Annotated in this window: 424 protein-coding genes, 5 tRNA genes, 1 other RNA gene, 3 pseudogenes and 1 riboswitch (1 of these 434 only partly in view); of the genes and pseudogenes, 192 read left to right on the plus strand and 241 right to left on the minus strand. The window is 71.0% G+C overall.

The window, feature by feature from the left end; all coding sequences use genetic code 11:
• Both ACIBZJ_RS06350 and ACIBZJ_RS06355 read right to left on the minus strand, forming a co-directional pair.
• A protein-coding gene (locus ACIBZJ_RS06350; RefSeq protein ID WP_395926203.1) for an XdhC family protein crosses the window boundary here: on the minus strand, positions 1-747 show its 5' portion. The gene continues 396 nt to the left of window position 1, outside the view; only the first 747 of its 1,143 coding nucleotides appear in the window; the start codon lies at positions 745-747; the stop codon falls past the left edge of the window.
• A gap of 49 nt (positions 748-796) precedes the next feature.
• Entirely contained in the window at positions 797-1,009 is a 213-nt protein-coding gene (locus tag ACIBZJ_RS06355) for a hypothetical protein (RefSeq protein WP_395926205.1), read from the minus strand.
• Between the two features lie 98 nt (positions 1,010-1,107).
• Between ACIBZJ_RS06355 and ACIBZJ_RS06360 the strand changes: the two genes are divergently transcribed.
• Complete coding sequence (locus ACIBZJ_RS06360; RefSeq protein ID WP_395926207.1) at positions 1,108-1,494, plus strand: hypothetical protein; 387 nt, start codon at positions 1,108-1,110, stop codon at positions 1,492-1,494.
• Here the strand turns inward: ACIBZJ_RS06360 and ACIBZJ_RS06365 are convergent.
• The gene (locus ACIBZJ_RS06365; protein WP_395926209.1) at positions 1,451-2,488 is read right to left on the minus strand and encodes a PHP domain-containing protein; all 1,038 of its coding nucleotides are present in this window, start codon (positions 2,486-2,488) and stop codon (positions 1,451-1,453) included. The two genes, ACIBZJ_RS06360 and ACIBZJ_RS06365, sit on opposite strands and share 44 nt — an antisense overlap.
• A 31-nt stretch (positions 2,489-2,519) precedes the next feature.
• Between ACIBZJ_RS06365 and ACIBZJ_RS06370 the strand changes: the two genes are divergently transcribed.
• Positions 2,520-3,299, plus strand: a complete 780-nt coding sequence (locus tag ACIBZJ_RS06370) for an HAD-IIA family hydrolase (RefSeq protein ID WP_395926210.1) — start codon at positions 2,520-2,522, stop codon at positions 3,297-3,299.
• Positions 3,300-3,358: 59 nt separating this feature from the next.
• Complete coding sequence (locus tag ACIBZJ_RS06375; protein ID WP_395926211.1) at positions 3,359-3,982, plus strand: TetR/AcrR family transcriptional regulator; 624 nt, start codon at positions 3,359-3,361, stop codon at positions 3,980-3,982.
• Here ACIBZJ_RS06375 and ACIBZJ_RS06380 read toward each other — a convergent pair.
• Both ACIBZJ_RS06380 and ACIBZJ_RS06385 read right to left on the minus strand, forming a co-directional pair.
• Complete coding sequence (locus tag ACIBZJ_RS06380; RefSeq protein ID WP_395926213.1) at positions 3,907-5,211, minus strand: phosphatase PAP2 family protein; 1,305 nt, start codon at positions 5,209-5,211, stop codon at positions 3,907-3,909. The two genes, ACIBZJ_RS06375 and ACIBZJ_RS06380, sit on opposite strands and share 76 nt — an antisense overlap.
• Before the next feature lie 180 nt (positions 5,212-5,391).
• A complete protein-coding gene (locus tag ACIBZJ_RS06385; RefSeq protein WP_395926215.1) occupies positions 5,392-6,390 on the minus strand; it encodes a LacI family DNA-binding transcriptional regulator in 999 nt (332 codons plus the stop codon).
• 215 nt (positions 6,391-6,605) lie between these two features.
• Here ACIBZJ_RS06385 and ACIBZJ_RS06390 point away from each other — a divergent pair, with 215 nt between their 5' ends.
• From ACIBZJ_RS06390 to ACIBZJ_RS06435, 10 genes are all read left to right on the plus strand, one after another.
• Positions 6,606-8,108, plus strand: coding sequence for a sugar ABC transporter ATP-binding protein (locus ACIBZJ_RS06390; protein WP_395926218.1), 1,503 nt, complete (start codon positions 6,606-6,608; stop codon positions 8,106-8,108).
• Positions 8,105-9,370, plus strand: a complete 1,266-nt coding sequence (locus ACIBZJ_RS06395) for an ABC transporter permease (RefSeq protein ID WP_395926222.1) — start codon at positions 8,105-8,107, stop codon at positions 9,368-9,370. Before ACIBZJ_RS06390 ends, ACIBZJ_RS06395 begins: the two co-directional genes overlap by 4 nt.
• Positions 9,370-10,407 carry an ABC transporter permease gene (locus ACIBZJ_RS06400; protein ID WP_395926224.1) on the plus strand — a complete coding sequence of 346 codons (1,038 nt, stop codon included), beginning with the start codon at positions 9,370-9,372 and terminating at the stop codon, positions 10,405-10,407. The genes ACIBZJ_RS06395 and ACIBZJ_RS06400 overlap by 1 nt, the downstream gene beginning before the upstream one ends.
• 32 nt (positions 10,408-10,439) lie before the next feature.
• Positions 10,440-11,510 (plus strand): rhamnose ABC transporter substrate-binding protein, encoded by a 1,071-nt coding sequence (gene rhaS, locus ACIBZJ_RS06405; RefSeq protein ID WP_395927724.1) that lies wholly within the window; start codon positions 10,440-10,442, stop codon positions 11,508-11,510.
• 136 nt (positions 11,511-11,646) lie between these two features.
• A complete protein-coding gene (locus ACIBZJ_RS06410) occupies positions 11,647-11,967 on the plus strand; it encodes an L-rhamnose mutarotase (protein ID WP_395926226.1) in 321 nt (106 codons plus the stop codon).
• A gap of 11 nt (positions 11,968-11,978) precedes the next feature.
• The gene (rhaI, locus tag ACIBZJ_RS06415) at positions 11,979-13,136 is read left to right on the plus strand and encodes an L-rhamnose isomerase (RefSeq protein ID WP_395926228.1); all 1,158 of its coding nucleotides are present in this window, start codon (positions 11,979-11,981) and stop codon (positions 13,134-13,136) included.
• On the plus strand, positions 13,133-15,166 hold the full coding sequence (locus ACIBZJ_RS06420; RefSeq protein WP_395926230.1) for a bifunctional aldolase/short-chain dehydrogenase: 2,034 nt from the start codon (positions 13,133-13,135) through the stop codon (positions 15,164-15,166). The genes rhaI and ACIBZJ_RS06420 overlap by 4 nt, the downstream gene beginning before the upstream one ends.
• Positions 15,163-16,584: a rhamnulokinase family protein gene (locus tag ACIBZJ_RS06425; RefSeq protein WP_395926232.1), complete on the plus strand. Its 1,422-nt coding sequence runs from the start codon at positions 15,163-15,165 to the stop codon at positions 16,582-16,584. The genes ACIBZJ_RS06420 and ACIBZJ_RS06425 overlap by 4 nt, the downstream gene beginning before the upstream one ends.
• 130 nt (positions 16,585-16,714) lie before the next feature.
• On the plus strand, positions 16,715-16,861 hold the full coding sequence (locus tag ACIBZJ_RS06430; RefSeq protein WP_395926234.1) for a hypothetical protein: 147 nt from the start codon (positions 16,715-16,717) through the stop codon (positions 16,859-16,861).
• A gap of 131 nt (positions 16,862-16,992) precedes the next feature.
• On the plus strand, positions 16,993-17,820 hold the full coding sequence (locus ACIBZJ_RS06435) for a metallophosphoesterase family protein (RefSeq protein WP_395926236.1): 828 nt from the start codon (positions 16,993-16,995) through the stop codon (positions 17,818-17,820).
• 6 nt (positions 17,821-17,826) lie between these two features.
• On the opposite strand, the gene ACIBZJ_RS06440 is transcribed toward ACIBZJ_RS06435, so the two are convergent.
• The 7 genes from ACIBZJ_RS06440 to ACIBZJ_RS06470 form a co-directional block, all read right to left on the minus strand.
• The gene (locus ACIBZJ_RS06440; RefSeq protein ID WP_395926238.1) at positions 17,827-19,425 is read right to left on the minus strand and encodes a methyl-accepting chemotaxis protein; all 1,599 of its coding nucleotides are present in this window, start codon (positions 19,423-19,425) and stop codon (positions 17,827-17,829) included.
• A gap of 120 nt (positions 19,426-19,545) precedes the next feature.
• A complete protein-coding gene (locus ACIBZJ_RS06445) occupies positions 19,546-21,534 on the minus strand; it encodes a TIM-barrel domain-containing protein (protein ID WP_395926240.1) in 1,989 nt (662 codons plus the stop codon).
• Between the two features lie 8 nt (positions 21,535-21,542).
• Entirely contained in the window at positions 21,543-22,343 is an 801-nt protein-coding gene (locus ACIBZJ_RS06450; RefSeq protein WP_395926242.1) for a carbohydrate ABC transporter permease, read from the minus strand.
• Positions 22,340-23,275 (minus strand): carbohydrate ABC transporter permease, encoded by a 936-nt coding sequence (locus tag ACIBZJ_RS06455; RefSeq protein WP_395926244.1) that lies wholly within the window; start codon positions 23,273-23,275, stop codon positions 22,340-22,342. The genes ACIBZJ_RS06450 and ACIBZJ_RS06455 overlap by 4 nt, the downstream gene beginning before the upstream one ends.
• A complete protein-coding gene (locus tag ACIBZJ_RS06460; RefSeq protein WP_395926246.1) occupies positions 23,268-24,491 on the minus strand; it encodes an extracellular solute-binding protein in 1,224 nt (407 codons plus the stop codon). The genes ACIBZJ_RS06455 and ACIBZJ_RS06460 overlap by 8 nt, the downstream gene beginning before the upstream one ends.
• Before the next feature lie 115 nt (positions 24,492-24,606).
• Complete coding sequence (locus ACIBZJ_RS06465) at positions 24,607-25,632, minus strand: LacI family DNA-binding transcriptional regulator (protein ID WP_395926248.1); 1,026 nt, start codon at positions 25,630-25,632, stop codon at positions 24,607-24,609.
• A gap of 150 nt (positions 25,633-25,782) precedes the next feature.
• Positions 25,783-26,052 carry a hypothetical protein gene (locus tag ACIBZJ_RS06470; protein WP_395926250.1) on the minus strand — a complete coding sequence of 90 codons (270 nt, stop codon included), beginning with the start codon at positions 26,050-26,052 and terminating at the stop codon, positions 25,783-25,785.
• A 329-nt stretch (positions 26,053-26,381) separates the two neighbouring features.
• Here ACIBZJ_RS06470 and ACIBZJ_RS06475 point away from each other — a divergent pair, with 329 nt between their 5' ends.
• The 4 genes from ACIBZJ_RS06475 (at position 26,382) to ACIBZJ_RS06490 (ending at position 30,339) form a co-directional block, all read left to right on the plus strand.
• On the plus strand, positions 26,382-26,990 hold the full coding sequence (locus ACIBZJ_RS06475) for a hypothetical protein (protein ID WP_395926252.1): 609 nt from the start codon (positions 26,382-26,384) through the stop codon (positions 26,988-26,990).
• A gap of 47 nt (positions 26,991-27,037) precedes the next feature.
• The gene (locus tag ACIBZJ_RS06480; RefSeq protein ID WP_395926254.1) at positions 27,038-27,955 is read left to right on the plus strand and encodes a potassium channel family protein; all 918 of its coding nucleotides are present in this window, start codon (positions 27,038-27,040) and stop codon (positions 27,953-27,955) included.
• A 112-nt stretch (positions 27,956-28,067) separates the two neighbouring features.
• Positions 28,068-28,559 (plus strand): DUF3145 domain-containing protein, encoded by a 492-nt coding sequence (locus tag ACIBZJ_RS06485; RefSeq protein WP_395926256.1) that lies wholly within the window; start codon positions 28,068-28,070, stop codon positions 28,557-28,559.
• Between the two features lie 82 nt (positions 28,560-28,641).
• Positions 28,642-30,339, plus strand: coding sequence for a glycoside hydrolase family 3 protein (locus ACIBZJ_RS06490; protein WP_395927726.1), 1,698 nt, complete (start codon positions 28,642-28,644; stop codon positions 30,337-30,339).
• Here the strand turns inward: ACIBZJ_RS06490 and ACIBZJ_RS06495 are convergent.
• The 5 genes and pseudogenes from ACIBZJ_RS06495 to ACIBZJ_RS06515 all read right to left on the minus strand — a co-directional run bounded on the left by ACIBZJ_RS06495 (position 30,336) and on the right by ACIBZJ_RS06515 (position 35,133).
• Positions 30,336-31,610 carry a beta-ketoacyl-[acyl-carrier-protein] synthase family protein gene (locus ACIBZJ_RS06495; protein WP_395926258.1) on the minus strand — a complete coding sequence of 425 codons (1,275 nt, stop codon included), beginning with the start codon at positions 31,608-31,610 and terminating at the stop codon, positions 30,336-30,338. The genes ACIBZJ_RS06490 and ACIBZJ_RS06495 overlap by 4 nt on opposite strands.
• A gap of 4 nt (positions 31,611-31,614) precedes the next feature.
• Positions 31,615-31,860 carry an acyl carrier protein gene (locus ACIBZJ_RS06500; protein WP_395926260.1) on the minus strand — a complete coding sequence of 82 codons (246 nt, stop codon included), beginning with the start codon at positions 31,858-31,860 and terminating at the stop codon, positions 31,615-31,617.
• Between the two features lie 38 nt (positions 31,861-31,898).
• A complete protein-coding gene (locus ACIBZJ_RS06505) occupies positions 31,899-32,855 on the minus strand; it encodes a beta-ketoacyl-ACP synthase III (protein ID WP_395926264.1) in 957 nt (318 codons plus the stop codon).
• A gap of 14 nt (positions 32,856-32,869) precedes the next feature.
• Positions 32,870-33,787 (minus strand): annotated as a pseudogene (locus tag ACIBZJ_RS06510) (ACP S-malonyltransferase); the annotation flags it as partial.
• 110 nt (positions 33,788-33,897) lie between these two features.
• Positions 33,898-35,133, minus strand: a complete 1,236-nt coding sequence (locus ACIBZJ_RS06515) for a PucR family transcriptional regulator (RefSeq protein WP_395926267.1) — start codon at positions 35,131-35,133, stop codon at positions 33,898-33,900.
• Here ACIBZJ_RS06515 and ACIBZJ_RS06520 point away from each other — a divergent pair.
• Genes ACIBZJ_RS06520 through ACIBZJ_RS06535 form a run of 4 tightly spaced genes read left to right on the plus strand, consistent with a single transcriptional unit; the run spans position 35,132 to position 37,858 of the window.
• Complete coding sequence (locus ACIBZJ_RS06520; RefSeq protein ID WP_395926269.1) at positions 35,132-35,827, plus strand: alpha/beta hydrolase family protein; 696 nt, start codon at positions 35,132-35,134, stop codon at positions 35,825-35,827. The genes ACIBZJ_RS06515 and ACIBZJ_RS06520 overlap by 2 nt on opposite strands.
• A 38-nt stretch (positions 35,828-35,865) precedes the next feature.
• Entirely contained in the window at positions 35,866-36,411 is a 546-nt protein-coding gene (locus ACIBZJ_RS06525) for a PAS domain-containing protein (protein WP_395926271.1), read from the plus strand.
• Complete coding sequence (locus ACIBZJ_RS06530; protein WP_395926273.1) at positions 36,408-37,319, plus strand: methyl-accepting chemotaxis protein; 912 nt, start codon at positions 36,408-36,410, stop codon at positions 37,317-37,319. Before ACIBZJ_RS06525 ends, ACIBZJ_RS06530 begins: the two co-directional genes overlap by 4 nt.
• A gap of 53 nt (positions 37,320-37,372) precedes the next feature.
• Entirely contained in the window at positions 37,373-37,858 is a 486-nt protein-coding gene (locus tag ACIBZJ_RS06535; RefSeq protein ID WP_395926275.1) for a hypothetical protein, read from the plus strand.
• Positions 37,859-37,945: 87 nt separating this feature from the next.
• Here ACIBZJ_RS06535 and ACIBZJ_RS06540 read toward each other — a convergent pair whose 3' ends face one another.
• Positions 37,946-38,818, minus strand: a complete 873-nt coding sequence (locus ACIBZJ_RS06540; RefSeq protein ID WP_395926277.1) for an LLM class F420-dependent oxidoreductase — start codon at positions 38,816-38,818, stop codon at positions 37,946-37,948.
• A 72-nt stretch (positions 38,819-38,890) separates the two neighbouring features.
• A complete protein-coding gene (locus tag ACIBZJ_RS06545; RefSeq protein ID WP_395926279.1) occupies positions 38,891-39,151 on the minus strand; it encodes a hypothetical protein in 261 nt (86 codons plus the stop codon).
• 244 nt (positions 39,152-39,395) lie between these two features.
• On the opposite strand from ACIBZJ_RS06545, the gene ACIBZJ_RS06550 reads away from it, so the two are divergent.
• From ACIBZJ_RS06550 to ACIBZJ_RS06560, 3 genes and pseudogenes are all read left to right on the plus strand, one after another.
• The gene (locus ACIBZJ_RS06550) at positions 39,396-40,523 is read left to right on the plus strand and encodes a sensor histidine kinase (RefSeq protein ID WP_395926282.1); all 1,128 of its coding nucleotides are present in this window, start codon (positions 39,396-39,398) and stop codon (positions 40,521-40,523) included.
• The gene (locus ACIBZJ_RS06555) at positions 40,520-41,170 is read left to right on the plus strand and encodes a response regulator (protein WP_395926284.1); all 651 of its coding nucleotides are present in this window, start codon (positions 40,520-40,522) and stop codon (positions 41,168-41,170) included. Before ACIBZJ_RS06550 ends, ACIBZJ_RS06555 begins: the two co-directional genes overlap by 4 nt.
• A 71-nt stretch (positions 41,171-41,241) precedes the next feature.
• Positions 41,242-42,042: pseudogene (locus ACIBZJ_RS06560) on the plus strand (glycosyltransferase 87 family protein); the annotation flags it as partial.
• Positions 42,043-42,329: 287 nt separating this feature from the next.
• Here ACIBZJ_RS06560 and aceE read toward each other — a convergent pair.
• On the minus strand, positions 42,330-45,071 hold the full coding sequence (aceE, locus tag ACIBZJ_RS06565) for a pyruvate dehydrogenase (acetyl-transferring), homodimeric type (RefSeq protein WP_395926286.1): 2,742 nt from the start codon (positions 45,069-45,071) through the stop codon (positions 42,330-42,332).
• Positions 45,072-45,271: 200 nt separating this feature from the next.
• Here aceE and ACIBZJ_RS06570 point away from each other — a divergent pair, with 200 nt between their 5' ends.
• The 4 genes from ACIBZJ_RS06570 (at position 45,272) to ACIBZJ_RS06585 (ending at position 46,917) form a co-directional block, all read left to right on the plus strand.
• A complete protein-coding gene (locus ACIBZJ_RS06570; protein ID WP_395926288.1) occupies positions 45,272-45,679 on the plus strand; it encodes a YjbQ family protein in 408 nt (135 codons plus the stop codon).
• A gap of 136 nt (positions 45,680-45,815) precedes the next feature.
• On the plus strand, positions 45,816-46,253 hold the full coding sequence (locus ACIBZJ_RS06575) for a DUF3052 domain-containing protein (RefSeq protein WP_395926290.1): 438 nt from the start codon (positions 45,816-45,818) through the stop codon (positions 46,251-46,253).
• Between the two features lie 89 nt (positions 46,254-46,342).
• The gene (locus ACIBZJ_RS06580; protein ID WP_395926292.1) at positions 46,343-46,807 is read left to right on the plus strand and encodes a peroxiredoxin; all 465 of its coding nucleotides are present in this window, start codon (positions 46,343-46,345) and stop codon (positions 46,805-46,807) included.
• Between the two features lie 35 nt (positions 46,808-46,842).
• Positions 46,843-46,917: transfer RNA gene (locus ACIBZJ_RS06585), tRNA-Val, on the plus strand.
• 16 nt (positions 46,918-46,933) lie between these two features.
• Here ACIBZJ_RS06585 and ACIBZJ_RS06590 read toward each other — a convergent pair.
• Both ACIBZJ_RS06590 and ACIBZJ_RS06595 read right to left on the minus strand, forming a co-directional pair.
• Positions 46,934-48,781 carry a hypothetical protein gene (locus ACIBZJ_RS06590; protein WP_395926294.1) on the minus strand — a complete coding sequence of 616 codons (1,848 nt, stop codon included), beginning with the start codon at positions 48,779-48,781 and terminating at the stop codon, positions 46,934-46,936.
• Between the two features lie 9 nt (positions 48,782-48,790).
• Positions 48,791-49,762, minus strand: a complete 972-nt coding sequence (locus ACIBZJ_RS06595) for an Lrp/AsnC family transcriptional regulator (RefSeq protein WP_395926297.1) — start codon at positions 49,760-49,762, stop codon at positions 48,791-48,793.
• An 85-nt stretch (positions 49,763-49,847) separates the two neighbouring features.
• Here ACIBZJ_RS06595 and ACIBZJ_RS06600 point away from each other — a divergent pair, with 85 nt between their 5' ends.
• Positions 49,848-51,311, plus strand: coding sequence for an MFS transporter (locus ACIBZJ_RS06600; protein WP_395926299.1), 1,464 nt, complete (start codon positions 49,848-49,850; stop codon positions 51,309-51,311).
• 15 nt (positions 51,312-51,326) lie between these two features.
• Here ACIBZJ_RS06600 and ACIBZJ_RS06605 read toward each other — a convergent pair whose 3' ends face one another.
• Entirely contained in the window at positions 51,327-52,238 is a 912-nt protein-coding gene (locus tag ACIBZJ_RS06605; RefSeq protein WP_395926301.1) for an NAD-dependent epimerase/dehydratase family protein, read from the minus strand.
• Between the two features lie 319 nt (positions 52,239-52,557).
• Here ACIBZJ_RS06605 and ACIBZJ_RS06610 point away from each other — a divergent pair, with 319 nt between their 5' ends.
• The 3 genes from ACIBZJ_RS06610 to ACIBZJ_RS06620 are packed head-to-tail and all read left to right on the plus strand — an operon-like array spanning position 52,558 to position 58,727.
• Positions 52,558-55,119 carry a glutamate--cysteine ligase gene (locus ACIBZJ_RS06610; RefSeq protein ID WP_395927728.1) on the plus strand — a complete coding sequence of 854 codons (2,562 nt, stop codon included), beginning with the start codon at positions 52,558-52,560 and terminating at the stop codon, positions 55,117-55,119.
• A gap of 12 nt (positions 55,120-55,131) precedes the next feature.
• Complete coding sequence (locus ACIBZJ_RS06615; protein ID WP_395926303.1) at positions 55,132-56,907, plus strand: N-acetylglutaminylglutamine amidotransferase; 1,776 nt, start codon at positions 55,132-55,134, stop codon at positions 56,905-56,907.
• The gene (locus ACIBZJ_RS06620) at positions 56,904-58,727 is read left to right on the plus strand and encodes a S9 family peptidase (RefSeq protein WP_395926305.1); all 1,824 of its coding nucleotides are present in this window, start codon (positions 56,904-56,906) and stop codon (positions 58,725-58,727) included. The genes ACIBZJ_RS06615 and ACIBZJ_RS06620 overlap by 4 nt, the downstream gene beginning before the upstream one ends.
• Here the strand turns inward: ACIBZJ_RS06620 and ACIBZJ_RS06625 are convergent.
• Positions 58,712-59,113: a hypothetical protein gene (locus tag ACIBZJ_RS06625; RefSeq protein ID WP_395926307.1), complete on the minus strand. Its 402-nt coding sequence runs from the start codon at positions 59,111-59,113 to the stop codon at positions 58,712-58,714. The genes ACIBZJ_RS06620 and ACIBZJ_RS06625 overlap by 16 nt on opposite strands.
• On the minus strand, positions 59,110-59,265 hold the full coding sequence (locus tag ACIBZJ_RS06630) for a hypothetical protein (RefSeq protein WP_395926309.1): 156 nt from the start codon (positions 59,263-59,265) through the stop codon (positions 59,110-59,112). Before ACIBZJ_RS06630 ends, ACIBZJ_RS06625 begins: the two co-directional genes overlap by 4 nt.
• A 286-nt stretch (positions 59,266-59,551) precedes the next feature.
• Between ACIBZJ_RS06630 and ACIBZJ_RS06635 the strand changes: the two genes are divergently transcribed.
• Complete coding sequence (locus ACIBZJ_RS06635) at positions 59,552-60,448, plus strand: helix-turn-helix domain-containing protein (RefSeq protein WP_395926311.1); 897 nt, start codon at positions 59,552-59,554, stop codon at positions 60,446-60,448.
• Here ACIBZJ_RS06635 and ACIBZJ_RS06640 read toward each other — a convergent pair.
• A complete protein-coding gene (locus tag ACIBZJ_RS06640) occupies positions 60,398-60,628 on the minus strand; it encodes a DUF397 domain-containing protein (protein ID WP_395926313.1) in 231 nt (76 codons plus the stop codon). The two genes, ACIBZJ_RS06635 and ACIBZJ_RS06640, sit on opposite strands and share 51 nt — an antisense overlap.
• A complete protein-coding gene (locus ACIBZJ_RS06645; RefSeq protein ID WP_395926315.1) occupies positions 60,625-62,472 on the minus strand; it encodes an N-acetylglutaminylglutamine amidotransferase in 1,848 nt (615 codons plus the stop codon). Before ACIBZJ_RS06645 ends, ACIBZJ_RS06640 begins: the two co-directional genes overlap by 4 nt.
• A gap of 192 nt (positions 62,473-62,664) precedes the next feature.
• Between ACIBZJ_RS06645 and ACIBZJ_RS06650 the strand changes: the two genes are divergently transcribed.
• The 6 genes from ACIBZJ_RS06650 to mctP all read left to right on the plus strand — a co-directional run bounded on the left by ACIBZJ_RS06650 (position 62,665) and on the right by mctP (position 68,672).
• Positions 62,665-63,816, plus strand: coding sequence for an aminoglycoside phosphotransferase family protein (locus tag ACIBZJ_RS06650; RefSeq protein ID WP_395926317.1), 1,152 nt, complete (start codon positions 62,665-62,667; stop codon positions 63,814-63,816).
• Position 63,817: 1 nt separating this feature from the next.
• Positions 63,818-64,642: a Nif3-like dinuclear metal center hexameric protein gene (locus tag ACIBZJ_RS06655; RefSeq protein ID WP_395926319.1), complete on the plus strand. Its 825-nt coding sequence runs from the start codon at positions 63,818-63,820 to the stop codon at positions 64,640-64,642.
• Between the two features lie 22 nt (positions 64,643-64,664).
• Positions 64,665-65,408 carry a zinc ribbon domain-containing protein gene (locus ACIBZJ_RS06660; protein ID WP_395926321.1) on the plus strand — a complete coding sequence of 248 codons (744 nt, stop codon included), beginning with the start codon at positions 64,665-64,667 and terminating at the stop codon, positions 65,406-65,408.
• On the plus strand, positions 65,405-66,670 hold the full coding sequence (locus tag ACIBZJ_RS06665; protein ID WP_395926323.1) for a bifunctional RNase H/acid phosphatase: 1,266 nt from the start codon (positions 65,405-65,407) through the stop codon (positions 66,668-66,670). Before ACIBZJ_RS06660 ends, ACIBZJ_RS06665 begins: the two co-directional genes overlap by 4 nt.
• Positions 66,671-66,788: 118 nt before the next feature.
• A complete protein-coding gene (locus ACIBZJ_RS06670; RefSeq protein WP_395926325.1) occupies positions 66,789-67,028 on the plus strand; it encodes a DUF3311 domain-containing protein in 240 nt (79 codons plus the stop codon).
• Between the two features lie 3 nt (positions 67,029-67,031).
• Positions 67,032-68,672 carry a monocarboxylate uptake permease MctP gene (mctP, locus tag ACIBZJ_RS06675; RefSeq protein WP_395926327.1) on the plus strand — a complete coding sequence of 547 codons (1,641 nt, stop codon included), beginning with the start codon at positions 67,032-67,034 and terminating at the stop codon, positions 68,670-68,672.
• A gap of 57 nt (positions 68,673-68,729) precedes the next feature.
• Here mctP and ACIBZJ_RS06680 read toward each other — a convergent pair whose 3' ends face one another.
• Positions 68,730-69,503 carry a sulfite exporter TauE/SafE family protein gene (locus tag ACIBZJ_RS06680; RefSeq protein ID WP_395926329.1) on the minus strand — a complete coding sequence of 258 codons (774 nt, stop codon included), beginning with the start codon at positions 69,501-69,503 and terminating at the stop codon, positions 68,730-68,732.
• 50 nt (positions 69,504-69,553) lie between these two features.
• Here ACIBZJ_RS06680 and rnpB point away from each other — a divergent pair.
• An RNA gene (gene rnpB / locus ACIBZJ_RS06685) (RNase P RNA component class A) lies at positions 69,554-69,952 on the plus strand.
• Positions 69,953-69,977: 25 nt separating this feature from the next.
• On the opposite strand, the gene ACIBZJ_RS06690 is transcribed toward rnpB, so the two are convergent.
• Together ACIBZJ_RS06690 and ACIBZJ_RS06695 are read right to left on the minus strand one after the other, a co-directional pair.
• Positions 69,978-70,373 carry a hypothetical protein gene (locus ACIBZJ_RS06690; protein ID WP_395926331.1) on the minus strand — a complete coding sequence of 132 codons (396 nt, stop codon included), beginning with the start codon at positions 70,371-70,373 and terminating at the stop codon, positions 69,978-69,980.
• A 34-nt stretch (positions 70,374-70,407) separates the two neighbouring features.
• Positions 70,408-70,755 (minus strand): hypothetical protein, encoded by a 348-nt coding sequence (locus tag ACIBZJ_RS06695; protein WP_395926333.1) that lies wholly within the window; start codon positions 70,753-70,755, stop codon positions 70,408-70,410.
• A gap of 381 nt (positions 70,756-71,136) precedes the next feature.
• Here ACIBZJ_RS06695 and ACIBZJ_RS06700 point away from each other — a divergent pair, with 381 nt between their 5' ends.
• Both ACIBZJ_RS06700 and ACIBZJ_RS06705 read left to right on the plus strand, forming a co-directional pair.
• A complete protein-coding gene (locus ACIBZJ_RS06700; RefSeq protein WP_395926335.1) occupies positions 71,137-71,496 on the plus strand; it encodes an ACT domain-containing protein in 360 nt (119 codons plus the stop codon).
• Entirely contained in the window at positions 71,493-72,854 is a 1,362-nt protein-coding gene (locus ACIBZJ_RS06705; protein ID WP_395926337.1) for a tetratricopeptide repeat protein, read from the plus strand. Before ACIBZJ_RS06700 ends, ACIBZJ_RS06705 begins: the two co-directional genes overlap by 4 nt.
• On the opposite strand, the gene ACIBZJ_RS06710 is transcribed toward ACIBZJ_RS06705, so the two are convergent.
• Positions 72,827-73,501, minus strand: coding sequence for an SDR family NAD(P)-dependent oxidoreductase (locus ACIBZJ_RS06710; RefSeq protein WP_395926340.1), 675 nt, complete (start codon positions 73,499-73,501; stop codon positions 72,827-72,829). The genes ACIBZJ_RS06705 and ACIBZJ_RS06710 overlap by 28 nt on opposite strands.
• Before the next feature lie 78 nt (positions 73,502-73,579).
• On the opposite strand from ACIBZJ_RS06710, the gene ACIBZJ_RS06715 reads away from it, so the two are divergent.
• From ACIBZJ_RS06715 to ACIBZJ_RS06725, 3 genes are read left to right on the plus strand one after another with little or no spacing between them, the layout of a single operon-like run.
• On the plus strand, positions 73,580-74,221 hold the full coding sequence (locus ACIBZJ_RS06715; protein WP_395926342.1) for a TetR family transcriptional regulator: 642 nt from the start codon (positions 73,580-73,582) through the stop codon (positions 74,219-74,221).
• A gap of 5 nt (positions 74,222-74,226) precedes the next feature.
• A complete protein-coding gene (locus tag ACIBZJ_RS06720; protein ID WP_395926343.1) occupies positions 74,227-74,412 on the plus strand; it encodes a hypothetical protein in 186 nt (61 codons plus the stop codon).
• A gap of 50 nt (positions 74,413-74,462) precedes the next feature.
• Positions 74,463-74,933 carry a DUF1707 domain-containing protein gene (locus ACIBZJ_RS06725; protein ID WP_395926345.1) on the plus strand — a complete coding sequence of 157 codons (471 nt, stop codon included), beginning with the start codon at positions 74,463-74,465 and terminating at the stop codon, positions 74,931-74,933.
• A 7-nt stretch (positions 74,934-74,940) separates the two neighbouring features.
• On the opposite strand, the gene panB is transcribed toward ACIBZJ_RS06725, so the two are convergent.
• The gene (gene panB, locus ACIBZJ_RS06730; protein WP_395926347.1) at positions 74,941-75,774 is read right to left on the minus strand and encodes a 3-methyl-2-oxobutanoate hydroxymethyltransferase; all 834 of its coding nucleotides are present in this window, start codon (positions 75,772-75,774) and stop codon (positions 74,941-74,943) included.
• Positions 75,775-75,974: 200 nt separating this feature from the next.
• Here panB and glnA (ACIBZJ_RS06735) point away from each other — a divergent pair, with 200 nt between their 5' ends.
• From glnA (ACIBZJ_RS06735) to ACIBZJ_RS06745, 3 genes are read left to right on the plus strand one after another with little or no spacing between them, the layout of a single operon-like run.
• Positions 75,975-77,324, plus strand: a complete 1,350-nt coding sequence (gene glnA / locus ACIBZJ_RS06735; RefSeq protein WP_395926349.1) for a type I glutamate--ammonia ligase — start codon at positions 75,975-75,977, stop codon at positions 77,322-77,324.
• 22 nt (positions 77,325-77,346) lie between these two features.
• Complete coding sequence (locus ACIBZJ_RS06740; protein ID WP_395926351.1) at positions 77,347-78,114, plus strand: type 1 glutamine amidotransferase; 768 nt, start codon at positions 77,347-77,349, stop codon at positions 78,112-78,114.
• The gene (locus ACIBZJ_RS06745) at positions 78,111-81,218 is read left to right on the plus strand and encodes a bifunctional [glutamine synthetase] adenylyltransferase/[glutamine synthetase]-adenylyl-L-tyrosine phosphorylase (protein WP_395926353.1); all 3,108 of its coding nucleotides are present in this window, start codon (positions 78,111-78,113) and stop codon (positions 81,216-81,218) included. The genes ACIBZJ_RS06740 and ACIBZJ_RS06745 overlap by 4 nt, the downstream gene beginning before the upstream one ends.
• 1,679 nt (positions 81,219-82,897) lie before the next feature.
• Here the strand turns inward: ACIBZJ_RS06745 and ACIBZJ_RS06750 are convergent.
• Complete coding sequence (locus tag ACIBZJ_RS06750; protein WP_395926355.1) at positions 82,898-83,737, minus strand: helix-turn-helix transcriptional regulator; 840 nt, start codon at positions 83,735-83,737, stop codon at positions 82,898-82,900.
• A gap of 143 nt (positions 83,738-83,880) precedes the next feature.
• Between ACIBZJ_RS06750 and ACIBZJ_RS06755 the strand changes: the two genes are divergently transcribed.
• A complete protein-coding gene (locus ACIBZJ_RS06755) occupies positions 83,881-84,141 on the plus strand; it encodes a hypothetical protein (RefSeq protein WP_395926357.1) in 261 nt (86 codons plus the stop codon).
• Between the two features lie 193 nt (positions 84,142-84,334).
• Here ACIBZJ_RS06755 and glnA (ACIBZJ_RS06760) read toward each other — a convergent pair whose 3' ends face one another.
• Positions 84,335-85,756: a type I glutamate--ammonia ligase gene (gene glnA / locus ACIBZJ_RS06760; protein ID WP_395926359.1), complete on the minus strand. Its 1,422-nt coding sequence runs from the start codon at positions 85,754-85,756 to the stop codon at positions 84,335-84,337.
• A 174-nt stretch (positions 85,757-85,930) separates the two neighbouring features.
• Here glnA (ACIBZJ_RS06760) and ACIBZJ_RS06765 point away from each other — a divergent pair, with 174 nt between their 5' ends.
• Positions 85,931-86,305 (plus strand): RDD family protein, encoded by a 375-nt coding sequence (locus tag ACIBZJ_RS06765; protein WP_395926361.1) that lies wholly within the window; start codon positions 85,931-85,933, stop codon positions 86,303-86,305.
• 34 nt (positions 86,306-86,339) lie between these two features.
• Here ACIBZJ_RS06765 and ACIBZJ_RS06770 read toward each other — a convergent pair whose 3' ends face one another.
• The 6 genes from ACIBZJ_RS06770 to ACIBZJ_RS06795 all read right to left on the minus strand — a co-directional run bounded on the left by ACIBZJ_RS06770 (position 86,340) and on the right by ACIBZJ_RS06795 (position 90,702).
• Positions 86,340-87,056, minus strand: coding sequence for a DUF4191 domain-containing protein (locus tag ACIBZJ_RS06770; RefSeq protein ID WP_395926363.1), 717 nt, complete (start codon positions 87,054-87,056; stop codon positions 86,340-86,342).
• 50 nt (positions 87,057-87,106) lie between these two features.
• The gene (locus ACIBZJ_RS06775) at positions 87,107-87,298 is read right to left on the minus strand and encodes a hypothetical protein (RefSeq protein ID WP_395926365.1); all 192 of its coding nucleotides are present in this window, start codon (positions 87,296-87,298) and stop codon (positions 87,107-87,109) included.
• A gap of 110 nt (positions 87,299-87,408) precedes the next feature.
• Positions 87,409-88,350 carry a lipoyl synthase gene (lipA, locus tag ACIBZJ_RS06780; RefSeq protein WP_395926367.1) on the minus strand — a complete coding sequence of 314 codons (942 nt, stop codon included), beginning with the start codon at positions 88,348-88,350 and terminating at the stop codon, positions 87,409-87,411.
• 102 nt (positions 88,351-88,452) lie between these two features.
• On the minus strand, positions 88,453-88,860 hold the full coding sequence (locus tag ACIBZJ_RS06785) for a PPOX class F420-dependent oxidoreductase (RefSeq protein ID WP_395927730.1): 408 nt from the start codon (positions 88,858-88,860) through the stop codon (positions 88,453-88,455).
• A gap of 98 nt (positions 88,861-88,958) precedes the next feature.
• The gene (gene lipB, locus ACIBZJ_RS06790) at positions 88,959-89,612 is read right to left on the minus strand and encodes a lipoyl(octanoyl) transferase LipB (RefSeq protein ID WP_395927732.1); all 654 of its coding nucleotides are present in this window, start codon (positions 89,610-89,612) and stop codon (positions 88,959-88,961) included.
• A gap of 259 nt (positions 89,613-89,871) precedes the next feature.
• Positions 89,872-90,702, minus strand: coding sequence for a hypothetical protein (locus ACIBZJ_RS06795; protein ID WP_395926369.1), 831 nt, complete (start codon positions 90,700-90,702; stop codon positions 89,872-89,874).
• A 233-nt stretch (positions 90,703-90,935) separates the two neighbouring features.
• Between ACIBZJ_RS06795 and ACIBZJ_RS06800 the strand changes: the two genes are divergently transcribed.
• On the plus strand, positions 90,936-91,430 hold the full coding sequence (locus ACIBZJ_RS06800) for a hypothetical protein (RefSeq protein WP_395926371.1): 495 nt from the start codon (positions 90,936-90,938) through the stop codon (positions 91,428-91,430).
• On the opposite strand, the gene ACIBZJ_RS06805 is transcribed toward ACIBZJ_RS06800, so the two are convergent.
• The 3 genes from ACIBZJ_RS06805 to lpdA all read right to left on the minus strand — a co-directional run bounded on the left by ACIBZJ_RS06805 (position 91,415) and on the right by lpdA (position 95,695).
• Positions 91,415-92,308 (minus strand): TIGR01777 family oxidoreductase, encoded by an 894-nt coding sequence (locus ACIBZJ_RS06805; protein WP_395926373.1) that lies wholly within the window; start codon positions 92,306-92,308, stop codon positions 91,415-91,417. The two genes, ACIBZJ_RS06800 and ACIBZJ_RS06805, sit on opposite strands and share 16 nt — an antisense overlap.
• 97 nt (positions 92,309-92,405) lie before the next feature.
• A complete protein-coding gene (gene sucB / locus ACIBZJ_RS06810; RefSeq protein ID WP_395926375.1) occupies positions 92,406-94,244 on the minus strand; it encodes a 2-oxoglutarate dehydrogenase, E2 component, dihydrolipoamide succinyltransferase in 1,839 nt (612 codons plus the stop codon).
• A gap of 53 nt (positions 94,245-94,297) precedes the next feature.
• Positions 94,298-95,695, minus strand: coding sequence for a dihydrolipoyl dehydrogenase (gene lpdA / locus ACIBZJ_RS06815; protein ID WP_395926377.1), 1,398 nt, complete (start codon positions 95,693-95,695; stop codon positions 94,298-94,300).
• A gap of 138 nt (positions 95,696-95,833) precedes the next feature.
• Between lpdA and ACIBZJ_RS06820 the strand changes: the two genes are divergently transcribed.
• Positions 95,834-96,160, plus strand: a complete 327-nt coding sequence (locus ACIBZJ_RS06820; protein ID WP_395926380.1) for a hypothetical protein — start codon at positions 95,834-95,836, stop codon at positions 96,158-96,160.
• Positions 96,161-96,271: 111 nt separating this feature from the next.
• Here the strand turns inward: ACIBZJ_RS06820 and ACIBZJ_RS06825 are convergent, their stop codons facing one another.
• Positions 96,272-97,813, minus strand: coding sequence for a leucyl aminopeptidase (locus ACIBZJ_RS06825; protein ID WP_395926383.1), 1,542 nt, complete (start codon positions 97,811-97,813; stop codon positions 96,272-96,274).
• Positions 97,814-97,904: 91 nt separating this feature from the next.
• On the opposite strand from ACIBZJ_RS06825, the gene gcvT reads away from it, so the two are divergent.
• Positions 97,905-99,056, plus strand: a complete 1,152-nt coding sequence (gene gcvT, locus ACIBZJ_RS06830) for a glycine cleavage system aminomethyltransferase GcvT (protein WP_395926385.1) — start codon at positions 97,905-97,907, stop codon at positions 99,054-99,056.
• A gap of 974 nt (positions 99,057-100,030) precedes the next feature.
• A complete protein-coding gene (locus ACIBZJ_RS06835; protein WP_395926387.1) occupies positions 100,031-101,176 on the plus strand; it encodes a hypothetical protein in 1,146 nt (381 codons plus the stop codon).
• A 216-nt stretch (positions 101,177-101,392) separates the two neighbouring features.
• Here the strand turns inward: ACIBZJ_RS06835 and ACIBZJ_RS06840 are convergent, their stop codons facing one another.
• The 3 genes from ACIBZJ_RS06840 to ACIBZJ_RS06850 are packed head-to-tail and all read right to left on the minus strand — an operon-like array spanning position 101,393 to position 104,080.
• Positions 101,393-102,220: an adenosylcobinamide-GDP ribazoletransferase gene (locus ACIBZJ_RS06840; protein WP_395926389.1), complete on the minus strand. Its 828-nt coding sequence runs from the start codon at positions 102,218-102,220 to the stop codon at positions 101,393-101,395.
• Positions 102,183-103,517, minus strand: a complete 1,335-nt coding sequence (locus ACIBZJ_RS06845) for a nicotinate-nucleotide--dimethylbenzimidazole phosphoribosyltransferase (RefSeq protein ID WP_395926391.1) — start codon at positions 103,515-103,517, stop codon at positions 102,183-102,185. The genes ACIBZJ_RS06840 and ACIBZJ_RS06845 overlap by 38 nt, the downstream gene beginning before the upstream one ends.
• Positions 103,514-104,080 carry a bifunctional adenosylcobinamide kinase/adenosylcobinamide-phosphate guanylyltransferase gene (locus ACIBZJ_RS06850; RefSeq protein ID WP_395926393.1) on the minus strand — a complete coding sequence of 189 codons (567 nt, stop codon included), beginning with the start codon at positions 104,078-104,080 and terminating at the stop codon, positions 103,514-103,516. The genes ACIBZJ_RS06845 and ACIBZJ_RS06850 overlap by 4 nt, the downstream gene beginning before the upstream one ends.
• Positions 104,081-104,111: 31 nt before the next feature.
• On the opposite strand from ACIBZJ_RS06850, the gene ACIBZJ_RS06855 reads away from it, so the two are divergent.
• Complete coding sequence (locus ACIBZJ_RS06855) at positions 104,112-104,309, plus strand: hypothetical protein (protein ID WP_395926395.1); 198 nt, start codon at positions 104,112-104,114, stop codon at positions 104,307-104,309.
• A 247-nt stretch (positions 104,310-104,556) separates the two neighbouring features.
• Here the strand turns inward: ACIBZJ_RS06855 and ACIBZJ_RS06860 are convergent, their stop codons facing one another.
• Entirely contained in the window at positions 104,557-105,555 is a 999-nt protein-coding gene (locus ACIBZJ_RS06860) for an aldo/keto reductase family protein (RefSeq protein WP_395926397.1), read from the minus strand.
• A 157-nt stretch (positions 105,556-105,712) separates the two neighbouring features.
• Between ACIBZJ_RS06860 and ACIBZJ_RS06865 the strand changes: the two genes are divergently transcribed.
• The 3 genes from ACIBZJ_RS06865 to ACIBZJ_RS06875 are packed head-to-tail and all read left to right on the plus strand — an operon-like array spanning position 105,713 to position 108,223.
• The gene (locus ACIBZJ_RS06865) at positions 105,713-106,498 is read left to right on the plus strand and encodes an ABC transporter permease (protein ID WP_395926399.1); all 786 of its coding nucleotides are present in this window, start codon (positions 105,713-105,715) and stop codon (positions 106,496-106,498) included.
• Positions 106,491-107,285, plus strand: a complete 795-nt coding sequence (locus ACIBZJ_RS06870; RefSeq protein ID WP_395926401.1) for an ABC transporter permease — start codon at positions 106,491-106,493, stop codon at positions 107,283-107,285. Before ACIBZJ_RS06865 ends, ACIBZJ_RS06870 begins: the two co-directional genes overlap by 8 nt.
• Positions 107,282-108,223, plus strand: coding sequence for an ATP-binding cassette domain-containing protein (locus ACIBZJ_RS06875; RefSeq protein WP_395926403.1), 942 nt, complete (start codon positions 107,282-107,284; stop codon positions 108,221-108,223). Before ACIBZJ_RS06870 ends, ACIBZJ_RS06875 begins: the two co-directional genes overlap by 4 nt.
• On the opposite strand, the gene ACIBZJ_RS06880 is transcribed toward ACIBZJ_RS06875, so the two are convergent.
• Both ACIBZJ_RS06880 and nadA read right to left on the minus strand, forming a co-directional pair.
• Positions 108,220-108,831 carry a DUF3043 domain-containing protein gene (locus tag ACIBZJ_RS06880; protein ID WP_395926405.1) on the minus strand — a complete coding sequence of 204 codons (612 nt, stop codon included), beginning with the start codon at positions 108,829-108,831 and terminating at the stop codon, positions 108,220-108,222. The two genes, ACIBZJ_RS06875 and ACIBZJ_RS06880, sit on opposite strands and share 4 nt — an antisense overlap.
• 48 nt (positions 108,832-108,879) lie before the next feature.
• The gene (nadA, locus tag ACIBZJ_RS06885) at positions 108,880-110,082 is read right to left on the minus strand and encodes a quinolinate synthase NadA (RefSeq protein WP_395926407.1); all 1,203 of its coding nucleotides are present in this window, start codon (positions 110,080-110,082) and stop codon (positions 108,880-108,882) included.
• A gap of 113 nt (positions 110,083-110,195) precedes the next feature.
• On the opposite strand from nadA, the gene ACIBZJ_RS06890 reads away from it, so the two are divergent.
• From ACIBZJ_RS06890 to ACIBZJ_RS06900, 3 genes are all read left to right on the plus strand, one after another.
• Entirely contained in the window at positions 110,196-111,317 is a 1,122-nt protein-coding gene (locus ACIBZJ_RS06890; RefSeq protein ID WP_395926410.1) for a glycerate kinase, read from the plus strand.
• 94 nt (positions 111,318-111,411) lie between these two features.
• Complete coding sequence (locus tag ACIBZJ_RS06895; RefSeq protein ID WP_395926412.1) at positions 111,412-111,786, plus strand: HesB/IscA family protein; 375 nt, start codon at positions 111,412-111,414, stop codon at positions 111,784-111,786.
• 153 nt (positions 111,787-111,939) lie between these two features.
• Complete coding sequence (locus ACIBZJ_RS06900) at positions 111,940-112,917, plus strand: carbohydrate kinase family protein (protein WP_395926415.1); 978 nt, start codon at positions 111,940-111,942, stop codon at positions 112,915-112,917.
• A 112-nt stretch (positions 112,918-113,029) separates the two neighbouring features.
• On the opposite strand, the gene ACIBZJ_RS06905 is transcribed toward ACIBZJ_RS06900, so the two are convergent.
• A complete protein-coding gene (locus ACIBZJ_RS06905; RefSeq protein WP_395927734.1) occupies positions 113,030-113,224 on the minus strand; it encodes a sulfurtransferase TusA family protein in 195 nt (64 codons plus the stop codon).
• A gap of 29 nt (positions 113,225-113,253) precedes the next feature.
• Positions 113,254-114,411 carry a cysteine desulfurase family protein gene (locus ACIBZJ_RS06910; RefSeq protein ID WP_395926417.1) on the minus strand — a complete coding sequence of 386 codons (1,158 nt, stop codon included), beginning with the start codon at positions 114,409-114,411 and terminating at the stop codon, positions 113,254-113,256.
• A 131-nt stretch (positions 114,412-114,542) separates the two neighbouring features.
• Here ACIBZJ_RS06910 and coxB point away from each other — a divergent pair, with 131 nt between their 5' ends.
• Together coxB and ACIBZJ_RS06920 are read left to right on the plus strand one after the other, a co-directional pair.
• The gene (gene coxB / locus ACIBZJ_RS06915) at positions 114,543-115,448 is read left to right on the plus strand and encodes a cytochrome c oxidase subunit II (RefSeq protein ID WP_395926419.1); all 906 of its coding nucleotides are present in this window, start codon (positions 114,543-114,545) and stop codon (positions 115,446-115,448) included.
• Between the two features lie 13 nt (positions 115,449-115,461).
• On the plus strand, positions 115,462-115,878 hold the full coding sequence (locus ACIBZJ_RS06920) for a cytochrome c oxidase subunit 4 (RefSeq protein WP_395926421.1): 417 nt from the start codon (positions 115,462-115,464) through the stop codon (positions 115,876-115,878).
• A gap of 178 nt (positions 115,879-116,056) precedes the next feature.
• Here ACIBZJ_RS06920 and ACIBZJ_RS06925 read toward each other — a convergent pair whose 3' ends face one another.
• From ACIBZJ_RS06925 to ACIBZJ_RS06940, 4 genes are all read right to left on the minus strand, one after another.
• Positions 116,057-116,824, minus strand: coding sequence for a nucleotidyltransferase domain-containing protein (locus tag ACIBZJ_RS06925; protein ID WP_395926423.1), 768 nt, complete (start codon positions 116,822-116,824; stop codon positions 116,057-116,059).
• Positions 116,825-117,012: 188 nt separating this feature from the next.
• On the minus strand, positions 117,013-118,053 hold the full coding sequence (gene trpD / locus ACIBZJ_RS06930; RefSeq protein ID WP_395926425.1) for an anthranilate phosphoribosyltransferase: 1,041 nt from the start codon (positions 118,051-118,053) through the stop codon (positions 117,013-117,015).
• The gene (locus tag ACIBZJ_RS06935; protein WP_395926427.1) at positions 118,050-118,472 is read right to left on the minus strand and encodes a hypothetical protein; all 423 of its coding nucleotides are present in this window, start codon (positions 118,470-118,472) and stop codon (positions 118,050-118,052) included. The genes trpD and ACIBZJ_RS06935 overlap by 4 nt, the downstream gene beginning before the upstream one ends.
• Before the next feature lie 55 nt (positions 118,473-118,527).
• Positions 118,528-119,478 carry a cytochrome c oxidase assembly protein gene (locus ACIBZJ_RS06940; RefSeq protein ID WP_395926429.1) on the minus strand — a complete coding sequence of 317 codons (951 nt, stop codon included), beginning with the start codon at positions 119,476-119,478 and terminating at the stop codon, positions 118,528-118,530.
• Between the two features lie 256 nt (positions 119,479-119,734).
• Between ACIBZJ_RS06940 and ACIBZJ_RS06945 the strand changes: the two genes are divergently transcribed.
• From ACIBZJ_RS06945 to ACIBZJ_RS06960, 4 genes are read left to right on the plus strand one after another with little or no spacing between them, the layout of a single operon-like run.
• Entirely contained in the window at positions 119,735-120,283 is a 549-nt protein-coding gene (locus ACIBZJ_RS06945; protein WP_395927736.1) for a heme-copper oxidase subunit III, read from the plus strand.
• Positions 120,284-120,332: 49 nt separating this feature from the next.
• Complete coding sequence (locus ACIBZJ_RS06950; protein ID WP_395926431.1) at positions 120,333-121,139, plus strand: c-type cytochrome; 807 nt, start codon at positions 120,333-120,335, stop codon at positions 121,137-121,139.
• Positions 121,136-122,206, plus strand: coding sequence for a ubiquinol-cytochrome c reductase iron-sulfur subunit (locus tag ACIBZJ_RS06955; protein ID WP_395926433.1), 1,071 nt, complete (start codon positions 121,136-121,138; stop codon positions 122,204-122,206). Before ACIBZJ_RS06950 ends, ACIBZJ_RS06955 begins: the two co-directional genes overlap by 4 nt.
• Entirely contained in the window at positions 122,206-123,816 is a 1,611-nt protein-coding gene (locus tag ACIBZJ_RS06960; RefSeq protein WP_395926435.1) for a cytochrome bc complex cytochrome b subunit, read from the plus strand. The genes ACIBZJ_RS06955 and ACIBZJ_RS06960 overlap by 1 nt, the downstream gene beginning before the upstream one ends.
• A 64-nt stretch (positions 123,817-123,880) precedes the next feature.
• Here the strand turns inward: ACIBZJ_RS06960 and ACIBZJ_RS06965 are convergent, their stop codons facing one another.
• From ACIBZJ_RS06965 to ACIBZJ_RS06975, 3 genes are all read right to left on the minus strand, one after another.
• On the minus strand, positions 123,881-124,165 hold the full coding sequence (locus ACIBZJ_RS06965; protein WP_395926437.1) for an Lrp/AsnC family transcriptional regulator: 285 nt from the start codon (positions 124,163-124,165) through the stop codon (positions 123,881-123,883).
• Positions 124,162-124,716 (minus strand): NUDIX hydrolase, encoded by a 555-nt coding sequence (locus ACIBZJ_RS06970; RefSeq protein WP_395926439.1) that lies wholly within the window; start codon positions 124,714-124,716, stop codon positions 124,162-124,164. Before ACIBZJ_RS06970 ends, ACIBZJ_RS06965 begins: the two co-directional genes overlap by 4 nt.
• A gap of 213 nt (positions 124,717-124,929) precedes the next feature.
• A complete protein-coding gene (locus ACIBZJ_RS06975; RefSeq protein ID WP_395926441.1) occupies positions 124,930-126,717 on the minus strand; it encodes a DEDD exonuclease domain-containing protein in 1,788 nt (595 codons plus the stop codon).
• 111 nt (positions 126,718-126,828) lie between these two features.
• On the opposite strand from ACIBZJ_RS06975, the gene ACIBZJ_RS06980 reads away from it, so the two are divergent.
• From ACIBZJ_RS06980 to ACIBZJ_RS06995, 4 genes are all read left to right on the plus strand, one after another.
• Positions 126,829-128,199 (plus strand): NYN domain-containing protein, encoded by a 1,371-nt coding sequence (locus tag ACIBZJ_RS06980; RefSeq protein WP_395926443.1) that lies wholly within the window; start codon positions 126,829-126,831, stop codon positions 128,197-128,199.
• Between the two features lie 122 nt (positions 128,200-128,321).
• On the plus strand, positions 128,322-128,543 hold the full coding sequence (locus tag ACIBZJ_RS06985) for a hypothetical protein (RefSeq protein WP_395926445.1): 222 nt from the start codon (positions 128,322-128,324) through the stop codon (positions 128,541-128,543).
• A gap of 446 nt (positions 128,544-128,989) precedes the next feature.
• Positions 128,990-130,567: a M48 family metallopeptidase gene (locus ACIBZJ_RS06990; RefSeq protein ID WP_395926447.1), complete on the plus strand. Its 1,578-nt coding sequence runs from the start codon at positions 128,990-128,992 to the stop codon at positions 130,565-130,567.
• Entirely contained in the window at positions 130,564-131,688 is a 1,125-nt protein-coding gene (locus ACIBZJ_RS06995; protein ID WP_395926449.1) for a glycosyltransferase family 4 protein, read from the plus strand. Before ACIBZJ_RS06990 ends, ACIBZJ_RS06995 begins: the two co-directional genes overlap by 4 nt.
• Before the next feature lie 22 nt (positions 131,689-131,710).
• On the opposite strand, the gene ACIBZJ_RS07000 is transcribed toward ACIBZJ_RS06995, so the two are convergent.
• The 3 genes from ACIBZJ_RS07000 to ACIBZJ_RS07010 all read right to left on the minus strand — a co-directional run bounded on the left by ACIBZJ_RS07000 (position 131,711) and on the right by ACIBZJ_RS07010 (position 136,079).
• Positions 131,711-132,406: a response regulator gene (locus tag ACIBZJ_RS07000; RefSeq protein ID WP_395926451.1), complete on the minus strand. Its 696-nt coding sequence runs from the start codon at positions 132,404-132,406 to the stop codon at positions 131,711-131,713.
• Positions 132,407-132,649: 243 nt separating this feature from the next.
• The gene (locus ACIBZJ_RS07005) at positions 132,650-134,221 is read right to left on the minus strand and encodes a GAF domain-containing sensor histidine kinase (RefSeq protein ID WP_395927738.1); all 1,572 of its coding nucleotides are present in this window, start codon (positions 134,219-134,221) and stop codon (positions 132,650-132,652) included.
• Between the two features lie 70 nt (positions 134,222-134,291).
• Positions 134,292-136,079 carry an AMP-dependent synthetase/ligase gene (locus tag ACIBZJ_RS07010; RefSeq protein WP_395926453.1) on the minus strand — a complete coding sequence of 596 codons (1,788 nt, stop codon included), beginning with the start codon at positions 136,077-136,079 and terminating at the stop codon, positions 134,292-134,294.
• Between the two features lie 150 nt (positions 136,080-136,229).
• Between ACIBZJ_RS07010 and ACIBZJ_RS07015 the strand changes: the two genes are divergently transcribed.
• The 6 genes from ACIBZJ_RS07015 (at position 136,230) to ACIBZJ_RS07040 (ending at position 140,567) form a co-directional block, all read left to right on the plus strand.
• Positions 136,230-137,036, plus strand: coding sequence for a metallophosphoesterase (locus ACIBZJ_RS07015; protein WP_395926456.1), 807 nt, complete (start codon positions 136,230-136,232; stop codon positions 137,034-137,036).
• Positions 137,037-137,047: 11 nt separating this feature from the next.
• Positions 137,048-137,488 (plus strand): SRPBCC family protein, encoded by a 441-nt coding sequence (locus tag ACIBZJ_RS07020; RefSeq protein ID WP_395926458.1) that lies wholly within the window; start codon positions 137,048-137,050, stop codon positions 137,486-137,488.
• Positions 137,488-138,639: an ArsA family ATPase gene (locus tag ACIBZJ_RS07025; protein WP_395926460.1), complete on the plus strand. Its 1,152-nt coding sequence runs from the start codon at positions 137,488-137,490 to the stop codon at positions 138,637-138,639. Before ACIBZJ_RS07020 ends, ACIBZJ_RS07025 begins: the two co-directional genes overlap by 1 nt.
• The gene (locus ACIBZJ_RS07030) at positions 138,636-138,878 is read left to right on the plus strand and encodes a hypothetical protein (RefSeq protein ID WP_395926462.1); all 243 of its coding nucleotides are present in this window, start codon (positions 138,636-138,638) and stop codon (positions 138,876-138,878) included. Before ACIBZJ_RS07025 ends, ACIBZJ_RS07030 begins: the two co-directional genes overlap by 4 nt.
• Positions 138,879-138,981: 103 nt before the next feature.
• Complete coding sequence (locus ACIBZJ_RS07035) at positions 138,982-139,926, plus strand: ROK family glucokinase (protein ID WP_395926464.1); 945 nt, start codon at positions 138,982-138,984, stop codon at positions 139,924-139,926.
• The gene (locus ACIBZJ_RS07040) at positions 139,923-140,567 is read left to right on the plus strand and encodes an endonuclease/exonuclease/phosphatase family protein (protein ID WP_395926466.1); all 645 of its coding nucleotides are present in this window, start codon (positions 139,923-139,925) and stop codon (positions 140,565-140,567) included. The genes ACIBZJ_RS07035 and ACIBZJ_RS07040 overlap by 4 nt, the downstream gene beginning before the upstream one ends.
• Here the strand turns inward: ACIBZJ_RS07040 and ACIBZJ_RS07045 are convergent.
• From ACIBZJ_RS07045 to ACIBZJ_RS07055, 3 genes are all read right to left on the minus strand, one after another.
• Positions 140,557-140,829 carry a hypothetical protein gene (locus ACIBZJ_RS07045; RefSeq protein ID WP_395926469.1) on the minus strand — a complete coding sequence of 91 codons (273 nt, stop codon included), beginning with the start codon at positions 140,827-140,829 and terminating at the stop codon, positions 140,557-140,559. The two genes, ACIBZJ_RS07040 and ACIBZJ_RS07045, sit on opposite strands and share 11 nt — an antisense overlap.
• Before the next feature lie 79 nt (positions 140,830-140,908).
• Positions 140,909-142,099, minus strand: coding sequence for a hypothetical protein (locus ACIBZJ_RS07050; protein WP_395926471.1), 1,191 nt, complete (start codon positions 142,097-142,099; stop codon positions 140,909-140,911).
• A complete protein-coding gene (locus ACIBZJ_RS07055; protein ID WP_395926473.1) occupies positions 142,096-142,878 on the minus strand; it encodes an alpha/beta hydrolase in 783 nt (260 codons plus the stop codon). Before ACIBZJ_RS07055 ends, ACIBZJ_RS07050 begins: the two co-directional genes overlap by 4 nt.
• A 320-nt stretch (positions 142,879-143,198) precedes the next feature.
• Between ACIBZJ_RS07055 and ACIBZJ_RS07060 the strand changes: the two genes are divergently transcribed.
• Genes ACIBZJ_RS07060 through ACIBZJ_RS07070 form a run of 3 tightly spaced genes read left to right on the plus strand, consistent with a single transcriptional unit; the run spans position 143,199 to position 145,696 of the window.
• Positions 143,199-143,918 carry a lysophospholipid acyltransferase family protein gene (locus ACIBZJ_RS07060; RefSeq protein ID WP_395926475.1) on the plus strand — a complete coding sequence of 240 codons (720 nt, stop codon included), beginning with the start codon at positions 143,199-143,201 and terminating at the stop codon, positions 143,916-143,918.
• The gene (gene macS / locus ACIBZJ_RS07065; RefSeq protein WP_395926477.1) at positions 143,908-145,050 is read left to right on the plus strand and encodes a MacS family sensor histidine kinase; all 1,143 of its coding nucleotides are present in this window, start codon (positions 143,908-143,910) and stop codon (positions 145,048-145,050) included. Before ACIBZJ_RS07060 ends, macS begins: the two co-directional genes overlap by 11 nt.
• Complete coding sequence (locus ACIBZJ_RS07070; RefSeq protein WP_395926479.1) at positions 145,037-145,696, plus strand: response regulator; 660 nt, start codon at positions 145,037-145,039, stop codon at positions 145,694-145,696. Before macS ends, ACIBZJ_RS07070 begins: the two co-directional genes overlap by 14 nt.
• Here ACIBZJ_RS07070 and ACIBZJ_RS07075 read toward each other — a convergent pair.
• Positions 145,660-149,307, minus strand: a complete 3,648-nt coding sequence (locus tag ACIBZJ_RS07075) for an adenylate/guanylate cyclase domain-containing protein (RefSeq protein ID WP_395926481.1) — start codon at positions 149,305-149,307, stop codon at positions 145,660-145,662. The two genes, ACIBZJ_RS07070 and ACIBZJ_RS07075, sit on opposite strands and share 37 nt — an antisense overlap.
• A 409-nt stretch (positions 149,308-149,716) precedes the next feature.
• A complete protein-coding gene (locus tag ACIBZJ_RS07080; protein ID WP_395926483.1) occupies positions 149,717-150,409 on the minus strand; it encodes a Crp/Fnr family transcriptional regulator in 693 nt (230 codons plus the stop codon).
• 179 nt (positions 150,410-150,588) lie between these two features.
• Between ACIBZJ_RS07080 and uvrC the strand changes: the two genes are divergently transcribed.
• The 11 genes from uvrC to ACIBZJ_RS07135 all read left to right on the plus strand — a co-directional run bounded on the left by uvrC (position 150,589) and on the right by ACIBZJ_RS07135 (position 162,998).
• Positions 150,589-152,811, plus strand: coding sequence for an excinuclease ABC subunit UvrC (gene uvrC, locus ACIBZJ_RS07085; RefSeq protein WP_395926485.1), 2,223 nt, complete (start codon positions 150,589-150,591; stop codon positions 152,809-152,811).
• A gap of 89 nt (positions 152,812-152,900) precedes the next feature.
• Positions 152,901-153,752: an RNase adapter RapZ gene (gene rapZ, locus ACIBZJ_RS07090; protein WP_395927740.1), complete on the plus strand. Its 852-nt coding sequence runs from the start codon at positions 152,901-152,903 to the stop codon at positions 153,750-153,752.
• A gap of 91 nt (positions 153,753-153,843) precedes the next feature.
• On the plus strand, positions 153,844-154,785 hold the full coding sequence (gene yvcK / locus ACIBZJ_RS07095; RefSeq protein WP_395926487.1) for a uridine diphosphate-N-acetylglucosamine-binding protein YvcK: 942 nt from the start codon (positions 153,844-153,846) through the stop codon (positions 154,783-154,785).
• 43 nt (positions 154,786-154,828) lie between these two features.
• A complete protein-coding gene (gene whiA, locus ACIBZJ_RS07100) occupies positions 154,829-155,809 on the plus strand; it encodes a DNA-binding protein WhiA (RefSeq protein WP_395926489.1) in 981 nt (326 codons plus the stop codon).
• A gap of 104 nt (positions 155,810-155,913) precedes the next feature.
• Positions 155,914-156,414 carry an NADPH-dependent FMN reductase gene (locus tag ACIBZJ_RS07105; protein ID WP_395926492.1) on the plus strand — a complete coding sequence of 167 codons (501 nt, stop codon included), beginning with the start codon at positions 155,914-155,916 and terminating at the stop codon, positions 156,412-156,414.
• Complete coding sequence (locus ACIBZJ_RS07110; RefSeq protein ID WP_395926494.1) at positions 156,411-156,899, plus strand: flavin reductase family protein; 489 nt, start codon at positions 156,411-156,413, stop codon at positions 156,897-156,899. Before ACIBZJ_RS07105 ends, ACIBZJ_RS07110 begins: the two co-directional genes overlap by 4 nt.
• Positions 156,900-157,073: 174 nt before the next feature.
• Positions 157,074-159,173 (plus strand): Hsp70 family protein, encoded by a 2,100-nt coding sequence (locus tag ACIBZJ_RS07115; protein WP_395926496.1) that lies wholly within the window; start codon positions 157,074-157,076, stop codon positions 159,171-159,173.
• 116 nt (positions 159,174-159,289) lie between these two features.
• Complete coding sequence (gap, locus tag ACIBZJ_RS07120) at positions 159,290-160,294, plus strand: type I glyceraldehyde-3-phosphate dehydrogenase (protein WP_395926498.1); 1,005 nt, start codon at positions 159,290-159,292, stop codon at positions 160,292-160,294.
• 4 nt (positions 160,295-160,298) lie between these two features.
• A complete protein-coding gene (locus ACIBZJ_RS07125) occupies positions 160,299-161,498 on the plus strand; it encodes a phosphoglycerate kinase (RefSeq protein ID WP_395926500.1) in 1,200 nt (399 codons plus the stop codon).
• A gap of 1 nt (position 161,499) precedes the next feature.
• Positions 161,500-162,306, plus strand: coding sequence for a triose-phosphate isomerase (gene tpiA, locus ACIBZJ_RS07130; RefSeq protein ID WP_395926502.1), 807 nt, complete (start codon positions 161,500-161,502; stop codon positions 162,304-162,306).
• 50 nt (positions 162,307-162,356) lie between these two features.
• Complete coding sequence (locus ACIBZJ_RS07135) at positions 162,357-162,998, plus strand: thiamine diphosphokinase (protein ID WP_395926504.1); 642 nt, start codon at positions 162,357-162,359, stop codon at positions 162,996-162,998.
• On the opposite strand, the gene ACIBZJ_RS07140 is transcribed toward ACIBZJ_RS07135, so the two are convergent.
• The 8 genes from ACIBZJ_RS07140 to ACIBZJ_RS07175 all read right to left on the minus strand — a co-directional run bounded on the left by ACIBZJ_RS07140 (position 162,971) and on the right by ACIBZJ_RS07175 (position 171,432).
• Positions 162,971-163,681: an ABC transporter permease gene (locus ACIBZJ_RS07140; RefSeq protein WP_395927742.1), complete on the minus strand. Its 711-nt coding sequence runs from the start codon at positions 163,679-163,681 to the stop codon at positions 162,971-162,973. The genes ACIBZJ_RS07135 and ACIBZJ_RS07140 overlap by 28 nt on opposite strands.
• Positions 163,682-163,694: 13 nt before the next feature.
• Entirely contained in the window at positions 163,695-164,648 is a 954-nt protein-coding gene (locus tag ACIBZJ_RS07145) for an ABC transporter ATP-binding protein (RefSeq protein WP_395926506.1), read from the minus strand.
• The gene (locus ACIBZJ_RS07150; RefSeq protein WP_395926509.1) at positions 164,645-165,514 is read right to left on the minus strand and encodes an ABC transporter permease; all 870 of its coding nucleotides are present in this window, start codon (positions 165,512-165,514) and stop codon (positions 164,645-164,647) included. The genes ACIBZJ_RS07145 and ACIBZJ_RS07150 overlap by 4 nt, the downstream gene beginning before the upstream one ends.
• Positions 165,511-166,458, minus strand: coding sequence for an ABC transporter ATP-binding protein (locus ACIBZJ_RS07155; protein WP_395926511.1), 948 nt, complete (start codon positions 166,456-166,458; stop codon positions 165,511-165,513). The genes ACIBZJ_RS07150 and ACIBZJ_RS07155 overlap by 4 nt, the downstream gene beginning before the upstream one ends.
• Before the next feature lie 208 nt (positions 166,459-166,666).
• Positions 166,667-167,236 (minus strand): Uma2 family endonuclease, encoded by a 570-nt coding sequence (locus ACIBZJ_RS07160; protein ID WP_395926513.1) that lies wholly within the window; start codon positions 167,234-167,236, stop codon positions 166,667-166,669.
• 101 nt (positions 167,237-167,337) lie between these two features.
• Positions 167,338-168,072, minus strand: coding sequence for a Uma2 family endonuclease (locus ACIBZJ_RS07165; RefSeq protein WP_395926515.1), 735 nt, complete (start codon positions 168,070-168,072; stop codon positions 167,338-167,340).
• A gap of 67 nt (positions 168,073-168,139) precedes the next feature.
• Complete coding sequence (locus ACIBZJ_RS07170) at positions 168,140-170,233, minus strand: 3-hydroxyacyl-CoA dehydrogenase NAD-binding domain-containing protein (RefSeq protein ID WP_395926517.1); 2,094 nt, start codon at positions 170,231-170,233, stop codon at positions 168,140-168,142.
• Positions 170,230-171,432 carry a thiolase family protein gene (locus tag ACIBZJ_RS07175; RefSeq protein WP_395926519.1) on the minus strand — a complete coding sequence of 401 codons (1,203 nt, stop codon included), beginning with the start codon at positions 171,430-171,432 and terminating at the stop codon, positions 170,230-170,232. Before ACIBZJ_RS07175 ends, ACIBZJ_RS07170 begins: the two co-directional genes overlap by 4 nt.
• A 181-nt stretch (positions 171,433-171,613) precedes the next feature.
• A riboswitch (ZMP/ZTP riboswitch) is annotated at positions 171,614-171,706 on the plus strand.
• Positions 171,707-171,735: 29 nt separating this feature from the next.
• Here ACIBZJ_RS07175 and glyA point away from each other — a divergent pair.
• The gene (gene glyA / locus ACIBZJ_RS07180) at positions 171,736-172,992 is read left to right on the plus strand and encodes a serine hydroxymethyltransferase (protein ID WP_395926521.1); all 1,257 of its coding nucleotides are present in this window, start codon (positions 171,736-171,738) and stop codon (positions 172,990-172,992) included.
• A gap of 65 nt (positions 172,993-173,057) precedes the next feature.
• Here glyA and ACIBZJ_RS07185 read toward each other — a convergent pair whose 3' ends face one another.
• Positions 173,058-174,329 carry a ribonuclease D gene (locus tag ACIBZJ_RS07185; protein ID WP_395926523.1) on the minus strand — a complete coding sequence of 424 codons (1,272 nt, stop codon included), beginning with the start codon at positions 174,327-174,329 and terminating at the stop codon, positions 173,058-173,060.
• Between the two features lie 253 nt (positions 174,330-174,582).
• Here ACIBZJ_RS07185 and ACIBZJ_RS07190 point away from each other — a divergent pair, with 253 nt between their 5' ends.
• Together ACIBZJ_RS07190 and ACIBZJ_RS07195 are read left to right on the plus strand one after the other, a co-directional pair.
• Positions 174,583-175,755 carry a trypsin-like peptidase domain-containing protein gene (locus tag ACIBZJ_RS07190; protein ID WP_395926525.1) on the plus strand — a complete coding sequence of 391 codons (1,173 nt, stop codon included), beginning with the start codon at positions 174,583-174,585 and terminating at the stop codon, positions 175,753-175,755.
• A gap of 57 nt (positions 175,756-175,812) precedes the next feature.
• On the plus strand, positions 175,813-176,664 hold the full coding sequence (locus ACIBZJ_RS07195; protein ID WP_395926526.1) for a hypothetical protein: 852 nt from the start codon (positions 175,813-175,815) through the stop codon (positions 176,662-176,664).
• 63 nt (positions 176,665-176,727) lie between these two features.
• Here the strand turns inward: ACIBZJ_RS07195 and ACIBZJ_RS07200 are convergent, their stop codons facing one another.
• Positions 176,728-177,306, minus strand: a complete 579-nt coding sequence (locus ACIBZJ_RS07200; protein ID WP_395926527.1) for a DUF3000 domain-containing protein — start codon at positions 177,304-177,306, stop codon at positions 176,728-176,730.
• A gap of 174 nt (positions 177,307-177,480) precedes the next feature.
• Here ACIBZJ_RS07200 and hemE point away from each other — a divergent pair, with 174 nt between their 5' ends.
• The gene (gene hemE / locus ACIBZJ_RS07205; protein ID WP_395926528.1) at positions 177,481-178,617 is read left to right on the plus strand and encodes a uroporphyrinogen decarboxylase; all 1,137 of its coding nucleotides are present in this window, start codon (positions 177,481-177,483) and stop codon (positions 178,615-178,617) included.
• Here hemE and ACIBZJ_RS07210 read toward each other — a convergent pair.
• A complete protein-coding gene (locus ACIBZJ_RS07210; protein ID WP_395926529.1) occupies positions 178,607-179,605 on the minus strand; it encodes a DUF4349 domain-containing protein in 999 nt (332 codons plus the stop codon). The genes hemE and ACIBZJ_RS07210 overlap by 11 nt on opposite strands.
• A gap of 202 nt (positions 179,606-179,807) precedes the next feature.
• On the opposite strand from ACIBZJ_RS07210, the gene hemG reads away from it, so the two are divergent.
• Both hemG and hemQ read left to right on the plus strand, forming a co-directional pair.
• Positions 179,808-181,271: a protoporphyrinogen oxidase gene (hemG, locus tag ACIBZJ_RS07215; RefSeq protein ID WP_395926530.1), complete on the plus strand. Its 1,464-nt coding sequence runs from the start codon at positions 179,808-179,810 to the stop codon at positions 181,269-181,271.
• Positions 181,264-181,980, plus strand: coding sequence for a hydrogen peroxide-dependent heme synthase (gene hemQ / locus ACIBZJ_RS07220; protein WP_395926531.1), 717 nt, complete (start codon positions 181,264-181,266; stop codon positions 181,978-181,980). Before hemG ends, hemQ begins: the two co-directional genes overlap by 8 nt.
• A 37-nt stretch (positions 181,981-182,017) precedes the next feature.
• Here the strand turns inward: hemQ and msrB are convergent, their stop codons facing one another.
• The 3 genes from msrB to ACIBZJ_RS07235 all read right to left on the minus strand — a co-directional run bounded on the left by msrB (position 182,018) and on the right by ACIBZJ_RS07235 (position 186,554).
• Entirely contained in the window at positions 182,018-182,437 is a 420-nt protein-coding gene (gene msrB, locus ACIBZJ_RS07225; protein WP_395926532.1) for a peptide-methionine (R)-S-oxide reductase MsrB, read from the minus strand.
• Between the two features lie 27 nt (positions 182,438-182,464).
• Positions 182,465-185,125 carry a lamin tail domain-containing protein gene (locus ACIBZJ_RS07230; protein ID WP_395926533.1) on the minus strand — a complete coding sequence of 887 codons (2,661 nt, stop codon included), beginning with the start codon at positions 185,123-185,125 and terminating at the stop codon, positions 182,465-182,467.
• Between the two features lie 82 nt (positions 185,126-185,207).
• On the minus strand, positions 185,208-186,554 hold the full coding sequence (locus ACIBZJ_RS07235) for a class I SAM-dependent methyltransferase (protein ID WP_395926534.1): 1,347 nt from the start codon (positions 186,552-186,554) through the stop codon (positions 185,208-185,210).
• Positions 186,555-186,792: 238 nt separating this feature from the next.
• Between ACIBZJ_RS07235 and ligD the strand changes: the two genes are divergently transcribed.
• Together ligD and ACIBZJ_RS07245 are read left to right on the plus strand one after the other, a co-directional pair.
• Positions 186,793-187,836, plus strand: a complete 1,044-nt coding sequence (gene ligD / locus ACIBZJ_RS07240) for a non-homologous end-joining DNA ligase (RefSeq protein WP_395926535.1) — start codon at positions 186,793-186,795, stop codon at positions 187,834-187,836.
• Positions 187,837-187,926: 90 nt separating this feature from the next.
• The gene (locus ACIBZJ_RS07245; protein WP_395926537.1) at positions 187,927-188,682 is read left to right on the plus strand and encodes a dienelactone hydrolase family protein; all 756 of its coding nucleotides are present in this window, start codon (positions 187,927-187,929) and stop codon (positions 188,680-188,682) included.
• 157 nt (positions 188,683-188,839) lie between these two features.
• Here the strand turns inward: ACIBZJ_RS07245 and ACIBZJ_RS07250 are convergent, their stop codons facing one another.
• From ACIBZJ_RS07250 to ACIBZJ_RS07260, 3 genes are read right to left on the minus strand one after another with little or no spacing between them, the layout of a single operon-like run.
• Complete coding sequence (locus tag ACIBZJ_RS07250) at positions 188,840-190,381, minus strand: alpha/beta hydrolase (RefSeq protein ID WP_395926539.1); 1,542 nt, start codon at positions 190,379-190,381, stop codon at positions 188,840-188,842.
• Between the two features lie 35 nt (positions 190,382-190,416).
• On the minus strand, positions 190,417-191,541 hold the full coding sequence (locus ACIBZJ_RS07255; RefSeq protein WP_395926541.1) for an ATP-dependent DNA ligase: 1,125 nt from the start codon (positions 191,539-191,541) through the stop codon (positions 190,417-190,419).
• A gap of 5 nt (positions 191,542-191,546) precedes the next feature.
• On the minus strand, positions 191,547-192,311 hold the full coding sequence (locus tag ACIBZJ_RS07260) for a pyrimidine reductase family protein (RefSeq protein WP_395926543.1): 765 nt from the start codon (positions 192,309-192,311) through the stop codon (positions 191,547-191,549).
• Between the two features lie 32 nt (positions 192,312-192,343).
• Here ACIBZJ_RS07260 and zapE point away from each other — a divergent pair, with 32 nt between their 5' ends.
• Positions 192,344-193,345 (plus strand): cell division protein ZapE, encoded by a 1,002-nt coding sequence (zapE, locus tag ACIBZJ_RS07265; RefSeq protein WP_395926545.1) that lies wholly within the window; start codon positions 192,344-192,346, stop codon positions 193,343-193,345.
• A gap of 112 nt (positions 193,346-193,457) precedes the next feature.
• The gene (locus ACIBZJ_RS07270) at positions 193,458-195,692 is read left to right on the plus strand and encodes an ATP-binding protein (RefSeq protein ID WP_395926547.1); all 2,235 of its coding nucleotides are present in this window, start codon (positions 193,458-193,460) and stop codon (positions 195,690-195,692) included.
• Between the two features lie 25 nt (positions 195,693-195,717).
• On the opposite strand, the gene ACIBZJ_RS07275 is transcribed toward ACIBZJ_RS07270, so the two are convergent.
• Positions 195,718-196,089, minus strand: a complete 372-nt coding sequence (locus tag ACIBZJ_RS07275; RefSeq protein WP_395926549.1) for a response regulator transcription factor — start codon at positions 196,087-196,089, stop codon at positions 195,718-195,720.
• 135 nt (positions 196,090-196,224) lie between these two features.
• Here ACIBZJ_RS07275 and ACIBZJ_RS07280 point away from each other — a divergent pair, with 135 nt between their 5' ends.
• The 10 genes from ACIBZJ_RS07280 to ACIBZJ_RS07325 all read left to right on the plus strand — a co-directional run bounded on the left by ACIBZJ_RS07280 (position 196,225) and on the right by ACIBZJ_RS07325 (position 204,508).
• Positions 196,225-198,570: a chemotaxis protein CheW gene (locus ACIBZJ_RS07280; protein WP_395926551.1), complete on the plus strand. Its 2,346-nt coding sequence runs from the start codon at positions 196,225-196,227 to the stop codon at positions 198,568-198,570.
• Between the two features lie 91 nt (positions 198,571-198,661).
• A complete protein-coding gene (locus tag ACIBZJ_RS07285) occupies positions 198,662-199,114 on the plus strand; it encodes a chemotaxis protein CheW (protein WP_395926553.1) in 453 nt (150 codons plus the stop codon).
• 10 nt (positions 199,115-199,124) lie between these two features.
• Complete coding sequence (locus ACIBZJ_RS07290; protein ID WP_395926555.1) at positions 199,125-199,415, plus strand: hypothetical protein; 291 nt, start codon at positions 199,125-199,127, stop codon at positions 199,413-199,415.
• Positions 199,416-199,558: 143 nt separating this feature from the next.
• Complete coding sequence (locus ACIBZJ_RS07295; RefSeq protein ID WP_395926557.1) at positions 199,559-200,533, plus strand: hypothetical protein; 975 nt, start codon at positions 199,559-199,561, stop codon at positions 200,531-200,533.
• A 156-nt stretch (positions 200,534-200,689) separates the two neighbouring features.
• The gene (gene cheB, locus ACIBZJ_RS07300) at positions 200,690-201,916 is read left to right on the plus strand and encodes a chemotaxis-specific protein-glutamate methyltransferase CheB (protein WP_395926559.1); all 1,227 of its coding nucleotides are present in this window, start codon (positions 200,690-200,692) and stop codon (positions 201,914-201,916) included.
• Entirely contained in the window at positions 201,913-202,764 is an 852-nt protein-coding gene (locus tag ACIBZJ_RS07305; protein ID WP_395926561.1) for a CheR family methyltransferase, read from the plus strand. Before cheB ends, ACIBZJ_RS07305 begins: the two co-directional genes overlap by 4 nt.
• A 14-nt stretch (positions 202,765-202,778) precedes the next feature.
• A complete protein-coding gene (locus ACIBZJ_RS07310; RefSeq protein ID WP_395927744.1) occupies positions 202,779-203,156 on the plus strand; it encodes a response regulator in 378 nt (125 codons plus the stop codon).
• Positions 203,153-203,629 carry a chemotaxis protein CheX gene (locus ACIBZJ_RS07315; protein ID WP_395926563.1) on the plus strand — a complete coding sequence of 159 codons (477 nt, stop codon included), beginning with the start codon at positions 203,153-203,155 and terminating at the stop codon, positions 203,627-203,629. Before ACIBZJ_RS07310 ends, ACIBZJ_RS07315 begins: the two co-directional genes overlap by 4 nt.
• On the plus strand, positions 203,626-203,988 hold the full coding sequence (locus tag ACIBZJ_RS07320; RefSeq protein WP_395926565.1) for a response regulator: 363 nt from the start codon (positions 203,626-203,628) through the stop codon (positions 203,986-203,988). Before ACIBZJ_RS07315 ends, ACIBZJ_RS07320 begins: the two co-directional genes overlap by 4 nt.
• Before the next feature lie 22 nt (positions 203,989-204,010).
• Complete coding sequence (locus tag ACIBZJ_RS07325; RefSeq protein ID WP_395926567.1) at positions 204,011-204,508, plus strand: hypothetical protein; 498 nt, start codon at positions 204,011-204,013, stop codon at positions 204,506-204,508.
• 116 nt (positions 204,509-204,624) lie between these two features.
• Here the strand turns inward: ACIBZJ_RS07325 and ACIBZJ_RS07330 are convergent, their stop codons facing one another.
• From ACIBZJ_RS07330 to flhA, 3 genes are read right to left on the minus strand one after another with little or no spacing between them, the layout of a single operon-like run.
• Positions 204,625-204,921 carry a hypothetical protein gene (locus ACIBZJ_RS07330; RefSeq protein ID WP_395926569.1) on the minus strand — a complete coding sequence of 99 codons (297 nt, stop codon included), beginning with the start codon at positions 204,919-204,921 and terminating at the stop codon, positions 204,625-204,627.
• Positions 204,921-208,241 (minus strand): hypothetical protein, encoded by a 3,321-nt coding sequence (locus ACIBZJ_RS07335; protein WP_395926571.1) that lies wholly within the window; start codon positions 208,239-208,241, stop codon positions 204,921-204,923. The genes ACIBZJ_RS07330 and ACIBZJ_RS07335 overlap by 1 nt, the downstream gene beginning before the upstream one ends.
• On the minus strand, positions 208,219-210,300 hold the full coding sequence (flhA, locus tag ACIBZJ_RS07340) for a flagellar biosynthesis protein FlhA (RefSeq protein WP_395926573.1): 2,082 nt from the start codon (positions 210,298-210,300) through the stop codon (positions 208,219-208,221). Before flhA ends, ACIBZJ_RS07335 begins: the two co-directional genes overlap by 23 nt.
• Before the next feature lie 119 nt (positions 210,301-210,419).
• Here flhA and ACIBZJ_RS07345 point away from each other — a divergent pair, with 119 nt between their 5' ends.
• Positions 210,420-211,676, plus strand: coding sequence for an EAL and HDOD domain-containing protein (locus ACIBZJ_RS07345; protein ID WP_395926576.1), 1,257 nt, complete (start codon positions 210,420-210,422; stop codon positions 211,674-211,676).
• Between the two features lie 52 nt (positions 211,677-211,728).
• Here the strand turns inward: ACIBZJ_RS07345 and ACIBZJ_RS07350 are convergent, their stop codons facing one another.
• From ACIBZJ_RS07350 to ACIBZJ_RS07490, 29 genes are all read right to left on the minus strand, one after another.
• The gene (locus ACIBZJ_RS07350; protein ID WP_395926578.1) at positions 211,729-212,844 is read right to left on the minus strand and encodes a flagellar biosynthesis protein FlhB; all 1,116 of its coding nucleotides are present in this window, start codon (positions 212,842-212,844) and stop codon (positions 211,729-211,731) included.
• 3 nt (positions 212,845-212,847) lie between these two features.
• Positions 212,848-213,612: a flagellar biosynthetic protein FliR gene (gene fliR, locus ACIBZJ_RS07355; protein WP_395926580.1), complete on the minus strand. Its 765-nt coding sequence runs from the start codon at positions 213,610-213,612 to the stop codon at positions 212,848-212,850.
• Positions 213,612-213,887 (minus strand): flagellar biosynthesis protein FliQ, encoded by a 276-nt coding sequence (gene fliQ, locus ACIBZJ_RS07360; protein WP_395926582.1) that lies wholly within the window; start codon positions 213,885-213,887, stop codon positions 213,612-213,614. The genes fliR and fliQ overlap by 1 nt, the downstream gene beginning before the upstream one ends.
• A 9-nt stretch (positions 213,888-213,896) precedes the next feature.
• Complete coding sequence (gene fliP / locus ACIBZJ_RS07365; protein ID WP_395926583.1) at positions 213,897-214,745, minus strand: flagellar type III secretion system pore protein FliP; 849 nt, start codon at positions 214,743-214,745, stop codon at positions 213,897-213,899.
• Positions 214,742-215,257, minus strand: coding sequence for a flagellar biosynthetic protein FliO (gene fliO, locus ACIBZJ_RS07370; RefSeq protein WP_395926585.1), 516 nt, complete (start codon positions 215,255-215,257; stop codon positions 214,742-214,744). The genes fliP and fliO overlap by 4 nt, the downstream gene beginning before the upstream one ends.
• Positions 215,254-216,012: a flagellar motor switch protein FliN gene (gene fliN, locus ACIBZJ_RS07375; RefSeq protein WP_395926587.1), complete on the minus strand. Its 759-nt coding sequence runs from the start codon at positions 216,010-216,012 to the stop codon at positions 215,254-215,256. The genes fliO and fliN overlap by 4 nt, the downstream gene beginning before the upstream one ends.
• Positions 216,009-216,965: a flagellar motor switch protein FliM gene (locus ACIBZJ_RS07380; RefSeq protein ID WP_395926589.1), complete on the minus strand. Its 957-nt coding sequence runs from the start codon at positions 216,963-216,965 to the stop codon at positions 216,009-216,011. Before ACIBZJ_RS07380 ends, fliN begins: the two co-directional genes overlap by 4 nt.
• 76 nt (positions 216,966-217,041) lie before the next feature.
• The gene (gene fliL, locus ACIBZJ_RS07385) at positions 217,042-217,503 is read right to left on the minus strand and encodes a flagellar basal body-associated protein FliL (protein ID WP_395926591.1); all 462 of its coding nucleotides are present in this window, start codon (positions 217,501-217,503) and stop codon (positions 217,042-217,044) included.
• 84 nt (positions 217,504-217,587) lie between these two features.
• Complete coding sequence (locus tag ACIBZJ_RS07390; protein ID WP_395926593.1) at positions 217,588-218,487, minus strand: flagellar motor protein MotB; 900 nt, start codon at positions 218,485-218,487, stop codon at positions 217,588-217,590.
• Position 218,488: 1 nt separating this feature from the next.
• Positions 218,489-219,256, minus strand: coding sequence for a motility protein A (locus ACIBZJ_RS07395; RefSeq protein WP_395926595.1), 768 nt, complete (start codon positions 219,254-219,256; stop codon positions 218,489-218,491).
• A complete protein-coding gene (locus ACIBZJ_RS07400) occupies positions 219,256-219,537 on the minus strand; it encodes a flagellar FlbD family protein (RefSeq protein ID WP_395926597.1) in 282 nt (93 codons plus the stop codon). Before ACIBZJ_RS07400 ends, ACIBZJ_RS07395 begins: the two co-directional genes overlap by 1 nt.
• Before the next feature lie 67 nt (positions 219,538-219,604).
• Positions 219,605-220,804: a flagellar hook protein FlgE gene (locus ACIBZJ_RS07405; RefSeq protein ID WP_395926599.1), complete on the minus strand. Its 1,200-nt coding sequence runs from the start codon at positions 220,802-220,804 to the stop codon at positions 219,605-219,607.
• Between the two features lie 30 nt (positions 220,805-220,834).
• Positions 220,835-221,524 carry a flagellar hook assembly protein FlgD gene (locus ACIBZJ_RS07410; RefSeq protein ID WP_395926601.1) on the minus strand — a complete coding sequence of 230 codons (690 nt, stop codon included), beginning with the start codon at positions 221,522-221,524 and terminating at the stop codon, positions 220,835-220,837.
• A 2-nt stretch (positions 221,525-221,526) separates the two neighbouring features.
• On the minus strand, positions 221,527-223,665 hold the full coding sequence (locus ACIBZJ_RS07415) for a flagellar hook-length control protein FliK (RefSeq protein ID WP_395926603.1): 2,139 nt from the start codon (positions 223,663-223,665) through the stop codon (positions 221,527-221,529).
• A complete protein-coding gene (locus tag ACIBZJ_RS07420) occupies positions 223,662-224,726 on the minus strand; it encodes a transglycosylase SLT domain-containing protein (protein WP_395926605.1) in 1,065 nt (354 codons plus the stop codon). The genes ACIBZJ_RS07415 and ACIBZJ_RS07420 overlap by 4 nt, the downstream gene beginning before the upstream one ends.
• A gap of 36 nt (positions 224,727-224,762) precedes the next feature.
• On the minus strand, positions 224,763-225,212 hold the full coding sequence (locus ACIBZJ_RS07425; RefSeq protein WP_395926607.1) for a cell envelope biogenesis protein TolA: 450 nt from the start codon (positions 225,210-225,212) through the stop codon (positions 224,763-224,765).
• Positions 225,209-226,567 (minus strand): FliI/YscN family ATPase, encoded by a 1,359-nt coding sequence (locus tag ACIBZJ_RS07430; RefSeq protein WP_395926609.1) that lies wholly within the window; start codon positions 226,565-226,567, stop codon positions 225,209-225,211. The genes ACIBZJ_RS07425 and ACIBZJ_RS07430 overlap by 4 nt, the downstream gene beginning before the upstream one ends.
• Positions 226,564-227,289 (minus strand): FliH/SctL family protein, encoded by a 726-nt coding sequence (locus tag ACIBZJ_RS07435; RefSeq protein ID WP_395926611.1) that lies wholly within the window; start codon positions 227,287-227,289, stop codon positions 226,564-226,566. The genes ACIBZJ_RS07430 and ACIBZJ_RS07435 overlap by 4 nt, the downstream gene beginning before the upstream one ends.
• Positions 227,273-228,283, minus strand: coding sequence for a flagellar motor switch protein FliG (fliG, locus tag ACIBZJ_RS07440; RefSeq protein ID WP_395926613.1), 1,011 nt, complete (start codon positions 228,281-228,283; stop codon positions 227,273-227,275). The genes ACIBZJ_RS07435 and fliG overlap by 17 nt, the downstream gene beginning before the upstream one ends.
• On the minus strand, positions 228,283-229,902 hold the full coding sequence (gene fliF / locus ACIBZJ_RS07445) for a flagellar basal-body MS-ring/collar protein FliF (protein ID WP_395926615.1): 1,620 nt from the start codon (positions 229,900-229,902) through the stop codon (positions 228,283-228,285). The genes fliG and fliF overlap by 1 nt, the downstream gene beginning before the upstream one ends.
• A 13-nt stretch (positions 229,903-229,915) precedes the next feature.
• Positions 229,916-230,317 carry a flagellar hook-basal body complex protein FliE gene (gene fliE / locus ACIBZJ_RS07450; RefSeq protein ID WP_395926617.1) on the minus strand — a complete coding sequence of 134 codons (402 nt, stop codon included), beginning with the start codon at positions 230,315-230,317 and terminating at the stop codon, positions 229,916-229,918.
• A 3-nt stretch (positions 230,318-230,320) separates the two neighbouring features.
• Positions 230,321-230,725 carry a flagellar basal body rod protein FlgC gene (locus ACIBZJ_RS07455; protein ID WP_395926619.1) on the minus strand — a complete coding sequence of 135 codons (405 nt, stop codon included), beginning with the start codon at positions 230,723-230,725 and terminating at the stop codon, positions 230,321-230,323.
• Positions 230,726-230,736: 11 nt separating this feature from the next.
• The gene (gene flgB / locus ACIBZJ_RS07460; RefSeq protein WP_395926621.1) at positions 230,737-231,132 is read right to left on the minus strand and encodes a flagellar basal body rod protein FlgB; all 396 of its coding nucleotides are present in this window, start codon (positions 231,130-231,132) and stop codon (positions 230,737-230,739) included.
• Positions 231,133-231,205: 73 nt separating this feature from the next.
• A complete protein-coding gene (locus tag ACIBZJ_RS07465; RefSeq protein ID WP_395926623.1) occupies positions 231,206-231,526 on the minus strand; it encodes a hypothetical protein in 321 nt (106 codons plus the stop codon).
• A 2-nt stretch (positions 231,527-231,528) separates the two neighbouring features.
• Positions 231,529-231,921: a flagellar export chaperone FliS gene (gene fliS / locus ACIBZJ_RS07470; protein WP_395926625.1), complete on the minus strand. Its 393-nt coding sequence runs from the start codon at positions 231,919-231,921 to the stop codon at positions 231,529-231,531.
• A gap of 22 nt (positions 231,922-231,943) precedes the next feature.
• A complete protein-coding gene (gene fliD, locus ACIBZJ_RS07475) occupies positions 231,944-233,284 on the minus strand; it encodes a flagellar filament capping protein FliD (RefSeq protein WP_395926627.1) in 1,341 nt (446 codons plus the stop codon).
• Between the two features lie 86 nt (positions 233,285-233,370).
• Positions 233,371-234,231 (minus strand): flagellin, encoded by an 861-nt coding sequence (locus ACIBZJ_RS07480; protein ID WP_395926629.1) that lies wholly within the window; start codon positions 234,229-234,231, stop codon positions 233,371-233,373.
• 117 nt (positions 234,232-234,348) lie between these two features.
• The gene (locus ACIBZJ_RS07485) at positions 234,349-235,143 is read right to left on the minus strand and encodes a PHP domain-containing protein (protein ID WP_395926631.1); all 795 of its coding nucleotides are present in this window, start codon (positions 235,141-235,143) and stop codon (positions 234,349-234,351) included.
• Between the two features lie 198 nt (positions 235,144-235,341).
• The gene (locus tag ACIBZJ_RS07490; protein ID WP_395926633.1) at positions 235,342-236,193 is read right to left on the minus strand and encodes a sigma-70 family RNA polymerase sigma factor; all 852 of its coding nucleotides are present in this window, start codon (positions 236,191-236,193) and stop codon (positions 235,342-235,344) included.
• A 304-nt stretch (positions 236,194-236,497) separates the two neighbouring features.
• On the opposite strand from ACIBZJ_RS07490, the gene flgN reads away from it, so the two are divergent.
• From flgN to ACIBZJ_RS07535, 9 genes are all read left to right on the plus strand, one after another.
• Complete coding sequence (gene flgN, locus ACIBZJ_RS07495) at positions 236,498-236,980, plus strand: flagellar export chaperone FlgN (RefSeq protein WP_395926635.1); 483 nt, start codon at positions 236,498-236,500, stop codon at positions 236,978-236,980.
• Positions 236,981-236,982: 2 nt separating this feature from the next.
• Positions 236,983-238,365, plus strand: coding sequence for a flagellar hook-associated protein FlgK (flgK, locus tag ACIBZJ_RS07500; protein WP_395926637.1), 1,383 nt, complete (start codon positions 236,983-236,985; stop codon positions 238,363-238,365).
• 11 nt (positions 238,366-238,376) lie between these two features.
• Complete coding sequence (gene flgL / locus ACIBZJ_RS07505; RefSeq protein ID WP_395926639.1) at positions 238,377-239,264, plus strand: flagellar hook-associated protein FlgL; 888 nt, start codon at positions 238,377-238,379, stop codon at positions 239,262-239,264.
• Between the two features lie 111 nt (positions 239,265-239,375).
• On the plus strand, positions 239,376-239,861 hold the full coding sequence (fliW, locus tag ACIBZJ_RS07510; RefSeq protein WP_395926642.1) for a flagellar assembly protein FliW: 486 nt from the start codon (positions 239,376-239,378) through the stop codon (positions 239,859-239,861).
• A 52-nt stretch (positions 239,862-239,913) separates the two neighbouring features.
• Positions 239,914-240,156: a carbon storage regulator CsrA gene (gene csrA, locus ACIBZJ_RS07515; protein WP_395926644.1), complete on the plus strand. Its 243-nt coding sequence runs from the start codon at positions 239,914-239,916 to the stop codon at positions 240,154-240,156.
• Positions 240,157-240,274: 118 nt separating this feature from the next.
• Positions 240,275-240,532, plus strand: coding sequence for a hypothetical protein (locus ACIBZJ_RS07520; protein WP_395926646.1), 258 nt, complete (start codon positions 240,275-240,277; stop codon positions 240,530-240,532).
• 161 nt (positions 240,533-240,693) lie between these two features.
• On the plus strand, positions 240,694-241,644 hold the full coding sequence (locus ACIBZJ_RS07525; protein ID WP_395926648.1) for a proteasome assembly chaperone family protein: 951 nt from the start codon (positions 240,694-240,696) through the stop codon (positions 241,642-241,644).
• A gap of 36 nt (positions 241,645-241,680) precedes the next feature.
• Positions 241,681-241,992: a hypothetical protein gene (locus tag ACIBZJ_RS07530; protein WP_395926650.1), complete on the plus strand. Its 312-nt coding sequence runs from the start codon at positions 241,681-241,683 to the stop codon at positions 241,990-241,992.
• 13 nt (positions 241,993-242,005) lie between these two features.
• Positions 242,006-242,452 carry a cupin domain-containing protein gene (locus ACIBZJ_RS07535; protein WP_395926652.1) on the plus strand — a complete coding sequence of 149 codons (447 nt, stop codon included), beginning with the start codon at positions 242,006-242,008 and terminating at the stop codon, positions 242,450-242,452.
• Here ACIBZJ_RS07535 and ACIBZJ_RS07540 read toward each other — a convergent pair.
• Positions 242,449-243,783, minus strand: coding sequence for an MFS transporter (locus ACIBZJ_RS07540; protein ID WP_395926654.1), 1,335 nt, complete (start codon positions 243,781-243,783; stop codon positions 242,449-242,451). The genes ACIBZJ_RS07535 and ACIBZJ_RS07540 overlap by 4 nt on opposite strands.
• 189 nt (positions 243,784-243,972) lie before the next feature.
• Here ACIBZJ_RS07540 and ACIBZJ_RS07545 point away from each other — a divergent pair, with 189 nt between their 5' ends.
• Positions 243,973-246,303, plus strand: coding sequence for a putative bifunctional diguanylate cyclase/phosphodiesterase (locus tag ACIBZJ_RS07545; RefSeq protein ID WP_395926656.1), 2,331 nt, complete (start codon positions 243,973-243,975; stop codon positions 246,301-246,303).
• Positions 246,300-248,093, plus strand: a complete 1,794-nt coding sequence (locus ACIBZJ_RS07550; protein WP_395926658.1) for an ATP-binding protein — start codon at positions 246,300-246,302, stop codon at positions 248,091-248,093. Before ACIBZJ_RS07545 ends, ACIBZJ_RS07550 begins: the two co-directional genes overlap by 4 nt.
• 6 nt (positions 248,094-248,099) lie before the next feature.
• On the opposite strand, the gene ACIBZJ_RS07555 is transcribed toward ACIBZJ_RS07550, so the two are convergent.
• Genes ACIBZJ_RS07555 through ACIBZJ_RS07580 form a run of 6 tightly spaced genes read right to left on the minus strand, consistent with a single transcriptional unit; the run spans position 248,100 to position 253,448 of the window.
• The gene (locus tag ACIBZJ_RS07555; RefSeq protein ID WP_395926660.1) at positions 248,100-249,014 is read right to left on the minus strand and encodes a PaaX family transcriptional regulator C-terminal domain-containing protein; all 915 of its coding nucleotides are present in this window, start codon (positions 249,012-249,014) and stop codon (positions 248,100-248,102) included.
• Positions 248,975-250,000: a branched-chain amino acid ABC transporter permease gene (locus ACIBZJ_RS07560; RefSeq protein ID WP_395926662.1), complete on the minus strand. Its 1,026-nt coding sequence runs from the start codon at positions 249,998-250,000 to the stop codon at positions 248,975-248,977. The genes ACIBZJ_RS07555 and ACIBZJ_RS07560 overlap by 40 nt, the downstream gene beginning before the upstream one ends.
• The gene (locus tag ACIBZJ_RS07565; RefSeq protein WP_395926664.1) at positions 249,997-250,848 is read right to left on the minus strand and encodes a branched-chain amino acid ABC transporter permease; all 852 of its coding nucleotides are present in this window, start codon (positions 250,846-250,848) and stop codon (positions 249,997-249,999) included. The genes ACIBZJ_RS07560 and ACIBZJ_RS07565 overlap by 4 nt, the downstream gene beginning before the upstream one ends.
• Positions 250,845-251,510 (minus strand): ABC transporter ATP-binding protein, encoded by a 666-nt coding sequence (locus tag ACIBZJ_RS07570; protein ID WP_395926666.1) that lies wholly within the window; start codon positions 251,508-251,510, stop codon positions 250,845-250,847. The genes ACIBZJ_RS07565 and ACIBZJ_RS07570 overlap by 4 nt, the downstream gene beginning before the upstream one ends.
• Positions 251,503-252,264, minus strand: a complete 762-nt coding sequence (locus ACIBZJ_RS07575; protein WP_395927746.1) for an ABC transporter ATP-binding protein — start codon at positions 252,262-252,264, stop codon at positions 251,503-251,505. The genes ACIBZJ_RS07570 and ACIBZJ_RS07575 overlap by 8 nt, the downstream gene beginning before the upstream one ends.
• A complete protein-coding gene (locus ACIBZJ_RS07580; RefSeq protein ID WP_395926668.1) occupies positions 252,264-253,448 on the minus strand; it encodes an ABC transporter substrate-binding protein in 1,185 nt (394 codons plus the stop codon). Before ACIBZJ_RS07580 ends, ACIBZJ_RS07575 begins: the two co-directional genes overlap by 1 nt.
• Positions 253,449-253,711: 263 nt before the next feature.
• On the opposite strand from ACIBZJ_RS07580, the gene ACIBZJ_RS07585 reads away from it, so the two are divergent.
• From ACIBZJ_RS07585 to ACIBZJ_RS07600, 4 genes are read left to right on the plus strand one after another with little or no spacing between them, the layout of a single operon-like run.
• Complete coding sequence (locus tag ACIBZJ_RS07585; RefSeq protein ID WP_395926670.1) at positions 253,712-255,076, plus strand: PucR family transcriptional regulator; 1,365 nt, start codon at positions 253,712-253,714, stop codon at positions 255,074-255,076.
• A gap of 49 nt (positions 255,077-255,125) precedes the next feature.
• Entirely contained in the window at positions 255,126-256,244 is a 1,119-nt protein-coding gene (locus tag ACIBZJ_RS07590; RefSeq protein WP_395926672.1) for a glycosyltransferase, read from the plus strand.
• 25 nt (positions 256,245-256,269) lie between these two features.
• Positions 256,270-257,886: an ABC-F family ATP-binding cassette domain-containing protein gene (locus tag ACIBZJ_RS07595; protein ID WP_395926674.1), complete on the plus strand. Its 1,617-nt coding sequence runs from the start codon at positions 256,270-256,272 to the stop codon at positions 257,884-257,886.
• A gap of 28 nt (positions 257,887-257,914) precedes the next feature.
• On the plus strand, positions 257,915-258,733 hold the full coding sequence (locus tag ACIBZJ_RS07600; RefSeq protein WP_395926676.1) for an enoyl-CoA hydratase-related protein: 819 nt from the start codon (positions 257,915-257,917) through the stop codon (positions 258,731-258,733).
• Here ACIBZJ_RS07600 and ACIBZJ_RS07605 read toward each other — a convergent pair whose 3' ends face one another.
• The 11 genes from ACIBZJ_RS07605 to ACIBZJ_RS07655 form a co-directional block, all read right to left on the minus strand.
• Positions 258,734-259,099, minus strand: a complete 366-nt coding sequence (locus ACIBZJ_RS07605) for a hypothetical protein (protein ID WP_395926678.1) — start codon at positions 259,097-259,099, stop codon at positions 258,734-258,736. It abuts the gene before it with no gap.
• A 66-nt stretch (positions 259,100-259,165) separates the two neighbouring features.
• Positions 259,166-260,761 (minus strand): sensor histidine kinase, encoded by a 1,596-nt coding sequence (locus tag ACIBZJ_RS07610; protein WP_395926681.1) that lies wholly within the window; start codon positions 260,759-260,761, stop codon positions 259,166-259,168.
• A 56-nt stretch (positions 260,762-260,817) separates the two neighbouring features.
• Positions 260,818-261,759, minus strand: a complete 942-nt coding sequence (locus ACIBZJ_RS07615; protein ID WP_395926683.1) for a hypothetical protein — start codon at positions 261,757-261,759, stop codon at positions 260,818-260,820.
• Positions 261,756-265,151 carry an AAA family ATPase gene (locus ACIBZJ_RS07620; RefSeq protein ID WP_395926685.1) on the minus strand — a complete coding sequence of 1,132 codons (3,396 nt, stop codon included), beginning with the start codon at positions 265,149-265,151 and terminating at the stop codon, positions 261,756-261,758. The genes ACIBZJ_RS07615 and ACIBZJ_RS07620 overlap by 4 nt, the downstream gene beginning before the upstream one ends.
• Before the next feature lie 10 nt (positions 265,152-265,161).
• Complete coding sequence (locus ACIBZJ_RS07625; protein ID WP_395926687.1) at positions 265,162-266,316, minus strand: exonuclease SbcCD subunit D; 1,155 nt, start codon at positions 266,314-266,316, stop codon at positions 265,162-265,164.
• A 16-nt stretch (positions 266,317-266,332) separates the two neighbouring features.
• On the minus strand, positions 266,333-267,151 hold the full coding sequence (locus tag ACIBZJ_RS07630; RefSeq protein ID WP_395926689.1) for an IclR family transcriptional regulator: 819 nt from the start codon (positions 267,149-267,151) through the stop codon (positions 266,333-266,335).
• A gap of 42 nt (positions 267,152-267,193) precedes the next feature.
• Positions 267,194-268,858 carry a thiamine pyrophosphate-binding protein gene (locus ACIBZJ_RS07635; protein WP_395926691.1) on the minus strand — a complete coding sequence of 555 codons (1,665 nt, stop codon included), beginning with the start codon at positions 268,856-268,858 and terminating at the stop codon, positions 267,194-267,196.
• Between the two features lie 235 nt (positions 268,859-269,093).
• On the minus strand, positions 269,094-270,305 hold the full coding sequence (locus ACIBZJ_RS07640; protein ID WP_395926693.1) for an EAL domain-containing protein: 1,212 nt from the start codon (positions 270,303-270,305) through the stop codon (positions 269,094-269,096).
• Positions 270,302-271,096 (minus strand): SAM-dependent methyltransferase, encoded by a 795-nt coding sequence (locus ACIBZJ_RS07645; RefSeq protein ID WP_395926695.1) that lies wholly within the window; start codon positions 271,094-271,096, stop codon positions 270,302-270,304. The genes ACIBZJ_RS07640 and ACIBZJ_RS07645 overlap by 4 nt, the downstream gene beginning before the upstream one ends.
• Positions 271,097-271,205: 109 nt before the next feature.
• The gene (locus ACIBZJ_RS07650; RefSeq protein WP_395926697.1) at positions 271,206-272,198 is read right to left on the minus strand and encodes a hypothetical protein; all 993 of its coding nucleotides are present in this window, start codon (positions 272,196-272,198) and stop codon (positions 271,206-271,208) included.
• A 225-nt stretch (positions 272,199-272,423) separates the two neighbouring features.
• Positions 272,424-273,353, minus strand: coding sequence for a LysR family transcriptional regulator (locus ACIBZJ_RS07655; protein WP_395926699.1), 930 nt, complete (start codon positions 273,351-273,353; stop codon positions 272,424-272,426).
• Positions 273,354-273,424: 71 nt separating this feature from the next.
• On the opposite strand from ACIBZJ_RS07655, the gene ACIBZJ_RS07660 reads away from it, so the two are divergent.
• From ACIBZJ_RS07660 to ACIBZJ_RS07670, 3 genes are read left to right on the plus strand one after another with little or no spacing between them, the layout of a single operon-like run.
• Positions 273,425-274,129 (plus strand): succinate dehydrogenase cytochrome b subunit, encoded by a 705-nt coding sequence (locus ACIBZJ_RS07660; protein ID WP_395926701.1) that lies wholly within the window; start codon positions 273,425-273,427, stop codon positions 274,127-274,129.
• 1 nt (position 274,130) lies between these two features.
• Positions 274,131-276,062 carry a fumarate reductase/succinate dehydrogenase flavoprotein subunit gene (locus ACIBZJ_RS07665; RefSeq protein WP_395926703.1) on the plus strand — a complete coding sequence of 644 codons (1,932 nt, stop codon included), beginning with the start codon at positions 274,131-274,133 and terminating at the stop codon, positions 276,060-276,062.
• The gene (locus ACIBZJ_RS07670) at positions 276,059-276,799 is read left to right on the plus strand and encodes a succinate dehydrogenase/fumarate reductase iron-sulfur subunit (RefSeq protein WP_395926705.1); all 741 of its coding nucleotides are present in this window, start codon (positions 276,059-276,061) and stop codon (positions 276,797-276,799) included. The genes ACIBZJ_RS07665 and ACIBZJ_RS07670 overlap by 4 nt, the downstream gene beginning before the upstream one ends.
• On the opposite strand, the gene ACIBZJ_RS07675 is transcribed toward ACIBZJ_RS07670, so the two are convergent.
• From ACIBZJ_RS07675 to ACIBZJ_RS07710, 8 genes are all read right to left on the minus strand, one after another.
• Positions 276,796-277,542 carry a class II aldolase/adducin family protein gene (locus ACIBZJ_RS07675; RefSeq protein ID WP_395926707.1) on the minus strand — a complete coding sequence of 249 codons (747 nt, stop codon included), beginning with the start codon at positions 277,540-277,542 and terminating at the stop codon, positions 276,796-276,798. The genes ACIBZJ_RS07670 and ACIBZJ_RS07675 overlap by 4 nt on opposite strands.
• On the minus strand, positions 277,539-278,663 hold the full coding sequence (locus ACIBZJ_RS07680) for an aromatic ring-hydroxylating dioxygenase subunit alpha (protein ID WP_395926709.1): 1,125 nt from the start codon (positions 278,661-278,663) through the stop codon (positions 277,539-277,541). The genes ACIBZJ_RS07675 and ACIBZJ_RS07680 overlap by 4 nt, the downstream gene beginning before the upstream one ends.
• Positions 278,664-278,739: 76 nt before the next feature.
• Positions 278,740-279,561, minus strand: coding sequence for a sugar phosphate isomerase/epimerase (locus tag ACIBZJ_RS07685; protein WP_395926711.1), 822 nt, complete (start codon positions 279,559-279,561; stop codon positions 278,740-278,742).
• A complete protein-coding gene (locus tag ACIBZJ_RS07690) occupies positions 279,558-280,475 on the minus strand; it encodes an NAD(P)-dependent oxidoreductase (RefSeq protein ID WP_395926713.1) in 918 nt (305 codons plus the stop codon). Before ACIBZJ_RS07690 ends, ACIBZJ_RS07685 begins: the two co-directional genes overlap by 4 nt.
• A complete protein-coding gene (locus ACIBZJ_RS07695; protein ID WP_395926715.1) occupies positions 280,472-281,491 on the minus strand; it encodes an ABC transporter ATP-binding protein in 1,020 nt (339 codons plus the stop codon). Before ACIBZJ_RS07695 ends, ACIBZJ_RS07690 begins: the two co-directional genes overlap by 4 nt.
• On the minus strand, positions 281,488-282,273 hold the full coding sequence (locus ACIBZJ_RS07700; protein ID WP_395926718.1) for an ABC transporter permease: 786 nt from the start codon (positions 282,271-282,273) through the stop codon (positions 281,488-281,490). The genes ACIBZJ_RS07695 and ACIBZJ_RS07700 overlap by 4 nt, the downstream gene beginning before the upstream one ends.
• A complete protein-coding gene (locus tag ACIBZJ_RS07705) occupies positions 282,266-283,084 on the minus strand; it encodes an ABC transporter permease (protein ID WP_395926720.1) in 819 nt (272 codons plus the stop codon). The genes ACIBZJ_RS07700 and ACIBZJ_RS07705 overlap by 8 nt, the downstream gene beginning before the upstream one ends.
• The gene (locus ACIBZJ_RS07710) at positions 283,081-284,193 is read right to left on the minus strand and encodes an extracellular solute-binding protein (protein WP_395926723.1); all 1,113 of its coding nucleotides are present in this window, start codon (positions 284,191-284,193) and stop codon (positions 283,081-283,083) included. The genes ACIBZJ_RS07705 and ACIBZJ_RS07710 overlap by 4 nt, the downstream gene beginning before the upstream one ends.
• 140 nt (positions 284,194-284,333) lie before the next feature.
• Here ACIBZJ_RS07710 and ACIBZJ_RS07715 point away from each other — a divergent pair, with 140 nt between their 5' ends.
• Complete coding sequence (locus ACIBZJ_RS07715) at positions 284,334-285,215, plus strand: Lrp/AsnC family transcriptional regulator (protein ID WP_395926725.1); 882 nt, start codon at positions 284,334-284,336, stop codon at positions 285,213-285,215.
• On the opposite strand, the gene ACIBZJ_RS07720 is transcribed toward ACIBZJ_RS07715, so the two are convergent.
• Positions 285,216-286,502 carry a pyridoxal phosphate-dependent aminotransferase gene (locus tag ACIBZJ_RS07720; protein ID WP_395926727.1) on the minus strand — a complete coding sequence of 429 codons (1,287 nt, stop codon included), beginning with the start codon at positions 286,500-286,502 and terminating at the stop codon, positions 285,216-285,218.
• 178 nt (positions 286,503-286,680) lie between these two features.
• On the opposite strand from ACIBZJ_RS07720, the gene ACIBZJ_RS07725 reads away from it, so the two are divergent.
• Entirely contained in the window at positions 286,681-286,878 is a 198-nt protein-coding gene (locus ACIBZJ_RS07725) for a hypothetical protein (RefSeq protein ID WP_395926729.1), read from the plus strand.
• A gap of 364 nt (positions 286,879-287,242) precedes the next feature.
• On the opposite strand, the gene ACIBZJ_RS07730 is transcribed toward ACIBZJ_RS07725, so the two are convergent.
• A complete protein-coding gene (locus ACIBZJ_RS07730) occupies positions 287,243-287,764 on the minus strand; it encodes a hypothetical protein (RefSeq protein ID WP_395926731.1) in 522 nt (173 codons plus the stop codon).
• A 64-nt stretch (positions 287,765-287,828) separates the two neighbouring features.
• Here ACIBZJ_RS07730 and ACIBZJ_RS07735 point away from each other — a divergent pair, with 64 nt between their 5' ends.
• A complete protein-coding gene (locus ACIBZJ_RS07735) occupies positions 287,829-288,911 on the plus strand; it encodes a hypothetical protein (RefSeq protein ID WP_395926733.1) in 1,083 nt (360 codons plus the stop codon).
• Between the two features lie 152 nt (positions 288,912-289,063).
• Here ACIBZJ_RS07735 and ACIBZJ_RS07740 read toward each other — a convergent pair whose 3' ends face one another.
• The 4 genes from ACIBZJ_RS07740 to ACIBZJ_RS07755 all read right to left on the minus strand — a co-directional run bounded on the left by ACIBZJ_RS07740 (position 289,064) and on the right by ACIBZJ_RS07755 (position 293,142).
• Positions 289,064-289,948 carry a zf-HC2 domain-containing protein gene (locus ACIBZJ_RS07740; RefSeq protein WP_395926735.1) on the minus strand — a complete coding sequence of 295 codons (885 nt, stop codon included), beginning with the start codon at positions 289,946-289,948 and terminating at the stop codon, positions 289,064-289,066.
• The gene (locus tag ACIBZJ_RS07745) at positions 289,945-290,508 is read right to left on the minus strand and encodes a sigma-70 family RNA polymerase sigma factor (RefSeq protein ID WP_395927748.1); all 564 of its coding nucleotides are present in this window, start codon (positions 290,506-290,508) and stop codon (positions 289,945-289,947) included. Before ACIBZJ_RS07745 ends, ACIBZJ_RS07740 begins: the two co-directional genes overlap by 4 nt.
• Before the next feature lie 379 nt (positions 290,509-290,887).
• Positions 290,888-292,264 (minus strand): hypothetical protein, encoded by a 1,377-nt coding sequence (locus tag ACIBZJ_RS07750; RefSeq protein WP_395926737.1) that lies wholly within the window; start codon positions 292,262-292,264, stop codon positions 290,888-290,890.
• Positions 292,265-292,437: 173 nt separating this feature from the next.
• Positions 292,438-293,142: a hypothetical protein gene (locus tag ACIBZJ_RS07755; RefSeq protein ID WP_395926739.1), complete on the minus strand. Its 705-nt coding sequence runs from the start codon at positions 293,140-293,142 to the stop codon at positions 292,438-292,440.
• Positions 293,143-293,460: 318 nt separating this feature from the next.
• On the opposite strand from ACIBZJ_RS07755, the gene ACIBZJ_RS07760 reads away from it, so the two are divergent.
• From ACIBZJ_RS07760 to ACIBZJ_RS07785, 6 genes are all read left to right on the plus strand, one after another.
• Positions 293,461-294,408, plus strand: coding sequence for a DUF4142 domain-containing protein (locus ACIBZJ_RS07760; protein WP_395926741.1), 948 nt, complete (start codon positions 293,461-293,463; stop codon positions 294,406-294,408).
• A gap of 154 nt (positions 294,409-294,562) precedes the next feature.
• A complete protein-coding gene (locus tag ACIBZJ_RS07765; RefSeq protein ID WP_395926744.1) occupies positions 294,563-294,991 on the plus strand; it encodes a hypothetical protein in 429 nt (142 codons plus the stop codon).
• A complete protein-coding gene (locus tag ACIBZJ_RS07770; RefSeq protein WP_395926746.1) occupies positions 294,988-296,226 on the plus strand; it encodes a DUF1996 domain-containing protein in 1,239 nt (412 codons plus the stop codon). The genes ACIBZJ_RS07765 and ACIBZJ_RS07770 overlap by 4 nt, the downstream gene beginning before the upstream one ends.
• 142 nt (positions 296,227-296,368) lie before the next feature.
• Positions 296,369-297,613 (plus strand): 4Fe-4S domain-containing protein, encoded by a 1,245-nt coding sequence (locus tag ACIBZJ_RS07775; RefSeq protein WP_395926748.1) that lies wholly within the window; start codon positions 296,369-296,371, stop codon positions 297,611-297,613.
• Complete coding sequence (locus tag ACIBZJ_RS07780; protein WP_395926750.1) at positions 297,613-298,965, plus strand: NAD(P)/FAD-dependent oxidoreductase; 1,353 nt, start codon at positions 297,613-297,615, stop codon at positions 298,963-298,965. Before ACIBZJ_RS07775 ends, ACIBZJ_RS07780 begins: the two co-directional genes overlap by 1 nt.
• A gap of 195 nt (positions 298,966-299,160) precedes the next feature.
• A complete protein-coding gene (locus ACIBZJ_RS07785) occupies positions 299,161-299,709 on the plus strand; it encodes a hypothetical protein (RefSeq protein ID WP_395926752.1) in 549 nt (182 codons plus the stop codon).
• Between the two features lie 158 nt (positions 299,710-299,867).
• On the opposite strand, the gene ACIBZJ_RS07790 is transcribed toward ACIBZJ_RS07785, so the two are convergent.
• Positions 299,868-300,866 carry a cation-transporting P-type ATPase gene (locus ACIBZJ_RS07790; RefSeq protein ID WP_395926754.1) on the minus strand — a complete coding sequence of 333 codons (999 nt, stop codon included), beginning with the start codon at positions 300,864-300,866 and terminating at the stop codon, positions 299,868-299,870.
• 240 nt (positions 300,867-301,106) lie between these two features.
• On the opposite strand from ACIBZJ_RS07790, the gene ACIBZJ_RS07795 reads away from it, so the two are divergent.
• Positions 301,107-303,617 (plus strand): DEAD/DEAH box helicase, encoded by a 2,511-nt coding sequence (locus ACIBZJ_RS07795; RefSeq protein WP_395926756.1) that lies wholly within the window; start codon positions 301,107-301,109, stop codon positions 303,615-303,617.
• Here the strand turns inward: ACIBZJ_RS07795 and ACIBZJ_RS07800 are convergent.
• The 3 genes from ACIBZJ_RS07800 to ACIBZJ_RS07810 are packed head-to-tail and all read right to left on the minus strand — an operon-like array spanning position 303,607 to position 306,140.
• Complete coding sequence (locus ACIBZJ_RS07800; protein WP_395926758.1) at positions 303,607-304,344, minus strand: hypothetical protein; 738 nt, start codon at positions 304,342-304,344, stop codon at positions 303,607-303,609. The genes ACIBZJ_RS07795 and ACIBZJ_RS07800 overlap by 11 nt on opposite strands.
• 16 nt (positions 304,345-304,360) lie before the next feature.
• Positions 304,361-305,479: a CapA family protein gene (locus tag ACIBZJ_RS07805; protein WP_395926760.1), complete on the minus strand. Its 1,119-nt coding sequence runs from the start codon at positions 305,477-305,479 to the stop codon at positions 304,361-304,363.
• Positions 305,480-305,519: 40 nt separating this feature from the next.
• Positions 305,520-306,140, minus strand: a complete 621-nt coding sequence (locus ACIBZJ_RS07810) for a TMEM175 family protein (RefSeq protein WP_395926762.1) — start codon at positions 306,138-306,140, stop codon at positions 305,520-305,522.
• A 126-nt stretch (positions 306,141-306,266) separates the two neighbouring features.
• Between ACIBZJ_RS07810 and ACIBZJ_RS07815 the strand changes: the two genes are divergently transcribed.
• Positions 306,267-309,059, plus strand: a complete 2,793-nt coding sequence (locus ACIBZJ_RS07815) for a protein kinase (protein WP_395926764.1) — start codon at positions 306,267-306,269, stop codon at positions 309,057-309,059.
• Here the strand turns inward: ACIBZJ_RS07815 and ACIBZJ_RS07820 are convergent.
• On the minus strand, positions 309,056-309,184 hold the full coding sequence (locus tag ACIBZJ_RS07820) for a hypothetical protein (RefSeq protein ID WP_395926766.1): 129 nt from the start codon (positions 309,182-309,184) through the stop codon (positions 309,056-309,058). The genes ACIBZJ_RS07815 and ACIBZJ_RS07820 overlap by 4 nt on opposite strands.
• A gap of 4 nt (positions 309,185-309,188) precedes the next feature.
• Entirely contained in the window at positions 309,189-311,129 is a 1,941-nt protein-coding gene (locus ACIBZJ_RS07825) for a PPC domain-containing protein (RefSeq protein ID WP_395926768.1), read from the minus strand.
• Positions 311,130-311,310: 181 nt separating this feature from the next.
• Between ACIBZJ_RS07825 and ACIBZJ_RS07830 the strand changes: the two genes are divergently transcribed.
• From ACIBZJ_RS07830 to ACIBZJ_RS07840, 3 genes are all read left to right on the plus strand, one after another.
• The gene (locus ACIBZJ_RS07830; protein ID WP_395926770.1) at positions 311,311-312,132 is read left to right on the plus strand and encodes an SAM-dependent methyltransferase; all 822 of its coding nucleotides are present in this window, start codon (positions 311,311-311,313) and stop codon (positions 312,130-312,132) included.
• 10 nt (positions 312,133-312,142) lie between these two features.
• Positions 312,143-312,385 carry a DUF397 domain-containing protein gene (locus ACIBZJ_RS07835; protein ID WP_395926772.1) on the plus strand — a complete coding sequence of 81 codons (243 nt, stop codon included), beginning with the start codon at positions 312,143-312,145 and terminating at the stop codon, positions 312,383-312,385.
• Between the two features lie 74 nt (positions 312,386-312,459).
• Positions 312,460-313,302: a helix-turn-helix domain-containing protein gene (locus ACIBZJ_RS07840; protein ID WP_395926774.1), complete on the plus strand. Its 843-nt coding sequence runs from the start codon at positions 312,460-312,462 to the stop codon at positions 313,300-313,302.
• Positions 313,303-313,336: 34 nt separating this feature from the next.
• Here ACIBZJ_RS07840 and ACIBZJ_RS07845 read toward each other — a convergent pair whose 3' ends face one another.
• The gene (locus ACIBZJ_RS07845) at positions 313,337-314,212 is read right to left on the minus strand and encodes an SAM-dependent methyltransferase (protein WP_395926776.1); all 876 of its coding nucleotides are present in this window, start codon (positions 314,210-314,212) and stop codon (positions 313,337-313,339) included.
• Positions 314,213-314,407: 195 nt separating this feature from the next.
• The gene (locus ACIBZJ_RS07850; protein ID WP_395926778.1) at positions 314,408-314,644 is read right to left on the minus strand and encodes a DUF397 domain-containing protein; all 237 of its coding nucleotides are present in this window, start codon (positions 314,642-314,644) and stop codon (positions 314,408-314,410) included.
• Positions 314,645-314,879: 235 nt separating this feature from the next.
• Between ACIBZJ_RS07850 and ACIBZJ_RS07855 the strand changes: the two genes are divergently transcribed.
• Complete coding sequence (locus tag ACIBZJ_RS07855) at positions 314,880-316,517, plus strand: ABC-F family ATP-binding cassette domain-containing protein (RefSeq protein ID WP_395926780.1); 1,638 nt, start codon at positions 314,880-314,882, stop codon at positions 316,515-316,517.
• Here ACIBZJ_RS07855 and ACIBZJ_RS07860 read toward each other — a convergent pair.
• From ACIBZJ_RS07860 to ACIBZJ_RS07920, 13 genes are all read right to left on the minus strand, one after another.
• Complete coding sequence (locus ACIBZJ_RS07860; protein WP_395926782.1) at positions 316,514-318,037, minus strand: RICIN domain-containing protein; 1,524 nt, start codon at positions 318,035-318,037, stop codon at positions 316,514-316,516. The genes ACIBZJ_RS07855 and ACIBZJ_RS07860 overlap by 4 nt on opposite strands.
• The gene (locus ACIBZJ_RS07865; RefSeq protein ID WP_395926784.1) at positions 318,034-318,618 is read right to left on the minus strand and encodes a type II secretion system protein J; all 585 of its coding nucleotides are present in this window, start codon (positions 318,616-318,618) and stop codon (positions 318,034-318,036) included. The genes ACIBZJ_RS07860 and ACIBZJ_RS07865 overlap by 4 nt, the downstream gene beginning before the upstream one ends.
• Positions 318,615-320,519: a putative Ig domain-containing protein gene (locus ACIBZJ_RS07870; protein ID WP_395926786.1), complete on the minus strand. Its 1,905-nt coding sequence runs from the start codon at positions 320,517-320,519 to the stop codon at positions 318,615-318,617. Before ACIBZJ_RS07870 ends, ACIBZJ_RS07865 begins: the two co-directional genes overlap by 4 nt.
• A complete protein-coding gene (gene pilO / locus ACIBZJ_RS07875) occupies positions 320,519-321,169 on the minus strand; it encodes a type 4a pilus biogenesis protein PilO (RefSeq protein ID WP_395926788.1) in 651 nt (216 codons plus the stop codon). The genes ACIBZJ_RS07870 and pilO overlap by 1 nt, the downstream gene beginning before the upstream one ends.
• Before the next feature lie 12 nt (positions 321,170-321,181).
• Positions 321,182-321,886, minus strand: a complete 705-nt coding sequence (locus tag ACIBZJ_RS07880) for a PilN domain-containing protein (protein WP_395926790.1) — start codon at positions 321,884-321,886, stop codon at positions 321,182-321,184.
• A gap of 25 nt (positions 321,887-321,911) precedes the next feature.
• Complete coding sequence (pilM, locus tag ACIBZJ_RS07885; RefSeq protein ID WP_395926792.1) at positions 321,912-322,934, minus strand: type IV pilus assembly protein PilM; 1,023 nt, start codon at positions 322,932-322,934, stop codon at positions 321,912-321,914.
• Positions 322,935-322,950: 16 nt separating this feature from the next.
• Positions 322,951-323,718 (minus strand): prepilin peptidase, encoded by a 768-nt coding sequence (locus tag ACIBZJ_RS07890; protein WP_395926794.1) that lies wholly within the window; start codon positions 323,716-323,718, stop codon positions 322,951-322,953.
• Between the two features lie 6 nt (positions 323,719-323,724).
• Positions 323,725-324,210 carry a type II secretion system protein gene (locus ACIBZJ_RS07895; protein ID WP_395926796.1) on the minus strand — a complete coding sequence of 162 codons (486 nt, stop codon included), beginning with the start codon at positions 324,208-324,210 and terminating at the stop codon, positions 323,725-323,727.
• 40 nt (positions 324,211-324,250) lie between these two features.
• Positions 324,251-325,531, minus strand: coding sequence for a type II secretion system F family protein (locus ACIBZJ_RS07900; protein ID WP_395926798.1), 1,281 nt, complete (start codon positions 325,529-325,531; stop codon positions 324,251-324,253).
• Between the two features lie 167 nt (positions 325,532-325,698).
• Positions 325,699-326,745 (minus strand): type IV pilus twitching motility protein PilT, encoded by a 1,047-nt coding sequence (locus ACIBZJ_RS07905; protein WP_395926800.1) that lies wholly within the window; start codon positions 326,743-326,745, stop codon positions 325,699-325,701.
• A gap of 116 nt (positions 326,746-326,861) precedes the next feature.
• Complete coding sequence (locus ACIBZJ_RS07910) at positions 326,862-328,538, minus strand: GspE/PulE family protein (RefSeq protein ID WP_395926802.1); 1,677 nt, start codon at positions 328,536-328,538, stop codon at positions 326,862-326,864.
• A 74-nt stretch (positions 328,539-328,612) separates the two neighbouring features.
• Positions 328,613-329,083, minus strand: coding sequence for a tetratricopeptide repeat protein (locus ACIBZJ_RS07915; RefSeq protein ID WP_395926804.1), 471 nt, complete (start codon positions 329,081-329,083; stop codon positions 328,613-328,615).
• A gap of 69 nt (positions 329,084-329,152) precedes the next feature.
• A complete protein-coding gene (locus ACIBZJ_RS07920; protein ID WP_395926806.1) occupies positions 329,153-329,944 on the minus strand; it encodes an META domain-containing protein in 792 nt (263 codons plus the stop codon).
• A gap of 68 nt (positions 329,945-330,012) precedes the next feature.
• Here ACIBZJ_RS07920 and ACIBZJ_RS07925 point away from each other — a divergent pair, with 68 nt between their 5' ends.
• Positions 330,013-331,221, plus strand: a complete 1,209-nt coding sequence (locus tag ACIBZJ_RS07925) for a cytochrome P450 (protein WP_395926808.1) — start codon at positions 330,013-330,015, stop codon at positions 331,219-331,221.
• 3 nt (positions 331,222-331,224) lie between these two features.
• Here the strand turns inward: ACIBZJ_RS07925 and ACIBZJ_RS07930 are convergent, their stop codons facing one another.
• Positions 331,225-332,085 carry an IclR family transcriptional regulator gene (locus ACIBZJ_RS07930; RefSeq protein ID WP_395926810.1) on the minus strand — a complete coding sequence of 287 codons (861 nt, stop codon included), beginning with the start codon at positions 332,083-332,085 and terminating at the stop codon, positions 331,225-331,227.
• A gap of 89 nt (positions 332,086-332,174) precedes the next feature.
• Between ACIBZJ_RS07930 and hutH the strand changes: the two genes are divergently transcribed.
• From hutH to ACIBZJ_RS07960, 6 genes are read left to right on the plus strand one after another with little or no spacing between them, the layout of a single operon-like run.
• Positions 332,175-333,719, plus strand: coding sequence for a histidine ammonia-lyase (hutH, locus tag ACIBZJ_RS07935; RefSeq protein WP_395926812.1), 1,545 nt, complete (start codon positions 332,175-332,177; stop codon positions 333,717-333,719).
• A 52-nt stretch (positions 333,720-333,771) separates the two neighbouring features.
• Positions 333,772-335,430: a urocanate hydratase gene (gene hutU / locus ACIBZJ_RS07940; protein WP_395926814.1), complete on the plus strand. Its 1,659-nt coding sequence runs from the start codon at positions 333,772-333,774 to the stop codon at positions 335,428-335,430.
• Positions 335,427-336,632: an allantoate amidohydrolase gene (locus tag ACIBZJ_RS07945; RefSeq protein ID WP_395926816.1), complete on the plus strand. Its 1,206-nt coding sequence runs from the start codon at positions 335,427-335,429 to the stop codon at positions 336,630-336,632. Before hutU ends, ACIBZJ_RS07945 begins: the two co-directional genes overlap by 4 nt.
• Positions 336,629-337,945 carry a formimidoylglutamate deiminase gene (locus ACIBZJ_RS07950; RefSeq protein ID WP_395926818.1) on the plus strand — a complete coding sequence of 439 codons (1,317 nt, stop codon included), beginning with the start codon at positions 336,629-336,631 and terminating at the stop codon, positions 337,943-337,945. The genes ACIBZJ_RS07945 and ACIBZJ_RS07950 overlap by 4 nt, the downstream gene beginning before the upstream one ends.
• Positions 337,946-337,983: 38 nt before the next feature.
• Positions 337,984-339,105 (plus strand): imidazolonepropionase, encoded by a 1,122-nt coding sequence (hutI, locus tag ACIBZJ_RS07955; protein ID WP_395927750.1) that lies wholly within the window; start codon positions 337,984-337,986, stop codon positions 339,103-339,105.
• Positions 339,106-339,157: 52 nt separating this feature from the next.
• Positions 339,158-341,575: a penicillin-binding protein gene (locus ACIBZJ_RS07960; protein ID WP_395926820.1), complete on the plus strand. Its 2,418-nt coding sequence runs from the start codon at positions 339,158-339,160 to the stop codon at positions 341,573-341,575.
• Positions 341,576-341,772: 197 nt separating this feature from the next.
• Here the strand turns inward: ACIBZJ_RS07960 and ACIBZJ_RS07965 are convergent, their stop codons facing one another.
• The 4 genes from ACIBZJ_RS07965 to ACIBZJ_RS07980 form a co-directional block, all read right to left on the minus strand.
• Positions 341,773-342,678 carry an ABC transporter substrate-binding protein gene (locus ACIBZJ_RS07965; protein WP_395926822.1) on the minus strand — a complete coding sequence of 302 codons (906 nt, stop codon included), beginning with the start codon at positions 342,676-342,678 and terminating at the stop codon, positions 341,773-341,775.
• A gap of 70 nt (positions 342,679-342,748) precedes the next feature.
• Positions 342,749-343,426, minus strand: coding sequence for an ABC transporter permease (locus ACIBZJ_RS07970; protein ID WP_395926824.1), 678 nt, complete (start codon positions 343,424-343,426; stop codon positions 342,749-342,751).
• The gene (locus ACIBZJ_RS07975; RefSeq protein ID WP_395926826.1) at positions 343,423-344,118 is read right to left on the minus strand and encodes an ABC transporter permease; all 696 of its coding nucleotides are present in this window, start codon (positions 344,116-344,118) and stop codon (positions 343,423-343,425) included. The genes ACIBZJ_RS07970 and ACIBZJ_RS07975 overlap by 4 nt, the downstream gene beginning before the upstream one ends.
• Positions 344,115-345,191 carry an ABC transporter ATP-binding protein gene (locus ACIBZJ_RS07980; RefSeq protein ID WP_395926828.1) on the minus strand — a complete coding sequence of 359 codons (1,077 nt, stop codon included), beginning with the start codon at positions 345,189-345,191 and terminating at the stop codon, positions 344,115-344,117. Before ACIBZJ_RS07980 ends, ACIBZJ_RS07975 begins: the two co-directional genes overlap by 4 nt.
• Before the next feature lie 146 nt (positions 345,192-345,337).
• Here ACIBZJ_RS07980 and ACIBZJ_RS07985 point away from each other — a divergent pair, with 146 nt between their 5' ends.
• Complete coding sequence (locus ACIBZJ_RS07985) at positions 345,338-346,861, plus strand: aromatic amino acid ammonia-lyase (RefSeq protein ID WP_395926831.1); 1,524 nt, start codon at positions 345,338-345,340, stop codon at positions 346,859-346,861.
• Positions 346,862-347,103: 242 nt separating this feature from the next.
• Here the strand turns inward: ACIBZJ_RS07985 and ACIBZJ_RS07990 are convergent, their stop codons facing one another.
• Both ACIBZJ_RS07990 and ACIBZJ_RS07995 read right to left on the minus strand, forming a co-directional pair.
• On the minus strand, positions 347,104-347,979 hold the full coding sequence (locus ACIBZJ_RS07990) for a MurR/RpiR family transcriptional regulator (RefSeq protein WP_395926833.1): 876 nt from the start codon (positions 347,977-347,979) through the stop codon (positions 347,104-347,106).
• Between the two features lie 14 nt (positions 347,980-347,993).
• Complete coding sequence (locus tag ACIBZJ_RS07995) at positions 347,994-349,058, minus strand: LacI family DNA-binding transcriptional regulator (RefSeq protein ID WP_395926835.1); 1,065 nt, start codon at positions 349,056-349,058, stop codon at positions 347,994-347,996.
• 112 nt (positions 349,059-349,170) lie between these two features.
• On the opposite strand from ACIBZJ_RS07995, the gene ACIBZJ_RS08000 reads away from it, so the two are divergent.
• From ACIBZJ_RS08000 to ACIBZJ_RS08010, 3 genes are all read left to right on the plus strand, one after another.
• Complete coding sequence (locus ACIBZJ_RS08000) at positions 349,171-349,476, plus strand: hypothetical protein (RefSeq protein WP_395926838.1); 306 nt, start codon at positions 349,171-349,173, stop codon at positions 349,474-349,476.
• Between the two features lie 93 nt (positions 349,477-349,569).
• Entirely contained in the window at positions 349,570-350,466 is an 897-nt protein-coding gene (locus tag ACIBZJ_RS08005; protein WP_395926840.1) for an amidohydrolase family protein, read from the plus strand.
• Positions 350,463-350,963 carry a cysteine dioxygenase gene (locus ACIBZJ_RS08010; RefSeq protein ID WP_395926842.1) on the plus strand — a complete coding sequence of 167 codons (501 nt, stop codon included), beginning with the start codon at positions 350,463-350,465 and terminating at the stop codon, positions 350,961-350,963. The genes ACIBZJ_RS08005 and ACIBZJ_RS08010 overlap by 4 nt, the downstream gene beginning before the upstream one ends.
• Here the strand turns inward: ACIBZJ_RS08010 and ACIBZJ_RS08015 are convergent.
• Positions 350,921-353,116: an ATP-binding protein gene (locus ACIBZJ_RS08015; RefSeq protein ID WP_395926845.1), complete on the minus strand. Its 2,196-nt coding sequence runs from the start codon at positions 353,114-353,116 to the stop codon at positions 350,921-350,923. The genes ACIBZJ_RS08010 and ACIBZJ_RS08015 overlap by 43 nt on opposite strands.
• A 125-nt stretch (positions 353,117-353,241) precedes the next feature.
• Here ACIBZJ_RS08015 and ACIBZJ_RS08020 point away from each other — a divergent pair, with 125 nt between their 5' ends.
• Positions 353,242-354,156, plus strand: a complete 915-nt coding sequence (locus tag ACIBZJ_RS08020; protein ID WP_395926847.1) for an alpha/beta hydrolase family esterase — start codon at positions 353,242-353,244, stop codon at positions 354,154-354,156.
• A gap of 30 nt (positions 354,157-354,186) precedes the next feature.
• Positions 354,187-355,038, plus strand: coding sequence for a hypothetical protein (locus ACIBZJ_RS08025; protein ID WP_395926849.1), 852 nt, complete (start codon positions 354,187-354,189; stop codon positions 355,036-355,038).
• 111 nt (positions 355,039-355,149) lie between these two features.
• On the opposite strand, the gene ACIBZJ_RS08030 is transcribed toward ACIBZJ_RS08025, so the two are convergent.
• Entirely contained in the window at positions 355,150-355,791 is a 642-nt protein-coding gene (locus ACIBZJ_RS08030; protein WP_395926851.1) for an FMN-dependent NADH-azoreductase, read from the minus strand.
• Between the two features lie 78 nt (positions 355,792-355,869).
• The gene (locus ACIBZJ_RS08035; RefSeq protein WP_395926853.1) at positions 355,870-356,859 is read right to left on the minus strand and encodes a DUF5937 family protein; all 990 of its coding nucleotides are present in this window, start codon (positions 356,857-356,859) and stop codon (positions 355,870-355,872) included.
• A 65-nt stretch (positions 356,860-356,924) separates the two neighbouring features.
• Here ACIBZJ_RS08035 and ACIBZJ_RS08040 point away from each other — a divergent pair, with 65 nt between their 5' ends.
• The 3 genes from ACIBZJ_RS08040 to ACIBZJ_RS08050 all read left to right on the plus strand — a co-directional run bounded on the left by ACIBZJ_RS08040 (position 356,925) and on the right by ACIBZJ_RS08050 (position 359,755).
• On the plus strand, positions 356,925-358,127 hold the full coding sequence (locus ACIBZJ_RS08040) for an MFS transporter (RefSeq protein ID WP_395926856.1): 1,203 nt from the start codon (positions 356,925-356,927) through the stop codon (positions 358,125-358,127).
• A gap of 207 nt (positions 358,128-358,334) precedes the next feature.
• Positions 358,335-358,544 carry a hypothetical protein gene (locus ACIBZJ_RS08045; RefSeq protein ID WP_395926859.1) on the plus strand — a complete coding sequence of 70 codons (210 nt, stop codon included), beginning with the start codon at positions 358,335-358,337 and terminating at the stop codon, positions 358,542-358,544.
• A 164-nt stretch (positions 358,545-358,708) separates the two neighbouring features.
• Positions 358,709-359,755 carry a LacI family DNA-binding transcriptional regulator gene (locus ACIBZJ_RS08050; protein ID WP_395926861.1) on the plus strand — a complete coding sequence of 349 codons (1,047 nt, stop codon included), beginning with the start codon at positions 358,709-358,711 and terminating at the stop codon, positions 359,753-359,755.
• A gap of 64 nt (positions 359,756-359,819) precedes the next feature.
• Here the strand turns inward: ACIBZJ_RS08050 and ACIBZJ_RS08055 are convergent, their stop codons facing one another.
• Together ACIBZJ_RS08055 and ACIBZJ_RS08060 are read right to left on the minus strand one after the other, a co-directional pair.
• On the minus strand, positions 359,820-360,308 hold the full coding sequence (locus ACIBZJ_RS08055) for an SRPBCC domain-containing protein (protein WP_395926863.1): 489 nt from the start codon (positions 360,306-360,308) through the stop codon (positions 359,820-359,822).
• The gene (locus ACIBZJ_RS08060) at positions 360,305-360,643 is read right to left on the minus strand and encodes an ArsR/SmtB family transcription factor (protein WP_395926865.1); all 339 of its coding nucleotides are present in this window, start codon (positions 360,641-360,643) and stop codon (positions 360,305-360,307) included. Before ACIBZJ_RS08060 ends, ACIBZJ_RS08055 begins: the two co-directional genes overlap by 4 nt.
• Before the next feature lie 61 nt (positions 360,644-360,704).
• Between ACIBZJ_RS08060 and ACIBZJ_RS08065 the strand changes: the two genes are divergently transcribed.
• Both ACIBZJ_RS08065 and ACIBZJ_RS08070 read left to right on the plus strand, forming a co-directional pair.
• Positions 360,705-362,045: a pyridoxal phosphate-dependent decarboxylase family protein gene (locus ACIBZJ_RS08065; RefSeq protein WP_395926867.1), complete on the plus strand. Its 1,341-nt coding sequence runs from the start codon at positions 360,705-360,707 to the stop codon at positions 362,043-362,045.
• A gap of 87 nt (positions 362,046-362,132) precedes the next feature.
• The gene (locus tag ACIBZJ_RS08070) at positions 362,133-363,992 is read left to right on the plus strand and encodes an ABC transporter ATP-binding protein (protein WP_395927752.1); all 1,860 of its coding nucleotides are present in this window, start codon (positions 362,133-362,135) and stop codon (positions 363,990-363,992) included.
• Here the strand turns inward: ACIBZJ_RS08070 and ACIBZJ_RS08075 are convergent.
• On the minus strand, positions 363,985-365,883 hold the full coding sequence (locus ACIBZJ_RS08075; RefSeq protein ID WP_395926870.1) for a penicillin-binding transpeptidase domain-containing protein: 1,899 nt from the start codon (positions 365,881-365,883) through the stop codon (positions 363,985-363,987). The two genes, ACIBZJ_RS08070 and ACIBZJ_RS08075, sit on opposite strands and share 8 nt — an antisense overlap.
• Before the next feature lie 123 nt (positions 365,884-366,006).
• Here ACIBZJ_RS08075 and ACIBZJ_RS08080 point away from each other — a divergent pair, with 123 nt between their 5' ends.
• Positions 366,007-366,972, plus strand: coding sequence for a D-2-hydroxyacid dehydrogenase family protein (locus tag ACIBZJ_RS08080; RefSeq protein WP_395926872.1), 966 nt, complete (start codon positions 366,007-366,009; stop codon positions 366,970-366,972).
• A gap of 42 nt (positions 366,973-367,014) precedes the next feature.
• Here the strand turns inward: ACIBZJ_RS08080 and ACIBZJ_RS08085 are convergent, their stop codons facing one another.
• Entirely contained in the window at positions 367,015-367,551 is a 537-nt protein-coding gene (locus ACIBZJ_RS08085) for a TetR/AcrR family transcriptional regulator (protein ID WP_395926875.1), read from the minus strand.
• A gap of 91 nt (positions 367,552-367,642) precedes the next feature.
• Between ACIBZJ_RS08085 and ACIBZJ_RS08090 the strand changes: the two genes are divergently transcribed.
• Positions 367,643-368,494, plus strand: a complete 852-nt coding sequence (locus tag ACIBZJ_RS08090; protein ID WP_395926877.1) for an SDR family oxidoreductase — start codon at positions 367,643-367,645, stop codon at positions 368,492-368,494.
• A gap of 4 nt (positions 368,495-368,498) precedes the next feature.
• On the opposite strand, the gene ACIBZJ_RS08095 is transcribed toward ACIBZJ_RS08090, so the two are convergent.
• From ACIBZJ_RS08095 to ACIBZJ_RS08125, 7 genes are all read right to left on the minus strand, one after another.
• On the minus strand, positions 368,499-370,067 hold the full coding sequence (locus ACIBZJ_RS08095) for a dipeptide ABC transporter ATP-binding protein (protein ID WP_395926880.1): 1,569 nt from the start codon (positions 370,065-370,067) through the stop codon (positions 368,499-368,501).
• Positions 370,064-370,933 (minus strand): ABC transporter permease, encoded by an 870-nt coding sequence (locus tag ACIBZJ_RS08100; RefSeq protein ID WP_395926882.1) that lies wholly within the window; start codon positions 370,931-370,933, stop codon positions 370,064-370,066. Before ACIBZJ_RS08100 ends, ACIBZJ_RS08095 begins: the two co-directional genes overlap by 4 nt.
• A complete protein-coding gene (locus ACIBZJ_RS08105; RefSeq protein ID WP_395926884.1) occupies positions 370,930-371,910 on the minus strand; it encodes an ABC transporter permease in 981 nt (326 codons plus the stop codon). Before ACIBZJ_RS08105 ends, ACIBZJ_RS08100 begins: the two co-directional genes overlap by 4 nt.
• Before the next feature lie 3 nt (positions 371,911-371,913).
• A complete protein-coding gene (locus ACIBZJ_RS08110; RefSeq protein WP_395926886.1) occupies positions 371,914-373,500 on the minus strand; it encodes an ABC transporter substrate-binding protein in 1,587 nt (528 codons plus the stop codon).
• The gene (locus ACIBZJ_RS08115) at positions 373,497-374,561 is read right to left on the minus strand and encodes an LLM class flavin-dependent oxidoreductase (RefSeq protein ID WP_395926888.1); all 1,065 of its coding nucleotides are present in this window, start codon (positions 374,559-374,561) and stop codon (positions 373,497-373,499) included. The genes ACIBZJ_RS08110 and ACIBZJ_RS08115 overlap by 4 nt, the downstream gene beginning before the upstream one ends.
• A gap of 5 nt (positions 374,562-374,566) precedes the next feature.
• Positions 374,567-374,734: a hypothetical protein gene (locus ACIBZJ_RS08120; protein ID WP_395926890.1), complete on the minus strand. Its 168-nt coding sequence runs from the start codon at positions 374,732-374,734 to the stop codon at positions 374,567-374,569.
• Positions 374,735-375,527: 793 nt separating this feature from the next.
• On the minus strand, positions 375,528-375,917 hold the full coding sequence (locus ACIBZJ_RS08125) for a winged helix-turn-helix transcriptional regulator (RefSeq protein WP_395926892.1): 390 nt from the start codon (positions 375,915-375,917) through the stop codon (positions 375,528-375,530).
• Between the two features lie 63 nt (positions 375,918-375,980).
• On the opposite strand from ACIBZJ_RS08125, the gene ACIBZJ_RS08130 reads away from it, so the two are divergent.
• Genes ACIBZJ_RS08130 through ACIBZJ_RS08145 form a run of 4 tightly spaced genes read left to right on the plus strand, consistent with a single transcriptional unit; the run spans position 375,981 to position 380,296 of the window.
• Complete coding sequence (locus tag ACIBZJ_RS08130) at positions 375,981-376,910, plus strand: NADP-dependent oxidoreductase (protein WP_395926894.1); 930 nt, start codon at positions 375,981-375,983, stop codon at positions 376,908-376,910.
• 52 nt (positions 376,911-376,962) lie between these two features.
• Complete coding sequence (locus ACIBZJ_RS08135; protein WP_395926896.1) at positions 376,963-378,600, plus strand: class I adenylate-forming enzyme family protein; 1,638 nt, start codon at positions 376,963-376,965, stop codon at positions 378,598-378,600.
• Positions 378,597-379,478 carry an amidohydrolase family protein gene (locus ACIBZJ_RS08140; RefSeq protein ID WP_395926898.1) on the plus strand — a complete coding sequence of 294 codons (882 nt, stop codon included), beginning with the start codon at positions 378,597-378,599 and terminating at the stop codon, positions 379,476-379,478. The genes ACIBZJ_RS08135 and ACIBZJ_RS08140 overlap by 4 nt, the downstream gene beginning before the upstream one ends.
• Positions 379,478-380,296: an SDR family oxidoreductase gene (locus ACIBZJ_RS08145; protein ID WP_395926900.1), complete on the plus strand. Its 819-nt coding sequence runs from the start codon at positions 379,478-379,480 to the stop codon at positions 380,294-380,296. The genes ACIBZJ_RS08140 and ACIBZJ_RS08145 overlap by 1 nt, the downstream gene beginning before the upstream one ends.
• Positions 380,297-380,555: 259 nt before the next feature.
• Here ACIBZJ_RS08145 and ACIBZJ_RS08150 read toward each other — a convergent pair whose 3' ends face one another.
• From ACIBZJ_RS08150 to ACIBZJ_RS08165, 4 genes are all read right to left on the minus strand, one after another.
• Positions 380,556-382,223, minus strand: a complete 1,668-nt coding sequence (locus ACIBZJ_RS08150; protein WP_395926902.1) for a peroxidase family protein — start codon at positions 382,221-382,223, stop codon at positions 380,556-380,558.
• A 249-nt stretch (positions 382,224-382,472) separates the two neighbouring features.
• Positions 382,473-383,129: a response regulator gene (locus tag ACIBZJ_RS08155; protein WP_395926904.1), complete on the minus strand. Its 657-nt coding sequence runs from the start codon at positions 383,127-383,129 to the stop codon at positions 382,473-382,475.
• On the minus strand, positions 383,126-385,186 hold the full coding sequence (locus ACIBZJ_RS08160) for a sensor histidine kinase (protein WP_395927754.1): 2,061 nt from the start codon (positions 385,184-385,186) through the stop codon (positions 383,126-383,128). The genes ACIBZJ_RS08155 and ACIBZJ_RS08160 overlap by 4 nt, the downstream gene beginning before the upstream one ends.
• A 264-nt stretch (positions 385,187-385,450) precedes the next feature.
• Positions 385,451-385,789 carry a hypothetical protein gene (locus ACIBZJ_RS08165; RefSeq protein ID WP_395926906.1) on the minus strand — a complete coding sequence of 113 codons (339 nt, stop codon included), beginning with the start codon at positions 385,787-385,789 and terminating at the stop codon, positions 385,451-385,453.
• A gap of 269 nt (positions 385,790-386,058) precedes the next feature.
• On the opposite strand from ACIBZJ_RS08165, the gene ACIBZJ_RS08170 reads away from it, so the two are divergent.
• The 5 genes from ACIBZJ_RS08170 (at position 386,059) to ACIBZJ_RS08190 (ending at position 392,168) form a co-directional block, all read left to right on the plus strand.
• Positions 386,059-386,529 carry a hypothetical protein gene (locus ACIBZJ_RS08170; protein WP_395926908.1) on the plus strand — a complete coding sequence of 157 codons (471 nt, stop codon included), beginning with the start codon at positions 386,059-386,061 and terminating at the stop codon, positions 386,527-386,529.
• 86 nt (positions 386,530-386,615) lie between these two features.
• Positions 386,616-387,149: a YbhB/YbcL family Raf kinase inhibitor-like protein gene (locus ACIBZJ_RS08175; protein WP_395926911.1), complete on the plus strand. Its 534-nt coding sequence runs from the start codon at positions 386,616-386,618 to the stop codon at positions 387,147-387,149.
• A gap of 173 nt (positions 387,150-387,322) precedes the next feature.
• Positions 387,323-387,928, plus strand: coding sequence for a YdeI family protein (locus tag ACIBZJ_RS08180; protein ID WP_395926913.1), 606 nt, complete (start codon positions 387,323-387,325; stop codon positions 387,926-387,928).
• 191 nt (positions 387,929-388,119) lie between these two features.
• A complete protein-coding gene (locus ACIBZJ_RS08185; protein ID WP_395926915.1) occupies positions 388,120-390,789 on the plus strand; it encodes an MGH1-like glycoside hydrolase domain-containing protein in 2,670 nt (889 codons plus the stop codon).
• Positions 390,786-392,168, plus strand: coding sequence for an alpha-amylase family glycosyl hydrolase (locus ACIBZJ_RS08190; RefSeq protein ID WP_395926917.1), 1,383 nt, complete (start codon positions 390,786-390,788; stop codon positions 392,166-392,168). The genes ACIBZJ_RS08185 and ACIBZJ_RS08190 overlap by 4 nt, the downstream gene beginning before the upstream one ends.
• On the opposite strand, the gene ACIBZJ_RS08195 is transcribed toward ACIBZJ_RS08190, so the two are convergent.
• Together ACIBZJ_RS08195 and ACIBZJ_RS08200 are read right to left on the minus strand one after the other, a co-directional pair.
• A complete protein-coding gene (locus tag ACIBZJ_RS08195; RefSeq protein WP_395926919.1) occupies positions 392,128-392,301 on the minus strand; it encodes a hypothetical protein in 174 nt (57 codons plus the stop codon). The two genes, ACIBZJ_RS08190 and ACIBZJ_RS08195, sit on opposite strands and share 41 nt — an antisense overlap.
• Positions 392,286-392,411 carry a hypothetical protein gene (locus tag ACIBZJ_RS08200; RefSeq protein WP_395926921.1) on the minus strand — a complete coding sequence of 42 codons (126 nt, stop codon included), beginning with the start codon at positions 392,409-392,411 and terminating at the stop codon, positions 392,286-392,288. The genes ACIBZJ_RS08195 and ACIBZJ_RS08200 overlap by 16 nt, the downstream gene beginning before the upstream one ends.
• A 1,403-nt stretch (positions 392,412-393,814) precedes the next feature.
• On the opposite strand from ACIBZJ_RS08200, the gene ACIBZJ_RS08205 reads away from it, so the two are divergent.
• Entirely contained in the window at positions 393,815-394,213 is a 399-nt protein-coding gene (locus tag ACIBZJ_RS08205) for a hypothetical protein (protein WP_395926923.1), read from the plus strand.
• Between the two features lie 2 nt (positions 394,214-394,215).
• Positions 394,216-395,049, plus strand: a complete 834-nt coding sequence (gene otsB / locus ACIBZJ_RS08210; protein ID WP_395926925.1) for a trehalose-phosphatase — start codon at positions 394,216-394,218, stop codon at positions 395,047-395,049.
• Between the two features lie 458 nt (positions 395,050-395,507).
• Here otsB and ACIBZJ_RS08215 read toward each other — a convergent pair whose 3' ends face one another.
• From ACIBZJ_RS08215 to ACIBZJ_RS08230, 4 genes and pseudogenes are all read right to left on the minus strand, one after another.
• Positions 395,508-395,900 (minus strand): hypothetical protein, encoded by a 393-nt coding sequence (locus tag ACIBZJ_RS08215; RefSeq protein ID WP_395926927.1) that lies wholly within the window; start codon positions 395,898-395,900, stop codon positions 395,508-395,510.
• A gap of 75 nt (positions 395,901-395,975) precedes the next feature.
• A complete protein-coding gene (locus tag ACIBZJ_RS08220; protein WP_395926930.1) occupies positions 395,976-396,836 on the minus strand; it encodes a hypothetical protein in 861 nt (286 codons plus the stop codon).
• Between the two features lie 904 nt (positions 396,837-397,740).
• The gene (locus tag ACIBZJ_RS08225) at positions 397,741-398,031 is read right to left on the minus strand and encodes a hypothetical protein (protein ID WP_395926933.1); all 291 of its coding nucleotides are present in this window, start codon (positions 398,029-398,031) and stop codon (positions 397,741-397,743) included.
• Positions 398,032-398,415: 384 nt separating this feature from the next.
• Positions 398,416-399,815: pseudogene (locus ACIBZJ_RS08230) on the minus strand (IS1380 family transposase).
• 415 nt (positions 399,816-400,230) lie between these two features.
• Here ACIBZJ_RS08230 and ACIBZJ_RS08235 point away from each other — a divergent pair.
• Both ACIBZJ_RS08235 and ACIBZJ_RS08240 read left to right on the plus strand, forming a co-directional pair.
• Complete coding sequence (locus tag ACIBZJ_RS08235; RefSeq protein WP_395926935.1) at positions 400,231-401,397, plus strand: hypothetical protein; 1,167 nt, start codon at positions 400,231-400,233, stop codon at positions 401,395-401,397.
• A 183-nt stretch (positions 401,398-401,580) separates the two neighbouring features.
• On the plus strand, positions 401,581-401,928 hold the full coding sequence (locus ACIBZJ_RS08240; protein WP_395926937.1) for a hypothetical protein: 348 nt from the start codon (positions 401,581-401,583) through the stop codon (positions 401,926-401,928).
• An 87-nt stretch (positions 401,929-402,015) separates the two neighbouring features.
• On the opposite strand, the gene ACIBZJ_RS08245 is transcribed toward ACIBZJ_RS08240, so the two are convergent.
• Both ACIBZJ_RS08245 and ACIBZJ_RS08250 read right to left on the minus strand, forming a co-directional pair.
• Positions 402,016-402,306, minus strand: coding sequence for a hypothetical protein (locus ACIBZJ_RS08245; protein WP_395926940.1), 291 nt, complete (start codon positions 402,304-402,306; stop codon positions 402,016-402,018).
• Between the two features lie 501 nt (positions 402,307-402,807).
• On the minus strand, positions 402,808-402,957 hold the full coding sequence (locus ACIBZJ_RS08250; protein ID WP_395927756.1) for a DUF664 domain-containing protein: 150 nt from the start codon (positions 402,955-402,957) through the stop codon (positions 402,808-402,810).
• Between the two features lie 109 nt (positions 402,958-403,066).
• Between ACIBZJ_RS08250 and ACIBZJ_RS08255 the strand changes: the two genes are divergently transcribed.
• Entirely contained in the window at positions 403,067-403,630 is a 564-nt protein-coding gene (locus ACIBZJ_RS08255; protein WP_395927803.1) for a hypothetical protein, read from the plus strand.
• Here the strand turns inward: ACIBZJ_RS08255 and ACIBZJ_RS08260 are convergent.
• The 3 genes from ACIBZJ_RS08260 to ACIBZJ_RS08270 form a co-directional block, all read right to left on the minus strand.
• Positions 403,593-403,676, minus strand: a complete 84-nt coding sequence (locus ACIBZJ_RS08260; protein WP_395927758.1) for a hypothetical protein — start codon at positions 403,674-403,676, stop codon at positions 403,593-403,595. The genes ACIBZJ_RS08255 and ACIBZJ_RS08260 overlap by 38 nt on opposite strands.
• An 83-nt stretch (positions 403,677-403,759) precedes the next feature.
• On the minus strand, positions 403,760-404,056 hold the full coding sequence (locus ACIBZJ_RS08265; protein ID WP_395927760.1) for a VOC family protein: 297 nt from the start codon (positions 404,054-404,056) through the stop codon (positions 403,760-403,762).
• A 140-nt stretch (positions 404,057-404,196) separates the two neighbouring features.
• Positions 404,197-405,711: an MFS transporter gene (locus ACIBZJ_RS08270; protein WP_395926942.1), complete on the minus strand. Its 1,515-nt coding sequence runs from the start codon at positions 405,709-405,711 to the stop codon at positions 404,197-404,199.
• 212 nt (positions 405,712-405,923) lie between these two features.
• On the opposite strand from ACIBZJ_RS08270, the gene ACIBZJ_RS08275 reads away from it, so the two are divergent.
• Entirely contained in the window at positions 405,924-406,592 is a 669-nt protein-coding gene (locus tag ACIBZJ_RS08275; protein ID WP_395926944.1) for a TetR/AcrR family transcriptional regulator, read from the plus strand.
• Here the strand turns inward: ACIBZJ_RS08275 and ACIBZJ_RS08280 are convergent.
• The 5 genes from ACIBZJ_RS08280 to ACIBZJ_RS08300 form a co-directional block, all read right to left on the minus strand.
• On the minus strand, positions 406,589-407,155 hold the full coding sequence (locus ACIBZJ_RS08280) for a GNAT family N-acetyltransferase (RefSeq protein WP_395926946.1): 567 nt from the start codon (positions 407,153-407,155) through the stop codon (positions 406,589-406,591). The two genes, ACIBZJ_RS08275 and ACIBZJ_RS08280, sit on opposite strands and share 4 nt — an antisense overlap.
• A 210-nt stretch (positions 407,156-407,365) precedes the next feature.
• Positions 407,366-407,692, minus strand: coding sequence for a hypothetical protein (locus tag ACIBZJ_RS08285; RefSeq protein WP_395926948.1), 327 nt, complete (start codon positions 407,690-407,692; stop codon positions 407,366-407,368).
• The gene (locus ACIBZJ_RS08290) at positions 407,689-409,479 is read right to left on the minus strand and encodes a SulP family inorganic anion transporter (protein ID WP_395926950.1); all 1,791 of its coding nucleotides are present in this window, start codon (positions 409,477-409,479) and stop codon (positions 407,689-407,691) included. The genes ACIBZJ_RS08285 and ACIBZJ_RS08290 overlap by 4 nt, the downstream gene beginning before the upstream one ends.
• Positions 409,476-409,859, minus strand: a complete 384-nt coding sequence (locus tag ACIBZJ_RS08295; RefSeq protein ID WP_395926952.1) for an ArsR/SmtB family transcription factor — start codon at positions 409,857-409,859, stop codon at positions 409,476-409,478. Before ACIBZJ_RS08295 ends, ACIBZJ_RS08290 begins: the two co-directional genes overlap by 4 nt.
• Before the next feature lie 311 nt (positions 409,860-410,170).
• Positions 410,171-410,302, minus strand: coding sequence for a hypothetical protein (locus ACIBZJ_RS08300; RefSeq protein WP_395926954.1), 132 nt, complete (start codon positions 410,300-410,302; stop codon positions 410,171-410,173).
• 215 nt (positions 410,303-410,517) lie between these two features.
• Here ACIBZJ_RS08300 and ACIBZJ_RS08305 point away from each other — a divergent pair, with 215 nt between their 5' ends.
• From ACIBZJ_RS08305 to ACIBZJ_RS08320, 4 genes are all read left to right on the plus strand, one after another.
• Complete coding sequence (locus ACIBZJ_RS08305) at positions 410,518-411,066, plus strand: hypothetical protein (RefSeq protein WP_395926957.1); 549 nt, start codon at positions 410,518-410,520, stop codon at positions 411,064-411,066.
• Between the two features lie 192 nt (positions 411,067-411,258).
• A complete protein-coding gene (locus tag ACIBZJ_RS08310; RefSeq protein ID WP_395926960.1) occupies positions 411,259-414,432 on the plus strand; it encodes an ATP-binding protein in 3,174 nt (1,057 codons plus the stop codon).
• Between the two features lie 101 nt (positions 414,433-414,533).
• A complete protein-coding gene (locus ACIBZJ_RS08315; protein WP_395926962.1) occupies positions 414,534-417,644 on the plus strand; it encodes an ATP-binding protein in 3,111 nt (1,036 codons plus the stop codon).
• Complete coding sequence (locus ACIBZJ_RS08320) at positions 417,641-420,769, plus strand: ATP-binding protein (RefSeq protein WP_395926965.1); 3,129 nt, start codon at positions 417,641-417,643, stop codon at positions 420,767-420,769. The genes ACIBZJ_RS08315 and ACIBZJ_RS08320 overlap by 4 nt, the downstream gene beginning before the upstream one ends.
• 57 nt (positions 420,770-420,826) lie before the next feature.
• On the opposite strand, the gene ACIBZJ_RS08325 is transcribed toward ACIBZJ_RS08320, so the two are convergent.
• The 4 genes from ACIBZJ_RS08325 to ACIBZJ_RS08340 form a co-directional block, all read right to left on the minus strand.
• Positions 420,827-421,498, minus strand: a complete 672-nt coding sequence (locus ACIBZJ_RS08325; RefSeq protein WP_395926967.1) for an alpha/beta fold hydrolase — start codon at positions 421,496-421,498, stop codon at positions 420,827-420,829.
• 9 nt (positions 421,499-421,507) lie between these two features.
• Entirely contained in the window at positions 421,508-424,036 is a 2,529-nt protein-coding gene (locus ACIBZJ_RS08330; RefSeq protein ID WP_395926969.1) for a 2Fe-2S iron-sulfur cluster-binding protein, read from the minus strand.
• 41 nt (positions 424,037-424,077) lie between these two features.
• Complete coding sequence (locus ACIBZJ_RS08335; protein ID WP_395926971.1) at positions 424,078-424,359, minus strand: 2TM domain-containing protein; 282 nt, start codon at positions 424,357-424,359, stop codon at positions 424,078-424,080.
• A 223-nt stretch (positions 424,360-424,582) separates the two neighbouring features.
• Positions 424,583-425,053, minus strand: a complete 471-nt coding sequence (locus ACIBZJ_RS08340; protein ID WP_395926973.1) for a hypothetical protein — start codon at positions 425,051-425,053, stop codon at positions 424,583-424,585.
• Positions 425,054-425,451: 398 nt separating this feature from the next.
• On the opposite strand from ACIBZJ_RS08340, the gene ACIBZJ_RS08345 reads away from it, so the two are divergent.
• Both ACIBZJ_RS08345 and ACIBZJ_RS08350 read left to right on the plus strand, forming a co-directional pair.
• Positions 425,452-425,709: a PadR family transcriptional regulator gene (locus ACIBZJ_RS08345; RefSeq protein ID WP_395926975.1), complete on the plus strand. Its 258-nt coding sequence runs from the start codon at positions 425,452-425,454 to the stop codon at positions 425,707-425,709.
• On the plus strand, positions 425,706-426,629 hold the full coding sequence (locus tag ACIBZJ_RS08350; protein ID WP_395926977.1) for a hypothetical protein: 924 nt from the start codon (positions 425,706-425,708) through the stop codon (positions 426,627-426,629). Before ACIBZJ_RS08345 ends, ACIBZJ_RS08350 begins: the two co-directional genes overlap by 4 nt.
• Before the next feature lie 124 nt (positions 426,630-426,753).
• Here the strand turns inward: ACIBZJ_RS08350 and ACIBZJ_RS08355 are convergent, their stop codons facing one another.
• The 3 genes from ACIBZJ_RS08355 to ACIBZJ_RS08365 form a co-directional block, all read right to left on the minus strand.
• Positions 426,754-427,011, minus strand: a complete 258-nt coding sequence (locus ACIBZJ_RS08355; RefSeq protein ID WP_395926979.1) for a hypothetical protein — start codon at positions 427,009-427,011, stop codon at positions 426,754-426,756.
• 526 nt (positions 427,012-427,537) lie between these two features.
• On the minus strand, positions 427,538-428,632 hold the full coding sequence (locus ACIBZJ_RS08360) for a hypothetical protein (RefSeq protein ID WP_395926981.1): 1,095 nt from the start codon (positions 428,630-428,632) through the stop codon (positions 427,538-427,540).
• A gap of 129 nt (positions 428,633-428,761) precedes the next feature.
• On the minus strand, positions 428,762-430,648 hold the full coding sequence (locus ACIBZJ_RS08365) for a TIR domain-containing protein (protein ID WP_395926983.1): 1,887 nt from the start codon (positions 430,646-430,648) through the stop codon (positions 428,762-428,764).
• Positions 430,649-431,059: 411 nt separating this feature from the next.
• Here ACIBZJ_RS08365 and ACIBZJ_RS08370 point away from each other — a divergent pair, with 411 nt between their 5' ends.
• Positions 431,060-431,194, plus strand: a complete 135-nt coding sequence (locus ACIBZJ_RS08370) for a hypothetical protein (RefSeq protein WP_395926985.1) — start codon at positions 431,060-431,062, stop codon at positions 431,192-431,194.
• A gap of 264 nt (positions 431,195-431,458) precedes the next feature.
• On the opposite strand, the gene ACIBZJ_RS08375 is transcribed toward ACIBZJ_RS08370, so the two are convergent.
• The 4 genes from ACIBZJ_RS08375 to ACIBZJ_RS08390 form a co-directional block, all read right to left on the minus strand.
• A tRNA-Val gene (locus ACIBZJ_RS08375) sits at positions 431,459-431,533 on the minus strand.
• A gap of 1 nt (position 431,534) precedes the next feature.
• A tRNA-Cys gene (locus tag ACIBZJ_RS08380) sits at positions 431,535-431,606 on the minus strand.
• A gap of 55 nt (positions 431,607-431,661) precedes the next feature.
• Positions 431,662-431,734 (minus strand) — tRNA-Gly (locus ACIBZJ_RS08385).
• Between the two features lie 303 nt (positions 431,735-432,037).
• The gene (locus ACIBZJ_RS08390; RefSeq protein WP_395926987.1) at positions 432,038-432,487 is read right to left on the minus strand and encodes an SsgA family sporulation/cell division regulator; all 450 of its coding nucleotides are present in this window, start codon (positions 432,485-432,487) and stop codon (positions 432,038-432,040) included.
• A 314-nt stretch (positions 432,488-432,801) separates the two neighbouring features.
• On the opposite strand from ACIBZJ_RS08390, the gene ACIBZJ_RS08395 reads away from it, so the two are divergent.
• Both ACIBZJ_RS08395 and ACIBZJ_RS08400 read left to right on the plus strand, forming a co-directional pair.
• Positions 432,802-433,263 (plus strand): TIGR02611 family protein, encoded by a 462-nt coding sequence (locus ACIBZJ_RS08395; protein WP_395926988.1) that lies wholly within the window; start codon positions 432,802-432,804, stop codon positions 433,261-433,263.
• A gap of 30 nt (positions 433,264-433,293) precedes the next feature.
• A tRNA-Val gene (locus tag ACIBZJ_RS08400) sits at positions 433,294-433,365 on the plus strand.
• 59 nt (positions 433,366-433,424) lie between these two features.
• Here the strand turns inward: ACIBZJ_RS08400 and ACIBZJ_RS08405 are convergent.
• The 15 genes from ACIBZJ_RS08405 to ACIBZJ_RS08475 all read right to left on the minus strand — a co-directional run bounded on the left by ACIBZJ_RS08405 (position 433,425) and on the right by ACIBZJ_RS08475 (position 443,883).
• A complete protein-coding gene (locus tag ACIBZJ_RS08405; RefSeq protein ID WP_395926990.1) occupies positions 433,425-434,588 on the minus strand; it encodes a tyrosine-type recombinase/integrase in 1,164 nt (387 codons plus the stop codon).
• Positions 434,588-434,863 (minus strand): helix-turn-helix domain-containing protein, encoded by a 276-nt coding sequence (locus ACIBZJ_RS08410; RefSeq protein WP_395926992.1) that lies wholly within the window; start codon positions 434,861-434,863, stop codon positions 434,588-434,590. Before ACIBZJ_RS08410 ends, ACIBZJ_RS08405 begins: the two co-directional genes overlap by 1 nt.
• A gap of 443 nt (positions 434,864-435,306) precedes the next feature.
• The gene (locus ACIBZJ_RS08415; RefSeq protein ID WP_395926994.1) at positions 435,307-436,356 is read right to left on the minus strand and encodes an AAA family ATPase; all 1,050 of its coding nucleotides are present in this window, start codon (positions 436,354-436,356) and stop codon (positions 435,307-435,309) included.
• 38 nt (positions 436,357-436,394) lie between these two features.
• Positions 436,395-437,192, minus strand: a complete 798-nt coding sequence (locus ACIBZJ_RS08420) for a DNA cytosine methyltransferase (RefSeq protein ID WP_395926996.1) — start codon at positions 437,190-437,192, stop codon at positions 436,395-436,397.
• Positions 437,189-438,133 (minus strand): bifunctional DNA primase/polymerase, encoded by a 945-nt coding sequence (locus tag ACIBZJ_RS08425; RefSeq protein ID WP_395926998.1) that lies wholly within the window; start codon positions 438,131-438,133, stop codon positions 437,189-437,191. The genes ACIBZJ_RS08420 and ACIBZJ_RS08425 overlap by 4 nt, the downstream gene beginning before the upstream one ends.
• Positions 438,134-438,165: 32 nt before the next feature.
• Positions 438,166-438,510 carry a hypothetical protein gene (locus tag ACIBZJ_RS08430; protein WP_395927000.1) on the minus strand — a complete coding sequence of 115 codons (345 nt, stop codon included), beginning with the start codon at positions 438,508-438,510 and terminating at the stop codon, positions 438,166-438,168.
• Positions 438,507-438,818 (minus strand): DUF4031 domain-containing protein, encoded by a 312-nt coding sequence (locus tag ACIBZJ_RS08435; RefSeq protein WP_395927002.1) that lies wholly within the window; start codon positions 438,816-438,818, stop codon positions 438,507-438,509. Before ACIBZJ_RS08435 ends, ACIBZJ_RS08430 begins: the two co-directional genes overlap by 4 nt.
• Positions 438,815-439,072: a hypothetical protein gene (locus tag ACIBZJ_RS08440; RefSeq protein WP_395927003.1), complete on the minus strand. Its 258-nt coding sequence runs from the start codon at positions 439,070-439,072 to the stop codon at positions 438,815-438,817. Before ACIBZJ_RS08440 ends, ACIBZJ_RS08435 begins: the two co-directional genes overlap by 4 nt.
• Positions 439,069-439,320, minus strand: coding sequence for a hypothetical protein (locus ACIBZJ_RS08445; RefSeq protein ID WP_395927005.1), 252 nt, complete (start codon positions 439,318-439,320; stop codon positions 439,069-439,071). The genes ACIBZJ_RS08440 and ACIBZJ_RS08445 overlap by 4 nt, the downstream gene beginning before the upstream one ends.
• Before the next feature lie 141 nt (positions 439,321-439,461).
• Complete coding sequence (locus ACIBZJ_RS08450) at positions 439,462-441,723, minus strand: FtsK/SpoIIIE domain-containing protein (protein WP_395927007.1); 2,262 nt, start codon at positions 441,721-441,723, stop codon at positions 439,462-439,464.
• A 90-nt stretch (positions 441,724-441,813) separates the two neighbouring features.
• A complete protein-coding gene (locus tag ACIBZJ_RS08455) occupies positions 441,814-442,038 on the minus strand; it encodes a hypothetical protein (protein WP_395927009.1) in 225 nt (74 codons plus the stop codon).
• Between the two features lie 16 nt (positions 442,039-442,054).
• Positions 442,055-442,852 carry a helix-turn-helix domain-containing protein gene (locus ACIBZJ_RS08460; RefSeq protein ID WP_395927011.1) on the minus strand — a complete coding sequence of 266 codons (798 nt, stop codon included), beginning with the start codon at positions 442,850-442,852 and terminating at the stop codon, positions 442,055-442,057.
• A complete protein-coding gene (locus ACIBZJ_RS08465) occupies positions 442,852-443,247 on the minus strand; it encodes an RRQRL motif-containing zinc-binding protein (RefSeq protein WP_395927013.1) in 396 nt (131 codons plus the stop codon). Before ACIBZJ_RS08465 ends, ACIBZJ_RS08460 begins: the two co-directional genes overlap by 1 nt.
• Positions 443,244-443,504: a hypothetical protein gene (locus tag ACIBZJ_RS08470; protein ID WP_395927015.1), complete on the minus strand. Its 261-nt coding sequence runs from the start codon at positions 443,502-443,504 to the stop codon at positions 443,244-443,246. The genes ACIBZJ_RS08465 and ACIBZJ_RS08470 overlap by 4 nt, the downstream gene beginning before the upstream one ends.
• 115 nt (positions 443,505-443,619) lie before the next feature.
• Entirely contained in the window at positions 443,620-443,883 is a 264-nt protein-coding gene (locus ACIBZJ_RS08475; RefSeq protein WP_395927017.1) for a DUF6284 family protein, read from the minus strand.
• 197 nt (positions 443,884-444,080) lie between these two features.
• Here ACIBZJ_RS08475 and ACIBZJ_RS08480 point away from each other — a divergent pair, with 197 nt between their 5' ends.
• The 3 genes from ACIBZJ_RS08480 (at position 444,081) to cutA (ending at position 445,945) form a co-directional block, all read left to right on the plus strand.
• Positions 444,081-444,944 (plus strand): winged helix-turn-helix domain-containing protein, encoded by an 864-nt coding sequence (locus ACIBZJ_RS08480; protein ID WP_395927019.1) that lies wholly within the window; start codon positions 444,081-444,083, stop codon positions 444,942-444,944.
• On the plus strand, positions 444,941-445,621 hold the full coding sequence (locus ACIBZJ_RS08485; protein ID WP_395927021.1) for an HAD family hydrolase: 681 nt from the start codon (positions 444,941-444,943) through the stop codon (positions 445,619-445,621). The genes ACIBZJ_RS08480 and ACIBZJ_RS08485 overlap by 4 nt, the downstream gene beginning before the upstream one ends.
• A 126-nt stretch (positions 445,622-445,747) precedes the next feature.
• Positions 445,748-445,945, plus strand: coding sequence for a divalent cation tolerance protein CutA (gene cutA, locus ACIBZJ_RS08490; protein ID WP_395927762.1), 198 nt, complete (start codon positions 445,748-445,750; stop codon positions 445,943-445,945).
• A 562-nt stretch (positions 445,946-446,507) separates the two neighbouring features.
• On the opposite strand, the gene ACIBZJ_RS08495 is transcribed toward cutA, so the two are convergent.
• The 4 genes from ACIBZJ_RS08495 to ACIBZJ_RS08510 form a co-directional block, all read right to left on the minus strand.
• Positions 446,508-447,302, minus strand: a complete 795-nt coding sequence (locus ACIBZJ_RS08495) for a caspase family protein (RefSeq protein WP_395927023.1) — start codon at positions 447,300-447,302, stop codon at positions 446,508-446,510.
• A gap of 141 nt (positions 447,303-447,443) precedes the next feature.
• Positions 447,444-447,950 carry a hypothetical protein gene (locus tag ACIBZJ_RS08500; RefSeq protein ID WP_395927025.1) on the minus strand — a complete coding sequence of 169 codons (507 nt, stop codon included), beginning with the start codon at positions 447,948-447,950 and terminating at the stop codon, positions 447,444-447,446.
• Positions 447,951-448,128: 178 nt separating this feature from the next.
• A complete protein-coding gene (locus ACIBZJ_RS08505) occupies positions 448,129-448,302 on the minus strand; it encodes a hypothetical protein (protein ID WP_395927027.1) in 174 nt (57 codons plus the stop codon).
• Between the two features lie 372 nt (positions 448,303-448,674).
• Positions 448,675-450,153: a TIR domain-containing protein gene (locus ACIBZJ_RS08510; protein WP_395927029.1), complete on the minus strand. Its 1,479-nt coding sequence runs from the start codon at positions 450,151-450,153 to the stop codon at positions 448,675-448,677.
• Between the last annotated feature and the right edge of the window lie 499 nt (positions 450,154-450,652).

Consider the following 450,652-nt stretch of genomic DNA (forward strand, 5'->3'; position numbering starts at 1 on the left):
GTCGGCGTCCGGAAAACGCTTCTTGGTGGCGAACACCGGACGCGCGTCGCACACCGTCACGCGGTAGCCGAGGAACGAGCCGATCCGCGCGAGCGCGGCGGCGAAGTCGATCGCGCCGAACACGATCATCCGGGGGCGGGGAGCGAAGCTCGCGACGAACAGGGTCAGATCGTCACCGCGGCGCTCACCGTCGTGGCCGTAGTGGACGGTCGCCGTCCGCCCGGCGGCCAGCAACCCGCGGGCGTCGTCGGTGACCGCCTCGTCGAGCCGGCTGGAGCCGAGCGTGCCGGCCACCCGATCCGGCCAGATGACCAGCCGGCGGCCGACGCGGTCGTCGCCGGTGGGTGCGGCGTTGCTGGAGATGCACGTCACGACCGCGACCGGCGAGCCGCCGCGGATCGACGCGACGACGTCGCCGAACTCCGGGTAGGTCTCGCGGTCGATCCGTTCGACCCAGACGTCGAGGATGCCGCCGCAGGTCAGTCCGACGGCGAACGCGTCGTCGTCGGAGACGCCGTAGCGCTCCAGGCTGCCCTCGCCGGAAGCGATGGCCTCCTGCGCCCGCTCGTACACCGCGCCCTCGACGCAGCCGCCGGAGACGCTGCCGACCGCGGTGCCGTCGGCGCCCACCAGCATCGACGCCCCGGCCGGCCGGGGCGCGCTCTTCCAGGTGGCGACCACGGTGCCGACGCCGACCGGCTGGCCGGCCGCCCACCACGCATACAGGTCGTCGATGACCTCACGCATACGCCTCACCCCTCATCTAGCCACTATTGCTCGTGGCGGGGCGGAACGCCTAGGCGTTCACGTTATAGACGTACCCGTAAAAGACGCCGCCGAGGATCAAAGCGCCGACGCCGAGGAAGAACATCCGGTTACGACGAGACATTTTGGGCATCCACTTGCGCTGAGCCCAATTCAGCAGCAGGCCCGCGAGAATGACGAAAATGATGATGACGAACGCATCGGGGTTGTCCCGCAGCGTGCTGCCATCCTCACCGAGATACACGTGACTCCTCCGGGTAGTGGAGCGACTTCTCAACGTTACGAGTCGTTCGGCGTTCTTCGCGCAGGGTAGGGGGTGAGGGAACGTGACAGAATTCGCGGATGGCATCTCGCTGGAAGAGGGCTTCTCCCGCGTTGCTGGCCGGTGGTCTCGCCACGATGGGCGTCCTGCACTTCGCCACGCCGAAGCCGTTCGTGAAGATCATCCCGTCCTGGTTGCCGGCGCCGGAGGCGTTGGTCGCGGCCAGCGGCGCGGCCGAGCTCGCGTGTGCGGCGCTGGTGGCGATACCGAAGACGCGGGGGCTGGGCGGGCTGGCGACCGCCGCGCTGTTCGTGGGCGTGTTCCCGGCGAACTGCCAGATGGCGCTGGATGCCCGCACGACCCCGTCCAAGGCCATCGCCTACGGACGTCTGCCGCTCCAGGTTCCGCTGGTCGCCTGGGCTCTCAGCGTGTCCAGGCGAGGAGCTGGCCGGCCGGCCAGGTGTTGATCACCGTCGCGGGGTCGACCCCGCACAGGGCGGCCCGGGCACAGCCGTAGGGCTGCCAGTCGAGCTGGCCGGGTGCGTGGGCGTCGGTGTCGATCGCGAAGTGACAACCGGCCTCGACGGCCAGCCGGAGCAGGCGCTTCGGCGGGTCGAGCCGCTCCGGCCGGGAGTTGATCTCGACCGCGACGCCCCGCTCGGCGCAGGCCGCGAACACCGCGTCGGCATCGAACTGGCTCTCCGGACGCTTGCCCTGCCCGGTGGACTCGCGCCCGGTGACCAGCCGGCCGGTGCAGTGCCCGAGCACGTCGGTGTTCGGGTCGTCGATCGCGCGCAGCATCCGCTTGGTCATCGCGTCGGCGGGCGCCCGGAGCTTCGAGTGGACGCTGGCCACGACCAGGTCGAGCCGCTCGAGCAACTCCGGCTCCTGGTCGAGCGTGCCGTCCTCGTTGATGTCGACCTCGATGCCGGTCAGGATCCGGAACGGCGCCAGCTCGGCATTCAGTTCGGCCACCACGTCCAGCTGCTGCCGCAGGCGATCGGCGGAGAGCCCGTTCGCGACGGTCAGCCGGGGCGAGTGATCGGTGAGCACGAGGTAGTCGTGGCCGATGCTGCGCGCGGCCTCGGCCATCTCGCGGATCGGCGAGCCGCCGTCGGACCAGTCCGAGTGGGCGTGGCAGTCGCCCTTGAGCAGCGCCCGCAGTGCGTTGCCCGCCTCGTCGACGGACGTGCCCGCGGTGGCCTCGAGCCGCCGGAGGTAGACCGGCTCCTCGCCGTCGAGCGACTCGGCCACGCACCGCGCGGTGACGTCACCGATGCCCGGCAGTTTCTTGAGCGTGCCGGCCTCGGCGCGCTCGCGCAGCTCGTCCGGGTCGATCTTCTGCACCGCGGTGGCCGCCGATCGGAACGCACGTACCCGGTAGGTGGCCTCGTGAGCCCGCTCCAGCAGGAACGCGATCCGCCGGAGGTCGGCGACCGGGTCACGCTCGGTGTCCGTCACGACCACACCGTACCCGTGAGAGCCTTGGGGCATGACCTCGCGGAAAGACATCGAGTGCTGGCTGATGGACATGGACGGCGTACTCGTCCACGAGGGCATCCCGGTGCCGGGTGCGCCGGAGTTCCTCGGCAAGCTGGTCGAAAAGGGCCGCCGCCACCTGGTGCTGACGAACAACTCGATCTACACCCCCCGAGACCTCTCGGCCCGGTTGCAGCGGGCCGGCATCACGGTGCCGCCGGAGTCGATCTGGACGTCGGCGCTGGCCACCGCCCGGTTCCTCGACGACCAGCGTCCGGGCGGCACCGCGCACGTCGTCGGCGAGGCCGGTCTGACCACCGCGCTGCACGACATCGGCTACATCCTCACCGACGCCGACCCGGACTACGTCGTGCTCGGCGAGACCCGCAACTACAGCTTCGAGGCGATCACCACCGCGATCCGGCTGATCGACCGCGGGGCCCGCTTCATCGCGACGAACCCCGACGCGACCGGCCCCTCGCACGAGGGCGCACTGCCCGCGACCGGTGCGGTGGCCGCGCTGATCAGCAAGGCCACCGGCGTCGAGCCGTACTTCGTGGGCAAGCCGAACCCGCTGATGATGCGCTCGGCGCTCAACGCGGTCGACGGCCACAGCGAATCGACGGTGATGATCGGCGACCGGATGGACACCGACGTGATCGCCGGCATGGAGGCCGGGCTGCAGACCGTGCTGGTGCTCACCGGCGTGACCCGGGCCGAGGACGTCAACCGGTTCCCGTTCCGGCCCTCGCGGATCCTCAACTCGATCGCGGACCTGGTCGACGAGGTCTGAGCTCTGGCACGATGGAGAGTCTTTGATTCCGGTCACGGGGCGGGCGGGGGTGCAGGGACGTGGGTGATCCGAAGAGTCAGCGCCCTGACCGTCGCGTCGCGCGGCGGCTCGCGAACCGATCGGTCATCGAGGACGCCGCCCTCCGCCTGTTCGCGGAGAAGGGCTACGAAAGCACCACGGTGGACGAGATCGCGACCGCGGCCGGGGTCAGCGTCCGGTCGTTCCACTACCACTTCCCGACGAAGCGCGACGTGCTCGTCGGCGACCTGAGCGGCAAGGCGGAGGACCTGGCGCTCGCGCTGGCGGCCCAGCCCGACGGGCAGCACCCGCTGGCCGCGATCCGGGCCGCGCTGCACGCACTGGGCCTGCAGCAGGACGTCCACCACCGGGAGCGGACGCTGCTGCGGGCACGGATCCTGCGGTCCGAGCCGCACCTGGTGCCGTTCGCGCACGAACTGTTCCGCGGGTTCGGCCGGGTGCTGTCCGAGGACGTCGCCCGCCGCTCCGGGCTCGATCCCGACCGCGACGCGTACCCGCGGCTGGTCGCGTCGGTCGCGGTGGCGGTGCTCGGGTCGACGATGCTGTCGCTGGCGTCGGAGCGCTGCGATCAGGCGGCGTGGGAAGAGGCCATCGACAGCGCGCTGGCGTGCGTGCTGGCCGGGCTGCCCACGCCCTGCGCCTGACGTGCGGCGGCGTCCGCGGTTTCCACGGGTCCGGCGGCTTCCAGGGGTGCGGCTGCTTCCGCGGATTCGGCGGCCGGGAAGACGTGCAGGCTGAGCAACAGGTAGCGGGCCAGGCCGCCGACCGCGGACGCGGCCAGCATCACGGTCAGTTCCAGCGCGTTGCTCGCGTGCGGGTCGGCGGCGTCGAGCACGAGCAGCGCGCCGGTGGTGACGACGTAGGAGAGCAGCACGGTGCCGGCGGCGGCCAGCCGGGCCAGGAATCCGCTGCGGTCGCTGCGGAACGTCCACGAGCGGTGCGCCTCGTTGGAGAGCAGCGTCGAGACGATCGACGCGACGGTGTTCGCGGCCGCGGACGGCATGAGGAGCAGCAGCGGCACGAAGATCACCGCCGAGAGCAGCGTCGAGGCGCTTCCCACCACGACGAACCGCACGAAGGGCCAGACGTGCCGGCGGGCGACCGTGCCGGTGGAGAGGGCCGCGGCGCGCAGCCGCGCGGTGGCGGCGGTGACGCGCGGACGCGCCCGTCCGGCCGCGGCGCGCAGGTGCGCGGACCCGGGGTGGACGATCGCCAGGGCGACCAGCAGCAACGCGCAGCCGACGATGCCGTCGAGCCAGTAGTGGTTCCCGGTCACGATCACCACCGCCACGGTGGCCAGCGGATGGAGTACGGCGAGCAGGCGCCACCGGCTGCGCACCGTCCGGATGACCGCGACCGCGACCAGCACGGCCCAGGCCACGTGCATCGACGGCATCGCGGCGAACTGGTTCGCCAGCCCGGTACCGACCGGCCCGTACACGGACTGGCCGTAGACGTGCGCGGTGTCGACCATGCCGTGGTCGGTGAGCATCCGCGGCGGCGCGAGCGGGTAGAGGATGTGCCCGGCCAGCGCGAAACCGGTCAGCAGCACGAGCGTCCAGCGGAACCACGGGTACGTGGCGGGCCGCCGCAGGAACAGCCAGACCAGCACCGCCAGCGTCGCGGGGAAGTGCACCCGGGCGTAGTACGTGTTCATCAGCTCGATGAGCCACGACTGCCCCAGCGCGGCGTGCTGGATCGAGTGCTCGCTGGGTAATCCGAGCCATCGCTCGAACGACCAGAGCGACTCGGCGTGCTGGAACGCGGCCCCGGTGTGCTGCGACGCCAGCAGACGTCCGCCCAGGTACGCGAGGTACAGCACAGCGATCAGCGGCACCTCCCGTAAGGCCCGCTGGACCACACCACTCTTCACTCGCTTCACCTCCTGCGCGAGAGACACTACTGCGTAATGCAAAGTAGTACTCATAGCGAAGGCGGTGACGCTGCGTCGTTGCTGCTCACAGCGTTACGATCTACTAATTTTCAGGATCTGCAAAGTTGCTACATGCATGTTGTTGGTCACACGGACTGCGTTACGTCACGTGCTGGACACCTACGACGTGCGCTTCGGCGGACCGCTCGAGGCCCGGACCACGAGTTCGGGGGAGAACCGCACCTGCCGGTGGACGTGCGCGGCAGGCGCGTCCGCCTCGGCCAGGAGAAGTTCGGCGGCGGTGCGCCCGAGCAGATGGCGGGGCTGTCGCACGGAGCTCAGCGGCACCGCCGCGGCGGCGGCGAACTCGATGTCGTCGTACCCGACGATCGACAGATCGCCGGGCACCGAGAGCCCGCGCGACACCATCACCTGCAGGACGCCGAGCGCGAGCAGGTCGTTGGCGCAGAACACCGCGGTCGGAGGGTTGCGCAGGCCGAGCAGACGCTCACCGGCGTCCCGGCCGGAGGCGACGTTCAGCGCGGCGCCGGCCAGGATCTCCAGGTGACCACCGGCGGCCGCGCCCTGGTACCGGTCGGCGCACTGGGCCAGGCTCATCGGGCCGCTCACGTAGGCGATCCGTTCGTGCCCCAGGTCGCGCAGGTGCGCTGCCGCCAGTTCACCGCCGAGCACGTCGTCCACCGCGACCGAGCAGTAGTCGCCCTCACCGGCGTGCCGGTCGAGCAGCACCACCGGGACGCCCCGGGAGCGCAGGCGGGCCAGCCGTTCGCCGTCGATGTCGACCGGGGTGATCAGGACGCCCTGGACGCGCTGTTCCTCGAGCAGGTCGAGGTAGGCCAGCTCCTTCTCGCGGCGCTCGTCGGAGTTGCAGAGGATGACCGCGAGCCCGGCCTCGTTGGCGGCGTCCTCGACCCCGCGGGCGACGTCGGTGAAGAACGGGTTCGTGACGTCGAGGACGACCAGGCCGAGCGTGCGGCTGCGACCGGCGCGGAGGTGGCGGGCCGACTCGTTCCGGACGAAACCCAGCTCCTCGATCGCCCGCCGGACGCGCTCGCGGGTCGCGGGGGCCACGGCCTCGGGCCGGTTCAGCACGTTGGAGACGGTTCCGACGGACACCCCGGCTCGCTCCGCGACCTCCCGGATGCTCGTCGTCGCCATGCGCTGCCCCTCTCCCGACCTGGCGGGAGCGTACGCGTAGCACCGGCCTATTTGAAACGTCTCAGTCGTGTGGCCAGCTTAGAGGCCTCCGGTGGTTCGAGGTCACGGAAATGTCACGCAGGCGAAACCGTTGACACGTGACGGCGCTCACTCGTACGGTCGGCGCCACTGCATTGAAACGATTCATTACCGCCTGCCGCAACGGAGCGTGCCCCGTGACCCACAGCGAGCCCCTGCTCCGTCTGGAGGGGGTGGGCAAGACATTCGGTGCGTTGCGCGCGCTCGACGGCGTCTCGCTGGATCTTCGTCCGGGCGAGATCCACGCGCTGATGGGCGAGAACGGCGCCGGCAAGTCCACGCTGGTGCGCATCCTCGCGGGCGTGCACCGGCCCGACAGCGGCGTGGTTCTGCTGGACGGCTCCGAGGTGACGTTCGCCGACCCGGCTTCGGCGCGCGACGCCGGTATCGCGGTGATCTACCAGGAGCCGAACCTGTTCGGCGACCTCTCGGTCACCGAGAACGTGTTCATGGGCCGCCAGCCACTGGGGCGCTTCCGGTCGATCGATCGGCGCGCGATGCGATCGCAGGTCGATGCGTTGTTCACGCGGCTCGGCGTCGCGCTCGACCCCGACCGGCCCGCTTCCGGGCTGTCGATCGCCGACCAGCAGCTGGTCGAGATCGCGAAGGCGCTCTCGCTCAACGCACGGGTCATCGTCATGGACGAGCCGACCGCGGCGCTCTCGTCCCGCGAGGTCGAGCGGCTGTTCACGGTCGCCCGCACGCTCCGGGCCGACGGTGCGGCGCTGGTCTTCATCTCGCACCGGCTCGACGAGGTCTACGCGCTCTGCGACCGGGTGACCGTGCTGCGGGACGGCAAGTTCGTCTCGTCCGACCCGCTGGCCGACGTCACCGAGGACGAGCTGGTCCGCCGGATGGTCGGCCGCGATCTGGACGCGTTGTTCCCGAAGCTCGACACCACGCCGGGCCCGGTGGCGCTCGAGGTGTCGCGGCTGACCCGCGAGGGTGTGTTCACCGACGTCTCGTTCGAGGTCCGGACCGGGGAGATCGTGGCGCTGGCCGGGCTGGTCGGCTCCGGACGCAGCGAGGTGGCCAGGGCGGTCTTCGGGATCGACCGCTACGACGCCGGAAGCGTCACCGTGAACGGGTCGGTGCTGAAGCCTGGCCGGCCGGCCGCGGCGATCGACGCCGGGATCGCGCTGGTTCCCGAAGACCGGCGCCAGCAGGGCCTGGTCATGGAGCTCTCGATCGAACGCAACGCCACGATGACGCAGATGGGGGCGCTGTCGCGCTTCGGCCTGCTCGGCGGGCGGGCGGAGCGGATCCGGGCCAAGGAGTGGGCGACCCGGCTGCAGCTGAAGTACCGCAGCCTGTCGGACGCGGTCGGGGTGCTCTCCGGCGGTAACCAGCAGAAGGTCGTGCTGGCCAAGTGGCTGGCGACGGCGCCGAAGGTGCTCATCGTCGACGAGCCGACCCGGGGGATCGACGTCGGGACGAAGGCCGAGGTGCACCGGTTGCTGTCCGAACTGGCCTCGCAGGGCGTGGCGGTGCTGATGATCTCGTCGGAGCTTCCGGAGGTGCTCGGCATGGCCGATCGGGTCCTGGTGATGCGGGAGGGCCGGCTCGCGGCCGAGTTCTCGCGTGCGGACGCGACCGAAGAGTCCGTGCTGTCGGCGGCGGTCGGACGGAGGGCCGCATGAGTGCCCCGGTCACGGCCGGCGGCTCCGGCACGGGCACCGGGGGCGGCGCGCCCGTGGCCGAGCGGCAGCGCTCGGCGGCGGCGCTGCTCGGACGGCTCGCCCGGGCCAGGGAACTGGGCCTCGTCGTCGCGTTGCTGCTGCTCTTCGGGGCGACCGCGGCGGTCAACCCGCGGTTCATCGGGGTGCAGAGCCTCAAGGACATCCTGCTCAACACCGCGATCGTCGGGCTGCTGGCGGTCGGCCAGACGCTGGTCGTCGTCACCCGCAACATCGACCTGTCGGTCAGCTCGGTGCTCGGCATCTCGGCGTTCGTCACCGGCCTGATGTTCGCCGACCACGAGGTCCCGATCGTCCTGGCGTTCGTGGTCGGGATCCTGATCGGCGCGGTGTGCGGCGTGATCAACGGCGTGCTGGTCGCGGTCTGCCGGATCCCGGCGCTGGTGGTCACGCTGGGCACGCTCTACGTGTTCCGTGGCTTCGACTTCTGGCTGGCGGGCTCGCGGCAGATCAACGCGGCCGACCTGCCCTCGTCGTTCCTCGATCTCGGTAGCGGATCGATCCTCGGCGTCCCGTACCTGGTGATCATCGCGCTGGTGCTGCTGGCGGTCGTCGCGTGGGGGATGCGGAACCTGAGGTCGGGCCGGGAGCTGTACGCGATCGGGTCGAACCCGGAGGCGGCGCGGCTGGCCGGTATCGCGGTCGGGCGCCGGGTGTTCTCGGCGTTCGTGCTGACCGGGGCACTGTCCGGACTGGCCGGTGTGCTGTGGGCCGCGCGCTTCGGGACGATCGACGCGACCGCGGCGACCGGGTTCGAGCTCAACGTCGTGGCGGCGGTCGTCGTCGGTGGCGTGGCGATCTTCGGGGGGAGCGGCACCGTGGTCGGGGCCGCGCTCGGCGCGCTGCTGCTGTCGACGATCGGGTCGGCGCTGGTCGTGCTGAAGGTCGAGGCGCTCTGGGAGCGGGCGATCGACGGTGGGCTGCTGCTCGCGGCGATCACGCTCGACCGCCTGCTCGCCCTGCGGGCCGAACGCGCACTGCGAGCCACCGCCAGCCGAGGCGCAACCACCCTCCCGACCGCGCCCGCGAACGGCGCGCCCGCGAACGGCGCGCCCGCCGCGGGCGGCTCGCCGCAAGACGGTGGGCCGCAAGACGGCTCGGCTGCTGCGGCGGACGAGCCCACCACGGGCGCGACCGCTGAGGCCGACGGCCCCACCGCGGGCCATCCCGGCGCCGCTGATGCCGCTCAGGGAGGAACCCGCTGATGAGTACGACGGTTCTGCCCCCCGCGGGCACGTCCGAACAGCGGGAGGGCCCCTCTGGAGACGGGTCGCCGCTGCGGCGGCTGCTCTCCTGGGAAGGCGCGATCACCGCGCTGCTGATCTTCGTGATCCTGGTCGCGTCGTTCGGCGTCGACAGCTTCGACAGCTCGTTCAACATCACGAACCTGCAGCTCGACATCATCGAGATCGCGATCATGTCGCTGACGCTCACGCTGCTCGTGGTGATCGGCGAGATCGACCTCTCGATCGCCTCGAACCTGGGCATGTGCAGCGCGCTGATGGGCGTGCTCTGGAACGCGGGCCTGTCGATCGAGTCGATCATCCCGATCGTCATCCTGGTCGGCGCGCTCGCCGGAGCCTTCAACGGTTTCCTGGTGACGGTCGTCGGCCTGCCGAGCCTCGCGGTCACGATCGGCACGCTCGCGCTCTATCGCGGCCTCGCCTACGTGTTCCTCGGCGACAAGGCCGTCGCCGACTTCCCGCTGAGCTACACCGCCTGGCCGGCCAAGACGCTCGGCAGCCTGCCGATCCCGTACCCCACCGTGCTGGTGATCGTGCTCGCGATCATCGCCGGCGTCGTACTGCACGCGACGCCGATCGGCCGCTCGCTGTACGCGATCGGTTCGAACAAGGAAGCCGCGCGGTTCGCCGGCATCCGGGTCAAGCGGATCACGTTCTGGCTGTTCGTCTCGTCCGGTGCGTTCGCCGGGCTGGCCTCGGTGATCTACACGTTCCGGTTCGCCAGCTCCCGCGCCGACAACGCGAACGGTCTCGAGCTGACCGTGGTCGCGGCGGTACTGCTCGGTGGCGTCTCGATCTTCGGCGGACGAGGCACGCTGCCGGGCGTCCTGGTCGCGGTGCTGCTGGTCGGCGTCCTGCGCAACGCGCTGACGCTCGAAGACATCAAGCCCGACACGCTGATGCTCGTCACCGGCGGGCTCCTGATCATCTCCGTGCTCGCTCCCAACGCCGTGACCTGGATCCGGGAGCGATGGCGACTACGAAACCTGCCTCGATAACCCCCACCCCCACCCGAAAGGGCACAACAATGATGTTGCTCCGTGCACGGAGAGCGGTAACGATCTCCGCCGCGGTCGTCGCCGTGACGCTGGCCGCGGCCGCCTGCGGTGGCACCACCAAGGACTCGACCGACAACGCGAGCGCCGGCCCGGCGTCCTCGGCGTCGGCGAACCCGGATGCGGCGCTCAAGGACGGGCTGAAGATCGCGTTCCTGCCCAAGCAGGTCAACAACCCGTACTTCACGGTCGCGGACAAGGGCGGCGAGAAGGCGGTCACCGAGTTCAAGGGCACGTACAAGGAGGTCGGCCCGTCCGACGCCTCCGCGTCCTCGCAGGTCTCCTACATCAACACGCTGACCCAGCAGGGCCAGAACGGCATCTGCATCTCGGCCAACGACGCCAACGCGATCGTCCCGGCCCTGACCCAGGCCCGCCAGCGTGGCGTCAAGGTCGTCACCTACGACTCGGACGCCGCGGTCGCCGGCCGCGACGCGTTCGTGAACCAGGCGAACCCGGAGGACCTGGGCCGCAGCGAGGTGCAGCTGCTCGCCAAGCAGATCGGTGAGAAGGGCAAGATCGCGATCCTGTCCGCGACGCCGAACGCGACGAACCAGAACACCTGGATCGAGTTCATGAAGGACGAACTCAAGAAGTTCCCGGGAATGCAGCTGGTGAAGGTCGCCTACGGCAACGACGACGACCAGAAGTCGTTCCAGGAGACGCAGGGTCTGCTCCAGGCCTACCCCGACCTGAAGGGCATCATCTCGCCCACCACGGTCGGTATCGCCGCGGCGGGCCGTTACCTCTCCAGCTCGCCGTACAAGGGCAAGGTGCAGCTGACCGGTCTCGGTACGCCGAACCAGATGCGTAAGTACGTCAAGGACGGCACGGTCAAGCAGTTCGAGCTCTGGGACCCGGCGAAGCTCGGTTACCTCTGCGCGTACACCGCCGCGGCGCTGGCTTCCGGCCAGATCACCGGCAAGGAAGGCGAGAAGTTCAAGGCCGGCGAGCTCGGCGAGTACACGATCGGCAAGGACGGCGCCATCTTGCTCGGCCCGCCCCAGGTGTTCGAAGCCGCCAACATAGACCAATTCAACTTCTAGAGGACGTGGGCGGCCCGCTGAGGGCCACGATGCCGAGCCGGCGCGACGACTTGAGTATTCGGCTGTACGCGGCGTCGTCGCGCCGGATCGGCAGCGAGGCCCTCAGCGGGCTCCAGGTTTCGAACAAAGGCATCAAATGCGGCGCATCTGCCTAGTGGGCCAAGTTGATCCGGCTCGGCTGGATGAATATCGCGAACGTCATGCAGCGGTGTGGCCGGAGATGCTGGCCGCGCTCACCCGGCACGGGTGGACGAACTACTCGCTGTTCCTGACGGACGACGGTCTCCTGATCGGCTATCTGGAGACCGAGGACTACGACGCGGCGCTCGCCGGCATGGCCGGCGAAGAGGTCAACGCCCGCTGGCAGGCCGACATGGGCCCGTTCTTCGTCGGGCTGGGGGACCGCCGCCCGGACGAGGGCTTCCTCGTCGTCCCCGAAGTGTTCCACCTCGACTGAAAGATATTGCGATGTCCCGAGTCACTGACGTACTCAACAGCCAACACATCGAGCTGCCCTCGTGGGCGTTCGCGAACTCGGGGACCCGGTTCAAGGTCTTTCCGCAGGCCGGCGTCCCGCGCGACCCGTACGAGAAGGTCGCCGACGCCGCCCAGGTGCACAAGTACACCGGTGCCGCCCCGACGGTCGCGCTGCACATCCCCTGGGACAAGACCGACGACTACGCCGACCTGGCCCGCTACGCCGAGGACCAGGGCGTCACGCTCGGCACGATCAACTCGAACGTGTTCCAGGACAACGACTACATGCTCGGCAGCGTCACCAACCCGTCGGCCGCGATTCGGCGTAAAGCCACCGACCACCTGCTGGAATGCGTCGACATCATGGACCGGACCGGGTCGCGCGACCTGAAGCTCTGGTTCTCCGACGGCATCAACTACCCGGGCCAGGACGACCTCCGCGCGCGGCAGGACCGCCTCGCGGAGGCACTGGCCGAGGTGTACGCGCGCCTCGGCGACCACCAGCGGATGCTGCTCGAGTACAAGCTCTTCGAGCCCGCGTTCTACGCCACCGACGTCCCCGACTGGGGTACCGCCTACGCGCACACGCTGACGCTCGGCGAGCGGGCCGTGGTCTGTGTGGACACCGGCCACCACGCGCCCGGCACGAACATCGAGATGATCGTCGCGGTGCTGCTGCGGGCCGGGAAGCTCGGGGCGTTCGACTTCAACTCCCGCTTCTACGCCGACGACGACCTGATGGTCGGCGCCGCGGACCCGTTCCAGCTGTTCCGCATCCTGTTCGAGGTGCTGCGCGGCGGAGGTCTCGCCCCCGACACCGAGATCGCGTTCATGCTCGACCAGTGCCACAACATCGAGCCGAAGATCCCGGGGCAGATCAGGTCGGTGATGAACGTCCAGGAGGCCACCGCGAAGGCGTTGCTCGTCGACCGGGACGCGCTCGCGGCCGCGCAGGAAGACGGTGACGTGCTCGGCGCGAACGCGGTGTTCATGGACGCCTACAACACCGACGTCCGCCCGCTGCTCGCGGAACTGCGCGAAGCCAACGGCCTCGACCCGGACCCGATGGCCGCCTACCGGCGCTCGGGTTACGCCGAGCAGATCGTCAAGGACCGAGTCGGAGGTACGCAGGCGGGGTGGGGCGCATGAACGAGACCGTCGCCGAGCTCGTCGCTCGGAGCAACCGGCTGGGTGCCGACCCGCGCAACACCAACTACGCCGGCGGCAACACCTCGGCCAAGGGCGAAGAGACCGATCCGGTCACCGGCCGCCCGGTCGAGCTGATGTGGGTCAAGGGCTCCGGGGGCGACCTCGGCACGCTGACGGAGTCCGGTCTCGCGGTCCTCCGCCTCGATCGCCTGCGCAGCCTCGTCGACGTCTACCCGGGACTCGACCGCGAGGACGACATGGTCGGCGCGTTCGACTACTGCCTCCACGGCCGCGGCGGTGCCGCGCCGTCGATCGACACCGCCATGCACGGCCTGGTGGATGCGGCGCACGTCGATCACCTGCACCCGGACTCCGGCATCGCGATCGCGACCGCGGCGGACGGCGAGAAGCTGACCGCCCAGATCTTCGGCGGCCGGGTCGCGTGGGTGCCGTGGCGCCGGCCCGGTTTCCAGCTCGGCCTCGACATCGCCGCGATCAAGGCCGGGAACCCCGGGGTGATCGGCACCGTCCTGGGCGGGCACGGCATCACCGCGTGGGGCGACACGAGCGCGGAGGCCGAGGCCAACTCACGGTGGATCATCGAGACCGCGGCCGCTCACCTCGCGTCGCAGGGCGCCGCCGAGCCGTTCGGGGACAACGTCGCCGGCTTCGAGCCCCTCCCTCCGGACGAGCGGCACGCCAAGGCGGCCGCACTTGCCCCGGTGGTCCGCGGTCTGGCGTCGACCGACAAACCGCAGGTCGGGCACTACACCGACAGCGACGCCGTGCTCGAATTCCTGTCCCGCGAGAAGCTCGCTCCGCTCGCCGCGCTGGGCACGTCCTGCCCCGACCACTTCCTGCGCACGAAGGTCCGGCCGCTGGTGGTCGACCTGCCGTCGAGTGCCACCGTCGAGGAGATCACCGCCCGGCTGGGCGAGCTGCACGCGGCCTACCGCGAGGACTACGCGGCTTACTACAACCGCTATGCGGACGCGTCGAGCCCGGCCATGCGCGGCGCCGACCCGGCGATCGTCCTGGTGCCGGGCGTCGGCATGTTCAGCTTCGGCGCGAACAAGCAGACCGCCCGCGTCGCCGGCGAGTTCTACGTCAACGCGATAAACGTCATGCGCGGCGCCGAGGCCCTCTCGACGTACGCCCCGATCCCGGAGTCGGAGAAGTTCCGGATCGAGTACTGGGCTCTCGAGGAGGCCAAGCTGCAGCGCCTGCCGAAGCCGAAGGCCCTGGTCGGCCGGGTCGCGCTGGTCACGGGTGCGGCCAGCGGCATCGGCAAGGCGATCGCGGCTCGGTTCGCGGCCGAGGGCGCGTGCGTGGTGATCGCGGACCTCGACCTCGCCAAGGCCCGGCACGCGGCGGAAGAACTGGGCACCGAGGACGCGGCGATCGGCGTCCAGGCCGACGTCACCGACGCCGGGGGCGTCCGGGCCGCCTTCGATGCGGCCGCGCTCGCGTTCGGCGGCGTCGACCTCGTCGTCAACAACGCCGGCCTGTCGATCTCCAAGCCGCTGGTGGAGACGACCGAGGCCGACTGGGACCTGCTCCACGACGTCCTGGCCAAGGGCTCGTTCCTGGTGGCGCAGCAGGCCGCGCGAGTGATGACCGCTCAGGGCATGGGCGGCGACATCATCTACATCTCGTCCAAGAACAGCGTCTTCGCCGGCCCGAACAACGTCGCCTACTCGGCGGCCAAGGCCGACCAGGCCCACCAGGTCCGGCTGCTCGCGGCCGAACTGGGCGCGCACGGCATCCGGGTCAACGGCATCAACCCCGACGGCGTCGTCCGCGGCTCCGGGATCTTCGCCGGGGGCTGGGGCGCCTCCCGTGCCGCCGTCTACGGCGTCGACGAGGAGGACCTGGGCAAGTACTACGCCCAGCGGACGCTGCTCAAGCTCGAAGTGTTGCCCGACCACGTCGCCAACGCCGCGTTCGCGCTGGTCGGCGGCGAGCTGACGCACACCACCGGCCTGCACGTGCCGGTGGACGCCGGCGTCGCCGCGGCGTTCCTGCGGTGAGTCTCTTCGCGGCGGTCGACCTCGGCGCGTCCTCCGGGCGCGTCGTGGTCGGCCGGGTGGGGCCCGGCACGCTGGATCTCACCGAGGCGCACCGGTTCGCCAACGAGCCGGTGCGCCTGGCCGGGACCCTGCACTGGGACCTCCCGGGTCTTTACCGGGAGACGCTGAAAGGCCTTCGCGCGGCGGGAAAAGTCAGCAGCATCGGCGTCGACTCCTGGGCCGTCGACTACGGGCTGCTCGACGAGTCCGGAGCGCTCCTGGGCGTCCCCGTGCACTACCGCGACGAGCGCACCGAGGGCGTCGCCGCCGCGGTCGGCCGACAGGTCGCCCCCGACCGGCTCTACCGGCGATCCGGGCTGCAGGAGCTGCCGTTCAACACGATCTACCAGCTGGTCGCGGCCCGGGACACCGCCGCGTACCGGGCCGCGAGCACGTTGCTGCTGGTCCCGGACCTGATCGGCTACTGGCTGACCGGCTCGATCGGGGCGGAGGTCACCAACGCCTCGACGACCCAGCTGCTCGACGTCCGCACCCGCACCTGGGACGTGGACCTGGCGGCCGAGCTCGGCCTCCGGCCGGAGTTGCTGCCGCCGCTGCGGCAGCCGGGTTCGTCGCTGGGCCGCCTGCGGCCCGACGTGGCCGACGAGATCGGTTACGACGCGCCGGTGATCGCCGTGGCCTCGCACGACACCGCGTCGGCGGTGATCGGGGTGCCCGCGGTGAGCTCCCGGTTCGCCTACATTTCGTGCGGAACCTGGGGCCTGGCCGGCCTGGAACTCGACCGGCCCGTGCTCAGCGAGGCGAGCCGGGAGGCCAACTTCACGAACGAGGCCGGGATCGACGGGACCGTCCGGTACCTGCGGAACGTGATGGGGCTCTGGCTGCTGCAGGAGTCGGTGCGCTGGTGGGAGCGGTCCGGCCCGCCGGCCGACCTCGCGGCGCTGCTGGCCGGCGCGGCGGATGTTCCGGCCGGTCGCACGATCATCGCTGTCGACGACGCCCGGTTCCTGCCGCCCGGTGACATGCCGTCACGGATCGCCGCGTACGCCCGCGAGACCGACCAGCCGGTGCCGTCCTCGCCGGACCAGGTCGTCCGCTGCATCCTCGACAGCCTGGCGCTGGCCTTCCGGCGCGCGATCCGTTCGGCGGCGTCGCTGGCCGGGCGCGACGTCGACGTCGTCCACCTGGTGGGTGGCGGCGCGCGCAACGCGCTGCTCTGTCAGTTGACCGCCGACGCGACCGGCCTGCCGGTCGTCGCGGGTCCGGTGGAGGCCACTGCGCTCGGCAACGTCCTGGTGCAGGCCCGAGCGGCCGGTCTCCTCCGTTCCCTGGCGGACGCCCGTGAGCTGCTCACCGCCACCCACCGCACCGTCCGCTACGACCCCCGCCCCGGCCAGAAGTGGGCGACCCACCCGTGAGCAACCAGAAATCGTTCCTACGACGAGCGGCGTAGGAACGATTTCGTGTCGGGGGTGGGGACGGCCGGAGCGGGCCCGGGCCGTCGCGCTCGACCTCCTGTTCCGCCACCGGCGGCCGCGTCAGCAGGCGATGGACCGCTGGACCGCCGCCGACCCGGGCAGCGCGGAGGCACGGGCGATCGCGCTCGCCGATCCCCGGGCCGAGTCACCCCAGGAGACGAGGACCCGGATCCGCCTCAACAAGCTCGGGCACGCCGGTGGAGGGTGCTGCACGTGACCGACGTGCAGCTCAAGGATCCCGCCCTGTTCGCCGAGTTCTGTGAACAACTCCGGACGGCTCTGCGCGACGAGTGATCGGTCCTCCGTCGGGTGGGGTGGGAGGGGTTCTGGTTGGCTAGTCTGGGTGGGATGGGGAACCTGCTCGCGGTCAGTGACCTGCACGTCGGGTACAAGGAGAACCGGGACGTGGTGCGGTCGCTGCGCCCGCTCGCGGAGGACGACTGGCTGATCGTGGCCGGGGACGTCGCCGAGCGGATCGAGCACGTCGTCTGGACGCTCAAGGTGCTGACGCTCTCGTTCGCGAACGTTCTCTGGGTACCGGGCAACCACGAGCTCTGGACCTCGGCGAAGGACCCGGGCGCACCGCGCGGCGACACGAAGTACCGGACGCTGGTCGAGGCCTGCCGCGCGCTCGGCGTGACCACGCCGGAAGACCCGTACCCGGTCTGGGACGGCGGCGGCGACCCGGTGACGATCGCCCCGCTGTTCACGTTCTACGACTACTCGTTCCGCGCGGACGGCCTGACCCAGGAGCAGGCCCTGGCCCAGGCCTACGACGTCGGCGTCGTCTGCAGCGACGAGGCGATGCTGCACCCCGACCCGTACGAGACGCGCGGCGACTGGTGCCGGGCCCGGGTCGCGGCCACCCGGGAGCGGCTCGACACCGAGCTCCCGGACGACCAGCAGACCGTGCTCGTCTCGCACTGGCCGCTGCATCGGCGACCGACCGAGCGCCTGCGCTATCCGGACTTCGCGCAGTGGTGCGGCACGAAGCTCACCTCCGACTGGCACGTCCGCTACCGGGCCGCGGTCGCGGTCTACGGCCACCTGCACATTCCGCTGAGCGACACGATCGACGGCGTCCGGTTCGACGAGGTCTCGCTCGGCTATCCGCGGGAGTGGCAACCCCGGAGCCGCCCGCCCGGCCTGCCCCGGGTCGTCCTGCCCGGGCGCTGACCACCGTCAGACGCGGAAGCCGGCCACGAGCGTCCCCAGGTCGGCCGACATGCGGGCCAGCTCGGCGGTGGCCTGCTGGGTCTGGTTGACCCCCTCGGTGGTCAACCGAGCCGAATCGGCGACGCCGGCGATGTTGCCCGAGATCGTGCCGGTGCCCTGCGCGGCCTCGCTGACGCTCCGGCTCATCTCGGACGTCGTCGCGGTCTGCTCCTCCACGGCGGAGGCGATCGTCGTCTGGAAGTCGCTGATGCGCTGGATGACCTGGGAGACTTCCTCGATCGCCGTGACCGCCCCCGTGGCGTCGGCCTGGATCGCCTCCACGCGCCGCGAGATGTCCTCGGTGGCCTTCGCGGTCTCCTGAGCCAGGTCCTTCACCTCGCCGGCGACCACGGCGAAGCCCTTGCCGGACTCGCCGGCCCGAGCGGCCTCGATGGTGGCGTTCAGCGCGAGCAGGTTGGTCTGCTCGGCGATGCTGGTGATCACCTTGATCACGTTGCCGATCTCGGCCGACGACGCGCCGAGTCTGTTCATGGTCTCCGACGTGGCCGCGGTGAGCGTGACGGCGTCCGAAGCCACCCGGGCCGCCTCGGCGGCGTTCTGGGAGATCTCCCGGATCGAGGCGCCCATCTCCTCGCTTCCGGCGGACACCGTGTGCACGCTCTGGGTGATCTCGTCGGCCGAGGCGGCCACGGTCTGGGCCTGGGCGGACGTTTCCTCTGCCGACGCCGCGATCTGCACGGCGACACCGGAGAGCTGCTCGGTGGCGCCGGCCAGCGACGTCGCCGAGCCTTCGATCGTCTGGACGGTGGAGCGCAGCCGCCCGGTCGCGGTGTCCAGGGCCTGCCCCATCTGGCCCGGCTCGTCCCGGGACGAGAGCCCGGTGACGCGGGTCAGGTCACCCTCCGCGAGGCCCAGGCAGACGTCCTTGACCCGGTTCAGCGACCGGACGATGCCTCGCGCCACCACGAAGCCGAGCGCCAGTCCGACGACCGAGCCGGCGGCCAGGAGAGCGATCGTCTGCCAGCGGCTGGTCCGGTACCCCGAAAGCGCGGCGGCCGCGGCCGCCGCGGCGGCATCCGACTCCGCCGTTCGCAGGGTGGAGATGTCGGCCGAGATCGCCTTCGCGATCGGGAGCAGGGTGGTGTCCCGGACCCGCTGCCAGGCCGCGAGCTGGTTGCCGGCGCCGTACCGCAGCAACGTCGGCGCCAGCTGCTGCAGGGCGGTCCAGCGGTCTTCCAGGTGCGCGACGACGGCCGCGCTACCGGCCGGATTGGTGCGGCGGTACGCGTCGACGGCCTCGTTCACCGTCGTGACGTCGTCCTGGTACGCCTGCGTGTACTTGGCGATGGTGGGTGCGTCCTGCGAGATCAGCTCGTCGCGCAGGTCGACGCGAACCTGCCGCATGGCGACGTCCAGATCGCCGAGCGCCTTGATGCTGGCGATGTTGGCGCTGTAGAGGTGCTGGGCCCGGTTGCTCGACGAGTTCAGCGCCACGAGCGTCTCCGCGCCCACCAGCACCCCCATCAGCACAGCGACCGACACCGCCCCGAGAATCTTCGCCTTGACGCTCAGGTCACCGAATCGGGTGCGTCCCGATGAGGCCATGTGCGCGTCCCCTCCGCTCCGCCGCAGTACTGAAGTACTGCTCCCCGGTCGTTGCCGATCGGCCGTCGGAGCGGCTTCCTGAGAGTTTTCTCCGAACTCTCAGGAAGCCAGGGGCGACGATCAGCCGGCCACCGGGACCGACGCTCCGTCGCGGAGGTAGACCGGGATCTCGTGCAGCGGAGCGTCCGCCTCGATGACCGTGCCGCCCGGGTGGACCGAGCCGCTCCAGACGTGGGTCCAGGACGCCCCGGCCGGAAGGTAGACCGGCCGCGACCGGGCGCCCGCTTCCAGCACCGGCGCCACCAGCACGTCCGGGCCGAACATGAAAGCGTCGTCGACGCGCCACGACTCGTCGTCGGACGGGAAGTCGACGAACAGCGGCCGCATCGCCGGCAACCCCTCCGACGCCGCCAGGTCCAGCTGCGCGTGCAGGTACGGCCGCAGCCGCTCCCGCATGAACATCACGTCCCGGATGATCGGGTAGGCGGTCTCCCCGAACGCCCACACCTCGTTCGGCCCCCCGGTCATGTCCCACCCGGTCGTCATCCGCGGCTCGCGGTTTCCGTGCAACCGGAACAGCGGGCAGAACGCCCCGTACTGGAACCACCGGACGATCAGCTCCCGGTAGGCCTCGTCCGACGCGTCCCCGCCGTGGAACCCGCCGATGTCGGTGGTCCACCACGGAATCCCGGCGATCGCGATCGACAGCCCGGCCCGCACCTGGCGCCGCAGCGCGTCCCAGGTCGCCGGGATGTCACCCGACCACACCGCCGCGCCGTACTTCTGCGACCCGGCCCAGGCCGACCGGCACAGCAGCACGGTCTCGGGGTCGTCGGTGGTGTTCATCCCGTCGAAGAACATCCGCGCGGTGTCCCGCGGATAGACGTTCACCACCTCGGCGCCCGGCCCGGCGAACAACTGCAGGTTCCCCGGGTGGCCCGGGTTGAGCTCCGGCTCACAGGCGTCCAGCCACCAGACCCGGACGCCCAGGTCGTAGTAGTTCTTCTTCGCCACCGACCAGAGGAACTCCCGGGTCGCCGGGTTCGTCGGATCGTGGAACGCGATCGGCATCGGCACGTCCATGCCCTTGTCGCGGATCGTCGCGTGGAACTCCGCGCCTTGGTCGGTGCCGACCAGCATCCCGTGGTCCCGCAGCGTCTCGTAGTTCTCCGAGAGCGGCGAGATCGTCGGCCAGATCGACACCATCAGCCGCACGCCCAGCGAATCGAGCTCGGCCATCATCGCCTCGGGGTCCGGGTACTCCGCCGGGTCGAAGCGGTAGTCGCCCATCGCCGGCCAGTGGAAGAAGTCGGACACGATCACCTCTAGAGGCAACCCACGGCGACGGTGCTCCCTGGCCACCTCCAGGAGCTCCTCCTGGCTCCGGTACCGCAGCTTGCACTGCCAGAATCCCGAGGCCCACGACGGCAGCCGCGGCGCGTGGCCGGTCGCGTCCGCGTACCGGGCCAGGATGTCGGCCGGCGTTCCCGCGGTGATCCAGTAGTCGATCGCCCGGGCCTGGGTGGCCGTCCACCGGGTCACGTTGTCGGCGAACTCCACCCGGCCCACCGCCGGGTTGTTCCACAGGAACCCGTAGCCCCGGTTGCTCAGCACGAACGGGATCGACACCTCGGCGTTGCGCTGCACCAGGTCGAGCGCGAGGCCCTTGTGGTCCAGCCGGCCGTGGGTGCGCTGGCCCATCCCGTACAGCCGCTCGCCCGGGTAGGCCTTGAACTGCTGGTGCAGCTCACCGGCCCCCGACCGGTTCCCGTACAGGACCCGGGCGCCCGGCCACCAGAAGTGCTCCCGCTCCTCGGCGAGCAACTCCTCTCCGGTCGACGTCCGCACGAACCGGACGACCGGGAAGGGGAAACCGTCGTCCTCGGCGATCGAGACCTGCACGGTCAATTCGCCGTTGACCAGCGTCCCTCCCTCGATCTCGACGCCGGCCGACGGCGGACGCGAGTCGAGCGCGCCGACGTCGGACGGGGGGAGGGCACCCCGAGCCGCCCGCACCCGGACGCTGTCGGCGCCCCACGGCTCGACGCGGAGAAGCTCGTGCTGGAAGCGGACCTCGAGAGCGTCGCCATCGGTAGAGAAAAAGCTCACGATTCCTCCTACTTGACCGCGCCGGCGGTGGTGCCCGCGGCGACGTAACGCTGGGCGACCACGAGCAGCACGACGGCGGGGATCGATGCGAGCACGGCGGTGGCCATCACCGAGCTCCAGTCCTCGACGAACGACCCGATGTACGTGTAAAGGCCGAGCGTCACCGGGCGGACGTCCTCGGTGGTCGTCAAGGTGAGGGCGAAGAGGAAATCGCCCCAGGTGAACAGGAACGTGAAGAGCGCCGCCGTCACCAGGGCGTTCCTGCACATCGGCAGCACGACCGAGACGAACGTCCGCACCGGTCCGGCGCCGTCGACCCAGGCGGCCTCGACGACCTCGCGGGGGAGCGCACCCATGAACGCCCGCAGGATGAGCATCGCGAACGGGATGCCCGCGGTGGAGTCGGCCAGGATCAGGCCGCCGATCGAGTTCAGCAGCCCCAGGTCGTTGTAGGCGCTGTAGAGCGCGTTCGCGACCACGATGCCCGGCACCATCTGGCTCAGCAGGATGCCGAGCAGCACCACTCCGGAGAAGCGGATCCGGAACTGCGCCAGCGCGTACGCGGCCGGGGTCGCGATCAGCAGGCTGAACCCGACGCTGCCCAGCGAGATGACCAGGCTGGTCAGCAGGTGGCGGCCCTGATCGTGCAGCGCCTTCGAGTAGCCCGACAGATCGAGGTGGATCGGGATCCACGGCGTCTCGACCGCACCGCCGGACGGCTGCAGCGAGACGTTGACCATCCAGTAGATCGGGAACAGCAACACGGCCAGGATCGCGATGCCGCCGAGAGTCCAGCCCCAGCCCTTCATGCTTCCCTCCGGGCCAGTCGCAGGTACACGAACGCGAAGACCAGGGAGATCGCGATCAGGATGTTGCCCAGGGCCGCCCCCTGTCCGAAGTCGAACTCGACGAAGGACAGGTGGTAGGACTGCGTCGCCAGCGTCTGGGTGGCGTTGGCCGGGCCGCCGCGGGTCAGCCCGAGGATCAGGTCGAGGACCTTGATCGTGTACACCAGCCCCAGCACCAGGACGACGTTCACCACCGGCCGCAGCAGCGGCCAGGTGACGTACCGGAACGCCCGCCAGCCGGTGGCCCCGTCCAGCGCCGCGGCCTCGTAGAGATCGGTGGGGATGTCCTGCAGCCCGCCGTAGAGGATCGTCGCGTTGAACGGGATCCCGATCCAGATGTTGACGATGATCACCGCGATCAGCGCCAGCGACGTGCTGGTCAGCCACCCCGGCGAACCCGGCAGAAGACGGTTCAGGGCGCCGTTGTCCTGGTCGAGGATCCAGCGCCAGACCGCGCTGGCCACGATCAGCGGGATCAGCCACGGCAGCAGCAACAGGGAGCGCAGCAGACCCGACAGCGGGAACCGGCGGCGGAAGTACACCGCGATGCCCAGACCCAGCACGAACTGCCCGAGGATCGACCCGGCCGTGAACACCACGGTGTTCAGCAGCGCCTTGCCGAACACCGACGAGCCGATCACCGCGGAGTAGTTCGCGAACCCGGCCCACGGAGCCTCGCCGGTGTAGAACGTGGACGTCGTGTAGTGCTGGAACCCCATCACGACGTTCTTGACGACCGGGTAACCGAAGAACAGCACGAGGTACGCGATCGCCGGTAGGAGGAACAGCACCTCGACCACCCGGTAGCGGCGCCGGCCGGTCGGGGTCCTGGACGCCGGCACCCTCGCCGGGCGCGCTCGGCGCGCCCGGCTGACGGATGCTGGACTAACCATTCTGGGCTTCCTGCAGCGCCTTCAGCGGGGCGGCACCGCCGGTCAGCGCTTTCTGCACGCCGGTGTAGATCTTGGTCGCGGCCTTCGGCCAGTCGGCGCCGAGCTCACCGGTCCGCGCCCGGGCGTCCTTCACCAGCGTGCTGAACGCCTTCATCGACGGCTGGTCGGCGACGAACTGGTCCTGCAAGGACAACTTCGTCGGGACCGTCTGCCGCTCCTTGGCCAGCAGCAACTCGTTCTCGTCGCTGTTCAGGCACTTGACGATCTTCGCCGCGTTCTTCTGCTTGTCCTTGTTGCCGGTGTTCGGGATCGTCCAGGTCTCGCCGCCGAGCGGGGCGACCGAGGTGCCACCGGCCTTCGGCGCCGGGATCGGCACCACGTCGTAGTGCAGCGCGGTGTTCTCGTTGAGCAGCGGGAACTGCCACGGGCCGTTGACCATCATCGCCGCGTTGCCTGCTTTGAACTGGTCGGCGACGTCGGCCTGGGTCCAGTTCAGCACCGACTTCGACGCCGAGCCGTCCTTCAGCAGGTCGACCCAGAGCTGCAGGGCTTCGGCGACCTGCGGCGTCGCGATGTTCTTCTCGTCGCCGCCGTTCGACCACATGAACGGGAGGAACTGCCAGGTGCCCTCGTAGTTGGCCGGCGCCGAGAACCCGATCCCGTACTGCTTGCCCTTGGTGAGCTTCTTCGCCGCGGTGCGCAGTTCGGCCCACGTGGTCGGGGGCTGCACCCCGGCCGCGGCCAGGATGTCCTTGTTGTAGAACAGCCCGATCGTGTTCGTGACCGGCTGCAGACCGTAGACCTTTCCCTTGTACGTCGAGGCCGCGACGACGCCGGGCACGACGCCGTCGGCGTTCAGGCCGTAGTCGGTCACCGGGGAGAGGGCCCCGGTCGCGGCGATCTGCTGCAGGTCGGGGTTGTCCAGCATGAGGACGTCCGGCAGCGTGCGTGACGAGCTCTGCTGGAGGACTTTCTGGATGAGCGTGTCGCCGGGTACCGCCTCGCGCTGGATCGTCACGCCGTTCTTCGACGCGCAGTCGTTCAGGACCTTGGTGTAGACGCCCTTGTCGGGTTCGTTGTTGTAGTAGTCGAGCACGCGCAACTTCGTCGCGTCTCCGGACGAGTTGTTGCTGTCGCCGCAGCCAGCCATCGCGAGTGGGAGCGCGAGTGCCAGCGCGGCTGCTGCCGCTCGAACCATCGATCGGCGCTGATCCATGTGCTGTCCTTTCTTCGGAGGCGGGGGAAACCTCCGGCTTACGGGGGATTGAGAGGGATTCGTCGTCGATACGTATCGATGAACGGCACGGGTCGCGGGCGCCCGACGGCGTCCGCTACGGGGGAGGCATGACCGTCTGCCGTCGGGTGAGCTCGGGGGTGATCAGCTCGATCGTGGGCGGTCTCGCGACCGGCGAGTCGAGCAGGCGGAACAGCGTTTCCATGGCCCGGCGGGAGACGTCCCTGGGCTCGAGCGAGACGTTCGTGACCGGCGGCTCGCCCTCGGCGGCCGAGAGGTCGGTGCAGAGGCCGATCACCGAGACGTCCCGGCCCGGCGCCAGGCCCCGGGCGGTCAGCGCGTGCACGATCGGCTGGACGGTGTTCGAGGCCGGTATGACCACGCCGAGCCGGTGCCCGTCGGCCAGCGCCACCAGCCGGTCGGCGGCCACCCCGGCGGCCTCGCGTCCCCATTCGACCGGGGCGATGACCTCCAGCGGCAGTCCGTGCCCGTGTGCGGTGCGCCGGGCGGCGTCATAAAAGCGGTTCACGTAGTTGAGGTCGCGATGCACGATCTCGGCCGGGTGCCCGACGAGCGCGAGACGGTCGTGGCCGCAGGCCGCGAGTTCGTCGACGGCGAGCCGGGCCGCCAGCGCGAAGTCGAGGTCGACGCAGTGCAGCCCGTGCGGATCGTCGGGCACGCCGATCAGGATCACCGGAGTACGGACCTCGGCCGCGACCGGGAGGCGGTCGTCGTCGCGGGCGTGCAGGTCCATCAGGATGATCGCGTCGCACATCGACCGCCCGGCCAACCGGCGGATGCCGGCCGCGCCCTCGTCGGTGGTGACGAGCAGGACGTCGTGGTCACGGGCCCGTGCGGCCCCGGCGATCGTCTCGATGAACGGCAGCAGGCCGGTCGTGTCGGCGCCGCGTCCGAACGGAACGACGAGCCCGACGACGTTCGTGCGCTGGCTGGCGAGCGCCCGCGCCCCGGCGTTGGGCTCGTAGGTGAGGTGGTCGATCGCGTCGAGCACCCGGCGGCGGGTTTCGTCGGAGATCGGGCGCTTGCCGCTCATCACGTACGAGACCGTGCTCTGCGAGACCCGGGCCAGGCGGGCGACGTCCTTGCTCGTGAACGCGGCCATCACACCTCCCCGCGAATTCGTCGATGCGTATCGACGACGGCGAGGTTAGAGCCGTTCGCGGGTGCGACGCAAGAGTCGGACGGTCGCGGCCACGCGATGCGCCGTGTTGCTCCGGCGCGCCGCGCGTGACTGAGTGCGCCGGCCGCGGTTTCAAGGTTCGGTTCGGCGGGGTTCCACGATCTGGACGACTCGGACGATCGGCCCCACTTCGAGCGTGGCCACGTTGCCCCACTCGACCACGAGGTCACCGTCGGCCGTGGAGTACTGCAATCGACCGCCCCGGTGCAGATCTTGCGGAAAACGTCGAAGTGCGTCCTGCGGCGAGCGTGCGACGACACGAATCACGCGAGCGGTGCCGTCGATCGCCACGCGTACCCAAAATTCCCGGGCGACGCGCTCTGGCGGGTGTTCGCGCTGCATAGCGGCACAGTATCGAACGCGAGTTCGAATCCGTAGTACGGGTGGGGCCCCGACGCGCGCGCGGGGTGCTCGTGGCGATTGGGTTGTTTGGGACGAACAGGGCGAGGCCATTCACTCATGTTCGTTCGGCACTTGGTCGTATCAGTTAGCGGCAACTCGTGATTTTCTGTCGATCACTCTTCAGAATTGAAAGGGCACCCTCAGCGACGAGGGGGTTCTCACTGGTCCGTGGCGACGGGATCGGAGACAGGCGGATGGGTCGTTACGTCAAGGAGCGAGGAACAGGCGAGGAGACGTACTACTGGTATCCAGGTCAGAAGGATGACTGGATGCAGGCCGCTATCGCCCTGGGGAGTGGTCTGGTCGCGGCAGCGGCCATCCGGGTGACCACCGGCAGCAACATGTGGGCGGCGGCGGTCGGCTTCACGCTGACGGCCGCGCTCGCGGGGACATACCTCGGACGGCGGGACGCGCGCGCGCTCACCGTCACCGAGCCCCGCGGGCTGGCCGGTGCGGTACTCATCGCGTTGGCGTTCGTCCGGGCCCTGGCCAAGGGGTCCGGTGCGGCGCTGGCGGCGATCGTCATCGCACGGAGTGCGAACCCGGGGTTCTGGTACGAATGGGTGCTTCCGTTGGTGCCCGCCGTGGTCGGTGCGGTCGCGCACCATCTCGGTATGTTCTACGAGAACCTGGAGAAAGCGTCCAAGGTCAAGGTCAAGGCGTCTCAGTCGGAGCTGGCCAAGTTCGCGGCCGAGATGAAGGCCGCGAAAGAGGCAAAGGCCGCACAGGCCCCGACCGAGACGGCAGAGGTACCGCAGACGCTCGACCCCGCCATGGAGACGGCGCCGTACGTGGCCGCTCTTCCCGGCGAGGTCGACGAGCCCCACAGCACCACCGACAGCAGGCAGGCGGTGTTCTCCCGCCGCCGTCCGGCCTGACGGTTTTCCGACGCGCCAAGCCCCCGGATCCACGGCACACTCGATGAATGCGCTGGTGGGGATCCGGGGACGGGCGTCTGTCGGCCGCTCGGCGGAACGGGGCCTACGAGCGGTTCGTGGATCGCACCGACGACGTCATGCTCGTGCTCGCGCTGGTCTTCGTCGGTGTGCTGGTCTGGCCGCTGCTCGACCACGACCTCTCGCCCGGGATCCGCGAGGCCCTCCACTGGGCCGACGTGGCCATCTGGGTGGTGTTCGTGGTCGAGTACTGCGTCCGCCTGGTGCTCGCGGCTGACCGCTGGCGGTTCGTCCGGTCGAACGTGCCCGACCTGGTGATCGTGCTGGTGCCGCCGCTGCGGAGCCTGCGGCTGGTGGCGGCGCTGATGCGGCTGCTGGGCCTGGTCAGCATCGTGGGGCGGCTGTCACGGCAGAGCCTGGAGGTCCGGACCGGCGCCTACACGGCGATCCTCGCCGTCGGGGTGCTCTTCGCCGGCGCGGTGACCGTGTACGACGCCGAGCGTCTCGATCCGGACGCCAACATCACGACGTTTCCGGACGCCCTGTGGTGGGCGCTGACGACGATGACGACGGTCGGGTACGGCGACCGGTACCCGGTGACGACCCAGGGGCGCTGGATGGCCGGCGTCCTCATGCTGGCGGGGATCGCGATCCTGGGGATCGTGACCGCGAGCATCGCGGCCTGGTTCATCGGCCAGTTCTCGGCGGCCTCCGCCGCGATCACCCACGCGGTCGAAGACGTGGCCGAAGACGCCGCGCAGGACTCCCGGGCGGACGCGGCGCGGAGTGCCGAACTGCTCGCCGCGGTCCGAGAGCTATCTCACCGATTGGAACGTTTGGAGGGTCGGGTAGACGACGCGGTGCGCCATCTTGACGCGGCGCGACACGCCGAAAACGGCAGAACCGGTACAGAACCGGCTCTTATGCGCGACGATCAAGGCAGCTGACCGGGCAGAACGGCTTGGCACGACACCCGCCCCGAGGGCATCATGAGTGTCGACCTACCGATGGATACAGGGCGTTGGGGAAGGCGTACCTCGTTCCTACGGGAGGTCTCCGGTGCCAGCACGTGGCGTTTTGTACGTCCACTCCTGCCCGCCTGCGGTGTGCCCGCATGTGGAGTGGGCTGTCGCACGGGTCCTTGGCGTGCCCGTGAATCTGAAGTGGACGGCGCAGCCTGCCGATCCTACGACCCTGCGTACCGAGTCCCAGTGGACCGGTAGCCCAGGGACGGCAGGCGAGATCGCCACCGCTCTGCGTGCCTGGCCGATGACTCGGTTCGAGATCACCGAGGAGCCCAGCCCCGGTGTCGACGGAGAACGGATCATGCACGTACCCGGCCGGGGCGTCCACCGCAGCACGATGAGCGCGAACGGCGACATCATGGTGTCCGAAGACCGCCTGCGGAGCCTGCTGGCGACCGCGGTCGGCCCGGACGCGATCGCGCACGGCCTGGAGAAGCTCCTGGCCGCCGAATGGGACCTCGAGCTCGAGCCGTACCGTCACGCGGGCGACGGGGCCCCGGTCACCTGGCTGCACCGCACGGGCTGAGTACCGTGGGGCGGTGCCCCGCTCCGCGCAGCTCTTACCGTCCCGGCTCGACCGTCCCGGTAGCCGAGGGCCCCGCCGGCCGTTGCTGCTCGTGATCGCCGGCGTCGTGGTCCTCGGTCTGGTCGTCGGCGGCTTCTGGGTACTGCGCCCCGATGCCGGGCCCGACGACGAGGCCGCTCCGCCCCGGCCCTCCGCGGCGGGCCCGTCCCCGGCGCCGGCGGGCGGCGACGCGGCCACCCGGGCGAAAGCGATCGCGAGCAAGCTGGCCGACGTCGATCTGGTCGGCCAGATGCTGATGCCGTTCGTCTACGGCGACTCCGCCACCGACGTCAGCCCGGCGACCCGGCAGCTGAACGTGTCCCGCGACGGCGTGGGCACGCCGGCCGAGATCGTGAAGAAGTACCGGCTCGGCGGCGTGATCCTGATCCGGCGCTCCAACGACGACCCCACGGCGCCCACCAACCCGGCGTCGAACGTCGGGGCACCCTCGCAGGTGCGGGCGCTCACGTCCGGGCTGCAGAAGAGCGCTCAGGGGCTTCCGGCGGGTGTCCCGCTGATGATCGGCGTCGACCAGGAGCACGGGACCGTCACCCGGATCCGCGAGGGCGTCACCCGGCTGCCCACCGCGATGGCGTTCGGCGCGTCGGACGACGCCGCGCTGACCGAGCGGGCCGCGGCCGTCTCCGGCGCCGAGTTGCGGACGCTCGGCATCGACGTGGACTTCGCGCCCGACGCCGACGTGATCGGCGGGCCGGGCAACACCGTGATCGGCTCGCGCTCGTACGGCGCCGACCCGGCGAAGGTCAGCGAGCAGGTGGCCGCGACCGTACGGGGCTACCGCAGCACCGGCGTCGCCACCGCGCTGAAGCACTTCCCCGGGCACGGGCACACCGACGTGGACAGTCACGAGGCGCTCCCGGTGCTCTCCCAGGACCGGGCGGCGCTCGAACGGGAAGACCTGGCGCCGTTCGAGGCCGGTATCGAGGCCGGCAGCGAGATCGTCATGTCCGGCCACCTCTCGTTACCGGCGATCGACCCGGACTACCCGGCGTCGCTGAGCCACAAGATCCTCACCGACCTGCTGCGCGGCCGGCTCGGGTTCACCGGCATGGTGATCACCGACGGCCTGGACATGAAGGCGCTGACCGACGAGTACGGCCCGGCCGAGGTCGCGGTGCGGGCGATCCTCGCCGGGAACGACATGTTGCTGCAGCCGCCCGACGTCGGGGCCGCGCAGCAGGGGCTGCTCGCCGCCCTGAAATCCGGACGCCTGCCCCGTGAGCGGGCGATCGAGGCCGTGACGCGGGTTCTCACCGTCAAGTTGACGTCGAGGCCGGCGGCGCAGCCGATGTCGTCGCTGGCGTCGCCCGAGCACGCGGCGGTCGTCACCGCGGTGGCCGCGAAGGCGGTCACGGTGCTGAAGGGAAAGTGCAGCGGCGCGCTGGTCCGCGGCCCGGTGACCGTGACCGGCGGCACGACGGAGGCGCGTACGGCGCTGAAGACCGCACTGGCCGCGCAGGGGGTCGAAACCGGAGCCGGCGGCGACTCGATCCACCTCGCCGGCTACCTCGACACCGCGGCCGACCTGCGTCCGGCGACGGTCACGGTCGCGACCGACGTCCCGTACATCCTGGCGTCCGCGAAGTCCCCGACGCTGCTGGCGACGTACGGCAACATCCCGGCGTCGATGACCGCGCTGGCCGCCGTGCTCACCGGGAAGGCCCACGCAGAAGGCCGCTCACCGGTCCCGGTGAGCGGCCTGCCTGCTTCTGCCTGTTAGAGGGCGGTGAACACCAGCGCGACGTTGTGGCCGCCGAAGCCGAACGAGTCGTTGACCGCGGCCGTGATCTGCAGCTTCCGCGCCGTGTTGGCCGCGATGTCGAGGCAGACCCCGTCGTCCGGGTCTTCGAGGTTGATCGTCGGCGGCACGATCCCGTCCCGGATGGACAGGACGGTCGCGATCGCCTCCACCGCGCCGGCCGCGCCGAGCAGGTGCCCGGTCATCGACTTGGTCGCGGTGACGACCGGGTGATCCCCGATGGCCGTGCGGAGCGCCAGCAGCTCACCCATGTCGCCCGCGGGCGTCGACGTCGAGTGGCCGTTGACGTGCTGGATGTCCGCGCCGGTCAGCCCACCGTCTCGGAGGGCCTCGGACACGGCACGCGCCTGGCCGCTGCCCGACGGGTCGGGCTGGACGATGTCGTAGCCGTCGGCCGTGATACCGGCACCGGCCAGCACCGCGTACCCCGAACGCCCACGGGCCCGGGCGTGATCGGCCCGTTCGAGGACGACCATGCCGCCGCCCTCACCGAGGACGAAACCGTCCCGGCCCTTGTCGTACGGACGCGACGCGCGCTCCGGCTCGTCGTTACGGGTCGACATCGCCCGCATCGCGGCGAAACCGGCCATCGGCAGCGGGTGGATGCACGCTTCGGCCCCACCGGCCAGCACGACGTCGGCCTTGCCGGTCCGGATCAGCTCCAGACCCATCGCGATCGCCTCGGCACCGGTCGCACACGCCGACACCGGCGCGCGCACGGCGGCCTTCGCGCCGAGTTCCAGACCGACGACGGCCGCCGGGCCGTTCGGCATCAGCATCGGGACGGTCAGCGGCGAGACCCGGCGGGGTCCCTTCTCCCGCAGGACGTCCCACTGGCCGAGCAGGGTCAGCGCGCCGCCGATGCCGGAGCCCACCACGACGGCGAGCCGCTCGGGCTCGACCTCGGGTGCGCCGGCGTCCCGCCACGCTTCGCGGGCAGCGACGACGGCGACCTGCTGGACCCGGTCCATCCGGCGGGCCTTGACCCGCTCGATCACCTCGGTGGGCTCCACCGCGAGCCGGGCGGCGATCCGCACCGGCATCTCGGCGGCCCACTCCTCGGAAAGCTGCCGCACACCGGACCGGCCGGCGAGCATGGCTTCCCACGTGGAGACGGCGTCGCCACCGAGCGGGGTGGTGGCACCCAGCCCGGTGACGAGCACCTCGACAGAAGCGCCGGCACCGTTGGGCGCCGGAGCGGCGGAGACCTCAGCGGAGGGGCGCTCGGTCATAAGCTCAGGCCTGTGCCTGGGAGATGTAGGCCACCGCGTCGCCCACGGTCTTCAGGCCCTGGACGTCGTCGTCCGGGATCTTGACGCCGAACTTCTCCTCGGCGGCGACGACCACCTCGACCATGGACAGCGAGTCCACGTCCAGGTCGTCCGTGAAGGACTTGTCGTCCGCGACGTCGTCCTTGGAGACGTCGGCGATCTCCTCCAGGATTTCCGCCAGGCCGGCACGGATCTCGTCGTTGCTGCTCACAGTGGCTGTTTTCCTTTCGCTGTTGCTGGGGACCGAGCTCAGGGCAGTGTGACTACCTGGCCGGCGTAGGTGAGGCCGCCGCCGAAGCCGAACAGCAGCGCGTGGCCGCCCGAGGGCAGTTCGCCGCGCTCGACGAGCTTCGACAGAGCCAGGGGGATCGACGCCGAGGACGTGTTACCGGACTCGATGATGTCCCGTGCGATCACCGCGTTGGTCGCGCCGAGGCGCTTCGCGATGTGATCGATGATGCGGACGTTCGCCTGGTGCGGGATGAACGCGACCAGGTCTTCCGGGGCGACGCCCGCCCGCTCGCACGCCTGCAGCGCGAACGGCGCCAGCTTGGTGGTGGCCCAGCGGAAGACCGCCTGGCCCTCCTGCCGGATGTAGCCCGCGTCGTCGATCTCCAGGACGTCACCGCGCGGGCCGTCACTGCCCCAGAGCACCGGCCCGATGGCGTTGCGCGCGGAGGCGGTCACGACCGCGGCACCGGCGCCGTCGGCGAACAGGATGCAGGTCGTCCGGTCGGTGAAGTCCATCACCTGGGTGAGCTTCTCGGCGCCGATGACGAGCGCGGTTTTGGCCGCACCGGCGGTGATCGCGTGCTGCGCGGTCGCCAGGCCGTAGCTGAAGCCCGAGCAGGCGGTGTTGATGTCGTAGGAGCCGGGCGCGTTGATACCGAGCCGCGCCGCGACCTGGCTGGCGACGTTCGGCAGCATGGTCGGTGGAGTCAGCGTCGCGACGACGACCAGGTCGACGTCGGTCGCCTCGATGCCGGCGTTCGCCAGCGCCTTGCCCGCCGCGGCCACCGACATCGTGAGCGTGTCTTCGTCCGGGCCCGCGAACCGGCGGGCCTTGATGCCGACCCGGTCCTGGATCCAGGCGTCGTTGGTCTCGACGCCCCACTCGTTCGCGAGGTCGTCGTTGGTGACGACCCGGGCCGGCTGGTAGTGGCCGAGCCCGGCGATGCGCGCACCGGGGCCATCCGTGTAACTCATGTCCGTGTTGGTCAAGAACGGGCTCCGATCAGCTCGGCGGCGGCCGGAAGGTCGTCGGGGGTGTTGACGGTGACGACCTTGACGCCCTTCATCGCGCGCTTGGCCAGGCCGGCCAGCGTCCCGGCGGGCGCCAGTTCGATCGCGGCGGTCACGCCGAGTCCGAGCAGCGCCTCCTGGCAACTGTCCCAGCGCACCGGCGAGGTCACCTGACGGACGATACGGGCCAGGGCTTCGGCGCCGGTCGGCACGGCCGTGCCGTCGGCGTTGGAGAGCAGCGTGGGCGCCGGGTCGGTCGTGGTGACCCGTGCGGCGACCGCGCCGAGCGCCTCCCGGGCGGGCGCCATGTACGGAGTGTGGAACGCGCCGGCGACCTGCAGCGCGATGATCCGGGCGCGGGCAGGCGGGTCGTCGGCGAGTTTCGCCAGCGCGGGCAGCGGACCGGCCGCGACGATCTGACCGGCGCCGTTGCGGTTGGCCGGGGTGAGGCCGAGTGAATCCAGCCGTTCCAGCACCTCGTCCTCGACGCCGCCGAGGACGGCGCTCATGCCGGTCGGCTCGAGCGCGCACGCGGCAGCCATCTCGCGGCCGCGGACGGCGGCCAGCTCCACGGCGGCCGAACCGCCGACGACACCGGCCAGCGCGGCGGCGGTCAGCTCGCCGATGCTGTGTCCGGCCACCACGTCCACGTCGGAAACGGGCAGGAACGACGCAACCATCAGGCCGGCGGCGACCAGCAGCGGCTGCGTCTTGGCGGTGTCCCGGATCTCGTCGGCGTCGGCCTCGGTTCCCCACCGCGCGATCTCGAGGCCGGTCACTGTCGAGTACTGATCGATCAGTGCGGAGGCACGGTCGGCGCCGTCCCATCCGGTGAGCCACGGGGTGAGGAAGCCTGGCTTCTGCGAGCCCTGTCCGGGGGCGAGTAGGGCGAGCACCTCTTGAGCCTCGCAATTTCCGGGCCGCTTTCGCGGTATGGCGGGCGACTAACTCCTCCGCAGGTTTTTGGAGGTTTCCTCCAAACCATGAGGTGTGCCGGTGACGGGCCTCACGTCTGGCCGTGCATGCGGCCGATCGCGAGCGCCAGACGCAGGCTGAAGGCGTCCCGCGGGTTGGTCGGGACGAGCGTGGTGATCTCCCCGATCCGCCGCAGACGGTAACGCACGGTATTGGGGTGAACGAACAAGATTCGTGCCGTCGCCTCCAGCGCGCCGCCGCTGTCCAGGTACACCGAGAGCGTCTCGACGAGAGTGGGGCCGGCGGAGTCCAGTGGCTTGTAGACGTCGGACACCAACCGGCGGCGCGCCTCGGTGTCACCGGCGAGCACCCGCTCGGGCAGCAGGTCGGCCGCGGCGACCGGACGCGGCGCCGCGGGCCAGGCCGCGACCGCCCGCCAGCCCGCCTCGGCGGCCCGGGCCGACTCCGGTGCCCCGGACAGCGCGGGCACCGCGTGGCCGACGACGATCGGGCCGGTCCCGAACTCGGGCAGCAGCATCTGGGTCGCGCGCACCGGGTCGTCGGCACCACCGAGAACGGCCACCAGCCGCTGCCCCTGGACGCCGGCCAGCACGTCCAGCCCGGCGCGGCGTCCGGTGTGCACGAGGCTATCGACGATCTGGTCGGAGTCCATCACGGTGACGGTCGCCGAGTTCGGTGCCGTCCCGATCACGACCGCGACCGGCGAGAGGTCGGTCCAGCCCAGGGCGGCGGCCCGGCTGGCCAGTGCGTCGGCCGGATCGCCGCGCAGCAGAGCGTCCACCAGAAGGGCCTGCAGACGCAGGTCCCACGCGCCGCGGGTCTCGGCCGCCCGGGCGTAGACCTCGGCGGTCGCGAACGCGACCTCGCGGGAGTAGCGCAGGATCGCCTCCCGCAGCTCGGACTCCTCGCCCGGCGCGGCGAGCTCGCCGGCCTGTTCCTCGGCCACCTCGACGGTGATCTTCACCATCGCCAGCGCCTGCTGGAGCGTCACCGACCGGGCCATCTCGCGGGGGGCCGCGCCGAACACGTCGCCGGTCACCTTGGGGCGGCTCTTCGGGCTGCGCATCCACTGCACGAGCGAGCCGATGCCGGCCTGGACGACGAGCGTCACCCAGGAGCGCTGATCGGCCGGGAGCGAGCGGAACCAGGGGAGCGTGTCGTCCATCCGGGCCACGCTGCGGGTGGCCAGCGCGCCCGATGCGCGCTCGATCCGCCGGAGGGTGGCGGCGAGCGGTGCGGTGGTCACGGGCGAAGCGTGCCACGTCTGCACCGTGACCTGGGAATCGGTCGGCGATAGTGGGCGCATGAGTGAGTTGCTGCGCTACGGCGACGGGCCGGACCAGGTCGCCGAGTACTTCCCGGCCGGGCCGGATCCGGTCGCGCGGGTGCTGTTCCTGCACGGCGGGTACTGGCGGGCGGCGTACGACCGGACGCACGCCCGGCCGCTGGCCTCGGCGCTGGCCGAAGCCGGGTTCGCGGTGCTGCTGGCCGAGTACCGCCGGGTCGGGCAGCCCGGCGGCGGCTACCCCGGCACGCTGGACGACGTGGCGACCGCGATCGACACGCTCCCGGGCGGGCCGTTCCTGCTGGCGGGCCACTCGGCCGGAGGCCACCTCGCGCTCTGGGCCGCCACCCGTTCGGGCGAGCGGGTCGCCGGGGTGCTCGCGCTGGCGCCGGTGGCGGATCTCGCACTGGCCTCGAAGCTCGGCCTCAGCAACGGCGCGACCGAGGAGTTCCTGGGCGGGTCCCCGGCCGAGGTGCCCGACCGGTACGCGGTGGCCGACCCCACGGCGCTTCCCGCGCCGGGTGTCCCGGTCACGATCCTGCACGGCGACGCCGACGACACGGTCCCGCTGGACGTCGCCCGCTCCTACGCCGCCGACGGGCGCGCGACGCTGCGGGTCCTCGAGGGCTCCGAGCACTTCGGAGTGATCACGCCCGGATCCGCCGACTGGCCGCGCGTCGTCGCCGCGTTGAACTTGTTAGTGAAGTCCGTTTAGTCCGTAAGATCCCTTCAGGTAAATCTGCGGGGGGTTCCGTGACGCGACCGAAAGTCGTCCCCAGCGGCGTCGAACGGACGATCGCCGACGACGAGCTGATCGTCAGCAAGACCGACACCAGGGGCGTTCTGACCTACGTCAACGACGTCTTCCTGCGGGTGTCGGCCTACCCGGAGGACGAGGTGCTGGGGCAACCGCACAACATGATCCGGCACCCGGACATGCCGCGCTGCGTCTTCAAGCTGCTGTGGGACACGATCAAGTCCGGACAGGAGATCTTCGCCTACGTCGTCAATCTCGCCGGGGACGGCGCCCACTACTGGGTGCTCGCCCACGTGACGCCCACGTTCGGCGCGGACGGCCGGATCATCGGCTACCACTCCAGCCGCCGGACGCCGGACCGCGCCGGGATGGACGTCATCCGGCCGCTCTACGGCCGGCTGGTGGCCGAGGAGCGCAGGCACGCACGTCCGGCCGACGCGCTCACCGCGTCGCACGCGATGCTCACCGCGACGGCCGACGAGGCCGGCGGCTACGAGCGGTTCGTCTGGTCGCTGGAGTCCACCCGGGCCGGTGCCCGGTGAAGGACGACGAGGTCGAGATCTACCGCGAGGCCATCCGGCTGCTGGCCGACGCCTGCCGGGCGACCGGCCGGGGCGACGTCGAGGTCCGGGTGCCGCAGTTGCCGGGCGAAGACCGTTTCCCGGACGTCGCGACGATCCGGCACAGCACGAACCACCTGCTCGACATGACCGACGCGTTCATCCGCGAAGCCGCCGCCTCGCTGGCGTCGGCGGCCGAGGGGCGGTACCACCGGACGTTCCTCGAGCGGGGCATGCAGGGCACGTTCCGCACCGGGGCCCGCTCGATCAACCAGGCCTGCGAGGCGATGCGGGCCGGTGCCGGCCGGGTCGAGGGCGCGGCCGCGCACCGGCTCGAGCTGGCCGGGGAGTTCGAGAACGCGGTGCTGTCGGTCGCCGAGCACGTGGCCGCCGCCTCCACCGAGCTGGGCGCCTCGGCGCAGACGCTGGCCACCGCCACCCGCAGCGCGGTCGAGTCGACCGACCGGGCCGGCGACACGATCCGGATGATGAGCGAGGCCTCGGCGCAGATCGCGCAGATCGTCCAGATCATTACGAAGATCTCCGCGCAGACGCGCCTGCTGGCTCTGAACGCGACGATCGAGGCGGCCCGCGCCGGCGAGGCGGGCAAGGGCTTCGGCGTCGTCGCGACCGAGGTCAAGCAGCTGGCGGACGAGACGTCCCGGGCCAGCGAGCGGATCCTCGAACAGGTCACCGACGCGACTGCGCGGACCGAGGACGCGGTGGTGGCCATCCGCAGCGTGACCGGGTCGGTCTCCGAGATGGACCAGATGGCCGCCGGTATCGCCGAGGCCGTCGAGGGAAGCGTCGGCTCGGGCGGGCTGTCGCAGATGGCCGAGACGCTGAGCAGCGAGGTCACGAAGTTTCTGGACGTTTTGCGCCGAGACTGATCAGGGTGTGTCACATACGTGTAATTACGTCACCGAAGTTCTACTCTGTGCGCATGGCGAAGCATCGGGCGATTTGTCCCTCTCTGGTAACGGTGGCGTCGGTCCTCACGCTGTTGCTCGGCGCCGCGGTGATGGCCGAGGTGGCGATCGCGACGGTGCCGTTCGCACTGATCTGGCAACTGGCGATCGCCTGGGCGGCCTGCTCTGTCGCGCTCGGCCTGCGTGAGGGGCGTCGCTGGGCGCTGTACGCGGCGGCGCTGCTGGCCGTGGTCAGCCCCGGCCTGGCGCTGGCCGCCGCGGACGCGGTCGGGCCGCTGGCCGCCGCACCGTTCCTGCTGGCTCCGGCCGCGGTCGCGCTCCTCGTCCCGGAGCGTTCGTCGCGGTGGTTGCGCCGACGGCGTCCGGCTCCCGCGCGAACCCTCGTCAGCTCTCTCACGCGGGTTCCGACCGGCGGTGCGACCCGCGCATCGGCCGCGCTCGCGGTCCAGAGCGACTACGCGCTCGTCGGCGTCGCTCCGGGCGGTCGCGTGAGCGGCTGAGCACTCTCCCCGGGGCTGAGGGCCGGTCCGTGACCGGCCGGGGGGCAACGGCCGGGCGGCGCACGCGCCGCCCGGCCGTTTCGTGTCTCAGACCTCGCGCAGGCGAGGCAGAACCCGCTCGCAGACCTCGGTCACCCAGACCGGCGGGTCGTCGTGGCCCCGGTTGCCGAGCCACACCTGCTGCACGCCGACCTTCGCGTACTCCTCCATCGTCCGGAGGAACCCGTCGGTGTCACCGAGCGCGTCCAGGCTGGTGATGATCGTCTTCTCGATCTCCGCCGGATCCCGGCCGACGTCCGCGCAGTGCTGGTTCAGCACGTCGATCTTGTGCGCCACGGTCTCGACGTCCGGCGCGAACAGGTTGCACGCGTCGCCGTACCGGGCCACGAGCCGCAGCGTCTTCTTCTCGCCCGAACCGCCGATCATCACCGGCGGCCCGGGCTGCTGGACGGGCTTCGGACGGCAGAGCGTCTCGGCCAGCCGGTAGTGCTTGCCCTCGTACGGGCCGTCGTCGTCGCTGAACATCTGCCGGGCGATCAGCAGCGTCTCCTCCAGACGCTCGAACCGTTCGGCGACCGGCGGGAACGGCACGCCGAGCGCCCGGTGCTCCTTCTCGTACCAGGCGGCGCCGATGCCGAACATCGCACGCCCCTGGGAGAGCACGTCGAGCGTCGCGACGGTCTTGGCCAGCAGCCCCGGGTACCGGTAGGTGACGCCGGTGACGAGCAGGCCGAGCTTGATCCGCCGGGTGACGCCGGCCAGGAAGCCCAGCCCGGTGTAGCCCTCGAGCATCGGCTCGGTGGCCGGTGCCATCGCCTCCATCTGGAACCAGTGGTCCATCAGCGTGAACGTGCTGGCGCCGCCCTCGTCGGCGGCGCGGGCGGTCGCGGCCAGCAGTGGCGCGATCGCGGTGTTGCCGCCGGGGAACGAGAAGCTCGGGTAGTGGATCGCAAGTTTCACGATCTCGAACCTATGCCGGTCGTGGTGTCGGCGCGCGGCGGCGCTCGCGCCCGTTTTCTCCGACGGCAAGTTCTAAGGCAGCGGGGGCGGTGCGGCGCCGGGCCGCTGGGACGGGAACACCACGCCGGGCGGCGGCCCGGGAGGCGCGTCGTCCGCCGACGGCGGCGGTTCCGGCGCCAGGTGCCAGGCCACGGTCACCGAGACCGGGGCCCGCGAACCGGGGCTGGGGGCACTGTAGGTGACGTCGATGCGGTCCGGGCGCCCCGGAACGCCGGCGGATACGCACTCGGCCAGCCAGGTCCCGGCCGCGGTCCGGTCCGGACCGTCGGGCACGGAGTGGATCGTGACGGCCGTTCCGTCCGGAAGGTGGACGGACGAGTTTTCGGGCACGGGGGATCGCCTCCGTCGAAGGAGTCGGATGTTCGAGGACGGTGCGCGCTAGCGGAGGGGTACCCGGTCCGCCGGAACGGGACACGTAGGCCTGCGGGCTTACGTCCGTGGGCGGCTGTGCGGGAAGGCGGGTCTGGCTAGCGTGGCCGGGGTGGACTCTTCTCGCCGGCGACTGACCATGCCGATCGTGACCGCCGTCGCGGTGCTGCTGAGCCTGGCCTACATCTTCGCGTACGGGGATCACGCGTTCGGCGGTGGTCCCGACATGGTGCTGCCGATGGCCGTCGTGCTGGGCTGGCCGCTGGTGGTGCTGCGGGGCCGGCCGGTGCTCGCGACTGCGCTGATCCTGCTGGCCGCGGCGCTTCTCCTGCCGACGATGAACGTCGTGATCGTCGGCCCGATCGCCGTCGCCGCGACGCTGGCCGCGGTCTGGCTGCTCGCGACGAGCCGGCCGTGGCGGGTCTCGCTGCCCGCCTCCGCGCTGGCGACCGCCGTGCTGCTCGCGCTCACGACGGCGTTCTACCTCGGGCGCCGGAACTTCGTCACCACCGCGGCGATCCTGGTGCTGGCCGCGATCACGGTGTGGACGGTGGCGGGCTCGTTCCGGCAGCGGCGCCGGTTCGCGGACGCCCGGCGCGCGCAGGAGATCGAGCGCGCGGACGCCCGGCGCGCGGAGGAGACCGAGCGCGCGGTGGTCGCCGAGCGGCTGCGGATCGCCCGTGAGCTGCACGATCTGATCGCCCACAGCCTGGGCGCGATCGCGATCCAGGCCGGCGTCGGCCGCCGGGTGATCGACAACCGGCCGGCCGAGGCCCGGAACGCGCTCGACGCGATCGAGTCGACCAGCCGGCAGGCGCTGGCCGAGCTCCGCCGCACGCTCACCGCCCTGCGGCGGTCCGATCCGGAGGCCCCGGCGGGTTCGGAGTTCAGCCCGTCGCCCCCGGCGCCCGGTCTGGCCGACCTCGAGCGGGTCCTCGCCGTTGCCCGCGATTCCGGTGTCCAGGTCGACGTCGAACAGGCCGGTGCTGTCCGCGACCTGCCCGCCGACCTGGATCTGGCCGCGTTCCGAATCGTCCAGGAGGCCGTGACGAACGTGGTGCGCCACGCCGGGACCGACCGGTGCACGGTGCGCCTGACGTACGGCGATTCGCTGGAGATCGACGTGACCGACGACGGGGCCGGGAGCGGCACGCCGGGCACCGGCTACGGTCTGGTCGGGATGCGCGAGCGCGTCACGCTGCTCGACGGTCGTTTCGAGGCGGGGCCGCGGCCCGAGGGAGGTTTCCGGGTGTCTGCGCTGGTACCGCTCCCGTGACGATCTCCGTGGTGCTGGCCGACGACCAGCCGCTGATCCGGACCGGCCTGCGGGTGCTGCTCTCCGAGACGCCCGATCTGATGCTGGTGGGCGAGGCCGCCACCGGTCTGGAAGCCGTCGAGCTGGCCGAACGCCTGCGGCCGGACGTCGTCGTGATGGATCTGCGGATGCCGGAGCTCGACGGGATCGAGGCGACCAGGCGGATCACCGAGACGGTGCCGGAAACGCACGTCCTGGTGCTGACGACCTTCGACGACGACGAGTCGGTCTACGGGGCGCTCCGGGCCGGGGCGAGCGGGTTCCTGGTCAAGGACATGGGGCTGGACGACCTGCTGGCCGCGATCCGCGTCGTGGCCGACGGGGACGCGCTGATCGCGCCGAGCGTGACGCGGAAGCTCGTCGACGCGATGTCGGGCCGGAAGCCCGCGCCGCCGCGGTCGGCCGATGGCCTCACACCGCGGGAGCGGGAGGTGCTGACGCTCGTGGGGCGGGGGCTCTCCAACGGCGAGATCGCGGCCGAACTGGTGATCAGCGCCGCTACCGCCAAGGCCCACGTGGCCCGGCTGCTGACCAAACTGGACGCTCGCGACCGGGTGCAGCTGGTCATCCTGGCCTACGAGTTCGGTGTGGTAGGCCCCAAGGCGTAAGCCTTCTGACCTGCGGTGATGTCGTCCGCAGGCCGATGTGGGCACCGGGGCCGGAAAGCCACCGTGTCCGCATGGCAAAAGTGGTGTTGAGCATCCAGCTGGCTGTGGTGGTGGTGTTCGCGATTCTGTGGAACCCGCTCGATTTTTTCATCTACCGTCTCGGAGGCCAGGTCGTCGGCGACGGGGCCCGGCTCTATCTGGAGCAGCAGGCCGCGCACTGGTTCACGTACACGCCGTTCGCGGCCGTGGTGTTCAAGCCGTTGTCGTTCGTGCCGCTGGTACCGGCGCGGGTGCTCTGGGAACTCGCGTCGGTCGGGGCGCTCGTGGTGGCGTGCGGGCAGGTGATGGCACGCCGGCTCGTCCCGTGGGCGGTGGCCGCCGGGCTGATGCTGGAGCCGGTGTGGCACTCGCTGTTCCTGGGCCAGATCAACCTGATCCTGCTCGCGCTGGTGATGGTGGACCTGCGGCGGGTCGCGTCCGGCCGCAGGGCCGGCATCGGCATCGGGATCGCCGCGGCGATCAAGCTGACACCCGGCATCTTCATCGTGATGCTGCTGGCCGCCGGGCGGGTGCGGGCGGCGGCGGTCGCCGGGGCGACGTTCGCGGCCGGGACCGCGCTCGGGTTCCTGGTCGCGCCGCAGGCGTCGGTCGTGTACTGGCGGGACACGTTCTACGACAGCACCCGAGTCGGCGTGCCGTACGTCAGCAACCAGTCGCCGTACGGGGCGCTGGTGCGTGCGCTGCACGAGGTCGGGGCGTGGTACTCCGTGATCCCGCTGGTGCTGGGGGTGTGCGGGATCACGCTCGCGGCGGTGTACGCGCGGCGGGACGACTGGCTCGGGGCGTTCGCGGTCGCGGGGCTCACCGGGTTGCTGGTGTCGCCGGTCTCGTGGAGCCACCACTGGGTGTGGGCGTTACCCGCGCTGGTGGTTCTGGTGCGCGACGGTTACCGGCGCGCCGCGATCGCCGCCGGTGTGGTGTTCGTGTTGTCGCCGATGTGGGCCACCCGGCTGGTGGACCGTCCGGACGACGTCTGGGCGCTCACGCTCTACCTGCTGGTGGGGAACACGTATCTGTTCCTCGGTCTCGCGCTGCTGGGGCGTCTGGCCGTACGCCCCGGCGCCGGGAAGGGCACCGGGGCGCTGCTGCTACCGATCGGTCAGGACGCGCCGCCGGTTTCACCCGGGGGCGCCGCGTTGACGTCGTCGATGCGGTACTTGGCCACGGCGTCGGCAGCCACCGATGCCTCGATCTCGCCCCGCTGGGCCAGGGCCCGCAGGGTCGCGACCGCGATCGACTCGGCGTCCACCTTGAAGTGGCGACGCAGGGCGTGGCGCGTGTCGGAGGCGCCGAAGCCGTCGGTACCCAGCGACGTGTAGTCGCCCGGTACCCAGCGCGAGATCTGGTCGGGTACCTGGCGCATCCAGTCGCTGGACGCCACGACCGGTCCTTCGGCGTCGGCCAGCTGGGTCGTCACCCACGGCGTGCGCGGCTCCGCGTCCGGATGGAGCAGTGCCTCCGCGTCCGCCGCGACCGCGTCGCGCCGGAGCTCGGTCCAGGACGTCACCGACCACACGTCGGCGGAGACGTTCCAGTCTTCGGCCAGCAGCTGCTGGGCCCGCAGGGCCCAGGGCAGCGCCACCCCGGAGGCGAGCAGCTGCGCACGCCGGGCGCCCTCGGCCGTCTTCGGCGCGGGAGCGAACCGGTACAGGCCCTTGAGGATGCCCTCTTCGGACACGTGCTCCGGCATGGCCGGCATGACCATCGGCTCGTTGTAGACCGTGAGGTAGTAGTAGATGTTCTCCGGGTTCTCGCCGTACATGCGGCGCAAACCGTCTTCGGTGATGACCGCGACCTCGTACGCGTAGGCCGGGTCGTAGGCGACGACGGCCGGGTTCGTCGCCGCGAGCAGCAGCGAGTGGCCGTCCTCGTGCTGGAGGCCCTCACCGTTGAGCGTCGTGCGCCCGGCCGTGGCACCGAGGACGAACCCGCGGGCCAGCTGGTCGGCGGCGGCCCAGAAGCCGTCGCCGGTGCGCTGGAAGCCGAACATCGAGTAGAAGATGTAGATCGGGATCATCGGCTCGCCCTGGGTGGCGTACGACGTCCCGACCGCGGTGAACGACGCCACCGAGCCGGCCTCGTTGATGCCCTCGTGCAGGATCTGGCCCTGCTCGGACTCCTTGTACGCCAGCATCAGCTCGCGGTCGACCGAGGTGTACTGCTGGCCGTGCGGCGAGTAGATCTTCGCCGTCGGGAACAGCGAGTCCATCCCGAACGTGCGGGCCTCGTCCGGGATGATCGGCACGAAGCGGGCCCCGATGTTCTTGTCTTTCATCAGGTCCTTGAGCTGCCGGACGAACGCCATCGTGGTGGCGATCTTCTGCTTGCCGGAGCCCTTCTTCAGCTGGGCGTACATCTCCTTGCCCGGCAGCGCCAGCGGCTTCGACCGGTCGGTCCGGCGGGGGATCGCGCCGCCGAGCTGGCGGCGACGCTCCATCAGGTACTGGTACTCGTCCGAGTCCTTGCCGGGGTGGTAGTACGGCGGCAGGTACTTGTCGAGCTTCTCGTCCGGGATGTCGAGGAAGAGCCGGTCCCGGAACTCCTTCAGGTCTTCCGGAGTCAGCTTCTTCATCTGGTGGGTCGCGTTGCGGGCCTCGAAGTGGCTGCCCAGCGTCCAGCCCTTGATCGTCTTGGCGAGGATCACGGTCGGCTGGCCGGTGTGCTCGGTCGCGGCCTTGTAGGCGGCGTAGAGCTTGCGGTAGTCGTGGCCGCCGCGCTTGAGGTTCCAGATCTCGTCGTCGGAGAGCTGCTCGACCATCTTGCGGGTGCGCGGGTCGCGTCCGAAGAAGTGCTCGCGGACGAACGCGCCGGACTCGGCCTTGTAGGTCTGGTAGTCACCGTCGGGCGTGGTGTTCATCAGGTTGACCAGCGCGCCGTCGGTGTCGGCGGCCAGCAGCGGGTCCCACTCGCGGCCCCAGACGACCTTGATGACGTTCCAGCCGGCGCCGCGGAAGAACGACTCCAGCTCCTGGATCACCTTGCCGTTGCCGCGGACCGGGCCGTCGAGGCGCTGCAGGTTGCAGTTGATGACGAACGTGAGGTTGTCGAGCTCCTCGCGGGCGGCGACACCGATCGCGCCGAGCGACTCGACCTCGTCCATCTCGCCGTCGCCGAGGAACGCCCAGACGTGCTGGCGGCTGGTGTCCTTGATGCCGCGCGCGTGCAGGTACCGGTTGAACCGGGCCTGGTAGATCGCGTTGATCGGGCCGAGGCCCATCGAGACGGTCGGGAACTCCCAGAAGTCGGGCATCAGCCGCGGGTGCGGGTAGCTGGAGAGCCCGCCGCCCTCGTGGGAGAACTCCTGCCGGAAGCCGTCGAGCTGGTGCTCGGTCAGCCGGCCTTCGAGGAACGCCCGCGCGTACATGCCGGGGGAGGCGTGCCCCTGGAAGAAGATCTGGTCGCCGCCGCCGGGGTCGTCGTGGCCGCGGAAGAAGTGGTTGAAGCCCACCTCGTAGAGGCTCGCGCTGGAGGCGTAGGTGGAGATGTGGCCGCCGACCCCGATGCCGGGACGCTGCGCGCGGTGCACGAGCATCGCGGCGTTCCACCGCATGTAGGCCCGCAGACGGCGCTCGATGTGCTCGTCGCCGGGGAACCACGGCTCCCGCTCCGGCGGAATCGAGTTGATGTAGTCGGTGCTCCGCAGGGCCGGGACGCCGACCTGCATCTCCCGGGCCCGCTCGAGGAGGCGCAGCATGATGTACCGGGCGCGCTGGCGACCGGCGTTGTCGATCACTGCATCGAGCGATTCGAGCCACTCGGACGTCTCCCCGGGATCGATGTCCGGGAGCTGACTGGGTAGCCCGTCGCTGATCACCGGGAGCCGTTCGCGTGAGTTCGCCACGTCGATCCTTCACACTCGTCGGTGGGTGGGGTCCGGTCGATCACGGTCGGCGACCGCCCGAGGCCACTTTCGCTGTACCGATCCATCCTGCCTCGTAGGCGCGAGGATGGTTAGCTGCGGGGGACGGTTACCGGCCGGTAGTTGTCGCGCCTGACCCACCCAACGCGCCAGGCACGGACGCGACCGGCAGGATAGAGCACGTGGACAGCGAGATCATCACCGTCCGTACCGGATCCAAGCCGGTCGTGCTCGACCTGACCGAGCGGGCGTCCGCGTTCGTGCGCGAGCGGGGCGACGGGCTCCTGCACGCGTTCGTGCCGCACGCGACCGCCGGGCTCGCCGTACTGGAGACCGGTGCGGGCAGTGACGACGACCTGCTGTCGGCCCTGGAGGACCTGCTGCCGGCCGACGACCGGTGGCGACATCGGCACGGCAGCCCCGGTCACGGCCGCAGTCACGTGATGCCGGCCCTGATTCCGCCGTACGCGACACTGCCCGTGCTGGGCGGACGTCTGGCGCTGGGAACGTGGCAGAGCCTGTGCCTGGTCGACCTGAACGTCGACAACCACGACCGGCAGGTGCGCTTTTCGTTTCTGACCAGCGGGTAGTACTGGTCCGTCAGTAAGAAAGCGTGCGACGCGAGCAGCCGGATTGCGGCGAACACTTGCGTTGCGCTGGATGAATGTGTGGACTACCGGACTAGGCGGCGACACGCCGCCATCCGTAGGAGGAGGGAACCTAAGAGTGAGCGCGACCGCGGGTCACGCCGACGGCGTCAAAAGCCCGGCAGACCGGCTCGGCATCCAGCCGGGCATGGTGGTCATGGAGATCGGCTACGACGACGACGGTGCCGTCGATCTCCGCGACGCCGTTGCCGAGCGGGTAGGCGACGATCTGGTCGACGAAGACTCCGACGAGGTCGTCGACGTCGTGATGCTCTGGTGGCGGGAGGACGACGGCGACCTGTTCGATGCACTGGTCAACGCGTTGACCCCGCTCGCCGACAACGGCGTCGTCTGGCTGCTGACGCCCAAGGCCGGTCGGTCGGGGCACGTCGAGCCGAGCGACATCAGCGAGGTCGCACCGACCGCAGGACTGCAGCAGACGTCGAGTATCAGCGCTGCGCAGGACTGGTCGGGTGCGCGGCTGGTCGCACCCAAGGCGGCGCGCTCGAAGCGCTGACCCCGGGGTAACGTCCGCCGTCACACCGGCAGCGCTTCGACCGGCGCTCCCGGTGCCGTCGGTATGTCTCCGTTCGGAAGGGTTCCAGGATGCCCGTCGAGGTCGGCGATCTCGCGCCCGAGTTCACGTTGCCGGACCAGAACCATCAGCAGGTGTCGCTGGGCGGGTTCTCCGGCCGCAAGAACGTGCTGGTCGTGTTTTATCCCCTGGCGTTCTCCGGAGTGTGCTCCGGAGAACTCGCGGCGATCCGGGACGGCCTGGAGCGGTTCCAGAACGACCTCGTGCAGGTCGTGACGATCAGCGTCGACTCGTTCTTCGCGCATCGCGTCTGGGCCGATCAGGAGGGGTTCACGTTCCCGCTGCTGGCCGATTTCTGGCCGCACGGGGCGGTGGCGCAGAGCTACGGCGTCTTCGACGAACAGAAGGGCACCGCGCGCCGCGGGACGTTCCTCGTGGACGTCGAGGGCGTCGTCCGCTGGAAGGTGGTCACCGAGCTGGGCGTGGCCCGCTCGTCGGCCGACTACGCCACCGCGGTGGCCGCGGTGACATCCTGAGTGGTCCTCGCGTTACCCTGGAGCCCGGTACCGAGGGGCGCATAGCTCAGTGGAAGAGCACTCGCCTTACAAGCGAGGGGTCGTAGGTTCGAACCCTACTGCGCCCACCACCTGCACGGCCCGCGGTCAATCGCGGCGATCGGCCAGGCCGGTCAGGGCCACCACGATCAGCGTGGAGCCGATCCAGCCGACGATGCTCGTCGCGTACAGCCACCCCCGGACCGCCTTCCCGGTCGGCGTCGCAGTGGTCGGCTGCCACAGCGACGCCTGGTGCAGGTCGAGGATCGGGACCATGTTCTCGAGCGCGTACGCCGCCGGGATCAGGCACGGATAGTCCCCGGTGCAGCGCTCGGACGAGACCGTGGGGCGCCCTGTCCTCGGGTCCTCCGGGACGTTGTCGCCGGTCGGGACGAACACCGCGGTGTGCATCGCCACGATCCACCACGTCAGTACGGCCGCCACGGCGAGGATCCAGGCCGGGCGCAGGGGCCGGTAGCCGTGCGCGATCGTCGCGCCGAGGAGCCAGTTCGCTATCCGCTGGTACCAGCGGAGGTCGCCCCGGCGGCGCTGGTCGTCGCGGGCCGCGATCAGGATGCGGCGGGCCCGGTCGGGATGGCCGGTGTCGGTGAGCACGCGCGCCAGCTGCCGGTAGGGCTGCGGCGAGTACCGCTGGTTGCGCCGGATCCAATCGAGGCGCTCGGCGACGTCCACCGTGGTGTGGGTCCCCAGCCGGTCGTACGTGAAGCCGGTCAGGATCAGCCGGCCGGGGGCCGGCCAGAAGCCCGGCGCGTCGCGGAGCTCTCCGACGTGGGCGCGGGTGAGGTCGAAGATCCCGTCCGGGCGGGCGCCCGGGCTCTGCAGCCGCAGGCATCCGGCCACGCGGGTGCCTTCCAGGCTCACCGCGCCGAGCGTCGCACCGTACAGGTCGAGGTCACCGCCGAAGGTGGCGCCGAGCACCTGGACGCCGCCGACGGCGGTGAAGCCGTCGTCGAGGAACACGTTGCCGGTGACGTGGGCGCCGTCGACCGAGAGGACGTCCGCACCGGGGTTGGTCAGCGTGGCGCCGTTCAGCGTCAGGATGCCGCCGATCGTGGCGCCCAGCAGCCGGATCTCCCCGGCCGCGGTGAAACCCCCGCTGAGGAACACGTCGCCGGTGATCTGGGCGCCGTCGGCGGAGAACGCGTCCGCGCCGGGGTTCGTCAGCGACGCGCCGTTCAGCGAGAGGACGCCGCCGATCGTGGCGCCGAGCAGACGGACCTCTCCGCGGGCGGCGAACCCGTCGGTGAAGTAGACGCTGCCGGCGACCCGCGCCCCGTCCGCGGAGAACGCGTTGCCGTCCGGATTGGCCAGCGACGCGCCGTTGACCTCGAGGCTGCCGCCGACGGTCGTGCCCAGCATGCGGATCTCGCCGTCGGCGGTGAACCCCTCGTTGAGGACGACGCTGCCGGTGACCTGCGCCCGCTCGGCCGAGAGCGCCACGCCGCCGGGGTTGCGGAGGGTGGCGCCGGACAGGACGAGGTCGCCGCCGAGCGTCGCACCGGACATCCGGATCTCGCCGTCCGAGGCGAACCCGTCGCGCAGCACCACGTCGCCGGCGACCCGCGAACCGGACAGGCTCAGCTCGGTCACCGCGGTATCGATCGCGATCAGGTCGTGGGCGATGATCGCGTCGGCGAGATCGATCCGGTCGGTCCGGCAGGTGTGCAGGACCAGGTTCGGCAGCGTGGCGTAGTTGAGGTCCCACTCATCGGCCAGCACGCATTCGTGGAGCACCAGCGGCACTTTCAGGACCTGCCAGCTCCAGTCGAGCGCACCGGCGATGCGGGCGCCCCGCAGGTGCATCCCGCGTGGATGCCCGCCCGGGGCCCGGAGCAGCTCCAGGAGGACCGCCGCGTCGAGTTCGTCGTCCGGGAACAGGCGTAACTCCTGTCCCGAGCTCCAGGCGTCCCGCAGGCGTGTGGCGACGTCGTCCACTCCGCTCCCTCAGGTTCGGTGACTTCGGGTGACCTGCAGCATCCCGGCGCCCTTCAACCGGCGGACCACCGGGGCGGTCTCGGTGCGGTGGACGCCCTCCAGCGAACCGATGCCGTCGGCCAGGTAGTCGTAGAGCTCGTCCAGGTCACGGCACACGACCGCGGCGGCGATGTTGGCCGGGCCGGTCACCGCGGCGGCGTGCGCGATCTGGGGATGCGCGGCCAGTGCCCGGCCGATCGACGTCAGCGCCGACGCGGCGACCGTGAGCCAGAGCGTCGCCTCGGCGGTGTACCCGAGCAGCGCGGGTTCGACGTCGACGTCGAAGTAGAGCACTCCGCTGCGGTAGAGCTGATCGATCCGGCGCCGGACCGTGGACTCCGACCACCCGGTCGCGGCGGCCAGCGCCGGGTAGGTGGCCCGGCCGTCCCGGGCCAGTTCGGCGAGGAGCGCGTTGTCGGCGACGGTGAGGGCGACCGCGGGCTCCGGGTCGGGAAGAACCGTCAGCGCAGCCACCTGGGCGGGCGAGAGTGCCGCCGTCCGCCCTGGCCAGCCGCTCGTGCCCGCGACCGACCGCAGGATGCAGTGCGCCGACACCGCCGCGACGCCGCGCGTCCGGGGGAGCTTCTGCAGCAGCAACTCGTCCTCGTCCTGCTGGCGTCGCGTCCGGGTGATGCAGCTGATCTCGGTGCCGCCGGACAGGATCAGCACCCAGGACGTGTCGGCGCGGCGGGCCAGCGCGGTCGCCACCGGGACGGCCGCGTCGGGCGTGCAGCGCATCCGCACCATCCAGTCGACGTGGCCGAGCGCCGACGCGTGCGGCAGCCCGACGACCCGCACCGCGCCCGCGGACCGCATCCGCTGGTAGCGGCGCGCGAGCGTCCGGTCGGACGTGCCGAGCACGGTCGCGAGGCGGCTGAACGGTGCCCGCGCGTCGATCTGCAGCGCGTGCGTCAGTTGCCGGTCGAGTTCGTCCAGATCCACCAGAAGACCATACCCACCTGTCTGATCCCACCAGACAGAGCTGATGCATCGTCAGAAAACAAAGACACCGAGCAGCCTGACGTTCATGCGCAAGTGGTTGCCGCTGACCGCGGTCTCGCTGAGTACGTTCATGTTGCTGGTCGACCTGACGATCGTCAGCGTCGCCGCACCCGACCTGGCCGAGGAACTGCACTCGTCGTTCGCGGCCTTGCAATGGACGGTCGACCTCTACGTCCTGGTCCTGGCCGCCCTGATGATGGCGGCCGGATCGCTCGCCGACCGCTGGGGATCCCGGCGGGTCTTCCTCGCCGGTCTCGTCGTGTTCGCGCTGGCGTCCCTCGCCTGCGGCCTCGCACCGAACACGGGCCTGCTGATCACCGCCCGGGGGGTGCAGGGCCTCGGCGCGGCCGCGATGTATGGCACGAACGCGGCCATCCTCGGGCTGACCTACTCCGGCCGGGACCGCAGTCTCGCGTTCGGAGTCTGGGGCGCCGCCAACGGCGCCGCGGCCGCCGCCGGGCCGATCCTCGGCGGCGTCCTCACCGAGCACGTCGGCTGGCGGTCGATCTTCCTGGTCAACCTCCCCGTCGCGGTGGCGGCGGTGGTGCTGGCCCGCCGGACGGTCCCCTCCGAGCCTCGGGCCGACGCCACGAGGCCGGACGCCGCCGGTGTGCTCACGTTCACCGCGGCCGCGGCGCTGCTCGTGTACGGGCTGATCCGGGCCGGCGATCGCGGGTGGACCGACCGCGGGACGCTGGTCGTGCTGGCCGCCGCGGCGGCCGTCGGGGTCGCCTTCGTGCTGCTCGAACGCACCCGGACCGACCCGATGCTCGACCTCGCGCTGTTCCGGCGGCCCGCGTTCGCGGCGGCGGTGCTCGGTGCGGCCGCGCTCACCGCGTCGGCGTTCGCGAACCTGATCTTCGTGTCGCTGTGGGCGCAGTCGGTGCTGGGGCTCACCGCGATGGGCGCCGGGCTGGTGCTCGCGCCGATGGCGGTGGTGGCGCTCGTCGTGGCCGGCGCCGGCGGCCGGTTGCTGCACGGGGTGCCGGCCCGCTACCCGATCGGGTGCGGTCTGCTGCTGGTCGCGGCCGGGGACGCGCTGTGCCTGCTGATCTCGCCGGACTCGGGCTGGGGTGCGGTGATCCCGGGCCTGGCCGTGACCGGCGTCGGGGTCGGGCTCAGCACGGCGGCGCTGGCGTCGGCGGCGCTGGCCGCGGTGCCGCCCCGGCGGGCCGGGATGGCCAACGGGGCGTCGAACACCGCCCGCCAGATCGGGTTCGCGGTCGCGTTGCCGATCTTCGCCACGCTGGTGGCGGGCGCGGCCGAGGACGTGCTGGGCGACCGGGCGGCGGCCGAGCGGCTGACCGGCGGCGGGTACGCCGACCTCGTCGGCCGGGTACCGGCCACGGTCCTCAAGACCGCCTACGCCGACGGCCTGGACCGCGTGTTCCTCACCAGTGCGCTCCTCGCCGCACTCGGTGGCCTCGCGGTCCTGGCGCTGCTCCGCACCCCGGCCGAGGAACCGCAACCCGCTCTGACGCGCGAGTAGCCGGTCCGGGACTCCTCAGACCGGGACCAGGGGCGCGCTGGACTCCCAGAGATCACGCAGTGACGTGTGCAGCGGTCTGGACGGTGCCCAGCCGAGCGTCGTCCGGGCCACGGCCACGTCGACCTGCTGCCACGGCACGGCGGCGTCCCTCGGCGCGCCGCCGCCGTCGGTCCGCAACCCGCCGGTGAACCCGGCCAGCGCCAGGAGCGCCTCGACCATCGTGCGCGTGGGCGTCCCGACGCCGCTGCCCACGTTGATCACCGCGGGCAGCGCGGCCTGCCCGTGCGGACGCAACGCCGCCGCGACCACCGCATCGGCCACGTCCCGCACGTCCACGTAGTCCCGGACGTCGTCCAGCGGACCGGTCGTGACCCCGATGCTGCCGGCCCGCAGCTGCGCCACCACCCGCCCCGCACCGCCGACGGCCGGGGCGTCCGGGCCGATCGGCGTCGTCACCCGCAGCGACACCGCGTCCAGGCCGGCGCCGGCGGCGGTCCGCACCAGGCGGGTCGCGGCGAGCTTGGCCAGCCCGTACGCGGTCACCGGCCGCTCGGGCGCGTCCTCGCGCGTCGAGGTGCCGGCCTCGGCCCGCCCGTACTCGGCCGCCGAGCCGAGGTGCACCAGCCGGGTCGAGCGCCCGGCGGTCAGCAGCGCGTCCACCAGGTTGCTCACCGCGATCAGGTTCCCGGCCGCCAGCGAGGCGATGTCCCCGGTCGCCGCACCGGCACAGTTCACGACCACGTCCGGCACCGCGTCCCGCACCGCGTGAGCGACGCCCACGACGCCGTCGGCCAGATCGAGCCGCACGTCGGCGTGCACGTCGCCGCGCCGCGCGGCCGTGATCACCGACAGGCCGGTCTCGGCCGCGAGCCGGGCCCGGACATGGTGGCCGACGAACCCGTCGGCCCCTAGCAGCAACACCCTCATCGGCCAGCCACCCCCATCCCTCAGCTTTGCCCGGAACGGGCGATCGGCACGCATTTGTGCCGGTGGTTGGCGCTGGCGCCGCTGGGGCACCCTGGAAGGGACGCGTGGGGCGTACGCGCAGGACGAACCGGACGACCGAGGGGTTGGGATGTGTTGCCGGGAATTTACCGGCTCCTCACACCTCAGGTACTCGGGCCGGAAACCATCGGAGCTCGTTCATCCCCGCCGCCACTCCGGCGGCGCACGCGAAGGCGGTGTGCAGGTGGTCGAAGACCACGAGGCCGTACCCGGCTCAGAACGGCTGGCGGAAGCGGCCACCGTGCCCGCGTCCCAGCCGCTGGACCTCGGCGTCGAAGAGGAGTTCCACGTCGTCGACCTCGACAGCCGTGAACTGGTGCCCCGCGCACCGGAGATCCTCGACCACCTGCCGGCGTCCTCGTTCTCCCCGGAGCTGCACCGCTCCGTCGTCGAGACCAACACCAAGGTGCACCTCAGCCTGGAACGGCTGCGCGACGAGCTCGTCGCGCTGCGGCGCCAGGCCTGCGAGACGGCCGACGCCCTCGGGCTCGGCATCGTCGCGGCGGGCACGGTTCCGCTGGTGGACGTCGAGGAGCTCGCGCTCACGCCGAACGCGCGGTTCGAGCGGATGCTCGACGACTACCAGCTGCTCGCCCGTGAGCAGCTGATCTGCGGCGCCCAGGTGCACGTCGGCATGCCCGACCGGGACGTGGCCGTCGCGGTCGCCCAGCGCGTCTCGCAGTACCTGCCGATCCTGCTGGCGATCTCGGCCAGCTCCCCGTTCTGGATGGGTGAAGACACCGGCTACGCGAGCATCCGCTCGCTGCTCTGGCAGCGCTGGCCCACCGCGGGCGCCAGCGGCCTGGTCGAGTCGGCCGAGGACCACGACTCGCTGGTCGCCGAGCTGATCGCGTCCGGCACGATCACCGACCCGGGGATGATCTATTTCGACGTCCGGCCGTCGGCGCACGTCCCCACGATCGAACTGCGGGTCACCGACGCGTGCCCGGCGGTCGACGACGTCGTTCTGCTGTCCGGGCTGTTCCGGGCCCTGGTCCGGCGCGAGCGCGACGCGGTGGCCGCCCGGTACCCGCTGCCGCGGATCCGCGGGCCGCTGCAGCGGGCGGCGATGTGGCGGGCGGCCCGGTCGGGGCTCGAGGGCGATCTCGTCGACCTGTCGGGCTTCGCGCACCCGGTACCGGCCGCCGACGCCGTCCGCGGCCTGGTCGACTCGCTCCGGCCGCAGCTCGAAGCCGCCGGTGACTGGGAGTACGTCTCCGCGCTGGCCGGCCAGGCACTGGGCCGGGGCAGCGCCGCCGACCGCGAGCGTCGCGCGTTCGCCCGCCGCGGACGACTCGCCGACGTCGTCGACATGGTGCTGGCCGAGACCCGGGCCGGCGGCGGGGTCACGGTCGGCGGTTTCGGCGGCCAGGAAGCGCTGCTCGCCGGGTACGCCGGCACCGCGGCCGCGGGCGGCGACGAGGTGATCACGACCGACGGCAGCGTCGTGACCGAGTACGAGCCGATGCTCCAGCTGCTCGAACGGCTCGGCGCCGGCGGCCTCCGCGACCGCGAGCAGGAACGGGACGCCGAACAGCGCTCCGGCCGCATGACGTTCCGGGTGGCCGGGGAGACCACCGCCCGGCTGTTCCCGTTCGACGTCATCCCGCGGATCGTGCGCGCCGACGACTGGGAGACGCTCGGCCGGGGCCTGATCCAGCGCGCCCGGGCCCTGGACGCGTTCCTGCGCGACGTCTACGCCGAGCGGGAGGCCGTGAACGACGGGATCGTCCCGGCCTGGGTCGTCGACGGCGCCCCCGGCCTGCTGCCGCTGGCCGCGCTGATCCGCCAGCCGGTCCGGGCGCACATCGCCGGGATGGACCTGATCCACGACTCGGCCGGCCGGTGGAGCGTCCTCGAAGACAACCTGAGGGTGCCCTCGGGCCTGGGGTACGCGCTGACGAACCGGAGGCTGACCGACCACATCTGGCCGGACCTGCCCCGGCCGGCCGGCCTGCAGCCGGCCGAGTCGCTCCCGGCGTTACTGCGGACGACGCTCGAATCGGCCGCGCCCCCGCGGATGCGGGGCAGCGGGCCGCAGGTCGTCGTGCTCAGCCAGGGGCCGGTCGACTCGGCCTGGTTCGAGCACCAGCTGCTCGCCGAGGAGATGGGCGTACCGGTCGTACGGACGACCGACCTGGTGGTCGACGACCGCGCGGTCTACCTGCACCGGCACGGGACCCGGCGGCGGGTGGACGTGATCTACCTCCGGCTGGACGAGGACGCGCTCGTGCACGCGCCGGGCGGCGACGGGCGCCCGCTCGGGCCGCCACTGCTCTCCGCGGTCGGCGCGGGCACCGTGACGCTGGCGAACTCGCCCGGCAACGGCGTCGGCGACGACAAGGCGATCTACGCCTACGTCCCCGACTTCATCGAGTACTACCTGGGTGAGAAGCCGCTGCTCGCGCATGTCCCCACGTACCTGTGCGGCGACCCGGAGCAGCGCGAGGAGGTGCTGCGCCGGATCTCCGAGCTCGTCGTCAAGCCGGTCGACGGCTACGGCGGCGAGGGCGTGCTGATCGGCCCGCGTTCGTCCGAGGACGAGATCGACCTGGTCCGGCGGCAGATCAAGGCCGCGCCGCACCGGTGGATCGCCCAGGAGACGATGCACCTGTCGACGCACCCGGTGTTCGACGGCAGCCGGCTGACCCCGCGCCACGTCGACCTGCGGGCGTTCGTGTTCCTGGGCGAGAAACCGGCGGTGGCGCCGGTGGCGCTCACCCGGGTCGCCCCGGAGGGCAGCCTGGTGGTCAATTCTTCCCGGGGCGGCGGTGCGAAGGACACCTGGATTCTGAAAGCGTGATCAGGAGGATCGATGTGCGGATTCGGCGGAGAACTCCGTCTCGACGGTCATGCCCCTGAGGCCGACGCGGTCAGCCGGATGGTGCCGTGTCTGATCCACCGGGGTCCGGACAGCGGTGGTCACTGGTCGGGCGGACGGCTCGCGCTGGCCCACCGCCGGTTGCAGATCATCGACCTCTCCGAAGCCGGTTCGCAGCCGATGGTCGACGAGGAACTCGGGCTGGTACTCGTCTTCAACGGGATCATCTACAACTACCGGGAGCTGCGCGAAGAGCTGATCGGCCACGGGTACCGGTTCTTCTCGACGTCCGACACCGAGGTCGTCCTGAAGGCCTACCACCGCTGGGGCACCCGCTGCGTCGAGCGTTTCCTCGGCATGTTCGCGTTCGCGATCAGTGAGCTGTCGACCGGGAAACTCGTGCTCGGGCGCGACCGGCTCGGCATCAAGCCGCTGTACCTGTCGGAGACGCCGGGCCGCCTCCGGTTCGCCTCGACCCTGCCCGCTCTGGTCGCGGCCGGTGGCCTCGACACGTCGGTCGACCCGGTCGCGCTGCACCACTACCTGACGTTCCACTCGGTCGTCCCGGCGCCGCGGACGATCCTGAACGGCGTCCGGAAGCTGCCGCCGGCCACCGTGCGGGTGATCGAGCCCGACGGCACCACCGACGAGATCCTGTACTGGAAGCCGGAGGCCACCCGGGGCCTCGACTACTCCGACGAGGAGTGGCGGGACCGCACGCTGGCCGCGCTGCGGCTCGCGGTCGAGCGCCGGATGGTCGCCGACGTGCCGGTGGGCGTACTGCTCTCCGGTGGGCTGGACTCCAGCCTCGTCGTCGCGCTGCTGGCCGAGTCGGGCCAGACCGGCCTGCAGACGTTCAGCATCGGCTTCGAGGACGCCGGCGGCGAGAGCGGCAACGAGTTCGTCTACTCCGACCTGATCGCCGAGCGGTTCGCGACCGACCACCACCAGATCCGGATCGAGACCAGGAACATGGTTCCCGCCGTCGACGCCGCGATCGGCGCGATGAGTGAGCCGATGGTCAGCCACGACTGCGTCGCGTTCTACCTGCTCTCCGAGCAGGTCGCCGAACACGTGAAGGTCGTCCAGTCGGGCCAGGGCGCCGACGAGGTGTTCGCCGGGTACGACTGGTACCCGCCGTTGTCCGGCGTCCCTCGCCGCGACGCAGTGGACGCCTATCGGAACGTGTTCTTCGACCGGACGCATGCGGCGCTCAACGAGTTGCTGCAGCCCGGCTGGCGGCTGACGACCGACGTCAGCAAAGCGTTTGTCCAGGCGCACTTCGCGGTACCCGGTGCCGAGGAGACGCTCGACGCCGCCCTGCGCATCGACAGTCAGATCATGCTCGTGGACGATCCGGTCAAGCGCGTCGACAACATGACGATGGCGTGGGGGCTGGAAGCCCGGGTACCGTTCCTCGACCACGAGTTAGTCGAGCTGGCGGCGGCCTGCCCGCCCGGGCTCAAGCTCGCGCACGGCGGCAAGGGCATCCTCAAGGCCGCAGCCCGCGGGGTGGTGCCGGACGAGGTGATCGACCGCACCAAGGGATACTTCCCGGTCCCGGCGATCCGCCACCTGTCCGGGCCACTGCTGGAGCAGGTCGCCGACGCGCTCACGTCGGAGGCCGCACGGCAGCGCGGGATCTTCGACAGCGGCCAAGTACAGACCCTGCTCGACAAACCGAACGAGACCCGTACGACACTCGGGTCGAACGCACTCTGGCAGCTCGGCCTGCTGGAGATGTGGTTGCAGAAGATGGGAGTTGGATGACCACTGGGCTCGACGAAGGTAATTGGTCCGTCCCCGAGGAGCCGGCACCGTACGCTGCGGACCCCGCGGCCGCGCCGGCCAGCTGGGGACCGACGCTCTCGCCCTCCGGCGACGCGGTCGCGTACGTGTCCGACCGGAGCGGGGAGCCGAGGCTCTGGACCAGTTCCGTCGACGGTGGGAGCCCGGTGCTCGTGGATACCGGCCCCGAGCCCGTGGAGAGCGTCAAGTGGTCACCGAACGGCGAGTGGATCGCCGTCTCGATCGCGCCCGGCGGTTCCGACCGCACCGAGATCTGGGTCGTCCGTCCGGACGGCGGTGACCTGCACCAGATCGGCGGGTTCGGCCGCACCAACGGCTGGTTCGGCTACTGGAGCCACGACGGCGCCTGGCTGGCCGTCGCGGAAGCGGACGCGGTCGGCTGGAGCGCCGCCCATCTGATCGACCCGTCGACCGGTTGGCGGGTGACGGTCGGCGAGGCCGACCTCCGGGCCGCGATCGACGTCAGCCGGGACGGCACGATGGCGCTGGTCCGCGGTGGCCCGCGCAGCGCCCGCTGGCTCGAGGTGGTGGACATCGAGAGCGGTGCGGCACGTCAGCTGTATCCGGCCGACGGCGAAGGGTCGACCGACGTCGGCCGGTTCAGCCCGGACGGCACGCAGGTCTACGTCCGCACCGACGTCGGGCGGGAGCTGCCCGCGCTGGTCGCCCTGCCGGTCGGCACGGTCGGGACGCCCCGGGTCGTCGCCGAGCGGGACGACGCCGAGCTCGAGTACTTCACGGTCAGCGAGGACGGCGGAATCGTCGTACTGCTCTGGAACGAGTTCGGTGGCCGCAGCGCGGTGTCCGTGCTCGACCTGCGCACCGGCGAGGAGCGCAGGCTCAGCGGCCTGCCGGGCGACGTCGTCGGCCACCCGGTGCTGTCCACCGACGCGTCGACGATCACGCTCTCGGCCGAGAGCCCGTCGCTGCCGCCGACGATCTGGACGGTCGAAGTGGCCAGCTGCGCTGCGAAGCCGGTGACCTACCCGACGCCACTCGCCGCAGCCGCGATCGTTCCGGAGCTCCACCGGTTCACCGCGCACGACGGCCTGGAGCTGACCGGCTGGCTCTATCCCGGCGTGGGAGTGACCGACGCCGGCCCGATGGTGCTGCACTTCCACGGTGGTCCGGAGGCTCAGGAGCGCCCGGTCTGGAACCCGCTGTTCCGGGAGATCGTCTCCCGGGGCATCTCGGTGTTCGCGCCCAACGTCCGGGGTTCGTCGGGCTTCGGCCGGGCGTTCGTCAACGCCGACAACATCGAGCACCGGCACGCCGGCATCGAGGACGTCCGTTCGGTGGCCGGGTACGTCGTGGACGCCGGTCTGGCCGATCCGGCCCGTCTCGGCGTCTTCGGGCGCTCCTACGGCGGCTACCTGACCCTGGTCGCGCTGACCTGGTTCCCGGACCTGTTCGCGGTGGGCGTCGACACCTGCGGCATGTCCGATCTGCTGGCGTTCTACGAGCGCACCGAGCCGTGGGTGGCATCCGCGGCGTTCAGCAAGTACGGGCACCCGGACGACGACCGTGACCTGCTCCACGACCTCTCACCGATCCACCGGATCGACCGTCTGCGCGCGCCACTGCTGGTCGTGCACGGGGCGAACGACACGAACGTCCCGCTGTACGAGGCCGAGCAGGTGGTGGCGGCGCTCGAGGCCCGGAACGCGCCGGTGCAGTACCTGCGCTTCGAGGACGAGGGCCACGTGATCCTGCGCAAGCCCAGCAAGATCGTGTACGTGCGCGCGGTCGGCGCGTTCCTCGCCGGTCACCTGCTGCCCTGACCGACGGCCGTGGCGTCCGGCGTTACGGCTAGGCCCAGCAAGCCGAACGTGCGGGTCCAGGAACGGTCGCACGGGACGGCCGACCATGGCCGCCGGTGGGCGGCGGCCACGCCCGCGGCTGCGTCTCGGACGGCCGAGCACCGCTGAGCCGGGCCCATTTCGGCGGCGATGCGCGCCGCGGCCTCAGGGCCGACGGTGAGTGCGGTCACCGCGAGGGCGCCGCCTGCCGGCCCGAGCACCCGGATCAGCTCCGGCTCCGCGCCCGGGCGGCGCGCGCTCAAGGGCACGAGTCCGAGGATCACCCGGACGGTGTCCTCCGGGCTCACGGCGGCCGGGCTCACGGCGGCCGGGCTCACGGCGGCCGGGCTCACGGCGGCCGGGCTCACAGGGACTGTCCGAGATCGAGGATCGCGTACAGGGCGGCGCCGAGGGCGATGCCGACAGTGAGCGGGGTCGCCCATTTCTCCTGCTTGGAAACCAGCCACATGACGCCGGCGACGGCGACCACCAGGACGATCCAGCGTGCGTCGATGAACATGGTTCCTCTTCTCGTGAGCGACCCGAGGTGGAGGCGGAAGCCAGATCGACTGGTGACCGTCTGCATCAGTACAACAGCCATATAGCAGATTGGCAAGCGGACTATCGGCTGTTGGCCTTCGTCACAAGGCGAGTTGAGGGGCCCAAAAATGCCTTCTGGGGGATCTATCGGACGCGAGGCGAGCCGATAGCGACATAGCAGACTTCGAACTTCAGAACGAAGCTGGTCGTCCTGCCAGCAGCTAATGTCCTATAGTGCGTGCCAACCACGGACGGAAGGGAGCACGATGACGGACGCCACCCCGGCGGTCATGCGGCGTCGGCTACGGATCCAGTTGCGCCGGATGCGAGAGAACCTCGACTTGACCCAGCGGGCCGCCGCCGACGCGATGGACTGGTCGCTCTCCAAGCTCATCCGGATCGAAGCCGGCATGGTCAACATCAGCACCAACGACCTGCGGGCGTTGCTCGGTTACTACGGGGTCGACGACGTTCCTGAAGTAGACGACAAGGTCGAAGTGGCGCGAGTGGCGCGCACCAAGTCGCTGTGGTCGCCCTACCGCGACATAGTGTCGTCGGATTACGTCGACTATTTGGAGTACGAATCGTCGGCGAAGACCGTCCGGGTGTTCCAGAACACTTATGTACCCGGTTTGCTGCAAACCGAGGAATACGCTCAAGAGGTACTGAAGGTCGCGACCGACAACGATCTGAATCGAGTCGGTCAGCTCTGGGAGTTGCGCCGGATGCGGCAGGATCGCCTACTCCGGGACAACGGTCCGACGCTGCAGTTCGTCTTGGACGAGGCGGTGATCCGCCGATCGGCCGCCGGTCCGGAGAAGATGGCGCGCCAGCTGGAGCACTTGCTAGCCGTGAACACCCGGCCCAACGTCACGATCCGGATAGTGCCGTTCACCGAAGGCATCTATCCATTGATGGAAGCTCCCTACTACCACCTGGAGTTCAACCACCCCGACGATCCGAGCATCTCGTTCGAGGAGCGGCCGAGCGGCGACCTCGTCCAGCGTGAGGACGACACGGATTCCGGCGAGGGCCCGCCGCCGGTCGGAACGCCGCAGCACTATCTGGGGAACTTCTATTACCTCGAACGAATCACCCGGATCGGCGACACGTCAGCGATGATCCGCGACGCGATCGCGCGCTTCCGGGGAACCGCCCCCTGACCGCTCTTTCACGCCTGCGATGAACCGGCGCCAGACGGCATCAGGGAAATGTAATTCCCCGGCCGACGGGCGCCGCGACTCGCGCACGGACACCCCGTCGGCGTCACGCCGGACTTCGACACATGCTTTGTCCGCGCTGTGCGAACTCGTTCGCCAGCCCGACCCCACCGATAAGCTCATCCCACCCCCATGGTCTGCAGCCAGATCTCCAGCGTCGCCAACTGCCACAGCGTGTTCGAGCCGAGGTTCGTCCGCATCGAGTTCGGGTTCGCCAGGCGCTTCGCGATGAACTCGTCGGTGTACAGCCCCCGGCGGCGCGCCTCCGGGCTGCGCAGAGCCTCTTCGACCCGCGCGAGCATCGGCCCGCCCATGTGCCGGATGGCCGGGACCGGGAAGTATCCCTTCTCCCGATAGATCACCTCGTCCGGAACCACGCCCCGCGCCGCTTCCTTCAGCACTGCCTTGCCGATGTTTTGTTTCGTCGGGTCGCCCTCGACCGAGAGCTTGAACTTCGGTGGGCAGGCGGCGGCCAGTTCGACCAACTCGTGGTCGAGGAACGGCACGCGCGCCTCCAGGCCGTGGGCCATCGTCATGTTGTCGACCCGCTTGACCGGGTCGTCAACGAGCATGATCTGGCTGTCGGAGCGGAGCGCGGCGTCGAGGGTCGTCTCCGCGCCGGGCTGGGCGAAATGGCGGCGGACGAATTCGGTGCTGGGGTCCTCGCTCATCTGCTCCAGCCACTGCGGACGCAGGACCTTGGCCAGATCGCCGTGCCGCCGGTCGAAGAACACCCGGCTGTACTGCTCGACCGCCTCGTCCCGGGAGACGTCGAGCAGCGGCGGATACCAGTCGTACCCGGCGAAGATCTCGTCGGCGCCCTGTCCGGACTGGACGACCTTGACGTGCTTGACCACCTTCTCGGAGAGCAAGTAGAACGCGACGCAGTCGTGGCTGACCATCGGTTCGCTCATCGCGCCGATCGTGGCCTCGACGGCCGGCACGATGTCTGCCGTCCGGATCCTGATCTGGTGATGCTCGGTGGCGAACTTCTTCGCAATGATGTCCGAGTACTGGAATTCATCGCCGCGTTCGATCGTGCCCTGCGCGTCCGGTTCGCTTTCGAAGCCGATGCTGAACGTCTGCAGGCCGGTCTGGCCGGCCTCGGCGAGCAGCGCGACGACCAGGCTGGAATCGATACCCCCGGAGAGCAGCACGCCCACCGGTACGTCGGCCACCATGCGCCGCTCGACCGCGACGCGCAGCCGCTCCAGCACCAGCTCGCTCCACGCTCCGGACGAGAGACCGGCGTATTCACCGCGGCTCCAGGCCGGCTGCCAGTACACCGTGTCGGTGGAACGACCGTCCGGCTCGATCACCCGCACGGTCGCGGGCGGCAGCTTCCGGACGCCCCGCAAGATCGTCCGGGGCGCCGGCACGATCGAGTGGAAACTGAGGTAGTGGTGGAGTGCGGTCGGATCGATCTCGGTGTCGTCGACACCGGCGGCCAAGAGCGCCGGCAGAGTGGACGAGAAACGCAGGTAGCTGCCCGGCTTCTCGGTGTAGTACAGCGGTTTGATCCCCAGCCGGTCCCGGGCGATGACGAGCCGCCCGGTGTCGTGTTCGGCTATCGCGAACGCGAACATGCCGAGGAATCGCTCAACGCAGCGTTCACCCCATTGCCGGTAGGCCTTGAGAATCACCTCGGAGTCCGACGTGGAGAAAAACGTATGCCCCAGGCCGTGGAGCTCCGCGCGTAGCTGCTGGTAGTTGTAGATGCAGCCGTTGAAAACCAGAGTGCGATCCGCGGCTCCGACGGCGGCCGGATCGGGATCGGTCATCGGTTGAGCGCCGGCCTCCGAAAGATCGATGATTTGCAGACGGCTGTGCACGAGTGCCGTCGCCTTGTGCGACCACTCGCCACTCGCATCCGGGCCCCGGAGAGACAATCGTGGTTGCATTTGCCGCAGGGCGTCGACGTCGGGCCGCTGCTTATCGAATCGGATCTCGCCGCCGAAACCGCACATCAGCGCTCCTTGGGTCGGCGGGGCGAGACATGACCGCAGCGCTCTTCAGCGTTCGAAGTCACCGGAGTACCGCCGACGCAGCACAAAGATAGGACGCCCCCTGTTGGTCCGGTGGAAGTCTACCGAATGGGGTGGCGATCGTGCGGTCTATTCCCTGCCAGACTCCACAGTGTGGAGCGGACTATCAGCGCAGTGGTCACACGGTCGGACGAGTGCCTGGGGGAAATCGGGCCGTTCGAGGTCGATGTGCCGTGGTGGGCTGAGGTGGCCCCGGTGGTGTCCGTTCTGGAACGAGAGCTCGGCGTACCGGTCACGGTCCTCAGGCTGCTGAGCGTCGAGGGCTCGGACGGGGCCCGGGACGGGCACGTCACCTATCACGTCGAGGCGTCCGCACGGCCGTCGCGCCCGCTCCGGGCCGCGGTGTTCCGTGATCCGCCGGAACCGTTGCGACTGCCGTGGGCGACGAGGGAAGGCATCACCGGGCTGCTGGACTGGGCCGCCGGGTTCGTGACCCTCACCGGGCGGGCGGTGCAGCACAAGTCGTGGAATCTGGCGGCGCTGTTCCGGCTGCCTACCGCGGCCGGGCCGGTCTGGCTGAAAGCGACGCCGCCGTTCGCGGCCGACGAGGCCACGGCCATCGCCACGATCGCGGCCGTCGACCCCACGCTGGTCCCCGAGGTCCTGGCCGCCGCCCCCGGCCGCCTGCTGCTCGCCGACATTCCCGGCGAAGACCTCTGGCAGGCGTCCGACGCCCAGGTCACCAGCACCGTCAGCCGCTGGGTGGCCGCGCAGGCGGCGCTCGCCACCGGGCCCGCAGGAAACCCCGATTTCTCGTCGGCCGGACTTCGCGACGGCCGGCCCTCCCTGCTCGCGGCGCGGATCGAGGGGCTTCTCGTGCGGCTCGCGCCCGAACTGCCCGCGGAGACCACCGCACGCGCCCGGGCGCTCAACGCGCGCTGGGCGGCGCTGAGCGCCTGCGGGCTGCCGGACACGCTCGTGCACGGCGACTTCCACCCGGGCAACTGGCGCGGCACCCCCGGGTCGCCCCCGCGGGTCATCGACTTCGCCGACGCCTACTGGGGCAACCCCGTCCAGGACGGGCTCCGCGCGATCGACTACCTGCCCGGGGAGCGCCGCGACACGGCCACCGCGGCCTGGGTCGGCGCCTGGCGGGAACACGCACCCGGCGCCGACCCGGAGCGCGCGCTGACCCTCGGCGAACCCCTCGCCCACCTCGCCTACGCGGTCCGCTACCAGGAGTTCCTCGACGGCATCGAACCCGACGAACGGATCTATCACGACGGCGACCCGGCGGCGTCGATCAGGCACGCACTAGCCTGCTGACGTGGTCACGATCAGCGACGTCACGAGCGTGTTCGACCGGCTCTACCCGCCCCACCTCGCCGAGAGCTGGGACGCGGTCGGGCTGGTCTGCGGCGACCCCGCCACCGAGGTCCGCCGCGTCTACTTCAGCGTCGACGTCGTCGCCGCGACCGTGGACGAAGCGCTGTCCTGGGGCGCCGACCTGCTGGTCGCCCACCATCCGCTGCTGCTCCGGGGCGTCACCGCGATCCCCACGACCACGCCCAAGGGCCGGACGCTCCACCGGCTGATCCGCGCGGGTGCCGGCCTGTTCGTCGCGCACACCAACGCCGACTCGGCCGACCCCGGCGTTTCCGACGCGCTCGCCGCCCGCCTCGACCTCCGCGACCTGCGGCCGCTGCACCCGCACCCCGGTGAGGACCGCATCGGCATCGGCCGGATCGGCACGCTCCCGACCGCGATGACGCTCGCCGAGCTCGCCGAGACCGCCTCGCACGCGCTGCCTCCGACGAGCGGCGGCATCCGCTTCACCGGCGACCCCGACCGCATCGTCCGGACGGTGGCCGTCAGCGGCGGTGCCGGTGACTCGTACCTGGGGGACGCCACCCGGGCGGGCGTCGACGCGTTTCTCACCGCCGACCTGCGGCATCACCCGGCTTCCGAGCATTCCGAGGCGGGCGGCCCGGCGCTGCTCGACGTCGCGCACTGGGCCAGCGAGCAGCCCTGGCTCGCACACGCCGCCGCCGCACTCGGCGCCGCCCTGGCTCCCGCTACGGTGGAGGTCTTCGTCTCCGACCTCGTCACCGACCCGTGGACACGTGCGGTGGTTCCGGCGTGGACGCCCTGACCCGGCTGATTTTGGGAGCACCGTGAAGGCACCCGCCGCAGACCAGCTCCGCCTGCTCGACCTGCAGGCCGTCGATCTCTCGATCGATCAGCTCGCGCACCGCAAGCGCACGCTGCCCGAGCACGCCGAGATCGAGAAAGCGGCCGGCACGCTCGCCGGTCTGCGCGACGAGCTGTCCACGGCGGAGTCGGGGGTCGAGGAGTTCGACCGGAAGATCCACACGCTGGAACAGGAAGTCGACCAGGTCCGCACCCGGGCCGACCGCGACCGGCAGCGGATGGACTCCGGCACGATCGGCTCGTCCAAGGAACTCGAGCGGCTGCAGCACGAGGTCGAGACGCTGGCGGCCCGCCAGTCCGCGCTGGAGGACGACGAGCTGGTGCTGATGGAGGAGCGGGAGACCGCCGACACCGCCCGCTCGGAGGTGCAGACCCGGTTCGACTCGGCCACCGAGGGCCTGGCCGATCTGGAGGTGCGCCGAGACACGCTGGAGACCGAGATCGACGCCGACATCGCCGCCCGTACCGCCGAGCGCGAGCCGCTGGCCGCGCAGATCCCCGACGACCTGCGCTCGCTCTACGAGAAGCTGCGCGCGTCCAGCGGGGGTATCGGCGCGGCCGCACTGCGCGCCCGCCGCTGCGGCGGCTGCCGGATCGAGCTGTACGGCACCGCGCTGCGCGACGCCAAGGCGGCCGACGAGGACGAGGTGCTGCGGTGCGAGGAGTGCGGCCGCATCCTCGTCCGCACGGCGGAGTCCGGTCTGTGAGCTACGAGCACGTCGTCGTCGAGGCCGACGGGGGGTCGCGCGGCAACCCCGGCAACGCCGGGTACGGCGCGGTCGTGCGGGATGCGGAGACCGGCGCGGTGCTGGCCGAGCGCGCCGCCGGGCTGGGTATCGCGACGAACAACGTGGCCGAGTACTCGGGGCTGATCGCCGGGCTCGAGGCCGCACAGTCGCTCGGGGCCCGCCGGGTCGACGTCCGGATGGACTCCAAGCTCGTCATCGAGCAGTCGGCCGGGCGCTGGCAGGTCAAGCAGCCGCACCTGCGCCCGCTGGCGGGCCGGATCAACGAGCTGATCCGGTCGTTCGACGCGGTGACGCTGACCTGGATCCCACGGGCCGAGAACAAGGCCGCGGACGCGCTGGCCAACGCGGCGATGGACGGCAACGACATTCGGCGCGACCACCCGTCCGGCCCGTCCGGCCCGTCCGGCTCGGGCGGCTCGTCCGGCCCGGGCGGCTCGGGCGGCTCGGGCGGCTCGAGCCCGGCCGTGGACGCGGGCGGCAGCGACCCGACCGCGGCGGTGCCCGAGGTCGGCTCGCGCGGTGAGCGCGGTGGTGGCTCACCGTCGGCGGTCAGCCGGGCGGCGTCGAAAGAAGAAAGCGGACCAGGGTGGAGGGGCGGACCGCAACGGCGGGCCACCACCGCGGTGCTGGTGCGGCACGCTTCGTCGGTGTTGTCGCCGGAGCGGCGGTTCTCCGGGAGGGGAGACGTGCCGCTGTCGGAGGAGGGGGTCGTGCAGGCCGAGCGGGTGGCCGCGAGGCTGGCCGCGCGACCGGGGATCGACGTGGTCGTGAGCTCGCCGTTGCGGCGGGCGCGGCACACCGCGGAGCTGATCGCGAAGGCGATCGGGGTCGAACTGTTCTTCGACGAGGATCTGGTCGAGACGGATTTCGGTGACTGGGAGGGGCTGACCTTCAGCGAGGCCCGGCGGTCCGATCCGGGCGCGGTGGACGCCTGGCTGAACTCGCCCGAGGTGGCGCCGCCCGGGGGCGAGAGCTTCGCGCAGGTCGCGGAGCGGGTCGCCGCGGCGCAGGAGCGGCTGGTCGCCGACCACGCGGGTGAGACCGTGGTCGTGGTCTCGCACGTGACGCCGCTGAAGACGTTGCTGCGGCTCGCGCTGGAGGCTCCGCCGGTGATGCTGTACCGGCTGCAGCTCGACGTGACCGGTGTGTCCGAGGTCGACTGGTACGCGGACGGGCCCTCGAACGTGCGCTTGGTGAACGACACCCACCATCTGAGGTGACCGTCGGGCGCGGAAACGTGACCGCTTGGCGCGGCATCGGGGCTTACCGGCACTTTTGACGGCTAGTGTCTTGTGGCCTGCGTCACGGAACTCGTCACTGCGCGTGAGGAGGACAACGATGTCCACAACCGAGGAAACCCCCTCGCCGCCACCCTCGGAGCCGCCGGCCCGGTCCGATCGCAACCATTGGTACTGGCTGCTGTTGGTGCCGGTCATCGTGCCGTTGCTGCCGATGCTCTACAACGGCTCGGATCCCGTGCTCTGGGGAATTCCGCGCTTCTACTGGCTTCAACTGCTCTTCGTGTTCCTGAGCGTCAGCGTGACGCTCGTCGTCTACCGGCAGACCCGGAGGCGATGAGCGATGGACGTCAAAGTCACCGAGCTGGTCATCTTCATCGTGCTGTTCGCGTTCGTCAGCGTGCTGGGGTTCGTCGCCTCGCGCTGGCGGAAGCCCGACACGATGGAGCACCTGGACGAATGGGGCCTCGGCGGCCGCAATTTCGGCGGCTGGATCACCTGGTTCCTGCTCGGCGGTGATCTGTACACCGCCTATACGTTCGTGGCCGTTCCGGCGCTGATGTTCGGCGCGGGGGCGCTCGGCTTCTACGCGCTGCCGTACACGGTCGTGCTGTACCCGATCGTGCTGTTGCCGCTGGTCCGGCTGTGGTCGGTCTCGCACGTGAACGGTTTCGTGACGCCGGCCGACTTCGTGCGGGCCCGGTTCGGGTCCTCGACGCTGGCGTTGCTGGTGGCGATCACCGGAATTCTCGCGACGATGCCGTACATCGCGCTGCAGCTGGTCGGTATCGAGGCCGTGCTGAAGGCGATGGGCGTCGAGGGCAAGTGGCCGATCACGATCGCGTTCCTGATCCTGGCGATCTATACGTACAACTCGGGTCTGCGGGCACCGGCGCTGATCGCGTTCGTGAAGGACTCGCTGATCTACCTGACCGTGATCGTCGCGATCATCGTGATCCCGGCGAAGCTCGGCGGGTGGGACGCGATCTTCTCGGCCGCGGGCGCGAAGTTCTCGGCTCCGGCGGCGCAGGCGGCCGGATCGGGGATTCTGCTGAACGCCAACAACCAGCTGAACTACATCACGCTGGCGCTGGGTTCGGCATTGGCGCTGTTCCTCTATCCGCATTCGCTGACCGGAGTGCTGGCGGCGAAGTCGCGGGACACGGTCAAGCGGAACATGGCCGCGTTGCCGGCGTATTCGTTCGTTCTCGGGTTGCTCGCGCTGCTGGGGCTGATGGCGATCGCGGCGAAGATCGTGCCGGTGGGAGCGGATCCCGCCAACGGCGTGGCCGGTGATCGCAACACCGTGGTGCCGCTGCTGTTCGACTGGGCGTTCCCGTCGTGGTTCGCCGGAGTCGCGCATGCGGCCGTCGGTATCGGTGCGCTGGTGCCGGCGGCGGTGATGTCGATCGCGGCCGCGAACCTGTTCACGCGGAACATCTGGACGGAGTACATCCACCGGGACGCGGGGCCGGTCGAAGAGGCGCGGGTCTCGAAGATCGTGTCGCTGGTCGTGAAGTTCGTGGCCGTGGTGCTGGTTCTCGGGCTCGACACGCAGTACTCGATCGACCTGCAGCTGATCGGCGGGGTCGTGATCCTGCAGACGCTGCCGGCGGTGGCGCTGGGCGTGTTCACGCGGTGGTTCCACAAGTGGGCGCTGGTCGCCGGGTGGGCCGCCGGGATGGGCTTCGGTTTCTGGATGCTGTGGACGGTCCCGAACCCGGCGACCAAGCACCTGCACTTCGGCGGGTCGGCGTTCAAGCTCTCGGAGCTCGGGCTGGACACGAAGTGGACGATCTACGCCGGGTTCCTGGCCGTGGGCCTGAACCTGCTGGTCGCGGTCGTGGGCACCTGGATCCTGCGGGCGGCGAACGTCACCGACGGCGAAGACACGACGAAGCCGGCGGACTACACGGCGGAGGCCGGGGACCCGGACGTGCGGGAGATCCCGGAGCTGGTCGGCGACGGCAAGTCGTCGACGTGATCGTGGGGGGTGCGCAGCCCGGGGGGTGCGCACCCCGGCCCCGGTCGGACCCCGGAACTAGCTTCGTAGCGCCTGGAGGAGCAGGACCAGCCCGATCGTGGTGCCGAACGTGACGATCGTCCTTCGCAGGGCCTTCGCCGACAGTCTCTGGGCGAGGCGTGCGCCGAGGTAGCCGCCGGCCACGGTCGCCGGGGCCACGATCGCCACGCCGAGCCACGACACCGGGCCGAAGATCGCGTACACGGCGACCGTCACGAGGCCGATCGTCGCCGACAGCACGTTCTTGAGCGCGTTGATGCGCTGCAGCTTCTCGTCCAGGACAAGAGCCAGAACCGCCACCAGGACGACGCCGAGCGCGGCGCCGAAGTAGCCGCCGTAGGCGGCACCGAGCAGCGTGAGGGTGGACATCGTGGCGCGGCGCCGGGTCGGGCTCAGGCTCGCCGGGTGCCCGACGATCTTCTGGAGCCTGGGCTGGAAGCCGAGCACGGCCGTCGCCGCGAGCACCAGGAACGGGGCGACGAGTTCGAAGACGTCGGCCGGGGTGACCAGCAGCAGGACGCAGCCGCCGGCGCCGCCGACGATCGCGAGCGGGACCAGCCCCTTGACCCGGCCGCTCTGCCCGCGGAGGTCCTCCCGGCTGCCCCAGACGCTGGACAGGTAGCCGGGGGTGACCGAGACGGAGTTCGTGACGTTCGCGGCGATGCTCGGCAGACCGGTGGCGATCAGGGCCGGGAACGTCAGTAGCGATCCGCCCCCGGCGATCGCGTTCACCACCCCGGCCGCGAGTCCGGCGACGAGGAGCAGGGCGATGTCGAGCAGCGAGTGGTCCATCGGGTCTCACCGTACGTTCAGCGGGTGCGTAAGATCGTGCGGGCGGTGGACGAGTCGGCTGGGCGGTCGCGTCGATGCTTCTCCGGAAGCGTTGCCGAGGAACGTCCGGGCTCCACAGGGCAGGGTGGTTGTTAACGGCAACCCGGGGTGACCCGCGGGACAGTGCCACAGAAAAAAGACCGCCGGGCATCGTGAGGTGTTCGGTAAGGGTGAAACGGTGGTGTAAGAGACCACCAGCGCCCCGGGTGACCGGGGCGGCTCGGTAAACCCCACCCGGAGCAAGGTCAAGAGGAGCGACCCCGGTCGCTCTGCGTGAACGCTCGAGGGCTGCCCGCCCGATGTTCACGGGTAGACCGCTAGAGCCTGTCGGCGACGGCAGGCCGAGATGGATGGCCGCTGGTCAGGGCTTGCCTTGGCCACAGAACCCGGCGTACAGGCCGACTCGTCCACCGCCCTTGCGCCCGGCTTCCCCGGTCAGAATTCGTCGGGGCGGTCGGCCGTCCAGTAGTACTCGCCGTCAGGGTCGAGGCCCGACAGGTCGGTCGTGCGTTCGCCGACGACCGTGATCTCGTCGTCCTCGACCGTGAGGGTGGTGCCGGCCTGCGCCTTGCTGAGCACTTCCTCGGTGATGTGCACCAGCAACAGGCGCACGCCGCCCTCTTCGGGACCGACGTCGGTGTGCAGAGCCTGCGCGGCGGCCGCGGACGATCGCACGTAGTTGGCCACGGCATCGTCCGGGGCGATGATCACCGCGGGTGGCTGCAGTGGCCGGCCGTGGAGCGTGTCGAGGAAGATCTTTCCCGGCTGCTCGGACAACCTGACCGTCGCGTACGGCGAGAGCTCTTCGACGATCGCGCCGATGACGTCCACGGACCGCACGTTATCAATTTCCCCGGCGGGTGACCTACGAGCACTGCTCCTTGGAGGGGAACGCGGTGATGATCCGCTTGGTCGACTCGGCGACGGCTACCCGGGGAATGCTCGTGCTGACGGTCCGGCCGGTGTTCTTGTCGACGAGGTAGATCACGCGGGAGAAGCAATAGGTCTTGGCCCTGGTGCTGTAGGTGACCTTGTCGGGATCGCCGAGGATCGTCGCGATCGAGAAGTCGGCGACGTCGCGCCAGTTCCGCCGGACCGGGAAGGCCGCCCGTTCCCATTCGGTGCGGTGCCCGTCGAGGATGTGGCGGTAGCCGAACTTCTTGTCCCCACACAGCAGATTCGACTTGCCGCCCCGCAGGAATTTCCCGGGCACGTTCGCTCGGTAGCGGTCGAAGGTGCGGACGATTTTCCGGTCTGAGGTGCGCCAGCCGCAGGCGCGCCAGACGTCGGCGAACGCTGCCGGCGCTCGAGTTGCTGCCTGCGCGGGGGCCGGTGCCAGCAGTCCAGCGCCTAATACGAGCGCGGCGGTCGCTGCAGAGAGCAGTTTTCTCCTCATGAGGGTTCTCCTCGTATCGCTGTGAGTAGTGAGCTGATTCCGCTCTGTGTTCTCACGGCAAAGGAGTCAAAGGTGTTCACGAGCGGCTGGGCCAGTTTTCGGTGGAGTGGTGCACCTCGCCCACTGCGGCGCGGTCGCGGGCCGGGGCCCGGGAAACGGGCCGTTGCACGCCAGGTCGTCACGCGTAACCTCACACGCATGCCGACGTTCGTGCCCCAGAGCCTCGAACTCCGTCCGGAGACGTTCGTGGTGGAACGCCACGACAACGAACAGATCGTCGCCGGCGGCGACTGGGTCGCGCTGGTCCGCGCGCCCGAGGGCCTGACCGTGATCCGTACGGTCTCCGACACCCCCGACGGCTGGCGCGCGTTCGCCGGCCGGACCGCCCACGAGATCGACGTCCCGGGCATGCTGCTGAGCATCGTCGCTCCGCTGTCCGGGGCCGACCTGCCGGTCTTCGTCGCCTCCACCTACGACGCCGACCTGGTCCTCGTCCCGGCCGCGCACGCGGGGAAAGCCTCCGAGCTCCTCCGCGACGCCGGCCACGACGTGCGATGAACGCGCGGCAGCACGTCGACCGCGCCGTCGACGAACTACTCCACTTCCGCCCCGAGGTGGTCGAGGCCTCCGACGCGGCGCTGGCCGCCGACCCCACGTTCCCGATGGCCATCGCGCTCCGCGCGTACCTCGGCCTGCTGACCACGGAGGCGTCCGACGCGCTCGCCACCCGTACGTTCCTGGCGGACGCCCGGCCGAGCGCACCCACCCCTCACGACCAAGCCCATCTGGACGCGGTGCAGCGCCTGGCCGCGGGCGACTTCCACGGGGCCGGGCGCACGCTCGCCGACCTGACCGTCGAGTACCCGCGCGACGCGCTCGCGCTGGCGGTAGGCCACCAGCTCGACTTCTTCACCGGCAACGCGACCAGCCTGCGCGACCGGGTCGGTGCCGCGCTGACGGCCTGGCACCCCGACGACTCGCACTACCCGAACGTCCTCGGGATGTACGCGTTCGGCCTGGAAGAGGCCGGTCACTACGACCGCTCCGAGGACGTGGGACGGGAAGCCGTCGAACGCGACCCGAAGGACGTCTGGGGCATCCACGCGGTCGCCCACACCTACGAGATGCAGGGCCGCTTCGGCGACGGCATCCGGTACCTCGACGACCGCGTGCCCGACTGGTCGGCCGGCACGTTCTTCAACGTCCACACCTGGTGGCACTACGGGCTCTTCGCGCTCGAGGCCGGTGACCGCGACCGGGCCTTGGCCATCTACGACTCGGTGCTGCACGGCCCGCAGTCGTCCGGCCTCTCGCTGGAGCTGCTGGACGCGGCCGCGCTGCTCTGGCGGTTCGCGCTGGCCGGAGACCCGCAGCCGGAGCGGTTCGCCGCGCTGGTGGAGCCCTGGCAGGCCCGCACCGCCGAGGCGTTCTACGCGTTCAACGACGCCCACGCGGTGATGGCCTACGTCGGTGCCGGGCGCTACGACCTGGCCGACGCGCTGATCGCCGACCGCGTCGCCTGGCTCGGTACCGACCGCACCGGAGTCAGCAACCAGGCGATGACCGCGCGGGTCGGCGTTCCGGTGTGCCGGGCGCTGGTCGCGTTCGGACGGGGTCAGTACGACGCGGTCGTCGACCTGCTGGTGCCGATCCGGGGATACGTGAACGAGTTCGGCGGCAGCCACGCGCAGCGCGACGCGGTCTACAAGACGCTGGTGGAGGCGAGCTTGCGGGCCGGGCGCCTCCCGCTGGCCCGTGCGCTGGTCAGCGAGCGCCTGAGCGTCCGGCCGAGCAGCCCGTACAACTGGCTCAAGCAGGCCGAGGTCGCCCGGGCGCTCGGCGACGAGGCCGCGGCCGTCGCCGCGGCCGGTCGCGCCGCGGAGCTGGCTCACCAGGGGACGATGCGGTCCTCGTAGTCGACGAAGTGCAGCCCGCCCTGCCCGGCCCGCTTCTCGACCGTGTCGACGACCGGCGGGACGGCCTGCTCGACCGTGCGCACCGCACCCGGCCCACCTAGCTCGGTTCGTGCGTGGCCCGGGTCGACCAGCAGAAACGTGCGCGGGTCGGCAGCGTGGCGAACGCTGTAGCTACGCATCAACTGGTTGAGCGCCGACTTGCTGGCCCGGTAGACCTCGTACCCGGCGTTCGTGTTCCTCGTGATGCTTCCCTGGCGCGAGGACATCACCGCGATGGTGCCGGTCGGCGGCACGAGGTCGTCGAGCGCCTCGACCGCCCGCATCGGGCTGAGCACGTTGGTGACCATCACGTCGACGAATTCCTCGGTCGGCACCTCGGCGACCGGCACGTTCGCGTTCGTGATCCCCGCGTTGACGAACAGCAGATCGACGGCGGTGCCCTCCAGACGCGTCCGCAGAGCGTCGATCTGGGCCTGGTCGGTGACGTCGACCGTCTCGATCGTCAGCCGGTCGCACGCGAGGTCCGGCAGGCCGCCGGGGGAGCCTTCGCGGATCGTCCCGATGACGTTCCAGCCGCGCGCGAGGTACTCGGCCGCCAGGCCGAGGCCCAGGCCGCGGGAGGCTCCGAGAATGAGCACAGTGTTCATGACCAACCCTTTCCAACGGTTGCGTTGGAAACGCTAGCGCGAAGCCTGGCCAACGGCAACGTTGGTATGCTGGGAGCCATGCCGCGCGACGTCGAAGCCACCAAGAGGCGCCTTCGCGACGCCGCGCTCCAGGAGTTCACCGAGCACGGCCTGCACGGCACCACGGTCGAGCGCATCGCTATCCGCGCGCAGGCCAACAAAGAGCGTCTGTACAGCTATTTCGGCGACAAGAACGCCCTCTTCCTCAGCATCCTGGTCGAGGAGCTCGACAAGGTCGCCGCCGCCGTGCCGGTCCGGATCTCCCGCACCGAGGACTACGCCGAGCTGGCCGGTCGCACGTTCGACTACCTGCGCGAGAACCCGGGATTGCAACGGCTCGTGCTCTGGGAGGGCTTGTCCGGCACCGGTACGGTCGCCGACGAGGCCAACCGGGCGGTCCACTATCGAGAGAAGGCCGAGGCGATCGGGAAAGCCCAGAGCGAGGGCCTGCTCGACGACGCGATCCCGGCCCACCACCTGATGTTTCTGCTGATCTCGCTGGCCAGCTGGTGGTTCGCGGCGCCGCAGATCGCCCGCATGCTCGCCGGCGGCCCGATCGACGACGACGAGTGGGCGTCCCGCCGGCGGACGGTCGTGGACGCGGCTCAGCGGCTGGCGGAACCGCGGCACGGTTTGTCCGGCGACGGCGTCGGGAAACGAACGCATCGAGAGGGAGGGTGATCAGCATGGCCGAGGAAACCCGTTACTGGTGGAACCTCAAGCACAGCCGGGTCGAGACCGACGACGACAAGGGCAAGGCCTCCGACCGGCTAGGTCCGTACACGAGCCGCGAAGCCGCCGAGAAGGCGCTGGAGACCGTCGCCAACCGCAACGCGGTCGCGGACGCCGAAGACCGGCGCTGGAACGACTGATCACTCGAACTCCCGGAGTACCGTCGTTCGTAGGCACTCCGGGAGGCAGCATGGCGCAGCACGGCTCCGAACCCGACCGTTCGCCGGTACCCGGTCGCCCGCCGGTGCGGGCGTCCGACGCCGAGCGTCAGACGGTGGCCGACGTGTTGCGCCAGCACACCACCGACGGCCGGCTGACGATCGACGAGTACGAGCAGCGGGTCGACGCCGCGCTGTCGGCCCGCACCGTCGCCGAGTTGCGGCCGTTACTGGCCGACCTGCCGGTGGCGTTCGACGAGGTGCTGCCCGCGCACCGCCCGCCGCAGCCGGCGGTGGGCTACCCGCAGCCGGCGAACGCCGGTCAGGGTGAGCCTCCCGGCCGCTGGATGATGCGCCCGGTGCTGTTCGTGCTGGCGATCCTCATGCTGGTCGGCGGGCTCGCGGCCGTCAGCCGGGGCGCGTTGGGCGCGTTCCCGCTGCTGCTCTTCGGCATCTTCATCATCGGCGGTGGCCGCGATCGTGGCCACCGCCGACGGTTCTAGCCTGCCCTCAGTGGAACGTGTGCTCTTCGGCCGGGAACGTCCCACCGCGGACGTCCTCGGCGAAGCGGCGGGCGGCGTCGCCCAAGACAGCGTCCAGATCCGCGTACCGCTTGACGAAGCGCGGCAGCTTGCCGGTGCGCAGCCCGGCCATGTCTTGCCAGACCAGCACCTGGGCGTCGGTGTCGGCTCCGGCGCCGATGCCGATCGTCGGGACCCGGACCGCGTGGGTGATCCGCTTCGCGACCTCGGACGTCACCATCTCCAGCACCACCGCGATCGCACCGGCCTCGACCAGCGTCACCGCGTCGTCCACGATCCGGTCGGCGTCGTCGCCGCGGCCCTGGACCCGGTAGCCCGACAGCAGGTTCTCGTGCTGCGGGGTGAAGCCGACGTGCGCGAACACCGGGATTCCGGCCCCGGTCAATGCCTCGACCTGCGGCGCGACCCGCGCGCCACCCTCGAGCTTGACCGCGTGCGCGCGGCCCTCCTTCAGGAACCGGACGCCGGTGGCCAGCGCCTGCTCCGGCCCGGCCTCGAACGATCCGAACGGGAAATCGGCCACCACCATCGCCCGCGACGCCGCCCCGCTCACCGCTCGGACCAGCGGAATCAGCTCGTCGACGGTCACCGGCAGCGAGGTCTCGTTCCCGAAGACGTTGTTCGACGCGGAGTCGCCGACCAGCAGAACCGGGATGCCGACGCGGTCGAACAGCGCGGCCGTGTACTGGTCGTAGGAGGTGAGCATCGCCCACCGCTCCCCGCGCTCCTTGGCGGCGACCAGATCACGGGCTCGGACCCGACGCTGAGCCGGGCCGCCGTACAGAGACGTTTCTTCGGACATCTTCGTCCCCTTTCCTCCTCGAGGCCCGCCTGTGCGGGTCCCCGGGTACGGCGCAATCGTCGCACCGTGCGCGTCCGAAGGGGCGTGGGGTTCGTCACCCGGGCGATTCACCACATCGTGCCCTCGCGTCGTAACGTCGTCGTAACAAGCCCCGGGAAGACTTCGGGCCACGCTAGGTGAGCAACTGGAGGGGAAGGCTCGTGGACCGTCAGCAGGATTTCGTGCTGCGAACGCTCGAAGAGCGGGACATCCGCTTCGTCCGGCTGTGGTTCACCGACGTGCTGGGGACGCTCAAGAGCGTCTCGGTCGCGCCGGCGGAGCTCGAGGCCGCCTTCGAGGAGGGCATCGGCTTCGACGGGTCGGCCATCGAGGGCTTCACCCGGGTCTACGAGGCCGACATGGTCGCGATGCCCGACCCCTCGACGTTCCAGGTGTTCCCGTTCGAGGGCGCCGGCTCCGGTGAGAGCGCCCGGATGTTCTGCGACATCCAGACGCCCGACGGCTCGCCGTCCTGGGCCGACCCGCGGCACGTGCTCCGGCGTGCGCTGCGCAAGGCCGCCGACAAGGGCTTCACGTTCTACACGCACCCCGAGATCGAGTTCTTCCTGCTCGCGAACCACCCGACCGACGGCACCCGCCCGACCCCGGTCGACTCCGGCGGCTACTTCGACCACACCACGCACGCCACCGCGCGCGACTTCCGCCGGCAGGCCGTGCTGGCGCTGGAACGGATCGGCATCTCGGTCGAGTTCAGCCACCACGAGACCGCGCCGGGCCAGCAGGAGATCGACCTGCGCTACGCCGACGCGCTGGCCACGGCCGACAACATCATGACGTTCCGGCACGTCATCAAGGAGGTCGCGCTCTTCCAGGGCGTTTCCGCGACGTTCATGCCGAAGCCGTTCACCGACCTGGCCGGCAACGGCATGCACACCCACCTGTCGCTGTTCGAGGGCGAGCGCAACGCGTTCCACGACCCGGGCGACCCGATGACGCTGTCGAAGACCGCGAAGGCGTTCATCGCCGGGATGCTGCACCACGCGCAGGAGTACACCGCGGTCACCAACCAGTGGGTGAACTCGTACAAGCGGCTGTTCGGGGTGCAGACGAACTCGGTCAACGAGGCGCCGAGCTCGATCTGCTGGGGTCACCTCAACCGCTCGGCGCTGGTCCGGGTGCCCCGGTACGGCAAGCCGCACTCGGCCCGGGTCGAGATCCGGTCGGTCGACGCCGCCTGCAACCCGTACCTCACGTTCGCGGTGCTGCTCACCGCCGGGCTCAAGGGCATCGAAGAGGGCTACGAGCTCCCGCCGGGGGCCGAGGACGACGTGTGGTCGCTCTCGCCCGAGGAGCGCCGGGCGCTGGGCTACCAGGACCTGCCGCACGACCTCTCCGAGGCGCTCGGCTACATGGAGAAGAGCGAACTGGTCGCCGAGGCGCTGGGCGAGCAGATCTTCGACTTCTTCCTGAAGAACAAGCGCGCGGAGTGGGACGAGTACCGCCGTCAGGTCACCGCGTACGAGCGGCGCCGGTACCTGCCGTTCCTTTAGCGGCACTCGCTAGCCTGCAGGGGTGAGAAATCCACGCCTGCTGGTCGTCGAGAACGACGCGGAAGACGACGCCCGCCGACTCGGGGAGTGGCTCACCGATGCCGGCGCGGAGTTGCACGTCGTCCGCGCGTTCGACGACGAGCCGTTGCCCGCCGATCTGACCGGGTTCGACGGCCTGGTCGTCCTCGGGGGCGCCCAGCCGGCCTACGACGTGGACGGCCGGCCGGCGTCCCCGTGGTTCCCGGCGTTGCGCAACCTGCTGCGCGAGGCGGTCTCCACCCGGGTGGCGACGCTCGGCGTCTGCCTCGGCGGGCAGCTGCTCGCCGGTGCGCTCGGCGGCCGGGTGGAACCGGCCGGCAACGGTCCCGAGATCGGGGCGTTCCTGGTGGCCAAGCGCGATGTCGGGCAGAGCGATCCGCTGTTCGCGATGCTGCCGTTCACGCCGGACGTCTATCAGTGGCACGTGGACGAGATCACGGTGCTGCCGCCGGGCGCGGTACTGCTGGCGTCCTCGCCGCGCGTGCCGCACCAGGCGTTCCGGGTCGGTGAGCGCGCCTGGGGCGTCCAGTTCCACATCGAGTGCGACCTGCCGATGCTGGAGTCCTGGGCCCGGAGCGACACCGGTTCGCTGGCCGAGGCCGGGCTCGACGCCGACGACGTGCTGGCTCGCTGCGCCGCGGTGGAGGCCGACATCGAAGAGGTCTGGCGTCCGTTCGCCGGGCGGTTCGTCCAGGTCGCGGCCGGCCGTGGCGTCGGCCCGGGCATCCCGCTCCCGGTGGTCGACGCATGACCCGTCCCGCACCGGCCGGCACCAGCCGGCTCTCCCGACTCGGGTTCGTCCAGCCCGCCCGCGCCGCCGACCTGCTCGGCCCCGACGGCCTGGGCTGGTGGAACCCGCAGACGTCCGGGCCGGACGGTCCGGACGGCGAGACGCAGATCCTCGCGCTCGCCCACGCCGCCGATCCCGACCTCGCCGCGCTCACGCTGCACCGCCTCAACGCCGCGCAGAAAGACCCGTCCGCGCTGGCCACCGCGTTGCGGACCGACTTCGGCCTGCGCGACCGCCTGTTCGGCGTGCTCGGCGCGTCCGCCTCGCTCGGCGATCATCTCTGCGCTTTTCCGGACGAGTGGCGCGCGCTGGTGTCGGGCGTGTGGGAGCCGTCGCGGCCGTCACCGGAGCTGCTCCGGGAAATTCTTCTGGACGCGGTGGGAGCGCCGACCGACGCCGGGGAGACGTGGGGGAGCGGGGGCGCGCGAGCCCGGGGCGCCGGTGCGGAGGTCGTCGCCGACCTGCGCCTGGCGTATCGGCGGTGCCTGCTGCGCACGGTGGCCAGAGACCTCTCCGAGAACGGCCCGGCCGGCCGCTCCGACGTCGCGATGATCTCGACCGAGCTCGCCGACCTCGCCGAAGCGACCCTGCGAGCCGCACTCGCCGTCGCCGCGGCCGGGCTGCCGGACGACGCTCCGGTCGTCCGGCTCGGCGTCATCGGGATGGGCAAGTGCGGTGGCCGCGAGCTCAACTACGTCAGCGACGTCGATGTGGTGTTCGTGGCCGAGCCCGGCGCACCGGGCACCGAGTTCCCGCCGGGCGACAACCCCGGCCCGGCGCTGCGCACCGCCACGACGCTGGCCAGCGCGATGATGCGGATCTGTCAGGACGTCGCCTGGCAGGTCGACGCGGCACTGCGTCCGGAGGGCAAGGACGGCCCGCTGGTCCGCACGCTCGCCTCGCACGCGGCGTACTACAAGCAGTGGGCCCGCACCTGGGAGTTCCAGGCGCTGATCAAGGCCCGCCCGATCGCCGGTGACCTCGAGCTCGGCATGGCCTGGATGGGCGAGGTCACGCCACTGGTCTGGGGCACGACGACCGGGAAGTCGCGCCGGGACGGCGCCGCCGGGCGCGAGGGCGCGGTGGCCGAGATCCGGGCGATGCGCCAGCGGGTCGAACAGTCGCTGCCCGCCAAGGAGGCGGCCCGGGAGATCAAGCTCGGCCCGGGCGGGCTGCGTGACATCGAGTTCGCCGTCCAGCTGCTGCAACTCGTCCACGGCCGGGGCGACTCGACGCTGCGCAGCGGCAACACGCTCGACGCGCTCCGAGCCCTGATCGACGGCGGCTACGTCGGGCGGCTGGACGGCGAGGCGCTCGACTCGTCCTACCGGTTCCTGCGGACCGTCGAGCACCGGCTGCAGCTCCAGCGGCTGCGGCGCACGCACCGGCTCCCGACCGAGCACGACGAGCTGCGCTGGCTGGCGGCGACGCTGGGGCACCGCGGTGCCGGCGACCCGGTCGAGGGCTTCCACGCCGAGTGGGCCCGGCACGCCCGCGAGGTGCGGCGTCTGCACGAGAAGCTGTTCTACCGCCCGCTGCTCGAGGCGGTCGCGGTCGTCTCCAACGAAGACCTGCGAATGGTCCCGGAGTCCGCCCGGGCGCGGCTCGAGGCGCTCGGGTTCACCGACCCGGCCGGGGCGCTGCGGCACGTCCAGGCGCTGACGCAGGGGGTCTCGCGGCGCGCCCACATCCAGCGGGCGCTGCTGCCGGCGATGCTGGGGCTGTTCGCCGACGCACCCGACCCGGACGCCGGCCTGCTCGCCTACCGGCAGGTCTCCGACCGGCTCGGCGCGACGCCCTGGTTCCTGCGCCTCGTCCGCGACGAGGGCCTGGTCGCCGAGCGTCTGCCCACGCTGCTCGGCACCAGCCTGTACGTCGCCGACCTGCTCACCCACGACCCCGAGGGCCTGCAACTGCTGGCCGACGACGCCGAGCTGAGGCCGCGCTCCCGCGAGGTGCTGCACGGCGCTCTGCGGGGGGCCGCGGCCCGGCACACCGCGGCCGAGGCGTCGGTGGCCGCCGCGCGGGCGCTGCGCCGCCGGGAGCTGTTGCGGACCGCGTTCGCGGACCTGCTCGGCTTCGACGACGTCTCGACGGTCGGACGCGTGCTGACCGACGTCTCGGACGCCGTGCTGGTGGCGGCGCTGTCGGTGGCCGAGCGGGTGATCGCCCAGAACTCCGGTCACTCGGACGGGTCGCTGCCGATCCGGATGGCGATCATCGGAATGGGCCGCCTCGGCGGGGCGGAGATGTCGTACTCCTCCGACGCCGACGTGATGTTCGTCCACGAGCCGATCGACGGGGCCTCCGAGCGGGAGGCCACGGCGGCCGCCCGGGCCGTGGCCGAGGAACTGCGGCGGCTGCTCAGCGCACCGGCGAACGACCCGCCGCTCGAAATCGACGCCAACCTGCGGCCGGAGGGGCGTCAGGGGCCGCTCGTCCGCTCGCTGGGTTCGTACGCCGAGTACTACCGGCGCTGGTCGAAGCCGTGGGAGTGGCAGGCGCTGCTGCGGGCCCGCCCGGTGGCGGGCGACGAAGACCTCGGGCGGCGGTTCATCGAGCTGATCGACCCGCTCCGGTACCCGGCCGACGGCCTGGACGCCGTCGCGATCACCGAGATCCGCCGGATCAAGGCGCGCGTCGACGTCGAGCGGCTGCCCCGGGGCGCCGACCCGGCGACGCACACCAAGCTCGGGCGCGGCGGGCTCGCCGACGTCGAATGGACCGTGCAGTTGCTGCAGTTGCGGTCGGGCGCGAAGGTGCCAGGGCTGCGGACGACGCAGACGATCGCGGCGCTCGGCGCGGCGCGGGACGCGGAACTGATCACCGCGGTCGACCATGATGCGCTGGTGGCAGCATGGGAGATGGCGGCGCAGGTGCGGAACGCGTTGATGCTCGTGCGCGGGCGTCCGTCCGACCAGTTGCCGCGGCACGGCAAGGAGTTGCTCGGCGTCGCGCGGGCGATCGGCCGGCCGGCCGAGGAAGACACCGGCGAGTTCCTCGACGAGTACCTGCGGACGATGCGGCACGGCAGGCAGGCGGTGGAGCGGGTGTTCTATGCCTGACACGGTCTCGCCGGCCTCGCCGCGCGACGCCGGTCAGGCGCCGGATCCGGAGAAGGCCGCGGCAGATCCGGGGAGCACGGAGGCCATGGCGGCGGTTCCGGACGAAGAGACCGGCGTCCACCTGCGTCTGCCGGTGAGCGAGACCGGGCCGCAGCCGCCGATCCGGCGGTGGGACGTGCTGTTCCTCCGCCTCCTTCCGGAGTCGCATCGCCTGCCGGTCACGGTCACGTTCCTGACGTCGCTGCTGCTCGCGCTCGGGTTCCTCTCGCTCCCGCTGGCCGGTACCGACCTGTCGGCTCAGGTCGCCCGGGGCCACTTCTTCGAGGAGCACGGCTTCACCCCGATCGACTTCCGCTGGTACGGCGGGGTCTACCCGTTCGGGTACAGCGCGTTCACCGGTCCCGCGAACGCGATCTTCGGCTCCCGGGGCGTCGGCGCGATCTCGGTCATCGTCTCGGCGGTCGCGTTCGCCTGGCTGCTCGCCCAGGTCGGTGCCCGGCGTCCGCTGACGGCGGGCGTCCTCGGCGCTGTCACCGGCGTGTTCAACCTGGTCAGCGGCAGGACGACGTTCGCGATGGGAATCGCGCTCGGCATGCTCGCGCTGTGTGTGATCGCCGCCTCGGCGCATCGCTACCGGCCGCCCTACGACCCGTCCGCGCACTGGGCGCGCGCCCTGCTCCGGCCCCGGGCGAGCCGGTGGGAGCTGGTGCTGGCCGGTCTCCTGGCCGCGGCCAGCACCGCGGCCAGCCCGGTCGCCGGGCTCTTCGTCGGGGTGTGCGGAGCGGCGCTGCTGCTGTCGGGCGTCGTCGTCGAGGGGCTGGTGCTCGGGGTCGGTGCGGCGATCGCGATGACGGTGCCGACGTTCATCTTCCGCGACGGCGGTGTCCAGCCGTTCAGCGAGGAGTCGATGAAGGTCTGCGTCGCCGCCTGCCTCGCGGTGGTGCTGCTGGTGCCCCGGCGGGGCTACCAGGCCGTGCGGATCGGGGCGGTGCTCGCCGCGGCCGGCGCGGTGGCGACGTATTACTCGCACAGCCCCGTCGGCAGCAACGTCGTCCGGCTCTCGATGTTGTTCGCCGCGCCGGTGGCCGTGGCGGTCTCGACGCTCGACCGGCGGCTGCTCGTCGGGGTCGTCGCGCTGTTCTGCTGGTGGCAGCCGCCACTGGTCGGGAGCGACCTCGCATACGCCGGGGCCAGGGAGGCCGGCCGGCTCTACTTCCAGCCGCTCACCGACCAGCTGCAGGCCCGCGGCCCGGTCGGCCGGGTCGAGGTGGTGCCGCTGCGCGACCACTGGGAGTCCACGTACGTCGCCGACGTCGTCCCGATCGCGCGGGGGTGGGAGCGCCAGGTCGACGTGGATCGCAACGGGCTCTTCTACGACGACACGCTGACGCCGGCCACCTACCTCTCCTGGCTGTACGAGAACGCGGTCACCTACGTCGCGGTGCCGCGTGAGTCGAAGCTCGACCCGGCCGGGCGGGAAGAGGCCGCGCTGATCGAGGCGAACCTCTCGTACCTGCGGAAACTGTGGGAGAACAGCGACTGGTCGCTCTACCGGGTGGTCGGCGGCCCGTCGCTGGTGCCGTACCCGGGGCAGCTGGTGTCGTCGGGCGCGACCGGGGTGCGGTTCACCAGCCCGGTCGCCACCGACCTCACGGTGCGCGTCCGCTGGTCTCCCTGGCTCACCCTGCGCGGGCCGGACGGCTGTATCGAGCCGGACGGCCAGTGGGTGAAGGTGCGGCTTCAGCGCGGCGGCCAGTACTTCCTGACCGGGACGTTCGACCGGCCCTGGCGCTCGCGCTGCTGAGCGCGCCGCGGGCGGCCGTGGCGGACGTGCGGGCCCTGGCCGCCGCCAGCGCGAAGGCCAGCGCCCGCACGTCGTCGCCCGCGGCGGCGCAGGCCCGGCCCCGCCGGGCGAGCGCCCAGGCCAGCGTGCGGCGGTCACCGGACTCGTGCGCCCATTCCAGCGCGCGCCCGGCCCACAGGCTCGCGGTGCCGGCCTGCCCGGCGTCCGAATGAAGACGGGACGCCGTGGAGGCGTAACGGGCCGACAGCGACAGCAGCGCCGACCGCGTGGGCCCGGTCGCGGAAGCGACCAGCGTCGCCAGTGTGGCGAGGTGCTCGAGCACGGTGGGAAGCGCCGCCTCGGGGCCGAGGAGCGTCTCGGCGCGCGCCAGCAGTGACCAGTGCCGCCGCAGGTGGGCGAGGGCCTCGGCGACCGGAGCCTGACGCAGGCGCTCGGCGGTCGGGCTCGACGGGGGCGCCGGGGCCGGAGCGGGTGCCTCGAGCGACCGGCGCACGGCGAGGATCGCTCCTCCGGCGGTGAGCGCCTCGTCGCAGCGACGGTAGAACTCGGCCGACCGGACCTCGCCGGACTCGGCATTGGCGACGCTCGACCGGCTGTAACCGGTACGCCGGGCCAGCTCGCGCTGGGTGAGCCCGCACCGGGCGCGGTACTGCCGCAGCACCGTGGCCAACCGGACTGCGTCCGACACCGCCGACGCTCTACCGTTGCGCTCCACGGCCCGGCTCCTCTCCGCCGTCGCTGTCCGGCTGTCCGTCCGGTGCCCGGCATCTTAGAAGCGCCGTCGGACATTTCCCCGGACAGACTTCTCTGGCCCCGGGCGCCGGAACCGCCGGCCCGCAGCGGGGGAGGAACGTCCCGATGACCGAGTACAACCCCTGGTTCGACTCCGGGCCGGCCGAGCCCGATTCGCCGTGGCGGATCCGGCCGCACGAGCGGAACCGCTGGCTGCTGTCACGGGAGGCGGAGCCGATCGCGGTGCTCGGCGTGCTGGGCACCGGCGAGTGGTGGATCTGCCCGGCCGGTGAGTCGCTGCCGTGGCCGGAGACGTACTGGACGCGCGAGGCGGCCGCGCGCGCGGTCATGCTCTGGTGGCGGTATCGGCGTGCCCGCGAAGGGTGAGAAGCCCGGTGAATCCCGGTCGCCCGGGCCGGGCGGTGCCCGCGCAGGGCGTGCACGTGGCGATCGCGACCCGGTGACGACGAAGGCCGCCGACCCGGCGCTGCGGAACTCCACAGCGGCGAGCCGGCGGCCCAGCGACGGCACTAACGGTGACGCAGACCGATCAGACGTCGTAGTACTAAATGTCGTGGTACTAGATGTCGTAGTACAGGGCGAACTCGTGCGGGGTCGGGCGCAGGCGGACCGGGTCGACCTCGTTGGCCCGCTTGTACTCGATCCAGGTCGAGATCAGGTCGGGCGTGAAGACGTTGCCCTCGAGCAGGTAGTCGTGGTCGACCTCGAGGCGGTCGAGCACCTCGGTGAGCGAACCGGGCACCTGCGAGACCTCGGCCAGCTCGTCCGGCGGGAGCTCGTAGAGGTCCTTGTCGACCGGCGTCGGCGGCTCGATCTTGTTCTTGATGCCGTCGAGGCCGGCCATCAGCATCGCGGAGAACGCGAGGTACGGGTTGGCCGACGGGTCGGGCACGCGGAACTCGATGCGCTTGGCCTTCGGGCTGGCCACGATCGGGATACGGGTGCAGGCTGAGCGGTTGCGCTGCGAGTAGACCAGGTTGACCGGGGCCTCGTAACCCGGCACGAGACGCCGGTACGAGTTGACGGTCGGGTTGGTGAACGCGAGCAGCGACGGGGCGTGCTTGAGCAGACCGCCGATGTACCAGCGCGCGATGTCCGAGAGACCGGCGTAGCCGACCTCGTCGTACATGAGCGGGTTGCCGTCCTTCCACAGGCTCTGGTGGGTGTGCATACCCGAGCCGTTGTCACCGAAGAGGGGCTTCGGCATGAAGGTGACGGTCTTGCCGGCGTTCCACGCGGTGTTCTTGATGACGTACTTGAACAGCATCAGGTTGTCGGCGGAGTGCAGCAGCGTCGAGAACTTGTAGTTGATCTCGGCCTGGCCGCCGGTGCCGACCTCGTGGTGGCCGCGCTCGACCGTGATGCCGACCTGCTGCAGCTTGTTCACCATCTCGTCGCGCAGGTCGGCGAAGTGGTCGACCGGCGGAACGGGGAAGTACCCACCCTTGTAGTTGGTCTTGTAACCCCGGTTGCCGCCCTCTTCGTCGCGGCCGCTGTTCCAGGCGCCCTCGACGGAGTCGACGTAGTAGTACGAGCTGTGCTGGTTGGTGTCGAAGCGGATCGAGTCGAAGATGTAGAACTCCGCCTCGGCGCCGAAGTACGCGGTGTCGGCGATGCCGCTGCTGGCCAGGTACTGCTCGGCCTTCTTGGCGATGTTGCGCGGGTCACGCGAGTAGGCCTCGCGGGTGAACGGGTCGGCGATGAAGAAGTTCAGCGCGACGGTCTTGTTCACCCGGAACGGGTCGATGAACGCCGTCGAGACGTCGGGCAGGAGGAGCATGTCGGACTCGTGGATCTGCTGGAAACCACGGATCGACGACCCGTCGAACGCCAGCCCCTCCTCGAGGATGTCCGCGTCGAATGACTCGATCGGAACCGTGAAGTGCTGCATGACACCCGGGAGGTCGCAGAACCGGACGTCGATGAACCGCACGCCCTCGTCCTGGATGTACCGGAGTAGTTCGTCGGGCTGGGAAAACATCCATCCTCCGTCAGTGTGGGTCGCTTGCCACAACGTAGGAAGCGCCGGTTGCCTGCCAATGTCCCATCAGTTTCGCGGATGTTAACCAGGGTGACGGTACGAAGGCAGGAGTGCCCATTTTTGGACAGCTTAGGACGAAGCGGCGACGCTGCGTAATGCCGCTAGGCTTCGCTCGTGAGTGCGAGGACGACTGAGCTGCCCACCGGAACGTTCGGACGCCGGTTCGTGGCGTTCCTGGTGGACTCGGTGCTCTGCTCGCTGGTCGCCGGACTCTTCACCTACCCCGACCCGCCGGGCGGCTGGAGCACGCTGGTGTTCCTGGTGGCCTACACCGGATTCACCGGGCTGTTCGGCGAATCACCGGGCCTGCGGGTGCTCGGAATGCGCGTCGAGGGTGTCGCCGACGGGCGCCCGATCGGCCTCGGCCGGGCGCTCCTGCGCACGCTGCTGATCATCATCGTGATCCCGGTGCTGGTCCCGTCCGCCGACGGCCGCCGCTACCACGACAAGGTCGTAGGCTCGATAGTCACCCGAACCCGCGGCGCCTGACTCCCGCTCGGCAGCGCCGCCCTCAGCAGGCCGCTCACCGCCCCCGGTACATTTGTTGTTTGGCGCCTTTCATGGCCCGCGCCGACTTCGGCATCGGACCCTTGGGGATCGGCGGGCGGGCGCCGCCCAGCCCCTGCAAGCGCTGCGCGACCTGACCGACCTGGCCCGGCGTCAGGTTCTTCGGCAGCTTCTGCAGGTGCGACTGCAGCTTCCGGATCGAGACCTTGTCGTCGTCCTCGCCGACCAGCACGTCGTACACCGGCACGTCGGTCAGCACGCGGCTGACGCGCTTGCGCTCCTGGTTCACGAGCGGCTTGACGCGGTGCGGCGCACCCTCCGCGAGCAGGATGACGCCCGGCCGGCCGACGACCCGGTGGACGACGTCCTGCTGCTGGCTGATCTGCACGGCCGGGGTGAACTTCCAGTTCTTCTGGTTGCGGTTGCCCGGCATCGACTCGAGCACCGCCAGTGCCGCCCCGGGCTGCCCCTCGACCTGCGCATACGTGGCCGTCTGCACCCGGCGGCTGAACACGATCAGCGTGGCGAGGACCGCGATCAGCACAGCGAGCGGGATCAGCACCCACAGGCTGGTGAACCAGGCCACCCCGACGCCGACGAGCAGCGGCACGAGGAAGGCCGCCAGCATCAGCGGAACGATCAGACGATCGTGCCCCCGGACGAACTGGAAAACCTGAATGATCTGCCGGATCCGCTGGCGGAAGCCGACTTTCTCGGGGTTGGTGGAGGCCATACCTCAAGTCTAGAGCGGTCTGTGCGTCCACAGAACCGGGAGGTTGCGCCTCAGCGGGTCAAACGATGAAGAGATCCGTCGGGGGCCGCGAACGCGGCGGCAGCCTCCCGGCGATCGCGGGCTCGACGATTGTCTTCGCTCATCGCCGCCCAGGCGTTCCGGCGCGCGGTGCGCTGGCCCCCCTCGGGGAGCAGTGCGATCGCGGTCGTGAACAGTTGGCGGAGCGGCTCGACCGGAGTCACGGGCACCTCCTGCTTACTGAAAGTAGTGAGATCTTCGCTTTCCGCATGCTCATCCTGCCGGACCGACATGTCGGATGTGTGTCCTGCGGATATCTGCTCCGGGACACCTGTCACTGGACGGCGCTGGTCGCCCGCGCCTCGATGGCCTGCTGGTACAGCCGGCCGGCGCGGTAGGAGGAGCGCACCAGCGGCCCGGAGAGCACGCCCGCGAAGCCGATCTCCTCGGCCTGCTCGCGGAACGCGACGAACTCCTCCGGCTTGACCCAGCGCGACACCGGGTGGTGCAGCGACGACGGGCGCAGGTACTGCGTGATCGTGACGAGGTCGCACCCGGCGGCGTGCAGGTCGCGCAGTGCCCCGGTGACCTCCTCCGGCTCCTCGCCCATGCCCAGGATCAGGTTCGACTTCGTGACCAGGCCGGCGTCCCGGGCCTGGCGGATGACGTCGAGCGAACGCTCGTACCGGAAGCCGGGACGGATCCGCTTGAAGATCCGCGGCACCGTCTCGATGTTGTGCGCGAACACCTGGGGTGCGGAGTCGAACACCTGGCCGAGCAGCTCGGGCCGCGCGTTGAAGTCGGGGGCCAGCAGTTCGACGCCGGTGCCGGGGTTCAACGCGTGGATCTGCCGGACGGTCTCGGCGTAGAGCCACGCACCACCGTCGGGCTGGTCGTCGCGGGCGACGCCGGTGACCGTCGCGTACCGCAGGCCCATCGCCTGGACGCTCTCCGCCACCCGGCGGGGCTCGTCCCGGTCGAGGGCCAGCGGCTTGCCGGTCGCGATCTGGCAGAAGTCACACCGGCGGGTGCACTGGTCGCCGCCGATCAGGAACGTGGCTTCCCGGTCTTCCCAGCATTCGTAGATGTTCGGGCAGCCGGCCTCTTCGCAGACCGTGTGCAGGCCCTCGCGCTTCACCAGGCCCTTGAGATCGGTGTACTCGGGGCCCATCTTGGCCGTCACCCGGATCCAGGGTGGCTTGCGTTCGATCGGAGTCTCCGCGTTGCGAGCCTCCAACCGGAGAAGCTTGCGTCCTTCGGGCTGAACCGTCGTCACAGCCGAGAAGCCTACGCCGGTTGCCGCCGCGCCGACGGGTCGCGGAACGCAGGTTCGGGTTGGGTGGTCAAACTCACCCTGGAGGGGTGCCCGCCGGACGAATCAGTCGAGCGTGATCTCCACGCCGACCTGACCCGGCCGCAGACCGATGGCGCGGCCGATCCCGGCGCCGAGCGCGGCGAACCGGAACTGCCACCCGTACTCGGCCTTCATCGCGGACTTGAGCGCCGGCATCTCCTCGCGGCGCATGATCCGGGCGTGGGCCGCGCTCGGCTCGCCGAGCAGCATCCCGTCGCGATCGCACGGCGCCACGGTGACGGCCGGCGTGTGCCGCAGCCGCTTGACCTTCCCGGACTCGGAGCCGGTCCAGACGAGCAGCTTTCCTCCGGACGGGGCCGCCCAGACCGGCGTCGGCACGGGCGTTCCGTCCCGCCGGTAGGTGGTGAGGCTGATGCACGGCTCGACGGCCAGGGCGTCGAACGTGTCGGTAGCGGGAAGCGCGCCGTCCATCTGGGACACGGGGCCACCTCCGGGTAGGACGGATACGGTCGGGTTTGCCTACCACGCACGGGGCGCGCCCGTCGCCCCGTTACCCCGCAGCCGGTTTCTCAAACGTTCCGGTCGGGACCGCCCGCGAGCGTCGGGAGGCGGGATTCGACCACCGCCACGACGTCGTCGATCGTCACCGTGCGGCCCAGTTCCAGCGACAGCGACGTGACACCGGCGTCGTTGATGCCGCACGGCACGATGTTGCCGAACCCCGACATGTCGGGGTTGCAGTTGAGCGCGAAGCCGTGCATGGCCACCCGCCGGCTGACCCGGACGCCGATCGCGGCGATCTTCCGGTCGGGCCCACGCTCGTCGGCGGTGACCCAGACGCCGCTGCGGCCGGCGACCCGGGTCGTGGCCACGCCCAGTTCGGCGCAGACCTCGATCAGCATGGCCTCGATGCGCCGCACGTACGCGACGACGTCGAGCGGCCGCGGGAGCTGGACGATCGGGTACCCGACCAGCTGGCCGGGGCCGTGCCAGGTGATCTCGCCGCCGCGGTCGACGTCGACCACCGGGGTTCCGTCGAACGGCCGGTCGGAGTCTTTGGTGCGGCGACCGGCGGTGTAGACGTCGGGGTGCTCGAGCAGCAGGACGGTGTCGGCGACGTCGCCGGCGACCCGCGCGGCGTGCAGGCGACGCTGCTCGGCCCAGGCCTCGTGGTAGTCGATAAGACCCAGCCGGCGGACGACGGTGGGGCTGGTTTCGAGCATCTCCGTCATGGTCCGGAGCGTACGCCGGGGAGCGGTGCGGGTGACCGGGCTCGGGTGACTGGGCTGGGGTGACTGGGCTGGGGTGACTGGGCTGGAGTGACCGGGCCGGGGTGACCGGGCCGGGGTGACCGGGCTGGGGTGACCGGGCTGGGGTGACCGGGTTGGGGTGGCCGGGTTGGGGTGGCCCGGCCGCGTGAGCAACGGCCGGGTCACCCGCCGGGGAAGTCCTCCGAGCGCCGGAAACCCGGGCCGGGGGAGGTCAGTGCAGGACTCCGGCCCAACCGTGGGCGCGCGCGATCGCGCCGAGGGTCGAGTCGTCGAGTGCGTCGAGCGCGTGGTGATCGTTGCCGAGCCGCGCGGCGACGGCGCCGGCCAGCTCACCGGCCCGGTACGGCGCGAGCTCGAGCAGATCGAGCGCGATGCGCCACCAGCCCGGATCGGTGTCGGCCGCCAGCGGACCGCCGCAGCGGTACCAGACCGCGAGCCCGTCGACCAGATCGTGGCCGAGCCCGTCGGGATCGGTGAGCCGGGCGACCGCGGCGACCGTGCGGGCCGCGCCGCCGTCCCAGCCGTCGAGGTGGCGCAGCACCAGCGGGTGCAGCGACGGCTCGCCGAGCGCACCGGCCGCCTCGACCTCGAGCAACCACACGTCGGAGCGGCAGAGCGCGGCCCGGACCGCCGGTAGCGCCCGCGCGTCGCGCCGCCGCGCCAAGCCGATCAGCGCCTCGCGGCGCGCCTCGCCGTGCCGGTCGGTGAGGCGGGCGGCCAGTGCCTCGCGCACCGTCGTGCCGTCGATCTCGTCCATCTGGGTGCCGAGCCCGAAGCAGGCCCAGTTCCGCACGTCACCGACCGGGTCGGCGGTCAGGCTGATCAGCGCGTCGACCGCGAGCGGTGCGAACGGGGCATTGATCTCCATCGTGGCCAGGTGCGGGAGTGCACGGGCCACCGCGGTACGGACTGCCGGCGCGTCGTGGTCGACGAGCCCCAGCACAGGCCCGAACGCCGCGACTTCCCCGGCGGCAGCGTCGACCGCGCCCGCCAGATCGTCCGGCTCCGAGGTCGGGTCCCCGGCGAGTGTGGAGAGGTCCATGCGATCACCGTCCCCCGATCGCGAACGCCTTACACCGGAACGATCGCACTCCGCGGTCGAGAAGAGACTACGGCGCGCCGCCCCGTTTGTGTCCACTCATCGCGGCTGCCTGTGGATGAATTCGTTTGTTGTGTGACTGCTGTTTCTGTTGATCGACTCGGTGTCCTTCTGACCGACTTAGCCCTGTGGACGGTCGGCGCGGGCCCGGTCGATCCGGCCTAGCGTCCGTCGGCATGACATCACTCGACGAGGTACTCACGCAGGTCGATCGGTTGCGGTGCGGAGAGGCCGTCGCGGTGTTCGCACCGATCGCCGACGAACTGGCGGCGGCGCACGCGGTCGGCGCGGCGCACCGCGCGATCAACCGGCACGCGGTTCGTCTGGCGGCCGACGGGAGCGTGTCGCTGGTACCGGCGGCACTCGCCCGTAAACGCTCGGCGGGGGTCCGCGCCCGGGGCGAAGACGTCGGCGACCTGGCCCGCGTGATCGTGGACGCGCTGCTCGGGCGAGCGAGCCGGGACGAGGCGGGCGGAGACGGAATACCCGCCGACTGGGGCCAGCGGGCCGCCGCCTCCGGGGTGCCGGTGGGGCTGGTCTCGGTGCTGGCCACAGCGCTCGCCGACCGCGCCGCGCAGCGTCCTACGGCGTCCGAGCTGGCGGCCGGCCTGCGGGAGGTCTGCGACCCGCTCCCGCTCGGCCGCCTGCTCGACGCTCAGGCCAGCGCGTAGCGCAGGGCGGAAGACAACGTGCTGTCGGCGAACGAGAAGCCGTGTTCGGACAGGACGGCCGGGATCGCGCGCTGCCCGGCCAGGATGCCCTCGTCCGCGAAACCCCAGAGCGCTGCCCGCAGCGCGAACGCCGGCACCGCCACTACCGCCGGCCGGTGCAGCTGCCGGGCCAGTTCGGCGGTGAACTCGGCGTTGGTGGCCGGTTCCGGGCCGGTCAGGTTCACCGGCCCGCGCACGCCGTCGTTCTCCAGGACGAATCGGATCGCGGCGACCTCGTCCCGCAGCGAGATCCACGGCCAGTACTGCCGCCCCGACCCGAGCTTGCCGCCGAGCCCGAGCTGGAACAGCGGCTTGATCCGGCCGAGCAGGCCGCCCGAGTGCGCCAGCACCAGACCGGAACGGACGTGCGCGACCCGCACCCCGGCCTCCTCGGCCGGAGCGGTGGCGCTCTCCCAGGTCCGGCAGAGGTCGGCGAGGAACCCGGTGCCCGCCGGCTCGTCCTCGCGCAGGACCTGGTCGCCGCGGTCGCCGTACCAGCCCACCGCCGACGCCGACACCAGCACTTTCGGCGGCTTCTCGGCGTTCGCGATCGCGGCGGCGATCGTCGTCGTGCCGTCCACCCGGCTGTCGATGAGCGTCCGCTTGTACCCGGGCGTCCAGGGCCGGTCGCCGACCCCGGCCCCGGCCAGGTGCACCACCGCGTCGGCACCGGAGACGACGTCGGGTGACAGGTCGTGGGCGGCCGGGTTCCACCGCACCTCGTCGGACGCGCCGGGTTCGCGGCGGACCAGCCGGACCACCTCGTGCCCGTCCGCCCGCACCTCGTTGACCAGCGATGTTCCGATCAGGCCACTGGCTCCGCTCACGACGATCCGCATGCCTGAATCCTCTCGCGGCGGCCGGTCGGCCGCGACTCGGGACATGCCGAACCGGCCCGCCCCTGACGGGACGGGCCGGGCCGGGCGTGGCGACGGATCAGGCGAGCCCGAGCTCACCCTCGAACGCGCCGCCCTCGAGGCGGTCCTTCATCGCGACGAGGAAGCGCGCGGCGTCCGCCCCGTCGACGATCCGGTGGTCGTACGACAGCGCCAGGTACACCATCGAGCGCGGCGCGATGACCTCACCCAGGTTCGGGTCGTTGATGACGACCGCCCGCTTCACGACCGCGCCCGTGCCGAGAATGGCCGAGTTCGGCTGGAAGATGATCGGGGTGTCGAACAGCGCGCCCCGGCTGCCGGTGTTGGTCAGCGTGAACGTGGCCCCGGCCAGCTCGTCCGGGCTGACCTTGTTGTTCCGGGTCCGGTCGGCGAGGTCGGCGATCTTGCGGGCCATGCCGCCCAGGTTCAGGTCGCCGGCGTCCCGGACCGTCGCGACCAGCAGGCCGCGCTCGGTGTCGACCGCGATGCCCAGGTGCTCGGCTTCGGGGTAGGTGACCGTGCCCTCGTCCAGGTTGAGCACCGAGTTGATCTGCGGGTACTGCTGCAGCGCCTCGACGGCCGCGACCGCGAAGAACGGCAGGAACGAGAGGTTCACCCCGTGCCGGGCCTGGAAGTCGGCCTTGGCCTGCTTCCGCAGGTTGGCGATCTTCGTCACGTCCACCTCGACGACCGTGGTCAGCTGGGCCGCGACCTGCAGCGACTCGACCATCCGGGTCGCGATGACCTTGCGCAGGCGGCTCAGCTTCTCGGTCCGGCCGCGCAGCGGCGACGGCTGGGCCGGGGCCTTCGGCGCGGCGGCGGGAGCGGCGGCGGGGGCGGCGGCGGCCGGAGCCGGGGCGGCCTCGGCGGCCTTCTTGGCCTCGGCGGCGTCGAGGATGTCCTGCTTGCGGATGCGTCCGCCGACCCCGGTGCCTTCGACGCTGCCCAGGTCGATGCCGTGCTCGGCCGCGAGCTTGCGCACCAGCGGGGTCACGTACGCGCCGTGGCCGTTGTCCGCGCTTCCGGCCGCGGGAGTGGCCTCCGGGGCGCGCGACGGCGCCGGCGCGGAGGCGGGTGCAGCCGATTGCGCCGGGGTCGACTCGACGGCCGCTCGGGCCGGCGCGTCGCTCTCGTCGGCGGTCGGGTTCTGCGCCGACTGCGGCTCGGGCGTCGGCTCCGAGCGGGGCTCCGGCTGGGGTTCGGCCTGGGCGGCCGGGGCGGGCTGCTCCGGCTGCGACTGGGCGGGCGCGGCGTCGGCCGAGCCGACCACGCCGAGCTCGCCGCCGACCTCCACCGTCGCGTCCTCGTCCGCGGTGATCGACAGGAGGGTGCCGGCGACCGGCGAGGGGATCTCGGTGTCGACCTTGTCGGTCGACACCTCCAGGAGCGGCTCGTCGACGGCGACGGTGTCGCCGACCTGCTTGAGCCAGCGGGTCACGGTGCCCTCGGTGACCGACTCGCCGAGCGCGGGCATCTTCACCGAGGTGCCTTCGCCACCACCGGACGGAGCGGCCTCGGCCTGCGGAGCCGGCGCCTCCTCCTCGGCGTCCGTCGACGGAGCCTCGGCGGCGGGTGCTTCGGCCTCGGCGGCGGGAGCCTCTTCCGGCTCGGCCGCGGGCTCCTCGGCGGGCGCGGGCGAGCTCGAACCGGCGTCCTCACCGGCCTCGCCGATGACGCCGAGCTCGCCGCCGACCTCCACCGTCGCGTCCTCGTCCGCGGTGATCGACAGGAGGGTGCCGGCGACCGGCGAGGGGATCTCGGTGTCGACCTTGTCGGTCGACACCTCCAGGAGCGGCTCGTCGACGGCGACGGTGTCGCCGACCTGCTTGAGCCAGCGGGTCACGGTGCCCTCGGTGACCGACTCGCCGAGCGCGGGCATGGAGACGGAGGTCGGCATGGTCTGTGCGGCTCCTCAAACTATTCGGGCGATTTGATCGTTGTGCGGGTTGGTCACCCGTGTACGTGCAGAGGCTTCCCCGCCAGCGCGAGATGAGCCTCACCGAGCGCTTCGGACTGAGTGGGATGCGGATGCAGGAGCGGCGCGACATCCTCCGGAAATGCTTCCCAGTTGTAGATCAGCTGGGCCTCGGCGGCCAGTTCACCCATCCGGCTGCCGACCAGATGGACACCGAGCACCGGACCGTCCTTGGCGCGTAGCACAGTAACCGCACCGGCGGCCCGCAGAATCGTCGCCTTGCCGTTTCCGGCGAGGTCGTACTGGACTTCCTCGATCTCGTGGCCCCGGGCGCGCGCCTGGGTCGTGGTGAGACCGACCGACGCGACTTCCGGCTCCGAGTACGTGACGCGGGGGACACCCGCGTAGTCGATCGGCGCGACCGGCAGCCCGGCCACCCGCTCGGCCACCAGGATTCCTTCGGCGAAACCGACGTGCGCCAGCTGCGGCGTGGGGATCAGGTCGCCCACCGCCGACACGGTCGGCACGTTCGTCCGGCACAACCCGTCGACGACCACGTGACCGCGGTCCATCGCCACGCCCGCCTCGGCGTAACCGAGACCTTCCGACACCGGCCCGCGGCCGACCGCGACCAGCAACACGTCCGCCTCGAGCGTGCTCCCGTCCGCCAGCGAAACGACGACGCCTGCCTCGCCGGCGTCGGCGGAGGCGCGACGTTCGACGGCCTGGAAGCGCACGCCGGTGCGGAAACCGATCCCGCGACGGCGGAACGCACGCTCGAGCCGGCGGGACGACGACTCCTCCTCGGCGGGGAGCAGCCTCGGCAGTGCCTCCACGATCGTGACCTCGGCACCGAGGGAGCGCCAGGCGCTGGCGAACTCCACCCCGATGACGCCGCCGCCGAGGATCACCGTGCGGGCCGGGACCCGGTCGAGGCGCAGGGCGTGGTCGCTCGTGAGGACGTGCTGCCCGTCGATCTCGAGGCCGGGCAGTGTGCTGGGCGCGGAACCGGTGGCGAGCACGACGTGACCGGCCTCGTACACGTCGTCGCCGACCTGGACGGTCGTCGGGGACGTCAGCCGCCCGGAACCCTCGACCACCGTGATGCCGCGGCTCGCGACCAGGCCGGTCAGGCCCTTGTACATCTTCGTGACGACGCTGTCCTGGTACGCCGTGACCGCGGCCAGATCGACGCCGAGGAACTCGGCCCGGATACCGAACCGGGACGCCTCGCGGGTGGTGTCGGCGACTTCACCGGCGTGCAGCAGCGCCTTGGTCGGGATGCAGCCCCGGTGCAAACACGTTCCACCGAGTTTGTCCCGCTCGACGAGGACGACGGAGAGACCCAGTTCCGCCGCGCGGAGCGCGCAGGAGTAGCCGCCACTACCACCGCCGAGTACGACGATGTCGTGCGCTGGCCGCCCTCCGCCCACTGCGTCTCCTGCTCCGTCCGACAATCTCGCCCAATCTTGTCACTCGGCGCTGCCGATGCGCGACGTGGGGCCGTTCCGCGACGAGGAGTCCGCAGGTAGTGCCGGTTGCCTACACTGAAAACGGAGGAGGTGGCCGGCGTGAGTTGGTTGAAGCGTCGTAAGAACTCCCGGCCGGGGACGCCGCGCGGTGCCCAGCGCGAAGACCTCGCTCATCTGGAGGAGTTCGCCCGGACCCGGCGTGGGGTCGAGGCCTTCGTCGAGCCGCGGACGAACGTGACCGCGATGACGGTGATCCTCATCGCCGCCGACGGCGAGTGGACCCGCCGCCGGATCGGCAGCCCGGACGACGCCCGCAAGCTCGGCCAGCGCCTGAGCATGCCGGTCTACGACGTCGCCGCGGTCGGCTACCCCAACCGAATGCGCGAATGGTCCCGTCGGGAGGCGGCCCGCCGAGAACAAGCCTGACAGGCGAGCGCGCCTCCTTGAGACGGCCCTGATGTCGCGACGTCGGCGCGCTCGACTGTCACGCTTGCCCTCGGCGGGCTCCAGGTCAGAACCATGGGCGCGCGGTGGCGCCTAGCCTTCTCGGGCGATGTCTTCCACGAGTGCCAGGAGAGTCCGGAGGGGGATTCCGGTGCCGCCCTTGGGGGTGTAGCCGTGCGGGGTCTTGGTGTTGTAGGAGGGTCCGGCGATGTCGATGTGCACCCACTCGACGCCGTCCGGGATGAACCGTGACAGGAACGACCCGCCCTGCAGCATGTGCCCGGCCCGGTCGAAACCGGCGTTGATCTGGGTGACGTCGGCGATCGCGGAGTCCATGCCCGAGCGCACCTCGTCCGGCAGCGGCATCGGCCACATCGGCTCGCCGGTCCGCCCACCGGCGTCCTTCACGCGCCCGCTGAGCCCGTCCGACCCCATCACGCCCGAGATCCGCTCGCCGAGCGACACGATCTGGCCGCCGGTGAGCGTCGAGGTCTCGACGATGTAGTCGGGGGAGTCCTCGCCGGCGCGCGCGATCGCGTCCGCCAGGATCATCCGGCCCTCGGCGTCGGTGTTGAGCACTTCGACGCGGGTGCCGCCGTACATCGTCACGACGTCGCCGGGGCGGTAGGCCGAACCGGACGGCATGTTCTCGGCCATCGGCACGTAGGCGGTGACCTTCACGGCCGGCTGCAGCCGGGCGATCGCGGTCATCGTGGCGACGACGACCGCCGCGCCGGACATGTCGCTCTTCATGTCCTGCATGCCCTGGGCCGGCTTGATCGAGATGCCGCCGGTGTCGAACGTGATGCCCTTGCCGACGAGAGCGACGTGCTTGGTGCTCTCCGGCGGGTTCCACGCGATCCGGACCAGCTGCGGGCCCGCGGCCGAACCCAGCCCGACGGCCAGGATGCCGCCGTAACCGCCGGCCACCAGAGCGTCCGTATCGAGCACTTCGACCTCGAGGCCGGCCTCGACGGCGGCGGCCGCGGCCTGCGCGGCGAACGTCGGCGGACGGAGGTCGTTCGGCGGGGTGTTGATCCAGTCGCGGGCGAGGCGGACCGCGTCGACGACCGCCTTGGCGCGGTCGGTCTCGGTCTGCAGTTCGACGTCACCGCGGCCGGTCGCGTCGGCCAGGTAGACGATCTCGCGGACCGGCGGACGGTAGGTGGGTGCGAGCTCGCTCTTGTACTGGACGAAGTCGTAGGCGGCGAGCGCGGCACCCTCGAGAACCGCCTGGGTGAGCGTCGGGTCGGAGTCGACCAGGGCCAGGCCGACGCGGTCGGTGCCGGTCAGCGCGCGGATCGCGGCACCGGCGGCGCGCCGGTAGTTCTCGTGCGGCGCCGGGGCACCGGGAGCGGGCTCCACCGGGCCGAGGCCGACCGCGGCGACGACCGGGGCGGTCGTGGCGCCGAGCGTGGCCACCTTGACCACCTCACCGGCGACCCCGCTCGCGCCGAGCCGGGCGAGCACGTCGAGGAGTCTGCCGCCGAGCGCCGCGTCCACGCCGACCGCGCCGGGACCGAGACCGAGCTGGTCTCCGTCACGGTGAACGCCGATCACGACGGCGTCGACCTCGGCGTCGACGGCGCCGGCGGCGGAGACGGTCAGCACAGCTGCCTCGGTGGGTCGCGTCATTCTCGCTCCAGAGCTCGGTACGGTGCCTCGGCGATGCTACGGCGCGGCACCCGGGTCGGGTACGGCAGACCCTGGCGGTACGTTCGCCAGCATGACCAGCAGCGACCCGAGTGGCCACACCGCCGCGCCCGCAAACGCTTCTGATTCGCACGGCCTGCGGCGTTCCCCGCTGCACGATCGGCACGTCGCGCTCGGTGCGAAGTTCGCCGAGTTCGGCGGCTGGGAGATGCCGCTGCAGTACAGCGGGGTGATCGACGAGCACACCGCGGTGCGGAACGCGGTCGGGGTGTTCGACGTGTCGCACCTCGGGAAGGCGCTCGTCGCCGGGCCCGGGGCGGCCGCGTTCGTCAACGCCTGCCTGACCAACGACCTCGACCGGATCGGACCGGGGAAAGCGCAGTACACGCTGTGCTGCGAGGAGTCCGGCGGCGTGGTCGACGACCTGATCGCCTACTACTACGCGGACGACCGGGTGTTCCTGGTGCCGAACGCGGCGAATACCGGGGCGGTCGTGGGGCTGCTGGCGGCCGCGGCACCCGCCGGGGTGACGGTGACGGATCTGCACACCGAATACGCGGTGCTGGCGGTGCAGGGGCCGGAGTCGGCGGCGCTGCTGTCGTCGCTCGGCCTGCCGGCCGACCACGAGTACATGGGGTTCGTCGAGGCCGAGCACGAAGGCGTGCCGGTGATCGTCTGCCGGACCGGCTACACCGGCGAGCACGGCTACGAGCTGCTGCCGCGTGCGAACTACGCCGAGCCGCTGTGGGACGCGTTGCTCGGGGCCGGGGACGCGTTGGGTGTGCGTCCGGCCGGGCTGGGTGCGCGGGACACGCTGCGCACGGAGATGGGGTACCCGCTGCACGGGCAGGACCTCTCCCGGGAGATCAGCCCGGTGCAGGCCCGGAGCGGGTGGGCCGTCGGCTGGAAGAAACCGGCGTTCTGGGGACGCGAGGCGCTGCTGGCGGAGAAGGAGTCCGGCCCGGCGCGGCGGCTGGCCGGGCTGGAGTCGCTGGATCGGGGGATCCCCCGGCCGGGGATGGCGGTGCTGGACGCCGACGGCGCTCAGGTCGGGGTCGTGACGTCGGGCACGTTCTCGCCGACGCGGAAGGTCGGGATCGGGCTGGCGTTGCTGGAGACGGCGTCGGGGGCGGCACCCGGGGGCGAGTTGACGATCGACGTGCGGGGGCGGCGGTCGCGGGTGCGGATCGTGGATCCGCCGTTCGTTCCGTCACATGTGCGCTGACCTGCGGCGGGGTTTGTCCTCGCCGGTACCCGGTGAAATCGGCACTCTCTTGACACGCCCGACGTGTGTTCGCGAGGGGATCGCCGGGTAGCGCTGTGCGGGGGCGCGTCGGGAAATGATCCCGGCGTAGCCTTGAGTTGGAACCTGGAAATCGACCGCTTTCGACCTGCCTGAGGCGAATGTCCGAGCAAATCTTTCCTGCCCTGCCCGATCCGTCTCGCCGGAACGCCTCTCCCGACGTTCCGCCGGTGCCTCCTCCGGCGCCGGACAGAACCTCGGCGCCGGGGGCGCTGGAGGAGCCGACGACCCGTTCGATCGACTTCTCGGAGCTCCCGCCGCTGCCACCGCTGGATTCCGTGTCCGCCCCACCGGCCCAGGCCGCCCCGGCCCGTTCGAATCCGGCCCCGGCCGCTGGTGCGGGTCCGTCCGCGGTGGCGGGCTCCGGCTCTGGTCGGTCAGCTGGGGAACCGGGGAACCCGGCGCTGTCGGCCGGGAAGCGCCCCGAGGTTGATCCGTCGGCCGAGGCGCGGTCGAAGGCCGAGCCGTCCGTTGCGGGGGTGACGACTCCTGAGGGATCGGAGAGTCAGCCGCGAACGGCGGTGCGCTCGATGAGGGGGACGTTGGTCCCGGCGAAGGCCGAGCCGTCGGACGTCGAGGCAGAGCAGCCGGCGGCGAGGCAGCCGGCCGCAGGGGCAACCGAGTCCGATCCGTCGGGAGCGGAGCCGCCGACGGGCGCTCGCCCGAGGCCGGCGCCGCAGGCCGCGGAGACCCCGAAGCCGCACACGCCGGCTTCGGCTGCCGGCCTAGGCCCGGGTGTGGGCGCCTACGGCGCTTCCGCGACCGGCTCAGGCGCTGGCGTCGGCGCCTACGGCGCTTCGGCCGCTGGCCCAGGCGTCGGCGCTCACGGCGCTTCGACGACCGGCCCTTACGGCGCTTCGGCGATCGGCCGAGGTGCCGGGCCGTACGGCGCTTCTGTGTCCGGGGTGCACGGGGCTTCGGTGCCCGGCGCCTACGGGACGTCGACGACCGGCGTCGGTGGCGCTTACGGCGCGCCGGCGGGCGTGCCTCGGTCGATCTCGGCCTCCGAGGTGCCGGACGCACTACGCGGGCCGGACGCTGCGCCCGAGCAGAAGAAGTTCCTCGGCATCTCCGCGCCCCAGGTCCTGGCCGGCGCCATGGCCGCCTCCACCTCCGCGGTCGCGGCCTCGTACCTCGGCGTCGCCGGGACGGTCGTCGGCGCCGGACTCGGCAGCGTCATCGCCACCGTCACGACGGCCGTCTACCAGAAGTCGATCCAGCGCTCGAACAAGGTGCTGGCCAAGGTCGTCACGACGACCGTCGGCGGCAAGACCGAGAGCCTCGACGGCATGCTCCACGCCGGTCGCGACTCCGCGAGCGTCGCGCCCGACCCGCTGCTGCCGGACGTCGCCCAGGTCGGCCGCGGTCTCCCGGACGTGCACCTGGCCGAGGCCCATCCGTCCAACGACGAGACGCACTTGCTCGGGACGGTAGGCAGCGGGCCGGACGCGACCGCGGTGATGCCTGCGGTCACGCCGGCGTACGGCACGGCCTCCGTGCCTGCGGCGGGTTCGACGCCGCCGGGGGCGCCTCCGCCCGAGCGGCCGGACGGGCGCGTCTACGGCGGTGGGGTGCCCTGGTACTCCGGGCTTTCGTGGAAGCGGATCGCGGCCGCGAGCGCGGCGGTGTTCGTGCTGGTCATGGGCGTCATCACGACGATCGAGGTGATCGAGGGGCGTACGGTCGCCGAGGCGGTGCGCGGCAAGCCGGGCGACGGGACGACGGTCGGCCGGATCGTCGGGAACGACAACAAGGCGCCGACGTCGCCGACGCCGACCGAGAGCGAGACGACGTCGGAGTCGCCGAGCCCGTCCGGGAGCCCGTCGGACGAGCTCAGCCCGTCGGACGAGACGTCCGAGAGCCCGAGCGGCGAGCCGTCGGACACGACCGCTCCGCCGGAGACCGGCGTGCCCTCGGACGGGGCGCCCGAGGCTCCGTTCCCCGGTCAGACGCAGGGCGACAGCGTGACCTCGGCCCCGGTGGTACCCGAGCCGATGGACGGTTCGGTCACGACGAGCCCCAGCCCCAGCCCCCTCGGCTGACCCGGCGCCCAGCGCCCGCCCAACCCGGGCGGGCGCTCCGCCGTCGCCGACCCGCCGTCGCCGACCCGCCGTCGCCGACCCGCCGCCTTGGCCCGCGGCCCTGCCCGCCGCCCGAGCCCGCCGTTCCGGCGGCAGTCCCGCCGTCCCGCCGCCCGAGCCCGCCGTCCCGGCGGCAGTCCCGCCCGCCGTTCCCGGCAGCCGCGCGTGGGGCGGGGTTCAGCGGGTGACGGTCAAGGTCAGGGACCAGGGCTGGATCACCAGGACGACCAGCGCCGCGGTCGTCGCGACCTCGCAGGCCGCTCCGAGGACGTCGCCGGTGATGCCGCCGAAGCGGCGGGTGCAGTGGCGCACGAGGGCCCAGCCCACGGCCAGCCCGGCCGCGACGGCTAGCGGACCGCGCCAGACGGTCGGGCCGCCGGTGCCGGTGGCGATCGCCGCGGCGAGCACCACGACCAGCGTGGTGAGCCCGACCGCGACGGGCGAGAGCGTTCCGGCGACGAGCGCACCGAGTCCGGACGGGCGCGCGGACGGGACGCCGGCTCGGCAGGCCCAGGTCACGGCGAGTCTTCCGGTCGCGGCGCCGACGGCTGGGAGCAGCAGGACCGGCAGCACGGCGTGGGTGTCGGCGACGACCGCCAGGCAGCCGACCTGGACCACCCCGACCAGCAGCATCGTGATGACGCCGAACGGCCCGATGTCCGGGGCTTTCATGACCGCGAGCGCGCGTTCGGGGTCGCCGTAGCTCCCGAGGCCGTCCGCGGTGTCGGCGAGGCCGTCGAGGTGCAGGCCGCGGGTGGCGAGGGCCAGCGTGCCGACGCCGAGCGCCCCGGCGACGAGCGACGGGATGCCGACGACCAGCGAGATCAGCAAGACGATCCCGGCGGTGAGGCCGACGGCCGCGCCGACCAGCGGGGCCAGTTGCATGGCGCCGCCCGCGGTGTCGCGGTCCATCCGACGGGCCCGCACCGGCAGGACCGACAACAGCGAGAACGCGAGCCGCCCCCGGTCACCCACCGGCCGGAGCACCCGTCCCGTCCGGAGCACCCGTCCCGTCCGGCGTGGCCGTCCCGTCCGGCGTGGCCGTCCGGTCCGGTGAGCCCGGGTTGACCGGTCCGGCCGCACCGGCCGCACCGGCGGCACCGGCCGCACCGGCCGCACCGGCGGCACCGGCCGCACCGGCCGGGTTGCCTTCGGGTTCCGGGGGAGCCTCAGCCGGGCTTTCGGCGAGTGCCTCCTCGGGCTCGGGCCCCCGCGCACCGGCGTCGTACCCGCCGACCCCGCCGATCTGATCGCCCTCGTCGACGTGCACCTCGACCACCACGGGCTCGACCACCGGCACCACCCGCTCCGGCGCCGCCGCGGCCAGTTCCATCGCCGCGCTCAGCACCGGCAGCGCCAGCAGCGCTCCGGCGCCGTCGCCGAGCCGCACGCCGAGATCGACCACCGGCGCCAGGCCCAGTTCCCCGAACGCCTGCCGCTCGCCCGCACCGCCGGACACGTGTGGCGCACACCACCACGTCCGGGCGTCCAGCGCCAGCGCCCTCGCCACCAGCGCCGCGGCGGCCGGGCCGACGCCGTCGAGCAGGGCGGGCGTCCGCCGGGCGGCGGTCCTGACCAGGAACCCCGCCGTCGCCGCGAGGTCGGCCCCACCGCCGACGGCGAGCAACCGCCGGGTCGCGAGCGTCGCCGCCGCGACCGACACCCGGTGCATGCCGTCGCGGATCGCGGCGCACCGCTCGATCCACACCGCGTCGGGCACGTACGGGTCGTACCCGAGCGCCTTCACCGGCTCGACCTCGCACAACGCGCCGATCAGCACGGTCGCCGGCACGATCGCCGACTCGGTCAGGACGGCGGGAACGACCAGGTCGGCGCCGCCGTCGACCTCCTCGTCGGCCACCTGGGCCCCGAGGTCGAGCGCCGCCTCCACCTGCTCCGGCGTGAGCGGGTCCACGGCCGGGCTTCCCGCCAGCACCCGCCGGGCCGACAGGTCACCCGGCAGCGGATCGCCGGCCAGGCCGGCGTCCACCAGGCGGATCGAGACGTCGGCCCGGCGGGCCAGCAGGGGCAACGGACCTTCGCCCGCGAGCAGCGCGTGGGCGGCCGCGGCACCGTCGGTCACCCCGTGATCGGCGGCGAAGACCACCAGCCGGACGCGGCGGAACGGCTCGGACGCCTCGCGGACCGACCCGACCCAGCGCAGGAAACCGCCGAGCCCACCGGTCGCGGCGCCCCAGCCGGCCAGGCGGGCCTCCGCGGCCTCCCCCGCCACCCAGTCGGCCGCGACCGGAGTGAGGCTTTCCAGCAACGACGGCGGGTCTTCGACCTCCGGCTCAGTCACGTCAGGAGGCTATCCGGCGCGTCCGGCAACCGGAGCCCCCGCCCGGCGACGACCAGCACGGCGCGGTCGCAGACCGCCGACAGACGCTGGTTCAGCGAGCCCTGCGCGTCGACGAACACCCGTCCGGACCGGGTGGCCGGCACCACGGTCCAGCCGACCTCCGGGCTCACCAGCACGGTGTCCGCCCGGCACTCCGCCAGCGCCGAGACCAACTCGGCGACCGACCCGCCGATCGCCCCGAGCGGGTCCGGCAACGACCACGCCGACACCGCGTCGAACGCACCGGCCAGCCAGTTCCCCACGTCGTCCACCAGCAGGACCGACCCGGCCGGAGCCGACCGCAACGCGGCCGGAAGCTCGGACGGCCCGCCACCGGCCTCGACCGTCTCCCAGGTGTCCGGACGCCGGGTCCGGTGGGTCCGGACACGTGCGGACCAGTCCGCGTCGTCCGGACGGGCCGGTGACGTCGCCACGTACCGCACCGGGCCCGGGTGCGCCGTCACCAGCCGCTCGGCCCAGGCGGACTTCCCGGAACGGATTCCACCCAGGACCAGTGTGTCCATCAGCTCCTCCTGCGGGATGTAGGTTCTGGGCATGACGTGGCAGTGGCGATACCAGGGCAGCACCGACGGCAGCGACCTCGGCGAGGTCTCCGAGGAGTTCCCGAGTCAGTCCGATGCGGAGAGCTGGCTCGGCGAGGAGTGGCGGGAGCTGCGCACCAAGGGCGTCGACGAGGTCACGCTGGAAGAGAACGGCCGTGTCGAATACACCATGCCCCTCACCTCTGAGTAGTGGGCGGCCCGCCCAAGACGACGCTGACAGGCGAGCGCGCCTCCTTGTGGCGGAAACCCTGAGGCCACGGCGTCGGCGCGCTCGACTGTCAGCGTCGCCCTGGGCGGGCTCCGGGTTAGGGCGGGTTTCGGGTGGCGGCGCTTGGAGGGCGGGTGCGGCTTTTGTGTGGCGTCCGGTGGGGCCGCGGGGGCGGGCGCTTGACTGTCGGCGGCGCCCTGGGCGGGCTCCAGGTCGGAGCCGCACGGCGCTAGACGCGGCTGCGGGGTGAGCGGGTCTTGGCCGGGTCGCGCTCGACCACGTCGCCGAGTGCCTCGTCGATCGCGGTCAGGAGCGAAGCGTCCAGACGTACCCCGGCCGCCTTCACGTTCTCGGTCACCTGCTCCGGGCGGGACGCGCCGATGATCGCGGCCGACACGTTCGGATTCTGCAACACCCAGGCCACCGCGAGCTGCGCCATCGACAGCCCGGCCTGCTCCGCGAGCGGGGTCAGGCGCTCCACCCGGCCCAGCACGTCGTCGTTCATGAAGCGGCTGATCATGTCGGCGCCGCCCTTCTCGTCGGTCGCCCGTGACCCGTCCGGCAGCGGTTGACCCGGCTTGTACTTGCCGGTCAGCACTCCCTGCGCGATCGGCGACCAGACGATCTGCCCGAGACCGGCCTCGACGGACGCCGGCACCACCTCGGCCTCGATCACCCGCCACAGCATGCTGTACTGCGGCTGGTTCGAGATGAGCGGCACCTTGAGCTCCCGCGCCAGCGAAGCAGCCTGCGCGATCTCCTCCGCGCGCCACTCCGAGACGCCGATGTAGAGCGCCTTGCCCTGCCGGACGACGTCGGCGAACGCGAGCATCGTCTCCTCGAGCGGCGTCTCGTGGTCGAACCGGTGCGCCTGGTAGAGGTCGACGTAGTCGGTGTTCAGCCGCTTCAGCGACCCGTGAATGCCCTCGACGATGTGCTTGCGGGAGAGCCCGCGGGCGTTCTTGCCCTTGCCGACCGGGAAGTACACCTTCGTGAACAGTTCGTAGTCGGCGCGCCGCACGCCGTCGAGTGCCTTGGCCAGCACCTTCTCGGCACGCGTGCCCGCATAGGCGTCGGCGGTGTCGTAGGTGGTCACGCCGGCGTCCAGCGCGGCGCGGACGCACGCGATCGCGGCGTCCTCCTCCACCTGCGAACCGTGCGTGAGCCAGTTGCCGTAGGCGATCTCGGAGATGAAGAGCCCGGAACGACCGAGTGTGCGGAATTCCATGTCTCGACCGTAAACCGGCTCGCTCCGCGGTGCGCGACCGCGTTACCCTCGACGCCTTGCCGGCCGGCGGCGGGCACCCTGCGGGGTGCGCGGCGTGGTGGCTCATCCGAGCACATCACGTGGCTCTCGCGAGCCCACCACCCGAGGGAGACTTCCCGTGCCGGCGTTCGTGGCCCTGATCAGGGCCGGTTTCCGACGTCACTCCACGTATCGGCGGGCCGCGCTGGCCTCGGCCGCGACCAACTCGATGTTCGGCTTCCTCCGGACGTACATCCTGCTGGCGGCGGTGGCCGGGGCCGGAGGCAGCGCCGCCGGGTACGGCCCGGCGTCGATCGCGATGTACGCCTGGGCAGGTCAGGGGTTGCTCGGCGTGGTGCAGTTGTTCAGCTGGACCGAGGTCGCCGACCGCATCCGCACCGGTGAGATCGTCAGCGATCTGCAACGTCCGATCGATCCACTGCTCGCCTACCTGGCCGCCGATCTCGGCCGCGCCGGGTACGCGGTCCTCGTCCGCCTGACCGTCCCGATCGCGATCGGCGCCCTCTTCTTCCCACTGCGTTGGCCGACGTCCGGGTGGACGTTTCCGCTGCTGGCGGTGTCCGTCCTCCTCGGGACGATGGCCAGCTTCGGCACCCGCTACCTGTTCAACCTGCTGACGTTCTGGTGGATGGACCCGCGCGGACCGAACACGTTCTGGCTGTTCGGCGGCACGCTGTTCTCGGGGCTGGCGCTGCCGATCGGGTTCTTCCCCGGCTGGGCGCAGACCGCGCTGTGGTGCACGCCGTTCCCGTGGATGCTGCAGGCGCCGCTCGACGTCCTGCTCGAACGCGGCGACCCGCTGCGGCTGATCGCCGGGGGAGCGGTCGTCGTGGTGATCGTGCTGTCGCTCGGGCACGTGGCCGAGCGGGCCGCGCTGCGCCGGCTGGTGGTGCAGGGTGGCTGACGCCTATCGCCGGCTCTTCGCGGCCCAGCTCCGCAGCCAGCTCCAGTACCGCCTCTCGTTCGGCGTCGACCTGGTGCTGAACGCCGCGATCACGGTGATCGACGTGCTGATGGTGCTGACCGTGTTCCGGGTGACGCCGTCGCTCGCCGGGTTCGGCCTGCGGGACACGCTGGTCATCACCGGGACCGCCACGCTGTCGTTCCAGATCGCGGACGTGGCGGTCGGCAACCTGGAGAAGGTCCCGTTCTACCTGCGGACGGGTCTGCTGGACGCGGTGCTGCTGCGTCCGTTGTCGGCCTTCGGCCAGCTGGTCGTGCTCGACTTCCAGGCCCGCCGGGCCGGCCGGATGGTGCAGGCCTCGGTCGTCTACTCCCTCGCCCTCACGCTCGCCGGTATCAGTTGGACGCCCGGCCGCGTGCTGCTGGCGGTGGTCGCGCCGATCGGCGGCGCGATCTGTTACGGCGCGATCTTCACGACCGGCGCCGCGGCGATGTTCTGGCTCATCGACGGCTCGGAGGTAGCCAACATGTTCACGTACGGCGGGCGGGACTTCGCGAGTTACCCGATGCCGATTTTCGGGCCCGTGTTCGGGCGGGCGTTCGGGTTCGTGCTCGGGCTCGCGGCGGTCGGGTACTTCCCGGCACTGGCGCTACTGGGACGACCGGATCCGCTCGGGACGCCCGGCTGGCTGCACTGGTGCGCCCCGCTGGTCGGCGTCGCCTGGGCCGGGGTCGCCGCGCTGGCCTGGCGGGTCGGCGTCCGCCACTACCAGAGCACCGGCTCGTGATCATCGACGCGCGGGACCTGCGGAAGGACTTCGTCGTCCGGACGAAGACCGGGCGGTGGCGCCGGACGCGACGGACGGTCACGGCCGTCGACGGGGTCGATCTGCGGATCGAGCCGGGGGAGATGGTCGGGTACCTCGGGCCGAACGGGGCCGGGAAGTCGACGACGCTGAAGATGCTGACCGGGATCCTGGTGCCGTCGGCCGGGCACGTACGGGTGTGCGGGCTGGCCCCGGTGCCCGATCGGACGCGGCTGGCCCGGCGGATGGGCGCGGTGTTCGGCCAGCGGAGCCAGCTGTGGTGGGACCTGCCGCTGGAGGACTCGTTCGCCCTGCTGCGGGCGGTCTACCGGGTCTCGGCCGTCGATCACCGCAACCGGCTGGCCGAGTGCGTCGAGCTGCTGGAGATGAGCCCGTTCCTGAGCACGCCGGTCCGGCAGCTCTCGCTCGGGCAGCGGATGCGCGGCGAACTGACCGCCGCACTCTTGCACGACCCCGAGCTGCTGTTCCTCGACGAACCGACGATCGGCCTGGACGTGGTGAGCAAGGAGGCCGTGCGCGGGTTCCTGGCCGAACTCAACCGGCGGCATTCCACGACGCTGGTGCTCACCACGCACGACCTGGCCGACATCGAGCGGCTGTGCCGGCGGCTCGTCGTGATCGACCACGGCCGGGTCGTGCACGACGGGACGCTGGCCGCGCTGCACGCCCGGTACGGCTCGCGGCGCAGGCTGGTCGTCGAGCTGGACGAGCCGCGTCCTGCGCTGGCCGTGCCCGGGGCGTCCACCGAGTTGGTGGAGGCCGACGGCCGGCGTCAGACGCTCGCCCTCGACGGGCCCCTGCCCGCAGTCGTGGCCGCGGTGGCGGCCGCGGCACCACTGCGAGACCTCCGGGTACTCGAGCCCGCCATCGAAGACGTGATCCGGAAGCTGTGGACCTAGACCTGGTCGCCGACTTTCACCTGGGGGGACGGGGAGCGCATGCGGCGGAACTGCACCGAGCGCATGACGCCGTAGAAGCTCAGGCCGGGCAGCTTGTCGGGCGCGTCCGGGAAGCGCTCGCGGACGTTCTTGCGGATCAGGCGCGAGATCAGGAACACGTCGAGCAGGATCGCGACGATCAGCAGCAGCCAGAGGATGTTCGCGCCGAACCGCACCGGAGCGGGCCACTGCGGCTGCGAGAACAGCAGCACGAGCAGCGCACCGATCAGGAAGTACGAGCCGACGTTGCGCCGCGAGTCGACCAGGTCGCGGACGAGACGCCTCACCGGCCCCTTGTCGCGGGCGGAGAGGTACTTCTCCTCGCCCCGCCGCATGCCCTCGTACGCGGCCGACCGCTCTTCGCGCATCTTCGTGCGCATCGCGGCCTTCGCCTCTTTCTTGTCCGTCGGCGCCGCCGTCATCGCCCGCGGACGACTGTTGGCGGTGCGTTTCGGCGTGGGCCGCGCCTTCGGCGCCGTGTAAGCCTTGCCCGAGGGCGTGGACAGCGGTTCGACGGTGTCCGGGACGTCCTCGGACGCGGGGGCGGACTTACGACGGAGGAGGCTCACCTGACCAGGGTATCGGCCCGGTTTCCGGAAAGGCAGGCTCGGTCGGCGTCATCCCGGAAGGGCTAGCATCTGATCGAGCGCAACCCGGGCGAAGTAGGCGGTTTCGGAATCGACCGTGATCCGGTTGACGACCTCGCCACGCGCGAGCGACTCCAGCGTCCACACCAGGTGCGGCAGATCGATCCGGTTCATCGTCGAGCAGAAGCACACCGTGCGGTCGAGGAACACGATCGTCTTGTCAGGGTGTGCGAGGGCCAGGCGGCGGACCAGGTTCAGCTCGGTGCCGATCGCCCAGGCCGAGCCGGCCGGCGCCGCGTCGAGCGTCTTGATGATGAACTCGGTCGAGCCGACCAGATCGGCCGCCGTGACGACCTCGTGCCGGCACTCGGGGTGCACGAGCACGTTGACGCCGGGGATCCGGTCGCGGACGTCGTGCACCGACTCGAGCGTGAACCGGCCGTGCACCGAGCAGTGCCCGCGCCAGAGGATCATCGTCGCGTCGCGGAGCTGCTGGGGGGTGAGCCCGCCGCCCGGCCGGTGGGGGTCGAACAGCACGCAGTCGTCCAGGCCCAGGCCCAGCTCCAGGACCGCGGTGTTCCGGCCGAGGTGCTGGTCGGGCAGGAAGAGGACCTTCTCGCCCTGGGTGAACGCCCAGTCGAGCGCCTTCTTCGCGTTGGACGACGTGCAGATCGTGCCGCCGTGGCGTCCGGTGAACGCCTTGATCGCGGCCGAGGAGTTCATGTAGCTGACCGGCACCGTGGTGCCGGCGACACCGGCGTCCTCCAGGACCTCCCAGGCCTCGTCGACCTGCTGGTCGGTAGCCATGTCGGCCATCGAGCAGCCGGCGCCCAGGTCGGGAAGGATCACGCTCTGGGAGTCGCCGGTGAGGATGTCGGCCGACTCGGCCATGAAGTGCACACCGCAGAAGACGATGTACTCGGCGTCCGGACGCGCAGCGGCGTCCTTCGCGAGCTTGAACGAGTCGCCGGTCACGTCGGCGAACTGGATGACCTCGTCGCGCTGGTAGTGGTGGCCGAGCACGAAGGCGCGGTCACCGAGGGCTTCGCGCGCGGCGCGCGCCCTCGCGACGAGGTCGGGGTCGGAAGCGGCGGGCAGGTCACCCGGGCAGTCGACGCCACGCTCCGAGGCGGGGTCGCTGCCCCGGCCGAGCAGCAGTAACGCAGCGGCGGTGGGGGACGGCTCGGCGAATCCCCGGGCGGTGAGGGCCGGAAGTCCGAGGTCGGTGGTCACGTTCTCTCCGATCGACGCGCATTACCGCGGTGTTAACCATCGTGGCACCGATTGGTCTCCCAGCCAGTGGTGCTGATCACTCTGAGAAGAACTTGATACGGCACCATAAACGCATGCGCGTACTGGTGGCACCGGATTCGTTCGGCGGCACGCTCTCGGCCGAGCAGGCCGCGGCGGCGATCGCGACCGGCTGGGGGCGGGAAAAACCCGGCGACACGGTGGTGACCCGCCCGCTCTCCGACGGCGGCCCCGGCCTGGTCGAGGTCGTCAGAGCGACGCTCGGCGGCTCGCTGGTGCCGGTCCGGGCCCGCGGTCCCCGGATGGAGCCGCTGGAGGCGTCGTTCCTGCTGCTGGACGACGTCGCGTACCTGGAGTGCGCGACCGTGGCCGGGCTGCAACTGGTGCCGGCCGCGGAGCGCGACCCCAAGGTCACGACCACCTACGGCCTGGGGCTGCTGCTGGCCGCCGCCGTCGAGTCCGGGGCCCGCTCGGTCGTCGTCGGGCTGGGCGGCAGCGTCACCAACGACGGGGGTGCGGGGCTGCTGGCCGCCCTGGGCGCCGGGCCGGTGGGGGTCTCCGGCACTGCGCTGCCGCCGGGAGGGGCCGCGCTGCGGGCCTGCGAAGGGCTGGCGGGCGTCCCGGCGCTGCGGGGCGTCGAGATCGTCGCGGCGACCGACGTCGACAACCCGCTGACCGGGATCCACGGGGCATCGGCGATCTACGGGCCGCAGAAGGGTGCCTCCGACAACGACGTCCAGGTCCTGGACCTGGCGCTTTCGCGCTGGGGCGAGATCCTGGTCCGCGACCTGCCCGGCTGCCCGCCGGACGTCGCCTCGCTGCCGGGCGCGGGCGCGGCCGGCGGGCTCGGAGTGGCGTTGCTCGCACTCGGCGGCCGCCGGGAGGCCGGAATCGCGCTCGTCCGCCGGCTGATCGGCTTCGACTCCGCGGTCGCCGACGCCGACCTCGTCATCACCGGCGAAGGCTCGTTCGACTACCAGTCGCTCCGCGGAAAAGTGGTCTCCGGGGTCGCGGCGGCGGCCTCCGAGCACGGTGCGCCCTGCGTCGTTCTGGCTGGTCAGGTCAAGGTCGGACGCCAGGAGGCGGCCGCGGCGCACGTGGACGAGGCGCGCTCGCTGGTCGAGCAGGCCGGCTCGGTGGACCGCGCGATGAACCAGGCCGAGGACGTCCTGATCGAGCTGGCCGCGCGGACGGCCAAGGACTGGAGCCGGTCCTGATCGGTTCTCGAAAGTTTGTGCAACCATGGGGAATGGACGCCGGGAAGACTCTGGTTGTCCCGGTAGTTGACCAGCGACACAACGGGAGCCGACTGTGACCGTCTCCGAGACCACCCACGAGCACGCCCCGACTGAGCCTGCAGCCGACGGCGTTCTCCTGACCGACGGCGCCGCCAGCAAGGTCAAGGCACTGCTCGACCAGGAGGGCCGGGACGACCTGCGTCTGCGCATCGCCGTGCAGCCGGGTGGCTGTTCCGGTTTGCGTTACCAGCTCTTCTTCGACGAGCGCTCGCTCGACGGCGACACGATTCTCGACTTCAGTGGCGTCGAGGTCGCGGTCGACCGGATGAGCAAGCCCTACCTGGGCGGCGCGACGATCGACTTCGTCGACACGATCGAGAAGCAGGGCTTCACGATCGACAACCCGAACGCGACCGGGTCGTGCGCCTGCGGCGACTCGTTCCACTAAGTTTCGACGCGACGGCGTCCACTCACCGAATCTTCGGTGGTGGACGCCGTTTCGTGTGCATTAGGCTGTTCGCCGTTTGGTCACCGTGTGGTTCTCTCAGCGCCCGGGTAAGGGCGCGGTGCCCCTTTCTTAGCCGGATGGAGACAACCCCGGATGAAAATTGCTGTCACCGGGTCGATCGCGACCGACCACCTCATGCACTTCCCGGGGCGATTCGCCACCCAGCTGATGCCGGATCAGCTCGACCGCGTCTCGCTCTCGTTCCTCGTCGACGACCTGGTCGTCCGTCGCGGCGGGGTGGCCGCCAACATCGCGTTCGGCATGGGTCAGCTCGGCCTGCGGGGGATCCTGGTCGGGGCGGTCGGCAACGACTTCGCCGACTACCGGTCGTGGCTCGAGCGGCACGGCGTCGACTGCGACTCCGTGCACGTGTCGGAGTACGCGCACACCTCGCGCTTCGTCTGCACGACCGACGACGACATGTGTCAGATCGCGTCGTTCTACGCCGGTGCGATGAGCGAGGCCCGGAACATCGAGCTCGGCCCGATCGACCGCCGGGTGGGCGGGCTCGACCTGGTGCTGATCGGGGCCAACGACCCCGAGGCGATGGTGCGTCACACCGCCGAGTGCCGTCAGCGGGGGCTGCGATTCGCCGCCGACCCGTCGCAGCAGCTCGCGCGGATGACCGGTGACCAGGTGCGGCAGCTGATCGACGGCGCCGCGTTCCTGTTCACGAACGAGTACGAGAAGACGCTGCTCGAGTCGAAGTCCGGGTACAGCCAGGACGAGATCCTCGACCGGGTCGAGATCCGGGTGACCACGCTCGGCAAGGACGGCGTCGAGATCGTCGGTCACTCGGTGGGGCGCATCCACGTGGCCTGCGCGACCGAGGCGGCCAAGGCCGACCCGACCGGCGTGGGAGACGGCTTCCGGGCCGGGTTCCTCACCGCGCTGTCGTGGGGGCTGGACCTGCGGCGGGCGGCCGAGGTCGGCAACCTGCTGGCGACGTACGTCCTCGAGACCGTGGGGACGCAGGAGTACTCCGTCGACAACGCCGAGTTCGTCAAGCGCCTCGGCATCGACTACGGCCACGAGGCGGCCGAAGAGGTCGCCTCGTATCTGGGCAAGTAGCGCGCTTCGCGAAGACCCCCGCCCCCGCCGGGGGTCTTCGCGGCCCGAGCGCGTGCCCGTGGTGCGGCTGCGTGGCCGTGGTGCGGCTGCGTGGGCGTTGGGCGGCGGCGGGTCAGGCGCGGCGCACGTCGAAGGCCGGGGCGCCGTCGGAGTCGGCCGGACCCACGAACTCCTGGCCCCGCATCCGGCACCAGGCCGGGATGTCCACCCGGGCGGCCGGGTCGTCGGCGAGGACTCGGACGACGCCACCGATCGGCACGTCCCCGATCCGGCGGGCCAGCTCGATGACCGGGAGCGGGCAGCGCATCCCGCGGCAATCCAGCGTGAGCTCCGGGGTCACAGGCCCGTCACCCCCGCAGTTGCCCGGAGATCGGCGACGATCCCGGGGAGTTCGGCCAGGAAACGGTCGACGTCGGCATCCGAGACGCCCGCGTGCAGCGACACCCGCACGTTGCCGTGCGACAGCACCCCCATCGCCTCCAGCACGTGCGACGGCGACAACGTCGACGACGTGCACGACGACCCGGACGACACCGCGAACCCCCGTGCGTCCAGCGCGTGCAGCAGCGCCTCACCGTCCACGTAGAGGCACGAGAACGTGACCAGGTGGGGCAGCCGCTCCGTGGGGTGCCCCACCACCTCCACGTCGGGCACGGTCGCCGCCACCCGCTCCCGGATCCGGTCGACCAGCGCGGACAGCCGCGCGCCCTCGGCCGGAGCGTTCGACGAAACGGCCCGGAGCGACGCGGCCGCCGCCACGATCGCCGGCAGGCTCAGCGCCCCGGGCGCACGCCCGCGCTCCCGTTCGTCGGCCGGGCCCGGCGGGACCCACCGCGTTCCGGTCCGGATCACCAGCACCCCCACGCCCGCCGGGCCGCCCCATTTCCGCGCGCTCCCGCTCAGCGTCGCCCAGCCCGGAGGCACCGGCGAACGGCCCAGCGACTGCGCAGCGTCCACATGCAGGGGGACGCCGGCCGAGGCGCACGCGGCAGCCACTGACGCGACCGGCTGCACCGTCCCGACCTCGTGGTTCGCGCTCATCAGCGCGGCCAGCGCGACGCCGGGCGCGCGGACCGCCTCGGCGAAGGCCGACGTGGACACCCGTCCCGAGCGGTCGACCTCGACCGGCACCGACGAGCCGTCCCAGGACGCCGCAGCGTGCAGCACCGCGGAGTGCTCGACGGCAGAGTGGACGAACGTGGAACCCACCCTCCGGCGTCCGGCCAGCCCGCCGAGAATCGCGTGGTGGACGGCCACCGTGCCGTTGGCGCAGAACGAGACCTCGTCCGGCCGGGCCCCGACCACCTCGGCCACGACGGCCCGGGCAGCGTCGAGCAGCTGGGAGGCCCGCCGCGCCTCGGTGTAGAGCCGCGCGGGATCGGCCCAGCCGTCCTCCATCGCGGCGGCGAACGCCTGCTTGGCGACCGGGTGCAACGGCACCGCGGTGGCCGCGTCGAAGTACGTCCGTACTGAAGGCGCTGCGGCGTCGGACACGTCCGGAAACGCTACCCCGGCGCGTCGCCTACCCCTGCGGGTCGCCGCACCGGGGGTCCAGTAGTCTACGTTCGGTCGAAGATGAGACCCGACTGGCAGTACGCGTCGGGCGCCGATGAGGAGGGCGACTGGTGGGGGCGAAGAACCCGTCAGCGAGTGCCGAACGTCGTACCCGGCGATTCGGTCGGGCCGGCCGCGCGGCCGCCGTCACCGGCATTGCCGGTGCCTCGGCGTTGCTGCTCTCCGGCTGCTCCACCGAAGAAGTGCTCCGGTTCGGATGGCCGAAGGGGATCACCCCGCAGGCCGACCAGATGATGGATCTCTGGACCGGATCGGTCATCGCCGCGCTCGCCGTCGGCGTGTTCGTCTGGGGCCTGATCTTCTGGGCGGTGATCCGCTACCGCAAGAAGAGCGACGAGCTGCCCACGCAGACCCGCTTCAACTTGCCGATCGAGATCCTGTACACGGCGGTCCCGTTCCTGATCATCGCGGTGCTCTTCTACTACACCGCGATCGTTCAGACGTTCGTCGACAAGCAGAAGGCGAACCCGGACGTCACGGTCTCGGTCGTCGCGTTCAAGTGGAACTGGCAGTTCCTCTACCCGGAGGAGCTCGACACCGACCGGCAGCCGATCGGCACACTGGGCTCGACCGACCAGGTTCCGATCCTGGTCGTGCCGACCGGTGAGCGGATCCGGTTCGTGGAGACCTCCAACGACGTCATCCACTCGTTCTGGGTGCCGGCGCTGCTGTTCAAGCGCGACGTGATCCCGGGCCGGACGAACTCGTTCGAAGCGTCGATCAACAAGGGCGAGGAAGGTGCGTACGTCGGCCGCTGCGCCGAGCTGTGCGGCACGTACCACGCGAACATGAACTTCGAGCTCCGCGCGGTGACGTCGGAGAAATTCGACCAGTTCATCACCGAGAAGAAGGCCGGTAAGTCGACCTACGACGCGCTCCAGGCCATCGGGGAGTCGCCGACCGCGACGACCACGCGCCCGTTCAAGACCAAGCGCGACTCGCGTCAGCCGAGCTAGGAGCTAGCGACTCATGAAGAGCGAATCCAGGATCTTCAACCTGCTCGCGGCGTTCCTGGTGGCGATGGCGGTCGTCTACTACTTCTGGACCAAGGGCAGCTCGTACCACACCGACTGGGTCGGGACGACCGCGCTCGTGCTGTCGGCGGTGCTGTGCGGGATGTGCGGCCAGTTCTTCTCGCTGGTCGCGCGGCGGATCGAGGCTCGTCCGGAAGACCGGTCGGACGCGGACATCTCCGAGGGCGCGGGCGACCTGGGGTTCTTCAGCCCGGGGAGCTACTGGCCGTTCGGTATCGCGGTCTCCGCGACCACGGCCGGGCTGGGCCTCGCGTACTGGTTCCCGTGGCTGATCGCCCTGGGCGGCGCCGCCGTCCTGCTGACCGTCAGCGGCCTCCTGTTCGAGTACTACACCAAACCCGGCGAGCACTAAAGCTACGGCGCCCGCCGACACGAACCGCCCCCCGCGAGGGGGCGGTTTTGTTTGTGTCGTGACGTGGAGCCCGTCCAGAACGGCGCTGGCAGTCGAGCGGCCCGACGTCGTGGCCCTGGGCATGCCGCCTCAAGGAGGGCCGCTCGCCTGTCAGCGCCGTTCTTGGGCGGGCCGCCCACTAGGCAGCGTGTTGGGCGGCCCAGGCTAGTTCGGCGGCGGAGCGGACCACGGCGAGCTGGTCGGCGTTCAGGTAGGGCTCCACTACCGGCGAGAGCTGGGCGTAGAGGCCCAGGGCGGCTCGGCAGGAGTCGGCCAGCTGCTCGCCCCGCAGGCCCAGCGCGGAGTCTTGCGAGCGGCGCCAGGCCGGCCCCATCGCGTCGGCGACCAGGTCGAACAGCTGGTGCTCGCTCGCGTACAGGATCCGGTGGTGCACCGCCGCGACGAAGGGTAACCGCGTCGCGAGCCGGTTCCGGGTCACCGCCGCCGTCGTCCGGCGCCCCGCGGCCAGCGACCCCACGAGCCGCTGCACGACCTCGGCCCGGCCGGTCATCTGCCCGGCGATCCAGGCCCGCCGGTGTCCCTCGATGTCGGACCACCGCCACGCGCCGGCCTCTTGCGAGAGCTCGTTCGCGGTGCCGTCCGCGTCGTGCAGTATCACCGCGGCCCGCCACCCGGGCACCGTGCTCCCGGCGAGTTTCGGGTCGGCGAACGAGGCCCGCACCGCGTCGGCCGAGCGCCACGACACCGACATGAGCAGGCCACCGAGCTGCCGGTGGATGTACTCCGGGCCGTTGCCGAGTGCGACCAGATCGACGTCGCTGTGCTCGTGCGCGTCGCCCCGGCTCTGGCTACCGAGCAGGACGACACCACTGGTTCCGTCGGCGACGAGATCCGCTACGGTCGCCGCCACCGCGGCGGCTACCCGCGGGGGGAGAGGGGGCGGCACGGGGTAAGTGTCCCATCGGGGTCCGGTCTGACGGAACGTTTCGTCAGCATTTCTTCACGTGCTGTCAGCAACTGTCCGCGTGATGTTCGCACGGGGCTCACCTGCGACAACGCTAGTTGGTCCTCGCCGGGGCCGGGACGTTGTATTCGTCACGTCCCTGGCCGAACGGCCGGTAGATTCCGGGGGGCTCAGGCCTCGGTCGCGACCGCGATCCAGCGGTCCAGAACGGCACCGGCCGCCCCCGAATCGACCGACTCGGCGACCCGCTCGAGACCGGCCAGCAGCGACGCTTCCAGGCCGCCGGGGAACCGGTCGAACGCGGCGACCGCGGCGGCCGCGTTCACCAGGACGGCGTCCCGGACCGGGCCGCGCTCACCGGCGAACACCGCGCGGGCCACCTTGGCGTTGAACGCCGCGTCGGCGCCGCGCAGATCCTCCCGGGAGGCGCGCGGGATGCCCAGGTCGGCCGCGTCCACCAGCGTTTCGGTCACGGCGCCGTCGGCGACCAGCCAGATGCGGGTCGGCGCGGTCGTCGTGAACTCGTCCAGGCCGTCCTCGCCGCGCATCACCAGCGCGGACGCGCCCCGCTGGGCGAAGACCCCGGCCATCACCGGGGCCATCCGTTCGTTCGCGCAGCCCACCGCGCTGGCGCGGACGCGGCCCGGGTTGGTCAGCGGCCCGAGGAAGTTGAAGAACGTGGGGACGCCCATCTCTTTGCGGGCCACACCGGCGTGCCGCAGGCCCGGGTGGTAGGTCGGGGCGAAGCAGAACGCGATCCCGGCCTCCCGGACGCATTCCGCCGCCCGCGCGGGCGTCATCGTGATCGGGACGCCGAGGTATTCCAGCAGGTCAGCGGCGCCGGTACTACTCGAGGCGGCCCGGTTGCCATGCTTGACGACCGGGATACCGGCACCGGCCACGACGATCGCGGCCATCGTCGAGATGTTGACCGTGTGGGCCTGGTCGCCGCCCGTGCCGACGACGTCGACGGCGTCCGGAGAGACGTCGATCGGAGTGGCGGCCTCGAGCATCGCGGAGACCAGCCCGGTGACTTCCTCCGCGGTCTCACCCTTGGCCCGCAGCGCCATCGCGAACGCGGCGATCTGCACCGGGGTGGCGTCACCGGACATGACCTGACCCATCGCCCAGCCGGTCTGCGCGGGCGCGAGGGAGTCCCCGGCCAGCAGCGTGTTGAGCAGGAGGGGCCAGGTCTGGGTCGGGCCGGTCATCGGGCCGCGGGCAGCGAACCGAGCTGCCGTCGCAGGACCTCGGCGACGGTCGAGGCCGCGGCGACCGGGTCGAGCGGGTGCGACAGCACCGCGTCGGCTTCGGCCCAGGTCGCCAGCCACTTGTCGACCTTGCGCGCCAGCACGAGACAGACCGGCGGGCAGTCGTCCACCTCGTTCTTGAGCTGACGGGAGATGCCCATGCCGCCGGTGGGCCAGGCTTCGGCGTCCAGGAGGAGCAGGTCGATGCCACCGGCGTCGGTGAGTTCGACGACCTCCTCGCCGGTGCCGGCCTCGACCCAGGTGATCGGACCGATGTCGGCCGCGGGCCGGCGGCCGATGGCCATCCGGATCCGCTCGCGGACGGCCGCGTCATCGCTGTAGACGAGAACGGTCGCGGGCGAGGCACTGGCAGGGGTCATGAGGGCTGGGCTCCCAACGTGCGACGGACGCGTCGAGCGGATCGTAGCGCTGCGCTTATGCCTGGGGGGTCGCCCCTCCCGCGGAGCGGGCGGGTGCGCTGTCCGCGGACCGGGCGGAGGTGCTGTCCGCGGCGCGGGCGGGTGTGCTGTCCGCGGAGCGGGCGGCCAGGCGGGCCAGCCGGGCGTTGTACGCGTCCAGCGCGTTGTCCTCACCGGTCGTGCGGTCGAGCTGGCGGTCGATGCGGGCCGCGGTCCGCTCGTCCGAGCGGATCCACTGGGTGACGAACGCGGCCAGCATCAGCAGGCTGATGATGTCGCCCGACGACCAGAGCAGGCCGCCGCCGATCTGCTGGTCGGACGCCGGGTCGATCCAGCTCAGGTGCAGGCCCTCGTAGTAGGAGGTCGCGATCCGGCCCGCCATCTGCATGATGATGACGCCGAGGACCGCGTGCAGCGGCATCGAGATGATCATCATCAGCGCCCGCGCCGGGTAGGGCCAGCGGATCGGGAGCGGGTCGAGGCCGATCAGCGGCCAGAAGAACAGCGAGCCGACGACCAGGAAGTGCACGTGCGTGAACTCGTGCAGCCAGGTGCTGGTGAGCGTGGCCGGATACCAGCCGGAGAGGTAGAGCGCGTACGGCGTCGCGATGAAGAACGCGAACGCGATCAGCGGGTGGCTGATCAGCCGGAAGTAGCGGCTGTGCAGGAACGCGAGCAGCGCTTTCCGGCTGCGCGCGGGCAGCGTGCGCAGCGCGAGCGTCACCGGCGCGCCGAGCGCCATCAGGATCGGCGCCACCATGGCCAGCAGCATGTGCTGGATCATGTGGGCGCTGAACAGCGTGTCGTCGTACGTGCCGAGGCCGGAGAGCGTCGCGATCGCGATCACGCCGAGCCCGCCGGGGACGAACGCGAGTGTTCGTCCGATCGGCCATCGGTCACCGCGGGTCCGCAGCTTGTGGACGGCGTAGAGGTAGAGCCCCGCGACGACGACCAGGGCGATCGCCATCCACTGATCGGGGTTCGCGGAAGTGAACAGCGTTGCCGGGGTGAACTTCGGAAGTTCGCCGGGGGAGGTTGCAGCGCTGGTCAGAGCGAGGGTTTGACTCGTCGCGGACAACACCGTTCCACCTTAGGCCGAAATCTACGACACGACGTAGGCACCCGGTGCGTGCGCTGGGATTGGCGCGGGACATAATGCTCCCGTGACGACGGCCACGACCAGTTTCGAGAAGAGCCAGATCCACTCGCTGACCCGGCCGAACATGGTCAGTGTCGGGACGATCGTGTGGCTCTCCAGCGAGCTCATGTTCTTCGCGGCTCTGTTCGCGATGTACTTCTCGATCCGAGCCTCCGGCCCGGGTCAACGCCTCTGGGCGGAAGAGACACAGATCCTGAACGTCCCGTACGCGGTGGTGTTCACGGTGATCCTCGTGCTCTCGTCCGTGACCTGTCAGATGGGCGTGTTCCGAGCCGAGGTCGGCGACGTGTACGGGCTGCGGCGCTGGTTCGCGCTGACGTTCGTGATGGGGCTGATCTTCGTTCTCGGCCAGGCGAACGAGTACCGCAACCTGGTCCACGAGGGCGTCACGATCCAGGCCAACGGCTACGGGACGATGTTCTACCTGACGACCGGGTTCCACGGCCTGCACGTCATCGGCGGCTTGATCGCGTTCCTCCTGATGATGGGCCGGAGCACGCTGGGCCGGTTCACACCGGCCCAGGCCACCAGCGCCATCGTCGTCTCGTACTACTGGCACTTCGTCGACGTGGTGTGGATCGGCCTCTGGGCCACGATCTACCTCGTCAAATGACGTCGCCCGCGCAGTGCACGACTGGTTCCCCGACCGACAAGGTGAATCCATGACCGCCTCCGCCGCCGCCAAAATGGGCGGCCGGATTCGAAAGCGAGCCGGGCAGCGCGCCGGCCGCGCCGGGCGCTTGGCCGTCCTGGTCCTGGCGCTCGGTCTGTTCGGCAGTGCCTACGCGGCGTTCGCGCCGTCCGGCCAGGCCGAAGACACGACCAGCTCGATCGCGGTCCGTGAAGGGCAGAAGCTCTACAACGAGAGCTGCATCACCTGCCACGGCCGCAACGCGCAGGGCGTGCAGGACCGGGGGCCCAGCCTGATCGGCGTCGGCTCCGCCTCGGTCGACTTCCAGGTGTCGACCGGCCGCATGCCGGCCGCGCGCCAGGAGGCTCAGGTCTCGCGCAAGCAGCCGGCCTTCAACGACGAGCAGACCGACCAGCTAGCCGCCTACATCCAGTCGATCGGCGGCGGCCCGCAGATCCCGGACGGCGACCTGCGCGGTGACGAAGCCCTCGGCGGCGAGCTGTTCCGGGTGAACTGCTCGTCCTGCCACGCGTTCTCCTCGAACGGTGGTGCGCTCTCCTCCGGGAAGTACGCGCCGTCGATGAAGGAGTCGACCGACAAGCAGCTGTACGCGGCCATGCTGACCGGCCCGCAGAACATGCCGGTCTTCGGCGACAACCAGCTCTCGCCGGACGAGAAGAAGGCGATCATCGCCTACGTCCAGACGCAGAAGTCCGACGCCGACCCGGGCGGCTGGGGCATCGGCCGGACCGGCCCGGTGCCGGAGATGGTCATCATCTTCGCGGTGGGCATCGTGGTGTGTCTGTTCGGGGCGCTGTGGATTGCGGGTAAGTCATGAGTGACTCTCAAAAACTGGGAACGGACGACTCCGCGACTTCGGAATTCGACCCGAAGGACCCGACGCTGACCCAGTTCGACCTGGTGCGCGAAGGGGCCCGGCGGGACGGCGTCGAGATCGTCCACTACCAGCCGCGTTTCGCGGTGGCCGGCACCAAGCGGGAGAAGCGGGTCGAACGCGTGATCGCGTTCCTGCTGCTGCTCGCCGGCCTCTCGGCGGCGGCGTTCGTCGGGTTCTATCTGTTCTGGCCGTACGACTACAAGCAGGGCTACCACCTCGACAAGCTGTACACGCCGCTGCTCGGCTTCACGATGGGCCTCGCGCTCTTCGCGCTCGGTGCGGCGATCATCGTCTGGGTCAAGAAGCTGATGCCGGAGGAGGTGGCGGTCCAAGACCGCCACGACAACAATCCCGACCTGGTCGAGCGGCAGCTGACCGCCGCGACGCTGATGAGCGCGGTCGAGGAGACCGGCATCAAGCGGCGCCCGCTGCTCAAGGGCGCGCTGGCGCTCGGGGCGGCGCCGCTCGGCGTCATGCTGGTCATGCCGCTGGGCGCGCTGATCAAGGACCCGCACAGCGACGACGAGCCGCTGTTCCACACCGGGTTCAAGGAAGGCGTCCGACTGGTCCGTCTGGACGGCACGCCGATCCGGCCGGGCGAGGTCTCGGCGGGTGGCCTGGAGACGGTGTTCCCGGGCATCCCCGAGGGCACCACGCTCAAGTACGCGGACTCGCCGACGCTCCTCATCCACCTGCGGGACGACGACGCGGCTGACTTCAAGCCCCGCAAGGGCTACGAGAACGCGCACTACGGCAACTACTTCGCCTACTCGAAGATCTGCACCCACGCGGGTTGCCCGGCGAGCCTGTTCGAGCAGCAGACGAACCGGCTGCTCTGCCCGTGCCACCAGTCGCAGTTCGACGTGAAGGACAGCTGCCGGCCGATTTTCGGTCCCGCCACCAGGCGGCTTCCGCAGCTTCCTATTACCGTGGACAACGAGGGCTTCTTCGTCGCGAAGAGCGACTTCTTGGAAGCCGTCGGGCCGGCCTTCTGGGAGCGTCCGTAATGCCACTGCTGCCAACGATCAAACCCGCCGCTGTCGGCACCTGGGCCGACGACCGGTTGGAAGCCTCGACTCCGCTCCGGCGCGTCTTCAACAAGGTCTTCCCCGACCACTGGTCGTTCATGCTGGGCGAGATCGCGCTGTACTCGTTCATCGTCCTGTTGCTGAGCGGCACGTTCCTGACGCTGTTCTTCACCCCTTCGCCGACCGAGACCGTCTACGACGGGGTCTACACGCGGCTGCAGGGCGTGGAGATGTCGAAGGCCTACGACTCGGCGCTGAACATCTCGTTCGAGGTCCGCGGCGGTCTGGTCATGCGCCAGATCCACCACTGGGCGGCGCTGCTGTTCGTCTCGGCGATGCTCGTCCACATGTTCCGGACGTTCTTCACCGGCGCGTTCCGGCGTCCGCGTGAGCTCAACTGGGTCATCGGCGTCACGCTGTTCGTGCTGGGCATGTTCGAGGGCTTCCTCGGCTACTCGCTCCCGGACGACGGATTGTCCGGCACCGGCCTGCGCATCGCGTCGGCGATCATCTACTCGATCCCGGTGATCGGTACCTGGGTCTCGTTCGCGCTCTTCGGCGGCGAGTTCCCGGGTGAGTTCATCATCGAGCGCTTCTACATCATCCACGTGCTGATCCTTCCGGCCGCGATCCTCGGCCTGGTGGCGGCGCACATGGGCCTGCTGGTGAAGCAGAAGCACACCCAGTTCCCCGGCCCGGGGCGGACCGAGCAGAACGTCGTCGGCCACCGGATGTTCCCGGGCTTCGCGGCCAAGGCCGGCGGCTTCTTCATGCTGGTGTTCGGCGTCATCGCGGCGCTGGGCGGCCTGGTCCAGATCAACCCGATCTGGCTGTTCGGCCCGTACCAGGCGGCGGTCGTCTCGGCCGGTTCGCAGCCCGACTGGTACATGATGTGGCTCGACGGCGCCGTGCGTCTGATGCCGGCCTGGGAGTTCCGCAGCTTCGGCTACACGATCCCGGCGATGTTCTGGCCGTCGGTCGTCCTGGCCGGGGCCATGTTCACGCTCGCCGGTGCCTACCCGTGGCTCGAACAGAAGTTCATGAAGGACCGCGGGCACCACAACCTGCTCCAGCGGCCGCGTGACGCGCCCGCGCGGACGGGCCTGGGCGCGATGGCGATCGGCTTCTTCATCGTGCTGCTGCTGTCGGGCGGCAACGACATCATCGCCGACAAGTTCGACATCAGCCTCAACGCGACGACCTGGGCGGGCCGGATCGGCCTGTTCATCGTCCCGCCGATCGCGTACTTCGTCACGTACCGCATCTGCCTCGGCCTGCAGCAGCACGACCGGGAGGTGCTGGCCCACGGTGTGGAGTCGGGCGTGATCCGGCGGCTGCCGTCCGGCCAGTTCATCGAGGTCCACCAGCCGCTCGGCCCGGTGGACGAGCACGGCCACAGCCACCTGGAGTACCAGGGCGCCGCCGTTCCGAAGAAGATGAACAAGCTGGGTGCCGGCGGGCGCGCGGTGCGTGGCTTCTTCTTCCCGGTCGAGAAGCCGGAGGACGCGGCGACGCCGGCGCTGGGCTCGCGGGAGGACTCCGACAAGGCCCTCTCGGGCGCGTCGGCCTCCGACGACGGCAACTACTAGTCCCCACGCACGAAGGCCCCGCCGATGGCGGGGCCTTCGTCGTGTGCGGGGATTCCTGGGTCTACTACTCGGACTCGAGGCCGATGGAGAAGGCCGCGTCCAGGTCGTGGCGGGAGTAGGCGCGGAACGCGATGTGCGTCTCGGTGTCGACGATGCCGGGGACCTTGTTGATCCGTCCCGCGATGACCTCGGCGATCTCCTCGAACCGGGTGACCCGCACGATCGCGATCAGGTCGACGTTGCCCGCGGTGGAGTACACCTCGCTGACGCCCGGCAGGTCGGCGAGCGTCTGCGCCACCTCGGGGATCGAGTCGGTCTCGCAGCTGATCATGACGATCGACGTGATCATGGGGACTCCTCTGGCTCGGTGACAGCGTAGTTGGGGCGCTCGGGAGTGCCCTCGCCGGACACGAGGCCCGCGCGGCCCAGCAGCCGGAACGTCGGGCCGGTCAGCGGGGGCAGCGCGTCCAGCGAGTACCACTGCGCTTCCTGGATCTCGACGCCGTCGACCTGCACCTCGGTGGCGTCCGAGTCGACCGTGGCGGTGAACACCATGTCGATCTCCTGGACCCACGGGTTGACGTGCGCGTTCGGCACGATCGGGGTGAGGGCCTCGGACGGCAGCGCGACGCCGGTCTCTTCGCGCAGCTCGCGGGCGCCGCCGTCGCGCGGGTGCTCGTGCTTGTCGAGCAGGCCGCCGGGCAGGGACCAGCCCGGCTGCGGCGGCTGCTGGAGCAGCAGGAGGCGGTCGTCGTGATCGCGCAGGAGGACGACCGAGCCGATCGTGTAGTTCGGCGTCCCGAGGCGGACGATCGGCCGGCGGACCTTCGGCGGGAGCCGCCGGAACACCTGGATGGCCCGGCGGAGCACCGCCTTGCGTGCGGTGCGGTAGGAACCCATGGTTCGACAGATTAGAGCGGGCCCGGGAACGCGCCGACCACCGCCCGGCGGGTGCTCCCCGCGGGTGGAGGCGGCGGCCTTCGGGCCGCGGGCATCCGGATCCGGCGGCTGTTCCCGTCGGGGCGCTCGCGGCCGGCGGGCCCGAGGGCGGTGGGGCCGAGGGCGGTGGGGCCGAGGGCGGTGGGGCCGAGGGCGGTGGGGCCGACGGCGGCGTCAGACCGCGGTGCGGGCCGGGCGGGACTCCGGGCGTAGGCGGCGGCGGTCTTCTAGCGGGTCGGAGCCGTGGCGACCGACCTCGATGCGGCTCAGCAGGTCGGACCACCGCCCGGCCCCGCGCGCGGGCGAGGACCACACCGTGTCGACCCGCACCAGCCGCACCTCCGGCCGCTCCACCCAGGCCAGCACCCGCTCGACCTCCTCCAGGTGAACGCCGTCGGTGGCCGGATCACGCACCACGGTCTCGGCCGACGCCACGAGCTGATCGACGATCGGCATCGGCGGCACACCGCGGCCCGCGACCCCGGCCGCCGCGAGCCGACCGAACCGCACCACGGAGATCTCCCAGCCGCCCTGCCCGTCGGCGCGCGCCGCCACCATCTCGGGCACCGAGCTGATCGCCCGGGTGCGCTGCGACCGGATCACCGCCCGCAGGAGCGTCGCCAGCCGGTTCCTGGCCGTCGCCGCATCCTCGTACCGCTGCGCGTCCGACAGCGTCTCGATGCGGGCCAGCAATCGCTGGACCAGGCGTGACGGGTCACCGTGGACGGCCTCGCGGAACGCCTCCGCGTGGCGTCCGTAGGCCTCGACCGAGACGCGGTGCTCGCACGGCGCCTCGCACTTGCGGATCTCGTAGAGGGCGCAGGCGGGCTTGGTCTTGCGCGTCGACAGCACGCCACCGCACTGGCGCAGCGGCAGGACGTCGTACACCGCGGTCGCGGCGGCCTCGGCCGAACGGCGGGACGAGAACGGGCCGAGGTACGCGGTGCCGTCGTCACGCGCCTGCCGCACGACCGAGAGCCGCGGGTACGCGTCGGTGGTCAGCCGGAGCCAGAGCCGCCGCTCGGGGTGCTTGGACCGGCGGTTGTACGGGGGCTTGTGCGCGGCGATCAGCCGCAGCTCACGCACTTCGGCCTCGAGCGAGTGCGCGCACACGATCGCCTCGATGCGCTCGGCCGCGTTGATCATCTCGGCCATCCGCGACCGCTGCTCGGACGAGACGAAGTACTGCCGGACCCGTGTGCGCAGATCTTTGCTGGTGCCGACGTAGAGCGGACGGTCGCGCGCGTCGCGGAACAGGTAGACGCCCGGTGCGCTCGGGACGCCGACCGCCAGGTGCCGCTTGCGCCGCTGTGGCTCGGAGACCTGCGTCGTGAACGTCTCGAGCTCTTCCAGCGTCTGGACGCCGAGATTGCCCAGCCGCTCCATCAGGCTGTGCAGTACGTGCACAGTGGCCTGCGCGTCGGCCAGCGCGCGGTGCACCGGCGTGGTGGGGGAGCGGAAGAACGCGGCGAGCGTGCTCAGCTTGCAGTTGCGGACCTCGTCGCGGCTCAGCGCGCGCCGGGCGATGACCGCGGTATCGACCTTGCGGAAGGCCGGCCAGACCTGGCCGTGCGCCTCGCAGGCGGCCTTCAGGTGGCTCAGATCGAACGGTGCGTTGTGGGCGACCAGCACCGAGCCCCGCGCGAACTCCAGAAAGGCCGGCAGCATCTCGGGGATCGACGGGGCCTGCGCCACCATCGCGTCGGTGATACCGGTGAGGACGGTGATGAACGGCGGGATGCCGATGCCGGGATCGACCAGCGTCTGGAACTCACCGAGTACCTCGCCGCCGCGAACCTTGACCGCACCGATCTCGGTGATCGCCGAGCCACCCGGTGCGCCGCCCGTCGTCTCCAGGTCGACGACCACGAACGTCGTCTCGCGGAGGGGCTGCCCGAGTTCGTCGAACGTCGACTGGACCCAGTGTTTTTGGGTCGCGGTCGACCCGCCGTGGTGTTGCATGGGCGAACCGTAGGGGCAACCCCCGACAAAACCGCGGGCCCTTGGGTTCACCAGGGCAGACGTGGTCCCGTGAGGCGCCAGTCGGAAGCGGAGAGTGGAAGACTGACAGGTGTGACCGCCGAGCACCACGGAACGGGCGGCGTACCGGACGAGGCCCCGGACGCCGCTTCGGATGCTGGGCCGGAACCGGCGCTTCCGGACGCCGTCCGGGCGCGGGTGGTCGCGCTCGCCGTCGACCTGTTCCCGACGCTCGGTGCGGACGTGCTGCCGGGCCCGCTCCGCCGGTTCGCGCACTTCACGCCCGCACGCCGGGCGAAGATGGCCGGGCCGAGCGTCGCCGCGCAGCTCACGGCCGATCCGGCGTTCCGCGAGCGGCTCGCCGAGAAGGCGGTCGAGGCCGCCGGTCCGCTCGGCGAGGCGGTGGTGGCGGGCACGCCGCCGGGCGCCGCCGACCCGGTCGAGGTGGCCGCGCTGGCCTACCTGGCCCGTCCCCGGCACTGGGCCGATCTGGTCGAGGCCGCGTCCGCGACGGTGGCTGCCGCGGCGGAGTCCGAGCAGGTCCAGGCAGCCAACCGGCAGATCGAACGGCTCACCGAGCAGCTCGAGCGGGCCCGGGTGAATGCCAAGGCCGACGCGGACAAGTTGCGGTCCGATCTGGCGGGCGTCCGAGCCGAGGCGGACGAGATGCGCGCTCGCGTCCGCGAGCTGGGCAAGGCACTGCGCGACTCCGAGCAGGACGTCCGGCGGCTCACCGAAGCGGTGTCGACCGAGCGGGGCCGGGTCGCGGCGCAGTCCAGCACGGCCGACGCCGAGATCCGCCGCCTGCGCAGCCGACTCGCGGACGCCGAGCGCGAGCGCGAGCAGGGCAAGTCCGCCAGCCGGGCCGGCCGGGCCACCGAAGACGCCCGGCTCTGGCTGCTGCTGGAGACGATCGGCAACGCGGCCCAGGGCCTGCGCCGCGAACTCGCGCTGGCGCCGCCCGACACGATGCCCGCCGACGCCGTCGCCGCCGAAGCGGCCGTCACGAGCACCCAGCCGAAGCCCGGTGGCAGCCGCCTCTGGGCCGCGGACGAGCCGGCCCGGCTCGACCAGTTGCTCGGGTTGCCGCGCGTGCACCTCGTCATCGACGGCTACAACGTCACCAAGACGGGTTTCCCCGAGCTGGCGCTGGAGCAGCAGCGGACGCGGCTGCTGGCCGGACTGGCGGGCCTCGCCGCCCAGACGAACGCCGAGATCACCGTCGTGTTCGACGGGGCGTCGCGGCTCGCCGTGGCGCCCGGCAGCCCGCGCGGCGTGCGGGTGATCTTCAGCCCGGCGGGCGTGACCGCCGACGAGGTCATCCGGCGGCTGGTGCGGGCCGAACCGGCCGGGCGTCCGGTGGTCGTGGTCTCCTCCGACAAGGAGGTCGCCGGCGGGATCCGGCGGTCCGGTGCCTATGCGGTGCCGTCGATCGTGCTGGTCAGGCGCTTGGACCGGGCTTAGCGCGGTTTTGTCGGACCCCCTGCTTACCGTGCGTGTGTAACGAGATGCACGGAAGGGAGGCGACGACAATGCTCATCGATTGCGACGCGTGTGGGGTTCGCGGCCCAGGCTGTGCCGACTGCGTGATCAGCGCGTTGGTCGGCGGCCCGCCGCCCGGCGTGGAGCTCGACCGGCTGCCGGCGGGGGTGGAGCTCGAGGAAGAGGAGAACGCCGCGCTGCTGGCGTTCGCCGCCGGCGGGATGGACCTGGAGTTCCTGTCGATCACGGCGTCCGACCCCGAGCGAGACAACGGGTGGCTCGGCGCTCGCCACGACGCCGAGGAGCGAGCCCGCCGCGCCGGCTGACGGTCGCCGCGCGTCACCGCGGCCCGCGAGGCCGGGCGCCGGCGGGGGTCCGGTGGGGCGGGGGTGCGGCGGCGCGGGGGTCCGGTGGCGCGGGGTTCGGTGGGGCGGGAGTCCGGTGGCGCGGAGGTCCGGTGGGGCGGGGATTCGGCGGTGCGGTGCGGTCCGGCGGTGCGGCGGTGTGGTGCGGTGCGGTCCGGCGGTGCGGCTAGGTGCCCAGGGCGCGGGCCAGGTGCCTAGGGCGCGCGGTGGTGCTTGGCGCGGTGCCCGGGGCGCGCTTGGTGCGGTGCCTGGGGTGCGCGGTGGTGCGGGGTGCGTCCGGTGGTTCGGCTCGTCCTGGGGCGCTGCGGCGGCTGCCGATCTCCGATCCGGTCGGGCTGCCTCAGCGCCACGCGAGTCGGGGCTCGGGCGCAGGACGGCGAGTTTCCTCCGGCTGCGAGAATCGACGCGTGTCCAGCCGCGTCGTCGCCCTGATCGCCTTCCTGATCCTCGGCGCCGCCACAGTGCTCACCGCCGGATTCCTCACCCCCTGGCGCACCGCCCCGGCCCCCGACGCGGGCGCCCCCGACGCCGGCCCTCCCGACCCCGGCACCTCCGGCACCCGCGCCCCCGCCGCCTCCGCCACCCCCGCCTCCGGCAGCCCCGCCTCCGGCAGCCCCGCCTCCGGCAGCCCCGCCTCCGGCAGCCCCGCCTCCGGCAGCCCCGCCTCCGGCACCCGCGCCCCCGGCAGCCCCGCCACCCCCGCCACCGGCAGCCCCGGCGCCAGCGCCTCCAGCACCAGCAGCCCCGGCGCCAGCGCCAGCGCCCCCGGCGCCAGCGCCCCCGGCGCCGGCGCTCCCGGCACCCGCGGCGGCGGCGCGCCCGACGCCTCCACCGACTTCAGCGACGCCGAGATCGCCCGCGGCAGCGCGTTCCGGGCCGCGGTGCGCCCCTGGTCGCTCAGCCGGCTGCTCGTCGGCCTGATCGTCGCCCTCGCGCTCGGGCTCACCCCGCTGGGCGCCCGCCTGATCGGCGCCGCCGCTCGGCCGCTGGGCGGCTCCTGGTGGGCCGAGGCACTCCTCGGCGGCCTCGTCCTCGGCCTGGTGGCCACGATCGCCACGCTGCCGCTCGCCGCGCGCACCGAGGTCCTGCTCCGCCGCTTCGGGCTCTCCACCCAGAACTGGGGCGGCTGGTTCGCCGACCAGGCCAAGGGCTGGGCGATCTCCGCGGTCCTCACCGCCGTCGTGACCCTGGTGCTGTTCGCGCTGATCCGCGCCACCCCGGACTGGTGGTGGACCTGGGCCGCAGCCGGCGCGGCCGCGTTCGTGTTCCTCGCGTCGTTCGCGTTCCCGGTACTGATCGAGCCGGTGTTCAACAAGTTCACCCCGATGCCCGACTCCGCGCTGCGCACGAGCATCCTGCAGCTCGCCGAACGCGACGGTGAGCCGGTGAAGGACGTCCTGATCGCGGACGCCTCCCGGCGGACCACCGCGCTCAACGCCTACGTCTCGGGCTACGGCGCCAGCCGCCGGATCGTCATCTACGACACGCTCCTGAAGGACGCTCCGCCCGACGAGATCGAGTCCGTCGTCGCCCACGAGCTCGGGCACGCGGTCGACGGCGACGTCGTCACCGGCACCGTCCTGGGCGCGCTGGGCGCGGCCGCCGCGGTCTGCGGGCTGGCGCTGCTCGGCGCCTGGAGTCCACTCCTGAAACGGGCGGGCGTCGACGACCTGACCGATCCGCGCTCGCTCGGGCTGCTGCTCGCGATCATCGCGGTGGTCGGGGCGCTCGCCACGCCGATGCAGGCCGTCGTCTCGCGCCGGATCGAGGCGCGCGCCGACGAGCACTCGCTGGAACTCACCCGAGACCCGGAGGCTTTCGTGTCGATGGAGCGCCGACTGGCTCTGCAGAACCGGGCGGACCTGCGTCCGAACCCGTTCTTCCAGTTCTGGTTCGGCACCCACCCGACCACTGTGGAGCGCATCGCGGCGGCCAGGGAGTTCGCCGCCCGCGAGCACCTCCCGATCCCGGGGCCGGCCCGGTGAAGACGCTGCTCGTCACGAACGACTTCCCGCCCCGCCCCGGCGGCATCCAGACTTTCGTCCACCAGCTGGCGGTGCGTCAGCCGGCGGATTCGCTGGTCGTCTACGCGTCCAGCTGGAAGGGTGCGGAGGAGTTCGACGCGCAGCAACCGTTTCCGGTCGTGCGCCACCCGTCCGAGCTGCTGATCCCCACGCCCGGAGCCGCGAAGCGGATCGTCGCCACGGCGCGGGAGCACGGATGCACCACGGCCTGGTACGGCGCGGCGGCGCCGCTGGGCCTGCTGGCGCCGACGCTGCGGAAGCGGGCCGGGGTGACCTGGCAGGTGGCGCAGACGCACGGGCACGAGGCCGGCTGGGCGGCGCTGCCGGGGGCGCGCCGGCTGCTCAGCCGGATCGCCGACGGCGTGGACGTGATCACGTACCTGGGGGCCTACACGCGCTCGAAGCTGGCCGGTCCGGTCGGGCATCGCGCGACGCTCGTCCACCTGCCCGGCGGCGTGAACACGGCCGAGTTCCACCCGGGTGTGGACGCGTCCGCCGTGCGCCGCCGGTACGGCATCCATGACCGGCCGACGATCGTCTGCGTGTCCCGGCTGGTGCCGCGCAAAGGCCAGGACCAGCTCATCCGTGCGCTGCCGGCGATCCGGAGCCGGGTCGAGGACGCGGCTCTGCTGCTGGTCAGCGGCGGGCCCTACCGGGAGACGCTGCAGAAGCTCGCCCACGAGCACGGCGTCGCCGACGACGTGAAGTTCACCGGCTCGGTGCCGTGGTCGGAGCTCCCGGCGCACTACGCGGCCGGTGACGTGTTCGCGATGCCGTGCCGCACCCGCCGCCGCGGCCTGGACGTCGAAGGGCTCGGGATCGTCTACCTGGAAGCGTCGGCGACCGGGCTGCCGGTGATCGCGGGCGACTCCGGGGGAGCGCCGGACGCGGTGCTGGAAGGCGAGACCGGCTACGTGGTGGGCGGCCGCGACCTCGACGCGCTCGTCGAACGGGCCGTCGAGCTGCTGGCCGACCCGGAACGGGCCCGCACGATGGGCAAGGCCGGCCGCGACTGGGTCGAGCGCGACTGGCACTGGGACACGCTCGCGGCCAGGATGACGCAGTTGCTCAGCGGCCCCTGAGGGCCGCTGAGCACGACGTGCGCTACAGCCCGGGCGTGTTCGGCGCCTCGAGCAGCCCCAGGCGCAGGGCGGTCATCAGGGCCTGGGCCCGGTTGCCCGCGCCGAGCTTCTCGTAGAGCTTCGAGATGTGCGTCTTGGCGGTCGATTCGCTGACGTAGAGCTGCTTCGCGATACCGGCGACGCTCATGCCGTCCGCGAGCAGCCGCAGTACCTGGCTCTCCCGTGGCGACAAGTGCGGGCCGCTCGGGGTGAGCCGCCGCTTCATCGCGCTGGCCAGATCGGACGCGGTGAACGCGTTCGGCGACGACGCGGCGTGCCGCGCGGACGCGACCACCTCGTCGGCCGGTGCGTTCTTCGGCACGAACGCCGACGCGCCCGCCTCGAGTGCGCCGAACAGCTGGTCGTCGCCCGCGTACATGGTCAGGACCACGATGCCGATGTCGGCCCGGGACGACCGGAGCGCCTTCGTCGCTTCGAGCCCGCTGCCGTCCGGAAGCCGTAGATCCATGATCACGACGTCGGGCTTGAGCTCGGAGGCTTTGCGGAGCGCATCGGCAACCGACCCGGCCTCACCGACGACCTCGAAACCCGGGTCTCGCTCGAACGCGTGGCGAAGCCCTTGCCGGATCAGATCGTGGTCATCGACGAGGAGAACAGTCGTTACCCCGCCGCTGGCCTCGCCCCCCGGCGGGCTGGGGAAGGACCTGTTGTCAGTCACTGTCTGGCCGCACCTCCTGCGCGATCACGTTATACGATCCGTCGCCTAAAGTTCTCATATCAGGGTCTCTGTAGCTGTTGGCCAGGAAGAATGCTTTCCGAACGGCCATAGTGGACCAATTATCGGCCCACCGGAAGCTGCGGAAAACGCTCGTTGGCACGAATTATGCCATTCGCGACGCTAAGTAGCCATGCCGGTGCGAATTGTTCTCGGAAATCCCTACAAAATGAAGGAACAGATTTCTCAACCAGCAGTTCCCTGTCGTGTTCTACCCCCCAGCACCACCCGAACTGTCGTCCCTTTGGGGGCACGCGGCACGATTTCCAACTCCGCGCGCACCCGATTCGCCCGTTCGGCCATGATCGTCATTCCGTATCGGCCGTCCGGCCGCTCCTTGCCCAGGCCCTTGCCGTCGTCACTGACCTCGATCTGCGCGTACGGAGGGTCGACCTCGCACGCCACCCAGAGGTTCGCGGCTCCGGCGTGTTTCCGGGCGTTCGTGACCGCCTCCTGCGCGATCCGCAGCAGCTCCGACTCGATCGCGGCGGGGAGCCGGGCGGTGGACTCGTCCAGCGAGAGGTGCACCCGGAACCCGGCCGAGCTGCCGATCGTCCGGGCGTAGTCGGCGATCGCCGACCCCAGCCCGCCGTGCCGGTCGACGTCGCTGCGCAGTTCGAACAGCGAGAGGCGCAGCTCGGTGATGACCCGGGTGACCTCCGTGCGCAGCAGCCGCAGCGTGCTCTCGGCCGCTTCGCTGCCCTCCGGCAGGTCGGCGATCGCGTTGTCGATGCCGTAGCCGACCATCACGAGTTCCTGCGCGACGCCGTCGTGGATCTCGCGGGCCAGCCGCTGCCGCTCCTCGACCGTCGCCAGCCCGCGCACCTCGTCGAAGAGCAGCGCGGTCTCCAGCCGGAGCGCGGCGTTGCCGACGACCTCGACCGCCTCGGGCACGACGGACGGCGGGTAGGCGCCCACCCGGTCGGACTCCAGCACGACCAGACCCACGGTCCGGACGCCGGTGATCATCGGCAACACGAGCACCGACACCGACCCGGACGGTCCCGCCCGGTCCAGCGACCGGCTGGAGAGTTGCGGCTGCTGGCTCGCCCAGGTGTCGGCGAGCGGCGTGTCGGCGTCGAACGACGTCTCCCAGGCGACGCGCCCCGGCGCGCGTTGCGTCAGCACCTCCAGCCGTCCGCCCCCGCTGCCGGTGAGCACCGCGCTGCGGTCCGCCGGTGCGACCCGGTGCAACTCGTCGAGCAGGCGGTCGGCGAGGCTACCGGGGTCGAGCGTGCCGGGCAGCTGGCGGGCGATCGTCCGCAGCTGGGTCAGCAGACGCGCGGCCTGGACGATGTCGGGTTCGACGGCGTCCGCGCGGCTGCGGATCAGCCGCCGGATGGCCAGCCCGAGTACACCGGCCACCGCGGCGAGCACCGTCCACTCCAGCGCCGCTAGCGTGAACGTCGACGCGCCGAGCTGGTCCTGCAGCGCGCCGGCGACGACGAGCGCGACGATCGTCACCACCATCAGCCCGGCCAGCTCGAGCGCACCGAGCACGGCACCGACCGCGAACGCCGGTGCGGCCAGGTAGCTCAGCAGCAGCGCCGGGTGGATCGCCGCCTCCTCGCCCGGAGGCGTGGCGGCGGCCATCGACACGACGATGACCTCGGCCAGCCATCCGATCCGGGCCGGCCACACCCGCTCCGGCGCGACCAGCCCCGGCGCGGCGGCCAGCGCGAACAGCGCGCACCAGAGCAGCGTCGGCGTGATCGAGCGCGTGCCGGCCAGCGACAGCACGACGACCAGCACGAGCAGGGAGCCCCGAACCAGCCGGGTGAGGGCGGCGGTTTCCCACCAGGTGACCGGTACCCGCCCCAGCAGGGATTCAGCGGTAGATCGCAGCGATCTCGTCGGCGTACTCCTTCTCCACGACGGCGCGCTTCAGCTTCATGCTCGGCGTCAGCTCGCCCGTCTCTTCGGTGAAGTCGCGGGGCAGGATACGAAAAACCTTGACCGCCTCGGCGTGCGACACGGCCTTGTTGGCGTCGTCGACCGCGTTCTGGATCTCCGCCCGCAGGTCGTCGTCGTTCGCGAGATCGCCAACGCTAGCGTCCGACGGCTTGTCGTGCGCGGCCTTCCACGGCCCGAACGCGTCCGGGTCGACGGTCACGACCGCGCCGATGAACGGCTTGCCGTCGCCGACGGCCATCGCCTGGCTCACCAGCGGGTGGGCCCGGATCCGGTCTTCCAGCACGGCCGGGGCGACGTTCTTGCCGCCGGCCGTGACGATGAGCTCCTTCTTGCGTCCGGTGATCGTCAGGAAGCCGTCCTCGTCGAGCGCGCCGAGGTCGCCGGTATGGAAGAAGCCACCCTGCAGTGCCTCTTCGGTCGCCGCCGGGTTGTGGAAGTACTCGCGGAACACGTGTTCACCGGCGATCAGCACCTCGCCGTCGTCGGCGATCCGGACCGTCATGCCGGGCAGCGGACGCCCGACCGTCCCGAGCTTCACCGCGTCGTCCACGTTGGCCGCCGTGGCCGGGGACGTCTCGGTGAGCCCGTAGCCCTCCGAGACCCAGAGCCCGATGCCGCGGAAGAAGTGCGCGAGACGCACACCCAGCGGCGCGCCGCCGGAGATCGCGTGCGTGCAGGAGCCACCCAGAGCGGCACGCAGCTTGGAGTACACCAGCCGGTCGAACACGAAATGCTGGGCCTTCAACCAGACCCCGGGACCACCCGAGTCCAAAGCCGAACTGTAGGCCACCGCCACCCGGTCGGCCCGGTCGAAGATCCCGCCCTTGCCCTCGGAGTGCGCCTTCTGCTTCGCGCCGTTGTAGACCTTCTCGAACACCCGCGGCACGGCCAGGACGAACGTCGGCCGGAACGTCTGGAGGTCGGCCATCAGGTTCTTGATGTCCGGCGCGTGGCCGAGCGTCGCCCTGGACTGCACCGCACCGAGCTGGATCAGCCGCGCGAACGCGTGCGCCAGCGGCAGGAACAGCAGCGTCGAGGCGCCCTCGTTGAACATGCTCGGCAGTACCGGGAGCGCGTTGCCCACCTCGAACAGCAGGTTCCGGTGGGTCAGCACGCAGCCCTTCGGCCGCCCGGTCGTGCCCGAGGTGTAGATGATCGTCGCGACGTCCTCCGGCCCGAGCGCCGCCCGCCGCGCGTCCACGTCCGAAGGCGGGAGCTCCGAACCGGAAGAACTCAGCAGCCCCACCGCGTCGGCATCGATCTGCCAGATGCGACGCAGGCCGGGAAGGGCCGGACGGACGCTCTCGACCAGGGACTGGTGCGCGGAGGTCTCGACGACGACGAGAACCGCGCCGGAGTCACCCAGGATCCATTGGACCTGCTCGGCCGACGAGGTCTCGTAGATCGGCACGGTGACGCCGCCGGCGGACCAGATCGCGTAGTCGATCAGCGTCCACTCGTAGCGGGTGCGGGCCATCAGGCCGACCCGGTCGCCGGGATTCACCCCGGACGCGATCAGGCCCTTCGCCACCGCGACGACCTCGTCGCGGAATTGAACGGCGGTGACACCCACCCACGAAGCTCCCGACGGGCGCCGGAACGTGATCCGGTCGGGCACCTCCTCGGCGGCGCTCCACACCGGGTCGGTCAGATTCGCCCCTTCGGGCACGGTGTAGACGGCGGGCAGAGCGAACTCGCGCACCACGGCCTCCCATTTCTGTGTGCGGGCACAGCCCTGCTGTCCGGACGCCCGGCCCGCACGGTACCGATGGTTACTTGACGGTATCTCGGGTGGGTCCGGCCGTGGTGCGCGTCACGTCGAGGTGTTCTGCGAGGTGGCAGACTTCCTCAGGTGCCGCGCATACATGTCGTCTCCGACGTCCACGGCCGCGCCGACGCGCTGGCGAGCGCCGCCGACGGCGCCGACGCCCTGGTGGTCTGCGGCGACCTGCTGAACTACCTCGACTACGCGCATCCCAGCGAGGGCATTCTGGCCGACCTGCTCGGTCCGGAGGCCGGTGCCGAGTTCGCCGCGCTGCGCAAGGAGCACCAGTTCGGCGCGCTGCGCAGCGCGGGCGCGCGCCTGATGCAAGACCCGGAAGCCTTCGCCGAGGCGGTCGTCGCCGCGGCCCGCCGCCAGTACGCCGAGCTGTTCGATGCGATGCCGGTACCGGCCTACTGCACGTACGGCAACGTCGACATCCCGCGGCTCTGGCCGGATTTCGTCGACGACAAGCACCGGATGTACGACGCCGAGGTCGTCGAGATCGCCGGCCGGCGGTTCGGGTTCGTCGGCGGCTGGCCCCGCCGGCCCATCCCGCCCGAGTTCCTCAAAAAAGCGCGGATGCCGATCGTCCCGTTCGGTGCGGACTGCTCGCCCGAGGAGTACGCCGCCAAGGTCGAGTCGCTCGGCCCGGTCGACGTGCTCTGCTCGCACGTGCCGCCGGCCGTCCCCGAACTGCGCTGGGACACCGTCACTCGGCGTCCGGAGGTGGCCAGCGAGGCGCTGCTGGCCTACGTCCACGAGCACCAGCCGGAGTACGCGCTGTTCGGCCACGTGCACCAGCCGCTGCAGCACCGCCTGCGGATCGGCCGCACCGAGTGCGTCAACGTCGGCCACTTCCGCGCAACCGGCAAGCCGTTCGTCCTCGAGTGGTAAGTAGGGGAGCTATGGCGGACTCTTCCCAGCAATCGATCACGATCCCGGCCTCGCCGCAGACGATCTCCGCGGTCATCGCCGACTTCGCGTCCTACCCCCAGTGGGTCGACGCGGTGAAGGAGGCGGAGGTCGTGAGCGAGTACGAGGACGGCTACGCCCACCAGGCCCGGTTCGTCCTCGACGCGGGCGTCGTCAAGGACGAGTACACGCTCGAGTACGCCTACGCCGAGGACCTCACCCGGGTCGAGTGGACCCTGGTCCGCAGCACGATGATGAAGCTGCAGAACGGCAGCTACGACCTGGTCGACAACGGCGACGGGACCACGACGGTCACGTACACGCTCGAGATCGAGTTGAACGTCCCGATGCTGGGCATGTTCAAGCGCAAGGCCGAGAAGAAGATCATGGACACCGCTCTCAAGGACCTGAAGAAACGGGTGGAGTCGCTGTAATGCGGGTGGTGCTGTTCACCGGCAAGGGTGGGGTGGGGAAGACCACCTCGGCCGCGGCGACGGCTGTCCGGGCCGCGCGGGCGGGTAGCGACACGCTGGTGGTCTCCACCGATCGGGCGCATTCGCTCGCCGACGCGCTGGGCCTGCCGGTCGGCGCCGGGCCGACCCCGGTGGAGACCGGGCTCTGGGCCCAGCAGGTCGACAGCCAGGCCCGGTTCGAGGAGTACTGGGGCACGCTGCGCGACTACCTGACGATGCTGCTCAAGCACGGCGGCCTGACCGGCGTCGCGGCCGAGGAACTCGTCGTCCCGCCGGGCCTCGACGACCTGTTCGCGCTGTTCGCCGTCCACGCCGAGGCCCGCTCGGGCCGCTTCGACACGCTCGTCGTCGACTGCGCGCCGACCGCGGAGACCCTCCGCCTGCTCACGCTTCCCGACGTGCTCGGCTGGTACACCGACCGGCTGATCCCGGTGCACCGGCGACTCTCCGGGGTGGCCCGCCCGGTGCTCGGGCGCGACCTCGGTGCTCTTCTTCCGGACGACGGCGTGCTCGCCGCCGTCTCGCGTCTGCGGCACGCTCTGGCCGACGTCCGGGACCTGCTGATCGACCCGGCCACGACGGCGGTCCGGCTGGTACTGACGCCGGAGGCGGTCGTGCTGGCGGAGGCGCGGCGGACGTTCACGGCGCTGGCGCTGTACGGGTTCGTGGTCGACGGCGTGGTGGTGAACCGGGTGATCCCGGACGGCGACGACCCGTGGCGGGCCGGCTGGGCGGCCGCGCAGCAGGCCCGGCTGGCCGAGGCCCGGGACAGCTTCGCCGGCGTGCCGCTGCGTACCGTGCCCTACCTGCCGTCCGAGCCGGTCGGCCCGGACGCGCTCGCGGCGCTGGCCGATGCGCTCTACGGCGACGAAGACCCGATCGCCGCGGTGCCGGTCGAGCCGCCGTTGCGGCTGGTCGGAGACGCCGTGCTCTCGGTGGCGCTGCCGCTGGCCGACCGGTCCGACGTGGTGCTCTCCCGGGTGGCCGACGACCTGGTGCTCACCGTGGCCGGGCGACGGCGGCTGCTGGCGCTGCCGGAGGTGCTGAAGCGTCGCACGGTCGCGGGCGCGTCGCTGCAGGACGGGCGCCTGGAAGTACGGTTTCTCGAATGACCACGCCTGGCCCGATCGTTGATGAGGCCGCCAAGTTCGCCGAAGCCCTGCTCGGTCGGGTCGGCGCCCGAGACCTGTCGCCCGAACTGGTGGAACGTCTTTCCACCGCGGTCGCGGACGTCGCCGTGGCCGGCGCCGGGCTGCTGCGGGTCGTCGCCGAGGTGGCCACCGAGTGGGGCAAGCGGCCCGGTGGGGAAGAACCGGCCGAGCCGCCGGTGCAACACATCGACATCGACTGATGGCAGGCTGGCGCCACGGGTAGAGCGATGACGACGGTACGAGCGTCGTGCCATACGCTTCCACGGAGTCAATCGACGAGGGCTTAGGTGTGGTGAGGGGCGCGTGACGCTGACCGTCGGAGTCGACGTCGGAGGAACCAAGGTGCTGGCCGGAGTGGTCACACCGGACGGCGAGGTGCTGGCAACCGTACGGCGTCCGACTCCGAGTCAGGACGTCAACGACACCGCCCGGGTGATCGCCGAGGTCGTCCGCGAGCTCGACGAGGACTACGACATCGAGGCCGTGGGCGTCGGTGCCGCCGGCTGGATCGACGCGTCCCGGTCCGTGGTGCTGCACGCGCCGAACCTGGCCTGGCGCCGGGAGCCGCTGAAGGACCGCATCCAGGAGCGGGTCGACGTGCCGGTCGTCGTCGAGAACGACGCGAACGCGGCGGCCTGGGCCGAGTACCGGTTCGGCGCCGGGCAAGACCAGCACCACCTGATCCTGATCACGGTCGGCACCGGCATCGGCGGGGGCGCGGTCGTGAACGGCGACATCTACCGCGGGCATTTCGGCGTCGCGGCGGAGTTCGGTCACGTCCGGGTGGTGCCCGACGGGCACCCCTGCGGCTGCGGCGCGAGCGGCTGCTTCGAGCAGTACGCGAGCGGTAAGGCGCTGGTGCGCTTCGCCAAGCAACAGGCCCGCGAAGACCCGGCGGCGGCCCGCACGCTGCTGGAGATGGCCGGCGGCGACGTCGACGCGATCGACGGTCCGATGGTGACCCGGGCCGCGCAGGCCGCGGATGCGGCCTCGCTGGCGGCGTTCGCCGACCTCGGTGACTGGCTGGGCTGGGGCATGGCCGATCTGGTGTCCGGGTGGGACCCGCAGTGCATCATCCTCGGCGGCGGCGTCGCCGAGGCCGGTGACCTGATGTCGATCCCGGCCCGGGAGACCTACGCGAAGGTCACCGCTCTCCGCGGCCGGACCGAGGTGGCCGAGGTCCGGATCGCGGCCCTCGGCAACAAGGCCGGCCTGGTCGGCGCGGCCGACCTGGCCCGGATCCGGTGAAGGTACTCAGCTGGAACGTGCACGGGCTCCGCGACGACGTGGACGCTCTGGTGCGCACCGTCCACGGTGTCCAGCCGCACGTCGCGCTGATCCAGGAGGCGCCCCGGGTGTTCCGGTGGCGCGCCCGGGCCGCCGAGCTGGCCCGGCGGTGCGGGCTGGTCGTGGCGCAGGGCGGGGCCTCGGGCAACCTCGTCCTGGTGTCGCTGGCCGTGTCGGTCCGGGACACCGCGGTGGTCCGGCTGCCGTTCACCCGGGGGCAGCACCCGCGGGCGGCGGTCGTGATGAGGGCGGCGCTCGCGGGCGCGGAGTTCACCGCGGTCGGCGTCCACCTAGGACTGACGGAAGCGGAACGGGCCGCGCACGTGCGGGTGCTCCTGGACGCGCTGCCGGCGCAGGAGCCGGTCGTGCTGGGCGGCGACATCAACGAGACCGACGCGGGCCCGGCCTGGCGCACCCTCGCCGCCCGCCTCGCCGACGCCGGCGCCGGTGACGCGGCCCCCACGTTCCGCACCCGCCGCATCGACGGCATCTTCGTCACGCCCGGGACGGCCGTGAAGGACTACCGGGTCCTCGACACCCCGGACGTGTCGCGGGCCAGTGACCACCGGCCCGTGGTGGCCGAGGTCGAGCTCACGCGCTGACGCGGGAACCCGGGCGCACCACCCGGACCGCGGCCAGCCACCGCTCGAGCGGTAACGACGTCCCGCGGCGCACGGCCTGCCCGGCGTCGAGCAGCACCGAATCCGGGACCTCGGCCAGTGCCGCGATCTCGGTGCGGGCCAGCAGGGCCTCCCGCTCGGGCTCGTCGAACCGGTCGGGCGCGTGTCCGGTCAGCGAACACCACAGTGCGAGGACCTGTTCGCGGCGGTTGAGGTATCGAATCGGAGCGAGCGTTCCGGCCATCGGGACCACCTCCACCGATGACGGTGAGGGGTCCGTTCGACAACAGCGCGGCCAGCACGTAGACGAGGGGCGAAGCCTGTCAGACGACCGCGCCGTCGTCCGGGTCGTCGTCGTTCCACCCGTCGCGCAGGCGCCACACCAGTGCCCCGGCGCCCCCGAGGATGCCGATCAGCGCGAGCAGCAACCGGAGGTGCTCGCTCAGCCCCAGCGTGCCGGCCCGGAACAGCAGCACGAGCCCGGACACGATCGCGAGCAACGCACCGATCACCGGCGCGGAGAACCGGGGGAGCGGCGGGGGCGGAGGCGGCTCGTAGCCCTCGTCCGGGTCGGTCTCGAAGTCGGTCGGCGGGGCGTCGGTGCCGGTCAGCCGGTCGCGGCCGGTCGGCCGCCCGAGGTCGGCCCGCAACAGCTCGGGGCGGAACGGCTCCCGCCGGTCGGGAGAAACCTGAGCGGCCGGGCCGCGCTCGTCGTCGCCGCGGTCGCCCTGGTGGGGGCCGGACTCGGTTCGGTCCGTCCCGCTCGGCCCCGGCCCGTCCGGCTCGGTGCCGGAGCGGTCAGCTCCCGCGCGGCCGGGCGCGTGGTGGTCGGTCCCGGTGAGATCCGGCCCCTCCCCGTCGGAACCGGCGCGGTCGGAGGCACGGCGGTTGCGCTCGGCCGGCGGAGCCTCCGGCCCCGTCCCGGCGTCTTCCGGCCGGATCGGCTGGTCGGCGACGCCCGGCGTCCGGATCGGCAGTGGATCGGCGGTCGGGTCGGCCGCCGGAACCGCCGTCGGGTCGGGCAGCGCGGAACTCGGAGCCGCCGGGTCGGACGCCGGCCCGGTGTCGGCCTCGGGCACTGCACGCCGCCGTGGCCGCTCGGGCGCCGCCGTCGCGTCGTACCCGGCGACGATCTTCTCCCACTCGACGTCGACGTCCACGTCGATCGGCCGCTTCGCCACCGCGGGCGCTTCGTCGGCCGGGGACGCGGGCGTCGCGGCCGACTCGTTCTGGACCGCGTCTTCCTGCACGGCCTCGAGCAGCCCGCGGGCCTCGTCCAGACGCTCCCGGTCGACCCAGAGCCGGTCGGTCGGACGCGCGGGCAACGACGTCGAGCGGACCACCGGGTTGAGATCGGCGCTCGGCGCCAGGAACGCGGCGATCCCGACGATGCCCAGCACGTCGAGCAGGTGCTCACCGATCCGCGGGTCGACGTCGGCCAGCGCGACGAACTCGGTCGCGTCCAGACCGTTGTCGCGCCGCCCCCGGTGCGGACGCCCGGCCGCGCCGCTCATCTGGCGCCCGCCAGCAGCGAGCCGACGAACTCGACGCTGCCGGAGAAGATCACCGGTGCATCGTTGTCGAGCGTCGCCACATGGTAGCTGTCGGTCAGCACGGTCTCGGACACGACGGTGGACGACACCTCGGCGAGCAGCGCCGCGCCGCTGGCCGGCTCGACCACGTGGTCGTCGGCGCTGCGGAACAGCCGGATCGGCACGGTGACCCGCCCGAGGTCGGCCCTCACGATCTTCCAGAGCTTGCTCAGCGACGCCGCGGCCTTCAGCGGCAGCCGGGTGTACGCCAGTTCCTGCGCGCCCGGCTTCTTGACGTCGTTGGCGATGCCCGGGAACGACCCGATCAGCTTGCTCACGACTGGCAGTAGCGCGGCGTCCTTGCGCAGCGTCAGGTACGAGGGATTCACGAGCAGCAGCCCGGCGGGCTCGGTCGCGAGGCCCGCGTGCACCTCGGCCAGCCGCGTCGCCAGCGTGCCACCCATCGACAGCCCGCCGACGACCACCGGCGCACCGGCCGGAAGCCGGTCGCGCAGCGCCAGGTACTCGCGCTCGACCTCGCCGTACCAGTCTTCCCACGTCGTCCGGTTCATGTCTTGCCAGCGCGTCCCGTGGCCGGGCAGCAGCGGGCAGGACACCGTGTAGCCGGCCGCGTGCAGTGCCTGGCCCCACGGGCGGATCGACTGCGGGCTGCCGGTGAAGCCGTGGCTGAGCAAGATGCCCGCCGGTGCGTCGGATCCGGCGTCGAAGAGGAAGGGCTCTGCGCCGGGCAGCACGGACACGTCACACCTCCCAGGAGCGCCACGGGAGGAGCGGTCCCGCGGCGAGCGTCGGACCCCATCGTGACACGAGGCGGCGTCATCGGCGGCGCGTTCGAACCACCTCGACACCGGCCGGACCAGTGAGTCGGATGAGACGCAGGGGACAACGCGCGTCCCACCAGTCCGGGAAAGGGGTATTCGCCAGGAACGCCCGGCGACGAAACACCCTTTCGCGCGTGGTGAACGCCACTCCGGGGTAGGTGGAGGGAGACCCGGCGACCCGCTCGGCTGAGGGGCGTGACACCGGTACGCTCGACCGGCAGCGGTTCTGAGGAGGTCTGGTGTTCTACTGGGTGTGCAAATACATCCTGATCGGGCCTTTTCTCCGGGTGTTCTTCCGGCCGGTGCTCGAGGGGGTGGAGAACATCCCCGCGACGGGTCCCGTCATTCTGGCGAGCAATCACCTGTCGTTCAGCGATTCGTTCTTTTTTCCACTGATGGTGCCCCGCAGGATCATTTTCCTCGCGAAAGCGGAGTACTTCACCGGTAAGGGCCTCAAGGGCCTGTTCTCCCGGCTGTTCTTCAGCGCGGCCGGCTGCGTCCCGATCGACCGGGCGTCCGGCTCGGCCGCCGAGGCGGCGCTCCTCACCGGCGCCCGGGTCCTCGGTGAGGGTCACCCGCTCGGCATCTACCCGGAGGGCACCCGCTCGCCCGACGGCAAGCTCTACCGCGGCAAGACCGGTGTCGCCCGGCTCGCGCTGGAGACCGGTGTGCCGGTCGTCCCGGTCGCGATGATCAACACCGATCAGGTGCAGCCGATCGGCCGGCTGATCCCGCGGATCATGCGGGTGCGCATGCGGGTCGGCAAGCCGCTCGACTTCAGCCGCTACGCCGGCATGGCCGGCAACCGCTTCGTCGAGCGGTCGGTCACCGACCAGATCATGTACGACCTGATGCAGCTGTCCGGTCAGCGGTACGCCGACGTCTACGCCGCCTCGGTCAAGAACAACAGCACTCCGGTGGACGCCGACCAGCGCGCCGCCGAGAGCGTTGCCGCCTGACATTCCCTCCGGCCGGCGGCCGGCCGGGTTCACTGTCGAAGTCTCCGGCTGGCGTGCGCTGGCGGCGTTCCGCTGGCTGACGCTCGTCTACGCGACCGCGCTCAATCTGGACGATCTGGGGCGCGTCGCTCATCCGGGCTGGTGCGTCGCCGCTCTCGCGCTGATGGCCGGCTGGAGCGTCGTCGCGACCTACTGCTACGCCCGGCCCCGGTTCCGGACACCGGCGCTCCTGGTCGTCGATCTGCTCGTCACGCTGGCGACCGTGCTGGCGACCCGCCTGGTCGAGACGCCCGAGCGGATCGCCGGCGGCGAGTTCACGGTGCCGACGGTCTGGGCCGCGACCGCGGTGATGGCCTGGGCGCTGCGGTGGGAGATCGTCGGCGGGCTGCTCGCGACGCTGCTGCTCGGGGTGGCCAACGTGATCGTGGTGAGCGGCCAGCCCACCCGCGGGACCGTGCACAACATGATTCTGGTGCTGCTCGCCGCGATCGTGATCGGGTACGTCGCCGAGGTGCTCCGGCAGGTCGACCGGATCATGATCGACGTCTGGCAGGAGCAGGGCGCGGTCGCCGAGCGGGATCGCCTGGCCCGGCACATCCACGACGGCGTCCTCCAGGTGCTGGCGCTGGTCAAGCGACGCGGCGCGGAGCTCGACGGGCCCGGCCGAGAACTGGCCGAGCTGGCCGGCGAGCAGGAGGCCGCGCTGCGGGCGCTGATGACCCGGGGATCGGCCGCACCGGCCGACGGCGAGGTCGACCTGACCGCGCTGGTCACGCCGTCGGCGGCGTCCGCGTCGATCGAGCTGGTGGCGCCGGCCGAGCCCGTGATGCTGCCGGCGGCCGCGGCCGCCGAGGTGGCCGCGGCGATCGGCGCCGCGCTGCACAACGTCGCCGAGCACGCACCGGGCGCCCGCGCCTGGGTGGTGATCGAGGACGAACCGGAATCAGTGCTGGTCGTCGTGCGGGACGACGGCCCCGGGCTGCCGCCGGGCCGGTTGACGGAGGCCGCGTCGCAGGGTCGTCTCGGTGTGGTTCAGTCGATCCGCGGCCGGATCCGGGAGCTCGGCGGCACGGTCCGGATCACCAGCGAGCCCGGCGACGGAACAGAGGTGGAGCTGCATGTCCCTCGATGACGGAGCCCGCGTGATGGTGGTCGACGATCACCCGATGTGGCGGGACGCGGTCGCCCGCGACCTCGGCGCGGCCGGGTTCGACGTGGTCGCGACCGCGGGCGATGGCGCGGCCGCGGTGCGGATCGCGGCTGCTGCGCGTCCGCAGGTCGTGGTGATGGACCTGCAGCTGCCGGAGCTCTCCGGGGTCGAGGCGACGGCCCGGATCCTGGCCGCCGACCCGGCCTGCCGGGTCCTCGTGCTCTCGGCCAGCGCCGAGCGCCCGGACGTCCTGGACGCGATCCGGGCCGGCGCGACCGGCTACCTGGTCAAGTCGGCCGGTGCCACCGAGCTGGTGGACGCGGTGTCGCGCACCGCCCGGGGCGAGGCCGCGTTCACCGCCGGACTGGCCGGGCTGGTTCTGGGGGAGTACCGGCGGCTCGCGGCCGGCCCCGAACCCGACGAAGGCCCGGCGCTGACCTCCCGGGAGACCGAGGTGCTGCGGCTGATCGCCCGCGGGCTGACCGCCAAGCAGGTCGCGACCCGCCTGCGCCTGTCGGTCCGGACGGTGCAGAACCACCTGCAGAACGTGATGGACAAGCTGCAGGTGCACAACCGGGCCGGGCTGGTGCGCTACGCGATCGAGGCGGGCCTCGACGAAGACTCCTGATCGGCGATCGGCCCCGGATGGTCGGGCACCTCTTCCGGGCCCGGGTCTTCCAGCGGGTCGCTGTTGGCCAGCCGGAGCAGTAGCCGGGCCCGGTTGCGCAGGCCGAACGTCGTCAGCCGGGCGGTGAGCTCCGGCACCGGCGCGACCTCGCCGGCCCGTGCGGCCCGCAGCGACCAGGCAGTGGCGAGCGACGCGTCGGTCGCGTCGCCCATCCGCTCGTAGACCGACGCGGCGACCGCGTGGTGCAGCGCCGCGGTGCCGTGGTCGCCGCCGTGCGCGGCCAGCGCGCCGTTGACGACCGACCGGGCCGCCCGCACCCAGAGCGTCTCGCGGGGCGCACCCTCCAGCGCGCGCTTCAGCCAGCCCGCCGACTCCTCGGCGTACCGGCCGCACTTGACGCCGGTGAGCACCGCGGCGTGCGCGGCCGCGGCCAGCCACTCCCGCGGCGCCAGCGGCTCGGCGGCGTGCTCGGCCTCCAGCCGCCGCAGCGCGACCGTCGCCTGCTCGGCCGAGCCGGTGACGGCCCGGTACAGCGCCGCGTGGGCCAGCGCGTTGGCCAGCGCCAGCCGGGTGCCGTGCCGGGCCGCGGTGACCACGATCAGCTCGGGGTTGAACCCGGAGTCCTCGCCCCGCAGTGCCCGGAGCCAGGCGGCCAGCGTCCGCAGGTGCGCCCACTCGGCGTCCAGCGTCTCGTCGCCGGTGAACGCGGCGTCGGCGGAGGCCAGCGTGGCGTCCCAGTCGCCGTCGAAGTACGCGCGCATCGGGGTGTGACCGGGGTGCGGACGTCCGCGGGCGGCGAGCGTCGTCGCGGCGGCCTCGTCGAGCAGCGCGAAGCTCCGGGCGATCTCGCCCTCCTCCTGCAGCGCGCCCGCGAGGTTCTCCGACGCCCGGCGCAGCGACCGCAGGTGGTCGGTGCGGCTGCGGTCGACGGCCCGCTCGAGCAGCGTCAGGCCGGAGAGGTCACCGGAGAGGTAGCGGGCGGCGCCCTCGGTGATCTGCGCGTTCACCTCGAGCTCGGGCAGGCCGAGCCGGCGGGCGAGATCTCCGGCGGTCTTCGCGGCCGCGGTCGCCTCGTCGACCTCGTAGCTCATCATCCGCAGCCGGGCCATCTCGGCGTGCGCGGCGGCGCGGACCGGGCTCTCGTCACCGGCGCCGTAGGGTGCCAGCGCGCGGTCGAGGTGCGCGAGCGCCGCGGTGCGGTCGCCGCGGGCCCAGGCCACCTGGCTGAGCAGGGTCCGGGCGCTCGCGGCCGCGTCGCGGGCGCCCAGCACCTCGAGCTGGCTGGCGCAGCGGGAGACGTCGGCCGCGCCGGTGAACCCCTCCGGGTCGGTGGTGAATCGGAGCCGCCAGCGCAGCACGAGCGCGGTCAGCCGGGCGACCTCGTCGTCCCGGGCGGCGGGGTGTTCCAGGGCGGCGAGTTCTTCGAGCGTCAGCGTGTTCTCGTTTTCCCAGAGGGCCAGGGCTTTGTCGAGCAGACCCACCGCGGTCGGGTTCGCGTGCAGGCTGGCCGCGCGCTCGGCCGCGGCGACCAGCGCGGTGCGGGCCGGCTGCAGGAACGGACGGACGTCCATGTGCAGGGTCCGGGCCAGCTCCAGCGCGGCCACCCGGTGGTGGGCGACCGCGTCGACGGCCTCGGTGGTACGGCCGGTGACGTGCGACTGCAGCCAGCGGGCGGCCCGCTGGTGCCGGACGACCCGCAGCGCCCGCGGCTGCCTGCGGTAGGCCAGGTCGCGGACGACCGCGTGGGAGAACGCCAGCGCGGGCTCACCGGCCAGCACGTGGCCGGTCGCCGGGCGGATGAACGCCTTGGCGCGCAGCTCGGCCAGCAGCGCTTCGACCTCGTCGCGGGCCAGCTCGGCGACGGTCGCGACCGCGCCCGGCCAGAACACCTCGCCGATCACCGCGGCCGCCTGCAGCGCACGCTGGGAGCGGGGCCCGAGCAGATCGACACGACTGGCCACCACGGCCCGCACCGACTCGGGCAGCGGGAGAGCGCCCTCGGCGTCGTCGCTCTGCTGATCGGCCAGCATCCGGACGTACTCGTGCGCGTAGAGCGGCGTTCCGGCGGCGAGCACGGTGAGGTGCTCGAGCGTGTCGTCCGGGATCGGGGAGTCGCCGGAGAGCGCGCGGAACAGCGTCAGCGTGTCGTGCGGGTCGAGCGGTGGCAGCTCGACCAGCGCGTGCCGGGGGTGGGCGGCGTCGTACCAGTGCACCTGCCCGAGGGCGGACAGCTCGGGCCGGGCCGTGCCGAGCACCAGCAGCGGACCGTCGACCGTGTCGACGAGCTGCCGCAGGAACTCCAGCAGCGGCGGCTCGGCGAGCGCCAGGTCTTCGACCACGACGACGAGCGGACGCCGGGCCGCGAGCCGCGCGAAGAACATCCGCCACGCGGCCTGGGCCTCGTCGGCCTCGATCGGGGGAGCGGAGTAACCGACCAGCGGGGCCAGCGCGTCGACGACGCCGGTGCGCTCGGCGGTGGTGAGCAGCCCGTGCAGCGAATCGACGACCTTGCGGCGGGCGGTGTCGGCGGAGTCGGACTCCAGCACCCCGGCGTACCCGGTGACGACCTCGGCGACCGCGGCGAACGGCCCGCCCTCGCCACCGGCCGGGCAGCGGCCACCGACCCAGCGGATGCCGACCGGCATCGACTGCTCGGCGTGCCGGTTCAGCTCGCGGACCAGACGGCTCTTGCCGACGCCGGCCGGGCCGACGACGGTGACCAGGCGGGGCGCGCGGTCGTCGATCGTCGCCCGGAGCAGACCGGCGAGATGATCGAGGTACGGGCCGCGGCCGACGAACGGGCCGTGGTCGCGGTGGCGGTCCCACCGGCGCTGCACCAGCCGCAGCGGACGCCAGACCGGCACCGGCCCGGCCTTGCCCTTCACCATCACCGGCGGCATCTCGGCGTACTCGACGTACTCGCGGCTGGCCCGCCAGGTCGCCGACGACACGACGATGCCGCCGACCGGCGCGTGCGACTGCAGCCGCGACGCCAGGTTCACGACGTCACCGGCGACCAGCGCCTGACCGCCGTCGCGGATCGCGTCCAGATCGACGACGACCTCGCCGGTCGCCAGGCCGACGCGGGCCCGCAGCGGGCCGGACGGGCCGATGATCCGGCCGTCGAGGTCGGCCTGCAGCTCCAGCCCGACGCGGACGGCGCGGACCGCGTCGTCCTCCTGGGTCACCGGCGCGCCGAAGACGGCCATCACCGCGTCACCGATGTACTTCTCGACGACGCCTCCGCGGCGGCGGATCGCGCGGGCGACCGTGTCGAAGTACCGCTGCTGGAGGGCGCGGAGGTCTTCCGGGTCGAGCCGCTCGCCCAGGTTCGTGAAGCCGGTGAGGTCGACGAACAGGATCGTGACGACCCGCCGCTCCTCGCGGGAGGCGGGGCCGGCGATCGGCAGGCTGCGGGCGGCCGGATCGAGGTCGGCGGCGCAGTTCGGGCACGACTCGGCGGTGAGCTCGACGCCGGTGGCGCAGGTCGGGCACTTGCGCAGCAGCGCGGAGCCGCAGCGGCCACAGAAGCGGTCGCCGGGGCGGCCCACCGCGGCGCAGCGTGCGCAGTGCGTGTCGATGGGACGTTCACCCCGCTTCCGAATTCGCAACCGAAATCGCCAGACGGTCAGGTATTTGCTGTGAATCGTCTCAGCGACGAGACCGGGGAGCCACCCTCACCGCCAATATTCACCCGGTCGGAGGCTTTGACAGTCGTCTACCTGACGCATCTCTGACACGTCCGGCTGAGGCCCGATTACGGTGTGTGGCGACGTGAGCCGGAGGGGCGGAAGACCCGTAATGCGCGGAATGTCGAGTATGGTCACCGTGACCCTGAAGGCCGCGTGGACGGACTCTGCGGGAATCGGCCACCCGGCGGGCTCCACCGTCCGCGTTCCCGAGTCGCAGCTGGACGAACTCGTCTGCACAGGTGTGATCGTTACAGATGCCAGTGAGAGTTGGGTCACATGTGACTAGAGTTGTCGCAGAACGCGACAACTTCGGTCAGTTGTGTCACGTTCAGGTCATCCCGGCGCGGCGGCGCAGGGCGGGAATGTCGGTCACGACGATCTTGCGGCCCTCGGTGTGGAGCCAGCCGCGGGTGGCGAACGTGCCGAGCGCCTGGTTCACGCTCTGACGCGAACCGCCGGCCATCTCGGCCAGCTGGGTCTGGTTCAGGTCGATCGTGACGACCGGCGAGCGGTTGTCGCCGACCAGGCGGATCAGCGTCTTCGCGACCCGGCCGGGCAGGTCGAGGAAGATGTGGTCGGACGTCTGGTCGGTGAGCCGGCGGATCAGCCCGCCGAACGACCGCATCACGCCGTCGAGGATCGGCGGCTGCGTCCGCACCAGCTCCAGGAACGCACCACGCGAGAGCGCGAGCACGTGCGTCTCCTCCAGCGCCTCCGCCGACGCCGACCGGGTACCGCCGTCGAGCAGCGACAACTCGCCCAGGACGCCCGGCGGCCGCACGACGTAGAGCAGCGCCCGATCGCCGGTCGGTGCGGTCCGGAACACCGACACCGCCCCCCGCCGGACCATGATCAGCGAGTCGCCCGGATCTTTCTCCAGGAACAACAGCTGACCACGCCGGTAGCTGCGCGGCACGGCGGCCGCGGCCACCCGGCTGCGCACGGCGGGCGCGAGGCCGGCGAACAGGTCGACGCCGGCCAGCGGGTCGTCCGCCGGCGGGTTCGGTGTCGGTACGGTCATCGTTGCATCGTCCCGGTCGCCTCTTTCCGTGATCACATCGTGGTCTGGCGCACCATGATGCCGTGTCCTGTCGTATGTCTGACAGTGGGACCGGCCGGAAAGCGGTAATGGCATCTTCTTCCCGCGGCGCCGCCGTCGGGCTCACCGAACTGTCGGCGAGGGCGACTAGGCTTTTGAGCGTGCCCGACCCGTCCACCTACCGCCCATCTCCGGGGTCGATCCCGGAGTCTCCCGGTGTCTACCGTTTCCGGGATTCTCGGGGAACGGTCATCTATGTCGGGAAAGCGAAGAACCTCCGCAACCGGTTGAACTCGTACTTCGCCGACCCGTCGGGCCTCCACCCGCGTACCTACCAGATGGTCACGTCCGCGGCCAAAGTCGACTGGGTCGTCGTCACCACCGAGGTCGAGGCGTTGCAGCTGGAGTACTCCTGGATCAAGGAGTACGACCCGCGGTTCAACGTCCGCTACCGCGACGACAAGAGCTACCCGAGCCTCGCGGTGACGCTCTACGAGGAGTATCCGCAGCTCCGGGTCATGCGCGGCCCGAAGAAGAAGGGCGTCCGGTACTTCGGGCCCTACGCCCACGCCTGGGCCATTCGCGAAACGCTCGACCTGCTGCTCCGGGTCTTCCCGGCCCGGACGTGCTCGGCCGGGGTGTTCAAGCGGGCCGGGCAGATCGGGCGCCCGTGCCTGCTCGGATACATCGACAAGTGTTCGGCGCCGTGCGTCGGCCGGGTCTCCGCCGACGAACACCGCGAGATCGTCGAAGACTTCTGCGACTTCATGGCCGGCAAGACCGACCAGATGCTCCGCCGGCTCGAACGCGAGATGCAGCGCGCGAGCGAAGAGCTCGAGTTCGAGAAGGCGGCCCGGCTCCGTGACGACATCGGTGCGCTCCGCCGGGCGATGGAGAAGCAGGCGGTCGTGTTCGGCGACGGCACCGACGCCGACGTGATCGCGTTCGCCGACGACGGGCTCGAGGCCGCCGTCCAGGTGTTCCACGTCCGCGGCGGGCGGGTGCGCGGCCAGCGCGGCTGGGTGATCGAGAAGGTCGAAGACCTGGGCGTCGGCGATCTGGTCGAGCAGTTCTGCCTGCAGATCTACGGCGGCGACGAGGTCAACGAGGCGGTGCCGCGGGAGGTGCTGGTTCCCGAGCTGCCGACCGACGCCGGGGTCCTGGAAGAGCTGCTCAGCGAGTTGCGCGGCACCCGGGTGGCGCTGCGGGTACCGCAGCGCGGCGACAAGAAGGCGCTGATGGACACCGTGCGGCGCAACGCCGAACAGGCGTTCACGCAGCACAAGCTCAAGCGCGCCAGCGACCTGACGGCCCGGTCCAAGGCGCTGCAGGAGATCCAGGACGCGCTCCTGCTCGACGAGGCTCCGCTGCGCATCGAGTGCTACGACATCTCGCACGTCAGCGGCACCGACGTCGTCGGCAGCATGGTCGTGTTCGAAGACGGGCTGGCGCGTAAGTCGGAGTACCGCCGGTTCGCGGTCCGCTCCGGTCCCGACGGGCCGCCCGACGACACCGCCGCGCTGGCCCAGGTGCTCCGCCGCCGCTTCAACCGCTATCTGGACGCACACGCGGAAACCGGTGACCTGCCCGACGAGGCCGCCGAGCCCGCCGGGAACGCACCGCCCGTCGAAGAGCCGCTCACCGATCGGGGCGTGCCGCTGGGCATCGATCCGGCGACCGGGCGGCCGCGGAAGTTCGCCTACCCGCCGAACCTCGTCGTGGTCGACGGCGGTGCCCCGCAGGTGGCCGCCGCCGCCCGGGTGCTCGCCGAGCTCGGCATCGACGACGTGGCGCTCTGCGGGCTGGCGAAGCGTCTGGAAGAGGTCTGGCTGCCCGGCGACGACTTCCCGCTCGTCCTCCCGCGCACGAGCGAGGGGCTCTATCTGCTCCAGCGCGCCCGCGACGAGGCGCACCGGTTCGCGATCACCTACCACCGCCAGAAGCGCTCGAAGCGGATGACCGAGTCCGCGCTCGACGGGGTCGCCGGGCTGGGGGAGACGCGGCGGAAGGCACTGCTGCGGCAGTTCGGGTCGCTGAAGCGGCTGCGGCAGGCGTCGGTGGACGAGATCGTCACGGTGCCCGGCATCGGCCGCCGCACCGCCGAGTCGATCGTGGCGGCCCTCTCGGGCGAGCCGGTCCCGTCCGGTGGGACCGTCCCGTCGGGTGGGACCGTCCCGTCGGGTGGTGCCGTTCCGGCCGGTGAGCGGGGGCCGTCCGGCGAGTCCGCGGACGCCGTTCCGAGCGCCCGATCGGCGCCGGAGGCGTCCGGTGAGCGACACTCGTCCGAAAAGTCGGTGACGAGGGCTGCGCGATCCCGTCCGGGCGCACCAGAATCACGAATAACAAGTGACGTGGGCGCAGCAAGGGGACGCGAAGACCGATGACGATCGAGGAGCGGTCGCCGGACGCCGGTGATCTCGGCTCCGTCGGCGACGTGAACGGGGTCGACGGGATCGCCGCGGCCCGGGCCGAGATGGACCTCGTCGTGGTCACCGGTCTGTCCGGTGCGGGTCGCAGCACGGTGGCCCGTGCGCTCGAGAACGTCGGCTACTACGTGGTCGACAACCTGCCCCAGACGCTCATGGTGACGATGGCCGAGCTCGCGTTCGCCTCCGGTGGCGCCGGTCGGCGCACCGCGATGACGCTGGACGTCCGGAGCCGGGCGTTCTCCACCGATCTGCTGGGAGCGGTGGCCGACCTGCGGGTCCGCGGGTTCCAGCCCCGGGTGGTGTTCGTCGACGCGTCCGACGACGTGCTGATCCGGCGGTTCGAGAGCGTCCGCCGCCCGCACCCGCTGCAGGGCGAAGGCCGGCTGGCCGACGGCATCGCGGCCGAGCGGGTGCTGCTGGCCAACGCCCGCGAGGTCGCGGACGTGATCATCGACACCAGCCTGCTCAACGGCAACCAGCTCCGCGGGCGCATCGAGGAGTTGTTCGTCACTCCCGAGCAGACGCTGCACGTCACCGCGCTCTCGTTCGGCTTCAAGTACGGGCTCCCGGCCGACGCCGACCTGGTCGTCGACATGCGCTGGCTGCCGAACCCGCACTGGGTGCCGGAGCTGCGGCCGTTCTCCGGAAAAGACCCGGCGGTCAGCGAGTACGTGATGGCCCAGCCCGGCGCGGTCGAGTTCCTCGACCAGTACGCGGCCGTGGTCGCGATGGCCACCGACGGTTACAAGCGCGAGGGCAAGCGCTACCTGACGATCGCGGTCGGCTGCACCGGCGGCAAGCACCGCAGCGTCGCCAGTGCGATCGCCCTGGCATCCCGGCTCGGTTCCCGGGGTATACCCACCACCGTGAGCCACCGAGACCTGGGCCGGGAGTGACCGCCCGGGCGGGGCACGGTACCGTCCGCCTCCGCTGCGCGTTGCATCGAAAGCCGTCGCGCAGAGTATTAACGGGGCGTAAGGGGAAAAGGTGATCGACCTGGGTGCCGAGCGGCCTCCGCGCGTGGTGGCCTTCGGAGGCGGGCACGGGCTGTTCGCGTCCCTCAAGGCGCTGTGCCTGCTCGGGATCGAGCCGACGGCCGTGGTGACGGTCGCCGACGACGGCGGGTCCAGCGGCCGGCTCCGGCGGGAATTCGGCGGGATCCCGCCCGGTGATCTGCGTCAGGCGCTGGTCGCGCTGGCCGATCCGGCGGATCCGGTGTCCGCGGCCCTCTTCCAGCACCGATTTCCGGGCGGTGGCGAACTCGGCGGCCACGCGGTCGGCAATCTGGTGCTCGCCGGGCTGGCCGACATCCTCGGCGGCACGGTCCCGGCACTGGAGCACGCCGCCCGCGCACTCGGGTGCCGCGGCCGGGTACTGCCGATGGCGTCCCAGCCCCTGGACATCCAGGCCGACGTCGCCGGCGCGCTCGGCAACGTGATCACGGTCCACGGCCAGCACGCGGTGGCGTCCACGAAGGGTCAGGTCCGGCGCGTCCGGCTCACCCCCAGTGACGTCCCGGCCTGCCCGGAGGCGCTCGAAGCGGTGTCGCTCGCCGACACTCTGGTGCTCGGCCCGGGGTCGTGGTTCACCAGCGTCCTGCCGCACTTCCTGGTGCCCGAACTGGCCGACGCGATCGTCGGCTCGCCGGCCCGGCGGATCCTCGTGCTGAACCTCAGCACAGACAGCGAAACCCACGGAATGCCGTTCGAAGACCACCTCCACGCGCTCGCCGATCACGCTCCGGCGCTGAAAGTCGACGTGGTCCTGGCCGATCCTCACATCGTCAGGGACCACACCGGCCTGTCGCGTGCGGCAGAATCACTGGGAGGACGTCTCGTCGTGGCGCCGGTAGCGGCATCCGACGGAACGCCACGGCATGATCAGAAGGCACTCGCCGCAGCGCTACGGACGGTGCTCGGAACCGGCTGATCGTGTCGGTACGGGGGTACAGCGACACGAGTGGAGCAGCGCGATGGCGATGACGGCCTCGGTGAAAGACGAGTTGAGCCGAGTCGCGGTCACCAAACCTTGTTGCCGTAAGTCGGAGATGGCCGCGTTGCTCCGGTTCGCCGGGGGACTGCACATCGTCGCGGGCCGGGTCGTGGTCGAGGCCGAGCTCGACACCGGTAATGCCGCGCGGCGGTTGCGCCAGAGCATCGCCGAGATCTACGGGCACGGCAGCGAGGTCCACGTGCTGACCGCGGGCGGGCTGCGCAAGACCAGCCGGTACATCGTCCGGGTCGTGCGCGACGGTGACTCGCTGGCCCGGCAGACCGGCCTGCTCGACGTCCGGGGACGCCCGGTGCGGGGGCTGCCGCCGCAGGTCGTCTCCGCGGCCGCGTGCTGCTCCGAGGCGGCTTGGCGCGGCGCGTTCCTGGCCCACGGCTCGCTCACCGAGCCCGGACGCTCGGCCGCGCTCGAGATCACCTGCCCGGGCCCGGAGGCGGCACTGGCGCTCGTGGGCGCGGCGCGGCGGATCGGCGTCACGGCGAAGGCCCGCGAGGTGCGCGGCGTCGACCGGGTCGTCGTGCGCGACGGCGACGCGATCGGTGCGCTGCTCACCCGCATCGGAGCCCACGCGAGCGTGCTGGCCTGGGAAGAGCGTCGGATGCGCCGGGAGGTGCGGGCGACCGCGAACCGGCTCGCGAACTTCGACGACGCGAACCTGCGCCGGTCGGCCCGCGCCGCCGTCGCGGCAGGCGCCCGGGTCGAGCGGGCGATGGAGATCCTCAGCGGTGACGCACCGGAGCACCTGCTCGCGGCCGGGCGGCTGCGGCTGTCGCACGGCCAGGCGTCGCTGGAAGAACTCGGCTCGCTCGCCGACCCGCCGCTGACCAAGGACGCGGTGGCCGGCCGCATACGGCGTCTGCTGGCGCTGGCCGACAAACGCGCCCACGACACCGGAATCCCCGACACCGAGGCGAGCGTCACACCGGAGATGCTCGCTCCCTGACGAACGTCGATCTCTCTTAACCCACGACCCCGATTCCTGCGGTACCGATGGAACAGGCAGCCGGCTCGACGGGTTGCCTCCAGAGGACGGGGTAGGGAGACGGCATGAAGGTCGCAGTTGTCGCGGGTAACCCGAAGCCGCAGTCGCGGACGCTCGACGCGGCCACCCGGGTGGCCCGCGAACTCACCGGCCGGGAGCCGGACGTCGTGGTCGACGTCGTGGCGCTGGGCGCCGGCCTGCTGGGCTGGGGCGACGCCGGAGTGGCCGAGGCCGTCGAATCCGTGCGGTCGGTGGACGTCGCCGTGTTCGCCAGCCCGACGTTCAAGGCGACCTACACCGGCGTGCTCAAGCTGTTCCTCGACCAGTTCGCGACCGCGGAGGGCCTGGCCGGGGTCGTCGGCGTGCCGGTGATGCTCGGTGCCGGGCCGGGCCACGCACTCGCCCCCGACCTGCTGCTCAAGCCGGTGCTGGTCGAACTCGGGGCGTCCTGCCCGGCGCCGGGCCTGTACCTGATCGACTCCACCTACACCGAGAGCTCCGCGATCGCCGACTACGCCAAGCGCTGGTCGCGCGCGGTCGCCGGTACCGCGTCGGGCCTGCGGTGAAGGCCACGGCCGGGGCGGATCCCCGCGACCTCCGCGACGTCTACGGGGCGTTTCCGAGCGGCGTCGTGGGACTGTGCGCGGTCGTGGACGGTGTACCGACAGGGATGGCGGCCAGCAGTTTCGTGGCGGTCTCGCTCGATCCGCCGCTGGTCGCGGTCTGCGTCCAGCACACCTCGACGACCTGGCCGCGGCTGCGTGCGCAGCCGTTCGTGGGGGTGAGCGTGCTGGGGGAGTCGCACGACCTGGCCGCCCGCCGGTTGGCGGCGAAGACCGGTGACCGGTTCGAAGGGGTGTCGCTCGCCACGACCGAGGGCGGCGCGGTGCTGATCGACGGCGCGAGCGCGTGGCTGGAGTGCACGGTCGACCGTGAGGTTCCGGCCGGTGACCACAACATCGTGCTGTTGCGGATCGAGACGTTCGAGGTGGAGCCGACCGTGGCGCCACTGGTGTTCCACTCGAGCGGGTTCCGCCGCCTCTCGGCTTGACGCGTGACACCTGCGCCTAGGGTGACCAGGGTGGATCCCTACAGACTGGGCGTCGATTTCGGCACCTCCAGCACCGTTGCGGCGTTAACGGGCCCCGACGGGCGGGTTCGCCCACTTTTATTCGATTCCTCGCCGTTGCTGTCGTCGGCGGTTTTTCTCGGTCCCGATGCGACGATGCTGACCGGCGCGGACGCCGAGCGGGCCGGTGTCGCCCACCCGTCCGGCCTGGAGCCGAACCCGAAGCGCCGGATCGACGACGGCACGGTCTGGCTCGGTGAGCGCGAGGTCGGCGTCGTCGACCTGATCGCGACCGTGCTGCGGCGGGTCGCGTCCGAGGCGTACCGGGTGGCCGGGACGCCACCCACGAACGTCGTGCTCACGCATCCGGCGGCCTGGCGGCAGGCCCGGCTCGGGCTGTTGAGCGAGGCGGCGGCGAAGGCCGGGCTGGGCCCGTCCGGCGGGATGGGGCCGCTCGAGTTCGTGCCCGAGCCGGTGGCCGCGGCGGCGTACTTCGTGCGGGTGCTCGGGCATGCGCTGCCGCCCGACCGCTGCCTGGTGGTGTACGACTTCGGCGCGGGCACGTTCGACGTCAGCGTCGTGCGGCCGGCCGGTGCGGGGTTCGTGGTCATGGCGTCGGCCGGGTTGCCGGACGTCGGCGGGCTGGATCTGGACGCGGCCGTCGTCGCGCACGCGCGGTCGTCGACCGGCGGCGCGGCCGGGGCCTGGTCGCGGCTCGACTGGCCGCAGTCGCCGGCCGACCAGCAGGCGCGGCACGCGCTGTGGCGGGGCGCGAAGGCCGCGAAGGAACAGCTGTCGCGGCATCCGGCGACCGACCTGCACGTGCCGCTGGCCGGCGCCGACGTGCGGGTGACCCGCGAGGAGTTCGACAAGCTCGCCTCGCCGCTGCTCGAGCGGACGTCGGGGTTGACGCTGAACGTGCTGCGGGAGGCCGGGGTGGCGCCGGAGCAGGTCGGCGGCGTCTTCCTGGTCGGTGGGTCGTCCCGGATCCCGCTGGCCGCGACGCTGCTGCACCGCACGCTGCGGATCGCACCGACCGCGCTCGACTACCCCGAACTGGTGGTGGCCGAAGGCAGCCTCCACACCGCACCGGCGGCCCCCGCGACCAGCGTGTTGCCGCAGTCCGGGCCCCCGGGCCCGAGCTCCGCCGTCCCGACCAGGGAACTGGCCCCGCCCGACTCCGGCCCGCCGCGGCGGCGGCGCGCGTTTCTGCTCGGCGGCGCGGCGGCGGTGCTGGTCGTCGTCGTCCTCGCCGCGGCGGCCCTGCTGATCGTCAAGCCCTGGGAGCAGGGCCCGGTCACCGGGGCGACGAAGGCCGCCACGCTCATCGCCCACACCGACGACGTCAACGCGATCGCATTCAGCCCCGACAGCAAGCTGCTGGCCAGCGCGAGCGAGGACGACACGATCCGGTTCTGGGACGTCGGAACCCGTAAGACGACCCGCTACGACCTCAAGTTCACGGTCGGCCCGACCGCGCTCGCGTTCAACCCGGACGGCGACCGCCTGCTCTCGCTGTCCAGCGGCGACGTCCAGCTCTGGGACGTCGCGAGCCGCCGGACCGCGCTCGACACCGAACTGGACACCCGCGCGGGCCTGAAGAGCACGGGCACGCTCTCGTCCATCCAGTTCGCCGACGGCGGCAAACGGATGCAGGCCGCGGACAACTACGGCGACGTGCTCGCCTGGAACACGTCGGACGGCAAACGCGTCGCCACCCACCCGGCCGTCGCCGGCACCGACAAGCTCCTCAGTGACGTGACGCTCAGCCCGGACTCCGCGACGCTCGCGACGTACGAGTCGACGGACGGCCTCCGGCTCTACGACGTCCGGGAGAAAGTTCCGACCGGCGGACGGCTCACCACGGCGCCGGACGACACCGGGTCCTACGGCGAGCTGACGTTCAGCCCGGACGGCAAGTACCTGGCCGCCACCAACTCCGACGCCGAGGTCGTCGTTTTCGACCTCGCCACCGGAACGGTGAGCGCCACGCTGACCGGCCACACGAGCGCGGTCCGGACGATCGCGTTCAGCCCGGACGGCGCGGTTCTCGCGTCGGCGGGCGACGACAGCCGGATCCTGCTCTGGGACGTCCGGGACGACCGGCAGATCGGCCCGGCGCTCACCGCCCACGCGCCGAAGGCCGGAACCTCGGCCGACTCCATCCACGATCTGGCGTTCAGTCCGGACGGGAAGTACCTGGCGAGTGCCAGTACTGACAAAACGATCACCCTGTGGAGCATCGACCGAGGCTGAGGCCCTACCCCTGAATCGATCGAGGCGGCCCGGTAGGACGTCACGCGGGGCTGCTCGATAGGCTCCGTAGCGGAAAACACAGTCAAAGAGCTCGAGTTTTCGGCGAGGGAGCACGCGTGACCATCCGTGTAGGTATCAACGGGTTCGGACGTATCGGGCGCAACTTCTTCCGTGCCGCCCTGGAGTCGGGCGCCGACATCCAGGTCGTCGGCGTCAACGACCTGACCGACAACGCCACGCTGGCGCACCTGCTCAAGTACGACAGCATCCTCGGCCGCCTGCCGCACGACGTGAAGGCCGGCGCGGACGAGATCTCGGTCGGTGGCCAGACGATCAAGGCCCTGGAAGAGCGCGACCCGGCCAAGCTGCCCTGGGGCGACCTGGGCGCGGACGTCGTCATCGAGTCGACCGGCTTCTTCACCGACGCGGCGAAGGCCAAGGCGCACATCGACGGCGGCGCGAAGAAGGTCATCATCTCGGCGCCGGCCAAGAACGAGGACTTCACCGTCGTCATGGGCGTGAACGACTCGGACTACGACCCGGCGAAGCACAACATCATCTCGAACGCCTCCTGCACCACGAACTGCCTCGGCCCGCTGGCCAAGGTCCTGAACGATGCGTTCGGCATCGAAAAGGGCCTGATGACGACCGTGCACGCCTACACGCAGGACCAGAACCTGCAGGACGGCCCGCACAAGGACCTGCGTCGCGCCCGCGCGGCCGGCATCAACGTCGTCCCCACCAGCACCGGCGCGGCCAAGGCGATCGGTCTCGTGCTTCCCGACCTGGTGGGCAAGCTCGACGGCTACGCGCTGCGGGTGCCGATCCCCACCGGCTCGGCCACCGACCTCACCGTCGACCTGGCCCGCGAGGCCTCGGTCGAGGAGATCAACGCCGCCTACCGGGCCGCGGCCGACGGTCCGCTGAAGGGCTACCTGAAGTACAACAGCGACCCGATCGTGTCGTCCGACATCGTCACCGACCCGGCGTCCTGCGTCTACGACGCTCCGCTGACCAAGGTCATCGGCAACCAGGCCAAGGTCGTGGGCTGGTACGACAACGAGTGGGGCTACTCGAACCGCCTGGTCGACCTGGTGAACCTCGTCGGCAAGACGCTCTGACGAGATGAAGAGCCTCGACGACCTGCTCGCCGAGGGCGTGGCCGGTCGGCGCGTACTCCTGCGCGCCGACCTGAACGTCCCGCTCGACGGCCAGAAGATCAGCGACGACGGCCGCATCCGGGCGGTGCTGCCGACGATCACCGCGCTGCGTGACGCCGGCGCCCGCGTGATCGTCTTCTCCCACCTCGGCCGCCCGAAGGGCGCTCCGGACCCGAAGTACTCGCTCGAGCCGGTCGCGCAGCGGCTGGACGAGATCCTCGGCGCGCCGGTGACGTTCGCGACCGACACCGTCGGCCCGCAGGCCCAGGCCGCCGTCGCGAACGTCGGCGACGGCGGGGTCGTGCTGCTGGAGAACCTCCGCTTCAACGCGGGCGAGACCAGCAAGGACGACGCCGAGCGCCAGGCGTTCGCCCGGGAGCTGAGCAACTTCGCCGGTCAGGACGGCGCCTACGTGGACGACGCGTTCGGCGCCGTGCACCGCAAGCACGCCAGCGTCTACGACCTCGCGCAGCTGCGCCCGGCCTACGCCGGGTACCTGGTGGCCCGCGAGCTCGACGTGCTGAGCACGCTGACCGGGCAGCCGGAACGGCCGTACGTCGTCGTGCTCGGTGGCAGCAAGGTCTCCGACAAGCTCGGCGTCATCGACGCCCTGCTGCCGAAGGTCGACACGCTGCTCATCGGTGGCGGCATGTGCTTCACGTTCCTGGCCGCACAGGGCCACGGCGTCGGCGACTCGCTGCTGGAGCAGGAGATGATCGACACCTGCCGGCGGCTGCTCGCCGAGGGCGGCGACAAGATCGTGCTGCCGACCGACGTCGTCCTCGCCGACGACTTCAGCGCGGACGCGAACACCAAGGTCGTTCCGGCCGACGCGATCGAGGGCGGCTGGAAGGGCCTCGACATCGGCCCGGCCTCGGTCGAGCTGTTCGCCGCGAAACTGGCCGGCGCGAAGACCGTGTTCTGGAACGGCCCGATGGGCGTGTTCGAGCTGGCGCCGTTCGCCGACGGCACCCGCGGGGTCGCCGAGGCGGTGGCCGGCGTCGACGGGCTCACGATCGTCGGCGGCGGAGACTCGGCCGCGGCGGTGCGTCAGCTCGGCATCGAGGAGTCCCGGTTCGGGCACATCTCGACCGGCGGCGGTGCCTCCCTGGAGTTCCTCGAGGGCAAGGAACTGCCCGGTGTCGCTGCACTCGAAAGGGGCTGACATGGCGAAGAAGGTCAGCTTCGAGCGACGTCCGCTGATCGCGGGCAACTGGAAGATGAACCTCAACCACCTCGAGGCGATCTCCCTCACCCAGAAGATCGCGATCAGCCTCACCGAGGAGCAGCTCGCGCTGGTCGAGGCGGCGGTCCTCCCGCCGTTCACCGACCTGCGCAGCGTCCAGACGCTGATCCAGGGTGACAAGCTCAACCTCGCCTACGGCGCGCAGGACCTGTCGCCGTACGACTCGGGCGCCTACACCGGAGACATCTCCGGTGCGATGCTCGCGAAGCTCGACTGCACCTACGTGGTCGTCGGCCACTCCGAGCGGCGCGAGTACCACCACGAGGACGACGGGGTGGTGAACGCCAAGGTCAAGGCCGCGTTCAAGCACGGTCTGACGCCGATCCTGTGCGTCGGCGAGGGGCTGAGCGTGCGCGAGGCGGCCGGGCACGTGAGCCACTGCACCGAGCAGCTCGACCTGGCGCTGGCGAAGGTGACGGCCGAGCAGGTCGCGAACATCGTGATCGCGTACGAGCCGGTCTGGGCGATCGGCACCGGAAAGGTCGCGACCCCGGACGACGCCCAGGAAGTCTGCGGCGAGATCCGGAAGGCGCTGGCCGCGAAGTACTCGGAAGAGATCGCGAACGGCATCCGGATCCTCTACGGCGGCTCGGTCAAGGCGAAGAACGTCGCCGCGATCATGGCCCAGCCCGACGTGGACGGGGCCCTGGTCGGCGGCGCGAGCATCGACGCCGACGAGTTCGCGACGATCGTCCGGTTCCCCGAGCACGCGACGGCAGTCAGCTGAGTACGTCCGAATCGGCCGGCGGGGTGAACACCCCGCCGGCCGATTCGTCTGTGGTGATCGTGGTGGCCGGTGGCGAGCCGCCGGTCGCGACGGCGCTGGCCGGCCTGCCGCCGGGTGCGTTCGTGGTCGCGGCCGACTCCGGCGTGGACGGCGCCCACGGCATCGGGCTCCGCGTCGATCTGGCGGTCGGTGACTTCGATTCCGCGTCGGCGGGTGCGGCCGGCCGGGTGGTGGACGCGGGCGGCCGGGTCGAGCAGTACCCCACGGCCAAGAACGCCACCGACCTGGAGATCGCGCTCGACGCCGCCCTGGACCGCTCGCCGGAGCGGATCGTCGTGCTGGGCGGCGCCGGTGGCCGGTTCGACCACTGGCTGGCGGTGGCGTTCCTGCTGGCGTCCCCGTTGTACGCGTCCGTGGATCTGCAGGCGCGGTGGGCGGAGGCGACGGTCACCGTCGTCCGGCGGTCCGCGGAACTGACCGGGCAGCCGGGCGACGTCGTCACGCTGCTGCCGGTGCACGGTACGGCCGGCGGGATCCGGACCGAGGGCCTGGAGTACCCGCTGCGGGACGAGGATCTGCCGCCCGGCACCACCCGGGGAGTGTCGAACGTCCTCCTCGGAACCGGCGCGACCGTGAGCGTCCGCAGCGGGGTCCTCCTGGCGGTTCAGCCGGTCTCGCCCCGGACGCTGTAGGCACTGAGCCGGTCGATGGCCAGCGTGGCCGCGGCCGTGGCGAGCACGATCGTCGCCAGCACCGCGTAGAGGCCGGGCAGCCGCGAGTCCACCAGGTCGGTCGACGCGACCCAGTCCGACGTGGTCACCGCGAACTGCCGGATGCTCAGCCAGCGCACCCCGTCGAGGAGGTTCGCCAGCGTCGTCTCCCACAGCACCAGGTACCCGAGCGCGATCAGCACCGGACGCCTGCTCACGACGCTCAGCGCGACGAACAGCGCCGAGTACGCCACCGCGCCGACGAACGACCCGACCGCCAGCCCGATCCCGAGCCGGACCGAGTCGACCAGGATCCCGGCGACGAACATCGGGACCGCGGTGGCCAGCGTGGTGACGCCGATCGCCACGCCCAGCTTCGTCAGGATGATCGTCCCGCGCGGTACCGGCGTGGTCAGCATCGTGACCGCGCTGCCGTCCTCCAGCTCCGAGCCCAGGACGCCGGTGCCGACGATCAGCGCGATCAGCGGCAGCACCACCCCGAACCCGATCTGCGTGAGCACCGGGTCGGCCCACTTCTCCGGGTCGGCCCCGGACGCCCGGCCGATGACCGCGGCGACGAGCAGCAGCACCGGCAACGGCAGCAGGAGCAGGAACCGGCGCCGGCCGAGCAGCCCCCGGAGCGTGATCCGGGAGATCACTCGAATGATTGGCATGGTCCTAGCCCCCGATCAGGTACGAGAAGACGCTTTCCAGGGATTCGTCGGCGGGCAGCACCCGCAGGAGCCGCACCCCCGCGCCCCGGGCCGCGGTCGGCAGAGCCGACGTGAACGCGCCGTAGTCGCTGGCCCTCACCAGGACACCATCCGACTCCAGTTCGACGCCTGAGACCGACGTCAGGGCCAGCAGCGCCACCCCCAGCGTCCGGTCGTCGCTCGACGAGAGCCGGAACTCGTGCGGACGCTGGGTCATCAGCCGCCGGATCGCCCGGTGGTCGCCCGAGGCCGCCAGCCGCCCGGCCACCATCACCTGGATCGACTGGGAGACCTGCTCGACCTCCTCCAGGATGTGCGAGCTGAACAGGACCGTGCGTCCGTCCTCGCCCATCTGGTGCAGCAGGTGCATCAGCTCCAGCCGCTGCCTCGGGTCCATGCCGTTGAACGGCTCGTCCAGCAGCAGCACCGCGGGGTCGTGCACGAGCGCCGCGGCGACCCGGGCCCGCTGCCGCATGCCCTTCGAGTACGTGGCGACCCGGCGGTCGGCGGCCGGGCCGAGCCCGACCATCGCGATCGCCTTGTCGGCGGCGGACCGGGGGTGCGACAGGCCGTGCAGCGTCGCGGTCGCCTCGACCAGCTCGCGGGCCGACAGGAACCCGTACGTGTCCTCGCGGTCGACGACCAGGCCGAGCGTCCGGTAGATCGCCGGGTTGCGCCAGACCGGTGCGCCCTGCACCAGGATCTCGCCGCGCGACGGCGCGAGCAGCCCGGCCATGACGTGCAGCAGCGTGGTCTTACCGGCTCCGTTGGGGCCTAGCAGGCCGGTGACGCCGGGGCCGATCGCCATCGTGATGTCGTTGACCGCGACGACGTTGCCGAACCAGCGCGACACACCGCGCACGTCGATCGCGGGAGCCTGCGGGGGAGCCTGGGGCTCGGCCAGAACTTCGCTGGTCATGCCGGAACCTTTCGGTATCGGACCACCAGCAGCGCGGTGCAGGCGGCGACGACGACGACGAAGTAGACGGCCAGCAGCGGCCCGTGGGCGATCCGGTCGCCGCCGGAGAAGTTCCCGTCGCCCCCGGCATAGAGCCAGGTGGCGAGGTAGTTCAGGGCGGTCGGCGGGTTGGTCATCGAGACGAATTCACTGGTTCCCTGATTGACGTCGAGGGCCTCGGTGAACGCCACCGCGGGCGTCGTCACCAGGAACACCGCGACGATCGCCGCGGCCGCGACCGCCCGGCGCCGGACCAGCGACGCGATCAGCAGGCTGATCGACGAGAGCACCAGCGCGTGGGTGGCCGAGTGGGCCAGGCCGGCGCCGAAGTCGCCGGCGGCGTGCCAGACCCCGGTGGCGCCCTTGCTCGTCGACAGCGCGGCTCCCGCGAACATCAGCGTCACCGGCGCGGCCAGCACCAGGAACAGCGCGGTGATCAGGCCACCGAGCCGGGCCAGCGCGTAGTCGGTGCGGCGCAGCGGCCGCGCGAAGTACAGCGAGAGCGCCCGGGTCTGCTGGTCACGCGACGAGAGCTCGGGCGCGACCCCGGCCAGCAACAGGATCGACAGGAACGTCACCTGGTCGACGAACTGCGGGCTGGTCGCGATGTTCTGCTTGGTCTGCGACTCGATCACGGTGATCATCAGGCCGACGGCCAGGATGATCCCCATGATCGACCAGGTGTAGATCTTCGCCTTGATCCCGCGTCCGAGGCCGAACGCCGTGCGCAGCGAGTGCACGTACAGCGTGCGGAACGCGTAGCCGCGGCCCAGCCGCGGTCCGGTGTACCGCTGGTACCCGAGATCGTGAATGACGCCGGTGGTCATGCCGCACCCGCTTCCGATGGGCCCGAGAACAGCTCGGCGACCCGGTGCCGGCGCTGATCGAGCCGGTGCAGGGCCAGATGGAGGTCGTCGACCGCGTCGAGGATCAGGTCGTACGTCCGGTCGTCGACGAGCGGCACGAAGACGGTACGCCCGTCCTGCCGGGCGTCCGCGCCCCGGGAGATCAGCAGCTGCACCAGCGCTTCCGCGTTGGTGTCCACCTCGATCACGAGTTCGTTCTGGCCGGCGGTCATCGTGTCGACGCGGTCGGCACGGAGCAGCCGGCCGCCGTCGAGGGCCACCAGGTAGTCGCAGATCCGTTCGATCTCGCCGAGCAGGTGGGAGCAGATGACGACCGTGATGCCGAACTCGGTGCCGATCCGGCGGACGAGGTCGAGCATCGCGTCGCGTCCGGCCGGGTCGAGGCCGTTGGTCGGCTCGTCGAGCAGCAGCAGGTCGGGGTCGTGAACCAGGGCCTGGGCCAGCTTCACCCGCTGCTTCATGCCGGTCGAGTAGCCACCGATCTGCCGGTAGCGCTCCTCGTAGAGCCCGACGTGGCGCAATGTCTCGGACGCACGCTCGCGGGCGGTCGTCTTCGGCAGGCCGCTCATCCGCCCGAAGTGCGTGACCAGTTCGGCCGCGCTGAGGTCGGGCGGAAGGCAGTCGAACTCGGGCATGTAGCCGACCCGGGCGCGGATGAGCTCACCGTCGACGGTGGGATCGAGTCCGAGTACCTGGATGCTGCCGCTGGTCGGTTCCAGCAGCCCGAGGACGATTTTCAAGAACGTCGACTTCCCGGCGCCGTTCGCACCGACGAGGCCGACCACACCGCCGGCGGTGTCGGTACCCGACACCGCAGCCGAGTCGATCGTGACGGACAGGTCGTCCAGGGCCCGTACGCCACCGTCGTATTGTTTCGCCAGGGATTGAGTCGTAATGACGGTCACGGCCGGTAACTGTAGGGACCCCGAGCTCGTCCGCACATCGGGAATCCCCCCGACCGTGACCCTTACTCGAAAGTCTTGTTCCGGAGCGGGTCGCCGGGCGGATGACGCGGGGCCGACGTGTGCAGGGAACAAATGGTGCGTTCGGTCCGGAACGAGGCTCTGGAAGTGGCCCGTTGCCCGCGGGGGTGTCACGCGGGCAACGGGCAGTTCAACGCCAGAGCGCGGGATCGATCTGGATCTGGAACGGCTCTTCGATCGTGAACAGATCGCGGTGCTCGGTGGGCTTCTCGTACGTTTTGTTGCTGCCGAGCCGGTAGGCGTAGACGACGACCTCGGGCTCGGTCTCCAGCCGCAGGTAGAGCGGGATGCCCCAGGCGGCGTAGATCGCGACCTTGGTCGTGCGGTCGGGCGTGTAGGAATGCCGGGACACGACCTCGGCGGCGACCGACACCTCGTGCGGATGCGCCCAGCCGCGATGGGCGCCGCGTCGGGTCAGCTCGCGCGGGACCACGAGGATGTCGGGTGCGCGGAGTTCGGCGACGACCCGGCCGTCGTAGATCCGTACCTCGCCTTCCTGTACCGGCCAGTACTGGCTCGGGCACTGCTCCTCGAGGGCGTTGGCCAACCGGCGGCACGCCTCCTGATGCCAGAACGTCGGCCGGGGCGAGACGACTAACCGGCCGTCTTCGATCTCGTAGTGCACACCCTCGGGTACCTGCACGAGTTCTTCGTCGGACCATCCGTCCGGTGGTTCGTAAAGTCCTACCGCGGCTGTCATGCCGGACACCGTAGGGACCGGCGTGTGCCCCGGTGATCCCTCGGCGTATCGGCTCACGTCCGGAACGCATCAGGCGGACGCCAGGTGTATGCAGCCGCCGGTCAGCGCAAGGATTCCAGCTCGATCCGCACCGGAAACGGATCATCGGTCGCGAATATCGCCGTGTGCTCGAGCGGAGTCCGATATAGACCGGTCTCTTTATCCAAGCGATATTCGTACAGCGCAGGAATCGGCTTCGGTTCGATTCGCAGATAGAGCGGGATCTTCCATTCCGCGTAGAGCCCGACCTTCGTCATCCGGTCGGAGATGCGCGACGAACCGGAGACGACCTCGAGGACGAATACGGCGTCCTTCGGCTCGATCCAGCAACAGTTGGCCTCAGCCGTGGTCAACTTCCGAGGTACGACCATGAGGTCGGGCGAGCGCGCCTGTTTGACGTTTCCGTCCTCGTAGATCCGAATCTCGGCGTCCTGCAACGGCCACCAGTCGTCCGGGCACTGCTCCTCGACCATCTTGTTGGCCAGGTAGGCGATTCGTTGATGTTCGAAGGTCGGCCGGGGGGACACGGTGAGAATTCCGTCCTCGATCTCGTACCGGAGCTTTTCCGGGAGCGCATCCAGGTCCTCCTCGGGCCATCCGATGACGACGTCGTCCTTTTCGAGGTACGGGTCGTAGGAGCCTACGGCTGCAGTCATGAAATCGACCCTAGTAAACGGCTCTCCCGTCTCGGCATCCATCGGCGAGTGTGTGGAAATCGCGCGGTATACGCGCTCGCGGAGGCGCGCTTTTTCCACAGCTCGCGCCGGATCCGGTTCGATCGACCATTCGTCGTCCACAGAACGAGCCTAAGCCTTGACGGCAGCGGCCCGGCACCCCTGGAGGGATACCGGGCCGCGGGCAAAATCACGCCGGGAGGCTGGCCACCCCGGGCGCCAGGAACCGCTGACCCGTGACCTTCTCGGACACGCCGGCGCGGTCCAGGTACGGCGTGATGCCGCCGAGGTGGAACGGCCACCCGGCGCCCAGGATCATGCACAGATCGATGTCCTGCGCCGCCGCGACGACGCCCTCGTCGAGCATCAGCCGGATCTCCTCGGCCAGCGCGGCGAGAGCCCGCTCGCGGATCTCGTCCGCGGTGGGACCGCCGTTGCGCGGACCGTAGAGCGCGGCGACCTCGGGGTCGACGACCGGCGCCCCGCTCGACCAGTCGAGGAACGCGGTCTTCCTGGCGTCCACGACCTTCCGCATGTTCTCCGACACGTAGAACCGCGAGGGGTACTGCCTGTGCAGCGTCTCCGAGACGTGCAGCCCGATCGCCGGCCCGACCAGCTGCAACAGCAGCAGCGGGCTCATCGGCAGCCCGAGCGGCTCCAGCGCCCGGTCGGCCTCGAGGAACTCGGTGCCCTCGTCGATCGCGCGCGTGACCTCGCCCAGGAACCGCGTGAGCAGCCGGTTGACGACGAACGCCGGGGCGTCCTTCACCAGTACGCACGACTTGCCGAGGGTCTTGCCGACCGAGAACGCGGTGGCCAGCGAGGCGTCGTCGGTCTGCTCGGCCCGGACGATCTCCAGCAGCGGCAGCACCGCGACCGGGTTGAAGAAGTGGAACCCGACGACCCGCTCCGGGTGCGCCAGCGTCGACGCCATCTCGGTGACCGACAGCGAGGAGGTGTTCGTCGCGAGGATGCACTCCGGCGAGACCACGGCCTCGACCTCGGCGAACACCTGCTGCTTGACGCCGATCTCCTCGAACACGGCCTCGATGACGAAGTCCGCGTCGGCGAACGCGTCCTTGGTCAGCGAGCCGGTGACCAACGCCTTCAATCGGTTCGCCTTGTCCGGGGACACGCGCTTGCGCAGCAGCAGCTTGTCGATCTCCTCGTGGACGTACGCGACGCCCTTGTCCAGCCGGGCCTGGTCGAGGTCGGTGAGCACCACCGGCACCTCGAGCTTGCGGGCGAACAGCAGCGCGAGCTGACCGGCCATCAGACCGGCGCCGACGACGCCGACCTTGGTGACCGGCCGGGCCAGCTTCCGGTCGGGCACCCCGACCGGCCGCTTCGCCCGCTTCTGGACCAGGTCGAACGAGTACAGGCCGGCCCGGAGTTCGTCGCTCATGATCAGGTCGGCCAGCGCCTCGTCTTCGGCGGCGGTGCCGTCTTCGAACGACGCGGTCTTGGCCGCCGCGATCAGGTCGAGCGCCCGGTACGGCGACGGGGAGGCGCCGTGCACCTTGCCGTCCGCGACCGCGCGTCCCCAGGCGACGGCGTCGTCCCACGCCTGGCCCCGGTCGACCGGCGGACGCTCGACGACGACGTCACCGCGGAGGACGCCGGCGGCCCACTCCAGCGACCGCTCCAGGAAGTCGGCCGGGTCGAACAGCACGTCGCCGATGCCCAGCTCCAGGTACTGCGCGGGCTTGAGCATCTTGTTCTGGTTCAGCGCGTTCTCGACGATCACCTTCACCGCGTCACCGGAGCCGATCAGGTTCGGCAGCAGCCACGTGCCGCCCCATCCCGGCACCAGCCCGAGGAACACCTCGGGCAGTGCGAGCGCGGCCGCGCCGGACGAGATCGTCCGGTAGTCGCAGTGCAGGCCGATCTCGATGCCGCCGCCCATGGCGGCGCCGTTCACGAACGCGAACGTCGGAACGCCCGCTCCGCGCAACCGCGCGAACGCCTGATGTCCGAGGCGACCGATCTGCAGCGCCTGGTCGCGGTTCGTGATCCGGGGGACGCCGTCCAGGTCGGCGCCGACGGCGAAGATGAACGGCTTACCGGTGACCGCGATCGCCTTGACGCCCGGGGTGTGGGCGTCGATCTCGTCCATCGCCGCGGTCAGGGCAGCCAGCCCGCCGGGTCCGAACGTCGACGGCCGGGTGTGGTCCTTGCCGTTGTCCAGCGTGATCAGCGCGATCTCGCCGTCCAGGTCGGGCAGCGTGAGGAAACGGACGTAGGCCTGGGTGACGACCTCGTCGGGGAACTCCAGCGCGGTCACTTGCCACCCTCCCAGTTCGGGTTCTCCCAGATGACCGCCCCGCCCATGCCGATGCCGATGCACATCGCGGTGAGGCCGTACCGCACGTCCGGACGCTCCGCGAAGTGCCGCGCGAGCTGGGTGAAGAGCCGGACGCCCGAGGACGCCAGCGGGTGGCCGACGGCGATCGCGCCGCCCCACGGGTTCACGCGCTCGTCGTCGTCGGCGATGCCGAAGTGGTCGAGCAGCGCGAGGACCTGCACCGCGAACGCTTCGTTCAGCTCGAACAGTCCGATCTCGTCGATGCTCAGACCGGCCTTGGCCAGCGCCTTCTCGGTGGCCGGCACCGGGCCGACGCCCATCACCTCGGGCTCGACGCCGACGTAGGCGAACGACACGAGCCGCGCGCCGATCGGCAACCCGAGGGAAACGGCGACGTCCTCGGCGGCCAGGATGCTCGCGGTCGCGCCGTCGTTGAGCCCGGCCGCGTTGCCCGCCGTGACCCGGCCGTGCGGGCGGAACGGCGTCTTCAGGGTGGCCAGGCCCTCCAGCGTGGTCTCCGGGCGCGGTGGCTCGTCGGCGACGGCGAGGCCCCAGCCCTTCTCGGCGCTGCGGGTGGCCACCGTGACGAGGTCCTGCTGGATCTTGCCGTCGGCCAGCGCCTTCGCGTACTTCTGCTGGCTGCCGAGGGCGAACGCGTCCGCGCGGGCCTTGGTGAGGTGCGGGAAGCGGTCGTGCAGGTTCTCCGCGGTCTGGCCCATGACCAGCGCGGACGGATCGACGATCCGCTCGGAGAGGAACCGCGGGTTCGGGTCGACGCCCTCGCCCATCGGGTGGCGGCCCATGTGCTCGACGCCACCGGCGATCGCGACGTCGTAGGCACCGAACGCGATGCCACCGGCGACGCTGGTCGCCGCGGTCATCGCACCGGCGCACATCCGGTCGACGGCGAAGCCGGGAACCGACTTGGGCAGACCGGCCAGCAGCGCGGCGGTGCGGCCGATCGTGAGGCCCTGGTCGCCGGTCTGGGTGGTGGCCGCGATCGCGACCTCGTCGACGCGCTCGGGCGGCAGGGACGGGTTGCGGCGCAGCAGCTCGCGGATGGTGCGGATCACGAGGTCGTCGGCGCGCGTCTCGGCGTAGATCCCCTTGGGTCCGGCTTTGCCGAACGGGGTGCGGACGCCGTCGACGAAGACCACGTCACGGCTCGGACGGGACACAGGTCCTCCACGAATTCGGCAGTGGGTTCCTCGAATGCTACTCGCGGGTAACACTGCCCGGTAACGAGCGGGCGGCGTGTGACGCGGCACACCGCTCATGTAACACCGCGCCGGGTGCCCCCCGGGGGTGCCGCGGCGCGGCGACAGCCGGCATCGGCCCGTGCGGGTCACCGACTAGGGTGGGTGCCGTCGTGACTGGCGCAGTCTGAGGTGGAATCGACCACCGGGAAGCGACACCGACCCGTACGAAACACCGTGCGCCTGGGTGGGCGGGGCTGACCAACCCTCAGCGAGGAGCCGTCGATGACGCTCAACCAACCCGCCACACCCCATCTGGACGCCGAAGACCCCGACGTCGCCCGTCTCATCGAGGACGAGGCCCAGCGCCAGCAGGACTCGATCCGGCTGATCGCGTCCGAGAACTACGTGTCGGCCGCGGTGCTGGAAGCCACCGGGAGCGTGTTCACGAACAAGTACTCCGAGGGCTACGCCGGCAAGCGGTACTACGAGGGCCAGCAGTTCGTCGACCCGCTCGAGGAACTGGCGATCGCCCGCGCCAAGGCCGTCTTCGGCGTCGAGCACGCCAACGTGCAGCCGTACTCCGGCTCACCCGCGAACCTCGCGATCTACCTGGCGCTGCTGCAGCCGGGCGAGACCGTGATGGGCATGGGGCTCCCGAGCGGCGGCCACCTCACGCACGGCTGGAACGTGTCGGCGACCGGCAAGTGGTTCAACGCCGTGCACTACGGCGTCCGCAAGGAGACCGGACGCGTCGACCTGGACGAGGTGCGCGACCTCGCTCTGCAAGAGCGCCCGAAGCTGATCTTCTGCGGCGGCACCGCCGTCCCGCGGACGATCGACTTCGCCGGGTTCGCGGCCATCGCGAAAGAGGTGGGTGCGGTGCTCGCGGCCGACATCGCGCACATCGCGGGCCTGATCGCCGGGGGCGCGCACCCGTCGCCGGTCGGGCACGCCGACATCATCTCGACGACGACCCACAAGACGCTGCGCGGGCCGCGCGGCGCGATGCTGATGTCGACCGAGGAGTACGCGAAGCCGCTCGACAAGGCCGTGTTCCCGGGCCTGCAGGGCGGACCGCACAACCACACCACCGCGGCGATCGCGGTGGCGCTCAAGGAAGCGCAGACGCCCGAGTTCTCGACCTACGCGCACCAGGTCGTGGCGAACGCCGCGGCGCTGGCCTCCGCGTTGCTGGAGCGGGGCTTCGATCTCGTCTCGGGCGGCACCGACAACCACCTGATCCTGGCCGACCTGACGCCCAAGGGCATCGGCGGCAAGCCGGCCGCGAAGGCACTCGACCGGGCCGGCATCGAGTTGAACTACAACACGGTGCCGTTCGACCCGCGCAAGCCGTTCGACCCGTCCGGTATCCGGATCGGCACCGCGGCCGTCACGACCCGCGGTCTGACGCCGGCCGAGATGCCGCAGGTCGCCGACTTCATCGACCGGGCGATCGCCGCGTCCGGTGACGAGCCCGCGCTGGCCGCGATCGCGGGCGAGGTCCGCGAGCTCCTCGGCAGCTTCCCCGTCCCGGCCTGAGCGAGGACGTCCCCGCCTGAGCGATCAGAATTGGATCGGGCTCGCCGAGCGAGCCCGATCCGCTCTCACTCCGTGGCCAGTGCCTCGAGGAGGCCCGGGCCCACCAGACCGATCTGCCATTCCCGGGCGCCGTGGGTGCGCAGGGACTGCTCCACGCCGTCGAGCGAGAGCGGCTCGGGCGGGCTCCAGCACAGACGTCGCACGGTGTCGGGGGCGATCAGGTTCTCGGCCGGCACGTTGTGCTCGGTCGACAATCCCGTCACCACGGCCTTCGCCCGGGTCAGCCGTCCGGCCGCGGCCGGGTCGCGGTCGGCCCAGCGGTGCGCGGGCGGCGGACCGTCCCCACCGGTCGCGGTCGTCGGCAACCCGCCCTGCGGCAGCGCCCGGGCCTTGCCCAGCGCGTCGAGCCAGGTCGACGCCAGCCGCCGCGTCGCCCGGCCGGAGTACACCGGCAGCGACAGCAGCGCCCGCTCGTCGGCCGGGTCGGCCTGGGCCGCCGCGACGATCGCCGAATCCGGCAGCACCCGTCCCGGCGCCAGGTCGCGGCGCCGGGCGATCTCGTCGCGGGCCTCCCAGAGCGCCCGCACCCGGGCCAGCCCGCGGGCCGTCCGCACCCGGTGGATGCCCGACGTCCGGCGCCAGGGCTCGGCCCGCGGTGCCGGCGGTTTGCTGGCGACGAGCGCCGCGAACTCCTCCTCGGCCCAGGCCTGTTTCCCCTGCCGGGTGAGTTCCTCGGCCAGCGCGTCCCGCAGCTCGACCAGCAACTCCACGTCGAGCGCGGCGTACGTGAGCCACTCGACCGGCAGCGGCCGGGTGCTCCAGTCGGCCGCCGAGTGGCCCTTCTCCAGCGTCCGGCCGAGCACCCGTTCGGTCATCGCGCCGAGACCGACACGTTCGAAGCCCGCCAGCCGCCCGGCGAGTTCGGTGTCGAAGAGCTTCCGCGGACGCAGGCCCAGCTCGGCCAGGCACGGCAGATCCTGCGAGGCCGCGTGCAGCACCCACTCGGTGTCGACGATCGCCGCGTCGACGACCGCGAGGTCGTCGAACGGCAGCGGGTCGATCAGCACCGTGCCGCCGGCCTGCGCTCCACCGCGGCGCAGCTGGACCAGATAGGCCCGCTGCCCGTACCGGTAACCGGATGCCCGCTCGGCGTCGACCGCGACCGGTCCGGCCGCCGACGCCAGCCGCGCCGCCGCCTCCGCGAGTGCCTCGGCTGTGTCCACCGGATCGGGCGTGCCGTCCCGCGGCACGAGCAGGGGAACGGGAGCCGGTGGCTCGTTTTCCGGCGTTTCCGGTTGCTGTGTCCCGCCTGCACCAGGGTTCGCCGCGTCGTTCACGCCCTCACCGTAGCGAGACGCTCGGTCGCGGTGGGTGTCGGCACGCTCTGGACGTCCTCCGGACGGCTGTCATCACCCTCCTACGGGCGGCGGATAGGCGTCGGATGGACGTCAGAACGCGTTTCTCGTGTCGACCGGCTCGACCCTGCTCGCTACGGTGAGTTCCGTCCTTAGGCGTGAGCTGTGTGTGCAACCTGTCACCACGTCGCGCAGCCTGGAGACACAACTGGTCGGACCTGAAGGGCAGCTCACGATGTCAGACCGCGGAGACGAGTCCTTCGCCGCACCTTCTTCGTCCGGTGCGCCCACCGGTCCGTTACCGGGCCCCCGGCCGCCGACGAGCGGGTGGCCGCAGACGCCCCCGCAGAGCTACCGCGGGCCGGGTGTGCCGCCGCCGACGCCGAGTCAGACCACCGGCGCGTTCGGGTCCCCGGCCTACCCGCCGGGCAACCAGACGACCGCGGTGTCGTCCCCGCCGTACGGCGGTCCCGGCCCGACGCCGGGTGGCCCCGGGTACGCGTCCGGCGGGCCCGGGTACGCCTCGGGTGGCCCCGGGTACGCGTCCGGCCCTGGGTTCGAGTCCGGTGGTCCCGGCTCGCCGTTACCCCCGCGCCGGCCGTCCGACCGACGCTCCGCGCCGCGGTCGCTCGCGATCGGTTCGTTCCTCCTGACGCTGATCCTGCTGGTCGTCGTCATCGTCCAGACCGTGATGCTGGCCGGTCTCTCCGGCGACGTCGACAAGGCCCGCACCGCCCAGACCCGGGCCGAGTCCGCCGCGTCCAAGGACCGCGAGGACGTCGGCAACCTGACCAAGCGCATCCAGGCGCTGGAGGAGCGCACCGAGGGCACGCTCAACTCGACCGCGGTCGCCAAGAAGGTGCTGCCGTCGGTGTTCAGCGTCCGGGCCGGCCAGGCCACCGGCACCGCGTTCGCGTTCGGCAAGGCCCCGAACGGCGGCACGCTGCTGATCACGAACTACCACGTCGTCGACTCGCTGGTCTCCAGCGGCGGCAAGAACGCGACGATCCAGCGCGAGTCGGAGACCTACCAGGTCACGATCGACCGCACCGACAAGCAGCGCGACCTGGCCGTGCTGCGCACCACCGCGAAGTTCGAGCCGCTGAAGCCGGCCAAGGTCGCGGTCGAGCCCGGCGACCCGGTGATCGTCGTGGGTGCCCCGCTGGGCCTCACCGACACCGTCACGACCGGTGTGGTCAGCGCGGTCCGCGACGACGTCGAGGGCCTCAACACCCGGGTCATCCAGTTCGACGCCGCGATCAACCCCGGCAACTCCGGTGGCCCGGTGATCAACGCCGAGAGCGAGGTCGTCGGCATCGCCCAGGCCAAGATCATCGCCGAGGGTGCCGACGGCCTCGGGCTCGCGATCCCCATCAACGAGGTCTGCAAGGGCCTCATCTCCTGCTGATCCGAATCCCCGCACCCCCGCCGCACCGTCCGCCACGCGAACCACCAGGAGGCTCCCGTGTCCAATCCGGGCTACGGCAACCAGGGCGGCCCCTACCCGCCTGGCTCTCCATATCCGTCCGACCCGCAGTACGGCCAGCCGGCTCAGCCCGCGGATCCCTGGGCCCAGCCGGCCCCGGGCCCGTACCCGGCGGGCCCGACGCCGGGCAGTGAGTACGCGGCACCGGTCTCCGGCGCCGAGTACTCGGTGCCCGGCTACGCGCCGCCCCAGTCGGCCCCTCCGGCCCCGCCCGCCTCGACCCCGCCGTCGTCGGCGCCTCCCGGTGGCTACGGCACGGTTCCCGGCGGGTATCCGTCCGGCGGGTATCCGGCCGGCCCGTACCAGACCGGCCCGATCCCGACCGGTGGCCTCAATCCGCCCGGCAGCGGCGGTCCGGGGTACGCGACCGCGCCGTTACCCGCCGGCGCCGAGGTCGGACCGGCCGGCTACGGGCAGCCGCCCGCGAACCGCAACCGGGCGGCGATCGTCCTCGGTGCGGCCGCCGCCGTGCTGCTGGTGCTCAGCCTGGTGATGACCGGGCTGTTCATCACCAAGAACAACAAGCAGAACGACACCCAGGCGAAGCTCACCTCGGCCGAGCAGACGATCGACGAGCGCGACTCCACGGTCAAGACGCTGGAGAAGGATCTCCAGGAGACGAAGACCAAGCTGACGAACACCGAGCAGCAGCTCAGCGGGACGCAGCAGTCGCTGGGTCAGACGAACTCTGATAAGCAGATCATCTCGCAGTGCCTCAAGCTGGTGATCCAGACGATCGACGCGATCAACGCCGGCAACCAGGCCCAGGTCGACTCGCTGATCAAGCAACTCGACGCCCCCTGCAACAAGGCAGAGTCCCTGATCAAGTAGCACCACCGCTGCTTTGCCTGAAGCTGGAGCCCGCCGCGGGCGTCGCCCTCGGCGGGCCGTGCACTAGGCAGAGTTGTTGTTGTGGGCGGTTAGGACGGTGATTCCGGGGGGCGGGAGGCCGGCGGTGGAGGCCAGCAGGCCGCACCAGGCGTCCAGGTGGGGTGCGAGGTCGACGGAGGCGTCGAGCATCGGCGTCCAGGACGCCCGCACCTCGACGTCGGAGCTGGTCGGCGGCCCGGCGAGGTCACCGAACCGGGTCGAGCTCACCTGGGTGACCGTGCCGCCGATCGCCGCGTACTTGGCCCCGGCCAGATCGAGCGCGTCGAGCAGCCAGCTCCAGCCGACCGCGGCCAGCATCGGATCGGTGCCCATCTCGGACTCCAGCTCGGCGGTCACGTACGACACCACCCGCCAGTGCCCGTCCCACGCCTCCTGACCGGACGGATCGTGGAGCACGATCAACCGGCCGGTGGCGACTTCCTCGTCACCGCGCAGAACGGTGCCGGACAGCGCGAAACTGCGGGGGGCGAGGCGCTGGGGAGCCGGGACCTCCTCGAGCAGAATTTCCGGCCGCGTGTGCACCGCGCGCAGCGACGCCACGGCGAGCTCGAACTGGTCAGGCTCGGCGCCGGTGGGGGCCATGACTCAAGAGCGTAGGGGGCGCGGCGGAGCCCGCGCAGCGCGGCGCGCCGGTCTGCCCGTCCCGGGCGCCGAACGGTCGGCCGGGCCCCGGCGCCTCCGGCCCGCCCTCGGCGCGTCCCCGGCGGCGGCTCCCGTCTCGTCGGTGCTGGACGTCGCCGTGAAACCATGGCCGTCATGACCGACACCGCAACGCCCCTCGGTGGCCCGCCGCACGCCGACGGCGGCCTCGGCTCCCAGATCGCCGCGCGGCAGGTCACCGTACGTGCGCCGGTGGCGGCCGAGCTCGCCGACGGGCCGTTCCTGCGCGCCTGCCGACGCGAGCCGGTGCCGCACACGCCGGTCTGGTTCATGCGTCAGGCCGGTCGCTCGCTGCCCGAGTACCGGAAGGTCCGCGAGGGCATCGGCATGCTCGATTCGTGCCGCCGCCCCGACCTTGTGACCGAGATCACGCTCCAGCCGATCCGCCGGCACGGTGTCGACGCGGCGATCTTCTACTCCGACATCGTCGTCCCGCTGGTCGCGATCGGCATCGGGCTCGACATCGTGTCCGGCGTGGGCCCGGTCATCGACGAACCGATCCGGACCGCGGCCGACGTCGAGCGTCTGCGGCCGCTCGATCCGGGCGACGTCCCGTACGTGACCGAGGCGGTCGGCTCGCTCGTCGGTGAGCTCGGCGCGGTGCCGCTGATCGGCTTCGCCGGTGCCCCGTTCACGCTGGCGAGCTACCTCGTCGAGGGCGGTCCGTCACGCACGCACGCCCGCACCAAGGCGCTGATGTACGGCGACCCGGAGCTGTGGCACGCGCTGTGCGGGCGGCTCGCGGCGATCGCGTCGGCGTTCCTGCGGGTGCAGGTCGAGGCCGGGGCGTCCGCGGTGCAGCTGTTCGACTCCTGGGCCGGAGCGCTCTCCGAGGCCGACTACCGCGAGTACGTCCAGCCGCACTCCGCGCGGGTGCTCGCGGAGCTCGCCGAGACCGGCGTGCCGAAGATCCACTTCGGCGTCGGCACCGCCGAACTGCTCCCGGCGATGGCGCAGGCCGGTGCCGACGTCGTCGGTGTCGACTGGCGGACGCCGCTGGCCGCGGCGTCGCGGCGGATCGGTCCCGACAAGGCGGTTCAGGGCAACCTCGATCCGGCCGTGCTGCTCGCCGACCGGAACATCGTCGAGCAGCACGTCGCGCGGGTGCTCGCCGACGGCGCCGCCGCGCCCGGGCACATCTTCAACCTCGGGCACGGCGTGCCGCCGGAGACCGACCCGGACGTTCTCACCCGGGTCGTCGAGCTGGTCCACGAGAGGTCGGTCAGGCCTTAGGGCCCACCGGCTCCTTCGGTGCCGGTGCCGGTGCCGGCGCCGGCGCCGGCACCGGTTCGGCCGCGGCCGGGGGAGCCGGCGGAACCGGGCGGCGCCGCGAACGGCGCAGCGCCCACCACGCCGGGACGCCGACCACCGCGATCGCGACCAGGAACGGCGCCAGCCAGCCCAGCACCATCAGCAGGACGGTGATCGTGCTGACGAACGCGTCCCAGCCGTTGCGCAGCCCCACCCACAGTCCGCGCTCCTTCTTCTTCGCGACCGGCGCGGGGGCGGACGGTTCGGTCAGCGTCAGCGTGATCGTGCTGTACGAGACCTGGTCGTTGATCGTCCGGCGGCTCGCCTCGGACGCCGCCAGCTCGCTCTCCCGGCTGGTCAGCTCACGTTCGATCTGGGCCAGTTCGGTGATCGAGGTCGCCCGCGACAGCAGCGCGCGGACCCGGTTCACGCTGAGTCGCTGCGCGGCGATCCGGGCGTCCAGATCGATCGTCGCCGTCTGCAGATCCTCGGTGCCCAGCCGCCGCGCGGTCTCTTTCCCGAGCCGGGCCAGGCCGTCCACCGTCGTGGTGAATTTCGCGGACGGGACGCGGAGCGTAAGCGTCGCGTAGAGCCGCTCGTCGGACACGTGCCGCTCGTCGCCGGAGATGTAACCGCCGGCCGCGAGCGTCGTCTGCACGGCGCGGCTCGCGGTGGCGGTGACGTCCTCGGCGGTGAGCGAGAGCGCGCCGGTGTAGACGAGCGCGCGCTTCGGGTTGCCCAGGGTCGTGGGCGTGCCCGGCTTCTGCCCCGGGACCGCCTCCTTCTGCGAGTCCGCCGGTGCCTGCGGTGCGGCGGCCTGGTAGCTCGGGGCCTCGCCGACCGTGTCGGCCCGGCCTCCGCTGGTGGACGAGGCGCTGTCGTTGCTCGAGTCGTTGCTGCTGCATCCGGCCAGCACCAGCACGGCGATGATCGACGCCGCCAGTAACGCAGCGGGCTTGCGGTTGTCCATGGTGGTCCCTCTGGTCGGGGGGCTGAGTGCCGATACGACGCCGCCACTCCCGCCGTGGTTCCGGCCGAAACCGGTTCGTGACCCGCGACCGACCCGGGGGACCGGCCCGCGGACGGCCGCGCATCGTGACGCTGCACACGTCTGCGGGATTCGGGACCGTCGTCCCCGGCGATCCGGACGGCGGGTGCGGCACGATGAATCCGTGCTGTTCGACGACCGATTTCCCCGACCGAGGCACGTGGTCGTGATCGGCGGTGGCATCGCGGGGCTGGCCGCGGCGCTCCGTCTGCGCGACACCGCCCCGGACGGGATCACGGTCACCGTGATCGAACAGGCCGGGAGCGTGGGCGGGAAGCTCCGCAGCGGCTCGGTGGCGGGCGTCCCGATCGAAGACGGCGCCGAGTCGTTCCTGCTCCGCGTTCCGGAGGCGCGGGCGCTGGCCGAGCGCGTCGGCCTGGGCGGCGACGTGGTCAGCCCGACCTCGGCCGGAGCCACCGTCTGGGTCGACGGCCGGCTGCGCGCGATCCCGGGCGGCAACGTGATGGGCATCCCGGCCGACCTGGAGGCGACCGCCGCGTCCGGCGTGCTGAGCGACGAAGGCCTGGCCGCGGTGCGCGCCGAGCCCGGACGCCCGGGCTCGCCGCTCGGCGAAGCGGACATCTCGGTCGGTGACCTGGTCGCCGACCGGCTCGGGCCCGAGGTCGTCGATCGCCTGGTCGAACCGCTGCTCGGCGGCGTGTACGCCGGTCGGGCCGCCAACCTCTCACTGCGGACGACGATGCCGGCACTGGCCGCGGGCCTGGCCGACCAGCCGTCGCTGATCCGGGCCGCACGGGCCAGCCGCGGCGCGGCACCCCAGGGCCCACCGGCTCCGGTGTTCGGCACCGTGCGTGGCGGGCTGTCGCGGCTGGTCACGACCGTCGCCCATGAGTCGAAGGCGGCGATCCGCACCGGGCTGCCGGTGCGCGGGTTGCGTCGCGCCGACGACGGCTGGCACCTCACGGTCGGCTCGGCCGGTCTCGGCGGCAGCACGACCGTGCACGCCGACGCGGTGGTGCTGGCGGTGCCCGCCGCCCCGGCGTCCAGACTGTTGACGGACGTGGACGAGGACGCGGCGAAGACCGTCGGGGTGCTGGACTACGCGTCGGTCGCGCTGGTCTCGTTGGTGCTGCCGGGCCGGCTGGCGTTGCCGCCGGGAACCGGCGCACTGATCCCCGCGAGTGCCGGACGCCTGGTCAAGGCCATCACGTACGTCTCCCAGAAGTGGGGGCACGTGCTCGAGGACTATTCCGGCGAGCCGGTGACCGTGATTCGCGCGTCGGTCGGCAGGCACGGGGAGGAAGCCGCGCTGCAGCGCGACGACGACGCGCTGATCGCGGCGGTGCGGGAAGAACTCACCACGCTGCTGCCGCTGCCCGGCGGGTGGCCGGTGCCGCTCGGGACGAAGCTGAACCGGTGGGGTGGCGCGCTGCCGCAGTACACGCCGGGGCATCTCGGCCGGGTCGCCGCGGTCCGGACCGCGCTGGCCGGTGAGCCGACGCTCGCGCTGGCCGGGGCCGCGTACGACGGGGTCGGTATCCCGGCCTGCATCCGTTCCGGGCAGGCCGCGGCCGATCAGGTACTGTCCGCGCTCGCAACCTTGAGAGGAGAACCCGTCCATGGCTGAGCCGTCCACGGGCCACAACCCGAACGCGCAGCGGATCCGGGAGCTCAACGACTCGATCCGGTACACGATGTGGTCGGTGTTCCGGGCCGAGACCCCGCTCCCGGCCGACCGCGTGGCGCTGAGTGCCGAGGTCGAGGAGCTGATCGAGCAGCTGGGCCAGAAGGACGTGGTGGTGCGGGGCGTCTACGACGTGGCCGGGCTGCGCGCCGACGCCGACCTCATGGTGTGGTGGCACGCACCGTCGTCGGACGCCCTGCAGGACGCGTACTCGCGGCTGCGGCGCACCGAACTGGGCCGGCACCTGCAGCCGGTGTGGTCGCAGCTGGCGTTGCACCGCCCGGCGGAGTTCAACCGGAGCCACATCCCCGCGTTCCTGGCCGACGAGAACGCCCGGGCGTACGTGTGCGTGTACCCGTTCGTCCGGTCGTACGAGTGGTACCTGCTCCCGGACGAGGAGCGCCGCGCGATGCTCGCCGAGCACGGCAAGATGGCCCGCGGCTACGCGGACGTGCGTGCGAACACCGTGGCGTCGTTCGCGCTGGGCGACTACGAGTGGATCCTGGCGTTCGAGGCCGACGAGCTGCACCGGATGGTCGACCTGATGCGCGACCTGCGCGCGTCGACCGCCCGGCGCCACGTCCGCGAGGAGATCCCGTTCTACACCGGCCGTCGTAAGCCGGTCACGGAGATCGTCGCCTCGCTGCCGTGAACGACGAAGGGCCCCCGTGGGGGCCCTTCGAAGCGGCTCAGGCCTTCTCGGGCTCGAGCGTCAGAGAAATCGAGTTGATGCAGTAGCGGTCGTCGGTGGGGGTCCCGTAGCCCTCACCGTGGAACACGTGCCCGAGGTGCGAGTTGCAGGCCGCGCAGCGGACCTCGACCCGCTTCATGCCGAGCGTGCTGTCCTCGATCAGGACGACGTTCTGCGCGTCCGACGGAGCGTAGAAGCTCGGCCAGCCGCAGTGGGATTCGAACTTGGTGTCCGAGCGGAAGAGCTCGGTGTCGCAGGCGCGACAGTGGTAGACACCGACGGTCTTGGTGTCCGTGTACTCGCCGGTGAAGGCCCGCTCGGTACCGGCCTCCCGGAGAACGTGGAACTCCTGCGGAGTGAGCTGAGCGCGCCACTCCGCATCCGACTTGACAACGGTCGGCTGCGTGTGCTGGGTCATGTACCCAAAAGTACCTGGACCTCGGATTTATTTCTGCGGCTCCGGCGGGCTGACCGACTCTTCCGGGGTCGGCTCCACGTCGATCTCCGGGGTCGCGTCGGGCTCCGGCCCGGGTGGGCGCGACGCGGCCGGTACCACCAGGTAGCCGACGATCGGGTCGTGGTCGGTCCAGCGCGCCGCGAACTCGCTCTGCGCGTGCACGACGTCCACCCTCGACGCGCTCAGCGACTTGCTGACCAGGACGTGGTCGAGCAGCATCGCGTTGCCCTCGACCAGCGTCGAGTACCGGTCGGCCGGGTCGAGCCGCGCCGCCGGGTCGCTCAGCACGCCACCGCCGGTCAGCAGCCCCAGCGTCGCCGAGTTCTCCGCGTCGGAGATGCCGCCGACGACCGCCACCGCGGCGTCCGGATCGAGACGGAGCAGCGAGTCGACGAAGCCGCGGATCACGGCGGCCTGGCTACCGCGCTGCTGCAGCGACGGGCTGTGCGGCGGTTGCACCCGGCCGAACAGCGGGTCGTCGCCGTTCGTGGTGACGAAGTGGTCGGCCAGCACGAAGACCGTGCGGCCGCGGAAGCGGAACTCGCCCGCCAGCGACTTGCGGGCGTCGTTGAACGCCGGGCTGGCGGTGGCGATCCGGCCGGGGGAGAGCGTCAGGCCGGGCTCGCCGTCGATCAGCTGCGCCTCGGTGGCGGTCGTGGAGTCAGGCGTCCCGCGGTCGACGAACGCCACCCGGGCCGGGTTGTAGAGGAAGCCCACGCGCCGGTTCTCGGCCCCGGACCCGTCGCGCCCGGCGACCGGGTCGATCTGGCGGTAGGCGTAGCTCGGCCCACCGGCGCTGCGGATCGCGTTCACCAGCGCGGTCCAGCCCCGGACGGCGCTGACCTGGTCGGTGTACGTGCGCCCGTCGTCGTCCGGCATCTCCTCGACGGCCAGGACGTCCGGCGCCCGCAGCGACTTCACGACGGTGGTGGCGAGCTGGCGGACCGGCTCGGGCTCGCCGGTCAGGTTGACCGAGCCGACGTTGATGCCGGCGACGGTCAGCTCGCCGGGCTTCGGGACCGGCGCGGTCTCCGGCCGGAGCTTGGCGCTGCGGCTGCCGGGCGTCGTCAGGACGTGGAGGCGGAAGTCGCCGCCGCCGTAGTCGAGTACGCCCTCGACCGGGCCGGGCAGCCGGTCGCCGACGTTCGCCACCGGAAGCGGCGTCAGCAGGTCGTCGAGCAGGACGCGTTCGGTGTTCGGGTCGGTGGGCGTGTAGCGCAGGCCGCCGCGCTTGGTCCGGGGCGACCCGGCGCCGCCGGGCAGCACCGGCAGCTGTCCATTCAGGCTGGTCGGGCCGAGCACGACCGGGTCGGTGATGCGGACCAGCATGCCTTCGAGCGATTCGTAGAAGTCGAGCGCGTTCAGTGAGGGCGCGAACAGCCGGTTGCCCTCGACGTCGCCGGGCGCGTCGGTGCGGATCGCGCTGGGCGGGGTGCGCCCACCCGGCCCGATCAGCACCGGCACCGGACGCCGGGCCGCGTTGCTGAGCACCGAGACCGTGGGCCGGATCAGCTCGGTCGTGGTCAGGTTGTCGCTGCCCGCGGAGCCGCCCGGCCGGTACTCGGTGACGGTTCCCGCGACCTGCACGGTGTCGCCGCTCTGGATGCGGGGCGCGGTGCCGGTGAAGACGAACAGCCCGTCGCTGGTCGAGGGATCGTCGTCGGGTTCCGGGTCCTGCATCCAGAACCCGGTGCGCCCGATCGCGGTGACGACGCCGGGCACGCTGGTGACCAGCCGGCCGGCGAGCGGCGACATGTGTGAACGGCCCTGGATGTCGGCGATGCGGGCGGTGCGGCCGGCGGTGTCGCCCTGGCCGCCGGGCGGCGACGGGGTGGCCGCGACGAAGTCGGCCGAGTTGTCGTTGGTGTCGATGCCGCCCGCGGAGCTCAGGCCCCCGATGCCGTTCTGCGGGTTCTGGTCGTTCTCGACCCCGGCCGGGCCGCCGGGGTCGTCCTCGATGCTCGACGTGCCCCTCCCGCTGGACACCTTGATGTCGCGGCGGATCGCGGCCGTGGTCGACGAGAGCGAGGGCGCCGGGCGCCCCTCGGCGTCCTCGGCGTTGCCGTACCCGACGAAGTCGCGGACGCCTTCCACCGTCGTGCAACTGGCCACGCAGTGCAGCGGGGCGGTGTTCTTGACCAGCGCGACCTTGCCGCTGGTGGAGCCCAGGTCGATCGAGCCCTTGACGTCGGCCGGGGGCAGGCGGGTGGTGCCGTTGCGTCCGCCGGCCTCGGCGACCAGGTACCGGCCGCCGGCCGGGATCCGCCCGGACAGCGCGGTGACCGCCCAGCTGCGGTTGCGTGGCGGCGCGAACTGGACGCTCCAGCCGGCCAGGTCGACCGGCTCGTCACCGCGGTTGATGAGCTCGACGTAATCGTTGGTCCAGATCGAGCCGGGCTCGCCGCCACCGCCGTAGACCTGGCTGATGACGAGGTCGGCAGGCGTCGACGCGGTGCCGATCGTGGACGACGTGGCGGTCGCGGTCAGTGCGACCGCGACGAGGAACGCGGGTACCGCGGACGGTAAGAGGAACGACGGCTGCCGCAGGACCTTCGCGAACGGGCCGCGACGTACGTGCCTCTGTGGGCGCTTCTTTACTGCATGTCGCGTTCGGTGCGCATGCCTCCCGCTCGTACGCTCGCGTCCCACGAGCGCACACGCTACCTGTGTAACCGGGAGCCGCGGGGGTGGGCGGCCGAGCCGACCACCCCCGCATCCTCCGAACGGCGGCTCAGTCGACCGTTGCGTACGACCTGCGGGTCGGCGGCATGGAACTGCGACCCTTCCGGTCCGGACGAACGGCCAGCACCTGGTGGATCGAGATCCGGTTCCGCTCGAACGCCAGTGCCGAACCGGCCATGTACAGGCGCCAGACCCGGGCCCGGCCGACCGATGTCAGCTGGACGGCCTCGGCCCAGTTCTGCTCCAGATTGCTCACCCAGGCCCGCAACGTCTTCGCGTAGTGCTCACGCAGCGACTCGACGTCCCGGACCTCGAAGCCGACGCTCTCCAGCCGGTCGGAGATCCAGCCGGGGGACTGCAGTTCGCCGTCCGGGAAGACGTATGCGGTGATGAACGTCCGCTCGGTCTTGCCCTGACGCCGGGATTCGAGGGTGTCGGTGACCGTCGGCGGCTGGGTGATCTGGTGGCTCAGCAGCCGGCCACCCGGCTTGAGCAGCCCGTACAGCAGCTCGGCGTACTGCTGCCACTGCCCGGTGCCGACGTGCTCGGCCATGCCGATGCTGGAGATCGCGTCGTACGGGCCGTCGTCGATGTCGCGGTAGTCCTGCTCGCGGATCTCGACCAGGTCGGCGACGCCGGCGGCCGCGGCCCGCTTGGCCGCGCCCACCGCCTGCTCGTGCGAGTTCGTGACGCCGACGACGTGGACGCCGTACTCGCGGGCGGCGTGGATGGCCATCGTGCCCCACCCGCAGCCGACGTCGAGCATCCGCATGCCCGGCTTCAGCCCGAGCTTGCGGGCGATCAGTTCGACCTTGTTGGTCTGCGCCTGCTCGAGCGTCGTGGTGTCGGCCGGGTCGTCGAGCTCCGGCCAGTAGGCGCAGGAGTAGGTCATCGACTCGCCGAGCACGAGCCGGTAGAACTCGTTGCCGACGTCGTAGTGGTGGCTGATCGCGGCGGCGTCCCGGCGGCTGCTGTGCAGCAGGCCGCCCTGTGGACGCATCTCCTCGGCCGGCGGCGCCGGGTTGGTGCCGATCGCGCCCAGCCGCAGCGCCGCGGCGAGGAGGATCCGGCGGTCCTGGTTGTCGAGATGCATGCCCTGCGTGCTGTCGAACAGGTGCAGCATCTGATCGAGCGCCTCGATGAAGTCGCCCTCCACCGTGAGGTCGCCCGACACGAAGGCGCGGGCCATGCCGACCTCGTTCGGGGACCAGACCAGGCGGCGCAGGGCTCGTCGGTTCCGGACCACGAGGGTCGGGCCATCCTCGCGCTCGGAGGGGCCGATCGAGCTGCCGTCCCAGGCCCGGATGCGGACCGGCGGTTCGGTGCCGAAGATCGTGGTGACGACGGGGCGTAACCGGTCGGCGACAGTTTCCTGCCGGTTAGCAAGGTACGTCATTGGTGCTCGTCCTTTCGCTCACCCACCGTGGCAAAACGGTGAAGTCACGAGATTGGCGCAACCTCAACTATGAGGTTGCTTAAACCAACTTCTTTTTCTGAATCATGCACCCGGAAGAGCAGTTGTCGAGCCGAATAAATACGGTGATCGCGCACACAGTCACCCGTGGTACCAGGGATTCCTCGCGTTGGGCAGCGGTTGACCGGCTGCGTGGACGCCCGGGCGGTAGCGTGCTGCCATGGCGTCACGAGCAGCGTCTCCGGCGGTCGAGGTCCCGGTCGGCGACAGAGTCGTGCGGATCAGCAACCCCGATCGGGTCTACTTCGCCGAGCCCCACGTCACGAAGCTCGACATCGTCGAGTACTACCTCTCTGTCGGTGACGGCATCGTGCGAGCGCTTCGCGAGCGCCCGTGCATGCTGCATCGCTATCCGGACGGGGTGTATTCCGCCGACGGCGCGGAGGGCGAGAAGATCTACCAGAAGCGCCTCCCGAAAGGGGCGCCCGACTGGGTCGAGAGCGTCCAGGTGAAGTTCCCCAGCGGACGCAGCGCGGACGAGTTGTGCGTGACCGAGCTCGCGTCGGTGGCCTGGGCGGTCCAGATGTCGACGGTGGAATTCCATCCCTGGCACTCCCGCCGCGCGAACACCGAGCAGCCCGACGAACTGCGCATCGACCTCGACCCGCAGCCCGGCACCGGCCTGGCCGAAGCGCGCCAGGTCGGCGGCGTCGTCCACGAGATCCTGGACGAGCTGGGCTGGGCCGGTTGGCCCAAGACGTCCGGTAACCGGGGGATCCACATCTACGTGCGGATCCGCCCCGACTGGACGTTCACCGAGGTCCGGCGGGCCGCCCTCGCGTTCGCCCGCGAGGTGGAGCGGAGGGTTCCGCAGCTGGCGACGACCGCCTGGTGGAAGGAGGAGCGCGGCGAGCGGATCTTCGTCGACTTCAACCAGAACGCGCGTGATCGAACGATCGCGAGCGCGTACAGCATCCGCGGGCGGGCCGGTGCGCTGGTGTCCACGCCGATCACCTGGGCCGAACTGGCCGACGTCGAGAGCGAGGACTTCACGATCCGTACGGTGCCGCCGCGCTTCGCCGAGCTGGGTGACCTGCACGCGGGCATCGACGACGTCGCGGTCGGCATCGAGCCGCTGCTGGAGTGGTCCGAGCGCGACGCGCGCGACCTCGATCTGGGCGACGCGCCGTACCCGCCGAATTACCCGAAGATGGAAGGCGAACCGATGCGGGTGCAGCCCAGCCGGGCTCGCAAGCAGGTGTAGGCCGGTTGCTTTCCGGGCCGGGGTAGTGACGCGGGCCACACTCGCGGGTCATGCTCAGGAAGACCGCGACCCGTCCACCAGGAGGCGCGCATGCCCGAGCAGGGCCGAACCCCATTGTCCAGGCCGCAGCGAACCCTTTCTCCGCACAGCCGTCCGCAGCAGGCCCGCGCCGCCGGGGGAACCGGCCCCGGAGCGGAGGTCAAGGAACGGGTCGTCGAGGTCCTGGTGCGCGTCAGCGACGCGGAACTCGGTGGTGCGCTCGGGCGCCCGGACTCACCGCGGGGCGTGGTGCTGTTCGCGCACGGGTCGGGCAGTTCCCGGCACAGCCCGCGGAACCGTCAGGTCGCGAAGGCGCTGTACCGGGCCGGATTCGCGGTAGTGCTCGTGGATCTGTTCACGGCCGAGGAGGCGCAGGAAGACCAGCGCACCGGCCGGGTGCGGTTCGACATCGACCTGCTCGCCCGCCGGGTGGACGAGTCGGTCGGGTGGCTCGCCGAGTACCCGGAGACCCAGGGGCTTCCGATCGGCCTGTTCGGGGCCAGCACCGGAGCCGCCGGTGCGCTGGCGGCCGCGGCGCAGCGTCCGGAGACCGTACGGGCCGTGGTGAGTCGCGGCGGCCGGCCCGACCTGGCCAGCAGCTGGCTGCCCACGGTGGCCGCGCCGACGCTGCTGGTGGTCGGCGCACTCGACCACCCGGTGCTCGAGCTCAACCGCCAGGCCCAGGACGCTCTCGGCGGCCTGGCTCGGGTCGAGGTGATCCCGGGCGCCACCCACCTCTTCGAAGAACCCGGCTGCCTCGAGCGAGTCGGGTCACTCACCACTTCGTGGTTCGAGACCCACCTCTAGGTGCACGGCCCGCCCAGGTCGGCGCTGCCGAGCGGGCGCGACCACTTGAGTATGTCCAATGCGCGGCGCGGTCGCGCCCGATCGGCAGCCCCGCCCTGGGCGGGCTCCAGGTCAGTACGCGGTGGCTCAGGTGGCGGGGCAGTCAGTACGCGGTGGCTCAGGTGGCGGGGCAGTCCAGGTTGTCGGGGGGCGGGGCGGTGGTGATCAGGTAGTTGCTGATGTTCTCGCGGATGCAGTTGGTCTGCGGGTACGCGGTGTGCCCTTCGCCCTCCCACGTGACCACCCGGCCGGTGCCGAGCTCGTTCGCGAGTTTCGCGGTGTTGGCGTACGGCGTCGCCGGGTCGCCCTTGGTGCCCACGACGACGATCGGCGGCGCCCCGAGCGCGGTGCCGACCGGGTACGGGTCGTGCGTGCCCGGCCACACCGCGCAGCTCAGCAGCGTCATCGCCAGCGGTGCCCCGAACAGCGGGTATTTCTTGCGCCACGCGGCCTGCAGCTTCCGCACGGTCGCGACCGTCGGGGGATTCCGCTCGTCGGTGCAGCTGATCGCCGTGAACGCGTCGGTCATGTTGTTGTAGACGCCGTCGGAGAGCCGGCCGGTGAAGTTGTCGCTCAGCGAGAACACCCCGGCCGGGTCGCCCTTCGCGATGTCGGCGATCGCCCGCTCCAGCGTCGGCCACTGTGCCTTCACGTACAGCGCGGCGGTGACCGCCGAGAGCACGTGCCCGGTCGTCGCCGTGCGGGTGTCGGTTCCCGTCCCGCGCACCGGCTTCTTCTGGACGTCGATCAGCACGTTGTGCAGCGTCAGGCGGGCGTTCGGGCCGATCGGGCAGCCGGTGCCCTTCGCCCGGCACGCGGCCGCGAAGTTGTTGAACGCCTTCTCGAAGCCGGCGGCCTGCCCCTCCGAGGCGGTGACGCCGTCGAGGTTCGGGTCGACCGCGCCGTCGAGGACGAACGCCCGCACGCGGCTCGGGTACAGGTGCGCGTACACCGCGCCGAGCAGCGTCCCGTACGAGTAGCCCAGGTACGTCATCTTCGGGTCGCCCAGCGCCTCGCGGATCGCGTCCATGTCGCGGGCGGTCTGCTCGGTGCTGTAGTAGCCGAGCGTGCCCTGGTACTGCGATGCGCACGCGTTCGCCGCGGTGCGCCAGATGCCGACCTGCTCGTCGAACTCCTTCTGCGGCGCCGGATCGGGGTTCGCCGCGGTCAGCTGGTCTTTGCTCGCCGCGGGCAGGCAGTCGATCGGCACCGACTTGCCGACGCCGCGCGGGTCGAACCCGACGATGTCGAAGCGCTCCATCACGTCGCCGGGCAGGAACAGCGGGGTCTGCGCGGCCAGCTCGATGCCGGACGCCCCCGGCCCACCGGGGTTCACCAGCAGCGAGCCGATCCGGTTGCGCTGCTGCTCCCGCCGGATCCGGACCATCGCGATGCTGAACGTGGAACCGCTCGGGTTCGCCCAGTCCTGCGGCACGACGACCGCGCCACATTCGACCTTGACGCCGGAGAGCGCGGTGCCGATCGACCGCTCGATCTCGGCCTTGCAGTCGCTCCAGGCGACGGTGCCGGTGCCGGGCGTCGGAGTCGGGCTCTGCGGTGACGCCGTGGGAGACGGCTGTGCTTTCGGGATCGAGCGCCACTCACCGTCCTCCCCGGACAGATTGCACCCCGACAGCCCGACTGCGACTGCGAGAAACAAGATCAAGAGGGGGAGCCGTGGGGATCGGCGCACTGTCACGGAGAGCCCTTCAATACGCGTTCCAGGTCAAAACGGACGGGACGGTCGAGCTGAGCATAAGTGCATGAACGGGGTTCCCGGTCGGGTCGCCAGCGCTCGAAACGCGCAGTATGCCGGAATCGGTCACCCTCCATGTGGTCATACGCGACTTCCACGACGAGTTCGGGGCGCAACGGCTCCCAGGAGAGGTCTTTCTTCCCGCTCCAGCGGCTGGGTGCGCCGGGCATGCGGGTCGGGTCGGAACCGGGCGCCGGCCCGTCGGCGGTCTGTTCGGCCCACGCCGACCACGGGTGTGCGGACAAATTGGACAGCCGGTAGGGCGCCAGCTCGTCCAGCAGCTCTTCGCGGCGCTTGGCCGTGAACGACGCCGACACCCCGACGTGGTGCAGGTGACCGTCCTCGTCGTACAGCCCGAGCAGCAGCGACCCGACGATCGGCCCGGACTTGTGGTAGCGGAACCCGGCGACCACGCAGTCGGCCGTGCGGGCGTGCTTCACTTTTTTCATCGTCCGCTTGTTGGGCAGGTACTCGTCGTCGGGCGCCTTGACGATCAGCCCGTCGAGCCCGGCGCCCTCGAACTTCTCGAACCAGGATCGGGCCGTCTCCGGATCGGTGGTCACCGGCGTGAGGTGCGTGCGCGGGCCGGAGGGCCCGCCGTCGGCCGGGAACAGCGCGGCGAGCCGCTCGCGGCGGCGGCCGTACCCGACCTCCATCAGCGACTCGTCGCCGACGGCCAGCAGGTCGAACGCGATGAAGTGGGCCGGCGTCTGCTCGGCCAGCAGGTTGACGCGCGAGGCGGCCGGGTGGATGCGCTGCGCCAGCGCGTCGAAATCGAGCCGGTCGTCGACGATCACGACGAGCTCGCCGTCGACGACACACCGCTCGGGCAGCGACGTGCGTACCTCCTCGACGACCTCGGGGAAGTATCGCTGCAGCTCCTTGCCGCCCCGGCTACCGAGGACCACCCGGTCGCCCTCGCGGAAGATGAGACACCGGAAGCCGTCGAACTTCGGTTCGTAATGCAGGCCCTCGCCGACCGGGATGCCCTTGACCGGACTCGCCAGCATCGGCTCGACCGGCGGCTGAACCGGTAGCGACCAGGTCTCGTCAGGCTCGCTCATGGCCGTCAGTCAAGCAGAGCGGGGCGACAGTAGCGCAGCAACAGCACACCCTCGTCCTCGATGACGTGCGCGAGCGCCAGCATCCGGGGGTCGGGCGCCGGTGGGCCCGCGCTGATCCGTCCGGCACCCCCACCGGCCAGCAACGGCGTGACCGTCAGGCACAGTTCGTCCACCCGGTCGGCCGCGATCAGGCTGCCGAACAGCGACGGACCGCCCTCACAGAGCAGCTGGCCCAGCCCCCGTTCGTGCAGTGTGGTCCGGGCCGCCGCGAGGTCCACGGAGCCGGCCGAACCGGCCACCACGACGTCCGCGACCGTCTCCAGGGCCCGCCGCCGGTCGGCCGGGGCGTCCGGGGACGTCACCACGACCGGGCGGACCGGTGCCCCGGCCAGCGACGCGTGCCCCGGGTCGATCGACAGCGAGCCGGAGACGACGACCAGAGTCGGTACCGGCGCGAGCCCGGCGGCCTCCCGGCGGGCCCGCCGGGAGGCGTCCAGGGTGACCGGGCCGTAGTCCTCGGCCAGCGCGGTGCCCGCGGCGACCACGAGCCCGTCGCACCAGCCGCGCAGGAGCTTGAACACCTGGTTGTCGGCGGGGCTCTGCAGACCGGCCGACAGCCCGTTGACGCTCACCGCTCCGTCGGCACTGGCCACGAAGTTCATCCGCAGCCGGGGCACGCTCCGGTCGGTCGCGTAGAGCTGCTCGAGCGCGGCGTCGTCGAGGTCGGACGGGGACGGGAAGCCGGACGGGGACGGATGGAGCAGGCGCATGACGCCCATCCCACCACCCGTAGGCTCGTGCCGTGTCACTTGCCGGCCGCACTCCGCAGGTGGCGCCCGCGCGTCTCGTCGCCGAACTCGTGCCGCCGCCACGGTTCGCCGACGCGCGGTTCGCGACCTATCGTCCGGATCCGAACGAACCGTCACAGTCCGCGGCGCTGGCCGCGGTTCAGGCGTTCGCCCAGCGCCTGTCGGCTCCGCCGCCGAGGAAAGGGCTGTTCCGGCGCGCGGCCCCGGCCGGACGGCCGGGGCTCTACCTCGACGGCGGTTTCGGCGTCGGGAAGACCCACCTGCTGACCTCGCTCTGGCACGCGGCCCCCCGGCCCGCCGCGTACGGCACGTTCGTCGAGTTCACCCATCTCGTGGGTGCGCTCGGCTTCGCCGGAACGGTGGACGCACTCGGTTCGCTCCGCCTTCTCTGCGTGGACGAATTCGAGCTGGACGACCCGGGCGACACCGTGCTCCTCTCGTCGCTGCTGAGCCGGCTGGTCGAGCGGGGGGTGGCGCTGGCGGCGACGTCGAACACGCTGCCGGACAAGCTCGGCGAGGGCCGGTTCGCGGCCGACGACTTCCTGCGCGAGATCCAGGCGTTGTCGGCGCGGTTCGAGACGGTGCGGGTCGACGGCCCCGACTACCGGCACCGGGACGCGGTCTCCGCGCCGGCGCCGCTCGGTCCCGACGCGGTGCGGGCCCGGGTCGACGCGGACCCGTCCGCCACCCTCGACGACTGGCCCGCGCTGCTCGACCACCTGGCCCGCCTGCACCCGTCCCGGTACGGTGCGCTGCTCGACGACGTGAGCGCGGTCGGGCTGACCGGGCTGGCGCCGGTGACCGACCAGAACACCGCGCTCCGGGTCGTCGTGTTCGTCGACCGGCTCTACGACCGCAGCCTGCCGGTGTTCGCGTCCGGCTGCCCGGTCGACCAGATCTTCCCGCCCGACCTGCTCGCCGGCGGCTACCGCAAGAAGTACCTGCGTGCGCTCTCGCGTCTCACCGCCCTGGCGCGGGAGGGCTCGTCCGGCTGAGCTCCGGCGCGGCCGTTGTGGCGGCAGGTCGGGCAGATCCTGGGGCCGGTCTGCTGCATAATAATGACCCGTAAAAGTGACTTTTGCCGCAAACGGGTGGTATCCCCTGCCTATGACGTCAACGGCGAGCATTCTGCGGGTGGGCTTCGGCGCTCTCGTCGCGTTGCTTCTCGCTCTCGGCGCGGCGCGTCTGGCGGTCGGCCAGTACCTGAGCCGCGACGTCGACGCGTCGATCACCCGCGCCGCCGAGGCCACCGACGCGAACTCGGCGCTGCTCCAGGTCCTCACCGACGCGGAGACCGGCCTGCGTGGCTACCAGTTGACCGGCGAGCCCTCGTTCCTGCAGCCCTACCGGCTCGGCGTCGCCCGCTACCCGGCGGAACGGGACGCGGTGCTGGAGGTCGCGCGAACGGAGTCGCTCCGCGAACTGGTCGTGGCCGAGATCGCCCGCGCGGACGCCTGGCTCGCGTTCACCGCGCCCGCCGCCGCGGTGCGGCCCGGTCCGACGCCCGGTGATCCCGCCTCGGCCGCGGTGCAGCCGGCCGCGTCGGAGCAGGGCAAGGCGTTGTTCGACGCCCTGCGCGCCGCCAACGGGCGGGTGGGGGTCGAGCTGGTCGCGCAGCGGGCGTCCGCCGTGAACCGGTTCCGGCTGATCAGCACGATCAGCGACACCGTGACCGCCTCGCTGTCACTGCTCGCCATCGGCGTGGTGCTGCTCCTCGGGCTGCGTACCCGGCGTCTGCTGATCACTCCGCTCGAGAACATCCGGACGACGCTGACGCTGCTGGGACGGGGTGATCGCACGGCCCGCGGACGCGATACCGGGCCGGCCGAGGTGCGCGAGGTCGTCCGGGCGCTGAACGATCTCGCCGACGAGAGCGAGCGGCTGCACTCGTACGAGGCCGGGCGCTCGCGGATCCGGCAGCAGGCGCACGACCTCGGGGCGAGCGTCCGCGGGTCGCTGGACGCGGACGCGATCCTCGGCGAGGTGACGGTGGGGCTGGGCCTCGCGCTCGGCATCGACCACGTCTACGTCCGGCTCGCCGACGCGAGCGGCCCGATCGAGACCGACCGCCTCTGGACCCGGGCCGGCCTGGCGCCGCTCGCGATCGAGCACCTGCGCGCCGCCACCGCGGCCACCGGTCCGACCGGCTGGCCGCGCACCTGCTTCTGGCTCGACGCCGACGCCGACGCCGACGCCGACGCCGACGCCGGAGCCGGAGGTGGTGCGGGTGCGGCCGGGTGGGGGACGGCGGGGCGGGCGCCGGCCGGGCCCGGAGTGGCCGGACCGCCGGGCGCGGCGGTGACCGGGCAGACGCTCGCGGCCGACGTGCTGGCGGCCACCGGCGCGCGGTCGTGCCTGGTAGCCGGCTTTACCGTCGACGGGGAGTTGTCGGGCCTGCTCGTGCTCGTGCAGTCGGACGACGGCCGGGACTGGACCGACGACGAGCGGGCGCTGATCGAGGCGGTCGCCGCCGACACCGGCCGTGGCCTGCACGTCGCCCAGGTCTACGCCCACCAGCGTGAGCTGGCCGAACGCTTCCAGGATCTGGACCGCCAGAAGACCGACTTCATCTCGACGGTCTCGCACGAGCTGCGGACGCCGCTGACCAGCATCCTCGGCTACCTGGAGATCCTGCTCTCCGGCGACCAGGGCGAGCTGTCGGACCCGCAGCAGCGCAGCCTGTCGATCATCGAGCGCAACGCCGAGCGGCTGCGCGAGCTCGTCGGTGACCTGCTCACGCTGTCCCGGATCGATTCGAACAGCCTCGAGCTGGCCGCGACCCGGGTCGAGGTCTCCGCGCTCCTCGACGGCGTGCACACCGCGCTCGCCGAGGCGGCGTCCGACGCCGGGCTCACGCTGGAGTGCGCGGACGCCGAGGGGCTGGCGGTCGTCGGCGACGTCCGCCAGCTGGAGCGGGCGCTGCTGAACGTCGTCGGCAACGCGGTGAAGTTCACCCCGGCAGGGGGGTCGGTCCGGATCTCGGCGCACGCCGTGGCCGGGGAGCGGGTCGTGATCGAGGTTGCGGACTCCGGGATCGGCATCCCGGCCGGCGAGCAGGACCAGCTGTTCCAGCCGTTCCAGCGGGCGTCGAACGCGGTCGCGAGCGCGATCCAGGGGACCGGTCTCGGCCTGGCGATCACGCGCTCGATCGTCGAGCGGCACGGCGGAGAGGTCGTACTGACCTCCGCCGCCGACGAGGGCACCACGCTGTCCCTGTCGCTGCCCCGGGCCACCGCGGCCGCCCCGGTCACCGACGACACGACCACCGACCCCCGGCAAGCCGCGATCCGGGCCGCCAAAGCCAGAGCGCTGGCCCGCGCGTCCACCACGACCAGCGGCTAGAGCGCCGTCGTCGCCGGTGCGCCGCCTACTGGGCCGGGCCCAAGATGGCGGTGATCCGGGCGACGAGTTCGCGAGGGCTGAACGGCTTGACGACGTAGTCGTCGGCGCCCACGTCGAAGCCGGCCTCGATGTCGGCCTCCTGCGCCCGCGCGGTCAGCAGCAGCACCGGCACCTTCGCGGTCGCTTCGTCTTTCCGCAGCTCTCGGCACACCTCCAGCCCCGACATCCGGGGCATGGACACGTCGAGCACGCACAAGTCCGGCGTCGTCTCCCGGGCGGCGGCCAGTGCGGCCGCACCATCCGTCGCGGTGATCAGGTGGTAGCCGGCCTGCTTCACCTTGAACGTCACCAGCGCCAGGATGTCGGGATCGTCGTCGGCGATCAGCACGGTACTCATTGAGCCCCCCACGGAACGGGCATTACGCCTATAAGCATAGCGAAACGGGTGCAGTTTCAACCCGGAGGGCGCGCCTTTCCTCAGGTGAACCCCTGTCGCGTCGATCAAAGGCGCGACGAGCAGAGGGAGACGAACGTGGACGAGTTGGACGACATCGTTCAAGAGTTCCTTGTCGAGAGCCACGAAAACCTGGATCAGCTCGACCGGGACCTCGTGGCGCTGGAGCAGCAGCCCGACTCCCGTGACCTGCTGTCGAGCATCTTCCGCACGATCCACACGATCAAGGGCACGAGCGGCTTCCTCGCGTTCCACCGGCTCGAAACCGTGACGCACGCCGGGGAGTCGCTGCTCTCCCGTCTGCGCGACGGCGCCCAGCAGATGAACGTCGAGAGCGCCAACGCGCTGCTCCGCATGGTCGACACGGTCCGCGGCCTCCTCGCCCAGATCGAGGAGCAGGGCGCCGAGGGCGAGATGGACGTCCAGAGCGTCATCGAACAGGTGACCGCCTGCATCGAGGACGGAGCGGGCAAACCCAAGGCCGCGCCGGCGCCCGAGCCGGCCGAGGCCGCGGGGGTCGCAGAGACCGCGGAGGCCCCGGCCGAGCCGGCCGCCCAGGCTGCGCCGGAGCCGGCTGCCGAGCCCGAACCCGAACCCGAGCCCGCGGCGGCGAAGGCGGCCGACGTACCGGCCCCGCGGGGCGGCGCCGCTCCGGCCGGCCCGCCTGCTCCGGCCGGCCCGCCCGAGCCCGGCGAGGACGGCACCGCGCCGCAGCGCCGCAGCGTCGCGGAGAGCTCGATCCGCGTCGACGTCGACCTGCTGGACGCGCTCATGCGGCTGGTCGGTGAGCTGGTGCTCACCCGTAACCAGCTGGTCCGCGGCGTCAGCGAGATGTCCGACCCGAACCTGACCAGGACCACCCAGCGGCTCAACCTCATCACGTCCGAGCTGCAGGAATCCGTGATGAAGACCCGGATGCAGCCGATCGACCAGATCTGGTCGAAGCTGCCCCGGGTCGTCCGCGACCTCTCCAGCCAGCTCGGGCGTCAGATCCGGCTGGCGATGGAGGGCAAGGACACCGAGCTCGACCGGAGCCTGCTCGAGTCGGTCAAGGACCCGCTGACCCACCTCGTCCGCAACGCGGTCGACCACGGCATCGAGCCACCGGACGTGCGGACGGCCGCGGGCAAGAGCGCCGAGGGCACGCTGACGCTGCGCGCCTACCACGAGGGCGGCCACGTCGTCGTCGAGGTGCAGGACGACGGCGCGGGCATCGACCCGGAGCGGGTGGCGGCCACCGCGCTCGAGCGGGGCGTCATCACCCGGGACCAGCTGGCCCGGATGGAGACCAGCGACATCCTCCAGCTGCTGTTCCAGCCCGGCTTCTCGACCGCGAAGAAGGTCACGAACGTCTCCGGCCGCGGTGTCGGCATGGACGTCGTCAAGACCAACATCGAGAAGATCGGCGGCACCGTCGACGTCGACTCGACGCCCGGCAAGGGCACGGTCTGGCGTCTGACGATCCCGCTGACGCTGGCGATCATCCAGGCGCTGACCGTCGAGTGCAGCACCGAGCAGTACGCGATCCCGCAGATCGCGGTCGACGAGCTGGTGTTCGTCGACGGCTCGTCGGACAAGAACATCGAGCACGTCTCGGGCGCGCCGGTCTACCGGCTGCGCGGCAAGTTGCTGCCGCTGGTCCGCCTGGACGAGAGCCTCGGCCTGCCGGTCGGATCGAGCGAGAAGGACGTCTACATCGCGGTGCTCCAGGCCGAGGGACGCCGGTTCGGCCTCGTCGTCGACCGGGTCCTGAACACCGAGGAGATCGTCGTCAAACCGCTGGCGACGCTGCTCAAGGACATCGGCGTCTACCAGGGTTCGACGATCCTCGGCGACGGCAAGGTCGCGCTGATCCTCGACGTCCAGTCGCTCGCCCGGCGCTCGCTGCTGGCCGCGCAGGCGGTCGAGAAGGCCGGCCTCGGCGGGGACTCGGCGCAGTCGAGCGGCGCGGTCGGCAGTGGCAACCGGCTGCTCATCACCGGCGTCGGCGACCGGCGGGTCGCGGTGCCGCTGGACATGGTCACCCGGCTCGAGGAGTTCCCGGTCGAGAAGATCGAGCGGGTCGGTAGCCGTGAGGTCGTGCAGTACCGCGGCCGCATCCTGCCGCTGGTTCGGCTGGCCCACCTGCTCGGCGCCTACCCGGCCGAGGACGGCGACTCGGTGCCGGTGGTCGTCTACAGCGAACGCGGCCGCAGCGTCGCGCTCGCCGTCGAGAAGATCGTCGACATCGTCGAGGACTCGACCGTCACCCACAGCGACCTGGACGACTCCGGCCTCACCGGCTCGGCGGTCATCCAGCAGCGTGTCACCGAGATGCTCGACGTCCGGCAGGCGATCCTGGCCGCTGACGTCAACTTCTTCGACGCGATCGACCAGTACGCGGAGAACTACGGCGGCGGCCTCGAGGAGATGAGCGCGGTATGACTGTCGCTTCCCGCCTCCGGGGCTCCGCTCCTCGGTCGCTAGCGCTCCCGGCGATGTCGCCATTTCACCACTGCGGTCGGCGGAGGCCCCGATGACCAGTCGCCAGTACACGACGTTCGAGGTCGCGGACCAGCTGTTCGGTGTCGGCGTCGAGAAAGTCGTCGAGGTGCTGCGGTTCAGCGAGTACACCCGGGTCCCGCTGGCCGACAAGTCGGTCGGTGGCCTGATCAATCTGCGTGGCCAGGTCATGGCCGCGGTCGATCTGGGCGTCCGGCTCGGGCTGGAGCCGCGGGACATGTCCAAGCCGTCGATGAACGTCATCGTCTCCGAAGACGGCGAGGCGATCAGCCTGCTCGTCGACAAGATCGGTGACGTGGTCGAACTGCAGTCCGACACGTTCGAGCCGCCGCCGGACACGCTCGCCGGACCACTCCGCGAGCTGATCATCGGCGCGTTCAAGCTCGACAGCCGGCTGATGCTCGCGCTCGACGCCAGGCGAGCGGTGGACCTGGCGCCCAACGGCGCCAAAGCCGCGGCCCGATAGGAGGGTTTCCGTGTCCGAAGTACTTCTGGGGGACGCTCTGGCCGCGGGCGTGTGCCACGCGGTGGGGGAGCAGGCCGAACTGCTCGCACTGTTGCTCGCCTCGTCCCGCTCGGCCGTCGGCCCGATCGAGGACGCGCCGCCGTCCGGCACCGTCGACCTGATCGGTGCGCTGGGCCCGCTGGACCGCGAGGACGTGCCCGGCAGCGATCCGCTCCGGGCGTTCGCGTCGGTCGTACCCCGGTTCGTCCAGGACGCCGAGCAGGTCACGACCGACCTCACGGGCCGGGGCCGGGCCGCCTGAACTCACTCTGAGTAATTTTCCTCACCTCCGGGGCGCCGACCGCGTCCCGGAGGTGTCGCCGTGCTCACAGCTCAGGCGGGGCCCGGTGCCGGTGTCTGGCCGTGACCTTGGCGGACCGGTTAACCGGTGTCACACTGGCGGACGTGTACAGCCTGGTCAGCGCCCCCGTCCTCGGTTTTGACCTCACCCGCATCGAGGGTGGGGCCGCCGTCTCCGACGTCCTGACGCGCGCTCTGGCGCTCGATCGGGACGAGCTCGCGACGCTTGCCGAGCACCGGCTCGACGCCGGCCAGCGCGCCGATCTGTGGGCCGCGGTGGAGATCGCGACCACGGTTCAGCCTACGGTGCGTGACGTCGCTGGGCTGACGAAGAGCGCCGGCACCGACACCACGGCCGAGACCCGCGCCAGCACCGCGCTGAACCTGCTCCAGCGGGCGCCGCTGGGCACGGTCGACGGCCTGCTCCAGTGCGTGCGCTACGACGTCCTGGACTGGACGTGGGAGGCCGCGGCGGGAGAGGCCGAGCCCCGCGAACCGCAGTTCCCGCCGGGGTCGCGGGCCGCGGATCCCGCCCCGAAAGCCGCGAAACGGCAGTCCGAGGTCGCGTCCGAGGCCACCGCGGTGATCTGCGACGCGGTCGTCGCCGGATACCTGCGCCACGAGCTCGAGCCGGAGATCCGGCGGCGCCTGGCCGGGCCCTGGCTCGCCGCCAGCAGGCGCCTGCCCGACCGGGCGGTCTCGCTCGGCCCGACCGCGTCCTCGGTGCAGGCGCTGCTCGACCGGGTCGCGAGCCTCGGCCAGCAGGACGGCGTCCGGCTCTACAAGCAGGCCGAGGCTGGTCGGCGCGACTCCGCCGGCTGGGCGCCGGCGATCCACTCGGCGTCCTGGGCCGTGCACCTGGCCGGCCGGGTCCGCGAGGCGGCGGCGGCGCAGTTCTTACTGGTTCAGGCAGTGGAGACCAGCGGTATCCCGGTGACCGAGCGCGCCGCCGGGGTCTGGAACCTGCTCAGCGGGGCGGTGCAGGCGCTGGCCGCGCGCGATCTGGTCGATGCGGCGACCGCTCACCGGCTGCTCAGCCCGGTGATCGCCACGCTGGGGCCGTCGGCGCTGGGGTCCTAGCGCGTCGGGGGTCCCAGCGCGTCCGGGGTTCGGCGAGGGCTGCGTCAGGCAAAGCCCTCAGCCTCGTCGCCGGGCGACCGATAGGGACGCCGTGACGGCCCCGAGGTGCGTCCGGTCCTGTTGCCGCGCGGACCACGGCACGGGAAGGCGGCGTGTGTGATCAAAGTCCTGGTGGTCGACGACTCGGTCGTCGTCCGGCGGTTGATCGTGGACGCGCTCACCGACGACCCGGGTATCGACGTCGTCGGGACCGCGTCGAACGGCCGGATCGCCCTCGCGAAGGTCGACGAGCTCAAGCCCGACGTGATGACGCTCGACATCGAGATGCCGGTGCTCGACGGTCTCGGCACACTGCGCGAACTGCGTCCGAAGCACAAGCGCCTGCCGGTGATCATGTTCAGCACGCTGACGGCCAACGGCGCGTCCGCGACGCTCGAGGCGCTCGCCTCGGGCGCCAGCGACTACGTGACGAAGCCGGCCAACGTCGGCAGCGTTCGCGAGTCGATCCAGATGGTTCGCGAGCAGCTGATCCCGCGCATCTACGCGCTCGCGCCGCGGCAGCGTCCGGGGGCTGCCCCCGGTGGTGCGCCGAGCCGCCCGGGGATGCCGCCGCCGGCCCGCCCGGGTGCCGGTGTCCCGCCCGGACGGCCGGGCGTACTCCCCGGACGTCCGCCGCTGAGCGGGCCGCCCCGGCCGGGAGCTGCACCCAGCGGGCCGCCGATCACGACCGGGGCGAACGGCCGTCCGCCGATCCGGGCCGCCCGGGGCGGCACGGGAAACCGCATCGACTGCATCGCGGTCGGCTGCTCCACCGGCGGCCCCGACGCGCTGGCCAAGGTCGTCCAGGGATTCCCCAGGGACCTGCCGGTGCCGGTGGTGGTCGTCCAGCACATGCCACCGATCTTCACCAAGATGTTCGCCGACCGGCTCGACCGCGGCAGCCAGGTCAAGGTCGTCGAGGCGGTCGCGGGTACCCCGCTCGCGCCCGGCACGGTCTACATCGCTCCCGGTGACAAGCACCTGGAAGTCATGCGCCAGGGCACCTCGGTGCTCACGAAGCTCCACGAGGGACCACCGGAGAACTCCTGCCGGCCCGCCGTCGACCCGCTCTTCCGCTCGGTGGCCACGGTGTACGGGGCGCACGCCCTGACCGTGGTGCTGACCGGCATGGGGCAGGACGGCAAGAAGGGCTGCGAGGTACTCGCCAAGGTCGGGAGCGAAATTGTCGTCCAGGACGAGGAGACATCTGTGGTCTGGGGGATGCCCGGGGCTGTCGCCACGGCCGGGCTCGCCGATGCGGTGCTGCCGCTCGGCATGATTTCCGACACTCTGCTCGCTCGCGTCGGCCACGGCCGGGCCAATAAGTTGGCGGTGGTCAGATGACCCTCTCGGCGCACGAGTTCCAGTTCGTCAGCAGCCTGGTTCGCCGGGAGGCGTCCATCGTGCTCGAACCGGGGAAGGAATACCTGGTCGAGGCGAGGCTGCTGCCGCTGGCCCGCAAAGCGGGCCTGGCCTCGGTCACCGAGTTCCTCCTCCGGGCGCAGAGCCCGTCCGGCCGCGGCGACCGGGACGGCATCGTCGACGCGCTGACGACGAACGAGACGTCCTGGTTCCGTGACCGCGAGCCGTTCACCGCGCTGACCGAACTGGTCATCCCGCAGATCGTGAAGTCGCGGGGAGCCCAGCGGACCATGCGGGTCTGGTCGGCGGCGGCGTCCAGCGGGCAGGAGCCGTACACGCTGGCGATCCTGCTCAAGGAGAACCTGCCGCCGGGGTGGAACTACGAGATCGTCGGCACCGACATCTCCACCGAGATGCTCGCCCGGTGCGAGCGCGGCCGGTACAGCCAGCTCGAGGTCAACCGTGGCCTACCGGCGCCGCTGCTGGTCAAGCACTTCACCCGGGTCGGGCCCGAGTGGGAGGTCGCCGCTCCGATCCGGAAGGCCGTCACGTTCAAACGGATGAACCTGGCGGCGCCTTTTCCCCCGATGGGGCAGTTCGACGTCGTGTTCTGCCGGAACGTCCTCATCTATTTCGACGTGGAGACGAAGCGCGGCGTGCTGAAACGCATCCGCAGCTTGCTGAAGCCCGATGGGTGGCTCTTCCTCGGCGCCGCCGAGACGACGATGGGAATCGACGACGGCTTCGAGCGCGTCGTCACCGGACGGACGTCGGCCTATCGGCCGCGGACCGGTACTCCGGCGCCGGTCGGCGCACCGGGGAAGGGGTGAGGCGAGTGCTCGCCATGGTGATCGACGACTCGCGTGCGATGCGGCTGATCCTCAGACGCATCGTCACCGGTCTCAACTTCGAAGTGGTCGAGGCCGGCAACGGTCGCGAGGCGATGGATCGCCTCGCCGAGCTCGAATCGGTGCCGGAGCTGGCGCTGATCGACTGGAACATGCCGGAGATGAACGGTTTGGAGTTCGTGACCGCCGTTCGCGCCGACAAGAAGTTTCGCGGGATGACGCTGATGATGGTGACCACCGAGAGCGAGCACGGGCAGATCGTCCGCGCGCTCGCCGCCGGCGCCCACGAGTACGTCATCAAGCCGTTCACCCCGGATGCGATCGTCGACAAGCTCGTGATGCTCGGGCTGATCCCGGACGGAGCCCACGCGTGAGCGCGACGATGGCCCCGACCGCGGACGACCTGCAGCAGATCGCCGAGCAGGTGTGGGCGTCCTATCTCGACACCGACGGCGAGAAGCCGCTGATCCCGCTGCCGCCGGACAAGCTCTCGAGGGACGTCGTCGCCGGAGTCGCGGTGAAGGGCGCCTGGCACGGGCTGGTGCTGGTGGCGTGCTCGTCGGTGGCCTCGAAGGAGGCGGCCGCGGCGCTGCTGGGGATGGAAGCGGGCGAGGTGTCCGAGGGCGACGTCGACGATGCGCTCGGCGAACTGGCCAACGTCATCGGCGGCAACGTGAAGAGCCTGCTGCCGGAACCGTGCACGCTCGGGCTCCCCGAGGTGCACAACGACGCCGACAACGACCCGTGGCTCGACGGCGATGAGATCTGCCGGTTTGAGGCCACCTGGATGGGTGAGCCGATGGAGGTCAGCGTGCTGGAAAAGCCGCAAGGGGGGGAGACCGCATGAAGATCCTTATCGCCGACGACAGCCGGGTGATGCGCCAGATCGTCACCCGGACGCTGCGGCAGGCCGGGTACGAAGGCCACGATTTGATCGAAGCCGAGGACGGCGCTCAACTGGTTGAAAAGGCAAATTCCGATAAATTTGATCTGGTGCTTTCGGACTGGAACATGCCGAACATGACCGGAATCGAGGCGCTCCGAGCGCTGAGGGCGGGTGGCAACAACACGCCGTTCGGCTTCGTGACCTCGGAAGGCACGCAGGAGATGCGCGATACCGCTGCCGCGGGTGGCGCGATCTTCCTCATCGCCAAGCCCTTCACGGCCGAGATGTTCAAAGAGCAACTCGACTCGATTCTCGGATGATCACGAAAAGGGGGGCGACTCGATGACACAAGCGACGACGCAACTGCCGTCTCCGAAGGACGTCCGGGACATGCTCGAGGAGCTCCTGGGCAAGGACATCACGGTCGGCGACGGCGCCCCCGCTTCGGCGGGCGACCTGCAGAAGGCCACGGTCGCGGTGTACGTCGACGACAGCAAGCAGGTCGTCGGCGTCGGTGGGATGGACCTGCCGCTCTCGGCCTGGATCGGCGCCGCGATCGGCCTGATCCCGAAGGGCGGCGCCGAGGCGTGCCTCGAGGACGGCGAGCTCACGAAGATGGTCGGCGAGAACGTCCGCGAGGTGTGCAACGTGATGGCTGCGCTGCTCAACCGTGAAGGCACGCCGCACCTGCGGCTGCAGAAGGAGAGCTGCTACCTGCCCGGGGAGCCGCCGCCGGCCGACATCCAGGCCCGGCTGGTCGCCCTCGGCGCGCGGCTCGACCTGAACGTGACCGTGGCGGGGTACGGGCCGGGGAAGCTCTGGATCTCACTGGCGGGCTGACCGGGTAAGCCGGGCCGCGGTTCCGGCGGGGCGGGGCGGGGAGCGAAGGCTCCGCACCCCGCCCCGGGCCTGTTGCGGGGTAGTGGTTCGGGCGGGTGGCGGTTCGGGCGGGCGGTTCAGGCGGGCTCGACGCCTTCGCCCGCGGCCCGCTGTCGTTCGGCCGCGGCGCGGCGATCGGCCTCGGCCTGCCGGAACTCCTCGAGCTGACGTTCGGTCTCGTGCTGTTCGTGGATCCGCTGGTACGCGTGGTAGATCGAGCGGACGATCGCCAGCATGACCGCCGCGACGATCACCGCGATCAGATAGCGGAGCAGCGCCGTGTCGACGTCCAGGTTGCCGACGACGAACGCCTGCCAGAGCGCCGGGCTCGCCAGCACCCCGGCGAGCAGCAGGACCGAGAACCGGGCGAACATCAGCGGCCGCCGGGTTCACCGTCTTCGGGCCACCAGCCGCGGAACACCCGGCCGTTCGTGGCTCGATCGGTGGGAGCTCGGTGGGCGTTCCGGTCGTGGGTGTTCCGGTCGGGGGTGGTCCGGTCGTCCGGGGTGCAGCCGTGCGGGACCGCGTGGGCGCCGCCGATCCCGGCCGGGGACGCGGCGTACGAGTCCGGGGCCCAGGCCGGCACGCGGCCGGTGTGGCCGGTGTGGTCGGTCTCGGGGGCACGGTGGGTCTGCGGCCGCGGGCGCTCGGGCGCGGGCGCGCTCTCGTGGGCTCCTCGCCGTCCGGCCGGCAGCGCGGCGATCGGGGGGATCGGGCCCTCGCCGTCGCCGGGGAGGGGGCCGCCGGTGAGCCGCTCGCAGAGCAGCGTCGTCCAGCGGCGGGCGGTGGCCGGTCGGCCGTCGAGCATGACGACCGGGAGTCCGAAGTGCAGCACGCTGCCGGGCTCGACGGTGGCGTCGGCCCCGTAGACGGCGAGCGCGTCGACCCGCTCGAGTGAGTCCAGGAAGCGGGCCGTGTCGGCGTTCTTGCGGGACGCGTCGACACAGGCCCAGACCTGGGCCGGGTGCAGCGCGGCGATCGTCGCCCGGGGCGAGCCCGGGGCGGTCGGGTCGGTGACCGCGGTCAGGCGGCGGCCGATCGGCGGCCCCGCGGCGGCCTCGACGACGACGACCCGGGGGCCGGACGAGGTGTGCAGCTCGGCGGCCCGGCGGATCGCTTCCTCGGGACCGGAGATGCGGTGCGAGCGGCGCAGGCCGGTACCGGCGATCGAACCGGCGACCAGGGTCGCGGACGGATCGATCACCGAGGTCAGCGCGGCGAGCTGACCGGCGATCGTGAGGGCCGGTTCGGTCTCGCCGACGATCACCAGTACCTCGCCGGGGCGGGACGGGAGCGCCGGCGGGTACGGGAGCCCGGCGACCGCGCGGGCCACCGCCGACCAGGGGTCGGGGCCGACCGCGCGGGCGGCGATGTGCACCGGGACACCGTTGCGGACGAGCTGGACGGCCGGGTGATCGAAGCCCGCGGCCGGTCGGGCGTCGACGCGGCGGAGGGCGTGGATCGCGGTCGGCGGCTCGTCCGGTTCCGGGGGTGGCACGGTGGCCCGCCCGGTGGCGAGGTTGGGGGTGGGAGTGGCCAGGTGCCGCGCACCTTCGTGCCGGATCCGGCCGTTCGGGGTGTGGCGGGTCGGAGCGTGGCCGTTCGGAGCGTGGCCGTTCGGGGTGTGGCCGTTCGGGGTGTGGCCGTTCGGGGTGTGGCCGGCCGGGACGGCGGCGATGCCGGTCGCGTGGGGGCGGGGGAGGACGTGGGCCCGGGTTTCGTCTTCGTCGTCGGCGGTGGCGGGGGCCAGGGCGATGAGCTCGGTCGGGGGCTCGGCGGCGTCGTCGTAGCCGGGGCTGTCGTAGGTGGGGCTGTCGTAGGTGGGGTCCTCCTCCGGCGGGAGGGGCGGAACCTGCCGGAGCGTCCCGAACGGCGCGGTGGCCATTCCCGCCGCCGGGGCCGTCGGGGCCGTAGGGGCCGGTGAGACCGGTCGTGCCGAGCCGGCCACGGACCGGGGCGCGAGTCCGGCCGCCGGTGCGACCGGCACGACCCCGGCCGCCGTGAATCCACCCGTGCCCGGCCCACCCGTGCCTGGTCCGGCTGTGCCCGGTCCGGTCGGGCGCGGTCCGGTCGGGTGGGGTCCGGTCGGGTGGGGTTCGGTTGAGCCCGGCCCGTGCGTGTCTAGTCCGGTCGCGGGAAGTCCGGCAGACGTGAGTCCGGCCGTGCGGGGTCCGGTCGGATGGGGTTCGGCCGGGTCCGGTACGGATGCGGAAAGTTCGGCCGGGGTGAGTCCGGTCGGGCCGGGTAGGGCGGTGGGGCGGCCGGTCGAGCCGGGTGTGCCTGCCGCGGAGCCCGCGGCGGGTCGCGCTGACCCGGGTGCGGTCGACCTGGGTCCGGCCGGTGCGGGGGAGGCCGGGCGAGTGGCACCGACGCGTTTCGCAGCGGCCGCGACGCTCGCGGCCCGGGCGCGGCTGGCCGCCATCCCGGTCAGGTCGGCGGGCACGTGGCGGACCGCGGCCCGGTCCCGATCCGCCACCCCGCGGCCCGAACCCCCAGCCCCGGCCGCGCCGGAATCATTCGCGCCCACACCTCCCGCGCCGAGTTCCCGTGCACCGAAATCCCCTGCGCCGAGATCCTGCGCGCCGAGATCCTGCGCGCCGAGATCCCGTGCGCCGAGATCCCCTGCGCCGAGATCCTGCGCGCCGAGTTCCCGTGCACCGAGTTCCCGTGCACCGAGATCCTGCGCGCCGAGATCCTGCGCACCGGAACTCGCGTGGGAACCTCGCGGCCCAGCACCTCGTGCCCCAATCCCGTTCGCGTCGGTGTCTCGCGTTCCGGCACCGTGGGCCCCGGCACCGTTCGCCCCGGCATCGTGGGCACCATGCGCCCCGGCACCGTGCGCCCCGTTCGCGCCGGCCCCGTTCGCGCCGGCCCCGTTCGCGCCGGCCCCGTTTGGACCAGAGCCCCGCGCGCCGGCGCCGTTCGTGCCGGAGCCTCGCGCCTCCGCACCGTTGGTGCCGGCACCGTTCCTGTCGAAGCCTTCCGCGCCGTAGCCTTCCGCGCCGGCCCCGTTCGCGGTGGCCCCGTTCGTGCCGGAGCCTCGCGCGCCAGAGCCTCGTGTGCCGGAGCCTCGCGTTCCGGTGCCGTTCGGGCCTGCGGGTCGCTCGCCGGCGGGCGGGGTTTCCGGCGGCGCGCCGGGCGGCCGACCGGGCCGGGGGGTGCCCGGGCGGTCCGGGCGGTTCGGGGGCGGTGACACCGGACGGTCCTGCGCGGCAGACGGCGCCGGGCGGCGTCGCGTCCGTTCGGCCAGGCGGACCACCGCCTCGGCGCGCTCGTCCCCGGCGTCCGGACGGCCGTTCGGAACCGTCGGAGACCCGGGCTTGACCGCACGGTGCGCCGGATCCGGCGCCCGGTCGGCGAGGAGCTGCGCGAAGCGCGCAGCGGTCACCGGCGGACGATCGGCCCGATCGAGGACGTCGAGCTTCCGCTCCTGCTCCTCGGCCCGCGCGAGCAGCGACGCGAGCCCGTCCGCCGTCGCCGGAACCGGCTCCCCCTCGGGAGTACCGGCCGGAGCCTCCTCCGGATCGAGGATGTCGACCGCGATCTCGAACCGCTGCTTCGCGAAGAAGCCCGCCAGCCCACCGGACCGCACCCGCTCCGCGGACACGATCCGCGCGGCCGGGCCGTGTTCGTCCTTGATCTTCGCGAGCAACTCCTCCAGATCCGGACCCTCAAGCAACAGCCGGGTAGACACCGCCCACCACCCCCACGGTCTCGATCTGGGCCGAGCAGCCCGAAATTTCGGTGTACGACAGGACCGGGAGACGCGGCGTCGCGAGCCTCACCAGCCGTTGCAGCGGCAGCCGCAGCACCGGCGAACAGACCAGCACCGCGGTCACGCCCCGCTGCTCGGCCGCGTCGAACAGCCGGTGGGCCTCGGTGACCAGGGCCTCGGCCCGCGCGGTGTCCACGCCGAGCTGGATCCCGCCCTCGCTCGGCCGCAACGACTCCAGCAGCATCTGCTCGATCTGCGGATCGAGCGTCATCACCGGCAGGCGTCCCTCGAAGACGTACAGGTTCGCGATCGCCGGTCCGAGCGAGGCCCGGGCGGCCTCGAGCAGCCCGTCCGGGGTGCTGCCCGACTTCGCGGCCAGCGACAACGACTCGAAGATCCGCACCAGGTCGCGGATCGGCACACCCTCGTCCAGCAGCGACTGCAGCACCCGCTGGATCTCGCCCAGGCTCAGCAGCGCCGGGGTGAGTTCCTCGACGACCACCGGGTTCGAGCGCTTGACCATCTCGGAGAGGTTCCGGACGTCTTCCCGGCCGAGTAGCCGCGACGCGTTGGTCCTCACGACCTCGGCCAGGTGCGTGATCACGACCGAGGCCCGGTCGACCACGGTCGCGCCCATCATCTCGGCCTGGTGGCGCAGCTCAGCCGGTATCCACTTGCCCTCCAGGCCGAAGACCGGCTCGTGACCGGCCCGGCCGGGCAGCGCCTCCAGGCCGTCGCCGATCGCCAGCGCGGTGCCCGGCGGAGCCTGGCCGCGCGCGACCTCGATCCCGCTGATCCGGATGCCGTAGCTCGACAGCGGCAGGTCCAGGTCGTCGTGCGTGCGCACCGGCGGCATGATGATGCCGAGCTCGAGCGCGACCTTCCGGCGCAGCGCGCGGACGCGGTCGAGCAGGTCGCCGCCGGACGTGTCGACGAGGTCGACGAGGTCCGGCGCCAGCGCGAGTTCCAGCGGGTCGACCCGCATCTCGGCGAGCAGCGCCTCGGGCGAGTCCGGCGACGGGCCGGTCGGGGCCGTCGCGGCCGCCTGCTCGATCGCCTCGTCCGCGGCCTTCTGCGACGGCGATGGCAGCCGCTGCGCGATGAACAGCGTCAGACCGCCCAGCACCAGGAACGGCAGCTTGGGCAGTCCGGGGATGAGGCACAGCGCCAGACCGGCGCCGCCGGCGATCTGCATCGCCCGCTTCTGTGCGCCGAGCTGGGTGACGACCGACGTCCCCATGTCGCCGGACGTCGCCGAGCGGGTCACGATCAGACCGGTCGACACCGAGAGCAGCAGCGCCGGGATCTGGGACACCAGACCGTCACCGATGCTCAGGAGGCTGTAGGTGTTGACCGCCTCCATCGGGGCCATGCCTTTTTGGATGATCCCGACGGTCATGCCACCGATCAGGTTGATCGCCGTGATGACGATCGCGGCGACCGCGTCACCCTTGACGAACTTCGAGGCACCGTCCATCGAGCCGTAGAAATCGGCTTCCGCGGCGACGTCCTCGCGGCGGCGGCGGGCCTCGCCCTCGTCGATCAGACCGGCGTTGAGGTCGGCGTCGATCGCCATCTGCTTTCCGGGCATCGCGTCGAGGGTGAACCGGGCGCCGACCTCGGCGACCCGCTCGGCACCCTTGGTGATGACCAGGAACTGGATGACGACCAGGATCAGGAACATCACCAGGCCGATGATCAGCGAGCCACCGACGACGAAGTGTCCGAAGGCCTCGATCACGTGCCCGGCGAACCCGTCGAGCAGCACCAGACGGGTGGCGCTGATGTTCAGCGCGAGCCGGAACAGCGTCGCGACCAGCAGCAGCGCGGGGAAGATCGAGAAGTCCAGCGGACGCGTCACGTAGAGGCTGACGAGCACGATGGCCAGCGACAACGTGATGTTGGTGGCCAGCAGCATGTCGAGCAGGAACGTCGGCAGCGGGACGACCATCATCACGATGATGCCCACGATGCCGACGGGGACGGCGAACGGTCCCAACGCCTTCAGGTTCACGGCGCTCCGCGAGTACGGCGACATGCCCGATCCGTCGGGCTCCCCGCTGCCGTCCTGGCTCGTGTCCTATCGGTGGTGACCGCACCGACATGAGCGTTTTGGTTTTGGCTTCATCGGGTCGCGAGGAGGCCGATGTCAGGAGCGTGCCACCAGTCCCTGTGCCCGAAGCGCCGGTCGCCGATGTCACCTGGACTCTCTACGTCGCCCGCCAGCCGATCACCGACCGCAGCGGCCGGCTGATCGCCTACGAACTGCTGTTCCGCGACGCACCCGGGGCGACCACCGCGACCCAGCGCGCGGCCGCGGCCACCAGCCGGGTTCTGGTCAACACGTTCGCCGAGTTCGGCCTCGAGCGGCTGGTCGGCGACAAGCTCGGGTTCGTCAACCTGACCAGCGAGTTCCTCACCGGCAAGCTGCCGCTGCCGTTCGCGCCGGAACTGGCGGTCTGCGAGGTGCTGGAGACCGTCGAGGTCGACGACGAGGTCGTCGCCGGTGTCGCCCGGCTCGCCCGGCTCGGTTACGCGATCGCGCTCGACGACTTCGTCTGGGGTACCGCGCACGATCGGTTGATCCAGTACGCGACCTACATCAAGTTCGAGGTGGCCGGCGTCGACCCGGACGTCCTGGCCGAGCGGGTGCTGCTCGCGCGTGCCCGCAAGCCCGGCATCAAGCTGCTGGGCGAGCGGCTGGAGACCGACGACGACTACCAGCGTGCCCGTGACCTGGGCTTCGACCTGTTCCAGGGCTACCTGCTCGGCCGGCCGGAAGTGTTCTCGGCCGACGCGATCACCCCGAACCGCGCCCGCCAGCTCGAACTCCTCGGCCTGCTGACCAGCCCGGACGTCGACCTCGCGACGCTCTCAGCGGTCGTCGCGGCGGACCCGGGACTGGCACTGCGGGTGCTGCGCGCCACGAACTCGGCGTCGGCGGGGCAGAAGCGCCGGATCGCGTCGATCCAGGACGCGGTCGTGATCCTCGGGCTCGAACGGTTGCGGCAGTGGCTCGCGATCATGATCGTCAGCGATCTGTCCCAGGCCGGCGAAGCCGACCTGTCGATCCCGATGGTCCGCGGCCGCTGGCTGCAGAACGTCGCCAAGCAGGCCGACCTGCCGGCCGAGGTCGGCTTCACGATCGGCCTGCTGTCGGGCGTCGCCGACCTGCTCCGGGTGGACGCCGCCGAGCTGGCCGACCGTCTCCCGCTGACCGACGAGGTGGCGGCCGCGCTGGTGGCCGAGGAGGGCGAGTTCGGGCAGGTGCTGAACGCGGTCCGCGTCTACGAGTCGGGCGGGCTGGGGCTGGGCCGGGTGCAGAGCAGGCGGCTGTCGGTCGCGGTACTGGCCCGGAGTTACCTGGAGGCGGTCGACTGGCAGACCGCCACCAGCGCCGCGATCCGGGATTGAGACGGCAGCCCGCCACCAGCGCCTCCACCAGCGCCGCGATCAGGACCGGGCCTCAGAGACCGGCCTCCTCGTCCGCGGGCAGCGCGGCCCGGCGGTTCGCGGGGAGCCGGTGGGTCCCGGCCGCCGCGCCCTTGGCCTTCAGCGACATGACGAACGCCAGCACGGTCGCGACCGCCGCGTAGAGCTCGGGCGGGATCTCCTGCCCGACTTTGCACGCCTTGTAGAGCGTGCGGGCGAGACCGACGTCCTGGATCGTCGGTATGCGGTTCTCCGAGCCGAGCGTGCGGATCTTGTCGGCGATCGTGCCGCTGCCCTTGGCGACCACGCGCGGGGCGCCCTTGAGCGGGTCGTACCGCAGCGCGACCGCGACGTGCGTGGGGTTCGTGACGATGACGTCGGCCTTCGGGACGTCGGCCATCATGCGGCTGCGGGACATCGCCATCTGCCGGGCCCGGATCGCGCCCTTGACGTGCGGGTCACCCTCGCTCCGTTTGTGCTCCTCCTTGATGTCCTGCTTGCTCATCCGCAGCTGCTTGTCGATGCGACGCTTGGCCACCGCGTAGTCGGCCGCGGCCATCACCAGGCCGGCCGCCGCCGCCGAGCGGATCAGCCGCTCCACGGTGTTGATGACCTCGCTGATGATCACCTCGTTCGGGATCCGGCCGCCGCCCATCAGCACCGGGATCAGGCCCTTGATCGACCAGTAGAGGACCGCGCCGAGCACCGTGCTCTTCACGATCGTCTTGATCGCCTCCCACAACGCGTGCGGGCCGATGATCTTCTTCAGGCCGGAGAACGGGTTGAGCTTGCTGAACTTCGGCTTGAGCAGCTTCGTCGCGAAGTTCAGGCCGCCCTGCGCGGCGGCCGACCCGACCCCGGCCAGCAGCATGCCGAGCGCCAGCGGGGCGACCGAGATCGCGACCGCGAACAGCACGTCGCGCATCAGGCCCGTGCCGCGGTGGGGGTCCGGGTGCCCGATGACGTCGACCGCCTTGTCGAGCAGCGTCCGGCTGCGGTCCATCACCGCGGTGATCACCTTCGGGAGCAGCAGGCTGGCGAGCAGCATCCCGACCCAGGCCCCGAGGTCCGGGGTCCGGGCGATCTGGCCCTCCTTGCGCGCCTGCTTCTTCTTCTGCGGTGTCGGCTTCTCGGTCTTCTCACCGGACACGGGTCACGCCCGGACCACGGCCATGACGGCTTCCACCGCACGGTCGACGACCTCGTTCACCATGGCCGGCAGGATCCCGATCGCGATGCCGGCCAGCATCACCGTGAGCAGGATCTTGGCCGGGAACCCGAGCGAGAACGCGTTCAGCGCCGGGGCCACCCGGGTGAGCAGGCCGAGCGCGACGTCGGCGCAGAACAGCACCGCGATCAGCGGACCGGCGATCTGCAGCGAGGCGAGGAACATCTCGCCGATGCCGGTGGTGAGCACCTCGCCCAGCCGGGCGAACGACAGGATGCCGGTCAGCGGAATCGTGTCGTACGACGACGTGAAGCCGCGGATCACCAGCGCGTGGCCGTCGGTGGCGAACAGCAGCGTGACCGCGATCAGGTTGTAGAACCGGCCGAACACCGCGGTCTGGGTGTTGGCCATCGGGTCGTACTGCATCGCGACCTGGAAACCGCCGAACATGTCGAGCAGGTCGCCGGCGACCTGGAACGCGGTGAAGTACAGCGAGGTGATGAAGCCCAGCGCGGCGCCGACCACGACCTGCTGCGCCGCGCTGCTGACCAGCGCGGCCAGTTCCATCGGCGGCGCCTGGTCGTGCAGGCGGGGCGTCACCGCGAGCGCGATCGCCAGCGCGAGGAGCGTCCTGATCCGCGGCGACATCATCGGGTTCGCGAACGGCGGCGTGACGACCAGCCACGCCGACGCGCGCACGGTCGCGAGCAGCATCGTGACGACGAGCGTCCCGTCGAGCTGCCATTGCATCAGGACCCGGAAAGCAGCGTGGGTATCCGGTCGTAGAGCTGGGTGGTAAAGCTGACCAGCTCGTGCAGCATCCAGTTGCCGCCGAGCAGCAGCGCGGCACCGGCCGCGACCGCCTTCGGGACGAACGAGAGCGTCTGCTCCTGGATCTGCGTCACCGACTGGAACAGCGAGATCAGGAAGCCGACCGCGAGCGTGCTGAGCAGGATCGGGGCGGTCAGCTTGGCGATGATCGTCATCGTCTGGAGCCCGATCTCGATGATCTGGGCATCGGTCACCTGAGCCTCCTACCGGTAGCTGGCGACCAGGGCGGTCACCACGAGGCCCCAGCCGTTCGACATCACGAACAGCAGGAGCTTGAACGGCAACGACACCATCACCGGCGGCAGCATCATCATGCCCAGCGACATCAGCGACGCCGACACGACCATGTCGACGACGATGAACGGCAGGAAGATGACGAAGCCGATGATGAACGCGGCGCGCAGCTCGGACAGGATGAATGCCGGGATCAGCACCGGCAGCGACACGTCGTCCTTGGTCTTCGGCCGCTGCTTGTCGGCGACTTTCGTGAGCAGCGCGATCTCGTCCTTGCGGGTGTGCTTGAGCATGAACGTCCGCAGCGGCTCGACCCCGTCGTTGAAGGCCTGGGTCTGGGTCTTGGTGCCCTTCAGGTAGGGCTGGACGCCCTGGGTGTTCACCTGGCTGAACACCGGCGCCATGATGAACAGGCTGAGGAACAGCGCGAGCCCGGCGATCACCTGGTTGGGCGGTACGGTCTGCAGTCCGAGCGCGTTCCGGACGACGCTCAGCACCACGAAGACCTTCGTGAACGCCGTGCAGAGCAGCAGCAGGGACGGCGCGATCGACAGCACGGTCAGTGCGATCAGCAACGTCACCGCGGTGTTGGGGTTGCCGTTCGGGCCGTTGTTGACGTTGACCGTGACCTGACCGCCGGGCGGAACCGGGGGCGTCGGCGCGGCCGGCTCCACGGCCGGGGCGGCGCCGGCCACGCCCGGTGCGGTGGCCGGAGGGCCCGCGGGCGTCACGGCGGCGGCGGACAGTGCGGACGGGCCGCCCAGGAGCACCAGGGCGGAGGCGAGGCCGAGAAGAATCATCCCCGCCCGGACGGTCATCGTGGCCGGCTCGACCGATCGCGGAAGAACCCGAGGGCCTGCTGCCAGGTAGCGGGGGAGAGCACCGACCCGGTGGCGGGCGTCCGGGCCGCGTGCCGGGCGCTGCGGCCGGCCCAGGTTCGCGACCCGGCGGGCCGGGGCCGCCGGGCGGCCGCGCGCGTCTCGCGCCCCTCGGGCGACTCGAGCACGTCGGCACCGGTGAAATCGTCCGCGTCGTCGTCGTTCCAGGCCGCGTCGGCCAGCACGTCGTCGAACGAGGTGCGCTCGAACGCGGCCAGCGGCGCCTCGGTCAGGTACGTGACCTGACCTTCGGTGACGCCGAGCACGACCGCCCGATCGTCGACCTTGACCACGGCGACCGACGACGCCCGGCCGAGCTGCTGACGGGCCAGGACGGCCAGCGCGCCGGTCGCGCGCCCGCCCAGCGGACGCCGCACCAGCCGGGCCAGCCCCCACATCAGGAACAGCACGACGACGAGCGAGAAGACCGCGCGGAGGGTGACCTCGATCATGACGTGCCCGCCGGACGCTCGGCGTCCGGGCTGATGATCTCGGTGACCCGGATGCCGAAGTTCTCGTCGATGACGACGACCTCGCCCCGGCCGATCATCCGCCCGTTCACCAGCAGGTCGGCCGGGCTGCCGGCCAGCCGGTCCAGCTCCACCACCGAGCCGGGGGCGAGCGAGAGCAGGTCACGCACGGTCATCCGGGTCTGCCCCAGCTCCGCGGTGACGTCCATCTCGACGCCGTGCAGCAGGTCGAGCCCGTGCCGCAGCGGGGCGTTCTCGCCGCCGCTGCTCCCACCGGACGCGGTACTGGTCACCGACGTGATCAGCAGACCGACCAGCGCCCGGACGCCGCTGTCGTCACGGAGCAGGACGAACGCCGCGTCGCCGGATTCGGCCAGCGCGGTGAGCCCGGCCTCCAGATCGGGCACCGGGATGCCCTGCTCGACGATCACCGCGCCGAGCGTCCCGGCCGCGGCCTCGGCGACCGGCTGCAGGGCCTGGGTGAGGTCGAGTGCGCCCATCGGGCTCTCGGCCAGCGCGTCCACGAGATCCTGGCTGACCGCGACGAGTAGCTGGCCCTGGGCCGCACCGGAGAAGCTGGCCAGCACACCCTGCCCGGCCAGGCCGCCGGAATCCGGCGCGACCTGGGGTTCGCCGGCCGTGAGGGGGTCGACCGCAGGCAACAGCGGCAGTGCCGCGGTGGCGGCGGCGCCGACCCGCGCGAGCACGCTCGCTGTGTCCGTCGTGGGTGCGGTCAACGCCTGGCGTCCTCTCTCGGGGGGTCGACGACCAGGCACGCCAGCCGGGCGCCGTGGTTACCGGGGACGGCGTGGGCCAGCGTGATGCCGTTCGTGCTGACGGTCAGCGGCCGGTTCACCGGGTGGCCGAGGGAGACCACATCGCCCGGTTCCAGCGCGACGATCTGCTCCGGATACATCTGGGTGACCCCGAACCGCACGACGACCGGCAGCTTGGCGCCGAGCAGACCCCCGGTGACGTTGCGCAGCGCGGTTTCCTTGGCGGCGCGCTCGGCCGGGGTCAGCGCGAGCGCCTCGTCGACCTTCTGCAACGCGAGCATGACCGCGGCGAACGGCAGGCACATCGTCGCGATGCACTCCTGGCTGCCGACCTTGACCTCGAGCGACACGACGACCATCGGGTCCGAGGGCGCGGCGGCCTGGGCGAACTGGGGGTTGTACTCGATCGCGCCGGCTTTGGGCTCGATCTTCTTGACCGCGTCGAACGAGTACCGGAACTCGCCGAGGACCCGGTCCAGCATCCCGCGGAACAGAACCGTCTCGATCTCCGAGAGCTGACGCTGCGGCTGGGGCCCGCCCGGGCCGCCGAGCAGGTGGTCGATGCAGGCCAGCGCCATGTCGAGCGGGAGTTCGAACAGCGTGATGCCGGGCAGTGGGTCGAGCGTCACCATCGTGAGCAGCGTCGGGTTGCCGATCTGCGCGATGTACTCGTCGTAGCTCAGCTGTTCGATCGACACCAGGCTCACCTGCGAGATCGCGCGCAGGCTCGACGTCAGCAGCGTCGTGTACTGGCGGGCGAACGTCTCGTAGGTCATCTGCAGCGTCCGCGCGTGCTCGCGGGAGAGTTTCGTCGGACGGCGGAAGTCGTACGGCTGCGGGCCGGCGCCCTTCGAACGTCTCGACAGCCGGCCGGCGGAGCGGGAGGCGCCGGCGGGCGCAGACGACGAACTCACGTCGGCCCGATCGACTGCGAGCCTCGACTTCTGAGAGGAATGCGACGTATGTAATTGTGAACGGCGATAGCGCCTGTCACTGGATGACGAACTCGGTGAAATACACCGCCATTACGTACTCGGCCTTCTCCTCGGTGTAGGCCTTCACGACCTTCTCGGTCAGTTCGGCCTTCTCTGCTTCGCGCTGCTTGTTGGTCGACAGTTCGGCGACTTCGAGGTTGCTGAACTGCGAGATGACGAGGTCCAGCGCCTTGCTCGTGTCGACCGCCTCGGCCGCTTCGGTCGTGGTCTGGAGCGCGATCGCGATCTTCAGGTAATGCCCGTCAGCGAGGTTGACGGTGATCGCGTCGGCCACGACGACAGCACTGGGAGTGGGCTCGGGGTGAGCATCTTTTTCCCCGGACCCGGAGAAGAACGCGAAGTAGGCACCGGCGCCGCCGCCGATGAGCACGACGACCGCGGCGATGATGATGATCAGCAGCTTTTTCTTGCTGCCGCCCTTCTTGCCCTTGTCCTCCGCCTCGTCGTCCTTAGCCATGCTCGACCCTAATACTCATTTTTCGCACTTTAATCGCGTGAATCGGTCTCCGTCGAGTGACTGGCGCCCGTGGCGGACGCCGTCCTAGTCGACGGTCTTGGCTGCGGTCGGGAGCAGCGAGGCGGTGTCGTCGGACAGGCCGGAGAGCACGATGATCTCCACCCGCCGGTTGAGCCGGACCGACCGCGGGTCCTTCGGGCTGATCAGCGGACGCGTACCGGCGAACCCGGCGGCCTCCATCCGATCGGCCGGCATGCCCTGCGCGTCGACCAGGTAGCGGACGACCGCGCTGGCCCGCGCGGTCGAGAGCTCCCAGGCCGACGGATAGTTCAGGGTCGGCACCCGCAGCTGGTTCGTGTGGCCGTCGACCTCGATGTCGTTGGGCAGCGCCTTCAGCGTGGGGCCGACGGCCGAGAGGATCTTCTGGCCGACCGGACGCAGCACCGCGCTGTCGCCGGTGAAGACCACCGAGTTCGTGATGATCGTGACGACGAGCCCGCGCTGGTCGATCGCGAACGAGGCGTCGCCGCCCAGTCCGTCCTTCTTGAGCGCGGCCGCGATCTTCTTCTGGGCCTCGGTGAGGTTCTGCGCCTCGGCCTCGGCGACCGTCATGCGGGACTGGGCCTTGGCCAGGTCGGCGGCGTTGACCGCCTTCTCGGCGATCTGCTTCTCCTGCTCGGTCATCTGGCCGGTGGGGCCGGAACCGGCCGCCTGGTCGATCCCGGCACTGTCCGACGAGCTGTCCTTGAGCACCGAGCTCGAGCCCTGGAGCACCGCGTTCGTGCCGAACGCCTGGTTGAAGCCCTCCTGCAGCAGGATGACCTTGGTGGAGTCGACGTTGCTCATCGCGAAGAGGACGAGGAACAGCACCATGAGCAGCGTCATCATGTCCGAGTAGCTGACCAGCCATCGTTCGTGATTGACGTGCTCTTCGTGTTCCTCGTGCTTCTTCTTCCGCCCGCCGCCGTGGCCCCCGCCCGACATCTCAGGCGGCCGCCTTGGCGGGCGCCGGGTTCGGGAGCAGGCTCTTCAGCTTCTGGGCGACGAGACGCGGGTTGGCGCCGGCCTGGATCGCCATGATGCCCTCGATCGAGAGGTTCATCTGGTCGACCTCGAGCTCGCTCATCCGCTTGATCCGGTTCGACATCGGCAGCCACATCAGGTTCGACGAGAGCAGGCCCCACAGGGTCGCGACGAACGCACCCGCGATGACGTGACCGAGTTTCTCCGGCTCGGCCAGGTTCTCCAGCGCGTGGATCAGACCGGTGGTGGTACCGATGATGCCGATCGTCGGCGCGAACGCACCGAGGTTCTCGAAGTACTTCGACGCGTTCTTGTCCCGCTTCTTCTTCGCCTCGATCTGACCCTCGAGGATCTCCCGGAGTTCCTCCGGATCGGTGCCGTCGACCGCGAGCTGCAGGCCGTCCTTGAGGAACGGGTCCTGGACGTCCTTGATCGCGTCCTCGAGCGCGAGCAGACCCTCTTTACGGGCCCGCTCGGCGAGTTTGACGATCACGTCCACGGACGCACCGGCGTCGACCTTCTTCGCGGTCAGACCACCGATGAAGTTCTTCATGAACGCGATCGTGTCGGGGAGCGTGCCGCCGGTCATCGTCGCGCAGATCGCACCGCCGAACACCAGGATCAACGGCGCGACGAGGAACATCGAGCCGATGCTGCCGCCCTCGAGGATGACGGCGGTGAAGACGACGGCAAAGGCTCCTACGAGCCCGATAATCGCAGCGGGGTCCATCAGCGCTCCCGGCGGTGCAGTGGGACGACCGGCGGCGGGGCCGGGTCGTCCACGGCGGACAAGGTCGGGGTGTTGGTGGGGGCGACGGCGCGCTGGGCCTCGGCGATGACCAGGGCCCGGTACTCGCGGATCAGGCGCGCGACCTCGACGAGCGGCTCGGCGACGAGATACTTGGTGCCGTCGACGAGCGTGACGACGGTGTCGGGCGTGCTGTCCGCGCGCTCGATCAGGTCCGGGTTCAACGCGAATTCCTGGCCGTTCAGGCGCGTCACGATGATCACGGCGATCCGTCCTCGGCGCCGGTCGCGGCGCGGGAACTCCGGGCCGCGATCGGCGCAGCGTTCGTCATCAGCGCTTGAGGTTGATCAGGTCGTTGAGCAGCTCGTCGGACGTGCTGATGATCTTCGAGTTCGCCTGGAACCCGCGCTGGGCGATGATCAGGTTGGTGAACTCGCTGGCCAGGTCGACGTTCGACATCTCGAGCGTGCCGCCCATGATCGCGCCGCGGCTTCCGCCGCCGGGCGTCCCCATCTGCGGTACGCCGGAGTTGACCGTCGTCCGGAACATCGACCCACCGGCCTTCTCCAGACCGGCCGAGTTGTTGAACGACGCGAGCGCGATCTGTCCGAGCGGCTTGCGCAGGCCGTTCGTGAACGACCCGACCAGCTGGCCGTCCTTGGTGATCGAGAAGCCCTGCAGCGAGCCCATCGCGTAACCGTCCTGCTTCTGCGGTGCGACGGTCGTGGTGCCGGCGTAGTTCGTCAGACCGGCCAGGTCGACCTTGATGTCGCCGGCCGCGGCCGGGAACGTCAGCTCGGCCGGGTCGGGCGTGGTGCCGTTCGCGGCGAACGTGATGTTGCCGCCGTCGTAGTCGGTGGTGCCGTCACCGACCTTGACCGCCCAGGTGTTGTTGTCGGAGCCCTTGGTCAGCGTGACCGTGAGCTCGGACGCGTTGCCGGAGGCGTCGTAGACGGTGAGCGACGGGGTGATGACCGTGCCCTCCTTGGCGTCGCTCGGCAGGTTGCCGGAGAAGTTCACCGACGTGGTCTGCGTCGGCGAGAGCAGCGTGCTGATCGGGAGGGAGAGGTCGCCCGGCGTGGAGTTCGACGGGATGTTGCCCGCCTTGTCGGCGACCCAGCCCTGGACGTGGGCACCGTCGTTGGTGACCAGCGAGCCGTCGGCGTCGAACGAGAACGAGCCGGCCCGGGTGTAGAGCGTCTCCTGGCCGGTCTTGACCGTGAAGAAGCCGTCGCCGGAGATCATCAGGTCGGTGCTGCGGCCGGTGGTCTGGGCCGAGCCCTGGGTGAAGTTCGTGGAGATGCCGGCGAGCTGGACGCCGAGGCCGACCTGGGCCGGGTTGGTGCCGCCCTGGACGGCTCCCTGGGGGGAGGCCGGTGCCTTGAGCATCTGGTTGAGCGTGTCCTGGAAGACGGCCTGGCTCGACTTGAAGCCTGCGGTGTTGACATTGGCGATGTTGTTGCCGGTCACGTCCATCATCTGTTGATGGGCGCGGAGGCCGCTGATGCCGGAGAAGAGCGAGCGCAGCATGGTGTTGGTTCCTTTGCTCGAAGGCGCAGGCTAGGCGCCTGTTGTCGTGGCGCCTGTCGTCGTGGTGGGGGTGGGCGGGGTCGGGCCGGGCGGAGTCGTCGGGGTGTTCACCGCGGGCGACGGGCTTCCGGCGGAGACCCCGGTCCCCGCGGTATCCACCCCGGTCGCCGGTGGCGTGCCGGGGGGTGTCTGGGGGGTGGTGACCGGGGGCTGGGTGGCGCCGGGGACGGCCTGGCTGATCGGGGTGATCGCGTCCTGGGGCTCGCCGGTGGTGGGCGTCACGGCGGACGCGTCGCTCACCTTGCCGATCGCGAGCACGCTCGACATCGGCACCGACAGCCCGTTGACGGTCACGCTCGGGCTCGTGCCGAGCGTCGCCCCCTCGACCTTCCCGTGCGTCGGGGCCCCGGCCGCGTCGTTGTAGGTGACGTCCTTGCCGACCAGGTTCGCCGCGCTCAGCGTGAGCTGCGCGGTCAGCATCTGCTGCTGCACCTCGGCCAGGTCGGTGAGCTTCTCCACCGTCGTGAACTGCGCGGTCTGCGCGACGAACTCGGTTCCCTGCGCCGGGTTCATCGGGTCCTGGTACTTCAGCTGCGCGACCAGCAGCTTGAGGAACGCGTCCTTGTCCAGGTCGGCCGACGGTTTCGTCTGCGGCGCGGACCCGAGAGCGTTGCCGAGCGCTGCCGCGCTGTTTCCGGTCTGTCCGATCGGTGCGGTCATCTCTACACCTGCAAATCGAGAGCGTGACGTCCGGACGTCGGCGACGCCGGTGGCTCGGTGTATCCGGGCGGACGCGTGCCCGCCTGGCGTCCGCCGTCGGGCCGGCCGCCGCGGCCGGCCTGGTCCTGGCCGCCCGGTCCCTGGTTTCCCGGTCCCTGGTCGCCCGGTCCCTGGCCGGGTGCGGCGAACTGCTGCCGGTTCTGACCGGGGGAGTCGTTGAAGTCGAACGCGGCCCCGGCGAACCCGGCGTCCTCGAGTTGCTGGCGCAGGTCGGGCAACGCGGCCCGCAGCGTCTCGCGGGTCAGTTCGTTGGCCCCGCCGAAGTGCAGGTGCACCTGCCCGTTGCGGATCTCCGCGACGACGCTGATCGTGCCGAGGTCGTCCGGACGCAGCTCCATCGCGATCCGGTGCACGCCGTCCTGCGACTTCAGCGGGATGACCTGGTCGGCGACCTGGGCCGCGGGTGGGGGCGGCGGGGGCTGGTCCGGCGCGTTCGCGCCACTCACGTCCACCTGCTGCGGTGCGTTGACGTCGAGCGTGAACGGGTGCGTGACCAGGGTCGGGTCCGGCCCGGAGGAGCCGGTCGCCGCGCCCGGCGCTTCGGTGCCGTCGTCCGCGGAGTGCCGGCCGGTGGCGGTTCCGGCGTCGCCGGCCGGACCGACCGGGGCGACGGTCGGTCCCGGCACCGGCGTGTAGCCCTGGAGGCCGGGTAGCGGCGCCAGGGGGGCGGGGGCGGCCGCGGCCGCCATGGCCGCGGCGGCGTCCGCCCCGGCCTGGCCGGGCACCGCGGACTGCTGGCCCGCCACGGCGTTCGCGTTCTGGGCCGGGGCGCCGGCGCCCAGGTCGAACCCGGCACGTCCCGGACGCCCGGCACCCCCGGCCCGCGGCCCACCGGCCGCCCCGGGCTGCCCGGGGATGCCCTGACCGATGCCCTGACCGATGCCCTGACCGATGTCTTGACCAGCGCCGGCGCCGGGTCCGGTGGCGGCGGCTCCGGCCGCCGTGCCGGCCCCGCCGGCCCCGCCGACGGCGCCGGGACCACCTGCGCCGGCCGGCCGGCCGACGCCCGTACCGAATGCACCGAGAGCAGTGGCTGCGCCGCCCGGGCCGGACCCGTCGCCCGCGGCACCGCCGGTGCCCTCCGCACCTGCACCGGCCGCGCCCGGCGCACCGATTCCGCCCACGCCGAACGCTCCCGCACCGGCGACCGCACCACCCACACCCGCACCGCCGGCGCCGCCCGCACCGCCGACACCGCCCGCACCGCCGACACCGCCCGCACCACCCACACCCGCGCCCCCGGCACCGCCGGCACCGCCCACGCCACCGGCCGGACCACCGCCGACAGCACCGGCCCCCGCGCCCAGGCCGCCCAGGTTGCCCAGACTACCGGCGCCGCCCGCTCCCGCGGCCACGCCACCGACAGCCGCCGCCGCGCCCGCGCCCGCGCCGAGAGCACCCGCCAACGCCGCGGGCCGGACCCCGGCCGCCCCCGGCGCCACCGTTCCGGCCCCTTCACCGGCGAACGCCGCCGCCGCGGCCGCGCCACTCGCGTTCGCGCTGAGAGCCGCCTCCACCGCCGGACGGGCGTCCCCCGCCCCCACCAGCGTCAACCCCTGCGCACCCAACCCGGCCACGCCGATCGGCACGCCGGCCGGGTTCAGGACCGGTCCGGCCGGACCCGCCTCGGTGACGACCCCGATCCCCGCGACGGCCATCGGCGACGCGTCCGCCTGGATGTCGCCGCCGGTACCGGTACCGACCGCGAGCTGTCCGTGGGCCATCAGCGCCGCGGGGAGCGCCAGCGATCCGGCGGCGTCCGGCGACGGCAGGCCGGTCATCGTCGTGTGCCAGGTCTGACCGGTGAGGACCGCACGCCGGTCGGAGTCCTCGGCCTCCTTGGGTGCGGCCTTCTTGGCGCGCGGGCCCTCGGAGGGCCTGTGTTCGGAGATCGTCGAGTCCTCGGTGCCTTTGCTGCCGGAGGCAGCCTGCAGCGCGGAGACGAATTCCTCCTCCTGCTCGCGCTGCCTGCGCCCGCCGTTGTCGGTGCCCATCTCGCCCGCGGGCCGGGCCGGGGTGCTGTTCGTCGCGGCGACCAGCGCCATCGTGTTGGACGACGGAGGTAGGGATCCGATGCTCATCGTGCGTCCTTTCCGAGCGCGCGCAGTGCGTTCTGCACCTTGACGACGTAGGCCTGGGTCTCCGCGTACGGCGGGATGCCGTCGTAGCGGCGTACCGCGCCCCCGCCCGCGTTGTAGGCGGCGAGGGCGAGTGGCAGCGACCCGAATTCGTTCAGGTGCCGCCGGAGCAGCCGGGCGGCTCCGTCCACGGCCTGGTACGGGTCGAGCGGATCGACCCCCAGTTCACGGGCGGTGCCCGGCATGATCTGCATGAGCCCGCGAGCGCCGGCCGGGCTGACCGCCCCGGGGTCGTAGCCGGACTCGATCTTCGCCACCGCGGCCAGCAGGGCCGGCGAGACGCCGTGCTTGCTGCCGGCGTTGGTGAACACGTTCGCGAACGGCACCCCGGCCGGTACCGCCGAGATGCTGGACCCGGCCCCACCAGCGGCGTGGTGCGGAGAGCTCCGCAGCGCCGCGGTGCGCAGCAGGCCGTCGGCCGAGCTGAGCGCCGAGGTCTGCAGCGCCTCCGGCGGCACGACCCGCCGGATCGAGGTCGGGGTCTCGTAGACCGGACCGATCTTCACGTTCTCGCCGGGCTCCGGCGCATGCAGCATCCGTCCGTTGCCGACGTAGATGCCGATGTGCTCGTACCCGTCGAAGACCAGCAGATCACCGGGCTTCGCCTGCTTCATCGACGGCACCGCGGTGCCCGCGTTCCGCTGGTCGCGGACCAGCCGGGGCAGGTCGATCCCCACGTCTTCGAACACTTTCTGGACGAGACCCGAGCAGTCGAGTCCCAGGCGGGGATCGGTGCCGCCGAACACGTACGGGATGCCGAGGTACTTGCGGGCATCGGCGACGACGTCGGCACCCGTCGGGCCCCCCGGCGCGAGGGCGTTCTCCACCCGCTCGGTGATGCTCGTCCCGGCGGTTCCCGCGCTACCGGGCGCGGACTCGGCCTTCTTCTGGGCAGCCTGCAGAGCGCCGGCGAAGCCGGTCGGACCGACCCCGGCACCGTATCGCGTGGCGGTCTGCGCGATCTGGCTCTGGATCGCCAGCATCCGTGCACTGACCTCGGCCATTCCGGTCAACGCGTTTGCCCCCCACAGGCACCCGAACTACTCCTGTTCACTCTCCATCGGCGGTTTGACGCGGGACCTTCGGGTTGTGGCGAGTTCGTCGACGAGTTGCTGGTCCTCGGCGAGCTCCGCCGCGGCCCGCTCGGCGGCGTGCCGCTCCTTGAGCTTCTCCACCGCACGCCGGGCCGCGGAGGCCTCGGTGTACTCGCGGAGCTTCTCGGCAACGGCGTCCTGAGCCGCCGCGGTGACCCGGTTGGCGGCGAACAGCTCACCGGCCAGCGCCTGCCGGGCGGAGATCGCCGCGACGTACGACCGGGCCAGCGCCTCGGACGGCAGCTGACGCCCGCGGAGCGTCTCCCCGGCCCGTTCGGCCTCCAGCTCGGCCTCGCGCAGCGCGGCCCGGGCCGCGAGCACCTCGCCGCGGACCGCGTCCTCCTTCGCCTGGCGGGCGCGCAACACGGTGGCCAGCCGGAACTTCTTCTTGCTCATGAACCGCCGCCGTGCAGGAGCTGGGCCAGGGCGTCCCAGGCCGCTCCCGAGGGGTACGGATCGCCGAGGCTCTGCCGGAGGAACGCGTTGATCGCCGGCCAGAGTTCGCGGGCCCGGTCGGCGTCCGGGTTCGTGCCGGGCACGTACGCGCCGATCTCCAGCAGTTCCCGGACGTCCCGGTAGGCGGCCATCAACCGGCGCAGCTCGGCCGCGTTCGCCTTCTGCTCGCGGGTGGTGATCGCGCCCGAGACACGCGAGACCGACTCCAGCACGTCGATCGCCGGGAAGTGGCCGGACGTCCCCAGCTTGCGGTCGAGCACGACGTGCCCGTCGAGGATCGACCGGGCGGTGTCGGCGATCGGCTCGTTCTGGTCGTCACCCTCGACGAGCACGGTGTAGAGGCCGGTGATCGTGCCGGCCGAGCCCGGCCCGGCCCGCTCCAGCAGCCGGGGGAGCAGCGCGAACACCGACGGCGGGTAACCGCGGGTGGCCGGTGGCTCGCCGGCCGAGAGCCCGACCTCGCGCTGGGCCATCGCGGTCCGGGTGAGGCTGTCCATCATCAGCAGGACGTCCTTGCCCCGGTCGCGGTACCACTCGGCGATCCGGGTCGCGACGAAGCCCGCCCGCAACCGCACCAGCGGCGGCGTGTCCGAGGTCGCGACGACCACGACGGCCCGGGCCATGCCCTCCGGCCCGAGGTCGTGCTCGAGGAACTCGCGCACCTCCCGGCCGCGCTCGCCGATCAGCGCGACGACCGTGATCTCGGCCTCGGTACCGCGGGTGATCATGCTCATCAGGCTCGACTTGCCGACGCCGGAGCCCGCGAAGATCCCGATGCGCTGGCCCCGGCCGCACGGGATCAGCGTGTCCATCGCCCGCACGCCCAGCGGCAGCGGATAGCGGATCAGCCCGCGTTCCATCGCCGACGGCGGTTCGCCCTCGACCGAGACCCACTCGCAGTTGGAAAGCGGCGGGCCGTTGTCCATCGGGCGGCCGAGGCCGTCCAGGACCCGGCCGCGCAGCGACTCGCCCACCTGGATCTGCAGCGGCGCACCGGTGTTGACCGCCCGGTCACCGGCTCCGACGCCGCCGAGCGGGCCGAGCGGAAGGCAGGAGAGCCGGGACCCGTCGAGTGCGACGACCTCGGCCGCCACCGTGCTGGCCTCGGCCGGGCCCGGGCCGCCCCGGACCCCGGCGAGACCGCCGACGCCGCCGATCCGCACCAGGTCGCCGACCCGCCCGGGGACACCGACCACCGCGACCGACAGACCGAGCACCGAGTCGACCCGCCCGGTGACCTCCGGGCGCGCTGCCCGCATCGCTGGAGTGAGCCGGTGCTGGAGCAGCCGGCTCACCACGGCTGGTCCGAGGCGTCCACCATTCCCAGCGCTTCACCGACCCGCAGCAGCGCGGCCGACAGCCGGGCGTCGACCACCGTCGCGTCGCTCTCGGCGATCGCGTCGCCGCTGGCCAGCGAGGCGTCGGCCTCCAGCGTGACCGTGCGGCCGTCGATCACCAGCGGACCCTCGTGGTCGGCCTCCGCGGTCAGCGCGGCGTAGTCGGCATGGTTGATCCGGACCAGCACCGGACGCCCGACCGGCACCAGTTCCAGCGCCCGCGCGACCGCGTCCCGCCCGGGGGAGTCGGCCAGCGCGAGCTCGCGCCCGAGCACCGCCTCGGCCAGTACGAACGCGGCGCTGACGAGCTCGTCCTCGATCTCGGCGGCGGCGGGCACGGCCCGCGACTCCAGGCCGGCCGCGGCCGCGGCCACGGTCTGCAACGCGTGCTGCAACGCGGCCTGCCGGGCCTGCTGGAATCGCCGTGTCTCGGCGTCCGCGGCGGCACGGGCCGCTTCGGCTTCGCGTTTCGCGACCCGCTTGCCGTCGGCCCAGCCGGCCGCGAAACCGGCCGCTTTGGCTGCCTCCTTGGCCGCGGTCAGCTCGGCGTCGACGCTCGGCGCCCGGGGGATCCGGGCGCCGGGCTTGCCGAGATTCGTGTCGAACGAGGCGCTCACCGCCCCCTCCGCGGCCGCGCCGCGGAAGACCCCGGCGGAGAGCGGGTCAGGGGACGAACTCATCGTCGTCCCCTCGCTGGATCGTGATCTGTCCGGACGCCTCGAGCGCCCGGATGTTCTGGACGACCTTGGCCTGGGCCTCTTCGACCTGCCGCAACCGGACCGGCCCGAGCATCTCGATCTCGTCGGCGAGGTTCTCCGAGGCGCGGCCGGACAGGTTCCGCATGATCTTGTCGCGCACCGATTCGGTGACGCCCTTGAGCGCGGTGGCCAGGTCGGCCGACTCCACCTGCCGGAGCACGAGCTGGATCGACCGGTCTTCCAGGCCGACGATGTCCTCGAACATGAACATCTTGCTGCGGACTTCTTCGGCGAGCTCCGGGTTGAGCGATTCCAGACCCTCCAGGATCATCTTCTCCGTTCCCCTGTCGGCGCGGTTGATGATCTCGACCAGCGGCTGCAGCCCCCCGACCGTCGACATCTCGGTCGGTTGCAGCACCGAGGAGAGCTTGCGTTCCAGCGTTTCCTCGACCTGCCGGATGCTCTCCGGCGACGTGCGGTCCATCACCGCGATCCGGTTCGCAACGTTGGCCTGCAGCTCGGGGGAGAGCCCGGACAGGAGTCCGGACGCCTGCGTCGCGGTCATGTGCGCCAGTACCAGCGCGATCGTCTGCGGGTGCTCGTCCTGGAGGAACGAGAGCAGCTGGCGGGCCTCGGCGCGCTGGAGGAAGTTGAACGGGACGTCCGCGATGCTCTTGGAGAGCCGGCCGATCAGGTCGGCGGCGCGCTCCGCGCCGACCGAGGCCTCCAGCAGGTCCCTGGCGTAGTCCAGACCGCCCTGACCGGCGTACTTGTTCGCGGTGGCCAGGTCGTGGAACTCGAACAGGACGTCGTCCGCGGTCTCGGTCTCGATCTGGCCCAGCCGGGCGATCTCGGCGGTCAGCTCCTCGATCTCGTTCTCGCGCATCTGGGCCAGGATCTTCGAGGACGCGTCCTTGCCCATCTGGACGAGCAGGATCGCGGTCTTGCGCAGGCCGGTCAGGTCGTCGGTGGCCATCAGCGCGACACCTCCCGCCGGTCACCGAGCCACGTGCGCAGTAGCTGTGCCACCTCCTCGGGCTGCTTCTCGACCATGGCGGCGATCTCCTTCTGCCGGGTCGCCTTGTCGGGTCCGAGGCGGGTGGGGCCGGCTTCGATGGCGGCCGGGGTCGCGGTCGAAGCCTCGATCTCGCGGGCCCGCTCCCGTTCCAGCGCGGCCTGCATCTCCTCCAGCTGCAGCCGCTCGGACGCGGTCAGCATCGTGCGCGACTGCTTCTTGCGGTTGCGCCTGCCCACGAACGCGGCGATGAGCATGAGCAGTGCGATCAGGCCGATCGCGGCACCGCTCTTCACCGTCGACATCAGCTCGGCCTGCTTCGTGGCGGCCTGGGACGCGGCCAGTTCCTTGGCCGCCGCCTTGGCCGCGGACTGGTCGAACGGCAACGAGGTCACCGCCAAACTGTCGCCGCGGGTGCTGTCGAGCGCGGCCGCGGACTGCACCAGGGTCTGGATCTTCGCGGTGTTGGCGGACGCCGCGATGTTGGAGTCGAGCAGGACCGCGATGCCCATCTTGCGGATCGCGCCCGGCGCCGACTGGCGGGTCTCGGTCACCGAGTTCACCGCGTTGTTCTTCGTCTCGGTGCTGTTCTCGTAGCTGTTGTTGCTGCCGGTCGAGCCGCTCGGCACCTGGATGTTGTCCGGGCCGAGCACGCCGCCGACCGCGTTGCCGTTGCCGGTGAACGTCTCGGACTTCTTCGATTCGGCCAGCGGCTGCGTGTTCGCGTCCGAGTTGTAGGTCTGGGATTTCGTCTGGGTGTTGTCGTAGTCGAGGTCCGCGGTGACGGTGACCGCCGCGTGGCCCTTGCCGACGACCTGCTCGAGCATCTCCCGGAGGGAGTCCTGCATGTCGTCCTCGAACGTCTCGGTCCGCTTGCTGCTCGCGTCGCCGCCGGCCGCGGTCGTGGTCTCGCCGCCCTTGGCCAGCACCGAGCCGTCGGCACCGGCCAGCGTGACGTCCTTGGAGTCCATGCCCTCGATGCTGGACGAGACCAGGTTGATGATCGCCTGCACCTGGTTGTCGGTCAGGTCCTTGCCGGCCGCGGTCTTGACCAGCACCGACGCGGTCGGTTTCTGCTGGTCGTCGGCGAACACGTCCTTCTGCGGCAACGCCAGGTGGACGGTCGCCGCTTCGACGCCGTCGATGGACTGGATCGTGCTCGCCAGCTCGCCCTCGAGCGCACGCTGATAGCTGACGTGCTGCATGAACTCGGACGTCGTGACGCCCTGCTTGTCCAGCAGCGAGTAGCCGGTGTCCTCACCCGCGGGCAGGCCCTGACCGGCCATCTGCAGCCGCAGGTCGTAGACCTGGTCCTGCGGCACCATGATCGTCGCGCCACCGTCGGCGAGCTCGTACTTCACGTTCGCGGCGCCGAGCTTCTCGACGATCGCGGACGCGTCGGTGGCCGCGAGGTTGCTGAACAGCGGAGCCATCGTGGGCTTGGACGCCCAGGAGGCGAAGAAGTACCCGCCGATGGCGAGCGCCAGCACCGCGATGACGATCACCGCTTTCTGCCCCCCGGAGAACGACTTGAAGCCGTCTACTCCGCGGCGGAGTGTGCGCTTGAGGCGGTCGACCATCGATGCGCCTAACTCACTGCATCCGCATGATCTCTTGGAACGCGGCGACGGCCTTGTCCCGGACCGCGACGGTCAGCTGGGTGGCCAGCTGGGCTTCGGTCGCGGCGATCGTGTAGTCGTGCACGTCGTTGAGGTTGCCGGTGGCGGCCTTGACCGCCAGGTCGTCCTTGCGGGCCTGCAATGACTGCAGGTTCTGGAGGCTGTCGGCGAGGGTGGCGGCGAAGCTCTTCGCGCTCTCGGTCGTCTCGCCGTTGTTGCTCATCGCGTCGAGCGCGGTGGACGCACCGCCGTCGACGCTGCTGATGCCCAATCCCGTAGGACTCAGCGCGGAGACGACGGCGGGTGCGATCGGGTCGCCGGCGCCGAGGCTGCCGGCCGGACTCAGCGCACCGATACCGGAGATGGGGCTCGTCATCTATCAGCCCTTCCCGAGCTGGATGGCCTGCTGGTAGGAATCGCGGGCCCGGTCGATCACGGCCAGGCTCGACTGGTAACCGCGCTGGGCCATGAGCAGCTGGCCCATCTGGTCGGCGAGGTCGACGTCCGGCATCCGGACGTATCCCTCGGCGTCGGCCTGCGGGTCGTCCGGCGCGTAGACCAGGCGGCCCTCGGGGTTGCCCTCGACGATGCCGCTGACCTGGACGCCGCTGTTGCCGTCGCCGTAATCGACGGCCTGGGCGATCACCGACTTCGCCCGGTACGCCTCACCGCTGGTCGGGCGGACGTCGTTGATGTTCGCGAGGTTGTCGGAGATCGCGTCCAGCCACTTGCGGTGCACGGTGACACCGGTGCCGGCGATCCCGATCGCGGGAAAGAGCGTCATGTGTGACCCCCTCAGCCGGCGCTGCCGGCGACGGTGCGCAGGGTGCTGTACTGGTCGTCCATCGCCCGGATCATCAGCTGGTACCGCAACTGGGTGTCGATGTTGCTGATGACCTCGTGGTCGAGGTTGACGTTGTTGCCGTCGGTGCGGGTCGGCTCGAGCGAGCGGGACATCGTCGGCTGCGTCGCCTGGTCGGCGAGCGCGGCCTGGGTGATCCGCGCTCCGGTTTCTCCGTCGAAGCCCTGGCCGGCGTTCACGGCCTGCGCCAAGGCGTCCTCGAACTGGACCCGCCCGGCGAGGAACTCCGGGGTGTTCACGTTCGCGACGTTGTCGGCCGTGACGCGCTGGCGCATCGCCAGACCGTCCATGGCGGTCTTGAGCACCGAGGAAGTCACCGAATCGAACACGCACTTCCTAACGGCGCTGAGGAGTAGTTCCTGAGCAATTCGGGAGCAGTTGGTCCGGCGCTGCGTTGCCGATTCAGATTGCCTGATCCAGGTACGACGGGCGGGCGGCGCCGCTGTCGAAGAGCTCGATCCGGTTCGTGAGCGCGGCCTGCCGCCGGTTGACCGCCATCGCCCGTGCGACCTCCTCGGCCGCGGCGGTCTGCCTGGCCAGGATGCGGTCGGCCCGGGGCCGCAGGTCGAGCGGGAGCGGCCCGAGGCCCTCGGGGGGCGTCCACGGGTCGATCGTCGGGGTGTCGCGGGTGAACTGGTCGGAGCGCAGCAGTTCCTCGATCTGGGTGATGTCGGCCTCGAGGTCGTCGAGGGCCGCCGTCCACGCCGACCGCCACTCGTCCACGGTCAGCCTCCGCTCGCCGGGGCTCCGCCGGCGGTCATCGCGGCCTCGCGCCAGGCGTCCCGGAGCTCGCTGGCCAGCTCGCGGCACGCGTCGGCGCGGGCGGCGTCCTGCTTGATGTTCGCGCCGACCAGCTCGGTGAGCATCCAGCGGTAGAGCGCGGCGACGTTCGCCGCGCCCTCCCAGACCTCCAGGTCGAGCGAGCCCAGGAGCTCGCCGACGATGTCCTGGGCGTGGATCAGCTTCTCCGACGCCACGATCCGCTGCCCCTCGCGGATCGCGTCCGCGCCCTGGGTGATGTCGAGCACCAGGCGGTCGTAGAGCATCACGAGCAGCCGAGCGGGTGACGCGGTCGTGATGCTGTCGGCCAGATAGCGGGCGCGCATCGGGTTCGTCATTCCGGCTCTCCCTCGGGATCCGTCAGCTGCCGTTCGAGTTGCTCGCGGCCGTCTGGCTGCTCAGCCAGTTGGACTGGCTCGAGATCTTGGACAGGGCGGACTCCATCGAGGCGAACTGCCGCTGCAGGGCGGAGCGCCGGTCGGCCAGCTTCAGGTCCCAGTCGGAGATCTCCTTGTTCAGGCGGGAGATCATCGTGGTGCCGCTCTGGATCTTCTGGGTGAGCGTTCCGCTGACCGAGTCGGTCGCGGCCGTGCTGACCGACTCGAGGCTCTTGGCCAGTCCGTTCGAGACCGCGTCCTGGACCTTGGCCGGATCCTCCGCGTACGCCTTGAGGAAGTCGTCCTTGTTGAACTGGAGCTTGCCGTCCTGGGTGAGCTGGACGCCGAGCTGCTTGAAACTGCCGAAGCCACCCTTGCCGTTGCTGACCGAGCTGAGCATCTGGCTGGAGAGCTGACGCACGGTGTAGTCGCCCGACAACGGGCCGCCGGTAGGCTTGGCGCCGCTGCTGGACGAGACGCCGGCCGCCGACGACAGGCTGATCTGCGCCAGCGAGCCGTTCGCGGCGTCGACCAGCGCCTGCATCTTGGCGGCGATCGCTTCGGTGTCGTTGTTCACGCCCACCGTGACGTTGTTGGCGAGCTTGTTCGCGGTGATCGTCACGCCGGGCATGACCCCGGTGAACGTGTTGCCGGGGCTGCTGACCTTGAAGCCGCCGGCCGAGGGGTCGCCGACCGTGAGCTCCGCGTCGGAGCCGGCGGTCATCACCTTCGGGTCGGTCGTCAGGCCGCTGAGCGTGAACGTGTTCGCCGCGCCGGTCTTGCCCGAGGCGATCTGCAGCACCGGCCCGGAGTCGGTCGTCACGACCGAGGCCCGGACACCGAGGTTCGCCTTGTTGATCGCGTTCGCGACACCCTGCGGGGTGTTGGCGTCGTCGTCGAGCGAGAGCGTCGTCGTGGTCGCGTCGGGGCCGGTGCCGACCGTCAGGTCGAAGCTGCTGCCGTCGGTGACGGCCGGGGTGTCGGTGGCCGCGAACGCGGCGGTGAGACGGTGGGCGTTGGCGAGCTTCGTGACCGAGAACGTCATGTCGCCGGTCTGCGCGCCGGTCGAGGCGGTCGCGGCGACGTCGGTCGAGGTCGAGGTGGCCTTCGCGGCTTTCCAGGAGTCGGCCTTGGTCAGATCCTGCGACGCCGTGAGCAGCGCCTTCATCTTGCCGTTGACGGTCTGGTAGGCCGAGTTGCTCGTCGTGTAGTCCGAGACCTTCGTCTTCAACGCGGTCTGCGGCGCGGACTCGGCCTGGATCAGGGAGTTGATCAGCGACGTCGTATCGATGCCGCTGGAAAGGCCGCCGATGCTGGTGACCATGTGGGGTTCCGCCTAACTCGGGGCCGTCAAGCGAGCAGGGGGCGACGCGCAGGTGCGCACCGCCCCCCGCTCATCAGAGGTCAGGATCAGCCGAGGAGCTTCAGGACGCCCTGGCCGCTCTGGTTGGCCTGGGCCAGCATCGACGTGCCGGCCTGCTGCAGGATCTGGTTCTTCGAGAACTTCACCATCTCGGACGCCATGTCGGTGTCGGTGATGCTCGACTTCGACGCGCTCAGGTTCTCGATGGCGACGTTGACGTTGTTGATCGTGTGCTCGAACCGGTTCTGGACGGCACCGATCTCCGACCGGGCGTTGGAGACACCCTTGATCGCCTTGTCGAGCTGGTCGATCGCGGCGTCGGCGCCGGTGGTCAGGTCGAGCTGGTCGGTGCCGAGGCCCTTCGAGTCCAGACCGGTGATGTTTCCGCCCGCGGTCAGCGTCGCGGTGGACAGATCGATGTTGATCTGCGCACTCGCGTTCGTGTTCTTCGACGCCGAGTCGACCTGGAACGCGCCGTTGTAGTTGCCGTCGAGCAGCGCCTGGCTACCGAACTTCGTGCTCGACACGATCCGGTCGAGTTCCTTGTTGAGCGCCTGGAACTCGGTGTTGGCCGCGCCCTTGGCGTCCGAGTCCTGCGAACCGGAGTTCGCGGCCTGCACCGATAGGTCACGCATGCGCTGCAGGATCGACGAGGTCTCGCCGAGCGCGCCGTCCGCGGTCTGGGCGACGTTGACGCCGTCCTGCGCGTTGCGGGCGGCGACCGTGAGGCCACCGATCTGCGACTTCAGGCCCTCACTGACGGAGAGGCCGGCCGCGTCGTCCGCGGCGCGGTTGATACGCAGACCCGACGACAACTTCTCCATCGAGCCCGACACGGACTTGTCGTTGACCGACAGATTGCGGTACGCGTTCGCGGCCGACACGTTGGTGTTGATGCGAAGAGACATTTCGGCGTTCCTCCTGGACGAATGGTCCTTCGAGCCGGCCCTTCCGTGGGCCGATCATTGAAGTCATCGCCCAGGTCGCGGAGTGCCTGAGTGTTTCGCGCCGGTTTTTCGAGGTGGTCAGCGGCGCCAGAGGTCGTACGGGTGGGTGCCGGGCCGGAACCCGGCCGTCTCGACCATCGCCGCCGCCTCCCGCAGCCCGTCGGCGAGATCCTCCGGACGGTGCGCGTCGCTCCCGAACGTCAGCGTCCGGCCGCCCTCCTCGTACCACCAGCGCACGATGACCGGTTCGAGCGGGACCCGGGTGTTGACCTCCAGAGCCCGGCCGGAGCCGGCCAGTGCCCGCAGCGCGACCCGGTACTCCTCCTCGAACCGGGCCGGGTCGAACGGCGCCGCTCCGGCCGGCCAGTACCGCACCGGGAAGTCGATGTGCGCCAGGACGTGGAAGGCGTCCGAGCCGGTGGCCAGCTTCTCCACCTCGGCGAGGTAGTTCCGGATCACGGTGTCGGCGTCGAGCATCCGGTAGGCGTCGCCGCTGTCGTACTCGTGCTCCTCCCGGGTCTGCTCGTCGACGTGCCGGAGATTGTGCACCGACCCGAGGACCCGGTCGAAGCCTCCGAGGTCGATCAGTTCCGCGGTTCGGCGCGAGTGCCAGTGCGGTTCGGAGAGCTCGACGCCGCTGAGGATGCGCAGGCCGGGGAACAGGTCACGGCAGCGCGCGATGCTCGCGAGGTAGCCCTCGACGTCGAGGTCCGGGGGAGTGACGACCCCGTGCTCGTCGGTGTGGGCCGCGAGCCAGCCGGGCAGGTCCTCGCGGTCGCCCGACACCAGGATGGTGCGCCCGAAATCGGCGTGCTCGGTGAAGGCGATCGACGGTAATCCGAGCTCGACCGCACGAGCACACGTCCGTTCCATGTCCCCGAACGGTGCGTCCCACGAGAACTGAGTATGAACGTGCCCGTCCGGCGGAAACCCCTGCTCAACCATGCCCGTAGTCTCTCAGCCCGTAGTGACCTGGAGCCGGTTGAGGGCGACGCTGCCGCTCGAGCGGGCCGACGCCGAGACATCAAGGGCCCCGTCTCAAGGAGGCCCGCTCGCGCGGCAGCGCCGCCCTCAACCGGCCGCCCTCGTAGGAGTGCCGAGGGGGGTGGTGTGGGAGAGGCGGGTGCGCAGGTCGCCCCGGTTGGCCACGTCGGCGTAGTAGGCCGCGCGGCGCCGGGCGACACAGCCTTCGGGACGGTCGGCCCCGGCGACCTGGTCGGGGTCGAGCTGGGAGTTGATCCCGTCGCGCAGCAACGTGAGCGCCTCGGCCCGCAACTGCGAAACCCGCGACTCGGTCACCCCGAGCTCGGCCGCGATCACCGCCATCGGACGCTCGTCGAGGAAGTAGGACTCCACCACCGTGCGCAGCCGCTCCGGCAACGCCGAGATCGCCTGATGCAAATAGCCGATCTTCTCCCGGTGCAGCAGCAGCTCCTCCGGACCCTGGGTGCGGTCGGGCACCAAGTCCTCGGCCGTCCCGGCCGCGAACCCCTGCAGCGAGAGCACCACCGCGCGCTGCACGTCGTCGGCCGCCGAATGGAGCTCGGCCACCGCGACGCCGAGCGTCTCGGCGAGCTCGGTGTCGGTGGGCGTGCGGCCGAGGTTGGCGGTCAGCTCGGCCGTGGCGGTCTCGATCTTGCGGGCGCGGTGACGGACGGACCGGCTGGCCCAGTCCAGACCCCGCAACTCGTCCAGCAACGCACCCCGGATCCGGACGGTCGCGAACGAGCCGAACGGAGTGCCGCGCGACGGATCGTAGGACTTCGCGGCCGCGGCCAGCGCGGCCAGACCGGCCGACGTCAGGTCGTCACGGTTGACGTGCGCGGGGACCCGGCCCAGCATTTCGCGGACGAGGTGACCGACGAGCGGCAGATGCTCACGCACCAGATCCTCGACCTGCCGGTCGGAGACACTGCTACCCACAGAGTCAGCGGTGAGGCGCACAGCAACGGCCCTTTCGCGTCGATGGCAGTTCCTGCGGAGTCGGCTTCCAGGAAGCCCCCAGTTGCAGGATTTAACCCCGACAACCATCAAAAACACTATTTCGCCCATTTGCAACTAAAGTTGCAAACAGAAGGATGTTCTTCCGTTTTTGGGCCGCGTGTGGGGGGTGAAGAGGCTGGGAGGGTGGTGGCGAAACCTCTCAGGCCGTTAGTGGCCCTGCCGACGGTGGGAGCAGCAAGGGGTGCCGTTCCGGTGCTCCGCCGGAGCAGAGAAGGGTCGACCCGTGGCTTTTGCGGATCTGTCGAACATCCTCTGGCGCGGACGGGAGATGCTCGAACTGCTTCTCTTCAAGCTGGAAGAGGAGCAGCTGGTCCTGGCCTCGGCCCGCACCCGCTGGCTGGCCCACGCCACCCGTGAGGTCGAGCTGGTGCTGGAACAGATCCGTCAAGTCGAAGTACTGCGTGCGGCCGAGGTCGAGGTGGTCGCCGCCCTGCTGGGCCTCCCGTCGAACCCGAGTCTCTCCGCGCTGGCCGAGGCCGCGCCGGACCCCTGGGGAAAGCTGTTCGGCGAGCACCGCAAGGCCTTCCTCACGCTGACCGCCGAGATCACCGCCCTTGCTGACGCGAATCGCGATCTGCTCACCTCCGGCCACCGTGCGGTCCGGGAAACGCTGCTCACGGTCGGCGGCGCCGTCGAGACGTACGGCCCGCGCGGCGGCACCGTGACCGCGGGTGTACGACCCCGACTCGTCGATGAGGCGATGTAGCCATGTCCAGTACGTTCTCCGGCATCTCCACCGCGCTCAGCTCGCTGCGCGCACAGCGCCAAGGCCTCGACGTCTCCGGCCAGAACATCGCCAACGTCAACACCGAGGGCTACAGCCGGCAGCGCACCGAGATGACCTCGGTCGAGGGCGTCTCGAACGTTCCGACGATCTGGGCCAAGCAGGACCCGGTGGGCTCCGGCGTCAACGTCGGCGACGTCTCCCGGGTCCGGGACGAGTTGCTCGAGTCCCGGGTACGTACCGAGCACGCCCACAACTCCTACCTGTCCGGCCAGAACGCGATCTACGACAACATCCAGGGCGTCTTCAAGGAGCCCAGCGACACCGGCCTGCAGGAACGCATGTCGACGATGTGGTCGTCGTGGCAGGACCTGTCGAACAACCCCGGTGACGACGCGACCCGGACGCAGGTGCTGCAGCAGTCGGGTGCGGTCGCGACCTCGCTCAACGAATCCAGCGCGACGCTCGGGACGATCTGGAAGTCGACCCGGGAGGCGGCGACGTCGCAGGTCAACGAGGTCAACACGGCCGCGGCCGAGGTCGCGAGCCTGAACAAGGGCATCATGCAGGCCAAGATCGGCGGCCTGCCCGCGAACGAGCTCGCCGACCGCCGGGACGCGCTGGTGATGAAGCTGTCCGACCTGGCCGGCGCGACCGCGACCGTCCGGGACAACGGCGCGGTCGACGTCTCGCTGTTCGGCTCCTCGCTGGTCACCGGCTCCGCCGCGCGGGCGATGACGGTCAGTGGCGCGGCCACGCTGGGCGACCAGGCCGCCAACCCGGTCTCGATGAGCTTCAGCGACAACGGACAGCCCGCGGTCGTGACCTCCGGTGAGCTGGGGTCGTCGCTGGAGTCGCTGAACTCGGTCGTGCCGAAGTACGCGAAAGCACTGGACGACGTCGCGGCCAAGTTGATCTCGACCGTGAACGCCATTCACGGCAACGGGTTCGACAAGGCGGGCAACGCCGGGGAGACGTTCTTCAACGGCACCGACGCCAAGTCGATCAGCGTGGCGATCACCGACACCGACAAGGTCGCGGCGTCCGGCGACGCCAACGGGCGCCTCGACGGCGGCAACGCGGACGCGCTCGGCGATCTGGCCACGTCCGGCAACGGTCCGGACGTGACGTACCGGCAGCTCGTCGCCGACCTGGGCATCACCGCGAAGAGCGCGGCGCTCAAGGCCGACACCCAGTCGACGATCACCGCCGATCTGGACAGCTCGCACGAGGCCACGTCCGGCGTGAGCCTCGACGAGGAGATGTCCAACCTGCTCACCTACCAACGAGCGTACGAGGCCGCAGCGAAGTTGATGAACACCATCGACTCGACGCTGAACACGCTGATCAACAACACCGGCCGGTAAGGACAGCAGCCGTGGTCATCCGCGTCACCGAACGCTCGCTCTCGCACAACGCGATGCGCGGGTTGCAGTCGAACCAGGCCCGTCTCAGCACCAGCGAGAACCAGCTCACCAGCGGGAAGCTGATCTCGAAGCCGTCCGACTCGCCGACCGGGACGATGACCGCGATGCTGCTGCGCAGCGACATGCGGACGCAGGAGCAGTACGCGCGCAACGCCTCCGACGGCAAGAACTGGCTCAACACGATCGACTCGACGCTCGGCTCGGTCAACGACAACGCCCAGCGCGTCCGCGACCTGACGCTGCAGGGCATGTCGGCCGGCGCCGCCGGCTCGGACACCGCGCGCGGTGCGATCGCGTCCGAGGTCGAGCAGATCCGTCAGGCGGTCATCGGCCTGGCCAACACCAAGTACGTCGACCGGCCGGTGTTCGGCGGCACCACCGACGGCACCGCCGCCTACGACAAGGACGGCACCTACCTCGGTGACAACGGCTCGGTGAACCGCTCGGTCGCCGAGGGCACCAAGCTCCGGGTCGACGCCAACGGCGAAGAGGTCTTCGGCACCGGCGACGACCAGATCTTCAAGGTGCTCGCCGACATCTCCGACCACATGAAGACCGACCCGTCGAAGCTCACGGACGACCTGGACCGGCTCGACACCGCGATGAACACGGTCCGGACCGTCCAGGCGAGTGTCGGTGCCCGGTCGAACCGGATCGACTCGATGCAGCAGACCGCGACCGACCGGCACCTCGACCTGCAGACCCAACTGACCGAGGTCGAGGACATCGACCTTCCCAAAACCATCACGGACATGACCTTGCAGCAGACCGCGTACCAGGCCGCTCTGGGCGCGACCGCCAAGGTCATCCAGCCCTCCCTGATGGATTTCCTCCGGTAGCCGCCGGAGCCACAGACGGCAGTGATGCCGACCCGAAACCCAACCGATCAGCCCAGAGGGAGCCAATGACCCTCCCCGCGAACAAGCTGTCGAACAACTCAGGAGGAGTACATGTCCGCAAAAACCAAGTCCGCGAAGTCGAGCTCTGACATGGCAACCGACATGTCCCTCGAGAACTCGGCCAAGAACGCGGAGGCGAAGGCGGCGGCGGCCGGCGAGAAGTTGCCGACGATCGAGTTCGTGACCCCGATGCCGGGCTTCCCGGATCGCACGAGCTTCGTTCTCGTCCGCCTGGACGAGGTCGGCCTGCTCAACTCGCTGCGGTCGGTGGACGATCCGGAGCTTCGTTTCATCACGATCGCTCCGCATCAGTTCTTTCCGCAGTACGAGCCGGAGATCGACGACGAGACGATCGCCGCTCTCGGGACGACCGACCCGAGCGAGCTGCTCGTCCTGCTGATCGTCACCGCGGGTGACACCCCACGGGACTCGACGGCCAACCTGATGGCACCGATCGTCGTCGACCCGATGACGATGAAGGCCGCGCAGTGCGTGCTGACCGGGAGCAACCTGCCGGTCCGCGCTCCCCTCGCCTAGCCCTCGGCTCGGCTACGCTGCGGATAATCGTCCTCGAGGGGGGATACTGCCCGTGCTCGTGCTGACCCGTCGGCCCGGTGAGAGCGTGATGGTCGGAGATGACGTTGTCATCACCGTGCTCGAAGTCCGGGGGGACGTGGTCCGGCTCGGTATACGGGCTCCCCGCAGTGTGCCGGTGCATCGGGAAGAAGTGTTTCTCGAGCTGCGCGCCGCGAATCAGGAAGCGGCGTCGTCCAGCGAGGATGCGGTCGAGGCGCTCAGTCGTCTCATCGGCAGTGAGGGTGATAAGGGCTGAGGGGCGGGTTTCGGGCCGCGTCCCGCGCTTGCGCGGGACGCGGCCCTCAGCCGTGATTGGCCCCGGCCGCCGTGGGGTATCAGTCGACGCGTAGCCCGAGTGACCCAGGGAGGCTTTCGTGTCGGCTGTGACGGACAACCCCGAGGTCGTGTCGGACAACGTCGGCCAATCGGACGCGGTGGACGCGGTGGAGCTCGCCGAGACCGTGGAGGAAGGCATCGCCGCGGCGTACGAGCAGGCCGCCGGTGCTCCGGTGGAGGCCGCGCTGGAAACCGTGCTGGGAGAGGAAGAAGCCCGCGGGGTCGAGCTGAACGAGGAGTTCGCCCGCCCGTTCGCCGAGGCCATCAGCCGCGGCGAGGACCCACTGACGAACTGAGGGGTGCCGGTACCGTAGGACGAGGGTGCCCCCACACCCCGGCGGAATGCTGATGGGCCCAGCCGACTTGCACCGGATGAGCTCCCAGTTCAAGCCATCCGGGGGGCTCCCTCGCCAGGCACCGTCTGGCGATGTGCCCGCTGTCTGGAGAGGTCGCCGTCATGCCGGACCCCGCGGAGCTGTACGAGATCGTCGGCGACCGGGAACTCCCGCCCGACTCCGCCACGGTGAAGCCGGACGTCGAGGGCGGCCCGGTTCTGCTGCATGCGTTGGACGGGTTCCTCGACGCCGGATCGGCCGCGCAGATCGCGGCGAACCACCTGGTCGAGACGCTCGAAGGCAAGGTCGTCGCGAGGTTCGACATCGACCTCCTGCACGACTACCGGGCGCGTCGCCCCCCGATGACGTTCGTCGAGGACCACTACGAGTCCTACACGCCGCCGCAGCTGCTGCTGCACGAGCTCAAAGACTCCACCGGCGCGCCGTTCCTGCTGCTCAACGGCCCCGAACCGGACGTCATGTGGGAGCGGTTCACGGCCGCGGTCGGGCAGCTCGCCGACCATTTCGGCGTCCATCTGGTGATGGGCCTGGGCGGGGTGCCGATGACGATCCCGCACACCCGCCCGACGACGCTCACCACCCACGGCACCCGCCCGGATCTCGTCCGCAGGCCGAACGTCTGGCGGGGCAACCTGCGCATTCCGGGCAGCGCGTCCGCCCTCCTGGAGCTGCGGCTCGGCGAGGCCGGGAAGGATGCGATCGGGTTCGTCGCGCACGTGCCGCACTACCTCGCGTCGGTCGAGTTCCCGCAGGCGTCGGCCGCGCTGCTCGACGCGGTCGCGGAGGAGACCGGTCTGCTGCTCCCGGTCGGGTCGCTGCACGCCGCCGGCGTCACCCGGCTGCGCGAGATCGACGCCCAGCTCGCGGACGATCCGCAGGCGGTGGGCGTGGTCAAGGCGCTCGAGGAGCAGTACGACTCGTTCGTCTCGAACCGGCACCAGGCCGAGCTCGGCGGCGAGCTCGACCAGAACGTGCCCAGCGGTGAGGAACTCGGCGCCGAGCTCGAGCGGTTCCTGGCCCAGCTCGAGCGCGGGGACGACGAAACGCGCTGACGTGTCGGCGGGCCGGTCGCGGGGAACGGGGTTTCCATGAGCGGTCCGCCGATCCGCCGCCACCGGCGGCCGCACTGGCTCGTCTCCGGAGTGTTCTGGGGTGTCCTGGTGCTCGCCGACGTGGCGATCTTCAGCGTCTGGGCAACCCTGGGCGCGATGGTGCTCGCCGCGTGCGGTGCGGGCGGCTTCACCTGGCGGCACCGGCGGATGCTGCGGTCCGTGGTGGCGGTGCCGGTGACGGGCCCGTCCGGAGCGCCGATCGAGATCTCCACCGAACCGGTCGCGCCCACAGCGCCTACGGCGCCCCTCGAGCCGGACGCCGGGGGTGGGCCGGGGACGCCGGCGTGATTACGCTCGCCGGGTGACCAAACCGGCGCTGGCGGAGCTGCTCGATCTCCAACCGCATCCCGAGGGCGGGTGGTTCCGGCAGACCTGGCGTACGTCGATCGAGTTCTCGCCGCCCGGGTATCCCGGGCCGCGTGCGGCCGCCACCGGCATCTTCTTCCTGCTCGCGCCGGGGGAGGTGTCGCGCTGGCACGTCGTGCGGTCGGACGAGTTGTGGCTCTGGCAGTCCGGCGGGCCGCTGACCCTGACGATCGCGTCCGCCCCGAAAGCCCCTGACGCCCCTGAGGCCCCGGACTCGCGGTCGGTCCGGCTCGGGCCGGACCCGGCCGCGGGCCACGAGTTCCAGGCCCTGGTTCCCGGTGGCCGGTGGCAGACCGCCACCCCGGCCGGCGACGAGCCGGTCCTGGTCTCCTGCGTCGTCGCCCCCGGCTTCGACTACGAGGACTGGCAACTCGAGCCTTAGACGGGCAGCCGGGAGCGGCGGAGGTAGACCGACCAGGTGACGGCGAAGCAGAGCACGTAGAGGGCGATGAAGCCGACGTAGGCGGCGTCGGCGTTGTGGTATCCGAGAAACGACTGGCGGAAGACGATCTGGACGAGCGCACCGCCGAACGCGCCGATCGCTCCCGCGATGCCGACGAGCGCGCTGGACAGGCGCCGGGCCTCGTTCGGGTCGGCCTCGGTGGCGCGGAAGATCGCCGGGATCATCTTGTAGGTCGAGCCGTTGCCGAGGCCGCTCAGGATGAACAGCGCGAGGAAGCCGACGTAGAAGAGCGGCAGCGACTCCCACCGCGAGGCGCCCAGCACGAGCGCGGCGAACAACGCCATGCCGACGAACGTCCAGAGCGTGATGCGGGCACCGCCGAAGCGATCGGCCAGCCACCCGCCGGCCGGTCGCGCGATCGACCCGAGCAACGGGCCGAGGAAGATCACCCGCAGCGCGTCCAGCGGGGTCGCGGTCTGGAACTGGGTGGTCAGCACCTGGCCGAACGCGAAGCTGAAGCCGATGAACGAGCCGAACGTGCCGATGTACAGCAGCGACATGATCCAGGTGTGCGGGTTCTTCACGACGTCACGCATCGCGCGCTTGTCGTTCGTCGCGTGGGTGAGGTTGTCCATCCGGGTCGCGGAGAGCGCGGTCACGATCACGATCAGCGGGAGGTAGACACCCGGCACCAGCCGTGGCTCGACGCTCGCCGCCACCCCACCGGCCGCCGCGAGCACGATCAGACCGACGATCTGCACGAGCGCGACGCCCAGGTTGCCCCCGGCGGCGTTCAGACCGAGCGCCATCCCCTTGAGCCGGTTCGGATAGAACGCGTTGATGTTCGCCATCGAGCTGGAGAAGTTGCCCCCGCCCACGCCGGCCAGTGCGGCCAAGACCAGCAGGGCCGGGAACGACAGGCCGGGCCGCAGCAGGATCGCGGTGAGAACCGACGGGACGAGTAGCAGGCCGGCCGAGACGATCGTCCAGTTCCGGCCTCCGAACTTCGCCACCGCGAACGTGTACGGCAGCCGCAGGAACGAGCCGACGAACGCCGGGACCGCGGTCAGCAGGAACTTGTCGTCGAGCGTCAGCCCGTAGGCGCCGGCGGGCAGGAACAGCACCAGAACGGACCACATGGTCCAGATCGAGAACCCGATGTGCTCGGAGAGAATCGAGAAGATCAGGTTGCGGCGGGCGATTCGCGCGCCGCCTGCGGCCCAGAAGCCGGGGTCTTCCGGGCGCCAGTCGTCGATCCAGTGACTCCGGGCGACCGGCTCGGTGGGCGGGGCGATCGTGGGCGCTGCCATCGGGGCTCCCTGGTGTTCGGCGGTTGCCCGACGGTAGAAATCTGCTGTTTCCCGTCCGTTGGGCGGGCAGGTCGCGTGCGCAACATCTCCCGCACCGGGCGGCCGGGGTGCAGTGCGGTTGATTCGGGCCGGAAGGCTTGTGAAGCCCGGCCGCCGGTCGATGGGACGACCGGATCGAGAGGGGGTGCTGTGCGAGTTCGAATCACCGAGCGCCCGGGCCGGGCGACCCGGCTCGCGCTGGTCTGCGCCCTGCTGAGCTTCGCGTACCTGGTCGCGGCCTGGAACGCTCCGATCGTCGCACCGGTCGTGGGATGGATCGCGCCGCTCGGCTCGGTCGCCGTCGGGGTCTACGCGACCGTGCGGCTGGTGGTCTCGACCCCGCTGGGTCAGGCGTCCCGCCGGTTCTGGCGCACGATGGCACTGGCGGCGGGCTGCATCGGCGTCGGTGCGGTCAGCCAGATGTTCGACACGCTCGCGCACGGCGAGCCCACCCAGGTGCTGTCCGACCGGACGAGCGCGTTCGACCTGTTCGGCCTGGTGCTGATGATCGCGGCGATCCTGCTCGTGCCGGTGAACCGCCTGAGCCGCTCGGCGTGGGCGACGTTCGGTCTGGACGCCGGCACGGTGGTCGCGGGTGGGGCGCTGTTCTCGTGGTACTTCGCGATCCGCAACGTCGACGATTTCGAGGCGACCACCGGGTCGGCGCTCCCGCTGGTAGCGACCGTGGCGACCGGATTTCTCGGGGTGCTGGTGCTGCTGCGGATCTCGTTCGCCGGGGTCCGGGAGGTGCACCCGGGGTCCTTGCAGCTGCTCGCGCTGGCCGCCCTGACGTCGTGCAGCGCGGCCGCGTTGTCGCCCACGCTCGCCGATCGGCCCTACCTGAACACCTCGTTCCTGGCGTTCCCGCTCGCGTACGGGTTCCTGACCGCGGCGGTCGAGCGCCAGCGGAGGTCCACGCTGGCCGCGCTCGACGGCGTCGTGGCAAAAGACGCGGCCCCGCGGGCGCGCCGGTCGCTGTACGTGCTGCCGTACCTCGCGGTCGCGGCGACCGACGGCCTGCTGCTGCACTCGCTGTCGTCCCCGGCCGAGTCCGGCCCGGTGATCGTCGGCGCGGTGGTGCTGACCGCGCTGGTCAGTGCCCGTCAGCTGGTGAGCTTCCGGGAGAACGGACGGCTGCTCCGGCGGCTGGACACCACCGTGGCCGACCTTCGCGAGTCCGAGAACCGGATGACGTTCCAGGCGACGCACGACGGGCTCACCGGGCTGGTGAACCGGGCGCTGCTGGCCTCGCGGATCGACTCCGCGCTGGCCGGCGGGGGCGCGGCCGAGGTCGCGATGGCCTTGATCGACCTGGACGACTTCAAGTCGGTCAACGACCGGCTCGGCCACGCGGTGGGGGACACGCTGCTGGTCGAGGCCGCCGCCCGGATCCGGGAGGCGACCGGTGCGGACGACACCGTCGCCCGGCTGGGCGGCGACGAGTTCGCGGTGCTGTTCCGGGGCGCCGATCCCGCGGTGGCCGCAGAGCGGATCCTCGCGTCGCTGGACCGGCCCCTGCGGATCGCCGGCGACGAGCTCCGGATCCGGGCCAGCGTCGGGATCGCCGACGGCTGGGCCGGTGCGGACTCGAACGAGCTGACCCGCCGTGCCGACGTCGCGATGTACGCGGCGAAGAGCAGCGGCGAGGGCTGGGCGCGGTTCGACCCGGCGATGGACGCCCCCGCCGCCGACCAGGCCCGCCTGGCCGCCGGTCTGCGCGACGGCCTGGGGCGGGGCGACTTCCGGCTGCTCTACCAGCCGATCGTCTCGCTGCCGGGTGGACAGATCTCCGGGGTGGAAGCGCTGGTGCGGTGGCACGACCCGGAGCGCGGGGTCATCCCGCCGGACCGGTTCATCCCGGTCGCCGAGCGTAGCGGGCTGATCATGCCGCTGGGCCGCTGGGTGCTGCGCGAGGCGTGCCGTCAGGCGGCCGCGTGGCGGGCCTCGTTCGGCGCGGCGGCGCCGTCGCGGATGAGCGTGAACGTCTCGCCGCGCCAGCTGGACGAGCCCGACTTCGTCGACGACGTGGTGGCGGCGCTGGCCGACTCCGGGCTGCCGGCCGAGTGCCTGGTCATCGAGGTGACCGAGACCGCGGTGTTCCACGGGGGACTCGCGGTGTCGTCGCTGGCGGCCCTGCGGTCGCTCGGGGTGCGGGTCGCGCTGGACGACTTCGGCACCGGGCAGTCGTCGCTGGGGCTGCTGCTGACCTGCCCGGTCGACATCCTCAAGGTGGACAAGTCGTTCGTCGACGGGGTGACCGAGCCCGGTGACCGCGCGGTGATCGTCGAGTTCCTGGCCCAGGTCGCGCGAGGTCTCGACCTCGACACGGTGGCCGAGGGCGTGGAGGACGCCGCGCAGGCCGAGCGGCTGGTCGAGCTCGGCTACCGGAAGGCCCAGGGCTACCTGTTCTCGCGTCCGGTGCCGGGTGCGGAGCTGGCGGAGCAGCTTCGTCCCACCCTTGGGGTAGCGTCCTTCGCGTGACTGCAGTGGTACCTCAGAGGTCGTCCGGCGCCGACGAGCAGACCGTGCTCCCGTGGGTGGGGCGCGTCCTCGGCACCGAAGACGCGACGCCGCTCTCGTTCCACGTCGCGCTCCGGGACGACGCGTACCTGCAGCTCGACGACGTCGTGGTCACGGTGCGCGACGTTCCGGGCCTGGGCCCGGTGCTGACCGCCGGTGTCGTCACCCAGGTCACCGCACGGCACGAGGGCGCGCAGTTCAGCTCCGACGTGTTCCTGATCGCCGACGGCGTGCTGCCGGCCCAGGTGCAGGAGGTCGCGGAGATCGCGACCACCCGGGTCGAGCCCGAGGTGTACGTCCCGCCGCGGCCGGGCGAGCCGGTGCGGCGGGCCACCGGCGAAGAGCGCGCGATCGCGCTCTACTTCGACCGGATGGAACGGAAGGTCCCGGTCGGCCTGGGGCGCGACGGCACGCCGATCTACGTCAACCTCGACTTCCTCGACGGCACCCGCGGCGCGCACGTCTCGATCTCCGGCGTGTCCGGCGTCGCGACCAAGACCAGCTTCGCGCTGTTCCTGTTGTACTCGCTGTTCCGTTCGGGCGTGCTGGGCCGCCGGGCGGTGAACACGAAGGCGCTGATCTTCAGCGTCAAGGGCGAGGACCTGCTGTTCCTCGACCACACCAACACCAAGCTGGACGAGACGCTGCGCGCGCAGTACGGCATCATGGGCCTGCCCGCCGAGCCGTTCAAGTCCGTCGGGTTCTACGCGCCACCGCTTCCCGGCGATCTGACCGGCCGGCCCGACGTCCGCGAGCGGGCCACCGGCGTCAACGCGTTCTGGTGGACGATCGCCGAGTTCTGCCGCGACGAGCTGCTGCCGTTCGCGTTCGCCGACGCCGAGGACGAGCGCAACCAGTACACGATGGTCATCCACCAGGTCGCGGCGCGTTTGCGGATGGACGCCGTGCCGTCCGGCACCGACGGCGCGGTGACCGTCGACGGGCGTCCGGTGCGGACGTACGACCAGCTGGTCGACCTGATCGCCGACAAGCTGGGCGACGACAACACCCGCCCGGCCTGGGCGGGTCCGGTGACCGGGGCGGGCACCGTGAACGCGTTCCTGCGCCGGCTGCGGTCGTCGCTGCGGGCGTTGCGGCCGCTGATCCGCGGCGACCTGCCCGAGTCGCCGCTGCGGCGGGTGTCCACCGAGAACCAGCAGCTGACGGTCGTCGACCTGCACAACCTGCCCGAGCGGGCCCAGCGGTTCGTCGTCGGTGTCGTGCTCGCGGCCGAGACCCGGCGCAAGGAAGAGGCCGGGTCGGGCGGGCTGCTGTTCACGATGCTCGACGAGCTGAACAAGTACGCGCCGCGCGAGGGGTCGAGCCCGATCAAGGAGGTGCTGCTCGACATCGCCGAGCGCGGCCGGTCGCTCGGCATCATCCTGATCGGAGCGCAGCAGACCGCCAGTGAGGTCGAGCGACGGATCATCTCGAACAGCTCGATCAAGGTGGTGGGGCGGCTGGATCCGGCCGAGGCCGGTCGGCCCGAGTACGGCTTCCTGCCGCCGGGCCAGCGCACGCGGGTGACGCTGGCGAAACCCGGCACGATGTTCGTCGCGCAGCCCGAGATTCCGGTGCCGCTGGCGGTGGAGTTCCCGTTCCCGGCCTGGGCGACGCGCCGGAGCGAGGCGGGCGACGTGCCTTCGGGCGAGCCGCCGGTGACCGTGAACCCGGTGACCGGGGAGATCATCGGGGGCCGGGATCCGTTCAAGCGGCTCCCGCAGGCCGCCGCCGACGACGCCCCGTTCTGAGCGGTCTCACCACTCGGCGGTCGTGTGGTGCTTGGCCAGCGCGGCCAGCGCCGGGTCGAACCGTGACAGCACCTGACGGACCCGAGCCTCGGCCAGTGGCCCCAGCGCGTCGTACAGCTCCCCGAACACCGCCCTGGCCTGGCGTCGCGGCCAGTCGGCCGGCAGCACCGCCTCGGGCAGATCCGGGTCCAGCGCCGGGAACGTGCGCCACACGTCCATGAGCCGGGTCCGGGCGATCAGGGCCTCCGCGGAACCCACGTCACCGCCGTCCAGCCGCGAACGCAACGGGCCGGTGTCGGCGAGGAACGCCTCGTAGGCCGCGCGGATCTCGTCCAGGTCCCAAGCCGAGATCAGCGGCGTCCCCACCGCCTCCTGGGCCCGCAACACCGCGGCCGAGCCGATCCGGAGCTCGTCGAGGAACGCCCGGACCTCGTCGGCCGACGCCCGCGGCGAGACCCACACCCCGTCGAACAACGGCGCGAAGCCGAGCCAGCGCAACCGGCTGCGCAACAGGTGCCGCAGATCCCGTTGCTCCTCGGGCAGCGAGAACGTGGCCACCGTCCAGACGCCACCCCACGGCTGGTCCTCGATGCCCAGCGACACGATCCGGCTCGAACTCGCGACGATCGTCCGGGTCGCGGACGCCGACAGCCCGTAGTACGTGTTGCGTCCGACCTTGCTCGACTCCAGCGCGCCCCGGCGAGCCAGCCGGCGCAGCGCGGCCCGGGCGCTCACCTCGCCCACGTCGAACTGTTCGACCAGTGCCACCAGCGCCGCCGACGGCAGGTGCTCCCGGCGTCCGTTCCAGTAGTCGCCGAGCAGCGTCACCAGCAGGTGCTGGGGAGAGGTTCCGGCCTGCCGCCGGGGTAGCGGAACCCCGTTCACGGGGGCGTCGTGGCTCGCGATTTCGATGGGCGCCACTCCCGGATCATACGAACCGGCCCGTCGCCGCCGTGACCGCCGTCCGGCCGCCGCCGGAACACCGACGACAGCGCGGGTACCACCCCCGAGGGCAGAAAGAGCAGGACCCCGATCAGCAGTACCGCGTAGGCCGCGTACCCGAGCACGGTGGGCGCGTAGCTCGGAGCGCCGGGCCGGGTGCTCAGGTCGTTGAGCACCTGCACGACCAGCGTCACCGAGACCGTGCCGACGACCGGCCCCCACCGGGTGCCGAGCCCGCCGAACACCGCCATCACGACCCACTCGACCGACATCGCGATCGTGAACGAGCCCGGCGCGATGTAGCCGAGGAAGAACGCGTAGATCCCGCCCGCCAGCCCGGCGTACGCCGCCGAGAGCGCGAACACCGTCACCTTGTAGCGGATCACCGGAATCCCGCTCGCCGCGGCGACCTGCTCGCTGCCGGCCAGCGCCCGCAGCGCCCGTCCCGGCCTGCTGCTCACGATGTTCGCGGTGAGCAGCAGGACGACGGCCACCAGGGTCCAGGTCAGCCAGGCGTACTCGCGCGGGGCCGTCAGCTCGAACGAACCCACGCCCAGCAGCGGAATCCCCTGCAGCCCGATCGCGCCGCCGAACACGTCGATCTCGGCCGCCACCGACAGGATGATCAGCTGCAGCGCGAGCGTGGCGAACGCCAGGTAGTGGCCCCGGAGCCGCAACAACAGCGCCCCCAGCCCGGCCGCGGCCCCGGCGGCGACGAGCGGCGCGAGGACCAGGCCGATCACCGGCGGCCACCCGTGCACCGCCGGGATCGCCGCCGTGTACGCCCCGACCGCGTAGAACGCGGCCTGCCCGAGCGACACCTGCCCGGCGTAACCCATCAGCAGCGAGACCCCGGTGACGGCCAGCACCGCCAGCCCCATCAGGACGTAGATCGACATCCGGGTGTCGTCCAGCACGAACGGCAACCCGAGTGCGACGACCGCGAAGGCCACCCCGGTCTTCATACCGCCACCGCGTCCCGGGTCCGGACGGCCCGGACGATCATCACCAGCACCATGAACCCGAGCGCCACCTCGGTCTGGAACGAGCCGTCGACGTACCCGGCGAACAGCGTCTGGCCGATGCCGAGCAGCAGCCCGCCGGCCAGCGCGGTGCCGGGTTTGTCCAGTCCGCCCAGCACCGCCGCGGCGAACCCGTTCACCGCGAGAGCGACGTCCCGGTCGAACGCGATCGACTGCAGCGGCGTCAGCAGCACACCGGCGACTCCGCCGAGCAGACCGGCGAGCCCGAACGCGTACAGCCCCATCCGCCGGACGTTGATGCCGGCCAGCCGGGCGGCGTACGGGTTGGCCGCGCACGCGGTGAGCCCCTTGCCGAGATAGGTCCGGCCGAAGAACAGGCCCAGCGCCGCGAACACGGCCAGCGCCACCGCGAACACCAGCATCCACTGGTGCTGGATCCGCACCCCGCCGACCGTCAGCACGCCCGACAGCCCGTCGAAGCTCCGCGGCTGATCACCCCAGACGACGATCTCGATCGCGTAGCCGAGGAAGCCGAGCCCGAACGTGATCACCAGCGACGCCAGCAGCGGCGTCCCCGGCTTCCCGATCGCCACCACCCCGACGACGAGGCCGACCAGGCCGGCCAGCCCCACCGCCAGCAGTTCGCCGATGCCATGCGGCCACCAGGTCAGGAACGTCCCCGCCGCGAGCCCGGCCACCACCGGGAACAGGCCCTGCGCGAAGTTCACCACCCCGGTCACCCGGTGCACGACGACGAACCCGCTGGCCAGCAGCGCGATCGTGCAGCCGAGCGCCGCCCCGGCGATCACGTACCCGAGGAACTCGCTCATCCCGGCAGGCCTCCCAGGTACGCGGAGACCACGGCCGGGTCCGTCCGCAGCGACGACGACGGCCCGGACGCCACGACCCGTCCGGCCTCCAGCACGTAACCCCGGCTGCACAGCGAGAACGCCAGCGTCGTCTCCTGCTCGATCAGCAGCACCGCGAGCCCCCGGTCCCGGTTCAGTGCAGCCAGGTGGGCCGCGAGGTCGCGCACGACCATCGGGGCCAGCCCCAGCGAGAGTTCGTCCACCGCGAGCAGGTCCGGGTCGGCCATCAGCGCGCGGCCGACCGCGACCATCTGCTGCTGGCCGCCGGACAACGAGCCGGCCGGCCGGTTCCGCAACGACACCAGATCCGGGAACAGCGAGTAGATCCGGGCCGGATCCCGCCGGGCGCGGGGGAGCCCCCACGCTCCCAGCCGCAGGTTGTCTTCGACCGACAGCGTCGCGAACAACTGCCTGCCCTCGGGCACCTGAGCCAGCCGGCCGTCGACCCGCACCGCGCCGGAGAACGCGGGCACGACACCCGACAGCGTGTTCACCAGCGTCGACTTCCCGGCCCCGTTCGCGCCGACCAGCGCCACCATCTCCCCGGCGGCGACGGTCAGCGAGATCCCGTCCAGCGCCGTCGCGGTTCCGTACCGCACCACCAGATCCCGCACCTCAAGCATGGGACCCGTCTCCCAGATACGCCTTCACCACGGCCGGGTCGCTCCGCACCGCGGCCGGCGGGCCGGACGCGATCACCGACCCCAGATCCAGCACCGTCACCTCGTCGGCCAGCCGCGAGACGAACCCGACGTCGTGCTCGACGAGCATCATCGTCAGCCCCTCCGACCGCAGCTCCTCCAGTACCTCGGCCAGCGCGGTGCGCTCCGCCGCCCGCAGCCCGGCCGCCGGTTCGTCGAGCAGCAGCAGCCGGGGCGACGCGCACAACGCCCGGGCCAGCTGGGCCCGGCGCTGCTGCCCCAGCGGCAGCGACGAGGCCGGCACGTCGGCCCACTCCCGTAGCCCCACCCGCTCCAGGGCCACCAGCGCGGCGGACCGCACCGACCGCTCTTCCCGGCGGCAGGCGGGCAACCGCAGCGCCGCCGCGACGAACCCGTGCCGGGCCTGGGTGTGCGCGCCCACCATCACGTTCTCCACGCACGACAGCCCCGGGAACGTCCGCGCGCCCTGGAACACGATCGCGATGCCGGCCGCGGCCCGCCGGTGCGCCGGCATCCCGGTCAGCGGGCGCCCGTCCAGGGACACCGACCCGGCGTCCGGCCGCAACAAGCCCGCGACCAGGTTGAACAGCGTCGATTTGCCGGCCCCGTTCGGCCCGATCAGACCGCGGGTCTGGCCGGCCGGCACGTCCACCGAGACCTCGCGCACCGCGAAGACCCCGCCGAACGACTTCGACAGACCGGAAACCGCGAGCATCACGAGGGCAGGTTCGTCGACAGCTGCGAGGTCATCCACGAGGTCGGAACGAACTTCCCGCCGGTGACCTGGGCGATCGCGACGTTGTCGGTGGAGAGTCCGGAGTGGTCGGAGGCGCTGTACTTGTACCGCCCGTTCGGCGTCAGCAGCGACAGCTTCTCCAGCGCGGCCTGCACCTTCTTCCCGTCGGTGGAACCCGCCGACTTGAGCGCGTCGGCCAGCACCAGCACCCCGCAGTATCCGTCGATCGCGAATTGCGGGGGATAGGAGCCGTACTGCTTCTGGTAGTCCACGGCCAGCTTGTCGACCGCGGTCTTCAGCGGCGACGCCGGCAGGTCGCCCCCGATCACCCCGATCGCCGTCGACAGCACGACCTTCTCGGCCGCCGCCCCGGCCGGCTTCGTGAACAGCGGTGTGCCCTGCGCGCCGGTGAGCACCAGCGGGATCGACAGCCCGGCGGCCGCGAACTGCTTGGTCGCGATCACCGCCGGCGGTCCGGTCGCCCAGACGAACACCGCCTGCGCGCCGGACGTCCGGACCGGGGCGTAGACCGCGCTGAAGTCCTGCGTGCCGGTGTCGAACGACCGGTCGACGACGACCGTCACGCCGTACTGCGCGGCCAGCTTCTTCACCGCCGTGTACCCGGCGACCGCGTACGAGCTCTTCGTGTCGTGGGCCAGCGCGATCTTGCTGATCTTCGCCGACTGGAAGTACTTCAGCGTCTGCTCGGCGTACGTCGACGAGCGCGCGGGGATCTGGAACGCGAACTTCCGCACCGGGTCGACCTGCTGATCGGCCGCGGCCAGCGAGATGTACGGCATCGAGTTGCGTTCGGCAAGCGGAATGGTGGCCAGTGCGGAGTTCGAGAACGACGAGCCGATCACCGCGACCGCGCCCTCGCTCTTGTGCGCGTTGAACGCGAGCACCGACTGGTCGGGCTGCGTCTTGTCGTCTTTCACGACCAGTTCGATCTTCCGGCCGTCGATGCCGCCGGACGCGTTGATCTGCGCGACGGCGATCTTCGCGCCCTGCTGGTCACCGGTTCCCAGCGCCTGATAGTTGCCGGTCAGCGGCACCGTGAGTCCGATCCGGATCGGGCCGGATTCGTCGTCGCCGCTGGAGGACGAACACCCGGTCAGCCCGATGACCACGACGATCGGGAGAAGTAGAGCCAGTTTCCGCACGGGTGAACCTCCAGGCGTCGATGCCATGTGGGGTAGGACACATCCGGCCGCTCGGTTCGGGAATCTAGAGGTGTGACGATCGCCAGTCAATATGTAGGCAAAGACCGGCCTTCCACTGTGGAAGATCCGGAACCTCACTGGTCACACCAGCCTCACGAACCTTAAAGATTCCCGAACCGTGACCTATCGCAGTACGGACCGGACATCCCATTGAGTAATGGCGCGGCAGGGTAAACCCCTATTCGTCTGCGTGGGAGAGCCGTATGCCCGAGTCCGATCACCCCGACCGCGACAGAGTCCGGCACCTCACCGATGCCGTCGACCGGGAGGCCGTCGCCGACGCGGTCGTCTCCGCCATCCGCGCGCAGGCCGGTCGTGCCGCCGACCCCCGCTGGGCCGCCGTGACGCCGGTGGTCAACGACCACGTCCGGATGTTCACCCGGATGCTGCTCTCCGGGAGCCAGCCGCCCCAGTCCGAGACGCGGTCGCTCGCGCTGCGGGCGGCCTCGGCGTCCCGCTCGCCGATCGGGGAGATGCTCCGGTCCTACCGGGTCGGCGCCGACGCGGCGTTCCGCGCCGTGCGCGAGGCGGCCGGCCCGGACGACCTCGAGGCCGTCGTCACGGTGACCGAGGAGCTGATGGCGTTCGTCAACCTGATGACCGCCGCCGTCGTGCAGGCCAGCCTCGACGACCGGGACCTCCGCCGGTCGGAGCGCGAGCGCCGGTTCCGCCGGCTGTTCGACGCGATCGACGGCGCCGCGGCTCTCACCCCCGACCTGGTCGAACTGGCCGAGGACATCGGCGTCTCGACGACCGGCCCCTACCTCCCGTTCGCCGCCGCCCACCGGGGCGCCGGCGCGGCCGAGCACGCCCGGCTGGCGGCCGAGCTGTCGGCGGCGGGCGGCCTGCTCGCGTTCAGCGAGGGCGAGCGGATCGACGGGATCTGCTCGGCGCCGTCGCAACTGGACTGGCTGGCCGAGACCGAGGGTGTCGCGGTGGCGGTCGGTGCCGCCGCGGCCCGCGGCCGGCTCGCCGCCGCCTGCCGTGACCTGCACGTGGTGATCGACGTCGCGGTGCGGCGCGGGCGGACCGGCCCGATCGGTCTCGCCGATTTCGCGCCTGAGGTACTTGTGGAGCTGTGTCCAGAGGTCAGCGACGCGCTGAGTGCCCGGGTGTACGACCCGCTTCCGGCCGAACTGCAGGCGACGCTGCACGCCCTCGTCGCGTTCGGGTTCGATCGGACGACGACCGCGGCGACGCTCCACATCCACCGCAACACGCTGCTCTACCGGCTCGGCCGGATCGAGGAGCGGCTCGGCCTCGACCTCAGCCGCGCCGCCGACCAGGTCTCGATCTACCTGGCGACGCTTCGCCGCGACCGCGCCCGGGGCAACCAGCCGCCGCCGTCCGCCGTCCGCCGCCGGGGTGTCACCGGCATCCCGGGAAGCCGCACCCGTCCCGCCGACGGGCCGGGCACCGCGACCGGAAACACCTGGCCCCCACGGGCCACGCACCCGGGCCGTACTCCGAACGGCGTCGCCCCCGACCGCACCCGGGTGGCGACCCGGCTCACCGCGGCCGCCGCCGGTTCGGCCACCCCCTGGCGAGCGGGGCGCACCGCTCCCTGAGGCTCCACCCCCCGAGCGTCCGGTCCCTGCGCCTCCGGCCGGTGACCCGATGCGCGTTCTGATCGTCGCGGCCGGGTCACGCGGGGACGTCGCTCCCTGTACCGGGCTCGCCGCCCGGCTGCGGGCCGCCGGGCATCCGGTGGCGATCGCCGCCCACTCCCGGTTCGGCCCGCTCGTCACCGCGACCGGCACCGAGTTCCGCCCGCTCCCCGGCGACGCGCGCACGGTCCTGGCCGCCGCGTCGCTCGACCCCCGGGCCGCGCCCGCGGCCACCCGCTACCTGAGCCGCCTCTCCGCGGGCGTCGCCGACGCGATCCGTCCCGGCGTCGACGTGGTGCTCACCGGTGTCGTCGCCGCGCCGCTGGTCCGCCGGCTCGGCGTCCCGGTTCTGCAGACGTTCCTGCAGCCGGCCCATCCGACCCGGGAGTTCGCGCCTCCGGTCACCTGCGTCCGCACGCTCGGCGGCCCCGGCAACCGCGCCGCCTGGGCACTCCAGCGCTGGATCCTCGAGTCCGCGAACCGCGTCCGCGCTCCCGACACCGGCCCGACCCTGTACGGCTACAGCCCCGCGATGCTCGACCGGCCCGCCGACTGGCGTCCGGATCTGCGGGTGGTGGGGTACTGGTGGCCGCAGATCCCGGCCGGTTGGCGGCCACCGGCCGGGCTGGCCGAGTTCCTCGCGGCCGGGCCACCGCCGGTCTACATCGGGCTGGGGAGCCTCTCCGGCTCCGGCGCGGCCCGCCGGTTCGCCGTCGCCGCGGTGGCGGCCGCCCGCCGTCTCGGGCTGCGGGTCGTCGCCACGGGCGCAGCACCCGCGCCGGACGTGCACCCGATCGCCGACGTTCCGCACCAGTACCTGTTCCCGCACGTCGCCGCGGTGCTGCACCACGGCGGCGCGGGCACCACCGCGGCGGCGCTGCGCGCCGGGGTCCCGCAGGTCCCGGTGCCGGTGCAGGCCGATCAGCACCTCTGGGCGCACCGGTCGGTGGCGCTCGGCGCCGCGCCCGCGGCTCTCCGCCTGCACCGCCCCACTGCTACGGCCCTGGCGGACGCTCTCCGAGCCGCCGTCCGCGAGCCCGCGTACCGGGATCGGGCGCGGGAACTCGCCGACCGCCTCCGGGCCGAAGACGGAGCCGCCGCGGTCGTCGAGGCGCTCGAGCGTCTCTGAACCCTGCTACCGTCGAAACCCGACCATGTCCATCATCTGTTCCGACCTGTCGTTTTCCTGGCCGGACGGCACCGTCGTGCTCGACGGGCTGTCGTTCTCGCTCGGCGCCGGCCGCACCGGCCTGGTCGCGCCGAACGGCGCCGGGAAGAGCACGCTGCTCCGGCTGATCGCCGGTGAACTGCGCCCGACCGGTGGCAGCGTCACGGTCTCCGGCCCGATCGGTTACCTGCCCCAGACCCTCCCGCTGGCCGCTGACCTCACGGTCGCCGACGTGCTCGGCATCGCGCCGGTGATCCGCGCGCTCGACGCCCTCGAATCCGGGGACGCGAGCGAGGAGGTCCTCGCCGCCGTCGGTGACCGGTGGGACGTCGAGGAGCGCACCCGCGCGCACCTCGACCGGCTCGGCCTCGCCGGCCTGCCGTTCGACCAGCACCTGACGACGCTGAGCGGCGGCGAGATCGTCTCGCTCGGACTGGCCGCGCGCCTGCTCGAGCAGCCCGACGTCCTGCTGCTCGACGAACCCACGAACAACCTCGACGCCGACGCCCGGCAGGCGCTCTACCGGGTGCTGGACGACTGGCGCGGCGGCGTCCTGGTGGTGAGCCACGACCGGGCGCTGCTCGACCGGATGGATCGCATCGCCGAGCTCGACCGCGGGGCCCTGCAGGTCCACGGGGGCAACTTCACCGCGTACGAGGAGGCCACCGAAGCCGCCCGGACCGCCGCGCTGAACAGCGTCCGGAGCGCGGAACAGGACCTTCGACGCGAGAAGCGGGAGGCGCAGCAGGCGCGGGAACGCGCGGCCCGGCGGGCCGGCACGGCCTCGCGCAACCTGAAGAGCGCGGGCCTGGCCCGGATCGTGGCCGGCGGCCTGGCGCGGAGCGCACAGGAATCGGCGGCGAAGGCGAACACGACGCACGACTCCCGGGTGTCCGACGCCAGGGCCCGGCTGGACGAGGCCGAGCGGTCCTTGCGCAACGAAGACCGGATCGCGCTCGACCTGCCCGGCACCCGGGTGCCGGCCGGGCGCACGGTGGTGAGCGTGCAGGACGTCCGGGTGCGGGAGCTGTTCGGGGACGGCCTCAGCCTGAGCGTGCGCGGGCCGGAGCGCATCGCGCTGCTGGGTGCGAACGGCGCGGGCAAATCGACGCTGCTCCGGCTGCTCGCGGGCGAGCTGACGCCGTCGGGCGGGGTGCTGCGGCACGCGGCCGGACGGTCCGCGTACCTGTCCCAGCGTCTCGATCTGCTGGACCTCGACCGGACCGTGGCCGAGAATTTTGCCGCGTTCGCCCCGGCGACCCCGGAGGCCGAACGGCTGACGCTGCTGGCCCGGTTCCTGTTCCGGGGCGCTCGGGCGCACCTGCCGGTCGGGACGCTCTCCGGCGGCGAGCGGCTACGGGCGACGCTGGCCTGCGTGTTGTACGCCGAGCCGGCACCGCAGCTGCTGCTGCTCGACGAGCCGACGAACAACCTCGACCTGGCGAGCGTCGGCCGCCTGGAGAGCGCCCTGGACGCCTACCAAGGCGCGTTCGTGGTGGTGAGCCACGACGAGGCGTTCCTGGCCGCGCTCGGCGTGACGCGGTGGCTGCGGCTGGCCGGCGGGGTCCTCACGGAGGCGACACCGGGCCGGGAAGCTCGTTGACGCGCCGAAATGTGCAATTGTGGGGTTTATGGAGCAATCGACCATGGGAGCGTCGGCACCCGTCGACGTGGGCCGGCCCCTGGTGCGGACCCGCCTGGACGGGGCGGTCGCCGTTGTCATGCTCGACTCCCCGGCCAACCGGAACGCGCTCTCGCTGCCGGTCGTGACCGGCCTGATCGACGCGATGCGGACCGCGGCCGACGACGCCGAGGTCCGGGTCGTGGTGCTGGTCAGCGAGGGCGAGGTGTTCTGCGCCGGCGCCGACTTCACCGAGCTCACCGAACCGGGTGACGCCGGGCCGCAGATCGCCGCGCAATCGATGTTCACGCTGCTGACGGCGATGGTGACGCTGCCCAAGCCGATCGTCGCCCGGGTGCACGGCGAGGCGGTGGCCGCCGGGCTGGGGCTGATCGGCGCCAGCGACCTGGTGATCTCGGAGCGGAGCGCGACCTACGGGTTCACCGAGACCCGGATCGGCCTGGCTCCGGCGCTGGCCGCGCTCACCACGCTGCCCCGGCTGAACCACCGCGCGGCCGCCCGCGCCTACCTGACCGGCGTCACGATCGACGCCGGGATCGCCGAGGAGATCGGGCTGGTCAGCCAGGTCGTCGACGACGAGATGCTGGACGCGGCGGTGGACTTCGCCGTGGCCAGCCTGCTCGCCGGGTCTCCGGGGGCGCTGGCCGCGACGAAGGCGATGCTCACCGAGCCGATCCGGGCCCGGCTGGAGCAGGAAGGTCCGGCCATGGTGGAGCTCTGGGCCCGGCTCTGCGCGTCCGACGAGGCCAACGAGGGCATCACCGCGCAGCTGGAATCCCGGCGCCCCGCGTGGGCCATACCGGACTGATCAGCTGTAGCCCTCGGAGCGGTCGACCGGGCCTTCCCCGACCGGTTCCTCCTGGGTCTTCAGGTAGAAGCTGGTGAGGCGTCGGCCGTTGTCTTCGGTCCACTCGGCGAAGACCGGGCTCTCGGTCTGCAGGATCCGGTGGTAGGTGTCGAAGTCTTCGACCGGGAGGTAGGCGGTCAGCCGGTTGTGGGTGTTGAGGTTGCCGAGGCTGTTGCTCGGCGTGAACAAGACCACCGCGTCGCTCACCGGCGGGCGCCCGTCCGGGTCGAAGACGAGGATGATCGAGTGCCAGGGGAAAGGCCGCTCACCGGCGGTCTTGACCGCCCCGTAAGACAGCACGTAACGCGTCACGCGGAACGTCGGCACTGGAGTCCATTCAGGTCGAGGGACGAAACCTGCCGACGACAACCGTATCCGGCTTGCCGCGAGGTTTCAGCTCCACCCGATGATCGATCCGCGCGCCGCGGACGTGGTGAGCTGCGCCAGCGGCAGCCGGACCGTTACATCCGTGCCGCCCCCGGGACGGGTCGAGAGCTCGATCGTCCCGGCGTGCTGCTCGATGATCATCGCCACGATGGACAGCCCCAGCCCGGATCCGGCGATGCCGCGCTCGACCGCGTTCGTGCCCCGGTAGAACGGTTCGAGGACGCGCGGCAACTCGGAGTCGGCGATGCCGATCCCGGTGTCGGCGACGACCAGGCGGGACGTGTGGGCGTCCTGGCGGTCGACCGTGATCGTGATCGTGCCGCCGGCCGGCGTGAACACGATCGCGTTGTGCACCAGCGCGGTGAGCGCGCGTTCGAGCAGGTGTGCGTCGCCCAGGACGGTCGACGCCGTCTTCTCGTCGTAGCGCAGTTCGACCTTCGCCTCGGCCGCCAGCGGTGACGTCTCGGCGTGGACGGTGCCGGCGACCTCGCCCAGGCTGACCGGCGGCCGGTCGGCGAGGTTGCCGATCTTCGCGATGCCGGAGACCGTCAGCAGGTCGAGGACCAGTTCGTGCAGGCGGGCGGTATTGCGTTCGACGACGCCGACCGCGTTCTGCTGCTCGTCGGTGAGCCGGCCGAAGTCACCGACCGAGAGCAGTTCGAGGTAGCCGAGCATGCTGGCGAGCGGCGTCCGCAACTCGTGGGACGCGGTCGCGGTGAACATCTCCCGGTCGCGTTCGAGGCGACGATGCTCGGCGGCCAGCTTCGCGTTCTCCATCATCCGGCTCAGGTCGGCGGCGATCGAGGTGAGCACGTCGAGCTCACCGGCGGACCAGTTGCGGGGACCGGCGCTGTCCATCACCAGGAGGCCACCGCAGGGCGTGCCGGCCGCGCTGACCTGGAGCGACACCAGCGCGCGGGCGTTGGCGCCCTCGGAGAGCGTGCGGGCGGCCCTGGCTCGCGGGGTGTCGCCGTACAGGATCGGGTCGGCGCGCAGGTTCGTGTGGACGTCGGCGGTGCCGGCCGAGTCGGAGGAGTGCGGATCCCGGGGCAGGATCGGGAGGTCCTCGGGGGCGGGCTCGAGCCCCTCGCGGTGCCACTGGGCCACGAACGGGCGGTGGTCTTCGGCCAGCGTCTCGGAGATCCGGAGGAACACCCGGTCGACGTCGAGCACGGCTCCGATCCGCCGGACGACGTCCTGGAGCGTGGTGCGCACGTCGACGTTGGAGGGGCTGGGGGCGCCGTGCGGTTCGGCCAGGCGCCGGACGACCTGCCGGGCCTCCTCGACCGCGACCGCGTGCTCGTAGGCGGCGAGCAGGTGGTCGGTGGCGTGGTAGACCGGGTTGTCTCGGGTCCCGGCGGCCGAGGCGCGGGCGGTGCGGTCGCCGGCGGCGGCGCGGGTGAGAACCCGGCTGAGGACGTCGAGCGGGGTGGCGATCTCCCTGGTCAGGCGAAGGCCGACCAAGCCGACGAGGACGATGCCGCCCAGCGAGAGGAGACCGGCGAACGCGCTGGCCGCGGCGAACTCCAGTACGGCGGAGAGCAGCAGAAACGCGCCGATGATCACGAAGCCGAACCGCATCCTGGTGGACGCCGATCGCACGCCCCAGCCCCTCTCTTTCGCCGCCTATAGGTATTAATACCACCTAAGGCGCGAAATCAGGCGCGAGCGGCCGCCCGGAGGGCCCGGTAGAGGAGCGCGGAGTCGCCGAGCCGACGCCGGAGCGCGCGTTCCAGGCCCGCGATCGGGAACAGGTTCTGTGGTGCGCGCGAGTCCTTGAACTCGACCGACGCGTACCGGCAGAGCGTCTCCTGGCTGAGGTTCGCCAGCGCGACCGCGTCGCCGGCGGTGAGATCGGCCGCGCACTCGACCCGCACGACGCCCGCCCACGGTGCGCCGGCCCCGCCCGGCAGCCGCAGGTACCAGGCGTACCGGTCCCACGACGTCCCCATCCGGAAGACCGGTGACCGGTGCGCCGGGTCGAGCCGGGCGACGACGCCGTTGAGCTGGGCCGGGAGGTACTCGGCCCGGTGGGTCTTGATGAACCCGATCGCCCGGGGCAGGTGCTGACGGCCCTTGAGCGGCCCGTCGAGCACGAGCAGGTCCTCGTCGTGCCGGAGGCTCTCGCGGGCCCGGCGGGCGGCCTCGAGTTCGACGTCGGCGAGCTGGCTCTGGAGACCGAGGCTCAGCGCGTCGGGGTCGTCGCGCTTGACCTTCTGCAGTGCGTAGGTGCCGGCATTCGTGACGACCGGAGCCGCGTTCTCGGCCGCGGTGAAGACGCCCCGGCGGACGGCGACGGTCGGCACGGTGGCGCCGTTCGCGGTGCAGCAGACGACGCCGGCCGCGTAGGACGCGCAGATCGCCAGCGAGGCGGTGGTCTCTTCGCCCGCGTGCACCCAGAGCTGGGCGTCGATGCGCCGGACGCCGTCGACGAACAGCACCGCGGCCGGTTGCTGGACGGGCCGGGGCTCGACCGGCTTCCAGTCGCCGGGGTCGCGCTCGACGTCGAGTTCGACGCGCGCGCTGGACTTGGTGCGGGCGGCGTCGTCCTCCGTGCTGGTGCCGTAGCCCGGGTCCCAGGCGTCGACGCTGAACCTCACTGCATCACCTTCGTTACCGTCGACGTGCGCTGGTCGCGGCTGACCTCGAACCGTACCGGCACCCGCTCGGCCAGCGCGGCCACGTGCGTGACCAGCCCGACCATGCGGTCGCCACCGGCGGCGAGGTTCTCCAGCGTCGCGGCCACGACCTCGAGCGTCGCTTCGTCGAGGGTGCCGAAGCCCTCGTCGAGGAAGATCGAGTCGAGACGGGCGGCGCCCGAGGCGGCCATCGTGCTGACGTGGGCGGAGAGCGCCAGTGCGAGCGCGAGGCTCGCCTGGAACGTCTCGCCGCCGGAGAGCGTCTTGACCGGGCGCTGGGCGTCGGCGTCGGCGTGGTCGACGATGACGAACTCGCCGGCCTCGTGGGTGAGGGCGAACTGGCCGCCGGAGAGGTCGTCGAGCGTCGCGGAGGCCTCGGCGACCAGCAGGTCGAGCGCGGACGCGACCAGCCAGCGCGGGAACGCGTCCGACCGGAGCAGGAGGCCGAGCTGCCGTGCGACCTGCTGGGCCGACTCGGCGGCGTCGCGGCGTTCGGTGAGCTCAGCGGCCTCGCGCCGACGCTCGGCGAGCCGCCGTTCGACGGCCCGGGCGTCGGCGAGCGCGGTGGCCACCGCCGCCGGAGCCGTCTCCGCGAGCGGCCGGGGAGGCGTGCCCGCGTCGGCTCCGGCGGCGTCGGCCCCGGCGGCGAGGGGGATCCCCAGTTCGGTGAGCAGGGTGCTCAGCGCGCGCTCGCGGCCGGCGAGCGTGTCGTCGGCGGTGCGCACCGCCTCGGCGGCGGCGTCGAGCTGCCCGGCGCGGGCGGCCTCGGCGTCGGCGGCCCAGGCGGCGAACGAGCGCCAGCCGCCGACCGGGTCGTCGGACGGGATCGCCGGTGCGCCGAGCGGCACCAGCGGCTCGCGGATCGCGATCAACCCGCGCACGGTCGTCGCGACCCGGTCGTAGGCCGCTTTCTCGGCCCGCTGCGCCGCGGTCAGCGCGGTGCGGGCCGCACGCAGCGTCCCGTCGGCGTCGCGGGCGGCCCGGTCGAGCGCGTCGAGCTCGGCGAGCGTCCCGGCCAAGGCCGACGCGTCCGGAGCGTCTCCGAGCTGCGCGGTGAGCGCGGCCGCCGAGCGGTCGGCGGCGGCCAGATCGGCCACTGCGCGCTGCTCGGCCCTGGACGCCTCGGTGTGCGCCGTGCGCGCGGCCGCGAGCCGGTCGGTGCACTCGGCCAGGCGGCGATCGGTCTCGGCCCGGATCTGCTCGGTGTGCGCGGCGCGCTTCCCGGCGTCGGCCAGCGCGGCACTCCGCTCGGCGGCCGCGGACGCCGCCCAGCTCGCCAGCGCCGCCCAGCCCGCGGCCACGTCCTCGACGAGGCCACCGGGGGCACCGAGCGGTGCCAGCGCGTCCCGCTGGTCGCGCAGCGCCGACCTCACTCCGGTGGCCTCGGCGTCGACCTTCGCCGCGTCCCGCTCGGCGCCGTCGCGGGCGTTGCGGGCGGCCACCAGCTCGAGGTCGGCGGCGCGGGCCGCGGCGTCCAGGGCGTCGCGGGCCCCGAGCCACCGGTCGATGTCGTCCAGCGTCACGATCTCGACCGGGGCCGCGCCCTCGCCGTGCACGGCGAGGAGGAGCTCCCGGTCTCCGAGCGCGTGCCGCAGCGCGGTCGCCTGCTCGTCGGCGGTGGCCAGCGCGGTCTCCGCCGACTGTGCGGCCGCCAGGGCCGACGACCGGTCGGCGGACGCGGCGTCGGCGGCCCGCTGCGCCTCCCGGACGGCGGCCTCGGCCCCGGCGACGCCGCCCTCGTCGTCGAGCGGCGGCGGCAGCGTGGCCACCGTCTGCTCGCACACCGGGCACGGCTCACCCGCGACCAGATGCGGGCGCAACACCGCGGCCGTGCGCTGCCGGGCCCCGGCCTCGCGCGCCTCGCGGGCGGCGTCGAGTGCCTCCTGGGCCCGGCGGACGGCGTCCGCGGCCTCGGTGGCGCGCCGCAGAGCGTCCGCCTGACGCTCGGACAGCACCGGACGGCCCTCGGTCAGCCGATCGAGTTCCACCCGCGCGCGGCGCGCGGACTCGACCGGCCCGCGGGGCGGGGCGGAGGCGACCGCGGCGCGGGCGGCCGAATCCGCCGCCTCGGCCTCGGCCAGGGCCGACCCGGCGCGGGACGACGCCTCGCGGGCCGAGCGCAGGCGGGTGTCGAGCTCGGAGAGGCCGTCGGGGGCCCGGACGGTGGCGAGCTGCTGCCGTTCGCGGGTCAGGTGGGCCACGGTCTCGCGGGCCGCGTCGGCGTCGGCGGCCGCGGCGACCTGGGCCAGGCGGGCCTGTTCGACCGCCCGGTCGGCCTCGGTGACCAGCTTCTCGGCCCGGCCTTGCGCCTCGGCGGCATCGGACCGGGTCGTCACGAGCCCGGGGCGGCCGGTGACCAGCGCGTCCAGCTCGACGCGGGCCCGGAGGGCGGCCTCCAGCGGACCCCGGGCGGGGGCGGCGGCCAGCGCGGCGCGGGCCTCCGAGTCGGCGGTTTCGGCGTTCCGGACGGCGGTATCCGCCTGCTGGGAGGCCTCACGGGCGGTGCGGAGGGCGGCGTCCAGGTCGGCGAGGCCGGCCGGGACCTCGACCGCGGCCAGGTGCGCGCGCTCCTCGGTGAGGCGCGCGACGGTCCGGCGGGCGGCACGGGCCTCGTCGGCGGCCGCGGTCAGCGTCGGGAGCGCGGTGGCCACCCTGGCCTCGGCGTCGGCCAGCGCGGTGATGCGGGCCTCGGCGTCGCGCCGGGCCTCGTCGGAGACGTCGCCGTAGCGGAGCAGCTGGTCGGCGAGCAGCTCGGCGTTGGTGGCCTGCTGGCGCGCCTCGGTGTTGGCGGCCTGGCCGATCTGCTCGTAGACCTCCAGGCCGAGGAGCTTGACCAGGATCTTCTGCCGGTCGGCGGGGCGGGCGTGCAGGAAATCGGCGAAGTCGCCCTGGGGCAGGACCACGCAGGTGCAGAAGTTCTCGAACGTGAGCCCCAGGAGCCGCTCGACCGCGCCGGTGACCTCGTTGTCGGCGGCGACCAGGTCGGACTCGTCCTCGAGGTCGCCGAGCGTGGAGTTGTCGGCGAGACGCTCGAGCCGGGCGTTCTTGACGTTGACGTTGCCCTGGGCCGTGCGCCGCATCTCGCGGACGGCCACGTACCGCTGCGGCCCGACGTCGAACACCAGGCGGACCGTGCCGCGGGTGGCCGTCGGTGACAGCGCGAGCTTGACCAGGCGTTTGTCGTCCCAGCGGGGCACGTTGCCGTAGAGCGCGAACGTGATCGCATCGATCACCGTCGACTTGCCGGCGCCGGTGGGGCCGACCAGCGCGAAGTAGTCGGCCTCGGCGAAGTCGACCTGGGCCGGCTCGCGGAACGAGCCGAAACCGGCCAGGTCCAGGAGTACGGGGCGCATCTCGTCCTCCTCAGCTGGTGACGTCGTCGTGCAGGCGGGTGAAGAGCTTCTGGACGCGATCGTCGACGATCTGACGCTCACCGCAGAACTCGGCGAAGAGTTCGCCGGGCGTCGTGTGGTCCCGGGTCCGGCTGGGGCGGGTGGCCGGCGTCTCGGCGCGGAACTCGGGGTCGATCTGCACCTCGAGCGCGCCGGGCAGCAGGGCCTGGACTTCTTCGCGCAGGCCGGCCCGGGCCGGCTCGCGGACGAAGACCCGCAGGTAGTCGTCCTGGTACTCGGCCGCGCGGTCGCCGAGTTCGGCCACCGTGCCGTGGAGCGTCTTGAGCTTCCTCGCGCTGGTGAGCGGGAGATCGGTCACCCGGGCCGGCGTCGACGGGGTGGCCTCGACCAGGCAGACCGACGCGGTGTTGTCTTGCTCGCCGAAGTCGACCGCGATCGGCGCCCCGGAGTACACGACCGGGCAGGCCGCAGGCAGCGTCTGGCGCCGGTGCAGGTGCCCGAGCGCGACGTAGTGCGCGTCGGCCGGGAACGCGCCGGCCGGGACGTGGTACTCGAAAATGGACTGGGCGGCACGCTCGCCGCCGCCCAGCGCGCCGCCGGTGACCGTGAGATGCGCGGTGACGAGGTTGACCGCGTCGTCGGCGAACCCCGCGGTGAGCGTAGTGACCAGGTCGCGGATCAACTGGTCGTAGCCGGCGCTGTTCTCGGCCGGCGTCTTCGTGACGAGCTCGGCGGCCCGAATCGCGTGCCGCTGCGACAGGAAAGGCAGTGCCGCGACCCGGACCGGCTCGCCGGTGTGCGGGGCGGTGAACTCCACGACGCCGCCGCTGTCGGCGGTGCGCACGCTGCCGACCAGCGTGATGCCGGCGATGTTCATCAGCGGGCGGTACGCGTCGAAGGTGCGGGGGTGGTCGTGGTTGCCGGCGATCGCGACGACCTCGGCGCCGGTCTTCCGCAACGCCATCAGGGCCTGGACGACGAGTTCCTGCGCCTCGGCCGACGGGGCCGCGGAGTCGTAGAGATCGCCCGCCACCAGCACCGCGTCGACCTCGTGAGTGCGGGCCAGCGAGACCACCTCGCGGAGCACGGCACGCTGCTCGTCGAGGCGGTTACGGCCCTTGAGGACCTTGCCCACATGCCAGTCCGACGTGTGCAGGAATTTCACGCCACTAGACGCTAGCTCACTCCTGTGACAAGAGCCGCCCGCTTCCGCTCGTCCCGTTCCGGCGGGGCACGCGCAGGGTGCCGTTGGCGGTGTCCGTGCTCAGTTCGCGCGACAACGCCCGGGCGGCGGTACGGACGGCCGGGGCCAGGCGTTCCAGGTCGAGGTGCTGCGCCCAGCCGGTGATCGAGATCGCGGCGATCACGCACCGGCGGTGGTCGAACACCGGCGCCGCCACCGCCGACACGCCGACCTCGGCCTCCTCGCGGTTGACGCCGTAGCCCCGCTCGAGCGCCCGCGCCAGATCCTGCCGCAGCAGCCCCGGCATGACGATCGTCCGCGGGGTGAGCCGGGGCAGCCCCGCCTCCACGACCTCCCGCAGCCGCTCGGGCGACCCGTACGCGAGGAACACCTTCCCGGTCGCCGTGCAGTGCGCCGGGAGCCGCCCGCCGACCCGCGAGACGATCGGCGTCGACCGCCGCCCGCTCACCTTCTCGAGGAACAGCGTGTCGTTGCCGTCCGGCACCGCGAGGTGGATGTTCTCGTGCGTGGCCTCGTACAGGTCTTCCAGGTACGGCAGCGCCGCCTCGCGCAGCTCCCGGTGCCGCGGAACCCGTTGCCCGAGCACGAACAGGCTCATCCCGAGCCGGTAGCCCCGGGCGGTGCGCTCCAGCCCGCCCCACGTCACCAGCTCGGCGAGCAGCCGGTACGCGGTCGGTTTCGGCAGGCCGGTGCGCTCGGCCAGCTGGGACAGCGTCAGGTCGACGTCGCTGGCGGCGAACGCGTCGAGCAGCCGCAGCCCACGCGCGAGCACCGACTTCGGAACGACGTCGTCCATCCGCTGATCGTGGCGTCCCGCGCCGGTCCACAGCAACGAGCGTTAGCCGGAACGCCCCCCGTGTGCGGTAACCGGCACTTCCACGAGCAACGGGTCGGCCCGGTCGCCCGCACCGGCCACCACCGCGCGCAGTTCCGCCGCGGACGAGACCCGGGTCGACGCCAGGCCGAACAGGCGCGCGCCCGCCTGCCAGTCGAGCCCCGGGAAGTCCGTTCCGAGATAGCGGCCCAACGCCGCCGAGCGGCTCTTCGTCCCGTCGAGCGTCTCCTTCAGCGTCCGGTACTCGCCGTTGTTCACCACGACGAACGTGACCGGGACGCGATACCGGACGGCACTCCACAGCCCCTGGAGCCCGAACATCGTGCAGCCGTCGCCCAGCACCGCGACCACCGGCCGCGAAGGGTCACCGAGCCGGGTACCGATCGCCGCGCCGACGCCCCAGCCCAGGCCGCCGCCGACCGTGTGGACGTACGAACCCGGCCGGTCCGGCCGCAGCACCGTCCGCAGCACCAGCCCGGCGGTGATGGCCTCCTCGACCACCACCGCGTCCGCGGGCAACCCGGCCGCCACCGCGTGCATCGCCGCCACCGGATCCAGCGGCACCGGCCCGTACCGCCGGAGCGCGTCGGCCTCCGCCGCGTCCCGCGACGCCGCCGTCCGCCGCGAGATCCGTTCCGCCCGCCCCGCCGCCCCTGCTGACCCGGGGCCGTCGGCGAGGGCCGTGGCCACCCCCGCGGCCAGGGCCCGGAGCGTCGGTCCCAGCGGACCGGCCAGCCCGGCCTCCACCGGGAAGTTCCGGCCGATCTCGGCCGGGTCCGGGTCGATCTGCACCACCACCGCCCCCTCCGGAATCGCCGGTCCGGGCGTGTAGTGGTGCGGCATGAACGCGTGACACCCGACGATCACCACGACGTCGTGCGCCTCCAGCGCCGACCGGATCGCCGAGTGCCGCGGCGGCAGCATCCCGAGGTGCAGGGGATGCGACGCCGGAAAATCCACCCCGTCGTACATCGGCTGCGACCACACCGGCGCCCCCAGCCGCTCGGCCAGCGTCACCAGGTCCGGCACGCAGCCGTCCCGCCCCACCCCGTCCCCGGCCACGATCACCGGCGAATCCGCGCCGGTCAGCAGCCGCACCGCGTCCGTGATCTCGGAGGGCGGACCGGCCGGCGAGACCCGCGACACCCCCGGAACCGGCAGCGAGTCCGAATCCGACGACAGCACGTCCATCGGCACCGACACGAACACCGGCCCGGCCGGTACCTGCCGGGCCAGCGCGAACGCCCGCCGCAGCAGCACCGGCAGGTCGTAGGCCTGGTGCACCTCCACCGCCGACTTCGCCACCGGCGACGCGATCCCCACCAGATCGCCGGACAGCATCGGGTCCGCCAGCAGGTGCCGGCGATCCTGCTGGCCGGCCAGCACGACGATCGGCGTCCGCGAGCGACTCGCGTTCAACAGCCCGATCAGCCCGTTCGCCAGCCCGGCGGCCACGTGCAGGTTCACGAACGCCGTCCGCCCGGTGGCGCGTGCGTAGCCGTCGGCCATCGCGACGACGGACGCCTCCTGCAGCCCCAGGACGTAGGACAGGTCCGGGGCCTCGACCAGCGCGTCCAGGAACGGCAACTCGGTCGTCCCGGGGTTCCCGAACACGTGCCGGACGCCCTCGCTCCGCAGGATCTCCAGCAACGCGTCCACCGGCTTCACGGCAGTCCCCTCACGGCCGGACCCGGCTACCGCGTGCCGGCGGCCGGACCCGGCTACCGCCGACTGCCGGCCCGGCCCCGGTGGCGATCGCGATGCGCGCAGACGAAGGCATGCCGCGCAGCCTCGGCCCTCGCGACGACGGAGGACAAGCGCCGTTTTTCGCTGAGTGAAACCCCTCTCGCTCAGTGAAACCACGCCCTGGTGACCAGCGCGCATCGCGGCCTGCGGCCCGAGGTCAGAAACGCACCACCGGCACCGGCCGGCCGTAGTGCCAGCCCTGCGCCCGGCTGATCCCCAGCCGCCGGGCCAGCGAGGCCTCGGCCGCGCTCTCGATGCCCTCCACAGTCGTGACCAGCTCCAGACGCCCGGCCAGCGACGTGACCAGGTCCAGCACGTCGGTGCCGGCCTGCGCGCCGCGGAACGGCAGTAACCGCACCGGGTCGAGCAGTGCCGCGGCCAGCTTGAGCCCGTGCACCGGCAGGCTGGGCAGCATCGCCAGCCGGGACATGCCGGTGCCGAAGTCGTCGAGCGTCAGCCGGACGCCGAGCGACGCCAGCCCGTGCAGAACCGGCAGATCGACGTCGGCCAGCGTGGCGTCCTCAGCGATCTCCACGTGCAGCGACTCCGGCGGGAGACCCGACCGCGAGAGCACCTCGCCCACCTCGTCGACGATCCCCGGCGCGCGGAGTTCCGCGGCGGACAGGTTGACGCCGACGAACAGTGGCCGTCCGGCCACGGCCGGCCAGCCGACGGCGGCGCGGCAGGCGGCCTCCCGGACGCGGGTGCCGAGCGCGGAGAACACCGCGTCGTCCGCGGCCGGCAGGAACGCGCCCGGCGTGAGCGTGCCCTTCGCCGGGTGCTCCCAGCGGGCCAGCGCCTCGAAGCCCACCAGTTGCTCGTCGTCGAGCGAGACGATCGGCTGGAAGTACGGCACGACCTCGCCGCGCTCCACGGCCGCGGCCAGCTCCCGGCGCATGGGGGAGTCGGCACCCCGTTCGGCCCGGCGGCGCGCGACCAGATCGGAGCTGCGGATCGCGTCCTGCTGCGCGAGCGTCCGGTCGTGCGCGGCCCGGGCGAACCCGACGCCGACGCCGGCCAGCAGCCCGGACAGGCGGCTGCGGACCCCGGGATCGGCCTGGTCGAGCTCCAGGTCGGCGCCGAGACGTTCGCCGAGCAGCATCAGCGTCCGGCCGAGCGCGTCCGGCGTCGCGAAGCCGATCTGCACCACGGCCGACCCGACCTCCCGTCCGGCACCGTCGGCCGGGGCACCACCGGCCAGGGCCGAGGCCGCCACCTCGGTCAGCACCCGGAGCCGTTCCGCGATCACGGTCCGGTCGTCGGGCACCCAGCTCGTGCCGATCAGGTGGCGCGCCCACTCCCAGGCGAACACCGCCACGTTGACCGCGTCCGCGCTCGGTGCGGCCGATCGGCGCGGGACCGCCGTCACGCCTTCCACCCGACCGCGCCGTAATTGCCGCACCAGGACGGATCGGCGTCGGCCTCGTCCGGCCAGTCCGGCCGCCAGCTCACCACCCAGGCCAGGCCCGGCTCGGCCAGGCTCCAGCCGTCGAGGAGGCCCTCGATCGCGTCGCGGCTCCGCGGCCGGCTCGGGTTCGCGCTCTCCCGGTAGATCTCCATCAGCCGTTTCGCCTTCTCCGGCTGGTCGTCGAGCGAACCGTGCCCGAGCACCAGCGCGCTGCCGGCCGGGAGCGCGTCCCGGAACGAGGTCGCGACCGCGCGCGCCTCCTCGTCCGACTGGACGAAGTGGAGCACCGCGACCATCAGCAGCCCGATCGGCTGCGAGAAATCGAGCAGCGCCCTGGTCACCGGGTGTTCGAGCGTGTTCGCGGCGCGGCGGATGTCGGCCTCCACGATCCCGGCCCGGTCGACGTCGGCCAGGATGGCCTCGCTGTGCGCGACGGCCACCGGATCCAGGTCGACGTAGACGACGGTCGCGTCGGGGACGATCTCGTGCACGTTGCCCGCGGTCGGGATGCCGGACCCGAGGTCGAGGAACTGCCGGATCCCCTTGCTGTGCAGGTACCGCACGCCGCGGTGCAGGAACGCGCGGTTGGCCTGGGCGATCAGCTGACCGTCGGGGAAGACCTCCAGCACCCGTCGCGCGAGCTCCCGGTCGGAGGCGAAGTTGTGCGAACCCCCGAGGTAGTAGTCGTACATGCGAGCTGCTGACGGCTGATCCGGATCAACCGTGTCCGAGGTCCAGTCCGGACTCTCCACGCGTGCACTCCAGGGTCGTGGGTACGTGGCCCGATCCTAAGTACACACTCGTGCCGACGCGTTCCCTACCGGTAAGCAGAGCGACGGTTTCTCAGAGTTTCGCAACCGGTCACACGCGGAACTCGAAGTACCCGAGCGGGGTCATCGAATACCTCGCCAGGTCCTGCTCGGAGAGGCCGTCGCCGGCCCGCGCGTCGGGTCCGATCGAGTCCGCGAACCGGGCCGGCAGCAACACCACGGTGTAGCGCAGCCGGATCCCGGCGAAGCCCGGATAGCCGATCTGGTTCTGCGGCACGTAGACGCACTCACCGGCCGAACGGATCGCCGGCCGCGGGTAGTAGCGCCCGTTGCCCGGGTGGTGCTGGTCGGTCGAGTCGACGGTCGCCGGATCGGCCCGCTCGAGGATCTGCACGGTCAGGCCGGCCGGAATCGCACCGGACAACTGCGCGGCGATCTCCAGCCGCGGCGGATCGGTCCGCTGCAGGTGGTACGCGGCCGCGGTCAGCGCCACCGGCTTCGCGCCCGGTAAGGCGGTCAGCCGGGCCCGGGACCCCTGCGCCGGCGTGAGGCACGGCCCATCGGCGACCGGCCGCGCCGGAGCGGGGTCGCGCTCCGCGAGCGCGCGCACCCCGTCGGCGAGCGCCACGACCGCCAGCACCCCGGTCACCGCGTACAGCACCCGCGGCCAGAGGCCGATCGGCAGCCACCGGTTCGTCGGCGCTCCGCGTTCTTTTCCTACGCCGCCCGGCGCACCACCGCCGGTGGCTTCCGGTGCCCCCGCGGTCGGAAGTTCCTCCGGAAGAGCCGGCGCCGGTACCGGGGGAGTGCGGGGGGTCCGGGGCGGCTGGACGCGGTGCCAGGCCTGGCGGGCGTCGGACACCTGAGCGGGGGCGTAGGCGCCGACGACCTTCGTGAGCGCGTCCAGGCTGACCCGGCGGCGTCCCATCCGCAGTTCGTTGACCGTGGTCTTCGACAGACCAGTCTCCGCCGCCACGGCCCGCACGTTGGTCCGGGCCTCCATCAACGAGCGGACGTAACCCCGCAGGTCGTCCTCGGTGCGTACCGAAGCCGGCGTCGGCCGGTCGTCAGGCGGTTCACTCATCCCGGCCGTCCCCCCACCTCTGTCCTGTCCCGCCGCCGGGGTATTCGCCCTCGGGACGGACCAGAAAGATCACGTCGTCCGAAAAAGGATCTTCCCTGGGATCTGTCACCTGGTGAGGGTGTTCTCAGACGGTTGCCGGGAGGATAACGGGGCCGGAAGCCGGCGTTCCGGCGGTAGATCGTGATGGAGGGGGCACTGGATCGATCTACCGTCGGAACGCCCGACTCACGCCTCGGGCAGCCGGGTCCCGGGCGGCAGCGTGTTGGTCGCCGCGGCCCTGGCCAAAAAGTCGAGCATGTGCCGGCCGAGCGCGCGGGCGGCCCGCGGTGGCTCCAGGTCGCGGCGGCGGGCGAGCAGCACGGTGCGGGCCAGTCCGGGCGCGCTGAACGGCGTCACCCGGAAACGGTCGTACCCGACGGTGCTCGGGACCACGGCGACGCCCAGCCCGGCCCGGACGAACTGCAGCACGGCGTCCAGTTCGCCGCCCTCGATCGCGAACGTCGCCTCGAAACCGGCGGCCCGGCAGGCGTCCACCACGGTTTCCCGGAGGTCGTAGCCGTCCCGGAACATGACCAGCGGGAGCCCCTCCAGGCCGGCCACCGTCATCTCGGGGGCGTCGAGCAACGGCGGGCCGTCCGGCGGCGAGACGACGACGAGGTCCTCGGTGACCAGCGGCACGATCTGCAGCGGGTCGTCGTCGCCGAGCCGGGCGTCGATGACCAGCGCGAGGTCGAGCGCGCCCTCGGTCAGCGCTCGTTGCAGGTCGCGGGAGCCGCTCTCGTGCAGGATCAGTTCGATGCCCGGGTGCTCGGCCCGGAACGCGCCGAGCATCGCCGGCAGCAGGCCGGTGCAGAGGCTCGGAGTCGCGCCGAGGCGGACCCGTCCGCGGCCCAGCACCGCGACCTCCAGCACCGCCCGCCGGGCCGTCTCGGTGTCGGCCAGGATGCGGCGGGCGATCGGGAGCAACGCCTCACCGGCGTCGGTCAGTGTGAGATTTCCCCTCGCGCGCTGGAAGAGCGATGCTCCGAGATCGCGTTCGAGCGCCTTGATCTGCTGCGACAGCGAGGGCTGGGCAACCCCCACCTGAGCGGCGGCGCGGGTGAAATGTCGTAGGTCGGCGACCGCGACGAAGTACGCCAGTTGCTGCAACTGCATAGCGAAACACTATCGCCGTCCAAGAAAACTCGTCTTGGACCTCTCGCCGAACCCGGCTTACGTTCCGAGACGTGGCGACCGACGTACAAAGCCGACCCCGGAGCAGCACGTTCGTGCTCTGGGATTCGTCCATCGGTAAGAAGACCGTGATGGCGGTCACCGGACTGATCATGCTGGCGTTCCTGCTGGTGCACATGCTCGGCAACCTGAAGATCTTCTTCGGTCCGCACGAGTTCGACTCCTACGCGGGCTGGTTGCGCACGATCGGCTCGCCGGTGCTGCACCACAGCTGGTTCCTCTGGATCCAGCGCGTGGTGCTGCTGGTCGCGGTGGTGCTCCACGTCACCGCGGCGGCCCAGCTCTCCCGGCGTGACCTGAAGGCGCGGCCGACGAAATACGTGCACGGCCAGCGACGGCAGGCCACGTTCGCGACCCGGACCATGCGCTGGGGCGGCGTGATCCTGGCGCTGTTCATCGTCTGGCACATCCTCGACCTCACGGTCGGCGTCGCGAACCCCTCGTTCGAGGAGGGGCACCCGTACCACAACGTCGTGGCGGACTTCCAGGTCTGGTGGATCAACGTGATCTACCTGGTCGCGATGGTGATGGTTGGCCTGCACATCAACCACGGCTTTCGCAGCGCGGCCCGGACGCTCGGCATCGCCCGTCCGGCCCGGACGGCGGCGATCCGGGTGACCGGGATCGTCCTGGCGCTGGCGATCACGATCGGCTTCTCCGCGCTGCCGATCGGCGTCATGACGGGATTGGTGAGCTGACATGCTCGAGTACACGGTGGGTTCTGACATCTCGGACACGGCGGCACCGGCCGGGCCGATCGAGAACCGGTGGGAAACCCGCAAGCGGGAAGCCAAGCTGGTCAACCCGGCGAACCGGCGCAAGCACCGGGTGATCGTCGTGGGAACCGGCCTGGCCGGGGGCGCCGCCGGGGCGACGCTCGCCGAGCAGGGCTACCACGTCGTCCAGTTCTGCTTCCAGGACTCGCCGCGGCGCGCGCACTCGGTGGCCGCGCAGGGCGGGATCAACGCCGCGAAGAACTACCGCAACGACGGCGACTCGGTCTACCGGCTGTTCTACGACACGGTGAAGGGCGGCGACTTCCGCGCCCGGGAGTCCAACGTCTACCGGCTGGCCGAGGTCTCGGTGCAGATCATCGACCAGTGCGTGGCCCAGGGCGTCCCGTTCGCCCGGGAGTACGGCGGCCTGCTCGACAACCGCTCGTTCGGGGGCGTCCAGGTGTCGCGGACGTTCTACGCCCGCGGGCAGACCGGCCAGCAACTGCTGCTCGGCGCGTACCAGGCGCTGTCCCGCCAGATCGACGCCGGGAACGTCGAACTGCACGCGCGGACCGAGATGCTCGACCTGATCGTGATCGACGGCAAAGCCAGGGGGATCGTCGCCAGGGACCTGGTCACCGGCGAGGTGCGGACCCACCTGGCCGACGCGGTCGTACTGGCGTCCGGCGGCTACGGCAACGTCTTCTACCTCTCGACGAACGCCAAGGGTTCCAACGCGACCGCGATCTGGCGGGCCCACAAGCGCGGCGCCTACCTGGCCAACCCCTGCTTCACCCAGATCCACCCGACCTGCATCCCGCGCTCCGGCGAACACCAGTCGAAGCTGACGCTGATGAGCGAGTCGCTGCGCAACGACGGCCGGATCTGGGTGCCCGCGCAGCGCGGTGACTCCCGGCCGCCGGCGTCGATCCCGGAGAGCGAGCGCGACTACTACCTGGAGCGGATCTACCCCAGCTTCGGCAACCTCGTCCCGCGGGACATCGCGTCCCGGCAGGCCAAGAACGTCTGCGACGAGGGGCGCGGGGTCGGACCGGGCGGGCTGGGCGTCTACCTGGACTTCGCCGAGGCCATCGGCCGCATGGGCCGGCCCTCGGTCGAGGAGAAGTACGGGAACCTCTTCGACATGTACGCCCAGATCACCGCGGAGAACCCGTACGAGACGCCGATGCGGATCTACCCGGCGATCCACTACACGATGGGCGGGCTCTGGGTCGACTACGACCTGCAGAGCACGATCCCCGGGCTGTTCGTGATCGGCGAGGCGAACTTCTCCGACCACGGCGCCAACCGGCTCGGGGCGTCCGCGCTGATGCAGGGGCTGGCCGACGGCTACTTCGTCCTGCCGGCGACGCTGTCGCACTACCTGGCCGGTGGGGGATTTGCCCCGATCGCCGCGGACGACCCGGCGGTCCGGTCGGCGGAGTCCTCGGTGGCCGCACGCCTCGAGACCCTGCTCTCGATCGACGGTTCGCGGACCGTGGACTCGTTCCACCGCGAGCTCGGGACGCTGCTCTGGGACCACTGCGGGATGGCCCGCAACGCGTCCGGGCTGCAGAAGGCCCTCGACCGGATCCCGGAGCTGCGCGAGGAGTTCTGGAACGACGTGAAGGTGCCCGGCACCGGGCAGCAGCTCAACCAGTCGCTGGAGAAGGCCAACCGGGTCGCGGACTTCCTCGAGTTCGGCGAGCTGATGGCCCTGGACGCGCTGGTCCGCACCGAGTCCTGCGGTGGCCACTTCCGGGAGGAGAGCCAGACGCCCGAGGGCGAGGCGCTCCGGGACGACGAGCACTTCACGAACGTCTCGGCCTGGGAGTACGGCGAGGCGGGGCCGGTGCTCCACCGCGAGGCGCTTTCGTTCGACTACGTCCACCCCACGCAACGGAGTTACGCGTGAACATCACCGTCCGAGTCTGGCGCCAGTCGGGTCCCGACGACGCCGGCTCCCTGGTCTCCTACGACGTGCCGGACGTCAGCCCGGACATGTCGTTCCTGGAAATGCTCGATGTCCTCAACGAGCGGCTGATCCTCGACGGCGAGGAGCCGATCGCGTTCGACCACGACTGCCGCGAGGGTATCTGCGGTTCCTGCGGCGTGGTCATCAACGGGCAGGCGCACGGCCCGCAGCGGACGACGTCCTGCCAGCTGCACATGCGTTCGTTCTCCGACGGCGACACGATCGACGTCGAGCCGTGGCGCTCGCGCGGGTTCCCGGTGATCAAGGACCTGGTCGTCGACCGGTCGTCGTTCGACCGGATCATCCAGTCGGGCGGGTTCATCACCGCCCCGACCGGAGCGGCCCCGGACGCGCACGCCACCCCGGTGCCGAAGCCCGACGCCGACCTGGCGTTCGAGAACGCGACCTGCATCGGCTGCGGCGCCTGCGTGGCCGCCTGCCCGAACGGGTCCGCGATGCTGTTCACGTCGGCGAAGATCGCGCACCTCAACGCGTTGCCGCAGGGTCAGCCGGAGCGGGAGTCGCGCGTGCTCGAGATGGTCTCGACGATGGACGACGAGGGCTTCGGCGGCTGCACGAACACCGGCGAGTGCGTGAACTCGTGCCCGAAGGGGATTCCGTTCGCGAGCATCGTGAACATGAACAAGGAGTACCTGCGGGCGCTCCGCAAGCGCTAAGTGGCCAGGTCGGGGGCGATACGGTCGGCCAGCCGTCGCATCGCCCCCCAGGCGAGGGCGTTCGCCTGGTCGTCGACGAAGTCGCCCGCCACGTCGGGGTCGCCCGCCAGCTGACGCGCGGCCAGCTCGCAGATCTCCGGCGGAGGCGTCACCAGCGGCACGCCGGCCGACTGGGCCTCGATCTGGATCTCGCAGGCCCGTTCCAGGTAGTACATCCGCAGGAACGCCTGCCCCGCGGTCTCGCCGACCGTCAGCAGCCCGTGGTTGCGCAGGATCAACGCGGGGTGCGGCCCGAGGTCGGCGACCAGCCGCTCCTGCTCGGCCAGGCTGAGTGCGACACCCTCGTACGCGTGGTAGCCGACCCGGCCGTAGAACTCCATCGACATCTGGTTGAGCGGGAGCAGCCCGTCGCGCTGAGCCGCGACTGCGCAGCCGGCTTTCGTGTGGGTGTGCAGCACGCAGTGCGCGTCGGGGCGCGCTTTGTGGACGGCACTGTGGATCACGAATCCGGCCGGGTTGACGGGGTGCTCGACCGGTTCGACCGGCTTCCCCTCCAGGTCGATCTTGACCAGGCTGGACGCGGTGATCTCGCCGAACAGCAGCCCGTACGGGTTGATCAGGAAGTGGTGTTCCGGCCCGGGCAGCCGGAGCGAGATGTGCGTGAAGATCAGATCGGTCATCCGGAAGTGGTCGACGAGCCGGTAGACGGCGGCCAGCTCGCAGCGAAGGTCCCATTCGGTCATCGGTGCCCCTCCATCGCGGATGCCACCAGAGTCTGGAACCGGGCGGTGATCTGGTCCCACGAGGGCAGCAGATGGTTGCGGTCCGCCGCCGGCGACCGGCGACCCCGCTGCAGGCGTTCCAGGATCGGCACGTCCTGGTCGTTGACCTCGAACAGCACCGTCGACAGCGCTTTTCGGGCGTCGCTGAACTCGGGCCCGGCGGCCGACCGATCCACGAAGATCGCCATGTGTTCGACGGTACGTTCCGGAGTTACCGGCTCGAAGGCGATCACCTGGAACCAGTCCGCCTCCAGGAACAGCAGCGCGTTGGGGAAGAGGCAGAAGATGTCCTGCCGGTCGCGTAGGGCGGCCGGGACGTCGCCGAAGGCCGGCAGCGGCGTCTCGGTCTTCGACGCCTTGCCCGCGGCTCCGCGCGGGTAGCAGCCGCCGAGGATGTCCTCGGCGAGCACCACGTCGTCGATGTCCAGCGCGGCCGCGGCCGGGCCGACCTGAGGGTGGACGAACGGCAGGTGGTAGAAGTCGAGGAAGTTCTCGACGACCAGCTTCCAGTTCGCGGCGATCTCGTACCGGTCCTCGGCGGCCAGGTGCAGACGGTCCAGATCGACGGGTGCCCAGCGCTGCCGCAGCGGCGCCAGCGTCTCGTCGAGCGGTCGGACCGGTTCACCCAGGGCGACCAGCACCATCCCGGCCCACTCGGCGTGGGTCACCGGGATCAGCCCGAGTGCGTCCTTGGTCGCGTCGTCGGGAGCGGACCCCTTGCGGCGATCCCAGTACGGGGTGCCGCAGAGTCCGCCGTCCAGGTCGTAGGTCCAGTAGTGGTACGGGCAGCGCAGCCGCTTCCGGGTGCTCGGCTCCTCGGAGAGGACCATCCCGCGGTGCCGGCAGATGTTGTGGAACACGTGGATCTGCCCGGCCGGGTCACGGGTGATCAACAGGGGCCGTCCGGCCACGGTCACCGGGCGGGAGCTGCCGGGCTCCGCCACCCAGTGGGTGTACCCGGCCCAGACCCAGCGGTTCTCGAAGATCGCCGACTGCTCGGCGGCGAACACCGCCGGATCGGTGTAGGCGTCCGCGGGCAAGAGGCTCACACCGGGCTCGCGGCCGGCCAGCGGTCCAGTCATACCAGCACCTCGCTACGCTCGGCGCCGCCATGACCGGCGGCAGACTGTGCTAGCCGGACCTCGCGCAGGCGCTCGGTCATTGGTGTCTCCGCTCGAAGAGTTCTTCGGCCCAGGACTTCAGCAGCAGGGCATCCGCCCAACGGTCGCTGATCTGCTCGCCGTCCGGTCCGGTGATCGCGTACGGCACGGTGCCGAGCTCGCAGCAGAACATCAGGTCGTCGCCGGCGAACGCCCGCATACCGGCCGCCCACCAGGCGCGGAACCGGTCGGCTGCCGCGCGGTGCTGCCCGAACGCGGGGGAGACCTGGACCTGGCCGCGGGTGGCGATCCGTCCCTGCAGCGAGCCCGCGCGTTCCAGCACCCGGCCGAGGAGAGCGTCCACCCGGTCGTCGGGGGAGTCGGGGAGCTCGTTGCCGACGACGTAGTGCGAGAGGTCGGCGGCCAGGGTGAGCCCCGGGAGCGCCTCGAGGAGTGCCACGGTGAAGCCCAGGTCGTTGGTGACCGTGTAGCGGTGGGTCTCGAGCTGGAACGCAACGCCCGCGTTCCCGGCCCGCTCCAGCCAGCCGCCGACGACGCCGGCGGCCGCGCTCACCTCGCCGGGGAACACCTGCCCGCAACCGACCACGAGCTCGGCGCCGATCGTGTCGGCGTACCGCAGGGCGGCGTCCAGATCGGCGTCGTTCTTCAGGAAGCAGAACACCGCGCTGCGCAGGTGACCGAGCAACGGGGCCAGGTCGGTGGCGGCGGGCGCCTCGCGGGCGCCCAGGTCGACCGCGAGACCGGCGAATCCGGCCGCGGCGATCCGCTCGACGCGCTCGGGAAGGGTCCAGGGGACCGGTGAGCGCCAGGGGAGGTCTTCCATCGCCCACAGCGACTGGAACACCGAGAGCGTGGTCACGGCCGTCCCACGACGCGCTCGGGGACCCGCCCGGCCAGCACGTCGGCGACGGCCCGGCCGGCCCAGACGTACGGGCGGATCGCGGCCTCGTCGGAGTACCAGGCCGCGTGCGGGCTCAGCAGCGTGCGCGGGAACGTGCGTACCGGGTCGTCCGGGGGCGGTGGTTCGATCGGCAGGACGTCCAGTGCGGCTCCGGCGATCCGGCCGGACCGCAGCGCTTCGCCGAGCGCCGCGGTGTCGAGCACGCTGCCCCGCGCGACGTTCACCACGAACGCTCCCGGCCGCAGCAGCCCGATGGAGGCCGCGTCCAGCACGGGTGCGGCCCCCGGCCGCTGCGGCACGTGCAGAGTCACCACCTCGGCCTCGGCGAGCAGCGACGCGAGGTCTGTCCCACCGCTCCCGGATGCGCCGCCGTAGGTGATCACGCGCATGCCCAAGGCGGACGCGCGAGTCGCCACGGCCCGGCCGATCGCACCGAAGCCGACGACCCCGAGCACGGTACCGGCGACCCGGCGCGGTGCCACCTCGACGACGTCCCACCGCCCGGCGCGGACCGCGTCGTTCAGCGGCACCACCCCGCGCAGCAGGCTGAGAACCAGCGCGATCGTGTGCTCGGCGACCTCGTCGGTGCAGTATCCGGCCGCCGACGTGACCCAGGCGCCGCGGGCGGTGACCTCGTCCACCGGAACGTGATCGGTGCCGGCCGAGGTCGCCGCCACGATCTTCAGATCCGGCAACGCGTCCAGCTGCGCCACCGTGACCGGGGTCTCCGGCCCGACGAGCAACGCGACGACCCCGGCGCCGGTCAGCAGATCGACGCCGGCCCGGACGACGTCCACCGGCAACGGACCCAGGCCTCGGCGGACGTGGTCGATCGATCCGAACGGGTCGGCGATCAGTACCCGCGAAATCATGCGTCCGCGAGCGCGCGCAGCGCGCCGCCGCGGTGCCGGACACCGATGACGTCACCCACCTCGGGCCGTACCGCGAGCTCACCCGGCACCGCACTCACCACCAGAGCGGTGTCCCCGGCGCGAACCGTCAGCCGGAGCCGGGAGCCTTGGTACACCACGTCGGTGACCCGCGCCTCGACCGCGCCGGGCTGATCCGCCGCGGTCAGCTCCAGGTCCTCCGGCCGCAGCACCGTGGTGCTCCCGGTGCCCTCCGCGGGCACCCCGAACAGCGCCGTCCGCCCGTCCACCACGGGCAGCAGATTCGCCTCGCCGAGGAACTGCGCGACGAACCGGGTCGCCGGGCGACGGTACACGTCCTCCGGCGAACCGACCTGCACGATCCGCCCGTCCTGCAGGATCGCCACCAGGTCGGACATCGACAGCGCCTCGACCTGGTCGTGCGTGACCGCCACCGTCGTCGTACCGGTCTCCCGCTGGATCCGCTTGAGCTCCAGCTGCATCGCCTCCCGCAACTGCTTGTCGAGGGCGGCGAGCGGTTCGTCCAGCAACAGCAGGCTCGGCGCGAACACCAGCGCCCGGGCCAGCGCGATCCGCTGCTGCTGACCACCGGAGAGCGACCGCACCGGCCGATCGGCGACGTCGGGCAGCTGCACCAGCTCCAGCGCCGCGGCCACCTTCGCGCGGCGCGCGGAACGGTCCAGCTTCCGGGCGATCAGCGGGAACTCGACGTTCCGGCCGACCGACAGGTGCGGGAACAGGGCGTAGTTCTGGAAGACCACGCCGATGTCCCGGCGGTGCGGCGGGACGCCGGCCAGCGACCGGCCCCCGATGAGCACGTCACCCGACGACGCCGACGCGAATCCGGCGAGCACGTTGAGCGTCGTGGTCTTGCCGCTGCCGCTGGGCCCGAGCAGCGTGGCGAAGCACCCGGGAGGCACGGTGAGGCTCACCTCGTCGAGGATCTGCGCCCCGCCCAGGTGCACGGTCAACTTGTCGCACACCACGTCGACGCTCACCGCTGCCGCCTCCTCGTCACGAGCATGCTGAGCCCCAGCAAGACCACGGCCAACCCGATGACCAGCGCGCTGATCGCCGCGATCGCCGGTGACGCGCTCTGGGAAGCGTCCAGCCAGATCCGCGTGGGCAGCGTCTCCTGCCCCGGCGGCGACAAGTAGTAGGCCAGCACCGACTCGTCGAAGCAGAGCCCGAACGCGAGCACGGCCGAGCCCAGCACACTCCGGGCCACCAGCGGAAGCTCCACCCGCAGCAGCACGGACGGCCAGCGGTGGCCGAGACTGGACGCGGCCCGCGACAGCGCCGGATCGACCCCGGCCAGCCCTGCCGCCACCGACAGGTACACGATCGGCGTCGCCAGGACGCTCTGCCCGACCAGCAGCGTGCCCAGCCCGGCCCGTCCCCCGAGGTCGTCGACCGCCAGATACAGACCGAGGGCCAGGACCAGTTGCGGAACCACCAGCGGGGCCAGCAGCAGCGTCCGCAGCGCCCGCCCGCCCCGCCGGAGGCGACGCAGCGCGAACGCCGCACAGGTACCGGCCACGGTGGCGAGCGCGGCGGCACCGGCGGCGATGCGGGCGGACAACCCCAGCGCATCCCGCCACCCCGGATCGTTCAGCACCTCGCTGAACCACCGCGACGACCACTCCTGCGGCGGGAACACCAGGAACGAATCCGCGCTGAACGCGACCGGCAGGATCACCGCGAGTGGCGCCAGCAGGAACAGCGCGATCACCAGGCCCAGCCCCACCGTCACCCGCGACGTCCACCGCAGCTCAGTCACGGTTCACCGCCGAGTCCCAGGAGCGGCCGATGCCGAGGAACCGGTCGGCCAGCAGGTAGAGCCCGAGCGTCGCCACCAGCAGCAGGACGCCCATCGCGGCGGCGCCGCCGAGGTCCTGCAGCCGCCCGAACTGGGTGCCGATCACGATCGCGACAACCTGTCCGCCCGGGCCGCCGAGGAACGCCGGGGTGACGTAGAACCCGATCGACAGCACGAACACGATCACCGCGCCGGCCACGATCCCGGGCCGGATCGCGGGCAGCACCACCGAGCGGATCGTCTGCCACTCCCCGGCGCCGAGGCTCCGCGCGGCGCGCACCTGGGCGGGGTCCAGAGCACGGAGGTCGGCGTAGACCGGCAGCACCAGGTACGGCAGCAGGATGTGGATCATCGCCGGGATCAGGCCCGGAGTGGTCTGGTAGAGGTCGAGCGGGTGGCCGGCCAGCACGTCCAGCGCACCGGACGGCTGCAGCGTCAGCACCCAGCCGAACGTCCGGACGAGCAGCGACACCCAGAACGTCAGGAACAGCACGCCGAACAGCACCGCGGCCAGTTTCGGTGAGGCCGCGGCCAGCGCGACCGCGTACACCCCGCCGACGAGCACCGACCCGATCGTGACCAGCAACGAGAGCCACAGCGTCCGGGGCGCGGCGGCGAGGAACGTCTCGCTGGAGAACGGCCGGGTGACCATGCCGACCGGTCCGTCCGCCGCCACCCCGGCCGCGACGACCGCCAGCAAGGGGCCGACCAGCCCGATCGCGAGCAGCGCCAGCGGCGGGAGCAGCAGCCACCGGCCGCCGGCAGATTTCACTTGCCTACCCAGGCGAAGAACTTCGTGACGTAGTCACCGTCCTGCCTGGCCAGCGACGGGACGTCGACCGAGAGCTGCTTGGCCACGTTGTCGGGGGCGCTCGGCTGCTTCGCGAGTTCCGCCGGGCTGAGCAGGTCGAGCGCCGCGGACACGGTGGGGCCCAGGTAGAGGCTCTTGGCCACCGCGGCCTGCGCCTCCGGTGTCGACAGGTAGTCGATCAGCGCGTTCGCCGCGTCGGCGTTCGGAGCCTGCTGGGTCAGCGCGAAGCCGCCCCACGGGTAGAGGATCGCGTCCTGGTACGTCCAGTCGATCGGCTTGCCGCTGTCTTTGAGCTGGATCATCCGGCTGTTCGCGGTCGCGATCATCGACGCGCTGCCCTGGGCCATGTACTGCTGCCCCTGGGCGTACGAGTCGTAGAAAATGATGTCCTTCTTGATCGTGTTCAGCTTCGCGATCGCCCGGTCGAGGTCGAGCGGGTACATCGTGTCCTTGCTGACACCGTCGGCGAGCAGCGCGATCTCCGCGGTCCCGGCGTAGATCGACTTCGGGAACGCCCGCTTGCCGGGGAACTTCTTGGTGTCGAAGAAGTCGGCCCAGCCGCTGGGCGCCGCGCCCAGCTTCGTCGACCAGCCGAGCACGACGCTGTACGCGTAGCTGCCCGCGGCGTAGTCCTGATAGGCCTTGTCGACCAGGTCGCACCGGCGGACCCAGTCGGCGAGCTTGCCGGGCGGCGTCTTGCCCTCGATCAGCGCGGCGATCGAATAGCCGTCGAAGTCGATCATGTCCCACGCCGGGTTCGGCTTCGCCACCATCTCGGTGAACTTGCCGTAGTCCCAGGCCGCCTGGGTGACCCGGGCGCCGGAGAGCTTCGTGAACGGATCGAACTCGAGCTTCTGCCGGACGTCGTAGGTCTCGCCGCCGAAGCCGGCCACGATCACCTGGCGGCTACGCAGGTCCGGCCACTTGGCGTCGACGCCGGAGGGCGCGGCGGACGGCGTCGCGGCGGTGTCGTCGTCGCCTCCGCAGGCGGCCAGCACCGAGGGGAGCAGAGCCGCCCCACCGGCGGCCAGCGACAGTCGAGTCAGGAATTGGCGGCGAGACGTGGACAACGGGACCTCCGCGAGAGCACATCAGCCGCCATCATTGTGTCTGGCCGCTGCAACGCTCGTAAGCTAGCGCCGAGACCTGCGCATCTGCGGTCCGTAATCCAGACAGCCGCAAGAGTTTACTGCGACGAAATCGGGGGGCGATGGACACCGACGCGTTCGACCGCGCGCTGCTGGCCGAACTGCGCCAGGACGGCCGGGCGACGTTCGAGGCGCTCGCGCAGGCGGTCGGGCTCTCCCGCCCGGCGGTCACCGCCCGGATGCGCCGGTTGCTGGAGAGCGGCCTGGTGACGATCGTCGGCGTCGTCCACCCGTCGGTGTTCGGCCTCACGGCCTACGCGCACGTCGGGCTCACCGTGCAGGGTCCGGCTCTCCCCGTCGCCGAGCTCCTGCGGACGTTCGACGAGGTGCCGTTCCTGTCCGCGGTCGCCGGTCGTTTCTCGTTGATCGCCGAACTGCGGTGCGCGGACCAACCGGCGCTGGCGGCGACGATCCGCCGGGTCGCGGCGCTGCCGGGCGTCCGCAAGGTGGAGACCGGGGTCTACACGGAGATCCGGAAGGACACGCACTTCCCGCCCGGTCCCTACCACGAGGTGGGCGAGATCGATGAGATCGATCGGGGTCTGCTCGCCCACCTACGGCGGGACGGCCGGGCCACGTTCGATTCGCTGGCCGCGGGCGTCGGCCTGTCGACGAGTGCCGCCCGGACCCGGGTCCTGCGCCTGCTGGACTCGGGCGCGGTGCACGTCGGCGCGCGGGTCAGCGCCCGGGCCTGGGGAGCGCCGCTGCTCACCGGCTTCGAGGTCACGGTCGGCGGTGACCCGGGGCCGGTCGTCGCGGTGCTCGAGGAGGTGCCGCAGATCCAGTACCTGGCCACCGCCGTGGGCCGCGCCGACGTGATCTGCACGGCGGTCACCTACGAGGCCGACGAGACCCTGCGGCTCCTCGACGACGTCCGGGGAATGCCGGGCGTCCTGGGTCTCGAAGCCTGGACCCACCTGGACGTCCTCAAGGAGAAGTACTGACTAACGGGCGCGGGCCATGCGGGGGCCGCCTCCGACGTCGCCGAGGAGCGGCACGACGCGGTCGCCGAGCGGGTCGTCACCGAGCACCGAGTGCGTGCCGGTCTTCACCCCGGACGGCTCGGCGAACCGGCCGGCCAGGTCCATCGGCGAGGCACCGTCCAACGACTCGGAAAACGACGACGTGAGGTAGCCGCGGAGGCCGTTGAGCAGGCGCTCGGTGTCCTCCCTCGGCCGGACGACCAGCCGGACGAACTGGCTGGTGATCCCGAGCTTGTTGCCGCACTCGCGGATCAGCACCCCGTGCCGCTGCAGCAGGTAGTCGCGCAGGCGGGGTCCCTCGACCTCCGCGGGCAGCTTCACCAGGATGAAGTTGCCCTGCGACGGGAACACCTGCATGCCGGGGATCCGGCGCAGTTCGTTGAGCATGTCGTAGCGGTCGCGGGCGAGCAGGCGGAGGCTCTCCCGGTACTCGCCCAGGTGGTCGCGGAGCATGAACACGACGGCCTCGGCCAGCGAGTTCAGGTTCCACTTCGGCAGCCGCGACCCGATCTTCTTGACCAGCGCCGGGTTGCCGACGACGTAGCCGAACCGGATCCCGTGCAGGCCGAAGTTCTTGCCCAGGCTCTTGAGCACGACGACGTTGTGCCGCAGCATCGCGTCCTGGGCGATCGACGGACGGTGCTCGGCGTCGACGAAGTCGATAAAGGACTCGTCGACCACGACGAGATCGCGGTCGGCGAGCGAGTCCACGAACCGCAGTACCTCCCACCGCGGGATGTAGTTGCCGTCCGGGTTGTTCGGGTTGCAGACCACCGCGACCCGCGACCCGCGCTCGCGGATGAAGTCGATGTACTGGTCGATGTCGAGCGCGAACCCGCCGGCTTCGGGCAGCTGGAACATGTCGACGCGCTTGCCGGTCTCCAGCGACTGGTCGGTCCAGCGGCCGAACGTCGGGACCGGGGTCGCCATGCTCTCCCGGATCATCAGGTGGTCGATCCAGGTGATCAGCTCGGTGGAGCCGTTGCCCATCGCGATCGTCTGCGGCGGCATCTGCAGCAGGCTCGCGAGCTGACCGGTGATCGCGCCGGCGTCCGTGGGGTAGTACTTCAGGATCGTCTCGAGCTTCGCCGACAGCTCGGCGAACATTCCCGGCGTGGGGAAGTACGGGTTGCAGGGGATGCAGAAGTCGGAGAGGTCTTCGGGAGAGTCCATGCTGCGCGCGAGGGTGGCGTACGACGGGCTGTGATTGCCCTGCCGGAACATGCCCAGGTCCATCGAATGCTTCACGCAGTTCCCTCCGTCGGGCCGGTCAGCGGACGTTTCGGCGCGGCTCGCAGCGGTGCACTCCAGACAACGCGCCCGAGGTATCCACGGTTCACTTCCGGGACCCGTGGTGCGGACGTCGGGTGGGGGGACGTGGGGCGGGGGACGTGTGGGGGACGTGGTGTGGACGTATCCTGCGGCCGTGAGCGTGATCGCGGCGGCGACGGTGACGGTGCTGGGTTCCGCCTGTGCGGCCGGCACGCTCTGGTGGGCCGGTCGTGCCGAGCGGGCGTCGGCCGAGCCGGTTCCGTGGTGGGAGCAGACGTCGTGGTGGCCGTCGCTGAGTGACTCCGAGCGCGAGTGGGTGCTCCGGAATCTGGCCGACGCCGATCGCGAGTGACACCTGCGGTTGGTGAGGTTCGCTAGCCTCCGCCGGAGCGTCATCGCGTGGTGGCGCGCCAGCGACAGGAGGATCCGGTGGCCGAAGCCGGAACAGACGGGTTAGCCGAGACCTCGGTGAACGGCGCGGTGCCCGCCGTCACCGCGTCCGCGGCGGCGATCGCCGTCGCCGAGCCCCCGCCCCCGGCGGCCCCGGCGGAGCCGTCTCCAGTTGAGCCGTCCCCGGTCGAGCCGTCCCCGGCGGCGCAGCCTCCGGTGGCGCAGTCTCCGGTCGAGCCGTCCCCGGCGGCGCAGTCTCCGGTTGCGCAGCCTCCCGCGGAGCCGTCTCCGGTGGCTCAGTCGTCGGCGGCGCAGTCTCCGGCGGCTCAGTCCTCGGCGGCGCCGTCCCTGGAGCCGTCCCCGGAGCCGTCTTCGTCGGAGGTGCTGTCGCCGGAGGCTCGGTCCCCGCGGCCGCCCGCGAAGCGCGCACCCGCGAAGCGGGCACCCGCCGCGAAGCGCAGCCCGGCGGCGAAGCCGTCTCCGGCGCCGAAGCCGACTCCGGCGGTGAAGCGCGCCCCGGCGGCGAACAAGGCCCCGGCGCCGGAACCCCTGGCTGCGACGCCGCCGCCGGCCACAGACGCCCCGCCGACAGACGCACCGGCAGCATCCCCGCCGGCGGCTCCGGTGGCGCGGAAGGCTCCAGCCGCGAAGCGGGCTCCGGCGGGACCTCCGGCGGTGGCATCCTCACCGTCTGCGGCGGGGGAGGCCCCGGAGGCGGCATCCCCTGAGGAGGAACTTCCGGCGGCGGCATCCCCGATGGCGGCTTCGGCGGCGCGGAAGGCATCGGTGGCGCGGAAGGCTTCGGCGGTGAAGCGGGCTCCGGCGGCTAAGAAGGCTTCGGTTGCCAAGCGTGCGCCCGCCGGGAAGGGTGCGCCTGGCGGCAGGCGGGCAGCGGCGGCCGGGGTGGGCGGTGTGGCGCCGGCACCTGCGGTCGGGTCCGCTTCCGTCGTCGAGCCGGCTTCCCTCGCCGCATCGGCCGCCGAGGTGCCGCCGCTGCTGGCCGAGCCCGCGCCGACCGCCCTGCCGTCGCTCGCCCGGCCGTCGGCCGCCCGGCCGACGGCCGCCCGGCCGTCGGCCGCGCAGCTGTCGGCCGCGCAGCTGCCGCTCGCCCAGTCGCCGGGCGTCCAGCTGTCGGGCGTCCAGCTGCCGGTTCGGGAGAGTTGGGACTCCGGGCTCGCGGTGGTCGAGTCACTGCTGGGCGATCCCGCGCCGGTCGCCGACCCGGACGACACCGTCGAGTTCGCACCGCTCACGCCGGCCGCGGTCGCACCGCGGACGCCGGCGGGTGGCGGGCAGCCGGGGCTGATCATCGAGTGGATCCTCCGCGACCGCGAAGGCCTCTGGCGCGAGATCCTGCTCCAGTCGTCGCTCAACTCGATCCTGCGCAAGATGCTGCTCAGCTCGGTCGTGTCACTGGCCGTCTACGGCCTGGTGCTCGGCGCGTCCGCCGGACCGCTGCAGGCGATCTCGTCGGGGGTGAAGCTCCCGCTGCTGTTCCTGCTGACGCTCGCGATCTGCCTGCCGACGCTCTACCTGTTCAACCTGGTCTTCGGCGCCCGGCTCTCGATCCGGCAAGCGCTGTCGCTGGTGCTGGTGTCGATCACGGTCACCGGCGCGCTCACCCTGGCGTTCGCGCCGATCAGCCTGTTCTTCCTGGTCACCGCGAACGACTACGAGTTCTTCAAGCTGCTGAACGTGGCGATCCTGATGCTGACCGGGTTCGTCGGGCTGAGCGTGATGGTCGACGGGATGCGTGGCCTGAACCGCCTCTCCGGTACGCCGGGCCCGAAGCCGAAGGGCGCGCTCGACCGGCCGGTGAACACCCGGCTGCTCTACGTCTGGGTGCTGCTGTTCGGGTTCGTCGGAACCCAGCTGGCCTGGACGCTCCGTCCGTTCATCGGCGAGCCGAACCACCCGTTCCAGCTCTTCCGCGACATCGAGGGCAGCTTCTACAGCAACGTGCTGGACACGATCGCGTCACTGCTCGGCGGCTGACACCGCATTGATCGGGCCCCGCACCCAGAAGGTGCGGGGCCCGATTCCCGGAATGCGACGCCCCACCGATCCCCACAACCCGAGAGGTGCCGCGTTCCGGCGTCCGGTGCCCAGGGCCGCCGCGCCCGGGCACCGCAGCCGACTCAGCCGACTCAGCCGCGTACGGCGGTCACCAGCGTCTCGCCGGCCGGCGTCCGGACCGTGACGGCCTGGAGGTCGGTCAGCTGCACCGCCGCCTCGACGCTCAGGTTCCCGGACGCGTCGGTCTTCCCGTCCACGGCCGGAACCTCGGTGCCGACGCCGTCCTTCGCGAAGACCTGGACGGCGGTGTTCGCCGGCAGCTTCGTGCCGGTGACCTCGAGCCGCGTGTAGGTGTCGAAGCCGACGGCCCCGACCTCCAGGTGCGCCCCGGTCGTCTTCTCGTCGCCGCGGAACACGACCTGCGCACCACCGACCTCGGGCGTCGCCGGACCGTTGCTGGGGTCAGCGGTCTGGTCGGCCACGGTCGTGGTCCGGGTCGTGTGGTCGTCGCCACCGGCCAGGTTGTTCCCGAGCAGCACACCACCGCCGAGCACCAGGACGGCCGCGGCGGCCGCACCGGCCCAGGCGAGCTGACGCCGCTGCTGCGCGCCGCTCCCGGCCCGGCGCTTCGCCCGGTGCGACCGAGTGGGAGTCTGGCCGGACCAGCCGGGGAACTCACCACCGGTGGCGCGCTCGGGACGCCCGGTGCCGGGCACGGCCCGGAGCCGCTGCGCCGGTTGCGAGGCCGGTTGCTGCGCGGATGGCGTGGAGGCCGCCTCGAACCGGATCGCCTCGAGCGTCCGCAGGAACAGCGGATCGTTCGGGTTGGCGGGTTCGTCGATGAACGCCTCCGGCGGCACCGCCGCCATCAGCGCGGCGCACTCTTCCGCCTCGTCGAGCTCGTGCCGGCATCGCGTGCAGGTCAGCAGATGATCTGCCAATCTGGCCGCCTCCGGCGGCTCCAATGCTCCGACCGCGTAGGCGCCGACCAATTCGCGGCACTGTATTTCGGTCATCGTGTCACCCCGACCACATCCCCGAGCGCTGCTCTGAGAGCACGCAGCGCGTAGTACGTCCGTGACTTGACGGTTCCGGCCGGTACCCCGAGAACTTCGGCCGCCTCAGCGGTCGTCCGTCCGCGGTAGTACACCTCGATCAGTACCCGCCTGTGCTCGGCGGACAGGCTCCCCAGCCCGTCGAGCACCACCATCGTGTCGACCACACCGTCGGAGTGGTCCCGTTCCATCGGCGGGGTCGCGGGGTTCTCCGCGACCTCGGTGGGCCGGGCACGGCGTGCCCTGGCCCGGTCGGTCACGATGTTCCTCGCGACCGTCAACAGCCACCCACGAACTGACCGGGATCCGTCAGAAAGCGCTTCCGAGTGCTTCCACGCTCGCACCAGCGTTTCCTGGACGACGTCCTCGGCCGCCGCCGCGTCCCCGGTCAGCCGGGTCGCGTAGGCGAGCAGCGCACGTCCGTGTTCGACGTAGATCTGCCGGATCAGTTCCTCGCCCTGAGCGGGCGGTAACTGCCGGTTGGTCGGCGCCGGTGGGGCGGCGCCGTCGGCGCGCGCCATACCGTTCGTCGGAGCGCCGTTCATCGGGGGCGCGTAGCCCGGGCCACTTCCCACACCATCCCTCGGTCCTGAAGCCGTGCGTTGCCGCATGCCGGGCGCACCCAGCGTCCGGCCTGATGGCGGAATTTCCGCTCCGGGAAACCTCGGAGCAGGAACAGCTATGTGCACTGATGCCTCCGACCGTGATCCCTTATCGGGTCGCACACGAGCCCCAACTCTCACACGTGCGCCTGGGAAGGCCGGTTCAGCCTGTCCTCGTAGCGCTTTCGGTCAACGGCACGAAACCATCAACCGGACGCACAAGTTAGTGCGGTCCGGAGCCCGCCGCCGTCCAACACCGACAACGGTGAAGATCATTTAAGGTCCGCTTCGGGGTCGGTCACTGGCCCAGCACGATCGACCAGTAGGCGACGCTCTTGTCGTTCATCCGGGCCTCCGCGCCGACCGCGGTCCAGCCGCAGGTCAGCTGCCCGCCGGAGACGACCTTCACGGACGCGGGCGACTGGGTCGCCGTGTCCACCGGGAACGCGGCCTGCGCGGCCTCGGACGGGTTGCCGGCGCCGGACACGACCGACTCGACGACCTTGGTGCCCTGGTAACCGGCTTTCTGGGCCCGGTCGAGCGAGGTGCCGCCGTCCGGCCCGGTGGTGCTGAAGTAGCCGCGGTCGAGCATGTCCTCGACCTGGGTGCCGGCTGCGGTGACCAGCGTCTGGTCGACCTTGACGCGGCCGCAGCCGAGGATGTCGAGCTGCTTGTTGATCGCGGCGGCCACCGAGTTGGCGGCGGCCACGTCGGCGTTCTCGGACGGAGGCTCCTTCGCCGCGGCGGCGGGAGCACTCCCCGTTGGTGAACTCGACGTGCCGGTGTACCGGTCGGACTCGGCGAGCATCGTGGCGCCGAGCACCAGCGCGAGCATCAGGACACCACCGCCGAGCGGGGCCCAGCTGGAGAACTTGCGCCGTGCTCCGGTGTAGCGCATCGGGCGGGACGGGCGGCGCCGCGAACCGCCGCGACCGCGACGTTCCTGGTCGGCCGTCCCCGCACCGGCGACGTGCGAACCGGAGGTCGGTCTCGTCCGAGGCGCCGACGTGGACCGGGGCGCCGACGTGGGCCGCGGTGCCGACGTCGGTCGGGCAACCGGAACCGGGCGGGCGCCGGACGTCTGGAAGCCGTCCGGCCGGGTGATCGTGTCCCAGGTGCCGGTGTCGTGGCTGGAGAGCCCACGGTCGTAGCCGCTGGGGTCCCGGTCGTAACCGGACGGCCCGCGGTCGTAGCCGGGGGGACCGTTGTCGTAGCCGCTCGGTCCCCGGTCGTAGCCCGACGGCCCCCGCTGGTCGTAGCCGGACGGCCCGCGCTGGTCGTAACCGGGGTCGTACCCCTGCTCGTAGCCCTGTTCGTAACCCTGCTGCTCATACGCCCGCGGGTCGTTCGGCGGGTGCTGGTGCACCGGGGAAGGCCGCTGGACGGTCGGAGTCTCGTCCGGCCAGATGCTCGTCCACTCGTCTCCGCGGCCGGCGTTCGCGTTCGGGCTCGGCCGGACCGATGCCCGCCCGGTGGGTCGTTCGCTGGGCTTGCGGTCGCTGCGCCGGTGCGCGCCGCCGAGGCGGCCCACCGAGTAGACGTTCGACGACGGCCCGGGCATCGCCCGGGGGAACTCGATGGTGCCGTCCATCTCTGGCGCGTACCCCTCCGGGACACCCCGGAGTTCGGCGTCGCCCACCGCAGCGGAGGCCGACCACATGTTCTTCCGCGCCATTTACTCTTCCCCTCAAGGAGCACTGCCCCTCTGTGACCGCTGACCCGGCGGTGGCGGCACCGGGCCAATGACCCACCCGACCGCGAGCCGTGTCGGCGATCGGGTGGGCTGGGCCGGAGTCCGCACCAACACCGGGTGCGAGCCGCTGAGCGGACTCCGACAGATGCAGACGGCTAGTACGTGTAGCCGCCGTCGCCCGCGTCGGCGCCGGTGCTGTCGGTGCTCGCGTCGTCGGCCGGTGGCTTCGGCGGCTTGGGCGGGTTCTTCGGAAGGCAGGTCAGGTTCCTCTTGCCGTCGGGGGCGACGGCGAACCACGTCTTGCCCACGTTCTGGCCGGTCCAATCACCGGGCTTCGTGTCGCCCAGGTAGTAGTAGAGCGGCCAGCCGCCGAGCGTCACCTGCTTCGTGCCGTCGGCGCGGACGACCTCGCCGATCTTCGCGGCGTCCAGGCCTTCGATCTCCTGATCACCGGAGACGACCGGCGGCCACACCTTGGCGCAGTCACCGTTGCAGGCGGACTTCGACGGCTTCGGCGAGTCCTTGTCGAAGCGGTAGAGGATCCACCCCTTCTCGTCGGTGACGACGTCACCCATCTTCTTCGTCTTGAATTTCTTCAGGGTCGTCGGCTTCTTCCCGACGTCCTTGGCGGCGCCGGCGTCGCCGGGTGCCGCGGAGTCGGTGGCCTTCGGTGACTCGGCCGGGTCTGCGTCCCCCGCCGCCGGTGGCGCGGCGGATTCGGTCGCAGGTGCCCCGGTAGCGGCAGCGTTTTTCGGGGCGGCCGAGTACGTCGAGCCGCAGGCCGTCAACGCGCACGCCGTGAGCAGCGCGGCGGCCGCAAAGGCTGAGCGGGTCGTGACGGAGCGGATGCTCGCGTTCATCGTCTGGGTCTCCCGTGGCTTCGGGGGGCGTGTGCGGCGACTGATGTGCCGCGCGAGGGGAAACACGGACCCGACGTGGGGCCGGTTCAGAGAAGTCCCAGAAATGTGTCGAGTCAGCGTCTGCTTTAACCACGGGTCAGCCGAACTTTATCTCCGGGTTAACGATCGCCGGGGGGTTGAACTGGCCGTCCGCGAGCGCCGTCGCGCAGATCGAGTCCCTCGTCGAGCCCTCCGGCCCGCCCACCTCAGAAAGCAGCGGTCCGGGAGCTCTGGGGAGTCAACGGGACCCATTCATTCGCGACGTTTCGGGAGCGGTCGATGACCGGTCGGCAGAACAAGATCCGGGGTGACCGGCGGGTGCTGAGCACCGTCGCCGACGCATTGCCCGGGCAGACACTCACCGTGTTCCTCGCGTTGATCGCCGCTGGTGCGATCGCGATCGGGGCCACCGCGTTCGGCGCGTGGCCGGGAAACACACCGCCGGCCGCTGCCGGGAGCAGCCCCGCATTGCGCGTCGTGGCCGAGACCGGTGACGGCACGGACGGCACCGTCCGTGACACCTCGAAGGACGCCGCCACCGACCCGGTGGTCACCAGCGCCAGCCCGGAGCCGTCGCCGCCCGCGGTCGACGAGAGCACCGGCAAGTCGGTCCCGCTGACCGATGCCGACAAGGAATTCCTGGTCAAGGTGAAGCAGGCCGGTCTCTGGGAGATCCCGACCGGCGAGCAGGCCCAGGAGAAGGCGTCCAGCCCCCGGGTCAAGGAGGTCGGGCGCCAGCTGGCCGCCGACCACCGCAAGCTCGACGTCGCGGTGAACAAGCTGGCCGGCGAGCTCGGCGTGCCCCTGCCGACCACGCCGTCGAAGCTCCAGCAGGGCTGGATGGCCGAGCTGCTGAAGCAGCCGTCCGGTACCGGTTACGACAAGCTGTTCGCCGATCGTCTGCGGGCCGCTCACGGCACGGTCTTCAACATCATCGCCCAGGTCCGGACCGGTACCCGCAACCCGATCATCCGGCAGTTCGCGCAGACCGCGAACCTCGTCGTGATGCGGCACATGACGCTGCTGGAGAGCACCGGCTACGTCAATTACTCCGACTTGCCGGCGCCGGTCCTCTCGCAGGCGGCGGCGAACACGTCCACCAGTGGATCGGGCGGTGGCGGCGGCGCCGACACGCCCGGTATGCGGACAGTCCTGATTGTTGCGATGTTGGCCGCCGCCGCGCTCATCGGCATGGTCAGCATCCGCCGAGTGCGGCGAGGTGAGTAACCCGTTGAACGAGCAGAGAGAACCCGAGGCGTGGCGAGCACGGTCGCGTATACCGCGCGCGTCCGGCGCCTGGATCGGCGTCGCCCGGGTACGGACCGCTCCGCCGGTCGACGATTCCTGGGCTGACGATTTCGAGGCCGAGTCGGTCGACGGCATGTGCATCGAAGACTTCCCGGTGCCCGACCACGTCAGCGCGAAGGCGTGGGCGGCCAGCATGCTGGCCGCCGAAGCCCGGCGCCTGGACGAGCCCCGAGGCAAGCACGGCGAACACCTCCGGCACCGTGCCAATCACGCTCCGTGGTCGGACGAGCTCGAAGTGGACGCCCCGGACGTCGAATACCTCGAATCTCCGGCCGTGGCCGGACGCGAATATTCGGCCCGCCGTACGCCGCTGAGCAGCGGTGACGCCGGTCGGCACCGCGCCACTCGGGCGCTCCGGCTGGTTTACAGCGCAGATCGCGCTGAACCGGACGCGCCCGCGCAGCGTAGTGAGGGCGAGACGTATGAGGGGCCTGTGAACCGATCAGGTGGGCGCACCGCAGGTCACGTGCCCACCCCAACCGAGGAGACAACACCCGCATGACTGGACCGATGAGGCACAAGCGGCCCCCCAACCAGTTTCGTCGTCGAGGACTGATCATCACCGCGGTCGTCACGACGATGGTGGTGGCCCTCGGAGTGGGGACGGCGTCCGCCGGCATGCGCGGCGACCGTCACCGCGGCTGGCAGAACTGGGGCCAGGGTCAGAACCACAACCACGGCAGCCAGAGCGCGGATCCCTCGGCGAGCTCGAGCGAGTCCACCGACCCGAACGCCACCCCGAGCGACAACGGCAACGGCAACAACGGCAACGGCAACAACGGGAACGGCAACAACGGAAACGGTGCCGACCCGTCGGCGTCCGCGACCGAACCGGCCGACGGTGGCGAGGAGACCCAGGCTCCGGCGAACGGCGTCGACGTCAACGACTACATCGACATCCGCAAGGTCCAGCCGTCCCAGGCCGTCCGCGCCGGTCGCGGCGGCTCCTCCGGTTCGTTCAGCAAGATCCGCTGCGGGCTCCAGGGCCGGCACAACAGCGACAACTTCATCGCTGCTCCGGGCGTCGGTAACGGTGCGCACCACTTCCACGACTACACCGGCAACACGACGACCGACGCCAACTCGACCGACCAGAGCCTGGCCGCCGGTGGCACCACCTGCAACCTGAACGACAAATCGGCGTACTTCTGGCCGGTCATCCGCGACATCACCCAGGGCGACACGCAGGGCCTCCCGGGCGAGGTCAAGGCCGACCTGAACACCGGTGCGATCCTGAAGCCGCGCTTCACGATCCAGTTCCAGGGCAACCCGAAGAGCAAGGTCAAGGCGCTGAAGCAGAACGTCCGCGTTCTCGCCGGTGACGCGAAGGCCCCGGTCAACGGTGGTGCGAACCAGAAGGCGAAGTTCACCTGCAGCGGCTTCACCAACCGGATCTCGACCGACAAGTACACGCTCTGCCCGAACGGCCGGGGCATGACCGCCATCTCGGAGTTCCCGAGCTGCTGGGACGGCCAGAACACGGACAGCGCCAACCACCGGACCCACATCGTCTACCCGGACGCTCAGGGCAACTGCCCGGCCGCCAACCCGGTCGTGGTTCCGAAGCTCGTGATCACGGTGACCTACAACGTGAAGCCCGGTGCGACGTTCCGCCTCGACAGCTTCCCCGAGTCCACCCATGAACCGATCTCCCTGCACAACGACTGGTTCAACCTGGTGCCGAACAACGTGATGAACCAGATCGTCCAGTGCATCAACTCGGGTCGCCGTTGCTAGAAAAAAACCTCTGAACCGGCGCGCCGCCAGACCCGTCACACGGATAGGACGGTGCGCAGCCAGCCACCGGCCGACCGGAGATCCACTCCGGTCGGCCGCACTGGTTAGAGGCCCGGACTCGGTACCAACGAGGAGGACGTGAATGGAACCCGCTCTGCTGGCGGCATCCGCGGAAGACGCCGCAGCCGCTGCCGCAGTGCACGTCGTGGCGGCCACGGTGGGATTCGCCTCGACGATCGCGTTGTGGATCAGCATCCTGCTCGGCACGGCGCTCGGCCGCTCCTGGTCGCTGCCGTGGATCAAGCACACGGCGCTGAAGAACCTCCACATGTCGCTGGCGATCGGCGGTCTGGCGCTCGGCATCGTGCACGGTCTGGCCCAGCTGGCCGCGCCCGGCACCTACGTCCGGGTGATCGACGAGGTCATTCCGTTCCTCAACCCGACGAAGCCGATCGGCGTCGGCCTGGGCACGCTGTGCCTGGAGATGTTCATCGCGATCGCGCTCTCGGTTCCGGTCCAGCGCAAGCTCGGCCACGCCCGCTGGCGGATGCTCCACTCCACCGCCTACGCGGCCTACACGGTCACCGCGGCGCACCTCGTGTTCACCGGCTCCGAGGTCAAGGGCTGGGTCACCTGGGCGACGATCGCCAGCTGGGCGATCGCCACCGGCTTCTGGCTGCTGGTCGGCCCGAACAAGTACGGCAAGCGCCTCGAGGACGTCGCGGTCGGGATGGCCGCCAAGCGGGCCACCACCACGACGGTCAACGTCAACCCGCACGTCTGTGCGCGGTTCGGCTTCTGCGAGCACGAGGCGCCGGACGTCTTCAAGCTGCAGAGCACCGGCCGGCTGGCCTACCGCACGACGGTGGAGCCGCACGAGGTCGACAAGGTCTACTCGGCGATCAAGATCTGCCCGGCCCGCGCGATCACGATGAGCGGGCCCGGTGTTCCGTTCGACCTCACGGTCCCGCCCGGCGCCGAGAGCACCGGCAAGCCGGTCAACGTCGGCCCGACGGCCGGTCCCGGACAGGCCTTCGGAGAGAGCGTGCCGGTCGCCGACACCCGGGAGACCACCGTGGTGCCGCACCTCGCGCCGGTCTCCCCGGTGCCGGTGTCCGCACCTCCGCCCCCGCCGCCGGCTCCGGTCAGCCCGGCCGTGGGCCCGGCGCCGGTACCGGCGGGCGCCGGTGCCGGACCGGGTGCACCGCGGCCCACCGGCCGCCTCGGACCGTTCCCTCCCGGTGGCCCCGGACGGCGGCACGGCCAGCCCGTCGCGCCCCCGCCGCCCCCGCCGCTGCGGTCGGTACCCAACCGTCCGGAGCGTCAGGACAACACCGGCCAGTTCAGCAATGTCACAGGGCTCCGCCCCCGACGAGGAGGTAAGTGATGCAGAGGCGAGCGGCGAACGTTTCCCGCCTCGCGCCCCAGAGGTCGCTCGCGAATCTGGGACCGGCTGACCGCATTCTGATCGTCGGCGGCGGACCCGCGGGCACCGCAGCCGGGGAAGAGCTGCGGCGCCTGGGCTTCCGCGGACAGATCCAGCTGCTCTGCGCCGACCCCGGCGGGTCGTACGACCGCCCGGCCTGCTCCAAGGGCCTGATCACCGGTACGCAGCGTCCCAAGGACGCGTACATCGGCACCACCGACAAGCGGTGGGAGATCAACTGGAGCCTCGGGCGTACCGCGGTCGCCTGTGACATGAAGGAGCGGGTCGTCTGGGCCAACACCGGTGAGGGCTTCCGGTTCGACGGCCTGGTGATCGCCAACGGCGCCCGCCCGATGCTCAACAGCATGTGGTCGGGTGCCGCGACGCCGCACATCGTCCACGACATCAACGACGCCTGGAACATCCGGCTCGGGCTGCGCACCGCCGAGCACGTCGCGATCGTCGGCGGCGGCTTCACCGGCACCGAGCTCGCCTGCAGCATCCGCGGGATGGGCAAGAACGTCACGCTGATCCACCCGCGGAACGTCGTGCTGAACGGCGTCCTGGACGCCACCGCGGCGCAGTTGATGACTGAGGAGCACCAGGAGGACGGCATCGACCTGCGGCTCGGCCGCCGGGTCAAGGCGGCCGACCGGTACGGCGAGAAGTGGACGCTGACCCTGGACGACGGCAGCCAGGTGAACGCCGACATGGTCGTGATGACCGCCGGCGAGAAGCCCGACATCACCTGGCTGGCCGGTACCGGCATCGACACGTCCGACGGCGTCCGGTGCGACGACTCGCTGCGCGTCCTGGACGAGGAGGGCTACGTCGTGCCGGGCGTGGTCGCCGCCGGTGCGCTGGCGAAGTGGCCGAACTACTGGATGAACGGCAAGGACGGACGCGTCGGGCAGTGGATCGCCGCGCTCGAGCAGGGCCAGCAGGCCGCGCGGTCGCTGCTCGCCGGCGACGCCGCCAGCCACCCGGCGATCCTGCTGCCGCGGTACTGGTCGCAGCAGGTGGGGCTCCGGCTCCAGGTCTGCGGTGACATCTCCGACGAGACCGACGTCCGCCGGCTCGAGCGTCGTCCGGGGCACAAGAAGATGGCCCGGATGGGCGTGCTGACCTGTCACTACCGGGGTCGCGACCTGGTCGGCGTCGTGGCGATCAACGCGCCGTCGGAGTTCGTCACGGTCGCCCGCGAGATGCTCTACGCGAAGCCGCGTTTCGACCTGTCGGCGCCGCGGATGCCGGTGCAGGTGCCGACGTCGATCCTCTCGAGCGACGGCCGCCGCCTCGCCGCGACCGGCTAGGAGCTGCTGGACGCGCCGGCCGGTAGGGAGCACCGGCCGGCGCGCCCGGCGGAGATCGCATCGGTGGGGTCCGTTCCGACGGGCACCCGGCACGTGGCTCCATCGATGTGTTTCCAGAGAGAAAGCCAGTCCCGGCCTTCGCCGGGACTGGCTTTCTTCGTTGAACCTCCGGGCCGCCGGGGCCGTATGGGAAGTATGAGCCGACCCCAGTCGACATACCCCCAGCAGGCCGGGCGTCCGGCCGAACCCTATCCGTCCGATCAGTACGGCACCGGCCGTCGCTACCCCGGGCGGGGCCCGAACCGCCCGGAGAGCCCCTCCGGCGGCCCGCGCAAGTCCCGCAAGGGGCTCATCGTGGCCACCGTCGCCGCGGCCGTGGTGGCCGGTTCGGCGATCGGTCTGGGCGGCGCCCAGTGGTGGAGCAGCCGCGACGACAAGCCCCAGACGGCACCCGTCCGGTCGATGACCGAGATCGCGGGCAAGATCGGCTGCAAGGCCACCGACGTCCACAAGGGCTCGGACTTCGAGCAGGGCGCCTGCCTGGTCGGCAAGGACCGGATGACGATCCTGACGTTCGAGAGCAACCAGAAGATGTTCGAATGGATCAAGGAGGCCGAGGGCTACGGCGGCGCCTACCTGGTCGGCACGCAGTGGCTGGTGACCTCGCAGAAGGCCGACACGCTCGACCGTTACGTCGACGACCTGGGCGGCCAGATCATGCTGGACAACCACTACGTCAAATAGTCGCACCCGGTCGGACTTACCCGCGTCGCCTACCGGCGGCGCGGGTTTTCACTGCCCCGGGACGAGCACAAAAAGAAAGCGGACGCCGGCCTACGGGCGGTCGTGGCCCGCGGAGCGTCCGCATCAGTCGTCGAGGGGCAGAGCCCCGTAGCTGCGGGTCAGATCCCGCAGCTACGGGTCCAGCGGTGGTAGTGACGGCCGACCCGCGACGGACGGGTCCGCCGGACCGGCGCCGGCGTCGCCACCGGCTCGACGACTGCGGCCGCGGCCGCCACCCGCACCGGAGACGGCACGATCACGGACGGCACGATCACGGACGGGGGAGCGGCGGACGCGAGCCAGGGTAGGCCGGCCGGGGCGGCCGACTCGGCCGCCCGGGCCACCCGGCGGGTCGCGCCCGCACCGAGACCGCCACGCCGTCCGAGGCCGCCCGGACGCAGGGTCGCCCGGCTGAGGCTGCCGCGGCCGAGGCTGCGGATCGGCGTCGCCCGGTGCAGCGCGGCCCGGCCCAGCACGGTCAGCGGGCCGGTGGCCACCACGACCGCGGTACCGGCGCCGTGGACGATCCGGCTGCCGGCGTGCACCATCGAGCGACGGTCGGCGACCGGGGTCCATCCGTTGCCGACCGGAGCGACGCACCGCGAGGAGGCGAGCTCGCCGCCGGTGAGCGGCTCCTCGTCGACCCGGAGTTCGACGACGTCGAGCAGGCGGGCGTCGGCGGGGATCAGGTCGCCCTGGGCGAGCAGGACGATGTCGCCGGGGACGAGGTCGACGGCGGGAACCGAGAGCACCCGGTCGGAGCGGAGCACGCGCGCCACGAACTGCTGGCGGCCGGCCTCGATGTCGGTCAGCGAGACCTCGGCCCGGCGGCCCCGGATCGCCTCGACCACGGCCCGGACGCCGCTCCAGCGAGCCGCGGCGGAACCGAGCACGGCCCACCAGGGCTGCACGGTCTCGGCCGCGTGCGTGTCGTCCGAACCCGGTTCGACCAGGTTCGGGCCGAGAGCACCGCGACGGCGGGCGGCCTCGTCCGTGGTCAGCCCGGTCAGCGGGTTGACGTCGAAGCGGCGGAGGACATCCTCGTGCGAATAGGCCCACGGGTGGACCGACACCGGTCCGCGGGTCTCGGCGGGGGCCGGGCTCATTGTCGGACGCATGGCCGTCTCCTGTCGGTTGGGCACCTCATCGAACTCGCGGCGAGTGACCTTAAGTTCGGCTTGTGTGTTCCTGTTTGCGAAGACGGCTCACTGCGAGGGTTGGTTCAACGCTGTCTCGACGAGGTTGACGCCGCTGTGGGAAGGGATTGAGCAGCGGTGCCGGAGGGGCTCGTGTGACCGCTGTGCCAGGCCTACCCCGAGCTGGCCGTCAACACGGTGACCGGGCACGATAGGGGTGCGATGACGCTCACAGACCTGGTGCCCGCCGAGGCCGAACCCGACGCCGTATTCGACGCTTTCGCCCAGTGGGCGGGAAAACAGGGGCTCACCCTGTACCCGCACCAGGAGGAGGCGCTGATCGAGATCGTCTCCGGCGCGAACGTCATCCTGAGTACTCCGACCGGCTCCGGGAAGAGCCTGGTCGCGGCGGGCGCGCACTTCGCCGCCCTGGCCGCGGGAAAGCGGACGTACTACACCGCGCCGATCAAGGCGCTGGTGTCGGAGAAGTTCTTCGCGCTCATCGACATGTTCGGCCCGACGCAGGTCGGGATGATGACCGGCGACGCCGCGGTGAACTCGGACGCGCCTATCATCTGCTGCACGGCCGAGATCCTGGCGAACATCGCGCTGCGCGACGGCGCGGCGGCCGACGTCGGCCAGGTCGTGATGGACGAGTTCCACTTCTACGCCGAGCCCGACCGCGGGTGGGCCTGGCAGGTGCCGCTGATCGAGCTGCCGCAGGCGCAGTTCGTGCTGATGTCGGCGACGCTCGGCGACGTCACGCGGTTCGTGGACGACCTGAGCCGGCGCACCGGGCGGCCGACCGCGGTGGTCGCCTCGGTCGAGCGTCCGGTGCCGTTGTTCTACGAGTACGTCAGCACACCGCTGCACGAGACCCTGACAGAGCTCTTGGAGACCCGCCAGGCACCGATCTACGTCGTGCACTTCACCCAAGCCGCGGCGCTGGAACGGGCCCAGGCGTTGATGAGCATCAACGTGAGCACGCGGGCGGAGAAGGACGCGATCGCGTCCGCGATCGGCAACTTCCGGTTCAGCACCGGTTTCGGAAAGACTCTCTCCCGACTGGTCAGGCACGGGATCGGCGTCCACCACGCCGGCATGCTGCCGAAGTACCGCCGCCTGGTGGAGACGCTGGCGCAGGCCGGACTGCTCAAGGTGATCTGCGGGACCGACACGTTGGGCGTCGGCATCAACGTGCCGATCCGCACAGTTCTGTTCACCGGGTTGTCGAAATACGACGGAGTTAAGGTCCGCCTGCTCAAGGCCCGCGAGTTCCATCAGATCGCCGGTCGGGCCGGGCGCGCCGGGTACGACACGGTCGGCACGGTGATCGTGCAGGCCCCGGATCACGTCGTCGAGAACGAGAAGGCGCTGGCCAAGGCCGGTGACGACCCGAAGAAGCGGCGGAAGGTCGTCAAGAAGAAGCCGCCGGAGGGGTCGATCGGCTGGGGCAAGCCGACGTTCGAGCGGCTGGTCGAGGCCGAGCCGGAGCCGCTGACGTCGTCGTTCCAGGTGTCGCACGCGATGCTGCTCAACGTCATCGGCCGGCCGGGCGACGCGTTCGCGGCGATGCGTCACCTCCTCACCGACAACCACGAGGACGCGGCCGCGCAGCGCAGGCACATCCGGCGGGCGATCGCGATCTACCGGGCCCTGCTGGCGGGTGGTGTCGTCGAGAAGCTCGCCACGCCGGACGCCGAGGGCCGTTCGGTCCGGCTGACGATCGATCTGCAGCAGGACTTCGCGCTGAACCAGCCGCTGTCGCCGCTCGCGCTGGCCGCGATCTCGTTGCTGGATCGCGAGTCACCCACGTACGCGCTGGACGTGCTGTCGGTGATCGAGTCGACACTGGACGATCCACGTCAGGTGCTCTCCGCGCAGCAGTTCAAGGCGCGCGGCGAGGCGGTCGCGCAGATGAAGGCGGACGGGCTCGAGTATGACGACCGGATGGAGGCGCTGGAGGAGGTCACCTATCCGAAGCCGCTCTCCGAGCTGCTCGCGGCGGCCTACGAGACGTACCGGCGCGGGCACCCGTGGGTGGCGGACTTCGAGTTGTCGCCGAAGTCGGTCGTGCGCGACATGTTCGAGCGGGCGATGACGTTCACCGAGTACGTGTCGTTCTACTCGCTGGCGCGGTCGGAAGGACTGGTGCTGCGCTACCTCGCCGACGCCTACCGGGCGATGCGGCAGACCGTGCCGGAGGACGCGCGGACCGAGGAGCTCACCGATCAGATCGAGTGGCTGGGGGAGCTGGTCCGGCAGGTCGACTCCAGCCTGATCGACGAGTGGGAGCGGCTGACGAATCCGCTGGAGGACGACGCCGAGGTCTCGCCGCTCGACGAGCGTCCGGCCGCGGTCACCCGCAACACCCGGGCGTTCCGGGTGCTGGTGCGCAACGCGATGTTCCGGCGGGTCGAGCTGGCGGCGATCCGTCATTGGTGGGAGCTCGGGGACCTCGACGGCTCGATGGGCTGGGACGCGGAGGCCTGGGAAGCGGCGATGACGCCCTACTTCGAGGAGTACGCGTCTCTGGGCACCGGGCCGGACGCCCGCGGGCCGGCGTTGCTGCGGATCGAGATCGAGCCCGAGCAGTGGCTGGTGCGACAGACGTTCGAGGACCCGAACGGCGATCGCGACTGGGGGATCTCGGCCGCGGTCGACCTGCAGGCCTCCGACGAGGCCGGGGTCGCGGTGCTGACGATCACCGACGTCGGGCCGCTCACCGGCTGATCGGCAGCAGGACGCCGTGCAGGTGCCGGAACTTCGTGACGTCTCCGAGCGCGAGCGGGTCGGCGGGGATCTCGGCCAGGCGGCCGCCGGCCGGGTCGTAGACGCAGAGTCCGGTGCCGGTGCGGCCGACCACGAGCAGGTAGTGGGCCGGGTAGAGATCGCCGACCAGCAGCGGGACCGGTCCGGTCGCGGCCGACACCGCACGGGCGGTGTCGGCCAGGTCGTTCTCGTCGGTGTCGTCGACCCAGCGGAGCCGGTAGCGCCGGCCGACCTCCCTGGCGAGGCCGCGGCGGGCACCCCACGGGCTGGTGCCGAGCCGTTGCGGCCAGGCCGGGTTCGTCGTCCGGTGGATGCGGCGCTGCTCGGCCTCGAGCCGCCGGCCGAACGCCTCGGGGTCGTCGTCCGTGGTGAGGCTCAGCGCGTAGATCGGATCGGCGAGCAGCCGGGCCACCAGTACCGAGGTGGTGCCGCAGGTCGTGCCGTCGAACTGCGCGAGCGGCCGTCCCTTGAACGTGACCGGGCCGGGCCGATCGAGGATCGTGAGGTGTTCGCGCAGCCACTCCGGCGACTTGCCCCGGATCCGTTCCTCGAACGCGGCCACCGCCGCCTCTCCGTACCCGGCGGCGCGGGCCTTCCCCAGGTAGGAGTCGTCGGCCGGCATCGTGGCCGGCCCGGCGAGCGGGCGCCGGACCGGCTGCAGGCGTCGGAGGAGCTTTCCTACGTGCACCGGTCCATCGTCGCAGCTATCCGGCCGCTCGGCCGATGGCTCCGTCGGCGGCCGTCCGGGCCGCGGAGCGGGGGAAGTCGGACGCCGACAGCGTGCGCACCAGCTGCACCCCGGTGCGTCGCGGGTCGAGCGCCGGGAGACCGCCGTCGACCAGGCGGGTCCCGATCAGGTTTCCGCCGGCCCAGCTCCCGTCGGCGCCCAGTTCCGCCCGGAGGATGCCGCCGACCCCGAGCGGCCCGGCCGTCGACAGCGTCCGGTAGCCGGCGAAGTTTCCCAGGCTGTAGGCGATCAGCCGGCCCCGGTAGAACTCCATCCCGCGCAGGACGTGCGGACCGTGCCCCACCACCAGGTCCGCCCCCGCGTCCACCACCGCGTGGGCGAACCGGATCGGATCGCCTCGGTCCTCGCCGAGGAACCGCTCCGGTCCACGCCGGACGTGCGCCCGGTCGGCCCCTTCCGCTCCGGCGTGCATCGTGACGACGACCAGGTCGGCGCGGGCGGCGGCGGTCCGCACGAGCGCGGCTGCGCGCGGGACGTCGAGGACGCTGTTGGTCCAGCCGTAGGGCGAGAAGCCCAGCACCGCGACGCGGATCCCGTTCACCGACACCCGGGTGACCTGCCCGGCGAACCCGGTATGGCCGACCCCGAACCGGCGCAGTGCCTGCGTGGTGTCGTCCAGGCCGCCGGTGCCGTAGTCGCGGGCGTGGTTGTTGGCCACGTTCATCACCGTGAACCCCGCTCCGGCGATCCAGCGGGCGTAGCCGGGCGGCACCCGGAACGCGAAACAGCGGTCGTCCGGCTTCGCCGGGCACTTCGTCGAACGCGTCCGGTCGGTGAGCGGCGACTCCAGGTTCCCCATCACGACGTCGCCGGTCAGCCGCGGACGCACGGCGTCGAAGAACGTCCGCCCGTTCCGCGGTGGCAGTTTCGGGGTCGAGCCCAGGAGGACGTCGCCGACCGCCGTCACCCGGACCGTCGGAGCGGGTCGCTGCGGCGCGGCCGCCGACGCGGCCGGCCCGCCGAGGTCGAGGAACGACCGGTCGCCGCGGCCACCGGCCCCGGAGGCGAGGAATCCGACGCCGCCGAGCAGCACGACCGCGGCACCGGCCGTGAGCCAACGCCTACCGTTGGTCACCACCGAACCCTAAGCAACAGCGGCCCCGGGAGCCGGAAACTCAGTGCGTGTCCGCCGGGCGGGACCGGCGACGCCGGATCCGCAGGACCGGCCCGGCGAAGAGCAGGAGCAGCAGCGCGAAGAAACCGACGCTCGGGACGGCCAGCCCGATCACCAGCGCCGCCACCATCAGCGAGGCGTGCACCAGGGCCGGCACCGCCGAGTACGGCACGTCGCCGTCCCGGGCGGGCACGCGCAGGCCGGGTGTGCGGCTGATGCGCAGGGACATCGCGGCGAGGAGCAGCGCGTTGGCCACCATCACCCCGACGTAGAGCCCGAACGTCGCCCGGGACGTGTCGAGCACCGCGATGATCTGGGTCGGGAACGGCAACGCGACGATCGTCAGCGCCCAGGCGAGCGAGAAGAGGCCGAGCCAGGAGTCGTACCGGGCCACGTGCGTGAAGATCGAGTGGTGCGCCCGCCAGAACGCGACGATCACCACGAAGCTCAGCAGGAACGCCCAGATCTTGTTCCGGTTCTCGTCCAGCAGGTCGCGCAGGGACGCGTTCTGGTCGACCTCGTCGAGCAACTCGACGAGCGGCAGGATCAGCAACGTCACCGCGATCGCGACGATCGCGTCGAGGAAGGTCAGAAAACGCTCGAGCCCTCGTTCTTTGCGCACGCCAGGACCCTAGAGCCTGGCCCGGGGCCGGTGTCGGGTACCCGTCTGCGCCTGAACCGGACGAGTGGCGCAGCTATACACTCCAGCGTCGGACGGGTGACATCGGCGTGAGGAGCGCAGGCGACCATGAGCGGCTGGTCGAGCGACTCGGGCTGGGATCCGTCCGGCGCGCTGCCCGGCGACGACGGGCCGACGCTCACCGAGCCCCAGCTGGTCGTCGGCCGCTCGATCCGCTTACCGGCGGGCGCCGGGCCGGACGCCCGCATCCTGCTGCGCGAACGGATCTCGAAGAACACCGGCCAGGCGACGGTCTTCATCGCCGAGTTGCTCGACGCGTTACCCGAGGCCGGTGAGCCGGGCGACCCGGTGGCGGTCCGGGTGGTGCTGGAGCGCCGCGGTCGGCCCGACGTGCTGCAGCGGATCCGCCGCGAGCAGCGGTACGCGACCGCGCTGCGGCACCCGTTCCTGCTGCCGGTCTTCACCCAGGCGGCGATGCCGGAGTTCCGCCGCGAGTTCGACGGGCCGTGTCTCGCGCTGGTGCAGGTCATGCCGCTCTGCGGCGAGGATCTCGAGGACGCGGTCGTCAAGTCCAACCCGCCCCGGCTGACCGCCGATCAGATCCTGTTCGACCTGGTCGGCATCGCGGACGCGCTGCACCACCTGCACACGCCGACCGGTCAGCGCGGCGTGCTCGTGCACCGGGACGTCAAACCGGCGAACATCCTGCGGTGGGACCGGCGGAGCGTCCTCGGCGACCTGGGCACCCTCCGCGACCCGCAGACCGGCAACCCCACCGGTGGGGTCGGAACGATTCCGTACATGCCCCCGGACGAGGGGACGAGCCCGACCCCGGCCTGGGACATGTTCAGTTTCGGGGTCGTACTCGCGGAGCTGCTGACCGCGCGGCGGCCGCACGACGTGGCCGAGAAGACGCCGCTGGCGTACCTGCAGGCCCACCTGCGTCACCACCTGCGGCCCGACCTGGACGAGCTGCTCGCGGCCGAGGTCGGGCCGGAGCGCGGCCGGGTCGTGGCCGAGATGGTCCGGCGGTGCACCGACCCGGATCCGTACGGGCGGCCGACGGCGGTCGAGGCGCGCGACACGTTGCTGCCGCTGCTGATCCCGGAGGAGCAGCTCCGGGTGCACGAGCTCGTCGGGTTCGACACCGTGGCGGCGCTGGACGTGATCGCGGTCGCGTCGCTCGGGGTGTACGGCGATCAGCATCCGGCGACGCGGTCGGCGGCCGAGCGGCTGGCGGCGACGCTGGTCGCGTCGGCGGCGGGGCTGATGGAGGAGGGGCAGCCGGGCGTGGCCCGTGACTACCTCGAGCGGGCCAGGCGGATCCAGGCGGCGCTCGCCGAGGGTGGGCCGGCGCCGGTGGAGCCGTCGACCGGCGCCCCGACCCGCCACTGGACCCGTACCCGGGTCGATCCGTCCCCGTACCCGGTCTCCGCAGCGCCGGTCTCGGCCGCGCCGGTCTCCGGCTCGGCCCCGGTCTCCGGAGCGGCACCCGTCTCCGGAGCGGCACCCGTGTCGGGGGCGGCGCCGGTCTCCGGCTCGGCGTGGGCCGCGTCGGCGCCGGTCTCGGCCCAGCCGGTCTCGGGCTATCCCGTCCCCGACCGTCCGGTGTCGGGGTATCCGGTCTCCGGAGCGGCGCCCGTCTCGGGTCACCCCGCCTCGGGCCACCCCTACCCGGTGTCGGGATACCCGGTTTCCGGAGCGGCGCCGGTGTCGGGATATCCGGTCTCCGGGCCTTCGGGCGGGGGCTGGCACGGCGGGGCGGTCGTCGCCTACGGCGCGCCGTACCCGCCGATCAGCGCTCCGCCGAATCCGGCCCCGCCGCGCAAGCCGAAGAGCCGGGTCCCGATGCTCGCCGGGCTCGCCGTCCTCGTGGTCGTCGGCATCATCGCCGGCATCGCCCTGGTCTGGCTGAGAGCCGACAACGGCACCGACACCGACACGATCGCCCCGCCCCCGTCGCCGTCCGCGACCCCGCTGGCGATCGGCCCCTCCGCGGCCATCCAGAACAAGTTCGCCGGCCACACCGAGTGGATCAACGCGGTCGCGTTCTCCCCGGACGGCAAGAAGATCGCCTCGGGCAGCGGCGACAGCACGATCCGCCTCTGGGACGTCGAGTTCCGCAGCCAGATCGGCGAGCCGCTCAAGGGCCATACCGGCACGGTGTACCGCGTCTGCTTCAGCCCCAACGGCAACCTGATCGCCTCGGTCGGCGGCGACGGCGCCGTCCGTCTCTGGAACGGCGACACCGGTACCAAGGTCGGCGTCCTCACCGGCCACGCCGGTGACGCCTACGGCGTCGCGTTCTCGCCGGACGGCCGGCTGCTGGCGAGCTCCGGCGGCGACCGCACGATCCGCCTGTGGGACGTCTCGAGCCAGAAGCAGCTCGCCGTCCTGTCCGGCCACACCGACGAGGTCTACAGCGTCGCGTTCTCCCCGGACGGCAAGACGCTGGTCAGCGGCAGCGCCGACGACACGATCCGGCTCTGGGACGTCGCGACCCGCAAACAGCTCGGCGCCCCGCTGAAGTCGACACCGGGAGACATCGACTCGGTCGCGTTCTCGCCCGACGGCACCACCGTCGCCGGTGGCGGCTCGGACAAGGTCGTCCGCCTCTGGGACGTGAAGGCGCGGACCACGACGAAGGCCCTCCGCGGCCACACCGACAACATCTACAACCTGGCGTTCTCCCCGGACGGCCGGACGCTGGCCACCGCCAGCATCGACGACACGACCCGGCTCTGGGACGTCGCCACCGGAAAGCAGATCGGGCAGCCGCTGAAGGCGACCGGCGACGTCGACGCGGTCGCGTTCGCCCCCGACGGCCGGACGCTCGCCGACGGCGGCGACGAGAAGGTCGTCCGCCTCTGGGATCTCGACACGCGCCCGGCCCCGAACTAACGGTCGTCCGCGTCCCGGTCGCGCTGCCGCCGGCGGGACCGGATCCGGCCGGCGGCGAAGAACGCCAGTACCAGGAAGGCCGAGAGGCCTTCCAGCCACGACGTGCCGCCCGAGGACCAGTTCATCTCCCTACTGTCGGGTGGTCGTCAACCCCCACTGGGTGTTCGCGCCCGAGTTCTGCGTCCCGCCGAAACCTTCCACCGGGTCGAAAACGTCCCGTCCGTAGTGCACGTTCACGTCGTCGGCCGTGCCGCCCAGACCGTCCTTCCCGACGCCCCACAGCTGGGCGAAGTTGCCTCCCTGGTCCATCAGGTCGGCGGTGGCGTCGAGCGCGGACGTGTGCCAGCTACCCAGGTAGTGGCCGATCTCGTGGGACACCGCGTTGCCGACCGCGGTGCCGACGAACCGGACCTTGTCGCTCTTCGGGCCGAAGTACGCGATCAGCGACGGGTTCGTCGTGTTCCGCACGCCGCCGGGCGCCGACATGTCGTCCATCATGATCAGCGCCGACTCCTGGGTGTCGAAGTTGCCCGGGTCGACCGACTGCGAGATGCCGACCGTGGCCAGGCCGGACTCGTCCTGGGTGCCGCCGATGATCGCCCGGCTGACGTTCGGCTGCCCCCACGGGTCGGCGTTGTCGCGGCTGTTCAGGATCCGGACCTCGGCCCTGCGCCCGTAGTCGCCGGTCAGGTTCTCGCGCACGGTGGCGACGACCGCGTCGATCGCGGCGCTCTCCTGGTCGGCGCGCAGCCCCCAGCGTCCGAGGAACGACCGGAACGGGGAGAGGTTCCGGACGCCCGCGCCGCCCCAGATCTTCGTGTTGACCTGGGCGCCGTCGAAGTCGAGGAAGATCGTCTGCACCGTGCTGCCGCCGCGGGCCTCCGCGGCCGGGCGGTAGACCTGCAGCGTGAGGTCGTAGTGGCCGGATCCGGCGCTGACCGCGATCGTGTGCTTGCCGCCCTGGTCGGCGACGTGCGCCAGCACCGCGTTGCCGCCGCCGGGCAGCGGTGACGTCGGCGGATAGACGCCGGACTGGTCCACCCGGGACTGGACCCGCAGGTGCCCGCCGGGGTCGTGGACCGACAACTCGTGCGCCGCGCCGGTCACCGACGCCCCGAGTACGTCACCGGGCCGCAGGTCGATGCTGTAGTTGTCGACGTCGTCGGCGTCCAGGCCGAACGTCAGCGAGTAGTCGCCCTCGGAGCCGGCGCCGCGTCCACTGGCCGCGTCGAACGGATCGCGGGGCGCGGGGGAGTCGTACGCGCCGACCGAAGCGTAGTAGTCGCCGTCGGCGGGCACGTTCAGCGCGATCCGGCTGTCCAGCGTCTCGCCGTCGTCGTCGTTGACCGCGATCTGCTTGCCCTTCGCGTCCCAGAGCGTGAGGACCGAGTCGAGCTTCGACTGGGCCGCGTCGTCGCTGTCTGGCGTGTCGACGTCGATGAGCAGCCGCTGCCCGGCCTTGACGTGCCGGATCCGGTAGAAGTCGTAGTCGCCCTTCTTGTCACCGGCGTTGCCGTGCGGGCCGTCGCCGATCCGGCCGGTCGTGACGCGCCGGGTCTGCGCGCTCGGCAAGATGATGTCGTTCGCCTTCGGGATCGACCCGTTGTCCTCGTCGCCTTTCGGGACCTTGATCGCCGTGGGTCCGGCGGCGAGGTTCCCGACGACGTGTGCGGACGGCACCCGGCCGCCGGACGTCCCGAACCGGGGGACGGCCTCGGCGCTGGCGGTCCGGTCGTTGCCGCCGAGGGTCCGCTCGGGCTCATTCTCCTCGACCAGGATCGGGTCGGCCCGGCGCACCGCGAGCGCCCTCGGATCGCGGATCGCGGCGTCCTTGCGTCCGGCGGCCCGCGCGACCTCGCGGCCCTGGCCTCGGGCGGCGAGCTTCTGCCGCCAGTACAGCCAGTCGACCTTCTTCGGATCGCTGACCATTCCCACGTACGGGTTGGTGGTCGGCTCCGCCGACGTGTGGGTCGCGGCCCTGGGCGCCGCCGGAGCGGCCGGCCCGCCGAGTACCGCACCGGACATGGCGGTCGCCGCGGCCAACGCGATCAAAATCGGACGAGGTGTCATGTCCCGTAATCCCTGGCATCGACAATTGATGGACGGAACATAACGTACAAAACACCCAGAAATGATCCCAGCGCCCCCTTTCGGCATTGACCGGATGGGGGCCTGCCCCGGTGTCACCGGGTACCCCGGAGTGACACACTGCTGGCTTACGGCACATCCCCTCTGTCCAGTGGAGACGCCGATGAGTGGCATTCCGGCGAACGATCGTCCAAATGCGGCCGGAATATACGATTACCTTCTCGGTGGGACCGTCAATTCCGCGGTCGACCGGGCCGCCGCCGACCGGACGGTCGCTCTGCTGCCCGAGTTGGCGGAATCGGCCTGGGCCAACCGGGGGTTCCTGCAGCGCGCGGTCGCCCATATGGCCCACAAGTGGGGTATCCGGCAATTTCTCGACCTCGGGTCCGGGCTGCCGACGCAGCGCTGCACCCACGAGGTCGTCGCCGAACTGGCCCCGGACGCCCGCGTGGTCTACGTCGATCGCGACCCGGCCACGGTCGAGCGGGCCCGCGGTCTGCTCCGTGGCGTCCCGGGAGCGACCGTGCTGCAGGCCGACATCCGGGAGCCCGACGCGGTGCTGGCCGCCCCGCAGACCCGGGAGCTGATCGATTTCGACCAGCCGGTCGGGGTTCTCCTGGTCGCGGTGACCCAGTTCCTCCTCGACGAGGACGATCCGTGGGGGCTGGTGCGCCAATACCTGGCGGCCGTACCGGCCGGATCCTGCGTGGCGATCTCCGCACCGACCGGCGACAAGCAGTCCGAAGAGCTCGTCGAGCGGGTGAGGTCGTCGATCGGCCGGACGACGAACGGAGCGGTCTCCCGCTCTCGGGCCGAGTTCACCCGGTTCTTCGACGGCCTGGAGATCATGCCGCCCTACGCCGGTGCCGATCCCGTGGTGGTTCACGTCGGTCAGTGGGGTGCCGAAGACCCCGTCCTCGCGGACGACGCGGGCTCGCGCTGGTTCTATGCGGCCGTCGCACGCAAGCCGGACAGAGAGCGCTAATCTGGGAGACGTGCCCCTGCCGCGGAAGCCGACCGTCCACGACCTGCGCATCGACGTTGATGGGCAGAGCTGGCAGCGGTCCGGGTCCGGGCACGGCTCGATCGAGGTGGCTTTTGTCGACGCATTGGACGAGAAGTGGGTGCTGATGAGGGTTTCCGGGGATCCTTCCAGCCGCGTACTCGTCTACGACACTTTCGAGTGGGAGTGTTTTGTGGATGGCGTACGGAAAGGCGAGTTCGACGACGCGGTTTGACCGTGTGACGAACAACCCTGGCCGCCCCGAGTGGATCCCCGGTGAGCGTGCATGCTGACCAGCGGAGGAGTCGAGTGACCACCACGTACGGCGCGACCGTCGCGAAGCGACGGTTGGCGCGCCGGCTGGTCGAGCTGAGGGTGGAGAACGGCTACACCGCGAACCAGGTCTGCGACAAGCTGAACTGGGGCCGGGGCAAGGTCGGCCGGTTCGAGGCGAACGTCTGGAAACGGCCGGAGATGAGCGACGTCCGGGACCTGCTGCGCATCTACGGCGTCCCGGAGGCCGAGCGCGACGAGCTCGAGTCGCTGGCCATGCTCGCGCGTGGCCGTGCCTGGTGGCGCGAGTACGGCGACGTCTTCGGCGACGACGAGTACGCCGGTTTCGAATCCGACGCCGAGCGCGTCTCGCTCTACATGCCACTGATTCTTCCGGGGCTGCTGCAGACGTCCGCGTACACCGAGGCGCACATGAACGTCGGTACCCAGTCGCCGCAGTGGAGGGCCCGCGCGCTGGAGGCCCGGCAACGGCGTCAGCAGGTGCTGGAGGACGACGGTGCCGAACTCGTCGCCGTGCTGACCGAGGCGTCGCTGCTCTACCGGTGGGGGACGCGGGAGCAGCGGCGCGAGCAGATCGCGCACCTGGTCGCGATGAGCCGGCGGGAGCACGTGGAGATCCGGTTGCTGCGCTTCGCCGACGGGCCGCACCCGGGCATGAGCAGCCTGATCAGCATCTTCGACTTCCCGGGCGACGAGCCGGGCATCGCCTATCTGGAGAACGACGCCGCGGTGCAGCAGCTCGACTCGGTGGCCGAGGTCGACGTCTACAAGCGGATCTTCGCCGCGATCCGCGCTGCCGCACTGGAGCCGACGGCCACCACCAAGTCGCTGGAGCAGTTGGCCGACACCCTCGACTGAGACCAGCCACTCGCCGTCAGGAATCGGGCGGCGGTCAGAGGCGGGAAACGCCGCCGACCAGGCCGGCGAAGGCCGGGGGTGGCGCGGACTCCGGCATCCGCCAGCGGGCGACCGGCACCAGACCGGGCTCGACCAGGCCGCACTCACCGAGCGCGGCGCGGATGTCGTGTTCGGACCGCAGCGTCAGCGGCGTCAGCGTGCAGTCGTAGATCAGCCGGGAGATCGACGCGGGGCTGGGCCCCGCGGGCCGGGTGGGCCCCGCCGGTCGGGCCGCCCCCTCCGTCCTCGTCCGACCGGCGGGCGTCGGTGTGGCGGCACCGTGCGAGACGGCGAGCAGGCTCCCGGGGGCGACGGTGCGCCGGAGCGGGCCGAGCACCCGGTCGAGCGGGCCGGGGACGAAGTGCAGGACGGCCAGGCAGAGGATCGCCACCGGCCGGTCGAGGTCGATCATCCGGCGGGTCACCGGGTGCCCGAGAATGCCGGCCACGTCGCAGATGTCGGCGTGCAGCGCACCCACCTGCCCGGCCCACCCGGACGTCCGGGCCAGGGTCTGGACCTGGGTGACCACGCCCGGCTCGATGTCGACCGCCACGACGCGGACGCCGGGCCCGCCGGCGAGCGCGGCATCGGCCACGCCGCCCGGGGACGCGTAGCCCGACCCGAGGTCGAGGAATTGCGTGATGCCCTCGCGCAGCGCGAACTGCACGACCCGGCTCAGGAAGTCGCGATTCTGGCGGGCGGCCAGCGCCACCGCGGGAACCGCCTCGAGCAGTGCGTCGGCCGCCTCACGGTCGGCTGCGAGATGGTTGGTGCCGCCGAGGTAGTAGTCGTACATCCGGGCCGCGTTCGGCCGGAAGCTGTCGACCTCCGCCGGCGTGCCGGGCCGGGGAGCTCGGAGGGTGTCTGGCATCACCAACCGACTCACCTCCGAGACGTACTCGACTTCCAAATCTGTGAAGCACAGATTATGAAGCTATCGTGAGCTGGGCAACACCGCGCGCCGGATCGCCGAAATCTTTCGTCGCCCGCACGGAAACGCGGCGGCACCTAGGGCAGAGGTGCCGCCGCGTCCTACGGTCGCGCGAGGGGATTTTCCCGGCCGCACTCAAAGTGAGTAACGGCCGGCCTTCACATCGGACAGGAACGCGGCGAACGCCTCCCGGCTGACGACGTGCGCACCGCCCTCGGGCCGAGTGCTGTCTCGCACTGCGGTGACGTCCGGCAAGTTGGCGGCCACTTCGACGCAGCCGGTATTCGCGCCGGTGCTTCTCGTGGCTTTCCGCCACCGGGCTTGCGAGAGTTCGACTGCTCGGTCGTTGAAGTATTCCTTCGAGCTGCTCATTCATGTCACCCCGGGTCCTCCGTCTTGACAGGGACAGTCTCGGAGCATACGCCGCTTCAAACTGTGATTCACAAGCGCACTATCAAGACAGTACGTTTCACGATTTGAACCGTGAATCGGCCTGAATTCGTCGGTCGGGTTGCCGGATGCTGACGGACAGTGCGCCGAGGGCTCCACTCCGCGTCGGAGGCGCGGGGGAAACGGTGCCGCCCGACGGCTCGGTACCCTGGCGCGCGTGAGTGCCACGCTGGTCGTCAAGGATCTGTCCGCCGGGCACGGCGACCGCACGTTGTTCTCCGGACTCGACCTCGTGGTCGCTCCGGGCGACGTGATCGGGGTCGTCGGCGCGAACGGGGCCGGCAAGTCCACGTTGCTCCGGCTGCTCGCCGGCCTCGACACCCCGCAGACCGGCTCGGTGCGGCGCAGCCCGTCGGGTGCGACCGTCGGCTACCTGCCGCAGGAGTCCGAGCGGCGCCCCGGCGAAACCGTGCGGGAGTTCCTCGGCCGGCGAACCGGCGTCTCCGCGGCGCAGTCCGCCCTCGACGCGGCCACCGAGGCACTCACCGCGGGCGCGCCCGGGGCGGACGACGAGTACGCTGACGCGCTCGACCGCTGGCTCGCGCTCGGCGGCGCCGACCTGTCCGAGCGCGCCGAGACGGTCGCCGACGACCTCGGCCTCGCGATCGATCTGGACGCCCTGATGACCGGCCTCTCCGGTGGCCAGGCGGCCCGGGCGTCGCTGGCCTCGCTGCTGCTCAGCCGCTACGACGTCGTCCTGCTCGACGAGCCGACCAACGACCTCGACCTCGAGGGCCTGGCCCGGCTCGAGCGTTTCGTCGAGGGGCTGCAGACCGGCGCCGTGCTGGTCAGCCACGACCGCGAGTTCCTCGCCCGCACGGTGACGTCGGTCGTCGAGCTCGACCTGGCCCAGCAGCAGATCAACACCTACGGCGGCGGGTACGCGGCCTACCTGGAAGAGCGCCAGGTCGCCCGGCGGCACGCCCGCGAGGCCTACGACGAGTACGCCGACACGAAACAGTCGCTCGTCGACCGCGGCCGCGCCCAGCGGGCCTGGATGGAGAAGGGCGTCAAGAACGCCCGCCGGAAGGCACCCGACAACGACAAGATCGGCCGGAAGTTCCGCACCGAGGCCACCGAGAAGCAGGCCTCGAAGGCCCGCCAGACCGAGCGTCTGATCGAGCGGCTCGAGGTCGTCGACGAGCCCCGCAAGGAATGGGAGCTGCGGATGACGATCGCCGCGGCACCGCGCTCGGGGGCGGTCGTGGCGACGCTGCGCGGCGTGGTCGTGCGCCGCGGCGACTTCACGCTCGGCCCGGTCGACCTGCAACTCGACTGGGCCGACCGCGCGGTGCTCACCGGCGCCAACGGATCCGGGAAAACCACGCTGTTGAGCGTCCTGCTGGGAAAGATCAGCCCCGACGAAGGGTCGGCCGCCCTCGGGCCCGGTGTCGTGGTCGGCGAGGTCGACCAGGCCAGGGGACTGTTCGCGGGGGAGGGGACGGTGCTGGACGTGTTCGGGCGCGTCCTGCCCGACCAGGCCCCGGCCGAGATCCGGACGCTGCTGGCGAAGTTCGGCCTCAAGGCCGACCACGTCCACCGCGCGGCCGGAAGCCTGTCGCCGGGCGAGCGCACCCGGGCCGGCCTGGCGCTGCTGCAGGCCCGGGGCGTGAACCTGCTCGTCCTCGACGAGCCGACGAACCACCTCGACCTGCCCGCGATCGAGCAACTGGAGTCGGCGCTGGAGTCCTACGACGGGACGCTGCTGCTGGTGACCCACGACCGGCGGATGCTGGACACCGTCACCACCAACCGCCGGTTCCACGCCGACGACGGGAAGATCAGCGAGAGCTAGTTCTCGCTGATGTCCTTCAGCGGCAGCGTCTGCAGGATGCTCGTCGGAGCGTTCCACTTCTGCAGCGCCGAGCCGTCGCAGGTGGCGACGACGATCTTCGAGATCTTCTGCCCGGTGCCGTAGAAGTCCGGGTTCGGGTCGTCGGGGTTGGTCGGGCTCAAGCAGTAGCCGGAGGCGTCGACGATCGTGTAGCTGGTCGCGTACGTGCCGGTCTCGCCGTAGAACGTCCACTGCAGTTCCTGCGCCGTCGACGACCCGGTGCAGCCGACGATCACCACGTACTGGGCCCGCACGGTCGACCGTGGGCTCTTCAGGCAGTACAGCCCGCTCTTGTTCGTGGTGACCAGCGAGGTCACGCCGTCGGTACCGGGCACCAGCGTCGGTGTCGTCCACTTCTGGTTCCAGGTGACCAGCGCCGGGTTCGGCGCCTGTTTGCACTGCCAGGCGATCAGGAACGTCGCGGCGACGTTCTGACCGGTCACGTCGAGGCAGCGGCCGAACTGCCGGAAGTCGACGAGCTGACCGGCCGAGGCACCGGCCGCGCCGGCACCGGTGGTCGGCTCCGGGAAGAAGTTCAGGACGTTGGTGGTGCCGGTCCGGCACTTTCCGGCCGAGCCGGCGCCGAGCGCGAGGAAGCTCCCGGCGGTGTTCGCGCTCTGGACGTTGAAGCACAGGTTGTTGAGTGACGAGCCGTTCGACGTGCCCTCGAGGTTCGCGCTGTCGTTGTAGCTCCACTGCTGCTGCGGCAGCGTGACGACCGCGCACGGCTGCAGGTAGATGATCGCGCCGGCGGCCTGGGGGGTGCCGGCGTCCAGGCACATGCCGAGCGGCATCGTCGGGGTCTTCGACGACACCAGGCTGATCGTCAGGTTGGCGTTGTAGGCCCAGGTCTGGGAGACGCTGCCGTACGTGCACGGCTGCATCGTCAGCGGCGTGCCGGCGATCGGGGAGCCGGAGCCGGCGTCGAAGCACAGGTCGCTGGTAGCGGCGGTCTTGTAGACGTGGACGAGTCCGCCGGGGATGTTCACCGTGCTGGTCTTGAACGTGTACGTGGCCTGCAGGAGGCGGGTCGTGGTCTTCCCGGTGCCGGACTGGTACGTGCCGGTGGACTTGAGCAGCGCGTAGGCCGGCGTGCTGAACGCGCCCGAGCCCAGGATGCACGGGATCGTGTTGTCCTTGAGCCACTTCAGCGGGCGGTTCTGCGGGTCGACCTGGTAGTAGGCGATCGAGACCGTGTAGCCGGCGGTCGCGGCACCGGTCACGGCCGCGAGCGTGCCGCCCAGGTTCACGCACGGCAGCGCGGTCAGGACGCCGGTCCCGGTGCCGTTGTCGGCCGCCCGGATGTGGCCGAGCCCGACGTCGAGGCCGGTCTGCGCGGCGTTCAGTGAGGCGACCCGGGCGACCTCGAGCCGGGTCGTGCCGTTCTGCCCGATCACGGTGTTGACCAGCAGCGTCGAGAGCAGGACGCCGACCATCGTCACGAGCAGGGCGACGGGGAGCGATCCGCGGTCGTCTCTCACGGCACCGCCCGCCCTTCCGCGCAGACCGTCGCCGACTGCGTGTTCAGCGACGTGTTGAGCGCGGTGAACGCCGCGCCGAACTGCCTGCTCACCGCCACCGCCGCTCCGCCGGTCGTCGCGGTGAGCCGGACCGAGAGGCGCTGGAACGTGAACGTCGCGGTGGCCGTGGACACGGTGAACGGCGCCGGGGAGCTGACGTCGCCCGCGAGCTGCGTCCAGGCGGTGGGCGTGACCGTGCTGGTGCCCTGCGTCCAGGACCGTTGCTGCAACTGACCGGTCGACGGGCGGACCCGCAGCTGGGTGCAGATCGGCGTCCCGGTGTAGGTGGTGACGTACTCGACGTACGGCTCGCCGTTCACCAGCCCCGGAGTGCTCAGCCCGGACGCGTACCGGATCTGCCGGTCGAGCCGTCCGAACGCGACCCCGATCTGCGCCTGGCCGTCGGCGATCGCCTGGGCCCGGTTCGTCGCCGAGTAGAGCGAGATGATGCTCGTCGTCGAGATCCCCATGAAGATCGCGGTGATCACCATCGTCACGACCGCCTCGGCGAGCGTGTACCCGGCCTCGTTGTCCCTGGTCATTTGACCGTCCAGACGAACATCCAGTTCGAGATCTTGCCCGCGCCGTCGGTGACGGTGAGCTTCGTCGTCCAGGTGCCGGCCGTCGTCGGGGTGCCGGACACCACACCGGTGCCGGACGCGATCGACATCCCGGTAGGCAGGTTCGCGGCCGTCCAGGTCTTCGTCCCGGAGGCATTGGCCACGACCGGCGTGAACGTGTCGGACTTGCCCTTCGCCGAGCTGCGGTTGCCGCTGGCCGACGTGATGTTGAGCCCGGTCGACGTGGTGACCGTGCAGATCAGCGTCAGGCTCTCGGCATAGCCCTTCGCGTCGGTGACCGTGAAGCCGACGATGTACCGCCCGGCCGCGCCGAGCGTCCCGTAGACCGCACCGGTCGTGGTGTTCATCGTGACGCCGACCGGCAGGTTCGTCGCGGCCCAGACGAACGGTGTGGTGCCGCCGGTGGCCGCCGCGTCGACCGAGAAGATCGAGCCCAGCGCACCGGTCTGGTCGGTGCGCGGCCACTTGATGTACGGGCCGACCGTCCAGGTGAACGCGCCGCTCGACACGGACGTCCCGGCCTGGTCGACGACCGTCGCCTTCACGGTGTACACCCCGGCGACGGTCGGCGTCCCGCTGATCACACCGGTCGTGGCGTTGAAGCTCAGCCCGGTGGGCAGGCCGCTGACGGTACGGGTGTAGGGCTGCACGCCGCCGGTCGCGACGATCGGCAGCGCGGTGATCGCGGCGTTGGTCAGGCCGGACTGCGCGGCTGGCGTCGTGATCGCGAGCGGCGGCACGGTCCAGCCGAACGTCATGCTGTCGGTCTTCGTGTACGTGTCGACGACCGAGATCGTGACCGTGCTGGTGCCGACCGTCGTCGGGACGCCGCTGACCGCGCCGGTCGCGGCGTCGATGGCCAGGCCGGGAGGCAAGCCGGTCGCGGTCCAGGTCAGCGGCGACGTGCCGCCCACCAGCGTGGGGGTGAACGCGGCGGCGATTCCGCCCTGAGCCGTCAGCGGACCGGGCGCGATCAGGTCGGGGAGCGCCGCGACCACCCAGGTGAACGCGGCCGAGCCGATCAGCCCGAACGCGTCGGTGGCGCTGACCACCGTCGGATACGTGCCGGGCAGTACCGGCGTACCGGTGATCACGCCGCTCGAGTCCATCGCGAGGCCCGGCGGGAGTCCGGCGGCGAGCCAGATCAGCGGGGCCGCGCCACCGGTCGCGGTGACGGCGAGCGAGACCGGGACGGTCAGCTCGCCGGTCTGCCGGCCCGGGTTGACGACCTGCGGCGCCTGCGCGATCTCGTTCACCTTGAACACCGGTTCGGTCAGCGCGTTGCTGACCAGAGTCGCGGCGATCTGCGAGCAGCCGGCGTCCGGACAGCCGCCTCCCGACCAGGTCACGAGCGTGACGATCCGGAAGAACTCGACCGACAGCGCGGTCTTGGCCGGCCCGCAGTCGCCGCCGAGCAGCGGCTGCCAGCAGCGCCCGACGTACCAGTTCTGCTGGAACGGGATGCCGTTGAGCAGCACGGTGACCGGGCTGGTCGGCAGCGCGGGGCTGGTGACCGTGCCGCCGGTCACGGTGTCGTCGTACGCCATCATCATCGTGGCGAGGTAGGGCGAGACCGGTGAACCGGTCGGCACCGACGCCCACTGGGTCTGGGTACTGGCCAGGTCACGGCCGCTGGTGACGCCGGAACCCTTCAGGGAACGGACCTTCTCCAGCGCGTCGCTGACGAGCTGGACCGCGGTCTGCGCATTGCTCTGCACGTTCGTCGCCCGCAGGCTGTTGGTGAAGAAGCCCGAGAGCGCGGCCATGACGACGCCGATCAGCGTCATCGCGGCCATCAGCTCGATCAGGCTGAACCCGGCCTCGCGATCGGAGGCCGGGTCGCCGGGAGTCGGCCGACGCATCAATCCGTCGCGGCGAGCGCCGAACCGGCGGCGGACGGCGAAACGAAGGCCTGGAGGCCGAGGGTCAGCAAGACCGACCCACGCAGCGACTCGCTGCTTTCGTTGGGCGCCACGTTCGCGGTGTTGATCAGCACCGCGCGCGGCTGCACGCGCTGCAGCTGGTTCACGAACCCTTCCAGTTTGGACGCCGTACCGACCGCGGTCACCGAGATCGGCAGTGCGTAGACCGTCGTACCGGCGCCTTTGACCTGGGTCGGGGAGCCGACGACCAGGCCGTCGACGCTGATCCCGGCCCGGGTGCCGGAGCTCTGCACGTCCCGGAGGAACTGCGAGGTCGCCGCGGTGGTGGGCAGCGCCTCCCGGGCCGTGTCGTACTTCGACCGGTAGGAGGCCAGGTCGTCGTTCTGTGCTTTCACCTGGGCCAGGCGGCTGCGGAGCGAGTCGGCGTTCACCTGCGCGGTCTCGGTCTGGGCCCGCAGCTCGGCGGTCTGGGCGGTCTGCGGGCGAATCAGCAGGAACCAGCCGACCCCCAGCAGCAGCACCGCACCGACCACCCCGCCCGCGAGCCAGAGCCGGATCGTGTTGCCGCGTAGCCCGGCCAGGTCGGGCAGAGCGCTCGGTACGCGGGCGGACATCGCGCTGAAGGCCATCGTCGTCTCCGCTCAGTCCCTGGTGATCGAGTAGTGGTGGCTGAGCAGCGACTGGCTCAGGTCGATGCGGATCGTGAAGTCCGACCCGCCGTCCTGCACGGTGACGCCGGAGAGCATCACGTTCCCGACGCCGGGAAGCTTTCCGATCGCGTCGGCGTAGGTGGCGATCGCGGGCTTCGACGTGGCCGTGCCGTTGATCGTCAGCGAGCCGATCGGCGTCTTGCCGTCGGCGCTCGGCAACCCGGACGCGGTGGTCGCGGTGGTGTTCGCGCCGGTGGTGCCCTGCGTCGTCGGGTCGGTGAGCGCCACCGTGATGCCGGTCAGCTCCAGACCACCGGGTGCGGCCGCGCGCAGCTTCGCGAACAGCGTCGACCACTGGACGTCGGTGGCGAGCAGCGTCGCGAGCTCGTTGTTGATCCTCGTCGACTGGGTCTGGGCGTTGATCAGCTCGCCGTACTGCCGCTGTTGCTGCCGGAGCACGATCGCCTGCGTCTCGGCGTCGGCCAGCCGGCCCTCCTGACGGGAGGTCTGCCACTTGGAGAGTGCGAACCAGGCCGCGAGCAGCACGATCACGGTGCCGATCGAGGCCAGCACGATCAGCCGGATCCGGACGACCTGGCGCTGCTGCGCGATCTCCGGTGGCAGCAGGTTCGCGCCGAGCGCGTAGAGCCGGTGCGTCGACGCGCCGGACACCGGTGGCGTCATCATCGCGGTCACGAGGCCGCCTCCACTGCCACGGTCATCAGGCTGCCCCCAGCGTCAGGCCGATCGAGACGGTCGCCGAGAGCGGGAGCGCCTCGACACCGGCGTGCCGGGACTGCCGGGTCCGGCGGAGCCGGGCCATCGGGTCGGCGTAGTCGACCGCGACGTCCAGCTGACCGGCCAGCGTGTCCGGCAGGCCGGGCAGCTGGGCGCCGCCGCCGACCAGCACCAGCCGGGTGACCTGGCTCGGCGCGCCGGACGTGGTCAGGTACGCGAACGAACCGCGGATCTCGTTGAGCAGCGGCCGGAGCGCCTCCCGGACCGTGTCGGCGACCTCGGGCCCGTGCTCGGTCCAGAGCCCGATCCGGCACTTGAGCGCCTCGGCCTCCGACGGCGGGACGTTCAGCCGGGACGCCAGCGCGCTGGTGATCTCGGCGCCGCCGCGCGGGATCGTGCGGACGATCAGCGGGACACCGTCGGCGTGCACGACCACGGTCGTGATCTGGGTTCCGATGTCGATGATCGCCTCGACCTGCTCGTCGAGCCGGGCGGCGGCGCGCAGTAGCGCGAGCGAGGCCAGGTCGACACGGAGCACGGTGAGGCCGGCCGCCTCGACCGCGCGCACCGCGGTGAGAATCGGCTCCTTCGGCACGGCCACCAGCAGACCCCGGACGTTCTCGTTGTTCCCGGGGGCCTCGAGCGGCAGGAAGTCGAGTACCGACCGCTCGACCGGTAGCGGCAGCGAGTCGCGGACCTGGAACGGCAGCGACGCCCGCAGGTCCTTCGAAGGCATGTTCGCGACCGTCATCTCGCGAACCACGGCCTGCATGTTCGTGACGCCGAGCACCACGCGCCTGGCGCGGAACCCGGCCGCCGTGCGGGCGTGCCGGACCGCCGCGGTCACGGCCTTCTCGTCGTTCACGACGCCGTTCTGCACGGCGTTCGGGGGCAGCGGCACCTCGGTGTAGTTGATCAGCACCGGCCCGTCCTTGCCGTGCCCGGCCTCGACCGCCCGGATCGACGTCGAGCCGATGTCCAGGCCGATCAGTGTGGTGGGCGCCATGCCGAACTCCTTCTGCTCAGCCGGCCGGGTAGAGGACGGAGAAGTACCAGTTCGCCACCGGTGCGGCGGCGAACACCGCGAGCAGGCAACCGGCCAGCATCGACGGGCCGAACGGGATCGCGGTCTTGCCGGTCGCCCGCCGGGTGACCAGCAGCGCGACCCCGACGGTCCCGCCCAGCAGGAAGCCGGTGAACGTCCCGACCCAGACCGAGCTCCAGCCCAGCCAGCCCAGGAACAGCCCCAGCAGGCCGGCCAGCTTGACGTCGCCGAACCCCATGCCGCCCGGGTAGAGGAACGCCATCAGCCAGTAGCCGCCGTAGAGCACGGTCATCGCGGTGATCGCCCGGACCGCCGCCGTCCAGTCGTTGCTGAGCGCCAGCAGCGCTGCCCCGATCGCGTACGACGGCAGCACGATCTTGTTCGGCAGCCGCTGGACGTCGAGGTCGATCAGCGCCAGCGGGACCGCGATCGCGGCCAGGTAGAGGTACGCCGGCAGCACCCAGCTGACGCCGAACCGCGCGGTGATCGCGACGAACAGGGCCGCGGTCCCGATCTCCACCAGCGGGTAGCGAACCGGGATCCGGGTCCGGCAGTCGGCGCACCGCCCGCCCAGCGCGACCCAGCTCAGCACCGGCACGTTGTGCCGGAAGCGGATCGGTGCCGCGCAGGCCGGGCAGTGCGACGCCGGCCGCAGGAGAGACTTGTCCCGAGGCACCCGGTGGACGACGACGTTGAGGAACGATCCGACGACCAGGCCCAGGATCCCCGCGCAGGTCAGGATCATCGGGATTCAGGACGTCGCCGCGGCACAGGTCGTGAGGCTGGTCGCGCTCGACTTCGCCACCGACTTGCTGGTCGACGAGTTGTAGGAGTAGATCGTCTGGCCGTCGGTGTTCTGACCGCAGATGACGTAGCTGGTCGAGTTGTTCTTGAAGTAGAGCGTGTTACCGGACGAGACCGTGATCGTGCCGGTCGTCCCTCCGCCGCCGGTCAGCTGCAGCGTGATGTTCCCGCCCGGGGTGGCGCTGTTGTCGGTGGTCGCCGGGTACTGGTTGCCGTTCGCGGTGTAGAACTGCTCGACCGCGCTGATCGCGCCGCGCACGTCCGAAGAGGCCGACGTGTTCGCCGCGCCCTTCTTGTAATTGGAGTACAGCGGGACGGCGATCGCGATGAGTACGCCGATGATGACCACGACGACCAGGAGCTCGATGAGCGTGAACCCGCGGTCGTTCGGGCCGGCCTCGCGGTGTGAAGTACGGCGCAGCGCTGCGGTCATTCGGACGTCCTCCTGCGTTTGCGCGCCATGGAGGGGGCAATCACTGGGCGCCTTGGATGTTTTGGTAAATCGTGAACATCGGCAGATAGAGGCAGATGATCATTCCGCCGACAATGACGCCCATGACCAGCACCATGATCGGCTCGATGGACGCGGTCAGTGATTCGGCCGTGCTGTCCACCTCTCGATCGTAGAAATCGGCGACTTTATCCAGCATCTGACTAATCTGTCCGCTTTCTTCGCCGACCTCGATCATCTGCGAGACCATCCGCGGGAACACCGCGTGCTCCGACAGCCGGCCGGACATCGGCCGGCCCTCGCGCACGGCGTTCTGCAGGTCGGTCATCGCGGTGTTGATCACCGCGCTGCCGGTCGTGGCCCCGACGACGTGCAGCGCCTGGAGGACCGGCACACCGGCGCCGAGCAGCGTCCCCAGATTGCGGGCGAAGCGGCTGATCGTGATCTTCGTGAACAGGTTGCCGAACACCGGCGCGCGCATCTTGGCCTTGTCGAACGCGAGCCGCAGCGCGGGCCGCCTGCTCATCTCGCGGCGGAACAGCGTGGTGCCGACGACGATCGCGACGACGATCAGCGGGCCGGACCACACCAGCGTGTGGCTGACGTTCACGATGATCTGGGTCGGCAGCGGCAGCTCGCCGCCGAGTTGGTGGAACATGCGCTCGAACACCGGCACGATGAAGATCAGGACGGCGGCGATCATCAGGATCGCGAACAGCAGCACGACGACCGGGTAGGTCAGCGCGCCTTTGATCTTTCCGCGCAGTTCGTCGTCCTTCTCGAAGTTGCCGGCGATCCGCTCCAGGGCGGCGTCCAGGAAGCCGCCGGTCTCGCCGGCCCGGACCATCGCGCAGAGCAGCGTCGGGAAGACCTTCGGGTGGCGCTCGAGCGCGGCCGAGAGCGCCACCCCGCCCTCGACGTCGATCCGGACGTCGGCGATCGCGCGTTTCAGGGTGGGCTTGGCGGTCTGTTCCTCGAGCACGGCCAGCGACCGCAGCAGCGACATGCCGGACGCGGTCATCGTCGCGAACTGGCGGGAGAACACCGCGAGGTCCTTGAGCGTCGTCCGCCCGGTGAGGCCGGGGATCGAGATCTCCCGCTGCAGGCCGGTACCCGCCTCGGTGATCGAGAGCGGGACGATGCCCTGCTGGCGCAGGATCTGGATCGCCGCGTTCGTGTTCGGCGCGGCGACCTTGCCCTTGGACCGGCGTCCGGCCGGGTCGACGCTCTGGTAGTCGAACGTCTTGGTACCGGCCGGCCGCCCGCCCGCCGCGTGGAGCCCGGCTCCTGCAAACGTCGTCATGCGCGTCCCCTCATCCGAGCCCCCCGCTCTTCGCGCGAGCGCTCATCCGAGCCCCCCGCTCTTCGCGCGAGCGCTCATCCGGGCACCCGCTCTTCGCGCGAGCGCTCATCCGGGCACCCGCTCTTCGCGCGAGCGCTCATCCGGGCACCCGCTCTTCGCGCGAGCGCTCATCGGCGGCCCGCCAGGCGGGAGTAGTCCTCCGCCGAGTGGCAGAGCGTGAGTCCCTGCTCGAACGTGATCGCCTGCTGCCGCACGCGTTCGGCCAGGTGCTGATCGAACGAGAGCATTCCCTCACCGGCCCCGGACTGCATGAACGACGGGATCTGGTGGTTCTTGCCCTCGCGGATCAGGTTCCGGATGGCCGGGGTCAGCGACATGATCTCGGTGATGATCACCCGGCCGCGACCGTCGGCCCGCGGACACAACGCCTGGCTGACGACGCCCTGCAGCGCGGTCGAGAGCTGGGCCCGGATCTGCGGCTGCTGATGCGGCGGGAACACGTCGATGATGCGGTCGATCGTCTGCGTCGCGCTCTGCGTGTGGAGCGTCGCGAGCACCAGGTGACCGGTCTCGGCGGCGGTCAGCGCGGTCGACGTCGTCTCGAGGTCGCGCAGCTCGCCGACCAGGATGATGTCGGGGTCCTGCCGGAGTGCGGCCTTGAGCGCGCCCGAGAACGAGCCGGTGTCCTCACCGACCTCGCGCTGATTGATCAGGCTGCGCTGGTGCGTGTGGAGGAACTCGATCGGATCTTCGATGGTGACGATATGCGCAGACCTGGTGCGGTTCGCGAGATCCAGCAGCCCGGCCAGCGTCGTCGTTTTTCCGGAGCCGGTGGGGCCGGTGACCAGCACCAGCCCGCGGGGCAGCTGGGCGAACCGGGCCATCGAGTCCGGGACGCCGAGCTCGTCCAGCGGCTTGATCAGGTGCGGGATCGTCCGGAACGCGGCCGCGCAGGAGCCCCGCTGCTGGTAGATGTTCACCCGGAACCGCGACAGGCTCTCGACGCTGTACGCGAGGTCGAGTTCCTTGTCGCGCTCGTACCGGGCCCACTGGGCGTCGTCGGTGGCGGCCCGGGCCAGCAGCGCGGTGTCGGCCGGCGTCAGCGGGTCGTAGTCCGGCAGCGACTGCAGCGAGCCGTTGATCCGCCCGGTCGGGGGCGCGCCCGCGGTCAGGTGCAGGTCGGAGCCGTTGGCCTCGACCAGCGCGACGAGCATCGCGTTGAGTGAATCCCGGTCCCGCGCAGCCGAGGAGGGGGCAAAGTCTCTCCGGAGTGTGCCGACACCGTCCACCGCGTCCTGATCGGCGTCGGCACGGAGCAGTTGAGGAGTTTCTAGACCGCGACGCGCATGACCTCGGAGAGGGAGGTCAGGCCCTCCTGGGCCTTGCGGAAGCCGTCGCTCCGGAGGTCGCGCATGCCCTCGGCGAGGGCCACGTCCTGGATCTCCCGGGCGGACGCGTGCTTCACCGTGAGCCGTTCGATCTCCTCCGAGACCGGCATGACCTCGTGCAGTGCGATCCGGCTGCGGAAACCGGTGTTCGCGCAGTTCCGGCACCCGACCGGCTGCCAGAGTTCCGGCGGCGCGGGCAGATCGTCGGGCCACCGCGCGCCGGTCAGCTCGAGCTCGGTGGGTTCGTAGGCCTCTTTGCACCAGTCGCAGAGCCGCCGGGCGAGCCGCTGGGCCACGATGCAGTCGACCGAGGAGCCGACCAGGAACGGCTCGATCCCCATCTCGGTGAGCCGGACCATCGCGCTCGGCGCGTCGTTCGTGTGCAGCGTGGACAGCACCAGGTGGCCGGTGAGCGCGGCCTCGACCGCGAGTTGCGCGGTGACCCGGTCCCGGATCTCGCCGATCAGGATGACGTCCGGGTCGGACCGCAGGATGGCCGGCAGCACGGCCGCGAACGTCAGGCCGGCCTTGAGGTTGACCTGGATCTGGTTGACGCCCGGCAGGCGGTACTCGACCGGGTCCTCGACCGTGATGATGTTGATCGTCGGCTTGCTGATCTCGGCCAGCGTCGCGTAGAGCGAGGTCGACTTGCCGGAGCCGGTCGGGCCGGTGACCAGCACCATCCCGTGCGGCTTGTGGAACGACGAGGCGAAGCGGGCGAGGTTCTCGGGGCTGAAGCCGACGTTGTCGAGCTTCACCTCCTGGCCGCCGCCGGTGTCGAGCACCCGGAGCACGACCTTCTCGCCCCAGACCGTGGGGAGCGTCGCCGTGCGGAGGTCGACCGCCCGGTTGTTGATCTCGACCGTGATCCGGCCGTTCTGCGGGACGCGTTTCTCGGTGATGTCGACGCCGGACATGATCTTGAGCCGGGAGACGAGCGAGGCCTGGACGTTGTGCGGCACGTTGTCGATCTCGTGCAGCACGCCGTCGATCCGGAAGCGCACCCGCATGTCGTGCTCGGTCGGTTCGAGGTGCAGGTCGGACGCCCGGCTCTGGATCGCCTGGCCGATCATCGAGTTCACGTACCGGACGATCGGCGCGTCCTGGTCACTGCTGGTCAGGCTGGAGACGCTGGCCGCGGTCGGGGCCTCGGGACGGAGCGAGTCGGCGATGTCGGCGAGGTCGTTGTCCTCGCGCTGGAGGCGGCTGATGATCTTGCGGAGCTCGGAACGCGCCACCATGACCGGCCGCACGATCATGCCGGTCGCGGCCCGGACGTCGTCGAGCGCGACGATGTCGCCGGGATCGGTGATGCCGACCGTGATCTCATTGCCGTCGACGGCCAGGCCGAGGACGCGGTGCCGGACGGTGATGCCGATCGGGATCTTCGCCATCGCGACCGGGTCGATCGGGTAGCCGACCAGGTCGACGCTGTTCATCCCGTAGACGTCGGCCGCCGCGGCGGTGAGCTCGGTCTCGGTGACGACGTGGTCGTTGATCAGAATGCCGCGCAGCGACCGCCCGGATCGTTCCGCCTCGGCGGCGGCCCGGTCGAGCGCCGCGGGGTCGGCGCCGCGCCCCTTGAGCGCATCGAGCAGGGGGCGGAACGTCTGGTACATGGCGTCCTATTCGCGGCGATGGGCTTTTCCTCACCTGATCGGCCGGGGGACGCGATTGCTGAGGGGTGCGGACCTCAGGCGGCGGAGAGCGCTGAGAGCGCGGAGAGCGCGGAGAGCGCGGCCATGTCCTCGAGGATCGCGGCGACCTCGGGGTGCAGGCCGCCGAGGACCGTGCGCTTGATCTGCAGCGCGGACTGCAGGCGGGCGCGGCTGACGCCGGGCTCGGTGTCGGCGTGCAGCAGCGCGAGGCCGTGCAGGCAGACCGCGGCGTCGTACGTCAGGCCGGTCGTGCGGTAGACGGCCAGCGCCCGCTGGTAGAGCGCGTTCGCCTCGGCCCGGCGGTCGAGCGCGGCCAGGACGGCGGCGAGCGTGCGGGCGTCGGTCGCGGCGGCCGGTGAGTCCGGGCCGGCGGAACGCTCCGCACAGGCGAGCGCGGCCCGGGCCGACGTCGCGGCGGCGGTGAGCCGCCCGTCGGCGTACGCGGCCGCCGCGTCGTCCCGGTGCCGCCGGGCCTCGGCGTCCAGGTGCCTGCGGGTCTTCCACATGGCGTGCCTCCTCGGGGTATGCCCTGAGGATTCGCTGGTGCGGGCAGCGCTACCAGGTAAAAATGCGCACTACGGCGCTGCTTTCAGAATCAGCCCGGCGGCGGCGTTCGTCAGCCGGAGGGTGTCTCCGGTGACGACCGCGCGGACCGGCCCGGGCGTCAGCGCGTTCAGGACGGACCGTTCCACCGCGTCGGCCGGGCCGCCGCAGGCCATCTTCGTGGTGGCGAGCGGGCCGAGCGCGACGACCTGCCCGTCGACGGTGGCCGGCCCGGTCAGCCGGTTGCACCCGGTCGACCCGGTGACGTGCGTGCCGTCGAACGTCAGCGAGGCCTCGACGCCGGCCGGGACGCTGCCGACGCTCGCGTCGTCGCCGGTGCCGTTCACCAGGCCGTCGACGATCCAGCGGGTGCCGACGAACGGCACCCCGGCGGGGGAGTGCCGTACCAGCGTGATCCGTATCCGGCCGGTCGAGAGCACGAGCCCGGCGCCGGTCTCGCGCCACCGGGGGCCCGTTCCGACGAAGTCGGCGAGCCACTGGTCCTGGTCGAGCCGGGCCTGCTCGCAGCCCAGGTCGGTCTGCGTCAGCTCGCCGGCCTCGAGCCGGTCGCCGGTGATCGTGACCGGGCCGCTGATCCGGTTGCAACCGCCCTCGAGGCCGATCGTCCCGTCGTCGGCGAACGTGATCCGGATCCGCGTCTGCGGCGCCGGTGGACGGGTCCGGCCGTCCTCGGTCATCCCGACCGCGTCCCAGGTCGTGCCGCGCAGCGGCGGCGTGGGCTGTTCCACGATCGTCATCCCCTGTCCGCAGGCGGCCGTGAACGCCACCGCCGCGAGTACGAGTACGAGTCCGAGTCGGGTCATGGGAGTGGGACGCAGCGGGTTCACGGATGGATCCCCTGCATTTCCCCTCGATCTGTACGTTGGGTTTCATGACCGGCACCGACGAGTACCTGCGGCTGGGGCCGGACTACTACGACAACCCGTTCCCGCTCTACGCGCAACTGCGCGAGGAGCAGCCGGTCACCCGGGTGATCACGCCGCTCGGCCTGCACGTCTGGCTGGTCACGCGGTACGAGGACGCGCGGGCGGCGCTCGCCGAACCGCGGCTGCACAAGGACAACGAGCAGTTCCAAGCGCTGATGGAGGCCCGCTACGGCCCCTCGCGGCGCGGTTTCGAAGACTCGATCAACGCGCACATGCTCGCGGCCGATCCGCCCGACCACACCCGTCTGCGCAAACTCGTCGGCAAGGCGTTCACCGGCCGGGCGATCGCCGCGCTGCGTCCGCGGATCGAGGAGATCGCGGCCGGGCTGCTCGAGGCGATGGAGGCCGGTCCCGACCGGGTCGACCTGCTGGACGCCTACGCGTTCCCGCTCCCGATCACGGTGATCTGCGAACTGCTCGGGGTGCCGACCGACGAGCGGGACGACTTCCGCCGGTGGTCCAACACGCTGCTCCAGTCGGGCGAGCCCGAGGCTCACCAGGCGGCCGCGGTGTCGATGGCCGGGTATCTGACCGGCCTGGTGGACGCTCGTCGTCTCGCGCCGAGCGACGACATGCTCGGCGCGATCGTGCAGGCCAGCGAAGACCGTGACAAGCTGTCGCGCCAAGAAGCGATCTCGATGGCGTTCCTGCTGCTGGTGGCCGGTCACGAGACGACCGTCAACCTGATCGGCAACGGCATGTTCGCGCTGCTGCGCCATCCGGAGCAGAAAGCGGCGCTGGAGGCCGACCCGGCGCTGATCCCGAACGCGGTCGAGGAGTTCCTCCGGTGGGACGGCCCGGTGCACCTGGCCACGGTCCGGTTCACGGCCGAGCCGGCGACGATCGGGGGCGTCGACATACCGGCCGGTGAGGTCGTGATGGTGTCGCTGTCGGCGGCGAACCGGGATCCGTCGCGCTACCCGGACGCCGAGGCACTGGACGTCCGGCGGCAGGGCGCGGGCCACGTGGCGTTCGGTCACGGCATCCACCACTGCCTCGGGGCACCGCTGGCGCGGCTGGAGGGCGAGATCGCGTTCCGGGCGCTGCTGGAACGGTTCCCGGGCCTGACCCTGGACGCGGACCCGTCGGAACTGGCCTGGCGTCCGTCGACGCTCATCCGGGGCCTGGAGTCGCTGCCGGTGCGGTTACGCTGACGGTCACGATCCCGCCCGGGGGTGCCGCTCTCCGCGGCCACCGACCCGGCGGCTGATCTCGGCGGCGGTGCGCAGGACGGCCGCCGCGAGCTCCTCCGGCTGCTCGTCCGCCGGGTAGGTCACGGCCACGGCGGCGACCGGGTGCCCGGCGTGGTCGTGCACCGCGGCCGCGACCGACGCGAAGCCCGGCGTCACCTCGCCGTCCTCGGTGGCGAACCCGGCCCGGGTGACCGCGGTCAGCAGCCGCCGGAGCTCGGCGTACGTCGTCGGACCGAGGTCGTGGCGCCGGACGAATGCGGCCGCGTCCGGGAACAGGGCCCGGACGCCTGCCTTGGGCAGCGCGGCGAGCATCGCCCGCCCGCTCGCGGTGAGCTGCGCGGGCAGCCGGACCCCCACGTCCGTGACCAGCGGCGGACGCCCGGGCGCCCGCTCCTCGATCACGTAGATCACCTCCCGCCCGTGCAGCACGGCCAGGTGCGCGCTCTGCCCGATCCGGTCGGCGAGCGTCGCCAGCGGCACCCGCGCCAGGCGCTGCAACGGTGCCTGCCGGGTGTATCCGGTGCCGAGCTCGTACGCGCTGACCCCGAGCGCGTACCGCCGTTCCTCCGGCAGGTGCACGACGAATCCCGCGTCGACGAGCGTCGCCAGCAGGTGATACGTCGTCGACCGGGGCAGCGCGAGATCGCGCGCGATGGCCGCGGCCGCCACCGGGCCGGCTTGGCGCGCGAGGTACCGCAGGATCGCCAGCACCTGGGTAGCCGCGGGCACCTGCGCTGCCGCCGGCCCGCCGTCAGCTGCCGCCGGCCCGCCGTCGGCTGCCGCCGGCCCGCCGTCGGCTACGGGCGGCCGGGCGGATCGGGTCATGTCCGCACCCTAGCCACCGTCTGGGATCCCAGACGAATACGCCCGCGTCGTGCTGTCGGCCGCGGCGCCCCGTGGTGTCCCATGGACCCATGGGTGACGCGGTGCTGGTGGGTGCAGGTCCTCTCGATCCGGACGACGTGATCGCGGTAGCACGAGACAACGCTCCGGTGGCCCTGGCGCCGGACGCCGAGGAGACCCTCGTGGCCAGCAGCCGCATCATCGAAGAACTCGCCGACGACACGACACCGCACTACGGCGTCTCCACCGGCTTCGGCGCGCTGGCGACCAAGCACATCCCGCCCGACCGGCGCGTGCTGCTCCAGCACAGCCTGATCCGCTCGCACGCGGCCGGTTCCGGACCCGAGGTCGAGCGCGAAGTCGTGCGCGCGCTGATGCTGCTCCGCCTGGCGACGCTGGCCACCGGCCGCACCGGGGTCCGGCTCTCCACCGCGAACGCCTACGTCGGGATGCTGAACGTCGGCCTCACGCCGGTCGTCCACGAGTACGGCTCGCTGGGCTGCTCCGGCGACCTCGCCCCGCTGGCCCACTGCGCGCTCGCCCTCACCGGCGAGGGGTTCGTGACCGACGCGCTGGGCGTCCGGCGCCCCGCGGCCGAGGCGCTCGCCGACGCGGGCCTCACCCCGCTCGCGCTCCGGGAGAAAGAAGGCCTGGCGCTGATCAACGGCACCGACGGGATGCTCGGCCAGTTGCTGCTGGCCGCGGCCGACCTGCGCCGCCTGCTGCGCACCGCCGACCTCACCGCGGCGATGAGCGTCGAGGCGCTGCTCGGGACCGACGCGGTGTTCGCGGCCGACCTGCAGGCGTTGCGTCCGCATCCGGGCCAGGCCGCCAGCGCGGCGAACCTCCGGGGGATCCTGGCCGGGTCCGGGATCATGGCCAGCCACCGCGACCCGCACGCCTGCACCCGCGTCCAGGACGCGTACTCGCTGCGCTGCGCGCCCCAGGTGCACGGCGCCGCCCGCGACACGCTCGCCCACGCGGAGACCGTCGCCTCCCGGGAACTCGCGGCCGCGATCGACAACCCGGTCGTGACGCTCGACGGGCGGGTCGAGAGCAACGGCAACTTCCACGGCGCCCCGGTCGGGTACGTGCTCGATTTCCTCGCGATCGCGGTCGCCGACCTCGCGTCGATGGCGGAGCGGCGCACCGACCGGATGCTCGACGTCGCGCGCAACCACGGGCTGCCGCCGTTCCTCTCGCACGACGCCGGGGTCGACTCCGGCTACATGATCGCGCAGTACACGCAGGCCGCGGTCGTGTCCGAGCTCAAGCGGCTCGCGGCGCCCGCCAGCGTGGACTCGATCCCCTCGAGCGCGATGCAGGAAGACCACGTCTCGATGGGGTGGTCGGCCGCCCGCAAGCTCCGCCGCTCGATCGACGGCCTGACCCGCGTGCTCGCGATCGAGCTGCTCACCGCGGCGCGTGCGCTCGACCTGCGCGCGCCGCTCCGACCGGCGCCGGCCACCGCGGCCGTGCTCGCCGAGCTCCGCGAGACCGCTCCCGGCCCCGGCCCCGACCGTTACCTGGCCCCGGAGATCGAGGCCGCCGTCCACCTCGTCCGCACCGGCGCGGCGGTGACGGCCGCCGAGTCGGCGGCCGGACCGCTCGCGTGAGCCCGGTCCACCGGCGCTCCACCCGTCTTCGTCGAACCCGAGAGGAGCACCGATGATCGGCGCTCGCCCAGTCCGTGCCGCCCGCGGCACGAGCCTCACCGCACAGAGCTGGCAGACCGAAGCACCGCTGCGGATGCTCATGAACAACCTCGACCCCGAGGTCGCCGAGCGCCCCGACGACCTCGTCGTCTACGGCGGCACCGGGCGCGCGGCCCGCAACTGGTCGAGCTTCGACGCGATGGTCCGCACGCTCACCACGCTCAAGGACGACGAGACGATGCTCGTCCAGTCCGGCAAGCCGGTCGGCGTCATGCGCACCCACGAGTGGGCTCCCCGCGTCCTGATCGCGAACTCGAACCTGGTCGGCGACTGGGCCACCTGGCCCGAGTTCCGCCGCCTCGAGCAGCTCGGCCTCACGATGTACGGCCAGATGACCGCCGGTTCCTGGATCTACATCGGTACCCAGGGCATCCTCCAGGGCACCTACGAGACGTTCGCCGCCGTCGCGGCGCGCAAGTTCGACGGCACGCTGGCCGGGACGCTCACGGTCACCGGCGGCTGCGGCGGCATGGGCGGCGCGCAGCCCCTGGCCGTCACGCTCAACGGCGGCGTCGCCCTGGTGATCGACGTCGACCCGGCCCGTCTGCACCGCCGGGTCGAGCAGCGCTACCTGGACGAGGTGGCACCGAACCTCGATGCGGCGATCGAGCGGGCCCTCGACGCCAAGAAGAACCGGGCCGCGCTGAGCATCGGCGTGGAAGGCAACTGCGCCACGGTGCTGCCCGAGCTCCTGCGCCGTGGCGTCGCGGTCGACGTCGTGACCGATCAGACCAGCGCCCACGACCCCCTCTCGTACCTGCCCGAGGAGATCGCGCTCGAGGACTGGCAGGACCGCGCCGAGAAGGACCCGGCCGACTTCACGATCCGCGCCCGCGCCTCGATGGCCAAGCACGTCGAGGCCATGGTCGGGTTCCTGGACGCCGGTGCCGAGGTCTTCGACTACGGCAACTCGATCCGCGACGAGGCCCGCCAGGGCGGTTACGACCGGGCGTTCGCGTTCCCGGGGTTCGTCCCGGCCTACATCCGGCCGCTGTTCAGCGAGGGCAAGGGCCCGTTCCGCTGGGCCGCGCTCTCCGGCGACCCGCGCGACATCCACGCGACCGACGAGGCCGTCCTCTCGCTGTTCCCGGAGAACGACCACCTGCACCGCTGGATCCGCGCGGCTCAGGACAAGGTCGCGTTCCAGGGCCTCCCGGCCCGGATCTGCTGGCTCGGCTACGGCGAACGCGACAAGGCCGGCGTCCGCTTCAACGACATGGTGGCCCGCGGAGAGCTGAGCGCGCCGCTCGTCATCGGCCGTGACCACCTCGACTGCGGAAGCGTCGCGTCTCCCTACCGGGAGACCGAGGCGATGGCCGACGGGTCCGACGCGATCGCCGACTGGCCGCTGCTGAACGCGCTGGTCAACACCGCCTCCGGTGCGTCATGGGTGTCGATCCACCACGGCGGAGGGGTCGGCATCGGACGGTCGATCCACGCCGGACAGGTGACGGTCGCCGACGGCACCGCCCTTGCCGGGCAGAAGATCGAACGCGTGCTGACGAACGACCCGGGGATGGGCGTGATCCGCCACGTCGACGCCGGGTACGAGGACGCCTCCGAGGTGGCCGCCGAACGCGGCGTGCGGATCCCGATGCGGGAGGGTGCGTGAGTTTCGAACGTCTCTGGGCCGAGCTGCTGCCGGTGGGCCGGTCGGACCAGGGCGGCTACCGCCGGTTCTCCTGGACGCCGGCCGATCTGGACGGCCGGGCCTGGTTCGCGGACACGGCCCGCGGGATCGGGCTGGACGTCGAGACCGACCGGAACGGGAACCAGTGGGCGTGGTGGGGTTCCGGCGGCGACGCGGTCGTCACCGGCTCGCACCTGGACTCCGTGCCGGACGGCGGGGCGTTCGACGGCCCGCTCGGGGTCGTGTCGTCGCTGGCCGCGGTCGCGGCGCTGCGGTCGCGGGGCGTGGCGCCGGCGCGGCCGGTCGCCGTCGTCAACTTCGTCGAGGAGGAGGGCGCGCGGTTCGGCGTCCCTTGCCTCGGGTCCCGCCTGCTGACCGGGGCCATCGCCCCGTCCCGGGCCAGGGAACTGCGAGATTCCGACGGCGTGAGCTGGGCCGATGCCATGACCGACGCCGATCTGGACGCCACCGGGCTGGGCGCCGATCCGGCGCGGCTGGCGTCGATCGGGACGTTCGTCGAGTTGCACGTCGAGCAGGGCCGCGGGCTGGTGGAGTCGGGCGCGGCGGTGGGGGTCGCGAGCGCGATCTGGCCGCACGGACGGTGGCGGTTCGAGTTCGCGGGCGAGGCCAACCACGCCGGGACGACCCGGCTCGCCGATCGGCGGGACCCGATGCTGACGTTCGCGGCGACCGTGCTGGGAGCGCGGGAGCAGGCCGCGCAGGCCGGGGCGCTCGCGACGTTCGGGCGGGTCGCGGTGGAGCCGAACGGCACGAACGCGATCGCGTCGCTGGTGCGGGCGTGGCTCGACTCGCGCGCGCCGGACGAGCGGTCGCTGGCGCGAGTCGTGGAGGCGGTGACGTCCCTGGCCGCGGAGCGCGGAGACCGCGACGGCGTCAAGGTGACCGTGACCGCCGAGTCCGAGACCCCGGTCGTCGAGTTCACCGCGTCGCTGCGGGACGAACTCGCCTGGCTGGTCGGCCGGGACGACGGGCCGGCGCCGATCCTGCCCACCGGCGCCGGGCACGACGCCGGGGTGCTGTCCGCGCACGTGCCCACCGCGATGCTGTTCGTGCGGAACCCGACCGGGGTGTCGCACGCGCCGGGCGAGTACGCGGGCCCGGACGACTGCCTGGCGGGCGTCGAGGCGCTGACCACCGTGCTGGCACACCTGGCCACTCGGTGAGCGTCTACTGGGCCGAGTACGCCTGGCTCCCGGACGGCGCCGCGGCCGGCGTCCGCCTGGACGTGGTGGACGGTCGGATCACGACGGTGGCCGCGGGAACGGAGGCCCCGGACGGGGCCACGCGGTTGCCGGGGCTGACCGTGCCGGGGCTGGCGAACGCGCACTCGCACGCGTTCCACCGGGCGCTGCGGGGGAGGACGCAGGCCGACCGGGGGACGTTCTGGACCTGGCGGTCGCAGATGTACGCGCGGGCCGACACGCTCACGCCGGACTCCTACCACGCGCTCGCCCGCGCGGTGTACGCCGAGATGGCGCTGGCCGGGATCACCTGCGTGGGCGAGTTCCACTACCTGCACCACGCCCCCGGCGGACGTCCGTACGCCGATCCGAACGCGATGAGCGAGGCGCTGGTGGCGGCCGCCGCCGACGCCGGTATCCGGATCACGCTTCTGGACACCTGCTACCTCTCCGGCGCGATCGGGAAGCCGCTGGAAGGCCCGCAGCTGCGCTTCGGCGACCACACCGCCGAGGGCTGGGCCGAGCGCGTCGCCGCGTTCGCTCCCGCCGGCCACGCCCGGGCCGGTGCGGCTCTGCACTCGGTGCGGGGTGTGCCCGCCGACCAGATCGCCCCGGTCGTGCGCTGGGCCGAGGAGAACGGCGCGCCGTTGCACGTGCATCTCTCGGAGCAGCCGGCCGAGAACGAGGCCTGCCTGGCCGCGTACGGCGTGACGCCGACCCGGTTGCTCGCCGACCACGGCGTGCTCGGCCCCCGCACGTCCGTGGTGCACGCGACCCACCTGACCGGCGACGACGTGACGCTGATCGGTGGTTCCTCCACCTGGACGTGCGCCTGCCCGACGACCGAACGCGACCTCGCCGACGGCATCGGGGCGTTCCGGACGCTGGCCGGGGCCGGGTCGCCGATCTCGCTGGGCAGCGACAGCCACGCGGTGATCGACCTGTTCGAGGAGGCCAGAGCCGTGGAGCTGGACGAACGGCTGCGTACCGGCGTCCGGGGCCACTGGCCGGCGCCGGAGCTGCTGCGTACCGCGTTCGCCCACGACTCGCTCGGCTGGCCCGATGCCGGTTCGCTCACCGTCGGCGCCCGGGCCGACCTGGTCACGATCGCGACCGACACCCCCCGCACGGCCGGCTTCACCGCCTCCACCGCCGCCGAGATCGTCGTCTTCGCCGCGTCCTCCTCCGACGTCCGCTCGGTCGTGGTCGACGGCCGCCAGGTGGTCGCCGGCGGCACCCATCAGACGATCGACGTCGGCCGCGCGCTGGCCGAGGCGCTAGGAGGACACCCGTGACCCCGGCCGGCGGCAGCACGGTCATCCGGAACGTCGGGATGCTCGTGACGCAGGACGACGAGCTGGGCACGCTCACCGGCGCGGCGCTGGTCGTCGACGGTGGCCGCGTCGCCTGGGTCGGGCCGTCCGCGACCGCCCCGGACGCCGACGAGATGGTCGACGCGGCCGGGCGGGCGGTCGTCCCCGGGTTCGTCGACAGCCACAACCACCTGGTCTTCGCCGGTGACCGTTCAGCCGAGTTCGCGGCCCGCATGGCGGGCACGCCGTACGCCGCCGGGGGAATCCGCACGACGGTCGCCGCGACCCGTGCCGCCACCGACTCCGAACTCCGCGAACGACTGACGACGCTGGTCGCCCAGGCCTACCGGCAGGGCAGCACCACGCTGGAGATCAAGTCCGGGTACGGGCTGTCGGTGCCGGACGAGGCCCGTTCCCTGCGACTGGCCCGCGAAGTCACGCCCGAGACCACGTTCCTCGGCGCGCACGTCGTCGCGCCCGGCGCCGATCCGGCCGAGTACCTCGCGCTGGTCACCGGCGAGATGCTCGAGGAGTGCGCGCCGTACGCCCGCTGGATCGACGTCTTCTGCGAGCGCGGCGCGTTCGACGGCGACGCCTCCCGGGAAGTTCTTTCGGCCGGCGTCGCCCGGGGCCTGGTGCCCCGCGTCCACGCCAACCAGCTCACCCCCGGCCCCGGTGTCCAGCTCGCGGTCGAGTTCGGTGCCGCGTCCGCGGACCACTGCACCCACCTCACCGATGCCGACGTCGACGCGCTGGCCTCCTCCGACACGGTCGCGACGCTGCTGCCGGGCGTCGAGTTCTCGACCCGGTCGCCCTACCCGGACGCCCGGCGCCTGCTGGACGCGGGCGTCACCGTGGCGGTGGCCACCGACTGCAACCCGGGGTCGTGTTTCACGTCCAGCATCCCGTTCTGCCTGGCGCTCGCGGTGCGCGAGATGCACCTGACGCCCGCGGAGGCGCTCCGGGCCGTGACGCGCGGAGGGGCGGCCGCGCTGCGCCGGGACGACGTCGGGCACCTGGCGCCCGGAGCCCGCGCCGACCTCGTGCTGCTGGACGCGCCCGATCCGGTCTACCTGGCCTACCGTCCCGGAGTTCCGCTGATCGCGGCCGTGTGGAAAGACGGACGACCCCTCCCGATTTAAGCCTCCTTTAAGCGACCGTCGACGTTCGCACGGCGTCCATACATTGATGGACGTGACGTCTCGCCCGGACCGAAAACTGGCCAATTCCCTCTCGCTGCTGGTGTGCGGGATTCTGGCCGGCGTCGTGCTGGCCGCGGTGGCCTTTCCCGCCGTCGGTCTGTCCGGAATGGGGGCGAAGAAGGCCGCGGACTCGTTCCGCGACCTGCCGGCCGAGATCCGCATCCCGCCGCTGCCGCAGACCACGACGCTGCTGGCCGCCGACGGCAAGACCGTGCTCGCCTCGTTCTTCGAGGAGAACCGGAAGGTCGTCCCGCTCGAGGACGTCGCACCGGTGATGCGCCAGGCGATCGTCGCGGCCGAAGACACCCGCTTCTTCGAGCACCAGGGAGTGGACGCGCGGGGAATCGTCCGCGCGTTGGTCCGGAACCAGACCACGGGTGAGGTCACCCAGGGCGCCTCGACGCTGACCCAGCAATATGTCCGGTCGGTGCTGAAATACAGCGCCGCGAACGCGATCCAGTTCAAAGCCGCGACCGAAGACACCGCGGCCCGCAAGTTACGCGAAGTGCGCTACGCGATCGCGCTGGAGAAAGAGCTCTCGAAGAACCAGATCCTCGAGAACTACCTGAACATCACGTTCTTCGGCAACGGCGGCTACGGCATCCACTCCGCGTCCGAGGCGTACTTCGGCAAGCCGCCCTCCCAGCTGACGCTGCCCGAGGCCGCGATGATCGCCGGCCTCGGGCAGGACCCGACGCAGTACAACCCGGTCGGCAACGACGAATTCGGCACCCGGCCCGCGCTCGAACGGCGCACGTACGTCCTGCGCCAGATGGTGAAGATGAAGTACATCACCAAGGGCGAGGCCGACGCGGCCGAGAAGGCGCCGATCGGCCTGAACCCGAAGTCCAACGTGCAGGGCTGCGAATACGGCCGGGCCAACTTCGGGTTCTTCTGCGGCTGGTTCCTCGACTGGTGGCAGGCCAACCCGGCGTTCGGCCGGTCGACCACCGAGCGGCTGGGCATGCTGCGCAAAGGCGGCTTCCGGATCGTCTCGACGATCGACGTGAAGATGCAGAAGGCCGCGCAGAAGCAGGTCGACCGGGGCATGTCCGCGTACAACCGGTTCGCCACCGGGATCGTGCTGGTTCAGCCCGGTACCGGCCGCGTGCAGGCGATGTCGATCAACCGGAAATACGGCATCCACAAGAACCCCGGCGGCAAGACCTACCCCTATACCGAGAACCCGCTGCTGACCGGTTCGACGATCTCGCCGGGATACCAGGCCGGGTCGACGTTCAAGATGTTCACGATGCTGGCCGCGCTCCAGCAGGGCATTCCGCTGAACCACACGCTCTACGCGCCGCCGCAGTTCGTCTCGCAGTACATCGGCGGATGCAAGTCCGGCCGGTACTACTGCCCGAAGAACGCGGACGGCCGGATGACCGGCGTCCACACGATGTCGAGCGGATTCGGCGAATCCGCAAACACGTACTTCGTCCAGCTGGAGCAGGAGGCGAGCGTGAAGGCCGCGGTCGCGGCCGCGCAATCCGCCGGTGTCGTGTTCCGTGGCAAGAAGGACAACGAGAACATCAAGTGGGCGCAGAACAGCAACCAGGCCTGGGGTTCGTTCACGCTCGGCACCGCGCAGGTCAGCCCGCTGGACATGGCGAACGCCTACGCCACCGTGGCCGCCCGCGGCAAGTACTGCAAGCCGACGCCGATCAGGTCGATCACCACCCAGACCGGTGTCACGCTGCCGGCGGGTAACCCGTCCTGCAAGAAGGTGTTCCGCCCGGAGGTGGCCGACGCCGCCAACGACGCCGCCCGCTGCCCGGTGGGCGACGGCACGATGTCCGGCGTCTCGTGCACGCACCCCGGCGGTGGCGCCACCGCGACGAGCGTCGGGTCGGCGATCGACCGTCCGATCGCCGGGAAGACCGGCACCACCGACGACAACAACGCGGGCTGGTTCGTCGGCTACACCCCGAACCTGGCGGCCGCGTCGTTCGTCGCCAACCCGGACAAGTACTTCGACACGGTGCCCGACAGCCACCTGCCGGTCCAGATCGTCCGCGACACGTTCGCGAGCGTCCTGCCGATCCTGCCGGTGAAGAATTTCGTCCGGACGACGAAGAAGCTGTCGTACGGCACGCTGCTGCTCGTCCCGGACGTCAAGGGTGCGACGCCGGACGAGGCCGTCGCCCGGCTGCGGTACGCGGGGTTCTCGGTCTCGATCAACTACGACGCCGAGGATTCCGACCAGCCGCCGGGGCGGGTCGCGGGCACGGATCCGGACGGCGGGAGCTACGTGAGCAAGGGCAGCAGTATCCGGATCAACGTGAGCAACGGGAAGAAGTCGAAGCGAGATCCGCGGGTCGACAAACTCTGCAAGGCCGACCCGAAGCTGCCCGTCTGCAAGATCAAGCCGGGAGAGCCGGGCTTCCCGGCGGCCCCCGGCCGCCCGTGAGCCGGCACGCTCCCCGGCCGGGATGACCACTCGGACCGGGGTGACCACTCCGGCCGGGGGGCGCGCGTGCAGCCGGGGTCGCGTGCGGCGAGGGTCGCGTGCGGCCGGGGTCGCGTGCGGCGAGGGTCGCGTGCGGCGGGGGCTGCGTGTGGCGGGGGCCGGCCCGGGGTGCGGGCCGGCCCTCGGTCGTCAGTGCGTCAGCTCAGCCCGGCCGAGCTGAGCCACGCCTTCGCAACGACATCCGGGTCCTTCTTGTCGGACACGACCTGCTTCACCAGGTCGGCGAGCGTCGTCGTGTCGAGCTTCGCCGACACCCCGTTCAGCGCACCCTTCGCGGCGTCGTTGACGCCCTTCGAGTACACCAGCGGCGTGACGTTCTGCGCACTGAACAGGCCCTTCGGGTCCTCCAGCGCGATGAAGCCGTTCTCCGGCACGGCCGGGTCGGTGGTGAAGAGGTTCGCCGCGTCGACGTCGCCCTTCTTCAGGGCCGAGACCGAGATCGGGCCGGCCACGTCGAGCGACCGGAACGACTTGAACTCGACGCCGTACTTGTCCTTCAGCCCGACGATGCCCTGAACCCGGGTCTTGAACTCGGGCGGCCCACCCATGACCATGTTCTTCGCGACCGGCTTGAGGTCGTCGAGGGTCTTCAGGTTGTACTTCGACGCGGTCTCCTTGGTGACCGCGACCGAGTCCTTGTCTTCCGCGGCCGCCGGGTCGAGCAGCTCGAGCCCGCTCGGCAGCTTCGCCTTCAGCGCGGCGTCGACCTCGTCCTTGGTGGTGGCGGTAGAGGTCTTGTCGACGTAGGCCAGCAGCGCGCCGTTGTACTCCGGCAGGACGGTCAGCGTGCCTTTCTCGATCTGCGAGTAGATGACCTCGCGAGCACCGATGTTCAGCTGACGCTTGACCTTGACGTCCTTGGCCTCGAGGGCCTGGGCGTAGATCTCGCCCAGCAGCACGTTCTCCGGGAAGTTGGCCGAACCGACCACGACCTCGTTACCGCCGCCGCCGGAGCTCAGCGGGTCATCGCCGGAGTCGCTGTCGCTCCCGCCGCAGGCGGTGAGCGCGAGCAGCGCCACGGCGCTGCCCAGCGCGAACAACATGCGGACATTCCTTCTCATGGTTTCCCTCTCGAGCGGGGTGTGGCGGTGGAAAAGTAGCTGAGACGTATGACTATTTCGCGAGTGCCCGCTGCCGGACGCCCGGCGACACGATCAGCCGCTGAATTCCGACGAAGAGCGCCTCGGTGCCGAGTGCGAGCAGCACGGACAGCACCGCGCCGCCCACCATCACCTCGTACTCCTGCCGGGCCAGGCCGTCGAAGATGTAGCGGCCCAGGCCGCCGAGCCCGACGTACGCGGCGATCGTCGCGGTGGAGACGATCTGCACCGCGGCCGTGCGCAGACCGAGGATGATCAGCGGCAACGCAACCGGCAGCTCGACTTGGAAGAGGACCTGCCAGCCCTTCATGCCCATCCCGTCGGCGGCGTCGCGCAACTGCGCGTCCACCTGCCTGACGCCGGCGTAGGTGTTCACCAGGATCGGCGGGACGGCCAGCGCGACCAGTGGCAGTAGCGTCGGCGTCAGCCCGATGCCGAACACGACGACGGTGAGGCCGACGAGCCCGACGGTCGGCAGCGCGCGGGCCGCACCGGCCGAGTTCACCGCGAGGAACGCGCCGCGGCCGGTGTGCCCGATGAACAGCCCCAGCGGCAGCGCGATCAGCGCGGCGATCAGCAGGGACAGACCCGAGTAGTACAGGTGCTCGCCGACCCGCGTCGGAATGCCGTCGACACCGGTCCAGGACGACGACTCCCCGAACCAGTGCGCCGCGCGCGAGACGATGTTCATGCGACGACTCCCACCGCTGCGGCCTCCTCCGACACCGGCTTCGCCGATTTCCCGGTTCTCGTCCACGGCGTCAGCAGCCACTGCAGGCCGACCAGGACCGCGTCCGCGAGCACCGCCAGGACGACGGTCAGCACGATGCCGACGATGATCGGCGTGATGAAGCTGCGCTGGATGCCGTCGACGAACAGCTGGCCGAGGCCGCTGATGCCGATCAGCGAACCGACGCTCACCAGGCTGATGTTCGAGACCGTCGCGACGCGCAGACCGGCGATGACCACCGGTACGGCGATCGGCAGGTCGACCTGGATGATCCGCCGGACCCCGGTGAAGCCCATCGCGGTCGCCGACTGGCTGACGCTCTCCGGCACCGACCGCAGCCCGTCGACGACGTTGCGGACCAGCACCGAGAGCGTGTAGATCGTCAGCGGAATGATCACGGTCCAGCCGGTGAAGCCGGTGTAGTCGATCAGCACGACGAACAGCGCCAGCGACGGCAGTGCGTAGAAAACGCTGGTCAGCGCCAGCACCGGCGCGTACAGCCGGGGCACCCGGACGCACAGGATGCCGAGCGGCAGCGCGACCAGCAGCCCGAGGACGACCGGCAGCACCGACAGGTAGAGGTGCTGCCCGAGCAGGTCACCGAGGAGGTCGTAGTGGTCGCTGATCCACGACCAGCGCCAATCCCAGGTCATTCGGCCGCTCCGGCCGGTGAGGACGCGCGCTTCTGCAGCGCGCCGGTGATCTGGTCCTGCCCGGCGAGCCCGACGGCCTTGCCGCCGGCGTCCACCGCGATCGCCTCACCCGACGGGTTGAGGACCGCGCTGTCCAACGCCGACCGCAGCGAGTCCCGGCCCATGACGAACGACCGGCCCACCGGTCGCGGGTCGGAAGGCCCTCCCGGCTCCAGCCAGCCCGACGGTTTCCCGTCCGCGTCCACCAGCAACCGCCAGGTGGACGCTTCGCCGGCCGACGCCGTCGTGACCAGCCGCGACGTGTCGAGCGACAACCCGTCCGACCCGACGAACGAGAGCCGGCGCACGCCCCGGTCGTCGCCGAGGAACTCCTCGACGAACTCGTCCGACGGGGAGGCCAGCAGGCGCTCGGGGGTGTCGAACTGCCCGATCCGCCCGCCGACCTCGAGGACGCAGACCAGGTCGCCGAGTTTCACCGCTTCGTCGATGTCGTGCGTGACCATCACGATCGTCTTGTGCAGCTCGGTCTGCAGCCGCAGGAACTCGTCCTGCAGACCTTTGCGGACGACCGGGTCGACGGCGCTGAACGGCTCGTCCATCAGCATCACCGGCGGATCGGCGGCGAGCGCCCGGGCCACGCCGACGCGCTGCTGCTGGCCGCCGGAGAGCTGGTGCGGGTAACGCTTGGCGAACGAGGCCGGCAGCCCGACCCGCTCCATGAGCTCCAGTGCGTCCGCCCTGGCCTTGCGTTTGTCGTGACCGAGCAGGAACGGAACCGTCGCGACGTTGTCGACGATGTTCCGGTGGGGGAGCAGCCCCGCCTGTTGGATGACGTAACCGATCCGGCGGCGCAGCGTCGGCGGGTCGATGTCGCGGACGTTCTCGCCGTCGATCGTGATCGTGCCGGAGGTCAGATCGATCATCCGGTTGATCATGCGAAGTGTCGTCGTCTTCCCGCAGCCGGAGGGGCCGACCAGCACGGTGATCTTCCCGTCGGGGATCTCCAGGCTGAGGTTGTCGACGGCAACCGTCCCGTCCGGGAACCGTTTGGTCACGTTCTCGAAGGTGATCACCTGGGTACCACGGCTCCCGCCCGGTGCTGAATAGATTTCTTCATGCTTCTGTTGCTTGAAGATCGTGTCAAGATGGGAATGATGCGGCCGCTGTTAATTCGGTGTTCCCCCGAGGTGAGCCGCGTCGTGTCGCTGAAGAGGTGCTCATGCCCGAGGTGGTGCTCGACGGAGTCGAGTTGACCGCGGAACAGGTTCGTAGCGTGGCCCGGAGCAAGGCGCCGGTACTCGTCCATCCGGACGGGCTGGTGCGGGCCAACGCGGCCCATCAGACCGTGAGCGCGCTGAGCGCGGCCGGCCAGGTGTACGGCCGGACGACCGGCGTCGGCGCGAACCGGCTGGTCGCGGTGGCGTACGAGAGCAACGCCGGTCCGGTCGTGCTCGGCCCGGAAGGCAGCGTGCTGCCGGCCGACGCCCCGATTCCCGACCCGGTGCCGGAGCCTGTCCGGCACGACGCCCACGGCCTGCGGCTGCTGCGCAGTCACGCCGGTGGCGCCGGGCCGCTGCTCGACCCGGTGAGCGTCCGGGCGATGCTGACCGTCCGGCTCAACCAGCTCGCCGCGGGTGGCTCCGGCGTCTCGCCGCACCTGCTCCACGGGCTCGCCGAAGCGCTCAACCGGGGCCTGACGCCCCCGGTGCACGCGTTCGGCGGCATCGGCACCGGCGACCTGCCCGCGCTCGCGGTGACCGCGCTCTGCCTGCTCGGCGAGGTGCCCTGGCGAGGCGGCACGATGGACCCGATCCCGTTCGATCCGGCCGACGCGCTGTCGTTCATCAGCTCCAACGCCGGATCGCTGGGCGAGGCCGCGCTCGCCTGCGCCGACCTGTCCGAGCTGCTGCGGGCGAGCACGGTCATCACCGCGCTGGCGTTCCTGGCCGGTGACGGCAACAGCGAGGCCTACGAGGCCGTCGTCCACCTGGCCCGGCCGCACGCCGGACAGCAGACGGTCGCGGCCCGGCTGCGTGACCTGCTCGCCGGTCAGCCGGTGAAGGCGGCCCGGATCCAGGATCCCTACAGCTACCGGGCGGTCCCTCAGGTCCACGGTCCCGCGTTGGACGCGGTCGTCGCGCTGGAGCGCACGCTGGGCATCGAGCTGAACTCCGCGTCGGAGAACCCGCTGGTCGATCCGGTCGGCAACCGGGTGCTGCACAACGCGAACTTCCACACCGCCTACCTGGGCCTGGCCCTGGACGCGATCCGCAACGCACTGTTCCAGACCGCCGCGCTCTCGGTCGCGCGGCTGAGCCTGATGCTGGAGCCGGCGTTCACCGGGCTCTCGCCGTTCCTGGCGTCCGGGCCGCCTGGGTCGTCCGGCCTGATGATCCTGGAGTACGTGGCGCACTCGGCGCTCGGCGCGCTCCGGCTCAACGCGATGCCCACGTCGCTGGCGACCGCGGTCGTCTCCCGTGGGGTCGAGGAGCACGCGCCGTTCTCGTCGCAGGCCGCCCGCAACTCGCTCGACGCGGTCGGCGACTACCGGATCGTGCTGGCCGCGGAGCTGGTCGCGGCGGTGCGGGCGCTGCGGATGCGCGGGACGACGCCGGTCGACGGCCCGCTGGCCGACGCGTTCGCGTACGCCGCCGAGAGGCTGCCCGGCCGGCTCGACGACCGTCCGCTCGACCAGGACGTCGAGGACGCCGCCGCGCTGCTGCCCGGCCTGGCCGAATTCTGACCGGAAGGCCGGTCTGCCGGGGGCCGAATCCGAGCGCGATCCGCGCTCGGCGCCGGCGCCGCCCGCGCCCGGAGCCCGGGCGCGGCCCGAGCGGGCTCGCGCGGCGGCACGCGCATCCGCACCCGGCGGATGGGCTCTGGAACACGACACGCGTCCCATCCTCTGACGACCTCCGCCGTGCGCGCATCTTTGAACCCGAATCGTGACCCCACCCACCCCATAGCTTCACTGGGTTTACGAGGTTACCGGTCGTGAAAGAATCCGACGTCTTCGGCCATCTGCTCGTACGCCTCGAGGCGGGCCTGGGTGCGCGCCGGCTCCGCGTCCGCCATGGCTTGCAGGAGGACCGCCGAGAGGGTCACCGGGCCCGCGTAGGAGTCGAAGACGAGCCGGGTGCCGACCCCGGCCGCGAGCAGGACGTCGACCTCGTCGGCGAACGGCGCGATCGGTGCGTCGGTCACCACCGCGGTGCTGAACCCGGTCTTGCGGGCGTGCCGCAGCGCGTCGATCGTCTCGTCCGCGTAGCGGGGGAGCACGAACGCGAGCACCCAGGTGCCACCGGCCTGGCGGGCCTGCAGCAGCCCGTCGTGGACCGCGCTGCCGCCGGAGGTCAGCACGCGGACGTCCGGGTGGATGCGCTTGGCGGCGTAGCCGAAGTAGTCGGCCAGCGGCGCCGAGATCCTGGCTCCGAGGACGGTGAGCGGCGAGGACGCGGCCAGCGACGCGCCGAGGGAGACCACCCGGGCCGGGTCCACCAGCGTCTGGCGCAGCACCTGGAGGTTGCGGATCTCCGCGTCGACGGCGGCCTGCAGTTCGTTGCGCCGGACGGTGAGCGGATCGGGCCGATCGGCGGCCGAGTTCATCGCGCTCATCGCGATCGGACGCAGCGCGCGCTGCAGATCGGGGTAGCCGGAGAAGCCGAGAGCCACCGCGAACCGGGTCACCGACGGCTGGCTCACCCCGACGCGGCCGGCCAGATCGACGCTCGACGCGAACGCGGCTTCGGGCAGGTGGTCGAGCAGGTGCTGGGCGATCCGGCGCTGGGTGGGAGAGAGCCGGTGCCGGTCGAACAACGCGAGCAGCCGCTCGGTCGGCGTCCGTGCCAGAGCCTCCTCCATGCGGCCCAGGCTAGTCACGCGCCGCGCGCACGGGTGCGCCGAGTCCGGCCCGCCGTCGAGTCGCCCGGCCGGTCGGCGACGAGCGCGGCCGCCGTGGACGCCCGGACGCAGAGCTCCGGTTCGCGCAGGATGCGGAGGTGCTCGACGCCGCCCTCGATCTGTGCGATCGCCAGCGCGGTGGCGTGCCGGACGATCCCGTCGAGGTCCCAGTCGACGGTCGTCAGACCCGGGGTGAGCAGGGCGGACATCGGGTGCGAGTCGTACCCGATCACGCTCACGTCCTCGGGGATCGACAGGCCGAGATCGCGCGCCGCCGCGTACACGCCGTACGCGATCGAGTCGGCGAAACAGAACACCGCCGACGGGCGGTGCTCGCCGTCGAGCACGTTGCGGGCCGCGGCGGTGGCGCCCTCGAGCGCGTGCGGTGACGTCACCAGCCGGACGTCGATGCCGAGGCGGGCGGCCTCGATGCCGACGTGTACCTCGGCCGGCCGGTCGGGCGTGCTCGGACGGTTCGGGGTGAGCACCGCGATCCGCCGGTGCCCGAGCCGGGTGAGGTGTTCGAGCGCGAGCGTGACGCCGCGCCGGTTGTCGAACAGCACCTCGCCGCCGGTCACGCCGAGCAGCGGGTCGCCGATCGAAACGATCGGGAGCGTGCCGGACAGGTGTGCCCAGTCGGGCGCGGACGGGTCGAGCGGCTGCACGACGAGGGCGTCGACCCGCTGGTCGCGGAGTTGCCGGGCGAGGATCGCCTCCCGCGACGGGTCGCCGGCGGCGTCCAGGATCAGCGCGTACCGGTCCTGGCCGAGCAGCTCACGGCCCATGCCGACGGCCAGCGACTGCTGCCAGAGGTCTTCGAGCGAGCCGCAGAGCAGGCCGACGGTGCCGGTGCGGCCGCTGGCCAGCGCCCGGGCGATCGGGTCGGCCTCGTAGCCGAGCTCGGCGGCCGCTTCCCGCACCCGGCGCTGGGTCTCCTCCGACGTCTGCACGCCGCGCAGCGCGTACGACACCGCGGCCGGGGAGAGCCCGGTGGCTTCGGCGACGTGACGGATCGTCGCCCGCTTACGTTGTTGCGGCACGGTTTCAGAGTAATGAGGCCTGAAGCCCGTGCGTATGCGGAGGAACGTTCCCGAACGGGATTCATCGGCGTGGCGGGGGTCCGTTGCTCCCGTCCGGTGCTCCGCTGAAAACATGATCACCTGTGACGAAGCGCCGCTGAACCCGCGAATCGTGCGGATCGCCACCGCCGACGACCCGCACGCGGCCGAGAGCCATCACGCCCGCTCGGCAGCTCCGGGCGAGATGATCGCCGGAACGCTCGTCGGGCGCCGCGACGACGGCACGACCGAGCGGGTCGAAGTGTTCGTGCGGGTCTGCGGCGGTCCGCACGGCGCGAACGAGTTCACGATCGACCTCGGCAACGGCAGCCCGCTCTCGGTGCCGGCCGAGCCCCAGGTGGAGGAGTGGCTCGAGCGCCAACCACTGACCTGGGCGTGACCGATCACCGCGTCTTGACAGGCGTGCAGGTTAACCGGTTCACTTCGAATTAGTGAACCGGTTAACCCATTGGATCGGTAGGAAACTGGCGGAATGCGCATCGATGTTCACCAGCACCTCTGGCCCGAGCCTCTGCTCGCCGCCCTGCGTGCCCGGAACGTCCCGCCGTTCCTCGACGGCTGGACTCTCCACACCGTCAGTGCTCCGCCCTACCAGGTCGAGCCGGCCGACCACGACGCCGCCGCCCGCTCCGCGCTCGTGGAGGCCGACGGGTTCGACCGGGCGCTGATCTCGCTCTCCAGCCCACTCGGCATCGAGTGGCTCCCGGACGCGGCCCCGCTGCTCGACGCCTACCACGAGGGCGTCACCGCGCTGCCCGGTCGCTTCGGCGCCTGGGCCGCGGCCCCGCTGCACACGATCGACCCCGCCTCGCTGGAGCGCGCGCTCGACGCCGGCTGCGTCGGCCTGCAACTGCCCGCCGACGCGCTCCTCGATCCGGCCGGATATGCCCGCACGGCCCCGCTGCTGCACCTTCTCGAACGCCGTGACGCGCCGTTGTTCGTCCACCCGGGTCCGCACCCGGCCCCGCCGTCCGGCGCTCCGGACTGGTGGCCCGCGCTGAGCCCCTACGTCCATCAGATGCACGACGCGTGGCACGCGTTCGTCGCGTTCGGGCGCGCGCTCCACCCGTCGCTGCGGGTGTGCTTCGCGCTGCTCGCCGGCCTCGGGCCGCTGCACGGCGAGCGTCTGGCGGCCCGCGGCGGTCCGGTCCGGCGTCAGGTCGACGTCGACGCGTTCGTCGAGACGTCGTCCTACGGGCCCCGCGCGGTCGACGCGATCGTCCGGGTGCTCGGCGTCGACCTGGTGGTGGCCGGCTCCGACCGGCCCTACGCCACCGTGCCGCAGTTCGGTCTGGGTGAGGCGTTCGACCAGGCCGTCACCGTCTCGAATCCGGCCAGGCTGCTCTACGGAAAGAAGGGTAAACCGTGACTCATCCAGCATTACCGGCTCGCGATCTGGGGAAGCAGGAACTGCGTGAGCTCGTGGACGAGATGGCGCGTCACCCCGAGCGGTGGCAAGAACACGTGGCGTTCTCCGACGCCGAACGGCACTACGTCTCGCTCTACCGGGACGACCACGTGGACGTCTGGCTCCTCTGCTGGACGCCGCAGAACGACACCGGCTGGCACGACCACGACATCTCGTCCGGTGCGGTCGCGGTCGTCCAGGGCGCGGTGCACGAGAACAACCCGCGGATCGGTGGCCAGCACGTCGACGTCGTCGTCCGGGCGGGGGAGTCGTTCTGCTTCGGGCCCGACCACATCCACCGGATGACCGGCGCGGACGCCGAGAGCGTGTCGATCCACGCGTACTCCCCGCCGCTCTGGCGCCTGGGCACCTACCTGATCGCCGACGACGGAGTGATGCGCCGGACGTCGGTCAGCTACGCCGACGAATTGCGTCCGCTCGACACACCGGCGGCCTGAACCGCGCCCGCGGCCACCGGTGACCGCGGCGCCGGGTCGTCGCCCGCCGGGAGCGTGAACCAGAACCGCGTGCCGCCGCCAGGGTTGTCGGTCGCGCCGATGGCCCCGCCGTGCCGCTCGACGATCCGCTGGCAGATCGCCAGGCCGAGCCCGGTACCGGGGTAGTCCGTCCCCGGGTGCGCACGGTGGAACCGATCGAAGACCAGCCCGTGCTCCCCGGGCGGGATGCCGATCCCGCGGTCGGCGACCTCGGTCCTGACCCAGGTTCCCCCGTTCGGGTCGGACTCCAGCCGCGCGGTGACGTCCACCCGGGCCGGGTTTCCGGGCCGGGTGTACTTCAGCGCGTTGCCGAGCAGGTTCTCGAGCACCTGCCGGACCAGCACCGGGTCGGCACTCAGCGCGGGCAGCGGCTCGACGTGGACGTCGGGGAAGTACCCCCCGGCGTGCGGCGCGTCGAGCCGGGTCGCCACCACCTCGTGCACCAGATCGCCGAGCGGGAACGAGACCGGGTTGAGCGAGGCGTCCCGGGCGCTGGCGTAGGTCAGGAGATCGTCGATGAGGGTCCGCATCCGGGTCGCCGTGGCCCCGATCCGGGCCAGGTGCTGCAGCGCCTCGTCGCGCGCCGGGCCGCCCCCGTCCGCGGTCAGCACGTCCTCCAGCAGTTCGGCGTACCCGACGACGGTGGCCAGCGGCGACTTCAGGTCGTGCGCGACCACCCCGGCGAACCCCTGCAGGTCGGCCTCGTACGCCCGTTCCTCGGTGACGTCGTGGAACACCGCGACCGCCCCGCGGGACCCGTCGGCGAGCGCCAGTGGCCGCGCGCTCACCGTGATCAGCGCGCCGCTGCGGCGTCCCGGGTTGCGTACCAGGATCTCGACGTCGTCCACGTCCTCGCCGCCCAGCGACCGGACCAGCGGGAGCTCCTCGGTCGGGAACGGCTCGACGCCGTCGGGGCGGAACAGCCCGTAGTGCTGCTGCCAGTGACCGAGGTCGGACGCGTCCGGCCCGATCCCGAGCATCTGAGCCGCTGCCGGGTTGTGGGCGAGGACCCTCCCGGAGGAGTCGACGACGCCGACCCCCTCGGTGATCGTGTCCAGCACGGTGCCGAGCAGCCCGGCCTGCTCGCGCGCCTCGCGCTCGGTTTCCCGGAGCTCCCGGGTGGCAGCGCGCACCCGGCGTTCGGCCCGGCGGCGGCCGCCGGCCAGGATCGCGACGAGCGTCCCGGCCAGCCCGGTGACGCCGAGCAGCGTGGCGGTGAGCGCGACCGCCAGCGTCGTGATGCCGCCGGGCAGGGCCGCCGACACCGCGCTGGTGCGCAGCACCCAGTGCCGCTGGGCCACCGGGATGTTCACGGTCCGGTGCAGGTCGCGATGGCCGGAGCGGTCGGCGGCGAGGCTGGCGACGACGGTCTCGGCGGCGTCCGCGTTACGGGCCGAGAGGCTCACGTCGAGGAGGTTCTGCGCGACCCGCGACAGCGTGGCCCTGGCGAAATCCTGGCCGCGCAGGCCCATCATCACCCAGCCGCGGAAGTCCCCGCCCGCGCCGGTCACCGGCGCGGTGAGCACGAACGAATACTGCCGCTTCGCCGCGGGCAACTGCTGGTCGACGATCAGCTGGTAGGTGTCGGAGACCGTCACCGTGCCCCGCCGCCTGGCGTCCGCCGCGGCCGCGTACGGCGCCGGCGCCCGGGTGATGTCGACGCCCTGGGCGGCCACCGCGGTCTGCCCGTCGAGGCGGGTGGCGAGCACACCGACGACGTGCGGACCGGTGCCGTGCGGCTTGATGACGAGCCCGGTGGCGCCGCGTCTGCGCCACTCGGTCTGCGCCGCGGCGACGCCCGCGTCCGGGACCGGAACCAGGAACACCACCGACGTCGCCCCGGACAGCCCCATCGGCTTCAGCGGCGCGGTCATCCGGGCGAACGTGGCCGCGGTCAGCACCTCCTGCGCGCCCAGCGCCGCGGCGAGCGTCCGCATCTGGTCGAGGTAGCGATCGATCTCGGTCCGCACGGCCGCCGTCGTCAGGTCGGTTCGGCCGTCCATCGACCGTACGGCCGACCGCCGGGCGGCGTCCCGCAGGACCGAGCCGACCACGAGCGACACCGCCGTACCCGTGACGAGGACGAGTGCGGTCAGCGCGGCGACCCACCACACGCCGCGCCGGGACCTGCCTGGTTGAAGCCCCCGCACGTCTGCCCATCGACGCCTCGGCGTCAACCTTGACAGTTCTCGAACACTCGCTTGACCTGGTGCTCACCCGCGCGCGGCAGGGTCGGGCCATGCGAACAGTGGCGGTGCTCCTCGTACTCCTGCTCGGTGCGTCCGCGTGCGATCGTGCGGTCGCGACGCCGGCCGGCCCGGCGTCCCCCGCGGTGGCCGGAACGGAAACCCGGACGCTACGGGTCGGGAACCTCGACCGGTCCTACCGCGTGCACGCGCCGGCGAGCAGCGCCGGGAAGACGGGCGTGCCGGTCGTGATCGTGCTGCACGGCGGAGGCGGCAACGGCGCCCAGGTGGAGAAGCAGACCGGATTCAGCGACCTGGCCGACCGGAAGGGCTTCATCGCCGTCTATCCGAACGGGTCCGGGCGGACCAAGCTGCTGACCTGGAACGCCGGAGCGTGCTGCGCGTACGCGCGCGATCAGGGCATCGACGACGTGGGATTCCTCCGGGCCCTGATCGACCGGTTCGACGGGAGCCCGGTGTACGTCACCGGCTTCTCGAACGGGGCGATGCTGGCGTACGTGGCCGGCTGCGAGCTGGCCGACCGGATCGTCGCGATCGCCCCGGTGTCCGGCGCGATGGACATGCCGTCCTGCACTCCGGCCCGGCCGCTGTCGGTGTACGCGATCCACGGCAGCGCCGATCCGATCGTGCCCTACGCCGGTGGGACCTCGTCGTCGAAGATCGCGAACCCCGCGCGGGCCGGGTCGCACCGGTCGGTGGCGTACGCGGTGAAGTTCTGGACGAGCGCCGACCGCTGCGGCGCGGCGTCGTCGACCTCGCGCGGCGCGATCACGACCGTGCGCTACGCGGGCTGCGCGGACGGCACCGAGGTCCGGCTCGACACCGTGGCGGGCGGCAAACATGCCTGGCCGGGCGGGCAGGCGAACCGCCCGGGAGCGGACGCGCCGACCACCGAGCTCGACGCGACGGAGTCCATCTGGTCGTTCTTCGCCACCCACGACGGTTAGCCGGGCCGGTCGGCTGGTAATTCTTGGGTCATGTCGTCGTTAGTGACCGTGCTCATCGGTCTGGGTGTCGTCGTGCTGATCGCGGTGGTCGTCGGGGCGGTCGCCCAGGTGCGGCACCGGAGGTGGGGGCCGATGACCGGTGGTCACGCCCATAACGACTACCGGCACCACCGGCCGTTGGTCGCCGCGCTCGACCAGGGCTTCACCAGCGTCGAGGTCGACATCTGGCCGCACCGCGACGCCGACGGGACCCCCACGCTGCTGGTCGGCCACGACGAGGGCGACCTGGAACGGTGGCGGACCCTGCGCGGTCTGTACCTGGACCCGCTCGCGCGCCGGGTGGCCGCGCAGGGCCGGGTGCAGCCCGGCTACGACCGGCCGTTCCAGCTGCTGATCGAGATCAAGAACGACCCGGAGTGGTGCTGGGAGCTGCTCTCGGCCGAGCTCGAGAGCTACTCCGACATGCTCACCCGCTTCGAGGGGGACGAGACCCACCCGGGTGCGGTCACGGTCGTCATCACCGGGAAGCCGCCACGCGAGGCGCTCGCTGCCTCCCCGGTGCGGTACGCGGCCTGCGACGGGAACCTCTCGTCGATCGGGGGCGACGCGCCGGCGGCGCTGGTGCCGCTGTGCAGCGAGAAGTGGAGCTGGAAGTTCCAATGGGACGGCCACGGCGAGATGCCCGCGGAGGAGCGGGCGAAGCTCCGTGAGTGGGTCGCGAAGGCGCACGCCGAGGGACGCACGGTCCGGTTCTGGGGCGTCCCGGCGCACTCCCGCAAGACCCGGAACGCGTTCTGGCGCGAGATGCGCGACGCCGACGTCGACTACCTCGGCACCGATGACCTCTCCGCCCTCCGCGCATTTATCAGTGCGGCCCGCTGAGGACGACGCTGACAGGCGAGCAAGCGCTTCGCTGATGTCTCGGCGTCGGCGCGCTCGTCTGTCAGCGCCGCCGTCAGCGGGCTCCAGGTCAGTGCATTTGGCTGCGCCTGCTCAGAGCTTTGCCGCCAGGGTGGTGGCTTTTTCTACGGCGGCGGCGAAGAGGGCTTCGCTGTGGGGGACCTGGGCGGCCAGATCGGGGATGCGTGGGGCGAGCGTGAGCTCGGTGGAGATCACCGTGACGTCCATGCCCAGCGCGGTGCCCAGCACGATCTGGAGCACCGGCGTCAGGTGGTCCCAGCTCTCGGTCGGTGAGCCCTCGACGTAGGAGCCGCCCGCGCTGGTCACGACGACCGCCGCGCGCCCGGCCATCGGCTGGCTCGGCACGTCGTCGAACGTGAACGTCGTCCCGGGGACGTGGATGTAGTCGATCCAGGTCTTCAGCGTCGACGCCGGGGAGTAGTTGTACATCGGGGCCCCGACCAGCAGGACGTCCGCGGCGAACAGCTCGTCGAGGATCGCCTGCTGGAGCGCCTCGTCGGCCTCGGGGGCGGTCTCCTCCGGACGCCGCAGCCGGGGCGCCCAGTGCAGTGCCGGGGTCGAGAGCCGGGGCAGCGGTTCGGTGTGCAGGTCGCGGTAGGTGATCGTGTGGTCGTCGCCGCGCGCGGCCCAAGCCTTCGCGAACGCGGCGGTGAGGGCGCGGGAGCGGGATCCGGCCAGATCGGCGGACGAGTCGAGGTGCAACAGATGGGGCATGGTGTGTCCTCCGCGCTGGGGTTGTTCTCCCTGGTTATAACCCGGCGCGGAACCCCCTGACCCCTACTCGCCGGTGCGCTAGGCGTCCCCGCCCGACAGCAGCGCGTCGCCCAGTGGCGTGCGGCGGTAGAGGACCGACCGGCCCGCGCGGGCCCGGTCGATCAGCCCGGCGCGGCGCAGTACCGCCAGGTGGTCACCGACCGCGCCCAGCGCCAGGCCCAGGGTGTGGGCGAGCTGGCTGGTGCTCGCGGGCTCGTCGAGCGTGGTGAGCAGCCGGGCGCGTGTGCGGCCGAGCAGGTCGCCGAGCGCCGCGGGGGAGTGCGGCGCGGTGTGCCAGAGCGCCGCGCTGCCGCGTGCCGGGTAGACGATCGCGCGCGGCCACGGGTCGTCGGTGTGCACCGCCACGCCGGGCCAGACGAACACCGACGGCACCAGCAACAGCCCCTGCCCCGACGCACTCACGACCTGCCGTCCGCCGCGCCGGCGGACGATCTCCACTCCGCCGTCCTTCCAGCGGACCTGGTGGTGCAGATCCTCGAACGCGGCCGCCCAACCGGCCCGGCCCAGGCGCCCGGCCCGGTGCAGGACGTCGCGCTCGCAGATCGCGCGGAGCCGGAGCCAGTCCGGGGCCAGCAGCTCCCGCCACGCGCGGTCGAGCGTCCGGGCCAGGCGCTCCTGGACGTCGTCCGCGTCGAGCACGGCCCGCACGGTGGGCGGCGGCGGGGCGGGGTTGCGGCCCAGGCACTCCGCGATGTCGGCCCGCACCGCGTCCAGCGGGGCCGCGCGTATCGCGGCGAGCTCGTCGTCCCAGGTCTGGGCCAGTGTGCGCGGCGGCGGCGCGAGGAAGTTCGCCCCGCCCCGCGCGGACTGCAGCGCCATCACCGCGGGCAGGTCGGTCTCGGCCAGCAGCCGCCGGTACACCGGCCGGGCCCGCGCGACCATCCCGGTCGGCAGCCGGCGCCGGGACAGGCCCGAGAGCGCCCGGAGCACTCCGTCCAGCTCGAACAGCGGCGACAGCGCGAACCGGCTGCGCAGCACGTCGTCGGTGGTGAGCTCGATCCGGATCACGCTCGTACGTTACGTCCACCGACGAAACATTCGCCGGAGCGCCCGCGGGTCCGAACACTGGAGCCGTGGCTACCGAAACCGACCGCGCGACCTACCGTGAGGTGCTCGCCCAGCCCACGTTCCGCGCGCTGTTCCTCGCCCGGACGCTCGGCGTCGCCGCGGACACGCTGCGGATGGTGGCACTCTCCACACTGGTCTTCGCGACGACCGGGTCGCCGCTGCTGGCCGCGGTGACGTTCGGGATCGGGTTCGTGCCGCAGGCGATCGGAGCGGTCGGATTCGGGGCGCTCGCCGACCGGTATCCGGCCCGGCCGCTGCTGGTGGGCGGGTTCCTCGTCGAGGCCGTGACCGCGGTGACGATCGCGTTCGCGCGCCCGCCGGTCGCGGTGACGCTGGTGCTGATCGCCGCGGTGGCGCTGTTCACGCCGGTCTATCTGGGGGCGGGGAACCGGCTGATCGCCGAGGTCCTGAAGGGCGACGCCTACGTGATCGGGCGCTCGCTCACCTCGGTGGCGTCCTCGGGCGCACAGCTCCTGGGCCTGGCCGCCGGCGCCGCCGCGGTGGCCGCCCTGAATCCGCAGGGCGCGTTGTACGTGACCGCCGCTGCCCACCTGCTCGCAGCGGCGTGGTCCCGGCTCGCCCTCCCGTCCGCGGCGGCCGCACCGGGGGAGACGCCGGGACCGCAGACGCGGGAAACCAGCTGGGCCGGGGCCAGGGCGTTGCTCGCCGACCGGCGGATCCGCATCCTGATGCTCGCGCAGTGGCTCCCGGCGGCGGTGGGGACCGGTGGGGAGGCGCTGCTCATCCCGTACGCCGAGGTCCAGCACTTCCCGACCGGCTCCGGCGGGCTCCTGCTGGCCTGCTCACCCGTCGGCATGCTGGTCGGCGACGTCGTGGTCGCCCGCCTGCTCGCGCCCGCCACCCGCGAACGGCTGGTGCTCCCACTCGTCGTGCTGCTCGGTGCCCCGCTGACGGTCTTCGCGATCGAGCCGCCGCTCCCGCTCGCCGCGGCGCTGCTCCTGCTCACCGGCACCGGTTACGCGGCCGCGATCGGCCTCCAGCGCCGCTTTCTGGACGCGATCCCGGAAGACCGCCGGGGCCAGGCGTTCGGCCTGCTCTCGGCCGGGCTGATGACGTTCCAGGGCCTCGGCCCGGCCGTCTTCGGCCTGCTCACCGAAACGACGACGGTGGCGCTCGCGATCAGCATCGCGGGCGCCACCATCGTGGTTCTTGCTCTCCTGCTGAAGAGGCCTCTCGGGACGCTCTAGCAGAAACCGACACCGACCGGCGCGGCCGAAGCCGCCGGCCCCGCGACACCCGTTCGACCGCGACCAGATCGTGGTCGTCGACGTACGAGCAGGGCGGCCCGCCGGTCGCGGGCGGTCGGCGAACCGGGGGCGAAATCGCTTTACCGGTATAGCAAGCACGTGCTATACCGGTAAAGCCAGATCGCTTTACCGGTATAGCCCGAGGAGATGAGCATCATGATGGACTTCGCCGCCGCCGCCCTGCTCGCCCGTACCGCCGACGCGCAGCGCGCCTCCGCCGGTCGTCTCGACGGGCCGTCGGCGCAGAGCCGCCCGTCCTGGCTGCGCCGGGGGGCGGCCCGGCTCGTGACCGGCCGCCGCAACGGACGGCGCGAAACCAGGCCGAGCGCGTCGCGGTCGGCCTGCTCACCCGCGTGAGTCGCTCGGGCCCCGTGAGTCGCTCGGGCCCCGTGAGTCGCTCGGGCCCTGTGGGTCGCTCGGTCTGCCGCCCGCGAGTCCTCCGCGCCGGGGGGACTCGCGGGCGGTTTTCGTGGGTCGACCCGTGCACCGGCTACGGTGGAGCGGCGGAAGGCGGTGACGGCGTGGCGCGGGTGACGTTGCAGACGATCGCGGATCGGGTCGGCGTCAGCCGGATGACCGTGTCGAACGCGTTCTCGCGGCCCAACCAGCTGTCGCCGGCCCTGCGCGAGAAGATCCTCGCGGCCGCGTCCGATCTCGGCTACGTCGGGCCCGACCCGGCCGCCCGTGCGCTCGCCCGCGGCACGTCCGGCGCGGTCGGGTTCCTGCTCACCGAGTCGATCGGCTTCGCGTTCAACGACCAGGTCTCCACCCAGCTGCTCGGCGCGATCGCCGACGAGCTGTCACCGACCGGCCTCGCGCTCACACTGCTGACGTCCAGCGGGCCGGGCGACCTGGTCCCGGCACGCGACGTCGCCATGGACGGTGCCCTGGTCTACTCGTGCGACCCGGAGTCGCCCGCGGTGAGCTACCTCCTGCAGCGCAAGCTCCCGATCGTGATGATCGACCAGGATCCGGTGGACGACATCCCGGGGGTCAACGTCGCCGACCGGGAGGGCGCCCGGGCGTCGGCCCAGCACCTGATCGACCTCGGGCACCGGCGGATCGGCCTGGCGATGTCGGGCCTGCGCGGTCCGCAGGGGTTGCTGGAGGATCCGCGGACGGACGTCGGCGGATACGCCTCCCGGGAGCGGTTGCGCGGGTGGTTCGACGCGCTGGACGCGGCCGGGATCGAGCCGCTCGCGACCCGGCAGCTCAACGACGGCGTCGAGGAGACCGCGGCCGCGACCCGGCTGCTGCTGGACCGGGAAGATCGGCCGACCGCGGTGCTGTGCTTCTCCGACGTGATCGCGCTGCGCCTGATCCAGAGCGCGCGGGAGCTGGGGCTGCGGGTACCGAAAGACCTGTCGGTGGTGGGGTTCGACGACCATCCGCTGGCCGGGAACTTCCGGCCGGCGCTGACGACCGTGCGTCAGGACGTGCACGCGAAGGGACGGGCAGCGGCCGAAGCGCTCACCGCCGCACTGCGGGGCGCGCCCGGCCCGGCGCCGCACGTGCTGCTGCCCGTGGAACTGGTGATCCGCGACAGCACGGCGCCCCCACCGGCCTGAGCCACTGCGTGCGGGAAGCCCCCGGCCGGGACTTCTCGCCCCGGCCGGGACTTCCCGCAGGGGGTCAGCCGTTCGCGAGGATCGCGTCGATCTGGCCGGCGGCCTGCGTCATTCCTTCGAGCATCCCCATGTTGACGAGCTGCTCGAGCTGCTCCGCGGACGCGAAGTGCGACGTGATCGTCATCCGCGTGCCGCTGGGGATCTCGTCGACGTCGACCCGGATCGTCGTCTCCGGCATCTCGGTGCTCGGGTTGCCGTTCTCGTCGGCGAACCCGTCGACGAACTCGAGCGAATTGGGCTCGTCGAGCGCGGTGAACCGCCACCAGCCGTTCGATCGGTCACCCTCGGGCCCGGTCATGTGGTACTTCGCCTGGCCGCCGACCGTGAAGTCGTGCTCCCGGAACGTGGCCGGGTAGGTCGGCGGCCCCCACCAGCGCTCGAGCAGGCGCGGGTCGGCCCAGAGCTGCCAGACGGCCTTCGGTGCCGCCGGGAACTCGGCGACCAGCGTCAGGGTCTTGGCCTCGGGGTCGGGGGTCGCGTTGATCACGGTCATGAAGGGTCCTCCCGCAGAAGTTCGTGCATGCGATCGACGCGTCCGCGCCAGATCTCCTCGTATCGCCGAAGCAACTCGCGGACCGTGCGGATCGTCTCGATGTCACCGCGCACGATCTGCTCCCGCCCTCGTCGCTGCTTCGTCACCAGTCCGGCTCGTTCGAGCACCGCCACGTGTTTCTGCACGGCGGCGAAGCTCATGTCGTACTGCTTGGCCAGCGTCGAGACCGAAGCCTCGACGTCCAGGACCCGGAGGACGATGTCGCGCCGAGTCCCGTCGGCCAGCGCGGCAAAGATCCGGTCGACGGCTGAGTGATTCGCCTGATCTACAACCACGTGGTTGTACGTTAGGTGGCGATCCTGGAGAGCGCAAGCCCGGTGCGGAAGGATCGCGGTCATGAGAAATCTGCTCGACGCGACCGCGGAGCTCGCGGCGGAGTACCTCGACGGGGCAGCGACACGTCCGGTCGCCCAGCCGGTGACGCTCGGGTCGATGGTCGCCGCGCTCGGCCCGGAGCTGCCCGATCACGGAGTCGACCCGCAGCAGGTCATCGAAGACCTGGCTCGCGACGCCGATCCGGGTCTCGTCGTCACGAACGCCGGGCGGTACTTCGGATTCGTCGAAGGTGGCGTCCTTCCGGCCGCGCTGGCCGCCGACTGGCTGACGTCGGCCTGGGACCAGAACCCGGGCTTCTTCGCGCTCTCCCCGGCGGCCGCCGCGGCCGAGGAGATCTCGCGCACCTGGCTCTGCGAGCTGCTGGGGCTGCCCGTGTCGTGCTCAGCCGGGTTCACGACCGGCGCGCAGATGGCGAACTTCGCCGGCCTGGCCGCCGGGCGTCAGGCGGTCCTGGAAGCCGCCGGGTGGGACGTCGAGGAGCAGGGCCTGTTCGGCGCGCCGCCGGTGACGGTCGTGGTCGGACGCGAGCGCCACGCGACGATCGATCGCGCGCTGCGCTTCCTCGGCATCGGCCGGGCCCAGCTGCACGTCGTCGACGCCGACGCGCAGGGGCGGATGCGGGTCGACGAGCTGGCCGCGAATTTCCCCGGCGGGCCGGTGATCGTCTGCGCGCAGGCCGGGAACGTGAACACCGGAGCCTTCGATCCGGTCGCGGAGATCTGTGAGCTCGCGGCCGGGAAAAACGCCTGGGTGCACGTCGACGGTGCGTTCGGCCTCTGGGCCGCGGCGTCGCCGGCTCTGCGGCACCTGACCGCCGGCGTCGGGCGGGCCGACTCGTTCGCCACCGACGGCCACAAGTGGCTCAACGTCCCCTACGACTGCGGCATCGTGCTCTGCGCGCGCCCGGAGGCGCACCGCGCCGCGATGCGGCTCTCCGCCGACTACCTCGCCCGGGGCGAGCGCCAGGGCTCGGACTGGACCCCGGAGAGCTCCCGACGGGCCCGCGCGTTCGCGGTCTTCGCGGCCCTGCGGAGCCTCGGACGCCAGGGAGTGGCGCAGCTCGTGGAGCGGTCCTGCGCGCAGGCGCGGGCGGTGGCGGACGCGCTGGCCCCGGACTTCGAGGTGCTGAACGACGTCGTCCTCAACCAGGTGCTGCTGCGCGCCGGCACCGACGAGCGCACGCGCGCCGTGGCCGCGGCGGTGCAAGCGAGCGGCTCGACGTGGTTCGGCACGACGAGCTGGCAGGGCCGGGCGGCGATCCGGATCAGCGTCTCCGATCACGCCACCGACGACGCGTCGATCGGCGTCCTCGTCGAAGCTCTGAGGAAAGCCTCTCGGTGAGGGTTCAATAGGGGGACCGGGGCAGCAGTCGGCCGAGTGCGGAGGGGTGTCCCGGTGACGGAATCAGTGTTGCCCGAGTTGCGGGCGATGTGGTGGGAAGCGGGTTACCGGGCGCGCGCCGGGGCCGGGCCGTTCGCGATGTTCGCGGTGCTGCCCGAGCTGGTCCTCCGCGCGCTGGTGATCAGCTGGCGGGCGGACCGGTGGCGTACGTCGGTCGTGGCCGTGGCCACGGTCGTCGGCGGCGTGATGTCGACGTTCGGGCTGCTCGCGACCCAGCAGATCCTGGTGTCGCTGTTCGCCGCCGGCCCGACGCCGCAGCGGGTGGTCGACGCGTTACCGGCGCTCGCCGTGCTGACCGCGTCCGCCTCGATCAGCGCCTTGCTGACGACCGCGAACGGGTACGCGCAGAACGGTCTGAGCCCGCGGATCGACTGCGAGGTCGAGCGGGAGCTGTTCGCGATGACGACGGCGGTCCGTCTGGACGCGTTCGACGCGGACGCGTTCACCGACGACATGGAGCGCGCGTCCCGCGGCACCGACTCCGTGATCGGCCTGGTGCAGAACGCGATGGACCTGATCGCCGGCCTCGTCGCGCTGCTCGCGGTGGCCGTCGCGGTGGTCGTGATCCATCCCGTGCTGCTGGCCGCCCTGCTCGTGGCCACCGCGCCCCGGGCGTGGGGTTCGCTGCGCGCGGGCCGGCTGCGCTACCAGACCTACGTCGCCGGCTCGGTGCGCCGGCGACGGCTGGGGATGCTGCACAACCTGATGGCCGAGCGCGACACCGCCACCGAGCTCCGCTCGTACCGGCTGCGGCAGTTCCTGCTCGGCCAGTACGACCGCGTGATGGGCGCCGAGACCCAGATCCAGCTGGCGCTGGCCCGGCGGGTCACCACCACGGTCAGCGTCGGTTCGCTCGTCAGCGGGGTGGCGACCGCGGGGGTGTACGCGCTGCTCGGGGCGTTGCTGCTGAACGGGCGGATCCCGTTGGCCGCGGCCGCGACCTGCGTGATCGCCCTGCAGGCGGCCCAGCGCGCGCTCACCACGGTGATCTTCGGGATCGACCGCACCTACACCGAGGGCGAGCACTTCAACGACTACACCGGCTTCATGGAGCGCGCGACCGACTACCTGCCCGCGGCGGCTGCGGCCGACGCCGCCCCGGAGCCACTGCGACGCCTCGCCGTCGAGGGTCTGACTCTCCGCTACCCCGGGCGTTCGACGCCCGCGGTGGACGGGGTGTCGCTGACCGTCGCGGCCGGGGAGACCGTCGCGTTCGTCGGCGAGAACGGCTCGGGCAAGTCGACGCTGGCCGCGCTGATCGCCGGTCTACGAACGCCGACCGGCGGCGCCGTGACCTGGAACGGCCGTCCGCTGCACGAGTACGATCCGGACGAACTGAGCCGGCGGATCGCGGTCGTCAGCCAGGACTACCACCAGTGGCCGTTCAGCGCCGCGGCGAACATCGCGCTGGGAGACACCACGGTCGAGGCCGACCGTCCCCGGCTGGAGGCCGCGGCGGCCCGGGCGGTGGCGCACGACATGATCCTCGAGCTGCCGCACGGATACGACACGCTGCTCGACCGCACGTTCGCCAACGGCCAGGACCTCTCCGGCGGGCAATGGCAGCGCATCACGGCGGCGCGCGGCTTCTACCGCAGCGCCGATCTGCTCGTCATGGACGAACCGTCCTCGGCGCTCGATCCGCGCGCCGAGGACGCGTTGTTCCAGGCCATCCGCGATCGGCACGGCGTCGCGACGACGATCCTGATCACGCACCGCCTGGCCAACGTCCGCCACGCCGACCGGATCTACGTCCTGCACCTCGGTGCCCTGGTCGAGTCCGGGACCCACGCGGACCTGATCGCCGCCGGCGGCCGCTACGCCGACCTGTTCGCACTCCAGGCCTCGGGTTATCGAGCCGACGGCGATCCTCCCGGTCCTAGGTGAGGGCGCGGAGGAAGCGTTCGGCGGCGGGCACCGACACGTCGCTGCTGTGGCCCCCGTTTTCGACGAAGACCGCGAACGCGATGTCGCCCTGCCAGCCGATGAACCAGGCGTGCGCGTGGTCGGGGTTGTTGTCGAACTCGGCCGTACCGGTTTTCCCGGACACCTTCTCCCCGGGCACGTCACGCAGACCGGTGGCCGTGCCGTCGGTGACGACCTGGCGCATCATCGCGCGCAGCGGCTCCAGCGTGGTGGGCTTCAGTGCCGGTCCGGGGGCGACCTTCGCCGTCGCCGGTTCGGCCACGAGGGTGGGCTGGGTCCAGTGACCGGCCGCCACGGCCGCGGTCGCCGACGCCATCGACAACGGGCTCACCACGGTCGTGCCCTGGCCGAACGCGGCCGCCGCCCGCTCCGCCGCGTCGCCGCCGGTGGAGATCTTGCCGGGGAACGCGGGCACGCCGAGCTGGTAGACCGTCTCCAGGCCGAGGCTCCGGCCGGCGTCGGCCAATCCGTCCGGCCCGAGCTTCGGCGCCAGCGCGACGAAAGCCGTGTTGCACGACTTGGCGAAGTCGGTCCGGAACGGCACGTTGCCGAGCTCGAAATCGTCGAAATTGGCGAAGTCGCGGCCACCGGCAGCGAGGTGGCTGGGGCACGGGACGGTCTGGTCGGCAGTGACCGACCCCTGGTCGAGCAGGCCGAGGGCCGAGACCATCTTGAACGTCGAGCCGGGCGGGACGTGCGCCTCGAACGCGGCGTTGAAGTTCCCGCCGTCGGGTCCGTTGGCGGCCGCGATCACCGCGCCGTCGCTGACCCGGACCGCCACCAGCGCACTCTGCTGCGGGATGTCCTTCAGCGCGGTCTCCGCGGCGGTCTGGGTGCGCTGGTCGAGGGTCGTGCGGATCGGCTGACCCGCCTTCGGCCGGGTGGAGAAGAGCGGAGCGCCGTCGTCGCCCGTGGCGGGCCGGATCACGACCGTCTCACCCGGAGTGCCGCGGAGGCGTTCGTCGAACGCGGCCTGCAAACCGCCGTGTCCGACGTGATCCCCGGCCACGTAGAGCGCGGGCTTCTTGGTCAGGTCCTCCTTGGTCGCGTCCGAGACCGAACCGAGCAACGCCCGGGCGAACTCACGGGTCGGCGCGAGATCGCGCGTGGACTTCAGGACGCTCGTGCCCACGATCGCGGTGAGCTGGGCCGCGACCCGGTCGTACGCCTCCTGCCGGAGTACGACGACGTCGACCGCGTTGCCGGGCTTGGCCTTGGTCAGCCGGTCCGGCAGATCCGACAGGTCGACGTCGGTGTCGATCTTCGCGAACGCCGCCGTCAGCTGCTGCACCGTCGCCGGGACGTCGGTGACCTTGGCCGGATCGAGCAGGACGGTGACGATCGGGCGGGCGCGCACGATCGGGGTACCGGACCCGTCGAGAATGCTGCCGCGGGGAGCCTCCTGCCGCTGGATCGCCAACGCGTCCCCGGCTTTCAGGTCCTTGTGCACGAGGGCGGGTTCCCAGACCACGTCCCAGTCGTCGTCGCGCTGACGCAGCCGCACCGAGGTGTCGTAGCTCCAGGCGGCCCGGCCGGGCAGCGTCCAGGTGACCTTTACCGCGCTGACCGCCTTGTCGCCGTTCACTTTCGCGTCGCCCGACCGCGTCAGCTTCGTCGGGTTGCCGGGAAGGTCTCCGGAGACCTTCTTCAGCTGGGCTTTCACGTCGGCGACGGGCAGGGTCTTTCCGGCCGGGTCGACGAAGCTGACCTTGTCGAGCCGGTTGTGCTGCCAGCCGTCGAGGAAGGCGTCGACGGAGGGCTCGGGTCCGTCGTCGCCGCTGCAGGCCGTCAGCACCCCGGCGACCAGGACGACGAGGGCGGCAGCGACCGTGCGGCCCTTCGGAATGTTCATCGGTCAGGTGCTCCGGTCGTCGGCGGGGGCTGTGTTCCACAACCGACAGGCGACCCTACCGGGGGGACGCCACCCGGGCGTGGCACTGTCCGTGGGAGGAACAACGCATTTCGGAGGCTGACTGTGCGCATCGTCGTGCTCGACGACTACCAGGACGTGGCCCGCTCGTTCGGGCCGTTCGACCGGCTCGACGCCTCGGTGGAGGTGCGGAACGAGCACATCGACGATCCCGACGCGCTGGTCGGGGCGTTGCGCGGAGCCGACGTCGTCGTCGCCATGCGCGAGCGGACGCCGTTCGGCGCGCCGGAGTTCGCCCGGCTGCCGGACCTCCGGCTGCTGGTGACGACCGGGATGGCGAACGCGTCGATCGACCTGACGGCGGCCGCGGCGCACGGCGTCACGGTCTGCGGCACCGGCGGAGGGGGCGGCGGTTCGCGGAAGTCGTCGGCCACCGCCGAGCTGACCTGGGCGCTGATCTTCGCGCTGCTCCGGCACGTGCCGGAGGAGGACAGGGCGCTGCGGGACGGTCGCTGGCAGACCACGGTCGGCACCGAGCTCGGTGGGCTGACGCTCGGCGTCGCGGGGCTGGGACGGCTGGGGTCGCAGGTCGCGCGGATCGGTCAGGCGTTCGGGATGGACGTGGTGGCCTGGAGCCGGCACCTGACCGTCGACCGGGCCGCCTCGGTCGGCGTCCGGGCGGTGTCGAAGGACGAACTGCTGGCCGCGTCCGACGTCCTGACCGTGCATCTGAAGCTCAGCGACCGCACGCGGGGACTGTTCGGCGCGGCCGACCTCGCGCGGATGAAGCCCACGTCGATACTGGTGAACACCTCCCGGGGACCGATCGTCGAGGAAGCCGCGCTGGTGGCGGCGTTGCGGGCGGGTGCACTGGCCGGGGCCGGCCTGGACGTCTACGACCGGGAGCCGCTGCCGGCCGACAGCCCGCTGCGGGGCGCGCCGCGGACCGTGCTGACCCCGCACCTGGGGTACGTCACCCGGCAGACGTACGCGGCCTGGTTCACCGAGATCGTCGAGAACATCGAAGCCTGGGCGGCGGGCACCCCGGTACGGGTGCTGGGCCGAGCCTGACGGCGGGAACGACGGAGGCCCGCGGCCGCCTCGTTCTCGTCCCTAGCCGGGGCGGATCCCCTCCAGCGCGACCGCGGTGAGCCGGTCGGCCTCGGTGGCGGCGTCGGGGAGATTCTCGGTGGCCAGCGAGACCGCGTTGACGATCGTCAGCAGATCGACGATCGAGAGGTCGGGCCGCACCGCCCCGGTGTCCTGCGCGCGCCGGAGGAGCCGGCCGCCGGCCTCGGTCAGCATCGCCTCGCAGCCGCTGGGGGCGGGCACCGCGAGCCCCCGGGCCAGCATCGACGCGGCCAGACCGCGGGTGGTCGCTCCGTACACGGCGACGGCGCGCAGCCAGTCGGTGAGCGACTGCCGGGAGTCGCCGTCCTCGGGCACCTGGGCGCAGAGGACCTCGACCCGGTCGTGGAACACCGCGTCGAGCAGGGCCTGCCGGGACGGGAAGTGCCGGTGGAGCGTGGCCGAGCCGACCCCGGCCCGGCGGGCGATCTCCTCCAGCGAGGCGCCTGCTCCGGCCCGGGCGATCTCGGCCTCCGCCGCCGCCAGGATCGACTCGTAGTTGCGACGCGCGTCGGCGCGCATCGGTACCGCCCTTCCGTTGACAAGCGGGGTATCCCCCCGGTTATCGTAGCGGACGTAAACGGGGTGCCACCCCACTTATTGAGGAGCGAGCATGAGGGTTGTCCTGGTCACCGGCGCCGGCAGCGGTTTCGGACGTCTCACGGTGGAGGCGCTGGGCGCCCGCGGCCACACGGTCTTCGCCGGGCTGCGTGGCGTCGGCGGTCGCAACGAGAAGGCCGCGGCCGAGCTGACCGCGCTCGGGTTACGGGTGGTCGAGCTGGACGTCCTGGACCAGGCCTCGGCCGACGCCGCGGTCGCGGCCGTCCTCCAGGACGCCGGGCGGCTCGACGTCGTGATCAACAACGCCGGCCGGATGTTCGCCGGCCCGGTCGAGGCGTTCACCGCCGAGGAGGTTTCCACCATTCTGGACGTCAACGTGCTGGGCGCGGTCCGGGTCGCCCGGGCCGCCCTGCCGCACCTGCGCCGACAGGGGCACGGCGTCCTGATCCAGAACGGCTCGCTCGCCGGGTGGACCACGGTGCCGTATACCGGGCTCTACTCGGCCGGCAAGGCGGCGATCCGGAGCCTCGTCGAGGGCTGGCACCACGAGCTGGCACCGTTCGGGGTCGAGTCGGTGATCGTCGATGCGGCGTCCTACCCGACGAACATCGGCGCCAACGCCGGCTCGCCGTCCGACGCCGAGCGTCTCGCGGTCTACGGCGAGGGCTTCACCGGGTTCATGTCCGGCCTCCTGGCGCACGCTGCCGCCGCGACGCCCGGTGACCCGCGCGAGGTCGCCGACGCGTTCGTCCGGCTCGTCGAGATGAGGGACGGCACGCGTCCGTTCCGGACCGTCGTCGGGCCGGACGCGGAGTCCGACGCGGTCCGGGCCGCCGCCGTCGCCGCCGATCGGGCCACGGAGGCGGTGGCCACCGGCCTGGGCGTCGCGTCGCACCTGGTCTGAGCCTCTACGGTGAGGCCGTGGTGCCGGGGATCGCGGCCAGCAGCGTCCGTGTGTAGGAGTGGGCCGGGTCCGTGAACAGCTCGCCGGTCGGTCCGGTCTCGACGATCCGGCCCTGGTACATCACCGCGACCCGGTGCGCGATCTGCCGGACGACGCCCAGGTCGTGGGAGATGAACAGGTAGGCGACGCCGGTGTCGGCCTGCAGATCGGTGAGCACCTGCAGGACCTGCGCCTGCACCGAGACGTCCAGCGCGGAGACCGGCTCGTCGCAGACGACGAGCTCCGGGGAGAGCGCCAGCGCGCGGGCGATCGCGACGCGTTGCCGCTGCCCGCCGGAGAGCTCGGCCGGACGCCGCCGCAGCGTCGAGGCCGGCAGCCGGACCTGATCGAGCAGCTCCGCCGCCCGGGCCAACCGGCCGGCCCGGTCGCCGACGCCGAACGCACGTAGCGGCTCGCCGATGATCTCGGCGATCGAGAACCGGGGATCGAGCGACGCGTACGGATTCTGGTAGATCAGCTGGGCCCGCCGCCGGAGCGCGCGCAGGTTCCGGCCCCGTGCCCCGGTGACGTCCTCGCCGTCGAACCGGATCGAGCCCGCGCTCGGGTCGATCTGGCGCAGCACCATCCGCGCGGTCGTCGTCTTGCCCGAGCCCGATTCGCCGACCAGCGCGAGCGTCTCGTGCCGGTTGACGACGAAGCTGACGTCGTCCACCGCCCGGACGTCCGCGAAGTCCCTGGTCAGCCCCTCGGCGACGACCAGAGGGTCGTCGCGGACCGGCGCCGGGCTCTCGGCCCGGGACGGGACGCTGGCCAGCAGGTGGCGGGTGTAGGCGTCGGCCGGAGCATCGAGGACCGTCGTGGTCGGACCGGTCTCGACGATCCGGCCCCGGGACATCACCGCGATCCGCTGGGCACGGTCCGCGGCGACGCCGAGGTCGTGGGTCACCAGCAGCACCGCCGTGCCTTGCTCGGCGGTGAGCTGCTGGAGGTGGTCGAGGATCAGCCGCTGCATCGTGACGTCGAGCGCGCTGGTCGGCTCGTCGGCGATCAGCAGCGCGGGCTTGGCGGCGATCGCGATCGCGATGAGCGCGCGCTGACGCATGCCGCCGGACAGCTCGTGCGGATATTGCCGGGCCCGCCGCGCCGGGTCGGGCACGCCGGCCCGGTCGAGCAGTTCGACCGCCTCGATCGCGGCCGTCCGCCGGTCGGCCAGGCCGTGCAGGCGCAGCACCTCGGCGATCTGCTCGCCGATCCGCTTGGTCGGGTTGAGGGAGACGGCCGGGTCCTGCGGGATCAGCCCGATCCGGGCGCCGCGGATCCCGCGCAGCTCCCGCGGGGAGAGCCGGGTGAGGTCCTGTCCGCCGAACGTGACCCGACCCCGCTCGATCCGGGCGTTCGCGCCGAGCAGGCCGATCGCCGCGTGTGCGGTGGTGCTCTTGCCGGAGCCCGATTCGCCGACCAGGGCGACGGTCTCGCCCGGTTCGACGTCCAGATCGACGCCGTCGACGGCGCGGATCTGCCCGGAGCGCGTGCGGTAGGAAATGGCCAGTCCGCGGATCTGGAGGAGACTCATCGGCCGTCCAAGGCACGGGCGATGCGGTTGGTGGCCAGCACGGTCACGGCCACGGTCAGGCCGGGCAGCGTCGAGAGCCACCACGCGTTGGCCAGGTAGTTCCGGCCGCTGGCGACGAGCGTTCCCCACTCCGGTGCCGGTGGCGCGGCGCCGTACCCGAGGAAGCTCAGCGCCGACACCGCGAGGATCGCGATGCCGAACTCCAGCGTCACCAGCACCGCGATCGGGCCGATCGCGTTCGGCAGCACGTGCCGCCAGAGGATCACGTACCAGCGGCTTCCCAGCGAGTACGCGGCCTCGACGTAGGTCGCCTGGCGTACCCGGAGCACCTCCGCGCGCATCACCCGGGCGAACGTCGCGATGCTGGCGACGCCCACCGCGACCGCGACCTTCACGGTGCCGTAGCCGAGCGCGGTGACCAGCGCCAGCGACAGGAACAGCGGGGGGATCGACAGCTGGACGTCGATGATCCGCATCAGCACGTCCTCGACCCAGCGGCCCACGAAACCGGCGAGCAGGCCGATCGTGCCGCCGACCACGAACGCCACCGCCACCGCGATCAGCGTCGCCTTCAGCGAGAGCGCGGCGCCGTGGACGACCCGGGTGTAGAGGTCACGGCCCAATTCGTCGGTGCCGAACCAATGGCCGGCGCCGGGGGCGCTGAACCGGTCGGCGGGCACCCCGGTCAGCGGGTCGCGCGAGGCGAACAACGACGGCCAGAACGCGGCGACGACCACCCACGTCACGATCAGGACCGAGACCACGAGCCCGGGCCGGGCGACGGCGTAGCGGAGGACGTTCCGCCGGGCGGGCGTCGTCTCCTCGACCCGCGCGCTCTCGCGGAGGTCGGACAGCGTCAGGCTCATCGGGCCGCCCCGGTCTGGATCGGCGGTGTGATCCGCGCCCGGCCGGCCAGCACGATCCTCGGATCGAGCAGCGGGTAAATGAGGTCGACGGCTAGGTTGACCAGCACGAACACCAGCGCGCCGAAGACGACGATCGCCTGGACGACCGGGATGTCCTGCACGGTGACGGCCTGGATCGTCACCCGCCCGATCCCGTTGCGGGCGAACACCGATTCGACGACCACCGACCCGGCCACGAGGTTGCCGACCAGCACGCCACCGAGGGTCAGCGTGGGCAGCGCGGCGTTGCGCAGGGCGTGCCGGAAATGGATCCTCAGCCGTCCCGCGCCCTTGGCTCTGGCGGTGTCGATGAATGGTTCGCCGAGCGTCGTCGAAAGGCTCTTGGCCAGAACCTGAGCCAGCAGCGCGGCGGTCGGGACCGCCAGGGTGACGGCCGGGAGCACGAGCCCCCGGACGCCGTCGTTGCCGAACGCGGGGAACGCGTGGACGCGGAACGAGAGCAGCTGGACCAGCATCAGCCCGATCCAGAACGTCGGGACCGAGACTCCCAGCGGCGGGAGCGAGAGCAGGAACTGGCGGACCGGGCGGCGCCGGCTGTAGGTGGCGAGGATCGCCAGGCCGGCGCCGCCGACGATCGCGAGGAGCAGCGCCGCGGCAGTGAGCTGGAGGGTCTGGGGGAGGGCCTCGGCGATCGTGGTGGTGACCGGGCGGCCGGTGGCGACGGAGTTGCCGAAGTCGCCGCGCATCGCCTTGGCCACGTAGTCGAGGTACTGCACGAGCACCGGCTTGTCGAAGCCGTACTCGTGTGTGAGCGCTGCGAGCTGCGCCGGATCGAGGGAGCCCGAGTCCAGCCCACCGGCGGCCATCGCCGACACCGGGTCGCCGGGCAGGAAGTCGAGCACCAGGAACGACACGGTGTAAGCGGCGACCAGCACTAACACTGCCTGGACGAGCCGGCGCAGCACGTAGCGACGCATGCGTCAGCTCTTCCAGGTGTCGTGCAGCTGGATCCGGCTGGAAGCCTCGAAGTCGAGGTTGTGCACGTTCTTGCCCACCCCGAGCTCGGTGGTGAGCTCGACGACCGGCACCGCGTACGCGTTCTCGACGATGAGTTCCTGGGCCTGCTTCACCAGCGCGCCGCGTTTCGCCGGGTCACTGGCCGCGGCCTGACCGGCCAGTGCCTGGTCGAGTGCGCTCGGCGACAGGTGGTAGAAGTTCGCGAGGTGCGTGGAGAAGCTGCTGCGGAGGATGTCCGGGTCGGCGCGGGTGGCATTGCCCCAGAACACGTCGAACTTTCCGGACACCAGCACCTCGGTGAACTGGGCGATCTGGATCTCTTTGAGCGTGATCTCGACGCCGACGGCCTTGAGCTGCTGCTGGAGGAGTTCGAGCGTCGGCTGGTTGGTGGCGGCGTTGGGAGCCCAGGTGACGGCCAGACTCAGGCGGATACCGTTCTTGGTCCGGATGCCGTCGGGCCCCGCTTTCCAGCCGGCCGCGTCGAGCAGCGTCTTCGCCTGGTCCGGGTCGTGCGCGAGCTTCGCGCTGAGGTTCGCGTAGTACGGCGTGGTGTGGGCGAGGATGCTGGTCGCCGGCTTGCTGCCGGTGGGGAAGATCGCGTCGACGATCTGCTGACGGTCGATCGCGGCCAGGACGGCGTGGCGGACGGCGGGGTCCTTCCCGAGGGCACCGGAGTTGTTGAACAGCAGGCCGAACACGAGGCCGGGGTTGGCGCGGGCGTTGAGCACGACGCCGCCGGCCTTCAGCGCGCTCTCGTCGGCCAGTCCGACGCTGCCGATCGCGTCCACCTGGCCGGATTGGAGGCTGCCGGTGCGGACGCCGGCTTCCGGGATGACCCGGAAGACCAGCTTGTCGAGGTAGGCCTCGCCCTTCTTGGTCCAGAGAGACGAGCCCCAGCGGTAGCCCTTGCGCTTGGAGAGCGTGATCGACTGGTTCGCGACGTACTGGTCGAGGACGAACGGGCCGGATCCGACGACGCCGTCGGTGCAGCGCTGGTCGGGTGTCTTCCTGGTGGACGCGATCGACACCAGACCGAGCGAGAACGTGGACGTGGCCTGGAGGAACTGGGCGTTGGGCTGCGCGAACGTCACCTCCACGGTTTTCGGGTCGAGGACTTTCGTGGACGTGAGGCCGCTGAGGTAGCCGATCGCGAGCTGGGCCTTCGGGCCGAGTTTCGGCGCGGCGTCGAAGTTGGCTTTGACCGCGGCGGCGTCGACCGGAGTGCCGTCGCTGAACGTCGTGCCGCTTTTCAGGTGGAACGTGAACGTCTTCGCGTCCGGACTGACGTCCCAGCTCTCGGCCAGCCAGGGGACGATCTTGCCGGTCCGGGGATCCTGATCGGTGAGCGAGTCGACGATCTGGCGCAGCGAGTAGATCGTGTCGTTGCTGCCGACCTGCTGGGGATCGACGCAGCCCTGATCGGAACCGACCGCGAACGTCAGGGTGCCGCCGCTCGTAGGCGTGCCTGATTCCGACGTCCCGCCGGACCCGCTGTCGCAGGCGGCGAGCGCGACGGTCGTGGCGAGGACGACGGCGAGGACTCTCTTCACGCGGCTTCCTTCGGGGAGCCCCAGCCCCACGGGGGGTCGGGGATTTCTTTGCGCAGGACAGGGGCGATGTCGGACTGGAACAGCTCGAGAGATTCGCGGTGCTGGGTGTCGGTGAGACCACCGGCGTCGGCGTGCAGGTGGAGGACCGTGTGGCCGAACGCGTCGTGGTAGCGGTGGACCTTCTCGACGATCTTCTGCGGGCTGCCGATCAGCGCCGAACTCCGCTCGACGAAGTCCTCCAGGGTGGGGAAGACCGGGGTGAGCCCGAGCCTCTTCTGGAACGCGAGCTGGCCCTCGAACGCGGGCCGGTAGGCGTCGATCGCGTCCTGGGAGTTCCTGGCGGCGTAGTAGCCGGCGGTGCCCGCGCCGACGACCGCGCCGGCCGGGTCGTGGCCGTAGTGCTCCCAGCGCTCGCGGTAGTAGCGCACCAGCTCGGCGTAGGGCTCGATCGGGTTGGTGACGTTCGCGGAGAACAGCGGGTCGCCGTAGCGGGCGGCGACGTCCACGGATTCTTTGCTGGTGGCGCTGCCGTGCCAGACCCGGATCGGCTGCTGGTACGGCCGCGGCCAGACCTCGGCCTCGTTCAGTGGTGGCCGGAACTTCGGAGCCGCGGTGACCGTGCCGTGGTGCCAGATCCCGCGGAAGAGGTCGTAGCTCTCGGCGTTGCGATCCCATTGGTCTTCGGGGGTGACCGAGAACAGCTCGCGCTGGGCGGCGCCGTTGCCCTTGCCGATGATGAGCTCCAAGCGGCCGCCGGAGAGGTGGTCGAGCGTGGCGTAGTCCTCGGCGGCCCGCACCGGGTCGAGCAGGCTGAGCGTGGTGACCGCGGTGAACAGGCGGATCTCGCGCGTCAGGGCGGCCACGTGGCTGAGGACGACCGGCGGGGAGGCCGAGATGAACGGGCGCTCGTGGCGCTCGCCCACTCCGAAGCCGTCGAAGCCGAGTTCCTCGGCCAGGAGCGCGTTGTCGATGACCTCGCGGAATCGGTCGTGAGTGGACTTCTGGACGCCGGTGACCGGGTGTGGGGCGTGCACGATCAGCGTGATGGCGAGGAACCGCATGACTCTCAACGCCCCTTCGTGCGGTCGGGGACGCGGTTCGTGAGGCGGCGCGGGGCGAGCGTTTCGTGGTGGGGGGCGCCGGCCGGACCGCAACCGGCCGGTCGGTCGCTGGCCGGTCTGCCACTGGCCAGGATGGCGTCGGTGACCAGATCGAGGGTTGGAGTGATCGTCACGGGCGCTCCTTGGAAGGCGACCGAAGGTGGTTCCTATCCCTATCACACCCATAGGAATAGGTGATGTTCTTGAGTTCTGTTGTGACCAGTGATGCAGATTTTTCCTACATGAAAGGTAGGGATAGTCGCTTCGTCGGGCTGACGGCGAAGCGGTGAGGGCGGTGAGTGGCGCGCCGGCTGCTCGGCCTCGCCGTCCGGGTCGGGTTTCGGCAGGTCCTCTGTGTCACTGGCGTGCTCCCGCCGACGGTGCCCGCGTCGCCGGGGGAGCACGCATTCGTGCGCGGCGCGCTGCCGGGCGTGCGGGCGGCGTGCGGGGTGCCTGGATCGCCTGCGTTCGCCGGGTCCCGGCCCTGCTCATCCGCCGGGTGCGCACGGGCCCTCGGCTTCGCTGACTCCTCGGGGGCGTGAGGCGCTCGCGCTGATGGCCGAGCAGCCCGAAGAGGACGACCGGCGGGCCCTCGCCGTCCTGACCTACCCCCTGGGCTCAGTAAGCGGCGGGCGGTCCGGCCGGATCGGGGCTCCGGCTCGTTTCAGGGAGCCGGACGCATGCGCGCCGGGCTGGAACCACCGGCCAGGACGCGGTGGCCCGGCGCCCCCGGCAGTCCGGCGCCCCCGGCAGTCCAGCGCCCCCGGCAGTCCGGCTACGGGCGGCACGATCCGTTCCGCGCCGCCGCCACCGTTCGCCGGGATCGGCGTGACCGGCGGCGGCGGGCCCGGACGCGCGTAGCGTCCCCGCCCTCGGTAGTGAGCTCTGAGCCGGTACCGACGAGGACCGGAACGGGCCAACGCCGGGCTAGCTGGCCACTCCTGTGGCGTCCTTCGTCCCGGAGTTGGCCTCGAGCGCATCGAGAACGGCATCGCCGTTCGCCCTCGCCCACTCGGTCAGCATGTGGATCGGATCGATCAGCGTCACCCCGAGCGGGGTCAGTTCGTACTCGACGCGCGGTGGCGCCTCGGCGTACGCGTGCCGGCTGACGAGCCCGTACATTTCGAGTCGCCGGAGCGTCTGGGTGAGGACCTTGCGGGAGATGCCGCCGATCAGCTCGATCAGCTCGTGGTGGCGCAACGGTCCTTCGCTGAGGCCGTAGAGCACGATCGCCGACCACTTGTCGGCGATCAGCTCGAAGGCCAGACGCCCCGGGCAGTCGGCGAGAAACAAGTCACCGGGCCCCATACCGCTCATGACGCAACGCTACCGCCGGCTCAGGTACCTGCTGGTTCCTATCGGAAATCTAGCGTCGGATTCATGCGAGTCATTACTCAGCAGGAACTCGGCGGCCCCGAGGTACTGACGGTCGCGGACGCGCCCGCGCCGCGCCCACTGCCGACCGAGGTCCTCGTCCGCGTCCGGGCGATCGGGCTGAACCCGCTGGAGGCGCGGCTACGTGCCGGCGAGTTCCCGCTGCTCGGCAAGCCCCCGTTCGTCCTCGGCTGGGACATCAGCGGCGTCGTCGACGAGGCCCCGCAGACGTGGCGGTTCCGGCCCGGCGACGAGGTGTTCGGCATGCCGCTCTTTCCTCGGGTGGCCGGCGGGTACGCCGAACTCGTGTCCGCTCCGGCGTTGCACCTGGTGCGCAAACCGGCGGGGCTCTCGCACGTCGAGGCTGCGGCGTTGCCGATCGTCGGGCTCACGGCGTGGCAGGGCCTCGTGGACCTGGCCGGTGTCACCGAGGGTGATCGGGTGCTGATCCACGGCGGCGGCGGTGGGGTCGGCCACGTCGCGATCCAGATCGCGAAGGCACTGGGTGCCCACGTGATCACGACCGCCGGCGAGAGCAAGCGGACGTTCGTCGAGGGGCTCGGCGCCGACGAGGTGATCGACTACACGGCGGTCGACTTCGCCGAGGTGGTCCGCGACGTCGACGTGGTGCTCGACACGATCGGCGGCCACACCGTCGAGCGGTCGCTCGGGGTGCTGCGCCCGGGAGGGCATCTGGTGACGGCCGTCGCCGAAGACGATCCGGCGCTCGCGGCCACGTTCGAGGCGGCCGGGATGCGTTTCAGCGGCGTCGCGGTCGACCCGGATCCGGTGGCCCTGCGGGGACTCGTCGATCTCGTCGAGCGGGGCGAGCTCCGGGTTCACGTGCAGGAGACGTTCCCGTTCGAGCGCGTCGCCGACGCGCACCGGCTACTCGACGCCGGTCACCTCCGGGGAAAGCTCGTCCTCACGGTCTGAGGCCCCCGCGACGGGTTTTCGAGAACAGCCATCACCCAACGGAGGGACCCCCATGGCTATCACCCGGGACGACACGCTCCTCACGCCGGAACTGATCGAGAAATACACCGCCGCCGGCTACTGGTCGGACACCACCCTGGCGGACGTCTTCCGGCGTAACGCCCGGACGATTCCGGACCAGGTCGCGTACGTCGACGACCGGTCGGAGATCACGTGGGGCACGCTGTGGCAGATCAGTGGCGAGGTGGCCTCCGGCCTGGCCCGCCGGGGCGTTGCCCGCGGCGACGTCGTCGCGGTCCAGCTCCCGAACCGCCTCGAGTTCGTGCACGTGCTCGCCGCGGTCGTCCGCTTGGGCGCAGTGGTCTGTCAGTTCCCGCCGGACTACCGCGCACGCGAGATCGAGTTCATCCTCCGGTTCTCCGAGGCGCACACGGTAGTGGTGCCGGATCGGTTCCGGTCGTTCGACCACGTCGGAATGATCGACGGCATCCGGGATCGTCTTCCCCGGTTGGTCAACACGGTCGCGGTCACGACGGGGGAGTCGCCGACGTCGCTCGAACGGGACGGGTGGGTCACGCTCGAGGAGGTCCGCCACGACCCTGACCCGGCCGATCCCGAACCCGATCGGCCCAGCGACGCCAACGACGTGATGCGCATTTCGTTCACCTCCGGCACCACCGGAGAGCCCAAGGCGGTGATGCACACCGCGAACACCACGTTGTTCACGATTCAGCACGAGATCGCCGAGCGCGGCATGAACCGGGACGCCACCCTGCTCGTACTGTTACCGGTCGGATTGAACGCCGGTTTCTTCGGGGTCGTCGAGGCGGCACTGGCGGGCGCCCGCGCAGTCCTCATGGAGAAGTTCCACCCGACGGCCGCGCTGGACCTGGTGGAGCGGTACTCGGTGACGACGTTCTGCGCGGCGCCGACCGCGATCATCGCGATCCTGGCCGAGAAGAGCCTCGACGACCGGGATCTCTCCTCCCTGACGGTGGTGGAGTCAGGCGGTTCTTCGACACCGGTGGAAGTGCTGAGGGAGGCGAACGAGCGGCTGGGGTGCCCGGTGGTCGACCTGTACGGCATGCTGGAAACCGGGCTGACCTCGTGCACCTCGCCGGAGGAGCCCTACCGGGAATGGCTCGGCACGGTGGGCAGGCCCTATCCGTGGCTGCAATTGCGGATCCTCGATTCCGACGACGGGGATGCGCCCGTCGGCACCGAGGGCGAGATCGTGAAGACGGGCCCGACGTTGACGGTCGGGTACTACCGCAACCCGGCGAAGAACGACGAGAGCTGGACCCCGGACGGGTGGTTCCGATCCGGGGATCGCGGATTCCTCGACGCGGCCGGAAGGCTGACGATTTCGGGCCGATCCAAAGACATGATCATTCACGGCGGCGCCAACATCTGGCCCCGCGAGCTCGAGGAAGTGCTCTTCAAGAATCCGGACGTCGCGGACGCCGCGGTGATCGGCATCCCTGACGACTACTTCGGCGAGAACGTGTGCGCCTGCGTCGTGCCTCGGCCGGGCGCCGCGCTCACGCTGGAGGGCGTCGTCGACTTCATGAAGAGCGAAGTAGCCAAGTACAAGCTCCCTCAGCGCCTCGAACTCTTCGGGTCCTTTCCTCTGGGACCGACGGGAAAGGTGCTCAAGCGCGAGCTCGCGGAACAGGTGAGGGAACGATGACGACGTCCCGGCTGTTGGACTTCCACTCCCACTGGGGTACCGAGCGGGGCTGGAAGGGAAGTCCGTACGAGACGCCCGAAGCCCGTGCGGCCGTGCGCGACTACTTCAAGTGGGACCTCACGTTCGTCAGCGAAGACGAGCAGGCGGCCCGGTTCCGGCGCGACGACGTCAAGGTGATGCTCGATCTCGGATTCACCTACACGATGGACGTCGGTGCGGTCCGGGAACAGCACGACTACGCGTTCGACTTCGCCCGTCGCCATCCGGACGTGGTGCTCGGCAACTGGATCGGCATCGATCCGACGCGTCCGGGCCACGTCAAAGAATTCGAACGCTGCCTGAGCGACGGAGTGGGCCTGGTCGGGCTGTCGGTCCACCCGTTCTCGCCGGCGGCCGGCCTGCCGGACGGACCGGCCTGGGAGGCGTGCCTGAACCTGTGCGTCGAGGCCAACCGCCCGGTGCTGATGTTCGTGGGCATGACCGCGGCCGGCGCAGGCCTCCGCGGCGGCGGAGGCCTCGTGCTCGAGGACTGCCACCCCCGCTACGTCGACCGCGTCGCGGCCCGGTACCCGGAGCTGAACGTGATCGCGGCCCGGGTGGCCTGGCCGTGGCAGTCCGAGATGATCGCCGTCGCGCTCCACAAGGCCAACGTCTGGATGGAGCTGCACGGGTGGGCTCCCCGCTACTTTCCCGACGAGCTCAAACGCGAGATCGGCAAACGGCTCCGCAAGAAGGTGTTTTTCGGAGCGGACTACCCGATGCTCAGCCACGAGCGGCTCGTGACCGAATGGCGTGAGCAGGGCTACTCGGCAGAGGTACTGGACGGAGTCTTCTCCGGTAACGCCGAATCGTTTCTCGCCTCGATCGGAGTCGACTGATGGATCTGGGCCTGAGCGGCAAAGTGGCGATCGTCGGCGGCGGCAGCGACGGTCTGGGGTTCGCGATCGCCGATCGCCTGCTCGGCGAAGGCGCTTTCGTGACGATCTTCGCCCGGCGTGCGCAGAAGGTCGCCGACGCCGCGGAACGCCTGGGCGCCGAGCACGGCCGGGAGCGAGTCCTCGGACTGGCCGCCGACTGCTCGGACGCCGCCGACCTCGACCGGGTGACCGCGTCGACCGTCGACCGGTTCGGCCCCGCCGTGCACGTGCTGGTCACCAACGACGGGGGACCCCCCATCGGCCGGATCGAGGAGCTCACCGACGAGATCTGGATGCAGGCGCTGGCGCGTCACTTCTTCTACGTGGTGCGCTCCGTCCGCGCCACGCTGCCCCACCTGAGAACCGAAGGCGGCAGCATCCTCAACGTGGTCTCCAGCGTCGTTCAGCGACCGGCCGTCGGTATGGCCGCGTCCACCGCGGTGTGGTCGGCCGTGGTCGGTTACGCGCAGACCCTGGCTCTGGAGGTCGCGAAGCACGACATCACCGTCAACACCCTGATGTCCGGGTTCTTCGACACCCCGCTGCTGGGCAAGGCGCTCGACCGGCAGCCGGAACTGTCGAAGGTGGCCCTGGGAAGCGGGGTCCCGATGGGTCGCATCGGCCGGCCTTCCGAGTTCGCTGACCTGGTCGCCACGCTGGTGTCGCCGAATTCGAGGTTCGTCACCGGACTCGTGGCCCCGATCGACGGCGGGGCCGGCATCGGGATGAGCGGAAGCTTGACCACGCCCTCCAGGTCCAATGGAGGGGGGCCGCAGTGAGGGTGGCTGCCGTGACGGTGGCTGCGGTGACCGTGGTTGCCGTGATCTATCTCAACGGCGCGGTGGCAGCGACGGGAGCTCCGGGGCGCGTTCGGCCGGCGAGGCGCTGTTCGGTCCGGACCGGCTGATCGACGTCGCGGTCAAGGCCGACGGATGATCCGTGTCCCTCTCGCCTCGGGAGTTCCGGCTCTCGACGTTCCTCGTCCGCCATCAGGGCCTCGTTCTCACCCCCCGGCCACTCACTCGTTGACACGGCCCGTCAGCGACGCCAACCGCTGCGGGTCATGGTGATCGGCCGCGAGTTCAAGGCGGCCATCTGTGTCGGACCGGAATTGCGCCGGACCAAGTCGGAGAGCGTGCACGGTCTACTCAACTCGGTCATTCCCAGCCGAGAGAACGTTCGTTCGTTGTAGATCCGGGGAGCGAGCAATGGATTGGTCAGTGCTTGAGAGAATGCGTCCGTACCGACCAGACGGCCTATTAGTGGCGGCAATATTGAGTACGGTCGAAGATCTTCGGCGAAGATCCCGACGAAGTACTCGAGGCGATCCACCGATCCGTAGAGGTCGTATAGTCTCGCTTGGACGGCTGCGTCTCCGGTGATTTGCGCGAACGAGGTCGTACGAGGGAAACCACAGTACTCCCGATAATTGTTGTAGGGCGCGATTTGTACGGCCCTTGCCTGTTCGATGCCGGCCCGCTCGAGGTGCACGAGAGGAGCGGCAGTATTCTGCAGACCGATCCGGCCGGCTCGCTGGCCCGAAGCGTCGAGCAGCACGCCTGCCACGCCATGCTCGATGAGGAGGTCATTGGCGAACGTAGTCCGCTCGATGGGATGCTCCTCGGCGCCGACTCGAAGTGTTGACGGAATCAACGAATGCCAGCGGTAGAGCAGGTTGAATTCAATCGCCATCCAATTTTGCCGGTGCCAGCGGCCGCGGGCGGCGCGGGGATCAAGTCGAAACCGGAAGTGGTAGGGGGTGATGTGGTTGATGTATTCGTCGATGACTATACGGAGCAAAATGACGGTGAGGATGTTGCGCGTCGTCTGAAACAGCCGCTCGTCGTCCCAGCGCGGATATTCCGCCGCGAGCAGCCGGGCGATCCGGTTGTGCTCCCGCAGGAACAGTACGCTGATGGCGGTATAGCCGATCTGGGAGTTCGCCCTGTCGCCGCCGAGGGCGAAGAGCGTGTCGCGTTGCGGGATGGCCAGGTGGTCGAATCCGACTACGGTGAGGCCGCGGAACTCCTCGGCCACTTCTCCCTGGTGGCACAGAAAGGGCGGATACTCTTCACCGTTCAGGCGCTGGGACTTGAGCAGTCCGTCGTCACCGGCACGGAGCAACCGGGTCACCGACTCGGTCAACCCATATACCTGGCACAGGTCGATTTGATGATTGGACGTGTTCTTCCGTGGATCCGGCGGTGCGGTTCGATCGCTGCGCAGGAATCCGTCGGTGAACCACTGGGCGAAGTAGGCGAAAAGTACGGTTGATTTCGGGCACGGTGTAAATTTTTCCCGACCGAACAGTGCGGTCACGCTATCCGAACTCGGCAGGTCGGCCGGAGGTCGTGTCGGCGGGAGATGCCGACCGTCGAACGTACGGTCGGTCAGCGACGGCCACGACGTGTACGCGGCCATGGTGCTCAACGGGTAGGGGCGTGGTGGAACGGCGAGGATCGCTTTGTTGATCAACGCTCGGTTAAGCGTCCTCCGCAGTGGTCGAATGTGCTCGACGCTGTTCCAGAAGGGCGCGCCGTGTGACAGCGCGAAAGCGCGGAGGGTATTGACCCAGCCGTCAGCGGACGTGTCACGGCGGGCCGGATTGATCGTTCCGGGCGCCGGGTCATCTACTGAGACGCTGCTTCGCGGCCGGTTACACGCTGTTGGACCGGCGGCTGTTCCGTCTGAGTGGACCTCAACCATGGGTGCTCCCCGCGTGCATTTTGGACGACCCTGCGGCGACATAAAGTTGCCATTTATCCTATATGTCGCACCCGGCCTGAGTGTGCGGGCGGCGAGTGTGTCGCGCGAGTGCGGCCGGCCTCCCGAGGACCGACGGCTGACGGTCCGTACGGCTCGGCGAAGGCCGCGCTTCTCGTTCTCACCAAGGCCTGGGCGGCCGAGCTCGGCCGGCGCTGGAACTGCGTCGGCAATCAGTGGGAACGATCAGCGTCAGGCGCCGGATTCTGGGCGCCCGAGGCCGGCATCACGGGCCAGCACGATCGCTTGTCCGCGTTCGGCCAGGTGCAGCTTGGTGAGAATGCTGGATACGTTGTTCGCCACGGTTTTGGTCGAAAGAAAGAGCCGCCTGCCGATCTCGCCGTTGGTGAGCCCGGCGGCGACCGCGTCGAGGATCTCGCGTTCCCGGGGCGTCAGCTGCGGAAAGGGGCCGCCGGGCCTCGGCGTCGGGCGGGCGAACCAGGTCTGCAGCCGGCGCGCGAGGGCGGCGCCGAAGACCGCATGGCCGGCGGCGGCCGAACGGATGGCGGTCAGGATGTCGGCGCCGTCGGCCCCCTTGAGCAGGTAACCGACCGCGCCGGCCGAGACCGCGGCGAACACCATGTCGTCGTCCTCGAACATCGTCAGCACCAGTACGGCGGTTTGCGGCCTGGCGGCCAGGATTTGCCGGGTGGCGTCGAGTCCGTGCAGGCCGGGGAGCTGCAGGTCCATGATGACGACGTCGGGCCGCAGGTCGGCCACCGCGCTCACCGCCGCCCGGCCGTCGCTGGCCTCCCCGGCGACCCGGAGATCGTCGGTGGCCGAGAGCACCGCGTGCAGGCCTTGGCGCACCAGCGGGTGATCGTCGACCAGTAAGACGCTGATGCTCACGACACGCTCCTGGGCAAGGGGATCCGGGCGACAACGGATCCGCCGCCGCCCGCGAGAGGACCGGCCTCCAGGTCGCCCCCGAGCTCGGTGACGCGCTCTCGCATCGCCAACAGGCCCACGCCCTGGCGCCACGGACCGGACGAACAGCCGTCGTCGCTGATCGTGATCGCGATCTCGGCGGTCCGGGGCGTATTGAGCCGGACCGAGCATCGTGCCGCGGTGGCATGCCGGACCACGTTCGTGAGCGCCTCCACGGTCACACGGAAGACGGCTACCTCCACCGCCGCCGGCAACTCGGGTAGCGCGTCGGCGTCGATGCTGATTTCGACCGGGGTGCCTTCGCCCAACCGGCGGGCGTGCGCGGTGATCGCCCCGACCAAGCCGAGGTCGTCCAGCGCTTGGGGGCGCAACCCGTAGACGATGCCGCGCAGGTCGGTGATGGCGCGGGCCGAGGCGTCCTTGGCCGTGGTGACCAGCTCGACCGCACGGGGATCGGCGTCAGCGAGCCGGGCGCGGGCGGCGTCGAGGGTGAGGCCGATGCCGGTGAGCAGCGGACCGAGCCCGTCGTGCAGATCCCGCCGCAGTCGCCGCCGTTCCTCCTCGCGCGCGGCGACCAGCCGCTGGCGGGATTCGAGCAGGTCGGCGGTGAGTGCCTCGGCGTGCACGGCCGCGCCGGCCTGGCGGGCCAGATCGGCGAGCACCGTGCGATCGCGCTCGGTGAAACTGATCTCGCCGGCCCGCGGCGCGGCAACGAGCTGGCCGACCGTGTTGCTGCGATAGGTCAGCGGCCAGCGTTCCAGCCGGTCGGGAGCATCCACACCGGATGCGGCCAGCACGACGGCGTCGGCGGCGCGCTCGATCGCGACGTAGGGCAGCCGCAGCGAGTCGGCCGCGGCGGTGACCACCGCCGGTAACACTTCACCCGGCGCTGCCACCGCCTCCAGTCGTCGGCCGAGGTCGGTGAGCACCTGGTAGGGATCGTTGCGGCGGCCGTAGAACAGCTGATCGACCCAGCGCTGGACCCGGCCGAGCGCCGGGGCGAAGGTCAGCGCGATCGCCGCCGCGGCCACCACCAGGCCGACGCGTTCGCCGGCCAGCATGGTGCCGACGGCAGCGATGGCCGCGAACGCCGCGGCGATCACGATGGTGACGAGCACGTAGGCGACCGAGCGGCGAATGATCGTGTCGATCGCCCACAGCCGGTACCGGACGATCGGGATGACCAGGGTCGCCACGAACAGCAGCCCGTCGAGGACGCTCACCAGCGTCGGCAGCAGATTGTTGACTGCGAGCGGGAACAACGCGAGCGCCGCCACGACGCCGTAGGCGCGCCACCGCAACTGATCGCGTTCTGCACCCCGCGCCGTCCAGGCCCGCCGCACCACGCCGAGCCCGGCGACCAGACCCAGCAGGATGACCAGTGGTACGGCGACCTCCAGCATGGTGGCGAACTGCCCGACGGCAGTCCCCGCCGTGAGCGGATTGACCAGCGTGTGCGTTGTGCCGTCGCTTCCGGCCAACTGCGTGGGCTGGTCGCCGAGCGCCCCGCTGAGCAACCCCAGCGCGATCCCGACGCCGATCGCGATCTCCAAGCTTCGCGCCCACGGTGACGTAATTCGGCCTGAAGGAAATCTCAGGTTGACCAGCCCCTGCACGGCCACCGGCAAGAACATGAAGCCCGACAGCAGCAGCCCGGCGGCGGCCAGGACGCTGCTGCCGCCCCGATCGACGAGCAGAACGCCCGCCGACAGCAGGGCCGCCTCGACCGAAACCAGGATCGCGGTCGCACTCAGCAGCCAGCCGAACACCAGATCCGGCCGGCGGAGCACGAGGAAAGCTCCGGTCAGCCCATACGGCACCGCGTAACTGACGGAGGTGAAGATGCCGTCGCGCATCTCACCGGACGGGTGGGCGATCTGTGGGTAGGTCGACACCGCGACGCCCGCGCCGACCAGAGTGAGCACCAACGTGGCGTACGCGAAATACACCGCGAGGTGCCCGGCCGAGCGGGCAACCACGGTCCGGGCAGGGGCGGGAGCAGCGGCGACGATGAGCATCACGATCCGTTCTCGACGTGGCCTTCCGCAAGAGATCGGCGTTCCCGACCGCCCGGGAGATCCTCCCGTCACGGCCGGGAACGGCCAGTCGGTGACGTCTCGGCAGGCTGGTCGAAGCGGCCGACCGGTTGGTCGGAGCGGCCGACCGGTTAGTCGGAGCGGCCGACCGGTTAGTCGGAGTGGCGCACCGGTTGGTCGGGGTGGCGCACCGGTTGGTCGGGGTGGCGCACCGCTATCCGTCAGCCGAGGCGCATGCCGCGGCGTTCAGCCGGCCAGCGCCGTGCGCCGGCGAAAGATCTCCGGGGCGCTCACACCGGTGAGCACCAGGCCGACGGCGCTGATCGCGGTGCCGATCGCGCTGCCCTCCCAACCGGCGACGAGTCCCACGATGCCCAGCACGAGGTTGACGAGGTTGACGCCCGCGGCGGCGCGGGATCCCCAGGCGTTGTTGCGCGCCTGGCCGAACGCGGCCACCAGTCCGGCAACCCCGACGACAGCTCCGAGGATCTTGATCGCGATGCCGGTGTCGCCCGTGACCACGCCGATGTTCATCAACGACATGAGGGTGAGGACGGCCGCCGCGACCCAACGAACAAACTTCATGATTTGCTCCGATCCGCTTGGCCGACGGGGTGTCGGCCGCTCGCCGCAGATCGTTCGCCGCGGCCCGTTCCCGCGACCAGTGAGTGCGATCCCGTCCGCTTCCCTCGCTGACCGGGAAAATCTCCCCCATCTCAGGGACGGGCTGCGCTGACGTGGCGCCGGCGGCGCCGCGCTACCCCGGGGCGGTGGGAAGGTGGTCCTCCAGTTCGAGAGGCGTGGGTTACGCGCCCTGCGGGGGAGGCCTTGTGAACGCGTGGTGGGTGGGGACCGTGTCGACGCTCGCGGGCGCGGTGATGGCCGCGATCTTGCAGGCTTGGCGAGAGCGGGTCGTTCATCGACGTAGTCTGCGCACTCGGTGGGACCAGATGTTGCTGACCGGATTGGTCGACTACTTGGCGACCGCTGACAGGGCGCTGCGCGCCATGCTGCGCTGTCGGTACGAACGGTCGGCCGGGCAGGTCGAGGCAGGTCAAGCGGTGCGCGAAGCGCTTGAGGCCTTCGAATCCCTCCACGAGAAATCGCAGGTCATCTCGGTGCTGGCCGGGGATCGGGACCATCCTGTTCGGCTGGCCGCCCGACTCGTGCGGGAGCCGATGCTTCCGTTACGCGAAGATCTGCTCGCCGAGCCGACTCTGTCGAGCGACGAGGTTCGACAATTGGTGACGCAGCATCGGGAGGGGCGCAATCAGTTGATCCGCGCGGCGCAGACATACCTGGGGGTAACGGACCGGCTCCGGTAGCGCCCAATTCGAAACGCCGGAGATCGTCGGGTTCAACGAACATTCGCTCTCGCCGCGGTCGTCGAGCGTGGTGGTCGAGTGCCAAAATGGAGTCCGTGATCCGTCCGGGTGCGTTGCTGGCCGTCGCGTTGGGGCTGCTCGCCGGCTGTGGCGCCTCGCCTCCCGCCGAACCGACGCCGGTCCCGACCGGCCTGATGGTCGAAACCAGCGCATTCGGCGACGGCGAGACGATCCCGCCGGCGTTCACCTGCAAGGGCGCCGGGTATCGGCCCACGGTGAGCTGGACACGGAGCACAGCTAAGGCGTTCGCCCTGGTCGTGGATGACCCTGATGCGCCCGAGGGCGACTTCTACCATTGGATCGTCCTCGACCTTCCCACCGGCACGACCAGTGTCGGCGCCACCGTGCCCGCCAGCGCGCACCAGGCGAAGAACTCGAGTGGCGCCGTCGGGTGGACCCCGCCGTGCCCGCCGTCCGGCACCCACCACTACCGGTTCACCGTTTACGCCCTGAGTGCCCCCACCGGCCTGGCGGCCGGAGCCTCACCGCAGCAAGCCGTCGATGCGATCCAGGCCAAGGCGACCGAACAGGGCGTCCTCACAGCTCTGGCTTCCCACTGACCGGGGGTGTCCTTGAACGTGTCTCGACCGGCCGGCTCCGTGAGGTCACGGGATGGCCGCGGGCACGGAGATCTGGTGGTTCCTCCAGAAGGAACCCCGGTGGGCGGCTAGCCGTGAACGCCGTACGTCATTCGTCTCCGCCGCGGTCACGTGGTGTCGGTTAGCCTGCCGCCATGGCGAGCGCCGAGCTGGATGAGTTGATCGTCGCGGACGCCGAGGCGCTGCGCGCGTGGTTGTCGATCAACGGCGCCACGTCGCCCGGTGTGTGGTTGGCCCTGACCAAGAAGGGCGGCACGGTCACCACGCTGACCTGGCAGCAGGCGGTCGACGAGGCGCTGTGCTTCGGCTGGATCGACGGGCAGGCCCGGAAACGAGATGTGGAGACCTCGTGGATCCGATTCACCCCTCGGAGACCCCGCAGTTCCTGGTCACAACGCAACGTCGGCCACGTGGCCCGGCTGGAAGCACAGGGACGGATGCTGCCTCCGGGCCGCGCCGCTGTGGACGCCGCCAAATCGGACGGGCGCTGGGCGGCGGCCTACGCACCACCGTCGGAAGCTGAGACGCCAGGCGACCTCCTTGCCGCTATCGAGGCCGTGCCGGCCGCCCGAGCCATGTTCGACGTTCTCACCAGCGCCAACCGGTTCGCCCTCATCACCCGCGTCAACGGCGTCAAACGGGCGCAGACCCGCGAACGAAAGATCAACGAATTCGTCGCCATGCTGGCGCGCTACGAGACGATCTACCCGCAGAAGAGCAAGCCTTCGAACTCGCCATGATCGGCACCCCATCCGGCCATTGGCTACGCATCCGATCTCGGCCAACTCTCGGTGACCCGGACCGCCCGCAGGCTGCCGCGCGCGGCAGAGATCGTGGAGAGGAAGAACCGCGGCCATGCGCTGGTGATAGACAGTGGGTGGCGTGAGGTCGCGGACACTGCGCTGGGATTCGTCCGGAGGTTCACCAGCTGATGAGCACGGAGCGGGAGCGGGTAGCCGGATTCGGGCGGTTGGATCTGGGTTTGCGGCAGGCGAGCGACTGGTACCTCTGGGGTCCGTATCTGGCCGAACGGCAGTGGGGCACGGTCCGGGAGGATTACAGCGCCGACGGCCAGGCTTGGACTCATCTGCCCCACGACCACGCCCGCTCCCGCGCCTACCGCTGGGGCGAGGACGGCCTGGCCGGTTTCAGCGACGTCGAACAACGCCTGTGTCTGGGCCTCGCCCTGTGGAACGAACGTGACCCGATCCTCAAGGAGCGGATCTACGGGTTGACCGGGGCGGAAGGCAACCACGGGGAGGACGCCAAGGAGTACTGGTGGTTCCTCGACGCGCTGCCGAGCCACGCCTGGAACCGCTGGCGCTACCACTACCCGCAGGCCGCGTTTCCCTACGAGGACCTGCGCGCCACCAACGGCGCACGCGGACGCCACGACCCGGAGTACGAGCTGCTCGACACCGGTGTGTTCGACGGCGACCGGTACTGGGTCGTCGAGGTCGACTACGCCAAGGCCGATCCCACCGATCTGCTGATGACGGTCCGGGTCACCAATGCCGGGCCCGACGAAGCACCGCTGCACGTCCTGCCGCAGCTCTGGTACCGCAACACCTGGTCCTGGCGCGGCCGCGATCCCGAGGTCCTCGCGGCCGACGGAACCGCGGTGCGGACCACCCACCCGTTCCTGGGCGAACTGCAGCTGCTGCCCGGCGACGGCCCGGACGGGCCTCCCCAGCTGCTGTTCTGTGACAACGAGACCAACACTCAGCGGCTCTACGGCACGAAGGGCCCGCAGTACCCGAAGGACGGCATCGGCGATCACGTCATCCACGGCGCCGACTCGGTCAACCCCGAGCGCCGGGGTAGCCGCTGCGCGGCGTGGTACCGCCTTTCGGTTCCGGCCGGCGACACCGTCGAGCTGCGGCTCCGCCTCCGTCCCACCGGCGCGGAACCCACCGATTTCGACGACGTGCGGCGCGCCCGGAAAGCCGAGGCCGACGAGTTCCACGCCGAACTCACGCCGGGCGCCGCCTCCGACGACGAAGCGGCCGTCCTCCGCCAGGCCGTCGCCGGCCTGCTGTGGAGCAAGCAGTTCTACGCCTACGACGTTGCTCGCTGGCTCGACGGCGACCCGGCCCAGCCGCCGCCACCGCTGGAGCGCCACGGCGGCCGCAATGCCCGCTGGCGCACGTTCCAGGCTTTCGACGTCATGTCGATGCCCGACACCTGGGAGTATCCCTGGTTCGCGGCCTGGGATCTGGCCTTCCAGTGCGTGGCGCTGGCCCACGTCGATCCGGCGTTCGCCAAATACCAGCTGAGCCTGCTGTGCCGGGAGTGGTTCCAGCACCCCAACGGCGCGCTGCCCGCCTACGAGTGGGACTTCGGCGACGTCAACCCGCCGGTGCAGGCCTGGGCCGCGCTCGAGGTGTTCGCCCTGGACGGCGGCACCGACCTGGACTTCCTGTCCCGGGTTTTCGACAAGCTGCTGGTGAATTTCACCTGGTGGATCAACCGGCAGGACACCGACGGGGACACGTTGTTCGGCGGCGGGTTCATGGGGCTGGACAACATCGGCCCGATCGACCGCTCGCACCTGCCGCCCGGCTGGGTACTCGAGCAGGCCGACAGCACCGGCTGGATGGCCTCCTACGCCGCCGCCATGGCGACGATAGCCGCGGTCCTGGACCGGTCCGGATCCCGGCCGGCGCTCGACCTCGTGCAGAAGTTCCTGGAGCACTTCGCCCAGATCCGCGAGGCACTCGACGGCGCCGAACTCTGGGACGAGGAGACGGGCCTGTTCCACGACCGGCTCACGCTGCCCGACGGCCGCTCGGCCTGGATCCAGGTCCGCTCGATGGTGTCGATGATCCCGATGCTGGCCGGTGGCGTGGTCAGCGAGGAGGCGCTCGGGCAGTCGGTCGCTGTCGGCAAGCGGTTCGCGCGCTTCCTCGCCCGGCGGGGAGTCGCCGATCCCGGTGACCTCCTCGACACCGGCAGGCTGCGCGGCGACGCGGGGCACCGCAGTCTGCTCGTGGGCGTCGTGTCGGTCGAGCGAGCTCAGCGGATGCTGCAGATCCTCTTCGACGAGTCGGAGTTCCTGTCTCCGCACGGGCTGCGGTCCCTGTCGGCCCGCCACCGCGACCAACCGGCCGTGCTGGACTTCGCCGGCATCCGGGCGAACGTCGACTACGAGCCGGCGGAGTCGACGATCGGCATGTTCGGCGGCAACTCCAACTGGCGCGGGCCGGTGTGGTTCCCCGTCAACCACCTGATCGTCTCCGCGCTGGAGCGTTACCACCGCTTCTACGGCGACGACGTGCGGATCGAGTACCCGACCGGCTCCGGCCACACCGCGACGCTGGACGAGGTCGCCGCCGATCTCCGCGGCCGTCTGGTGGCGACCTTCCTCCGCGGCCCGGACGGGAGCCGGCCGTGCTTCGGCGGCACGACGCGGCTGCAGACCGACCCGCGCTGGCGAGACAACATCCTGTTCCACGAGTACTTCCACGGCGACAACGGGGCCGGACTCGGCGCCACCCACCAGACCGGCTGGACCGGCCTGGTCGTCGACCTGATCCGGCGACGCCACCGCGCGGTCCCGTCGACCGCCGATGTGGTCCAGCGACTGATCAGCGGATCATGACCGTCGTCTACGAGATCAACACCGCCGTCTGGCTCACCGAGCTGGGCGGCATCGGCCTGGGCGACGTCTCCGGCCCGGTGTGGGACGCGATCGCCGCGCCCGGGATCGACGCGGTGTGGCTGATGGGCGTGTGGCAACGCAGTCCGGCCGGCCGGACGATCGCCCTGCGCGACGAGGAGTTGGTCGCGAGCTTCCGCGACACGCTCCCCGACCTCCGGGACACCGACGTCCTCGGCTCGCCCTACTGCATCCGGGACTACCTGGTCGACGAACGATTCGGCGGTCCCGACGGGCTGGCCGCCGCCCGGCGTGCGCTCGCCGCCCGGGGCGTCAAGCTCCTTCTGGACTACGTCCCGAACCACGTCGCGCCCGATCACCGGTGGCTGACCGAGCACCCCGAGTACCTCGTGCCCGGCGACGGCATCGTGGTCGGTGAGCACGGCTTCGCCCTGGGCCGCGACCCGTTCTTCCCGCCGTGGCCCGATGTCGTTCAGCTCAACGCGTTCCATCCCGGCCTGCGGGCCGCCGCGGCCGAGACCCTGACGTCGATCGGCGCCCAGTGCGACGGGGTGCGCTGCGACATGGCGATGCTGTTCCTCAACGACGTCTTCGCTCGTACCTGGAATCTTCCGGCACCGACCGACGAGTTCTGGTCCGTGGTCCTCCGGCCCGTTCGCGCCGAGCATCCGGACATGCTGTTCCTGGCCGAGGCGTACTGGGGCACCGAACCCGCGCTGCTCGCACTGGGCTTCGACGCCTGTTACGACAAGACGCTCTACGACCACGTGGTGCACGCCGATCCGCGCGCGGTACGCGTCCACCTGAGCAGTTCGGAAACCGGCACCGTCCGGTTCCTGGAGAACCACGACGAACCCCGGGCCGCGGCCGTGCTGCCCGAAGGGCAGGAACGCGCCGCGGCCGTCGCCGTCGCAACCCTCCCCGGCGTGACCCTGTGGCACGAGGGTCAGTTCACCGGCCGGCGTGTCCGGGTACCGGTGTTCCTCTCCCGCCGCCCGGACGAACCGCCTGCCGAGTCGCTGCGCGACTTCTACTCCGACCTGCTCGCCACGGTGGACCGCCACGGCGATTGGCAACTGCTGACCTGCGAGGGCTGGCCCGACGACCCCAGCGCCGAGCAACTGCTGGCCTGGAGCTGGACCGGCACCGACGTGCGTCAGCTGATCGTCGTCAACTATGCGGACGCCCCGGCGCAGGGCCGTGTCCGGCTGGCGTGGGACGATCTGGCGGGTACGTCATGGACGCTGCGGGAACGGCTCTCGGCCACCGAGTACGTCCGCGACGGCGACGACCTGGCCGCCGACGGGCTCTACGTCGGGCTCACGAGCTGGGGCTTCCACTGGCTGTCCGTGTCGCGCTGAGCACCGCTTTCACCGCCGCGGCGATCGGGATGGCCATCAGCACACAGACGAGCCCGAGCAGCGCCCCGCCCGTCAGCGCCGCCATCTGCACGGCGTTGCGCAGTACCCGGGGCGCGATCACGTAGTTCTCCACTTGCTGTAGACGACGAAGAACACCGTCACCAGGAACGTCGCCGGCCAGAGCGTCGTCGTCACGACACTGACCCCGACGCAGACCGTTGCGCCGAGCGTGGCACCGATCATGTAGGAACCGACTTTCTCGGCGACGACCGTCAGCGCGTCGTCGAGCTGCGCGGGTGGCCGTCGTCCGCGGTGCGTGAACGCACTACTTTGCCGATGGTCGGATGTTCGGCGCAGAGCTATTTAGCGCCAACGAGGACGAGGGTGCGGCGGCTCTGTTTCGCTGCCACCTAGACGTCAACTACCGATACCAAACTTGCAGACCTTCTGTATTCTGGTTGCGTCATCGAGATGCGGTCGCAATCTTTCGGATTTGAAGTGCTAGCGACCGTCGGGACCTATAACCGCCGTAGCATTTGACTTCGGCGACATTTACGATCAGCATGCTCAACTCATCGCCGCCTTGATGTGACAAGCGCGGCGAGCCCGTTGAGATCGCTAGGATGGTATTAAAGTGCCGGAGGGGGCGGGCGTGTCAGACTGTCGTTCCCGAAAGCCACAGCGGGCGGTGTTGAGGATGTTACTCGCACCTGTCCGAAGCGGAACGACGGCCTTGCTTCACCAGATTTCTCAGAGTCCGGACGTCGATACGGCGACGGGTGTGATGCGATGGGGGTTGCGAGCTACCGGAAAGCCCGACTACGCCATATACACCATGAATTCGCAGCGTCCCTTTCTATTTCATAAAACCACATTCGGGCACCGGACTATCGAGGAGTGCTCCTACGAGCCATTCCGATGCACGTCGGATGTGGCGAGGACCCGGCCGGTATTTGTATTCCGGGATCCGCTTCAAACGCTGAACTCCTGGCGTTTGGCTCGGTGGATCGGGCCGGACCTAAGTCGCTTCTTCTTGGCATACCAGTGGACACTGACCCTCTTTCGGCGCTCGATGTCCGATTCGATGCCCACGCGATGTGTCACCTATGAGCATCTCGCTACGGAGTCCACTGTGGTGATGCCCCAACTCTTTGCGCACTGGGGGATCCCATACCACAAGAGCCTACTTGCGTGGCGGACTGCTCCTGGAGACGGAACTATTAGGCATCCTCACTTGATCGACCAGCGCGCCAAGTTGACGCAACAACTCCAACAAGGTATGCATCGAAGCCTGGCTACCGGTCCCGCCGATTTTCATCTCGTAGTAAATGACGTCGTACTTAACGATCGCGAAGTAGATATGGTGGAACGAGAATTCCGATCCGACTACCAAAACATCCACGCCTTAAGTCAACGGTTTTTCCCATCTGAACGAACGCGAATCGACGTCGCTCCCATGCCCGAGGTGACAGAACACTAGCTTGGAGTCGAAATTGCCCGCAGCATTTTACGCCCTCGCTGGAGCGCTAATCGGCGTCTTGGGCGCCCTTGCCGCTGATGTCCTTCGGGCGCGCCGAGAGGATCGCCGCCTTCGGGAATCAGCACCTAGGAAGGCGTGTGCGGAATTCATGGCTGCAATTTCGCAGATGCGTCATCTCACCTACGAATTACATCGGGATCTCTCAAACGATGATCTCATAAGCCGCAATCTCGAGGTACATATGCAAGCCCGTGCCGCTTATGAGCAGTTACGACTGACGTCAAACTCGGCCAAGACGCAAGAAGCCGGGCGTTACGTTCTTCGCTATGCCTATGGTCTGCTCCGCCTCGTCTTAGGACGGACCCTACGGGAGGATGAGTTGGACAGGCATCCCATCGAGCTCTTGGCCGACTGGCATCTGCGACTGCTGGTAGAAGTTCGCCGCGAAATGGGGTCGACGCAGCCAGAGGCGGTCTTCGGGGAGCCTCGAGAATGGATGACTTTTCCGGGATTCAAAACGTCGGCCGATGCGCAGGCTCTCCATACGACGACCTCCGACGGATAGACATGGAATTCGGACTTTCTTCGCCGCAGACACGGACCGGGATCATGGGCCTACAAGCTCTTCTGAGCCGGCCGCGCGACGCACTGATGGCGTTCGACTTTGACGGTGTCCTGGCGCCGATAACGGATGATCCAGCAACGGCGAGACCGGTCCCCGGTATTTTGGAGGTGCTTGGCCGACTGGGGGAAGTCGTCGGTTCTCTCGCAGTTATCACAGGCCGGACCGCAGCTGACGTGGTGAGCTGCGGAGGTCTTGCGGCGCTCACGCGCTACTCAGGTTTGACAGTGTTCGGCGTGTACGGACTACAACATTGGGACGCCAAATATCAACGATCGGTCGCAATCCCTGCGATACCCGGCGTTGCCGAGGCGAGTTCTGAGTTGTCGGAGGTGCTCGAGACGCTGGATTTGTCCGGCAAAGTGAAGGTGAATCACAAGGGCAGCTCCCTTGCTTTGCATCTGTCACAGGCGGAGTCATACCCGCGGCTTCACGATCGGCTCGCCGAGCTCGCAGCGCGCCACGACCTCGTGCTTGAGGCTGGTAAAACTGTCCTGGAGCTAATCCCCCCTGGTGTGGACAAGGGCACCACTCTCATGTCGTTCGCGTTGAGGCGCGCGGCGTCGGTTGTTACCTATTTCGGCGACGACTTGAGCGACGTCGCGGCCTTCCGTGCTGTAGACCAGTTGCGGGAGAGCGGAGTCGCGGGAATACGAGTCGGTGTCGGTCCACCGGATTCCTTCGAACTTCACGATTACGTCGACATGACGATCAGCGGGCCGAGCGGCGTTCTGACGTTCCTCCGAGAACTTGTAAATTCGTTGACGAGAACGGAATAGCCGGGACCGGCGTCGATATCCTCACGTTAGCCGAATACGCCAGTCTCGGTAGCTGTGCTTGCTTGAGGTTTCGTTGCAGAACACCTGCTTGTCCCGTGTAATGTCGAGGTTTCCAATCGGCGCTGGGTCCTAAATCCGAACGCACGACCATGGCCCGCGGAGCGGTCGTACTCAACTGGCGCTGACAATCGGTCGGCGAACGCCGTCCTTGAAATGGGGTGTAGAAGCTCGTCCACAGGCCATCACGGGGATTGGCTTCGTAGGCGACTTAGGAAACGACCTCTCGTAGCCGCCGTTCGTCCGTGTGGCCCCCCGGCGAGCTACTTTTTGGTTTCGGCCTCTCCGTCGATCTGCCCTTTGTGGATCAGCCAGAGCCATGTTCCATCAGGTTGGCGGCGGCCGGAACTACGACCGCGCCAAGCCCCCGGAGAAAGTCGCGACTCCGCGAACAAACCCGCTCAGGGACCCGCGCCGTGGAACCAGATGCCGGCAACCGCTAACACGGCGATGCCCAGGAGGGACATGCGTTCGAACAAACGCAGTGCCTGGTCTTCTGGCAGATCTTCGCCGCGGGGCAATATCGGTCGACTCAAGAGCTCGAAGCGGCTGGCGTCCGCAGACTGGCCGCCCGCCGGAGCGGAGTTGGTGCTCGGGCTGCGTGGGGCGATGGACACCAGGTAGAGGCCCGGGGCGATTACTCCTGCTACGCCGGCGAAGAGCAGTTGGGAGGCCGTTGGCGCAATGTCATACCCAGCGGCGACGACGAACGCTAAGACAGTCGTATAGAGATGAAGAAGGACTACGAGACCGGCATCGTTGTCCGGCGCGAGGGCCGTGAGAAATGCCAGCACTCCGTGTTGTGGACAACGACGAAGCAAAGTCGACGTTTGACAACGTCATGGGGCCCGGCCGCGAAGGCCAGTAGGTCAGGTTGATTTGGGACTTGGTGTCGCTGTCGGTGTCCGCGCAGAGGTTGGGCTGGGCGGCGGAGTCTTCCAAGGCTGAACACAAACGACCCTAGGATTTGAACAATCGATAACTGCTGTGCGGTCTGTGCTGACCGTGCGGTTTGTCTTGTCCGGCGAATAGATCAGAAGCGGGAGAAACACGACCGTCAAAATGAGTAGCACCCCAACGGCCACTAATACCCATGCATATGTTGGCCTTGAGGGTCTGGGGTATTTCGGCGGCGACACTAAGGCTCTGGGCTCGGGGGCCTCACGATTCTGCTTTGAGAACCTGAAGCCAGCCGCTTGAAAGGCCGGAATTGCCTCACTTTTGGTTCCGTCAATCAGAAGGCGTATCACGACGCGGTCACCCGGATTCAATAGAAGCGGGCTCACAGCTACGGACTTCTCGGTCTCCTCGGCTAGGGTAAGCGGGTGCGGATTCCCGTCGTGATAAACGAACTCTGCCGTGGCGGCACGGATTGCACCTTCAATGAGGGCGATAGTGGGTGCCTTCGCCATGTCGGTAGCCCGCAGCTCCACGTCGCCGACATTCTCAAATTCGATGGTGACTAGGCGAGGGAGTTCCAACTTCTCGTCGCCTAACATGACTACCAGTTTGGCGAGATGCGGGCTCCGCCCCCTAGTCATGACAAGGGCGTCCGAAGTCTTCCTCCAGCCGATCTGCTTGTTGGCCTCTCGGACGGCTTTCTCATAATTCTGGACGGCTACTTCGTAGTTCCGCTTGGCTATTCGGTAGCTCCGGAAGGCAATGATTGCGACCACGATCGCGATCGCGGCGGCGACCCACCCTGAAGCCGGCCCAGGCTCCACAGTCATGTCCAACTCCAGCGTTAGCGCGAGCGAGATTGCTGCATAGAACCACGCACCTGTTCGTATGCCACACCCCGGGCCGCTCGGCGATGGCGTGTCACCTGAATGGACGATGAGTGTGCCTTCGGTCTGGGCCAGTTGGTAGCTGGCGCCAGGGCTGCGAGCAGGTCGCGCAAGTGATGCAACCTTCGATCGTCGATGAGCACCCCACCGTGCTCTCCTCGCGGTGACTAGATGGTGGCGAAGAGGGATCAACGGGACAGCGAGAACGGCAGGCCAAAGGTGTCCCGATTCTGGGCACGTCCAAGATCAGGGGCAAGGCACTCGGCGTATGGCTTCCGCGGCCGAACATCGACAGCCACTTCGGCCCCGTCCACATGGCAGCGATGGTCTACCGTAGGCCCGCGAACGTCAGGGGTAACAGGTCGACTAATGGAGGCCCGGTTGAGGACGCTTTCTGAGCGCACTCCGTCCTCCTTACCCTGGGACGACTTCGACCCTCTCGCCTATGCCGAGGAAAACTACAGGGGCGTCAGGGACGTCAGGGACCTCGAGTGGAGCTGGCAGGCGGACGCAGCGGCCGTTGCAAGCCTGCGCGGGGCCAGTCAGGCGCGGCGGCGCGACGCGTGCGCGCAACAGCAGGCAAGCCCGCGGCCGATTTCACGACACCCGCGGCACCTCGGACCCACTCTGATCGCTCGTTTATTGACGTCGTGTGTCCGCGTCGTCCGAGGTCCCAACCTTCCGCGAGATGTGCCGACATCGAACCGGCCGACTCGCGGGTACCTCGCGCTGACCTGATCGCCAACTAGATCCCCGAGCGCGGGGCCCCGCAACTATTCTTGCGAGGTCCCATCCAATGGCGCTGGTCGAAATCAGTTCTCCCTTTTCCGAGGCGTCCAATCCGCTACTATGGACCGCGATCGGTACCGCCATCACGTTTCTGCTGTTCCTTGCTGTTGCCGAGGGCGTCGCGCTGTTCCACCCGACTGAGGAAGTCCGGGCGCGGGCTCATGAGATCCTGCGAGACCTTTTGCAGTTTCTTTGCGACGTTCTGCGCTTCCTCTTTCGGAGCATCCGGTAATCGCCCCCGGCTGTCACCTCGGCCGATCGCGACGCTGCCCCGATGACGCTGCAGTGCGTCGCGCGGTTCGCGCTTGGCCGGGGCGACCCTGGAACTGATCGCCGACACGATGAACAACCAGGCCTCCTTCGACGCCCGGCTGGGGCGGTCGATAGTGGGCATCCCACGTGCCTCGGCTGCTGCACATCCGATGACGCCCTGGACTTTGGGACGCCAAGGCCCCGTCCGCCGGGCGACTCGGAATTCCAGTTAACGTCTTATGGCCAGGGCCCGGTTTGGATGTAAGTCGACAGCCGAACTTATTCTCATGCCGCCGTTAGCCTCGATCTTTCGCGCGCCGGTTGAGGTCGGTTGACGCTTGCGGTGGGGAGTGTTTCCAGCGGCCTGGAGCGGTGTGGGTGTGGCTGGGTCGCCCCGTCTGGTGGTTCCGGGGTGTTTGTCGGGTTCCACGGCCCGGGGTGGTGTCGTCCTTTCTTTGCTCGTAGGTGCCGTAGAGGCTGGTCAGGGTCCTGGTAGCGCGGTCAGCCGGTGCCAGGCGGTGAGGATCAGCCCGGTCCAGGGCCAGTGTTCAGCGAGTTTGAGTCTCGTGCGGCGTCCGGATCGGGTCAGCCGCGCGGCGGCGGAGAAGATCCTGGTCCGCAGGGTTTTCGGTTCCCACCGTCGGGCGTCATGCCCGGTGAGGGCGAGGGTCTGGGTCCAGGCGAGCAGGTCCAGGGCGATCACGACGAGTTGACACCAGATCTGGTTGCCGGCGAACGAGCGCAGCGGCAGGTTGGTCAGGCCGGTGTCTTTCGCGTTGCGGATGCGGTCTTCGCAGCGGGCCCGCCGTCGATGCCGTAACTCCAGGTCAGCCAGCTGCCCGGACGGGGTGTTGGTGGCGAACGCGGTGATGCGGTGGCCGTCGACGTCGGTGATGCGTAGCTGAGCTCCAGGGTGCGGGCGCTCTTTTCGCAGGATCACGCGCATGCCCGTGGGCCAGCCAGTCAGCTCCAGCAGGCCGGTGATCTCGCAGACCCACGCGCCGGGCCGGGGCCGTCCATCGGCGTCGACCGCGGGGCTCCAGGCGTCGGCCGGGATGAGCGGGATCACCGCGGCCATCGGCTCGGTCAGGGTGAACCCCACCGAGTACGACAACGCGCGTCCAGGCTGGTTGAGCCAGGTCAGGAACTCTTTCGTGCCGCCGGCAGCGTCCGCGCGGATCAGCGTGGCCCGGCCCCGCCGCCGGGCCGGTGGGAGCTGCGCGAGCGCGAGGCGGGTGAGCGTGATGTGGTCGGCGGCGGTATTCGAGCCCGCGTTACCTGGGCGCAGGATCACCCCGCCGGTCTCCCCGGTCCCGTCCTGCCCGTGGTCGATGAACGCCCAGAGGGGATGGAACCCGAACCCGGATTTCCAGGTCGCCGCGGCGCCTTCCTTCTCCGAGTGCGCGGTGACCAGCGTCGCGTCCAGATCCACGGTCAGTGTCTGTCCGGGCTGGTCGGGTGACCGGTCACCGGCCAGCGCCCAGGCACGTGAACGAGCCTGGGCCTGAGCGGCACGTAACGCTGCCAGGACCCGATGGGAGTCCGCGGCCAGCGCGGCGATCAGGCGGGACACCGTTGGATCGGAGGCCACCGGCCCGAACACGCCTGGTTCGGCGCGCAGCAGGGTTCGGTGCGCAGCAGGCCGATGTCGGCCAGACAGTCCCCGCCCACCGCGAGCGCGACCGCCAGGTCCAGCACGATCTTGCCCCGGTCATGGACCGCTCCGGGAAGCCGGAACGGGGCCAAGGCCTGCGACAACGCCGTATCTAGACCGGTCACACGGGCAGTCCGGGTCAGCAGCACCCCACCCGCGTGCGAAACGACACCACGACCGCCGCCCTCAACAACCATCACCGGATACAACCCGGTACTCTTCTTCACCTGAAAGGTGCTTCTCCCACTGCGCGAATACGGACTTCAGCAATCCCCATTCTCGCAGGTCAGAAGCACCTTTCGCTATCCACAAGCGACACTCACGTGATAGCCCGAGGTTAGTCGTTTGAGGCGTGGGCAGGTACCAATCACGCGAAGCGGCCAGAGCCGGGAAGCATACTGTGCTCACCGGCCCTCGGCCTAAGGTCGTCACCTGCAGGTGAAGGGCTCGCCGCAGTCTGGCGCACTTCGTAGGGTGGTCCCCTCGAGTCCAATGGCGGTGGTCAGTCCGCGGTCCTCAAGACGCGACGTACGGCCAGCAATTCGAGCGGGCGGGACATACCGGGTGCGCGCCGGTCAGCTCTCGCCAGCCGTTCGGTCATCCGCTCCCCGTCATGGTGCGGCGCTGGGCAGAATGCGTCACATGGTCGACGACGCCACCGACACCGCCAAGACCGCCGCCTTTCGAGAGTTCGAAGAGAACCTCGCCTACGCCCGCGAGATCGTCCAGGGCGGGCAGTGGCTGGAGAAAGGAAAGGTCGGCGGCTTCGAGGTCACCGCGCTCTACCGGGCAGCGTGGATGCAGGCAATGACCGCGGTTGACCGCTGGGTGCACCGCGAACTGTACGAACGGGCCGTGGCGATCGCGGTCGCGCCCCAGGCCCAGCGCCCCAAGGCGTTTCTCAAGCTCCAGATCCCGATGGACCTGTTCGAGGACGTCCTGCACAACGGCGCCTACCTGTCGGACCGCTTCACCGACTTCCTGCTCGGGAAGTTCGGCTATCAGTCCTTTCAGAACTACCGCAAGATCGAGGAGGCACTGGCTCACGTCGGGCCTACGAAGATCTGGGGACCGGTCGCCGAGCGGCTCGGCATGGCGACTCAGGACCTTCAGGGCCGGTTGGGCTCGATCGTGGACCGGCGGAACCACATCGCCCACGAGGCCGACCGGGATCCGGATAACCATGGTCAGCGGCTACCGATGAGCGCTGATCAGGTGACCGACGTGATCGACTTCCTGTTGCGGGTGGTCACCTCGCTGGAGGACGTGCTCGGGCCGGCCCCCGAGGCACCGGCCATCCGGCGACCGGGTGTCAACCTGACCCGGGAGCCGGGGAAGCGGGTGTGGACCAGACACGACGTGGACAGCGCGGTCGCCGAACTCGCCACGCGGGACGCCGCCACGGCCGAGGCCCTGCGCCGGCTCCTCCAGCACGCTGACGCCCACGGCGCGAGCTTTAAGGGTGGCACCGGCCCCGATCCGTCAGCCGGGCTGCATTACCCGAATATCAGCAAAGAGCGCCGGTCGCTGTGGTCGCTGTACCTGACACCGGCCAAGCCGTCGATCACGCTGAGCATCGGCTCCCTGCTCTGGGTCGACGAGAAGGTCGCACGCCAATTCCTGACGACTGCCCGTCATACCCCCGAATTGGACGCCGTCCTGATCGAGCCCGATGAAGCCCTGCTCCGCCGATATCCGACGGTCGCACTGCGGCCGTTAGCGACGCGGGTGGCCGCGATCGACGGCCTCCTCGCCGCGTTCGACGCCGTCCTGTACCCGGACGGCCAAATCAGCGGCCGGGGAGCCTGAGGGTAGGAGAGTCGAGTGCCCGGGGAGCGAGATCGGTCGCTAGCGCGGATCGAGCTAGACGACCTACGTCGACTGGCCGCACTTGCCGCCGAAGCAGAGGCGGATCTCTTCCGACGAAACCCGAGCCGTTCGGGCCGCTACGCAGACCGCCTACTGGGCCGTGCCCTATGCCAGGGCGCGGCGATGCATTACCTGGACGGAAACAACGGCGTCAAAGACTTCGATGTCTGGTCTTTCTACGCCGAGCACGGCAGCTGGCCTTTCCCTGCTCGCTGGCGCGGGACACAAGATTTCGGACCATCGAAGTTCGGCAGATGGTCCGGCGATCCGCTGACCTACTCGGGTAGGCGAGTAGATCTCCTCGGACGATCCCTTCCTTTCCAGCTCGGCTCAGATCCGGCAGTCGCCCTGCGGAGCTATCTCGCGGGCCGCCGGACCGTGTCAGCAAAAGCCTTAGCCGCCAAAGCGGTCGTTCTAATTGACCCAGCCGATCGCGTCGGCGAGGTCGTGTGGCCAGTCGCCGATCTGTGAGTTGACACTCGCTCATGCCGCTGTCAGTGCGCGCCGTGGCCGTTGTTCGACTGGGTGCAGTGGTTCGTGGGCCGGGCTTGGCCAAGGTCACACCAGGCGTGGCCGGATAGCGAGCCACGCGCGGAGCCGGTCGGCGAGGTCTGGATCATCGAGGTGGGCCAGGTGTCGTTCGGCCGCGTTGACGAGGTTCTTGGCGTGCCGTAACTCGAGCATCTCTTGGTGCTCCAACGTGTGCAGGTCCCGCGGGTCGGGGTACACAGCGACCTGGTCGAGGGACACGGGCAAAGCGTCCAGGCACGCCCGTACCACGGTGTCCGCGGACGGCAGGATCGACATGGCCATTCCGGCGTCGCGCATCTGCGACACGTAGTACGCCATTCGCACCGCAACCTCGCGCGGGCCGAGCGCGGAAGGCTCACGTGCCTGGTCCAACAGCCATATCTTCAGCTGCGACCATGCTGGCCGCTCCGCCGGCCGGTCCTTCCACCGCTCATCGATTAGGAGCAGTACGTGTAACCACCAGTTCGGTGCTGAGAACTCGGGCCGACGGTGTGCGAGCCATCGCTGGCGCGGGTCCTCGTCCGCTCCGACCAACTGGTCGAGATCCCCGCCCAGGACTGTCTCGTCTCGCACCTCGACACAATGATGCCCGTACGCGGTGAGAGCAAGTACGCGCCCACGGCCCACGGAAACGTCCCAGCCTCCGCGAGGCGATGCCCTGATTGCCGCCAGGTCGGCCTCCCTCGGCGCTTCGGTGATTTTCTTTCGCCCTCGAGGGCGACCGGTTGCTCGGGCGCGCCTCAGGGCGGAGTTGCTGGTTGAGCTTCCCGCCGGAGATGGCTCGGTCAGGATGTTGCCGATGGTGCCTGGAGCGGAGATTTACGGCTGGAACAAGTCGTTTGCCGGTGCACCCTCCAGCGTGAGGACGAGCGAGGGGATCGACGCGCCGTCGAGCTGTTCGCGGATGATGTCGGCATGGCCGGCGTGACGGGCGACCTCCTCGATTTGGTGGGTGAGGTAGTAGCGCAGCCGGCGGCTGCTCGGTGAATCGGCCGCACCACGGCGCCGGTGGCTCTAGCGATGGCGCTTCGGGATCGGCCGCGGCGAACGCTCTTACGGGGCCCGGGGCGTCGTGCCCGTGGCATACGCGGTCTTCGCCTTTCTGCTCGGCGTCACAGCCGGAATGTTGCTGCGCCGGGTCGTCCCGGCGATCGCAGTGACGCTGGTGATCTATGCGGTCGTGATGGCGATCATGCCGCTCTGGGTGCGGGCGCACCTGGTCCCGGTCGAGCACGAGACGGTCGCGCTCGACGTCCACGACCTGCGCGGGATGTCGGTCAACGTCGACAACACGAGGGTCTTCGAAGTCTTCGGCCAGCAGGCCGAAAGGGGCATGGAACGTCAGCAACCGCACGATCACCAGCGACGGGTCGACGTTCAACGGTCGCGCTCCGGACGCCATGACCTGCGGACCGAACGGCACCGTACCCAAGTGCGAGGCGTGGCTCGGATCGCTCGGCCTGCGACGGGACCTCCAGTGGCACCCCAACAGCCATTTCTGGCCGCTGCAGTGGACCGAAACCGGGCTTTTCCTCGGCCTCGCCGCCGTGCTCACCGGGTTCTGCTTCTGGTGGGTCGATGCTGGTGGCCGATCGGAGGGGGTGTCAGAAGGGCTCGAACCCCGAGCGGAACCATTCGCTGAGGGTGAGTTCTCGGGCGATCTCGGTGTGGGAGAGGCCGCGGCCCATCAGGGCGAGGACCTCCAACTCGCGGGGCGTCAGCGCGGAGAGTTCCGGGTGTGTCGACGGCGCCGCCGGGAAACCAGGGGAGATCACTGGGGTTTCCCGACCGCCGGCCGGGTAGCCGCCCGTTCGGCGGCACTCCGCCCGATGCAGAACTCGTTCCCCTCCGGGCCGGCGAACACCACCCACCCGGTCCCGTCCGACCGACGTCGATCGTCCAGCACCGTCGCCCCCAGACCGGTCGCTCGCTCGATCTGTTCGTCCCGCGTCGTCGAGGTCGGCCACAGGTCGCACTGGATGCGATTCTTCGCCGACTTCCCGTCCGAAACGCGCAGGAACAACAACCCGGGCCGGCTGCTCCGTCGTCGCGACTCAGGACCAGCCAGGCCTCGTTAGAAGTGTCGGGCGGCCGGCGGCAGGTCCCCGATCACGGTGATCCGTGCGGCGGGGCCGCGCTAATGCAGCACTACGAGCAGATCGGTCCGGTGCCGCAGTAGAGCGGCACCGGACCGGCATGCTCCCGGGCTCAGGCGGGTACGAGAACCGGTTCCGCGGTGACGTCGGACTTCCGCGTGTTGATCAGGATCAGGGTCAGCACCGTCGCCGCGGCGATCAGCCCGGCACCGACCGCGAAGGCCACGTGATAGCCGTGGATGCTGGCCGCCGACGCGGCACCGGCCGAGGGGTGGTCGACCAGGTACGCGCTCACCGCGCTGGCGAACAACGTGTTCAGCAGCGCCGTTCCGAGCGCGCCGCCGAGCTGTTGCGACGTGTTGAGCAGGGCACTGGCGACGCCGGCGTCGTGCTCGCCGATGTTGGTCAAGGCCAGGCTCGACGTGGAGACGAAGAACAAGCCCAGGCCGAGACTGATCAGGATCTCCGCCGGCAGCACGTGGGCACTCCAGCTGGTCGTCTCGGTCAGGGTGACCAGATAGGCCAGCCCGACGGTGGCCAGCACACCGCCGACGACCGTCAGCACCTTGGGTCCGACCCGGGGCAGCAGCGAGCTGGCGATGGTGGCCGAGACGACGATCCCGGCGCTGAACGGGAGGAACGCGAAGCCCGACTTCAACGCGCTGTAGCCCAGGTTCTGCTGCATGTAGTACGCCAGGAACAGGAACATCGCGAAGAGGCCCGCCCCGACCAGCAGCGATCCGCCGAGCGCGGCGCCTCGGTTGCGGTCGAGCACGATCCGCATCGGCAGCAGCGGGTGGCTGGTACGGCTCTCCCAGACGACGAACCCGACGAGCAGGACCGAGGCACCGGCCAGCCAGCCGAGGGTGGTTCCGTCGGTCCAGCCCGAACCCGGCTTCGCGGCCTCGGTGAAACCGTAGACGAGGGCGGCGAGACCAGCGCTGACCAGGACCGCGCCGGGGACGTCGTAGCGAGTGTCACCGTGGGCCCGGCTGTCCTTCACCAGCGGGATCGCGGCCAGCGCGGCGAACAGCGCGATCGGGACGTTCACCAGCAGGCACCAGCGCCAGCTCGCGTACTCCGTGAGCACGCCGCCGAGGATCAGTCCGATCGCCGCGCCGCCGCCGGAGATCGCGCCGTACACGCCGAAGGCGCGAGCCCGTTCGCGGGCATCGGTGAACATGACGGAGATCATCGAGAGGGCTGCTGGGGCGAGCAGTGCGGCGAAGGCGCCCTGCAGAGCCCTGGCCCCGAAGAGGGTGAGACCGCTCTGGGCGGCGCCGCCGAGCGCGGAGGCCGCGGCAAAACCCGCCAGCCCGATGAGGAATGCCTTCTTACGACCGGTGTAGTCGGCGATCCGGCCGCCGAGCAGGAGCAGACCGCCGAACGTCAGGGTGTAGGCGGTCACCATCCATTGGCGGTCGGCGTCGCTGATGTCGAGGGCGTGCTGGGCCGACGGCAGGGCGATCGTCACGATGGAGGCGTCGAGGACGACCATCAGCTGAGCGATCGCGATCACCCCGAGCGCCCACCACCGCCTCGGGTCGACCGGAGAAAGGTTGGGGTCCGACTCCTCGGCCGGCGTCTGCGCCTCGCCGGGCGGGTCGCCGATATCGGAAAGGGTCATGGTGCAGCTGTCCTTCGTCTGTGTCGTCAGGCCCCAGCGGGGCCAGCACCGAGGGACCCGGCGCGCGAACCGGTCGTCGTTGCCCGGCTAAGTGGAGAAGTAACTCAACTTCCGTCCCGCACAGTAGCCGATAAGTGGAGAGGCTTGTCAACTTTAGGAACGTCTCTCAAGTTCGACTGGACGGGCACCCCGCGGCGGACTACGCTCTCGCCGTGAGCACCACGGGTGAGGCCGGGCCGGCGGTCAGGCCGCTGCGACGCGATGCCGAGCGCAACCGGCAACGCATCCTTCGCGCGGCCCACACCCTCGTCGCCGAGAAGGGACTGGCGCTCAGCCACGACGAGCTGGCTGAGGCGGCCGATGTCGCCGTGGGCACCGTGTACCGACGTTTTCCCGACAAGGCCTCGCTGTTCGAGGCGCTGTTCCGCGACGAACTCGACCGGATCGTGGCGCAGGCCGACCACTGGTTGACGATCACCGATGCCTGGCAGGCGCTCGAGAGGTTCATGGTCGATCACCTCGAGATCCAGGCGACCAACCGGGGCTTCAAGGATCTGATGCTGCAGTCCGCCGAGCAGTTCGACCTGATCTGCTACTTCCAGCAGACCATCGTGCCGATCATCGAGGAGCTGGTGGAGCGGGGGCACGAGGCTCGGGTGCTGCGGCCCGGCGTCTGCGTCCAGGATTTCGTGGTCGCCTCGATCATGGTCGGCGCCGTGATCGACAGTGCCCGCGACGTCAACCCGGATCTCTGGCGCCGCTACCTGGCCGGTCTCCTGGACGGATTCCGGGCCGTGTACCCCGCCCCACTGCCGGGTTCGCCCCCGACCGCCGACGAGGTGGACCTGATCAAGCGTGGGTGCGCTCCGCCGATGCGCTAGAGATTGCCGCGCCATTCGTCGGCCAGCAACGCGTAGTAGTAACCGTCCATCCACTCGCCGGACGGGTGCAGTCCGTCCAGCACGGTGTGCGCCTCCCGGCGCATCCCCACCCGTTCCATCAGCCGATACGACGGCGTGTTGGCGGCGAAGCAACTCGCGAATACCCGTCGCAATCCTAATTCTTCGAAGCAGATCCGGATCGCGGCTTCGACGGCCTCCGTCGCGTAGCCCTTCCCGGTCTCTTCCGGTCGTAGCGACCAACCGAGTTCGGCCTGGACGCCCTGCGCCTGCGACATCATGCGCAGCGGAGCCCAGGCATCCTCGATTTTGATCATCACCTCGCCGATGATCGCGCCGGCTCGTTCGATGAGCAGCAACACGCCGAACCGTTCGGGCGCGGCGAACCTGGTGTGGAAGTCGTCCGGAGGATCGCCCATCCACTCGACGACGTTGGGCAGTGAACGATACGAGAGGACGTCGTCGGCGTCGTCGGGCCTGGCCCGCCGGAGCGTCAGCCGCGCGGTGGAAACCGGCCAGGAAACGTCGTCGAGCTGGTGGGGCATTACTCCATTGTGACGAGAAGAGCGCCGGTACCGGGTCGTCGGTCCGACTCCTGACCCGGACGTGGAGCGGCCCGGAACGCGTGTTCGCGTTCCGGGCCGAGGCGTGCGGGGTAGTTCCGCGGGTTGTGTTCCCGTCCTGGAACTAGGTTCCCGCTGAATGCGCGCAACCTCGTTCGGGTGATGACGCCGCGAACGTTCGGTTCACAACACTTACGCCTCGCCGTTCCAGTCCGGCTCGATGCGGACGACCAGGCCCGCGCCGTGGTCCGTGGCCTGGCCTTGCGACAACGCCAGGCGCACCATCGTGATCCAGCGACGCTCCCAGTCCCGGTCGGGTCCCGTCCCCTCTTGGACGGCCCGGGCGTGAAGCTCTGTGGTGTTCAGGAGCGCGGTGCCGTCTTCGTTCATCCGGCCCAGCCCGGCGGATCGGAGAGTCGCGTCGACGACCGTCGGCGCGCAGGTTGAGAACACGTGCAGCTGCTCGAGATCCTGCGCCTCTTTGAGTTCGACCGAGTGTTCTCCGACAACGACGATCATGAATTTTCCTCCTGGATCACATACGCGGCTGGTCGGCTGGAGTGCTGCGTCTCTTCGTGGGCTGAGGTCAACGTCGATAGCGCGGTGGCTTGGGTGGTTTTGCGGGCTTTCGACGCAGGCGGGCCAGTCGCCTCGACGTGGTTGCGGGCGGCGGCGATGGCCTCGGGTGTCGTGTCGAAGCATCGGTGGGCGGTTCGCAGCCTGGGTAGCAGGCCGACCGCGGTCAGGGTTCGTTCCTGTTCGGCCCGGACGCCGGAGAGGTAGACGGTGCTACCACCGGTCTCGAGCCGATCGACGAGGTCACGCAGTACGAGCCCGCCGGTGGTGTCGAGAGCGGTGACGTGCGACAGGCGCAGGACCACGACCTGCGCGGGGTCGGCAATGTCGAGCAGAAATCGGTGGGCAACGGCGAAGAACAGAGGCCCGTCCAGCCGGTAGACGACGATGTGCTCGGCCAGCAAGTCGGCCTCGGGAGGCGACGGGCTGCCCTCGAACGTCTCGGTCCGCACGCTCGCCGACCGCGCGATCGCGCGGAGGGCCGCGATCATCGCCGCGACGAGTCCGATCACGACTGCGGTGACGACGTCGACCGCGAGGGTGAGCGCGGCGGTGACGGCGAGGACCAGACCGTCGGCACGGGACGCCCTCCAGAACACCGCGACCGTGCCGAGTCCCACCATCCGCACGGCTGTGGCCATCAGCACCCCCGCCAGAGCGGCCAGCGGAATCTCTGCGACCACCGGACCCGCGGCCAGCATGATCGCGGCGAGAATCACGGCGTGGCTGAGCGCCGCGACCCGCGAACGGGCTCCGGAGCGGACGTTGACCGCGGTCCGGGCGATGGCCGCGGTCGCGGGCACGCCGCCGAACAGCGGGGCCGCGAGATTCGCCAGTCCCTGGCCGAACAGTTCCCGGTCGGGGTCGTGGCGGGAGTCGACGCTCATGCCGTCGGCGACCGTGGCCGACAGGAGGCTCTCCAACGCGGCGAGGGTCGCGACCGCGACGGCGGGGAGGACCAGCGCGGGTAGCGCGTCCCACTGGATGAACCCGACGGTCGGCGCGGGCAGCGTCGAGGGCAGTGCGCCGATCCGGGGGATGTCCCAGTGAGCGGCGTCAGCGAGCACGGTGGCTACGACGACAGCCGGTAGGGAGAACGGAATCCCGGGGCGCCAGCGACTGCCGGCGAGAATCGTCACCACCACGCCGGTCGCCAAGCCGATCGTGGTCCAGTCCGGGTGCGCCGCCGACCGGGTGAGGGCACGGGCGGCGAGCGCGACCACGTTGCCCGGCTCGCTGTGCACGCCCAGTGCCGCGGGCACCTGCTGGAGGAAGATCACGGCGGCGATCCCGACGGTGAAACCCTCCACCACCGGTGCCGGTACTAGCCGGATGTAACGGCCTATCCGGAGCAGTCCGGCGCCGACCAGGAGCAGACCGGCGAGCAGGCCCACGGTCAGCACTCCGCGAGTGCCGAACTCGGCGATGATCGGCACCAGCACGACGGTCATCGCGCCGGTCGGGCCGGAGACCTGCAGGTTCGATCCGCCGAACACCGCGGCGACCGCTCCGGCGACCACAGCGGTGACCAGTCCGGCGGCCGCACCCGCTCCGGAGGCGACCCCGAAGCCCAGCGCCAGCGGCAACGCGACGACGGCCACCGTCAGTCCGGCCAGAAGATCCTTGAGCGGCTGCCGGCGGGCCGCCTGCAGGTCCGCACGCGAGGGCAGGAGGGACAGCAGCGCCGATCCGGTCCGCAGCCACCGTCCTGGGGCGCGGCCGGGCGTCACCGACCCGCCGAGTCGACCGTAGCCGCGGGCCGGCTGTCGTCGGTGTCCGGTTCCTGCTGCGCCTCCAGCGCCTCCAGCAACTCGACGTGTCCGACGAGCATTTCGGTGAGGATTCGGCGCGCCGCGCGCATCAGGTCGGCGACGTCGGGACCGGCCAACGCGTAGGTGACCGCGGTGCCCTCGCGCCTCGAGGTCACGATCCCGGCGCGTCGTAACACCCCCAGCTGCTGGGACAAACTCGACGCCTCGATGTCGATCTCGGCAAGCAGTTCACGGACCTGCCGGGGTCGCTCTCCTAGCAGCTCCAGCACACGGATCCGGACCGGATGCCCCAGCATCCGGAAGAACTCCGCTTTCGCCTGGTACAGCGGAACCGCCATGCACCCCTCCTGCCCCAACGGCCACAACTTAGTGATTGAAGAAGTCTTCAATCAAGCAATTCGTCACTCAGGCAACTGTGCTCTCCGTCACGTGCCCGGTCGGAACGCGGCCACATCGCCGGCCCGCTCCTGGCCGAGGAGCCCTCGCTCGGCAGGCGGCGACCGGGCTGGTGGGGTACGTCTAACCGCAGGCCTTCGGACTTTCGGCACAAGGTCAGTACTACGAAATCAGTGGCGGAGGCGACTTCGCCCCGGACGTGGAGCGGCCCGGAGCGCGGTTTCGCGTTCCGGGCCTTCGCTTCTCGGGGAGGTCAGCTGCAGTAGCTGTAGTCCCAGCAGTCGTTGTAGTGGCGCTTCTTGTGGTGGCGACGACGCGGCCGGCAGTCGTAGTCGTAGCTGTCGTTGCAGTCGTACGAGTAGTCGTAGTCGTAGCAGCCGCTCATGTCGTCCAGCCTCCTGAAGTTGTTCGGCGGGGTGTGTCCCCGTCCTGGAACTACCTTCTCGCCGAACGCGCCCCCGCTCGATCGTCGGGATGACGTCGTGACTGTTCAGTTCGCAACACTCGGTCCTGCCGCGCCTCGGAGCGAATACGCCTGGTTCGCCACAGAGCGGATGGGTATCAGCAGAAAGGAACCGCTCCGCAGCGAAGGGTCCTCCGATGGCCGCTCCCGACATCCGCTCGCTGTTTCGCTCCGGTCCGGCCCGCACGGTGGCCGTCGTCGTCGCGCTGATCGTGGCGGCGCTGATGGTCCGCGGTGCGGCCGGCGGCCGCGACACCGCGTCCGACGGACCGGCCTCCGGCACCGCGCAGCCCGTGGCTCCGGCCGAGGTGACCGGCAACGGACAGGTGGTGATCGGCGGCGCAGTCGTCGTGCCCCACCCGGCCGACGAGGACGCCACCTTGCGTTCCTATCTCGGACGCGACGCCGAGGCCCAGCAGGTGCTGGTGCTCTCGGTCCCGGCTGACGAGGGCTTCTGGGTCGGCAGCGGCCCGCTCGATCGGATCTGGGTGCAGATCTCCGGTGCCGGCGAGTCTCCGCTGGTCGTCCGCTCCGGTCAGCACGTCAGCTTTACCGGGACCGTCGTCGCGCACGACAGCGGATTCGCCGCCCGGGCCGGCGTCACGATGCTCGAAGGCGCCTCCCGATTGACCTCGGAAGGTGCCCATCTGCGGGTGCCGCGCTCGAGCGTGGTCCTCGCCGGGTGAGCAGACCGCCTGCTGCGGATGGCTTGTTCGGTCGCCCCCGCGGCTCGGACGTGGAACGGCCGGCTCCGCCGTCCCCGTGAATGGCGGAGCCGCCCCTCGAGCGGTTGCGCTCCGTCCTACCGGACGGATAGGAAAGCACCCGGGAGTTCCTGGCGACGGCGGAGCAGCGCGGGGGAGGAAGTCGGCACGAGAATGTCCACCTCGGGCGAGCAGGTGCGACTACAGATCCTGGGGCCGTTACGGGTCTGGCGGGGCGGCGTCGAGGTGGGCGTCGGGCCCCGGCAGCAGGCCCTGCTCCTGGCGGTGCTGCTCGCTCGTGCGGGGACGCCGATCAGCACGAGCGAGCTGATCGATCTGATCTGGCCGGACGAGGTGCCGACCTCCGCGAGCAACACGCTCCAGAAGTACGCCGGTGCGCTGCGGCGGCTGCTCGAGCCGACACTGCCTGTCCGCAGCGCCGGATCGTTCCTGCGACGGACGGGCAACGGATATCTCTTCGCTGCGGTCCCCGGCTCGCTGGACGTCGTGACGTTCCGGAACCTGGTGGCTTCGGCCGAGGCCAGTAGGGCGGCAGAGCGGCCGGGTGCGGCGCTGGACGCGTACGTGGACGCCCTGACGTTGTGGCACGGCGCCGTCGGCGAAGGACTGGCACACGGATCGGCGGCGGCGATCTTCGGGGCGCTGGAAAGCGAGTTCGTCGACGCCTGCGTGGCTGCGGGCCGGCTGGCGGTGGCGCGGGCGCAGCCGGGGCGTGTGGTGGCGGCGCTGCGCTTGGCCGCCCGGCTGTCGCCGCTCCACGAAACGGTGCAGGCGAGCCTGATCTCCGCACTCGCGACCGCTCGCCGGCACGCCGAGGCGGCGGCATCGTTCCGCGCCGTGCGCGCCCGGCTGGCGGAAGAGCTGGGCGTCGATCCCGGCCCGGCGTTGATGGCCTCGTACCGGCTGATCGGTCGTCCGTCGCAGGCCGTACCGGGCCCGGCGTCGACGGCGGCCGGGACGCTCCGGCGGACCGGCCTGATCGGCCGGGGAGGCGAGTCCGGAGTGATCCGGCGGGCGGTGGACGCGGCGTTCGCCGGAGACTCCGGGCTCGTCGTCGTGACCGGCGAACCGGGAGCGGGCAAGACCCATCTGCTCCACGAGGCCGGTGCCGAGGCCGGCGGACGCGGTGCGCTCGTGGTCGGGGGCCGCTGCCTGGACGGGGGCGGCGCTCCGTCGATGTGGCCGTGGGTGCAGATCGTCGGCGCGCTCGTCGACGTGCTGCCTGCCGGTACCCACCACGGTGATCTCGGACGTCTGACCGGGTCGCCCGGGGACGTCGACGCGCTGTCGGTGCTGCCCGACAGCGGCGCGACGTTCCGCCTGTTCGAGCGGGTCGTGGCGCTCATCGGTCAGGTGGCGGTGGACCGGCCGGTCGTGCTCGTCGTCGACGATCTGCACTGGGCCGACGCGACCTCGCTGGAGATGTTCCGTCATCTGGCCGCGCGGATGCCGGCCGGGACGACGGTGATCGGCGCACTCCGCGACCGGCCAACCGAACCGGGTTCAGCACTGGCGCGGATGCTCGCGGCGGCCAGCCGGTCGTCCCGCCATCGGCGGATCCGGCTCGGGCCGTTCGATCCGGCCGAGGTGGCCGAACTGGTCCGCAGGGAGATCGGCCGGGATCCGGGACCGGACGTGGCGCAACGCCTGCACGCGCGCACCGGCGGTAACCCCTTCTTCGTGCGGGAGCTGTCCCGGTTACTCGCCCGGAGCGGTGAGGTGACCGAGGCCGCCGCGGCGGGTGCCGGCGTGCCGGCCACCGTCCGGGACGTGGTCCACGACCGCGTGATCCGGTTGAGCGACGACGCCAGGGGACTGCTCGAGACCGTTGCGCTGATCGGACGCGAGGCCGACCTCGCCCTGCTCGCACGTAGCACCGGCCTCGACGCGGAGACCTGCGCCGCACGTCTGGAGCCACTGATCGGAGCGGGCCTGCTCGAGCCGGCGGCCGACGACCCCCACGCGTTCGTGTTCGCGCACGACTTGGTCCGGGAGTCGGTGGCCGACTCTACGCCGCTGTGGCGGGCGACCACGTTGCACTTGCGGATCGCCGACGCGCTGGAGCGCACGACCGCGGACGACGACGCGGTGGCGGAGCGGTTGGCACATCATCTGCGGGCGGCCGGTCCGCTCGCGGATCCGGCCAGGACCGCGGCGGCGCTGATCCGCGCCGGCCGCTGCGCGGCGGGCAAGTCGGCGCTCGATGCCGCCGGTCTCCAGTTGCAGCGGGCCGTGGAGCTGGCCGGGGCAGCGGCCCTGCCGGTGCTGGAGCTCTCGGCCCTGTCACTGCTCACCGCGGTGGACGGCATGCGAGTGGGGTACGTCGGCTCCGCGCTCGGCCGGCTGGAGCGTGCCGAACACCTCGCCAGGCAACTCGGCCGCGAACAGGAGGCGGCCGAGTTCCTGTTCTCGCGGTGGGCCGCCTGTGCCCAGGGCATCCAGCTCGACCGTTCCGCACCGCTGGCGGGCCGGCTGCTCCGGGAGGGCGAGGCCGGCACCGATCCCCTCGTGCGCGCGTACGGCAACTACGCCTGGGGGATCCACCAGTGGAGCATCGGAAACGTCGGCGAGGCGTACAGATATCTCACCGACACCGATACGGCCGCTCTCGAAACGGCGCGCGGCCGCGAAGATACGCTCCGGCGCGACCTCCGGATGATCGCCGTCGCGATGCGCGCGATGACCACGGCGCTGCACGGCGAGGTGGACGCCGCCTGGGCGCAGCTCGACACGATGGAGACCGACGCCGGCGAGGATCCCTACGCGGTCACGGTGTGGGCGGCGTACGCGGCGCGCGTCGCCGCCCTGGTCGGTGACCCGGCCCGGGCGCGGCGCGCGGCGGACCGGGGGATCGCCGTGGACACCGAGTTCTCGTTCGGCTTTCTCGGGACGTATCAGCGGCTGGCCCGGTGCTGGGCGAAGGCGGTGACCGGCGACGACGCCGTCGGAGCGGTCGCGGAGGCGCGCGAGCTGATCGCCGCGGGCCTGGTGGATCCGCCCCGATCGGACCTCGCTACCTGGCTGGGGCTGATGGGCGAGATGTGTCTGGCGGCAGGGCTGCCGGAGCAGGCCGCGGCGGCCCTCGACCGCGCGGACACGGTGCTCGCGCGTCACGGCCAGCGGTACGCCGAAGGCTTGCTGCTCCAGGTGCGTGCCCGCCTGCTGCAGTCGTCCGGGCGGTCCGTACCGGCCGTGCGGGCGGCTGCCCAGCGCGCGCGGTCGGTGTCGGCCCGACAGGGGGCGCACCTCTTCGCCCGCCGGTCAGCGGCGTTGCTGGCCGAGCTCGGTCCGGTGGACGAGCCGCAATCCGAGCGCCTTCCGCACTAGGAGCGGCTCCTGGCAGCGGAATGTCCCACACTGTCGACAAGCGACCCTCCGATGCGCTTGACTCCGTCACGAAATCGCCGTTCGTAGGGGTGATGTACGGCGTGAACGACTCGACCAGCGCCTTACGTGTGCAGGTACTCGGACCGCTACGGCTCTGGCGGGACGGCCGCGAGCTCAAGGGCGGGCCGCGGCTGCAGGCGCGGATCCTCGGCCTGTTGTCGCTGTCCGCGGATGCCCCGGTCAGCCTGCCGACGCTGATCGAACTGGTGTGGGGCGACGAGGCGCCGACGACCGCGGTCAACGTCGTCCAGAAGCACGTCGGTGCACTTCGGCGTCTGTTCGAACCGTCTCTTCCGGCGCGCGGGGCGGGGTCCTATCTGCACCGGCACGCGGACGGTTACCGGTTCGCGGCCACGCCCGACACCCTGGACCTGCTCGCCTTCCGGAAGCACCTCGACGAGGCCAGGGCCGCCGTCGCCCAGGGCGACCACGACGCCGCGCTCGACTCGTACTCGAACGCGCTGGGCCTCTGGCGCGGCCCGGTCGGCGACGGGCTGGACTACGGACCGGCCGCGACACCGCTCCTCGCGGCGCGCAACGGCGAGTTTTTCGACGCCTGCGTCACCGCGGCTCAGCTCGCCGCGCCCCGGGGCCGATCCGGGCGGCTGCTCCCCGCATTGCGGCTGGCGGCGTCGCTGGCACCGCGCGACGAGTCCGTGCAGGCGGCCTTCACGACTGCGCTGGCGTCCGTCGGCCGATCGGACGAGGCCGCGCCTCGGCGGGCGCCGGTCCCGGTCGGAGCCACGACGGCGACGCGGGCGGACGTGGGCGCCGACGCCCTCGTGGGCCGGACGGACGACCTGCGGATCGCGCGGCGGAGCGTGGAGGCCGCGCTCGCCGGAGGCACCGGACTGGTTCTCGTCGACGGCGAGCCCGGCGTGGGCAAGACGCGGCTGCTGGAGGAGGTGGCCGGCGAGGCCACCGCGCGCGGGGCGCTGGTCGTCTGGGGGCGATGCCTGGACGGTGACGGGACCCCGGTGATGTGGCCATGGACCCAATCCGTCACGGCTCTCCTCGAGAGCCTGCCCGCCGCCTCGCGATCAACGTGGTCGCAGAGCGAACTGGGCAGCCTGGTGCAGCCACGCGAAGGCCGGTCCGCTCCGGACGCCGGTGCGCAGTTCCGACTCTTCGAGCAGGTCGTCGCCATCATCGGCCAGGTCGCGGGCCGCCGGCCGGTCGTGCTGGTCTTCGACGACCTCCAGTGGGCCGACGCCGCGTCACTGCACCTTCTCGGGCATCTGACCGCTCGGATGCCGGACGGCGCCGCGCTGATCGGCGCGTTCCGCGACCGCGCGCCGGTGCCCGGTTCCGACCTGACCCGGTTCCTCGCGGCGGCGAACAGCGTCCCCCACCACCGGCACATCGATCTCGGCCCGCTCTCGCCGGACGAGGTGACCGAGCTCGTCCGCCGGGAGACCGGGACGCGACCGGATGCCGGGGTCACCCGGACTATCTACGACCGGACGGCGGGCAACCCGTTCTTCGTCCGTGAGCTGGCCCGGTTGCTGGCCGACGGCGCCGGCGCCGGCGCCGGCCCCACCGCTGCTGCCTCCACCGCCGCTGCCCCCACCGCCGCGGCCCGCGCCCGGGTGCCCTCCACGGTGCACGACGTCGTCCGCGACCGGATGCGCGACCTCGACGAGGGCACCACCGAACTGCTGCGGATCGCGGCGATCATCGGCCGGGACGCCGAGCTGCGGGTGCTCACCCGCGCCGCGGACGTCGATGCCGAGGCCGGGCTCGAGCGGCTGGCGCCGGCGGAGGCGCTCGGCCTGCTCGCTCCGGCACGCGGGGACGTACTCGTGGTCCGGTTCGCCCACGACCTCGTCCGCGAGGCGGTGGTCGACGCGATGCCACCGCAACGGGTGCTCCGCTACCACCTGCGGGTCGCCGAGGCGCTGGAGCCTGACGTCACCCACGGCGCCTCGGACGTCGAGAGACTCGCTCATCACTTCTGGGCGGCCGGCCCGCTCGCCGATCCGGCCCGCACCGCGAGCGCCCTTCTCGGGGCGGCGGACCGCGCGGCCGGGAAGTTCGCCTTCGAAGCCGCCGAGCAGCACCTGCGCTCGGCCGTGCAGCTGGCTCGCGGCGCGGATCTGCCGGAGCTCGAGCTCTCCGCGTTGTCGCAGCTGGCGATGGTCGTCGAGACACGATCGGGCTTCGTCGCACCGACGCTCGAGCTGATGACGCGCGCCGAGCAGGTCGCACGTCGCCTGGGCCGTGAACGCGAGGCCACCAAGTTCCTCTACTTCCGGTTCCTCGCCCACGCCCAGGACATCCGGATCGAGCGCAACGAGCCATTGGCCCGTCGGCTGCGCGAGCGGGGCGAGACGTCCCGGGATCCGATCGTGCGGGTCTTCGGCCTGCACGCCTGGGGCATCCACCAGTGGCAGCGCGGATTCGTCGGTGAGGGGAACCGCTACTTCCGGCGCTGTGATCGCGCTTTGGCCGACGGTGCACCACCGGACGACGACGACGGGTTCTGGCCGTACCTGGCGGTGCGTATCCCGCTGTGGCTCGCCTTGAGCACCACGGCGAACGGCGACGTCGACGGTGGCCAGAAGTTGCTCCGTGAAGTCGAGGCCGAGGCCGAGGGCGACCCGAACGCCCTCACGGTCTGGTCCGGATTCTCGGCGATCGCCGCGGCCTGGGCCGGAGACGCCGATCGGGCGCTGCGTGCCGCCCGTCGCGGGATCGCCGTCGATCCGGAGCACTCCCGTGTCCATCTCGGGGCACACGAGCGGCTGGCCGAATGCTGGGCGCTCGCGGTCTCCGGTGACGCTTCCGCCGCGGCGGAAGCCGCGAAGGAGGGCGAGCGGATCGTCCTGGCGAACCTGGCCGACCCCGCCCACTCCTGTGTGGCCGGCTGGTACGGCCTTCTCGGCGAGGCCTGGCTGGCGGCCGAGCGGCCGGACCGCGCGGCCGCGGCCCTCGATCGCGCCGACCAGCTCCAGGACGCCCACGGCGAGCGCTGCGCCGAAGGACTGATCCTCCTGGTGCGGGCGAGGCTGGTGCAGGCGAGGGGAGAGCCGCTCGGTGTCGTCCGGGCAGCGGCCGAGCGAGCCAGGGAAGTCTCCGTGCGGGGTGAGGCCCACCTGTTCGCTCGACGGGCCGACGAGATGCTGGCCGGGCTGGGAGCAGTGGGCCAGTGACCGTACGGCTGCAGATCCTGGGTCCGCTGCGCGTCTGGCGCGACGGAGCGGAGCAGGCCACCGGCCCGCAGCAGCAGGCGTTACTGCTGGGCGTGCTGCTGGCCCGGGTGGGTCAGCCGGTCAGCACCAGCGAGCTGATCGACCTGATCTGGAACGGCAACGCACCCGCCAGCGCGCTCAACGTCGTCCAGAAGTACGTGGGTGCGCTCCGGCGGCTGCTGGAGCCGACGCTCTCCGCACGCGAGTCCGGTGCTTTTCTCCACCGGCGGGAGCAGCGGTACTGGTTGCGGGCCGACCGGTCCACCCTGGACCTCGTCGCGTTCCGCGAGCAGGTCAGGACGGCCAAGGCCGGTGTGGGGGGCGACGAGGCCGCGCTCGACGCGTACGCCGAGGCCCTGAGCCGATGGCAGGGACCGGCCGGTGAGGGTTTGCGCACCGGTTCCGCGGCCGCAGCCGTCTTCGGTGCGCTCGACCGGGAGTTCTTCGACGCCTGCACGGCCGCGGCCGTGATCGCCGTCACGTCGGACGGGCCGGAGCGGGTGCTGCGGCCTCTGCAATTGGCCGTGTTGATGGATCCGTTGAACGAGCCGGTGCAGGCCGGGCTGGTCGAGGTGCTGGCCGCAGCGGGGCGGCCCGCCGAGGCACTGGCGGCGTTCCAGCGCGCCCGCACGCGATTGGGGGAGGATCTCGGGGTCACGCCGGGCCCGGCCCTCCTGGCCGCCCATCGGCGCGCGCTCGCTCACTCGAGCGGCCCCGTGACCGTCGGCGCGCCGGCGCGCGGGGCCGACGCCTCCGGGCGCGGTGAAGCCGACGGCGTGGTCGGCCGGGCCGACGAGCTCACGCTGCTGCGGCGCGCTGCGGAGTCCGCGCTGACCGGCGACACCGGACTCGTGCTGGTGGAAGGTGAGCCGGGGGTCGGGAAGACCCGGCTGCTGAGGGAGACCGCCGCCCAGGCCGCGCGGCGGGGGGCGCTCGTCGCCTGGGGGCAGTGCTCCGAAGGGGGAGCGGCACCGTCGATGTGGCCGTGGATACAGATCGTCGGGGCCGTGCTCGACGACCTGCCGGCGTCCGTGCGAGCGGAGTGGACGGACGGCGACCTGTCCCGGCTGGTCCATCCGCTCGACGCTCCCACGCAGCCCGACGCCGCGGCCCAGTTCCGTCTCTTCGAGGAGGTCGTGGCCGTCCTCGGTGATGCCGCGACGCGTCGGCCGCTGCTCATCGTCATCGACGACCTGCAGTGGGCCGACCCGGCGTCGCTACGGCTGCTCGGTCACCTGGTCGACCGGCCGACGGCCGGGCTCGCGCTCATCGGTGCTCTCCGCGATCGAGCACCGGCGCCCGCACCCGACCTGACCCGGATGCTCGCCTCGGTCAGCCGGGCCCACGGGCACTGGCGGCTCCCACTCGGACCGCTCGGCCCCGACGACGTCGCCGAACTCGTCCGCCGCACCACCGGTCGGGACCCGGCTCCGGCGGAGGTCCGTACGATTCACGCCCGCACCGGTGGCAACGCGTTCTTCGTCCGGGAACTCTCCCGGGTGCTCGCGGACACCGGCGCGTCCCCCACCCGGGCCGAAGTACCGGCCACCGTGCTGGACATGGTTCGCCACCGCCTGACCGGATTGGACGACGAGCACCGCGAGCTCCTGCGGATCGCGGCGCTCGTCGGTCGGGACATCGGCGTGGATCTGTTCAGCCGGATCGCCGGGCTCGACGTGCCGGCCTGCCTCGAGCGCCTCGAGGATCTCCGGGCGCTCGGGTTGCTCGCGCCCACACCCGGCTCTCCGTTCTCGTACGGTTTCGCGCACGACCTGGCTCGTGAGTCCGTCGCGTCCGCGGTGCCCCGGCCGCAGGCGTTGCGCCTGCACCTGCGCATCGCCGACGCGTGGGAAGACACGGCGTCCGGCGGCGAGACCGCGGCCGAGAGCATTGCCCACCATCTCTGGGCCGCGGGTCCGCTCGCGGATCCGGCACGCACGGCCGACGCGCTGATCCGGGCCGGTCGTCGTGCGGTGACCAAGGCCGCCCTCGAGGCCGCGGAGCCGCTGTTCCGGTCAGCCGTCCAGGTGGCGCGCGCCGCCGACCGACCGGAGCTCGAGCTGGCTGCCCTCTCGCGGCTCATCGCCGTGGTGGCGGTGCGGTCGGGTTACCTGCGATCGGCGGTCGACCTGCTGGAACGCGCCGAGCACCTGGCCCGCGAGCTCGGGCTGGAGCGGACGACGGCCGAGATCGTCTTCGCGCAGAGCAACGCCTACTGTCAGTGCGTCGAGCTCACCCGCAGCGGGCAGCTCGCGCGCCGGCTCCTGGCTGAGGGCACGACCTCCACCGACCCGGTCGTCCGCACCTATGCCCTGCAGTCCTGGGGAATCCACAACTGGGCCCTCGGTGACATCAACGAGGCGTACTCGTACCTGAGCCGCACCGGCGAAGCCATCCCGGACGACCTCGCGTCGCGCGAGACCGAGTTGCTCCGGCACGACCTCCAGATGTACTCGGCGGGCCTGCTCGCGGAGACCTCGGCGCTCCACGGCCGAGTCGACGAAGCCCGGGCGATTCTGGGCCGGATGGAGGCCGCCGCCGGGCAGCCCTACCTCGTCACGATCTGGTCGACGTTCGCCGCCAGAACGGCCACGCTCATCGGTGACCCGGACTGGGCGCTGCGTGCGGCGGAGCGCGGGATCGCCGCCGATCCCGAGCGCGCCTCCGTCTTCTACGACATCAATCAGCGGCTCGCCCGGTGCTGGGCCCGGGCCGTCACCGGTCACGATCCGGCCCGTGCCGCGGCGGAGGCCGAGCGGATCATCACCGAATCACTGCTCGACCCGCCCCGCTCGGGTCTCGTCGCCTGGTTGAGCGCGCTCAGCGAGATGTGGCTGGCAGCCGGCCGGACGGACGAAGCGGCCGGCGCGCTCGACCGCGCCGGCCAACTCCTCGACACCCACGGCCAGCGGTACGCCGAGGGTCACGTGCTGGTGCAGCGGGTCCGGGTGATGCAGGCCCGCGGCGAGCCGGCCGCGCTCGTGCGGGCGGCCGCCGAGCGCGCCCGCGCGCTCTCCGCCGCTCGTGGCGCCCATCTCTTCTCCGGCCGGGCCGAGCAGATCCTGGGCGGGCAACGAGCGTCCTGACCGGCCGCCGGCGCGGCTCCGGCCGAGCCGTTCCGCGTCGTCGCGCCGGTGACGACGCTAGACCGCTGCCCGGATCACGGCGGCGACGCTCTCCGGCCGGGAGACGTAGACCGCGTGGCTCGCGTCCACTTCGGTCACCGTCGCGCCCATTCGCTCGGCCATCGATCGCTGGCCGACCGGCGGGATCATCCGGTCCCCGGTGGTCAGGACGTAGGAGCTGGGCTTGCTCCGCCAGGCCGCTTCGGTGATCACGCCGCCGATCGCGCCCAGCCCCCACGGAGTCTGGGACGCGGCCAGGAACCGGGCGTCGTCGGCGGGCAGGTCCGCGGCGAACGCCTCGTGGAACTTCTCCCGGTCGAGGAACAGGAAGCCGTCGGCGGGCGGCAGGATCGGCGGCACCGGAACGCCCGGCGACGGCTCGGGAATGAGGGTGTTCACCGACTCGCCCTTGTCGGGCGCGAACGCGGCCACGTAGACCAGCGCGGCGACGCGCTCGTGCGTTCCCGCCTCGGTGATCACCGCTCCCCCGTAGGAGTGCCCGACGAGGATCGTCGGCCCGTCCTGCCGGTCCAGTATCCGGCGGGTGGCGGCGGCGTCCTCGGCCAGCGTCACGGTCGGGTTCTGGACGACGCTGACCGCTAAGCCGTCGGCGGTGAGCAGGTCGTGGACGGCACGCCAGCCGGATCCGTCCGCCCAGGCGCCGTGGACGAGGACGACGTTGGTAGCCAAGGTCTTCTCCTATCGATCGATGCGTACGTCTTCGGTGGGCAGGGTCTGGCAGGCCAGGCGCCAGCCGGCGTCCAGCTCCGCGCTGGAGAACAGGCCACGCGTATCGGTCTCGTAGTGGCCGGCGAGCACCCGTACGCGGCAGGTCCCGCAGGCGCCTTCCCCGCAGGACTGCGGGAACGGAATCCGGGCGGCGTTCGCGGCGTCCAGGATCGTCTGCCCCGGCAGGCAGGGGAACTCGTCGCTGCGGCCGGCGATCGTGAACCGCTCGACGCCCGCTGCCCGCGCCGCGAGTTCGACGGCGTTCGCGCGTTCCCGTCGCGTCTGCCTGCTGCGGCCGGACACGAAGGCCTCGGTGCGGATCGCCTCGCGCGGCACGCCGAGCGTCGTCAGCAGATCGAGGACGTCCTGCATCATCGCGGGCGGCCCGCAGAGGTGAACGCGGCCCGGGGCGACGGCCACGTGGGGCGCGAGGGCCTCGCGATCGATCCGGCGGCCACCGTCCCGGGTGACGAAGATCCGCACCTCCAGCCCCGGCAGCCGGGCCCGCAGGGCCTCGAGCTCGTCGGAGAACGCGACCTCCTCCTGGCTGTGGAAGCTCGCCAGCAGCACGATCGGACCGGCCTGACCGGCGTCGGCGGCCGCGGTCAGGACGCTGATCAACGGGGTGATCCCGATGCCACCGGCGAGGAGCAGCAGGCCGCCGGGCCCGGGGGAGTACGTGAACTCACCGTGCGGGCCGCTCGTCCGCAGCGCCAGCCCGATCTCCAGTTCCTCGTGCAGGAACGTCGAGCCCAGCCCCAGGGGGTCCTGCTTCACCGCGATCTCGACGTAGTCACGTTCCTCCGGTCCACTGCAGATCGAGTAGGACCGCTCGATCTCCTCGACCGCGACCGGTAAGTCGACCGTGACGTACTGCCCGGCGGTGAACGTGAACGGCAGCGCGCCGCCCTCCAGGGACTCGAGGCGGACGCGCCGGACGGTGGGTGTCAGCGCTTCGACCCGGCTGACGCGGAGGTAGCCGCGCCAGGGAGTGGCCGCCCGTTGCGGGGCGCGGATCGTCTGCCACATCGCCTGGACCTGCCGCGGTTTCAGCACCGCGTTGGCCGCCATGAGGCCACCGGCCACCGCGGCCAGCACACCCGCGTTCCAGGCGTCCTGCCCGGCGACCACCACGCCCTTCACCGGCGTACGGCAGCCGGCGACCATCGAGCGGAGCCGCTCCGGCGTCGCCGACAGACCGTAGAACGCACCACGGACGCTGCGCTGATACGTCTCGAACGAGAGCGGGGTGGCCAGCTCGGTGAACTCGATGTTGTCCGCGAAACCCGGCCAGCGCTCCTCGAGGCGCTCGATCAGCCGTCGCGTCGTCGCGTCCTTGAAGGCGCGGTACTCGTCCGGACGTTCGGCGCCGCGCCAGGCGTCGACGTGGGACGGATCGATGAGCTGCAGGACCTCGACGGTGTGGAAGCGCGCGGCGGGGTTGTTGAGCGAGCCGAACGAGGCGTAGAGCGAGCCCTCACCGGGAAGCCGGGACAGCGCCGCGGCCGGGGTGAGGTCCGGAATGATCCAGTGGTTCTCGCCGCGCAGGCCGAACTCGGCCGGTGACTTCTTCAGCCCGGCGAAGAGCATCAGCGTCGACGCTTCCGCGGGCAGCGTGGGAACGTCCCGGTCGAGCAGCGCATAGGTGTTGCGAATGCCCGCCCCGGAGACGACGACCGGTGCCCGCACCTGGTAGCGCTCACCCGTGACGCCGTCCTCGGCCTCGACGCCCGCGGCCCGGCCACGCTCCACCAGGATCCGGTGCACGCTCTGCCGGGAGCGCAGCACCACCCCGTGGCGCTCCAGGCCCTCCAGGACCAGCGTGCCGATCTCCTTCGGACCGCCCACCGGGTGCGTGCCACCGCTGAGGTAGTAGGTCATCGGTACCGAGGCGTGGTAGCCGAACGCACCCGCTCCGGGCGGGGTGCCGTAGAGCTCCCAGCGCGCCGCCAGCACCGCACGCAGCCGCGGGTCGCGGAAGTGGCGCGCGAGCTGGTCGTCCAGCGTCCGGTACGTCGACGGGAAGAGCCGCTCGACGATCGGAAAGCCGAGCCGTCGCACGAGCGAGGGGAACGAGGACACCACGTTCCGCGCGACGAGCCCGGTCCGGGCCCGGCCGATCGTGCCGAAGAAACGGTCGACGGCGTCGGCCTCGTCGGGGAAACGCTCCGCGAGCCGGGCCCGGAAACGCTCCTCGGACGCCGGGATCGCGAAGTCGAAGTCGGGGAAGTGCAGGACGTCGAACTCGTCCGGCAGCGGCGCGAACTGTGCTCTGGCGTCGGTCAGGAAATCGAGGAACGGTGCGGGTGCTGCCCCCAGGTAATGCATGCCCGTGGGGAACTCGTAGCGCCCGCCGCGGGAGAACTCGTGAGTCATGCCGCCGAGCGTGTAGTGCTGTTCGAGAACGAGGACCCGGGCCCGTCCGAACTGCGCGAGCGCTCGGGCTGCGGCCAGGCCGCCCATGCCCGATCCGATCACGACGGCGTCGAAATCTTCCATGCTCATCCTCGTCCGGTCGGCGGCTGTGGGAACGGCACGGGTCAATCCAGCGAGGGCCGGCGGCTGCGCAACCGGTCCATCTCCCGCTCGACGCGGCGATCCTCGCCGTCCGACGGGTGGTAGACGGCCCAGGCGTGGAACGCGAGGCCGACTGCCCAGGGCGCCAGCCCGGTGAGCGGCCAGAAGAAGATCGTCCGGAGCCAGATCAGCCAGACCACGATCAGTGCCAGCGTCACCAGCACGAACCAGAGCGCGTGGATCTGCAGGCCGCGTTTCCTGTGCACTCGCCGGACAGCTTCCGCCCGGAGCGGGTCACTCGTCATTCGTCCTCCTCGAAGTGAGTTCGGGGACTCGTCGTGAGGGGGACCAGAACGACGTTCCGGCGTCCGCGGCCGGCGTCGTCGACGCTGCCTTCCTGCACGGGTCGGATCAGATCTCGTCCGACTGAAGTTTCAGTGGAAAGTGCCCGGGGGACTTCGTCAGTCGCGGCGCCGCCCGCCTCCGGGGAGGCGGGCGGCGGGTGGTGGCAGCGGCGGGCGGCGGGTGTCAGCAGCTGGCGACGAACTGGATTTTGGCGATCCGTAGGTACGTCGGCACGGTCAGCGGCACGCTCACCTGGGCATCCCAGGTGTAGTCGGTGAACGTCCGAGTCATCTGCGGCCCGTCGAAAGTCACCCCGGCGATCAGCGCGCCGCTGGCGTCGCGCAGGCTGAGGTATTCGTGCCACACGTCGGCGCTTCCGTGGACGGCGATGGTGAAAACGGTCGCGTGGAGCCGGACGACGTACGTGGTGGCCGCCGGATCGGCCCGCTGGATCACCCGGACCGTCATCTCGGGAAAGACCGTGCAGTTGCCGGCCTTCTGCCAATCCGGCACGGCGGCGAATCGGTCACCGGTCGTCTGATCGATCGCCACCGGTAAAGTTATCCGACCGTCTTGGAGGTCGGCGTAGGCGCTGCTCGGCGCCGCGAGCAGGAACGTCACGGTTGCGGTGAGGGCGGCAAGTAGCCTTGCCACCGGCGTGTGCGCATGAACTCTCCTCAGCCGGAAATCTGGGCCGCACGAGAGTCACACGGGGGCTTGAAGCGGGGCTGAAACGGCGCTGAAGCCGTACTCAGCCTTGGATTCCTGCGTGAATGACCTCGGACCCGAGGCCCCGGCCGGCCTCGTCGCTTACCCGATGGGAAGAGGCATGGCTTCGGGGCACGTGACGTTCAGGCCCCGCAAAGCGGAACCTGGTCAGAACGCTCGCCGCGTGCGTTGCGGGTTCACGGTAGTGCCCGCCGTGCTCATGGCGGTGGGCGGTGGGCGGTGGGCGGTGGGCGGTGGGCGTTGTGCGGTGGCGTTGTGCGGTGGGCGTTGTGGGGCAGCGCCGGGACCGGCGACGCCCGTGACGCCAGGGCTCGGCCGGAAGATTGTGCAATGCGTACGGTGGGCGGATCACGCTCCGGCCGGGCACTCTCTACGGCGCGCTCGACCGGCTCTCCGACGACGGGCTGGTGGCGCCCGACCACGAGGAGGTCGTGGACGGGCGTCTCCGTCGCTACTACCGGCTCACCGACGAAGGCTTGAACGTGCTCGGCGCCGAGAGCGAGCGGATGCGTCGCAACCTGGCCGCCGCGACGGCCCGGCTGAAGGCGTCGGGTTGGGCCCCGGCGGGAGGGCTCGCATGAACGAGCGTGAACAGCGAAACCGCCTGGAACGGCGGTACCGCCGGCTGCTGTTCGCCTACCCGGCGGACTACCGCGCCGAACGGGGCGACGAACTCGTCGGCACCTACCTGGACACAATCGGACCCGACCGGAGCCGGCTTAGCCCCCAGGACACCGTCGACCTGCTCGTCGGCGGGGCGCGTCAGCACCTACGGGCCCGTCGAGCATCAGGGTTCACCGGCGGGGTGTCGATCGCGGCGGTGCTGGCGCTGGCTACCGGGTCGGCGCTGGCGACGATCTGGTTGCTCGCGGTCGAGTTCACGCCGCTGATCGACGGCTACCCGCCCGTCGGCCCGTCCCGTGTTTTCCAGTCGCCGGCGGCGTTCGCCTGGATCGCCTGGTTGGCCGCGGCGGTCGTGTTCGCCGTCGTCCCCGGCCGGTGGTGCCGGCGGTTGATCGCGGCGTCGCTCGTGCTGATGGTGGTGGCCAAACCGGTGGGCCTGGTGGCCGCCGCACTCCCGATTCGGGACGGTGGCTGGTTCAGCACCTCGGTTGCGTCGTTCATCGTGCTCCTTCCGCACGCGGCGCTCGGCGTCCTCGCGTTGGCGTTGCCGTCGCGTCCGGGCCGGGTGACACGGTGGGTGCCGGTGTTCGTCGCCGCCGTGCCGATCGTGCCGGTTCTGCGCCTCGACCTCGACCGCTACTGGTCGTACATCTGGGTGGCGCCGACCGCCTTCGCGGTGGTGGCGCCGTTGTTCCTGTTCGCCGCGAACGCGGTGGCCGGGTGGCTGCTGCTCCGCCGGGACCTGCGCGGGCTGTGGGTCGGCGTGGTGACGCTGCCCGCGGCGGCGTTGCTCGGGATCTTGGGTTTGGCGTTCGGGGTCAGTAAGCCCCGGCGACCTGGCCCGGCTGGTAGCTCCCGGCCGGCTGGCGAACGATGACGCGGCCAGTCCCGGCCGAGGCCGGGCTGGTCGAAGCGATGAGAGGTCTCGGTCAACAGCCGACGACGGGCGCAATGCCCGCGGCGCGCAGAAGGTCAGGGGATGTGAAAGGAGGTCAAGCCGTTCAGACTGGTGGGAGATCCTGAGCTGTCCCGTGGCTGCGGCGCCGGTTTTTCCTCGCGCGCAGACGACCAGCGACGATGATGACGGTGGCCAAGAATGCGGTAGAAAGCGCCAATTTTCCGGCGTAAGACCAATCATCGGTGATCAGTGCGTAGACGACCGCGACGATGCTGACCGCCACCACAACACCGAGCTGGTTCGGCCAGTGATCCGCGCCGCTATTTCCGTCCTGAGCGCTTTCGGCGGACTCTTTCGGCACAAGCTTTCCTTCGCTATCTAGCGCCAGTAACGAGCAACTACTGTGGATCCCCCATTGCGACCTCAGGATGCCAGGGCAATTCCGGCGCGACGCACGAACCACCGAAGCGCACACACTTGCCGCAGGGCGCCGGTGCTGCAGAATCCACGGCAGGCGTTCGAGATCGCGCGGTTTCTGCCCGGCACGGCCGTCCGCAGCTGACGGGTGGCGCTGCTGCGCGGCGTAGCCCGCTTGTACGGGGCACCGGTCGACGTGCAGCCACCGCCGGCCGAGCCCGACGACGTGTATCTGTCCCGTCTGGCCACCACCGTGACCACCGCAGGTGGTGGCTCCTGACGAACGACTGCTGGCCTCGCGTTGATGAGCCGGGCTTGCGGGCTGCGCTCGATCAGCCGCGCCAATGAGCAGACGACCAGCGGCGACCGATGGGACTTTGCCGCCAGTGCCGCGGCTGACAGGGCCGCAAGCCAAGCTCACGCGTCAGCGCTCGGACCAGTTCGGTGGGACCACCGGCGTGGGCCTGGCGTTATTCCCCCTGGCCCACGCAGAAGTTCACCCACTCGTCGTCCGCCGAGACGGTCTCCTGGAAGATCCGATAGCAGCCTCGCGGCAGGTTGGCGTCGACCGGGATCGAAAGCCTCGCCTGGCCGTGCGCGTCCGTCGTCACCGGGATCGACCGCAGATAGGTGAGCGGGTGCGCTACGTCCGTCCTATTGCCGTACAGCCGGACCGGCACCGTGCTGCTCGCGGGGAATCCACCGAGTGCGACCCGGACGGTCTCGCCAGTGACGAACATCGAGTTGTCGGGCGGGTAACCGGACTCTCCGAATATCGACACGAGCGTAGGAACGCGGGTGTAGGCGACGTCGATGTCGATGCTGCGTTGAGTCGCTCCCTGCGTCGCCTGGACGTGATATCGGCCTTCGGTCCACTGACCGTCGAGGATGAGCGTGCGATACGGCCACAGCCGGAACGGAAGATCGGTTCCCTCCGGCGCAAGGGTCTCGTCCAGGACGACCGCACCGGAGGGACCGGTGAGCCGGAGTTGGATGCTCGAATTGGGATCGAACGCGACCAGGCACAGGTCAAGCGTGTCGGGAACGAGCACTGGGCCGGTCAGCGTCGCGTGCATCGGAAAGATCTGCGTGATCGACGTGTCGATCAGCTGCTCGATCAGTTCACACGGCCGGCCGCCGCCGGCGTAGTAATCGAGTTGGTCAGGAATGCCCGCCGGGCGCTGGCCCTGGCGGCTTCCGCCGCCGACCGGGCTCCGCGTCGTCGTCGGGTCGGGCCGGGCCCGGTTCGTGTCGGCGGTGCTCGGTGACGTCTCGGTGGTCGGGCTGGCCGGGGGCGCCGCCGATAAGGTGCCGTCGTCGGCGTCCGTGCCCGACGACGGTGGCGTTTCGATGGCCTCCGCACCGCCCGTTGATGTATTTCCTGGACTCGGCGGCTCATCCGGACCGGGGGTGGTGGAGACATCGCGCGTCGATCCCGGACGGTCGCTGCGATCCTCCGGCGCCGTGTCGAATCGGGATTCGAGCACGACCCAAGCGACGACACCCACCAGCAGAGCGACGACGAACCCGGCAATCGTCACCCGGATCAGGGCACGGTTCTCCACATCCACCTCATCGGGCGACGGCGGTGGTGCTCCGACAGCATTGATTCTACCGTCCGACGTGGACCCGTTTTTGCAGCGGGGATCGCACGCGTTACACCGGAATGGATCGAGAACTTCGCTGATACGGCACTATTTGCAGCCGGCCGTCGACGGCTCGATACGTGCGGTCGAGGCGAGGCCGTCCTTCGTGAGTTCGGGTGGTGCCCCCGCACGTTCGGCGCGCAGATAGCAGGTCCGCGCAGTGGCGAGGTCACCCCAAGCCTGTCGTGCCTCGCCGAGCCGGACGAAGAAGATCGCCTGTCGCCGGCTATCCCGGGCGGCGAGCTGGATAGCCTCGCGCGCATAGTTCGCAGCCGACTCTGGGTCGCCCCTCTGGAGCGCGATCACGCTCAGCCAGCCGGACGATTCCCCGGCAATAGCGGCAATTCGTCGACGTTTCGGCGATGGGCTTTCCCGGTATGACGTGCGGACGGCCTGGAAGTAGTCAGCAGCGGTAGTCATGGTTCGGTCGGAACGGCTCGCCGCAAGGCAGAAATGGATTCGTGCCAAGCCGAAGTTCACCTTCTCGGTAAGGTCGGCCTGCGCACGGTCGGACTCGACGGTGGAAATCTTGCGGTATTCGTCGGCAACCGCGGCCAGGCTCTTCGCGTCTGTGTTCGAGTTGCAATTTTCGCTGCGGGTCACGTTGTGGAAATGAAGTTCCGCGAGACCGAGCTGCGCGCGTGCGTAACTGGGGTCATCGCGGAGAGCGGACCGGTACCACTTCTCCGCAGCCGTCCAGTCGCGTTGTTTTCCGGCGAGGTTGCCGTTCATCAGGTCGTAGAATTTCTCCGGCGGGTTTTTCGAACCCGGACTCGCGGACCGCGCGCTGGTGTCGAGCCAGCGTTGGGCGTCCTCGTAGTCGCCCGCGCTGTAGTTCCCGATCGCGAGAAACAGGTCCAGGTACTGCTCGGCGAGAGCGAGGACTCGCCGTTCGAGATCGTCCTCGGACGTGAGGTTGTGCAGCAGGTCGTAGCCGACACCCTCCAACTCGCTGTAGCCCGCGATCGACTGCTCGACGTCCAACTGGTTCGCGGACACGTAGAGCGCCGCCTCGAGCCCGGTGGACGGTGGCGGATCGTACCGTCCGGCGAACACGATGTCGGCGTGCCGAGACTCCGCGACCGCGCTGAGCCGTTGAGGGCTCGTGTCGCCGTCGGTGTTCGGGATCCGTACGGTCTCGACCGGCTTGTCCGACGCGAGGCGTCCGAGTGCCCGGTAGAGCGTGTCATTGATGTGTTCCAGGCGGGCGGCGTCGGCGTCGGGGAACCCGTCGAAGTACAGGTCGACGTAGCCGACCCGGAACTTTCCTCCGGCCGGTGGCTTCGGCTGCTCCGCCGTGCCCAAGAGCGTGTGCAACGGAACGAGGAGAGCGACGGCCAGCACCAAGGCGGCAGCAGCCCCAATCGTCCAGCGGAGACGGCTGTTATTACGGGTTCGAGGGGCTGGAGTCGCCGGCGATGGTTCGCTGGCGTCGGCAGCCGTCAAGGCGGCGATCTTCGTGATGGCAGCTTCTGCGAGTTCCTGCGGGGACAGCACTGTGGCGTCCAACGTGGCCAGATCGTCGGCCAGGCCCGGCAGGCGGGTGTCGTCGAATCGAGCCACGAGCAGGAACTCGTGCCGTTCGCGCACAGCGCGGCCGAGCGCGGCGCGGTACTCCCATCGGGTCCAATCGCCGTCCGCGTATTCGGCGGACAGGAAGATCAGGACGCAGCGGGCCCGCTCACCATAAATGAGCCGGAGCTCCTCAGCTAAGCGCTGTCCCCACTGGGGCGTCCGCTCGAGTGGGTAGTAGTAGTACCGCACGCCGGCCTTCTGCAGCGTGTCGGCGACTCGCTGAACGTACGCCTGCTGCGCGCCGGAGAAGGACAGCGCGACGTCCCATTCGAACTGGCGGCCGAGGTGCGACATCGGGGCCGCCGCGTCCGCGGCGTCCGGGCGAGGAGGCGGCGGAGCCGCCTCACCGTCGGTGTCCATGCGCGCAGCCTAGGGTGAGGTTGCCGGGGCGAGGGAGGACGCGAAGAATTCGGCCAGGGGAGGGCGGTCGCGGCGACCACGGCTGGGTACCGATGCTGCCCGCGACGCGGAGGTCATCGACGTCAGGGCCGCCGAGACCCGAGATCTCGCCGCCGCGCGGCGGTTCTTCGTCCGGTCGCTGCAGCAGCGCCGGCTGGGCGCAGGTGACCACCGACCGGGTTGCGGCCCACCCCGGGTCCTGGACGAACTGCTTCCCGACGTCCACCACGTCGATGCCCGGCTGCGGGCACGCCCACATCCAGAACGTCCGCCGCGGACCTGGCGACCTGGCCACCGAAACCACGGCATCTGCGGCTCGCGACTGCGTTCGCCGAGCTCGTGCAAGCGGTCACCGCTCGTAGCTGGGCGGAGGTGACCGCAGCCACGTCGGCCGGCTCGAGCCGGACCACGTCCAGCGGCGCGGTCCAGGAGCTGGCGCCGGTCGCCACCACCCAGGAGTACTGCCAGCCCGGCATCGGCTGGCAGCTGCTTCGACCACGCCCGTAGACGTGGCGGAAGAGCCGCAGTGCTGGTGCCGGCGTCCGGACGCAGCCACGACCAACATCCACGCCAGCACGATCCGGGCCCCGGTCGCCGATGGGCGTCCGGTCGGGAAGTACCCGGGTGGACTCGGCGAGTAGCGCCAACTTTTCGCTCGGCTTGGCAATCCCTTGACGTGCGAAGCGCCGGTCGCGGGGTCGTCGTTCACGGTCAGACAGCAAAGAGGCCAGCTTCCGAACTTCGGAAACTGGCCTCTGACCTGCAACAACGTGGTGGGCGATACTGGGATTGAACCAGTGACCTCTTCCGTGTCAAGGAAGCGCTCTCCCACTGAGCTAATCGCCCGAGGCGGCGGCGGGAATCGAACCCGCGTACAGGGCTTTGCAGGCCCTTGCCTAAGCCACTCGGCCACGCCGCCGGTGTCACTACTGTGCCGCTAGCGGCCCGGCAGTTACGCCCGAGGGCGCCTGTCGAGCGGACGACGGGATTCGAACCCGCGACCCTCACCTTGGCAAGGTGATGCTCTACCAACTGAGCCACGTCCGCATGTGCTTCGCTTCGATCGGGCTGGCCCGTTCGTTGCTGGCAGGGAGAACTGTAGCTGAGTCCCGGGCCGAGGTTCAAACCCGGGGGACGTGTCGCCGACCACGCACTGTTGAAGCGCAGGTTACGAACGTCTGATCGGCACGTTGCACAACGTCCGCCAGAGAATTGCAACACGCGGAGGTTGCGCTGAGGCGCGCGAACAACGGCGGGTGTTGCTTACGATGGGCAACAATGAGGTCGCAAAAAGTAAGGGCTGCCGCGCGGGAAGCGTGGCAGCCCCGTCGTGCGGAGGACTCGCTGAGGTCAGCGGGGTTCGCTGCCGTACGTGCCGAGAAGAGCGGCGAGCGCCGCGTCGATGTCGAGGTGGACGCTCTCGGCGCCTTCCGGGACCTGCCGGTACGTCCGGCCGAGGAAGTCGCCGAGAGCCAGTCTCGGGACTTCGAACAGCGCGTGTCCGTCGGGGGAGGAGAGGGCCAGCGCGACCGACGGTCCGTTCGCCGCCTGCCAGGGCCAGACGCGGACGTCGCCGATGCCGGTGGGCTCGGTCATGCCGTCGGCCAGGAGCTGGCGGGCGAACGACCAGGACACCTCGCCGCTCGCCTCCGTACTGCCCGCGTGGAATATCACGTGGACCGCATAGGGATCTTCGGGCTCATACCGGAGGCTGGCCTTCACCGGCAGCGACGACCCCTCCGGCACAACCAGGCGCAAAGACACATCCACCTGGACCCGAGTCGGTTGTGCGATCCCCATCGTCGGCACCTTTCTGCACGTCCGCACGCGTCGAACGCGGGCGCGAACCCATACCCGTTCTTCCCGGTCTAACCACTACGCAAACTCAGCGCTCGGTGGCTCAAAGACCACAACGAGTGAGGTTGCGGAGAGATGCGGGCGTCCGCCGGAGATCGTTCGGCTGGCGTCCATCGAGTGTCTTTCCCGGTGAACCCGCTGGTCATGCCACCCGTGTTGGATTCAGGACGGAGGCCGGTCTGCCGATGGTGGAGCTGGACTACCGTGGGGACCTGTTGGGGTGAGCGACCAGTGAGCGACCAGGACGGGGAAAGCCGGTGATCGAGAGTCCGGAGCGTCCGCCGGAGGCGGCGGAGCCGACGCTGGTCGATCGGCTGCGCGCGCACCCGGTGACGTTGCGCGCCATCGCGTTCGGAGTTTTCTTCCGGGATCGTCTGCACGAACCGGTGCGTTCGCACCCGGTGTTCGGCTTCCCGTACCGGGTGTTCGTCGCGGTGTTCGGCGCTCTCGTCGTGGTGCTGGGGCTGATCATGGTGCCGGCGCCCGGGCCCGGCTGGCTGGTCGTGATCGCCGGGCTGGGGATCCTGTCGACGGAGTTCTCGTGGGCGCGGCGCCTGCTGCATTTCACGCGCAACGCCGTGGCGGCCTGGACGCGCTGGGTCCTGAGGCAGCCGCTCGCGCTCCGGATGCTGGTGGGCGCGGCGGGGTTCGTGCTGTTGGTGGGGTGCTTGTTGGTGTCGCTGAGGCTGAGTGGGTGGACCGGATTCCCCTTCAGCTGAGGGGATCTAGTATGGTGTGAAGGTCCCTGAGGGCGATTAGCTCAGGGGGAGAGCGCTTCGTTCACACCGAAGAGGTCACTGGTTCGATCCCAGTATCGCCCACCTGCAAGAACGGCCCGGCCACCATTCGGTGACCGGGCCGATTTGGGCTAAGAGGGGGTCTAAGCCTCCAGGTTGGGCTTGAAGACACGGCCGATGATGTCGGCTCCCTCGGTGATCACGGGTCGGAGTTCGTGCCGATACACGGTCTCGGTGACCGTGGTCGACGCGTGGCCGACGAGGCGGGCTATCAGCTCGATCGGCGCTCCGTTCGCCGACATCAGGGAGACGAAGCTGTGCCGGGTCTCCCGGGGTGTCCAGTCCTCGGGCAGTCCGGCGGAGCGGAGTGCCGCTCGCATCGCTCGCCGGACGTTCCCCGCGGCCAGCGGCCCACCGAGGCGAGTGCAGAAGACCAGACCCGTGCGCTTCCACCTATTGCCCGCGCGCTCGCGCTCAATGTCCTGCTCATCGCGGTGTTCCTTCAGTACCCGCACTGCTTCGGGTGGCAGTGCGAGTGTCCGGCGGCTCTTCTTCGTCTTCGTCTCGCCACCTTTGCGAACGGAGCGCCAGACCTCGATGTGCGGGGGCGTGTCGCCGTCCGGATCGAGGTGCACCCGATCCCAGGTCAATGCGCGAGCTTCCTCGGTCCGAACTCCGGTAAGCAGGGACACCACGAGGTAGGCATGAATGCGCGCTTTCGTGCTGGACTTGAGCAGAGCGTCTGCCTGTTCGAACGACAGGGATTTACTCGGACGACCGGCGCGACCGTCGGGGACCTCGGCCAGGTCGGCGACGTTCCGCAGAACGCGATTCGAGTGCTGCGCGCGAGCGATTGCCCGACTCAGAACTGATCGGCATTCCTTGAGTGTGCGGGTGGCTAGAGCCGCGCTCTTGTCCTTCAGCCAATCCTCGACGTCATCGGTGGTCAGTTCCCGGAGCTTCGCTTTGCCGAGCCCGGGGATGACGTGGTTCCTGGCGAGAATCTGGTTCTTCTTGACCGTGGCTTCGCTCCGTCCGGCGAGGCCACGGGTGAGCCAGTCCTCTACCGCATCGGCCACCGTGTAGTTGGCGGAGGACTTGATGCCGGTCTCAGCCTCGCGTACCTGCTCCTTGAGCTTGTCGCGGACGGCGGCCTTCGTCGGTCCGTACGCGCGCACGCGGCGGCGCCGGCCGGATGGGCTGTAGCCGAGCGACATTTCCCCTCGGTAGCACTTCTTCGTGTCGTCCCAGTAGATCGAGCCGTCACCGCGACGCCCGCGGCGCTTCTTGTCTGGTTGGTCGGTCATCAGGCTGCTTCTCCTGCTTGGTTCACGAGGCGGGACACGAATTCGTCCAGAGCGGTGGCGGGGATACGCCGAGATCGGCCGACCTTCACCGAACGCAATTCGCCGGTGCGGACAAGCTCGAATACGGCGGTACGCCCGAGGCTGAGCAGCCGGGCTGCTTCCTCGACGCAATAGAGCCGCTGAGCGGGGTCGGGCCGGAACGACGGCTGAAACATCAGGGAGTGGGAGGGGGCGCCGGTCGGCGGCGCCGTCAGGGCGGGTTCAGGGCTGGTCATGCGGGCACTCCTGTGGTGTCTGGCTGGCCGGAAAACGTCGAGACGTCACGGGGATACGGCGGGGGGTCGAGTCTGTTCACGGCCGTCTGAGAGGCCGTTCAGATCGACGGTGAGCGCCGTTCTCTGCTGTGCCGGTATGTCAGGTAGGGGAGAATGGTCTGAGTGGCTCTGAGCGGGTCGCGTCGAGCCGACGTCGACCGGTCGGAGTGCGCGGGTGCAGTGACACGGACGACGGGGTGTCACCGCGGCTGTCACCGCCACTCCCTGATGTTTCAGCAGGTGGGAGCAGGTCCGGTGACGGCGGTGACACGGGTGACACCTCCCGGCGTGCCCCGTCCGGGTTTCCGGGGCAGTGACACCCCCGGCCGGGGTGTCACCGCCCCTGTCACCGCTGTATTCGCTGGTCAGCGGGTTGTGGCGACACGGGTGACAGTGGTGACACCTCACTGTTCCTCCCCGGGTGTGGTGGGGAGGGAGTAGCGACCGGAGTTGTCGGCGATGAGTTGCCCGGCGTCGCGCATCCTGCCGACGGTTTGCTTGACGTTGTCGAGGTTGAGACCGGTCGCGCGGGCGATCGCGGTCGGGCCTTGCCCCGGGTTCGCCCGGAGGTGCCGCAGGATCGTGGCGCGGGTGTCGCCGAGTTCGTAGTCCTCGGCCGGCCCGTCGAGCAGGTGCCATTGCCCGGTCGCCGGCTGGAACGCCATCGCGTATTCGGCTTCGTCGACGTCGCGGCCGGTGACGTGCAGAACCCCATCGGCCTGCCCCCGGGGCCGCTTCAGCACGAGAATCGTGTCGGCGGCCCCGGCGATGCCGTTGGTACCGGAGACCTCGGCGAGGAAGTCGTCCGACGCTTGCTTGCGGACGTGGTGCACCAGCACCACGGCGATGCCGTACCGGTCGGCGAGCCGCTTGGCGCGGCCGACGGCGGCGTAGTCGGCATCGTAGGCGGACGTGCCCGCGGCGGATTGGCCCCGGACCTTGGCGAACACGTCGATGATGACCATGCGGGTACCGGGGTGTTCCTCGATCCACCGGGCAATGGCCCGGTCACCGCCCTGCGGGAGGGGCGGGCATTCGGTGGTCAGCTCCAGATCGGAGGACGCGATCCGACCGGCGAGGATGCGCCCGATGCGTGATTGCAGGCGCCGTTCGGTGTCTTCCAGCGCCAGGTAGAGCACTGGGCCGGGGTCGACGTCGATAGAGCCGAGCGCCTTGCCGCCCTCGGCGATCGTGAGGCCCAAATCGAGGGATAGCCACGACTTCCCGACCTTCGGCGGCCCGGTGACCAGCGACACCCCTTCCGGCAGAATGCCCGGTACGGCCCACAGGGGCGCGGTGAACTGGGTCGCCATGAGCTTCTGCGCGGTCCAGGTCCGCAGCCGGGGCGCTTCCCGGCGGGCGGCGACATCGCCGTCCTCGGCCACCACGCGCAGTGCCGGGGGCATGTCCGGGCCGTGCTCGTCGAACTCGTCGTACTCAGGGGCGGTGCTCATACTGCCTCCCAGAGGGTGAGTTGACCCGGGCGCGGTGGTCATGCCGCTACCGCCGATCGGGTGGTGAGGATGTCGCGGAGGATCAGGCGGCCGAAGTGTTCGCCGACGGCAGGCACGACGGCGTTTCCGAGGGCGGTGACGCGGGACGGCTCCAGTTCGTCGGGAACCCCATCAACCACTCGACTGCTTCCGCGCTCGGCCTCCAACATCCCGTCGACCGGATGAGGCCACGGACTCGATCCTCCGTCGACTTCTTGAACCGGTCGCCCTTCGCGCCGAGACCCCAACCGCTCTCGCCCATCCGTGCGGTGGGTGTAGGCCACCAGGAACAGACGCTCCCGTGTGTGTGGGGGGGCACCCACGGCGCACGCGGAGAACACTCCCCATTCCGCATCGAACCCGAGCGCGGCCAGGTCACCGAGCAGCCATCCGAAGGCGTCTCGATCTGCAAGGAGAGCTGCGACGTTTTCCACGAGGACGTATCGCGGTCGTACGAGGCGAATGACGTCAGCCATCCACGGCCAGCCCCACCGTTCGTCCGCGACGCCTCGGCGGCGGCCCGCCGTCGAGAACGGTTGACACGGAAAGCCTCCGGCGACCACATCGACAACTGGCCGGGGACGTGCTCCCCACCATTCGGGAGCGGTTCGGACGTCGTCATGACGGGGCACCTCCGGCCAGTGGGTGGCGAGTACGGAACGGCAGAACGGCTTGATCTCGACTTGACCGACCACACGCAGTCCGGCGCGCTCCAGCCCGAGGGAGAGCCCACCGATTCCGGCGAACAGCTCCAGCACCGTCGGCGCCCCGACTGCTGGGGCGAACGGGGCGCTCATGCCGCCACCGACCGCGGGCGCTTCGCCCCGGCGGTCAGGCCGGATCGGATGGTGCGCGCGGCCTCGCTCGGGCGCTGTCCGATCTCGCCGGCGACCTGAGCGAGTAGCGCGGTCACCTCGTCGGCGCCGAGCGCACCGCCGGCGACTAGTTGGCCGAGGGAGACCGCGGCGCCGTAGAGCGCGCGGTTGCGCTGCCCGCCCGGGGCGGCCCGCAGGTCGGCCACGGTGCGGTCGACGGCGGCCCGCAGATACGTCCCGGCACGGTCGGCCGGTAGATCGATGGTCACCGGTTCCTGCGGTGGCAGTGGGCGTGGTGCGAGGCGCGTCGCCAGCCACGCCGGGAGTACCCGAAGCGTCGGATCGTCGTCGACCTCGGCGACGGTGTAGAGCCCTGCCGGGGTGATCGAGCCTGCCGCGACCACGTAGCCGCCGTGGGCGCGGGTGTCGATGAGCCACCCGAGGGTTCCGGCGGTGTTGCGCAACTGCGGGCCGTCGGCGGGGTGCTGGTAGTAGAGGTGCATCCCGCCCGAGGGCGTGTTCACGGTGTAGGTGTCGAGGTCTTCGGTGAACTGTTCGTTGAGGTCGACCCCGGCGCGTTCGGCGACCACGACCAGCGTGTCCCGACCGCTCTTGACGCCTTCCTCCTGCCATTCGGGCGGAGGTACGGCACCGGGCTTCGGCACGTCCGGATCGATCACCACGAGCCCGGACGGGCCGGTGGCGATGCCGATGTTGAACGGTCCGGTAGCCCAGCAACGACGGATACGTGCCGGATCGGTAGTCGCGCGCTGTTCCCACTGCGAGACGGCCGGCCGCTTCTCGCCGGGGCGTAGCGGGAAGACGTGCCATCCCAGGTCGGCGTAGGCCAGTGCGGCGTCGAGCAGCAAGCGCCGTAGCCGGTCGACCTCGGCGCGGGTGGGTGGGGTGTTCGGGCTGGTCATCGGTTCCTCCAAGCAGGATCGAGCGGGCGAGATCAGACGATGTGCAGCAGTGGCGCCGTGCCACCCGGGTCGTCCCGGTCGCGGCGACGGCGGGCCGGTGCGGGCGCCGGTGCCGGGTCGGCGGCGATCAGGGCGCCGTCGGCGTTCATCCGCAGGTAGGAGCGGGCAACGATGAACGCGTGGTCAAACAGCCCGCCAGCGAGCACCCCGCCCTCGACCGCGCCAGGGTTCGCCCGGAGCGCGGTCAGGACCGTGCCGAGCCACCCGGCGACCGGCGCCCACCGCTCGTCACGGTCGCGCTTCATGCCCGCGATCGCCCGCAAGAGCAGTGCTTGCGCGTCGAGCGGACCGGGCGCCGGTACCAGGTGGCTGCTCACGCCGCGCCTCCAGCCGCGGCGTGGCGAGCGGCGAGGATGTCGCCCAGCTCGTAGAGGTCGATGGCCTTCGCGCCGAGCTTGATCGCCTCGGCGCGCTTGGTGCTCACCACGTCGTAGTGCCAGTGCACGCACGACGTGCCAGCCGGCCCGCAGCGGGTCTTGCAGGTCTGGAACCACGCGCGCTTCAAGCCGAGCCGGGCCGCGAACTCGTGCAGCTCGGCGGGCGTGTCCGCGGTGAGGTGGGACCAGCGACCGCGGATGCCACCGACTCGGGCAGGGATGCGGAGGTTGTCGACGTAAACCGTCATGCCGCACCCCCGGTGACTGCGGTGATGACGGTCCGGCGAAGCAGTGCGCCCGTGCGGGCCGGGTCGGCGACCATGCAGCGTCGCCACAGTGGAGTGATCTCGACGACCGCGAGCAGCGTGGTCAGCTCTCCGCGGTGCAGCGTGTCGTCGTGGGTGCCGGCGATCTGGGTAGCGGCGTGCTCGGTGGCCGGGTCGGTCCGGAGCCAGTCGTGGACGGGGCAGTAGACGGCGAACAGCCGAGCCGGGGTGCTCATCGGACGCCCTCCCGCCGGCGGGAGGAGAGCTGGTTGTAGATCCAGCGCCCGGCCCGCAGCCGGGCGCCGGTGCCGCGGCAGTGCTTGCAGGCCCGGAACGCGCGACCGGTGAAGGACTCGCGGCGGCCCGACCCGTGGCAGACGTGGCACGCCTTGAACGGCCAGACCCAGCACGAGAAGGCGTAACCGAGCGTGATGATTGATCCGATGAGGATGAAGCCGATAGCGGTGCTGAACAGGGGGTTCACAACAGCCTCCAGGGCCGGTTTTTGGCATGACGGGGCCGTGAGCTGCTATCCGCTAGGCGGCAGCTCAGGATTCGGATGGGGTGCTAGGGGGTCTGCTAGCGCTAGCGACTCGGGCCGCTAGCGCTAGCAGCCGCACGGCGGTTAGCTGTTGCCCGCCTTCCGGTCACGCTCCGCAATCGCGCCGAGCAGGTCGGTGCGGGTGATGCCGCGGCGGGTGACGGCCTTGCCCTCGATCCGTCGGCCGACGTCGGCGACCTTGACCGCCGGCCACGGCTTGAGCGCCGCGGTCAGCCCGGCGGGCTCCCATCCGCCGTAGACGTCCGGGTGGAGTTCGGCGAGCAGACCCACCAGGGTCTCGTTCCACGCGCGCTTCTCGTCGTCCGGCCAGATCCGGGCGAGGTCGCCGAGCAGGTCGAACGCCGGGGCCTGCCGGGTCTCCTGCTCGGCCGGGGTCGGCAGCGTGCCGGATCGCTGACGCAGCTCGATCGCGCGGGCCACGATCCGGGCGGCGTCGGTGGTGTTGACGTAGAACGACCGCACGGACTGCGGGTCACCGAAGCCCCGCAGGATGCCCCAACCGGCCTCCACGACCGGCTTGAACACCGTCGCCCGGTAACCCTGCTTGTACGCCGACGTCCCGAGGATCATGTCGTTGGCGGTCTGGTCAGCGACCGACAGGCAGAACCGCGAGTTGACGTTGCGGGTGATGCCGGTCGGCAGGCTGTCCTTGTCCGGGATCTGGGTTCCGATCAGGATGATCACGCCGAGAGCGCGCCCGAGCTTGATGACCTTCTCCAGCAGTTCACCGGCGGCCTTGCCGTGTTTGCTGGTCATCAGCTCTTGCAACTCGTCGAACCACGCCACCAGCGGGTGAAGCCCCGAGCCCTTGAGCGACGCCAGTTCGGGCGTGACCTTGTTCTCCGGGGCCTTGCCGAGCTTGGCGTAGTGCTCGATGCGCTTCGACCGCCGGCGGCACTCCTCGTAGAGCCACTCGACGAACGCCGCGGCCTTGGCCAGGGTCTCGTCGTCGAACCCGTTGCCGTACTCGGTCATCACCGGCTCCAGGACGGCGAAGTCCCCGACGCCCTTGAGCTCGTAGCCCCGGATCTCCACCCGCGGATCCAGGGCCGCGGCGAGCACGAGATCGCGCAGGGCGAACGTCTTGCCCGAGCCGGGCTGACCACCGAAGAGGTAGTTGCGGTACATCAGCTCGATCACGACGTGATCCAGCCGCGGCGTGGTGCCGAACGCGAACGCCTTGAACACGTCCACCTTCGCACTGGTGGAGAGCAGCGGCCACGCGGGCTGCTTCATCTGCGACGCCGGCTCGTACCCGACCCACAGCGCCAACCGTCCCGTGTGACCGGGCGCGGGCTCGGGCCAGACCTGATCCAGCGGCAGCCGCATCGCCGACGCCAGACGGCCACGGCGGGCCACCACATCGGACGCCTCGACGCCGTACGGGAGATCGATGATCGCGAGGTGACCGGGGCCGTCCCGGTGAATGTCGGTCGGGAACGAGATCGCCCGCGGGTCCTTCGCCACGGCCGAGTTGATCGCGGCGAGCTGGAGCGAGACCAGCGCCCGGCGCACGAGTTCCGCGGTCAGCTTCCGGTACCGGCTGCCCTCGGTCACGCGGTCGGTGATCGGCTTGTCCGCCGGACGCCCGGCCCGCGCCAGCATCGGCACGACCAGCGCGACGGCGAGCAGCCGCCACCACAGCGGACCGAACAGCAGCACCGTCACGCCCACGATGAGCACGACCAGTGCCGCGGCGAACACCCACCAGCGCCACGACGCTTGACGCTGCCGGCGGGCGTCGAGCTTCATCCACGTGTCCGCGTCACCGCGGGACGCGGCAGCCTGCCGCAGGTGCCAGTTCCCTTCCTCGGCCGACGCCCACCGCAGAGCACGGCTGGTACCCCGGAACAGCCCGACCGGGGCGTAGACCGCGGCCTTGGCGGTGTACTTCGGGGTGCGGACCGCGTGGTAGGCGGTCACGTATCCGGCGTCCTTGAACTGGTGCTTGACCGCAGCGACCAGCGCGCGGCGGGAGCGTGCCCAGTCCGCGAGGATCGGCCGGCGGCTCTGCTGCCGCGCGTAAGCGCCGGCGGGGATGCTGTCGATCGGGTCGACCGGGCGGCCCTCGATCACCCGGTCACCGGCCACCGACTCGGCGTCCGCATCGTCGTCCGGGTCGCTGTCCCGCTCGGCGTCCGGCCGGTTGTCCGCCCGGCGCCGAGCCCGCTCGGCCTCCAGGTCGGTCACGTCGGACGGCGCGGTGTCCTGCTCGCCGGACGACGCGCTGTCCGGGCCGTTGTCCGGGGTCTGGCCGAACGCGTCGGACTCGGCCTTGTCCCAGTCGAACCGACGGGGCTCGAACTCCTCGTTGGGGTTCGTCATGATGGGTCTGCCTCCTAGGCAGTAGAGGGGGCTTGCTGGGGCGGACCGACCCGATTTCTCTTGGCGGGGATCGCGGGTCGGTCCGCGTGGTCAGGAGTCCTTCGCGATGGCCTGAACCCACAGGGGTAAGCGGCCCATCGCGCGGTGGTGACGGTTGCTCGCAGCGATGACGGCCTCCTGAGCGGCTGTCTTGGCCTTGGGCGTCTTGGCCGCGGCCAACCGGCGGTTCGCGGCGGCGAGCGCGTCGGAGGCGATGCAGACGGCCTGGTAGTTGCGGCGGTGCTCACGCGGGATCAGGCGGGCTTTGAGGTTCATGACCGGGGTCTCCTGTTCAGGCGGCGACCGGCGCGGCCGGGTCGCTGGTGACGGTGGGCTCGACGGGTGCGGGGTTCCAGTGCCGGCGGATCGTGCGGTCGGTGACGCCGAGCCGCTTCGCGGCCTCGGCCTGGGTCATGCCCGGGTGACGCTGACGGAGCTTGGCCACCCGGTCGGCAGTGCTCGGGCCACGCCGAGCGGGCTTCGGCCGGGCCGGCACGCTCGCCGTGACCGGCTCGGACTGCTGGGTGTCCGTCGTGTCGGCGACCAGGGCGTCCATCGACTCGTAGGACGTCGTGTCGCCGGCGGCGATCTGCTCGGACGCCTCGTGCTCGCCGGCCTGCCACTCCGGAGTCCAGAACCACGCCTGATCGGCAGCACGGTGTGCGGCGTGGCTGGTGGCGATCAGGGCGCCGGTCGCCATCGCCATCAGGCCGTCGACGGCGAGGGGGCCGATAGCGACCGTGAGGGCATCCTCGCCGTAGTGATCGAGCAGCCCGGACAGGTGCCGGTAGGACACGACCGCGGCCACTGCGGCGACCGGGACCATGCCCCCGAACCGCAGCACGCGCCACCACGCGCCAGTCGGCCACGACGGCTTGGCCAGCACCTCGACGGCAATGAACAGGAACACCGGCCAGACGATCGAGAGCAGCACCGCCCCGGGCTCCGGGGACCAGGTCGCAGCGTCCGCGACGTCCGCCGGCGGGATGAACGAGTGCGCCACGTTCGCGGCGATCGACACGCCACCGCCGAGCACGAGCGCAAGGTAGGCCCAGCCGCGGCCCGCGGCAGGCTTCGGGATCGCGGTCATCACGCGGCCTCCATCCAAGGTGCGTCGTGGCAGTCGATGCACTCGCCGAGCGAGCGCGGAATGATGTACGGCTTCTCGTCACCGCAGGTCGAACAGGTGCGCCGGGCTCGGTTGGCCTTCTCCAGCGCGGCGAGCTGAGCCGCGGTCGCCGGGCGCTTCGGCGCGGCCAGCGATCGGAGGTAGAGATAGGCGACGCGCGTGCCGCGGCCGTTCTCGTCGATGCCCCACCACAGGATCTGAGCGGCGATCGGCTGCCGGTTGGGCTGCAACCCGTCCGCGGCGAGCTGCCGACGCGTCGCGTAGACCGACGGGTCCGCCCCGCCCCAGTGCGCGGTCGGCAGGCCACCATGCCGGGCGCCAGCCGGGTCCATGTACTCAGCGCGGATGCGGCTCACGGGTTCACCACCGACGAGGGAACGATCAGGGCGTCGTAGCCGTACTCGGTGGCGTCGAGCAGCACCACGAGGGCGTCGTGCTCGTACTCGTGCTCGAACCACTCCTCGACGCGGTCAACGAACATGCGGATCGACTCGTCAGCGCCGTAGTGCTCCCGCACGCTGAACATGACCGCGTCGCCGTCGTAGGCGGTCCAACCGCCCTCTTCTTCCTCGTGCACCAGCCGGAAGCGCTGGTTGCCGGTCGTGGCGCTCACGACTTCTGCCCGGTGCCGTTGCACGCCTTGCAGGTCTTGTACGTGTAGCCCGAGCCGCCTGCACTGTGCGCAGTCGCGCCGTGGCCGTTGCACGTCTTGCAGGTCTCGGCAGCCATCAGGCCACCCCCGGCGCTTCGTCGGAGACCGGACGCCCGGCCAGGTCCCGCACGGCCAGAGCGCGCCGCTCGGCCCGGCGCAACCGGCGCCAGTCCAGCAACGACGGCCCCCGGTCACTCGCGAACATCGCGATCTCGGCGTCAACGACGGCCAGATCGGCCTCGATCTCCGGCCACTCAGCCTCGATCGCGGCCAACTCGGTGGTACTCGGTTCCCGTTCGCCGTCCTCGCCGGACGACCTGTGAAGTGGGACGATGCCCATTGGGTCCGCTCCTTCCAAGCAGTTGTGACCCGCTTGGCGAGACCCGGCGTGCCAGCGTCGGGTCTCGCTCCGCCTCGGCGCTAGACCAGCTTGGCTAGTCATGCTGCCGATAGAAGGACGGTAGGGCTACCTGGCTAGCCAGGTCAAGAGATTCGGCGAACCTTCCTTGCATGGCTAGTCATATGTAGGCTGACCGCATGGCCAGTGAATACGACTTCCTCGGGCAACTAGACCCAGACGACCCCAAACAGGCATCGCAGCAGATTGCCAACAAGCTGCGCGCAGCGATCTTGACCGGCAAGCTCCAGGCAGGGGAGCGGCTCCCGTCGCAGCCTGATCTAGCCAGCCGGTACGGCGTGGCTCGGGAGACGGTGAAGCGCGCCCTCGACGTCTTGCGTACGGAACGGCTGGTCATCAGCCGACAGGGCAGCGGCGTATTCGTGCGGGCTCAGACGCAACGCGCGGTGGAGTTGAGAGCACACATCGAGGCGGCGTTCGAGCAACCGCACGTCTCCCTCGACTTCGCGGGTTTCTCGGGCGAGACTTTGCGCGATGCCATGTCGGAAGCGCTGGATAAGGTGCGCATCGGTCGTCACACGCCGGAATCGATGGCTGTTCGAGTACTTCTCTGCGACATGTCGGGGCCAGGTCCGCTGCCGGCTGGAGTCGAGAACCGGGATGACCCGCGGGTTCGAGAGCGAGCACAGCGCATCACGCGTCGTGCTGCCGACGGCATTCTCGATCTGGTAACCGAACTGGCTGATCTTGGCCTAGTCAAGTCAGCTACCGCAGAGGTCAAGCTCTACAAGGCTGCTCCGCTATTCAAGCTGTACATCGTGAATCAGTCGGAAGCGTTCTACGGCTTCTATCCGGTCATCCGGCGACCGGTGAGTCTCAAAGGTGAAGCGACCGAAATATTCGATCTGATGGGCAAAGACGTAGCTCTATTTCACTACGTCGCTAGCGATGACGACGCCTCTGACGGCGCGCAGTTCGTAGCTTCGGCTAAGCAGTGGTTCGACTCGGTATGGAACACTATTGCCTACGGCTACCAGCAATGACGGGCGAGCTGGAGCGTGTGGTTGGGCGTAGCGGTCCGCTGCTGCTCGACTTCGACGGGCCGATTTGCCGTGTGTTTGCAGGCTACCCCGCGGCTGCCGTCGCCGACCGGGTCCGTGAGGTCGCTATTCGCTACGGTGAGGCAGTCCCGGCAGAAATCGCCGACACGGGCGACCCGCTTAAAGTGCTGTACTGGTCTGCGACCCTCGATCGGTTGGACGTCGTTTCGTCAATGGAGCAGGAGCTAGCGAGTGCCGAGCTTCATGCCATAGAGACTGCGGAGGAAACGCCCGGAGTAAGGGCTCTCATTCGGGCTGCTTCATCGACCGGTCGGCCAGTCGCAGTGGTCAGTAACAACTCTGCCCCGGCGATTCAGTCATTCCTCGATTCGAGATCCCTAGCGGAATCGGTGTCCGCAGTCGCCGGCCGTCCCTGGGGTCGTCCGGATCAGATGAAGCCACATCCACATCTGCTTTTCGAAGCTATCCGCGACCTGGGGAGCAAGCCAGACGAGTGCGTGTTCGTCGGTGACTCGATGACGGACATCGAGGCTGGCCGTGCGGCAGGCGTGCGGGTTGTCGCGTTCGCCAACCGCCCATCCAAGATCGAGCGATTCCGCGCAGCGTCGCCGGATGCCCTCGTGACCAGCATGGGCAGCGTCGCGGACGCGGTCCACTGAGTGCCCTACAACGACGTGCGGCGGGGGCCACCACTGGCAGAGGGTGTCACCAGTGTCACCTGTGTCACCGCAAAGGTCCTACCAGCGGAAACAGCAGTGACAGAGGCGGTGACACTCTACAACAGGGTGTCACCGAGGTGGAACGGCCTCGTGCGCGACGCTATCGAGGGGCGCGCAATGCTGCACACCAGGAGCGCACTCGTTCCGGCTATAGCGGAGCGGATTCGGGCGGAACACCCGTTCGTCGTGCCAGGCGTAGCGGTGACTCCCATCGTGGCCGGGGAACCTTCATACCTCCAGTGGGTCCGCGACGAGACGCAGTGACCGGAGCTGGGGGTGTCACCACTGTCACCTGTGTCACCACAGGCTTGTGGCCAGCCAAAACGGCGGTGACAAGGTGGTGACAGCCTACGGCTAGGTGTCACCACCATTGATGTCACCCGACGGGTGTACCACCTCTTCCTCCGGAGGGACTACGAGGGGGCCTGAGCCGACGAATCACGGCGGACGATGGCGGACGACGACGGACGTAGGCTACCAATGGCGCGCCGGACCGATCTAGGCTTTGACCTGGCCAAACGTACTGATACGGGCATTCACACCGAAGAGGTCACTGGTTCGATCCCAGTATCGCCCACACGTTTTTGCAGGTCAGAGGCCGGTCTTCCATGTGGGAGATCGGCCTTTTGTCTTCGATGTTAGTGATTTGTCAGTGGACCTCGCCGGATGCGAGCGACCTCAGGCGGATCTAGCTGGCCTGTGATGCGGGTCACAATTCGGGCGATTTCGATGCCCCTCCCTCGGTAGGGGTGCGCCATTCAAGAAAGCGGTCGGGCGTCCTTGCCTTCACGAGGCCATCAGCCGGGGCCGCGCGTCGAGCCATTGGTCAGGTTCGGCCACGACGATCCGAGCCTGCGCGCCCTGCAGATGGCTGAGGAAGCGAAGTTCGGGCCGTCCGTCGCGCTGTTGAAGCAGACGCCGCACTTGCCGCGCAGTGGCCACCGGCGTCTGAAACGTCACCGTCGAACACCACACCGGCACCCCGATCACACTCACTCAGGCCCCGTGCCTCCGGCCCCTGCGGAAAGCGGCGTAGACAGGGAGTGGCTGCGCTACCCGGGGCGCTGTAGTACAAATCTGGGGGCGGCCCCACGCCGAGTCCACCGACGGAAACGGTGTAAGTCCCCACAGCTTGCCAAAGTTCGGTGTACGACGCGTCCGGTGTCTCCTCGAGCGCCTGCAGCATCACGTCGGTCATCAGCCCTCGCGCGACATACCGGCCCTCCGGCGGAAGTTCGAGCGCGCGTTCCGATTCGCCGCAGGCGGCCAGCCCGATTCGCCACCGGTCGCTGAAGACCTGGGCGGGGAACCGCACTCGTTTCGGGTCCGGCGTACCGGTCACGCCGTAGGTGACCGTCTGGCTGAAACAAGCATCCACGCAGGTGACCCATCGGGTGCCGGCATGACTGTTCGGCCAGAACGTGTCACGGAACCAGTCGTCGAGAAGCAGCAGATCCTCGCAGACCAGGGCCTCGTCCCAGCCGTCCCGTTCGTCTTTTCCGCCGCTGCGGACCCGATATCCGTGTCCGGAAAAATAGAACACCGCGATGTCGCCCGGCTCGGTCTCGCGCGCCAGCCGGAGCAGTTCGCGCTGCAGGGCGGCTTTCGTGGCGGGCCGCACCGATCAGGCGCCGGATGTCGGGGAACCCGCGGCGGCTGAGGACCTGCTCGACGCGGCGGGCGTCGTTGAGCGCGCCGGGCAGCTCGGCCAGACCGGGCCGGGCCCGGGAGCTGGGTACGGCGGCTACCAGCGCGCGGGCGGTCACGGTGTCTCGCTCGGCTCAACCGGTGTAGGTGCGCCATCACCGGGTGTCGGAGTCTCGGCGGTCGCTGCCGTAGCCGCCGTCGCGCTCGGCGTGGGCGCCGGGCTGCTGGCAGGTTCCAGCGCGGAGGAGGCCATCCACGCCACCGCTAGGACGACGACGAGTCCCGACATCAGCACCAGCGTGCCGCCGCTCAGCTTTGACAGAGAAGAAATGACCTCCCCGACAGCCTTGCTGAAATCGACCGGGCCGCGTTCGGTTACCGCGGGAGTCCGGTTCTTCGGCGGCGCGAACCGGCCGCGCCACTCCGCCGCGGTCATCGCGGCGCCGAGAAGCATCAGGAGTACCCCGATCAGGGCGATCGGCGCGATCAACCGGCCGGCCACCTGCACCGCAGCGGGGAACCTCTGATAGTCGGCCGGGTCGAGCCCGAGCGTGGGATCGGCGAAACGTGACGTCCACAGGAACAGACCGAACAAGCCGATCGCGACGGCGAACGCCGCCACGGCGAACGCCGTGAACCAGACGGGCTTCTCGGGTTTCTCCGCCCCGGGTCTGCCGGTTGCACCGCCGGGTCGGGTGCGGGCGTCGCATCGAAGGTCACGGTGACCGTCGAGGAAAGCTCGTCCCGATCGGGGAACCGAGCGAACGCCTCGTACACCCCGGCCCGGTCTTCAGCCATCGTCATTCCAGCGAAGTCCCGCCGGACTCTTCCGGATCGCCACCGGTGGCCGGCGTGAACAGCCAGCGCCAGCCGACCGCGGCGGGTAGCGGCGGCTCGAGCTTCGCGGAGAGTGTGAACTTGGTTCCGTCGCGGAACGCTCCACCCCTGGGCTCCACCCTGACGGACTGTGACATGGCGCAGATGGTACTGAGTGGACAGGCTCTGACCTGGCCACCATTCGGGTGGCAACGCGTCCGTGTCGAGAATCGACAGCGGTAACCGGCTGCCCCAGGCGCGCCTCTGAACAGGCGGTCGGTTATAACAAGCCCATACTCGCCATCTGGACGCCACTGGCGGGGGAGGAGAAATCGCCGCCGGGCCACCTGGCGAAGATGCCCGGCGTACCGGGCGCCATGCGAACCGCGTTCGGCTCCTGCTGGGTGCGGGGACTGTCGCGCGGGTGCGGACTTCGCTGATCGGGACGGCGATGCTTCAGTGCCGGGGAGCGGCTCGCCGGTGAGTGGGCGGCCACCCAGTTTGTGAGGTGTCCCGACGCGCCGGGGGATTCACTCGATCTGTCCGAGGGGCCAGAGTCGTGCCGTGCCATCGGCGCTGGCGGTGGCGAGGATTTGCTTGTGGGGATTGAAGGCCACGGCTAACACTGCACGTTTGTGGCCGGCGAAGGTCCTGGGGTCTCGGCCGGGCAGGGTGCTCCAGAGTCGTGCAGTGCGGTCGGCGCCCGCGGTGGCCAGGTCTGTCCCGTCGAGGCTGTAGGCCACTGCGTACACGGCGCCGCGATGCCCGGTGAGGGTACGGACGGTCTGGGCGGAGGCGGTATCCCAGAGCCTTGCGGTGCCGTCGTCGCTGGCAGTAGCCAGCGTGTCTCCGGTGCGACTGAAGGCCACCGCGAACACGGCACTTCGATGGCCGACGAAGGCGCGGATGAATTTTCCGGTGGCGGTATCCCAGAGGCGGGCGGTGTCGTCGCCGCTGGCGCTGGCCAGCATGCCGCCGTTGCGACTGAAAGCGACCGCCGTCACCTCGCGGGTATGGCCCGCGAGGATGTGGGTGGTTTTGCCGGTCGTGGTGTCCCAGAGTCGTACGGTGTGGTCGCGGCTGGCGGTGGCGATGGTTTCGCCGTCGGGGCTGAAGGCCACTGCGGTCACCTCGCCGGTGTGCCCAGCGAGGGTTCGGGTGGTTTTGCCGGTGGCGGTGTTCCGGAGTGCGATGCCGTCGCTGCCGGTGGTGGCGAGGGTCTTGCCGTCGGGGCTGAAGGCTATAGCGGGCACCGGGGTGGTTGGATCGTTGGGGCTTTGGGGGGCTGGCGCAATGATGCGGATGGTTTGGCCGGTGCTGGTGTCCCAGAGTCGTACGGTGAGGTCGCGGCTGGCGGTGGCGATGGTTTCGCCGTCGGGACTGAAAGCCACTGCGGTCACCTCACCGGTGTGACCGGTGAGGACGAGAGCGTTTGCGCTCGTTGTGGGACTGCCGTAAACGTGTAGCGCGACGGCAGTAACGAAACCGGCGAAGACCAACGCCGCCGCGATGATCATCCAGAGGCGGTAGCGCGTGGACGGGTCCGGGACGGATGAAGACGGCGAGCGAGCGAGCTCGGCGCCGGCGAGCTTGGCCTGGATATGCTCCGCGAGGACGCTCGGCGCCATGCCGCGCAGATCGATATAGGCGATCGTTGCGGGGATTCCGGGCAGCTTGGTGTCGTCGAAGCGGGCCGGGAGCACGTACTCGCGGTTCTCGCTCAGGGCACGGGACTGCGCGTTCCTTAACTCGTGGTTGGTGATGACCTTGCGCGCGTAGTCCTTTGAGGCGAACACCACGCAGTATCGCGAGCTGTCTCCGTAGATGCGGCTTAAATGTTGATAGAGGTCCTTACCCCAGGTGTTGACCGTTTCGAACTGGTCGTAATAGACGCGGACGCCCCGCGATCTCAAGTCGCTGGCGACCCGCCCGACGTATGCACCCTGCTCGCTGGCATACGACAGGCAGACGTCGTATCGCTCTGACTTCGAGGGCGCAGGGCCGGTCACGCGATCAAGCTACCTCTCGACCGCTCGCAATAGGCACCATGCACATCAGGGTCGGTCTGGGAAATGTCTGGAAACGGTCGGGCGAGGAAGCGTCCATGAGGCAAACCCTCGGACGAGTGACCGCTTCCGTCTTGGAGGTCCGAGGCTGGTTGGGGGCATCGGCGCGAATTGCTGCGGACATTTGTCGTTCGCGATCGTTTTCCCTGGCTGCCGCCCTCGGGGCCGGCGATGTCCCCTTGGTAAGGGTTTACGGTCCGGGGCAGCGCCGGATGCCGCGAGTCGTGATAATGCCCGCAGGGTCTCCCAGATCGGAGACACACGCAACCGGGGGATTATCTTGGCCGGCGAACGCGACGCAATTGCACAGGCCTATCCGAATACGAATTGGGTGCCGAGATCAGGCACGGTCGCCACGAGTCAACGCCGCCAGCGATGCACTCGAACAGCCAAGGTCATCGTCTGGAACGACCGCGAACAAACCGACGCTTCGGTCCGATTT

Source organism: Cryptosporangium sp. NPDC051539 (genome assembly GCF_044454545.1).
Taxonomy (GTDB): domain Bacteria; phylum Actinomycetota; class Actinomycetes; order Mycobacteriales; family Cryptosporangiaceae; genus Cryptosporangium.

Excerpts from the sequence above, each read along its gene's own strand:
- ACIBZJ_RS08420 (WP_395926996.1), bottom strand. The coding sequence starts at position 437,192 with ATGAGCGCCCCGTTCGCCCCAGCAGTCGGGGCGCCGACGGTGCTGGAG.
- ACIBZJ_RS06905 (WP_395927734.1), bottom strand. The coding sequence starts at position 113,224 with ATGCGCTGCCCGCTCCCGGTCATCGAGCTGGCCCGCCGGATCGGGGAC.
- ACIBZJ_RS08070 (WP_395927752.1), top strand. The coding sequence starts at position 362,133 with ATGTGGTGGGAAGCGGGTTACCGGGCGCGCGCCGGGGCCGGGCCGTTC.
- ACIBZJ_RS08065 (WP_395926867.1), top strand. The coding sequence starts at position 360,705 with ATGAGAAATCTGCTCGACGCGACCGCGGAGCTCGCGGCGGAGTACCTC.
- pilO (WP_395926788.1), bottom strand. The coding sequence starts at position 321,169 with ATGGCCTTCAGCGCGATGTCCGCCCGCGTACCGAGCGCTCTGCCCGAC.
- ACIBZJ_RS07970 (WP_395926824.1), bottom strand. The coding sequence starts at position 343,426 with ATGAACATCGTCTCGCGCGCGGCGCACTGGTTCGGGGAGTCGTCGTCC.
- ACIBZJ_RS07045 (WP_395926469.1), bottom strand. The coding sequence starts at position 140,829 with ATGGCCGGAACGCTCGCTCCGATTCGATACCTCAACCGCCGCGAACAG.
- ACIBZJ_RS06440 (WP_395926238.1), bottom strand. The coding sequence starts at position 19,425 with ATGGCCTCATCGGGACGCACCCGATTCGGTGACCTGAGCGTCAAGGCG.
- ACIBZJ_RS07030 (WP_395926462.1), top strand. The coding sequence starts at position 138,636 with ATGACCACGCCTGGCCCGATCGTTGATGAGGCCGCCAAGTTCGCCGAA.
- ACIBZJ_RS08200 (WP_395926921.1), bottom strand. The coding sequence starts at position 392,411 with ATGATCGGTGCCACGCTCGGCGCAACGGTCTGCGTCGGGGTCAGTGTC.
- gcvT (WP_395926385.1), top strand. The coding sequence starts at position 97,905 with ATGACCAGCAGCGACCCGAGTGGCCACACCGCCGCGCCCGCAAACGCT.
- ACIBZJ_RS06395 (WP_395926222.1), top strand. The coding sequence starts at position 8,105 with ATGAGTGCCCCGGTCACGGCCGGCGGCTCCGGCACGGGCACCGGGGGC.
- ACIBZJ_RS07200 (WP_395926527.1), bottom strand. The coding sequence starts at position 177,306 with ATGGCCCCCACCGGCGCCGAGCCTGACCAGTTCGAGCTCGCCGTGGCG.
- ACIBZJ_RS07920 (WP_395926806.1), bottom strand. The coding sequence starts at position 329,944 with ATGACCCGACTCGGACTCGTACTCGTACTCGCGGCGGTGGCGTTCACG.
- fliD (WP_395926627.1), bottom strand. The coding sequence starts at position 233,284 with ATGGTCACCAGCATCGGCGGCCTTTCCAGCGGCATCGATACGACGTCG.
- ACIBZJ_RS08175 (WP_395926911.1), top strand. The coding sequence starts at position 386,616 with ATGGAGTCCGTGATCCGTCCGGGTGCGTTGCTGGCCGTCGCGTTGGGG.
- ACIBZJ_RS07965 (WP_395926822.1), bottom strand. The coding sequence starts at position 342,678 with ATGTTGTTCGCGCTGGGCAGCGCCGTGGCGCTGCTCGCGCTCACCGCC.
- ACIBZJ_RS07310 (WP_395927744.1), top strand. The coding sequence starts at position 202,779 with ATGGTGATCGACGACTCGCGTGCGATGCGGCTGATCCTCAGACGCATC.
- ACIBZJ_RS06970 (WP_395926439.1), bottom strand. The coding sequence starts at position 124,716 with ATGGGTTCCTACCGCACCGCACGCAAGGCGGTGCTCCGCCGGGCCATC.
- ACIBZJ_RS07740 (WP_395926735.1), bottom strand. The coding sequence starts at position 289,948 with ATGACCGAAATACAGTGCCGCGAATTGGTCGGCGCCTACGCGGTCGGA.
- ACIBZJ_RS07210 (WP_395926529.1), bottom strand. The coding sequence starts at position 179,605 with ATGGACAACCGCAAGCCCGCTGCGTTACTGGCGGCGTCGATCATCGCC.
- ACIBZJ_RS06580 (WP_395926292.1), top strand. The coding sequence starts at position 46,343 with ATGCCCGTCGAGGTCGGCGATCTCGCGCCCGAGTTCACGTTGCCGGAC.
- ACIBZJ_RS06630 (WP_395926309.1), bottom strand. The coding sequence starts at position 59,265 with ATGTTCATCGACGCACGCTGGATCGTCCTGGTGGTCGCCGTCGCCGGC.
- fliG (WP_395926613.1), bottom strand. The coding sequence starts at position 228,283 with ATGGCCACCGACGACCTGACCGGCCTGCGCAAGACCGCGATCCTGCTC.
- ACIBZJ_RS06475 (WP_395926252.1), top strand. The coding sequence starts at position 26,382 with ATGCAGGCCGCTATCGCCCTGGGGAGTGGTCTGGTCGCGGCAGCGGCC.
- ACIBZJ_RS07455 (WP_395926619.1), bottom strand. The coding sequence starts at position 230,725 with ATGACGCTCTTTCCCGCGATCGGGATCGCCGGCACCGGTGTCACCGTG.
- ACIBZJ_RS08460 (WP_395927011.1), bottom strand. The coding sequence starts at position 442,852 with ATGACCGCGATCCCGAAGCCTGCCGCGGGCCGCGGCTGGGCCTACCTT.
- ACIBZJ_RS07585 (WP_395926670.1), top strand. The coding sequence starts at position 253,712 with ATGCCCGAGTCCGATCACCCCGACCGCGACAGAGTCCGGCACCTCACC.
- ACIBZJ_RS06635 (WP_395926311.1), top strand. The coding sequence starts at position 59,552 with ATGACGGACGCCACCCCGGCGGTCATGCGGCGTCGGCTACGGATCCAG.
- ACIBZJ_RS08280 (WP_395926946.1), bottom strand. The coding sequence starts at position 407,155 with ATGCCCCACCAGCTCGACGACGTTTCCTGGCCGGTTTCCACCGCGCGG.
- ACIBZJ_RS08330 (WP_395926969.1), bottom strand. The coding sequence starts at position 424,036 with ATGGAAGATTTCGACGCCGTCGTGATCGGATCGGGCATGGGCGGCCTG.
- ACIBZJ_RS07050 (WP_395926471.1), bottom strand. The coding sequence starts at position 142,099 with ATGAGCGGCGCGGCCGGGCGTCCGCACCGGGGGCGGCGCGACAACGGT.
- ACIBZJ_RS07270 (WP_395926547.1), top strand. The coding sequence starts at position 193,458 with ATGACGTCAACGGCGAGCATTCTGCGGGTGGGCTTCGGCGCTCTCGTC.
- ACIBZJ_RS07325 (WP_395926567.1), top strand. The coding sequence starts at position 204,011 with ATGACACAAGCGACGACGCAACTGCCGTCTCCGAAGGACGTCCGGGAC.
- ACIBZJ_RS08300 (WP_395926954.1), bottom strand. The coding sequence starts at position 410,302 with ATGAGCGGCTGCTACGACTACGACTACTCGTACGACTGCAACGACAGC.
- ACIBZJ_RS08435 (WP_395927002.1), bottom strand. The coding sequence starts at position 438,818 with ATGACGGTTTACGTCGACAACCTCCGCATCCCTGCCCGAGTCGGTGGC.
- ACIBZJ_RS07975 (WP_395926826.1), bottom strand. The coding sequence starts at position 344,118 with ATGACCTGGGATTGGCGCTGGTCGTGGATCAGCGACCACTACGACCTC.
- ACIBZJ_RS06435 (WP_395926236.1), top strand. The coding sequence starts at position 16,993 with ATGGGGAACCTGCTCGCGGTCAGTGACCTGCACGTCGGGTACAAGGAG.
- ACIBZJ_RS08505 (WP_395927027.1), bottom strand. The coding sequence starts at position 448,302 with ATGTCACAGTCCGTCAGGGTGGAGCCCAGGGGTGGAGCGTTCCGCGAC.
- otsB (WP_395926925.1), top strand. The coding sequence starts at position 394,216 with ATGGAATTCGGACTTTCTTCGCCGCAGACACGGACCGGGATCATGGGC.
- ACIBZJ_RS07865 (WP_395926784.1), bottom strand. The coding sequence starts at position 318,618 with ATGACCAGGGACAACGAGGCCGGGTACACGCTCGCCGAGGCGGTCGTG.
- fliL (WP_395926591.1), bottom strand. The coding sequence starts at position 217,503 with ATGGCTAAGGACGACGAGGCGGAGGACAAGGGCAAGAAGGGCGGCAGC.
- ACIBZJ_RS08005 (WP_395926840.1), top strand. The coding sequence starts at position 349,570 with ATGCGCATCGATGTTCACCAGCACCTCTGGCCCGAGCCTCTGCTCGCC.
- ACIBZJ_RS08415 (WP_395926994.1), bottom strand. The coding sequence starts at position 436,356 with ATGAGCACCGCCCCTGAGTACGACGAGTTCGACGAGCACGGCCCGGAC.
- ACIBZJ_RS08130 (WP_395926894.1), top strand. The coding sequence starts at position 375,981 with ATGCGAGTCATTACTCAGCAGGAACTCGGCGGCCCCGAGGTACTGACG.
- ACIBZJ_RS06645 (WP_395926315.1), bottom strand. The coding sequence starts at position 62,472 with ATGTGCGGTTTCGGCGGCGAGATCCGATTCGATAAGCAGCGGCCCGAC.
- lipB (WP_395927732.1), bottom strand. The coding sequence starts at position 89,612 with ATGCTCGAAACCAGCCCCACCGTCGTCCGCCGGCTGGGTCTTATCGAC.
- ACIBZJ_RS06700 (WP_395926335.1), top strand. The coding sequence starts at position 71,137 with ATGCCGACGTTCGTGCCCCAGAGCCTCGAACTCCGTCCGGAGACGTTC.
- ACIBZJ_RS06720 (WP_395926343.1), top strand. The coding sequence starts at position 74,227 with ATGGCCGAGGAAACCCGTTACTGGTGGAACCTCAAGCACAGCCGGGTC.
- ACIBZJ_RS08205 (WP_395926923.1), top strand. The coding sequence starts at position 393,815 with ATGCGTCATCTCACCTACGAATTACATCGGGATCTCTCAAACGATGAT.
- ACIBZJ_RS06505 (WP_395926264.1), bottom strand. The coding sequence starts at position 32,855 with ATGAGTTACACGGATGGCCCCGGTGCGCGCATCGCCGGGCTCGGCCAC.
- ACIBZJ_RS06785 (WP_395927730.1), bottom strand. The coding sequence starts at position 88,860 with ATGGACGGCGCGCTTCCCGCTACCGACACGTTCGACGCCCTGGCCGTC.
- ACIBZJ_RS06860 (WP_395926397.1), bottom strand. The coding sequence starts at position 105,555 with ATGGAATTCCGCACACTCGGTCGTTCCGGGCTCTTCATCTCCGAGATC.
- ACIBZJ_RS07650 (WP_395926697.1), bottom strand. The coding sequence starts at position 272,198 with ATGAGTGAACCGCCTGACGACCGGCCGACGCCGGCTTCGGTACGCACC.
- ACIBZJ_RS07320 (WP_395926565.1), top strand. The coding sequence starts at position 203,626 with ATGAAGATCCTTATCGCCGACGACAGCCGGGTGATGCGCCAGATCGTC.
- ACIBZJ_RS07540 (WP_395926654.1), bottom strand. The coding sequence starts at position 243,783 with ATGGCAGCGCCCACGATCGCCCCGCCCACCGAGCCGGTCGCCCGGAGT.
- ACIBZJ_RS07870 (WP_395926786.1), bottom strand. The coding sequence starts at position 320,519 with ATGCGTCGGCCGACTCCCGGCGACCCGGCCTCCGATCGCGAGGCCGGG.
- ACIBZJ_RS07830 (WP_395926770.1), top strand. The coding sequence starts at position 311,311 with ATGAGTGGCATTCCGGCGAACGATCGTCCAAATGCGGCCGGAATATAC.
- ACIBZJ_RS06520 (WP_395926269.1), top strand. The coding sequence starts at position 35,132 with ATGAGTGAGTTGCTGCGCTACGGCGACGGGCCGGACCAGGTCGCCGAG.
- fliW (WP_395926642.1), top strand. The coding sequence starts at position 239,376 with ATGTCCGCAAAAACCAAGTCCGCGAAGTCGAGCTCTGACATGGCAACC.
- ACIBZJ_RS07145 (WP_395926506.1), bottom strand. The coding sequence starts at position 164,648 with ATGACCAGCGAAGTTCTGGCCGAGCCCCAGGCTCCCCCGCAGGCTCCC.
- ACIBZJ_RS08085 (WP_395926875.1), bottom strand. The coding sequence starts at position 367,551 with ATGCGCGCCGACGCGCGTCGCAACTACGAGTCGATCCTGGCGGCGGCG.
- ACIBZJ_RS07245 (WP_395926537.1), top strand. The coding sequence starts at position 187,927 with ATGCCCGAGCAGGGCCGAACCCCATTGTCCAGGCCGCAGCGAACCCTT.
- ACIBZJ_RS06680 (WP_395926329.1), bottom strand. The coding sequence starts at position 69,503 with ATGGACCACTCGCTGCTCGACATCGCCCTGCTCCTCGTCGCCGGACTC.
- fliO (WP_395926585.1), bottom strand. The coding sequence starts at position 215,257 with ATGATCGAGGTCACCCTCCGCGCGGTCTTCTCGCTCGTCGTCGTGCTG.
- ACIBZJ_RS08045 (WP_395926859.1), top strand. The coding sequence starts at position 358,335 with ATGAGCATCATGATGGACTTCGCCGCCGCCGCCCTGCTCGCCCGTACC.
- pilM (WP_395926792.1), bottom strand. The coding sequence starts at position 322,934 with ATGGCGCCCACCACACTGATCGGCCTGGACATCGGCTCGACGTCGATC.
- ACIBZJ_RS06725 (WP_395926345.1), top strand. The coding sequence starts at position 74,463 with ATGGCGCAGCACGGCTCCGAACCCGACCGTTCGCCGGTACCCGGTCGC.
- ACIBZJ_RS06450 (WP_395926242.1), bottom strand. The coding sequence starts at position 22,343 with ATGAAGGGCTGGGGCTGGACTCTCGGCGGCATCGCGATCCTGGCCGTG.
- ACIBZJ_RS08055 (WP_395926863.1), bottom strand. The coding sequence starts at position 360,308 with ATGACCGTGATCAACGCGACCCCCGACCCCGAGGCCAAGACCCTGACG.
- ACIBZJ_RS08180 (WP_395926913.1), top strand. The coding sequence starts at position 387,323 with ATGGCGAGCGCCGAGCTGGATGAGTTGATCGTCGCGGACGCCGAGGCG.
- ACIBZJ_RS06470 (WP_395926250.1), bottom strand. The coding sequence starts at position 26,052 with ATGCAGCGCGAACACCCGCCAGAGCGCGTCGCCCGGGAATTTTGGGTA.
- ACIBZJ_RS08020 (WP_395926847.1), top strand. The coding sequence starts at position 353,242 with ATGCGAACAGTGGCGGTGCTCCTCGTACTCCTGCTCGGTGCGTCCGCG.
- ACIBZJ_RS07680 (WP_395926709.1), bottom strand. The coding sequence starts at position 278,663 with ATGACTGGACCGCTGGCCGGCCGCGAGCCCGGTGTGAGCCTCTTGCCC.
- ACIBZJ_RS07285 (WP_395926553.1), top strand. The coding sequence starts at position 198,662 with ATGACCAGTCGCCAGTACACGACGTTCGAGGTCGCGGACCAGCTGTTC.
- ACIBZJ_RS07160 (WP_395926513.1), bottom strand. The coding sequence starts at position 167,236 with ATGACAGCCGCGGTAGGACTTTACGAACCACCGGACGGATGGTCCGAC.
- ACIBZJ_RS07105 (WP_395926492.1), top strand. The coding sequence starts at position 155,914 with ATGAAGGTCGCAGTTGTCGCGGGTAACCCGAAGCCGCAGTCGCGGACG.
- ACIBZJ_RS08440 (WP_395927003.1), bottom strand. The coding sequence starts at position 439,072 with ATGAGCACCCCGGCTCGGCTGTTCGCCGTCTACTGCCCCGTCCACGAC.
- ACIBZJ_RS07990 (WP_395926833.1), bottom strand. The coding sequence starts at position 347,979 with ATGGAGGAGGCTCTGGCACGGACGCCGACCGAGCGGCTGCTCGCGTTG.
- ACIBZJ_RS08030 (WP_395926851.1), bottom strand. The coding sequence starts at position 355,791 with ATGCCCCATCTGTTGCACCTCGACTCGTCCGCCGATCTGGCCGGATCC.
- hemE (WP_395926528.1), top strand. The coding sequence starts at position 177,481 with ATGACCGACACCGCAACGCCCCTCGGTGGCCCGCCGCACGCCGACGGC.
- ACIBZJ_RS06795 (WP_395926369.1), bottom strand. The coding sequence starts at position 90,702 with ATGGACCTCTCCACACTCGCCGGGGACCCGACCTCGGAGCCGGACGAT.
- ACIBZJ_RS06950 (WP_395926431.1), top strand. The coding sequence starts at position 120,333 with ATGACCGCCTCCGCCGCCGCCAAAATGGGCGGCCGGATTCGAAAGCGA.
- rhaS (WP_395927724.1), top strand. The coding sequence starts at position 10,440 with ATGTTGCTCCGTGCACGGAGAGCGGTAACGATCTCCGCCGCGGTCGTC.
- ACIBZJ_RS07070 (WP_395926479.1), top strand. The coding sequence starts at position 145,037 with ATGTCCCTCGATGACGGAGCCCGCGTGATGGTGGTCGACGATCACCCG.
- ACIBZJ_RS06430 (WP_395926234.1), top strand. The coding sequence starts at position 16,715 with ATGGACCGCTGGACCGCCGCCGACCCGGGCAGCGCGGAGGCACGGGCG.
- tpiA (WP_395926502.1), top strand. The coding sequence starts at position 161,500 with ATGGCGAAGAAGGTCAGCTTCGAGCGACGTCCGCTGATCGCGGGCAAC.
- ACIBZJ_RS06850 (WP_395926393.1), bottom strand. The coding sequence starts at position 104,080 with ATGGACACACTGGTCCTGGGTGGAATCCGTTCCGGGAAGTCCGCCTGG.
- ACIBZJ_RS07915 (WP_395926804.1), bottom strand. The coding sequence starts at position 329,083 with ATGTGGAAGACCCGCAGGCACCTGGACGCCGAGGCCCGGCGGCACCGG.
- ACIBZJ_RS08425 (WP_395926998.1), bottom strand. The coding sequence starts at position 438,133 with ATGACCAGCCCGAACACCCCACCCACCCGCGCCGAGGTCGACCGGCTA.
- ACIBZJ_RS06965 (WP_395926437.1), bottom strand. The coding sequence starts at position 124,165 with ATGATCACGTCGATCGTCATGATCAGCTGCGAGACCGACTCGATCCCC.
- ACIBZJ_RS07775 (WP_395926748.1), top strand. The coding sequence starts at position 296,369 with ATGGAACCCGCTCTGCTGGCGGCATCCGCGGAAGACGCCGCAGCCGCT.
- msrB (WP_395926532.1), bottom strand. The coding sequence starts at position 182,437 with ATGACCCAGCACACGCAGCCGACCGTTGTCAAGTCGGATGCGGAGTGG.
- ACIBZJ_RS07190 (WP_395926525.1), top strand. The coding sequence starts at position 174,583 with ATGTCAGACCGCGGAGACGAGTCCTTCGCCGCACCTTCTTCGTCCGGT.
- ACIBZJ_RS06715 (WP_395926342.1), top strand. The coding sequence starts at position 73,580 with ATGCCGCGCGACGTCGAAGCCACCAAGAGGCGCCTTCGCGACGCCGCG.
- ACIBZJ_RS06920 (WP_395926421.1), top strand. The coding sequence starts at position 115,462 with ATGAAGAGCGAATCCAGGATCTTCAACCTGCTCGCGGCGTTCCTGGTG.
- fliE (WP_395926617.1), bottom strand. The coding sequence starts at position 230,317 with ATGACGAGCCCCATCTCCGGTATCGGTGCGCTGAGTCCGGCCGGCAGC.
- ACIBZJ_RS06400 (WP_395926224.1), top strand. The coding sequence starts at position 9,370 with ATGAGTACGACGGTTCTGCCCCCCGCGGGCACGTCCGAACAGCGGGAG.
- ACIBZJ_RS08390 (WP_395926987.1), bottom strand. The coding sequence starts at position 432,487 with ATGGGGATCGCACAACCGACTCGGGTCCAGGTGGATGTGTCTTTGCGC.
- ACIBZJ_RS06605 (WP_395926301.1), bottom strand. The coding sequence starts at position 52,238 with ATGAGGGTGTTGCTGCTAGGGGCCGACGGGTTCGTCGGCCACCATGTC.
- ACIBZJ_RS07260 (WP_395926543.1), bottom strand. The coding sequence starts at position 192,311 with ATGCGCCTGCTCCATCCGTCCCCGTCCGGCTTCCCGTCCCCGTCCGAC.
- ACIBZJ_RS06800 (WP_395926371.1), top strand. The coding sequence starts at position 90,936 with ATGACATCACTCGACGAGGTACTCACGCAGGTCGATCGGTTGCGGTGC.
- ACIBZJ_RS07745 (WP_395927748.1), bottom strand. The coding sequence starts at position 290,508 with ATGGCGCGCGCCGACGGCGCCGCCCCACCGGCGCCGACCAACCGGCAG.
- ACIBZJ_RS07630 (WP_395926689.1), bottom strand. The coding sequence starts at position 267,151 with ATGGACGACGTCGTTCCGAAGTCGGTGCTCGCGCGTGGGCTGCGGCTG.
- ACIBZJ_RS07575 (WP_395927746.1), bottom strand. The coding sequence starts at position 252,264 with ATGCTCGCGGTTTCCGGTCTGTCGAAGTCGTTCGGCGGGGTCTTCGCG.
- ACIBZJ_RS08305 (WP_395926957.1), top strand. The coding sequence starts at position 410,518 with ATGGCCGCTCCCGACATCCGCTCGCTGTTTCGCTCCGGTCCGGCCCGC.
- rhaI (WP_395926228.1), top strand. The coding sequence starts at position 11,979 with ATGTCCCGAGTCACTGACGTACTCAACAGCCAACACATCGAGCTGCCC.
- ACIBZJ_RS08220 (WP_395926930.1), bottom strand. The coding sequence starts at position 396,836 with ATGACTGTGGAGCCTGGGCCGGCTTCAGGGTGGGTCGCCGCCGCGATC.
- hutU (WP_395926814.1), top strand. The coding sequence starts at position 333,772 with ATGATCGGCGCTCGCCCAGTCCGTGCCGCCCGCGGCACGAGCCTCACC.
- ACIBZJ_RS06360 (WP_395926207.1), top strand. The coding sequence starts at position 1,108 with ATGGCATCTCGCTGGAAGAGGGCTTCTCCCGCGTTGCTGGCCGGTGGT.
- ACIBZJ_RS07415 (WP_395926603.1), bottom strand. The coding sequence starts at position 223,665 with ATGAGCATCGGATCCCTACCTCCGTCGTCCAACACGATGGCGCTGGTC.
- ACIBZJ_RS07235 (WP_395926534.1), bottom strand. The coding sequence starts at position 186,554 with ATGACGTACCTTGCTAACCGGCAGGAAACTGTCGCCGACCGGTTACGC.
- ACIBZJ_RS08310 (WP_395926960.1), top strand. The coding sequence starts at position 411,259 with ATGTCCACCTCGGGCGAGCAGGTGCGACTACAGATCCTGGGGCCGTTA.
- ACIBZJ_RS08125 (WP_395926892.1), bottom strand. The coding sequence starts at position 375,917 with ATGAGCGGTATGGGGCCCGGTGACTTGTTTCTCGCCGACTGCCCGGGG.
- glyA (WP_395926521.1), top strand. The coding sequence starts at position 171,736 with ATGACGCTCAACCAACCCGCCACACCCCATCTGGACGCCGAAGACCCC.
- fliP (WP_395926583.1), bottom strand. The coding sequence starts at position 214,745 with ATGACCGTCCGGGCGGGGATGATTCTTCTCGGCCTCGCCTCCGCCCTG.
- ACIBZJ_RS07750 (WP_395926737.1), bottom strand. The coding sequence starts at position 292,264 with ATGGCGCGGAAGAACATGTGGTCGGCCTCCGCTGCGGTGGGCGACGCC.
- ACIBZJ_RS08480 (WP_395927019.1), top strand. The coding sequence starts at position 444,081 with ATGGCCAGTGAATACGACTTCCTCGGGCAACTAGACCCAGACGACCCC.
- ACIBZJ_RS08165 (WP_395926906.1), bottom strand. The coding sequence starts at position 385,789 with ATGAAGTTTGTTCGTTGGGTCGCGGCGGCCGTCCTCACCCTCATGTCG.
- ACIBZJ_RS08270 (WP_395926942.1), bottom strand. The coding sequence starts at position 405,711 with ATGACCCTTTCCGATATCGGCGACCCGCCCGGCGAGGCGCAGACGCCG.
- ACIBZJ_RS07925 (WP_395926808.1), top strand. The coding sequence starts at position 330,013 with ATGACCGGCACCGACGAGTACCTGCGGCTGGGGCCGGACTACTACGAC.
- panB (WP_395926347.1), bottom strand. The coding sequence starts at position 75,774 with ATGTCCGAAGAAACGTCTCTGTACGGCGGCCCGGCTCAGCGTCGGGTC.
- ACIBZJ_RS07850 (WP_395926778.1), bottom strand. The coding sequence starts at position 314,644 with ATGAGCAGCTCGAAGGAATACTTCAACGACCGAGCAGTCGAACTCTCG.
- ACIBZJ_RS06455 (WP_395926244.1), bottom strand. The coding sequence starts at position 23,275 with ATGGTTAGTCCAGCATCCGTCAGCCGGGCGCGCCGAGCGCGCCCGGCG.
- ACIBZJ_RS07600 (WP_395926676.1), top strand. The coding sequence starts at position 257,915 with ATGGAGCAATCGACCATGGGAGCGTCGGCACCCGTCGACGTGGGCCGG.
- ACIBZJ_RS06410 (WP_395926226.1), top strand. The coding sequence starts at position 11,647 with ATGCGGCGCATCTGCCTAGTGGGCCAAGTTGATCCGGCTCGGCTGGAT.
- ACIBZJ_RS06940 (WP_395926429.1), bottom strand. The coding sequence starts at position 119,478 with ATGGCGATCGCCCTGGTCGTCGTCGCGGGGCTCTACCTCTACGCCGTC.
- whiA (WP_395926489.1), top strand. The coding sequence starts at position 154,829 with ATGGCGATGACGGCCTCGGTGAAAGACGAGTTGAGCCGAGTCGCGGTC.
- ACIBZJ_RS08260 (WP_395927758.1), bottom strand. The coding sequence starts at position 403,676 with ATGGGCCGCGGCCTCTCCCACACCGAGATCGCCCGAGAACTCACCCTC.
- ACIBZJ_RS06935 (WP_395926427.1), bottom strand. The coding sequence starts at position 118,472 with ATGACCCCTGCCAGTGCCTCGCCCGCGACCGTTCTCGTCTACAGCGAT.
- ACIBZJ_RS07525 (WP_395926648.1), top strand. The coding sequence starts at position 240,694 with ATGCCGGACCCCGCGGAGCTGTACGAGATCGTCGGCGACCGGGAACTC.
- ACIBZJ_RS06385 (WP_395926215.1), bottom strand. The coding sequence starts at position 6,390 with ATGGCGACGACGAGCATCCGGGAGGTCGCGGAGCGAGCCGGGGTGTCC.
- ACIBZJ_RS07985 (WP_395926831.1), top strand. The coding sequence starts at position 345,338 with ATGCCCGAGGTGGTGCTCGACGGAGTCGAGTTGACCGCGGAACAGGTT.
- ACIBZJ_RS06535 (WP_395926275.1), top strand. The coding sequence starts at position 37,373 with ATGGCGAAGCATCGGGCGATTTGTCCCTCTCTGGTAACGGTGGCGTCG.
- flgK (WP_395926637.1), top strand. The coding sequence starts at position 236,983 with ATGTCCAGTACGTTCTCCGGCATCTCCACCGCGCTCAGCTCGCTGCGC.
- ACIBZJ_RS08185 (WP_395926915.1), top strand. The coding sequence starts at position 388,120 with ATGAGCACGGAGCGGGAGCGGGTAGCCGGATTCGGGCGGTTGGATCTG.
- ACIBZJ_RS08095 (WP_395926880.1), bottom strand. The coding sequence starts at position 370,067 with ATGAGTCTCCTCCAGATCCGCGGACTGGCCATTTCCTACCGCACGCGC.
- ACIBZJ_RS08285 (WP_395926948.1), bottom strand. The coding sequence starts at position 407,692 with ATGATCGTCGTTGTCGGAGAACACTCGGTCGAACTCAAAGAGGCGCAG.
- ACIBZJ_RS07530 (WP_395926650.1), top strand. The coding sequence starts at position 241,681 with ATGAGCGGTCCGCCGATCCGCCGCCACCGGCGGCCGCACTGGCTCGTC.
- ACIBZJ_RS08485 (WP_395927021.1), top strand. The coding sequence starts at position 444,941 with ATGACGGGCGAGCTGGAGCGTGTGGTTGGGCGTAGCGGTCCGCTGCTG.
- ACIBZJ_RS08365 (WP_395926983.1), bottom strand. The coding sequence starts at position 430,648 with ATGGACACCGACGGTGAGGCGGCTCCGCCGCCTCCTCGCCCGGACGCC.
- ACIBZJ_RS07025 (WP_395926460.1), top strand. The coding sequence starts at position 137,488 with ATGCGGGTGGTGCTGTTCACCGGCAAGGGTGGGGTGGGGAAGACCACC.
- fliF (WP_395926615.1), bottom strand. The coding sequence starts at position 229,902 with ATGGTCGACCGCCTCAAGCGCACACTCCGCCGCGGAGTAGACGGCTTC.
- ACIBZJ_RS07390 (WP_395926593.1), bottom strand. The coding sequence starts at position 218,487 with ATGTCGGGCGGGGGCCACGGCGGCGGGCGGAAGAAGAAGCACGAGGAA.
- ACIBZJ_RS07405 (WP_395926599.1), bottom strand. The coding sequence starts at position 220,804 with ATGCTGCGCTCGCTCTTCTCCGGCATCAGCGGCCTCCGCGCCCATCAA.
- ACIBZJ_RS07080 (WP_395926483.1), bottom strand. The coding sequence starts at position 150,409 with ATGACCGTACCGACACCGAACCCGCCGGCGGACGACCCGCTGGCCGGC.
- ACIBZJ_RS08190 (WP_395926917.1), top strand. The coding sequence starts at position 390,786 with ATGACCGTCGTCTACGAGATCAACACCGCCGTCTGGCTCACCGAGCTG.
- ACIBZJ_RS07305 (WP_395926561.1), top strand. The coding sequence starts at position 201,913 with ATGACCCTCTCGGCGCACGAGTTCCAGTTCGTCAGCAGCCTGGTTCGC.
- rapZ (WP_395927740.1), top strand. The coding sequence starts at position 152,901 with ATGGACCTCGTCGTGGTCACCGGTCTGTCCGGTGCGGGTCGCAGCACG.
- mctP (WP_395926327.1), top strand. The coding sequence starts at position 67,032 with ATGGACGTCAAAGTCACCGAGCTGGTCATCTTCATCGTGCTGTTCGCG.
- ACIBZJ_RS07410 (WP_395926601.1), bottom strand. The coding sequence starts at position 221,524 with ATGACCGCACCGATCGGACAGACCGGAAACAGCGCGGCAGCGCTCGGC.
- ACIBZJ_RS07895 (WP_395926796.1), bottom strand. The coding sequence starts at position 324,210 with ATGACCGCAGCGCTGCGCCGTACTTCACACCGCGAGGCCGGCCCGAAC.
- ACIBZJ_RS07115 (WP_395926496.1), top strand. The coding sequence starts at position 157,074 with ATGCTGACCGGCGCGGACGCCGAGCGGGCCGGTGTCGCCCACCCGTCC.
- ACIBZJ_RS07760 (WP_395926741.1), top strand. The coding sequence starts at position 293,461 with ATGACCGGTCGGCAGAACAAGATCCGGGGTGACCGGCGGGTGCTGAGC.
- ACIBZJ_RS06745 (WP_395926353.1), top strand. The coding sequence starts at position 78,111 with ATGACCCGTCCCGCACCGGCCGGCACCAGCCGGCTCTCCCGACTCGGG.
- ACIBZJ_RS06640 (WP_395926313.1), bottom strand. The coding sequence starts at position 60,628 with ATGAGCTTATCGGTGGGGTCGGGCTGGCGAACGAGTTCGCACAGCGCG.
- ACIBZJ_RS06900 (WP_395926415.1), top strand. The coding sequence starts at position 111,940 with ATGAAAATTGCTGTCACCGGGTCGATCGCGACCGACCACCTCATGCAC.
- ACIBZJ_RS07620 (WP_395926685.1), bottom strand. The coding sequence starts at position 265,151 with ATGCGCCCCGTACTCCTGGACCTGGCCGGTTTCGGCTCGTTCCGCGAG.
- ACIBZJ_RS07395 (WP_395926595.1), bottom strand. The coding sequence starts at position 219,256 with ATGGACCCCGCTGCGATTATCGGGCTCGTAGGAGCCTTTGCCGTCGTC.
- ACIBZJ_RS08090 (WP_395926877.1), top strand. The coding sequence starts at position 367,643 with ATGAGGGTTGTCCTGGTCACCGGCGCCGGCAGCGGTTTCGGACGTCTC.
- ACIBZJ_RS08000 (WP_395926838.1), top strand. The coding sequence starts at position 349,171 with ATGATCACCTGTGACGAAGCGCCGCTGAACCCGCGAATCGTGCGGATC.
- ACIBZJ_RS07795 (WP_395926756.1), top strand. The coding sequence starts at position 301,107 with ATGACGCTCACAGACCTGGTGCCCGCCGAGGCCGAACCCGACGCCGTA.
- ACIBZJ_RS06825 (WP_395926383.1), bottom strand. The coding sequence starts at position 97,813 with ATGACGCGACCCACCGAGGCAGCTGTGCTGACCGTCTCCGCCGCCGGC.
- ACIBZJ_RS07785 (WP_395926752.1), top strand. The coding sequence starts at position 299,161 with ATGAGCCGACCCCAGTCGACATACCCCCAGCAGGCCGGGCGTCCGGCC.
- ACIBZJ_RS06770 (WP_395926363.1), bottom strand. The coding sequence starts at position 87,056 with ATGGCCTCCACCAACCCCGAGAAAGTCGGCTTCCGCCAGCGGATCCGG.
- ACIBZJ_RS07780 (WP_395926750.1), top strand. The coding sequence starts at position 297,613 with ATGCAGAGGCGAGCGGCGAACGTTTCCCGCCTCGCGCCCCAGAGGTCG.
- ACIBZJ_RS08150 (WP_395926902.1), bottom strand. The coding sequence starts at position 382,223 with ATGGTTGAGGTCCACTCAGACGGAACAGCCGCCGGTCCAACAGCGTGT.
- ACIBZJ_RS06460 (WP_395926246.1), bottom strand. The coding sequence starts at position 24,491 with ATGGATCAGCGCCGATCGATGGTTCGAGCGGCAGCAGCCGCGCTGGCA.
- fliR (WP_395926580.1), bottom strand. The coding sequence starts at position 213,612 with ATGCAATGGCAGCTCGACGGGACGCTCGTCGTCACGATGCTGCTCGCG.
- ACIBZJ_RS07420 (WP_395926605.1), bottom strand. The coding sequence starts at position 224,726 with ATGGCCGAGGTCAGTGCACGGATGCTGGCGATCCAGAGCCAGATCGCG.
- ACIBZJ_RS07890 (WP_395926794.1), bottom strand. The coding sequence starts at position 323,718 with ATGATCCTGACCTGCGCGGGGATCCTGGGCCTGGTCGTCGGATCGTTC.
- ACIBZJ_RS06620 (WP_395926305.1), top strand. The coding sequence starts at position 56,904 with ATGACCACTGGGCTCGACGAAGGTAATTGGTCCGTCCCCGAGGAGCCG.
- glnA (WP_395926359.1), bottom strand. The coding sequence starts at position 85,756 with ATGTTTTCCCAGCCCGACGAACTACTCCGGTACATCCAGGACGAGGGC.
- ACIBZJ_RS07770 (WP_395926746.1), top strand. The coding sequence starts at position 294,988 with ATGACTGGACCGATGAGGCACAAGCGGCCCCCCAACCAGTTTCGTCGT.
- ACIBZJ_RS08455 (WP_395927009.1), bottom strand. The coding sequence starts at position 442,038 with ATGAACCTCAAAGCCCGCCTGATCCCGCGTGAGCACCGCCGCAACTAC.
- ACIBZJ_RS08405 (WP_395926990.1), bottom strand. The coding sequence starts at position 434,588 with ATGACCGACCAACCAGACAAGAAGCGCCGCGGGCGTCGCGGTGACGGC.
- ACIBZJ_RS06890 (WP_395926410.1), top strand. The coding sequence starts at position 110,196 with ATGCGCGTACTGGTGGCACCGGATTCGTTCGGCGGCACGCTCTCGGCC.
- ACIBZJ_RS07820 (WP_395926766.1), bottom strand. The coding sequence starts at position 309,184 with ATGAACTGGTCCTCGGGCGGCACGTCGTGGCTGGAAGGCCTCTCGGCC.
- ACIBZJ_RS08240 (WP_395926937.1), top strand. The coding sequence starts at position 401,581 with ATGCATTACCTGGACGGAAACAACGGCGTCAAAGACTTCGATGTCTGG.
- ACIBZJ_RS06370 (WP_395926210.1), top strand. The coding sequence starts at position 2,520 with ATGACCTCGCGGAAAGACATCGAGTGCTGGCTGATGGACATGGACGGC.
- ACIBZJ_RS08135 (WP_395926896.1), top strand. The coding sequence starts at position 376,963 with ATGGCTATCACCCGGGACGACACGCTCCTCACGCCGGAACTGATCGAG.
- ACIBZJ_RS06600 (WP_395926299.1), top strand. The coding sequence starts at position 49,848 with ATGCGCAAGTGGTTGCCGCTGACCGCGGTCTCGCTGAGTACGTTCATG.
- ACIBZJ_RS07655 (WP_395926699.1), bottom strand. The coding sequence starts at position 273,353 with ATGCAGTTGCAGCAACTGGCGTACTTCGTCGCGGTCGCCGACCTACGA.
- ACIBZJ_RS07570 (WP_395926666.1), bottom strand. The coding sequence starts at position 251,510 with ATGCTTGAGGTGCGGGATCTGGTGGTGCGGTACGGAACCGCGACGGCG.
- ACIBZJ_RS08410 (WP_395926992.1), bottom strand. The coding sequence starts at position 434,863 with ATGACCAGCCCTGAACCCGCCCTGACGGCGCCGCCGACCGGCGCCCCC.
- ACIBZJ_RS07150 (WP_395926509.1), bottom strand. The coding sequence starts at position 165,514 with ATGACCACCGGCGTCATTCACGATCTCGGGTACCAGCGGTACACCGGA.
- ACIBZJ_RS08295 (WP_395926952.1), bottom strand. The coding sequence starts at position 409,859 with ATGGCGGTTCCGCTGTACCAGGCGAAAGCGGAGTTCTTCCGGATGCTG.
- ACIBZJ_RS07435 (WP_395926611.1), bottom strand. The coding sequence starts at position 227,289 with ATGAGTTCGTCCCCTGACCCGCTCTCCGCCGGGGTCTTCCGCGGCGCG.
- ACIBZJ_RS06465 (WP_395926248.1), bottom strand. The coding sequence starts at position 25,632 with ATGGCCGCGTTCACGAGCAAGGACGTCGCCCGCCTGGCCCGGGTCTCG.
- ACIBZJ_RS07485 (WP_395926631.1), bottom strand. The coding sequence starts at position 235,143 with ATGGAACGGACGTGTGCTCGTGCGGTCGAGCTCGGATTACCGTCGATC.
- ACIBZJ_RS07675 (WP_395926707.1), bottom strand. The coding sequence starts at position 277,542 with ATGACCGAATGGGACCTTCGCTGCGAGCTGGCCGCCGTCTACCGGCTC.
- ACIBZJ_RS06515 (WP_395926267.1), bottom strand. The coding sequence starts at position 35,133 with ATGCGCCCACTATCGCCGACCGATTCCCAGGTCACGGTGCAGACGTGG.
- hemQ (WP_395926531.1), top strand. The coding sequence starts at position 181,264 with ATGGCTGAGCCGTCCACGGGCCACAACCCGAACGCGCAGCGGATCCGG.
- ligD (WP_395926535.1), top strand. The coding sequence starts at position 186,793 with ATGGCGTCACGAGCAGCGTCTCCGGCGGTCGAGGTCCCGGTCGGCGAC.
- ACIBZJ_RS07560 (WP_395926662.1), bottom strand. The coding sequence starts at position 250,000 with ATGAAGACCGGGGTGGCCTTCGCGGTCGTCGCACTCGGGTTGCCGTTC.
- ACIBZJ_RS07900 (WP_395926798.1), bottom strand. The coding sequence starts at position 325,531 with ATGACGACGTTTGCAGGAGCCGGGCTCCACGCGGCGGGCGGGCGGCCG.
- ACIBZJ_RS08245 (WP_395926940.1), bottom strand. The coding sequence starts at position 402,306 with ATGGCGTACTACGTGTCGCAGATGCGCGACGCCGGAATGGCCATGTCG.
- ACIBZJ_RS07020 (WP_395926458.1), top strand. The coding sequence starts at position 137,048 with ATGGCGGACTCTTCCCAGCAATCGATCACGATCCCGGCCTCGCCGCAG.
- ACIBZJ_RS07665 (WP_395926703.1), top strand. The coding sequence starts at position 274,131 with ATGCTCGAGTACACGGTGGGTTCTGACATCTCGGACACGGCGGCACCG.
- ACIBZJ_RS07690 (WP_395926713.1), bottom strand. The coding sequence starts at position 280,475 with ATGATTTCGCGGGTACTGATCGCCGACCCGTTCGGATCGATCGACCAC.
- ACIBZJ_RS06805 (WP_395926373.1), bottom strand. The coding sequence starts at position 92,308 with ATGCGGATCGTCGTGAGCGGAGCCAGTGGCCTGATCGGAACATCGCTG.
- ACIBZJ_RS07845 (WP_395926776.1), bottom strand. The coding sequence starts at position 314,212 with ATGCCAGACACCCTCCGAGCTCCCCGGCCCGGCACGCCGGCGGAGGTC.
- ACIBZJ_RS06960 (WP_395926435.1), top strand. The coding sequence starts at position 122,206 with ATGCCACTGCTGCCAACGATCAAACCCGCCGCTGTCGGCACCTGGGCC.
- ACIBZJ_RS06755 (WP_395926357.1), top strand. The coding sequence starts at position 83,881 with ATGACCGAGTACAACCCCTGGTTCGACTCCGGGCCGGCCGAGCCCGAT.
- ACIBZJ_RS07255 (WP_395926541.1), bottom strand. The coding sequence starts at position 191,541 with ATGAGCGAGCCTGACGAGACCTGGTCGCTACCGGTTCAGCCGCCGGTC.
- ACIBZJ_RS07790 (WP_395926754.1), bottom strand. The coding sequence starts at position 300,866 with ATGCGTCCGACAATGAGCCCGGCCCCCGCCGAGACCCGCGGACCGGTG.
- ACIBZJ_RS07905 (WP_395926800.1), bottom strand. The coding sequence starts at position 326,745 with ATGCTCGTCGCGCTGGTCGAGGCCAACGGCTCCGACCTGCACCTGACC.
- ACIBZJ_RS07715 (WP_395926725.1), top strand. The coding sequence starts at position 284,334 with ATGGACACCGACGCGTTCGACCGCGCGCTGCTGGCCGAACTGCGCCAG.
- ACIBZJ_RS06615 (WP_395926303.1), top strand. The coding sequence starts at position 55,132 with ATGTGCGGATTCGGCGGAGAACTCCGTCTCGACGGTCATGCCCCTGAG.
- ACIBZJ_RS06495 (WP_395926258.1), bottom strand. The coding sequence starts at position 31,610 with ATGACCGAGCGCCCCTCCGCTGAGGTCTCCGCCGCTCCGGCGCCCAAC.
- ACIBZJ_RS07765 (WP_395926744.1), top strand. The coding sequence starts at position 294,563 with ATGTGCATCGAAGACTTCCCGGTGCCCGACCACGTCAGCGCGAAGGCG.
- ACIBZJ_RS08145 (WP_395926900.1), top strand. The coding sequence starts at position 379,478 with ATGGATCTGGGCCTGAGCGGCAAAGTGGCGATCGTCGGCGGCGGCAGC.
- hutI (WP_395927750.1), top strand. The coding sequence starts at position 337,984 with ATGCTCGTGACGCAGGACGACGAGCTGGGCACGCTCACCGGCGCGGCG.
- ACIBZJ_RS06480 (WP_395926254.1), top strand. The coding sequence starts at position 27,038 with ATGCGCTGGTGGGGATCCGGGGACGGGCGTCTGTCGGCCGCTCGGCGG.
- ACIBZJ_RS07275 (WP_395926549.1), bottom strand. The coding sequence starts at position 196,089 with ATGAGTACCGTGCTGATCGCCGACGACGATCCCGACATCCTGGCGCTG.
- ACIBZJ_RS08235 (WP_395926935.1), top strand. The coding sequence starts at position 400,231 with ATGGTCGACGACGCCACCGACACCGCCAAGACCGCCGCCTTTCGAGAG.
- ACIBZJ_RS07595 (WP_395926674.1), top strand. The coding sequence starts at position 256,270 with ATGTCCATCATCTGTTCCGACCTGTCGTTTTCCTGGCCGGACGGCACC.
- trpD (WP_395926425.1), bottom strand. The coding sequence starts at position 118,053 with ATGACCGGCCCGACCCAGACCTGGCCCCTCCTGCTCAACACGCTGCTG.
- ACIBZJ_RS08450 (WP_395927007.1), bottom strand. The coding sequence starts at position 441,723 with ATGACGAACCCCAACGAGGAGTTCGAGCCCCGTCGGTTCGACTGGGAC.
- ACIBZJ_RS08335 (WP_395926971.1), bottom strand. The coding sequence starts at position 424,359 with ATGACGAGTGACCCGCTCCGGGCGGAAGCTGTCCGGCGAGTGCACAGG.
- flhA (WP_395926573.1), bottom strand. The coding sequence starts at position 210,300 with ATGTCGCCGTACTCGCGGAGCGCCGTGAACCTGAAGGCGTTGGGACCG.
- ACIBZJ_RS08100 (WP_395926882.1), bottom strand. The coding sequence starts at position 370,933 with ATGAGCCTGACGCTGTCCGACCTCCGCGAGAGCGCGCGGGTCGAGGAG.
- ACIBZJ_RS08075 (WP_395926870.1), bottom strand. The coding sequence starts at position 365,883 with ATGAACATTCCGAAGGGCCGCACGGTCGCTGCCGCCCTCGTCGTCCTG.
- ACIBZJ_RS07910 (WP_395926802.1), bottom strand. The coding sequence starts at position 328,538 with ATGTACCAGACGTTCCGCCCCCTGCTCGATGCGCTCAAGGGGCGCGGC.
- ACIBZJ_RS06420 (WP_395926230.1), top strand. The coding sequence starts at position 13,133 with ATGAACGAGACCGTCGCCGAGCTCGTCGCTCGGAGCAACCGGCTGGGT.
- ACIBZJ_RS07590 (WP_395926672.1), top strand. The coding sequence starts at position 255,126 with ATGCGCGTTCTGATCGTCGCGGCCGGGTCACGCGGGGACGTCGCTCCC.
- ACIBZJ_RS06975 (WP_395926441.1), bottom strand. The coding sequence starts at position 126,717 with ATGCAACACCACGGCGGGTCGACCGCGACCCAAAAACACTGGGTCCAG.
- ACIBZJ_RS07125 (WP_395926500.1), top strand. The coding sequence starts at position 160,299 with ATGAAGAGCCTCGACGACCTGCTCGCCGAGGGCGTGGCCGGTCGGCGC.
- ACIBZJ_RS07930 (WP_395926810.1), bottom strand. The coding sequence starts at position 332,085 with ATGACCCGATCCGCCCGGCCGCCCGTAGCCGACGGCGGGCCGGCGGCA.
- ACIBZJ_RS07815 (WP_395926764.1), top strand. The coding sequence starts at position 306,267 with ATGAGCGGCTGGTCGAGCGACTCGGGCTGGGATCCGTCCGGCGCGCTG.
- ACIBZJ_RS08025 (WP_395926849.1), top strand. The coding sequence starts at position 354,187 with ATGTCGTCGTTAGTGACCGTGCTCATCGGTCTGGGTGTCGTCGTGCTG.
- ACIBZJ_RS07425 (WP_395926607.1), bottom strand. The coding sequence starts at position 225,212 with ATGAGCAAGAAGAAGTTCCGGCTGGCCACCGTGTTGCGCGCCCGCCAG.
- ACIBZJ_RS06705 (WP_395926337.1), top strand. The coding sequence starts at position 71,493 with ATGAACGCGCGGCAGCACGTCGACCGCGCCGTCGACGAACTACTCCAC.
- ACIBZJ_RS06710 (WP_395926340.1), bottom strand. The coding sequence starts at position 73,501 with ATGAACACTGTGCTCATTCTCGGAGCCTCCCGCGGCCTGGGCCTCGGC.
- ACIBZJ_RS08115 (WP_395926888.1), bottom strand. The coding sequence starts at position 374,561 with ATGCGGTTCCTCGCCATCACGCTGATCGTGCACGCCCCACACCCGGTC.
- ACIBZJ_RS07480 (WP_395926629.1), bottom strand. The coding sequence starts at position 234,231 with ATGTCTCTTCGCATCAACACCAACGTGTCGGCCGCGAACGCGTACCGC.
- ACIBZJ_RS06855 (WP_395926395.1), top strand. The coding sequence starts at position 104,112 with ATGACGTGGCAGTGGCGATACCAGGGCAGCACCGACGGCAGCGACCTC.
- ACIBZJ_RS07825 (WP_395926768.1), bottom strand. The coding sequence starts at position 311,129 with ATGACACCTCGTCCGATTTTGATCGCGTTGGCCGCGGCGACCGCCATG.
- fliS (WP_395926625.1), bottom strand. The coding sequence starts at position 231,921 with ATGACGAACCCGATGCGCGCCCGCTATCTGGCCGACAGCATCACGACC.
- ACIBZJ_RS08475 (WP_395927017.1), bottom strand. The coding sequence starts at position 443,883 with ATGGGCATCGTCCCACTTCACAGGTCGTCCGGCGAGGACGGCGAACGG.
- ACIBZJ_RS08140 (WP_395926898.1), top strand. The coding sequence starts at position 378,597 with ATGACGACGTCCCGGCTGTTGGACTTCCACTCCCACTGGGGTACCGAG.
- ACIBZJ_RS07330 (WP_395926569.1), bottom strand. The coding sequence starts at position 204,921 with ATGTTCGCCCGGTTCTCGGTCCTGCTGCTCGCCGGGGTGCTGGCGAGC.
- ACIBZJ_RS06955 (WP_395926433.1), top strand. The coding sequence starts at position 121,136 with ATGAGTGACTCTCAAAAACTGGGAACGGACGACTCCGCGACTTCGGAA.
- hutH (WP_395926812.1), top strand. The coding sequence starts at position 332,175 with ATGGGTGACGCGGTGCTGGTGGGTGCAGGTCCTCTCGATCCGGACGAC.
- ACIBZJ_RS08350 (WP_395926977.1), top strand. The coding sequence starts at position 425,706 with ATGAACGAGCGTGAACAGCGAAACCGCCTGGAACGGCGGTACCGCCGG.
- sucB (WP_395926375.1), bottom strand. The coding sequence starts at position 94,244 with ATGCCGACCTCCGTCTCCATGCCCGCGCTCGGCGAGTCGGTCACCGAG.
- ACIBZJ_RS06945 (WP_395927736.1), top strand. The coding sequence starts at position 119,735 with ATGGTCAGTGTCGGGACGATCGTGTGGCTCTCCAGCGAGCTCATGTTC.
- ACIBZJ_RS07565 (WP_395926664.1), bottom strand. The coding sequence starts at position 250,848 with ATGAGCGAGTTCCTCGGGTACGTGATCGCCGGGGCGGCGCTCGGCTGC.
- ACIBZJ_RS07755 (WP_395926739.1), bottom strand. The coding sequence starts at position 293,142 with ATGAACGCGAGCATCCGCTCCGTCACGACCCGCTCAGCCTTTGCGGCC.
- ACIBZJ_RS08105 (WP_395926884.1), bottom strand. The coding sequence starts at position 371,910 with ATGCGTCGCTACGTGCTGCGCCGGCTCGTCCAGGCAGTGTTAGTGCTG.
- ACIBZJ_RS06670 (WP_395926325.1), top strand. The coding sequence starts at position 66,789 with ATGTCCACAACCGAGGAAACCCCCTCGCCGCCACCCTCGGAGCCGCCG.
- ACIBZJ_RS08160 (WP_395927754.1), bottom strand. The coding sequence starts at position 385,186 with ATGCTCATCGTCGCCGCTGCTCCCGCCCCTGCCCGGACCGTGGTTGCC.